Below are 446593 nucleotides of genomic sequence, written 5' to 3' on the forward strand. Positions count from 1 at the left end.
GCAACATCCATTTCAGCGTCCTGCCGCCGCTCGACCTTGCTGAACCCGACGCGCGCACCACGGGCGCCGCCATCACCACCGGGTTGTACGACATCACCAATGCGCTCGGCGGCTCGATCAGCGCCGAGCACGGCATCGGGCGCACCCGTAGCCGCGTCTATTGGGCTGGAATGTCTCCTGTCCACCGCCAGTTGGTCACCACGCTGAAAGATGCGCTCGATCCGAACAGGCTTATGAACCCCGGCTGCCTCTTTCCCGTGACGGAGAACTTGTCATGAAACAACGACTTGCCGCCATCGGCACCGTCGAGGCACTGCCGCACCGGGTTGCCGCCTTCCTCAGCCGCGAGATTGAGTCCGGCGACCTCAATCCTGGCACCCTGCTGCCAACGGAACAGCAGCTGTCGGAGAAATTCGGCGTCAGCCGCAATGTGGTGCGCGAGGCGATCGCGCAACTGCGCGCCGACGGCATGGTGGAGGCGCGGCAAGGCATCGGCTCGTTCGTCCTGGCCCCCGAACAGCGCGCGTCGATCCGCATCGACCGCGAGACGCTGAAGGAGGGGCAGAACATGGAGCGGCTCTTCGAGCTGCGCTGCATCCTCGAGGCCGAGTCCGCCGCACTCGCCGCCGAACGCCGCGACCAGGAGCATCTCGACGCCATCAAGGCGGCACTCGACCGGATGAGTGGCGAGGAACGCTGGGAAGACGGCAGCATCGACGCCGACCTGCTGTTTCATCGCGAAATCGCCCGGGCGACCGGCAACAGCTACATCCACACCTTCATTTCCTTCGTCTGCGAGCAGATCCGCCGCTCGATCTATTACGCACGGCAGACCAACCCCTTGCACGATCTGGTGGAAGTCAATGTCGGCGAGCACGTGCGCATCTACGAGGCGCTGGTCGCCGGCGACCCGGCAGCAGCCGAAGCGGCGATGCGTGCGCACATCATCGGTGCGGCCGACCGTGTCGGCGTCAAGCTGCCGTTGCGCACCCAGCGTACCGAGGAAGGGAAATAATCATGTCGCTCGGGACTGCATATCGAATTTCCGACGTCTGCCTGCTCGTCGCGGATATCGGGCGGACGGTGGATTTCTATGTCGACAAGCTCGGCTTCCGCTTGCGCCGCCGCGCCGAGGGTTTTGCCGACTTCCACAGCGAGGGCGTGACGTTGGCCGCCTGGGAGATCGACCATATCGGCCAGCATGCCGGCGTTTCGAAACTGCGGTCGCCGCGCCAAGCCCACAAGGTCTGTGTCGCCGTCCAGCTCGACGCGCCCAGCGAGATCGACCGGCTGCATGCCGAGCTGACGGCAAAGGGCGTGCCGTTCTATGGCCCGCCCGAAAACTATGTCTGGAACGCGCGTTGCGCCTATTTCACCGACCCGGACGACACGCTTTGGGAACTCTACGCCTGGCTCGACGGCGGCCCCGGCGACTACCACGACGAACAGCCGTAGACGACACCGCGCCAGGGGAACGGCGCGCAATGAAGAGACGAGACAGTCTTGCAACAGGAGCGAAAAATGAATGGGAACAATGACTACGAGATGAGTCGCCGTGGCTTCATGAAGTCCGGCCTGGCGGCTGTTGCCGTGGCATCGGGCGGAATGCAGCTGGTTCTGACGCCGGGCGCGAAGGCCGCTGGAAAGGTCGTTATCCAGTATGACTGGCTGATGTCCAACGGCCAGATCGGCGATATCGCCGCCGTCGCCAATGGCTACTTCAAGGATGCCGGGCTCGACGTGGAATTCAGCCCAGGCGGCCCCAACGCCTCGACGGTGCCGCCGGTGATCTCGGGCTCGGCACAGCTTGGCCAATTCTCCGAAACGCCGCAGCTCTATGCCGCGCGCGCCAGCGGCGTGCCGGTGAAGATCATTGCCTGCGGCTTCCGCACCGGCCCCTACGCGCTCACCTCAAAGGCCTCGAATCCGATCAAGGGCGTGGCCGACCTCAAGGGCAAGAAGATCGGCATCCAGCCGACGGCGCGTTTCGTCATGGATGAGATCCTGGCCAAGAACGGCTTGAGCGCGTCCGACCTCACCGTCATCAACGTGGGCTTCGACAAGGGACCGCTGGTGCGCGGCGATGTCGACGCCATTGGCGGCTGGATCACCAACACGCAGGCGCTGAGCGTCGTCGGCGACGACCGTATCGACCTTCTGGTGCGCGATCTCGGCCTGAGCTCCTACGCCGATGTCTATTTCGCCACCGATGCGGCGATCGAGAAGGACCCGGATACGCTGGCCAAGTTCATCGGCGCGGTCGCCAAAGGCTGGGGCTGGGTGCATGCCAACCCGCAGGAAGCGGTGAAGAAAATGGTCGCCGCCTATCCCGAAATGGACCTTGGCTGGGAACAGAAGACCGTCAACCTCGTGCTGAAACTCTCCTTCGACGGCGCGACCGCCAAGGACGGCTGGGGCACGTTCGATCCCGCCTCGATCGAAGAGCAGCTGGCATTGCTCGACAAGGTCGGCCAGTACCCGAACGGGCGCCCGAAGGCAGCCGATGTCTACACCACCAAGATCCTCGAACTTTCGGCTGCCGATCGGCCGAAACTCGACGCGCCCGCCGCCTGATGGCGCACGCGATCGAAGCCAGCCGCCTGGATGTCGGCTATGGCGGCCGCCAGGCGGCCGTCAAGGTGCTGTCCTGCCTCGACCTCACCGTCGAGGCCGGCTCCTTCCTGTCGATCCTTGGACCGTCCGGCTGCGGCAAGTCGACCTTGCTGCGCGTGGTCGCCGACCTGCTCGATCCGGTTGGCGGCACGATCAGCGTGCTTGGCGACACGCCGCATGCCGTGCGCTCGCGCCGTGATGTCGGCTTCGTCTTCCAGGATTCGACCTTGCTGCCCTGGCGCACGGTGCGCGACAATGTGCGTCTGCCGCTTGGCGTCGGGCAAGGCAGCCTGACGCGGAAAATCGAAGACCGCAGCGAGGAATTGCTGGAGTTGATGGGGCTGGCCGGCTTTGGTGAGCGCCTGCCGCACCAGTTGTCCGGCGGCCAGCGGCAGCGTGTGGCGATCGCGCGTGCCTTGCTTGGCCAGCCCAAGCTGCTGCTCATGGATGAACCGTTCGGGGCGCTCGACGAGATCACCCGCGACCGCCTCAACGACGAGCTTCTGAACCTTTGGCGGCGCACCGGCACGACGATCCTCTTCGTCACCCATTCGATTGCCGAAGCCGCCTATCTCGGCGAAAGGGTCATTGTGCTTGCCGCCAATCCCGGACGGCTGATCAAGGACCTGGACCTGCGGCCGCTCAAGCAGGACGGCAATCGCTGCTCGCGCGAAGACCCGGCAATCGTCGCCGCCATGGCAGAACTGCGGACCGCGCTGGAGCGGGCATCATGAGGCCCGCACCGCTCTCGCCGCAAATGGCAATAGCCCTGCCCGTTCTCGGCGCGGCGTCGCTGCTTCTCGCCTGGCAGTATTTGCTGCCGCTGCTCGGCGTGCCGGCCTATATCGTGCCGACCCCGACCGCGATCTTTGGGGTCTTCCAGAAGAATTTCGCGCTGCTCATGGACAATCTGAGACCAACGCTGATCGAGGCGCTGGCCGGCTTCGTCATCGGCAATCTGGCAGCCGTGCTGCTGGCCGTTCTGTTCGTGCACAACCGTATCCTGCAGGCCACCTATTTTCCGATCGTGCTGTTCTTCAACACGATTCCGATCCTGGCGCTGTCGCCGATCATCATCCTGATCTTCGGGCTGGGTATGACGCCCAAAATCGTTATCGCGGCGGTGATCTGCTTCTTCCCGACGCTGGTGAACATGATCCGCGGCCTGGATTCGGCCAGCGACAATGAGCACGAGCTGTTCCGCGTGCTGTCGGCGACACGCTGGGAGATCTTCTGGGGCCTGCGCCTGCCGCGCGCGCTGCCGATGCTGTTCTCCTCACTCCGCATCGCATCGGCAACGGCGGTGATCGGCGCCATCGTCGGCGAATGGATCGGCTCGGACAAGGGCCTCGGCGCGCTGATCATCCAGGCGAGTTTCAATTACCAGTCGGACCGGCTTTACGCGGCGATCGTGCTGTCATCTTGCCTGTCGATCACGCTGTTTTGCGCCATCGTGCTGGTCGAGCGCCGGGTCATCAAATACTGAACTGCTTTGATCAGCCGGTGCTTTCCGGTTGCGTCGACAGAAATCTGGTCGCTGCCACAACCAGGGTCGCCGCACCGACCTTCAAGGCGGCCTCATCGACACGAAATTTGGGATGATGAAGCGGAAAGACCGATCCGACCGCCTCGTTGCGGATCCCAAGGCGAAAATAGACCGAAGGACGCTTCTCGCTGAAGTAGCCAAAATCGTCCGCTATGGTCCATCCCGGCGTGTTGAGGACATTGTCGGCGCCGATACAGGCTCTGCCGCTGGCGGCGATCAGCTCGGCCATTTCGACATCGTTGACGACCCCCGGCTCGCCCTTGTGGATGGCGAGTTTTACGCTGGCGCCGTGACTCGCCGCCATGCCCTCCAGGATTTCGCGAACGCGGCGCCAGGCCCGCTCGCGAGTAGCATCGCTGCCGCTGCGGATAGTGCCTTTCAATGTCACCTTGCCGGCGATCACATTGTAGGCGCTACCGCTATTGATGCCGGTGACCGAAATGACGAGGGGATCGTAAGGATCGATCTCGCGCGAAACGATCTTCTGCAGCTCGCTCACCATGGAGCAGGCCACGGCAATCGCATCGACGCCTTCATAGGGTTTGGCCGCATGGGCTGCCTCGCCGATGACAACGGCATCGAACGTATCACACGCCAGCGTGTAGGGACCTGAACGGACCGCGATCTTGCCGGATGGCGTATAGGGATCGACGTGAAGGCAGATCGCGGCATCGACATCGTCGAGAAGCCCTTCTTCCACCACACGTTTGCCGCCAGAGGGCGAGTCTTCCTCGGCCGGCTGGAAGATGAGGCGCACGGTTCCGCCAAAATCGGCCCTTGATCGATGGAGATGCGCGGCAACCGCAAAACCCATCGATGCGTGGGCGTCGTGACCGCAGGCATGCATCACGCCGGGATTGGTCGACGCATAATCGACGCCGGATTCTTCTTCGATGGGCAAGGCATCGATGTCGGCCCGAATGGCAATCTTTCGGTTCGACGGCTTGCCGTTGCCGACAATATCGACGGCCAGGCCAAAGCCCGCGACGTCGCGAATGTCCGATATCCCCTCGCCAGCCAGCATCTGCCTGAGATAATTCTGCGTGTTGGCTTCGTGGTTCGACAATTCCGGATTGCGGTGCAAATGGCGGCGGATCTCGATCATCCGGTCGAGAATGCCGGCGTCGATATCGACCGCGCCGAGACTGGCAACGCCGCCTGCCATGGCCGACCCCTCAGGATTTGACACAGATCTCTCGCGGGAACTTCGTCAGCGTCTCATGGCCGGTTTCGGTGACCAGAATGGTCTCGCTGATCTCGATGCCCCAGCCATCCATCCACATGCCGAGGATGGAATGAACGACGTTGCCGGATTGAAGCACCGTCTTGTCGCCTGGCCGCAGGCTGATCGTGTGTTCGCCCCAATCCGGTGGATAGGCGACGCCGATGGAATAGCCGATGCGCGACTCCTTCTTCAGCCCGTAGCGTTGAATGACCTTGCGCCATGCGCCCTCAACCGCCTCGGCAGTCGTTCCAGGCCTCACCGCGTCGAGCACCGCGTCCATGCCTTCGATCACCGCCTTTGCCGTATCCGCGACACGCGTCGGCGTCTTGCCGAGCTGCATCGTTCTCGCCAGCCCGGCCGCATAGCGGCGGCAGACACCGGCAAGTTCGAGTGCAATCGTTTCGTTATCTCCGAACCGCCGGTCGCTCCACATGATGTGCGGCGCGGAAGCATTCTCGCCACCAAGAATGGTCGGTGGAAGAGCGGTGATGTCGCCGGCGAAGTCCGGGCTGCCAGCGATCTGCGCCGCCTGGATGGCGGCAATCGCATCGCATTCACGCACGCCGGGCGCGATCACCTCGAAGGCCCGCGCCACCGCAGTCTCGGCCAGGGTCGACGCCTTGCGCAGATAGGCGATCTCGGGCGCCGATTTGACCGCGCGGATCCAGTTCATCAGCAGATCCGCGTCGTGCCATTTCGCATTGGGAAGCCCGGCGACCAGCCGGGCATGCGCTTTCGGCGAGAAATAATAGGCTTCGAGTTCGATACCGATGTGCCTGACACCCCAGCCCTTGGCGACGATCCAGCTCGCGATCCAGTCCATGGGATGGCGATCCGCCCGCTGAACATGGTCTTCCGGGAAGCCAACCACGTTTTCGGGCTTCATCCAGGCCGTGAGAAGGCCACCGGCCGCATCCATGGCGCGCCCGATCCAGACCGGCTCGACCTCCTCGAGCGGGATCAGCACCACCTGCGGGGTGTAGAATGACCAGCCATCATAGCCGGTAATGTAATGCTGGTTGGCAACGTCGTTGACGATCAGGAGTTCGAGACCGCGCTTCGCCATCTCGGCGCGGATATTGGCAAGCCGCTGCTGGTATTCGTCGCGGGCAAACGGCAGTTCGATCATCTCTACTCCATGCCTTGGTGGGTCAACGGTTACGAGGTTCGCTCACCCTTGAAGCGGTTTTGTCATGGCGGCAATCGGCCAAAGGCGACAGGTGAACAGGTCCTGGGCCGAGTGCGACCTGTGGCCTTCCCCGAGCTGGGATGCGGCTTTCAATTTATTTTTGAATTCCATTTGACTGAATAAATCTTTGATGCGAACCTGACGCCAACTGGGGGCGCAAGGCATGGCATTGCGAGGGACCAATCAGGAGTTCGGGCGGCCGTACAACCGGCGCATCGTGCTTGAGTCCATCCGCCTGCATGGACCGATCGCCCGCGGCGAGATCGCTAGCCGCGTCGGGCTTACCGTCCAGACCGTATCGACCATCGTTCGCGAACTGGAAGAACAGGGCTACATCCTCTCGCTCCGCGAAGAGCCGAAAGGGCGCGGCCTGCCTCCGGCGACGCTGCGCATCAATCCCGAGGGCGGCTATGCCGTCGGCATCCACATCACCCCTCTCGGCATCAATGCCGCCTTAATCAATTTGAGCGGCGACGTGATCGAGAGCACCTATCGCGAGGCCCCGAACGCGACGCCTGACCATGCCTTCGACCTGATCGGCGCGATGGTGATTGAATTGACCAGGTTGCGGGCTGGAGGACGCGTTCTCGGGGTCGGCCTGGCCCTGCCCGGTCCGTTCGGTGTCGAATCCATGAGTTTTGTCGGTCCGACCACCATGACCGGCTGGAAGGATGTGGCGCTGCGCGAGCGGCTGGCAGCCTCGACCGGACTGCCGGCCTTCTTCGAAACCGACATGGCAGCGGCAGCCATGGGCGAGCGGCTCTACGGCCTCGGCTCTCAATTCTCAGAATATTACTACCTCTATTTCGGCGTCGGCCTTGGCGGCGCCATGGTGCATGACGGCAGCGTGCAGCGTGGCGCCTGGGGAAATGCGGGCGAGGTCGGGCATATCCCTGTCGTTCCCGGCGGCGAAGCTTGCCCTTGCGGCAATAGCGGCTGCCTTGAAAGATACCTCTCGCTGGAAGCGCTCCGGCGCTGGAATGGCACAGAGGCCGATTGGGTCGCGGACGTCGCGCCGATCTTTCGCAATGCCATCGCCGTCATCGAAAACCTGTTCGACCCGGAGACGGTCATCCTTGGCGGGCTAGCGTCCACCGATCTGCTCGAACGGCTGGCTGGTTCGACAGACGACCTGCACAACTCCGTCTCGGCGCGCAAGGACCGCACGACGCCCCGGGTCATGGTCGCGCGCGGCGGGCAGCATTCGGTGTTGCGAGGTGCTGCCGCCCTTGCGGTTTCCGGAGTGCTGTCGCCGCGCTTCGGCCAGATGTTCGCCGCCGAGCGCGAACGCGGTCGCGATCCCCTCGCGGCCAAGGAGATTGCCGCATGAGCGAACCGCTGCTGGTGCTCGACAACGTCACCAAGAACTACGGTGCGATCGAAGCGCTGAAGGGGATCAGTTTTTCCATCGGCAAGGGCGAGGTCGTGGCGTTACTCGGCGACAACGGCGCCGGCAAGTCGACTCTGGTCAAGATCATCGCCGGTGGGCTTGAGCCGACCTCGGGCCGCATGCTGTTCGAGGGCAAGGAATTTCTGGCACGGTCGCCGGCCGAGGCTAAGGCGGCGGGCATCGAAACCGTCTACCAGGACCTGTCGCTCTGCACCAATGTCGACGTGGTCGCCAATTTCTTCATGGGCCGCGAGATCACCAGGAAGGTCCTTGGCATTCCGGTGCTCGACGAGCGCGCCATGGAGGCGGTCGTCGAAAAGGCGCTGGCCAGCGCCGGCACCCGCATTCCTTCCCTGCGCACCAATGTCGAGCACCTCTCGGGCGGCCAGCGCCAGGCCATCGAACTCAACCGCTTCGTGCACTGGGGCGGCAAGCTGGTGCTGCTCGACGAGCCGTTTGCCGCCCTTGGCGTCGAGCAGACGCGGCGCGGCCTCGACATGATCCGCCAGGTGGCGAGCCAGGGCATCGGTGTCGTCATCATCACCCACATCATGCAGCAGGCTTTTCAGGTCGCCGACCGGATCGTGGTGATCCGGCAAGGCGTCGTGGCGGGCGATGTCGCACGCAACAAAACAAGTCCCGATGCGGTGATCAACATGATCACCGGGGAGACGCTTGCCGGTGCCGGACCGGCGGGCTGAGGGACAAAAGAGGGGTCCGGCTTAACAGGGAGCCAACGACATGAAGCGAATACTTCTTGCTGTCTTCGGCATCCTGGCACTGGCCTTTGCCACGCTCACGCCGGCATTCGCCCAGTCCAAGGGTGTCGTCTATTACATGGTGCCGACGCTGCTCGACGAGTTCCAGACCGGCTCGGTGAGCGCGCTGGAGCTGTTCCTCAAGCAGACCGGCTATGAGATGAAGACGCTGAACGCCGACAACAAGACCGACGCGCAGCAATCGCAGATGAACGACGTCATCGCGCTCAAACCGGCGGCGATCATCCTGGCCGCCGTCGATTTCAACGCGCTGAAACCGTCCATCGAGGCCGCACGTGCCGCCGGCATTCCGGTGGTCGAGTTCGACCGCCAGATCACCTCCACGCCGTCCGACTTCACCTCGGTCGCCGGAACGGTCGAGATCGGCTATGTCGCGGCCGACCAGGCCGAGAAACTGCTGAAAGCCAAGAACGGCTCGGTGAAGGGCAAGGTGCTGCAGGTGCTTGGCGACCCCGGCGACCCCTACACGCTCGACATCCAGAAAGGCTTTGAGGAGAAGATGAAGGCGTTTCCGGACGTCAAGATCATCTCGCTGCCGGCCATGCAGTGGGAAGCAAGCAATGCCGGCACCATCGTCGCCGACCAGATGCTGGCCAACCCCGACATCGACCTGATCTTCAGCCATGCCGCGCATCTCTCGGTCGCCGCCGTCGCCTCGCTCGAGGCTGCCGGCAAGAAGCCGGGCGACGTCATGCTGATGAGCTCGAACGGCGCGCCTGTCGGCCTCGACCTGATCCGCAAGGGTTGGCTCAACGTCGAAGTCGAGCAACCGCTTTACGCACAAGCCGCGGCTGTCGCCATGTTCATGGACAAGGTGGTCAAGAAGCAGGAAATCAAGCCCGGCGAATATGACGTGCTTGGCCTGAAGTCGACCGTGACCAAGGAAGCCTGGGGCCCGAACATCAAGATCCCGGGCGCCGCAATCACCAAGGAAAACGTCGACAATCCGGCCTTCTGGGGCAACCAGAAGCCGCCGACGGACACCGTCAAGTCAGTCGAATAGGCACATCGCCTGAAACGCTCCGGGCCATCTCGGTCCGGAGCCAACCCTGCGCAATTCCAATCCGCGCCTGATCCCTGCGAGAATCGCTCTCCGGATCATGCGCCAGCCGGATCAGCCAATGAACCCCCGCACCCGCCATGCCCTGGAGTTCGTACTCGACAACCTCGTCTGGTTCATGCTGCTGTTCGTGCTGGTGGTGTTTTCCATCTTCATCCCGAACTATTTCCAGCTCGGCATCTTCGCCAACATCATCGAGGCCTCGAGCGTGCTGGGCGTCATGTCGATCGGCCTGGCGCTGGTCATCATCGCCGGCCATATGGACCTGTCGGTCGAATCGGTGGCGGCGCTCAGCGCCATGGCGGTCGGCATCCTGTTCTGTTCGTCGGGCATCGGCATGGGCGTCCAACTGCATCCGGAATGGCTGATGGTTCCGGTGTCGCTGCTGCTTGCGCTGGCCGTGGGCGGCCTGATCGGCGCCTTCAATGGCTATCTGGTGGTCAAGGTGAAGATGAGCGCCTTCATCATCACGCTGGCCTCCTACATCTGGGTGCGCGGCCTGGTGCTGGTCATTTCCGGCGGCCGCTCGGCGCAGGATCTGGCCCCTGCCATCCGCTGGTTCGGCATCCAGCGCCTGATCGGCCTGCCGCTCACCGCCTGGATCGCCATCGCCTGTTTCGTGATCTTCTCGCTGATCATGGCCAAGACGCCGTTCGGCCGCCACCTCGTGATGATCGGCGGCAACGAGACGGCGACCTTCCGTGCCGGCATCCGGGTGAACCGCAATCTCATCATCGCCTTCGTGCTTGCCGGCGCCATCGCCGGCCTCGCCGGCTGGCTGCTGGCGATCCGCACCTCCGGCGCCACCGCCAATCTTGGCGTCGGCCTGCTGTTCAATGCCTTCGCGGCGGTCGTCATCGGCGGCGTCAGCCTCAAAGGCGGGGTCGGCACGCTACCCGGCGTCTATGCCGGCGTGCTGCTGCTCTCGGCCATCAACACGGCGATCAATCTGATGGGGCTGCCGGCCAACTTCACCCAGGTCATCCATGGCCTGCTGGTGCTGGCCGCGGTGCTGCTCGACGCCTTCAAGCAAACCATTCGCCAAAGATTGGCATGACAGGACCACTCGCATGACAGGAAGGCGGGCATGACCGGACGACTGAAAGACAGAGTGGCGCTGATCATCGGCAGCGCGCGCGGCATCGGCAAGGGCATTGCGCTGCGCTTCGCCGAAGAAGGCGCGAAGCTGTTGCTCGCCGACAGCGAGGCCGAGGCCGGACAAGCAACCGCCGACGGGCTCGGCGTCCCCTTCATCCGCACCGACATCTCGCAAATGGCCGACGCTGAAGCCGCTGTGGCGCTGGCGCTCGAACAGCACGGCCGGCTCGACATCATCGTGCAGAATGCCGGCATCTATCCCTGGCAATTGATCGAGAACACCAGCGTCGATGATTGGGATCGCGTCATGGCGGTCAATCTGCGCGGCACGTTCAATGCCACCCGCGCAGCACTGGTGCCGATGAAGGCGCAGCGCTACGGGCGCATGCTCTACACCTCCTCCATCACCGGGCCGCATGTCACCAGCCCGGGCCATGGCCACTACGCGGCGACCAAGGCCGGCATCAACGGCTTCATCCGCTCCGCGGCGCTCGAATTCTCCGGCTATGGCATCACCGTCAATGGCGTCGAGCCCGGCAATATCCTGACCGAAGCCATCCAGCAGCACCGGGGTGCCGCCTACATCAAGAACATGGAGGATTCCATCCCGCTCGGCCGGCTCGGCAGCCCGCGCGACGTCGCCAATGCCTTCCTGTACCTCGCCTCCGACGACGCCAGCTACATCACCGGCACGACGATTGTCGTCGATGGCGGACAATTGCTGCCGGAGGGCAAGGATTTCCGGATGGTGCCGCCGTGATCCTTGCCTCGCGGCCACGAACAGGTTGATTCGGCGCTCCGCATAGTGGCTGGCAAGCACTCCCTTATAGGTTGCATGGAACGCAAGCGCCTCCCAAAGGTTGTTTATCAAGTGCTAATCAAGGGAGGGACTTGAGAATGGCCAACAGAATCAGAACCGATCATATCTATCAGCGGGCTCATGCTTTGGCAGAGGGCGGTATTTATCAGTCTCCAGCCGAGATCGTTGCAGCGTTGCTGGCTGAAGGTTATCCGGAGGCCGCCGAGTTGTTGAACTCCGAAAACATCCGTGCCGACCTTCGCCGGGTTTGTGGTGCGGCGACTGCTAGCGGCCAGCAATGCGCCACAAATCTGGGGCTTCGTTATTGATGTTTATATGGCTGCATCGGGAATTTCGGCATGTTTGGCCGAGCAAACGCGCTTCACGGCTGGCGGCCGCCGACGCCTGATCAGCTGGATTTCTCGTAAAACAGCAATTCAGGCCGGTATTCAAAATGCATGGTGTCGTAGTGATACCAGCGGCCGCCCCATATGAAGCCGTTTTTCTCGAACAGTTCGACGATCGCGAGCGGAATGCGATTCTTGAAGGGAATGTGTGCCTTGGGGTTGGCTTTGTTTCTGTTGTTGTACCAGTAATCGGAGAAGCCGACGTTGATATCGAAGGCAGCCCCGAAAGAGTGGACGCTCAACCGGTCTGTGCCTGCGATGGGCCGCCAGACAAAACCGCCGCCGGGCTTGAGCCCGTAACGGCTCAAATCCGCGGGCATCGCCTCCAGGGCGTCAGAGACCTTTGCCAGCCGGTCGTTGATGCCAAAAACCCTGGTGACCTGCGCCGTCTTTTTGCCAAGTTTCGGCAGCCATTTGACGTTGGCGATGTGCTTGCCCACTTCCGCGGCGCTTGCGCCATAGAGCTTCTCGAAGAAGGCCTCGTTGCGGATACGGCCGGGATCGAAATCCTCCGTCGGAACCAGCGCGCCAGCACTTGCCTTGGGATAGACGTAGCGAAACATGTCCTCGATATCGGGGTTTTCCAGCAGCGCGTCGGCGTCGCGCGTCTTGCCGTCGTCCCACACCATCGTGGTGCCGTCGGTCCAGGTCAGGACATTGCCCGAGATGGTGAAAAGGCCGGGATAGGCCTTGAGCAAGGCGGCCTTGGCGGCCGGCTGGTCCACGCCGTCGCCGGCATCTGTCGCGTGCGCCAAGCTCGCCTGACCAAAAGTCGCCAGAATGATCATCAGCAGCAGCGTGCATCCCGAACGGCTAACCATTGTCCTGTCTCCTGCAAGGCTCAACAGCAACACTACGCTTCGTCATTGACGCTGCGATAGCCTGATCATGTGAAGGAATGGTGGGCGATGACGGGCTCGAACCGCCGACATCTTCGGTGTAAACGAAGCGCTCTACCAACTGAGCTAATCGCCCGCTCCGGCGCGGACCTTTAAGCGGTCGGGACCGGCTTCGCAAGGCCAAATGAGCGTGGGTCGCGCTGGTTGTGGGCCGTATTTGCGAACAAAACGCCGGCTGTCAAAAAACCTTCTCCAGTTTGCTGTTATGATGGTTTGGTGCGCTTGACACCCGGTGGCGAACCCCTTATCCAGCGGCCCAACGACGAACACGGCTGACACGTGCTCGTCAATGCGCGGGTGTAGCTCAGTTGGTTAGAGTGCCGGCCTGTCACGCCGGAGGTCGCGGGTTCGAGCCCCGTCACTCGCGCCATTTCTCTCAAGGGTTTCAAACCCTTGGCTTCAGAGAAATGCCGACATTGAAATGTCAAAAAGTCTTTTGAATGAAGCAATTCAGGTCCGGTCGGATCTGAATTCAATCCTCATAAATCGAACTGCGATCCTTCTCGCCGGCAGGCCGAAAGACAGCTTGTCGCGCTAAGCCGCACCTCAAGCATTGGCTGCGGCCCACTCCTTCCGATACGTCATTATCCCTTTGCCAGCAGCGCCTCGACCTCCTGCAGCGTCGGCATCGACGGCGACGTGCCCGGACGCGTCACCGAAATGCCGGCGACGGCGCAGGCAAAGCGCACAGCCTGCAGCGGCTCGACGCCTCGCGATAGGGCCGCGGCGAAGCCGCCGTTGAAGGCGTCCCCCGCACCGGTGGTTTCGACCACCGGCCCGGCACTGACGGCGGCGACATGTTCGGAGCGGCCCTTCGTGTGCAGCAGCGCTCCCTTGTCGCCCAGCGTGACGATGACCGTGCCGACGCCCTTGTCGAGCAGCTTGTCGGCGGCGCGGCGCGCCTCGTCGACCGAGGAGACTTTCAGTCCCGTCAATTCCTCGGTCTCGGTCTCGTTGGGCGTGAGATAGTCGCAGAGCGTGTAGATGCGGTCGGGAAGCTTTGCGGCGGGGGCCGGGTTGAGAATGGTCGTCACCCCTGCCCGGCGCGCGATCTCCAGCGCCCGAAGTGCTGCATCGATCGGCTGTTCGAGTTGCGTGACAAAAACGCCGGCACTGCTGATCAGATCCCTGTTGGCTTCGATATCCTCCGGCGAGATCAGCATGGCCGCACCAGGGCTGACGATGATGGCGTTGTTGCCGGTTGCCTCCTCGACGAAGATGTAGGCGGCGCCCGTATAGCTGTCCGGTGTGTCGATGACCGCGCTTTTCACCCCGGCATCCTTCCAGGTCCGCTTGGCCATGTCGGCGAAGGCATCGACACCGAGCCGGGTCAGGAAGGTGGTGTCGGCGCCGAGCTTGCCCGCCGCCACCGCCTGATTCGACCCTTTTCCGCCTGGCCCCAGCTTGAACGAATTGCCGAGGATCGTCTCGCCCAAGCGCGGCTGGCGATCGGCGCGATAGGCGGTATCGGCGACGAAGACGCCCAATATGACGACAGGCTTTCCGGCTGTCATGGCCCTACTCCGCATCCGGCGGGATGACGCCCTTGCGGAAAGCGAAGCAGCCATAGAAACGGCGCTCGCCGGTCTGGATGACGCAATAGGCCCGCTTGGCGCGCTCGTAGAAGGCGTAGCGCTCGACCGCCAGCATCGGCCAGGATTTGCCCTCGGCGGCGTCGATCTCCTTTTGCACTTCCTTCTGCACCGGCGGAATCTCGCCGGGCTTGCCGACGATCTCCATGCGCGCGGCGGAATCATCGACGAATGTATCCAGCGGATAGAGCGACAGCACCGCCTTCACCACCTCGGCCGCCGGTGCATCGATGCGCAGGAGACGGCCGAGCGCTGTCTGGCGCGCCACCGAATCGGAGGGAAAGTTGGTGTCGGCGATGATCAGGTCGTCGCCATGTCCCATCGCCCGCAATGCCTGCAGCACGTCGGCATTGAGCAACGGATGAATCCCTTTGAGCATGATGGTCCTCGTGAAGTCGTTTGAGATCAGAGACGTTGAGATCAGAGACGCTGGCCGGTCTCGGCGTCGAACAGGTGGATCTGGTCGAGCCTCGGCTTCAGGGTCAGCGTGTCGCCCGGCTTGAAGTCGTGACGCTCGCGAAAGAGCGCCACCATCTCGCCGTCGCCGAAGCGCAGGAACACCAGCGTTTCCGAGCCGGTCGGCTCGACCACCGAAATCTTCGCCGGCACGCCGTCGGGGTGGATCTCGAGATGTTCGGGGCGAATGCCGTAGACGACGGCCTGCCGGTCCTGCGCGGCATTGTCGGCAATCGGGAACAGTGTGCCCGCGATGTCGACGCCGGGCTTGTCTCCCTTGCGCACGACACCCTTGAGCAGGTTCATCGAAGGCGAACCGATGAAGCCGGCGACGAACAGATTGGCCGGCCGATCGAACAGCTCCAATGGCGCGCCGACCTGCTCGATGCGGCCGTCGCGCATGACGACGATCTTGTCGGCCATGGTCATGGCCTCGATCTGGTCGTGGGTGACGTAGATGGTGGTGGTCTTCAGCCGCTGGTGAAGTTCCTTGATCTCGGTGCGCATCTGCACGCGCAGCTTGGCATCGAGATTGGAGAGCGGCTCGTCGAACAGGAACACTTGCGGGTTGCGCACGATGGCGCGCCCCATCGCCACGCGCTGGCGCTGGCCGCCCGACAGTTGCCGAGGATAGCGCTTCAGATAGGGGTTGAGGTCGAGGATGTCGGCGGCGCGCTTGACCCGCTCGGCAACCACCGCCGGATCGGTTTTCCGCAATTTCAGGGCGAATGCCATGTTCTGCTCGACCGTCTTGTGCGGATAGAGCGCATAATTCTGAAAGACCATGGCGATGTCGCGTTTTGCCGGCGGCAGATGATTGACGACGCGGTCGCCGATGGCGATCGTGCCGCCGGAGACGGTCTCCAACCCGGCCACCATTCTCAGCAACGTGGACTTGCCGCAGCCCGACGGGCCGACCAGCACCACGAACTGCCCGTCGGCAATATCGACGCTGACTTCGTGCAGAACCTTGACGGTTCCAAACGCCTTGGCCACCTTGCTGATCGCGACTTGAGCCATGTACTCCCCTTCCGGCTCCCAGTGCCGTAGGCGCAGAAGCTAACCAACGCGACCTGTCAGGGCAAGTCGGTCCCTTATAGATAAAAACCCGTTCTCGTTGACACGGCATCCGGTTGTGAGAATAGTGACAGCGCTGGTCCAAATGTCGGAGCCAATCCGCAATCGGAACTTAAATCGAGCAGGTGGGGTCCTGCATAATTTTGTCTACGAGCCGGGAGAACCGCTGGCGCTCCAGCGTCCGACAGGTTGGTCACATCCATTCACACTGATGTTCTGGGAGGAATAGTCGATGAGAGCAGATATTTACGAGAAGCTGGTTCGTCTCGGCGCTACGAGGCGCGACGTCCTGAAAGGCGCGGCCAGCATGGCCACCGTCGCGGCGGCATCCGGCGCTGGCCTGGGCGCCTTCACGCGTCCTGCCTCCGCGGCAAGTGAACTTCGTGCGAAAATCCTGCAGATTCCCGGCGTTGGCAAGGGCCAGCCGACCGATGCGGATTTCCAGAAGGTCGGCGAGCTCTGCCTCGATGCGACCAAGGCAAATGTCAAGGAAGGCGAATTTGCCGGCGTCGAGCTCAAGTTCATGGGCCTCAACAACCAGAACCTGCACAACGTGCTGTTCCGCGGCTTCCTGAAGCCGTGGGAAGCCTATACTGGCGCCAAGATCAGCTGGATCGACCTCGCCCAGGCCGACTACAACGCCCGCTTGCAGCAGTCGATTGCCACCGGAACTGTCGACTTCGACATTGCCGAAATGGGCGCGCCTTTCGAAGGCGATGTCTGCGGCAAGGGGCTCACTTCGGAAATGCCCGACTGGGTCAAGAAACAGATCGATATCGATGACCTCGTCAATTATCTGAAGCCTCCAGTCGGCACCTGGGATGGCAAGCAATATCGCGTGACGATTGACGGCGACACGCACAATTTCAACTACCGCACCGACGTGTTCGCCGACGCGGATCTCGCCAAGCAGTGGAAGGACGGCGGCGGTGTCGGCGAATGGGGGGTGCCGAAGACCTGGCAGCAGGTCCAGGCCGTGACCAAATTCCTCAAGGGCAAGAAATTCAAGGGCCAGGATGTCTACGGCTATCTCGACGCACCCAAGCCCTGGGGCGGTTTCGGCTTCTACTTCCTCGGCAGCCGCGCCACAGCCTACGCCAAGCACCCTGACGACAAGGCGTGGCTGTTCGACGCCGACACGATGAAGCCGCGCGTCAACAACCCGGCCTGGGTGCGCGCCATCCAGGACGTGATCGACGCGCTGCCGTCCGAACCCGCCGACCAGATCAATGCCGATCCGAACACAACCGGTTTCCAGCAGTTCCTGGCGGGAACCGGTTCAATGATCCCCTGGTGGGGCGATATCGGCTCGAACGTCAAAACCAACGACTCTTCTGTCATTGGCGACCTTTGCGGCTTCGACATCCTGCCGGGCTCGGATGACGTCTACAATTCCAAGACCGGCAAATGGGACAAGCTGCCAAGCGGACCGAACTACGCGCCGAACCTCGCCTATCTCGGCTGGGGGGTCTATGTCATGGCCCGCGTCGACAGCGATCCAAAGAAGCAAAAGGCTGCCTGGAGCGCAGCGGCGCATTTGGGCGGCAAGGATCTGGCGATCTGGACGGCCATGTATCCGTCCGGCTTCCAGTGCTACCGCAACAGCCAGCATGACATCGATGAATGGGTGGCCGCCGGCTACGACAAGGCATTCATCACGAACTACCTCGATTCCCAGTTCAACTCCTACAACCATCCGAACGGCGCGATCGAGCCGCGCATCCCCGGCATCTTCCAGTATTACAGTGCTGCCGAGGACATCCTGGCCAACACCTTCGCCGGCAAGATGAAGGCGCAGGAAGGGGCTGACGCCATTGCGGCAGCCTGGGAAAAGCTGACCGACCAGATCGGTCGCGAAAAGCAGGTCAAGCTCTACAAGGCCTCGCTCGGCGTGTAGGCTGCGCTATGAACCGTGGTCCGGCGGTAACGCCGGACCACAGCCTCCGGCTCCGGCTCCAAGAGGGGCCTTCCAAACGGGCGAGATTTGTGGCTGACCAGACTTCGACCGCAAACCAGTGGCCGGCAGATGCCGCCCCCTACGATCTGATCTCTCCAGCCCGTAAACGGCTTGGCTGGGCGCTGATGGCCGTCGCAACGCTCGGCCTGCTGACGACGATCGTGCTCGAGATCCTGTACAAGACCGAGACCGACACGATCGGCTTCGAGACCTGGCGTCCGGTCGTCTATGCCTATGTGCTGTGGGGCGTGGCGCTCGGCATCGGCCAGGTGCTGACGCGCGGCGAGGACGGCCAGCGTGCGCTGTTCCTGCTGCCGGCGCTGCTGTTCACCATCGCCATGGTGATCTTCCCGACGCTGTTCGGCTTCTACATCGCGCTGACCGACTGGAACCTGAGTTCGTTTTCGGGCCGCAAATTCAACGGGCTCGACAATTTCTGGCAGATGCTGGGCGATCCCTACTATCGCAACGCGCTGTTCAACATGGTGCTCTATGTGCTGGCGGTGCTGGTCGAATATGTCATCGCCTTTGGCCTGGCGCTGTTGCTCAATGCGCAGATCCGAGCACGAAAATTCTTCCGCGTCGTGTTCCTGATGCCGCTGATGCTGTCGCCGGTCGCCGTGTCGTGGATGATCGGCAAATCGCTGATGGAGTACCGGTTCGGCCCAGCCGCGACGCTGGCGCGCCATCTCGGCTGGGAAAATCCCGCCTTCTTCTCGGATCCGATCACCGCGCGCATCTCAGTCATGATACTGGATGCCTGGACCTTCATCCCATTCATGATGATCATGCTTCTGGCCGGCCTGCAGGCGATGTCGCGCGAGGTGCTGGAGGCCGCACGGGTTGACGGCGCCAATGCCTGGCAGACCTTCTGGCAGGTCACCTTTCCGCTGATGCTGCCGGTGTCGGTGACGGCGGTGATCCTGCGCATCATCTTCAAGCTGAAGCTTGCCGACATCATCATCACCGTGACCTCGGGCGGGCCCGGTGGCGCCACCGATTCCGTCTCCAGTTTCATCTACCGCGAATACCGCGACCGCTCGAATGTCGGCTACGGCACCATGCTGGCGATGGCCTATCTCGTCATCATCGTCGTGTTCGTGACCTGGCTCTTGAAATTCGCCAACCGCTTCGTGCGCAACGTCAACTGAGCAATTCCAGGAAAAGTGTGAAACGGTTTTCCGCCCGGAATTGCGTCAAAATAAAGAGTTAGAGCGGCCGGGATCATGAGCGTTCAAACCACCGAATACACCGTTTCCGAAATCCGCTCTCCGGCGAGCTTCATCACCAGCCGTGTCTTCATCTATGGCGCGCTTGTCTTCTGGGCCTTTATCTGCCTGTTCCCGATCTACTGGACGATAACGACCTCGTTCAAGTCCGCGGTCGACGTCACGCAGGGCCATCTCATCCCCTTCATCGACTTCCAGCCGGACTGGAAGGGCTGGCGATCGCTCGGCCTCTCGCCGGACTCGATCTTCCAGACCTCCACGGTGCGTGACGAGTTCTTCAAGCGCTTCATGAATTCGGTGATCACCTCGGTCGGGGCGTCGAGCCTTGCCATCGTCATCGGCAGCCTGGCGGCCTACGGCCTCACGCGCTACCGCTATCACTTCGCCTGGTTCAAGAACGAAGACATCTCCTTCTTCTTCCTGTCGCAGCTGATCCTGCCGCCGGTGGTGCTGGCCTTGCCCTTCCTGGTGCTTTACCGGGAAGTCGGCCTGCTCGACACGCGCATCGGGCTGATCCTGCTCTACACGCTGATGGTGCTGCCGATCGTCATCTGGATCATGCGCGACCAGTTCAACTCGATCCCCGTCGAACTGGAGGAAGCAGCCCTCGTCGACGGCCTGTCGATCTGGGGCGCGTTTTTCCGCATCGTCATGCCGATCGCGCTGCCGGGCATGGTCGCGGCCTTCATCCTGGCGATGGTGCTGTGCTGGAACGAGTATTTTTTCGCCGCGCTTTTGACCTCGACCGATGCCAAGACCATTCCCGTCATGGTGGCGAGCCAGACCGGCTCACAAGGCATCAACTGGTGGTCGATGGCAGCGCTCGCCACGGCCGCGATTGCGCCACTGGCGGTCATCGGCATCGCGCTGGAACGCTATCTCATCATGGGCATGACCGCGGGAGCCGTGAAGTAATCATGGCCGGCCCATATTGGTTCGCACGCAATATCCGTGTTGGCCATGTCGGCCGTGACCGCTACGGCAAGGGCGTGATGCCGATCGCCTGGCAGGGCCGCGCGGTCATTGCCGGTTTTGTGCTGGCGATGCTCTGCGGCGGCCTGCTCATGGCCCTGGTAGGTTTTTACGCCAACCACCTTGCTGTCAGCGTAGCCCTCTATGTCATCCTGGCAATAGCCGGCGCCGGCACGTTCATCTGGGCCGTGGCAACCAAAAGCGATCCCGACAAATCCATCGCCGACTACCGGGCGGAGCGGCTGAAAAACCGGGCTTAGGCTTTCAGGGTCGCCCGCAGGTGATCCATGATCATGGCTACGCCCTTCTGCCCAAGTTCCGCAGATGCATCCTTGGCGTCAGCCGTATACCAGCCGGTGTTATCTCCGAAGCGAGCGGCGTCGACAGCCTCCGGGCATAGCCCCAACATCAGCGAGGTCTCGCCGATCCCGGCATGGTCGAACGGGTAGTGGCCGTTCATGGTGGCAGGCATCAGCGGATGCACCTGCACCCAATTAAAGAAATTCTCCCCTTCGGCGTGTCCGGCATAGTAGTCCGCCATGTCCTTCGAGCCCCACCAGCCCTCGCCGCGCTGCTTCTCGAGGAAGCGGAAGATCGCCTGGCGACCGGCGGTCTTGAAGGCGAGATCGGTCGGCATGCCGGCGGCAAAGTTCTCGGTCTGGTGGTGGATGATGGCATGGATGTTGCGAAAGCCGATGCGCAGCAGGCTGTAGAACAGCTCCTCGCCAAACGGTGCCAGTTGATTGCCGCCGACCTGCACCGAACCCGTGCCTTCCGGCGCAGCCACCGCGTAGCTCGCCGCGCCATAGTAGAAGGGCGGCAGGATGACGACGTCCCTCTCCTTTTCGAACAGCTCCAGCGTCTTGATGACGGCCAGCGTGTCCATGCCGACGGCCATGTGCTCGCCATGGTATTCGAGCACGCCGAGCGGCAGGGCGACCGGCCAATTCTGCGCGATCGCCTTGCGGATCTGGTGCGGCAGCATCAGTTCATAGCGCATGATCTATTCCATGTTGGTGTGGCGGGCGCGCATGGCTTCAGGCGATGCACCGGTCAGGGATTTGAGTTTCAGCACCATCACCTCGAACAGCAGGAACAGCGCCCCTTCGAACACCGAGCCCATCGGCAGCACCGACGTTTTCTGCGACCCCTGGTCATTGGCCATGGTCTGGGCCGGGATGAGCAGCGTGAAATCCGCGCGCTTCGCAGCGCTGCTTTCGGGTTGAGCGGTCAGCAGCAGGTTGGCGGCGCCGGCGTCGTGTGCGACCTGCATCAGGGTGAGCACGGTCGAGGCTTCTCCTGGTCCGGAGCTGGCCAGGAAGACATCGTGCGGCCCCAGAGGTGGCGTGTTCATGTCGCCGACTACGGAGACCGGGAGGCCCAGATGATAGAGCCGCATGGCAAAGCCCTTGACCTGCAGGGCTTCACGGCCGCAGCCATAGACAACAATCTGCCCGGCATCGGCCAGCATCTTGCAGGCAGCGTCGATGCCCCCTTCATCCACGCGCCCCAGCACGCCGCCGAGCTCGTCGAGCGCGATCTTGAACAGGTTTTCGTTCTTCTCGCTCACGGCAACCAGCCCTCGAAATTCGTCCTGGATTTTTCCAAGAACAGCTTGATTTCGTTCATGCTAGCAACCGCGAAAATGCGTGTCCAACGCTGCGCGGCGCTTTTGCCTGATCACAGGCATGATAGTGTCATGTCTGACAAATCAGCCCATACACATCAACCCTTGGAAAATTGCAGGACATGAAGACACGGCATTTCGACCGCATCGGCAATGGCGGCATCACATTCACGGAACTCGGCTTCGGCACGGCGCCACTCGGCAATCTCTACCGTGCCGTGTCGGACGAGGATGCCAATGCTACCTTGGAGGCCGCCTGGGCGACCGGCTGCCGCTACTACGACACCGCGCCGCTCTACGGGCTTGGCTTGTCGGAAACACGGCTCAACCCGTTCCTGCGCGGCAAGAAGCGTGACGACTATGTGCTTTCGAGCAAGGTCGGTCGCCTCATGCGTGCCTGCCCGCCGGAGGAGCGCACCGGGATCGGCAAGTTCTTCGACACGCCAACGCGGCGCGAGGTGTACGACTACAGCTACGATGGCGTCATGCGCTCCTTCGAAGCCTCACTAGAGCGCCTTGGCGTCGATCGGATCGACATCCTGTTCGTGCACGATGTCGACATCTTCACCCATGGCAGCAAGGAGGCGTCCGACCGGCGCATCGAGGAGTTCATGCGCTCGGGCTATTACGGGCTGCTGTCGCTGCGCGATCAGGGCGTCATCAAGGCGTTCGGCGGCGGCATCAATGAATGGCAGGTTGCCCAGACGCTGGCCGAGCGCGGCGATTTCGACCTTTTCCTGCTTGCCGGGCGCTACACGCTGCTGGAACAGGAAGCGCTGACGTCCTTCCTGCCGCTCTGCCAGAAACGTGGCATCAGCATTGTGCTGGGCGGCCCCTACAATTCCGGCATCCTGGCAACGGGACCGAAGCCCGGCGCCTATTACAATTACTCCGAAGCGCCGCAGGACGTGCTCGACCGCGTGGCGCGCATCGAGGCGGTCTGCAAGCGCCACAGCGTGCGCCTGATCGAGGCGGCGTTACAATTTCCGCTGCTGCATCCGTCGGTCGTGTCGGTGATCCCTGGCGGCCAGCGGCCCGCGGAAGTCGAGAGCAACCGCGCGCTGCTCGATGCGAAACTGCCAGTTGCACTCTGGGCCGACCTCAAGAAGGAAGGCCTGCTCCATCACGACGCGCCAACCGCTTAAGCCGGCGATCGCTCGCGTCCACGAAAGGCGTAAAAAATGAAAAGCCGGGCAAGCCCGGCTTTTCTGTCTCTGAAAATAAAAAGGCGCTTAGTTGACTGCGTCCTTGAGGCCCTTGCCGGCCGAGAACTTCGGCACAGTGCGTGCCGGAATCTTCACTTCGGCGCCGGTCTGGGGATTGCGGCCGGTCGAGGCCGCACGCTTTGACACGGTGAAATTGCCAAAGCCGACAAGCCGGACATCGCCGCCCTTCTTCAGTTCGCCGGTGATCACGGAAAATACCGCATCGACCGCCGACTGCGCGTCACCCTTCGAAATGCTCGCGGCGTCGGCGACAGCGGACACCAGTTCGTTCTTGTTCATAAAAATTCCCTTCCATGAGAACACCGGAACTAACGACTCATCCGGCAGGAAACGGACTTTAGAAAGAAGCGTTCCCGCAACCAAGTCGAAAAGGCAGGAAAAAAGCGGAAAAAGCCCGGAAATGGTGGATTCTTCACATGAAAAAGCCGGGCGCGAGGCCCGGCTTTCTGTTTGTGCGCTGCAACTTTAGCAAATGTTAACGCATGGCCCCGAAAACCGACGTCGGTTTTCGGAAAGGACCATGCGCAAGTCCTAAGTGTTAGAGCGTCCTTTGCGCGTCCAAGTGGACGCGCGGCGCTCTAATGCGCAAGCGACTTTCCAGCGTCGTCGGCACTGTCGGTCGAGGCCGGCGGATTGACCGGTTCGACCCATTCGATCGGCTCCGGCATACGCACCAGTGCATGGCGCAACACCTCACCGACGCGTGAGACCGGAATGATCTCCATGCCGTTCTTCACGTTGTCCGGAATCTCCGCCAGATCCTTGGCGTTGTCTTCCGGGATCAGCACCTTCTTGATGCCGCCGCGCAGTGCGGCAAGCAACTTCTCCTTGAGGCCACCTATCGGCAAGATGCGGCCGCGAAGCGTGATCTCGCCAGTCATCGCCACATCGGCCCGGACCGGAATACCGGTCATTACCGACACAATGGCGGTCGCCATGGCGGCACCCGCGGACGGGCCGTCTTTTGGCGTAGCGCCTTCCGGCAAGTGGACGTGGATGTCGCGCTTGTCGAACAGCGGCGGCTCGATGCCGAAATCGATGGCTCTGCTGCGGACATAGGAGGCCGCTGCCGAAATCGATTCCTTCATCACGTCGCGCAGATTGCCTGTCACCGTCATACGGCCCTTGCCGGGCATCATGACGCCTTCGACCGTCAGCAGCTCGCCGCCGACTTCCGTCCAGGCAAGCCCGGTAACGACACCGACCTGATCGTCAGCCTCGACCTGACCGAAGCGGAAGCGCTGAACACCGAGGTAGTCGGCAAGGTTTGCCGCCGTGATGCTCACCGTCTTCTTCTTCGTCTTCAGGATCTCGGTCACCGCCTTGCGCCCGAGCTTCATCAGCTCGCGCTCCAGGCTCCTGACGCCCGCTTCACGGGTGTAAGTCTGGATGATGGCGCGGATCGCATCCTCGCCGACGGAGAATTCCTTCGGCTGCAGTGCGTGATCGCGGATCACCTTCGGCATCAGGTGCCGCTTGGCGATCTCGATCTTCTCGTCCTCGGTGTAGCCGGCGATACGGATGATCTCCATGCGGTCCATCAAGGGCGCAGGGATGTTCAGCGTGTTCGCCGTCGTCACGAACATCACGCTCGACAGGTCGTATTCGACCTCGAGGTAATGGTCCATGAACGTCGAGTTCTGTTCGGGATCGAGCACCTCGAGCAGCGCCGACGACGGATCACCACGGAAGTCCTGGCCCATCTTGTCGATCTCGTCGAGCAGGAAGAGCGGGTTGGACTTCTTCGCCTTCTTCATCGACTGGATGACCTTGCCGGGCATCGAGCCGATATAGGTGCGCCGATGGCCACGGATCTCAGCCTCGTCACGCACACCGCCCAGCGCCATGCGGATGAATTCGCGACCGGTCGCCTTGGCGATCGACTTGCCGAGCGAGGTCTTGCCGACGCCGGGAGGGCCGACGAGGCACAGGATCGGCCCCTTCAGCTTCTTCTGACGGCTCTGCACGGCCAGGTATTCGACGATACGGTCCTTGACCTTGTCGAGTCCGAAATGGTCGGTGTCGAGCACGTTCTGCGCGTAAGCCAGGTCCTGCTTGACCTTGGAGTTCTTGCCCCACGGGATCGACAGCAGCCAATCGAGATAGTTGCGCACGACGGTGGATTCAGCCGACATCGGCGACATCGTCCGCAGCTTCTTCAGTTCGGCGTCCGCCTTTTCGCGGGCCTCCTTGGAGAGCTTGGTCTTCTTGATGCGTGCCTCGATCTCGGCGGCCTCGTCGCGGCCGTCCTCGCCTTCGCCGAGCTCCTTCTGGATCGCCTTCATCTGCTCGTTGAGGTAGTATTCGCGCTGCGTCTTCTCCATCTGGCGCTTGACGCGCGAGCGGATGCGCTTCTCCACCTGCAGGACGGAGATTTCAGCTTCCATGAAGCCCATCGCCTTTTCCAGCCGCTCCTTGACCGAGAGCGTGGCCAGCATTTCCTGCTTTTCAGGTATCTTGATGGCGAGGTGCGAGGCAACCGTGTCGGCGAGCTTGGAATAGTCGTCGATCTGGCTGGCAGCGCCAACCACTTCAGGCGAGATCTTCTTGTTCAGCTTGACGTAGTTCTCGAAGTCGGTGACGACCGAGCGGGCCAGCGCCTCAACCTCGACCTCTTCCTCTTCCGGCTCGACCAGCGCCGTGGCGCGGGCTTCGTGGAAGTCGGGACGATCGGTGAAGGAAACGATTTTCGCACGCGAGGCGCCCTCGACCAGAACCTTGACGGTGCCGTCGGGCAGCTTCAGCAATTGCAGCACATTGGCGAGCGTGCCTATGTCGAAGATCGCATCGGGCTCGGGATCGTCATCGGCGGCATTCATCTGGGTGGCGAGCAGGATCTGCTTTTCCTGACCCATCACCTCTTCCAGCGCCTTGATCGACTTTTCGCGCCCGACAAAGAGCGGAACGATCATGTGCGGGAACACCACGATGTCACGCAGCGGGAGGACTGCGAAGACGCCGTCGCTGGGAGCCTTGGATATTTTGGCCATTGTCCAACCTTTCATGTCGCGGCCGCCATTCAGCCAACCGCGAATCTTATATTAACGACCGGGGATCGTTCCGCCTACCACCGTTTGTGACGGGAGTTTTACAGCACAGAAATCGGGCACCTCGGCCTTCTCCAATTAGTTGGATGCACGATCCCCAAAGATCAAGAGGCGAGCACAAATCCGCCCCTCCAACTTGCCCGCGAGTGACACATTTGCGACGGCAAACCCGAGCCTGGCCGCAAAACCCCGCGTGACAGCAAAACGGCGCCTTGCGGCGCCGTTTCAGAATTTCGCTGCGGGCCCATGTCAGGCGCTGACATTGCCCTTCTTTTCCTTCTGTTCGGAGTAGATGTAGAGCGGCCGGGCGCTGCCGGTCACCACTTCCTCGGAAATCACCACTTCGCGCACACCTTCGAGGGCGGGCAGTTCGAACATGGTGTCGAGCAGGATCGCTTCCATGATCGAGCGCAGGCCACGGGCGCCGGTCTTGCGCTCGATGGCGCGCTTGGCGATCGCCGAGAGCGCATTCTCGTGGAAGGTCAGGTCGACATTTTCCATCTCGAACAGCCGCTGATACTGCTTGACCAGCGCGTTCTTCGGTTCGGTCAGGATCTGGATCAGCGCCGGCTCGTCAAGGTCCTCCAGCGTCGCCAGAACCGGCAGACGGCCGACAAACTCCGGAATGAGGCCGAATTTCAGCAGATCCTCGGGCTCGACCAGGCGGAAAACATCACCAGTGCGGCGATCCTCCGGCGAAGCGACGATAGCACCGAAGCCGATCGAGGTTTTCCTGCCGCGATCCGAGATGATCTTGTCCAGGCCGGCGAAGGCACCGCCGCAGATGAACAGGATGTTGGCGGTGTCGACCTGCAGGAACTCCTGCTGCGGATGCTTCCTGCCGCCCTGTGGCGGCACGGAGGCGACCGTGCCTTCCATGATCTTCAACAGCGCCTGCTGCACGCCCTCGCCCGACACGTCGCGGGTGATCGAGGGGTTGTCGGACTTGCGCGAAATCTTGTCGATCTCGTCGATATAGACAATGCCGCGCTGGGCGCGCTCGACATTGTAGTCGGCCGACTGCAACAGCTTCAGGATGATGTTCTCGACGTCCTCGCCGACATAACCGGCTTCGGTCAGCGTCGTGGCATCAGCCATGGTGAAGGGCACGTCGATGATGCGGGCCAGCGTCTGCGCGAGCAGCGTCTTGCCGCAACCGGTCGGGCCGATCAGCAGGATGTTGGACTTGGCCAGCTCGACATCGTTGTTCTTGCCGGCATGCGCGAGCCGCTTGTAATGGTTGTGGACCGCCACCGACAGCACGCGCTTGGCGTAAGGCTGACCGATGACATAGTCGTCGAGAACCTTGAGGATCTCCTGCGGTGTCGGCACGCCTTCGCGCGACTTCACCATCGAGGTCTTGTTCTCCTCGCGGATGATGTCCATGCACAGCTCGACGCATTCATCGCAGATGAAGACCGTCGGGCCAGCAATCAGCTTGCGCACCTCGTGCTGGCTCTTGCCGCAAAACGAGCAATAAAGCGTGTTCTTGGAATCACCGCTGTTGTTGCCGACCTTGCTCATTTTCATGTCCTTTCATGGCCGCCCGCCGATGGTCTGGCTGAAAGGGCGCATATTCTATCTATCGCGGGAATCCGCCGCCGCCAGTGTCCCGGCTCCCGCAACGTATTCCGTACGAAACACAAATCAGAAAACGTGGCAATGATTCGCAGCTACCCTACACAAAGCTAAGCCGTCGAAAATCAACATAGCCTTAACGTAGGCAATCCTAACCGTCGAGGGAACAGCCAATTGTGGCCGAAATGCCGCAAGACGCGCCAAAAGCGCGTGATGCGGCGATCCAACTGCCAAGAAGCCTTTATGCCACCGCTCCTTCGGGGGGCTCGCGCGACGAAATGACCTTGTCGATGAGGCCGAAATCCTTGGCTTCGTCGGCGGTCATGAAATGGTCGCGGTCGAGCGTGCGTTCAATCTCCTCGTAGGTCTTGCCGGTGTGCTTGACATAGACCTCATTGAGGCGGCGCTTCAGCTTGACGATATCCATGGCGTGGCGCTCGATATCGGAGGCCTGGCCCTGGAAGCCGCCGGACGGCTGGTGAACCATGATGCGGGCGTTCGGGGTGGCGAAGCGCATGTCCTTGTGGCCGGCGGTCAAAAGCAGCGAGCCCATCGAGGCAGCCTGGCCGATGCAAAGCGTCGACACCGCCGGCTTGATGAACTGCATGGTGTCGTAGATCGCCATGCCGGAGGTGACGACGCCACCCGGCGAGTTGATGTAGAGGTTGATTTCTTTCTTCGGGTTCTCGGCCTCAAGGAAAAGCAGCTGCGCGCAGACCAGCGTCGCCATGCCGTCCTCGACCGGACCGGTGATGAAAATGATGCGCTCCTTGAGGAGGCGGGAGAAGATGTCGTAGGCCCGCTCGCCGCGATTGGTCTGTTCGACCACCATCGGAACGAGGTTCATGTAGGTTTCGACGGGGTTCTTCATCAGTTATCTCTTATCTCGCGGTGGGATCCCGGCGCCGGAAATGCCGGCAAATCGGTCAGAATCGGTTCTGGATCGTTATTCCGTAGATAGGATGCCGGCTCATCCTTGTGCAAGGCCGACCCGTCCTAGCCATCTGGGTAAGTCGAATCAAGGTTTCCGGGCAAGGATTCGCATTGCCTGACGCCTGCGCCAGCCTGGAGCGGCCGGTATCGATACGCAACGTAGCAGTTTCTTAACCTCGTCACTTAACGAAATGCGCCGAAACCGCTTTTCTCCCGGACAGCTTACCCTACAATTCAACGTTGAACTCGTGCCTACAGTTCAAACAGGGGGAGTGTCATGTTCAGGAGAAGCGCATCCTTCGCCATTGCCGGGCTGACCATGCTCGGCACGATTTCGCAAACGGCAGCCGGCGGCCGTGCCGTCGAATGCTATGAGCCGGTGCGAACACCTGATGTCTATGACACGGTCTATGAAGACGTGATGGTAAGCCCGCCCGGCCAGCAGGTCGACTATATCCCACCCATCTACGGTACGCGCGAACGTGTGGTGATGACCGTTCCGGCGCAGGTGACCTACGAGGTCGTGCCCGCAGTCACCCGCGCCGTCTATCATACGGTCCAGGTCGACGATGGCGGCTATTCCTGGGAATGGCGCGTCATTCATGGCCGCAGGGTGCTGTGCAAGACCTGGCACAAGGCGCGCTACGAACGCGTCGCCGAGACCGTGGTGATCCAGCCCGAACGCACGCGGCGGGTGGTCATTCCGGCACAGTACGACCGCATCGCCGAGGAAGTGCTGGTGCAGCCGGAGCGAAGGCGCATCATCGATGTTCCCGCATCCTATCAGACCATGGCGCGCCGCGTGGTGGTGCGTGAAGGGTCGTCAGGCTGGCGGCGCGTGCATATTCCGAGGCATTGCCAGGATTAATTCAAGGTTCGGGCGAGTCCTCAGGCCACCTCCGCCCGCAACCATTGCTTCAGGCCGGCGACATCCCCGTCGCCGACAGCAGCCGCAACGCGCCTGCCGACCGCCGCGCCGAACTTGTAGCCATGACCGGAGCAGGCCGAGACAATGAGGCATTTTCCGCGCTCATCGGTGAAAAATTTCTCGTCGTCCGTGAAGGTGTAAGCGCAGGTGACCACTTCAGTCACCTGGTATTCCCCGATGCGGGCGATCGGCGGCGAAAACAGGTTGCGGATCGCCTCGCCCTCGCCCGCCACCGGGTCGCGGTTCCAGTCGGCGTCGCTGGTCGGTACCCTGTGCAGACCTGACCCGAATTTCATGCCGGCGCCGCCGGAGGGCGGGATCACGTAGCCGTCGACAGCACCGCCGATATCGAGGACGACCGGCGCAGCTTCCCAGGCCGCCTTGAGGTCTGCAGGCGGTTCGACATAAGCGAGCGCGGTTCGATACGTCTTCAGTTCGCCGCCCAGTTCCGGAAACAGCTTTAGCACCCAGGCGCCGGCGGCGACGACAATGCGGTCAGCCTGCATCGTCTCGCCGCTTTCCAGCACGACATGGCCTGCCTCGGCATCGATCTTCGTCACCTTGCTGTGTTCATAGACATTGGCACCGTTAGCGCGCAGCCATTTTGCCAATCCCGCCGCGATCTTGCGGCAATGCAGGGCGCCGCCTTCGGGCGAAAAATAAGCATAGCGAAACGAACCCGGTTCGAGGAAAGGCCAACGCTTGACCGCGGCATCCGGCTCAAGCAATTCGAAGGGAAAATTCCCTTCCTCCAGGCCCTCGCGGTATTCCTCGGCCTCGTCGCCCGGCTCGCGCGAAATGCAGACAAATCCACGCGCATCGAGATGGTTCTCGCCGAGATCGGCCCACATCTCGTCCCAGGCCTGATAGGCCTCGGTGATCAGCCGACCATAGCCGGTTCCCGCGCGGTAGGCGCGGCGGATGATGCGGTGATGGTCGCCCGACGCGGCCAGCGGATTGGGGATCGGCCCTTGCTCGACGATCGAGACGCTGTGGCCCGCCTTGACCAGCGACCACGCCGTGGAGAGACCGGCAATCCCCGCGCCGACGACAATCACATTCATCCGTTCAGACCTTCCGCAGCCGCACTGGCTGGCTCAACTCATCGGTTATCGCGCGCCAACATACGGTCTGGAATGAGGCTGGCAAGCCGCGCTATGGGTCTGGCATGACCAAATTGACGCTCCCTTACCTCGCCCTTGATCCAGTCACCCGCCAGTTGCGGCTCGATCCGCACGAGCCTGCCTTTTTCCTGAACCCGTACGAGGCCTATGCCTTGCTGCACGGCGTATCGAATGCCTTCCTCTGGGAGGAATTCGGCCACTGGTGCTTTGGCGGCTTCGACGATGTCAACCGGCTGCTACGCGACCGCCGCTTCGGCCGCCAGAATCCAACCGGCATTCCCGACAGCCGTGGCATCGACAGGGATCGCAGCCATCTCAAGGCATTCGACGGCGTCGAAGCGAACTCGATGCTGGAGCTCGAGCCGCCGGTGCACACGCGACTGAGGACGCTGGTCAACCGGGCCTTCGTCTCGCGCCAGGTCGAACGGCTGCGGCCGCGTGTCGAGGCGCTCGCCAATGAGCTGATCGACCGTTTTGATCCGACCGGCCCCGTCGACCTTCTGCCCGCCTTCGCGGCACCCTTGCCGATCACCATCATCGCCGAAATGCTTGGCGTGCCGTTGGACATGGGACCGCAACTGCTCGACTGGTCACATCAAATGGTCGCCATGTACATCCATGGCCGCACGCGCGAGACCGAGGAGACTGCTAATCGCGCGGCACACGAATTTGCCGATTTCCTGCGCGGTTACGTCACCGAGCGGCGCAAGAATCCCGGCGACGACCTGCTGTCGCTGCTGATCTCGGCGCAGGAGGACGGCCAAAAGCTGTCGGAGGACGAAATGGTGTCCTCCGCCATCCTGCTGCTCAACGCCGGCCACGAAGCGACCGTGCACCAGACCGGCAATGCAGTGCGCTCGATCCTGGCGCAAGGCGGTGACCCCAGCCGCTTCTTCACCTCGCCCGAAACAACCGCTGCAACTGTCGAGGAATGCCTGCGCTTCGACGCACCGCTGCATATGTTCTCGCGCTATGCCTATCAGGAGATCGAGATCGCTCCAGGCATCGTCGTGCAACCGGGCCAGACGATCGGGCTGCTGCTCGGCATGGCCAATCATGATCCGCGTGCCTTTGCCGAACCACAGGCCTTCCGGCCGGAGCGTATCGACCAGAAGAACGTGTCTTTTGGTGCCGGCATCCATTTCTGCATCGGTGCACCGCTGGCCCGGCTCGAACTGCAGGTGTCGCTGAAGACTTTGTTCGAACGGCACCCGCAACTGCATCTTGCCGAAAGCCCGCGCTTCCGCGACACTTACCACTTCCATGGGCTGGAAACGCTCGCTGTCGGCTTTTGAACGATCGGGGGCCCGGGGCTGCGCGATGAGACTGTTTTGGAGACCGGCGACGGCATTCGCATTGGCGTTGCTATGCGTCTGCATGGGAGCGGCGCGCGCGCAGCAGCAGCCGGAAAACATCCCGCAGGAAAACAGCGATGCTGTTGCGCGGACCATGGCTGGCAGCCTGCTTGAACGTCAGACGGGAGCGGCTGTGCCCGCGGACAAATTCTGGGCGTATGAAGTCGACTTCAACCTCGACGGCCTGTCGGAAATCTATGCCTATGTCGCAAATCCCGACTGCGATGGCGTGAAATGCGGGCTTTTCCTCTTCGTGCTGGAAGGTGACACCTACCGCGAGGTTCTCGGCGACATCCCGGGCGCCAGACTGGCGGCTCCAGACAAGGTCAGCCTCGGCACCTTCAAGCGCAACGGCTTTTTCGATCTACAACTCGACCAGAGGGTGCTTGGCTGGACGGGAGATCGCTATGCGGACGCCTCAACCTTCCCCGCCACTTTGCTTGACGGAACTGTCTTCATGGCGGCCTGCAAAAAGAGCAAATCAAGCGAACAGCCCGAAGAAGGCGAGGCCGAGAAAACTGCCGAAGCGTGCCAATGCCAGATCAACCGATTTCAGACGATCGGGTTCTCACAGGCCGAACTTGACCAGTATTCTGCCTCCCTGGGAGAGAGTTTCGAGTATCCCGGCGGCGGCAAGGACGAAGCCTGGCAAGCCGTCGCCACGAGCGGGAGCGACGTCGCAACCGGTTGCGATGTTGCAAGTGGTAAAAGCCAATGGCCCTCGGCCTCTCTCAGTCATGGCGACCAGCCGCAGCAGAAACTCAATTTCGACGGCTTTCTCGGAGCTTGCCCGACGCAGGATTTCATCCTGACCAACCACAAGACCGGCTCGCCCGATCGGGCGCTCGCGCTTTGCGGCTGTCTTGCCCGCGAAATCCCGACCTATGGCGTCAGCCAGGAAGGGCTCGATCTCCTGGCGCAATATTATCGAAACGAGCTTTCAGACGCAGATCTCGGAGCCCAGGACGCCGATTTGTTGACGTCACACGACAAGGCGTCGGAGGCCTGCCTCAGCCAGTTTCCGGCGAAGTAGATCGCCGTAAAACCTCCGAGAGGCAGCTATGCCAATGCCGGGATCGGGCTGGGATCTGTGTTTACGTGTATCGCCAGCGGAAAACGCAGCGGCACGGCGTCGACCTTCTCCGTGCCGAAAAAGTTCCTGTTGCGAAGATGCGCGAAGGCGCGAGTAGCCTCTGCCTGGATCCTGTCGATGATGCGCTTGTTTCTGGGGGGCGGCGGAGCGAATTGGATCAAGGTCGAAGGGCCGCCGTTGTCCGCGACGAACTGGGCCTGGGCGCAGAGCGCCGGCATCAGCTGATAGGTTGTGTTGCGCGCGGTCGTCATCTCGGTTGGGCTGAAGAGCACGAAATCGACCGTTGCCTTCAGGCGCCTGGTGCCCTTGAGCAGCTTTTGTGCGGCCTTTTTCGTAAGAATATAGCCGCATGCGCCCATGTGCTGTCCCAACAGCAGCGTTGCGGAGTATCCATTTTTAACGGGAACATGCCGGCCGCCAACCCTCACCGGGACAAAGAATGTTTCGAGCTTGACCACGTCCGCGTCTCGCGGAATCCAGCTGTCATCGGCGAGCATGGGTCCGGCGTCATGGCTGAAGACAACATCGTCCTCGAACACGGCGCCATACCGGTCGGGGCCATCCGCGATGATTTGCCAGCACAGACGGTGGCTGAGAAAGCAGCAGACTTCTGCCTCGGAGAGCGGAGGGGCGATGAACGGAGCCCCGGTGACCGCATCTATCCCCGCAACACGTTCGAAAGGAACGCCAATGCGGGAGAACTCTGCCATGACGTCAGCGAGCCGATCGACCGATCGGTCAAGATTGATCACCAAACACTTCACTGTCGTCCCCGAGACATGAAAGCTCTTCGCGATCTCTACTTCGTGTCGCCGCTTTGGGCAGGAAGTTTCACCGGTAGTCATTGTCGCTTGTCGAGGTGCTATACGGGCCTGCCAAACGGCAGTCAACTTTCGCGAGCGCCGCACGATTGTGACCATCGAAGCAGGTTCGGAACTGGATGCCTACAGCTTGATCACGTACTCCTTGCGAGTCGTTTCAAGCACTTCCCAGCTTCCCTTGAAGCCCGGTCTCAGCACGAAACTGTCGCCGGACCTGACGGTGCGGGCTTCGCCACCGTCCTCCGCGATCACCGAAACACCGGACAGGATGTGGCAGAACTCCCATTCGTCATAGACGATGCGCCACTTGCCGGGGGTCGATTCCCAAATGCCAGCATACAGGCCGCCGTCCCGTTCCTCGACATTCCAGGTGCGGAATTTCGGATCGCCCGAGATCAGGCGATCTGGCGCCGGCGCGCCAGATTCAGGGTCGACGCTGTCAGTCGATATTGTCAGGTAATTCGTGGACAGGATTTTGCCTCCATGAAAAGAGCCGGCCTCCTGCCGGCTCACCCCCACCCCGGCGCTGCGCGCCGACCCTCCCCACAAGGGGGAGGGTAAAAGGATCAGACCTTGGCGAGCGCCTGTTCGAGGTCGGCGACGATGTCGTTGACATCCTCGATGCCGATCGACAGCCGCACCGTGTCCGGACCCGCTCCAGCCTTGACCTTCTGCTCGTCGGATAGCTGGCGATGGGTGGTCGAGGCCGGATGGATGACCAGCGATTTGGTGTCACCGACATTGGCCAGATGCGAGAACAGTTCCAGCGCCTCGACAAACTTGACGCCGGCGTCATAGCCGCCCTTGAGGGCGAAGGTGAACACGGCGCCCGCACCTAGCGGCGAGTATTTCTTTTGCAATGCGTTGTTCTTGTCGCTGGGCAGTCCTGGGTAGTTCACCGAGGCGACCTTGGGATGGTTGGACAGCCAGGCGGCAACCGTCACGGCGTTGTCGCAGTGACGCTGCATGCGCAGCGGCAAGGTTTCGAGGCCAGTCAGGATGAGGAAGGCGTTGAAGGGCGAGATCGCCGGGCCGAGATCGCGCAGGCCGAGCACGCGCGCGGCAATGGCGAAGGCGAAATTACCGAAGGTTTCGTGCAGCACCAAGCCGCCATATTCGGGGCGCGGTTCCGACAGCATCGGGTATTTGCCCGATTTCGACCAGTCGAAGGTGCCGCCATCAACGATGGCACCACCGATCGAATTGCCGTGACCGCCGATGAATTTGGTCAGCGAATGGACGACGATATCGGCGCCATGCTCGATCGGCCGGATCAGATAGGGCGAGGCCAGCGTGTTGTCGACGATCAGCGGCAATCCGTGCTTGCGCGCTATGTCGGCGATCTTCTCGATGTCGACGAAGGTGCCGCCCGGATTGGCCAGGCTCTCGATGAAGATCGCCTTGGTCTTGTCATCGATCTGGCTCTCGAAGGTCGAGATGTCGTTGGTGTCAGCCCAGCGCACCTCCCAGCCATAATTCTTGAAGGCGTGGCCGAACTGGTTGATCGAGCCGCCATAGAGCTTGTTGGCGGCAACGAAATTGTCGCCCGGCTGCATCAGATTGTGGAACACGATCACCTGCGCGGCGTGGCCGGAAGCGACCGCAAGAGCAGCCGTGCCGCCTTCGAGGGCCGCGACGCGCTCTTCGAGCACCGCCTGGGTGGGGTTCATGATGCGGGTGTAGATGTTGCCGAACGCCTTCAGCCCGAACAACGAGGCGGCGTGATCGGCATCATCAAAGACAAAGGAGGTCGTCTGATAGATCGGCGTGGCGCGCGCGCCGGTGGCCGGGTCGGGCTTGGCGCCGGCATGGACGGCGAGCGTGTTGAAACCGGGCGAACGGGTCACTGAAACCTCCCTTTGAACCTTCTCGAATTGGCCGGGCATTCTTGGCGAAGGCCGCGCATGAATGCAAAGAAGAAAATACCTTTCGGCGACAATCCTTCGCTCTCACCGCAGGATAATGCGGCATTTCGCGGAAAAATTTTGCGCCTTTGCGTCCTGCCTATTTTTGACGCACGCCAAAACTCTGAAAACCCTGGCGCATCAGCGGCTTCTTCGACGACAGCACGCCGGAATTGACACCGGTCCAGCCGATCTCGCCGGACAATTTGCCATACTCGATCTTGGGGCAGCGGTTCATCACCACCTTGATGCCCGCTGCCTCGGCACGCGTGGCCGCCTCGTCATGGCGCACGCCAAGCTGCATCCAGATGACTTTCGGCAAGGGATCGAGCCGCAACACCTCGTCGACAATGCCGGGCACTGCCGTCGCGGCGCGAAAAATGTCCACCATATCGATCGGCCCGGGAACATCGGCGAGGCTGGCATAGGTCATCTGGCCGAGGATTTCCTTGCCGGCCTGGCCAGGATTGATCGGAACCACGGAAAAGCCCTTGGCCAAAAGATATTTCAATACGAAATAGCTTGGCCTGACGTCATTGGCGGACGCACCGACCATGGCGATGGTCTTCACCGAATTGAGGATGCCGCCGATGTAGGTGTTGTCGTAACTATCGTGGTTCATGCCTCGTCCTCATACAACGCCTCGGCGAGAAAACCATCCGGGTCATTGCTGAAATCGCGCAACATCCGGAAGTGGTCGATATCACGAAAGTCCGCGGGCTCGAGCCCGAACCGGCTGATCCGGAACAGCCGCGCCCCGGGACAAGCCATCAACAGCGGCGAGTGCGTAGCCATGATCACTTGCGCGGCGCCCGACTGGTCCATGCGCCGCAGCATCTTCAGCAGTTCGATCTGGCGCGACGGCGACGGCGCGCTCTCGGGCTCGTCGAGGATGTAGATGCCTTGCCGGCGGCAGCGTTCCTCGAAAAAGCGAATAAAACCCTCGCCATGCGACCAGGACAGGAAGTCCGGCGGCGGTGGCTTGAAGGGATCTTCCAGCGCTGCCTGGTCGAGGTAGCGGGCGACGGAATAGAAAGATTCGGCACGAAAGAACCAGCCGGCGGTGACTTTCGGCATCCAGTGGCCCCGAAACGTGTGCGCCAGTGCGGCGCCGCTCTTGTCGATGGCGATGGAATGGTCGACCGGGCGGTAGCCTTTGCCGCCGCCGGCCTCGTCATAGCCGGCCAGTGCGCCGATCGCCTCGAGAAGCGTGGATTTGCCGGTGCCGTTCTCACCGACAATGATGGTGATGGGCGTGGTGAATTCGAGTTCGAATTCGTGACCGCGAAACAGCGGCAGGTTCCAGGGGTATTTTTCCCAGTCGGCCACGCGCTCGGGATCGAGCAGGATGCGCTTGAGATAAGGTGCCTTGAGCCGCGTCAGCTGCTTGCGGTAGGCCATCACTTGTTCAGCGTCATTCGGGCAACGAAATCGTGCCGTCTTCGGCGATCGGAAAGGCCGGATTGTGCGCCACCTCCCAGACATGTCCGTCGGCATCGGCGAAGTAGCCGTACCAGCCGCCCCAGAAGGCGCGGCCTGCCGGCTTGACGATGCGGCCGCCCACTTGCTCAGCCTGCGCCAGAACCTCGTCGACTTCGGCGTCGGAGCGGGTGTTGTAGGCGAGATAGACGGCGGACGGCGCCTTGGCGAAAGCTAACCCCGCATCCTGCTCGGCGCTGGCGCGCGGAAACAGGCCGAGAATGGCGCCGCCCATCTGGAAGAAGGCAACGCCGTCGGTGATGCCGGCGTGGCGAGTCAGCCCCATCGCCTCATAGAACCGCACCGCACGGTCGAGATCGTCGGTGGCGACGGTGATGATGGAGATGCGCGGTTCCATGGGTCGAAAAGCCTATTCGTCCGTCCATTCCGGCTTGCGCTTGCCGATGAAGGCGCCGATGCCTTCTTCCGCGTCACGCGCCAGCATGTTCTCGACCATGACGCGGCCGGTATAGGCATAGGCATCCGCCAGCCCCATTTCGGCCTGCGCGTAAAAGGCTTCCTTGCCGGTCTTGACCACCAAAGATGATTTGGAAGCAATGGTTTGCGCGTATTTGGTGACGATCTGATTCAGGTATTCGCGCGGCACGACGCGGTTGACCAGGCCGAAGTCCTTGGCCGTTGCCGCGTCGATCGTCTCGCCGGTCAACAGCATCTCCATTGCCTGCTTGCGCGAGACGTTGCGAGACAGCGCCACCATCGGCGTCGAGCAGAACAGGCCGATGTTGACGCCGGGCGTGCAGAAGGTTGCCTCATGCGAGGCGATCGCCAGGTCGCAGCTGGCGACCAGTTGCAGGCCGGCGGCGGTCGCCAGGCCGTCGACCTCGGCGATGACAGGCAAGGGATGGTGCACGATCGCCTGCATCAGAGTGGCGCAAGCGGCAAACGTCTGTTCGAAGAGGGCCTTGCCGCGATCAGCATCGGCGCGGCGTGCCGTCATTTCCTTCAAATCATGGCCGGCACAGAACACTTTTCCAGCCGCCGACAGCACGATGACCCGAACAGCCTTGTTGGTCTTGGCGCGCTCGAGTTCCGCCGTCAGCGCCGCCATGACCCCAAGCGACAGGGCGTTGGCGGGGGGATTGGCGAGCGTCAGGCGCAGCACACCCTTGTCCAGCCTTGTCGTGACCGGACCTTCGACAGCGGCAGGCTTGATGGCAAGGATTTCGGCCATGGCTAAGGTCTCCGCGATTCCGCTCGGGCTGGAAGAGTATCTAATATCGGATCGGGTTTCATCCAACACCCATCGCTTGCGCCAGAGAGGTGAAGGTGTTGCCAGAAACGGGCCTCTGCGCTCATACAAGCCGGGCATTAGAACGAGAGACCGAAATGCCCGCCCAGACCAATCTCAAGCCGGTGCTGACCGCCGCGCAAATCAATACGCTGATGGAGACCGTCTTTCCGCAGCTCAACGAGAGTTCCGCTGCCTATGAGGCGATCGACGTCTTTCCCGGCGGCTGCACCGTGCGGCTCAACGCCAACGAGCGGCATCTGCGACCCGGCGGGACGGTGTCTGGCCCTGCCCTGTTCACGCTGGCCGATATCGGCGGTTATGTCTGCGTGCTCAGCCATGCCGGGCCGGACGCGCTTTCGGTTACCGTCAACCTCGATATCAATTTCGTCCGCAAGGCCGAGGCCGGGCCGATCGATGGCCACTGCCGCATCCTGAAGCTCGGAAAGAGCCTGATGGTGTTCGACATCGACATCGTTGCCGGCCCAGAGGGGCAGACGATCGCGCACGCCACGGGGACTTATTCGATCCCGCCGAAGCGCAGCGATGTGGTAAAATAATACCTTTTAACTAACCCATTGTTTTTACTATATTTTACGTACTACAAGACTTTTCCGTCGCCTTGACGCGGTCCCGACCCTCGCCTATAAGCCCTCACGAAGCAGCGGCCCGCAAAGGCCGCCGTTTTGTTATTGGCGACGGGCAAGCGTCTATCGCCAATCCAAGCAACAAGAAACGCCTTCCTTATCGTTTGTGGATTGGGGAAGGTCCAAACCGAGAGCAGAAAACATGACAACCTTTTCGCAGAAGCCTGCGGATGTGGTGAAGAAGTGGATCCTGATCGACGCCGAAGGTCTCGTCGTCGGTCGTCTGGCCACTGTCATCGCCAATCATCTTCGCGGCAAGCACAAGCCGACCTTCACCCCGCATGTCGACGACGGCGACAATGTCATCGTCATCAATGCCGACAAGGTGGTGTTCACCGGCAAGAAGTTCACCGACAAGGTCTATTATTGGCACACCGGCCACCCCGGCGGCATCAAGGAGCGCACCGCGCGCCAGCTGCTCGAGGGCCGTTTCCCCGAGCGTGTCGTCGAGAAGGCCGTTGAGCGCATGGTCCCGCGTGGCCCGCTCGGCCGTCGCCAGATGAAGAACCTGCGCGTCTATGCAGGCGCAGAGCATCCGCATGTCGCCCAGCAGCCAGAAGTCCTCGACGTGGCCAAGCTGAATTCCAAGAACAAGAAGGTCGCATAAGATGGCTGAGCTTTCCTCGCTCGCAGAACTGGGCGCCGCCACCGGCAACACGAATACCCAGCCGGCAGCCCCCGTCCACGTCCAGAAACTCGACAAGTCGGGCCGCGCCTATGCCACCGGCAAGCGCAAGAACGCCATTGCGCGCGTCTGGGTGAAGCCGGGTTCCGGCAAGATCGTCGTCAATGACAAGGAATTCGCGACCTATTTCGCGCGCCCCGTCCTGCAGATGATCCTCAACCAGCCGATCATCGCCTCCAACCGTTCGGGTCAGTACGACATCGTCGCCACTGTCGTCGGCGGCGGCCTCTCCGGCCAGGCCGGTGCCGTTCGCCACGGCATATCCAAGGCGCTGACCTACTACGAGCCGGCGCTGCGCGCCGTGCTCAAGAAGGGCGGCTTCCTGACCCGCGACAGCCGCGTCGTCGAGCGCAAGAAGTACGGCAAGGCGAAGGCCCGCCGCAGCTTCCAGTTCTCGAAGCGCTAAGCCACGAAACTTCAGAAATCGAAAAGGCCGCCTCCGGGCGGCCTTTTTGCATTCGGCTTCCTATCCGGCGGTATGGTCGGCGTCGCGGATGAACAGGAAGGCGCAGAGCGCCGCGAACGCCACCGCGAGCGCGGAGGCGAGGAAAGCAATCTGCATGCCGTGGATCGTGCCCAGCGCCAAGGCCGAGCCGAACAATGCGACGCCGATCGCCCCGCCCGACTGGCGCACTGTATTGAGCACGCCCGAAGCTGTTCCCGACATCGCCGTCGGCACGGACGACAACAGCGCCGTGGTCATGGCGGGTACGGCGAGACCTATGCCGATCGGCAGGAAGAGCAACCGCCACAGCAGCGACAGGTAGGATGTATCGGCCTGGATCAGCGCCATCAGGCCGAAACCGACCGCACCGAGGAGCAGGCCGATCGCCATCGGCAAGCGTGAGCCATAGGTCGCCGCGATTCGTCCGGCCGCGACATTCGACACGGTGACCGCCGCCATGAACGGCAGGAAGGCAAGCCCGGTCATCTCGGGCGAAAAATGCCTTTCCTTCTGGAAGTAGAGGCTGAGCATGAAGATCGTGCCATAGAGCGTCAGGTTGACCGCCAGCCCGACGAGGCTCGTCACCGCAGGGATGCGGCTGGCAAACAGCTTTAGCGGAAACATCGGCGCCTTGCTCCGGCTCTCGACCAGCATGAACAGGCTTCCAGCCACCACCGCCAGGATCAATCCGCCAACGACCGGCAATGAAGTCCAGCCCGACGAGCCGGTTTCGATGAAGGCGCCGGTCAGCGAAAACAGTGTCAGCACGACAAGCCCCTGCCCGGTCCAGTCGATCGGCGGTTTCTCGGCCTTGGGCGGCGTCTCCTCCAGAAACCGGTAGGCCATCCAGATGGCGAGAACGCCGATGGGCAGGTTGACCAGAAAAATGCTGGCCCAGCCGAGCGACGCGACCATGAAACCGCCAAGCGCCGGCCCGGCCGACAGCGCGATGCCGCCCGCCGCCGTCCACAGGCCGACGGCGCGTGCCCGGCGCGGCTTGTCCGACGCATAGGCGCGGTTGAGCAGCGCCAGCGAACACGGCATCAGCAAGGCTGCGCCCGCGCCTTGCACGGCGCGCGCCGCGATCAGCACCCAGGCACTCCAAGCCAAGCCGCAGACCAGCGAAGCGACGCTGAACAGCGCCATGCCGCCGACGAGTACACGGCGGGCACCGATCCTGTCACCGAGCGCACCGCCGGCAAGCAGCAGCGAGGCGAAGGCAAGCGTGTAGGCATCGACCACCCATTGCAGGCCGCCTATGCCCATCGAGAGTGCGGCGCCGATCCTGTTCAGCGCTACATTGACGATGGAGACGTCGAGCTGCACCACCACGAAACCGAGACTGGTCGCGGCGACGGTGGCGGCATAGGCGATGTTGGCGGGGCGCTTGAAAACCAAGGTGTTGGACATGCCCATGGGTAACGGGTTCACCCTGACACCGTTCCGTCAGGAGACACTGCCCCGCGACAATGTGCCGAAACCTCGAGTGGCAGCAAATCAATTGATGCTGGCGGTCGCCGCAGGCTCGAGGCGTTCGCCGGTCCCGGCATAAGGCACGCGAGAACCATTCGCCGCCAGCCAGTCGATTGCCGCTTTGGGTTCATCGGTCTGGATGATGGTGGCGCCACGATCGACCCAGAAACCCCAGGCTTCGCGCGGCAAGCTGGCCTGCACCGCCAGTTCGTCGCCACGGCCGCCCGCCAGGAAGCCGCCCGGCTTGTTGACGATGGCGTAGGTGTCGGCCCAGATGTGCCAGTTGCCGCGCACCGCCGCCGCGCGCATGCGTGTGCTGAACAGCGGTCCGCCGGTTTCGGTCAGCGTCTCGGCGCCCGCCCGCCAGTTGATCAGCTCGATCGCGCATGGCGCAAAGGCGTGGTCGACCGTCTCGGCGAAACCTACATCATGAACCGCGTCATCGGCGAGGATTGGCATGAACTGGACACCGCCGCCGATCACAGCCATGGCGGCCTTGACCGTGGTGATCCTGGCCTGGTTCCAGAGGTTTTCCTTGACGATGACCTGGTCGGCCATGCCGAGATCACGGGCCACCGCGATCATGCCCGGGAGGTCGCCGACTTCGAGCTTGTTGTCGAGGTTGATGAGGATCCTGTCCCGGGTCGCCAGCAGCATTTCGCGCAGCGTCGAGACCCTCTCATTGGTGACGGCGTGGGTGCCCTCGATCACCAGCCGGCAGGTCCTCAGTTCGGCCAGCGTGTACTTCACCACCTCGCCCTTGCAGGTCGTGGTACGGTCGAGCCAGCTGTCATGCATGACAACGAACTCGCCGTCTTTCGAGCGCCTGATATCGACCTAGACGATCTCGGCGCCCATGGCGATCGAGCCTTCGACGGCGGCAAGCGAATTTTCCGCATAAAGCGTCTTGCCGGCCTGCATGCTGCCAGCGCGATGCGCGGCCACCATGACATGGTCGCGCCACTGGTTGGCATGCTCGAAGCGATCGAGAATCTGCCTGGCGCGGGTTTCACCGGCGATGGCCTGACCGGAGACGGCCGCGAGTGCCGTGCAAAGCAGGAGGCTCAGCCAAGGGGTCCGCATCAAGAATCGCTCCGTTCCGGATTGGGCCGGAATAGGCGACCCCCGTGACGGCCACATGAACGAAGCCGGCTAGTGGTCGGTCGCAGAAGCGTTCGTCAGATGCGTTTCGAGAGCCGGCGGAACCAAGCCGTTGCAGGCATTTCGACCAGGCGCCAGGTGATCCACGAGGCGGCGATGGTGGCAACGAGCATCAGGATGATCGCCACGGTCCCGGTCCAGCCGGCGCCGAAGCCGGTCGCGGGCTGGCCGCGCAGCACGAAGTCGCCGATCAAGCCAAGGCCGAGCTTGCGCTCGACGAGCCCGGCAACGTTGATCAGGCGCGCCTGGACGAAGATGTGGACCATGTAGATCGAATAAGACAGCGCGCCGAGTGTCAGCATGAACGGCGTCCTCAACAAGGCGCTGATCCAGCCGCCTTCATGAGCAAAGAGAAACAGCGCCAGCGCGAACACCAAGGGTGCTGCGATGCCGAAATCATTGCTGCCCGCCAGCGAGACAAAAAGCACGATGACCGCCACCATGACGATTTCGGCAAGCGTCCAGCTCAGCCGTGGGCCGCTCCTGGCAAGGAGCTGTCGCGCCCCTGCAATGGAATCATGTTGAAACCACGCAAGCAGGGCACCGAGCGAGAAGCCATAGAGGCAGCGGATGAAGCCGAAATCGTAGGAGACGTCCATATGATGCGTGGAGAAGCCGAGCAGGAACAGCGGCGCAGTGACGGCGGCGGCGACGAACCATACCCAAGCCCGCGCGCCGGCAATGAAGACCACGCCCGCGAACAGAAGATAGGCGAAAAACTCCGCCGAAATGCTCCAGCTTGGCGCATTCCAGGTCAGGTGATCCTCGAAGCCGACACCTTGCAGCAGGAGCAGATTGGCAAGCAGGCTCTTGAGATCGAAACCGCCGGTGAAGGGGGCGGCGCCGGTGCCGTGCAGTTGCGGCAGCACCAGCCGCAGCAGTTCGAATCCTGCAAAGGCTGCAAGCATCAAGAGATGCAGCGGGTAGATACGACCGAAACGCACCAGCGCGAAGCGGGCGACCTCTTCCGGCTGGCTCAGCCGATTGCCGTAGCTGCTGGCGATGACGAAGCCGGAAAGGACGAAGAAGAAGTCAACGAACAGATAGGACGAACCGATGAAGCTGCTTTGCGAGATCGCGGAAGCGGTCGGGAAATGAAACAGCGCGACCAGCAGCGCGCAGATGCCGCGCCACGAATCGAGAACCTGGAAGCGTTCGCCCGCGATCGTGCCGGTGTGGGTCGACACCACGGCATGGGACGGATTAAGAAACGCGGTCTGCGTCATGATGATACAAATCCTGTCTTGCCGTGGCACCCGGACGGCGCGATTTCGTCTCGCCAAGCTGTGACTGGCATCTTCCGTGCCGGTTCTGTAGTTGTTGCACCCCGATGAAACCGAGGACCAGTAATGGCGACCAAGAACATCGACCATGCCTTCACCGCCCGCTCCAAAACCGGCGGCGCCCTTGAGCCGACCTATTCCGGCGCGCTGTCGTTCATGCGGCGCAAATACACCAAGGACGTGAAGGGCGCGGACGCCGTGGTCTGGGGCATTCCCTTCGACGCCGCCGTCACCAACCGGCCCGGCGCTCGCTTCGGGCCGCAGGCTATACGCCGCGCCTCTGCGATCCTCGACAATGACCCGCAGTACCCGTTCTCGCGCGATCTGTTCGAACACCTCGCGGTGGTCGACTATGGCGACTGTCTGCTCGACTCGGGCAACCACCAGAAGACGCCCGGCACGATCGAGCGCGAAGCGGCGAAGATCCTGAAGTCAGGCGCCTTCCTGCTGACGCTGGGCGGCGACCATTTCGTCACCTGGCCGCTGCTCAAGGCTCATGCCGCCATCCACGGGCCGCTCGCCTTAGTGCAGTTCGACGCGCATCAGGATACCTGGCCTGACGATGGCAAACGCATCGACCACGGCTCCTTCGTCGGCCGCGCCGTGAACGAAGGCATCATCGATCCCGAGCGTTCGATCCAGATCGGCATCCGGACGCACGCGCCTGACACGTTCGGCATCAAGATCCTCTACGGTCACGAAATCGAGGAAATGCGTGCGTCCGACATCGCCTACGCCATCGTCGATCGCACCGGCGGCAAGAAGACGTACCTCACATTCGATATCGACTGCCTCGACCCGGCCTATGCGCCTGGAACCGGCACGCCGGTGGCCGGCGGGCCGTCCTCGGCGAAGATCCTGTCGACGCTGCGCCAGCTCAATCAGGTCGATATTGTCGGCGCCGATGTCGTGGAGGTTGCGCCGGCCTATGATCACGCCGATATAACCGCGATTGCCGGCTCAATGGTCGCCATGCAGTATCTAGGCTTGCTGGCGGAGCGAAAGGCACGTCAGGAAGAGATGAACAACGGCCATCACAACGGTGCCGCGGTGAATCACGGTCACGGCATATAGTCTTGAAATATCAGGGAATTTGATCAGTCCATGAAACCGAAAATCTTCATCGATGGCGAGCACGGCACCACCGGTCTCCAGATCCGGGCGCTGCTTGCCGAGCGTGGCGACCTGGAGATCATTTCGATTCCGACCGAGCGCCGCAAGGAAACCGCGGCGCGCGCCGAATTCCTCAATGCCGCCGATGTCGCGATCCTGTGCCTGCCGGATGATGCTGCGAAGGAGAGTGTCTCGCTGATCGCCAACGACACCACCAAGGTCATCGATGCATCGACCGCGCATCGTGTCGCCGAAGGCTGGGCCTATGGCTTCGCCGAGATGGACAAGGATCAGCCGAAGGCAATCGCCGTGGCCAAGCGCGTCGCCAACCCCGGCTGCTGGCCGCAGGGACCGATCGCAACGCTGCGGCCACTGGTCACATCAGGCCTGCTGCCGGCCGATTTCCCGATCGCCGTCAACGGCATTTCGGGCTATTCGGGCGGCGGACGCCCAATGATCGAGGATTATGTCGCCAAGGGCGAGGACGCCTCGGAGTTCCTGCCCTATGGCCTGACCCTGCAGCACAAACACGTGCCAGAACTGCGGGCCTATGCGAAACTGTCGCACGACCCGATCATGCAGCCGGCGGTCGGCAATTTCGCGCAAGGCATGATCACCGTGGTGCCGCTGCAGCTCGGCGGCCTCGACCACGTGCCGACGGGTGCGGAGCTTCATGCGGCCATTGCCGACCATTTTGCCGCGATCAAGGGCGGCGTGGTCGAAGTGGCGCCCTATGCGCATCTCGAGCGCATGCCGGACATCGATCCCGAGATCTACAACGGCACCAACCGCATGAAGCTCTATGTCTTCGCCAACGACAAGCGCGCGCAGGCGCTGCTGCTGGCGGTCTACGACAATCTCGGCAAGGGTGCCTCGGGTGCGGCCGTCCAGAACATGGACCTGATGCTCGGGCTTTGATGGACGCACCAGCCTTCTCGGCGCGCTGGAAGGTCAGCGCGCCCGAACTCATTGCCGAGACCTTTTCGAGCCGCATCTGGAAGGTTGTTCGCGAGGATGGCTCGCCGGCCGTCGTCAAGGCGCTCAAGCCGTTCGACGATGTCGCCGACGAGTTGCGCGGCGAGCATTTCCTGGCTCGGCGGCGCGGCGAAGACGCGGTGCGCCTGCTTGGCCGCGACGGCCACTCCATGCTGCTCGAATATGCCGGCGACACCCTGCTTTCGCGGGTTCTCGACGAACAGGGCGACAACGCCGCGACCACGATCGCGGCGGAGGTGATGGCGCGACTGTTTTCACCCGGGAAAGACCCCTTCCCGCCGGAGCTTCAGCCGCTGAGGGAGCGATACGTCAGCCTGTTCAGGAAAGCCGCGACCGATCGCGATGCCGGCCATGCCAGCCTCTATGTCGAGGCCGCAGCCATCGCCGATCGGCTGCTGGACGATCCGCGCGACATCAGGGCGCCGCATGGCGACCTCCACCATGACAACATCCTGCATGAGCCGCGCGGCTGGCTGGTGATCGATCCGAAAGGCGTGCTCGGCGATCCCGGCTTCGACGCCGCCAACATGTTCTACAATCCGCTCGATCGTGACGAACTCTGCCTCGATCCCCTGCGGATCGCGCATATGGCCGAAATCTTTGGCAGGACGCTTGGGCAGTCGCCGGCAGCGATACTGGACCATGCCATCGCCTATGGCTGCCTGTCCGCGGCCTGGCACCAAGAGGACGACAACGCGGTCGAGGAGAACCGCGAATTGTCGATCGCCATGGCGATCCGAACGGTGCGGGCCAGCTTCTGATCAAGCAAGGCTATTGGTAAACACTTATTTACCATGTTGGACTACTGAGGTTTCTTGGCTCCACTCCAAGGATTCGTCATGGTCAGCGCGATCTCGGGCTCCTCCTCCGCAGCCCAGTATTCCTCCTCCAGTTCGTCGAGCAGTGCAGCCCAAGAGGCCGCGCTCGAAAAGCAGATCCAGGACCTGCAAGACCAGGCCAAGGCGATCAAGGATCAGGTTCAAGCGGCCCAGATTCAGCAGGATATCGCCACGGCCCAGGCCAAGCTCGACGCGCTCAGGGCCACCGACGCCGACAAGGCGGCCAAGGCAGCCCAGAGCCAGTCAACGCCATCCGCGGCGGCTGTGCGCCAGGCGGAATTCGACGGCCAGAAAACCACCCAGTCCAACGAATTCTGGATGTGACGGGCCGATCGCTCGGAATCAACTCCTGAGCGCGATCTCCTGCGGCAAGGGGTAAGCCCCCTTGGTGCCGCGCCAGTGCGCGGTGGCAAGGCCCAGCACGATCAGCGCAAAACCCTGATGGGTCAGCGCCATATGCAGCGGCACATGCATCAGCAGCGTGCCGATGCCGATCGAGGCCTGCACCAGCACCAGCCCAAACAGCAGCGTAGCGCGACGGGCATGGGTTGAGCCCGGCAGGCGCATCCGCGTCGCAACCATGTGCCAGAGCGCGACGGTGAAGACCGTGTAAGCGCCGAGCCGATGGATAAACTGCACCGTCTTCGGGCTCTCGAAGAAGTTGCGCCACGCCGGCTCGAGGATCAGCAGATCGCCGGGGATGATCTTGCCGTCCATCAGGGGCCAGGTGTTGTAGCTCAAGCCGGCGTCGAGGCCGGCGACCAGGCCACCGAGATAGATCTGGACCAGCGCCAGAAGCACGATGAAGCCGGCCAGCCGCTGCGTCGAACGATCGGCTGCAGGCTCGGAATGCGGCGCCAGCCCACGCGCCACGACCATGGTGGCGGTGAAGATCAATGCCGCCAGCGTCAGGTGCGTCGCCAGCCGGTACTGGCTCACCGACACACGGTCGACCAGGCCGGAAGCCACCATCCACCAGCCGATGGCGCCCTGCAGGCCGCCAAGAAGCAGAATCCCGACCAGCTTTGGCCCCAGGCCGCGCTCGATGCGGCGCGTCGCCCAGAGGACCAGCAGCGGCAAGGCAAAGACCAGGCCGACACTGCGCGCCAGGATACGGTGCGCCCACTCCCACCAGAAGATCGACTTGAATGCCTCGACACTCATGCCCTTGTGGAGCTCGGTGTATTGCGGGATCTGCTGATAGCGCTGGAATTCCTCTTGCCACTCGGCGTCGTTGAGCGGCGGGATGACGCCATGGATCGGCTGCCATTCGGTGATGGAAAGACCTGACTCGGTAAGCCGCGTTGCGCCGCCGACCAGCACCAGCGCAAACAGCACCAGGAGCACGGCGTAAAGCCAGCCGCGCACGAGTGCGCGGTTGTGGAGGTCGCGGGCGCGGGCGACGTATGGCGCGGCGGCTGAGATGGCGGCCATGATCTTGTCCCGGCAGGTTGAGGTCGCGGATAGGTGAACCATCGCACCGGTGCTGGCAAGACCATCCGACGCGGCACGCCGTCGCGCCTGATGTCGCGGGTTGCGTGTGTCCTGCGTTCGGCCTAAGCGGTAGCGATCAACGAGGCCAAGCCATGCCCATTCGCCTGAAAAAGCTGATCGGAATGTTCCTGCTGGTGGCGCTGGTCATCATCTATGCGCTAGTCGCATCGATCTTCGTGGTCGCCAGGCTGTCGGAGTCCGGTCCGTTGGTGCAATTCCTGTTCTTCCTGTTCAGCGGCCTGCTCTGGGTGCTGCCGGCAATGGGCATCATCAAGTGGCTGATGCTGGAGCCGAGGGTAAAGCGCTGAAACGGCTTGGGTCGGTTCGCACCGGCCCCGCGTCAAAAACGCGATCGTGATTCACCAGCCAGCCAGCAAAGGACTATGTTGACGGCGCTCACCTGGGGAGGCCGGCATGCTGAAAGGGATGTTCGCGGGGCTGATCTTGCTGCTCGCATCGCTCGCCGCGTCGGTTGCGGCAGCTGAAACCATCAACGTATCGGACGATCATGGCGGCAGCGTTGCCGCCTACAGCCAGCGCTGGAAAGCATTGGCGGCACGCGGCGTCAATGTACGCATTGTCGGCAAATGCCAGTCCGCCTGCACGGTGCTGCTTGGCTATATTCCCCGCAGCCGCATATGCGTGATGCCGGCGGCGAGCTTCGGGTTCCACCTTGCGCACCGCACCGACATGACCGGCGTGTTGTGGAACGCTTACGCATCCGACATCCGCGGCTGGATCAACGCGCATGGCGGGTTGACGGCAGATCTCAAATGGATGAGCGCCCCAGACACCTACCGGTATTTCCACAAATGCTGACTTGCGAATGTTGGTCGGTCGATCGTCGATACCCGCCCTGCCGCCAGTTCGTCAGATGGTGACGACCATCTTGCCGGCATTGGCAAGCGGCGTCGTCACGCCCGACAGCATGGTGCGGATATGGGCCAGGTTCTGGTAGCGACCATTGACCGAAATGCGCGGCAAGGCATGCAGGAAGCCGGCATGTTCAGCGTGCAGCAGACCATGGCGGGTCGTCACGGCCGAGACATAGCCGGCGTCACGGACAAAGCCCACTTCGCGGCAGCCGACGGCGCTGGCATAGCCATAGGGATAGGCAAAATGGCGAGGCTCCCCGCCGAGCGCGGTCCGCAACACGTCTTTCACGGCGCCGATCTCGTGGCGCGCATCGGCTTCGGAAAGCCGCTTCAGATTGCTGTGGTTGATCGTATGGGCGCCGATCGCCACCAACGGATGCGCGGCCACAGCACGAAGCTCATCCCAGTTCATCAGTGTGCGCAGTCGTGGGGCGTCTGCGTCGACGCCATTTGATTTGGCAAGATCGCGCAGCACGCTCCGCAGATCTTCCTCGCGAACCGCGGTGGCGAGGTAGGCGTGCAGCCGGGCTATGGCCTGGTGCTTCCTGGCCGGGGTCGCGCAATCGATCACTGTCGGACCGTTGGAGGTCGGCAAGGTCAGGCGGTTGCATGCATTGACGATGTCCTCGGCCACGTCCCACCACAGGTCAGCGGTGCCGTCGATCAGCCCGGGCGCGACATAGATGGTGATCGGAGCGCCGTGTTTTTCCAGCACCGGCAACGCCTCGGTCATGTTGTCGCGATAGGCATCGTCGGCGGTGATGGTGGCGAACCGGCCGCCCTTGCCGCCTGCCTTGATGTGCTCCACGGCTTCGTCCATCGACACGAAGGCATAGCCGTCGGCCTTCATGTCGGCGATCACCGCGTCGAGGAAACCGGGCGCAATGTTGAGGTGCCGGTTGACGCTGTCAGGCTTTTCGGGTGTCGCAGTCACGCGGTGCAGCATCAGGATGGCGCCGATGCCGCCGACAAACGGCCTGGCCAGTGGTGCGAGGCCGGTATAGCGGGCGAAATTGAGCGCCAGTTTCCGGATTGCCTCCCCGCCGTCGATCATTCATTCACCTTTTGCGCCTAGGCTGATCCAAGCACGGAACACGCCTGAGCGCTCCCCCAAATCGGGATCAATACGCCTTAAGGATTGAGGTATGGTTGACGCAATGGCGTCATTTGACGGCAATCGGCTCATGGCGACCGAGGCTTCGCCACGCGCCCTGCCCGGGGATGCCGTGGGGCTGTCGGTTTCCGTTGCCGCAGCCGAAGGGCTCGCCGCCTATGCGGGGTTCTGCAGCTCGGCGCTCTTTGCGCCTGCACAGGGCGCGATATGGATCCTGAACTGGGCCGCGCAGATCAAGCCGGATGTGGTGGTGGCGACGCTCACGCTCGAAGGAAAGCCGGTCTTCGCGCTGGCTCTCGAGGTCGTCAGCCGCGGCCCGCTCCGGGTCGCCCGTTTCATGGGCGACCGCCACGCCAATGGCAATTTCGCCGCAGCCGACCCGCAGTGGCTGGCCAGGGCTGACGTCACGGCCGTCCGCTCGATGTTTGCGGCCATCGCCAAGGCGCGCCCCGACATCGACCTCATCGCCCTGGAACGATTGCTGCCCGATCTCGACGGCATCGCCAATCCGCTCGCATCGCTCGATCACTTCGCCAGCCCCAATCTTTCGCTGGCCGTCGACCTTGCCGGTGGCTTCGATGCGCTGCTGTTGCGCGCCAGCGGCAAGCGCAAACGCAAGAAACATCGTTCGCAGACGCGCAAGTTCGAGGCGGTCGGCAACCACCGGCGCGTCGAGGCGCGCACCTCCGAAGAGGTGGACAGGCTGCTCGACGCGTTCTTCGAGATGAAGGAACTGCGTTTTCGCAAGATGGGCATCGCCAACGTCTTCGGCGACGAACAGACCCGCGCCTTCTTCCGGGCGCTGTTCACGCAAGCCCTGGCCGAGGACAAGCCCTCTTTCATGCTGCATGGGCTGGAGGTCGCCGGCAAGCTGCGCGCCATCACCGGGTCGAGCCGCTCCGGGAAACGCCTGATCTGCGAGTTCGGAGCGATCGCCGAGGATGATCTGGGCCACACCAGTCCCGGCGATTTCCTGTTCTTCGACAACATCCAGGAAGCCTGCGAGACCGGTTTTTCGGTCTATGATTTCTCTGTCGGCGACGAATCCTACAAGCGGCAGTGGTGCGATATCGAAACCCGGCATTTCGAGATGCTGGTGCCGCTGACGCTGAAGGGCCGCGCGCTGGCGCTGACGCTTCGTCAGGGTGCGCGGCTGAAAGCCTTCGTCAAGAACAGCCCAACGATCTGGAAGCTGACCAAGATGTTGCGCCGCAAGGCAGTTGGGCAGGCTGCGCCCGCTGCCACGGACGACGAAAACTAGTCAGAAGTTGAGAGCTTCCCTGAGTGCCGGGCCGGCCCTGACACGAAGATCGAGATCGGCCTCGATATGGTCGATGTGGTGCAGCATCAGCCGGCTCGCCCGCTCGCAATCGCTGCTCTCCAGCGCGCCGACGATTTCCGTGTGCTCGCTATGCCCGCAGGCTGAAACGCCAGACCGTCCGTAAAGGGCGATGACCAGTGACGACCGTGCAACCAGTTCTTCCATAAAGCGCTGCAGAATGGAGTTGCCCGCGACTGATGCGAGCAGCAGGTGGAAATCACCCGACGCCTTGATCTCGGAGCGGCGCGCATTGGGGCCGCGCTCGGCTATAAAGCGACCTTCCTCGTCGAGTTGAGCGCGAAACGCTGCAATATCGGCTGCTCTGACGCGCCCGCAAGCGGCAATGGCGATGCCCGGCTCGATCAGCCGGCGCGAGGCAAACACCTGGCGCGCTTCCTCGGGCGACGGGTTGGCGACAAAGGCGCCACGGTTTCGCTCGGTGCGCACAAGGCCCTCGAAGGACAGCATCTGCAACGCCGCGCGCGCCACGGTGCGCGACACGTCGAACAGCGTGCCGACCTCGCCTTCCGAAAGCTTGGTGCCCGGCGCCAGCCTGCGGTCGACGATGGCGTCGCGCAGATTGTCACGGATCGCCTGGGCGCGATCCTGGTTGGCGCTGTCGGTTGCGGAATAGATATGATCGGCAATGTTCATGGCGATGTTGTTCCCGGCCTCTTCTAGCGCGACTCGTCCTCTCCGCACGAGAGGCAAAGTGGACACGAAGCCAAAAAAGATTGCATACGATTCTTGTGCATATCGCCAACAATCGCCCATAATTTGTGCAATGCACAAGACAGCTCGCTGCATGAGCAAAAGGCCAGAACCCTGATTTTTCAGACAATTCAATTGGTTGGCCCGACACATCCCATTTGGCACGCATGATGCATTGGTTAACACGACCAAACGGGGAAGCCTGAATGTCCAAAGCCGCCGAGATCGACATCGTGTCCGTTTCGAAAGTCTATGGAACGACGACCGCCGTCGAGGACATCAGCCTGAAGATACCGGCGGGCACCTATTGCTGTCTGCTAGGCCCTTCCGGCTGCGGCAAGACCTCGACGCTACGCATGATCGCCGGCCACGAAAGCATTTCGTCGGGTGATGTCCGGCTCGGCAACACCGTCGTCACCGACCTGCCGCCGGCCAAGCGCGGCACGGCAATGATGTTCCAGTCCTACGCTCTGTTCCCGCATCTCGACCTCATCGACAATGTCGCCTTCAGCCTGAAGATGAAGGGGGTCGACAAGGAACAGCGCCGCGCCAAGGCGCTCGACATGCTGAAGCTGATGCAGATGGAAGCCTATGCGACGCGCCGGCCCGCGCAGCTTTCCGGCGGCCAGCAACAGCGCGTGGCGCTGGCCCGCGCGCTCATTACCGATCCCGAGGCGCTGCTGCTCGACGAACCGCTGTCAGCGCTCGACCCGTTCCTAAAGATACGCATGCGTGCCGAGTTGAAGAAGCTGCAGACCTCGCTCGGCATCACCTTCGTCCACGTCACCCACAGCCAGGAGGAGGCCATGGCCTTGGCGGACCTGATCGTGGTGATGAATGACGGCCGCATCGAACAGGCAGCACCGCCGCGCGACGTGTTCGAACGGCCGGCCACGGCCTTTGTCGCGCGCTTCATGGGCGACCACAATGTCATTTCCGGCCGGGTCACCGCCAGCCAGGACGGCATGGTCGTCTTCGACGTCAATGGCGGTGGCGCGCTCGCCGCCTGCGGGCAAGGCCAGGAGCCGGGCACGCCGATCGACATTGCCATCCGCACCGACCATGTGCGCATCGGCCAGGCGCCCTCGCCCGGCCTCGGCTTCACCGGCATCGTCTCCAACATCGAATATCGCGGCGCCACGGTGAAGCTGTCGGTTACCGGCGCCGGCATCGACGACTTCACCGTCATCATCGACGATTCCGACTTCTTTGCCAGACCCGTCGCCCTTGGCGACGCTGTACCGCTCGCCTGGGATGCCGAGGATGCGATCGTCCTCGGCCGCCTTCATTCATGACTTCAACGAAGCAAAACAAGACAGGGGAATAGGCATGACAAAAACCACCGAAACGAAGACTGGCATTTCGCGCCGCTCGCTGCTCAAGACAGGTGCCGCCGCCGTCGGCTTTGCCGCCGGCTCGGGAGTCATCACAGGCTTCCCGACCATCTGGGCTCAGTCCAACATCACGCTGCGCCAGTTCGGCACCGGCGTATCAAACCTCAACGCCATCGCCGACAAGTGCAAGGCCGACCTTGGCATCACGCTGGAGATGACGGCGACCGATTCCGACGCCGCTGCCCAGCGCGCCGTGACCCAGCCCGACAGCTATGACATCGCCGACATCGAATACTGGATCTGCAAGAAAGTGTTCCCGAGCGGCGTGCTGCAGCCGATGGATGTCAGCAAGCTGAAATATTACGACGAGCTGGTGCCGCTGTTCAAAACCGGCAAGCTGACGCCCGACAGCGTCATTGCCCAGGGCACCGCGCCGCACACGGTTGGTTATGTCGAGGCGCAGGATTCAAAGACCTTCGCCAAAGCGCCGACCAACTGGTTCACCATGGTGCCGACCATCTACAACGCCGACACGCTCGGCATCCGCCCCGACCTCGTCGGTCGCGACATCACCACCTGGGCCGACATCTTGGATCCGGCCTTCAAGGGCAAGACCGCGATCCTCAACATCCCCTCGATCGGCATCATGGATGCGGCCATGATCATGGAAGCCACCGGCAACATCAAATATGCCGACAAGGGCAACATGACCAAGGACGAGATCGACAAGACGATCGACTTCCTGATCAAGGCCAAGCAGGCCGGCCAGTTCCGCGCCTTCTGGAAGTCCTTCGACGAGAGCGTCAATCTGATGGCGTCGGGCGAAGTGGTCATCCAGTCGATGTGGTCGCCGGCCGTTGCCGCCGTGCGCTCAAAGGGCATCGCCTGCCGCTTCCAGCCGCTCAAGGAAGGCTACCGCTCGTGGGGCGGCGGTCTTGGCCTGGCAGCCCATCTCAAGGGCGCCGAACTCGACGCGGCCTACGAATACATCAACTGGTACACGTCGGGCTGGGTCGGCGGCTACCTCAACCGCCAGGGCTACTACTCGGCCAACATGGTCTCGGCCAAGAAGTTCATGTCCGAGGATGAGTGGGGCTACTGGATCGAAGGCAAGCCGGCCAAGGGCGAAATCAAGGCGCCCGACGGCACCGTCATGGAAAAGGCCGGCGCCGTGCGTGACGGCGGCTCCTTCGAAGAGCGCATGGGCAAGGTCGCCTGCTGGAACTCGGTCATGGACGAGGACCGCTACATGGTGAAGCGCTGGAACGAGTTCATCGCGGCGTAAGCGAACAAGCGCCGCTCCTCTACCCCTTCTCCCGTTGCGGAGAAGGGGAACGCGGCTCAGGCCGCATCATCAAACCCGAGAGCATTGATGACAGTCGCGCTCGAACGCCCTGCAATCGCCGCCGCGAAACCAGCCCGACGACGCCGCTTCTCGCTCAGTGCCGTCACGCCCTACCTTCAGTCGGCACCTCTGGCGCTGATCCTTGGCGCGTTCCTGCTTTTGCCGATCATCATGATCGTCGTCGTGTCCTTCTGGGACTACGACTTCGCCGCCATGTATCCGGATTTCCTGACCACCAACTATTCCGATGTGCTGGGCTCCTGGGTTACCTGGAAGACCTATCTCAACACCATCAAATTCGCCGTCATCGTCTGGGCGCTGACCTTGTTCATCGGCTTCTGGGTCGCCTATTTCCTCGCCTTCCACATCCGCACCACGGCCATGCAGATGGTGCTGTTCCTGGTCTGCACCGTGCCGTTCCTGACCTCCAACATCATCCGCATGATCTCTTGGATCCCGGTGCTCGGCCGCAACGGGCTGATCAACTCGACGCTGGTGCATCTGGGGCTTGTACCCAAGCCCATCGAATGGCTGCTCTATTCCGAATTCGCGGTCGTGCTCGCCATGGTGCATCTCTACACGCTGTTCATGGTGACGCCGATCTTCAACACGCTGATGCGCATCGACCGCTCGCTGGTCGAGGCAGCACGCGATGCCGGCGCCTCCGGCTGGCAGGTGCTGTGGAACGTCATCATCCCGCTGGCCAAGCCCGGCATGGCGATCGGCACCATTTTCGTCGTCACGCTGGTGATGGCTGACTTCTCCACCGTGCAGGTGATGTCGGGCGGCCAGAGCGCATCCGTTGCGCTGATGATGAAGAACCAGATGTCGCTGCTGCAATATCCGGCCGCCGCGGCCAACGCCGTGGTGCTGCTGGTGCTGGTGCTGTTGATGGTCGCCGGCATCCTGCGCATCGTCGATATCCGCAGGGAGCTTTGAGGTGAGCCACGAAAAACGCACCTTGGAATTCTATGTGTTGGCCGGCTTCTTCGCGCTGTTCGTGCTGTTCCTGTACGGCCCGCTTTCGGCGATCCTGATCCTCTCCTTCCAGGGCGAGACCGGCGGCCTCACCTTCCCGCTCAACGGCGTGTCGTTGCACTGGTTCGCCAATCTGTTCGAGCGTCAAGCGGTTGGCGATTTCGGCGGCAGCTTCAAGCGCTCGCTGGTCCTGGGCCTGATGGTGATGGTCGTCACCGTCGTGGTGTCACTGCTGGCGGGGCTCGCCTTCCGGCAAAAATTTCGCGGAGCGACGGCTTTGTTCTATCTGGCCGTCGCCAGCCTCGTCGTGCCCTCGATCATCATTTCGCTGGGCATCGGCGTCGTCTTCCAGCAGGTCGGTTTTCGCCCTGCCTGGTACACGTCGGCCTTCGGCGCACACCTGACCTGGACCTTGCCGTTCGGCGTGCTGATCATGTTCGCCGTCTTCAACCGTTTTTCGCCGGCTTACGAGGAAGCCGCCCGCGATCTTGGCGCCAGTTCCTGGCAGACCTTCGCCCATGTCGTCTTGCCGATGATCGCGCCGAGCCTGATCGGCGTCGGCCTGTTCGGCTTCACACTGTCCTATGACGAATTCGCCCGCACGCTGATGACCTCAGGCAGCTTCAACACGCTGCCGCTCGAGATCTACGGCATGACCACCAATGTCACCACGCCGGTGCTCTACGCGCTGGGCACGGTGACGACTGTGTTCTCCTTCCTGGTGATCCTGGCGACGCTGGGCGTCATCCTCTATGTCGGCCGCCGCCGGGCGAGAGCGTGACCGTGCAGATACTGGTGGTGAACCCCAACACGACGGCGAGCATGACCGAGACGATCGCGGCGGCAGCGCGCGGCGTCGCCGGCGCCTGGACCGAAATCGTCGCCGTCACCTCGTCCATGGGTCCGGCCTCCATCGAGGGCTATTATGACGAGGCACTGGCTGTGCCGGGCCTCTTGATGGAGATCGCCGCCGGCGAGCGACAGGGTGCTCAAGCCGCTATCATCGCCTGTTTCGACGACACCGGGCTAGATGCCGCGCGCGCCATGGCCGCCATTCCCGTCCTCGGCATCTGTGAGGCGGCGCTCAGCCTCGCCTCCTTCATCGCCCAGCGCTTCAGCGTCGTCACCACCACCGACCGCTCGCGCGTGCCCGTGGAGGCGCTGGTGCAGCGCTACGGCATGGCCGGGCGCGCGCGTGTGCGCGCCGCCGATATTCCCGTGCTTTCCCTTGAAGACCCGGCATCCGGCGCGGTCGAGAAACTGCGCGGCGAAATCGCCCGCGCCATCGAGGAGGACCGCGCCGAGGCTATCGTGCTTGGTTGCGCCGGCATGGCCGATCTTGCCCACCGTCTGCAGGAGGAATTCAGCGTGCCGGTCATCGACGGCGTGAGTGCGGCGGTGAAGCAGGCGGAAGCGTTGATTGCCTTGGGCCTGTCGACCTCCAAGCGCGGCGCCTATGCCAGCCCTCTCGCCAAGCCCTATCGCGGCGTGCTGAAATCCTTCTCGCCCGGGATGATCGCCGCGGAATGAGAGCCATGAAACCGACCCTCCGCACACTGTCGCTGCAGGAACTGAGTGTTCTGATCGACTGGGCGGCCGCCGAGGGATGGAACCCTGGCATCGACGATGCAGCCGCCTTCCAGGCTACGGATCCGGAAGGCTTCATCGGCGCGTTTGTCGGCAATGAGATGGTCGCGGCAATCTCGGCTGTCGCCTACGGTCCCGAATTTGGTTTCATCGGCCTTTACATCTGCCGGCCCGACATGCGTGGCAAAGGCTACGGCAAGGCGGTTTGGACTGCCGGCATGAAAAGGCTCGCAGGCCGCACGATAGGGCTCGACGGGGTTGAAGAACAGCAGAGCAACTATCGGCGCAAAGGCTTCCGTCCGATCTATGAGACCATCCGTTACAGCGGGCGCCCGGCAGTACCAGCCGTCAGCGCCGAACGGCTGCGTACGGTTACCACGCAGCTCATTCCCGACATCATCGCCTATGATGCCCATTGCTTTCCCGCGCCCCGGCGCGCGTTCCTGCAGCAGTGGCTGCAGCCGCCGCACCATGCGCTGGCGGCAATCACGTCCCAAGGGACGAACGGCTATGCGGTGGCGCGCTTGTGCCGCGATGGCTTCAAGATCGGACCCTTGTTCGCAGACGGCGTGGAGACCGCGCTGCACTTGCTTGAAAGCCTGGCGGGTGCCTGCGAGGGCGATCTCAACATCGACGTTCCGGCAACGAAGCTGGACTTCATATCGGCGCTCGGTGCGGCTGGCTTCTCACCGACCTTCACCACCACGCGAATGTACAAGGGGCGGCCGCCGAAGCTCGGCCCCGAGCGGATATTCGGCGTGACGAGCCTGGAACTGGGATAAGCACCGAGCGTCAGAGAACAGCAGTTCTATCAGGCCGCGGAGCGCCGCCCGGGGCTGCCCGGCGGTTCGTGGCCAAGCGGCGTCACCAGCGTCAGGTCGGGGTAACCGCTCTCGATCAGCTTGACGGCGGCCTGCGTGACCTCATCGTCCGGTTCGAGCATAGACAGGAACACTTCCGTGGCCTCGCCGCCCAGGCGGCTGATGCCCTGCGCATCGGCCGGCCCGCATTCGACCACCACGAGGTCATAGGCGGTGGTCAGCGACTGCATGATGATCGGCAGCCGGTCGGCGGCGCGCATGGCGCGGACCGGATCGGCGGTACCGACGGGAATGACGTGGCAATCGGAATAGAGATCGGCATGGATCACGTCGCTGAACTGCGCCTGCGAGGCCAGCAGATCGGTGATGCCCGGGAAAAGCCCGCTGTCCAGCATCGGCCGCGAAGCGGCACCCGAGGCGGTCAGGTCGAGCAGCAGGACGCGCAGGCCGGCGTCGGAGACCTCACGCGCCACCAGGACCGCGGATGCGGCCGCCTCGTCACCTTCGGGCGAAACAAATATGGCGCGCGCGGCGCCACTGGCGATCAGCTTTTCCGCGGCCTTCTCGATGTCGATCTCGCCGAGCACCGAGCGCGGCCGCTGGACCTCCAACGCGGGCTCGGGCTCGACGACTGATACAGCCTCTGCAATGGGCACGGCCTTGGCCACAGATTCGGCCACGGCAACAGGCTCGGCGATAGCAACAGGCTCGGACGTTGTAGATGGCTGCGGCATCGACAACATTTCCGGATCCGCAACCATTTCTGGCCATGGCGTCTCGGCGGCACGATTGGCGAGCTCGCTGGCGACAGCCGGTTCCGGGCGGGCGGATGGCTCCAGAGGAGCCGCTGGCTCCGGTTGGGCAGTTGGCGGCATCGCCACTTCGTCGATCGGCGCAAAACGGGCACCCGTGGCCGGGCGCATGGCGCGGCCCGAGAAGAGCTCCCGCAGCAGCGTGAAGACCGCCGCCAGCAGAAGCGACGCCGCCGCAGCTGCGCCAACGATCGGCCCGACCTTGGGAAAGTACGGCTCGGAGGGCACCGAGGCCGGCGAGGCGACGCGGGCGTCGACCGGCACGTAGTTGCGGTCCTTGCGCGAAGCGGCCTCCCGATAATTGGTCAGATAGAGTTCGAGCTGCTGGCGCTTGGCGGCCGCATCGCGCTGCAGCGCGTCGAGATCGACCTGCTGTTCGCCGGCCTGCGCCGAAGCGGCTTTCAGCGTGTTGACGTCGGCGACGAGCTGGCTTTCGCGTGCCTTGGCGGCATCGGCCTGCATCACCAGGCCCTTCATGACCTTCTGGGCTTCGCTGCGGATCTGCGCGTCGAGATCGGCCAGCTGTGATTTCGCGGCGCGAACGCGCGGATGATTGTCGAGCATCGTCGTCGACAGATCGGCGATGTTGGCGCGCAGCTCGGCCTGGCGCTCTCGCAAACGCTGGATCAGGTCGGACGACAGCACTTCCGGCAGGGAATCCAGCGAGCCGCCATTCTGCAGCGCCTTGCGCATGCTGTCGGCGGTGCCTTCGGCCGCGGCGCGGTTGGCACGCACGCGCGACAATTCGGTCGACAGTTCGGCCAACTGCTGGGTCGCCAGAGTGGCATTGTTGCCGCCCATCAGGAGGTCGGACTGGGAGCGGTAAGCCGCAACCTTGGCCTCGGCATCCCTGACCTGCTTCGACAGATCGGCAATCTCGGGCGCCAGAAAATCCGCGGCGGCGGTGTTCGATTCGCTCTTGGCCGCGCCCTGCCCCGCAATATAGGTGGCGGCAATGGCATCGGGGATGGAAGCCGCGAACTTGGGATCCTCGGAGGAGAATTCGATGGCAATGATGCGGGTCTTTTCAACGCCAAAAACGTTGAGCTTCTCGCGCATCTTCTTCAGGACACGCTCGTCGAGAGGAACATCCGTCGGGTCGTTCTTAAGCCCAAGCAGGACCAGCACGCGGCTCAGATACGACATGTTGGCCGCTTCGTCGAACTCAGGCAGCCGCGACAGGCCGAGTTTCTGCGCCACCTGCTTGAGGATTTCGTTGGACGAAATGATCTGGACTTGGGTGGCGACCCCCTGCTCGTCGAGGATCGGCTTGTCGCCGTCATTGTTGCTGCCGGCCGGACGAGTATAGACGGATTCGCGCGGGGCGATTTCCACCTGCGTCTGGGCCTTATAGTGCTTTGTCGCGAATGATGCGAAAGCAAAGGCCAGGCCCGTCAAGACCAGAACGAACAGCAGGATGCGCAGCCAGTTCCTCGCCAAGCTGGCGAAGAGCTGCCTGAGGTCGACGTCGACATCTGCGGCCGCGGACTGAACGGACATGCATCCCTACTCCGAAACTGGGTCAGCATGCACCGTAAACAACTATGGTAACCCAGTAGTTAAGATCGCGGTAATATTTCGTTAGGGATTACTGGCGAGCAGCAAACAAACCCGCAAAAAACGACAAAACCATTGCCGGTGTGCGCCGCATCGACCGCCTCCTTTACCGACCATTAACCCTAACAGGATGATAACGAACCTCGATATCAGATGTTTGCTGCGATGCTGCAGCGGCCAGCCGAAGGTACGTGTCCGGTCATGAAAAGCACTGCTTCTCTCTTTCGCGCGCTGCTTGCCGTATCGATGCTCGCCGGCTGTTCCAGCTACCGGCCGACTCCGGCGGCCTTCCACGAGGTGCTCGACCAGCCCTACCGCCTCGGCGCCGGCGACCGCATCCGCGTCACCGTATTCGAGCAGGACGGGCTGACCAACACCTACAGTGTCGACCAGTCCGGCTATCTCTCCTTCCCGCTTGTTGGCGCCATACCGGCGCGTGGCCACACCGCGCAGCAGATGGAAAAGGAAATCGCCGACAAATTGCGGCAGGGCTATCTGCGCGACCCCGACGTCTCGGTCGAGATCGATCGCTACCGGCCGATCTTCGTCATGGGTGAAGTGGGTGCCGCCGGCCAGTATTCCTACGTGCCCGGCCTTACCGTGCAGAAAGCCATCGCCATTGCCGGCGGCTTCTCGCCACGCGCCAACCAGGAAAGCGTCGACATCACCCGCGACATCAACGGCAAGGTGATGACCGGCCGCGTGGTCACATCCGATCCGCTGCTGCCCGGAGACACTGTCTACGTCCGCGAACGCCTGTTCTGACAGACCCCACGTGGCGGACAAGCTCAGGATCGTCCACTGCTTTCGCTCACCCGTCGGCGGAATTTTCCGTCATGTGCGCGACCTGACGGAAGCGCAGGTTGCCGCGGGCCATATGGTCGGAATCGTCTGCGATTCAACCACCGGCGGCGAATTCGAGGAGCGTCTGTTCGCGCAGATGAAGGACATGCTGGCGCTGGGTATCCATCGCACGCCAATGCAGCGCCATGTCGGCCCGGGCGATCTCGCCTCGGCCCGGCGCACCTACAGGATCATCAAGGAATTGCGGCCGGACGTGTTGCACGGGCACGGCGCCAAGGGTGGCGCCTATGCCCGTCTGTTCGGCTCATTGTTGCGGGTATCAAGGTCTCGCGTAGCCCGCCTTTATTCGCCGCATGGCGGCTCTCTCCACTATGACGAGAGCACAGCCACCGGAAAGCTGTTCTTCGCGCTCGAGCGCTTCATGGCACGCTTCACCGACTGCCTGTTGTTCGTCTCGGACTATGAGCGGCGGACCTATCGCAGGAAGGTGGGCGAGCCGCCGATCCCCAACATTCTGGTCTACAACGGACTGCGCACCGCCGAATTCGAGCCGGTGATCACCGTTACCGATGCGGCGGATCTGCTCTACATCGGCATGATGCGGGACCTGAAGGGGCCCGACATCTTCATCGACGCCCTGGCCGCCGCCGGTCCGCAGCTCGGCCGTGCGCTGAGCGCGGTGATGGTCGGCGACGGCGATGACCTGCCGCGCTACCACGCGCAGGTAGAGCGCCTGGGACTTCAAGGCAACGTCCGCTTCCTGCCGCCAATGCCGGCCAGGGAAGCCTTTGCGCTGGCGGCGCTCGTCGTGGTTCCCTCGCGCGCGGAAGCCATGCCCTATATCGTGCTGGAGACGCTTGCCGCAGCGAGACCGATGATCGCGACGTCCGTCGGCGGCATACCGGAGATTTTTGGCTCCGGCTCCCCTGCCTTGATTCGCCCCGATCCGGCCGAACTCGCTGACAAGATGAGTGAGGCGCTTGCCGACCTTGCCGCCTACAGCAAACTGATGCCCGCTGCCGTCAGCCTCCGGGCGCGCTTCGGCGCCGACGTCATGGCCGCCGAAATCGAGAAGGCTTATTTCGCCGCGCTGGACAGGTAGCGCCCAAGCCTTTCCAAAGCCACGCGTTGTTTCAAGGGTTTCTTAGCTCTCTTTTGCTATTGCGTCAGGGGAAGCTTGCGGACAGCCCCCATGAACGAGATCGACCCCGCACACCGCTTTTCACCAGAAGCCGTGCGCAAATTCGAGGCACCGACCGAAGGCGACACGCCCGGCGGCATGAATGACGTTGCCCGACAGGTCGCTTCGCAATACCGGCGCGATACGATGTCGCCGATCATGGTCAGCGGCGTGCTGCGCATGGTCGAATTCGGCTTGCTGTTCCTTTCGGGCCTTGGCGTCTACTTCCACTATGTCGGGTTCTTCAACTATCTCGCCTGGCAATATCCGCTGACGATGGCCGCAGCTTCGTTCCTTGCCGTAGTGCTGCTCGACGTCAGCGACTGCTACCAGGTCGTCTCGTTGATGCGGCCCATCGCCAATTTCGGCCGCATCCTGCTGGCCTGGGCCGGCGCCTTCGCGCTGATGGCTTTGACCGCTTTTGCCGTGAAGATGTCGGAAGACTACTCGCGCCTTTTGTTCGGCACCTGGTTCGTCGTCGGTTTCGTTCTCCTCTTCGGTCTCAGGCTGGTGATGTCGAAACTCATCCGGCGCTGGGCGCGCGATGGCCGCATGGAACGGCGCGCCGTCATTGTCGGCGGTGGCAAGGCGGCAGAAGTGCTGATCCGCTCGGTTGAAAAGCAACCCTACAACGATATCCGCATCTGCGGCATCTTCGATGATCGCGGCGACAAGCGCTCGCCGCCGATCGTTGCCGGCTATCCCAAGCTCGGCACCATTTCGGAACTAATCGAATTCGCCCGCATCGCCCGCATCGACATGCTGATCGTGTCGCTGCCGCTGACGGCTGAAATGCGTGTGCTGCAGCTGTTGAAGAAGCTGTGGGTGCTGCCGGTCGATATCCGCTTGTCGGCGCATTCCAACGCGCTGCAGTTTCGCCCGCGCGCCTATTCCTTCATCGGCTCGGTGCCGATGCTGGATATTTTCGACAGGCCGATCAACGACTGGGATTCGGTCGCCAAGCGTGCCTTCGATATCATTTTCAGCCTCATCGGCATCGTGGTGTTCTCGCCAGTGATGCTGGCAACCGCCATCGCCATCAAGCTCGACAGCAAGGGACCGGTGCTGTTCAAGCAAAAGCGGCACGGCTTCAACAACGAGATCATCGAGGTCTACAAGTTTCGCTCGATGTACACCGACCGCTCGGATCCGACCGCCAAGCAGACCGTGACCAAGAACGATCCGCGCGTCACCCGCGTCGGCCGCTTCATCCGCAAGACGTCGATCGACGAGCTGCCGCAGTTCGTCAATTCGCTGCTGGGCTCGCTGTCGCTGATCGGCCCGCGCCCGCATGCCATCGCCGCGCAGTCTCACAACCTGCTCTACAACGAGGTAGTCGACGGCTACTTCGCTCGCCACAAGGTCAAGCCCGGCGTCACCGGCTGGGCACAGATCAATGGCTGGAGGGGCGAGATGGACACCAACGAGAAGATCCGCATGCGGACCGAATACGATCTCTATTACATCGAGAACTGGTCGCTGCTGTTCGATCTCAGAATCCTGTTCCTGACACCGGTACGGCTGCTCAACACGGAAAACGCCTATTGAGCGCGATTTCCCACGAGCTGCCGTCGGCCGCGGTCAACGCCAAGCTGATCGCGCTGATTTCGACCGGTGCGGTGGTGGTCGGCATCCTTTTGTCCGGCTTCGTCATCAGCGAACCGGCGCCTTACGAAATCTACATGGCCGGCCTGATCGTCATCTGGGCACTGTTTGGCCTGAGGATTTCCCGCGCGGCGGCACCGCTGCTGGTGCTGCTGGTGACGATGAACATCGGCGGCATGATCTCGATGACGCAAATGGCGGACCTCGCCTTCACGCCGCTCTATCTCTCCGTGTCGCTGTTCCTGGCCTTCAGCGCGGTGTTCTTCGCCTCGATCACCGCCACGCAGCCCGGCCTCTACCGGCTGATCTTCAATGCCTATGTCGTCTCGGCGGTGGCGACTTCGCTGCTCGGCATAGCAGGCTATTTCCATGCCTTTCCCGGCGCCGAAATCTTCACCAAATATGATCGCGCCGCCGGCGCCTTCCAGGATCCGAACGTCTTCGGACCTTTTCTGGTGCTGCCCGGCATCTATCTGCTCTACCTGATCCTGACCGGTTCGGTCTCGCGCATGCCGGTGCTGGCGGTGCCGCTGCTGATCATCACATTGGGCATCTTCTTCTCCTTCTCGCGTGGCGCCTGGGGCATGTTCGCGGTTTCGGCCGTGCTGCTCACCGGCTGCCTGTTCCTGCAGAGCAACAGCGGCAAGTTCCGGCTGCGCGTGGTGATCATGACCATTGCCGCGCTGTCGTTGCTGACGATCGCCATCATCGTCATCCTGCAGCTGCCCGGCGTGTCGGAGATGTTCACCCAGCGCGCCCATCTCGAGCAGAGCTACGACACCGCGCGCCTCGGCCGCTTCGCCCGCTACACGATTGGCTTCCAGATGGCGATGGAGCATCCGTTCGGCATCGGACCGCTGGTCTTCGGCAAGATGTTCGGCGAGGATACGCACGACATCTGGCTGAAAATGCTGATGGACTATGGCTGGCTCGGCTTCGTGTCGTTCCTGACGCTCGTCTTGTGGACCATCGCAGCCGGGTTCCGAATCCTTTTGCGCGACCGGCCGTGGCAACCCTATCTGCTGTGCGCCTATGTCGCCTTCATCGGCAATATCGGGCTCGGCACCTTCATCGACATCGACCACTGGCGCCACATGTATCTGCTGCTCGGCCTGATCTGGGGCGCGATCGCCCTGGAATACCGCCACCAGCGGCAATTGCTGCGGGCATTTCCAGGCGTGTCGGCGATCACATCCATACCAGCGCGATAAACGCCGAATTTCGGTTGACCCGAACAGGGTTATCACGATACATCGCGACCGGTCCGGAGTGTAGCGCAGCCCGGTAGCGCACTTGACTGGGGGTCAAGGGGTCGTCGGTTCGAATCCGGCCACTCCGACCATTTTAAGCAAGGACTTGCCCCCGAAGTCCACCTGGCCAGATCAGCCAATTCTCGAACGCCGCTCCCTCTACCCTGCTGGTTTCAACTCGGATTGGATTCGGCGTCCAAACCCTGGCACACATCAACCCACGCCGCGCCGGTAAGCTCAACCATCCTCTGCGGGGCGATCCGCACCGCTGCGTTGGTGGCGCCAGCGGCAGGTACCACCTCGTCGAATTCGCGCAGCGACACGTCGCAATAGACCGGCAGCGGCGCCGGCAGGCCGAACGGGCAGACACCGCCCACCGGATGGCTTGTGGCAGTGACAACTTCCTCGGCGTCAAGCATGCGCGGCTTGCCGCCGAACTGGTCCTTGAACTTGCGGTTGTCCAGCCTGGCAATGCCGCTGGTCACGACCAGCATGGTGCGGTCGCCGACGCGCAGGCAGATGGTCTTGGCGATCTGCGCCGGCAGGACGCCATGCGCTTCCGCCGCCAGCGTCACCGTCGCGGAACTTGCTTGCGTGACGATGACCTCGATGTCAGGAGCATGAGCGGCGAAGAAGGCACGAACGGAGTCCAGGCTCATATCGGAAAAACCATGGGTCAAACCCTATTCAGGGCTAGGCGATTGGCAGGGATTTGGATGCACCCCGTATAAACACGTGCGATCGGCAAATGGGCAAGCCCGGCCTGCCGGAGAACACTGTCAAATCAAGAAGAAACCCGCCAAACGGGCCTTGGCGGGTTCTCTTGCATGACTTGTACTGATCTATGCCTGCGGTCGGCCTTGCGCGGCCGGCGTCGGTGCGGCGGAGGCGAAGGGAGCGTCCTGGGGCAGTCCAAGCGCGGACGCGATACGGCGCAGCTTCGAGCGATCGGCCGCCCGGCCGTTCTCGATATCCTCGATCTCGCCGACCGAGAGGCCGCAAGTCAGGGAAAGCTCTTCCACGCTGTATCCGCGGGTTTCCCGCATGGCTCTGAGGGTGGTGTAATCCGGCCCGATCTCACTGGCTAACGGTTCGGAGAGGGCATGGCTTGTTGCATTGTAGGGCATTGGCAACTCCGGTGGCTGAAAGCGTTTGATCAAAATGGAGTGTTGCCTGAGACGGCCGGAACATGCCCGCTCGCCGGCGATTTGCCAAGAGCCAAACAGGCCGTCACGCTATCGTGAACCTCTGGCATGCCACGCGGCGGTTTCACGCATATCGGCGCCATCAAGTTCTTTTGAACACGCCAACACCTTTTTGCCCGGAGGTTTGGGCCCACCTGTTCGTTGTTCTGATGCGCTGGGGTGAAAACCATCCGGTTCCAGCCAGCCCGTTCCCAGAAGGATCCCTGCAATGAACCTCAAGATAGTCATGGTCGTGCTCGGCACGATCTCAAGCCTTTCCGTTGCCGCCGTGAGCGGCGCTCAAGCCGCGGACGCGGTGCGCGTGCGCGGTACGGTGGTCAGTTTCGACCCATCGCTGCTCACCGTGAAAACCCGCCAGGGCGAGACTTCCGCGATCAAGCTCAATACCGGCTGGAAGATTTCCGGCGTCGCCAGCGCCTCCGAAAAGGACATCAAACAGGGCGATTTCCTCGGCATCGCCTCCGTTTCGAAGGCCGATGGCGGCAGCGGCGCACTGGAAGTGGTGATTTTCCCGGCCGCCTTGAAAGGCACCGGCGAGGGTGACCGCCCCTGGGACCTGCAGCCGAACAGCCGCATGACCAATGGCACTGTCGCCGACGTCACCGATATCAACGGGCGAGCTGTGACCCTGACCTACGACAACGGGCAGACAAAGAAGATTTCGATCCCCGACAGCACGCCAGTCGTGACCTTTGCCCCGGCCACGCCGACCGATCTCAAGCCAGGCGCGACGGTCTTCGTTAACGCTCAGCGTGAGGCTGACGGCACGCTGAGTTCCAGCCGCGTGGTGGTCGGAACCAATGGCGTGGCTCCGCCGATGTAGCTTTTTAGGCCTGCCGGTGGTGGCGACCAACCTGGATTTCCCAGAAACAGTCCAGAAACAAAATTCTACAATCGGGAAATACTGACGAAAAAAATGGGGTGCGTAATCCCATTCGCGGCGGTCGGGCTATCGACCCGATTCATATATGCCTGCGAAAAAAGGAAACGATCCATGAAGAAGTCCCTCGTCTCAGCCCTCGGGCTTGCAACTGCAGTTGCTTTCACGGTTCCTATGATCGGCGCAACCAGCGCGGAAGCGGCCCCGATGGCAAAGCATCATCATCATCGTCACCACCACCATCATCGCCACCACCACTGGCACCACCACCATCATCATCATCACCACCACCACATGAAGAAGATGATGAAAAAGGCATAAGCATACAGACTGCCAACGAGAAGACCGGCCTTGGCTTCTTGTCCAAGGCTGGTCTTCTCCTGGCTACGCATGCCAGGCCCGACATGAATGGGGCCGATCGAATTTCGCCTGATGGCGCTGCTGGCCCAAGATTTTCAGCGCCGCTCCGATACCACAACGATCAGCGAAATCTTTCACGCGGAGCCAAATCGCGATACGGCAAGGGATGTTTCTGACCGGTACCTGCACCGATCAGCCTTCGCCAACCAGGTATCCCGATGACGGCCAATGTTTCCCGGACAAACCGCCTTGTCCTGTCGGTCGCGCGATTGTGGCTGATGCTTCGCCACCCTGCCCTTGTCGTGCGATTTGTCATGAAGATGGGCTATCTGCCCAATCCGGCGGCGCCCGTACGCTACCATGAGCTTTTGCTCTGGCGAAAGATCCTCGATCACAATCCGCTGTTCGTGACGCTGACCGACAAGCTCGCGGCCAAGGCTCATATCCGTGACACCTGTCCCGGCATCGCCGTGCCTCGGACGCTCTGGTCCGGACGCAACCCTGCCGACATCCCGCCGGGCTTGCTGGCCGGCGACGTCGTGGTCAAGGCAAACCATGGCTGCGCCATGAATATGTTCGTTGCCAACTGTGAGCCCGATCGCGCTGCCGTCGTTCGCAAGGCGAGGCACTGGCTCAATAAGACTTATGGCCGGCGCGATGGCGAATGGGCCTATTGGCCCATCGTTCCGACCGTTTTCGTGGAGGAGCGGCTGCCGCTTTGCGGCGGGACGATCGCCACCGACATCAAGGTCCATATCTGCAGCGGCATGATCTCCCATGTCTGGGTCGAGGATAAGCAGGCCAAGCGTTCACTGCTGTTCGACCGGGAAGGCAACCCATTGCCCGGCCGCGATCCGGACTATCCCCGCGAAGATCAGGCCTTGCCTGTCAATGCGCGGCTCATCGACTATGTCACCCAGGCGATCTCGATGGCACCCGGCATAGCCGGAGACCTCGACTACGTCCGGATCGACTTCCTGGTCACCGACGAGCAGCTCCATGCCGGAGAAATCGTCATCTATACGGCCGCCGGCTATGGCACATGGACGAACCCGGCGATCGCGGCGGAGATCGAGCGGCTCTGGCGGCTCGATCAATCCGCATTCCTGCGCCGGCGGCACAGGGGAGCGATGGGGCTTTATGCGGACGCCCTTCGCGCCAGATGTCGGAGCGGCGCAAACCGCTGACAGGAGCCTTTTACGAAAGCACAAATCGCGATACGGGATGAATGCATCTGGCCGGCGATCCGCCCGGATCGGAATGAGCCAACAATGGCCGGGTATGCCTGATGACTGCCAAGGCCAGTTTTTCCTGGACAGGAGGCTTTGTTCTGTCGGTCGCAGGGTTGTTGCTGACCCTTCGTCACCCCGCGCTCACGGTGCGCTTCCTGATAAAACTCGGCTATCTGCCCAATCTGGCCACGCCCGAAACATACCATGAAATGTTGCTCTGGCGGAAAATCGTCGACCGCAATCCTCTGTTCGTGACGCTGACCGACAAGCTCGCTGCCAAGGCTCATATCAACAGCGCGTGCCCCGAACTTGCCGTGCCCCGGACCCTCTGGTCCGGCCGCGACCCCGCCGACATTCCTCTCGACCTGCTGGCCGGCGATGTCATCGTCAAGACAAACCACGGCTGCGCGATGAATATATTCGTTGCCAATGGCAGCCCCAATCGCGGCCTCATCATCACCAAGGCGAGGCACTGGCTGAAAAAACGCTATGGCCGCCGCAATGGCGAGTGGGCCTATCGGCCAATTGTTCCCACCGTTTTCGTCGAAGAGCGGCTGGCGCTGTCCGGCGCAAGGATCGCGACCGACATCAAAGTGCATGTTTGCAGCGGTGTGGTAACGCATGCCTGGGTCGAGGATAAGACGGCGAGGCGTTCGCTGCTTCTTGACCGGGACGCCAATCCATTGCCCGGGCGCGATCCGGACTATCCCCGCGAGGATCAGGCAGTGCCTGTCAACACGCGGCTTCTCAACTATGTCCGTCAGGCGATATCGATCGCCCCTGTCATCGCCGGCAACCTGGACTACATCCGCGTCGACTTCCTGGTCACCGACGATTGTCTCTATGGCGGCGAGATCGTCGTCTATCCCGGCGCTGGCTATGGCACCACCACCAATCCGGCGTTCGCCGGCGAAATCGAGCGGCTTTGGCGGCTCGACCAATCCGCCTTCCTGCGGGGGCGGCACAAGGGCGCCGTGCGGCTCTATGCCGACGCGCTTCGCGCCAGATGCCGGGAGCGACAGCAGGAATCGCTGACATGAATCGGAATGGCGGCCGCGCCCGAAAGCGAGCCGCCATTTTCTTCCCTAAACCACTCGTTCCGGGCTAGAGCGTCTCACCGTTTCGCGGAAACGGCGAACCACTCTATCTCTTTGTTTTTACGCAATTCCGGACGGAAAACCGCTCACACTTTTCCTGGAATGGCTATAGCAGTCAGCGCCGGCTGAACAGCAGGCTGGCGGCCAGGCCGAGCACCACGAGCCCAACCGCGGCGGCGGCGGTCGGATGGTCGCGGGCCGATTTCTCGATCACCCTGCCCTGCTTGCGGATTGCAGGCATGGCATCCCGCAGACGTCCGGCAAGATCGGAATAGGTGTCGAGCGCCGCATCACGACCATCTTCGTAATATGCGCCGCCCCGCTTCGAGACTGCCTTGCGCAACGCCGCGAGTTCTTTCGAGAGAACCGCGATCTGCCTTTCCAGGTCGATGTCCGAAAGGGTGGAAAATGATGCCATCATGCGTTTCCTTGTCTTGCTGAACAACGTCTTCTTGCTGGACGACGTCTTGCAGAAGGAAACGTAACGCCCCACCCCAAGGCGGGTTCCAGTTTCAAGGCTTTAAAGCGCTTCGCGGCGGTCAGCGCACCTGGTCAAGCAGACGCTTGCATTCCAGGAGGTCGAACAGCGCCTCCTGCAGCAGCGCGCGATTGTCGCGCGACAGTTTCGACGCGTCCGGCGTGACCGGGCCTTCCTCGTCGCTCTTGCCCAGGCCGAAAAAGCGGCGGCTGGGCTTGACCCTTGGCTGGCCAACCAGTTCATCATCGCCGCCGCGCGGCTGCGCTGCCGGCGTCAGCGGCACCTGGTCTGCCTGCTTTCGTTGCGAAATCGCCTCGACAGCGGCCATGTCGCCATTGCCGATGGCGACCAGGAAATGATTGCCGTTTTCGCGCAGCAGCTTCTGCACGCCTTTGATCGTATAGCCCTGGTCGTAGAGCATGTGGCGGATGCCCTTGATCAACTCGACATCCTGCGGCCGGTAGTAACGACGGCCGCCGCCGCGCTTCATCGGCTTGATCTGGTTGAAGCGCGTCTCCCAGAAGCGCAGCACATGCTGTGGCAAGTCGAGATCTTCGGCGACCTCGCTGATGGTGCGGAAGGCGTCAGGGCTCTTGTCCATGGGCGAAATCCTCACGCTGGAGCGTGGCCCGGAACGGTCTTCAGACGAGATCAATCTCAACGAAGAGAGAAGCGCATTCCGTTTGCGCGGAATGGATCATACGCTGAAAGCCAATCCAGCCATACTGCCGAATCGGACCTTATTTCAGCGGTTTGTGAAGCAATATTCAAGCCCGGCGTCATGGCTGGGCCGGTTTTCAACCGTACAATGGGGGCTATTTGCCGCCCTTGGCCTTGCTGTTCTGGTGGGAGCGCAAGATCCGGTTCTTCAGCACGTTCGACGATTTGAAGGTCATCACCCGGCGCGGCAGGATCGGCACCTCTTCACCGGTCTTGGGATTGCGCCCGATCCGCTCGTTCTTGGAGCGGACATGGAATGTCGCGAAGGACGACAGTTTTACCGTCTCGCCGCGGACGATGGCTTCGCAGATTTCATCCAAAACGGCTTCGACGAGTTCTGCGGATTCAGTGCGCGACAGACCGACCTTTCGGTACACGGCCTCGGCAAGGTCGGCGCGCGTAAGTGTCTTTCCCCCCATGCGACCGTCCCATCAGTTCAAAACACAAAAATCGGCACAACAACGGTAGAGCCTAAGTAATTGATCCGGCAAGGTCAAGGACCGAAACCAGACCGTTCGGCACTTACCAGCGAACCAGGACCGCGCCCCAGGTGAAGCCGCCGCCCATCGCTTCCAGAAGGACAAGGTCGCCCTTCTTGATGCGGCCATCGGCAACGGCGACCGACAGCGCCAGCGGCACGGAAGCAGCCGAGGTGTTACCGTGCAAATCGACCGTAACCACCACCTTTTGTTCGGCAATCCCGAGCTTCTTGGCCGAAGCGTCAATAATTCGTTTATTGGCCTGGTGCGGCACGAACCAGTCGAGATCGTCGGCGGTAATACCGGCCTGTGAGAATGTCGCCTCGATAACGTCGGTGATCATGCCGACCGCGTGCTTGAAGACTTCGCGACCCTCCATCCTGAGGTGGCCGACCGTTCCCGTCGTCGACGGTCCGCCGTCGACAAAAAGCTTGTCCTTGTGCGCGCCGTCGGAGCGCAGGCTGGCCGCCAGGACGCCGCGATCGGCGATCGTGCCTGTCCCCTCGCCTGCTTCCAGGACCAGGGCGCCGGCGCCGTCGCCGAACAGCACGCAGGTGGAGCGGTCGCTCCAGTCGAGAATGCGCGAGAATGTTTCCGAGCCGATCACCAGCACGCGTTTGGCCAGACCGCCGCGAATGTAGAGATCGGCTGTCGTCACCGCATAGACGAAGCCCGAACACACCGCCTGCATGTCAAAGGCAAAGCCGTGATGCATGCCGAGCCGGTTCTGGATCTCGACCGCGGTCGCCGGGAATGTGTTGTTGGGCGTCGACGTCGCCAGCACGATCAGGTCGATGTCGTCAGGCGTCAGCCCCGCATTGGCAAGCGCGGCGCGGGCCGCGGCCTCGCCCAGCGAAGCCGTGGTCTCATCGTCGGCCGCGATATGGCGCTGGCGGATGCCGGTGCGCTGGGCGATCCACTCATCCGAGGTTTCGACCATGCCTTCGAAATCGGCATTCTTCATGATGCGGCGGGGCAGCGCGGCGCCGGTGCCGCGCACGACTGATCTGATCAAAGTTCTTTCCTATTCCTTCGCGTCGGTAGCGACGTCGGATTTCCGAGATGACAGGGCATGCGGGTTGCGCGCATGAAACAGGTCGAGGTCGGCCTCGATGCGGTCAAGCAGATTGTTGCGCACCATGTCGTAACCGAGTTCGATCGCGGCGGCGAAACCGTCCGAATCGGCACCGCCATGGCTTTTGACGACAATGCCGTTCAGCCCCAGGAACACGCCGCCATTGGAACGGCCGACATCCATCTTTTCGCGCAGGCGATCAAAGGCGCCTTTGGCAAAGACATAGCCGATCTTGGCCATCAGGGTACGGCTCATCGCGGCACGCAGATACCCTGCGATCTGGCGCGCGGTGCCTTCCGCCGTCTTCAGCGCGATATTGCCGGCAAAGCCTTCCGTCACCACCACGTCGACCGTGCCCTTGCCGATATCGTCGCCTTCGACAAAGCCATGATAGCTCATCGAGGCCATGTTGGCCTCGCGCAGCATGCGCCCCGCTTCCTTGACCTCTTCCTGACCCTTGATCTCTTCCACGCCGACATTGAGCAGGCCGACTGTGGGGCGGGCGATGCCGAATACGGAGCGCGCCATGCCGGTGCCGAGAATGGCAAAATCAATGAGCTGGTGCGCGTCGGCGCCAATGGTGGCGCCGACATCCAGAACCACGCTTTCGCCGCGCAATGTCGGCCACAACGCCGCGATCGCTGGGCGATCGATTGTGGCCATGGTGCGCAGGCAGAATTTCGACATCGCCATCAACGCGCCGGTGTTGCCGGCGGAGATGCAGGCGTCCGCGGCGCCCGACTTGACCGCCTCTATCGCCTTCCACATCGACGACTTCCAGCGGCCATGGCGCAGCGCCTGGCTCGGCTTGTCGTCCATCCTGACCGCGATCTCGCAGTGGAAGAATTCGCTTACCTCGGCCAATCTGGGAAACTTGGCCAGTTCGGGACGCACCAATTCCTCGCGCCCGTAGATGACGAACCGGATGTCGGGACGGCGGGTCGCGACCGTCATGAGTGCCGGAATGACCACGGCTGGTCCGTGATCGCCGCCCATGGCATCGATGGAAATCCTGATCACGCGGTATTCATCTCACGGTTGGGCGGCAGGTCGCTTTAGCGATCGCAAAGTTTCGGCGAAAATAGCGGTTTTGGCTTTTCGCACAACCGACTTTTCCACCGCGGGCGAGGTTTTCAGGTTTTTCCCAGCAAGGATCGCAGTTTTTGCTGAAATTCATTCTCCGCCGCTTCTGTCTTGCCGCCGGCATCCAGCGACGCGCCCGGCCTGCGCGGATAGGGGTCGATCGCCAATCCGAAGAACTGTTCGGCCAGCGCCCCCACATCGATGATGTCGCCGGAGAATGTTTCGGGACTGTCGGGCCCGTCCGCATCGAGCAATATCTCGCCACCGCCTTCAAATCCCTGCCGCCCCAGCTTGGAATCCTCGGGCAGCAACAGCGCCTCGACCGGCTCGTCGATATGTGCTTGGACGGGATCGAGGGTGACGATGCAGGCCTGGGTGATGTCGGCCTCGACACGGCCACTGACCTTCACGCCATTGCGCTTCCAGGAGACCACCAGAAGTTCGGCACGATAGGCTTCGACCGACAGCAGCCCGTGCGCCTCGGCGAGCGCCGCACGCTGGGCGGCGTCGGCCTCGATCACCACGGGCAACCCTTTGTGCGGCAGCCGGGCGACGTTTGCGAAGAAGGAAACCGGGCTTTGCGTATCAGCATGTTTCATCAATCAAGCCTCCCTGGCGAGCGGAAACGCCACCGTGCCGGAGACGATTGATTCGGACGGCTGCGCGGCCAGTTGCCGGCAGGCGTCGGCGACATAGCTGGCCAATTGCGGCGCCTGCGGCCATATGCCGGCATCGGGCCGGACATTGCGGGCAAGTGCCGCGGTCAGCCCATCATGGTCATTTCTTTCCAGCGCATCATCATAGGCGGCGGTGCGGCCATAAAACATCTTCGCCAGTTTCTTCATGCGTTTGGGCACGCCGACATCACCAATGCCCAGTTCCCGCAGCGAATGATCGACGTCGAGGAAGAACTCGTCGATCAGCACTTGCGCGACCTCCTGCGCCGCGCCGTCCTCGCCGCGCAAGCGATGCTGGAACAGGAACATGTGCAGCGAAAGCATCTCGAAACGGCCGAGCGGCGTGTCCGGCACATTCCAGTGGGAATAAAATACACTCTGCCGCGCCGCCGCCACGATTTGTGCGTAAAGCGCGTCGGTGATGGTGCGGTTGGCGTGGCGTTCGCGACCAAAAAGGCGCTGGAACATGGGGATGGTCTCCGGGGACCGTTTGTTGAATTGGCCTTGTTGCATCGGCAAGCAAGCTGGTTTACCGGTTTTGCGGCCCAGCGCAAGTTGCGGCGATATAATGGAGAATTGTTGTTGCGCGCGCTGAATTTCAAGTCGACCTTCACATCCAGGCCCGCTGGCGCGATCTCGCTGCTGCTCTTCGTATCGGCGCTCTCGGCCTGCCACTCCAGCAAGATGTTCGGCGACCTCACCCCGAGCGAGACAATCACCCAAGGGTACGTCATCGACCAGCAGTCAGTCGATTCGGTGCCCGTCGGTTCCAGCCGCGAGCAGGTGCTTCTGGCTCTTGGCACGCCGTCGACCACGGCGACTTTCGACAATGAGGCGTTTTATTACATCTCGCAGACGCGCAAGCGCTATGTCGCCTTCGCCAAGCCGAGGCTGGTCGACCAGAAAGTGCTGGCGGTCTATTTCGGAGCTGACGGTCGCGTCACCCAGATCGCCAATTATGGCTTGAAGGACGGCAAGATTTTCGACTTCATCTCGCGCACCACGCCGACTGGCGGCAAGGATCAGAACTTCCTCAGCCAGATCATCAACGGTGCCAGCAAGCTGGCGCCCAGCATTCCCGGCGGCACTCCCTGATTATAAGACCCTGCTTCCCTTCGCGGAAAGCGGCAGCACCTCAGGCGACCGAAAACCCGTGGGAGCGATCCCGCGGGTTTTTGTTTGGCCAAGGCAAACCCTGCTTGCCAGCGTTGGGGCAAGCCCGTATCAAATCCGGCGGGTTTTGGGGTTTTGAAAATGGCTAATGGCGAGCGCGTAGCACCGGATGGCTGGATGGCCACGGGGACACCCGACCGGCAGACCGTGACATCAGACTGGCTTGCCATCGATCCTCCGGCAATCGATGGCGTCAGGGTCAAGGAAATCAGGCCTGTCGCGACCTCCAACGGCTATCTGACCGAGGTGTTCCGGGACGAATGGGATCTCGATCAATTGCCTGTCGGCCAGGTTTTCCAGCGCACGATGTATCCGGGTGCGGTGACCGGCTGGCATGCCCACAAGGTGACGCAGGATCGGCTTTTCTGTTGTGTCGGCAGTGTGCGTATATCGCTCTATGACGGCCGAAAAGCCTCCCCCAGCTTCGGCACGGTCTGGCACAAGATCGTCGGCGCCTTGCGCCCGGCGATCGTCATCATCCCGCCTGGCGTATGGCATGGCGTGACGGCGCTGGGACCGGAGATCGCCCTGCTGCTCAATCTGGTCGACAAGGCCTATGCGTACGACGCGCCCGACCATTGGCGCCTGCCGCCGGATACGGATCACATCCCCTATAAACTGGTGTAGCGTGGAACGATCCGGCCACTCCGACACAGCCGGGCAGAACGTGCCGCTCGTCTCGGTGGTCATTGCAACCCACAACCGGCCTGCCGCCTTGCGACAAGCACTGCGCAGCGTGCTGGGTCAGACCTTGCAGGACTTTGAAATTCTGGTGATCGGCGATGCCTGTCGCCCTGACACGGGAGCGACCATCGCCGAATTTCGCGACCCGCGCATCGTCTATGTCGACCTGCCGGTCAATTTCGGCGAGCAATCCGGACCCAACAATATCGGCTTTGCCAGGTCGCGCGGCCGCTTCGTCGCCTTGCTCAATCAAGACGATCTCTGGTTTCCCGACCATCTCGCCGCGACCACGGGATGGATCGACGCGACCGGCGCCGATGTGGTGATCGCGCGCGGCATCGTTGTTGAACCGCGACCCGCGAAAGGTACCCATGCCCGGAATTCGGTATTTGGGAATGGCAGAGGCGGCTTCTACGATCCCGCCATCACGACGGGATATGGTTCAGCCCAGATGGTCCGAAGAACATCCTTGGACCGGTTGGGTCCTTGGCGTCCCGCCAGCCAGTGCTACTGCGAAACATCGCAGGACTGGCTGTTTCGGGCTTGGCAAAAAGGCGCTGTCATCGCGACGATGCCTCATTTGACCGTTCTCAAACTGCATTCGGGCATGCGCAAGGGCAGCTATGTCGACGACGTGGCGAGGGAACAAGAGGATCTTATCGACGCAATGGCCACACCGGACGCCTTGCGTGTGCGGGTTCTCAGCGCGGCTGAGCCCCCGCTTCGTTGGAGAAGATACACCTATTTCAGGCGCAGATTGCTGGTGGCCTTCGGTATTCACCCAAGGGCGCTGTCCTTTCGTCGCCGACATAGGCGTGGCGCATTCGTCGCCAAGCTGCGCGAGATACGCGGCCTGGCGCCGATGCCGAAACGCGAGCCGAGCGCAGAAGAGTTGCTGACACTCTATCGCAGCCGGATAGACGCGACCGCCAAGGACGATTGAAAGCACCCTGCCCGACCAAAACGGGCAGTCTCAATGAAAAACCCGCGAGGATCGCTCCCCGCGGGTTTTATACTCAATCGTTGTCGCTCAGCCGTGCGCCAGCACGGCCAAAAGCAGGAGCGCGACGATGTTGGTGATCTTGATCGCCGGATTGACCGCAGGACCGGCGGTGTCCTTGTAGGGATCGCCGACCGTATCGCCGGTCACCGAAGCCTTGTGCGCCTCGGAGCCCTTCAGGTGCTTGACGCCGTCCTTGTCGACAAAGCCGTCCTCGAAGGACTTCTTCGCGTTGTCCCAGGCGCCGCCGCCCGAGGTCATCGAGATGGCGACGAACAGGCCGTTGACGATGACGCCGAGCAGCGAGGCGCCCAGCGCTGCGAAGGCCGAGGCCTTCGAACCCGAGATCAAGAGCACGCCGAAATAGACGACGAGTGGTGCCAGCACCGGCAGCAGCGACGGGATGATCATTTCCCGGATCGCAGCCTTGGTCAGGAGATCGACCGCACGCGCATAGTTCGGCTTCGACGTGCCGGCCATGATGCCCGGATCCTCGCGGAACTGCTTGCGCACCTCCTCGACGATGGCGCCCGCCGCGCGGCCGACGGCCGTCATGGCGATGCCGCCGAACAGATAGGGAATGAGGCCGCCGAAGATCAGGCCAGCGACGACGTAAGGGTTGGAGAGATCGAAGGAGATTTCGCCCATGCCCTGGAAGTAGGGATATTTGTCGCCGTTGGCGGCAAAGAACTTCAGGTCGTTCGAATAGGCGGCGAACAGCACCAGTGCGCCGAGGCCGGCCGAACCGATGGCATAGCCCTTGGTCACCGCCTTGGTGGTGTTGCCGACCGCGTCGAGCGCGTCGGTGGAGTGGCGCACTTCCTTGGGAAGGCCGGCCATTTCGGCAATGCCGCCGGCATTGTCGGTGACCGGGCCGAAGGCGTCGAGCGCGACGATCATGCCGGCGAGGCCGAGCATGGTGGTAACCGCGATCGCCGTACCGAACAGGCCAGCGAGCTGGTATGTCGAGATGATGCCGCCGACGATGACGATGGCCGGCAGCGCGGTCGATTCCAGCGACACCGCGAGACCCTGGATGACGTTGGTGCCGTGGCCGGTCACCGAGGCCTGGGCGATCGAGTTGACCGGACGCTTGTTGGTGCCGGTGTAGTATTCGGTGATCACCACGATGAGACCGGTTACGACAAGGCCGACCAGGCCGCAAATGAACAGGTTCTTGCCGGTGATGATCATGCCGGCAACGGTGCCGATCTCGCCCCAGCCGACTGTGGCGGACGTGGCGACGCCGAGGCCGACGATCGACAGCAGGCCGGTGACGATCAGGCCCTTGTAGAGCGCGCCCATGATCGAGCCGTTCGAGCCGAGCTTGACGAAGAAGGTGCCGACGATCGAGGTCAGGATGCAGGCGCCGCAGATGGCGAGCGGGTAGAGCATCGCAGTCTGCAGAACAGCGGTACCGCCAAAGAAGATGGCGCCGAGCACCATGGTGGCAACGACCGTCACTGCGTAAGTTTCGAACAGGTCGGCGGCCATGCCGGCGCAGTCGCCGACATTGTCGCCGACATTGTCGGCGATGGTGGCCGGGTTGCGCGGATCATCTTCCGGGATACCGGCCTCGACCTTGCCGACCAGATCGCCGCCGACGTCGGCACCCTTGGTGAAGATGCCACCGCCAAGACGGGCGAAGATCGAGATCAGCGAGGCGCCGAAACCGAGCGAGACCAGCGAGTCGATGACGATGCGGTCATTGGGCTGCAGGCCCATGAAGTGGGTCAGGATGAGGTAGTAGATCGAAACGCCGAGCAATGCGAGGCCGGCCACCAGCATGCCGGTGATGGCGCCCGATTTGAAGGCGATGTCGAGACCGGCAGCGAGGCTGTTGGAGGCGGCCTGCGCGGTGCGCACATTGGCCCGCACCGAAACATGCATGCCGATGAAGCCGGCAGCGCCCGACAGAACGGCACCGATCAGGAAGCCGATCGCGGCGGTGATCGAAAGCAGCCACCAGGCGAGCACGAGCACGACCACGCCAACAATGGCGATGGTGGTGTACTGGCGCGCCAGATAGGCCTGCGCGCCTTCGCGGATGGCGGCGGAGATTTCCTGCATGCGTGCATTGCCCTGATCGGCCGCGAGGACCGAACGTGTCGCCCAGATGGCGTAAAGGATTGAAAGCAAGCCGCAGGCGATGACGGCGTAAAGTATGGTCATTGCCGAATTTTCCTCGATTGCTGGCCCAAAAGAACCCCTCCCTGGGCCGTTGAGACAAAGACGGATTCCGTTGCACGGAATCCGCCTCTTCGCAGCGGTGTATGCGAAACAGGGCTGCGAACGTCAAGATATTGTTCGATTTTTGCCCGGCTTTCGCCCAAAAGACAAAAACCGTCACAGCCCTGCCGGCATGGGCCTTGATTTAGATCGATTGAAATGACGCTAGAGGATCTTGCCGACTGGCCTCCAGTTACCCAGGGACTACTCCGCCTCACTGCCCATGCGCCGTGCTGTATAGCGCTCGATCGCCGACAATCCGTCATAGATCAGCACGGCAAGTGCCGCCACGATCAGGCCGCCCTGCAGGATGAAGGCGAGATTGTTGGACAACAGCCCGGCGATGATCACTTCGCCCAGCGTCTTGGCGGCCACCGTCGAGCCGATGGTCGCGGTGGCAAGACCGATGACCACCGAAAGCCTGATGCCGCCCAGGATGATCGGCGCGCTGAGCGGCAGTTCGACCTTGAGGAGCCTTTGCCAGCCGGTCATGCCGGCGCCGCGCGCTGCCTCGACGACATTGGCCGGCAGAGTTGTCAGCCCGGTCAGCGTATTCTCGAAGATCGGCAGCAGGCCATAGAGAAACAGCGCGATCAGAGTCGGCTTCTCGCCGAAGCCGACAGCCGGCACCGCGAGCGCCAGAACCGCCACCGGCGGAAAGGTCTGGCCGATATTGACCAGGCTGCGCGACAGCGGCAGGAACTCGGCGCCTGCCGGCCTGGTGACCAGGATGGCAAGCGCAACAGCCACGATGGTCGCGGCCACGGTGGCGAGCAGAACGGTGCGCAGATGCAGCACCGTCAACGTCAGCAGGCTGCCTTGATTGTAGATCACCGGCGCATTGTTTTCTGTCAGCGGCTTCAGCAGCGGTTCGAACCAGCCGGGATTGGTGAGGAAGGCGACGAGCAGCACCACGAGGGCAAGCCGCAGCAGCGCCGGCAGCCAGGCTTTCATGTCGGCCTCGCCGCGCGCTTGACCAGCCCGTCCACCGTGACGCGGCCGAGCGGCTTGCCGTCGGCGCCTTTCACCGGTAGCGCCGGCCGGCCCGACCACAATAGCTCGGCCAGTGCGTCGCGCTGGCTGGCGTCGCCGCGGATGGCTTCGCCCTCGGCGGTGCCGTTCTCCACCGCGTCACGCACCCGTCCGAGCGACAACAGCCGGAACGGCCTTTCGCTGGCGCCGACCAGGGTCTCGACGAAATTGCTGGCTCGGCGGGTCTGGCGTATTGCACGAGCTTGCCGGCATCCATGACGGCGATCTTGTCGCCCATATGCACGGCTTCCTCCATGTCATGGGTGACGAGGATGATGGTGGTGCCGAAGCGCTTCTGGATCGCCAGCAGGTCTTCCTGGGCCTTGGTGCGGATAATCGGGTCGAGCGCGCCGAACGGCTCGTCCATCAACAGCACATTGGGCTCGGCGGCGAGCGCGCGGGCAACGCCGACGCGCTGCTGCTGGCCGCCGGACAGTTCGTGCGGATAGCGCGGCCCGTAGGCCTGCGGATCGAGCTGGTAGAGCGTCATCAACTCGTCGACGCGGGCGTTGATGCGGTCCTTGTCCCAGCCGAGCAACACCGGCACGGTGGCGATGTTCTGCGCCACGGTGCGATGCGGGAACAGGCCGTGGCCCTGGATGGCATAGCCGATGCTGCGGCGCAGCTCATAACCGGGCACGGAACGATTGTCGGCGCCATCGAGCTTGATAATGCCGGCGGTTGGCTCGACCAGCCGATTGATCATGCGCAGCAGCGTCGTCTTCCCGGAACCGGATGTGCCGACAATGACTGCGATTGTACGCGGCTCGATGACCATAGAGACGTCATCGACGACCGTGGTCGTGTCATAGCGCTTGGTGATGCCTTCGATCTCGATCATGCCGTTTCAGCCCTGCGCTTGGTGGTGGTCATCTCGATCACCGCATCGAGGATGATGGCGGCGGCGAAGGCCAGCGCCACGGTCGGCACTGCGCCGAGCAGCACCAGATCCATCGCCGTCTGGCCGACCCCTTGGAAGACGAAGACGCCGAAGCCACCGCCGCCGATGAGCGCGGCGATGGTGGCAAGGCCGATATTCTGTACCAGCACGATGCGAATACCGGTGAGGATCACCGGAAAGGCCAGCGGAAACTCGACGCCGAACAGGCGCTGGCGGTCGGTCATGCCCATGCCGCGCGCGGCGTCGTTGGCCGCGCGGGGTACACCAGCAAGCCCAACCACGGTGTTGGCCACCACCGGCAGCAGCGAATAGAGGAACAGGGCGACAAAGGCGGGTGCCGTGCCGATGCCGCGAATGCCGAGCGCGGCAGCCCCAGGCACATGAATGGCGACCCAGCCAAGCGGCGCGATCAGCAGGCCAAACAGCGCGATCGAGGGAATGGTCTGGATGATGTTGAGCACGTTCAGCACACCGGCCCGCAGCTTCTCGACACGATGGCACAGGATGCCGAGCGGCAGGCCAATGACCACCGCGGCAAACAGCGAGCCGAGCGCGAGCGTCACATGCTTGGAGCCTTCGGCCCAGAAACTGTCGGCGCGGTTGAAATATTCCTTGAGGATGGAAAGATCGTTCCAGCTTCCCGACACCAGCAAAAGACCGACCGCCGCCGCGGCCAGCACCAGCACGCCGACGCGTGCCCAGGGCGAAAGCTCCAGCCTCGTCAGCACATCAGCGAGCAGAAGCGTGAAGGCAAAGATCAGTATCCAGAAACCGAAGGCTGGCGAAATTCTGGCAAACGTGTTGCCTGCCGGCGTGAGGAATGTGCCGGCGACGCCGACGAGCAGGGCGAGCGCGACAAGTGCCACGACGCTGGCTACAAGGCGCAACACGAGCGGTGTCTTGAAGAGCGCGATGAGCGCCGCGACGACGATGATGACGAGCAGCAACGCCCCGGTCGCTGTCGGCAGCGCTTCGAGAATCGAACGCGCCTGGCCGGGAACAATGCGGTTGGCGCGGAACGTGGCAAAGGGGGCGACGAACGCCGCATAGGCCGCGATCGCGGCAATGACCACGCCGAGCTTGTCGAAACGGATATTCACGCCCTCCCCCGTCGGTCGTTCCGGCGCGCCACGCAAGCGGCGCGCCGGAAGCGTCCTACTTCAGAAAGCCGTTCTTCTTCAGGAAGTCCTCGGCGACGCCCCTGACCGGCTCACCACCGACCTGCACGCGGCCGTTCAATTCCTGCAGCGTGACGAGATCGAGCTTGGCGAAGACCGGCTTCAGCAGCGTCTCGATCTCCGGGTGCTCCTTGAGCACGGATTCGCGGATGATCGGCGCCGGCTGATAGACCGGCTGCACGCCTTTGTCGTCCTCAAGCACGACAAGGCCGGACGGCGCGATGCCGCCGTCGGTGCCGTAAACCATGGCGGCGTTGGCACCGCTGGTCTGGTTGGCGGCCGCGGCGATGGTCGCCGCCGTGTCGCCGCCCGAGAGCGTGATCAGCTGGTCCGGCTTCAAGGTGAAGCCATAGGTGGTCTGGAAGGCCGGAAGGGCTGCAGCCGAATTGACGAACTCGGCGGAAGCCGCCAGCACGACCTTGCCGCCGCCCGAGACGTATTTGCCGAAGTCCGACAGCGTGACGAGCTTGTTAGTATCCGTCACTTCCTTGCGCAGTGCGATCGCCCAGGTGTTGTTGGCCGGCGCCGGCGACAGCCAGACGATCTTGTTGGCGTCATAGTCGAGTTTCTTGGCCGTCTCATAGGCCTTGGCGGCATCCTTCCATGCCGGATCATCGGCTTTCTCGAAGAAGAACGCGGCGTTGCCGGTGTATTCGGGATAGATGTCGATCTCGCCGGCGGTGATCGCCTTGCGCACCACCGGCGTGCCACCCAGCTGGATGCGATCGGTGGTCTTGATGTTGTTGGCGTTGAGGACCAACTGGATGATGTTGCCGAGCACGCCGCCCTCGGTGTCGATCTTCGAGGAGACGACCACCTGGGCACTGGCGGAGGCGGCCGTGACGGCGAGCGCCAATGCCGCGCCGGCGAAAACCTTGACTGAAAACATTGTGAAAACCCCTTGCTGTGAACCGGAATGCGGTGGCCGCATATGAGCATGGCTTCAACGGCCAGTCGGGGCACACGGTTTCATAACAATAGGTAGAGGCGCAATAATTTTGTTTCAGATCGGCAAATTCGGCCGAAGCAATCCTGACAACATCATGTCAGGTCGGAGTGATTTGGGGGTCAGGTGCTGACCTTGGGCGAAGCAGTCATCTTGAGCGCACCAAGCGCCACGAAGCACAGTACTGTGACCGGAAAGATCATCCAGTTCAGCATTTCCCAGCCCCAGGCGTTGTAGACCATGCCCGACAGCAGCGAAGCGCAGGCGACGGAGCCGAACAGGACGAAGTCGTGAAAGCCCTGCACCTTGCCCTTTTCCGACGGCCTGTAGCTGGCAGCCACCATGGCGGTTGCACCGATGAAGCCGAAATTCCAGCCGAGGCCAAGCAGGATCAGTGACGTCCAGAAGTGCCACAGCTGCAGGCCCGACAAGGCGACAATGGCGCAGCCGATGAGCAGGATCAGACCGACGGCGACAATGCGCTCGGCGCCGAAGCGATGGATCAGCGAGCCGGTGAAGAAGCTCGGTGCGAACATCGCCATAACGTGCCAGGAGATGCCGAGCGTCGCGTCATTTTCCGACAGGCCGCAGCCGACCATGGCCAGCGGCGCGCCGGTCATGACAAAGCTCATCAGCGCATAGCTGCCGACGGCACAAAACAGCGCGGCGACGAAGCGCGGCTTGGCGACGATTTCGGCCAGGGGCCTCGCATCACCGTCGGAAATGTCAACCTTGCTCCCGGCCTTCGCCGGCAGGCGCAGAAACGACAGGATGATGGCGCCGGCCGCGGCCAGCGGCAGGATGGAGATGAACGAGCCGGCAAACATCACCGGCGCGAACAATTCGCGGGTGAAGATGACGATCTGCGGCCCAAGAATGGCGGTGACGATGCCGCCGGCCAGCACGAAGGAAATGGCGCGTGCCTTGAACTGCGGCGGCGCGTTGTCGGCGGCGGCGAAGCGGAACTGCTGAACGAAGGCGCCGCCGGCGCCGATAACGAGCAGCCCAAAGGCGAACAGCCAGAAGCTGCCGTGGAACAGTGCCAGGGTGGCGACCAGGCCGCCAAGGGCGGTGATGACGGTTCCGGTCATGAACCCGCCGCGCTGGCCCAGCCTGCGGATGATGGCCGCGGCCGGCAGCGCGCCAAGCGCCACACCGATGTTGAAGCCGGTGATTGGCGCCGTCGCCAGTGATTTGTCGGCACCGAGCAGATATTGCCCGGCCAGTGCGCCCATGGAGATGGCGATGGGGGCGGCCGAGCCGATAATCGCCTGCGAGGCGGCGAGGATCAGCGCGGCGCGCCGCGCCTCCTTGCCCGCCTCGACGGCGATCGACGTCACGATGCGTCCTTGCCGCGCCCCTCGCCACGCACCCGGCGTGACACGCGGTCGAGCACGGCATTGACCAGCTTCGGCTCGTCTTCCTCGTAAAAGGCCTTGGCGATGTCGACATATTCCGAAACGATGACCGCCACCGGCACGTCTTCACGCTTCATCAGTTCATAGACGCCTGCCCGCAGGATGGCGCGCAACGTGGAATCGAGCCTCGACAGCGGCCAGTCCTCGGTCAGCGCCTGGCGAATGATCGGATCGATATTCTTCTGGCCCTCGACGACGCCAGCCAGGATGGCGCGGAACCACTGGGCATCCGCCTCGCGATAGAGCGCGCCGTCGACCTCCTTGCCAAGGCGAAAGGCTTCGTATTCGGCGGTGATCTCGAAGACGCCACTGCCGGAGACATCCATCTGATAGAGCGCCTGCACGGCGGCCAGACGGGCAGCGCCGCGCTTGTTGGCGTGACGCACGGCCGGCTGTCCGGGCGAAGCGGGTTCGCTCACGATCGCGCTCCCAGTCGTTCCTTGAGTGCTATCATGGTCAGCGCCGCACGCGCGGCGAAGCCACCCTTGTCGCCTTCCGAGCGCTTGGCCCGCGTCCACGCCTGCGCGTCGTTCTCGGTGGTCAGGATGCCGTTGCCGATGCAGACCGAGTCCTGCACGGTCAGGTCCATGAGCGCACGGCTGGATTCATTGGCAACGATGTCGAAGTGATAGGTGTCGCCACGGATAATGCTGCCGAGCGCAACAAAACCGTCGTAATGCGTGCCGCCTTCCGCCGCGCCATCCAGCGCGAAGGTGATCACGGCCGGAATCTCGAGCGAACCTGGAACGGTGACGACGTCGTAAGTCGCGCCCGCTTCATCGAGCGCGCTCGTTGCGCCGTCGAGCAGTGCGTCGGCAAGGTCGTCGTGAAAGCGCGCTTCGATAATGAGCAGATGCGCCTTCGCCTTCGGACGAATGAAGGCTTTGCCGTGTTGGGATGTGCCAGCCATGAAAGTCTCCGGGGGTTGCCGGTGACTTAGGCCGAAGCGACCACATTCGCAAGCTTTGTCCGAAGGGCCGGCCCCAATTTCCGGACAGCGCAGCGCTTGCCGAACTAAACCGCCCTACGCCCTTGCCGCGCGACAAAGACCATAATGTCGCTGAGCATGTCCTCGATGGCACTATCGTCACGCCCGGTGTGCCTTAGATTGCCGACAAGTTTCCAGACTGATCCCATATTGATGGCACCATGGATGCGCGCGATATGACCCAATCCTGTGATGGAAATGTTTCGGATATCCGGGTCGGGAGAACGTGCGTATTTGAAGCAGACATCCTGCGCGAAATGCCAATCGTCTTGCTGTGATATGCTGAGGATCGCCCGGACCCGATCCATAACATCACCTTGGAGAAGGTCCTTGTAAGTCTGCGAGCGATCGAGGTCTCTGACGTCTTCATAAACGAGGGTTTTGGGATCGACGGTCATTTGCTGCCTTCGGAACGGCACGCGGATATATAACATTTGACCGCTACAGCCCCTCTTTCGCCGCCTCCGCCAGCCGCGCCGCGTAGCGGGCCATGGTGTCGATCTCGAGATTGACGCGGTCGCCGGCCTTGCGCTCGCCCCAGGTGGTCACGGTCAGCGAGTGGTGGATCAACAGCACGTCGAAGCGGTTGCCTTCGATCTTGTTGACGGTGAGCGAGGTGCCGTCGAGCGCGACTGAGCCCTTTGGCGCGATGAATTTCGCCAGATGGCGCGGCGCCTCCAGCGTGAAGCGCACCGCATCGCCCTCATCCTTGCGCTCGACGATCTCGGCGGTGCCGTCGACGTGGCCCGAAACGATGTGACCGCCGAGTTCGTCGCCGATCCTCAGCGCCCGCTCCAGATTGATCCGCGTGCCTGACTTCCAGCCCGAGGCCGTGGTCAGCCGCAAGGCTTCTTCCCACGCCTCGACCTCGAACCAGCGCGCGTTCGAGCCACTGTCGGGCAAAGCAGTGACCGTCAGGCAGACGCCGCCGCAGGAGATCGAGGCGCCAATGGCGATGGTCCCGGGATCGTAGGCGGTATCGATGCGCAGGCCGACGCCTTCGCTCAGCGCCTTGACGGCCGCAACGGTGCCGATGTCGGTGACAATTCCCGTAAACATCAGATATCCCTTATCCATTCGGCATAGCTGTCTTCGCCGAACCGCATCTCGCGCAGTTTGCGAAATCCAGCCGGGATATGGTCAGCGTCAACAGGCGATGCAATGCCGTCCTCGCCGATCGCTTCCGGTCCCTGGAACAGCACGATGCGATCGACCAGTCCATCGGCCAGGAAAGCGCTGGCTACCTTGGCGCCGCCCTCGACCAGGACGCTTGCCATGCCGAGCGCCGCCAGATCCTCGAGTAGTTCCGGCAGCGCCACGCCGCCCTCATGTGTTTCGGTGCCGATGAATCGCACGCCGGCGCGCTCAAGCGCGGCCCGGCGCTGCGGATCGGCCTCCAGGCATGCGGCGACGTAGAGCGGCACGCGATCCACGCCCGAGACCAGTTTCGAGGCCTCCGGCAGCCTGATCTGGCGGTCGAGCACGATGCGCGCCGGCGAACGGTTCTCCAATCCCGGCAGACGAACCGTCAGCGCCGGGTCGTCTGCCAGCGCCGTTCCGATGCCAACCAGAATGGCATCGGCCTCGGCCCGCATCAGGTAGACTTCGCGCCGCGCAATGTCGCCTGTAATCGCGACCTGGCCGGCGCCATCCCTGCCGATCTTGCCATCACTGGAAAGTGCAAGCTTCAGAATCACTTCTGGGCGCTTGCTAAGCGATCGAATGAGATAACCGGCCATCTGCTCGGCGGCTTCGCCCGCCAGTACCTTTTCGACCACTTCGATGCCGGCGGCGCGCAAGATGGCATAGCCTTTGCCGGAGACACGCGGATCGGGATCGCTGGCCGCACCCACGACGCGCGCAATGCCGGCATTGACCAGCGCGTTGGCGCAAGGCGGGGTGCGACCGTGATGAGCGCACGGCTCCAAAGTGACGTAAGCCGTAGCACCACGCGCGAGTTCGCCAGCCTCGGCCAGCGCCTCGGTCTCGGCATGCGGCCGACCGCCGATGGCGGTGACACCGGTGCCAACGATCATCGGCCCCGCGCCGTCGTCGCGCACGATCAGCGTGCCAACCGACGGGTTGGTCGAGGTGCGGCCGGCATTCCTGCGCGACAGTCTCAACGCCGCAGCCATGAAACGGCGATCAAGGGCTGCCTGTTCAGCCTCGCTGCGTTGCGGTGCTGCCATGCTCAGCGGGCTTCCTCTTCGCTCTTCTCTTCGTCGCCCTTCAACTCGCCCAGCAGCTCGTGGAAATCCTTGGCCTCGCGGAAATTGCGGTAGACCGAGGCAAAGCGGACATAAGCGACATCGTCGAGCGACTTCAGCGCCTCCATGACCAGCTTGCCGACCTCGCCGGAAGCCACTTCCGTCTCGCCGGAGCTTTCGAGCTGGCGCACGATGCCGGTCACCGCGCGATCGATGCGCTCGGGGTCGACGTTACGCTTGCGCACCGCGATCTCGACCGAGCGCAGCAGCTTGTCGCGGTCGAACGGCACTTTTCGCCCCGACTTCTTGACCACGACCAGATCGCGCAACTGGACGCGCTCGAAGGTGGTGAAACGGCCGCCGCAATCGGGGCAGACACGCCGCCTGCGGATCGCCGCGCCATCCTCGGCGGGGCGCGAATCCTTCACCTGCGTATCTTCGGACTGGCAATAGGGACAGCGCATGAAAAGCCTTGGGTTCGCGAATCTGGTGAGGCGAAAGGCTTAGAGCCTTTCCGGCCGGGATTGAAGCAGTTCCTCGACGGCCTGCCGCATCAGAGATAGCGAGGCGCGAGGAAGATTGCCAGTGCGGCAACCAGCCAGACGGCGATGCCGCCGGCGACAGCCAGGCGATAGTCAACCTTGTCGACGAACAACCAGCAGGCACCGAGGAAGGCAAGATAGGCGGGAATTGTCTTTACGCCGGCAAGGCAGGCATCACGGAAGCCGCCCGGATCACCCTTGGCGCCCACGGCGAGCAGGGCAATGACGGCGAATGTAGGCGCCAGTGGCAATATTCCTGGCAGGACATTGCCTCGCTTGGATGCCCAGGCGATCAGCGCCGTCACCAGCCCGCCGATTACACCCTTCCAGACAATATCCATCCGCAATCCCTATCCCGATCCGGTCGCCTGCCTCACGGCGCAACGTCTTTGGTTGGAAAGCCGCAGGACGTTCCGAGGTTACGGTAGGCCTTGGTGAAACCGTCCATCGGGATGCTGGCGACAGCCACCTTGCCGAAGGTCACATCGAGCGACGTGACCTGGCGCATGGCGCGCAGCAGCGCGAGACTGGTCTTGGCCTGATTGTCGACCGTCCAGCTGGGGCGGCCGATGACACCTTCGTTGGAATAGATCGTGGCCGAAACCTTGACGCCGGGATCGCCGAACGTCGCCGCGATCTTCTTGCCGGTCGGCAGGGTCCTGTTGTCGACGGTGAACATGACGGCCGGATAGGCATTCGGAGGCAGCGCATCGCCGGTCGAGATCGACAGCGTCAGCGTACCCGAATTGCCACTCGCATCGAAGAATGCCGTCGAAGCCGCGCAGGTCTTGTGTGCATCCTGGCCGGTGTCGAGCGTATCGACCATGGTTGTCCATCTGCCGAAGGTGCTCATGGCCGGCATGTCCGGAGCCGGCTGCGTCTGCGCCGGAGCTGACCCGCAAAAGGCAAGCCAACCGACAACACCAAGTGGGGCAAGACGAAAACCACGCATCATCATTTTCTCCAATTCCATGCGCCACCCGATCAGGGGTGGCGCATCGCCGGCGAATAAAGATGACGCTTGGCGTCCGGTCAACCGAAGATAAGAATGGTCAACCGAGATAAGGATAGAGCGGAAAACGATCGGTCAGCGCCACGACCTTGGCCTTGACCGCTGCCTCGACAGCGGCGTTGCCCTCGTCGGAATTGGCAACCTTGAGGCCGTCCAGCACTTCGGCGATCAGCTTGCCGATCTCGCGGAACTCGGCCTGGCCGAAGCCGCGCGTGGTGCCGGCCGGCGTGCCGAGACGCACGCCCGAGGTGACGAAAGGCTTCTCCGGATCGAAAGGGATGCCGTTCTTGTTGCAGGTGATGTTGGCGCGGCCAAGGGCTGCCTCGGCGCGCTTGCCGGTGGCGTTCTTGGGCCTGAGATCGACCAGCATCAGATGGTTATCGGTACCGCCGGAGACGATGTCGAGGCCCGTCTCTTTCAGGCTCGAAGCCAGCGCCTTGGCGTTGGCGGCGACACTCTCGGCATAGAGCTTGAAGCTTGGCTTCAGCGCCTCGCCGAAGGCGACTGCCTTGGCGGCAATGACATGCATCAGCGGGCCACCCTGCAAGCCGGGGAATACCGCCGAGTTCATCTTCTTGGCGATGTCCTCGTCGTTGCACAGGATCATGCCGCCGCGCGGGCCGCGCAGCGATTTGTGCGTGGTGGTCGTCACCACATGCGCGTGCGGCAGTGGCGAGGGATGCACGCCGCCGGCGACGAGGCCCGCGATATGCGCCATGTCGACCATCAGATAGGCGCCGACCGCATCGGCGATCTCGCGAAAACGCTTCCAGTCCCAGATGCGCGAATAGGCGGTGCCGCCGGCCAGGATCAGCTTCGGCTTGGTCTCATGCGCGGTCTTTTCGATCGCGTCCATGTCGAGCAGATGGTCGTCCTTGCGCACGCCATAGGACACGACCTTGAACCACTTGCCGCTCATGTTGACCGGCGAGCCGTGGGTCAGATGACCACCGGAATTGAGGTCAAGCCCCATGAACGTGTCGCCCGGCTGCAGCAGCGCCAGGAACACCGCCTGGTTCATCTGGCTGCCGGAGTTCGGCTGGACGTTGGCGAAATTGCAGCCAAACAGCTTCTTCGCGCGCTCGATAGCCAGTTCCTCTGCCACGTCGACGAACTGGCAGCCGCCATAGTAGCGCTTGCCCGGATAGCCCTCGGCGTATTTGTTGGTCATGATCGAACCCTGCGCCTCGAGCACGGCGCGGGAAACGATGTTTTCCGATGCGATCAGCTCGATCTCATGGCGCTGGCGGCCAAGCTCGTTGCGAATTGAGCCGAAAATCTCCGGGTCGGCGTCTTCCAGCGTGGTTTCGAAGAAGGATTCGAATTTGTTCGACGCTGCCGCTGCTGTTGCCATGGCCTGAAATCCTCCGGTTCGGGGCAATTTGTTTATGCATATCGTTGCCCCAAAACCGCTGCACACTTTTGGGCGACCTGCATTGCCGCGCCATTAACACAGTTGTTTTCGACCCGCCACGTTTGCGGCGCGAAATTTGCTGGCCGGTTTGCGGCAGAGGCACGCCAGAACCGGCTATTTCCGCTCCTGCCGCCCCCTGAGCAAGGCTTCGGTGAGTGTGATCTCGGTAAACAACGCCCGCGAGGTATGGTCGTTGATCTGGCCACTGCGGACCATGTCGCGCACGGCCGTGCGCTCGGCCTCGATGCCGGCAAGTCGCATTTCGAGCTCCACCCGCCCGGCCTCGCGCGCCTCGGCTCGGGCTTCATCGGAATCGTCGGAGGTGGCGATGCGGCGCCGGTAGCCGGCGACGATGTTTTCGGCGGCGACAAGTTTGGCGCCGGGCACCTCGCCGTCGCCGTCGTCGCTGCCCGCCATGCTCTCGATGCGGGCGATTGCCGCATTGGCAGCGCCGACACGCGCCCGGCGCTCCTCGGCCGCACCGGCATCCTCGCCCGGTTCGACCAGCCCGCGCGCGATCACCGGCAAGGCCAGGCTGGCAATCACCAGGGAACAGATGATGACGCCGGCGGCGAGGAAGATGACCAGGTCGCGCGCGGGAAATGGCGAGCCGTCCTGCAAGGCCAGCGGCAGCGACAATATGCCGGCCAGCGTGATGGCACCGCGCACACCCGCCACCGAACCGGCGAGCCGCACGCGCAGACCGAACGGCTCGACCTCACGCTGGCCGAGCCGTGCGGCGAGCGCCGCCGCGATATCGCCGACCCAGATCCAGACGAAGCGGAGCGCGATCAGGCATAAGGTCAGCGCCACCACGGTCAGCACCGGCTGGATGATCGGATAATGGCCGGTGAGTTCCGGCGGCACCTTGCGGATGATCTCGGGAAGCTGCAGGCCGAGCACGATGAACAGCGCGCCGTTGAAGACGAAGGAAAGCGTCGTCCAGAGCGAGATCGTCTGCATGCGCGCCGAGACGCCGAGGAAACGGAATATGCCGGTACTCCCGGTCAGCAGACCGGCGGTCACCGCAGCCAGGATGCCCGAGGCCCCGAAGTGCTCGGCGCCGAGATAGGCAATGAAGGGAAGCAGGATGGTGATCAGCACTTGCGCCTCGGCCGGAACGCCGCCGATGCGGTTCAAGAGTTGCAGCGCCTTGGCGGCAACGAACAATGCCGCCACGCCGGCCAGGATGCCGACCGCCACGGCGTAGAGAAAATTCAGCGAGGCGGCGGCGAACGAGAAACTACCCGTCAATGCCGCAGCAACGGCAAAGCGGAACATCACCAGACCCGACGCATCGTTGAGCAGCGACTCGCCCTCCAGAATGTGCATCAGCCGTGCCGGAACGACATTCCTGTCGACGATCGAGGAAACGGCCACCGCATCGGTCGGCGACAGCACTGCGGCAAGTGCGAACGCAACGACCAGCGGAATGCTCGGCACCAGCCAGTGCAAGGCATAGCCGAAGCCGACGATGGTGAAGAAGACGAGACCGATGGCAAGGTCGAGGATCGGCCCGCGCAATGCCATCAGCTCGCGTTTGGGCGCGCCAAAAGCGTCGCTGAACAGCAGCGGCGGAATGAACACCAGCAGGAACAGTTCCGGATCGATCTCGACATGAATCCCGCGCACCGGCCAGGCAAGAGCGGCACCTATCGCGATCTGCAGCACCGGCAGCGGCACCCGCACCAGCCGCACCAGCGCGCCGGAAACGGCAACGAAGATGAGCACGACGAGAATGAAGATTGCAGTTTGCATGGCCCGATTCCGGCTGGTTGCCGGACCATGCGCAATCATCGCTCTTGCGTCCAGCCGCACAGGCGCAACGCTTGACCGATTCAGTAAAGGCCGGCATCCGGCGTCAGCGCAAGGCTGCCAACGGGGCACCGGGGCCGGCCCCACGCCGGACCCGGAGGGTCGGCATGCGTAGGCGCGAGAAAGAAACGTGCGCGGCTCCAAGCGGATCAGACCACCGGAACCGGGCACCGCGCCTTTCTGGATATTCGATGACGTCGTCGCATCAACCTCTCGATAGTGGGAGGTTGACAGATCGGCCCAGCCATCTTGCGGCGTGGAGCGACCCATGCGACCTTATATTATGGCGTGCTAAACAGGGCGACCGATGCTGTCACGGATCATGGTCCATGCCGAACCGGCCTTCGCTTCGAAAACAGCGGAGCAGGCAAGCGCCGCATATTTCGCGGCGATGGAGACCTTTGGCGCTTCCTATCTGCAGACCCGCCTCTACCGGAGACCGTCCGCGACGCTGACCTCGGCCAGCCATTGGGCGGCCGGCGGCTTCATCACGCGGCTGGCGCCGGCGAACTGGCCGGGCAGCCCGGCATTCGACTATGTCTGTTTCGAGTGCAACCCGCTGCTGGGCGCGATCCGGGAAAGCCGTACGCGCTACCGTTTCTCCGACTTTGCCCCGCGCGACGGCGCGCAATTCGGCGTCTATTGGGAGGCGCTCAGCGAGGCCGGGATCAATGACGCGCTGTGCTCCACCTCCTATGGCGCCGACGGCGCCATAGCCTCGCTGCATCTCGGCTTCCACGAACGCGACTTCACGGCAGACGAGAGTTTTGCCATCCAGATGGCCGGCCTCGTGCTAACCGAACGGCTGATGAGCCTGACAATACCACCGCCGGCCGCCACCGTTCGGCTGACGGTGCGCGAGCGCGACAGCCTGGCGCTGGTCGCCGAGGGCAAGACGGATTGGGAAATCTCGGTCATTCTCGGCATTGCCGAAGCGACGGTGCGCTTCCATGTCGACAATGCCAAGCGCAAGCTCGGCGCAGTCAACCGCGCGCAAGCAGTGGCGCGGCTGGTCAACCAGCGGCTTATTTAACCTCTTCCGCCAACAAAAAGGCGACCCTTCGGGTCGCCTTTTCCGCAAAACTATCAGGCGCTTAGAGCGAAGAGGTGATCTGCAGCTCGCTGGCACCATCCAACGCGTAGACGTCGTCGCGGAACTGGACGACGCCGGGTCCGGTCGACCAGGCCGACAGATAGAGGAAGTGCACCGGCACCGGGTTGGTGACCTGGATCGGCGTGTTCTCGCCGGTCTTGATCGCCGCCTCGAAATGCTGGCGGTCCCAGCCGGGCGTGTCGCGCAGGATCCACGTGACGAGGTCGCGCACGTTCTGGACGCGCACGCAGCCCGAGGAATCAAAGCGCAACATCTTGCCGAACAGGCTCTGCTGCGGCGTGTCGTGCATGTAGACGCCATCAGGGCTCGGGAAATTGATCTTGACCGACGCCATGGCGTTTTCCGAACCGGGATCCTGGCGGAACCGGTACTTGGCGGCGTCGTCGGTCGACCAGTCCACGTTCATCGGATCGACTTCGCTGCCATCCGGCGCGAACAGGCGGATATGGCTGTTCTTAAGATAATTGGGATCCTTCCGCATCAGCGGAATGATGTCCTTGCGCACGATCGAGACCGGCGCGTTCCAGTACGGATTGACGATGATCTCGTTGATCTTGGAATTGACGATCGGCGTCTGGCGATCGATCTTGCCGACGATCGCGGTGTGGCGAAGCACGACGCGGTCGTTCTCGACCGCTTCGACCTGCGCCGCCGGAATGTCGACGAGCACATAGCGGCTGCCCAGCGTGCCGGCCTTCTCCTTCAGCCGCTGCAGATTGGTCTGCAACTGGCCAAGCCGGATCTGCGCCGAAACGTTCATGGCGGCGTAAGTGTATTTGCCCATCGAGCCGTCAGCGGGCAGGCCATGGCGCAGCTGGAAGCGCTTGACCGCCGAGTCGACATAGGAGTCGAAGGCCGTCGAAATGCCGGCGCTCTGCGACAGGTCGCCTGCAATCATCAGGCGCTTGCGCAGCGGCACCACATCCGGGTCATCGACGCCTAGTTGCAGTTTCTTGGTCGCGGGAACGTCTACCCAGCCGCCCTGCCCGACGATGTTCTGATATTGCGCGACCGCCTGCTCCGTGAACGCAACGGTCTGCGTGCTGAAGATCGGCAGCGTCGAGGCCACCTTGCCGCCTTCGCTGGCACGGGCGTCGAACTGGTCGTCCCAATTGCCGCGCGCGGAGGATTTCAGGATATCCCCGATCACATCCTGCGCATTCGCACGGCCGGCCACCATGGCGGCGGCGATTGCGGAGGCTCCGGACAGGAAAAGACGGCGGCTGGTTTTCATGGACGTTCCAGACATTCTTGTAGCATTCGATCAAGGGGCGATCTTGCCCGCACTCTAGAGTTGGCAATCTTAACAATTAGCCAACCATGTCCGTATCTGACGGGCCTCAAACGCGCGAGGCTCGATACAGGTTCCAGGTGAACACACGGCCTTGACCGCAGCATCACCGGCACCCTCGGTTCCATTGGAATATGGCGGCAACGTGGCCTTGGCCCGCAATTTGCTTCGGCCGTCCGCTCGAAAAGAAAAGACCGGTGCTTTTCGGCACCGGTCCTGACTGAAGGTCGCTGTTTCGGCCGCGCTTCTGTGGCGCGGGCCAGATCTGATGCGGATGGTCTTACATCCGGTATGCAATGGTGTCGTTCCAGAAGCGGTCGAGCCGCTGCAAGGCGCGGTTCATCTGCTTGAACTCGTCGGTGTTGATGCCGCCGACCTGTTCAATCGAGCCGACATGGCGCTCATAGAGACCGGCGACCACATCAGCCACTTCGTTGCCTTTCGGCGTTAGCGAAACGCGGACCGAACGGCGGTCGATACGCGAGCGCTGGTGATTGATGAAGCCGAGATCGACCAGCTTCTTCAGATTGTAGGACACGTTCGAGCCGAGATAGTAGCCACGCGAGCGCAGCTCGCCGGCGGTCAGTTCGGAATTGCCGATGTTGAAGAGCAGCAGCGCCTGGATGGCATTGATGTCGGAACGGCCGTTGCGGTCGAATTCGTCCTTGATCACGTCAAGCAGACGGCGGTGCAGCCGCTCGACGAGCTGCAGCGATTCCATGTACAGGGAACGGATAGCCTCGCGGCGATCGTCGGAAACGTTGGCGGTCTTCGCCGCCGGACGCGAATTGATCATTGTCTTTGCCTCTCGTTTGTCGCCCTGGTGATTTTTTGTTTTTCACCTTGATCGCGACACTATCGAATACTCATAAAATTCGACTTAAACGCTAGGGCTAACAAGAGCTTACCGGTAAGAGGTTTCGGAAGAGGCTTAACGAACGGTCACCCGAGCAAGGATAATTAACCTAAAGGCTTAGGCAGTCCTCGCGGGGCTGAAATCCGGCGTTTGCCAAGTCGTCAATGGCGTCAACGGCTTAGTGCCGAACGGGGCGTTTCTGCAGCCAGATGACGACGCGAAAGACGATGTAGAGCAGCGCCACCGCCGCATGCGAGACGACGATCAGCAGCCGATGGCCGAAAAGCTCGGGAAAACCGGCATACATGACGGTCTCGGTGACCGCGCAGATGAACCAGATCACCGGCCCCCAGGAGGCCAGCATCCACAGCCCAGCCGCGGCAAAGGGGAAAAACACGGCGAGCATCACTGCCGCCACCTGCCAGTGCACGGGCATCAGGTCGAAGCGCCAGAGCGAACCCGGGTAGAAGCCGATCAGCTTGATCCAGTACAGGATGCCGAACAACAGGCAGTAGCCCGCGATGACACGCTGGAACCAGGCGAAGATCACCTCGACCGTCGAGGGCTGCAGCACGATGCGTCTCGACGTCACCTCGCTCACAGTTCGAGCTCCCGTTCATCGAGCGGGGCGAAATAGGCATCGATATCGGCCGCGCTCACCGCATCAAGCTTCGCCGGCCGCCATTGCGGCGTCGAGCCCTTGTCGATGATGGCGGCACGGATGCCTTCGTAGAAATCATGGCCGGCGAGCATGCGGTTGAGAATGCGGAACTCCATCTTCATGCAGTCGTCCATCGACAGCGTCTGGCCGGCGCCGATCTCGCGCCAGGCGACGTGAAGGCTGGTCGGCGAGCGGCTTCTCATCATTGCCAGTGTCTTCTCGGCAAAGGCATCGCCGCCGGCTGCGTCCTCAAGGCTGGCGATGATGCCGGCAAGCGTGCCTTGTGAAAAATGGCGTGCGATCGAATCCAGATCCTGCCGTTCCGTCTCGCGTTTGGCCGGAACGAAGAAATCGCGCAACTCGGCGTTCGGGTCATTGCTGGTTGCCAGTTCGTCGAGCAGCCCGGCCTGGTCGGCGGCCTTGATCGTGTGCGTGGCAAGGCCAGACCACAGCGCATCGCCATAACGGATACGCGCTCCCGTGAGCCCGAGATACATGCCGAAACTGCCGCCGAGATCCGGAAGCAGGTGGCTGGAGCCGACGTCAGGGAAGAAGCCGATGCCGACCTCGGGCATGGCGAACTGCGCATTCTCGGTCATTACGCGGTGCGAGCCATGGAAGGAAATGCCGACGCCGCCGCCCATCACGATGCCATCGATCAGTGCGACATAGGGTTTCTTAAAGCGCGCGACGCGGGCGTTGAGCCTGTATTCATCGGCGAAGAAATCGACCGGCGCCTTGCCGGCACGGCCAGCCTCGTAGACCTGCAGGATATCGCCGCCGGCGGAAAACGCCCGGCCCTCGGCCTTGACGACGACGACGTTGATGCTCGCGTCCTCTTCCCAGGCTTCGAGCGCCTTGCCGAGCGCGTTGACCATGTTGTGCGTGATGGCATTGAGCGCCTTCGGCCGCGTCAGCGTGACGACGCCGGCCCGGCCCAGCCGCTCGAAGCGGATCTCGTCGCCGCCGCCAAAATCCATCGCCAGAGAATCCCTCCCCCGCGCCTGCGGGACTGAAGTGCTAAAGGCGACGCATGGGTGCGTCAATGGCAGCAGTCTGTTCCCGCGGTCTTGGCGGACGGCCGTAGCCGATGCTACGAAGGTCGCCGCCGCTGCAAGCGGCGCGCCGATATTGCGCACTGATGGCCTCGGAGGGCAGTTGGCCATGGCCGGATTTCTTCGCCACGCGCTTTTGACGGTCGGGCTTGTGATCGTCGGCCTTGCACCGCTTGCTGCATTCGCCATCACGCCAGACGACCTCTACCAGTCGCGGACCATCGTCACCGGCCAGGGCGAAGAGAACCGCCAGATCGGCTTCAAGGACTGCCTGGACCGGGTTCTGGTCAGGGTTTCGGGCGATCAGCGGCTGCTTCAGAAGCCCGGAATGGTGGATCTGCGCGACAAGGCTGGCAGCTTCGTCGATTCCTTCCGCTACCACGACCGGTTGGAAGGCATCCCCATCCATGACGAGCAAGGCACGCATGACCGGCCACACGATCTCACCTGCCTCTACAAGCCTGATGTGATCGACAAGGTGCTGACGTCGCTCGACAGCAAGCCGTGGCTCGGCGAGCGGCCGACGCTTACCGTCCTCCTCGCCACCGAACAGGGCGCCCGGCATTTCGTGCTGACCGCCGACGAAGGGCGTGGCGAGACAATGCGCGAATCTTTCGCCAATGCCACCGGGCCACTGTTGATGCATGTCGCATTTCCGAAGGCCGCGCAGCTGGCGGAGTTGGGCGAAGACGTGCTGCGCACCGCCGACATGGCAAGGCTGGATCGGCTGGCCAAACAGGCCGGCGGGTCCCAAGCGCTCGTCGGCAGCATCGTATGGAGCGACAAGGAGCTTGGCTGGATCGCCGATTGGCGACTGGCCGATCATGGCAAGACCTATCGCTGGCAGGTGCGTGGCGTCAGCTTCGACGAGGCGTTCCGTGTGGCAATCGGAGGCGCGGCGCAGATTCTTTCGGGGAACGGGCAGCCCTGACCGGATAGACATGGGTGACAGCGCTCCTGGCGCCCCGTGGCAGCTTCGCCCCCTGGCACAATCGTGTCGCATTGGTCTGCGGCAAGAGCTCGTGGTAAAAGCCGCGCGAGAAACGAGTTATGGCCATGAACAAATTCACCCCAACCAAGCCAGCCGGCGCGCGCAGCGTTGACGACATCACCGGCAGCCGCCGGCTGCGCCGCATGCGCAAGGCCGACTGGTCGCGCCGCATGGTGCAGGAGAACCGGCTTACGGTCGACGATTTGATCTGGCCGATCTTCGTCGTCGAGGGCAAGAATATTCGCGAGCCGATCGCCGCCATGCCCGGCGTCTTCCGCCTGTCGCTCGATCTTGCCGTCAAGGAGGCTGAACGCGCGGCCAAGCTCGGCATTCCGGCCCTTGCCACCTTCCCTAACGTCGAGCTGGCCTTACGTGACCAGACCGGTTCGCACATCCTCGATCCGGAAAACATCATCAACCGTGCGACCCGCGCCATAAAGGACGCGGTGCCTGAGATCGGCATCATCACCGATGCCGCGCTCGACCCGTTCACCAGTCACGGCCATGATGGCATTTTGCGCGACGGCATCATCGTCAACGACGAAACCGTGGAGCAGGTTGCGGCGGCAGCCGTCATCCAGGCCGCGGCCGGTGCCGACATCATCGCGCCGTCCGACATGATGGACGGCCGCATCGGCGCCATCCGCGACGCGCTCGACGCCAACGGTTTTCAGGACGTGGCGATCATGTCCTACGCAACCAAGTTCGCCTCGGCCTTCTATGGCCCCTATCGCGAGGCAGTCGGCACCGCTGGTCTGCTGAAGGGCGACAAGAAGACCTATTACATCGACCACGCCAATTCGGACGAGGCAGTGCGCGAGGCCGAGCAGGACATCGCCGAGGGCGCCGACATGCTGATGGTCAAGCCCGGCCTGCCCTATCTCGACATCATCCGCCGGCTGAAGGATGAGTTCCAGATGCCGACCTTCGCCTACCAGGTGTCGGGCGAATATTCGATGATCAAGGCGGCGGGCGCCAATGGCTGGATCGATGGCGAGAAGGCAATGCTGGAATCGCTGCTCGCCTTCAAGCGTGCCGGCTGCGACGGCATCCTGACCTATTTCGCGCCCGAAGTGGCGCAGATGCTGAAGGGCTAGCAGCGCCCTTATACAGCGCGAGCCTCGTTCAGCGACGACCCGGTTGGCGCCTCAAAACTCCACGTCCAGTTCGATCATGTCCTCGGGCTCGGCCAAGGCGTCTTGCGTCCATTCCTGCATCAGCGGCCAAGCGAAGATGGTGTCGCAATAGGCGGTGAGCGGCGCTTCGAGTTCGACGGCATAGGTGCGGAAACGGGTACAGACAGGCGCGTACATCGCGTCGGCCACTGTCGGCGACGCGCCGAACAGCCAGGGACCGCCATAGGCCTCGAGGCATTCGGACCAGATCGTCTTGATCCGCTCCACATCCGGGCGCGCGCCGGAAAAGATCTTGAAGCTCTTGTGCCGGGCTTTCAGGCTCATCGGCAGCGCCGAGCGCAAATTGTGAAAGCCTGAATGCATCTCGCCTGATACCGCACGGCAATGCGCGCGCGCCACGCGGTCGGCCGGCAGCAGGCCGGCATCCGGCATGGTCTCGGCCAGATATTCGGCGATCGCCAGCGTGTCCCACACCGTCACCCGGTCATGGGTCAGACGCGGCACCAGGACCGACGGCGACAGCAACAGCAATTCCTGCCGCTGTTCGGGATCATCGATGTCGACACGTTTTTCCTCGAACTCCAGCCCGGCCATGCGGCACAGCAGCCAGCCGCGCAGCGACCAGGACGAATAGTTCTTCGACGAGATCGTCAACGTCGCTTTGGCCGCGGGCGCGTTGGCCCGCGAGAGTTTACTCCCTAGCGCCTTGCTCATGTCGTCTTTGTCATCCCGCCGACCCTCCGAGCCCTTTGCCGGCAACAATCCTCTCGCAATGCACAAAATTTTGCACTAGTTATTTTGCACTGCCGCATGACTGCCTCGGAACGGGACGCATTCGATGCTGTACCAGGCCTATCAGCTACAGGACGATCTCATCGCGCCAACGCGCTTTTTCGCCGATCTCATGCGCTCGACGATGGGCAGCCTGCTTTCAAGCGACGGCGTGAAACAACGCCTGGCGGCCGGGCTGGAGATGATTGCCCGCTTCAAGCTCACCCATGTGCGACCGGGTTTCGATATCGGTACCGTCAAAGTGGGCAATCGCGACGTGCCGGTCGGCGTCGAGACGGCGCTCGACCTGCCATTCGGCAAACTTTTGCGCTTCACCAAGGATATGGATACGCGCCAGCAACGGGTGATGGTGATCGCACCGCTGTCGGGCCATTTCTCGACGCTGCTGCGCGGCACGGTGGCAACGCTTCTGGCCGACCACGAAGTCTATGTCACCGACTGGGCCAATGCCCGCGACGTGCCGCTTTCGGCCGGCCGCTTCGGAGTGGACGATTATGTCGACTACATCATTCGCTTCCTGGAGACGATCGGTCCGGGTGCGCATATCCTTGCTGTCTGCCAACCTTGCGTTCAGGCGCTTGCCGCTGTCGCCATCATGTCCGAGGACGGCCATCCGGCGACACCGCGATCAATGACGTTGATGGCGGGGCCGATCGATCCGCGCGAAAGTCCGACCAAGGTCAATGAATTTGCCGTCAGCAAGTCGCTTGCCTGGTTCCAGAATTCGGTCATCTCGCATGTACCCTCGCGCCATGCCGGCGGCGGACGCAGGGTCTATCCCGGCTTTCTCCAACTTGCGGCGTTCATGGCTATGAACATGGATCGCCACAACAAGGCCCACCGCAAACTGCACGATCATCTGGCGGCCGGCGAGACCGCCGAGGCCGAGAAGATCAAGACTTTCTATGACGAGTATCTGGCGGTGCTCGACCTCACCGAGGAATTCTATCTCGAAACCATAGATCGCGTGTTCCAGAAAGCTGAACTGGCCACCGGGACATACACTTTCCGTGGCAGCCTGGTCGACCCGGGTGCTATCCGCAACACAGCGCTGCTTACCGTCGAAGGCGGTCGCGACGATATCTGCGCACTCGGCCAGACCTCGGCCGCGCATGAATTGTGCCGGTCACTGCGTCCGCATCTCAAACGCCATCACCTGCAAGCCAATGTCGGCCACTACGGCGTCTTCAACGGCAAGCGTTGGGAGCGCGAAATCTATCCTGTCGTGCGAAATCTCATCCTGTCGATGGAATAGTTTTCGCCCCTTGGCACGTGGCCTTTACGACAAAGAGCGTGCCACATTCCGCAAATCCAACCGATTTTTTGCGCTGACAAGATTAGCGTGACCCGGCTATGATGGCGGCACGGCCGGAGGCGGCCGGCAGCCCGCGCCCTGCAAAAAGGTATGGCGAACGCCTCCAGAGGATGCTTCCTGACCCGTTTCACCGTCAGGCGAAGGCTTCGGCAATGCGGGCACTGATGCAGACTTCGCCGTGACCCGAGGAAACGGACATGCTTGCCTATCATGATGCCAAGACCATGGCGAAAGCCATGCGGGAGGCGCTTGCCGCCCGCGACCTGACAATCAGCCACAGCGAGGCCCTGGAGATCGTTGCGCGCCAGTTTGGACTGGCGACCTGGAATATCCTGTCGGCGAAGATCGAAGCGCCACCCACCAGACAAGAGACGATCATCTTCGAGCGGACAGCACCGATCGTGCGCATCTTCGACGTTGCCAAAGCGCACGAATTCTATCTCGGCTATCTCGGTTTCACCGTGGACTGGGAGCACCGCTACGGCGACAACTTCCCGCTTTACACATAGGTCTCGCGCGGCAAACTTGTCCTGCACCTGTCCGAACATGCCGGCGACGCGACGCCGGGCGGCAACATGGTTGTGTACATGAAAGGTATCAGCGACTTCCACCGGGAGCTTGCGGCCAAGGACTACCGCTACATGAAGCCCGGCATGGAACAGGAAGAAGGACGGCTGACGGTCGAGGTCATCGATCCGTTCAGCAACCATATCCGCTTCATGGAACTCATTGGGGAATAGCCTGATATTGCGTCTGCTCCGGCGGCCACCAGTGGCTACCCTAGCGCATCGCTACGAAACATTGCGGACGTCATTTGGTGACGGTGTCAGGACGTGTCTGCATCGTGAGGACCACCGCTTGCGACCTGCAATCGGTTTGCTACAACAAAACCGATTGCAGACATAATTGGTTAGGAGGCCTTCATGTCCAAGCTGCGTGTCAACGCGTTCACCCTGTCGCTCGACGGTTATGGCGCCGGTCCCGATCAGGATTTGGAGAATCCGCTCGGCGTCGGTGGGAAAGCGTTGCACAAATGGGCCTTCACGACCCGCACCTTCCGCAAGATGTTCGGCGAGGAAGGCGGCGCCTCCGGCGTCGACGAGGATTTCGCGGCGCGCAGCTTCGAAAATGTCGGCGCCTGGATCCTGGGGCGCAACATGTTCGGCCCGATCCGCGGCCCCTGGAAGGACGAAAGCTGGAAGGGTTGGTGGGGCGACAATCCGCCCTATCACGTGCCGGTCTTCGTGCTGACGCACCATGCGCGTGAGCCTGTCGTCATGGAAGGCGGCACTACCTTTTACTTCGTGACCGAGGGCATCCATTCGGCACTTGAGCAAGCGAAGGCTGCGGCTGATGGCAAGGATGTACGCGTTGGTGGCGGCGTCGCGACGATCAGGCAATACCTGCAGGAGAAACTTCTCGACGAGATGCATCTCGCGATCTCGCCTGTGCTGCTCGGCGGCGGCGAAAACCTTCTGGCAGGCCTCGGCCTGCCGAAGCTCGGCTACCAATGCAGTGAACAGGTTGCCTCGCCGCACGCGATGCATGTGGTCATCAGTCGGACATAGCCATGACAAAAGGGACGCCAGCCTGAGAGACGGCGCCCCTTTCCAGGCTCAATACTTCTCCGGCACGTAAAGCTCGCGCGGCAGGACCTGGCGCTCGTATTCTGGATTGAACACGCGCTCCGGCAGCGTGATCTCCTCGTGCGGCACCTCTTCATACGGCAGCTGCTTGAGCAGATGATCGATGCAGTTCAGCCGCGCGCGCTTCTTGTCGTTGCCCTCGACGATGAACCAGGGCGCCTCGGGAATGTTGGTGCGGGCGAAGGTTTCTTCCTTGGCCTTGGTGTACTGCTCCCAGCGCACACGCGACTGCAGATCCATCGGCGACAGCTTCCACTGCTTCATCGGGTCGTGGATGCGCATCAGGAAGCGCATCTGCTGCTCCTCGTCGGTGATCGAGAACCAGTACTTCACGACAGTGATGCCCGAGCGCACCAGCATGCGCTCGAATTCCGGCACGTCGCGGAAGAATTCCTCGACCTGACCGGGCTCCGCAAACCCCATCACGCGTTCAACGCCGGAGCGGTTGTACCAGGAGCGGTCGAACAGCACGATCTCGCCGCCTGCCGGCAGATGCGGGACATAGCGCTGGAAGTACCATTGCGACTTTTCGCGTTCGGTCGGCGCCGGCAGTGCCACGACACGGGCGATGCGCGGATTGAGCCGCTGGGTGATGCGCTTGATGACGCCGCCCTTGCCGGCGGAATCGCGGCCCTCGAAAATCACCACCAGCTTCTTCTTGTGATAGGCGACCCAGGATTGGAGCTTGATCAATTCGGACTGCAAGCCGATCAAATCGCGAAAATATTGCATGCGGTCGATCGAAGGCGGATGCGAGTTCTTGTAGATCTTGGCGATCTCCATCGACAGCGCCGGCTCCGACATTTCGAGCTCATAATCTTCGTCGAGCGTGTCGGCGAGTTCGGCCTCAAGCCAATCCTTGGCAGGAGAATTCTGTTTTAGCTCGGTCATATCAGCTGCTCCGCTTACAAGCCCTGTCGGTTCCCGTACGGCGCCCCCAATTGCTGGCCAGCGGCCTGGAATGGAAACACCTTAGCCGAATTCAATATAGGCCGGCAGTGACGGTTTTATTGCAGCCCAGGCGCGATTGCTGCGCCTGCGGATTCCACGATGTGCGATCGATCCACCATCTTTGCATGGCGACAAACCGGCCGAATTGTCCTACAAATCCCCGGTCGCATTCCGGGCTGCCCTTTCGCGGCGCCCCAATTCAACATAATCGCGAGGACTGACATGGAATACCGCACCCTTGGCCGTTCCGGCCTTAAGGTTTCGACACTGACCCTGGGCACCATGACCTTCGGCGGAGCCGGCCCCTTCGCCGCAGTCGGCAACAGCGATCTTACCGAAGCCAAGCGGATGATCGACATGTGCATCGACGCCGGCATCAACCTCATCGACACCGCCAATGTCTATTCGAACGGCTTGTCGGAGGAGATCATCGGCGAAGCGCTCGGCGGCAAGCGCAAGGGCGACGTGCTGATCGCCTCCAAGGCACGCATGCGGATCGGCAGCGGGCCCAACGACGAGGGCCTGTCGCGCTATCACCTGATCCGCGAGTGCGAAAGAAGCCTGAAGCGGCTGAAGACCGACGTCATCGACATCTATTTCGTCCACCAGTGGGACGGGCTTACCCCGCTCGAGGAAACGGTCGCCGCGCTCGACACTTTGGTCAGCCAGGGCAAGGTGCGCTATATCGGCTGCTCCAACTATTCCGGCTGGCAGGTGATGAAGGCGCTCTCCATCAGCGACAGCCGTCACCAGCCGCGCTTCGTCACCCAGCAGATCCACTACACGCTGGAGGCACGGGAAGCCGAGTATGAGTTGTTGCCGATCTCGGTCGACCAGGGGCTGGGCGTGCTGGTCTGGAGCCCACTCGCCGGCGGATTGCTGTCCGGCAAATATCATCGCGACAGCCCAACCGCGAGGCAGCTCGCCGGCTGGTCGGAGCCGCCGATCCGCGACGAGGAACGGCTCTGGCGGATCGTCGATGTGCTTGTCGAGATCGGCAAGGTTCGCGGTGTATCGGCGGCGCAGGTGGCCCTTGCCTGGCTGCTGAGCCGCCCTGCCATCTCCTCGCTGGTGATCGGCGCGCGCAACGATGCGCAGCTCAAGGACAATCTCGCAGCCGCAAGCCTGGTACTCTCGGGCGAAGAACGCGAACGCCTGGACGCGGTCAGCCGACCGCCCCTGCTCTACCCCTACTGGCACCAGCAGCTGACGGTGAAGGATCGTTTTGGCGCCGCCGATCTCGTGATCGACCGGAGCGGCGTGTAGCATGCGGGCCTCGACAGCGTCGGCCGCTATCCCGCTATGTAACGCCAGATTTCGGCGTCTGGGATAATCTGGCCGCTGAGGACGAAGTACTTGTAGAGCGCGAGCAGCGAGATCGCCTGCTCGGACCATTCATTGGAGAATTTGCGGCAGTAAGCGTTGGCCGCGGCAACGATGCGTTCGGCCGCGGCCGGGTGCTTTTCGAAATAGCTGACCTTATCAGTGAGATCGGCGAAATCCGGATCGAGTGGTACGTAGTGGACATTGGCTTCGAGCTGGCTCTCCGCAAACCACGTCTCGTAGGTCGGCGGCGGCATGAGACAGAGCGAGTTCGAATTCATGATCCATTTGAGATTTGTCGCCACATCATTGCCTTCGAGCGAGACGATGTAGCGGTAGCGCAAGTGCTGACTGATGCTGAGAAAGGGCTTGCTGTACTGAGCCGGTGCATCTCGCTTGTGTGCACCAGCATCGCAGAACGGCAAGTCGCGTACAGCGTCTAGAAAGCGCGTCCTGATCGGATTGTTGAGGTCGCCGCGCCAGACCACTGCCGGAAGCTTGTCGGCGAACGCGATGGCGTCCGCAGGCATGTGGAAGTGCCGGAACTTGTTGAACTTCATGATGAGGGCATTGCCATTGTCGGCGTGGATCGGCCGGTTCTTGACGAATGACGGGACCTTGGGCACGTCGATGACGTCGCCAAATTCCAGGTCGAGGCGCAATCCGGGGTCGAAGTAGCGGGCAAACTCCTTCAGGTCGTAATAGTACATGCTGCGTGTCGACGGCAGATTGTCGACACGCACAGCGTCCGGGCTGGGTGAGAAGGTATCCTGCAGCTTGTTGTAATAATTCAGCCGCCGGCGCACGGTCTCGTCCGACTGGGCCGCTTTTTCGAGGCGGTCCGTCAATCGTCGTCGAAAGAACGCCTGGGGGGCGATGTCGCGCATCACGTTTCGCGCGTAGTAGAAGAGTTTTGCCGTCGTTCGCTGGATGCTGGCCATAAGTCACTGTGATTGGGACAAACGCCACTAAACAAATGGCAGCCCTAATTGTTCCCGCAAGGCCACTGGGTCACCGCGCATATGATATTAGACATCGCTAAGAAATCATCAAGGCGAAATGCTGGCTACGATGGCTTCGGCGCAGCGCCCGATAGCGCTGGACGAAATCCGGCGGGCGACCTCAGCCCGAAATGTAGCGCCAGACCTCGGCATCCGGTTTGATCTGGCCGCTCAGCACGAAATATTTGTAGAGCACGAGCAAGGAGATCGCCTGTTCGGCCGGTTCGTTGTCGAATGTCCGGCAATAGGCGTTCGCGGCCGCGATGATGCGCTCGGCCTTTGCCGGATGCCTTTCGAAAAAGGCCACATGTTCCGCAAGGTCGGAGAAATCAGCCGCAAGCGGTACATAATGCACATTCGCCTCGAGCTGCCGCTCCGCAAACCACGTCTCGTAGGTCGGCGGTGGCATAAGGCAGAGCGACTTCGAGTTCATGATCCATTTCAGATTGGTCGCCACGTCATTGCCCTCTAGCGAGACGATGTAGCGGTAGCGCTGGTGCTGGCTGATGCTGAGAAAGGGCTTGGCGTATTCGGCCGGCGCGTTCGGCTTGTGCGAGCCAGCATCGCAGAACGGCAGGTCGCGCACCGCGTTCAGAAACCGTTTCCTGATCGGATTGTTGAGATCGCCGCGCCAGACCACGGCCGGGAGCTTGTCGGCGAACGAGATGGGGTCAGCCGGCATCTGGAAGTGACGGAACTTGTCGAGCTTCATGATGACCGCGTTCTTGTCGTCGTCACGGATCGGCCGGTCCTTGACGACCGTCGGCACCTTGGGCACACGCCTGACATCGCCGAACTCCACGTCGATGAGCAATCCGGGATCGAAGTAGCGGGCAAATTCCTTGAGGTCGTAATAATACATGGTCGGCGTGAAGGGCAGCTTGCTGATGGGCACGGCGTTGACGCTGGGCGCAAAACCGTCCTGCAGCTTGTTGTAGTAGTTCAACCGCTGGCGCGCGGCCTCATCACAAAGCCTGGCCTTTTCTAGGCGAACGGCCAGTCTGCGGCGAAACAGGGATTGCGGAATGATATCGCGCGCAACGTTTCGCGCATAATAGAAAACCCTTGCCGACGTTCGCGCAATTGAGGCCATGGTTCACTTGATCAAAACAAAACGGGCAGCTGTCAATACGCTGGCGCCCCGCGTTTCCTACATCATTATGGCAACGATCTGGCAAGCCCCTGCCGATCTCTGATGCTGCGCACGGACACTGTCGCTTCAGCTGTTGTGTTTGATGGCTAATGCTCCTAGGCAGGATCAGAGCCGCAAGGCGATGAAAAGGAGCCGATATGGCGCGAGCACCAAACTACGATCAGGAACGCAAGGAACGCGACCGGCAGAAGGCCGCGAAGAAGGCCGAAAAGCTGGCGGCCAAGGTTGCCGCGCGCGACCGTTCGAAGCCTGAGGGCGAGATCGAAAGCGAAAACGAAACTGCCGAATGACGGCAAAAGGCCCGCACATGCGGGCCTTGCCTCAATCCTGACCGTCGCCCTGCGTCAGGCGGGGGCCTTGTCGCTGACAAAGACGTCCACTTCACGCGCCGCGGCGATAAAGGCGCGCCTGGCATTCATGGCCGGCTTGTCGCCGGCCAGCGCGTCATGACAGGCCTGCAGTGCTGCGCGATGCTTGGGACTGCGCTTGCCGGGCCAGCTGTTGAGGAGGTAATCGGAAGCCTCCCGGGCCGTGCGCAAGAGCTGAGTGCTTCCCGCCGTGACGGACTTGACGGTCACGGGTGTTTCAAATCGGTTGTTTTCCATCGCCGCTCTTACGCCATCGGCATCCGCGAAGCGAGGCCGAAAGTGCGCTTCGCGTCAAGACGCCGCCTCTTTTGCCAGGCGAGCGCCCTGCCCGTACAGGCAGCGCTAAGCAGCGACGACAGCAAAGCCCCTGGCGCGAAGACCGCGCCGATCGTTGGCGAGCGATGTCACCAGCCGGTCGCGGCTGCCGACGATGTGGGTTGAAAGCCGGCGCGCCGCTTCATCGGCATCGCCAAGGCGCGTTGCCGCCAGAATGGCACGATGTTCGGCCCAGGCGCGGCCAAGGGCTGCTTCATCACGCACCTCCAGCCACCGGGCGCGCGACAGGCGCGTCATGGCATCGCGCACCGCCTTGAACAGGAATTCGTTGCCGGACAGGCGCGCCAGCTCGATGTGAAAATCCATGCCGACGCGATGCCATTCCTCCCGCGCAGTGTTTTCATCGCAGGAATCGAGCATCGCCTCGATGACGTCGATGGCGTTGCCGTCGGCGTGCATGCATGTCAGCCGCAGGGCCGCGACCTCAACCGCTTCGCGATAGACCGCGATCTGCTCCAGCTCTGCAAGGTTGATGGGCGACACCGTCCAGCCGCGCCCGTCCCGGCCGACCAGCCCCTCGGTCTCCAGGCGCAGCAGCGCTGCCCTGACCGGTGTGCGCGAAGCGCCGAAGCGGCCTTCGATCCAGCGCTCGGTCAGTTTCTCGCCCGGGCCGATCTCGAGTCCCAGAATCATCTCGCGCAACTGTCGTTCGACATTCTGCATCTGCGACATTGCGAAGCCCTTTTCCGAGGCCGCATTGACAGCAGCCGGCTTGAAGTTCATTACGGATACCGGTTTGGTATCCCAAAATGGTATCCGCAACAAGCGTTGATATCGGGCAGGCAGGACATGGCACAAGAAGACACGCAACAGAGCGGTTACAAAATCCACTGGCGGCGCAATCTCGCCGTTTGTTTCGCGGGCTCGTTCAGCACGCTCATTGCCATGACGCTGCTGTTGCCTTTCCTGCCGCTCTATGTCGAACAGCTTGGCGCGCAAGGCCATGCGGCCATCGTCCAGTGGTCCGGCATCGCCTATGGCGCCACCTTCTTCGCCGCGGCCCTGGTTGCGCCGCTCTGGGGGCGGCTGGGCGACCGCTACGGCCGCAAGGTGATGCTGGTGCGCGCCAGCTTCGGCATGGCGATCTGCATGTCGCTGACGGGTATGGTCGAGACGGTCTGGCAACTGGTGCTGTTGCGCCTGCTGATCGGTTTTGCCGGCGGCTATTCGTCGGGGTCGACCATATTGGTGGCCATGCAAACGCCGAAGGATCGTTCAGGCTGGGCGCTTGGCGTCCTGTCGGCAGGGATCACGGCGGGTTCGCTGGTCGGCCCCCTGCTCGGCGGCGCGCTGCCGCCGGTGATCGGCATTCGCGCCACCTTCCTATTGTCTGGCGGCGTCATCTTCCTTGCTTTCTTGGCAACGACCTTCCTGATCAAGGAGAACCCGCGCCCGAAGCCGGCCAAAGCGGTGTCGACAGCAAAGCCGAAAAGCGGCTGGTCGCAGATCCCCGACAAGCGGCCGGTCATTGCCATGCTGGTAACCGGCATGCTCCTCGCCTTTGCCAATATGTCAATCGAGCCGATCATCACCGTCTATGTGCAGCAACTCATCGAGAACCAGAGCCGGGTGACGATGGTCGCCGGCGTGGTGATGTCGGCGGCAGCGCTCGGCACCATCCTGTCGGCATCCTGGCTCGGCAAGCTTGCGGATCGCGTCGGCCACTGGAACGTCGTCGTCGGAGCCCTGGCCGTCTCGGCCCTGCTGCTCATTCCGCAAGCCTTCGTCACCAACAGCTGGCAGTTGATCGGGCTGCGCTTTCTGATGGGGCTGGCGCTGGGTGGCCTGCTGCCCTGCATCACCAGCGTCATCCGCCACAACATCCCGGACGGCGTCGGCGGCAATGTGCTTGGCCTGGCGATCTCGGCCCAGTATGTCGGGCAGGTTGCGGGACCATTGACCGGCGGCTTCGTCGGCGGGCATTTCGGCATGCCTGCGGTGTTTCTCGGCACATCGGTGCTGATGGCCGGTGGCGCCGTCTACAACTGGATTGTCCAGTCGCGGCGCACGCGGCATATGGCACTGGAAGCAAGTGAGTCTGAGAGGCTCCGGGCAATAGGGAGCTAGCCGATATGAATTCCGCCGAACCCAGCCGTATCCTTGTGTTTGCCGGCGGCCTCGTCGGCGCGGCGGGCGTGGCGCTGTCGGCGGCCGCCGCACACCGCGGCGGTGCCTTCACCGGCACGGCCGCGTCGTTTCTGTTGATGCACGCGCCGGTCTTTCTCGCGGTGGGCCTCATCGGCGCCAATCGCTGCCTGCGGATTGCGAGCCTCGTCCTGCTTGTCGGTCTCGTGCTTTTCGCGGGCGATCTTCTCGCCCGCGATTTCCTGGGATCGAGACTGTTTCCGATGTCGGCGCCGATCGGAGGCACCCTGCTCATCGTCGGCTGGCTGGGGATAGCCATCTCTGCCCTGGCACGTCCGCGTTCTTAGACCAAGCCCAATCGGTTGGGATCAGTCCCGGGAACGTTCGGCGCGGACCCAAAGATCGCGATTGCGCGCGGCCGGCTTCGTCAGGCGCCGCATCTCCGGCCGCTCAGTGGCCGGCGCGATACCCCAGTAGTTGCGATAGATATCCTCGAACAGATGCTTGATGGGATGCATGATCTTTCCTCTTGAATTGAATCGATCCAATCAATCAGCAAAAAACTGCGCCGATCAGTTCCGCTCGCGCGTCACCAGCAGACGAAGGTCGGGAATCGATAGGCCGGATCTGCCCCGGCGCTCGGAGCTGTTGGCGCCCGATCCGATGCTCCAGTCGTTGCGATAGGTGTCTTCGAATAGATAATTGACGGGATGCATGACGCACCTCCCCTGGTTCATTGAGCAGAGCAAATGCGCCGCATTGGATCGATTCAAACATAATATCTCGACAATCCCAGGTCAAGCAATATTTGAATCGATCCAACGAAAGTGCTAGATGCAAATCTGGAACATGCTAAATGCATGTCAGGAGGCACGCACAATGGCGTCACCAGGCAATCCAAGACCCGTCCGGCTGGCCGACATCGCCAAGGCCGCCGGTGTCTCGCATGGCACCGCATCCAATGTCTTCAGCCGTCCCGAGATCGTACGCGAGGAAGTCCGCGAACGGGTCAAGGCGGCGGCCGAGGCCATGGGCTATGGCGGGCCGGATCCCAAGGGTCGGCTGTTGCGGGCCGGCAAGGTCAATGCCATTGGTGTCGCCACCGCCGAACCCCTCTCCTACTTCTTCGACGATCCCTTTGCTCGCGTCATGATGGCAGGCATCTCGCAGGCCTGCGACGCGACAGGGGCCGGCATCTCGCTCGTTTCGGCCGCCAACAACGAACAGCTCGCCTGGAACATCCAGAGCGCGCTGGTCGACGGCTTCATCGTCTTCTGCATCGAAGGCGGCTCCCGGCTGGTGCAACTGGCACGTGAGCGCAAATTGCCTTTCGTGGCGCTCGATCTCGCTTCCGAGGATGGGTCGGTCGCGACAATCGGCATCGATAATGTCGCTGGTGCCGCCATGGCGGCACGCCATCTCACCGACCTTGGACACCGCCGCTTTGCCGTGCTGGCGTTGGAGTTTGTCGACGGCAGGACGGGCCTTGTTTCGCCCGATCAGGCTCAGAACGCGGTTTATGCGGGAACGCGAGACCGCCTCACCGGCTACTTCCAGGAGCTGTCGCGGGTCGGCGTCGACACGACCAGAGTGCCGATCTACGCGACCGCCAACGATGTGGCGAGCACGAAGTCGGCGCTCGAGACCATATTCGGCACGGCCGAACCCCCGACGGCGATCCTGGCGATGTCGGACAGAATGGCCCTGGTGGCGCTTGAATGGCTAAGCGCGCGCAAGCTGAACGTCCCCAATGACGTCTCGATCGTCGGGTTCGATGGCGTTCCGGAAGCTGCGGTATCCGAGCCGCCATTGACCACCGTGGCCCAGCCGATTGCCGAGATGGGCCGTCTCGCCGTCAAGGCGATCCTGGACAACGACGGCACGACAAATCGCCGGCAGCTGCCGGTCGAACTGATCGTGCGGGCTTCGTCGGCTCCGCCACGCGGCTGAACTATCCCTCAGCGATTGGCCCTTGCCACCCCGGAGACGCCGAAAGGCGCGCGAACCAGCGTGGCATCCTTTTGCGTCGTATGGACCTTGCCCGAGCCGCCGATGGTCGACAGCCATTCGAGATAGAAGGCGAGCGCGAATTGCAGGGCGATGCCGGCTGACAGCAACAAGCTGTCATAGGCAAGTCCGCCCGGATTGATCAGCCTCATCACCTGCGCGACCATGGCGATCACCGTACCGGCAATGAAAACCGGCAGCGAGCGCTTGCCCATTATCGCCAGCGGATGGTCCGGGCTGGTGCGGAACAGGTTCGACAGCGCCGGTAAGGCGACAATGAGATAGCTGACCGCCAGGATGTGCACCAGCCGCGGCAGCGACAGGAACGTCTTGTCGAAGCCGCCAATGACCACGGGCAGCTTGAACCAAGTTATCTGTCCCCACAGCGGGCTGTGCACCCAGACCAGCGCCGTCAGCACATAGGTCGCGGCCGCGCCCACCAGCCAACGGTTGGCCGGAATGACGCCGCCGCGCCTGACATGCAGCATGGCGGCCAAACCGATGTTGAACAGGAACTGCCAGGACAAAGGGTTGAGGAACCAGAAGCCGGGCTCGGGATAGTTGGGCGGGGCGATCTGCCAGATACCGGCGGCGAGCCACAGCGCACCGGACGCGACAAGGGCGGCGACAGGCCTGTAGCTGATCAGCAGGACGAAGACCGGTGCCATCAAAAGCAGCGCGGCATAGACCGGCAGGATGTTGTTGTAGCCGAGCTGATGGCCAAGCGTGACGATGCCGACCAGCACTTCGGGCGTGTTCTTCATCAGCGGCTCGATGTTGATCAGCTTTAGCAGTTCCGGCCGTTTGGTGAAGACGGCCACCGTGCAGAACAAGGCAATCACCACCATCGTCGTGACGATATGGGCGACATAGAGCATGCCTGCCCGCCGCCACATCTTCAGGGTCGCGAGCAGCCGGCCACCTGGCCGGAACTTGGTGCCATAGGCGAGCGCGACCGAGATGCCGGAAATCAGCACGAACGCTTCCGCCGCGTCCGAAAAGCCGAAATTCTTGTAAGTTAGATTTTCAAAGGCCGTGCCCGGCACGTGGTCGATGAAAATGATGATGAGCGCGAGCGCACGCAGCACATCGATACGCGTATCGCGATCCGAGATACGAGTGTCGCGCTCCGGCGAAACGGGGGTAGTCATCGACAAAAGGCCTCAAAGCTAGTCATTCATTGGGCAATGCGACCCCCGACGCACCGCTTCGATTCCTCCTGCGAGGGAATATATCGGCGCAGAAACGGGCGGAAAGGCGCCTGGTTCAATCAACTTTCGCGGAGCACGAAAATATTGCGTTTTGAAGCCGGCAAATTGAGCGGAACCTCATATAATCAAGAGGATGCGAGATGACTGGCGTCGTCGTCGAAAACGGCCCGCTGCTCACAGATCTGGCCTTCCCCTACCGTCTCCTGGGCGCTGGCGGCAACGGCCGTGAATGTCTGTTCCTGCTGCATGGATCGGGTGTCGACGAGACGACCCTGGTGGCGCTGGCAAGGCAGATCGCGCCCAGTGCCGTGCTGGTCGCGGCGCGTGGCCGTATCCCCCAGGAGGATGGTTTCCGCTGGTTCGAGCGAATCACTCCGACGCGCTTTGAGCAGAAGAGCATCCGTTCCGAAACCGCTGCCTTCGCGGCATTCGCAAGCGAGGCCGCCAGGCGCCATGGACTTGATCTCGGTCACGCAACGTTCCTTGGCTATTCGAACGGCGCTAATCTGGTTTCCAGCCTGATGCTGCTCCATCCCGGCATCGTTCGCGGGGCGGTGCTGCTGAGGCCGATGCCAGTGCTTGACGACGTGCCGGCGACGGACCTTAAGGGAACACGGACGCTGATCATCACCGGTGCCGCCGACGATACCTACGGCCCCTTCGCGCCGGCGCTGGTAACGCTGCTCAGTCAACGCGGCAGCGCGATTGACGCTCGGATCATTGCATCGGGCCATGACATCGGCGATCCGGACGCCGCGATCGTCAGGCAATGGCTGACGGGATCGGTTGCCATTGCCTAGGCAGAGCCGCTTGTGAGCACCGGGCACGCTGGTTCGTGACAGGAAGCAGGACGATAAGTGCGACAAAAGCAACTATTCACCAACGAAATGGCCTGGGCCTTCCATTGTCCACAGCGGCGACATATGTCTGTTACATCCGGTCTATCGAGATACTGTTCACCGAGGGGGAGGTCTGCATGGCCGACAAGAACAGCGTCACTTTGCTCGACGACACTTCGCAACTGCCTGTTATCACCGCCAGCCCGTCCGACATCGCCAGGATTGAAAGCACGATCGACGTCAAGGATCGCGCCGGCATCTCGGTCTATGGCGATCGTGCCCAGCAGGCCGTCAGCGACTATGCCGACAAGATCCTGGGGCAATTGCGCAACCGGGATCTCGGCGACACCGGCGACCTGCTGACCGACATCATCATGAAGGCCAGGAACCTCGATCCGGCTTCGCTGAAGGATCAGGGGTTTTTGAGCAATCTGTTTTCCTCGTTCAAGGCGCGGCTCGAGCGCTTCAAGGAGAAATACGAGGATGTGGCGGGGCAGATCGACCGTATCGGCCTGGAGCTAGACCGTCACAAGGATACGCTGCGGCGCGACATCGCCGTGCTCGACGACCTGCACGAGCAGACCAAGGATTCGATCCTCAAGCTCGATGCCTATGTGCAGGCGGGCAAGAAATTCGTCGATGACTATCGCGCCAACGAGTTGCCGAAATTGAAGACCGCCGCGGATTCGGCTGGCGGTGATGTTGGCGGCACACTGGATGCGCAGACCTACCAGGATGCCGTGCAGGCGCTCGACCGTCTGGAAAAGCGCGTCTTCTATCTGGTGCAAGCGCGCCAGCTTGGCATCCAGCAATTGCCGCAGATCCGCATTGTCCAGTCCGGTGACGAGACGCTGATCGAGAATTTGCAGGCGACGTCGGCGCTCACCGTGCCGGCCTGGAAGCAGAAAATGGTTATCCTGCTTGGCCTGACTAACCAGAAATCGGCGCTCGAACTGCAAAAGACGGTGACCGACGTCACCAACGAGATGATCCGCCAGACCTCCAAGATGATGAAGGACCAGGCGATCTCGATCGAAGAGCAGGCGCAGCGCGGCATTGTCGACGTCGAAACGCTGGCGCAGGCCAATCGCGACCTCATCGACACGGTGCAAGGCGTGCTGAAGGTCCAGCAGGAGGGCCGCCAGAAGCGGGCCGACGCTGAAAAGCAGATGGACCAGATGACGATCGATCTGAAGAAAGCGCTGACTCAAGGCTGATCGGAACCGCCATGCCGAAGACGCTGACGTCCGTTCTGCTGCTGGCCTTCGCGGTGCTGCTGGCCGCCTGCAATTCAAGCCATGTCCAATTCTCGATCGTCTCCGGTTCGGAAAACACCGTACTGCAGCCGATCGTTGAGGAATTCTGCGCCAAACAAGGCGCGACCTGCACCTTCGCCTATGAAGGGTCGCTCGACATCGGCCTTGGCCTGCAACGGCCCGCCGGGCTCGACCAGGACGCGGTCTGGCCGGCCTCGAGCGTGTGGGTCGATTTGTTCGACAGCGGCCGCAAGGTGCGCAATTTGACCTCGATCGCCCAGATGCCGGTCATTCTGGGCGTGCGCAAATCCAAGGCAGCCGAACTCGGCTGGGTCGGCAAACCGGTCTTCATGAAAGATATCCTGGCCGCGGTGAAGGACGGCAAGCTCAAATTCCTGATGACGTCGGCGACGCAGTCCAATTCGGGCGCCAGTGCCTATCTGGCCATGCTCTCCAGCGCACTTGGCGGCAAGGAAGTGATCGAGCCCGGCGATCTCGACAATCCGAATGTGCGTGAAACGGTCAGCGCCCTGCTCCAGGGCGTCGAGCGTTCGTCCGGCTCGTCGGGCTGGCTCGCCGACCTCTATGTCGACAGCGCAAGCAAGGGCACCGTGTACGACGCGATGTGGAACTATGAGGCGACGCTGAAGGAGACCAATGACAAACTGAAGCAGATCGGCAAGGAACCGCTCTATGCCATCTATCCGGCCGACGGGGTCGCGGTTGGCGATTCGCCGCTCGGCTTCATCGACCATGGGCGCGGCCCGGACGTCGAAAAGTTCTTCACCGACCTGCTCGCCTATCTGCAGTCGGACGCGGTGCGCAAGCGCATCGCCGACACCGGCCGGCGGCTGCCGCTTGGCGGCTCGGCGATCCAGGCCGCGCCGGAACCGGACTGGAATTTCGATCCGGGCAAACTGGTGACGTCGATCCGCATGCCGGAACCGGCAGTAATCCGCAAGGCGCTCGATCTCTATCAAGAGGCGCTGCGCAAGCCGTCGCTGACAGCACTGTGCTTCGACTTCTCCGGTTCGATGGAAGACAAGGGCGAGAAACAGTTGCAGGCCGCCGCGCAGTTCCTGTTCACACCGGAAAAGGCCAGCGAGGTGCTGGTGCAGTGGACGCCGTCCGACCACATCTTCGTGCTGCCGTTCGACAGTGTCGTGCGGGCCAATTTCGAAGCGACCGGCGATGCGGCCGGGCAAGCGCAGTTGCTGGCTGATGTTGCTGATCAGCACGCTGGAGGCGGCACCGACATGTATGCCTGCGCCCAACAGGCGCTGCAGAAGATCACCGCGACCGCGAACCTGTCGAAATATCTGCCGGCCATCATCATCATGACCGACGGCCGGACAGACGGCAGCGCCGACGCTTTCCTCGACCAATGGCGAAATGCGCCGGTGCGCGTACCGGTGTTCGGCATCACCTTTGGCGACGCCGACAAGAGTCAGCTTGCCAACCTCGCCCAGGCAACCTCCGCGCGCGTGTTCGATGGCGGCGGCGATCTCGCAGGCGCCTTCCGCGCCGCCCGTGGCTACAACTGAGATGCGCGGCTAGGATGCGTGGCTTGTTCGGCAACGACTGGAACTGGATCGCAGCGGGCCTCGTCTCGGCGGCGCTGCTGGTCGGGCTGAGCCTGCTTACCCATTTTCCGTTCCTGGTGTCGGCGATCATCGCCGCGTTGGTCTTTGCCGGACTGGTCTTCGTGCTGGCGCCGCGCCAGCTGTTCGAAGGCCTTGATCTGAACTCGATTGGCGGCAGCCGGGTTGCGTTTGCGCGCGAACTGCTGGCGCAGGCACAGCCGGCGGCGGATCGCCTTGCGGCAACCGCCCGGACCATTTCCGACAAGGACATGGCGGCCAAGGTGAAGAACCTGTCCGACATCGCCGCCGATGTCATTACCAGGGTCGAGGCCAAGCCCGAGAGCGCACCCGCCGTGCGGCGGTTCCTCACCTATTATGTGCCGCAAGCAGCCGAGGTGTCGGAAGGCTACGCCGCGCTGGCAGCCCGGCGCGCGCCCAATCAGGCGCGGCTCGCCAATATCGGCGCAGTGATCACCAAGCTTCAGGATGCTTTCACGCATTATGCCGACAGCCTGGCCGATTCCGAACTCGGCACGCTCGACGTTGACCTGCGACTCATTCAGGAGTCGCTGAAAGAGGATATTGGTCGCTGATGGCCATTTCGCGCCGCGCTCTCGGACTGGGCCTGCTGGGTGTCGCCGCCGCCGGCACTGGCGGCTATCTGACATTGAAAGACCGCCCCGAATTCCGCGGCTACCTGGGCAACAAGGCGCATCTGTTCGGCTTTATCGGCGGCGAGAAGCAAGCGTTCCTGGCCGACCCAGATGTTGTCCATGCGCTGGGCGGCTATGGGCTAGAGCTTGATGCACGCGTCGCCGGCTCGGTCGAGATGGTCCGCGAAGCAGCATTGTTGTCGCAGAAACCGCAGTTCCTGTGGCCATCCTCCTCGATCATGGTCGATCTTGCCCGCAAGAGCGGCGTGGCGATCCGCAACGACCAGGTGGTGCTGAACTCGCCTGTTGTCGTCTACACCTGGGGGCCGGTGGTCGAAGGGTTGAAGAAGAGCGGCCTGGTCACGGTCGCTGGCAAGGGCGGCTACAACCAGCTTGACCTCAAGGCTTTGCTCGATGCCATTCTGGCCGGCAAGAACTGGTCGGACCTTGGCATCGACGAACTCTATGGCCGGGCGCGCATCGTCTCCACAGACCCGAACCGTTCCAATTCCGGCTTCATGTTCGCCGGGCTGGTGCTGAGCCTGATGAGCGGCGATGTGGCGACGCAGGAGCTGCTTGCCGAGCACGGCGACCAGGCCATGGCGATCTTTCGCAGCATGGGCCTGAAATCGTCCTCATCAGGAAAACTGTTCGACCAGTACATCGCCGGCGGCCTTGGCGCCGAGCCGATGGTGGTCGGCTACGAAAACCAACTTGTCGAATGGGCGCTTGCCGATCCGGCACGCTGGCAGCGGGTGCAGGCCGGCGCCGGCGCCAAGCCGGAAATCCTCTATCCCAGACCGACCGTCTACTCCGCGCATCCGCTGATCGTCATCGATCCAGCAGTTGACCGGCTGCTGGAGGCGCTGACCAGCCCGACGCTGCAGCAACTCGCCTGGTCCAAGCATGGTTTTCGCGGGCCGCTCGGCACCGTTGCGGGTGACGCCGATGCCATAGCCGGCGTAAGGCCGGCGGAAATCGAGGCGGTGCTGCCGATGCCGTCAGCCGACGTGATGCTGGCGCTGCTCAACCAGATGGACGGCTGACGGCAGGCGAGTCGGCACTCGCGGTCATGCCGACAGGCTGGTCTCAATGCGATGCAGGTGGGCCGCTGGCGGACAATGCTGACTCGCGCCATCGCGCCGGAGAAACGCCCAGGCAGCGGTGAAAAGCCCGGCTGAAAGCTTCTTCCGACCCATAGCCGCAACGCTCGGCGACCGCGAGAAGCTTCATATTCCGGTCGCGCAGCAGATCGGTGGCCAATTGCATGCGCCATTCCGTCAGGTATCGTATCGGCGATTGGCCGAGCAGTTTCCTGAAACGCTCGTCGAGAACAGAGCGGGATGTGGCGGCGCAGCGTGCCAGCTCCTCGTTGCTCCATTTCTTCGTGGGCTCGGCGTGGATAAGGCCCAATGCACGGCCGAGCACTGGATCGCTTACCGCCGCGAGCCATCCCATGTCCGCCGATTTCTGTTCGGAGTAGAGGCGCAAGGCCTCGACGAATAAAAGTTCCGGCAGGCGCGCCATGAGCAGCCTTTTGCTCTGTGCCGCATGCGCGCTTTCATTCAGGGCATAGGTGAAGCAGGCCTGCATCCATTCGGTCGGCGCGCCCGGGCGCGGCCGCACGCTGAAGACCGGGGGCAGTCGCTGTAGGAAGACATTGAAGAGAAGCTGTTCGCACGTCAGGTAACCGCAGACGATGCGCGTCGTTTCGCCGCCGCCGTCGATGCGAACGACCGGCAGGCTTTGCCATGGCGGCGGGGGGACGAGTTCGGCCATGGGTATCGCTCCGCTGAACGCGGGATTGCCCATCAGATGCTGGTCACCGTGCGGGAGCACGACTAGGTCGCCGGCTTTGCCTTCGACCTTCATGCCCCGGGCGCTGACCTGGAGGCTTCCCTCCTGAACAATGTGGAACAGGATCAGCCTGCGCGAGCCGCCAGCAAGCAATTTGGCCATGTCAGCAGCCTCGGGGGAATCCAGTGCCCAGGGCGCGCGATACTCTCCCAACAGGAAAATCGAACCGGAGAGCCGAACCTGCGACAGCACGTCCATCAACAGATCTCGCCTGTCTTCGGATTGGCTCTCTGCCGGTTGTTCGATCAGTCTGTCCGGTGTTTCGATCATGGCTCGACAGGGCGTTCCAGTGGAAACTTCCCTCACATAAGCGATACCTAAAGCATCGCGCTAACGGATGATCAGGTCAATGGTGACCTGAGAGGAGGATTCCATGCCCAAATTCGTGATCGAACGCGACATGCCGGCTGTTGGCAAACTTTCGGCTTCGGACTTGCAAAGCGCGTCACAGAAGTCGTGCGGCGTGCTCGACAAGCTCGGCCCAAAGATCCAATGGATCCAGAGCTACGTGACTGATGACAAGATCTACTGCGTCTATTATGCGGCTGACGAGGGACTGGTGCGCCGGCACGCGGAAATGTCGGGGTTTCCCGCCGATCGGATCTCGCAAGTGCGCAACGTCATCGAGCCGGCGACGGCCGAATAGGGCAACTTATCCCCGCCCCATCCTGTTCCACGCATCCAGCCCAGCGATCTTGTAGGCTTCCGCAAGCGTCGGGTAGTTGAAAGTGTTGTTGACGAAGAAGTCGACCGTGCCGCCCAGATTGATGACCGCCTGGCCGATGTGAATGAGCTCGGTGGCACCTTCGCCGACGATATGCGCGCCGAGCAGGCGCCGCGTCTCGATCGAAAACAAAAGCTTCAGGAAGCCGGTGTCGACGCCCATGATGTGACCGCGCGAGGTCTCGCGGAAGCGCGCGACGCCAACCTCATAGGCGCCGCCGCTCTGGCGCACCTGTTCCTCGGACTGGCCGACGGTCGAAATCTCAGGCACCGCATAGATGCCATAAGGGAATGTTTCCGGCGGCGGCGGCAGCGCCACGCCGAAAGCGTGGCAAGCGGCTACCCTGCCCTGCTCCATCGAGGTCGAGGCCAGGCTTGGAAAACCGATCACATCGCCGGCGGCGTAGATGTTGGGCACGCTGGTCTGGAAGGTCTGCGGATCGACCTTGATGCGGCCTCGGGAGTCGGCCTCGATGCCGACCACGTCGAGGCCCAAGGTTCCGACATTGCCGGTGCGACCGGCGGCGTAGAGCACAACATCCGAACGGATGGTGCGGCCGTCGGCCAGTTCGACTTCGGCGGTTTCAGGCTTGGAGCGGATTTCCTTCACCGCGCTGCCGAGCCTTATCGTCATGCCGCGGTCGCGCATCTGGTGGATGAAATCGTCGACGATCTCGCGGTCGACGAAATCGAGGATCGTGTTGCGCGGCTCGACCAGCGTCACCGGCACGTCGAGCGCGGAAAAGATCGTCGCATATTCGACACCGATGACGCCGCCGCCGATAACCGTCAGCGTGCGCGGCAACTGGCCGAGTTCCAGCATCTCGTCGCTGTCGAAAACCCGGGTCTTGTCGAAAGGCACATCGCGCGGCCGGTGCGGCCTTGTGCCGACCGCGATCAACGCGTGGGCGAACCCGACTTCGCTGTAGTCGCCATTGTCTGATGTCAGACTAACCTTGTTGGGGCCGATGAATTTTACGGAGGCGCGTGCGCTCTTGACTGTGTTGCGCATGAACTGGTGCTGCAGCACCTCGACCTCATGATCGAGCGTCTTGTGCAGGCGCTCGATCAGGTCGCCGACGGAAATATCCTGCTTGACCCTGTAGCCGCGTCCATAAAAACCGCGCTCGCGCCAGCCCGAGAGATTGAGCACCGTTTCGCGCAGAGTCTTCGACGGAATGGTGCCGGTGTGCACCGAGACGCCGCCGAGACGCCGGCCGCGATCGACCACCAGCACCGATTTGCCGAGCTTGGCCGACTGCACCGCGGCGCGGCGGCCCGAAGGGCCGCTGCCGATGACCAGCATGTCATAGTCCATAGTGCCCCGTCCCTCTGCCCCTGAGCGCTTTTGTTGCGCCGCAGCAAGCTAATGCTATCCGCACGGTAAATTCAACCGATTCGGATTGTGTCCTGCGTCGCTCGAGCCTTGCGCCCCGGGGCGAACCCCACCTTGATTCCGACACGGGCCTTCACCATTTCAGTGTCGAGCGGTCCGCAACCTATGTCGGGCCATGTTACGAGGAAATGACATGAACGCGCGCGTTCTCGACGGCGAAATCATCAACACCCGGCTTGACGATGTCAGGGCCTATGAAGGCGTGCGCACACGGCGCATTCTGGCCTTCGTGCTCGACTACATCATCGTCGGACTGCTCAGCGTCGTGTTCGCCATACTGGTGTTCTTCCTCGGGTTTTTGACGCTGGGTCTTGGCTGGATGCTTTCTGGCATTCTCGTGCCTGCCGTCGCCATCCTCTACATCTGGAACACGCTGGGCAGTGCCGACCAGGCCACCACGGGCATGAAAATGATGGGCATTCGCCTTGACCGGCTGGACGGCAGGCCGATCGACGGACTGACCGCGGTCGTCCATTCCGTGCTGTTCTGGGCCGGCAACGTCATCCTGTCGCCGCTGGTCCTGCTGGTGACCTTGTTCTCCGACCGCAAGCGCACGCTGCACGACCTTTTGCTCGGCACGGTAGTCAGCCGCACGGGCCGTTGACGGCCTTTCAGGGAAGCGCTACCGCCGCGTCGGCGCAAATGTGAAGGCGTTCTCATGACGGCGCCTTCACAATCCTGTTGAATTTTTCGCTTTCCGCGCCAAAGGTAGAGCGACTCGAAGGAGTGTTTCCAAGGCTCGATGACGCAGCATCCGACCCAGTCGCCACAGTTCTTCCTGACCGCGCCGTCGCCGTGCCCCTATCTCGACGGCCAGTTCGAGCGCAAGGTGTTCACGCATCTGGTCGGCGACAAGGCGGCGGAGATGAACGATCTCCTCACGCAAGGCGGATTCCGGCGTTCGCAGAACATCGCCTACAGGCCGGCTTGTGAGACCTGTCGTGCCTGCGTCTCGGTGCGCATCCTCGCCCAGGAATTCACCGCCAGCCGCAACATGAAGCGCGTGCTGCAGCACAATTCCGACCTCGTCGGCCATATGCACAACGCCGAGCCCTCGACCGAACAGTATTCTCTTTTCCGCAGCTATCTCGATGCCCGCCACCGTCGCGGCGGCATGTCCGACATGACGGTGCTCGACTACGCCATGATGGTCGAGGATACGCATGTCGACACCAAGGTGATCGAATATCGGCGGCGCGGGCCTGACACCTTCATCACCGGCAAGGGTCAGGGCGAACTGATCGCGGTGGCGCTCACCGACAAGATGGCCGACGGTCTGTCGATGGTCTATTCCTACTTCAATCCCGATTTCGAGGAGCGGTCGCTCGGCACGTTCATGATCCTCGACCACATCGCCCGCGCCAGGGCGATGGGCCTGCCCCATGTCTACCTCGGCTACTGGGTCAACGGCTCGCGCAAGATGAATTATAAGATGCGCTTCATGCCGCAGGAGCATCTCGGCCCCAAGGGCTGGGAGCGCTACACCAACGAAGCGGTTTCACGCTGAGTTTTTTCACGATCCGCGCTTAAACTGTTTCACGGCAGGCGATGCTGGTTTTTCAGCCGGTTGGCTGGAGAGTGTGTGCTGTCGCACCGGCCAGCCGCCAGCCTGCATTTCATTGCGAAAGTTCCTGCATGTCTTCTCATCACGACCATCAGAAAGGCCTTCTGCTAACCGCTCTCGGCGGACTGACGCTGACATCAGACATACCGTTGATCCGCCTCGCCGACGGCGGCGCATGGACGATCATGCTGCTGCGCACCGGCACCACATTCGTCGCCGCCATGGTGATCTGGTCGGTCTGGCGGGCGCTGAGCCGGAACGCCCCACAGCTCATTCCCGGCTGGTCCGGTTTGATCGTGGCGATCTGCTATGGGTTGACCGGAATCACCTTCGTCACCGCCGTCTATCACACCTCGACCGCCGATCTGGTGTTCATCCTGGCCTTCAACACCGTCTTCGCAGGATTGCTGTCCTGGGTATTCCTGAAGGAGAAGCCGCAGCTGGTAACCATCATCGCCATGGCGATCATGATCCTTGGCGTGCTGGTCATAGTCGGCGGATCAGTCGGCACCGGCAAGCTGTTCGGCGACTTCATGGCGCTTTGCTCGGCTTTCTTCGTCGCCGTGGCCATCACCATCTCGCGCGCCAGCGGCAAGGACATGGGCTTCACCTCACTTGTCGGCGTCCTTCTGCCGCTTGGGCTGGCGGCGTTCATGGTGTCGGGCGAAGGCTTTCACGTGAACGCGCCCTGGTGGATCATCTTCAACGGCGCCGTCATCATGCCGATCTCGTTCTTCTGTCTGGCCGCCGGACCGAAATACATTTCGGGGCCGGAAGTGGCGATGTTCTACCTGCTCGAAACCGTGCTGGCGCCGGTCTGGGTGTGGCTGATCTTTGCCGAGGCACCGAGCCGCAACAGCCTGATCGGCGGCGGGATCCTGATCGTCACGTTGATAGCGCATTCGTTGTGGCAATTGCATGAGGGCCGTAAGCGACGGACCGATTTTGCGGTGCATCATCCGGTCTGAGACGCGACGGGTTCGAAATCAGGCGCTGGCTTTCTTGATCACGCCGGGTTCAGGCAGGATCTCGATCTGTGGGCCGGCGTCGATTTCAGCCGGCGGTACGATTTCATCGACCAGTTCCACCTCGCGCAGCCACTCGCGCCAGATGGCGACCAGCAGCGCCATCAGCACCGGGCCGATGAACAGGCCCAGGAAACCCATGGTCTTGACGCCACCGATCAGGCCGAAAAAGGTCGGCAGGAAGGGCAGTTTTATCGGCCCGCCGACGAGCTTCGGGCGCAGCGTCTTGTCGACGATGAACAGTTCGACCGTACCCCATATGAACAGTGCCAGACCGGCCATGGGCGAGCCGCTGGCGGCGAGGTAAATCGAGACAAGGGTGAAGGACAGAGGTGCGCCGCCGGGGATGAGCGCCATGACGCCGGTCAGGGCACCGAGCGTCACCGGCGACGGCACGCCGGCCAGCCAGTAGGCGATGCCCAGCACCAGCCCCTCGCCAATCGCGATGACAGTCATGCCGGTCACCGTCGAGGAGATCGTCGCCGGCACGACGCGCGAAATCCGCTCCCAGCGGGTCGGCAGGATGCGCTCGCCGAGACGGTCGATCTGGCCAGCGAAATGCTCGCCATCGCGATAGGCGAAGAACAGGGCGATCATCATGAACAGCAAAGTGAGCAGCAGTCCGAAAGCACTGCCACCAGCGGCAAGGGCACCGCGATAGATGCTGCCGATATTGGCGCCACTGACCAGTTGGATCAGTTCACCGATGCCGCCGGGATGGCCTAGATTGGTCGTCCATTGCTCGTTGAGCCAGTCGCCCACGACAGGCAGTGTGGCGATCCAGTGCGGCGTCACGGCACCATGCCGGTTGGTCTCTATCGCCCAGCCAACCCACTCGCGCACCTCGTTGATAGCGTAGGTGCCGGCAAGCGCGATGGGTATCACCAGGAAGGCAAGGATGAACAGGATGGCAAGGGTGGCGGCGATGGTGCGGTTGCCGCCGACACCGGCAAGCAACCGCCAATAGAGCGGCCAGCTGGCGAAAGCGATGACGAGTGCGGCCAGCACCGGGAACAGGAAACCGTGGAAGAAATAGACGCCGGCGGCAACGATCAGCACCAGCAGCCAGCGCGCCGCCGAAATCGGCGGAATGACAGCCGACCCCAATGGCGTCGACAGGCCGAACAGGCGCTGCTGCCGTTCCGGCTTCTGGATCTTGGTTTCCTTCAAACGCCGGCCTTTCCCAAACACCTTCCCGCTTATGCACCGATATAGTGCAGCAATCGTGACGATAGTCCAAATTGGTGATGAGGTACTTTCCTTCTCCCCTTGTGGGAGAAGGTGGATCGGCACGCAGCGCCGAGACGGATGAGGGGTGTTCCAGCGGAGTGAGGCGTTAGTGCCAAGCTGGAACACCCCTCATCCGACCGAGCTTCGCTCGGCCACCTTCTCCCACAGGAGGAGAAGGAAGAAGGCTCAGCTACCCAAACTTGCCCGTCCTCGGGAAACCCTTCGGCACCATGCGCCCTGCCGACGCACGGGCGCCGATCCATTCGGCCAGTTCCTCGCGCGACCTTGTGAACGTGCGGTCGGCCGAATCCTGCCAGGATAGGCCGGCCTCAAGCGTAAACGGCTTGAGATCGAGCAGACCGCCATCCTTGTACTTCTGCAGCCGCACGCCCTTGCCGCGTCCCATCTCCGGGATCTCGGAGAGCGCGAACACCAGCATCTTGCGGTTCTCGCCGACGATGGCCAGGTGATCACCGGAGACCGGGATGCAGCGTTTGGCCTCGTCGGGCGCCTTGACGTTCATCACCTGCTTGCCCTTGCGGGTGTTGGCGACCACTTCCTCTTCCGGCACGATAAAGCCGTTGGCTTCATGCGAGGCAAGCAACAGCTTGCGCTTCGGATCGTGAATAAAAGCAGTGACGATGTCCTGGTCATTATCCATGTCGACGATGATGCGGATCGGCTCGCCGTGGCCGCGCCCGCCCGGCAGCCGATCAGCACCGATGGTGTAGAACTTGCCGCCGGTGGTGAAGACCAGCACCTTGTCGGTGGTCTGGGCGTGGAAGGCGAGCTTGAGGCTATCGCCCTCCTTGAAGGTCAGGGCCGAATAGTCGGTCAAGTGGCCTTTCATCGCCCGCAGCCAGCCCTTTTCCGAGACGACCACGGTGACCGGCTCACGCTCGATCATGGCGTGGGCGATGTCGGTCAGATCGTGCTCGGGCGCGTCGGCAAACAGCGTGCGGCGCTTGCCGATTTCGGTTTCCGGTCCGTATTTCTCGCGAACATTGGCGACCTCCCACTTGATGGTCGCCCATTGCTTGTCGTTCGAGGCAAGCAGCGCCTCGATCTGCTTCTTCTCGGCGCTCAAGCCATCGAACTCGGTGCGGATCTCGAATTCCTCAAGCTTGCGCAGAGCGCGCAGGCGCATGTTGAGGATGGCTTCGGCCTGAGTGTCGGTCAGCGACCAACGCGCCATCATCACTTGCTTGGGCTCATCCTCCTCGCGGATAATGCGGATGACCTCATCGATGTTGAGGTAAGCGATCAAATAGCCGGCGAGTATCTCCAGGCGCCGTTCGATTTCACCGAGCCGATGTTTCGAGCGGCGGACGAGCACCTCACGGCGGTGCTCCAGCCATTCCTTGAGCACGCCTTTCAGCGACAGGACGTTGGGCACCTTGCCGCGCGACAGCACATTCATGTTCAGCGGGAAGCGGCTTTCGAGCTCGGTCAGCTTGAACAGCGATTCCATCAGGATGCCCGGATCGACCGAGCGGCTCTTCGGCACCAGCACGACGCGAATGTCCTCGGCGCTCTCGTCGCGGATATCCTCCAGCAAAGGCAGTTTTCGGGCGATGAGCAGCTCGGCGATCTTTTCGATCAGCCGGGCCTTCTGCACGCCGTAAGGAATTTCGGTGACGACGATGTTCCAGGTGCCCCTGCCCTGGTCTTCCTGACCCCATTTCGCCCGCACGCGAAAACCGCCACGGCCGGTCTCGTAAGCTTCGAGGATCGAGGCGCGGCTATCGATGATGATGCCGCCAGTCGGGAAATCCGGCCCTTGGACAAAGTCCATCAGTTTCGTCACCGGCGCGTCCGGATGCTCGATCAGATGCAGCGCGGCATCGCAAAGCTCGGCAGCATTGTGCGGCGGGATCGAGGTCGCCATGCCGACAGCGATTCCCGATGATCCATTGGCAAGCAGGTTCGGGAAAGCGCCGGGCAGCACGACCGGCTCTTCGTCTTCCTCATTGTAGGTTGCGCGAAAATCGACCGCATCCTCGGTGATGCCTTCGAGAAGCAGCGTCGACACTTCGGTCATGCGCGCTTCGGTGTAACGCATCGCGGCGGCATTATCGCCGTCGATGTTGCCGAAATTCCCCTGCCCGTCGACCAAGGGGTAACGCATCGAAAAACTCTGCGCCAGCCGCACCAGAGCGTCATAGATCGACTGGTCGCCATGCGGGTGGAACTTGCCCATCACCTCGCCGACGATGCGAGCACATTTGGCAAAGCCCTGGTCGGGGTTGAGGCGCAGCAGGCGCATGGCATGCATGATCCGGCGATGGACCGGCTTCAGCCCGTCGCGAACATCCGGCAGCGCCCTGTGCATGATGGTCGACAGCGCATAGGCAAGATAGCGCTCTTCCAGCGCCTTCTTCAGATCGACCGGTTCGATGTGATCGCCGCCGCCATCTTGAGGCGGCAAAACCCTTTTTGCCATGGGCTGGGACTAGCCGAGCGGGTGATTCGCGGCAAGAGGCGCGCACCGGACCAGTCGACTTGCGCGCGTTTGTGCAACATGAAACCGCAAGGTCGAGCTTGCCGGCCAACATCAATCTGTTACACGCCGCATCTATTGCGAAGCGCGACAACGCTTGACGGCCCGATCTTCATGCCAGATTCACTGCATTATCCTATGGCATTCGGATCAGGTTTGCCTTTCGCCGTGATTTTTGACCATTGTGCGGGAAATGCCTTTTTCCCGTCCAGTTCGTCACGGAATGGTGAAAGCGCGAAGAATTGAAAAACAATTTCAGGACTCTCTCAGGGAACTCGCGATGACAATCAAACGCTCAACTCTCCGGAAATTCGCTCTTTCGACCTTCTTGTTCACATTGCCGCTGAATGCGGCCCTTGCCCAGGACGCGGCGGTTGCCGACCGTCTCAAGGCGGCGCTGGCTGCCCAGGGCGTCGACATCTCCTGGACCGGCGTGACCGGTGACAACACCAGCATGGTGCTGCAGGGCGTTGCCATCAAGCCGGCGGCGGAAAAGGAATCCCTCGCCATCGGCGACGTCAAACTCGAGAACGTCACCGCGGCCAATGGCGGTTTTGAGATCGGCACCGTCTCGACCTCGGCCTTCGAACACAGCAAGGACGGCGTCACCCTCGATCTCAGCCCCTTCGTCATCCACGACATGACGGTTCCGGCCGATGGCGCCACCGGCCCACTCGGCGCGCTGATGATCTACAAGTCGGCCGAACTCTCGAACATGACGGTCAAGGTCGCCGACAAGACCGCCTTCTCGATGGACGGGCTTGCCATCAAGATCACACCGCCCGCCGACGGCAAGGCGATGGAATTCACCGGCACCACCGAAAAGTTCAATGCCGATCTGACGCTGGTCGACGATCCCAAGTCGAAGGAAGTCATCGACGCGCTCGGCTACCAGAACATCTCGGGCAATTTCGAGATTGCCGGCACCTGGCAGCCGACGGATGGCAAGATGGAGCTGTCGAAGTACGATATCTCGGTCGAGAACGCCGGCACGCTCGGCATGACCTTCGACCTCGGCGGCTACACGATGGACTTCGTCAAGTCGCTGCAGGACATGCAGAAGAAGATGGCCGCGCAGCCGGAAGGCGCCGACAATTCGGCGCAAGGCATGGCCATGCTCGGCCTGCTGCAGCAGCTTTCCTTCAACAGCGCCTCGATCCGCTTCGACGACGATTCGCTGACCGGCAAGGTGCTGGACTATGTCGGCAAGCAGCAAGGCATGTCGGCCAAGGACATCGCCAACCAGGCCAAGGCGATCGTGCCCTTCGGCATGGCGCAGCTCAACAATCCGGAACTGACGGCCGAAGTGACTGCCGCCGTCAGCAAGTATCTAGACGCGCCGAAGAGCCTCGAAGTCTCGGCCGAGCCGCCGGCATCGGTGCCATTCGCACTGATCATGGCCGGTGCCATGTCCAACCCGCTCGACCTGCCGAAGACGCTGGGCGTCCATGTCAAGGCCAACGAAGACTGATCGGACGGCCTCAAGGTACAAAAAAGCCCGGCAGCGATGCCGGGCTTTTTTTGTTGGATTATCGAATCGAAAGAATCGGTTCGGACGGTTCTTTAAAGTGCCGTCCGAAGCTCCCGATCAGGCGTCCTTTTTGGTCGGCGCGACACGCAGCGCCAGTTCGCGAAGCTGCTGCGGCGAGGCTTCAGACGGAGCGTTCATCAACAAATCATAGGCCTGCTGATTCATCGGGAACATGGTGATCTCGCGCAGGTTCTTGGCGCCGACTAGCAGCATGACGACGCGGTCGACACCGGCGGCCATGCCACCATGCGGCGGCGCGCCGTACTGGAAGGCGCGGTAGAGGCCGCCAAAGCGCTCCTCGACCGTGGCGCGATCCAGCCCGACCGTCTCGAAGGCCTTGACCATGGTTTCAGGCAGATGGTTGCGGATGCCGCCCGAGGCGATCTCGAAGCCATTGCAGACCATGTCGTACTGGAAGGCCTTGATGCCGAGCAGGTCCTCGCCGTTCAGCGCATCGATGCCGCCCTGCGGCATCGAGAACGGGTTGTGGGCGAAGTCGATCTTCTTCTCCTCCTCGTTCCATTCGAAGAACGGGAAGTCGACGATCCAGCACAATTCGAAGCGTTCGCGGTCGACGAGATTCAATTCCTCGCCGGCACGCGTGCGCGCTGCACCGGCAAAGGAGACGAATTTCTTCGGATCGCCAGCGACAAAGAAGGCAGCGTCGCCGTCGGCAAGGCCAAGCTGCTGCCGGATCGCCTCAGTGCGCTCCTCGCCGATGTTCTTGGCGAGCGGGCCGGCGCCTTCGAGCCTGTCGCCCTCCTTGCGCCAGAAGATGTAGCCCAGCCCCGGCTGGCCCTCGCCTTGCGCCCAGGAGTTCATGCGGTCGCAGAAGGCACGGCTGCCGCCGGTCTTGGCCGGAATGCCCCACACTTCGGCCTTCGGGTCGTTGGCCAGGATGTTGGCGAACACCTTGAAGCCGGAATCGCGAAAATGATCGGATACGGCCTGCATCTCGATCGGATTGCGCAGGTCGGGTTTGTCGGAGCCGTATTTGCGCATGGCGACATCATAGGGAATACGCTGGAATTTCTGCGTCACCGGCTTGCCATTGGCGAAGGTCTCGAACACCCCCCGCATCACCGGTTCCATGGTCGACAGCACGTCATCCTGTTCCACGAAGCTCATTTCGAGGTCGAGCTGGTAGAATTCGCCGGGCAAACGGTCGGCGCGCGGATCCTCGTCGCGGAAGCACGGCGCGATCTGGAAATAGCGGTCGAAGCCCGACACCATGATCAGCTGCTTGTACTGCTGCGGCGCCTGCGGCAGCGCGTAGAAGGTGCCGGGGTGAATGCGCGACGGCACCAGGAAGTCGCGCGCGCCTTCCGGCGACGACGCGGTGAGGATCGGCGTCGAGAATTCGGTGAAGCCGACCTCGCCCATGCGCCTGCGCATTTCGGCGATGATTTTTGTCCGAGCAATGATGTTCTTGTGCAGCGTCTCGCGGCGCAGGTCGAGGAAACGGTATTTCAGCCGGATGTCTTCGGGATAGTCCGGCTCGCCGAACACCGGCAACGGCAACTCCTTGGCCGCCGACAGCACTTCGATCTCGCGAGCGAATATCTCGATCTCACCGGTCGGCAAATTAGCGTTGGTGGTCTCGGGCAACCGCGCCTTGACCTCGCCGTCGACACGGATGACCCACTCGCCACGCACGGTCTCGGCAACCTTGAAGGCCGGCGAATCCGGATCGGCGACGATCTGGGTCAGGCCATAATTGTCACGCAGGTCGATGAACAGCAGGCCGCCGTGGTCGCGAACGCGATGCACCCAGCCCGACAAGCGAACGGAAGAGCCGACATCGCTCTTTCTCAACTGGGCACAGGTATGGCTGCGGTAACGGTGCATGGTCATTGCTAAAGTCCGGGGTGCTGGGTTGCGGGCCAAAGCATCAAAGCCCGGCCCAAAATTTGCGCGAAAAGCGCATGGGAGGCCCGATTTGTCAAGGCAAGCGGGCAATCCCGACGCCCGGCATGCCGCCGAGCCTTCAGGCGAGATGGATTTCGGCGCCCTGACGTTCGAAATCCGCGAGGATCGCAGGCGGTGCGGTCTTTTCGACCACCAGATGGCGGATCGTTTCGGCCCCGGCGACGCGATACGGGGCTGCGGTGGCGAGCTTGTCACTGGTGACGGCAATGACGATGCCGGCGCTGTTCCTGGCCATGGCTCGTTTGACCTCGGCCTCCGCCGAAACGAATGCCGTCACGCCCCGCGATACATCGAGACCGCAGGAGCCCAGGATAAACAGGTCCGCGCCAAGCTGCGCGACGGCGGCAAGCGTGTCGGCGCCGACGCAAGCGCCGAGGTGGCGGTCGAACCTGCCGCCCAGCACAATCAACTCGATCAGGGCGTGGTCCGACAACACCGAGGCAATTTCGAGCGAATTGGTGGCGACGGTCAGATCGAGGTCGCGCGGAATGGCCCTGGCGATCGCGGCGTTGGTCGTGCCGCTGTCGATGAACAACGTCTGCCCGCGCGCAAGCAATGCCACGGTCGCGCGGGCCAGCCGCGTCTTCTCTTCGGCCGCATGGCTGGCACGCTGGCCGACCGGCACCGTCGCGAAAGGTGCTGATGCAACGGCGCCGCCATAGACGCGGCGGCATAGCCCGGCCTTTGCCAGTTCCCTGAGGTCTCGGCGCACCGTGTCTTCCGAAACGCCGAAATGGCTCGCCAGTTCGCCGGCCAGCACACTTCCCTCCGCCGCAAGGCGGTCGCGGATAAGCTGGTGGCGTTGATCGGTGAGCATTGCCTGATCCTATTTCTATGTGCACGTTCTTGCATGTTTTGCACGTTCATGCAAGAAGCCGCTGATCGGGCTGCCTTAAAGCCCCGCCTCTCTCCCTTGAAAGCACCGCGATGCGCCTTGGTCTCAACCTTGCCCCTCAACACCGCGTCTATGCAGGATTCGCGATCTATTCCTTCGCAATGGGCAACATCTTTCCGCGGCTGCCCGATATCAAGCATGCCATGGGCATCGGGGACGGCACGCTCGGCCTCAGTTTGATCGGCACGCCGATCGGCACCTTGACGGCGCTGACGCTGGCAACGCCGCTGCTCGAGCGCGTCGGCTTCCGCCGCGCGCTGCTCGTCCTGGTCCCGCTGCTGGCGCTCGCCTATGCCATCGCAGTGCATGCGCCGGGACCGCTGGCGCTGTTCCTGATGCTGTTTCCAGTTGGCCTGATGATCGGCAGCGTCGAGATCATGCTTAATGTCGAGGCCGACCGGACCGAATTCCTGGTCAAGCGCCGTATCATGAACCGTGCGCATTCGTTCTGGAGCATGGGCTTCTTCGGCGCCGGCCTGTTTGGCGCCGCACTCGGGCATCTCGGAGTATCGCCGCAACTGCATCTGGCGCTGATCGTGCCTATCGTCGCGATCTCGATGGCACTGTTCCTCGGCGGCTACCAGCCGGCGCCGAGCCGCTTCGCCGGCGCTGGCGAGAAGGCACCCGTGCTGGCACGACCGACACTACCTATCCTTGTCCTCGTCGCTGTGACGCTCGCCGCCATGCTGATGGAAGGCGCCAGCATCGACTGGTCGGCCATCTATATGCGCACGGTGTTCGACTCCGGCCCCTTCGTCGCCGGCTTCACCGTGGCGCTGTTCGCCTTCTCCCAGGCAACGACGCGTTTCTTCGCCGATAGTTTCGTCGACCGCCATTCGCCGAGCGGCGTGGCGCGGGTGCTGCTGGTGTTGATGGCGGCCGGCGTGCTGATTGTCTTCTTCTCGCCTGCGCCGTTCGTTTCCATGCTGGGCTTTGCCCTTCTGGGGATCGGCACCAGCGCCCTCTTCCCGCTGGCGATCTCGGCCGCCGCTCAACGGACGGACCGGCCTGCGGCGATCAATGTCGCTGCGCTGTCGCAGATTTCCTTCGTGGCCTTCCTGCTCGGCCCGCCGCTGCTCGGCTTCGTCTCAGACCATTGGGGCATCCGCTCGGCCTTTGGCATCGGCATCCCGTTCATTATCCTCAGCCTGCTGACCGCAGGATCGCTTGGCAGGCGGCCGGCCGCCGACAAACCGGTGGCGCCAACTGACGAACCGCTCGAACCAGCGCCGGACAAGATACTGGCGCGGGCCGCAGAGTGAAGGGCGTCTCCTCATCAAGCGACGGGGAAGGGCTCAGGCGGTGTTGCCACGGCAAGCCGCGTCGTAGTCGGCCAGCACCTGGCCGATCGCGTCGTGAAGAATGGCCTTTGGATTCCCGGCCGGCCCGAGCTCGGCCGGCACCATCGGCAGGAACTGCCGCATCAGCGTTTCAGGGATGCTGACGCCGGTGAGAACCTCGCGCAGACGGCCGACGGCAACGGCTGCGGTGGGGTTGTTCCAGTAGTAGCGAATGCGGTCGCTATAGCTGTAATGCCGCTGCAGATAGCGGCCCGTTTCATTGCCATGATAGTGGCTGTGCCAATGGTCGGGTGCCGCTAGCATCACGCGCTCCATCGTGCGGGCAAGCGACCTGTCGCCATAGTCGGCAACCATTTCGGACGCGATCAGGTCGAGCCCATAAAGCGCCTCGCGCAGGGCAAATGTCAGGCCCGGGCCCACTTTAAGGATCGGAAAGCCATTGCCGACAAGTGCGGTCAGCGCCGCGCGGCTCTGGTAGTCGGTGGAATGCGCTTCATAGACGAGCGACGGCTCCTCATCGAGCAGCCCGGTCAGTGGCTTCGATGCCTCCGGCCTGTAGGCGGCGACGTTCTGGCTGCCGAATTCGACACCAGGCTGCACGACCACGGCGATCACGCGGCCAAATGCCTCCGCCAGACCCTCGCGGGCAAAGGTCTCGCGATGCACCTCGATGGTGCGCCGCGCCGCCGCCGCTTCGGTGGGCTTGAGCTCGCTGATTGCGTGATCGACGCCGCCCGGGGCGGGAACCTCGGTGCCGATGATGTAGACCGGCAATGCGCCACCGCGCGCGAGCGCTGCCTTTTCAGCCGCCTTGGCCAGTCGCGCCGCCCGGGTCGCGATGGTCTCGTCATCGAGGGCCGCCGGCTCGCCGGCGCAGTCCATCGACGCGTCGAGATGGATCTTGCTGAAGCCGGCCCAGACGTAAGCCGTGACCATGGCTTCGGCCTTGCTCATCGCTTGCGCGGCCGGCTCCGCCCGCCAAGGGTTCGGCCCGAGATGGTCGCCGCCGAAGATGATGCGCCGGGGATCGAGACCTTCCTTTCTGGCGATCTCCAGCACGAAGGCGACGAACAAGTCCGGGGTCATCCCGGTGTAGCCGCCGAACTGGTTGACCTGATTGCAGGTTGCCTCGATCAGCAAGATGGCTTCCTTGTCCGCGACCGCACGTCTGATCGCGGTCTGGATCACCGTCGGATGAGCCGAGCAGATCGAGGTGATGCCGTAGGGCGATCCGTTTCTGCGTGCGGAGGCGAGCGTTGCGAGCGGATTGGCCATCATGTCGCTCTCTGTGTCCCGGCAATGAAATCGTCAAGCACATCGAAGCCGGCAAGGCCCTCCATAGGCCCACGCCGCGTGACGTTGCGGGCGCCGGCGGCATTGGCATAAAACAGCGCCTTGGCAGGCTCCATCCCCTTGCGCCGGCAGGTCAGGTAGGTCGCGCCGAAACAGTCGCCGGCCCCGGTGGGGTCGACTTCCTCGACCAGGAAGCCGGCACAGTCGATCCTGCTGCCGTCGGCGCCGAAACGGGTTGAACCGGCAGCGCCGCGCTTCAGCACAATCTCGCCAACGCCTCTTGCGATCAGCGCTGTCACCGCCTGGCGTTCATCATCGACGCCCGCCGTGGCCAGCAGCTCGTCGCCGGAAGGCAGCAGCAGGTCCGCATCGTTGACCAGCGCTGAAAATTGCGCGCCGTCGGCGCCGTCGATCAGTTCCTTGCGCACATTCGGATCAAAGGAGGCCGAGCCGCCCCGAGCACGCACGGCCTTCATGGCATAGGCGACGATCTCCTTCAGCCCCGATACCGACAGGGTCGACCCCATGACATGGAGATGGCCTGCCTTGTCCGCCAGCTGGCGCGCCTCGGCGGTAAGGTGGATCTGCCCTGCGGCGGATTCGGCGATATTGTAGACGAAGTCCCTGCCGCCGTCCGGCCTGTAGCGCACGAACGCGCTTCCCGTGGGGTAGCGGTCGCTGACATCAACGGCCGAGACGTCGACGCCGTCGCGCCGTAGCCTTTCCAGGTTGAGGGTTCCAAAATCGTCACGGCCAACGCAGCCTATGAGGCCGGCGCTGCCGCCGAGCCTTGCAACCTGGTCGATGAAGATGGCTGGCGCCCCGCTTGGGTAAGGACCCATCAGCGTCAGCGGCTCGAGGAAGCCGAGACCGCGCTCCGTCGCCATGATTTCGACCAGGATTTCGCCGGCGACTATCGTCGGCCCCGTGGATTGGGAGGCGATCTCCCTTCGGCGGTTCATTCCTGCAATTCCTTCTCCCCCAGTCACACGCCGGTCCTGGCGCGCCGACTGCACGATAGCGCCTGTCCGCAGCCGAGGTAAATCGCGGCAAGGCTGGAGTCAACAAAAACTGTACGCATGTTCATTTACCTCTCTGCTCATGCGACTTTTCTGATCGCCTTGAATGGCGAACATCCTATGGCGAGCGAGCGCATCGCGCCAGAATCAAACCATGACGTGCTTGACTTGGCTTTCCTGTAGCGCAATAAAATATGAACGCATGTTCACTTATACATGCGCATTCGTAAGGGAGGAGACGAAATGCTGAGAGGTAAGTTTATTGGAATTGCCGCCGTGTCGGTCGCTGCTTCAGCGCTGACGGCCACTGCCGCCCTATCCGAGGAGATCACGGTTGCGACGGTCAACAATGGCGACATGATCATCATGCAGAAGCTGTCGCCGGAATGGGAGAAGGCGACCGGCAACAAGGTCAACTGGGTGGTGCTCGAGGAAAACGTCCTGCGCGAGCGGGTCACCACCGACATCGCCACCAAGGGCGGCCAGTTCGATGTGCTGACGATCGGCGGCTATGAAACACCGATCTGGGGCAAGGCCGGGTGGCTGACCGCGCTCAACGATCTCGGCGACGATTACGACTATGACGACCTGATCGCGCCGGTACGCAGTGGCCTGACGGTCGACGGCAAGCTCTACGCCGTGCCCTTCTACGCCGAAAGCTCGTTCACGCTCTACCGCAAGGATCTGTTCGACGCCGCCGGCCTGAAGATGCCGGAACAGCCGACCTATGACCAGATCACGGAATTCGCCGACAAGCTCACTGACAAATCGAAGGAGCAATACGGCCTGTGCCTGCGCGGCAAGCCGGGCTGGGGCGAGAACATGGCCTTTGTCGGCACGCTGGTGAATACGTTCGGCGGCCGCTGGTTCGACATGGACTGGAAGCCGCAGATCAATTCCGACGCGTGGAAGAAGGCGATCGGCTGGTATGTCGACACGATGAAGAAGGATGGACCGCCGGGAATAAGTTCCAACGGCTTCAACGAGAACCAGACTTTGTTCGCCTCCGGCCATTGCGCCATGTGGATCGATGCCACGTCAGCGGCAGGTCGCGTCTATGACCCGAAGCAAAGCAAGGTCGCAGACAAGGTTGCCTTCGCCAAGGCGCCGGTGGCGGTCACGCCAAACGGTTCGGCCTGGGGCTGGGCATGGAGCCTCGCCATCCCGACCTCGACCAAGAAGGCCGATGTGGCGAAATCCTTCGTCAAATGGGCAACCTCGAAAGCCTATGTCCAGCGCGTCGGCGAGACCGAAGGCTGGGTCGCGGCACCTCCGGGGACGCGCAAATCCACTTATGCCAGCCCTGACTACCAGAAGGCGGCGCCTTTCGCCGCGACGGTGCTTTCGGCGATCGAATCCGCCGATCCGACCAAGCAGACCAAGGATCCGGTTCCCTATACCGGCATCCAGTTCGTCGCCATCCCCGAATTCCAGGGCATCGGAACCGAGGTCGGTCAGGCGATTGCCGCCGCGGTTACCGGCCAGCAGTCGGTGGATGATGCGCTCAATGGCGCACAGTCCTCGGTGGAGAAGACGATGACGGAGGCAGGCTACATCAAATAGGTGAACTCAAGCCAAAAATGCCCAGGCGCGGAGCGTGTGCCGCCCTTGGTGATCCTGGCCTGAAAAAACCTCCCGTTGCAACAGGCCGGGAGGATGCACGGATCCGCTAAAACGGATCCGTGCTTTCCTCAAAGGCGCGTGCAACGAGCCATGCCCCGGCACGCCACGCCCTCGTCATTTGGCGGCCCATCTTCAAGAAGCTCGGGAAAACTAAAATGAGACTGAAAGACAAGATTGCCCTCATAACAGGCGGTGCACGCGGCATTGGCCTCGGTTTCGCGCAAGCCTATGCGCGCGAAGGTGCCAAGGTGGTGATTGCCGATATCGACATCGAGCGTGCGACGCGGGCAGCCGCCGCGATCGGTCCGGCGGCCAGCGCCGTCAAGCTCGACGTCACCGACCTCGATGCGATCGACAGGGTCGTCGCCGAGGTCGACCGCGACTTCGGCGGCATCGACATCCTCGTCAACAATGCGGCCATCTTCGACATGGCGCCGATCACCGACATCACTGAAGCCAGCTATAACAGGGTGTTTGCCATCAATCTCAAGGCACCGCTGTTCGTGATGAAGGCGGTCGCCAATGTGATGATCGCGCGCGGTCGCGGCGGCAAGATCATCAACATGGCGAGCCAGGCTGGCCGCCGCGGCGAGGCGCTGGTGACGCTTTACTGCGCCTCCAAGGCGGCGATCATCTCGGCAACGCAGTCGGCGGCACTGGCGCTGGTCAAGCATGGCATCAACGTCAATGCCATCGCGCCCGGCGTCGTCGATGGCGAGCACTGGGATGTCGTCGACGCCCACTTTGCCCGCTGGGAGGGCCTGAAGCCGGGAGAGAAGAAGGCCGCGGTGGCGAAGTCCGTCCCGATCGGCCGTTTCGCAAACCCTGAGGATATTGCGGGGCTTGCCGTCTTCCTGGCCTCCTCCGACAGCGACTATATCCTGGCTCAGACCTATAATGTCGACGGCGGCAACTGGATGAGCTGAGGCTCGCAGCCCAAGATTGGGGGGAGACTGACATGAAGGCCATACGATTTGCCGCGGCCGGCGTCGCCGGCATGGCGGACCTCGAAACGCCCGGCATCAAGGCCGGGCACGCGCTGGTGCGGGTGCGCGCGGCAGGGCTTTGCCACACCGATATCGAGGTGCTGCATGGCCGCTACGGCGTGGGCGCGTTTCCGCTGGTTCCCGGCCATGAATATGCCGGCACTGTCGAGGCGGTCGCCGACGATGTCTTGGCGGTGAAGCCCGGCGACCGGGTCGCCATCGATCCCAACATCCCGTGCGGGCATTGTCCCGCCTGCCGGAAAGGCCTGACCAATCTGTGCGCCTCGCTGAAAGCCTATGGCGTGACCGAGAATGGCGGCTTCGCCGAGTTCAGCCTGGTTGCGGTCGATCATCTGCACGGTATTGGCGGCCTCGGCTTCGCCACGGCGGCCCTTGCCGAGCCGCTCGCCTGCGTGCTCAACGGTCTGGGTAGCGCCGGCATCGAGGCCGGCAAAAGTATTCCCGGCACCGCGCTGGTCTTCGGCGCCGGGCCGATCGGCCTGCTTTTGGCGCTGTCGCTCAAGGCCAAGGGCGTGGCAAGCGTGGCCGTTGCCGACATTAGCGAGCAGCGGCTCGCCTTCGCTCAGACGCTCGGGCTGGAATCGCTGGTATCGGGATCGCAGGAACTCGCCGCCAGGGCGCGCGGCTTCGATTTCGTCGCCGATGCCACCGGTGTCGCCAAGGTGGTCGAGGGCATGATCGGCTTCACCGCCGATGGCGGCACGGCACTGGTCTTCGGCGTCTGCGCGCCGGACGCCAGGATCTCGACCGCCCCGTTCGAGATTTTCCGCCGGCAGATCAGACTTGCGGGGTCGCATTCGCTGAACCGCAACATCCCGCAGGCGCTCGATATCCTCAAACGCGATGATGGCACGATGGCGCGGCTTGTCAGCCACCAGCTGCCGCTTTCCGAACTGCTGCCCTTCTTTGCCAAAGGCAGCGGCGACCCGGCGACAATGAAAGTCCAGTTTTCAGCGGAGCCATAATTTCAAAAAGTACAGCCGCGCCCGTGGGCCACAGGCAGCCCCCTGCACCTGGAAAGCCCATTCCTCCTCCTTTCCGCGAAAAGGTGACTCAAGTAGACAGTGGCGACGGCAGTTCGAACAAGGAGCCCACGGATGGCAAAGACGATAAGGACGATGGAGGACTTCTCAGCCTTTGTCGGCCTGTCTCGCACCACCGTTTCCAAATATTTCAACGATCCCGGCTCGGTGCGGAAAAACACCCGAAACGTGATCGAGGCCGCGCAAAAGAAGTCCGGCTTCCGGCCGAGCATGTTCGCCGTCAATCTCAACCGCCGCCGCAGCAACATTCTCGGCGTCATCATCCCGAATTCGACGGATCCGTTCTACATGGCGCTGACGCGCCGCATCGAAACGATCGCCAATCAAGCCGGCTTCCTGGCATTTGTGCTGTCTTCCGACGGACATGCCGAAATGGAAGACCAGGCGATCCAGACATTCAGGTCGATGAACATTGCCGGCGCCATCATCGCGCCGCTCGGCGTGCAGTCCCACCACCGGATTCTCGCGGAACTCGGATCAAGCATCCCACTGATCTATGTCGACTCGCCGCTTGACGAGACCTCCTCGTTCGTCGGCACCGACAACAGGCAGAGTTTCAGGCTGATCGTCGATTATCTCTGCCGGTCCGGCGAGCCGCCCTGCTACTTCGCCATGCCTCTGGTCAACAACAACGCCTCGGCCAGACAGGAGGCTTATGTCGAGGCCATGCAGCAGTTCAAGATGACGCCTGAAATCGTGCCCGCCACCGATGCGCGGTCATGGGATTTCGAGAAGTTCGGGTATGACGAAGCGCTTCGCATCCTGAAGGCGGAGGGCTTTGCCACCAAGACAGTGCTTTGCGCCAATGACCGTGTCGCCTTCGGCGTCATCGCGGCCGCCTATCAGCTGGGCCTGAAGGTGGGCCACGGCTCGGACTGCGACATGCGGGTCGCGGGTCACGACGACCATCCGTTGTCGCGCTACGCATGCCCGCCGATCACCACCGTGGCGCAAAACTACAACGAGATCGGCCGCCTGGCCATCGAACTCCTCCTGGAGAGGCTGGATGAAGAATCCTCGGCCAAGCCAGGCAGCGGGCGCATCCTGCTCAACGCCGAGCTCATGCTGCGAAGCTCGGCCTGAGCGCTCTCGGCGTGACCGATGGTATCGATATTGCTTCGGAATTGCGCTGGCATTGAACCGGGCGATGGTTCAAGAAGGTATCACCGATACGTGATTGCTTCTTCATGTCCTCCATCCGCCCGCTGATCCCGCTCCTTCTCGCCGCAGGCATCCTGCTCGGCGGCAATGGGCTGCAGAGCACACTGATCGCGCTGCGCGGCGCGCAGGAAGGGTTTTCGGCTTCCGACATCGGCCTGATGGGCACTTTCTATTTCGCCGGCTTCCTGCTCGGCTGCCTGGCCATCACCCGCATCATGAAGGCGGTCGGCCATATCAGGGCGTTTTCGGCGTTGGCCGCGATCGCTTCGGTCGGCACGCTGCTCCTGGTGCTGGTTCTTGATCCTGTCATGTGGTGCGCGGTGCGCTTTGCCGGCGGCTTCTGCTTCGCCGGGCTGTTCACCATCGTGGAAAGCTGGCTGAATTCCGGCGTCAGCAATCACGACCGCGCACGCGTGCTGGCGATCTACCGGATGGTCGACACCGGCTCGGTGACATCAGCCCAGTTCCTGATCCCGGTCTTCGGCGCCGGCGGCTTCACCATCTTCGCCATCATGTCGATCATGATCACGCTGTCGCTGGTGCCTGTTTCGCTCGGCGACCGCTCCAACCCGACGCCGCCCGAGGAGGTCAAGCTCGACCTGGCGCGCGTCTGGCGCATTTCGCCGCTCGGCTGTTTCGGTTGCATTGCCGTCGGCGTCACCAACAGCGCCTTCCGCACGCTGTCGCCGGTCTATGCCGAGCAGATCGGCATGTCGGTTGCCGATGTCGTCACCTTCGTCAGCGTCGGCATCTTTGGCGGCGCCATCATCCAGTATCCGCTCGGCTATCTCTCCGATCGCTGGGACCGGCGCCGGGTGCTGTTGATCACAACCTGCTGCGCTATGCTTTCAGCATTGGCGCTGGTGTTCATCGCCGGCAGCAATCCACTGCTCAACTTCATCATCATCTTCATCTTCGGCTGTTTCGCCATGCCGCTCTATTCCTTGTCGGCAGCGCATTCCAACGACCGCGCCGAAACCGGCGAGTTCGTGCTGATCAACGCGGCGTTGATGCTGTTCTATTCCTTCGGCGCCATTGGCGGGCCGTTCGCTGCCTCCACCGCGATGCAGCATTTCGGGCCGAGCGCGCTGTTCGTGTTCAGCGCCATGGTCTATGCGGTCTTCATCGCGGTCATCCTCTACCGCATGCAGGCCCGGTCCGGTGTGCCGGCTGGCAAGCGAAGCCGATTCACCGCGCTGTTGCGCACCTCGACCGTTTTTGCGCGCCTGGCCAGGCGGAATGGTGATTCCGATGGCTCGGGAAGCTGATGATGGAGCCGCCAAAGCTTGACGAAAGCCTTCCCGGCTGAAATCTAGGAAGACCTTACTCCTGCCAAAAGCGATTTGATGCACGTCATCACCACCCAGAAAGAACTCGAGACCGTTCTCGCCGCTTTCGAAAAGTCGGATTTCGTCACCGTCGACACCGAATTCATCCGCGAAACGACCTTCTGGCCGATCCTGTGCCTGATCCAGATGGCCGCACCTGGGGTGACCGCCCTTATCGACCCCCTGTCGTCAGACATCGACCTGACGCCCTTCTTCAGGCTGATGGCCAACGAGGCGGTGGTGAAAGTCTTCCATGCCGCACGGCAGGACATCGAAATCATCGTCCATCTCGGCGATCTCGTCCCGCACCCCGTTTTCGACACGCAGGTCGCGGCGATGGTCTGCGGCTTCGGCGACAGTGTTTCCTACGACCAGCTTGTGCAGCGCATCACCGGGGCGCGGCTCGACAAGTCATCCCGTTTCACCGACTGGCGCCACCGGCCGCTGTCCGACAAGCAGCTCGACTATGCCCTGGCCGACGTCACCCATCTGATCGAGGTCTATCAGCACCTCAGCGCCGAGCTGGAGCGGGAAGACCGCGCCCACTGGCTGAATGAGGAAATGGATGTCCTGACATCGCGCGAGACCTACGATCCACATCCCGAGGATGCCTGGAAGCGGCTGAAGATGCGGCTACGCAAGCCTCAGGAACTGGCGATCGTGCAGACCGTGGCGGCATGGCGCGAGCGCGAGGCGCGCGAGCGCGACGTGCCGCGCGGCCGCGTGCTCAAGGACGACGCGATCTACGAAGTGGCGCAGCAGGCGCCGCGCGACGCCGCTGCCCTTGGCAAGCTGCGCACCACGCCAAAAGGCTGGGAGCGTTCCTCGACGGCGACGGCCTTGCTCGGCGCGGTCAATACGGCACTGGCCTTGCCCAAGGAGCAGATGCCGAAATTGCCGAAGAATTTTCAGCCGCCGGAAGGCTCAAATGCCGCGGCGGAACTGTTGAAAGTGCTGCTGCGGATCGTCGCCGAAAAGCAGGGCGTGGCCTCGAAGGTGCTGGCCTCCAGCGACGACATCGACCGCATCGCGGCCGAGGGCGAGGAGGCCGACGTGCCGGCGCTGCAAGGCTGGCGGCGCGCCGTGTTCGGCGAACAGGCGCTGAAACTGGTGCGCGGCGAGATCGGCATCAAATTCGACAAGCGCAAGATCGCGGTGTTCGACCTTTAGAGCAATTCACCGTTTCACGGAAACGGCGAATTGCTCTAACTCTTTGTTTTGACGCAATTCCGGATGCAAAACCGCTCACACTTTTTCTGGAATTGCTCCAGGGTGAGAAGGGGTGGCCGCAGGCCACGAAAAGCCAATTGCTTGGCTTTTCGGCCTTCGAACGCCCTGAGCCTTGCGAAGGGCCGGGGCGATTGTCCCTGCTCAAACCACTCCCAGCAGGTGCAGCGCGAACCAGATCCAGCCGAGCAGGATAACCACCGCGCCGACGACGAAAGAGCGGTTGCGCAGCAGCAGATTGTTGCTGGTCAGGTGAACCGAGGCATGGACATAGCGTGAGGCGACAAAAATGCACATCAGCGCCAGGGTCAGATAGTTGACGCCGTTGGTGACGTGCAGCGTCAGACACAGCACATAGAACAGCACCGGCAGTTCGAACTGGTTGACGAGATTGGCAGCGACCGTGACGCTGGACGCCGGCTCGGTCGAGCGCACCTTGTACTGACCGACCTTGGCCTCGCCTGACTTGACCGCACCGTATCGGCGAAGGCCCAGAACGCAGTAGACGATGTAGATCAGCAGCACATGCGCCAAAACAGGCCAGAAAATACTGGTCTGGTTCATAGGATTCCCCCTGCCCAGTTCGGCATCAAGCCTGGCGTTTCTGGCCCACCAAGGCGAAAATCGCGATGACGATGACCGGTATGGCGAACAGCGCGAATTTGGTGACGATCAGCGCCGAGGCGAAAGACAGCGAATCCGGATTTGCATAAAGGAAATCCGATAGAAACCGCGCCACGGCGATATTCTGGGCATAGTCGGCGATCGTATAGGGCAGCACCAGCACCAGCGCGAAGATCGACTGCACCTGCCCCGGTAGCACCCGAAAATTCTGCAGGCGCCGGCCGGTGGCCAGGATCAGGCTGACCAGCGTCAGCGACAACAACGCCGGGAACAAGAGGTCGAAGGTCAGATAGTGCCACACCAGGATGATCTCACTGCCGCGCCGGCCGAGCGCCGTCAGCCAAGCCATGCCTTCGTCGGGCGTGAAGCCGAAATAGCGCATGTCGAGCGACGGCAAGCCGCCGCTCAACTGGCGGAAATAGAAGAATTCCAGCAGCGTCATGGCGACGAAAACCGCCGCCGACAGGAAACAGAGTGCTGCCGCGTGACGCGACAGCCGCAGGATCGTCGCGGTCAGGCTACGCCCGAGCCCGTATTGTTCAGGCTCCGCCGGGATAGTTCGGGCTCTCGCGGGTAATCGTGACGTCATGGGCGTGGCTTTCACGAAGTCCGGCGTTGGATATGCGCACAAAGGTGGCGCGTTCGCGGAAATCGGCGAGGTCGCGGCCACCGACATAACCCATAGCGGCTTTTAGCCCGCCTGCAAGCTGATGCAGCACACCGGACACAGGTCCTTTGTAGGGAACCTGCCCTTCAATGCCTTCCGGCACCAGTTTCAGCGTGTCGCGCACCTCGGCCTGGAAGTAGCGGTCGGCCGAGCCGCGCGCCATAGCGCCGACCGAACCCATGCCGCGATAGGCCTTGAAGGAGCGGCCCTGATGCAGATAGACCTCGCCCGGGCTTTCGTCGGTGCCAGCCAGCAGCGAACCGATCATGGCAGCACTTGCGCCCGCGGCGAGCGCCTTGGCGAGATCGCCGGAATATTTGATGCCGCCATCGGCAATCACCGAGACGCCTGATTTGTGCGCCGTCTCGACCGCCGACATGATGGCCGAAAGCTGCGGCACGCCAACGCCGGCAACGATGCGGGTGGTGCAGATGGAGCCCGGTCCGATGCCGACCTTCACGGCGTCGGCGCCGGCGTCGATCAGCGCCTGCGTGCCCTCGGCGGTGGCGACATTGCCGGCCAGGATGCGGACAGAATTGGAAAGTTTCTTGGCACGAGTGACGGCATCGAGCACGCGCTGGGAATGGCCATGCGCGGTATCGATGACCAGAAGGTCGACGCCGGCATCGATGAGGCGCTCGGCGCGCTCGAAGCCGTCGTCGCCAACGCTGGTGGCGGCCGCCGCGCGCAGGCGCCCCTGCGCATCCTTGGTGGCGTGGGGGTTGAGCTGCGACTTCTCGATGTCCTTGACGGTGATCAGGCCGACGCAGTTGCCCGCCTTGTCGACAACGACAAGCTTCTCGATGCGGTGCTGGTGCAGAAGCCGCTTGGCCTCGTCCTGGTCGACATTCTCCTTGACCGTGATCAGGTTCTCACGGGTCATCAACTCGTAGACCTTCTGCGCCGGATCGGAGGCAAAGCGCACGTCGCGATTGGTCAGGATACCAACCAGCCGGCCGATCTTCTGGCCGCCGGTGCCGCCATTCTCGACCACCGGAATACCCGAGATCGAATAAGTGCGCATCAGCGACAGCGCGTCGGCAAGGGTGGCATCCGGGCCGATGGTAACCGGATTGATCACCATGCCGGATTCGAATTTCTTGACCTGCCGCACCTGCTCGGCCTGTTCGGCCGGCGAGAAATTGCGGTGGATGACGCCGATGCCGCCGGCCTGCGCCATGGCGATGGCAAGACGCGCCTCTGTGACGGTGTCCATGGCGGCGGAGAGGATCGGCACGTTGAGGTCTATGTCCCCGGCAATGCGGGTGCGGACATCGGTTTCGCCAGGCATGACCTCGGAATGACCCGGCTGCAGCAGCACGTCGTCAAAGGTCAGCGCCAGAGCGCCGGTGGACGTTTCAATGATTTTTGCCATGGCCAGTCCTTAGAATGCATGAAAGGCGCTGGACCGGAATGGACAGCGCCGACTCGTTATTCCCTTTCAGGATTGGCGCTGGCTGGTAACACGTCGCGGCGCCGATGAAAAGCCGATCGTTGCGTTGCACAACGGCGTCTTCAAACAGTTGATAATGCCACCCGTCGTCACGGTCGCACAAAAGTGACAGCAAATTAACACGACACTGGTGGCCAGTCGTGATAACCGCCCCATGTATCGGCTTGCCCCCGTTTTGAACGAGAATTGGGCCGAGAAAAATTTTGAAACGGGCACACTCGTGAATCGCACCATCCCGCTCATACTGGCGGTCGCACTTTTCATGGAAAACATGGATTCGACCGTCATTGCGACATCGCTGCCGGCGATTGCCATCGACATCCACACCAGCCCGATCGCGCTCAAACTGGCGCTGACCGCTTATCTCGTCTCGCTGGCGATCTTCATTCCGATCAGCGGCTGGATGGCCGACCGCTTCGGCGCCAAGAACATTTTTCGCGCCGCGATCGGGGTCTTCATCGCCGGTTCGGTCGCCTGCGCCCTTTCCGGTTCGCTGCCTGCCTTCGTGGTTTCACGCTTCCTGCAAGGCATCGGCGGCGCCATGATGACACCGGTCGGACGCCTGGTGCTGGTGCGCGCGACACCGAAAAGTGAACTGGTCGCCGCCATGTCCTGGCTGACCGTTCCGGCACTGGTCGGACCGCTGGTGGGCCCGCCGATCGGCGGCTTCATCACCACCTATTTCACCTGGCACTGGATCTTCCTGATCAATGTGCCGATCGGCCTGATCGGCATCTGGCTGGCGACGCGTTTCCTGCCGGAGACCGAATCGATGGAGACGCCGCCGCTCGATTTCATCGGCTTCGTCTTGAGCGGGCTGGCGGCATCCGGCGTGGTGTTCGGCCTGTCGGTGGTCAGCCTGCCCTATCTGCCGCCGGCGACCGGCCTTATCACCGTGGCCGTCGGCCTGGTGTCGGGCGTGCTCTACCTCATGCACGCGCGCCGGGCCAAAAACCCGCTGCTGGCGCTCGAACTGTTCCGCAACCAGGTGTTCCGCTCTTCCGTGCTTGGCGGCTCGCTGTTTCGCATCGGCATCGGCGCCGTGCCCTTCCTGCTGCCACTGATGTTCCAGATCGGCTTCGGGATGACGCCGTTCCAGTCCGGCATGATCACCTTCGTCTCGGCGATCGGTGCCATCGGCATGAAATTCGTCACCGCGCTGATCTTCCGCGCCGCGGGTTTTCGCCGCGTGTTGATCGTGGGTTCCCTGGTCGCCGCGGCGTCGATCGCCATCAACGGCTTCTTCACGCCCGATACACCCTATCTGCTGATGTTGGCCGTGCTTCTGGTCGGCGGCTTCATCCGCTCGATGTTCTTCACCGGTGTCAATGCGCTCTCCTATGCCGAGGTTTCGGCCGAGGACACCAGCAAGGCGACGCCGATCACCGCTGTCTTCCAGCAACTGTCGATCGCGCTCGGCGTCGCGGTTGCCGGCGGCATACTGGAAGTGTCGACGAGCATTCACGGCGGATCGCTGATGCTGGCGGATTTCCATACCGCCTTCTTCATCGTCGCCGCGATTTCGGCGCTTGCGGCGCTGTCGTTCATGCGGATGGCGCCCGATGCCGGCAACGCCGTGTCCGGTCATGGCCGGCTGACGACACCCAAGACGCTGGAACCGCTGAGTACGGCGGGGAAATAACTACCCCGCTCGATTCTAGTCCTCGTCGTCCTCCGGCCCTTCGCTATGGCTCCGGGCGCTCGAGTCCTTCGGAACGTCCACTGGACGTTCCGATCCGCCTGGCGGCGGACCGGACTCTCGCCCCTTGAAATCCTTCGCCAAGAGATAAAGCTCGACCGATTCGTCGCGTGACGCCGGCGGCTTGACGTGGTGCACCGAGCGGAAATTCTTCTTGAGCATCGAGAGCAGTTCGTTCTCCGCGCCGCCTTGAAAAGTCTTGGCCAGGAAATGTCCGCCCGGTTTCAGGACCGACAGCGCGAAATCGGCGGCCACCTCGCACAGATGCATGGTGCGGATGTGGTCGGTTCGCTTGTGGCCGGTGGTCGGTGCCGCCATGTCGGACAGCACGACATCGGGATCGCCGCCCAACGCCTCGGCCAGCTTTTGCGGTGCCTCGGGATCGAGGAAATCCATCAACAACACCGGTGCGCCGAGCACGGCATCCATTTCGAGATAGTCGATGCCGATAACGTGGGGCTTGTCGGCCGTCGATTTCGTGCGCGCGGCGGCTACCTGGCACCAGCCGCCGGGGGCGGCACCGAGATCGATGACCTTCATCCCAGGTTTCAGCAAATGGTGCTTGTCGTCGATCTCGATCAGCTTATAGGCCGCGCGCGAGCGGTAGCCGTCAGCCTTGGAGCGCTGGACATAGGGATCATTGATGTGGCGCTGCAGCCAGCGGCGCGACGATTCCTTCAGGCCGCTCTTCTTCTTGATCCGCGTCTTCAGCACACGAATGCTGGCCGAGCCTGGTTTTTCCGGTTTCTTGGTCATTTAACGGCCACGCCCATCATTGCGCCAGACGCCGTCATCGGCCATCAGCTCGCTCAATATGCCTTCGCGCAGGCCACGGTCGGCAACACGTAGCCGTTCCGACGGCCACACCGCGCGGATCGCTTCCAATATAGCACAACCGGCCAGCACCAGATCGGCGCGATCGGCACCGATGCAAGGGTTGGCGCAGCGCTGCTGAAAGTCCCAACCAACCAGCCTCTCAACCATGCGGTCGACGCTGTCGCGGTCCATCCACAGCCCGTCGACCCGGCGGCGATCATAGCGCTCGAGATCGAGGTGAACGCCGGCCAGTGTCGTCACCGTTCCAGAAGTGCCCAGGAGATGGAAATTCGGGCTGGCCTTGAGGTGGCTCAGCCGGTCGCGGCCGTCGAAGTTGGCCAGCCGGCCGGCGACATCGTCGACCATGGCGTTGAAGATTTCGCGCGTGACCGTGCGGCCACCAAAGCGCTCGGCCAACGAGACGACGCCGACCGGCAACGACGTCCACGAGACGATATGGTTGGCGAGCCGCGGCGAGCGGCGCCCGGTGAGGTCGATCAATGCGATTTCGGACGAACCGCCACCGATGTCGAACAGCACGACGCCTTGCGTGTCGCCCTCGACCAGCGATCCACAGCCGGAAACCGCCAGCCGCGCTTCGGTCTGGCGGTCGATGATCTCGAGCTTCAAGCCGGCCTCGCGCTCGACGCGTTCCAGAAATTCGACACCATTTTCGGCTGTGCGGCAGGCTTCGGTGGCGATCAGCCTCGCCTTCCTGATCTTGCGGCTGCGCAGTTTGTCGCCACAGATCTTCAGCGCCTCGACCGCGCGGTCCATCGCCGGCTGGCCGAGCCGGCCACTGGCAGTGAGCCCCTCGCCCAGCCTGACAATGCGCGAGAAGGCATCGATGACGCGGAACTGGCCATGCCGCGTCGGCACCGCAACCAGCAGCCGGCAATTGTTGGTGCCGAGGTCGAGAGCCGCGAAGACGGGAAGCTCGTGCACCGGCGGCCGGCGGGGAGCCTGTTCAGCGCGTGGCGCTGGAGCGACGGGCGAGATCACCGGCGCCGCTGGCTGCTTCGACTCCAAAGCCGGAATAGCCGGTTTACCTGGCGATCGATTGTCACTTGGCGATCGATTGTCCTGGGGGGCTTCGTCGCGCGCAAAAACCTTGCGCCCGCGCCTTCGCTTGCGCCGCTTCTTGGGCTTGCCCTTCTGGTGATGGCTTGCGTCGCCCACCTGCCCGTCGGCGGAGCGAGGCTCCGTCGGGCGGCGTTGCTGCCAACCGGCTGTCCCCGAGCCTGATGGCCCTGGGGAAGCGCTGGACGCGCCCACCTCCGGCGCGCCTGCGCCGGTGTCGCGGTCTTCCACTGTCGTTCCTTCCGGCGCCGCGCGAACCGATGACGGACGCAGCAGGCGCTTTGGCATGTTTCAAGTTGCCGCCAGAGTAACAGCGCTGTGCCCGATCACCAAGAGCCGCGGCTGAATTTTGCCGGCTGCGGCGCGAAACGCCTTTTCCGCCCATCGCGCAATGTAGCCGCAAGGCTGGATTGCTAGCGCGGTGCTGGCGGAGACGATCTCCCGTCGAAACCGATGCCCTCACCGCTTGCCGGCGCCTTTGCGCCGCTTTCGGTGCGGGCGGATCATGCCGGAGGCCGTCGCGACAAGTGTTCGCGGTTGAATAGCCGGCTTCAATGAGGCATTTCTGAAATGAGCGGAAGAATCCGGACAGCCGGCCTTCCCACCACCAGAAGAAAAGGAAGCGGACAGGCAACGCATGGCAGTCGGGCAATGAACTGGAGACGCTATTTCTGGCCGGTCGTCGGCATCGCCGCAGTGATCTTCTCGCTGCTGTTGCTTTGGCACGAACTGCGCGGCATTTCGCTGGACGATGTCTGGGAAGGGCTCGCCGCCATACCAACGCGCGGCTGGGTGCTGGCGGGGGTGAGTTCGGTCGTCGCCTATGCCGCGCTCGCCGGCTACGACCACATCGCGCTGCTGCATATCGGCAAGAAGGTGTCGTGGCTGTTCGTGACGCTGTGCTCCTTCACCACCTACGCGCTGTCGCACAATATTGGCGGCTCGGTGTTTTCCGGCGCCGTCATCCGCTACCGTGCCTATGGCACGCGGGGGCTGACCGGCCAGGATGTCGGCGTGCTGGTGGCGATCTGCTGGATCACCTTCGTGCTGTCGACTATCCTCGCCTCCGGCCTCGTGCTGGTGTTCGAGCCTGAGATCATCGACCGGTTTTCCGGCATCGCCCATCACGGCCTGTCGGAAGCGGCGGGGATCGCGATGCTGATCCTTGTCGCCGCTTATATTTTCGGCAGCGCGTTGCATCTGCGGCCGCTGAAAATCGCCAGCTTTCAATTGCACTATCCGGCACTGCCGATCGTTGTCAGGCAATTGCTGATCGGCCCGATCGAGCTGCTGGCGGCGGCCGCGATCATCTTCTTCGCGCTGCCCGAGGCCAACAATCCCGGCTATTTCGTCGTGCTCGGCGTCTTCCTGGTCTCGTTCTCGATCGCGCAGATCTCGCACGCACCGGGCGGGCTTGGCGTGTTCGAAGTGGTGTTCCTGGCCGGACTTTCCGACATGGCTCCGGTCGGCGTGCTGGCGGCGCTGCTGGTGTTCCGGCTGTTTTATCTGATCATCCCGTTGTTTTTGGGCCTGGGCGTGGTGCTCTTTTTTGAGCGGTCGCAGTTCAGCCGGACAGAGAGCTGAGGCGCGAGATTGGATTTCATGTCCGCGCCTGGGAGCACTGCGAAGCGTCGCGTCTGAAACCGACCGACAAAACCTAGCGATTGAACCGCCAAGCAGGCTTGACTATTTTCCGCTGGCGGCTACAAGGCAGCGCTCAAGCGGCTCAGCCGCTCGGCCCGCGCGGTTCATGACCGCGCTTGCTGGGGAATAGGTTAACGGTAGACCCACGGACTCTGACTCCTGAGGTTCTCGTTTCTTTTCAAATAGTTACCTTCCCTATCGTTGTCTAACGCCCTTACACAAATCAATCACTTACGGCCATAAGTGTCTAACTTTTGGACCGATATTCTGCGGAATTTTGCTTCCGAGATAGCACTTCCGCGATCGCGTCATTGGGTGAGTTTTAGGGATCGACTAGCTTGCTTGTCTAAGGCGACATCAAAGGGAGGGTTGGGTTATGCGCCGTGCATTGTTCGGGCTCGCATTCGCTGCACTGGCAACCTGGTCAACAGCCGCATCGGCGTGGTGGGATGAAGGCCACATGCAGATCGCGCTGATGGCTTACAACAAGCTGACGGACAACGCTCGCGCCCGCGTCGATGCGTTGCTGCAAATGAACGACGACTATCCTGACTGGATCTATGGTGTCGCGGCAGAGGACCAGGGCAAGGCTGCGGTCATGCGAGCGGCCGTTTGGGCCGACGACATCAAAACCAAGCCAGGCTATATCGACGATGGCAATTCCGGCTCAGTCGCAGGTGCCGGCGACAATATCGGCTACTCCGATATGCGAAAGCACAAATACTGGCACTTCATGGACATCGGTTTTTCGACGGATGGTACACCAGTCAAACCGGCTGATCCTGTTAATGCGCTGACACAGATCAGGCTTTTCACGGCGACGTTGCCGGCAAACTCGGGAGCCACCGACGATCTGCGGTCCTACGACCTGGCCTGGTTGCTGCACCTGGTGGGCGATGTCCACCAACCTCTCCACGCCACAGCAAGATTTTCGGCGGCGCATCCCGATGGCGACCAGGGTGGTAATTTGGTTACGGTTAAACCAGCGAAGGGTGATGAGCTGAAACTCCACTTTTATTGGGATGGCATGTTCGGCGGCTATGTCACCGTAAAGGGAGCGATCACAGACCTTAAAGACAGCGGTTTGGCGAATGCCGCCGTCGATCCGGCCAAGGCTGCCGAGGAGGATCCAGAGTTGTGGCTGAGCGAAAGCGCGGAGACAGCGAAAACATTTGCCTATGCCGAGCCGGTGATGTCCGGCGCGGGTACGGTGGAACTGACCCGAGCTTATGAGACGGCAGCTCGCGATACTGCCCGATCGCAAGCGGTATTGGCGGCGCAACGGCTGGCAAACCTCTTGAACAAAGCGTTCCCCTGACTGTCTCACTAACTGGCGGCCAGCAGGTTGAGCTGTCTAGGAGTTTGCGAAGTTCCGGGCGGTCCCGCACCGCGCTGTCAGCTTCCATCAGCCCACGCCGGAAGTGACTGGGTCCGCGATCACGCCATTTCCAAGTAAATTAGACCTCGCTAATTTTCAGATGCGGCGGTGACCCCAATCTCCGCCAGGTCGACGCGGGTTTCAGGCAATGCTGCACCGGCAGCCGCGTCGACCACCTTACGCTGGGTCAAGAATCTGCTATGTCTGGATGCGCGGCGGACCTGAATTCCGCTCGGCCAGCGCCGCCTTCCCTTCCCATTGAGCGTGGCGCTGGCCTTTCTTCGCCGCGGCGGCAATCAATAATTGCCGTTGTAATAGCGGTCGTCGCAGGGCGCTGTGTAGATGTTGCCGCGGCGGTCCTGGTAGCGGCACATCTGTTCGCCGCGGGGCTGCTGCGGGGTGGTGGCCGAGCCGACGACGGCGCCAAGCAGCGCGCCGCTGGCCGCGCCGATGACCGTGCTCTTGGTGTTGCCGCCGATCGCCTGGCCGACGAGGGCGCCGCCGGCGCCGCCGAGCAAGGCACCGGTGGTGGCCCGCTGCTGGCCTTCGGTCTGCGACTGGCACCCCGCGAGTGCTGCGGTCATCATCACCGCCAGAATAGCCTTCTTGATAATCATCACTGGAACTCCTTTGAAGCCCCGGGGACTGAACGGACGGGGGCGAACGAAGCCGATGCGGCTGCATTGCGGCGGAACGGCGGCGCGGCTTCTCACGAAGTGAGTCAGGGTTTCCCATGAGTTGAAAGCCATGGTTTCCAAAGCGCAAAGCCAGGAGCGAACGCTTCGAGTAAACTTAACTGGAATTGCCATTCGCTGACCGCTAGAATTGACCTTCGTCCGATGGTGCAAAGGCGATGGGTAAGGTTGCTGCGGCACGCGAACCTCCTCAGGAGCGGCGAAGGGTTCGCGCCGCTCAATACGTACGAATGTCCACAGAGCACCAGACTTATTCCCTTGAGAATCAGAAGGATGCAATCCGCAGTTATGCCGAGGTCATGGGGTACGACATCGTCGCCACGTATGAAGACCCGGGCCGTAGCGGGCTGCACATAGAAGGCCGGCCCGGCCTGAAGAAGCTGCTGTTCGACATTGAACACGGACTCGCCGATTACGAGACGGTCGTCGTCTACGACGTGAGCAGATGGGGCCGGTTCCAAAGCATCGATGAAAGCGCTTCCTACGAATATCGATGTCAGATGGCGGGTGTGCGGATCGAGTTTTGCGCCGAGCAATTCGCGAACGATGGCACCGTCGGGTCCGATGTGCTGAAGGCCATAAAGCGCAGCATGGCCGCGGAGTACAGCAGGATGTTGTCACAGCGGGTCTTTTTGGGCCAAGTGAGGATGGCCCGCATGGGCTTCCACGTGGGCGGAATCCAGGGACTCGGACTAAGGCGCCTGATGGTCGACCATTTCGGACAGCCCAAACTCATCCTCGCCCGCTATGAACACAAAAATTTCTCCACAGACCGTGTGACCATCGTACCGGGGCCACCGGAAGAGATTGCCACTGTTCGATTGATCTTTCGCCTTTTCGTCAGGTCAGGCAAAAGCGAACCTCAAATCGCAAAGTACCTGAATGACCGGGGGATCCTGAACGACTTCGGCCGGCCTTGGAAGAGCCATGGCGTGCGCCGTGTCCTGACCAACGAGAAATATATCGGCAACAACGTCTGGAATAGACGCTGCACCAAGCTGAAAACCAAAGTTGCGTACAATCCCCCGGACCAATGGGTCAGGGCGGACAACGCCTTTGAGCCTATTATCAGCCGCCAACTATTCGACAGAGCCCAGCAAATCTTGAAATCGCTTTATCTTCACATGAGCGATGACGAGATGCTGGCGGCCCTTCGAAACCTCTACGAACGGCATGGGAAACTGTCGGGCGATATCATCAACGCGGCGCCCGAATGCCCTTCGGCCTATCGCTATAGCGCGCATTTCGGAGGCTTGCTCGGAGCATACAAGCTGATCGGTTGCCTGCCGCCCAGAAAGTCTCATTTCATCGAGATCGACAGGCGCGTCAGGGATATCCGCCATCGCGTTATGGAAGACCTGCTCGTTGCGGTCGACAAGGCAGGCGGTCGCGCCTCGCAGGCCCCTGAAACGGAGATCATCCGCATCAATGGCGAGTTGACGGTCGCGCTCGCAATCGCCAGGTGTCGCGTTTCGCATTGCGCCTATCCTCGCTGGTCTTCGAGGGCCGTGCGAGAGGCCAAGGCGGATATTTTCGTCTTGATCCGCATGCAGCCGGGCAATCTGCTCATTCGCGATTACCTGATCGCTCCGATGCATGAAATCGTGGGATTCAAAGGAGATTTCCATGTCAACAATGGAATGAAGCTGGACGCGTTCGTATTCCGATCGCTCGATCCGCTCGTTGCGCTGGCCGAGCGAACATTCGTCGGGAGTGCCACATGACGGTGCGCCGCACGGTTCTAGGCCTGGAAGCCGCCGACCGCATTTTGCAGAATAACCGCACAAGGCACGCCGCGCTTTTGGAAAGGATGCAAGAGCCCAACAGGTGGTTCACCGGTCCCTGGCTGTGCAAAACCTATCAGGCTGAATGCCAGAGAACGCGGGACATGATCGCCGAAGCGATGATCTCTCGGCATCTGCTGGAGACGATCACCGAGGTATTTGGATATCCGATCAAACAGGAATCGTTCCGTCGCCTGCTGTCGGCCGAAAGCCTGGCCTCTGTGCCGAAGGCCCTGACCAAAGGCCCCACTTTGAACCTGCTCGCGGAGAGTTCGCCGCCTAGGCCCCTGGTCATTGGAGTTTCTCCCGAGGTGATCGAGCTTTTGCAGGATTGGAATGTGCCGCCACAGGTCTTCGCGTCCTTGCGCAAGATGCTTCCGGAAAGGCAGCTCAAAGCGGCAAGGCTGATGATCGCCCTGAAGAGAGTGAGCTTCCACTACGCGCAACTCCTCGCAACGCTTACTCCGGCTTCGCAGCTGGTGGATCCCTCCAGGCCGAGGAAGAAGTTTGTCGGGGTGACAGCCGACGAGCTGGCCATCATGGAAACTGAATTTGATGTGCTGAATGATGAATTTCTCTTCTGCGCCAGCCTTCGTGGCATCTGGGCGCTGGAGTTGATCGCGGCGAGGCTTGATCTCGACCGGATGATGGAAAACGCGCGGGTCGTCAGACACCTTGCGCGGGATTTCCCGGAGCAGCTCGCAAGGTTCCAAACGATACTCGACACTCCAGCGGGCCAGGAAGCTTTGCCGAGCCAACCAGCAAAAACCGGACGCACGCATTTTGTCTTTTGAGGTAGCGCCTTCGGGTTGCAAGCGCTCGGCCATCACCTCAGCCTCTCGGGAGGCTATGTATCTCCATCCGAACCGGCCCGCCCTTGTTGCAACTCGTGCAGAAAAGAGCTCGCTCGACCGTACTGAACAGGGCGTGCTTGCCATAGCGCCTGATCAGTCCTTCGGGCTTCACTTCGGCACGGTGCGAGCAGTTCATGCATTGGGCGCGCAGAACGTGCCAGCTACGCAGATCGCCCAGGGCAACATCCAGTCCCGGGTGAATGCTTCCGTCTATGATGGTCTGCGGTGGCAGCTTGAGCTCGCCTGGCGTAAGAACCTTCTCCATGACGTGGCGGCTGTTGTAGTGGATTAGCAGCATGCCGGGCCGGCGCCGCATCGCAGCGTGCCAGGCAGCCATGCTGACGGCAAAATCCGACGAGCGGCTGATGGTTTCGAGAAGCGTCTTTTCCTCCTCGCTGTCCCAAACCTCGATGCGGTAGGTGTCTTCGTTGCTGGTCATAGTGGCCGCGCCCTGTGCCACCCGCGAGAGAAGCCGCTAGAGACCGCAGCGCGCGACAGGGCAAGCTCGCGCTCGAGCTCAGCGTTTCTGGCGAGAGCCTTCAGCAAGGCAACCACAGCGTCGCCGCCGGCCGCCTCTATTGCGCGCTGAGCAGCTCGTTCCAACTCGGACACAGCTTCGCCGTTCGGCGCGTTTTGGCGCTTTCCCATTACCCTTCCTGCTCAGATGCACGTCAGAAATAAGGAACATATTCCTCTGTCGTCAAGCGCGGACTTGACTCCATGTTCTCTTTTCGTTCACTGTCGGCGCGATAGCCACAGCGGGTATCCGCTAGGAGAAAACCGATGGTTGAGGTGCTTTACGCTGCCGAAGGAAGGCAAGGCGAATTGAGTGTCAATATCGAGCGAGGTCGTCAAGAAATCGAGAAGGCGGTCAAGAATGCCTGTAAAATCTTGAACAAGCTCACGCCAGACGGCGCTATTTATGCGGCCGGCTGGCTCATGAGCGATCTGATCGTCAGCCTCATGCCCGACGAGGAAAAGGCAAAAGAATTGTCTCGTATCGTGAATGACCAGATCGAGCGCGAATTCAAGACCGCTTACGCCAAACTGGCGCGCGGTTCTGTGAATTAGCGGCGGGTAGCAAACCAGGGGCAAGACATGTGCGGTCGCTACACCAGATATCTGACATGGTCGGAAATCCATAGGCTCTACCGCCTGACGGCGCCGGCGGAAATCGGCCGCAACGACGAACCGCGCTACAACATCGCGCCCACACAGGACGTGCCTTTCGTCACCGCCGGCGAGGATGGCAACCACCGCTTGCGGGAGGGCCGGTGGTGGCTCGTTCCGTTCTGGGCAAAGGAGATGCCCAAGGCGGCCATGTTCAACGCCAGGATTGAAGGCGTCGACACGGCCCCAGCCTTCCGGGACGCAATCAAATCAAAGCGGTGCCTGATCCCGGCGGACGGCTTCTATGAATGGACCATCTCTCCGGCTGACGGCAAAAAGGATCCCTGGCACATCTACCTGCCCGGCCATGCGCCTTTTTCGTTTGCCGGGCTTTGGGCCTATAACTCCAATCTCGACGTCACCAGTTGCACCATCATCACCGAGCCTGCCGGCGAGCCGATGAAGAATTTGCATGATCGGCAGCCGGTCATTCTCGACCAGGCCTATTATGACGTATGGCTCAACCCTTCGACGCCGAAGGACGACCTGAAGGATATCTTGAGCCAGGACATCGACGGGCAGCTTCAGTTCAACCGCGTCGGCCGGGAGGTCAATTCGACCGTCATCAACAAACTTCCAAACGACCACCCTGCCCTGGTCGGGCCGACCAACCCGCTATGAGCGACGAACTGATCAAGCTTGCCGAAGGCATGGCGCCGGCTCCACGAGACCGCGCCAGGATATTGGGCCATTTTTGCGCCCATGAAGGATGCGCCAAGCATGCCGGCTTCGGTTTTGCGCGGCCGCGTCAGCAATCGACCTGGTTCTGCTTCGATCACAAGGCCGATGGCGAGCAATACCTTTAGGAGCGCTTATGTCCGACCATGTCCTTCCAGGCCAGAAGAAACCGAAGCTGATCGTTGTGGTTGCGTTCGACCGCGGTGACGATGGGGAGTTGTTCACGGCATACGGTCCGACTGACCAGCAGAGCGAAGAGCGCGCCACCCGCACCGCAAAGGGGCTTTCAGGGCAACATGTCGGCGTCCTTGCCTGGAGCCGGGACGCCGATCCTCTTCTTGGCGATTACGGACCGCCAACAGTGCTGTTTGCCAGCGGCGACGTGCCGGATATGGAGTAGCTACTCCGACAATCCCGGATCATGGTGCATTATGGCGTCGAGGATCGTGTGGCAAACGCTCTCGACTTCTTCGTGGATCTCGCCTCGCTTGATGCCAAGGGAATTCGCCTTGGTGCGAATAGGTCCCGAGCTACCAGCCTCGGGCAATCAGAATTCGGTGGATGCCTATCAACAACCTCTCCTTTTAATTGACACGTAAGCTGATCTAGCCGACCGATGAATTCTAAAACAAATGTCTAAGCGGCTGCATGAAATGAGCTTTTCGCTGCCAAAACTCTGGGACTTCCTGCAATCGCGACTCTTTCCGAGCGCCGGTGCGGCTTGGATGCGCGGCTCCTTGATAATCGCGTTCATTTTGCTGCTCGCGACAGGCCCAAACTTTCAGGTGTATCTCGTCGCACTGATCACTAGTGATTCTGCGGCTATCTATGAATCGGCTTACCAGACAGATTTAATCCAATTTCCAAGTTTGTCTGATTGGTTTCAGGCGGCATTATATTGGCCGTTTATTGTCGCAGCTTCTGTTGTTGTGATCTATTCGTTTTGGACACAATCTTATAGAAAAACTATTGAGCTGATTGCCATCTCGAGCTTTTTGATCCTCACTCTAATTGACGCTGGCATGGCGCTATTTTCAGGGCATTTTTCATCAAGTGATCTATTCCAAAACATCATAGCCAATTTGCTTGGAGGCATGGCTCTAGGATTCACTGCCGCGTTGATGTTGGCAATTTGCGAGTATACGGCCAAGATCTTTTCCGGACGAGCCTCCCGCGCGGTCTCCGGCGCGACTGCAATCGCTTTCGGTATTCTCCTCTTCACCGCAGCATACTACGCCTTGGACTTGTTCTACCGGCCCCTTCCCGTCCGCATCGCGATGGTCCTGAGCCACCCGGCACACGGTTCCCTCATAACGGATGCGACCGCTCCAAATCCGAACGAAAAATCTGACGACCCAAGGTTCTCGTTTGTTCCTGAAATTACGACAAATGGATTTGCTAATTGGAGGAAAGGTGACGGCCCTATGACGGTTAGGTGGGCAGCGCTCGGCACTCCGGCCACATTTGATGCCGAAATTACTTTCTTTGACGGTTGTGCCGACCGGGCCGACCTACCAAAAGCAGCGAGCGCGCCTAACAAATATGAACTTCCTAACGTTCGCAGCCTTGAATTCTGGGTAGACAGCGGCCTTTGGGATCTAAACGTGTTTGGGAATGGCGATACATCATCGGGCAAGTTCAAATTTTCACCTCAAGAATTTGTCTTTTTCTCGACAGATAAGAAAGCATCAGACGGTAGCATCGAATTAGAAGAATTCATAAAAGAAAAATCGACTCTAACTTATGAGAGCTCCGATTCGATAAGTTATTACGCGCTTGTGACGCCTTTTGTGGTTGATAATGACACAGTTGTTGTTCGACCAACAACTCTGCACGTCAAGATTGATGGAAAAGAAAATCAATTGCGGCTTAGCGTCGACAAGCCAGACAAAAATTGGAATAAACCGCTAAAATGTAAGCAGATATCGGCTCGATCGATATTGCCTCGCGGTTCCCTTGATATGAGTAGTATGAGCCTTTTGGGAGTTCTTGTCACGCTCAAGCCACGTTTAGGTGAGGTGTATGTCAACTCAACCCACGCGGTGATGGTCGATGGCGATAATGGTTGGGTTACAATTAAGGGCATGAAGTCTGCCGAATTGAACCATGGGGCTTCCGGTCGCGCCGAGGGAATTTTGGTAGGAGGAGGCCTCACCAGTATCGATATTAACGGGAAAGCTGAGATCACCAATGCGGCCGACAACTTTGATGCAGTTGGCGAATTTAAGGGCAGTTATGACACTTTGGGCCAAATTCGGTTCTCTGGCATAGCAAGGCTTTTGTGGAAAGACGAGATCCGTGCGAACCCTACGAAGTGGGAGACGCTCGATGGCGAACAACGAGGCTACTTGATAGCCCTAGCCGTCGCCGTGCTCAGTTTTGCGTCGGGGCTGGTGGTGGTCAGGTGGAGGAAAGGGGACCCACTTCAAGTTTAATGCGCTCCCGAACCGAATAATCTGTACTGAGACCGTGATCTGGAAGGCGCGACACACGTCCTTGCCCGCCTGGGCGCCATACGTCCAGGCGTAGTTGGCGCGCTCCTGATCTTTTTTACCGACGGCCATCATTCACTCTCCCAGTAGTCCAGCAGCCTGGCGTGCCGCAGCTTTTCTTCGCCCCTCAGGGTTTTCACCCTGCCGACCAGCCCAGGCTTCAGCCATTTGGCCTTGTCCTTCTTATGCCCCTTCGGCACCGGACCTCCAACCCTGCCCTGTACGCGGTCCCAAAGCGCCTGCCGCTTTTCGGCCTTGAAGGAGACAAAGGCGCCGCCCTTATAGCGCCCCTGCTCGGCCATGATCACCTGCGCAGCCTTGCCACGCTCGCGCTGCACGCCGATGATCTCCATCTCCTTTTCCTCGAAGCACTTGATCTTGCGCCAGTTGTTCGTCGGGCCGCTGCGATAGGCGCTGTCCTTGCGTTTCGAGACCATGCCTTCCAGTCCCCGCTGGTCGACGAGGTGATAGACCGCGTCGCCTGTGCCCGGCAGCGCTTCGCTGAATTGGATATGCCCGCCCGTGGGGATCATCTCCTGCAGGATCTCGCGGCGGTCTTCCGCCGGCATGCCGCGCAAATCGTGGCCGTTGAGGTGCAGCAGATCGAACGCCACCAAGTAGACATCCGGCGACAGCCGGCGCAGCCCGATGATGGATTGCATTGCATGGAAGTCAGCCAGGCCGGCGTCATTGATCATAATCGCCTCGCCCTCAAAGATGAAGGTCTCAGCCTCGATCGATGCGGCTTCTTGCGCAAGGTACACTGCGCAGATCGAAGCTTGCCTTAGAGCCCCACACTGTAAAACGCGCGCCGCGAACCTGCCTCGGCAACCTCGGCACAATTCTTCACCAGCAATGGTCGGCCAACATCCCACTATCATATTAGAGATTTCTAATTCTCATACATGACACAAAAGCTTGCAACTCGGAGAAAATTCGAAATTTACGACGTATTGGTTACTGTATACGAACACAAACTGTATCTATACTAGCGTTCATATTGTAAAATATTAATCATAAAACATGGCTTGATTAACAACTTCTGGTATGTCATCGTATAACTCAAGCACAAACTTCTTCACATCATTCCACCAGATACAGGCCAACAAAAAAGTTGACTGTTCTGGAATACTCATTTCCTCCAGCGATCGAGAAGAGCCATGCTTGACAAAATCATTGATGCGCTGAACGCCGTTCGACAAAATGTTGCTGCACACGACATCGCAGCTGGCGTAAGCGAGAACCTTTTGAATTCCTATTCGAAAGCACATCATCACCTTGAGCATCCGAAGAAGACCAATGTGTACAAGGGTAGCGGCGACCTCCCCGACCTCCGGCTCGGCTATGGCTATGACATAATGAAGCCTGGCGTTTTTGACCTTTCTCCAAACCCTCATTTTGATCGCGAAATGAGCCGGTGGCTGCTAGTGCAACCTGAGATCTTGCAACATCGAAGTACCGAATCCGTGCGGATTCTTGCAACAACGCCTCAACCAAATCTCAAACTTACCATTCCTCAAGTGGACTTAAAATTCGAGCTTAAGACACTGGGTAAGGAGATTACGATTTCGTTCTCCCTAACTGTTCTCTGCTTTGTGACAACCGACTCGGCAAGCCAATTGAGAATTGTGCCAACCTCGGCCAGAATTGACGACCCAGTAGCTCTTGAGAATGATGTGAAATCCGCCGCGAAGGCAGCAGGCATTCCTCTAGGGAAAATCGACTCTACCTGCTATGAACTCTGGGAATTGGTAAAATACATCGTCAATAACGTATTGGCCGCGCGGATTGCCGATTTTGTTAAATCGATCCCACTACCGTCTTTCATAAATGTATTTCAAGGATTCAATTTTGGAAACTTGAATGTGGCTGTAATGGAGAATTATGTCGTCGCAACCGCCACTATTTCTGGGAAACGTTCTATCATTAGAGATGAAGATGTATTTGATAACGTCTCGTCAAGTGAGCAGGCTGACGTCCTGCAAACCATTGCGGAGGATGCATTCGCGAAGGCCACTCGTGGCTCTGAGGAAATGAATATCCGAGATGCCGATGATGTTCGAAAGTTACCCGGTGGCGGATTCTTTCTGCTCCTGACGCAGAATCTATTCCAGAAACTTGCGGATAAATTTCTCAACATCAATGACTCTTCTGAACAGTGCAGCAGCTTTCTCGGCTTTGTCGACGGCTGCGTAGGGTGGGCGGTAAGGGTTTGGAACCCCAAGGTTTCGCTGAGGGCGCCCAACATGCTCGTTGACGTTGACTTTTCTGCAGAGGCATACGTCCAGGCGAGAGCTCACTTGCATTGCGTCACGACGCCTTGGCTCAAGGCCGGGGTGAAAGGAGAACCAGTTCCCCAACCCGCGAAACTCACCACTACATTTTATGGCAGGGGTGGAAATACCGTCTGGATGTCGGCTGGACCTCGGCCGTTTGCAATCAATTGGCTCCCCGAAGACTACGGATGGCCTCTCACTTTGATCATAGCAGCATTATTGGACATCCTTACCAATGTCGCCGTGAACCTATGTGCTCTGCTTGGTATCAAGTGGACAATCAAACTTGCCGATATTCCAACACTGATTCCTGGCACAGGCGTCACGGCCAGACCGCGAATTGACAATTCCATGACGAACTATAACGGCGATTTGGCAATAACAGGCGATGTAGATTTCAGTTGAAGCGTTATTCGGCGTGATCCTGCGAATCTTGCGGCTTCTTGAGGTCTAGGCCCGTGGAGAGCGGGTCGTGGACGCCGGCCAAGGCTGCCTTGATTTCATCCATCTGACGCTGCTCGTCGGCGAAGCGCCGGTCGAAGTTCTCCCAGACGCGCTCATGTTCATCACGGGGTACCAAGCTGGCCCGAAGATCCGAAATCCTTGTTTCAGTTCGGCTGCGGTCTTCGGCGTCCCGTTGGGCGCGCCACTCCAATTCTTGCCGCGACACCGTGTTTGCGGTGAGCGCTTGGATCGTCCTGTTCGTCTCTGCAGCAAGCATCTGCATGGCGCGGGCTCCCTCTATATAGGAAGCCTTCAGATCACTGGTTGACTCTCGGATCGGCCAGTACGCGAGCGCGCCTACAGCAAGGATTACGCTCAACCCGAACCCGAGAGCCTGATACTGCGGCTTGTTCTTCTCGGATATCGCGTTGCCGAGGGAAGCAATGGACTGACGAGTCTCGTTAGTGAACTGGGCGAAAGACTGCTCAATCTGACGAAAGCCCGATCGCATCTCGGCTTCGAGGTCCTTCTGCCGACGGGCAAGATTGGTGACGCGCTCGCCTAGTTGAGCATGGGCGGCGTCAAGATATTGCCGTGCGGTTTCGTTGCTGCTCATGTCATCCGCCATCTGGCCTTTGTCCTCGTATGCTTCTATTGCAATTCAGTCCGACGAGCAGCGCTGGCATTGGTGTGCAGATCGCACTCCGCACGGGTGTAGAGCTTCACCGCGCAGCCCGGCGCCATCGTGTGGTCGATCTTTTTCTGGTCGGCTATAGTCTTGCCCTGCGCGCCGGCAAGGCTGTTACCGAGGGCCTGTCGTAGCGGCGCGACACCGCTGACGCCCGAAGTCGTACACGCCGCTAGCGTCAATGCACTCGTCAAGAGACATGCGAGCGTCGATGCCCTTGCGTATCGCATCCTGGTTGTCCTCCTGGATCTTGGCACGGACCTCGTCGGCGCCCTTGTGCTTGATGAATTCGTAGACGCCGAGCGTCGCGCCCGAGGCGACCACGGCGATGACCGCCCAGGCAATGATGCCGCCGGCCAGGCGCGAGCCGCCAAGCCGACCGACAAGCACTGTGATGAGAAAGCTCATACGGGCGCCGTGCCGAGCGCCGCGGCTAGGCGTTTGGCCTGCCGGTTGGCGTACCAGCGATAGCCGGCGCCGCCGCAGACCAGTACGGCGCTGACAATAGCCAACACGACGACGATCTTCATGATGAATTCGCTGCCGTAGGACATTGGCGAGAGCTGATTCTGAAGATCCTGCAGCATGCCCGACACGCCGAGACCGCCGGCACCGGCACCGATCACACCATCTGCCGGCGCGGTGGACGGGGCTGCTGCCGCATCCTCGACAAAAGCCTTCGCCTGGCCGCCGTCAATGAAGTTGGCCACCTGGGGCACCTGACCAGTTGCCCATGCCTGACCGATTGCGCGGACCTCCCGAACGCGAGCCGTCCAGCCGTTGCCGAAGGTGGCGAAGGTGCCGAGATGCTTCAGGAAGGCCATGCGCGCGTTGCAGATGCGATCAATCAAAGCGTCGTTGTTCGTGTCCGCCTTCAGCGCGGCTAGCGTGCCCATGCCGAGGACGCCGTCAATGCGCCCTGTGTACGCAGGCCGCAATGCCTGCTGAAGCCACATGATCGAGCGGCTGGGTCCGGAATTCACGGCGCCGTCAAAGAGGACATAATCGACGCCGGCCGGAAGCGCATCGCCCTGGACCGCGTCCCAGTATTGATGATCATAGATGGCATTGAGCTCGTCGGTGGTAATGCCCTTCACCGGTTGCGTGGCGAGGCCCCTGCCCTTGCGATAGCCGTCATAGACGCGTTGGGTGACGCCCTTCATCGTCGGGCCGCCAGGGTCGGCGGGATGGTTCGAATAGCCGCCTTCATGCGCGAGCACGCGGGCAAGCGATTCCTTTTCACGGGAAACAGCCATGAGCTTTCCTTTCAGCTGATGATCGGTTGAATTGTATCGACCGGTGAAACCGGAGATTGATGATCAGGTGCTAATGCACGGGCATGAAACCGATGGTCTCAGCCGCTCTGCTTCTCGCCGCCGCAGGCGGCGCGGGCTATTTTGCTGACGACCTTTTGCATGTGGCGTCGGCGGCAACATCGGCCGTCGCTGCTCGATCGAAATGCAACATCAAGGGCAACATCTCGATCAACACCGGCGAAGAGATCTACCATGTGCCCGGCCAGAAATTTTACGACGAAACGATCATCCGGCCTGAGTTCGGCGAACGATGGTTCTGCTCTGAGGCAGAAGCGCGGGCCGCCGGCTGGAGGAAGTCCCGTCGATAAGACCTGTGGGGTAGTCGACTTTCAGAGTTGGTCGGGTTGCGGATTTCAGCCTTTTATTGTTGAGTGCGCCCTCATTCCGGGAGGGGGCTCCAATACATGTGAAAAATTCTTGTTCTTAGCCTGGTTGTGCTTGGCGGCTGTCAGGAACTACAGCCGGCAGGACCAGCCTTGCTGCAACAGCTTGGCACGACTTGCAGCGCCTACGGGTTCAAGCCGGGAACGGACGCCTATACGTCGTGCGTTTTCCGGCTTGACCAGGATCGGCTGGCGCGCAACCGGCAGGCGCTGGCCGACATCGGCCAGAACATGTCCGAGACTGGCGACCGGATGATGCAAAATGCCCAGGTGCGCAGACCGATCCAGTGTCAGTCCTACAAGGTCGGGACTTCGGTCAATACGAACTGCTTCTAGCCAAGCGATACCTGAGATTCGGAGCCGGACGGATGAAATATGACGAGCCCCGGGGCGATTGGGTATCACTGCCGAAGCCATGGTCTGAACTGCGGCAGGGGATGCGCGATAACGTCGCCGCCAAGGCCGGCGAAATCCGCACCTATGATGGCGGGCGGCTAGAGAAGGTCGACGGGCTTTGGGAGGTGATCATAAGTGGCGATCACCTCGATGCTGAGATCGTGCGGAACGCCCTTCGCAAGCCCAATTGAAGCGCTTACTGGCTGGGCGCCAGTTTCGCGCATTCGTCCCTCAGCCCGCCGATTTCCTGGCAGAGATCTACGGTGCCCAGGCGATTGTCATAGTCAGCAATTCCCATCCGTCTGTTATAGGCGGAAACCGTGTCTTTGAGCTGGGATACCCGGCCGGCGCGGTGCCCGCTTGAATAGGCAAACCCCGCGATCCCACCACAGATCACCAAGACACAGACAGCAAGCAAGGAGGGATTGCCCGCAGATAATCTTTCTGACACACTTTTGGTCATATCGTGCATGGCGTGAAGCGTTGTTGTCGCATGTAAGCGACCAGAGTATGGCGTAAAATTATGAACGCTTTCTTGGAAGTTCGAGCCTCTCGGATAGTCAGATGGTGGCAAGACTGGGCACCATTTTGCGCGGTATGCATCGCAGGCGTCATCTGCTTCTTCTGGACCGTTTATCTTCCAATAGTCGGCTTGCGTTATCTGCTGGGTTGGTAGCCGTCAGCGCGCAACCCACCTGCCCAGACGAACGCGTCGTGATGCGGCTGCGGGCCCAGGAAGCGGCGCTGCCAAATTGACAGTGTTGCCCGAAGGCGCCCCTGAGACGGTCGTATTGTGCCACTGTCTCTCAGCACCAGTGATAACCGCATCCAACTCGATGCCGATCCTATCTCCATTTGTTATCCCACTTACATCAACGAGATCGATGCTCGCAGCTGCGGACAGGGCAGCTGCGTTCAAAGCCGTTTTCAGGGCGAAAGTGTTCCGATAGCCAGAGAAACCATTCCGCTCGATGGTCGCACCGACGGGCAGATAGCTTTCCACGTTCTGGCTATAGCAGAGCCGACCTGTGTCGGTTTCGAGATCGCGCAACCGGAGCATTGGCGCAGCAAACCCCTGTTCAAAGTCAATGCTTTCGATAACGGTCGCGCCAACCCAGCCCGACGCGCCGACGAAGAAGGAATCGACGCTCGGGTGTATCCAAAGCCAGTTGGTTGAGTATTCGTAGACCGTTGCGCCGGTTCGAGCGATAGACTGGCCGTTACTCCCCTTTGCATAGTACGGGGCATTGCCGGAGAGCACTGCTCCGGAGGCATCGAAACAAACCACCGTGGCCGCACGCGAGCCATTGAGAAAATTGAGGAACGCGGCTTGGGTGGTGTTGGCCTTCTTGTATATGTGGCCGATCGCCTGACCCGAACTGGACACCACAAGTTGCCCGTCACCGTTGGCCCTCGAAGTGCGGGCAGTGACGCCGTTCGTCAGAAAAGGCGACGGAGCGGCATAGCCCCCGGTGGCACTATCATACAGAACGACGCTAGGAACGCTGATCCGGCCTTCGGCTTGGATCGGAAAGAATTTTTCGCCCTGAAACCGTCGCACCAGATTGGCGCCGCCGGTCGGCCTGTTCGACATGTCACGCAAGGTGACGAACAGCCGTTTCAGATCCGGCGAGACAATGTTAGCGTTGTCGATGCCGGAAGCGCTCAACAGATCGATATTGAATGAGGCGAACCCGACCGCAGAAGGCACATTGATCAGCGCAAGCGTGTTGGCGAAGGCGCTATAGCTTTCGATGCGCGCGTTCTTGAAAAATACCGTCGTTAGATTGCTGGTGCTGCTGAGCGTCGCATAGACGAAAGCGGCATGGCCGACTCCCGCAGAGCCACCGTCGATGCCGATTTGCGGGGTATCGATCAGGACCTCTTCGATCGCAGCTGTTCCGGCCAGCGTCAGCTTGAACGTGCCGCGAGCGGTGCAGAGCTGGTTGGTACCGATGTACCAGGTGCCGCCCCGGAACTGATTGTTGACGAAATAGCTGGTGCCGGCCAGGTCGCAATGCACATGCGAACCGTTGTTGTAGAGCGTCAGAATGTTGAATTCGTTGCTGACCCAATTGGTGTTTGCCGCAACTCCGTCGAAATACAATCCTTCGTCGAAGCCGCGGGAATGCAGCCAGAGCTTGCTTTCCGCCATGCCGCCGAAATGAACGCCGCGCGTCAAGGCGACGGTCGATTTGTCGGTGCTGTTCTGCACCTCAAGCCAGATGCGCGCCTTGCGCAGGACGTTGGTGCCGGTGCCGCCGACCTTCACAGCCGACATGCCATCGAATGTGCCGGTGATCAGCGCTCCTTTGCCATTGATCTCGTTGATGTCGCGGAAATCAAGCGTGGTAGAGACGGCGTAGCTGGTTGCGACGGGCGGGATATAGAGCGCAGCATTGGTAGCGCGACAGTAGGCGGCAAGCGCGTTGAATGCCGCCGCATTGTCGGCCGCTCCCTCATAGGCACCGAACATGGTTGCCGAGGCTGGGCTTTCATTCAATGCCCAATAGCCGCCGTTGAGAGCGCTGGTCGTGCCATCCGGAAGATACCTGTCGGTGTCGTGCCGGAAATAGGCGAGCGCCGGCAGGCCGCGCGCGGTGATGTCCAGCAGGCTCACCCGCGACCACCTGCCCCCACCGACCAGCGTGGCCGGCGCCAGGTAGTTCGGGGCGTAGAATTCCAGAGCAAGGGTCTGGATCTGCGGGGCGACAGGCTGGCTCCTGGCCGTGGCGAGTGAGGGACGGAAGCCGCGCGTCAACAGAAGCTCCAGCGGCCCTGCCACTGCCGCGCCGGTGCCACCATGCATGCTGTCGACCCGGCCGTCATTGTCGGCGTCATAAACGGACTTCGGCATCATGCCGTAGCCGCCGACATCGATACCGCTGAGGATATCGATCACGGCTGCGCCGAGGTAGTTCTGCAGAACATCGCGCAACAGCATCGGGCTGGCTGGGTCGAGCGTCGACAGGTCGACGCCCGAGCCGATCAGCAGGCCGCGCAGATTGCCGATGATGCGGTTCCAGTCATCCGAGGTCAGCTTGGTCGAATCGCCGTAGACGCGGCCATTGCGAGCCCAGGAGAAGCCGTCCTCGTGGACGGCCTCCATCCCGGCGGGCGCAGTCAGTTTCTTGATGACGTCGCGGATGCCGAACAGGTCGGGTGCGGACATGACTTGATCCTGAAAATTGGATGCTGAAATAAAGGCCGGGAGGACGGTCAGACCTTGATGATGTAAAGCACAGCGAGGTTCCTCGGTCGGGTTTCCGGATCGCCAGTCACGACGTTGATGCTGTCCATTTCGTTGCCGGCTCCGCCGGTATCGTAGCCCTCGGCAGTCACGCTTTCGCCCGTCTTGGAGGGCCTGGCGAAGCCGACATGCGTCGGGTTGGAGGCATTGGTCATGGCGATCGTCGCGCCAGCACCATTGATGCGGGCCGGCGTCGTGGTTTTTGGCGCGGCGGTTGCCCAGTCCTGAAAACTCGCAATGGCGCGGCCTGTATCGACGTTGCGGCCATCGTCGAAGCCGCGCACGAATTCGCCGCGCAGGTCGGGGACATTGAAGGTGTTGATGGCATCGCCAGCGCCCCAGCTGGTGCCGATGGCGGTGAACAGCGGCGCATAGGTGACGCGGCTGACTGCCTGGCCGTTGCATTTCAGCCAGCCAGTGGGTGGGGTTGCGGCGCCGAACATCGAGATGCAGCCGGGCGGAACCTCGATCGACGGCACATCGCCGACCGACAAGGCGGCCAGCAGCACCGACAGAGCTTGCCAGAGCTGCGTCGGATCATCGGGGTTCGGGGTCAAGCCGGCCATGGTGATGACCTTCAGGATCTCGTCTTGCGTGTCGTTCAACACCTTGGCCGGAGGAATTGAGCCATCGAGCCCGGCGGCCTTGTTCTCATCCCAGTAGGGGACGCGCGCGTCGGAGGGCGGCGCGTTGCGCGGATTGACGAACTTCATTGGAAATCCCTTTGATCAGGCGGAAAAGATGACTGTGGTCCAGGCCGGCTTGAGCGCCTCGAACAGGCAGATTAGATCGGCGGGCAGGCCGAGCTTGCCGAGCGGCGTTTCGCCCATGCGGCCGACGCCCATGCGGAAGTAATCGACGGGAACGCCCGGTATCTTGACGATCCAGACATATTCCGAGGGATAGGCGCCGCCGAGAGCGTCACTGCCGCCCATGGCCGAGGCACCCATGCGGAAGGGGTTCGGTTCCTCGATCGTGATGGCGTAGCCGGCGTCGGCCGCCAGCTTGATGAAGTCGGCCGGCGTGATGGTGCCGCCGGAACGGATCTTCAGAAGCAGCGATCGCATCCGCTGGTCGATCGTCTGGTCCGGACCAAGGCAAGGGTCCGGAAGAGCGTATTCCATTTCCCAATCTTCGAGAGAATCGATCAGCGTCACCGCCGTCGATTCCATGGAAACGCGAAACAATGCGCGGTAGGCATCGGCAAGGCCGGAACCGATCGCGCGCCAGAACCGTGCCAGAACCGATTGCGGGTCGAGCGCCTGGTTGTCCGGCGTACCCCAGGCCGCACCCTTTGGCAGTAGCGCGGTCAGGAAACCCTCGGCCTCCTCGTCGGTTGGGTCCGACAGCGCGTCGCCCTGCACAGGAACGCTGTTGTCGGGGTCGCTGGGCGCGAAGTGAAAGAAGGCTCGTTCGTCCTCGCCGATATAGCGCGGCCAGCGCATGGCGGGGTCAGACATAATTGATCGTTCCCAGCACCGGCATGTGGCCGTCAATATAGGTGATGTCGCCGGAGGGCTGGATCAGTACATGGCTGTCTTCGCCGACCGCAAGGCTGATGGCTTCGGCAACCCATGACCGCGAAAGCGCGAAGGGGGAAGCAACGACGCCCGGCCGAGCCCGCTTGACAAGCATGGCCGCGATCGAGGCTGAAATCGCCGCGCGCGTCTGGATCGTGTCCGTGATCAGCATCGATATGGTGACATCGAGGGCCAAGGGAATCGGCGCCGAGACCGACAGGACAGCGCGGATCAGGCGCCGCGCCTCCAGGGATTCCTGCACGATGGCAATGTCGCCGGCTTCCGGAATGCCATTCTCGCGGCCTTCGAAGAGAAACCAGACGCCAACCGTCCCCGGCGCATCGGCGAAGGGCAGCGCCCAGGCCTGACTGACACCGGGCACCTCCCGGGCAAATTTTTCATAGTCGGAATAGGCGCCGCCCTGCGGCGGCCAACGTTTGCGGTCGAGGATGCGAGCGAGAAGGCTGGCATCGAGCTCGGTATCGGCGCCGCCCCCGATGCCGTCTGCCGCCACGGTCGCCTCGAGGTCGAGATTTGGAAACTGTGTCGGGTCGGCGCGCTGCATCGTCTCGCCGGCCGCGACGTTGGTGACCGCGCCATAGTCGGCGGACAAAAGCAGAAGCGTCACGACGCCGGCAAGATCGGAGCGCGCGTCGGTTGCTGACTGATAGAGGCGCGCGCCAAAGATGAAGCCTATACCGGCAGGGTAGACCGTGTCGGCATAGCCGTTGAGGGTAACATAACCCTCTGCTCGCGACATCGGCCTGCGATAGATGCCAAGCTCTGCGCCGTGGCGCTCGAGGTGCTGCTTGCTCGCCGTCGAGGCGAATATCTGCTGGTAGAGCCAAGCGCCGCGCAAATGCATGTCGTGCAGGCCGGCGGCGAACGTCTTGACGATGGCGGTCAGATTGCTCGGCGAAACCAGGGCATCGGTGCCGGGCAGATAGCGACGCAAGGCGCCGCGCAGCCGGGCCGATATCTCAGTTGGAGAGAGGACGGTCCAGGCCACGCAATTGCTCCGTTTTGTTACGTCTCATGCCGCGCATCGGCCGCTTGGCGGCCTGCGGCTCCGGCGGGGCGCGCCGTCAGGCGCGGCGCCCAGTCGGGCTTGCGGCTTTGCCGTTATTCAGTTGGCCAGAGGACGATCCAGGCCGCGCAGCTGCTCCCACAGCACGCCGAAGCGCTGGTCGAAAACAACCGCGCCTTCGCGGTCCTTCAAGGTGATGACGAGGTCGATGCGGCGCTGCGCCGGATCGGCGGTGGCGACCACATCGACAGATGAAACCGCCTTCTGATCGACAAGGGTTTGCAGCCCGGCGCGCGCGTAATCCTCCGCCCGCAGCGCGGTGGCGTCGCTTGCGGTCGAGCGATGCAGCAGCCAGAGCTTGGAGCCGATCGGCGTCTCGCCGAGATCGGTGCGCAGGTCGAAGCTGTCGCCGGGCCAGCCGCGGTTCTGCTCTTCCGGCGGCAGCTCGTCCGGCTCGACCCGGGCATCGGTCATCAGGCAGAGCAGAACGGCTGTCGCTAGCTCGGCTCGCGCGCGCAGGCCTTGCGAATTAGCCTTGTCATCACCGGCAAGCGCCCAGTCGCCGCTGACGCCATCCCAAACGGTATCCGGCGACAGCAGCGGTTCGCCGTCGCCTGCGAGCGGAACGATGCGGATCATTTTTACCTTGGATATAAGAATGTATTTTAACGCTTCACTTAGCCATTAAGACCGCAATTCACGGGCCCCTCATTCTTTGCTATCGGTTGACTAACGTCTCCGGCTAATTGAACACACTACAGGTCTACAGCCAGAATTCAGTCGTTTTCACCAAAGGACGAGTGCTCGCTACTCTGATATGTTTCCTCTGATCGTTATGAAACTTTCGACGCAGTGGCTTGCTCCACGTCAAAATGAACGTGCGTGTCATGGCCAGGTAGATTCACTGCGACCGGGTTAGCAGGAAACGCCTTGTTCGCAGCTTTTATGACATCATCACTAGAATAGATGACTCTGCTCACACCACTGCCTAGAAGATATACAATTGTGTCTACAACTTTCGTCTTCGAGAAAGTCACATTGTTTAGGCGAAAATAGATTGAAAATAGGTCACCGCGAGATAAGACAGGAGAGCATGCCGTAATCTCGTGCGCTTCGCTCTCCGCGAAACGAAGCTGCGCAAAAGTGATGCCCTCGTCGTTCAGTGACCTGATAATATCAAACGCTTGAAATTGCCGCGCTTGCATCAGCGCCTTTCGTTCGAATCTCACCTACCGTGGCGGAATATGCATTTTGATCACTGTCCATCACGACGCCCCCTATGTTGCCACAACAATCGCCCGCCATTTTACTTTTTTCATTAAGACGATTATATTACAAGCTGCGATATAGTGAAAAAACCAGCAGCTATTCGCACCAACGGAATTTCCCATCGAGCACGCTGAATAAACTCAGCACTCGTTTATCTAGAATCTGAGCAAAACCCTCTAAGTGCTTGACTATAATATATATCGCGCTCAGCGAAAGCGTCTGATTTACATTATCCGCATCTTACCACTCGCGCGCGATTAAACAAAATTGATAAACCTCACACGAGTTAACTTTATCAATAGAGTACACAGAAATTTGATTTGAGAAAAATAATTTCGGCTGCTTCATCTGTGATGGGAGGACGATCAAATGACCGAAATCATCGAAAGCCGGAAAGCCATTCAAGCAATTGAGTCCCGCCTTAGACCAGCAGCTGGATTAAAGAAAATACAGAAATATCAATACTCGATCGCCGGCAACACAACGCTGACGTTATCCGATGGATTTCTCGCGGTACAGAAATGCACTGGCACTTTGACAATTCAAACGGCTTCCCCAGACGGCGTCATTGCCACGATATTTTTCACAAACGACAACAGCCAGATCGTCCCACCGAAATTGGTCGGAAAGAATGAACAGTACCGCTTTTACGAAGCCAGTGCGCCAAGCACCCTCCAAAGCGCCTACCTTTCAGCCCTTCAAAGCGGGTCAGTGCAACTCCTACTAACAAATGACTCCGTGTTCTCGCTTGAGAAGGCCTAGCGGAGCCAACAACGCAATGACCGCCTTTAACTACTGACTGTGATGGTTGCTGTTGCCGCCGGCATTCAGGATGGTGCCGGTCGCAGTGATGTTTCCGTCGACGTACAGGTCGCCTTTCAAGTTCCAGGTGCCGCCGGTCAAGGTGATGGTGCGTGAACCGAAATCCATGGTCACCCCTCCGGCGAACAGTTTGATGATATTGCCGCTCGCGTCGTAGAGCGCCGACGCGCCATCCGGAATATCCGGCCGGTGCTCGGCGTGCTCAATGCCCATCAGCATCGCCTGCGTGCGCCGGCCGGGCATCACCATGGCAACGCCGATAGCGCCCTTCGGCGGCCGGCTGGCGGCACCGTGCGGCTGCACGAAAAGGAGATCCTTGAACGTCTCGCCTGCCAAGCCGCGACCGGAAATCAGCAACTGACCATTGTCGAAACGCGAACTGTCGATCTCGAAACGGGTCAGGTGCGCAGAAGACTTCATGATCTTTGCCTCACGGGCTGTATCGCCTCTTCGCGGCTGGCCCTCCGCCGGGGCGCGCCATCAGGCGCGACGCCCGGTCGGGCTTGCGAGCGTTGCTCGATACTCATCGGGCCGAATACTCCGCTTTTGGTTCTGGTGCGGTCCAGCCTTTGTCCGACTTCGAGCCCGAGGACGATCCGCCGAGCGCGCGCGGTTCGGCGAGCGTCAAGGTGGCGCGCGTGCCGTCGCTTTCGGCCTTGGTGTCCTGCGTCAATTCGACGGATTTGATGACCATCATCTGGTCAAGATAGATGCGGGGGTGCCTGACATAGACCAGCCAGTTGGGTGTCCAGATCTTCCCGCCCTGATCGCGCCAACCGACAACGGAAATCGTCGCGCTGACCGCCAGACCAGTTGCGGCGCGCACTTCCCACTCAACGGCGTTCTTCATGTGCGAGGCGGTGGCCTCGCCGTCCAGCACGATAATCTTGGGCCGGCTGCGGCCGGCAGCGGACGCCTTTGCTTCGGGGCGCAGCGCCTGCGCAGTGACCCCGCGCGATTGCTGGCCGCGCACGATGGTCGGATTGAACCTTCCCTCGCCCGAGAATTCGGCGCTGGCCGAGATGATGTTGATGCCCGCCGCAAGTCCGCCCGAATGCGAGCCTTCCGGTTTCTTGACAATGGCGAGTTTGCCCTCGGGCGTATCATGGATGATCGCCGCTTCGGCGCGCGCCAATGGTTCCAGCGTCGAGTAGAGCGATTCCCCCGGCTCGATCTGGTGCTTGGCGATCATCTCGAACGAGCCTTTCGCCTCGATGCCGATGCCAAGATTGTCGAAGGCCTCCCCGATGCCCTTGATGTCCTTGTTCTCGACCAGGCCGGTCTTGTGCAGGATTGATGTTTCCACCGCGTCGACCGTGCGCGAGACAAGCGTGATCGTCGCCTGCCAGTCGCCCGGTCCCTGGTCGGGGCGGAGATCCCTGACGTAACCTGTCAACAGCAATGTGCCGTTGGCGGTCAGGGTTGCCTTGTCATCAGGCCATGGTGGCGACACGCCGGGCGGTATGTGACCGGTGATCGTGGCGGTGCGAACGGCCTCCTCGGCCGAGATCGAAATCGACACGTCGTGCCAGGGCAGGAAGATGCCGCCCGCCGACACGCTAATGGTCTCAAGCGGCATTTTTCATCTCTCACTAGCGACACGCAATGTGGTGCGTTCCGAGCAAGGACTCGGACGTTGCGAGCCCACGCCAACGCGTGTACGTTGCGGCGGCGCGCGCAGGCATTCCGCCTCACCATCGCGCATTTTCAATGGAAGCAAAAACTCGGTTTCACTCGCTGATGCGCGCGGTGTGCGTTGGGCACGGTTATTGTGGCGGACTGCACGGCGACAGATTCATGCATGTCACCGATTACATTCCGCAGTCCGGCGATGTGACAGCGGACCAGTTCGTAGAATGGGTTTTTCTCGCCGAACATGGCGGTCAAACGTATCGACCGTCTCCTATGCTGGATCGGCACCGTGTGAGGCTGCGGGCCTTTTTTGTCGAGCACATGGGGGCTGATGTCGTCGATGCCAGCCAGTTGAGATGGGAATGAAGGGCTATGTGTTAGCGTCGCATCAACCCGCCATATCCGACGTCGGCCAAATCAAGAAGGGACGACTGTGAAGACCTATTTCCTTGAACAACTGCGAGACGAGAAGCAGGCGCGACGCGCGTTGAGCACTACCCTGCCCGGACAAATCGAGCCTTGGTTGCTCTCGATGCCGGAAGGCGACGCTATTGCCTATTTCAACATTACAAACTTGGAAGACGATGGCGGCTTGGCGATTCAGGCTGAATGCAGCGGCCGCCACTTCGAAAAAGACGAGGTTGTGTTGAATGTTCTGCGGGCTCTGCGACAGACGCTTGGGGGTATCCTACGAGACGATTTCGATAATTATCTGCCCTGAGTACGCCGCCGGATCGAGTTGACTGGTTGCGCGAGATTTCATGAAAGTCATAACTGTTCGTCAGGGCGCAACGGCCTCGAACAGGACCGGCATCGCGGCCGGCGTGGCAACGCTGTTGCGCGAGACGAGTTCGCCCGCCCTGCCCGCGTCGCCGTAAAGTGCGTAGGCAAGCGCCGTTGCCGGCAGGGATATCTCGGTCTGCACATTGACCAGTGGGGCGCGGTTTGCCGCTGTGGCGCTCAGGTCGGATGCAGCGGTGGCAGCGATGTCGGAAAGCCATTCGTTGACCGACACGTCGAGACCGCCAGAGAGCGCGTCAAGAACCGGATCGACCACGGGTGCTATGCGGTCGCGCGCGCGGCGGGCGTCCTGGCGGGAGAGATAGTCGCCGGCCGCCAGCGTCTGGCAGAAGCCGGCCGCAAAGGCCGCCGCCGCCACCAGATCGAAGACATCCGACCCTGCCGGGACGGCAGCCAGGGCGAAAGCCTCGACCGTGGGCGCGGGATCGCCGACATCGGCAATCGCCCCGCAGGTCGAGACGATGGCCGATGCGATGGCCGCAGCCTGCGCCACCGGCTCGCTCGACAAACGGTTTATCGTGGCAATCGCATCGCCGATTTCGGATTGCCTCGCATCCGGCAGAGCCGCAGCACTTGCCACGGATGCGAGCTGGCCGGCAGCTGTGGCAATGGCCAGGGCCGAGAGTGCCGCCTGCCCCGCCGCCGTGTCGCGCATGCGGAATGCGGCGGCCTCGGACACAAGCGCTGCGCCAGCCGAGATCAATGACGCGATGGCGAGTGCGCCCGGCACAGGAGCGAATGGCAGAGACGGAAGGCCGGCGGCGACGAAGTCGATTTCGAAGCCGACGAAGCCGGCGCGGCCACGCTCGCGCGACAGGCTCCAGCGCGGCACGCGCACCACGACGGGGCCGGACATCGGCAGGACAAGCGTCGCCGCTTCCGGCGCGTTGAGCGCAGCCGTGAAGCCACGGGCGGCGGCATCGGCGAGGTCGCCAGCAACGTAAGCCGACAGGCTGAAGCGCCTGACATCGCCGCCCATATCCTCGGTGACATGAAGGTCGGAATAGGCGATCGGCGAGACGGCAACGCGCCGGCCGCCCTCGGCGTTCTCGACCTCGACGAAGAACGGCACGCCCCGGAAGGATGCCGGACGGAAGGCCTTCAACCAGTCGCGCATCAGCGTGGTCCCATGGCACGGCCTGCATCGGAACGGCCGGTGTCAGCACGCACCGGCTTGAGCGAGCCGATTGGCCGTGAAAGGTCAGCGGCGGCACTGCGCGCGGCTGCCGCGAGACTGTTGGCGCCCGCGACGAGGGCACTCTTCAGCTCGCCCGCGACTGACGACAAGCTGTCGGCACCTTCCTTGATGCTGTCGCCGGCTTGCTTGCCGCCATCGGAAATCGACGACGCCGTCTCGACCCCCGCTCGTTTCAATGCACCCGCCGCCGCGGCATTTGCGGCAATCTCCTGTGCGTTCGGGGCCGCCATGGCAACGATCGAGCGGTCATCCTTCTGCCCGAACGCCCCGTTGCGCACGGCGGCAGCATGGCCCCTTCCGTAGAGCTGGTATTGTTCGGCCATGCTTGGCGCGACCGGGCACGGTGACGGGACAGGAATGACGCTGGCCTGGTCCTTCCGGCGCGACGGCAATTCCGGGCTGGCGCTCATCGGCCCTTTGGCGGCAAGCAGGCCTTCCGGTGAACGCCAGCCGGCCTTGAATGCCATCATGCCCTGGTCCTGGTTGTCGAAGCCGTTGCGCAGCCACCACATGCGCTTTTCCCAGAAGCTCATCCCTTCCTTGTCCAGCTGCGCATTGATGAACTGCGCCTTGTCCATGTTGGAACTGACGAAGTCCATGGCGCCGGTCGCGGCAGGCGCGATGCCAGAACCGATCGCGCGCATCATGCGTTCCCATGATGCGCCCATCCTGTCGATCTTCGCCTGGTTGTCATCAAGGATCTTGCCGAGATCGCGCAGGGTCGATCCGTCGACGTGGTCAAGATCGGCGACGAACTGATGGAAAGCGTCCTTGCCCTGAACGAGCGCGCGCATGCCCTTCTGGACCTGGAGATCGGTGAACAGGCGCGGGATCTTCGACAGATCGCCCTTGGTCGCCCTGTCGGTCAACTCGATCATCACGTCGAGCAGATCCTTGCCTTCCTTGCGGGCCTTGGCCAGTTCGTCCGGCAGATTGATATGGAATTTGGCGAAGTTCTTGACCGTTTCCTGGCTTTCCATTTTCTGCAAGACGTTCTGCAGGTCGGTCGCAGCCTCGGATGCATCGCCTTCACGGATGCGGATGGTCTGCAACGCCGACGCCAGCCGGCCAAGGCCCTGCTCGCCCTTGTAGCCGAGCGCGGCGAAAGCCGGCGCCAAGCTCGGGATATACTGCGCCATATCCTTCAGTTCGAACTTGCCCTGCTTGCCCGAGGTGACGAGGATGTCAAAGGCACGCTGCATCTGGCCGCCGGCAATGCCGAAGTTCGTGCCGATGGAATCGGCCGTGGTGGCGATGTCGGTGATTTCCGCGCCGGCCGCCTGCGCGGTCGCTGTCACGGCCGGAAGGAAAGACAAGGCATCGTCAAGATTGCGGCCGGCGGCGACGAGCGTTTCCAGACCATCGGTGACGCTGTCCTGCGTCGTCGAATAGTCGAGCGCCGCACGGTCGACGGTGCGGAACATTTCGGCAAGCTTGTCCTTGCCGGCATCGGCATTGATGGCGATGCGGTTCAGGCGGCGTTCGGCGCTGGCGAAATTGGTGACGAGCGCCGATGTGCCGCGCACAACGCCATAGGCGAGCAGGCCGCGAACGGCGTTGGCAGCAAGCGCGCTGTTGCGGGCCATCAGGCCTTGCGTCTTGTTGAACGCCAGCGCCTTCTGATTGACCTGGTTGAGCTTGCCAGAAAGCTGGCAGAACGCGCCCGTTGGACCAAGCTTCGCCGACAGGCGCAGAACAGCCTCGATCGTCCGGTTGTTCATTTTCTTGGCCTGCGTTTCAGGAATTCGATGCCGCGATGGTGCAGCATGCCGATCTCGGAAAAGGTCAGCGGCAACACCACATCCGGCTGCCAGCCGAAGTAGAACATCAAGTCATCGGCCTGGATGCCGATGATCTCGTTTAACTGCTGGCCGGTGGCGCGGATGGCATAAAAAAATCGATCACCGCCTCGCGGACAAGTCGCGCGTCGGCGAGGCCGAGCACGCCAAGCTGCCCAATATCAGGTGACACGACGCAGCGCCTTACATAGGCCGCGACCGTTGCCGTATTCTCGATGACTACGTTGTTGCCGGCCGCCTTCTGGACTTCGTATGGCTCGCCGAGGGCCAGCAGATCTTCGAAGCGCGGCTCGCGCACGGTGACGCTGTCGAAGGTCTGGTCGTGCGCCTCATAGCGCTTCGACAGCGGGACGATCTTGTCGGGCATTTTTCCTCCTTGCCTCAGGCCGCGCACCGGCCGCGATGCGGCCTGCTGCTCCGGCAGGCGCGCCATCAAGCGCGACGGTCGGTCGGCCTTGCGGGCTTCGCCAGATCAGATCTTCTTATAGGCGCGCGCGATCATGGCCAAGCCCGTCACCTCGCCGGTCGCCCGATTGACGGTCGGCGTGCCGGTGAAGCCGGCCTCGGTCCACAGGTGCTGTGCGCCTGTGAAGGTTTCGGTCATCGTCGCGTTAAATCCCGACGCCCGCATCAGACGGTTCCAGTCGTCGGTTTTCATGTCCTCGAATGTGAGATTGGCCTTGAAACCGGTCGGCTCGACCGTGCGGTAAACCGAACCGTCCTGGTTTGCCGCTCCGGTCACGTCGATATTGGACGGCATGATCTCTGCCGCCGCGCGCACCACAATGCGGTCGCCCGTCGACAGGGCAAACGTCATCTCTCCACCGAAATTCTGCATCGGTCTTTCCCTTCGAGTTTGCTTTGTAGAAGTTGGCCTTACGCCCCCGTCGCGGATCAGTGATCCTTGACCATCGGCCGCGCGGTGCTAAATTGACATCGAACAAATGCTCGATTGCATTATCACCCATATCGGATGCATCGCTGTGCGAAGATATATCGCTAAATATGCTATTGGCACAGTTGCGTTAATATTTGTGATTTTGTTTTGGATAGATGGGTATCTTAGCAACGAATACATTTACAATATCCGTATACCTGATCCCGAACTCGGCAAGGTAGTCCCGTTCCATGTTAAAAACATCTTCGTCTATATTACAGAAGAACAATGGAATTTCATTTATTGGCTTAAATTGGCCGAGTTCGCGACGGGATCTGTAGCTATAAGCGCGGCCTTCGTTGGGAAGATAAACGAGTCGCCCTAACGTTAAGGTGTAGCGACAATTTCTCAGTCCGCTCGATACTGGCTGTAGAGCCTTGCGTTGGCGGCGATCACGTCGAGGGCGTTGACGCGGTCGATCGGCGCCAGGATGTCGACGCGGTTGGCATTCTCGGTGTTGCGTTGCACGATAAGGCGATCGGCGAAGCCGCGCGCGTTCTCCAGTACGCCCTGAAGCTCCAGCGTGTCGGCGGCATGGACGAGCGTCGCCTTGATCGACTTCGGTGTCGACAGCGAGCCGAGGCCGCCGGGGTTCTCGTCGGCAAGCGCCTTTTGGCCATGCTCATACGACAGCTGCGCCCGGAAGAAACGCAGGATGGCGACCAGCTGGCCGATGGCCTGGATATCGCGAAACGTCTCGTCGGGCTGCGCGTTGGCGTCCTTCTGGTAAGTGGTGATGATCTTGTCGATTGCCACGCGGCCATCCCCGGTGATCAGGAAGCTCGAAATGCCGGAGCGCAGCAGCGTGTTGCGGCCGGCATAGGTCGGAACGGTCGAGCGGTTGCGCTGCGCTTTGACGCCTTCGACCACAAGGCCGGTCTGGTTGCGCGAGACGTTGCCGGTAACGCCATCGGACAGCCAGGGCACGATGCGCGCGACGATGCCGGCCGCCCAAAGCCAGGCAGGCGTGGCGTTTCCGGCAGAGGCGATGCGCGGCAGGATGGTCAGGTGGCGATCATTGAGCGACAGGCCGAGCGTGGTCAGCGCCGAGGTTGAGCCGGTCGACGGCACGAAGACATGGCCATAGACCTGGCGGCTGTAAGCCCAGCGGCCGGACGTATCGTTGAGCAGCACGGCATAGCGCCCGATGTTGGTCGCGTCGGCAAAAGGCGACACGATCCAGTCATAGGGATCGTCGCCAAGGGATGCCAGCGCGCTGGACAGGTCGGGATCGCCAGTCGGCACAACGGTGTTGGTGAGCGTGAGCACCGCACCGGCGAAGGCATTGGCATTGACGGTGGTCGGCACGAAGAAATCGAGATCCGAGAAGATGGCGCCGGCATGCCGCGCGGTAACGGTGACGGTGTCAGTCGTGACGGTCGCGGTGACTGGCAGGGACGCTCCGGTCAAGCTGTTGAAATACGCGTTGATGGCGGCCGCAAGAGCCGTGGCGACAGTGTTGGCGCTGTCGCCGGCCGCGATCTGGACCTGCACGGGTTCGCCCGCGATTTCGATGACGCCAGCGCCACCGCCGACCGGAGCCGAATTGACCTTGATGGTGTCGACGCGCGCCGTGCCGGTCGCGGCGGCCGAGACAATCCAGGTCTCCTGCACCGGGGCGTTGAGGAAAGCGACACGCGCCATTTCGGCAAGCATGGAGCCAGCACCCGCAAGCGCCACCGCCTCCTGGGCCGAGCCGATGGCCAGCGGGGTATTGTCGGCCATGGCCGCGCCCGTGTTCTTGTGACCGACCAGCAGCAGGCGCGATTGCGACTGATAGCTGCCGCCCGAAGTCACCTCAAACGCGAACAGCGGCGCCACCAGCCCGGCGCCTGGGATGTTGTTGAACTGGATGGACATGGGGTGTCTCCTCTGGATTGTGCCTCACGCGCCGTTTCGCCGCCTGCCGGCGGCTGGCGCTCCGGCGGGGCGCGCCATCGGGCGCGACGGCCGGTCGGCCTTGCGGGCTTCGCCCGGCGCGCGCGCGTCTACTTTGACTTCGCGGGTCTGCGGCCTTCGGGCGGGGTGCCTGTTTGGGTATCGAGGATCAGGGAACCGTCATTGACCAGCTGCATCCAGACCGGATCTTCGCGGTCGATGGTCTGGCCCTCGGCCGGGAAATCAGTGTTGGGGCGGAAGGGATGGGGCATGCGATGCGCGGCATCGGCAAGCCTGGCATGAACGAGATTGGTCATGGTTGATCCTCGATTTCGGCGAAGGGCGGCGCGACGGCAGTTGACGGTCCGGCCTGGCTGGAAACGCCGTTGCGTCTGGTCTCGAACGCGAAGGTGTCGAGCACCGACAGCGGTTCGGCGGCTCCGAACTGCGCCGCCATGCCGAGGAGTGTTGCCTTGGCATAGGAATTGTCCGGCAGCACTGCGGCGACCCCGGCGGCGGGCTGCGGCAGGCCGCCGGCAAGCGTGAATTCGTCATCCGGGATCAGGCAGTCGAACAGCATCGTTGTCCGCTGCCAGCGCAGACCCAACTCCGGCACGGCAAAGCCCTCCTCGTCGATGCTCTCGACCGCAATGACCGCCTTGCGGAAGATCACGCCGGTCGGGCCAATGGTCAGGGCGAACCGCACCTGGGCGCACAGCGCCGCGAGCACGATCCGCGCCGTGGGATCCGAACCGACCATGGCATCCACAAATGGCCCGTCTTCGTCGTTCGAGGCCACTGCCAGTTCCGCGACCACCTCAAGGATGGTGCGGCCGTTGCGGGACACGCTTCCCTGCCCGGCGCCGCGGCGAGGCGATTCCGACCGGCGGGTGAAGAGCGACAGGACCGGCGTGTATTCCTTGCCGGGGGCGAGGATATCGAGCGACGGCCGGCGGCTGTCGAAAACCCGCTCGCGAGCGAGCGTCGGGAAGGCAGTGGCGCCGGTCGGCGAAAGGCTCTCGACTGCAGCCAGGCGGGTCGTCTCGGCGGCGATTGTCACAGGGCGGCCTTTGTCCGGTTGACGAAGATGGCCTTGCGGCGGCCTCCATCGTCCGGGATGGCGGCGACGACATAGCGGGTGTCGCCCAGGCCGACGATGTCATCGACCCTGATCGGATGAGGCCAATCCGTCGACAGAGCGGTGATGACCGCCTCATAGCTCGGCATTTCGCGAACACGGTCACGGTCGGTCATCAAGGTCGCGGGATGCGAAAAGCCGGGCGTAAGCGCGGCAGGTCCGAAATCGATCGAGCCAAAAAATTCGAAGCCGGCTCGATCGGGATCAGCGACGCGGTTCGAATTGACGCTTGGGCCCTTGGCCGTCGGATAGGTGTGGAAAGTCTCGGTGTCGAAGGTATAGGCGACGGCGCGATCGAGCGCGGTCCGAGCGCTTTGCCAATCGACCATCCGCGTGTCCTAAAAATTAACAGGCCGCCAAGTATTCCTTGGCGCCTGAAGGGCATAATGATTTCGAACGCTTTGGTGCGGGCGCTTAGTCCAAGGGTGTCGAAATCTTAATTCCGCCCGTCGCCACCACCGAAGACCCGCCTCTTGGATTCACTTTCACAAGGATTTTGACCTGCTGATCTTTTTTCGCGACACAACTGCTTCTGCCGGAATATTCGGCTTTGGCGGTTTTAACATTTCGTTCTCCAAGTGCCGGAGAAATGGTTTTTAAGTCGTCGCACTGCACCATGACATATGCCCAACGGTGGGGATCGGCCGTTTTACCGTCGTCGTCAATTTGAAGTTTGAGGTGTGGCATGATCTTGATATCGCCATCTGCAACCGGCTTCACCGTGGTTTCAAAAAGATTGCAGAATACAGCGTCGTCGTTGCCTCCTGAATCGCAGCTGTCCGCTTTTTCGTTCACGGAGAAATCAGCTTGCCTCTCCGTTACCGGAGGCGGCGCTGGCGGAATGCTGACGGTCTGGGAAAACCCCGCTGTGCTCACCGTCAGTTCTGCCGCCTTCAGCGGTTCCTTCTTCGACACATAGATCTCGAATCCTTGGATTGGCGAAGCCGAAATCTGCGATTTCAGCAAATTTTCGATCTCGGCGCGGTTTTTGACATTGTCGGCCATGGCCACGCGTAATGGATGATGCGTCCCAAATGCCGGCGGCGGCGCCCAATCAAGCATTACCTTGCCGCCTTGGTCGTCAAAGGATTCGAAACCCATTTGAAGACCACCTTGGCAATGGAGGTATGCTTGCAGCCCCTGACTCGTCAGCGTGGTTGTAGCCCAGTTCTTGGCGTACTTATCAGACGAAGCGGCGTTGATGACTTGGAGCTCTGATTTCGCCTTATCGTGCATCTCGTCATAGCTCATATCGCCGCTAATGATGCCGTAACTTGCTCCGGCATCGAAATCCTTGCGCATATGCTCCCACTCGGAACTCGACAACGAATAGTAGTAAGACCAGGTCTGGATGCTCGAAAGAGTGCCGTTATCGTGATCTTTGAACGATGAAATGTCGCATTGCGCCGCAAACGTCGATATTGGCACGCAAACAACCATCGAAAAAACTAGCAGCCAACGTCTTCCAGAAAAGTACATTGAATTTCCCCCACTAGAGTTCAGCGAGATCACGCTACGCTGAACTATCGCGAGTGGCGGCTTCAAATCTTCGTTACCGGATTGCCGTCAGGCCGCGCGCTTGGCGCGCAGCAGCATTTCCGGCCGCGTGCAGATGAACAGCGGGTAGGAGTAGATCTCCGGCCGTCGCCAGGCGTCGCGGTCCTTGTCGGCGATGATCATGCCGTATTTCTCCTGTCCGCGCTGGTTGACATAGGGGAAGAACTCGGCAGGCGCGTAACCGACCTGGAACGCGCCGTTGGCGCCGATCGGGAAGAACCTGGCCTTGTCGGTCGGGATCGACAGCGTCGAGCCGTCATCGGTGCCGCGATAGTTGATGAAGGTGATGCCTTCGATCTCGATCGAGGAATAGCCTTCGATGTTTTCAAGCGCCGGGGCACGCTCATTGCCGAGCTTGGTTTCCTTGATCTGCTTGTGGTTGACGAGATCGTCGAAGAACGCGTCGCCGGTCAGCGCGCAGACGCGGGTGCTCGGGGTCCAGACGCCCTTGGCCGCCTTCTGCATGGCGCGCTTGAGATCGCGGCACTTCTTGCGGACATCGGTGGTGTCGGTGGCGAGCGCGAAATCGACTTCCGCCGCCTGGGTGATGCCCCATTCGGTGAACCAGTTGTTGATCACGGTTGTGCCGTCGGCATCGTAGACGACTCCCAGCACCGCGCCGAGGCGCATATGCTCCCATGTCAGTTCGAGGTCGTCGGTGATCTGGCCAATGCGGTCGGCGACTTCGCTCTGGATGTCGCGGACCTGCTCATCCATCGGCAGCGCCGCGACGCCCTGCAGCGTTTCGGCATAGATGGTCGAGCCCTTGGCGAGGCGCGTGGTGCGGAAGGGCCGCAGGTCCATGCCGGTGACGTCGAGCTCTTCCGGCGGCGCGCCGGTCGCGGAGGTCGGAATCAGCTGAAGGGTGTTTTCCTTTTTCGCGATCAGGATGATGCGCGAGCGCGAATAGATCGGCTTGAACAGGCCGAGCGATCCCAGGAGCTGCGGCTTGTAGTCGACCTTGCGGACGACCTGGTCGTTGAGTTCGACCACGCCGAACGCGTTCTGGTCGAAAATGTTCATGACGGTGGACATGGTCTTCTCTCCGTTGAAGGGGTGGCGCGCGGGCCAGGGTGTCGGGCTGCCTGTCAGCGGCCGACGATGCCGCAGGCCGCGAGCTGATCGAGCGCGTTCTGTTTCTGGGTGGCGTTGATTCCGGCGGGCCAGATCAGCGCACTTTCCTTCACCTCGGTCTCGCGCGCGGTGATTGTGCGGCGCGCGTCGCCAAGCGTGGGATCGCAGCCTTCGTAGAGGATGGCCGACGCCTTCTTGAGCCCATTGGTCGCCGTCAGGTCGAGAGCCGCATAGGCGCCCCTGGTGGCTTCGACCGAGACGGTGAACTTTTCGCCGACGACGAAATCCTGCGCGCCATCGGCGATGGTGAACTTGATCTGCTTGGTGAAGGCGACGCCGACAGTGGCGGTGCCGACCTCGTTGAGCTCGGGATCCTCGACGCGGAACTTGCCGCCATTGGCCGCGGCGGCAAAGCAGACGATGTTGTAGATGCCTTCCCTGACATCGGTGCCGAAAGCCGGATTGGCGAGTGTCAATGCGCCGGTGTTGGCGGCGTTGCCCGCATCGGCGGCAGCTTGCACATCGGCCGAGGCGGCCGCGATCTGGCCCAGCACGGTGCCTGCCAGCAAAGGGGCAGAACCGGTGATCATCACCTGCTCGCGCGAGCGATAGATGCTGGAGGCTTCGGACACGATGTAATGCGCCGCCGTGCGACGGTCTTCCGTCAGAACGGTCATGACGGTCTCTCCTCAAATTGAGGCGCCTGACCGGCGCCGGTTTCTCTCAGAAGGCGGGTTTCAGGCGCGGCGCTTGTTGGTCTGGGCAACGACGCTGCCCCAGCCGTGATCGGCTTTTTCCACAGTGCCCGGCTGGGCGAGCCCGGCGGCGGCAAGGCGGCGCTGCTCGTAATCGCCCTGGTTGGCCGCGGCTTTTGGCGCGGCCGACAAAGCGGCCTTGATCTCTTCGACCGAAAGCTGCGTCGCGCACAGCGTGTCGGCGAGGCTTTCGCGGCCCTTGACCTCTTCCAGCGCCATCACCGACGCACGCCGTGCCCGGTCGGCCGCGATGGCTTCGGCCCCTGCCCTGGTCAGGGCGGTCGCATGGGCGGTCTTCATCTGTTCGATCTCGGCGGCCAACGCGTCCGCCCGTTCCTTCTCCGTCATTGAATTCTCCTCTTGCTGACGGGTCGTCGCGACGGACTTCGCCGCTGGCGCACCGGCCGCTTCGCGCGACCAGCCGTTTTTCCTGGCCAGAGCGGTGAGGCGCTTCGGCGCGTGTGCGTAGATCCGGTAATCGAAGGCGGCGACCGCGCCGGCGCTGTCGGAGCCGGCCTCGTCGGCAAAACCGCGCTCAACCGCCTCGGCTGAGGTCATCCAGGTCTCTCGCTTCATGATCTCGCGGCACTCCTTCGAGGAACGCCCGGATTTTGCGGCGTAGACGCGGGCATAGGCGGTCGCTAGCGCCTCAAGCCCTTCGATCGATTTTGCATGGTCATCCGACGTGCCGAAGGTCATGCCCGAGGGGTCATGGATCATCATGATCGCACCCTGCGCCATGGTGACCGTCTCACCGGCCATGGCGATAAGGGACGCAGCGGACGCCGCAATGCCCTCGACCACGACATTGGTGCGGCCCTGGCGGCGCGCCAGCAAGGCATGGATCGCCGCTCCCTCGGTGGCGATGCCGCCGCCCGAATTGATGCGTACGGTCAAGTCGGCGCTGTCCTCGATCTGCGCCAGCGCGACGACCACTTCGGAATAGGTGAAATGATCGCCAAACCAGGCATCGCCGACATCGCCGGAGAGCGTCAGCTCGCCCTCGGCCAGAAGTGCCGCCATCGTCGTCTCCTTCAGATGAAGCGCAGCGTCTTGGCGAAGCGCGAGCGCTTGCCCTGTTTTGCGGAACAGGCCGCCGCGAGCCGCATCAGTTCGGCATCGAGCGCCGCCATGTTGCCGACCGCGACGCGCACGCGTTGATGCGTGACCGGCGAGCGCACTTCGGTTTCCTCGACCCGTTCACCGGCGAGCAGCTTGAGCTTGGCGGCATAAAGCGCCTGGTAGAGCGCGCAGGGGTCATCGGCGTCGACCTCGACGCCGGCGAGTTTGATCGGCGTCATCAGGCGGCGGCCTTTTTCTTCGGCGGCTCATCGGGCTCGGCAGCATCCTGCGGGCCGGCATTGCGCGCGACGAAGGGCGACGGCATGCCGGCGTCGACATAGCGCTTGTGCCAGTATTGGCGGCTCTCGAAGACCTCTTCGGGATCGTGCCCGAGCGCGCCGCACTCGGCTTCAAGCGTCGAGGTGCCGTTGATCAGCCGCTCGGTCTGCGCCTTGGCGCACTTGCCATCATCGGCGGTCGGTTTTGCCGGTCCTTGCCACAGCGCCCAGCAGACATCCTCGCGGTTGGCGGCGAAGGCGGGATAGCCGCCCTTGAACGGAATGCGGCCCTCGCCGACCGCCTCGTCGAGCGAGTTTTCGAAAAACGCCTGGCAGATCGGCGCGGCGATGCGCTCGCGCCGCCTGGTGACTGTCGGCCAGATCGAGGCGTTCTCCATGTTGACCGAGGAATAGGTGGCGTCCGTGTGGTCCATGGTGAAGCCGCCATAGGTGATGCCGATGGCGCGCGCCATGTCGCGCGACAGTTCCGCCGAGACCGGCAGGAACTGCGGCCCGGGCGTGCCGATCGACAGGAATTCCAGCTTTTCACCGGGAGCGAGATGCGAAATCCGGGGATCACTGCTGATCGAGATTTCGCCCGAGCGGGCACGTTCCATGGCACCGGAATAGTAGGCCAGGAACTCGTCACGAAGGCCGCCATCCGTTTCCTTCAGCGCCTCTATCGCCTCGAAGGCTTCGGCCGAAGGGGCAGCACTGGTCAGCGCCATGCCGACGATGGTCTGCAGGATCTGCGTCTGGATCGTCGCATCGACCAGCACCTCGTGCTGGATGTGCTTGCGGATGGCCGGCGCGATGCGGCTGATGCCGCGCACATCGGTCGGGTCGATCGGATCGTAGACATGCACGACGATCTGGCGGCCATCGGCATCATAGGCGCGGTGATCACGCTTGACCTTGAATCCGTCCTGCTTCTCTTCGAACCGGTACGCGACCGGCCGGCCATTGGCGTCGTGGATGACGCCCTGAAACATACCCTCGAATTCGTTTGAGTCCTGTACCAGCGAGGCGGCCGGCATCATGCAGAGCTTCGTCCCGGTGGTGATGCCGTATTGGCGCCGCTGCGCGCGCGTCATGAAGGTCATGACCCCGACCGCCTCGCCGAAGACCATGTCGGAGCGCAAGGCCATGTCGACCATCTGCGGCAGCGTGAACTTGCCGCGCATGTCGCATTCGCGCGGGTTCCAGATAAGCCGCTTCCACCAGTCCTTGACCTCCCGGACAAAAGCCACGGTTTCTTGCGCGTCGTAGCCAAGCCGGTCGAGCTTCGGCTTGAAGTTCAGCGACAGCTCGACGCCGACCGTGTCAGCAACGACCTGGTCGGCGGCGCCGCGCATGCGGCCAGAATTCTGGATGATGTCGGCCGCGAGGCCTGCGGTGCGCTGCCAGACGGCGCGCACATCATCGCGGTGATCGCGCAGGATAGCGGGGCGCGTCGAGATGATCGACGAGCGCGTGTCCCGGAGATAGCTGGCCTGCATGGGCGCAAGGCCGTGCGCCGCGCGCGACGAGATGGCCTTGACCCTGATCCTTGGCTTGGCCGTGCTCATCTGCGCTTTGCCCATGCCTCTCGTTTTTTCGCCAGTGTATTGTCCGTTGCCGCGCTCGCCGGCTCACTGTTGCCGTGGCGTTCGATCAGCTGCTCGCTGGGCGCTGACAGCATGTCTACGGGGCGCGATGGCTGGCGCGCGGACCGCAGCCTTGCCCAGTCATCCCGGCTCATCTTGGACAGGCCGAGCAGTTCGGCCATGGCCATGGCGTAGACGCGGCAGTCGAAGAAGTGGTTGTTGCGGCGTATCTTCTTCCATTCCTCGACCAGCTTGCCGCGCACCATCTTCTGGTCGAAGGCCTCGGCGGTAATCTGCAGGAAATATTCCTCGCCAAGCCAGGTGCCGAAATGGCAATAGCCGGGCGGGTCCTTTGCTTCTCCTGCCGCAAGTCCGATCTTGTACAGGTTGCCGTAGAATTCCGCTTTAAGCGCCCAGGTGCCGACCGGCCAGCTCAGCGAGCTGCCGAAGCGCTGGCGCTTGCCGCTCTTCTTGACTGATTTCTTGGTCGGCACGCTGATGGCCGGGACGCCGCGACCGTGCTGGCCCTTGACCGCGTAGCAGTTGGCGCGGCGGCGACACCATTCGTAGACCTGCGTCGTGCGCGCGCCGTCGCCGGCATCGACGGCCAGCGCCTCGATCGGGCGATCGTTGCCGAAGGTGTCGAGGAAGCGTGTGCCCCGGAAGGCGTCAAGCCGTTCCCAGGCGCCGGCGTTGGGGTCGTCGGTCGAGCCCTCCAGGAACTCGGCCGCCACGGTCCAGCTCTGGCGATCCTCCGAAAAGGCCACGGCCTCGACATAGATGCCATCGTGCTGCACGTCGGCGCCGGCAACGAAGAGCAGGCCTTCGGCAGGCACGATATGCTGCGCGTAGGCCTCGCGGCGCTCCATGAGCCGCTTGTGGTCGGGCGCGTTGCCGCGCAGCGCGTAGGGCAGGCCGAGCGTGCGGTTGGCAAAGCCCTTGATGCCGGACTCGCCGGCGCCGATGCGCTCGGCGGCGATGAAGTTTTCGGCAATCGCCTCATAGCTCATCATGAGCGAGATGAAGGCGTCGACATGGAAGCCGGGATGACGATCCGGCCCCGACAGCGTCGGGATGAACCGCCCTGCCCTAACCGCGGCGACCCGTTCCATTTCGTTGATCGGATAGTGACAATCCGGGCAGCCGAGCACCGTCTTGTGCGGGTGGTCGCGGTCGATCACCAGCAGGTCGAAGGTCTGGACGAATTCGTGCCGGCATTGCGGGCAACGGATGTGCCAGAAGCGTTGATCGGAGCGGCGAAACGAACGGTCGACCCGGCAATGGCCGGCGCCGTCGCCCAGCTCGTCGCCGCTGTCGATTTCGGGCGTCGACAGTTCGAGGATCTTGTAGGACTTGAGCCTGCGGAAGGCGGTGAAGCGGCCGAAGAAGAGTTCGTCGGGGTCGTCGCCATTGGGTGTGTTCTCCCATTTGGAGAACTCATCCTTGACTCCGTAGCGGCTGGTCTTGCCGGACAGGTTCATGACCGAATTGGCGTTGGCGAGATCGATGACGCCGCCCGGGAAGATTTTCTTGTAAGTCGTTGATCCCGAACCGTCGCGGCTTTTGGCCGGCGCGATGATCTTCTTGTCGGTGGCCTTCTGCCACGCATCGATCATCGGCTGCATCTTCTGGCCGTTCGCGTCCTGCAACGCGTCTATGCCGGGGACACCATAGAGGACGTTGTCGGGGCAGATCTCGGCGATGTAGAGCGCCCATGACAGCGCAAGGATCGACACACCGGTCTGCTGCGACTTGCGCACGGTCACCAGGTTGCAGGGATGTTCCTGGCTGAGGCAGTCGGCGATCTCGCCGAGATAGGGTGCGTCGGCTTCCGACCACAATTCGCCGCGCTTCTCGCCATCGACGAGGACGATGTTCTTCGGCAGCCAGGCGCGAAACGGTGTTGGCGGTCTTGGCCGGATCGCTTCGCTGAGAGCGGTCGCGGCAAAGCGCAACGACCCGACATGAGCGGTCACGACAGGGCCTCGGCATCGGTCTCGATCAGCGGATCGTGCAGGGGCGCGCCGTTGGCCACCTCGGCCAGCTTGTCGGATACGCCCTGGTTCAGTTCGGCCGCGATCTGGCGCAACAGGACGCGGACACCGTGCGCGCCTTCCTTGCTGACAGCCAGAGCGATGTCGTCGGACCGGTTCGGCAGGCGGGCGACAATGGCCTGAATCTCTCGGCCGCAGACGGCAAGGGCGTCGGTCAGCATGTCGACGCGCGCTAGCTGGCCGATTTCTTCCTGGTGCCTGATCCGCTCGCGGCCGACTTTCAGCCAGGCTGCTTGCCGCTCAGCTTCATCACGGGACGAGGAGACCGACGCCGTCAGCGCTGCAGGATTCTCCGGCACCTTTGGCCGATCGACCGGCGACTTTTCTGAATTCACATAGCGGTCGCGAAGATGGTCATAGTGCGCAAGCGATACCTTGGCCACGCGGCCCCGTGCATCGCGCTCAACCGGAATCTCTGCGGTTTCCATCAACCGCTTGATCATCTTCGAGACGGCTTGCTGCGAAATACCATCCCGCGTGGCGATCATCGTCGCCGTCCACATGACGAACGGCGTCTGGTCGCTCATCTCTTGTCCCTAACAACCGTTACCGTCAGGCTAACAACCCTAACAACCCACTTTTCCGACCCGTCAAACTGCCGAAATCCGGGGCTCCCCCGGGCCCGCAGGGGTGGGAGAAGCTGGTACGGTCCCTTTGCCGGGGGGGTATGGTTCGGTCAGCGAGGCAGGAGGTTCCCGACCTCGTGAAGGTATCGAGGCAACAGGCGCTCCTCGATCAGCTCGGCCAGGACCTGCAAGAATACATCGGGGTTGTTCGTGATGTCGTGGGCAGGGTTTGGGCCGAACAGCTCGCGTATTGGCAGGCGCGCCTTGCCCTGTCGTTTGAACACGCCCTCGTGGCCGCTTGCCATAGAGGCTATGAACGCCGATCGATATGATCCGCGCATCCGCACCCGCACACCCTTGGCGGTCTGTATCGCGCCAAGTTTGAACAGTGCGATCCAGTTCGACCGCATGACCACGTCGGCGCTGTTGCCGCCGGCGTTCATATGGACGGTCGTCAGCGCCCGCACCCTCGCCCGTGTCAGGTCGACCCGTTCGGCCGAGCGTTTGACGATGCGCGTGCGCGCCATCTGTGTGATGCGCCGCAACGCGCGGCTGGCGGCCTTGACCTTGATCTCTTCCGGCAGCCGGGCAATGCCGCGTGCCAGATGGGCGAAGTCGGATGCGTCGGCGTGAAGCTCGATTGCCATCCGCTCGTTCCAACAAAAAACCCGCCTCGGCTGGCCGGGCGGGCTGTGATCTGATTTACCGTGTTCAGGTGTAGGTCAAGTTTCCCCCGCGCGTCAACGAGCGGAGCCAGTTTTTTTCCAGGGGTACTCCGCCGCCCCTTCGATCACGCTCACGCCCGGCCTGTCGCTGTCCAGCCAAGGCGTCATCGACCGGTCCGAGAAGACCAACCGGTGACCGGTCAGCTCGGTGACGATCTCCTGCTCCAGCCGGCGCAGAGCGGCCACCCATATCTGGTAGTCGAGCCTGCCAAGGATATCGCCGGTCGGGTCGGCCGACAGTTCATGCTTGCGATAGGCGCCGCTCATCGGCCGCCCCGAACGGGCATTGTAACCGTCGACCTCGAGATCATAGGTCTTGCCGTCCTCATGGCGTATCCGCTGCAGGACGAACCATGCCGGCCTGCCGCCCCGTTCCACCATCCTGACCTTCGAGGGCTCCGCCTGATAATCCGGCTCGCGGCCGAGAATGGCGGTGCCGACGACCAGGCTGACGACGCCCTCGGCGCGCAGATGCCGTGGCCTTGCTTTGTAGCGTTCGACGACTCGGTCGACCGCCGCCTGCGCCAAGCCTTCGGTGTCGGGCCAATCCGCCAAAGCGTTCCAGGCCTCAGGCACCACCACATCGCACTGCGCCAGCCCAGCCACGGCGCGGCCGACCAGCACCGCATCGTCATGGGGCTCGCCCTGCTCGATCCAATAATTGTCGTAATCCCTGGCACCACGATCGATCAGCGCGCCGAGTTCGCCAAAGCTCAGGATCTTGCCCCATGACGACGCCTGCAGCGTCCGCCAGGCCGAGCTCGGATTGTCCAGCCCGTCCACACCGCCGCCCTTCGGCAGTTCGTGCACGAATGCCCAAGTCAACAGCTCTTCAATCGTTACGGTTTTCATCCTTGTCCCTGCGATAGTTTTCGATGGTTGCGAGAGTTTAAGCGACAGTCTGAAAGTGAGCTTTGTTAGGGGATTCCCGTGGGATGGCCGGGCGGCGCGGGAGTTGCGACAGTTCTTGCCGGGCAAATGCCAAAACTTTCCCCGCCCCTTGCCCCGTCGTCCCCGTCAACGCGCCCGAAAACTGGTGCAGACTCCCGCAAGCCTCTGATTTCATTTTGATATCCGTGTTTTCCGGACTGTCGCGGACTATCGCCAAGTATCGCGACTGTCGCGCCAGTCAGCGGCCCGCCCAGCGCCCGAAGCGGGGTTGCGGGGCTCATCGGAACTGGCTTTCCAGGTCAGGGGCCTGTCGCGTCGCCGGCACATCGACCAGCCGCAGGCCGCGATAGATGACGATGCGCCCATCCACGCGGTCGTATTTCTTCTTCATGATCAGCCCGAAGGCGGTCAGCGAAATCGGCCTGCCGCCTTCGTCGACGGTGAAGTCGACATAGGCCTGGTAGAACTGCTTGGCGGTCAGCTCGCCTGCAGGATCGCCAACCACGCAACGCGCGCAGAACGCCGAGGTGCGGTCCATCTCGTCGCGGTATTCCTGCGTCTTCAGCCGCACCGCATCGGGAATGACCAGGCCTTCGCGCAGGAAGATCATCACCCCCTCGACCAGCCAGTTGAGGATGCCCGGATATTCCGGCACGAACTCGGCGATCACCGCCTCGAACTCGCGCTGGTCGGCCTCGGCGATGATCTTCGACCAATGGATGACGGCCATGCGGCGCCAGATGCCGTTGTCGGTGCCGGTGATCTTCGGATAGCCGTTGCCCGACATGTGGCCTGTGAACACCGGCTTGAAATCGAAGTAGCCCTCGAACAGATCGCGCACGGTAAAGTGCTCGCCGCCGGTCAGATCCTTGACCAGGTTCTCGCGAAGGTCCTCCCCCTCGGGCAGTTCCTTAACGCGCAGGAAGCGGCGGCCATAAAGCCTCGCCATGTCGGGGTTGGCGGCACCGCCGGCCTTGCCCTCGCCGATGAAGGATTCCGATGGCAGCGTCACCGCCGCCTCGCCCAGCAGGCGGCAGAGCGTCTCCATATAGACCGACTTGCCGTTCGCCCCCTTGCCGTAGTGGAAAAACAGCTTCTGCACGGTGATGCCGACGAGGCCGAGCCCTGAGGCGACCTGGACCATGCGCCGGACATCATCGATCGGCAGCTTGTCGCGCAGGAACTCGTCCCATTTCGGACATTTCGCCGTCGGGTCATATTCGACGGGCACACGTTGGGTGATCATATCTTGCCGGCGATGGCCGTCGACGATCTTGAGTTCGGCGTCGGCCACCTGCAGGAACTCGGGCAGGTCCTCGCGGCAATCGTCGGGATCGTCGAAAGCGGGATTGCGGATCCGCCTCGTCGTGCGGCGAAAGCACAGCGTGTGCGAAGCGAGTGCCACCTTCAGCGGGTCGGCGTTGAACTCGTCGGGGCCACGCTGGATATGCGGCCCGGCACAGGCAAGCATCGCTTCCAGCCGCCCCTTGTTCTTGGAGGACACCGCATGCGTCATGCGGCGGCTGACGCGCCTGGCGACATTGGCGTGCGAGGCTTGGGCGACCTTGGCAAGCTTCCTCTGCGCCGGCGTGCGCTCCTCTTCCGGCACTTTCAGCGCATCAGCGCCGCGCTCGATGGCCAGCCTTTCGGCCGGCGTCGGCTCGATATAGTCGACCTCGAGCGCGATCCGGCCGCCGACATTCTGGGCAATGGCCAGCGCGCGCGTCTCTCCGGTCTCGATGTCCCAGTGCGTTCCGGTCCAGACCGCGAAGGCAGCCCTGCGCGCCTTCGATTGCGCCCGCACCAGTAGATCCTCGCCGAAATGCGCCAGCAGGCGTTCGGCATTGTCGGTGTCGGAATGATCGAGCGCCGCGCAGGCGCGAACGATGTCGAGATCGACCTTGCCGCCACGGCGCGGCTCGCCATCCTGCGGCGCGTCGACAGCGTCGTCAGGCGGGGTGCGGGGCGAGCCCGCGGCCTCTGCCTGGCGCGTCGCTTCGTCGAGCAGAGCCGCGACCTCGGGCGGCATGGCGGTCTGTTTCCCGGCCATTCAAGCCCTCGCCCCGGCCGCAATGCCGGCAAAGTCGCAGCCGTCGCGCGGCCAGACGATCGGGATAAGGCGCCCCGGTCTGGCATGCCTCGCCCGGGCACGCGCCATGGCGGCGGCCGTCATCACGCGTTCGGAGTCGCCGTCGGCCAGCAGCACCAGTTCGCTGACATGCTCGGCCACCCACATGGCGTCCTCGCGAGCCCGGTCGGCCTTCGGCAACGGTCCTGCCACCATCACCGGGCGGGCAATGCCCTTGCTGTCCAACCTATTCAAAGTCGGATGCGCGAAACGCGACGAGACCTCGGCCGGGCCGGCGAGATTGCCGAGATCGCCGGCGGCGAAATAGAAGGTGTCGCCGCGCCAGCCCTCCCAGGCCGCGAAGGCGGCGCCGTTCTCGATGCCCTCGCCGCCGACCCACCGCGCCGCGTGCGGTTCGCCGAACAGCGGGATCAGCCCGCCCTTCTTCGAGCCGCGCATCTTCTTGGTGGGCAGCGTCTCGCCGGTCAGCTGGTCGACCAGAAGCGGCCGGTATTTCGGTGGCCGCGTCAGGTCGATCCAGGTGATGTGGCAGCCGATCGCAAGAAGGTCCGGCCCGATGAAAGGCGCGACCATGGCCGGTCCGCGATGCAGTTCCCGTGGCCGGCCATCATCCTGGCCATGCCAGTAAGGCAATGCGGATGCATGGCGCAGCCAGCGCGACGCGCCAATGTGGCCGCAGCCGCGCGCCTCGAGATAGTCGGCGACCAGTCGGCCGTAGCGGCCAACCGGTGCCGCCGCGTCATAGATGGCAACCGCCTTCGCCCGTTCCCGCTCGCGGAAGCCTGCCTGCCTTTCCGCTTTCGCGCTGGCTTCCGCTCGATTGTGCAATTGCCGCTGCTCAATCCGCTCCAGAAGCGCGGTGCCTACGGCGCTGCTCCCTGCGTGGTCCGGCACAGGCCGGGCGAGCACGATCGAGCAGGCCTCGAGAAATCCGTCTCGCCTATGGGCATCGAGTCCGAAGCAATGCGCTGCCATGCCGATGGCGTCGTTACCGCCGGCACCACCGGTGCGGCAGTTCCATTTCTGCTTGCTCGTGTTGAAGGCGAAGGTATCGGTGCCGCCGCATTGCGGACAGGGCTGCGGATGCTCGGCGGCGCTACTCTTGAAGATCAAACCGAGGACCTTGGCAGCCGCCTCGATCGAGACCGCACGCGCGTCTTCGACAAACAGGCGGACCAAGTCGGGGGTATCAACGGTCACTGCAAGGGCTCCCGGCGAGCACTAGGCATCTTCTCCGGCCGCGATGGTTTCTCCCGGCCGCGAGAATTTGGCCTCAACGCTGGTAAGCGCCTGCACTTGTCCCGCCGAGAGGCCCAACCGCGCCCTCACCTGCTCCATCGTCTGGCCCATCTCGAACAGCAGCCGCACGCCTTCCGCCTGCATTGGCAGCGGCAGCTTGAACAGCCTCGCGGCATCGATGCCGCCCGGCGCGCCGAAGCAGGTCCTTGAATCGCGTGTCATGGCTTGGGCTCCCGTCATGGATGGGGTTCGGCGGTCATTCGACATGGCCCGCGCCTCCTGTTTCAGTGCTCTCCCCGTGAAACAATTTCGCCAATCCGCGCGCGGTCACCGATTGCGGCGGCGGGTCGTAGAAGGCGCGAAACGACAGGGTAAGCCAATCGCAGACCGCGATGACCTTCGGCGCCGAGACGCTCTGGCCATTGCAGATGCGCGACAGGTCGGAGGCGCTGACGCCGATCTCGGCGGCGCAGACGCGCCAGCCGCGCCCGTCCTCCTCCAGCCTGGCGCGCAGCAGCTTGCCCAGCTCGCGATAGTCGTAGGACGCCAGCCGCGCCGGCGCGTATGAACTAGCCATGTCGGATCTCCTTCTTGAGGAAGAGCGCCGGCTCCTCGCCGATCCAGTCGCACAGAGCGAAGAATTCAAAGGCGCCGGGATTGCGCCCGCGCGCCGCGCGGAACACCGCGTCGAGCGCGACCTCGGCTTCCCTGGCAACACGCCCCGGGGTCTTGCCGCGATGGACGCGGCGCGCTTCGAGGAACAGGGCAAACACCTCGAAATCGACATGGCAGGGGTCGAATGCCGGCGAGACAAAACTCATTTCCGTGCTCCGGTTGATGGATGGCCGGCCCCGGCTTGGGAGGCAGCGGGGCCGGCGCCGATGTCGGCTGCGGCGACATCGGGAGATGGGCCGAAAAGGTCTGGGCGCTGCTCATGCCGGGAGATGCCGGTCAGCCTTTCGAAGGCCAGAACCCGCTCGGCCGGCACCCGCTTCCACGAATAGAAGGCCTGGTGCCGGATACCCAAGGCGAAGGCGAGCTTCGCCAGTCCGCCCGCTCGGGCGGCGCCGCGTTCAACGATCTGAATCATGGCCCGAGTGTAGGTGTTACCTACCTACTTGTCAATCACATACGTAGGTGCAATTATGTAAGTAATGGTTACAACCCGAGCATGACGAAAATGACGCCGGACACCGCGACACTTGGCCAGAGGCTGCGGAGCGCGCGCGAGGCGGCGGGCTTGACCCAGGACGATGTCGCCGCCCGCTTCGGCATCAAGCGGGTCTCGGTCACGCAATGGGAATCGGACACGACGCGGCCGGCGCTCACCCGCCTGCCCGAGCTGGCGGCGCTGCTCAACACCGACATGGAATGGCTGCTCAACAGCCAGGGCGCCCCTCCGGCGCCGGCGCCAAAGGTGGAAAAACCACGCCAGCCGAGGACGCCGATCATTCCCGGCAAGGATCTCGTCGGCAATCGCGACCTGCCGATCTACGCCGCCGCCATGGGCGGCGAAGGCCATATGATCGTCACCTTCGATGCCATCGACTGGGTCAAGCGCCCGGCCGTGCTGCAGAATGTCAGGGGCGGTTACGGGATATTGGTGCGCGGCGAATCAATGATCCCCGCCTATTGGCCGGGCGACACCGCGCTGGTGAACCCGCATCTGCAGCCCGCACGCGACACCGACGCCGTCTTCTTCCATACGCCGCCGAAGGAACAAGGCGACGAGGAAGCGATCATCAAGCGGCTGGTCGGCATCAACGACCGCGACTGGACGCTTGAGCAATACCGCCCTGCCCGGACCTTCAGCGAAAGCCGGATTGATTGGCCGGTGTGCCATCGGGTCGTGGGGAAGTACAACGCCCGGTAGGCATTCCAACGCACCCTCTGTTGAAATGAGAGCACCCTGTTGAGCGCCGATTAATCGACTACGCGCGGATCAAGACCGAACATTTCTGACCGCCATAGGCCGAGCTTTAAGCAAGGCAGTAATCCCCGATGAACTATGAGAAGGTTCGCATCGTCAAATTCCCGATTGTCCCTATAGAACCACGTCTCGTGATAGTTCAACAATCGCCGGCCTTTGCTGTCAATTCGCCCTTTGCCTACCACCCTGGCCTGACCAAGAACGCCAATGTGATATAAATCTCGACAGATTTTCCTGATGGTGAGTGCCTTATGAATTTGAGAGATCAACGGGTCCGATTGCCCCATTGTTGTCGCGACTTGGGCAAGCTCCTCGACTCTGAACAATGGCCGCGCGGCGGATAGGAGCCTTTTTATTGCGTTAACCACGGTCATTGAATGCTCTGCATTCAGTTCCTCGGCACGCTCACTCCAAACGATCTCAGAATATTGCTCAGAGATAGATGAAAATAGTTCTGAATCATAGCGAAGCCTAGACATCTGCGACGCGGAGGCAAGATTGAACAGATTGACGATGTCACGCGGATTACACCAAGTCACTTCACTAATAAACTTTTTTGGACTTACACCGAAAATATCTCTGGCAAAATATTGGTTCCATATTTCATCGGGTGGATTTGCTCTTCCGGTCAAGCGCTTCTCTATTGCCGATATTCTATGTTCAATAACATCGAAGATCGGATACCGATTGATGTTTAATCCGTCATGCCACTGCATTCGCATCCCATGATCAACTAAGTATTTATCAATCTCATTTCGCGATACATTTAGCCCTCTAGCAACCTCAATCCTGACGGCGCAGTAAATGTAAATTGGCAATTCGCGTTCTATAAACTTTCTATTTAACGACCCGATCGCTAATATCAAATCCCTTATTAATATACTATCTTTCTTGTACTGCTTATGCTGCACCATAGAGAGATTTATTTCATCTATAAAAAGGCAATATTTGACATCATTCGGAAAAGATATCCTACATATTCTCTCAACTATTGCTTCTGCGAACCTGCTGTAATCAATCTCCACCGTCCCGTCTTCGTTCTCAAAATTGATTATTGATTCGAACTCTGCAAACTCCTTCACCCCAGCCTTTAAGCGGAACGACCCACCCCTAATTTTGCTCAATATCGACTTTAAAATGGACCTGCTTCTATTCTCGAAAACTCCGTCGATTATTCCCTTTAATTTCGCGTTAGCTGCATGTTGGTCAAATAAATTATTGCTTGATTCAAGTATTTCACAAATATTCTTGATCAGAAAAATCATCCACATGTCGCGGACTTGAATTAGATCCCCGATTTCAGGCTTCGTGATATTCTCGATGTCAACCCCTGTGGCGACTTTTTCAAAATCTTGTTGCGGTATGTCCTCAGAAAAAACAATAAACTTGGTAGGGTTTCCTGCCTGCTGGAACTCCTCCCGCGCGTAGCGAAGCAACGCCGTTTTCCCCGATCCCTTTGCACCATAAATCAAATATCGATCGCCGTTCGATACAGAGTCCATTTCAAGCGAAGAAGGAAGCACAAACGAATTTAAAAACAACTGCTTTGCGTCTTTGTCGCGAGTGATCATCGCGCTCTTGGCATCGGTTTTCCCAAAATTAATTACGTTTCGTCGCACTAGTTGTGTCACTTGCGCCCCCTATCTAGCTGCCCGGTTTGAAGCTGTTCCTTTTTGCTGAGAAGTTCAAGTTGCGGTGACACACGCAAAAAGATTCTAGCTGGTTGTGACCAGCATCATGGCATGCGACAGGACCCATAACGCCAATGGCGCCGCCGGTGACGGGACCAATATATGTGCTTCACTCCCGATATCGGCCTTTTTCGCACCAATATTTCACGGCGACACCGGGCTGAGCCTGGAACAGACCCGCAGCGATGTGGCAGTTTTCCCGATTGTAGGCTTCGCCATCGGCACTATCGAATGATGCCACGTGGATGCGCATAGGGCCGGTGACCGAACCTCGATAGAGCGTGTAATCGTCCCCGTCATTCGCACAGCCTGTCAGCACGCCAGACGCCAGCGCCGACAGCAGGATAGTTTGTCGCATTAGCCCGCCCCCGCTTGCCCGCGAGCGGACATAACATCGAGTACCTTTTAGCGATCTTGGAATACGCCTTTTATGCCTTCAAGATCAGCAAGCGATTGTTGCCTGGAAGGCGAAACGGTCGATCGCGGCGCCGCGCCCTCAGTATGCCTCCGCAATGATGCCAGATGATCAACCGCCTCTTTAAGCTTTTCGGCAATCTCGCCGACGCAGTACAAGACGGCTCCAGACACGATACTCGACAAGCCCATCGCCCAAACTGGGGGAAACATTACTGTCGTCCCGAACTGTCTTGAGTCGAAAATCCCAACGACCAGACAAATTGCGCCGATTGCGACTGATAGTATTCCGGCAATTTTTGCTATAGCGATCATCTGGCAAATCCCCCATGACTTCTCCGATTCATAGATGCCTCAACCCAAGCGCGCCCCACCACGACCTACAGAAGGGCGCGTTATGCCCGCATAACTTTTGCGGCTAACTGCCTGTCGATGGCCCAAGCCGAGTCGAGAACCAGTCCCATATCCATTTCGGCGCAAACCCATCGTACGGCCCGCCGGGCGCAAGCGGAGCTACGATAACGCTGTCGTCCGGCGTAAGCTTTGACATTACCGCTACGCGGAGATCGGTAGGCGTCTTGTCTGAAGCAACGAACCAAGTGTAGCCGTTGAACCGAAGCCAATCGCCATGCTGCCCGAGAACCGCGTCAATCATTTCGTTGTTTTGCGTCGTTTTGACCCAACGGACCGTTACGAGGAAGACCTTACGCATCCTGCGAGCCTCCGAATTTCAATGTCTTTGGTGGCGCGACGTTGGCGGAGCCCTCGGGCGTGATATCAACGATGTTGGGGTCTTTGGCAGCCAGCTCGATCTCACGATACCGGACCAGCTCACCGCCTTCTAAGACAGCAAAATCCGGGTGCTTGTGGGCATACCAAAACGCAAGCCCGAAAAAGCCAACTGCTATCAAGACGGCCATGACAGCTAAAGTGAAAACCATCCATGGGAAACCTGACAAGATATACATTGCAGCCAAGATCGGAACGAGCACGGCTGCCGCTACCGGCGCCGTCTTGCCGATTACGCCTGCTCCAAATCTGATTTGCTGAAATCCGCCCCAGGCGGGTGAGTTCGAATTTGCCGGATCGTCCCCTTGTCCCATTCTGTATGGAATACAGCAAGGCAACGGATTTGGAAGGAGTTATGAGCGGAATTAAGCGCGCGGAGCTTATGAATCAGCGCACCGTCGCCGAAGGCCTAAGAAAAACCCGCCGGCCGAAGCCGACGGGCTTTTTTCCTCGCACTACGCGGCTTCCCAGGATGGCCCCTGCCAACAATCCGAAAAACTCAAACCCTAGGATCAGTCGTACCTAAAAGCCTTCATCGGCGCTGTAACCCGGTGGCAACAGGCGGCCTGATTTCGCAATGTGAGGCGTGCTGGCGCCTCCCCTGTATCTGCTTGTAGTGCTGGCTCAAAATCGGACGCCAGAAAGTCTTGATCCCGATCAAGGCGATGATTTCGCAATTACCCTATTTGATCCCAAGCTCAGCGCCATTTTTCTTGGGTGACACAGTGGATGAAGAAATACATGACCTCCTTATCAGCAAAACAGACAATTCCGAGTCTCGCTTCTTTTGCCAGAAAGAAGCCAACTTGCAGTGGACCGTGTGGGATCGCGTCACCGACAGACCGGCCAGCCTCGGCGCACGTGAACTGGTCTGGTGCAGGCCCTATCGCGCAAAAGCGGCCGCTTCCGTGCTGACGCAGATTTACTCGACCGGGCTGGAGGCAGGGGCACACCAGCCGCAGCCCGAACCCGAAACGCCCAAGGCTTTGGACGAAAGCGCCTCACGGAATGCGGAAGAGGAAACCTAATTCGGGCGGCTGTCTTCCTGACTCTCATACGTGGCGCGCGAGTGGGTATCCGAAAACTTTGTAGGCCAGCCAAGACGCATCTCCAAGTTCTTTTGCCTTGGCGCGCGCCATCGTGGTTGCCTCCGCAAGTATGTTGCCGGCGAGTAGCGCGTCGTAAAAAGTCTCGGCGAACACACGCGATGGCAGGTCCCGGACGGGCCAGGACGTCCCGACGAAAACGCCAGCGCCAGCGCTTAGAAAGGCGGCTGGCCAGCCGCTCCAACTGGTTAGGCTGGGTCCAAGTCGCCCGCTTTCGCAGGCATTCAGGAATACAATCGGCTTACTCTTTCTCATGTTCCCTTCGGAGCGCAATGTCACAGGGTCGATAACGATTGGCTTTGGCGGCAGCTCCGGCCCGCGATCCGCCTCGCCGATAAGAAGCTCAGAGCTTTCGATCTGTGCGTGCTCGGCGTTTCCATGGCAAGCAATGTGAAGCACGTCGAAATCGCCCTTCTTCACGCATTCATAAAACGCGTCGTCATCCGGCTCAATGGCAGTCGGATGGACGCCGCGCCCGGGAAGAATGCGCGTGAAGTAGTCGATCTCTGCGCCGATCTTTTTCACTTCGGGGGTTAGATACTCGCCTTTCAGATATTTCCAGCGGTCTAGCGATAAGCGCCTCACCACGTCCTGCGTGATCAATTCCCTGACCAAGCCATACTCGGCGAGATACTTCTCGTCGTCCTCACCAGTATCGGGATTCCGCAACCGGACAAGTTCCCATGGGATAAATGGCTCCCAGGAAACGATCCGGATCATTCGAATACGATCCCGCAGCGGCCACAGCGTCCGTATGAAATCCGCGTCGAAAAGTTGGCTGCACAGATCGACGCCGATTGCACGAACCGACCGCTGCAGATCGGCTGCATCCGCGCGACCTTCCAACTCTTTGCCCACCTGTTTGTAGATCCAGTCGACGTAGGCTATCGTGCTGGCGAAAATGCCGCCGCCACGGTCTCTTAGCACATTTGGCGTGGAGAACTCCCGATACCGGATGTCGTGACTCGTAGCCGTCAGCAGATAGCGGTAGCGAAGGCCGTTCGGGTCCTGGCGTTCCTCGATATAGAGGTCCACTAGGTCATCTGCAGCAAGTTCGCGCGGCGCTGCTGCCTTGCGCGCGCCAATTGCCTCCTTCGATGCCTGCCCCTCAATCACCTTCACCTTGAAGATCAAGCGTGCAAGCTCNCTGCCGCCTTGCCGGAACAACAGGGCGAGATCCAGATCCCCTGTCTCCATTGGCTTGACAGCAAAAGTCGACTCCGCTGCGTCCCCAGGCTGCGGCGCATTCAACTCGCGAAAATCGGCTCCCACCAGCTCGATCCTGACGCCATTCGCCGCCAGCGACACACGGATCGGTTCATCCGGTTCGACCAGAGCATCGGCATGCGCGCCGGATAGGGGAGTCGCCTCGGCCGCGTGCTCGATGCGGAACTTGACCCGTCCTGTGTCGTAGATCTGAAGCTCCTGCGGCGCATTGCCTGAGACAGTGAGAGGCACCGGCTGGCGCTCGGATTGCTCCAGCTTGTTTCCTGCCACGGGCGCGGCCTTAAGTGAGGCTGCCTTAGCCGCCCCCGCCGATTTAACGGATTTGGCGCGCGGCTTTGGCGGCCGGGCCTTGGCAGCCCGCGCCGGTTTAGCGGCCGCCGGTCTGGCCTTTGGCGACGCAGCCTTGGCAGCCGCCGCCGGTTTAGCGGGCGCCGCTCTAGCCTTTGGCGACGCAGCCTTGGCAGCCGCGGCTTTAGCGAGCGCCGTTCCAGCCTTGGCAGCCCGCGCCGGTTTAGCGGGCGCCGAGCCAGCCTTTGGCGACGCAGCCTTGGCAGCCGCCGGTTTAGCGGGCGCCGCTCCAGCCTTGGCAGCCGCCGCCGGTTTAGCGGGCGCCGCTCTAGCCTTTGGCGACGCAGCCTTGGCAGCCACCGGCTTAGCGGGCGCCGCTCCGGCCTTGACAGCCCGCGCCGGTTTAGCGGGCGCCGAGCCGGCCTTTGCCTTTGTCGGCCCACCCATGGTAGCCGCTGCCGGCGGCAGTTCAGCACGTGGAGCGGCATACGTTGGATAATGAGGTTCCTGCTGCTGTTGCTGTTGCTGCTGCTGTTGCTGTTGCTGTTGCTGCTGCTGTCGGGGGTAGCTGCCAAGCCTGACAGGTTTTCCGAAACCGTTGAGGAGGACGATTAACCGCCTAGCCGCCTGTTGTTGCCGTTGCTGTTGTTGCTGTTGCTGTTGCTGTTGCTGTGGACCGAGAGGTTCGTAGGAGATCGTTTCGATTTGATGCCGCCTCAAGCTGCCAACGAAATCATTTATTGGCCTGCCGGCGGCACTGTTTTGCAAGCGGAGCAGAACCCGTTTTACCGCTGCCGCTTTAAAACCGTAGAATTTTCCAGGTGACATTGGGTCGATTAAAACCAGCCAATCCCTGGGATAGTCACGCAGTTGCTTAAGCACGGTGGCCGCAGGCGAGCTCGACTCAACAAAAAATCCCCTGTCGCCAAGCCAAGTGATCGTAGGGTATTCCCAAATCGAAGGCATACCGTCGGAACTCCCTTGAAAATGCCGCTACGCCGGCGCGGCGGCCAGGTTGCCGACCGCAAATGAATCCTCGGCCGGTTCCACTCCACCCGCCGGCGACGAGACGCGAACCCTATATGAATTGGCCGGCTGCCGAGGAAACTCCGCCCTGAACATGCCGTGTGTCGATCTGGTCATCGTCCTCGTTGCAATGTGGCGGCCATCGCCGTCTGTGAGCTTCACCTCAAGTTCCACATCTTCCCTCATCGAACGCGCTTGAATCATCACTGGCTCGTCAGTAGTCAACAAATCTGGGCCTTGTAGATCGACACGCACTAGATCGGACAAAAGGGCTCCGGCGGACCCCCGAAACGAACCTAGGTCGAAATAGAAGCTTTTTATCAGCCCGCGGATGTGAGTGAGTACGGCATCGGCGTTCTGGATCGATCCATGCCGCGTCGCCACGAAAACGGATGACTCACCCGACGTGTGCTCGATAGGTTGTGCGGATACGCTCGCCACAGTCCCGTCACCACCATAGTTCTTACCATCGTGGCTTTGGAGGAGCTCGACACCAACGCCATTAAGGACGGCGGATTGGCTGGTCGACTGCTCTGTACCCGCAATAGGATAGACCTTGTAACCTTCATGTTCGAAGTCTCCGAGATTTCGGTTGCGCATTACCGCTTCCTCGATCTCGCGATGGAACCTCAGCGCGGCGCCGGCGCGACCCGCGTCGACATTGGGGATTCCCTCTATGTCGCCGACGCGCAGTAACTTTCCACCGCCATCGTCATAACAGGGGTAGATTGGCAGAAGTTGATAGATTGACGTGAAGCTCCTTGCGGTCTTGCTGAAATCAAACGTTCCAAAGGGACCCATCCGCAAACCATTGGCCAGCGTGTCGACAGCGTTGAGCGAGCCGCGAAAGGGAGTGCCAAAAGTGATTAGGGCGCGGGTGTCCTTCCAACCTTGCTGGCTTTCAAGGAAATACCTCGCTACCAGCCCTCCCATCGAATGGGCGATCAATATCAGCTTGGCTTTGTCGTTTCCCGACTTGGCCCTCCAAGTTTTTAGCCATTGGTTGCAGGATCGCTCAAGCTTGCGCGCTGCTACGCGGTTATCCCGCCGCCAATCATATGGGAACGGAAACAGGTTCTCGCCGGGCGTGACCTTGAAGTTTGCCTTGATGGTCTCAAGCACTTTGGTGTAGCCGTCGATCTTCCAGAACCCTGGGATCAAATGGAGGTCCTGGATTAGTTCGTCCGCTACAACCCCGTCGCCGAGATCGTCGTCCTCAACCGGGTCTTCCCTGAGCAGCAATCCGCGTTCCAGGCTGTCGCCGCCAGATAGAAATATGCTGGCCAATGCGGATGGAGCGAACCCCCATACGACCCGTCCGTCCTTTGTCAGTCGGCTGCCGCTTATCCCCGGCAGAAGCACGATGACGTCGGGCATATCGTCTTTCGGCAATCGAGACTCCCGCAATATAAAAGTAATGCCTCAAAAGCAGGACATGCTCTGACTACTACCATGCGGCAAGATAACTGTTAACTGCCTTGTTCAACCGAAGCGCTGGGGCCTTGATTGTGAGGCGTCACCCAAGTTCTGCGTAGTCAATTTGTATGGCGATTCACGTGGTGGGCAGAGACGCCAAAATCGCTTCATTATTGACCGAGTTTGGCCGAAGGAGAACTATCGTGCCTCTTTCAGACTTTGACTTTGCAGCCGAAAGACGGCCGAAACGGCACGCTGGTCAACTCGTCAACGTAAGTCGTCGCCGACGACTGGCTCTGTTTAGCTCGCAATCGCAACCTCATGTTCCAGCGCAGGCAACATCCCGCAGGAAAACAGGATCGTGGCATCCTGGTACTCGCCGCTGGCCGGATCGCCGCTGCGGCTGAACGCGATCACCCCAGCGTTCGTCCTCGACAGTTTTTCAGCCAGCCGCATCGCATGCTGCTCGTCCTGGACCTGAATCGGCGTGCCGGCTGCAAGGGCGCCTTTGGCTGTCTTCTCAAAACTCTGAACAACGAAGTATGTCAGCATCAAGCGCTCCCACTCACGGCTGCGTCACCATGACTCAGCCATGAGAACAAAACAAGTACGAATGACGCGAGACGCGGCTGGCTCCCACAAGCTCATGTAAGAACAGCTTACCAATATAGGCCTTGACGATGTAGGTAGGCAACACTTACCTTCCGCTGCATTGAACGGCTGGAGCGTGTGGTGGACTCATTCCTTGGGCAGAAGCAAATTGGGGACACTGGAGCCAGCGGGGCCGTAGAGCATGAGCACGGCGGCACAGGCCAGATCCTCGCTCTTGCCCGCCCAGGCCGCGACTGTTTCCTCGATCTTGCTTTTAACCACGCCGGCGACAACGGGATCGTCAAGCTTGACCTCATAGGCCGTCAGCAAGATTGCGGCGGCGCTGTCGCTGACCTTGACCCTCGAGCAGATCCTGGTGGCCGAGATGGCTTGGCCGATATGGGACATGACATTCATCTGTTCGTCGGAGTAGGCGAATGCCTGCCCCGAGCACATCGCGCCAAACAGCGCCGCAACCAGCCATCGCCTCATCCGCAAAGCCTCCCGCGCTTGCCGAAGACTAAGGCTTACCACGCCAAGCTCGCCAGGGAACTGCCTTCGCTCTGCGCGCTTGCAGCCATCCTGTTCTGCTTCGCGATCGTCCTCGGCCTCGTGCCGTGACGCCCTCCCTACCCTCAACCAGGAGACCGCCTATGTTTGACGCCGAATACCGCATGCCTGAAGCCCGGCCCGCACTGTCCGACGACGCCGAGGACTCCCATCCCCGTTGTCTCGAAATGGCCGAGACCATGCGCGATCTCTTCGCCGCGGCTGGCGGCGTGCGATCGCGCGATCTGATCGGTGCCGGTTTCACCTGGGCTGAGATCGTCGAGTTCAGGGACGCCGCCGCGAAGCGCGCCAACGCTTCCTCGGTGCGCGAAATCCACAGCCGCCCCGACATGGTCCCGGACCTCATCGCCAAGGCCTGCACGCCCTTGCCGCACAGGCCGCCTTTGCCGCGCGATACGTCGGAGACGCAGGCTCTGCTCGTCGACTGGGGGCGCTATTGCACGGCGCGCGCGGCCCTGATCCTCGATCCCTGGGCGGGCCAGCGGGAACGCTGCCTCAAGGTCCTCGCCTCCTATCTCGACCGGCTGCCAATCTTCCCGGCTATCCGCCAGACCGTGCTCCGCAAGGTCGAGACGAGCCTGCCGGAGGCGGGCCAATGAGCGCGCCTGTACCATCGAAAGCCGAATGCCGGGCCGCTCAGCAGGCGGCCCGCCGAACTTCGGAAACGCAGATCAAGGCGCCCATCGTCATGTTCGACGCGCAGGTGGCTGACCTCGCCGAAATCCGCGCCGAGCAGATCGACTTTGCCCATCTGGCCAGCACCCTGTCGAAGGCTTCTCGATTCAATGGCCGACATCAGGGCGCTGCCGTGTCGGTCGCGCAGCATAGTGTCATGGGCGCCGACGCTCTGTTTCGCGAGAACGGCGATCCCGTCCTTGCCGGTTACTTCCTGCTGCATGACGGCCACGAATATCTTCTCGGCGATATTGGCCGCCCCGTCGTCATCGAATTCGATCTGCGCACCGCCGCGTACCTGATCGAGCGGGGCGTGCCGGCCGAGTTTGCCCGTGGGGCCGTGGTCGAGGGCATCAGGCGCGCCAAGGCGGCGCTCGATAGGCCGATCCTCGAGGCGGCGCGGCTGCCGCCAATCGCGCCGGTTTACGCCAGGCTGGTCGCCGAGATGGATGAGCGCATGTGCACGGCCGAAGCGCGCGCGCTTTACGGTTCCAGGACAGGCATCCCCCTCGTCCGCAGCGACCTGCCGCCGCCGAGGCTCACCGGCACCATCGAGCCATGGGGGGCGATGAAAGCCGAGCTCGCTTTCCTCGAGCGCCTGCAGCGTTATCTCGGCATTGCCGTGCGGGCTTGAGCGGCGAGCCGCGATGACGTCACGATCCGTCCCGCTGCCCGCCAGGCGCATGCTCTCGCCTGCCGAGGCCGCGCAATATTGCGGCGGCGCGTCGATCGAGTGGCTGAAGGCGCACGTCAAGGTCACGCCCGTCCGCATCGGCAGCCTTGTGCGTTACGATGTGCGGGCGCTTGACAAGTGGTTGGATAGCAAGGACGATTCGATGCCGCTGAGCGGTGACGATTGGCTGGGGCTTCTCGATGCGCGTGAAGATTACGGGCGTTAAACGCTACAGGGACAGGCTCGGCAACGAACGTGCCTATCACCGCAAAAGCGGCACGCCGATCGACCCGAAATTGACCGGCCAGGCTCTTGCCGCTGAGGTCGATCGCCTTGACAAGCTGCATGCGCCTCAAAAGCCCGAGGCCGGAACGCTGGGCGGGCTGCTGGCAAGCTACAAGAAATCGCCGAAATTCACCGACCTCGCGCCCCGGACCCGGTCCGACTACCTCAAATACATGGACCATTTGAAGCCGATCACCGGAACGCCGCTCTCGCTGATCGATTCCGCCTTCATGGCCAAGCTGCGCGACAAGACGGTCAAGACACGTCGCGGCGCCTTCACCAACCACATGATGGCTATGCTGTCGTCGTCCTTCAGGCACGGCAAGGAATACGGGCTGGTCAGCGCCAATCCGTGCCTGGAACTGGAGAAGGCCAAGATCCCGGCCGACCGCCGCAAGGAGAACCGGCCATGGACAAAGGCGGAGCGCGTCAACGTGCTCGGCGCAGCCCCGCTATACTACAAGGTTCCCCTCGCCCTCGCCCGCTTCCTCGGCATTCGCCGGGGCGACATCCTGCGCTTGCCGCGCATGGCCTACCGCGACGGCTACATCTCGTTCAGGGCGAGCAAGAACGGCAAGCTGATGAAGCTGCCGGCACTGGGCGAGCTGAGGCGCATTCTCGATGACGCGCTTGCCGCATGGCCGATCGCCGAAATCGACGTAACGATGCTGTGCCTCAACTCGGATCGCCAGCCCTGGACCGAAATGGGCTTCACCGCCTCGATTCGGAAATTCTTCGCCAAATGCGTCGACAAGGGCATTGCCGGCGAAGGCCTGACCATGCACGGCCTTCGCCACACGGTCGCGGCAGAGCTGCGGACGCTCGGGTACAAGCTGGAGGACATCAAGAACTTCCTCGGCCAGGAGACGATCGAGATGGCCGAGCATTATTCTTCGTCCGCAGACGTGTCAGGGGTCTTGATCGACATGGCGAATGTGATACAAGCCAGCCCGAAACGAGAACGGTTTTGACTAACCCGCGCAAGAAAAGTGTCTAACCGCTTTTCTCTCGTTCGGCCAAAGCCTTGTTTTCAAAGGCTTTTTGGGGAATAGGTTAACGGTAGACCCACGGACTCTGACTCCGTTAGTCCTGGTTCGAATCCAGGTTCCCCAGCCAAAGTTTTACCAAACAAAATCAACTACCTAGCATCGGCGCCTGTCAAGTTTGCTAGACGTTTCATGTCGCGCTGTGTTGCAATACGCTACCGTTGGTTTCCAACGATTTCGGCACAGTGGCGGCATATCCACGCGACACGGTTGCGACATGGAAAAGCCCGCCACCGTGAGGCAGCGGGCTTGGGTCGCCAATTTGCCGAAGTTCAGTAGTGATCAGGCTGTTCGGGCGAATCGCCCCCGTCAAATTCCCCGTCCAGAAAGACAGGGTTGGCGCCGCCCATCAAGGCGACTGTCTGGTTTGTCGCCACGGTCCAGCCCAAGGACGGCTCATCGTCGCTGGCATCCCCTTCCCTGTCATTCTTGCCGACGACTTCGGCGCCGCCCGCCAGCCAGGGTTCGCAATCTGGGTCCGGCTCGGTAAGATCCAGCAGCGAAATTAGGCGCTCAATCTCGTCTTCGATCGAGTGGCGGACGGTAGGGTCTGATAGGCGGACTGACGCGCTCATAACGCGCCCACCTTGTTCAGATGCTCCCGCAAGGGCTCCAAGATGTCCTGCGCGTAGATCAGAACGTAGCCGATCGACGCCATTTCTTTTTCCGAGACGTTCGAGGGGTCCGCTTTTTAAGCGTTGATTGCGAGACGAACGACGCGGATCAGGTCGAGCGCGTGGTCCATCACGTCGACCGGTTCGTTGCCGGAATACTGCTTACTGAGAACGGGGCTCACGCTTCACCCTCTTTCACGCCTTCGTGGCCTTCGAGCGCGTCATGCAGTGGAGCGTATAGCTCGGAGGCGAGCGCCAGAAGGCGAGCCAGCGAACCCGCCATACTGTGGCGTCGGATCGTCATGAAGAACCCTGGCGACGGCTTCGGCGACGGTTAGGAGGGCCATCAGATCGTAGCTCGTGTCGCGGGTCATGCGCGGCCTACCAGGTCCGGGTTCTTCCCCTTCAGCTGCTCGGTGATCAGGACCATTTGCCCAAGATCGGCGCCGCAGTCGGTTTCGTATTTGAGCAGGATGCGGCAGAGCGCATCATATTCGGATTGGTCGGCGGGCGTTCTGCGCCTCACGTGCTCGATAAGGGCCGCGCGCCGCTCATCCATTTTTTCGATCAGGTCGTTTACGTATTCACCCGCCTTTGTACACGATCCAATGGCCAAAGCGGCCCACAACGATGGACTCACCCAAAGAAGCACGAACTAGCATCCACACCGAGAAGGCGAGCAAAATAGAAAGCAATGCAATGAGGCGCTTCTGATTTCTGTTTTTTTCTTCTGGGTTCATATCCGCTACCAGGTTGGTCCGAATTGGCTCATTCGTCGCCTTTGGCCTTGCTGGAAAGGTTCTGTCCCATGCCCGACATCTTCGTGGAGTCGGGCGAGTAAATCAGGCCAACGTCCTTAGACTGGCACACTTCGCATTTCAGCTTCGGGCGCAGTTCCCATTCCATCGCTGGCGCATCCGGCCCGAACCTGTCGCGCAGCGCATCGAGGTCCAATGTCTTGCTATGGTTACAGGCTGCCTTGTGGCAAAAGGCGGTGACCGCCATCTTGCCATCGATCAGGGATTGGAGCGTCCAGCCTTTGCCGATCATTCTTCCTCCCGGAAATCTTGGAGCGAAGCATGCCGGAGGTCTTCCTCGCCGCGCAAGTGCTTCACACGACCGACGATGCCCGGCTTGACCCATTGGGTGGCTGGTCGCTTCATCCCCTTTGGCGCCGGCCCGGCGTGCTCCTGGACCCGTTTCCACAAGCGCTCGCGGATGGCGCGGCTGGAGTTGATGAAGGCGGAGCCGAAATATCTACCAGTCTGCCGGTCGGCCATGAGGGCGAAGGCAGGCTTGCCCGCTTCCCGCTCGACGCCAAGCAGGGGCTTAGCAAGCAGTCGCTAAAATGAAAACCCCGCCACCTTTCGGCAGCGAGCGTACAACGACCTGGATTATTCGACTATCAGCACTTCACGGAGTTGTTGCTTGGACAGGCTATCGCCGTCACGGCGGACAGCTTCTCGCGCTTGGACAAGATCGGCTTTTTGTAGGTTTTCTTCATCTCATACCCCCCTCTTCTGTTGAATACCTCAGTCAACGCTTAGCAAGCCGCCGCTAAAATGGAAAGGCCCGCCATCGAGGAAGCGGTGACGGGCACTCATTTTCGGGCGCTAATGAGGCTACTAAAGCGGACCTGTTGGACCAGTAGGACCTATCGGGCCGGTAATGCCGGATACGCCAGAGGCCGCGGTGACACTAGACAGCCGATCTCTTTTGATCAGCGTCGGAGCAACGTAAATCTTTCGCATATTACCCTCTCGGCAGACCCGGCCACAAATGCAGCCACCAATCCTGGCATGTCAATCGCTTCAACTACAATTGAAAAAGCCCGCCGTCCTGAGGGGAGAGCAGCGGGCCAAGTCATGGAGTGCTGGGATCATCCAGCATAGGTCAACTTGCGGCGGCGGGGTCGGTTGCGGGCGTCGCCCAGATAGATTTGCGTGTTGCACTTGTGGCAGACAAGTAAAGGTAGCTAGGATAGTTTGAGGCCTTGGGAGGGCAGCCTTGGAACAATCCTCGGACACCGAGCGTGAGCGCGAGCAAGTAGCTCGATGGACTGCTTTGGCGTCGATGAAAAAACAATTTTCAGTTGGCCAGATTGGCAAGCTCAAAATGCACCGTCCAATCCTGATAGTTCGCTGAAGTCTCACGAGACCGATCAGTTTGTCTTCACAAGCCTTCTGGCAGACGAAACGGGTGCTGCAATTGAAGGCCTTCAGTTGCGTGTAGTGGTTTGGAAATACCGTCCTCAAGAGGATGCCACGGCGCTGCTTCTTGTCGAGGATGAAGGATGGACTGTAATCGCGAGAGTGGATTGTTGGCCAAATGCTCCGCATCCGAACAAGCATTGGAAGCCTTTGAAAGAGCCCCCGGAGGTTCCGGGATCACACGCACATTGCTGTGAAGACAACGCCAAGCTTGGTCGCAAAGCCTTCACGCGTCGCGCCCATCACGCCGCCGGCCATATAAGCTTGAGGGACGCCAAAGCCGAGATTTGGATCACTGGCGGTAAGATCCTTCTTTGCCGCCTCGCGCGCGGCGGTATAGGAATTCTTCGTGACCTGGTTTGAGGTTTCCGCAAAAGCGCGCTCACGGTCGAGCAGATCGATAATGGCGTTCGTCTTGTCCTGGCCGAACAGCGTCGAGAGACGGGCTCGGTTCCAGTCACCTTCGCCCTTGATGAGGCGCTGGAGCGCCACCCGGCCGGTGACATTGGTGCCGACGATGCGTTCGATTTCAGCCCGCGCACCCTTGCGGAGCCGCAGCGGCACAGCGGAAGGGCCGATCTGCATCCCTTGGGGTAAAGCGCCCTGTCGAACCTCATCGGCGAGTTCGTTCGGTCGCGGAGATTCCCTTCCGTCGGACAGGACTGTCTGGCCACGTTGCACAGCAGTTTTCTGCCGGGCCAGCTCGGCATACTTTGCGTCGACTTCCTTGATACCGGGTACCGAAGCGCGCAACTCGTCATCGACAGCTTGGCGCGCGGTCTGAAGTGCATTCCCCGCGTTCGTGCCTTGCGTCGTCTCCAGCATGTCGTCGATGGCATGGCGGGTGTTCAGCAACTCACCTGCATCAGACACAAGGGACGTGCCGGCCGCGACACCTCGCCGGGAAAGACGCTCTCGGCGCTGGCCGGGATCACGCAGAAAGCGGCTCGTGCCGAATTGGAAAATGGGCGTGACGATTTCCTTGGTCAACCGACCTCCTCGCTCTTTGTTGCCTTCGTTGAACAACTTGCCAACCGTGAAATGATTGTGTTTGCCAAAGTCAGCCAGACCCTGCCACATCGATAACGGCCTTGATCAGACCGGACTTCTGCCGCGCCCAGATCGCGATGTCGCGGGGGCTGTTGCGCAGGGTCGTGCGGTGGGTGACGAGCTGGTCTACTGGTATTTTTCCATCGCGGATCGAGGTAATGACGTGCTGAAAGTCGGCTTGCGTCGCGTTGCGACTGCCGATCAGCATCATTTCGCGCTTGTGAAACTCCGGATCGGAGAAGGCTATGTCGTCCGGCACGACGCTGACCATCACCATGACGCCGCCATGGGCAACATAGGCAAAGGCAGACTGCATCGATCGGCTGTTTCCGGTTGCATCGAAGACGACATCGAAACCTGACTTGGCGGTTCGCTCCGCTATCGTCTCAACGATCGATCCCTTCGAACCGTCGATCACCAGGAAGCCCTGCTTTGCTGCAAAAGCCAGCCGCTCGGCATCGACGTCCATGACGGTCACACTTTGTTGCGCTATGCGGGCAAAAAGCGCGACGCCAAGACCGATCGGACCGGCGCCGATGACCAAGGTTCGATTGCCCGGCCCAGCCATGGATCTGCGGACCGCGTGCGCACCGATGGCCAGAAATTCGACCGTGGCCGCCTCGATCAACGACAGGCCGGTTGCCGGAATCAAGTTCTTTGCCGGCACGAGAATCTGCTCAGTCATGGCACCGTCACGGTGCACGCCCAGCACCTCGATCGCGACGCAGCAGTTCGGCTTATCCTGGCGGCAGGCCACGCACTTGGCGCAGGCAAGGTAGGGGTTGACGAGCACTTGCTCTCCGACCGTGATTTCCCCCGGCGCGTTGATTGCCGCGACTGTTCCCGAGATTTCGTGGCCCATGATACGTGGATAGGCCAGGTACGGATGCTTGCCTTCAAAAATGTGGTAGTCGGTGCCACAGATGCCAACATGGCTGATGTTGATCAACGCCCATCCGGCTTCGGGCCGGCCGGGCGCCGGGCGATCCTCAACGATCAATTCGCCGGGCTTACGGCATACGAGCGCTTTCATGCGGACCATCTTCCTGAAATGCTTTAAAAAGAACCCGGCGGCTGGGATGGCCGCCGGGCCAAGGTGTGGAGCCTATTCGAAGTCCTTGACGTTCTTCAGCGTCACGAGGCCGGCGCCGGTATCCACATTGGCCTCGACGGTTTCCCCGCGGATTGCCTTGACGACGGTGTCGATGCCAAGCTCACCCATTTTTGCAGGAAATTGTGCAACGCTGGCGTCTTCCGCGCCGGACTTGATCGCTTCGATCTCACCGCAGCAGGCGTCGAAGCCGACCAGGATGATCTTGTCGTTGGCAATGCCCGCATTGCTGATCGACTTGACGGCTCCCGGGATTGGCGGACCGCAAGCCGAGTAAATCGCCTTGAGATCGGGATTAGCGGTCAGGATGTCTTCGGTCACTGACGTGCCGAGTTCGAGCGTGCAATTGGTTGCCCCCTTGCCGACGACCTCGACCTTGACGTCGCCAAGGCCCTCCATCATCCCGGTGACCCGGTCGTCCAGCGCCGGCACCCCAGGCACACCTTGCAGGATGCCGATCTTGTCGCCGCTCTTGAGCACTGTCTTCAGGTACTCTCCGGCGATCTTGCCGCCGTTGAGATTGTTGGTCGAGACCAGTGCGGTCTGGCCCTTCCAGTTCGGGATGCTGTTGTCGACGAGAACGACCTTGATGCCGGCAGCGACCGCCTTGTCGAGCGCCGGTGCAACGGTCGGATCGACCGGAGTGATCGCCAGACCCTTGACGCCTTGCGTGATCATGGACTCGATCAGCGCGATCTGGCCTTCGATGTCTGTGGCGGCCTGCCCTTGGCCGGTGACCAGCTCGATTTCGGGGTGGGCGGCCGCGTATTTCTTGGCGGCATCCTCCATGGTCGAGTAGAACGGCACCGGGAATTTCGTAATCAGGCCGACCTTGATCTTGTCGGCGGCCGAAGCCGGCATTGCAAACGCAACGGCGATCGCCAGCCCAGCGAACAGTTTTCGGTTCATTGGCATTCCATTCCTCCCTTGGAATTGAGGCGTCTTCCGGCGGAAGTCGCTTCAGGCATTTGCGGACCGGAACGGCCCCCAAATCTCGAACGGATCAGGCTCCAACGATCATGGAAACCAGCTCCTGCTTGTTGTCCTTGGTCGGCACAAGTTCACCAACCTTGCGCCCCTGGCGGAGCACCACGGCGCGATCGGCAAGCTCGACGACATGCTCCATATTGTGGGTGATCAGGATGACTGCATTGCCCTGGTCACGCAGGGCAGCAACGAGGTTGAGAACCTGGCGTGACTCGCGCAGGCCAAGTGCTGCGGTCGGCTCGTCAAGGATCACGACCTTGCGGGCAAAGACGGTCGACCGCGCCACTGCGATGGCTTGCCTTTGGCCGCCCGACATCATGGCAACGACGGCGTCCAGCCGCGGCAAGGTGACCTTGAGGTTTGCCAGCAGAACGCGGGTCTCGGCATCCATCTTGCGCTGTTGAAGAAATCGCAGGCCGCGCGGGAGCCATCGCGGCCAGGCCAGTTCGCGACCGGCAAAGAAGTTCTGTCCCGGTGTCAGATTGTCGAACAGCGCCAGGTCTTGATAGACCGTCTCGATGCCGGCAAAGCGCGCATCCGCAGGGGAGCGTATCTGCGTCGGCGCGCCGTCCAGAAGGATGGCGCCGGCATCGAGTTGGTGCACCCCGCTGATGCATTTGGTCAATGTCGACTTCCCGGCGCCATTGTCGCCGAGAAGCCCGAGGATCTCGCCGCGCCGGACCTCGATGCTGACATCGTTCAGCGCCATGACCGAGCCGAAACGCTTGGTCGCGCCACGCACAGCCAGCACAGGATGGTCAGCGGTGGCTGCACGATCGACGCTGGCCGCAACGGCGCTCATGACTGCCTCCCGGCCTGCAAGACCCGCACACGCCCTTCGAGGTAGTTGCGCAGCACGTCGGACTCGACCGCTATGACAATGACCACGCCGATGACGATGAGCTGGAAGAAGACGTTGACGTTGAGCAAATTGAGCGCGTTGCGGATGACGCCGATCATGATGGCGCCGATCAGGGCATGGCCAAGATGGCCGCGGCCGCCGAGAAAGCTGGCGCCGCCGATGATCACCGCCGCGATCGTATCCAGTTCCAGCAGATTGCCGAACAGAGGCGAACCGGCGTCGGTACGGCCGGCGAGGATGACCGCGCCGATGCCGGCGCACAGCCCTGAGATCACATAGACCGAAACCAGCACCCAGGAGACGGGAATGCCCATGCGCACGGCGGCGTCAGGCCGGCCGCCGACGGCATAGATCCAGCGACCCCAGACCATCGTTTTGGCCATAATGGAAAGGACCGCGGCAACGCCCGCAACGACGAAGACCGATCCAGGCAGGCCCCAGACCGCCTCGCGGCCAAGCGCATCGATGGAATCCGGCATGCCGGGGATGGCGCGGCCGTCTGCCAGTTGCAGCGCCAGGCCTTTTGCGATGCTCAATGTAGCCAGCGTGATGATGAAAGGATGCGGCAACCGGCCGAAGACGTAGAAGAGCCCGTTGATGGCGCCGACCGCCGCACCGCAGCCAACCATCACCGCGATCACCACGAAGGCGGGAGCGCCGGCATGAAAGCTGAGCGCGCCGACGACGGAGGCCAGTGCGACATTCGAGCCGACGGAAAGATCGATCCCGCGTGTCAGGATGACCAGATGCTGCCCCATTGCGACGACAGAGATAACGGCGGTCTGGGCGAGGATGTTGCTGAGGTTGCGTCCTGTCAGGAAATAGGGTGACAGAAAACTAAGGACGACGATCAGCAGCACCAGGATGACGACCGGACCAGCACTCAGCAGGGCCAGACCAAGTGCGAGGCCTGGAACGGCTTCCTGCTTCCTGGACTCCGGCAATGCAGCCTCGCCGGCAGTGGTGCCGGTGTTTCCCGTTTCAGGCAAAGTCCCCTCCCCCGCCGAAAGCTCGTGCGAGCTTCGTCGTCAAAACTTTTGCTGTATTTCAGCTTCCTCTTATCGATAAAAAACAACCGTCATGACTTGGTCAAGTTGTTTTTTATGGATAAAGTTCATGCTAAAAAGGACATGGTGTTGCTCAGAGGAAGATCCGATGCGAACCGACACTGTGTACAAGAAGGCCTTCAACCGCACTGCCGCCATGCTGCGCGATGGACAATTGACCGGGGAGCTCCCTTCCGAAAATGAGCTGAGACGGCGGATTGGCGTGAGCCGTACGACCGTGCGAAAGGTTCTGGGAGAACTTGCCCAACGCGAACTCGTCGCCGAGCGCGGCGGTGTCCGGACGGCAGGCCGCGCGGTCGAGGATAGCGACTACTATCCCGACGCCGAAACCACGTCGCGGGCCAACCATGTCGAACAGCAGTTCATGGAGTGGATGCTGCGGGGTGACACCAGGCCTGGCACCAGTATCAACGAGCTCGAACTTGCCCGGCAGTTCGGTGTCGCGACCAACGGAATACGTGAGTTCCTGATCCGGTTCAGCCGATTTGGGCTGCTCGAGAAAAGGCCGAATACAGGCTGGCTTTTCAAGGGCTTCACGGAGGATTTCGCTCTTGAGCTGTTCGAGATCCGGGTGATGTTCGAGCTGCGCTCGGCGCATCTGTTTTCACGGCAACCCGACACGTCTCCCCTGTGGGACAAGCTCGCCGCGCTCAAGGTTGCGCATATCGAATTGCTGAAGCGGATTGAAAGCCGCTATCAGGACTTCTCCGGTCTCGACAACCGGTTTCATCGGCTCATAAACGAGGCCTCGCCGAACCGCTTCATCGACGATTTCTACGACATCATCAGCTTCATTTTTCACTACCACTATCAGTGGAACAAGCATGACGAACAGCAGCGCAACCAGGCGGCGATCCTCGAGCATCTCGCTTATATCGATGCGCTCGAAAGCCGCGATCCCGACCGAATTGAGCTGGCCTGCCGAGCGCATCTGGCTTCGGCAAGATCAACTCTGATGCGCTCGCTGATTGGATCGGACGAATGACGGTTTATAGAGGCGCCACTAGATCAGCTTGATACGGTAACCGATCAGAAAGCCCCTGTGATGAGCCTTTCGCATTTTCGTATAACCCGATTTCAGTTCGCCCGCGACCGGGTAATCGGGGACAGTCAGGTTCGGGCGGACGATGTCAACGTCGCCGCGCTGGAACTCCTTTCCGAAAGTGGCAAGGTAGGACTGGGATTCATCCAGACGCTCTTCAATCCACTGCCCGATCAGACGGACATCGAGGCTGTTTTCGAACATGAGATTTGGCCGGGCCTGAAGGGAAACAAAGCGATCGCCCTGGTTCACCGTGTGCATCGCCCGCGCGGTGGCAATCAACGGGCTTGCTCGCTGCCCTTTCACGAAGCGGTTCAGGTGGCGCTTTGGGATCTTGCGGCGAAGGAAGCCGGCTTGCCGCTTCATGTCTTGCTTGGCAGTCGCCGCAACCGGGTGAAGGCCTATGCCAGCGGTCTCGATTTTCACCTCGACGATGATGCCTTCGTCTCGTTGTTCTCCCACGCGGCGTCGATTGGATACTCGGCTTTCAAGATCAAGGTCGGCCACCCCGATTTCGACCGCGATCTGCGGCGTCTGGAACTGTTGAAGACCTGTGTCCCGGCTGGGTCAAAAATCATGATCGATCCGAACGAGGCCTGGAACTCGAAGGAGGCGCTGACGAAATTGGTGGCGATCCGCGAGGCCGGCCACGATCTTCTCTGGGTCGAGGATCCGATACTGCGTCACGACCATGAAGGGTTGAGAACGCTCAGGTACGCCGTCACATGGACCCAGATCAACAGCGGCGAGTATCTGGATCTTCAGGGCAAGCGGCTGCTTCTGGAGGCTCATGCCGCCGATATCCTGAATGTCCACGGCCAAGTGACGGATGTCATGCGCATCGGCTGGCTGGCCGTCGAGCTCGGGATCCCGGTCAGCCTTGGTAACACTTTCCTGGAGGTTGGCGTGCATATGGCGGCCGCGCTTCCCGAGGTCGAATGGCTGGAATATTCTTTTCAGAACTTCGATCATCTGGTGGAACAGCCTATCGACATCCGGGACGGCTACGCCTATGCGCCCGATAGGCCCGGCCATGGTCTGGTGCTATCGGGAAAAGCGCGCAGCGAATGGATCAGGCCAAAGCGCCTGGCCCGGTCGGAGCTGGGTGCCGCACCAGAAAATCCACGTCTTCCCATGAAGTAACGAAAACTGACCCGCAGACCAAGGCCGCGGCGGACCCGAGAATATCAACGAAGCCGCCGGCCCGCCATGTGAGGGCGGGCTGACCGGCTAGCGGATCTCAAGGCTTACACGACCGCTTTGGCGCCGGCCTTGTCTTCCAGAGCTGAAGGTCGAAAACCACCAGGCGTTCGGTGTGTTGGGGTCGCGCTCGGACTGATGCTGACCTCGTGGACCGCAGTTGGCTTGAGTCCCATGCAATGCCCGTTGGACGGCGGTCAGTTCAAAGTCGTAATCCGAATGCCCTGTTCATCAAAGCGATGCAGCTGCGCCCGGTCAGGTGTCATGCGCAGCGTCCCTTCCTTGAGGTTATGGTGCCCTGCGAGGCGTATGATGATTTCGCCCACATCCGACTCCACATAGGCGATCGTCTCGTTACCTAGATGCTCCGCGAAACGCAGCCTGCCCGTCCAGATACCATTGACGCTGTCTATCGCGATATGTTCGGGACGCACGCCGATCGTGGTGGCGCCTTCTGCTTTCGCGCCCTCTCCCGATATCAGGTTCATGCGGGGGGACCCGATGAAGGTGGCGACAAACAAGGTGTTCGGCGCGTCGTAGAGTTTCATCGGCGACCCGACCTGTTCGATGCGCCCCGCATTCATCACGACGATCTGGTCGGCCAGCGTATTAGCCTCGACCTGGTCGTGGGTAACATAGATCATCGTCGCATTAAGCCTCTTATGCAAATCGGCGAGCTCGACGCGCATTTGGGTACGCAGTGCCGCGTCGAGATTGGAAAGCGGTTCATCGAACAGGAAAACCTCAGGGTTTCGGACGATCGAGCGCCCGATGGCGACGCGCTGGCGCTGGCCGCCGGAAAGTGCCGCCGGCTTGCGTTGCAGCAGCGGCTTGAGGTGCAGCACCTCGGCAGCGGCTGCGACGCGCGCTTCACGTTCCGCCTGAGGAACCTTGGCGAGCCGTAACCCGAAATCGATATTCTGCTCCACCGTCATGTGTGGAAACAGCGCGTAGGACTGGAAGACCATCGAGATGCCGCGCTTTGAGGGTTACTCGTGGGTGACATCCCGATTGCCAATGGCGATCGATCCCTTCGTCGGGCTGCGTGTCGGTGTTTCTCTCCATCGTCGGCTCACTGCAACTCTTCGACGTTGTGATCCCGCTCACCAATGGTGGCCCGTCCAACTCCACGCATACGATTGTCACCTATCTCTACACGTTTGGTCTCATGTCAGGCTACCGCGCGCGCCGTTTGATCGACGCACTGGACGCCGCCTTCGCCGATCCCTTCGCCCTGATGGCCGGGAATTGGACGCCCCAATATTCGCTTTTCACCCACATCGCGGCATCGAGAAGGTTACATTTGTCATTGAGGAGTCGATCGAGCAGCTAGCTCGTTGCCAGATTATGGCATCCAGTCATCCCACGACGGCTCCGGTCCAAAGCGGCGAGCGAGGAATTCGAGGAATAGGCGGACTCGGGGCCGTAACCGGACTGTCAGGTCTCGGCAGGCATTTGAGATAAGCAGCCGTTCTTCATACGAACCCATGTCTGCCATTCGGACCTAAATTTTAAATTCCCAAAACTGCCATCTCTCGTCGTTGAACCCTGTGAGCGATACTCATCGATTTTGGTAATCGACTCGGAACTGCGACTTACGCGGCCTGGCGTCTAGCGGCGAAAGCGCCGGGTGGTGTACCGACATGTCGTGAAAAGGCCATGCTGAATGAACTGACCGACCCGTAGCCGACACGCCGCGCGAGTTCGGCCATCGCGATATTTCCCCTCACCAGCATGTCCTTTGCCACTGCCATCCGCCAAGCCGCTACATATTCCATGGGCGCGGATCCGACCTCGCCGCGAAAGCGGTCAAAGAAGGTGGAGCGCGACATGCCCGCTGCAACGGCCAGGGCTTGAACGGACAAGCTCGCACCAGGTTCTGCATGGATCTGCCGCAGCGCCAAGGCAAGTTGCGGATCGGCAAGGCCGCGGAGCAAACCGGGTTCTGCCATCGTGCTTTCGACGGAGCGCAAGGCCTCGACCAGCAGCAGTTCCAAAAGCCGCCCGAGCACCATGTCGCGGGCCGCACGATCGCTTTGCGTCTCTTCCTGGATCATCTGAACGAGCGCGATCAGGCGCCCCTGTGCGCGCACATGGATGACCGCCGGCAGGAGCGAAACGAGCAGTTCCCGGTCCGGCGAGGCAAAGCTGCAATGGCCCACCAGGCACCGCACCTCGGTCGGTGCGTCCTGTTCGCCCAGGCGGAACATGCCTGGACCGGTCTCCAGCGGCAGGTGCGGGGCGCCGCTTGGCGGCGGATTGATGCTCGACATGGTGAAATCGAAAACTTCCGGCACCAGCACGAAGTCTCCCGCTTCAAGGACAAGCGGCGCAAGGTCCCGAATAGCCAGCAGGCAAGTGCCCTCGACCATGGCGCAATAGAACGGACTTGCCATGTTTGTCCGCTCGACGCGCCAGCGACCGCCGCCGTTGACAAGCTTGGCAATCGAGGGCTCCGGCTTGAGCAGCGCGACAACGCTGGCGAGGGGGTCAGTTGTCAAAATAGCCACAATTCGGACTTTCACTGAAAGATTTCGGACTTTCTAATATAGGAAGTCCGGAATTTTTGTCCATATCTCGTCGTACCAACGACAGGAGATACATTAATGCCCAAAATTCTTATCACCGGTGCTTCGTCGGGTTTCGGTCTCGCCACGGCAGAACTCTTCCTTGCTCAGGGTTGGGAGGTCGTCGCGACCATGCGCACCCCGCAGGCACACACAATGCCGGTGCACGATCGCCTGCAAATCCTGGCGCTCGACGTCACAGATGCAGCCAGCATCGCGCAGGCCGTCGCAGACGCCGGTGTTGTCGATGTGCTCGTCAACAATGCCGGGGTCGGCATGTTGAACGTGCTGGAGGGCGTAGACATCGCCAAGGCCCGCGAACTTTTCGAGACCAATGTCCTCGGCACAATGGCTATGACCCAGGCTGTCCTGCCGGGCATGCGCAAGCGACAAACCGGCGTCATCATCAACATCAGTTCCAGTGTCACGCTGCGCCCGTTTCCGGCACTGTCGGTCTATAGCGCCAGCAAGGCCGCCATCAATGCGTTCACGGAAAGCCTCGCCCTTGAGGCGGCGCAATTCGGCATCCGTACCCGGCTTGTCCTGCCAGGTTCAGCCCCGACGACCGCCTTTGGAAAGAACGCCGTGGCACGCATGGGAATGAACGTCCCGGCGCCCTATGAGGCTTTCGTGCAAGACTATTTTGCAACGATGCGCAGCTCGACCGAGAAAACAGAGGCTGACGACGTGGCGCAGGCCGTATGGCGAGCCGTGACGGAGCCGGATGCGCCGATGCGCCTGCCCGCAGGTGCCGATGCAGAAACGATCTTCAGCCAAACAACCACCCAGGCCAACGGCTGAGAGCACTGCTCTCTTTGACACGGCGACCCGCTGGGGCGCCAAAAAAGGATGACAACACATGAATAACCTCATCGATCTGTCGCGCTCCATACCAACGCCACCGGTCGCGTTGACCGTAGCCTATACCCCGATTATCCTGCCAATGGCTGGACGCGCACCGCTCGAACTGCGCCTTACTGCACCGGCCAGGGGCGAGGCGCTGCCAATCGTCATGCTGTCGCATGGGGCAGGACCGTCAAAGTATGTTCCGTCCAAAGATGGCTATGCGCCCCTGGCGCAGTTCTGGGCCGAACGCGGTTTCGCCGTGATTCAGCCAACCCATGGAAATTCGCCTGTCAGTGGCCTGCCGAACGACGCTCCCGATGCGCCCTACTTCTGGCGCCAGCGCGTATCCGAGATGACAGCAATTCTCGACCATCTGGATGAAGTGGAACAGCAGGCGCCAGCAATAGCGCGTCGCCTCGATCATCGGCGCATCGCGGCTGCAGGCCACTCTTTTGGTGGCCACACGGTTAGTTTGCTTCTGGGCGCGCGACTTGCAGGAGAGAGCTTTGCCGATCCGCGAATATCCGCAGGCGTCCTGCTGGCAGCACCCGGTCGCGGTGGGAGCGACCTCACAGCGCAAAGTGCGGCCCGTTTTCCATTCTTCGACGTGGATTTTGCGCATATGACAACGCGCAGTCTTGTGATCTGCGGCGCGGACGACAACCCGCAGTTCACGTCGCGCGGCCCCGAGTGGCACGCAGATGCCTTTCACGACAGCCCGGGAGCCCAGGCTCTTGTCACCGTGCATGGCGTTGGTCACGGATTGGGCGGCATTGCTGGTCTGGATGCAAAGGAAACCGAAATTGAAGCGCCCGATAGTCTCGAAGCGACGCGGCGGCTAAGTCTCGCCTGGCTTCGCACCGCTCTTGACCTCGATATGGGCGCCTGGCCGGCGGCAATCGGTTCACTCGACGGATCCGCAAGCGCATTGGCGCAGGTAACGCTCGCCACCAACGCCTGAAGCCATGCCTGCCGCTGCCGTCTTTCTTTCGCAGCGGTCAGGGATCGGATATACCCAATTGCCGCCGGTCGTGCGGAAAACGGGCGTTTCCGGGGACAAAAACTGCTCCACCTTATTTGCCGATATAAGCCGCCAGTTCGTCAGGCGTCCCCTTTGGGAAGGCCTCTTTGAGATAGTCCAGGAACGCTGACACCCGAGCGCTCAGGAGCCGCTTGGACGGGTAAAGCGTCCAAAGAACAATGTCAGGTCCGTCGACCTCGCCCCATTTTACCAGCGTGCCGTCTGCGAGATCGTGGCTCACGAGCGACAAAGGTAGGCGGGCGGCGCCGACGCCGGCTCGCACCGCGTCGCGGACCATGACAAGGGATGTTAGCGCCAGAACGGGCTCGATCACAATTGGGGTCGGGCCGGTGGCGGTCATCACTTGCCAGGTCAGTCGATCGCTCGCCGATCGTACGACGGCGGGCGCTGTAGTGTTCCCCGTCGGCCGGGCGAGACCCGGGCTAGCGGCGACCACCAGTCGATCGTGCAGGAACGCCCGCCCGACTAGGGTCTCATCCGGATTCGGGTTTACGCGGATCGCCAGATCAAACCCCTCCTCGATCATATCCACCGCGCGGTCTTCCGTGGAGACCTCGAGCCGAACTTCCGGGTACTTCAGCGCAAAACCAGCGGCGATCTTGCCCATTGCGGTTTGAGAAAAAAGCAATGGCGCACTGATCCGGAGTTTGCCTCGCGGCCTCTGTCCGCCCGAGGCAATTTCTGCTGCGGTTTCGTCCAGTTCGATCAGCAAGTGGCCTGCCCGTTCGTAGAGCGCCCGCCCTTCCTCGGTCAGTTTGAGTGCCCGCGCGCCACGCTCGACAAGTCGCAATCCCAGGCCAGCCTCAAGTTCCGCCACTCGTCGCGACAAAGTCGCCTTGGGACGTGTGGCGGCGCGTGCTGCACGGCCGAAGCCGCCGTGGCGGGCCACGAGCACGAAATCCGCGAGCGCCAGCAAATCCATCTGTTCCACCGATGAGACGTTGTGTCCAATAATAGCGCCTATCGCATCATCTGTGAACCACTCATATTCACGACAACAACCTACCCAACTGCAAACGTCTCACCCAACGAGGAACAAAGCCATGACCAAGTCCACAATCGACAATCCCCACGCCGCACAGACCAAGATATTGGTATCGGGGGCGACGGGGCCGACTGGCCGTCTCATCGTCAGCCAGGCATTGGCACGCGGATATGAGGTGACGGCACTGGTCCGTTCCCCCGAGAAAGCGGCCGATATGAAGGGCGTCCGGCTTGTTGTCGGCGACGCTCGCGACGAGAAGACTCTACGCCAGGCCGTCACCGGGCAGGATGCCGTCATCAGTGCCCTGGGCACTCCGGCCAGCCCGTTGAAGCAGGTGACGCTGCTCTCGACCGCGACCCGCGCGCTCGTCAAGGCAATGAAGACGGAAGACATCTCGCGCCTGATCACCATCACCGGGATGGGGGCGGGCGATAGCGCCGGCCATGGCGGGTTCCTGTTCGATAACGTGATTTTCCCGCTGCTCCTGCGCAACGTCTATGCGGACAAGAACCGCCAGGAAGCCGTCATCCGTGAGTCCGACCTCGATTGGACGATCATCCGGCCATCCGTTTTGAACAAGAAGGCGGGACGCGGCAATGTCCGCACTCTAACCGATCTGTCCGGCTTCCATGGCGGGACCATCTCGCGGGAGGACGTTGCGAAATTTGTCCTCGACCAGGTGGATAGCGACGCCTGGCGGCATCGTTCGCCACTGATTACATGGTGAAGGTCGTCACGCCCCATCGTCAAACCAGCGGCGGTTGCCGGCAACCCGTTTGCGCATGAAGTCGACGAAGGCTCTTGCAGCCGGGCTGCGTTCCTTACCGGCAGGCATGACTAGACTGACATCGACGGCTGGAACGCTCCAGTCGGGCAGAACGCGAACGAGATTGCCGGCCTCGATCTCAGGCGCAGCCACATATCTCGCCGTAGCCGCGATCCCAGCCCCGTTAAGCACCATGCGATCTATTGCCTTGGGATCATTTGCGGTGAGCCGAGCGGTGGCGTCGACCTGGTGCTCCACGCCGTCCTTGTCGCGAAGCGACAAACGCCGGGGGAGACCATCGCCACGGGGGATGAGGAGCAGATCGTGGGTGCGCAGCTCGTCGATCGACCTCGGCCAACCGCGCCGTTCGAGGTAGGAAGGCGCGGCGCATAACAGGCAGGCGATTGCTCCAAGCCGTGTCGCGACCAGATTTGAATCGAGCATCGGACCCATTCGGAAGGCCACATCAATCTGTTCGGCGACAAGGTCAACCGTCCTGCTCGTCAGTTCGAGAGACACATCAACGTCTGAAAACGCGAGTGAAAACGCAGGAAGAATTTCGGTCAGCACCCCCATGCCAAAGCCGATTCCGGCGGTGAGCCGCAGCCGGCCCCGTGGATGCGACGCCAAGCTGGCGGCCATATCGAGGACCTCGTCAACGCGGGTGACGATCTCGCTAAAATGACCAAGCAACGCCCGCCCAGCCTCGGTCAGTACGACCTCGCGGGTTGTACGTTCAAAAAGGCGAACGCCAAGCAGCGCTTCCAGCCGCTGGATCGAGCGACTGATGGCCGACTTGCGCACCGAGAGGACGCGGCCCGCCCCTGAAAAACTCAATAGCCTGGCGACCGTCTGGAAGGCGCGCATATCGTCGACGTCAATCATCGTGAACTCCACTGTCCCTTGGCGGAGACACCGGATCTGACATGCGGCGTCAATCCATCGTGCGAAACAAAACCGGCACACGAAAGGGCAAAACGGACGGCGACTTTGACGCCGGCGTGTTGCTGCCCACGGCACTCAGCAGCAAGGCGGGCCAATTGTCGCGATGTAGGGACACTGCGGTGCACTGCGCCGATCTTGTAGCAGAGCGTCGCTTGAATGCATCGTGAGGCCCGCGTGCACTTTGCGCCGGGCTGCTCGGTCGGACCGGTGCAACCCCATAAAGCCCCTTTTTTGAGTGAGCGCGTACACGGCCGCTGGCCGCATTGCGGAGCTGGCGGTTGTGCTCGAGGCGAAGATACTACTGCTCCAGCAACTCGATCACCGCGTTAAGAACGGTCTGACGTTGATCACCGCGCGGCTGCGATTTCAGGCGCGCACCGTCGAAAATCCTGCGATGTCCGCAAAGCTCGAAACAATGCTGGAGCGCGTCGACGCCGTAGCGACCGTCCATCGGCGGACCTCTCAGTCGCATGACATGGGCGTTTCGACGTCTCCGCTTTCGCCGGAGACCTTGTGATCGACGCCATCGGTATCAGCGGGCGCACGGACGTTACCCCAGTCGCCATTTTCCCGGCCAACTCTTGCCATCCCGGAAGCCGGATCCGCTGCACTCGACGCTTTGCCGCCTCATTCCTCCGACCAAGGCTTCTATCGTTCCACCAGTGAGACGGTGCGTCTAAATTGCGCGGCTAGTGGGTGTAAATTTGGGCCGTTAGATTGTTACCAGACTTAACAACCAACCAGGAGTAACCTCTATGACCATCCTCGTAACTGGCGCGACCGGCAATGTAGGCCGCAACGTTGTCGAACAACTTGTGAACCGTGGCGCCGACGTGCGCGTTCTGGTTCGCGACCCGTCCAAGGCCAATTTCCCGGCCGGCGTCGAAGTCGCCCAAGGCGACCTGCTCGACGTCGACGCGCTGCGCAGCGCCTTCTCGGGCGTGTCCACGCTGTTCCTGCTGAACGGGGTAGTGGCCGACGAATATACCCAGGCCCTCGTCGCCTTGGCCGTTGCTCGCGAAGTCGGCATCGAGCGGATTGTCTATCTCTCGGTGATCCACAGCGACGTCTACGTGAACGTGCCGCACTTCGCGGGCAAGTTCGGCGTCGAGCGGATGATCGAGCAGATGGGCCTCAACGCCACCATCCTGCGCCCGGCCTACTTCATGGACAACGACATCACCATCAAGGACGTGATCACCGGCTACGGCATCTACCCCATGCCGATCGGCAGCAAGGGCCTTGCCATGATCGACGCCCGCGACGTTGGCGAGATCGCTGCGATTGAGCTCATCCGCCGCGAACAGTCGTCCACGCCGCTCCCGCTCAACTGCATCAACCTGGTCGGCCCGGATACGCTGACGGGCGCTGATGCCGCGGCGATCTGGACGGATGTCCTCGGCCGCCCGATCGCCTACCCCGGCGATGACACCGCGGGATTTGAGCAGAACCTGCGACAGTTCATGCCGAGCTGGATGGCCCTCGACATGCGCCTGATGGCCGAGCGTTTCCTGACCGACGGCATGGTCCCGGAAACCGGCGATGTCGATCGGCTGACCACCCTGCTGGGCCGCCCGCTGCGCTCGTACCGCGATTACGCCGCTCAGATCGCTGCCTGAGCGCTGCTGTCCACAACACCCAATCCTGGAACCACACAACCACCAGTTCCAACCATCCAAAGCCACCGCACGGGTCACACCCGGTCGCCGATTTCACACACGCGTACCTACAAGGAAAAGACAAATCACCAACCAAATCAGCGCTCTCCCGGCTGACGATCTCAGCCGCACCGCCACCATCGTCCACGCCGATGATCCGGGCCTCATCCATCTCGGGGTCGGGGCGGGAACCTGCACCGTTCTGGTTTCGGGTGAGCAGACCGGCGGCCGCTATACCATGATCGACATGTTCGTGCCGGCCGGTGGCCCGCCGCCCCACCGGCACGATTTCGAGGAGATTTTCCACGTCCTCGAAGGCGAGCTGGAAGTCACCTTCCGCGACGAGTTGCATCACGTCGGGCCGGGCCAGACGGTCAATATTGCCGCCAATGCACCCCACGGCTTCCGCGTCGCCTCGGGCACTCCCGCCCGCTTCCTCTGCATCTGCCTGCCTGCCGGCCAGGAGGAGTATTTCAAGCTGGTCGGCGAAGTTCTGCCGGGTCGGGCCACGCCGCCCACACCGCCGACACCAGAAGTCATGGCCGAACGACGCAGAATCATGCTGGCCAATGCCGCCCGCTTCCACAGCGAGTTTCTGCCTCCCCGGGCCTGAAGGACACATTGATCTGCGTGAACTCCTATTCACATTCAGCGTCGCTTCCGGCCAAGAGCAACTCATGGGTCTGGTTCGACAAGTTCAACAAAGGAACAACTAAATGACTATCAAGGATTTGACCGACGCCTACCTCAATGCGCTTGAGGCGCAAAACCTGGAAACAGTATCGAGCCTGCTGTCAGACGCCCCTGCAATCGATATTCCGTTTTCGAGCACAGGGGAGCCGGCACCCTGGTTTACATTCGATGGCCGGGAACAGGCGCTTGGATATATCGCCACCATCTTCAAGACCTTCAGCCAAGTGAAGCTTGTCGAACGCGCGACCTACGTCGCCGACGACGGCAAGACCGCATTCGTGGAAGCTAAGGGCGATCTGATCCAACGCAACACAGATGCCAGCTACCGCAATGCCTACGTCTTCAAATTGTCGATGCAAGACGGCCGCATCTCGCATGTCCGTGAGTACGCCAATCCTGTAACGTTCGCAAAGCTCATGGGTATTCCTCTCGGCTAAGTTGCCCCCAGAGGCGGGCGAGGATATCCTACCGCCGCGCTCGGCCAACAGGCGACACGACTCCGTCCGGCAACCGACCGTGTTTATGAGACGATCAACCAGACAAGCTATCACAATGGACGTCGCCAGCTTCGGATGCGGGCCGCTGGGAAGTCGACCCGGGACAGAGACGGCGGATCAGCCGAGGTAGCGGGCAATGCCCACGGTAGCGATGATGCGCGAGACAGCTGGCTCAATGACGGCGTAGAGCGGGCCATCGAGAGGGAAGCCGACCAAAAACGGGCTTGCTAAAAGATAAAGGCGCCTTTTTCCGCTCGTTTGAGCGTCGGAGAGCCGGTATGCTTCCTCCGCTTGGTCCAAGGTTTTAAGCTGACCTTTGGTATCGATCCATCTAACGGTCGGCGCAGGCCACGGCCGGCACGCCGAAAGCCTGCCTTTCGACGGAGGTCCAGCGCGTGGAAGCAGCGTACCGCATGTCACTGGCGAGATGCCACGACCGGCGTAACAATGCTCCACACCGATGGGCTCGAAACACGACCCACACGACTTTTACGAACCTGTTGACGTCATGCCCAAACCTGGGCACCAATACTGACGCCCAAATTGTGGCGAAGCCCGAAATCGGGCGCGTTTTCAAAGGCTTGAAAAGGTCGGCGATCCTGCTGGCTGGTGGAATTTTGGCTGGGGAACCTGGATCCCCAGCAATAATAGTCATTTAGCGGGGAAATTTAGCCCTGTTTCATTTTGCATCGCTATGCTTCCTGAGGTTCCTGCACGAGGCCGCGTCATGCCGACCGATAGCGAGTTTATTCTCGACAGCATCAAGCAGGGCTGCGCGATGCTTGTCGATGGCGAGTTCCTCATCGACAGGTTGGTGAAGTATGTCGGCAATGGGCGAATCCGGTGGCACGTCGAGTTTCGTGGGCATCGCGTTGAGTTCACAACCGGCCAGCTCAAGAGGCAGCCGACCTTCCGCAGGAAGATTATCGAACAGGCTGGCGTGCTGCCGCCGCAGCGCGCCGGGGCCGACTACAGGCGATGGGCACTCGATCTGAGGAAGAATGCCATTGAGCTTCCCTGGCGGGATAGGCCGGTTGATGCCGACTTCGCCATCGACAGGATCACCAGCTATGGAAATGACCGCTGGATGGTCGACTACCAGGGCAAGGCCATCAAATTCACCACGACGAAACTCCGCAGGCAAACCAGTTTCCGCAAGAGGATGCTGCTCAAGGCCAAGGTGCTGCCGCCCCAGCTCGATCCGGTTGCCTATCGGAAGTGGATGGACTGGCTGATTCAAAACGCCACAGAGGCTGCACCACAGACCAGCGATACTTTGATGAGCGAGAAAAGTTGGCTTGACGACCTGCCGGAGCTAGCCGGCTGGCAAAACGAAGGGACCAGCTAGGGCGGCTTGTACGGCGGCGGCGCCACTCATGACGTTTGCCATGCCCAGAGATTTCGGCACACATTGGTGGCGAAGGAATCTGGCCACGGCTTGGCTCGCGGCTCATCGCACTTAAATGGAAGACATGGACCGCTTCAATCTCGGCAGCTACCGCCGCCCGATCTCCACCCGCTCCACCGAAACCCAGCGCTGGTTCGATATCGGACTCAACTGGTGCTACGGCTTCAATCATGAGGAAGGCATCAAGTGCTTCGAGAAGGCGCTGGAGACCGATCCGGACTGCGCTTTTGTTCATTGGGGCATCGCCTATGCCGCCGGGCCTTTCTACAATCTGACCTGGAAGGAGCACGGCGAAGCCGAGGCCAACAGCGCGACGAAGCGCTGCTTCGAGCATGTCCAGCTGGCGCGCGCCAATGCGGCTTCCGGCAGCGACGTCGAACGGCATTTGATCGAGGCGCTGGCCTCTCGTTTCCAGAAGCCGCACAGAGTGAGCCTGCGGGAATTCGAACAGTGGGACGATGCCTATGCCGCCGCGATGCGGCGGGTCTATGAAAGGTTTCCCGACGACCATGACGTGATGGCGCTGCTGGTCGAGGCGCTGATGATGCGCACGGTGCGGCGACTGTGGAACCTCAAGACCGGGGAACCGGCGCCGAATTCGGACGTGCTTGAAACTTTGGAGGTTTGCGAGCGCTCAATCCGGCTTGCCGACGAGGCAGGTGCTGCACAACACCCGGCGATCCTGCACCTGCACATCCATCTCCTGGAAATGTCCACCATGCCGGAACGCGGCATGCGTTCGGCAGATCTGCTTGGCGAAATGTGCCCCGACGCCGGGCACATGAACCACATGCCGGGGCACATCTATGTGCTGTGCGGCGAGTACGAGAAAGCGAGGCTTGCCAGCGAAAAGGCGGTCCGCGCCAACGACCTCTATCTCGCCTCTGCGGATGAGCCGACCTACTATCTGCTCGGCTGCTGCCACGACCTGCATCTGATGATGTTCACCTGCATGCTTCTTGGCCAGTACAGGCCGGCGCTGTGGGCCGCCGACAAGGTACGCAGCCTGGTCACGCGCGACGTGGTCGCCATCAAGGACCGGCCCAAGCTCACGCAAACAGTGGAAGGCTATCATGCGATGAAATCGCATGTGCAGGTGCGCTTCGGCCGCTGGCAGGAGATCATCGACGAGCCGACTGTTGAAGAGCCGGGCCTCTACGTGCTGACGGCGGCCATGCAGCACTACGCCAAGGGTCTCGCGCATGCGACGCTCAAGCAGTTCGCTGAAGCCGAGCGCGAGCGCGAGCGGTTCCACCGGCACGTGGCAGGTATTGCGCCCGAGCGACGCTTCCTCAGCAACCCGACGCAGGCCTCGCTCGCCGTCGGCGCTGCCCTGCTCGGCGGCGAACTTGCCTACCATCAGGGCCGATACGACGAGGCCTACGCCCATTTGCGGCAAGCGGTCGAGCTTGACGACAATCTCTCCTACACCGAGCCATGGGCGTGGATGCACCCTCCCCGCCACGCGCTGGCGGCACTGCTTCTCGACCAGGGCCACACGCAAGAGGCTGAACAGGTCTATCGCGACGATCTCGGCCTCAGCGGCAAGGTGCAACGCTGCGCCCAGCACCCGGACAATGTCTGGGCGCTGCACGGGCTGGTCGAATGTTTGAGGCGCGGCGAGCGCGAAGAATTGCCGGGGCTGCAGGCCAAGCTCGCTGTGGCGGTGGCCAAGGCGGATGTGGCGATCAGCTCGTCATGCCTGTGCCGGACAAGCGTGCAATCAGAATACGGCTGCTGTCATTGAGACGTCCGGGGCAGCCAAACGATCTGGCTTAGCGGATCGAGTTTTATCCAAACTAGCGAGGGGTCGGATCGAGGCGAAGACATCGAAATCACCGGCGCCACAGCCGCGGACCAGGATTTCATGGCCGCGGCGCGTCAGGATGTTCCTCGCCTGATCGCCGAAGTGCGCAGGCTGCGCGCGCTTATCGATCGCACGAGATAGAAAGGCGACCTACCCCACCCACTTCTCATAGTCGGACACCAGCAGGTGCAGCGGCGCGACATCCTCGTCGATGTTGGAAAAACGGCCGATCGGCTCGCGGAACACATTGTCGGTAAGATCGTCGTTGACGGTCGAGACCTCACCGATCAGTACATCCTTGCCCTCGGCCCAGAAGGCGTGCCAGACGCCCGGCAGCAGCGTGACGCTCTGGCCTGGGTCGAGCTTCAGGAGCCCGCCCGCCGGCAGCCTGTGGATAGTGCCGTCGACCGGCACCGTGACCTCGGCCTTGGGGTCGATGCCGCCGTCGCGATCATGCATGAACAGTTCCAGCACCAGCTTGCCGCCGCCGCGGTTGATAATGTCCTCGGCCTTGATGTTGTGGCGGTGCATCGGAGACATCTGGTCCTTGCGCGAGATCATGATCTTCTCGGCATAGAGCATGCCCATGCCCTGCTTCATGTCCTCGTAGCGGCCATTGCGAACGGTGAACAGGAACAGTCCAAGGTCCTTGAACTTCTCCTGGCCGTAATCGGTGATGTCCCAGCCGAGCCGCGAGGTCAGCACAGCCGAGGAGTCGACCTGGCGCGCCTTCATTTCCTCGGGTGACCAGTAGGCGAAGGGCGGCATGATGTAGCCGAAAGAGCGGATGAAAGCGTCGGCTTCACGGATGATGTCGTTGATGGCGGAGCGTTTCATGATCGTGATCCCTTCGTATGGATTTGTCTGGCAAATCGCATAGCCGAACACGGGTTCGGTGTCGATCCATCCAGCTGCCTGCCATGCCTTGCGCCGAGCTGGGATGGCCCACCGATCCGGTGCGCTGGCTGCGTGACATCGCCGGCTTTCAGGCTCATAACCCCTGCGAATTTCACAGGGATAGAAGATGCCGACGATCCACGACCTCGATACGCCGTCGATCCTGATTGATGCCGCACGCGCCGAAGCCAACATTGCCCGCGCACAGGCCCATGCCGACAAGAACGGGCTGAAGCTCAGGCCGCACATCAAGACGCACAAGCTGCCCTATTGGGCCAAGAAACAGGTCGCGGCGGGTGCGGTCGGCATCACTTGCCAGAAGATCGGCGAGGCCGAGGTGATGGCCGACGCCGGGCTCACCGACATCTTTCTCCCCTACAACATTCTCGGGCGCGCCAAGCTGGAACGGCTGAAAGCGCTGCACGGTCGCCTGACCCTGTCGGTAACGGCGGACAGCATGGACACGCTGGAAGGGCTCGCGGCGGCTTTCACCGATGCCGGTCATCCTTTGCCTGTGCTGGTCGAATGCGACACCGGCATGGGCCGCTGCGGCGTACAGACGGCTGATGAAGCGGTGGCGCTGGCAAGGCTGATCGACAAGGCCGGCGGCCTCACCTTCGGCGGACTGATGACCTATCCGGCGGCCGGCCGCGCCGCCGAGGCCGAAGCCTGGCTTGCTGCGGCCAAGCAGGCGCTGGCTGCTTCGGGGCTTGCCTGCGAGCGCGTCTCGAGCGGCGGCACGCCTGACATGTGGCGCTCCGCCGATGCATCCGTCGTCACCGAATATCGCCCCGGCACCTACATCTATCTCGACCGCTACCAGGTCACCAAAGGCGTCGGCACAACAGACGATTGCGCGCTGACGGTGCTGTCGACGGTGGTCAGCCGTCCGACGGCAAGCCGCGCCATTCTCGATGCCGGCAGCAAGGCGCTGTCCAGCGACACGCTGGGGTTAAAAGATTTCGGCGAGTTGCTCGGCGCTCCCGACGCAAGGGTCACAGGACTTAGCGAAGAACACGGCACTGTCACGCTTTCCGGGGACGCCAAGCTCCATATAGGCGAGCGCGTGCGCGTGGTGCCTGACCATTGCTGCGTGGTGACGAATTTATTCGACCAGGTGCATCTGATCGATGCCGATAAGGTGCTGGACACGCTGCCGGTGGTAGCGCGCGGGCGCATGGGGTGATGGGCTCCCTAGTCTAAAAGGCGGGATCAGTTAGCCTGCCGTGCCGCCACGCGCCGCATGGCAATCACCCGGCGGCGGCGGATTTCGGTGCGCATCGCCATCAGGTGCAGGGCGAAGAACAGCACGGTGAAGCCGACAGCCATCACTAGCAGCGGCCAGAGCAGGCTGGGGTCGATGGTTGGTCCGCCGAGCCGGAACACCGAGGCCGGTTGGTGCAGCGTGTTCCACCAGTCGACCGAGAATTTGATGATCGGGATGTTGATGAAGCCGACCAGCGTGATGATGGCGGCGACCCAGGCGGCGCGGCTGGCATCATCGAGCGCGCGGGTCAGCGCGATGATGCCGAGATACATCAAAAACAGCACGAAGACAGAGGTCAGGCGCGCATCCCAGACCCACCAGGTGCCCCACATCGGCTTGCCCCAGATAGAACCGGTGATCAGCGCAAGTGCTGTGAAGACCGCGCCAATGGGGGCCGCCGATTTCAGCGCGACATCGGCCAGCGGATGCCGCCAGACCAGCGTGCCAAGTGCCGAGATTGCCATCAATGTATAGCACATCATGGCGAGCCAGGCGAAAGGCACGTGGATGTACATGATGCGAACGGTGATGCCTTGCTGGAAGTCCTCAGGCGCCGCGAAGCTCATATAGAGGCCGACGGCAATGATGAGTGCGGCGAGCGCCGCCAACCATGGCACAACCTTGTCCGCCAGCGCGACGAAGCGTGTCGGGTTGGCAAGGTCCATCCAGCCGGTCAGGCGTGAAGTCGTGTCGCTCATGCGACTTTACATAGACCGCCGGCGCGATCGGGGCAATCGAGCGGTGGTGTCGCAGGCTGCGTGCGGCGCTGCCCCCCACCCGGACCTTCGGTCCGACCTCCCCGCAAGGGGAGGTAAAAGAATGATGATCAGGCGGCCTCGCCCTGTACGGAACGGCTGAGGCGGCGGACTTCCTCGTCGTTGAGCAGGCCGCCGGCGCGCAGCAGGCTGGCGAAGCGGCCGTTGCGCAGCGACAGTTCGGCAAAGCCTCCCATTTCAACCACCCTGCCCTTGTCCATGAACACGACCAGATCGGCGTCGCGAACGGTGGTCAGGCGGTGCGCGATGATGAAGGTAGTGCGGTCGCGCCGCAGCTCGTCGATCGCTTCCTTGACGCGATCCTCGGTCTCGACGTCGAGCGCGCTGGTCGCCTCGTCGAGCACCAGGATCGGCGCATCCTTCAACACGGCGCGGGCAATGGCGATACGCTGACGCTCGCCGCCCGACAACTGGCCGCCACGTTCGCCAACCACCGTGTCGTAGCCATTGCTCTTGGCCAGGATGAAGTCCTGCGCGGCAGCCGCGATGGCGGCGGCATGGATCTCGTCATTTCTTGCATCGGCACGGCCGACACGGATGTTGTCCTCGATCGAGCGGTTGAGAAGGCCAGCATCCTGGAACACAGTGGCGATCGAATGGCGCAGCGACTTGCGGCTCACCGTGCGGGTATCGATGCCGTCGATCAGGATACGGCCACTGGACGGCGAGAAAACGCGCTGCAGCAGGTTGATGAGCGTGGTCTTGCCCGCGCCCGTCGGTCCGACGATGGCAACGGTCTGGCCAGCCTGAACCTCGAAGGAGACGTCACTGACGCCCTGTCCCGAATTTGCGAACTCAAAGCCGACATCCTCGAAGCGGACATGGCCGGTGACGTTGGTGAGATCGCGCAGGCCATCCGGCTCGGCGGCGTCGGCCGCAGAGTCCTCAAGCTTGTAGAAATCCTCAAGCTTGGCGCGGGCCTCCGAAATCTGGTTGGCGAAGGCCGACAGCTGATCGAGGCGCGAGATGAGCAGCGTCGCGAAGCCGGTGAAGGCAACGACGTCGCCGACGCGCAACTGGCCATGGGTGACGAGATAAGCGCCGATGATCAGCACGACCATCATCGATATGGTCGAGGACAAGCGCTGCAGCGCGTTGGCGATCGCCCACCAGTCGAGCACGGGGTTCTGCGCATCAAGCAGGTTCCTGACATAGCGGCGCAGCGTCTCAGCCTCGTGGCCAAGGCGATTGTAGCTCTGAAGTACAGCGACGTTGCTGACCGAGTCGGTCACATGCGCAAACACCTTATGATAGTGACGCTCCACGGCGGCTTGGCCTGCCTTGGTGCGCTTCATCACCAGCCGACCGATACCGACATAGAGTACGCCGAGCACCAAGAGCACCATCGACATCCGGAGGTCCATGCTGATAGCCGTCGGGATCAACAATACCAGTGTAACGGCCGTGGACAAATGCTGGCGCATGAATTCGAGCCACAGGCTGAACAGCGTCTCGACCGCGCGCAACAGCGTGTGCAAGGCGTTGGACGTTCCGCGCTGATGGTGCCAGGCGAGCGGCATGGTAATCACGCGTTCGAAGGACTCGCAGAGCACTTCCGAGCGGCGGGCGTGGGCAAAACGATCGGCGCCGCGCGCCACCAGCACAAAGGCAATGACACTGAAGGCGCCGAGAGCGGCCCAAAGGGCGAGCATTGAAAAAACCGGACCGTGGCTGGAGATGGCGTCGATCACCCGACCGAACAGGATCGACTCAATGATCGCAATCGCGGCCAGCGCGACATTGGCGCCGCAAATCAGCGCGACGCGCTTCTTGTCGGACGCCAGATAACCAAGCGCTCTCCAATAGATCTGCAGAAGTGACACTTCAGCTACTCCGCCAACTCTCTATTGTGCCCAATACCAGTATTGTGCACCGCACCATTTCTTGACACGTAACGGTAGATGCGTCGCAAAACAATGCCCGTCTATCGCTTCCGTTCCCATTTAGCGAACAAAACATGACGACGATACGAAATCTGACGTGATCACCTAACGGGTTGAGATAAAAGGTGAAATGCCAGCGTTGCGGCAAAATCATGGCAGCAGCCGAGCACTGCCACATTTTTAATCACAACAGGCTTGGCGGGACCTGATGCGCAGGCGCTTGGCGGACGCTGTCACGGACCCCACGCAAGTAAACAAGACGCGGTGTCGCGCGCCCCGAAGGACGCGCGACCCACAACCTAAGCTGTTGATTTTATCCCGGTATCTTGACCACGATCTCGGTCTGGGTACCGGCTTTTGGCTCGAAGGACGCGGACTTTGTTTTCGCACCGTCGACTTCAAGGGAGATTGTCTTGGTCTTTTTGTCGCGAATGACATGAACCTTGATCTCGGCGCCCAGCATCTTGAGCGTAGCCTGGTAGCCATCCCAGTGGCTGGGTAGTTTGGGCCGGAACGTGATCTGCTTGCCGCGCCGCTCGATGCCGAGGATACCCTCGACCGCCGCGCGATACAGCCAACCGGCCGAGCCGGTGTACCAGGTCCATCCACCGCGCCCGCCCTTGTCGTCTCCGGCATAGATATCGGCCGCGACCACATAGGGTTCGACGCGATATTGCTCGGCCGAAGCCTCGTCGGATGCGTGGTTGACCGGGTTCAGCATCGAGAAGCAGCGATAGGCTTCGTCGGTCAGCCCCATCTCGGCCAGCGCAATGACGAACCATGTCGACGCGTGGGTGTACTGGCCGCCGTTCTCACGCACGCCCGGCGGATAGCTCTTGATGTAGCCGGGGTCCTTGTCGGTCTTCGAGAAGGGTGGCGTGAACAGCTTGACGATCTTGAGCTTGTCGTCGACGAGCATGCTGGTCGCATGCTGCATGGCCGTCGTCGATCGCGCCGGATCGCCCTCGCCCGACAGCACGCTCCATGATTGGGCGATGGAGTCGATCTTGCACTCTTCGGATGTCCGTGACCCCAAAGGCGTGCCGTCGTCGAAACTGCCGCGACGGTACCATTCGCCGTCCCATGCCGTACTCTCAAGCGCCCGCTTGAGCGCCTCGGCATGCTTTGCCCAAGCCTGCGCGTGCTTGGTGTCGCCCTCGGTCTTGGCAACAGTGGCGAAGTCGCCCAGCGTCTTCAGCAGGAACCAACCCAGCCACACGCTCTCGCCCTTGCCGTGGTCGCCGACACGGTTCATGCCGTCGTTCCAGTCGCCGCCAAGGATCAGCGGCAGGCCGGCAGGGCTGCTGCGCTTGATGGCAAGGTCGAGCGCGCGCGCGCAATGTTCGTAGAGCGACACCGTCTTCTTCGAGATTTCGGGGGTGAAGAAGGCATCGTGCTCACCCTCGCCCAGAGCCTGCCCGTCGATGAAGGGCAGTTGCTCCTTCAAGATAGCGGCGTCGCCGGTCACACTGAGATAACGCGCCGTGGCGTGGGCCAGCCAGACCACGTCGTCGGAAATCGTGGTGCGCACACCGGCTCCCGTGCGCGGCAGCCACCAATGCTGCACGTCGCCCTCCGGGAACTGCCGCCGCGCGGCGTTGAGGATCTGGTCACGCGCCAGTGTTGCGTCATGCGCCAGCAAGGCAAGCGTGTCCTGCAGCTGGTCGCGGAAGCCGTATGCACCACTGGCCTGGTAGAAGGCCGAGCGGGCGCGGATGCGGCAGGCAAGGCTCTGATAGGGCAGCCAGTGATTGACCATGGCGTCGAGCCCTTTGTCAGGCGTCTCGACCTGGATGGTGTCGAGGAAACCGCGCCACTCGCGCTCATTGTCGGCCAGGCGCTGGTCGAAATCCTTGCCCCTGTGCGCCTTCACCAGCGCGCTCGCCTGCGCGGCGGAGTCAGCGTCGCCGAGCAGCCAGAGCAGCGTCACGTCGCCGCCGGCCGGGATTTCGACGTCGCGGGCGATCGCCGCACAAGGGTCATCGCCGGCTTCGATGCGACCCGAGAGGGCCGCCCCACTCAGCACCGCCTGCGGCAGCTCGCTGGAGCCATGCCGGCCGAGGAACTCGGAGCGGTCCGATGTCACCGAATGGACATTGGCATCGGCGGCGAGGAAAGCCACGCGCTCGCTGAAATCGAGCCCGTAGGGGTTTTGCGCCAGCAACGCGCCGGTGGCCCCGTCACGGGACGGGACGATGGTCGCTGCGGTGCGCGACCGATGCCCGCCAAGCACCCATTCGGCATAGGCATAGACGCGCAGCCGCGCCGGCACTGAGCCGGAATTCTGGATGCGCAGCCGTGAAATCTTCACCGGATCGATCGGGTCGACGACATGGGTGAGGTCCATCGACAGCGGCCCACGCTTGGCGCGGAAGGTCGAGAAGCCCTGGCCATGCCAGGCTTCGTAGGTCATCGAGGGATCGCGCACCACGGCGGCGATGGGCGAGAACGCCTTGCCGCTGGCCTGATCGTAGATATAGACGCCCTCGCCCGGCCGGTTCGAGACCGGATCATTCGACCACGGCGTCAACTGGTAGTCGCGGCTGTTGCGGCTCCAGGCGAAGGCAGCCCCTTCGGCCGAGGTGTGGAAGCCGAACGAGGCGTTGGAGACGACATTGATCCAGGGCTGCGGCGTGGTGCGCCGGCCGGCCAGACGCACCACATAGTGGCGGCCGTCGCCGTCGAAACCGCCAAAGCCGTTCCATTGGCTGAGGCCAGTGCCATCGGCGCTGGCATCCACCACGGCCTGCGAGGAGAATGCATGCGACGTCGGCGCTGGAATTTCGCGCAACGTCGGCAATCCGGCCGGAACAAGCGCGTCGCGCGCCTGCAAGGCGGCAGCCTCGGCCCGCTCGATCTGATCGAAGATGGTGCCGTTACGCGTATGCAGCACCACCCGCGCGACGGCGAGCAGCGTCTTGTAGGTGGTCTCCTCCATCAGGTCGCGGCGCACCGCGAAAATGTGCTGGCGAGGCCCCAGTTCCTTGCCGCGCAGACGGCTGTTTTCGCACAGCGTCTCGACCGCCCGCTGCAGGTCCTGGACGTAGGACGAGGCCTGCTCGTTGACTACGACGAAGTCGATCATCATGCCGCGGGTGCGCATATATTCCTGGAAGCGCAGCGCCTGGGCAACGATCTCCAGATCGGCGACGTCGCCGATCCTGACCAGGAAGATCGGAAAATCGCCCGAAATGCTGGTTGGCCACAGGCTCGACTGCTTGCCCAGGCCCGAGGCGATGGATTCGGCCGGCAGGCGCAGGAAGGCGTCGGGGTAGATCAGAAAGCGCGCCAGTTTCTGCACATTGGCGGCATCGGTCAGGCTGAGGCCCATATGGCGGGTCTGCACCTGGCTGCGCGTCCAGGCAAGCATGGCCTGGCGGGCAAAGCTCTCCTGGTGGTCGAGCCGGCTGATGGCATCTTCGAGCTCGGCGCGGTTGGCCCCGACCACGGTCCAGAAGGTCAGCGATATCTTCTTGTTGGCGGGCACGCGCACCTGGCGGCGCAACGAGGCGATGGGATCGAGCGTGAAGCCGGAATGGCCGCCGAGTCTCGCGCCCGGATCAAAGGCAGCGGCATCGGCGATGGAGCGGCCACGACCGATGAAGGCGCGCTTGTCGGTCTCTGCCTCCGCATCGCGCGCCGGTCCGGACGGATCGGTGACGAAATGCGCCAGCGTGATATCCGGCTCGCTGGTATCGCGCTTGCGGCGGGTGGCGAAGATCGCGCCGTTGTTGGCGGCGATTTCGGTCTCCACGAACATCTTCGAGAAGGCCGGATGCGCGTTGTCGGAAGCCTCCGTACCCAGCACCAGTTCGGCAAAGGACGTCACCTCGATGTGACGATCGGATGTGCTTTCATTGTAGAGCGTGATGCGACGGCCTTCGCCATTGCCTTCGGAAACGACGATGCATTCAACCTCGGAGCGCAACGTGCCGACCGATTTGACGAAGCTCGCCTTGTCGTCGGAGAACAGGGTCTGCACCTTTTCCTCGGCCGCTCGCTTCGGCTCCGCCGTTGCCGACCACCAGTCTCCCGTGCTGACGTCACGCAGGAATATGTAGGAGCCCAGACGGTCCTCGGTGGGATCCGGCTGCCAGCGGGTGACCGACAGATCGCCCCAGCGGCTGTAGCCGGATCCGGTCGCGGTCACCATCACCGAATAGCGGCCGTTCGACATCACATTGGTCGAACGCAACGCCCGCAGGGGATCGAGCACGATGCGGGTGTCGGGGCTCTCGGTTTCGGTTTCGTCTTTGGCGCGCTCGTCGGCTTCGGTCCTGACGGTCGCGGTCGGGATGTCGCGCGGCGCCCTTTCCTGCAGCAGAAGTTCAGCCGATTCAATGACCGGATCGCTGTGGAAACGGTCGCGCAGGCGACCCTCGAAGATCGCGTCGGCGACCGCAGCGATCGACATGCCCGAATGGTGCGCATAGTAATTCAGCACGACCGCGTGGTTGGTGCCTTCAGGCACGCGCTGCGGCGTGAAATCGACCGCATCGTAGTAGCCGTGAGGGCCAAGCGCACCGACCTCGCGCAGCCGGGCCAGATTCTGCACGGCTTCGCGCGGGTTGAACTGCGCCGCCAGGATAGTGGCATAGGGCGCGATCACCGTGTTCTGGCCAAGGCCGCGCTTCAGCCCCAGCCCAGGCACGCCGAAGTTGGTGTACTGATAGGTCAGTTCCCGGTCACGAGCGTTGTAGGCCGCTTCCGAAATGCCCCACGGCACGTTTTTCTGGCGGCCATACTGGATCTGGCGCTTGATGATCAGCTTGCTCGTCTGGTTGAGGATAGAGCCTTGCGGCTCCTTCATCACCAGTGGCGGCATCAGATACTCGAACATCGAGCCCGACCAGGACATCAGCGCACCCTGGAAACCGATCTCGACAATCGGGCGGCCGAGCCGGAACCAATGCTCGGTCGGCAGGTCGCCCTTGGCGATGGCGAACAGGCTGGTCAGCCGCGCCTCGGAGGCGAGAAGATCGTAGCAGCTTTCGTCGAGCTGGTGTTCCTCGACCCGGTAGCCGATCGACAGCAGCTTGCGCTCCGGCCGCATCAGGAAGGAGAACTCCATCTCAAAGGCGAAGCGGCGCGTGCGCTCGCGCAAGGTCAGCAGCTTGGCGCGCAACGCCTCGACCGCATTGTCGTCGCTGTGGGCGTCGTGGACATGCGCCTCGCACGTGGCTTCCAGCCTCGCCGCCCAGTCGACGATGACGTCGCTCTGGGTCGATGCCGCCTCGGTGTGGATGGCGGTGGCCAGCTTGCGGATCTCGCCCGCCAGCACGGCAAGGTTGATGGTGCGGATCGAGGCCATCTCAGGCTGAGCCTTGATCGTCTCGACGGCACGCCGCATGCCATCCAGGCGATCAACGAGGCGCTGGCGCAAGGGCCGCAACTGGCGGCGATCATCCGGCAACTCATCCAGGCTTTCGCTGAGAATGGTCACCGTGTCGAGAATACCTTCGAAGTCGCCCTGGAGGTGAACGGAAGGTGCTTCCGCCCACTCGGCACAGGCGGCCGCCACCGCCACCAGGTGACCGGCGAGATTGCCGCTGTCGACGGCCGAGATATAGAGTGGATAGAGCGGCTTCAGCGTCGTGGTGTCATACCAGTTGAAGAGATGGCCGCGGTGGCGCGGCATGCTCTCAATGGTGGTCATGGTGGCGTCGATGCGGGTAATGGCATCGGACAGGCTGATCCAGCCGAAATCGCGCGCCGAGACGACCGACAGCAGGTAGACACCGACGTTGGTAGGCGAGGTGCGCGGTGCCACGACCGGTGCCGGGCTTTCCTGGAAATTGTCCGGCGGCAGATTGTGATGCTCTTCCGTGACGAAGCTCTCGAAATAATGCCAGGTGCGTCGTGCCACGGTGCGCAGCGCATGGATGTCGGCCTGCGATATGCGCAGGCGATCCTCGGTTTCGGCCGAGCGGCTGATCCAGCTGGCGATCGCCGGCGAGCCGATCCAGAACAGGGCGAAGAAGAAGGCGACGAAAGCGCCGGTGGAATCGGCCAGCACCGGAATGGCGAGGCCAACGAAGCCGATGATCACGGCGCCGTACATCATGCCGTAATAGGAGCCGACATCATTGTCGCCGGCCTTGTGCGCCTGCGAGGCGGTGCGCCATTCCAGGAGGTTCTGGCGGCTGACGAACAGCCGGTAGAGCGTACGCACAATGGCATCGCCCATCATCCAGGCATTATGCGCCATCAGCACGATCTTCAGCGCCACCATGGCGGTGCCGAAGGCGACGTCGCGCGCCAAGGCCGAGAAATGACCGCGCGGCGTCTGGTCGCCACTCTTGGGCAAGATGGCGTTGACGATGTCGAAGGTCGGCGCCATGAACAGGCTGAGGATCAGCAGGGCCTGCCATTGTGCGGCCTGCGTGAACGGCAGCAAGGTCCAGCCGGCAATCGCCGCCATCACCCAGAAGATCGGCGTCAGCGAGCGACGCAGATTGTCGACCATCTTCCAGCGCGACAAAGCCGGGACACCGGAGCGCGGATCGAGGATATAGCCCAGCAGCTGCCAGTCGCCGCGTGCCCAGCGATGGTGGCGCGAGGCGTCGACCGAATAGCGGGTCGGATAGTCCTCGACCAGTTCGACGTCGGTGACAAGTGCTGCGCGCGCCAGCGCGCCTTCGAGCAGATCGTGGCTGAGGATGGTGTTTTCCTCGATCCGACCCTGCAGGGCGGCCTCGAAGGCGTCGACATGGTAGAGACCCTTGCCGGTGAAGGAGCCGTCGCTGAAGACGTCCTGATAGAGGTCCGACACGGCGAAGACATAGGGGTCGAGGCCGCGATTGGCCGAGAACACGCGCTGGAAGAACGAGGCTTCGTCGCCTGACGTCAGCGAGGCGGTGATGCGCGGCTGCAGGATCGTGTAGCCGGCGGTGACGACGCGTTTGGTGGCGTCGAAATGCGGACGGTTGAGCGGATGGCAGAGCTTGCCGACGAGGCTCGCCACGGCATCGCGGGTGGTGCGCGTATCGGCGTCGAGTGTCATCACATGGACGACTTTTTCCGGCAGCGGCACTTCGAGCGGCAGGAAGGTGGTGTCGCTGTCGCCGCGCAGCAAAAGGTCGAGCTCATGCAGCTTGCCGCGTTTGCGCTCCCAGCCCATCCAGGACCCTTGCGCGGCGTTGAAGAGCCGGCGGCGGTGCAGGATGTAGAAGCGCGGCGCACCTTCAGAGGGATAGCGGGCGTTGAGACGAGCGATCTCGGCGCGGGCATATTCGAGGATTTCGGTGTCGGCCGCATCGATCTCGATCTTGCTGTCTGGCCAATCCGAAAGCAGCGCGAAATGGATCTCGTCCACCAGATTGGCAAGGTAATGCACTTCGATGTTGCGGATGTTTTCCTCGACATCGTCACGCGAACCGATCAGCGACGGCACAACCACCAGCGTGCGCGCCTCGGGCGGCACGCCGTGCCGATAGTCATAGCCGATCAGGCGTGTCGGCTTGAGGAACAGCGAGACCACGGTGTTGAAGAAGGCGAGCGCGCCCTCGCTCGCCGGGACGGCAAACAGCGCCAGCATCAGGACGATCGAGGTTACCGACAGGCCGAGATTGGCCAAGGCATTGCCGGTGAGGACAAGAAGCAGGGCCGTCAACGCGAAGACCGGCAGGACGATGCCAAGCCACCCGGTCTTGGCGAAGGTCCGCTTGACCGTCTGGCTGATAGTGGGCCGATAACCGATCGCCTTTTCCAGTTCCAGCCGGCGCGGGCCGACGAGATAGAAACCGACATCTGTGTGAGCGGACGCGGTTGGCGCAATCCCCTCTTCAGTGCTGCCCGCCCCAGCCTCACCAGTGGCATGACCGGCCAATTCACTGGCCTTTTCGGCGACACGGTATTCCGACAGGTTCGAGCGGCGCGCCAGTTCCTCGATCGCGGTGCGGTATTGGTCACGCGAGAAGAAGTCGAGGGCGGCGAAATCGGTGCGCTCGCGCAGCACGGTGTCGATGCGGCTGACGCCTTCGAACCACACCGTCCAGTCGACATCGTTGATGACGCGCAGGCCGCGGATGATGTTGCCGGTCGTCACATTGCCGCTGGACAGCGTGTGATGCTCGGAGATGATGATCTCCTCGGCATCGGAGCCGGTCTTTTCGAGCTCGCCTTCCAGCCATTCCAGAGCCTTGCCGGCATTCTGCGACCCATCGCGCAAACGATAGAGCAGTTGGGTGGCGAAGGTGGTGTCCTGGGCATGGGCGCCGAAATTGGCCAGGATCACTTGCCGGTCAGCGCTGTCGTCGGTCGCCAGCACCTTGTCGGCCACGTCGTTGGCGATCTGGCGCATCCGGCGGGTGCGGTTGACCCTGACGGCAAGCCGGCGGAGATTTTCGATCAGAACGAAGCGTAGAAGCGAGGGCAGCGCCCAGAGTTCACCGATCTTCAGCGGCTCGACAGACTGAAAACCCTGGACGATGGACTTGAACATGGTCGCGGAGACGGAACTGTCGGAATGCGCCACATAGGTCCAGGCCAACGCCAGGGCGCGCGGCACAGTGCCGCCACCGGGCAGTTTCAGCGTCGGCAGCTGGCGATAGAAGCGGCGCGGCAGGTCGCGCTTGACCTGGAAGATGGTCTCCTCGACCAGATAGTTGTTGTCGAGCAGCCATTGCGCGGCCGGAGTGATCGTTTCACCCTTGGCCTGCGCGGCGTTGGTCGAACGGTAGACTTCGAGGATCTTCTTGGCGCTGTCGCGGATACGAGCCTGGAAATCGAACGGGGTCAGGCCGAAAAGGTCGGTGAGATCGCCTTTTGCCAGGCTTTCGCCGAGCAGCCGGAGGCGTTCCTCCGGCAGGAATGTCGACCTTATCGGCTCTTCCGTGATGGCCGGAAAGCTTGCGCTGGTCTTTTCGATCTGGGCTGGGTTCGTCTGAATATTCATTGAAAATTCCGTAAGCGGGCACACAGCGGCGTCACCGCCACGGCAATGGCCCTAAAACCGGTTCAAATGCAATTGGTTGCATAATCCCACTTGCCGAAAGTTTGTTTCCGCACCACGACAGGGCGTCATCTCTCGGCAAAAATTCCAAGACGAGCACCCCTCTTCCCGTCGAGTTCGATCGGCGGAGAGGATTCGGGCTTTTTCGTGATGCCGGCAAGAGCTTACGCTATATTTCGCCAGCACTGCGATCATGTTTGGAAACAAGCGGTAACCGTTGGCGCGAAGGCTTCAGGCCGAGATGGTTATCCGGATCACGAACAGCGTCGCGTTCAGAGCGGGTTCAACCCGCAGCACAGCAGCATCCGGCCCGAGCAACAGCGTGTCGAGCGGCCCGAGGCGAATGGGCCCGGCCTCCGGGAAAACGGCTTCGCCCTTGTGACAAAGGATGAGGGTCGAACCGACCCCGATCGCGATGTCGACAGGCCGTGAAATCGCCAGGCGCTCGACCGAATGCAACATGCGGCCGCGGCGGGTCATAACGTTGAGGTCGGTGATCGGGCCGGCGATTAGGGCGGCACTGGTGGGCAAATCAGCTGGAAAGGCAAAAGGCGCCGAAACCGGCGTCAGCCGCGCCGGCGGCTGGCCGGCGATATCAAGCACGATCCCCTCGCCTTCCAGCACCGACAGGGTGCGTTCGATGCCGGCAAAGCTGGAGAACGGTCCGCTGCTCCCGACATGCGCCATCGAGACCCGCCAGTCGAACTCGTCGAGGCCGGCGCTGTCAGGCGAGACGGCGATCTCGGTTGTCGTGCCGCCGCCGTTCTTCCAAGGCATGACACGGTAGTCGGCGGCACGAAGGATGCGCATGAGGTCAGCCTATCACCCTAAAATGCCGGGCAGGTTGAGCTGGTGCTCCTTGGCGCATTCAATGGCGATTTCGTAGCCGGCATCGGCGTGGCGCATGACGCCGGTTGCCGGGTCGTTCCACAGCACGCGCTCCAGGCGCCTTGCGGCGTCCGGCGTGCCATCGGCAACAATGACCATGCCGGCATGCTGCGAAAAGCCCATGCCGACGCCGCCGCCATGATGCAGCGACACCCAGGTGGCACCAGACGCAGTATTGAGCAACGCGTTGAGCAGCGGCCAGTCGGAGACGGCATCCGAACCGTCCTTCATCGCTTCCGTCTCACGGTTCGGCGAGGCGACTGAGCCGGAATCAAGGTGATCGCGGCCGATGACGACCGGCGCCTTGAGCTCGCCCTTGGCGACCATCTCGTTGAAGGCGAGGCCCAGCCGGTGGCGATCGCCGAGACCGACCCAGCAGATGCGCGCCGGCAGCCCCTGGAAGGCGATGCGCTCGCGCGCCATGTCGAGCCAATTGTGCAGATGGGTGTTGCCGGGGGTGAGTTCGCGCACCTTGGCGTCGGTCTTGTAGATGTCTTCGGGATCGCCCGAGAGTGCAGCCCAGCGGAACGGCCCGATGCCGCGGCAGAACAGCGGACGGATATAGGCCGGCACAAAGCCCGGGAAAGCAAAGGCGTTCTCAAAACCTTCGTCCTTGGCGACCTGGCGGATGTTGTTGCCGTAATCGAGCGTCGGCACGCCGGCGTTCCAGAACGCCACCATCGCCTCGACATGTTCGCGCATTGAGGCGCGGGCCGCCTTCTCGACCGCCTTGGGATCGCTGACACGCTTCTCGCGCCACTCGGCCATGGTCCAGCCCTTCGGCAGATAGCCGTTGATGGGGTCGTGGGCGGAGGTCTGGTCGGTAACCATATCGGGGCGGATGCCGCGCCTGAACATTTCGGGCACGATCTCGGCCGCATTGCCGAGCAGGCCGACGGACTTCGCCTCGCCGGCCTTGGTCCAGCGTTCGATCATTTCCATCGCTTCGTCGAGCGTCTCGGCCTTTTCGTCGACATAGCGGGTGCGCAGGCGGAAATCGATCGAGTCCGGGTTGCATTCGATGGCGAGACAGCAGGCTCCAGCCATGACTGCAGCCAGCGGCTGGGCGCCGCCCATGCCGCCGAGACCGCCGGTCAGGATCCACTTGCCCTTGAGATTGCCGCCATAATGCTGGCGACCGGCCTCGACGAAGGTTTCATAGGTGCCCTGCACGATGCCTTGCGTGCCGATATAGATCCACGAGCCGGCCGTCATCTGGCCGTACATCATCAGGCCCTTTCTATCGAGCTCATTGAACTTATCCCAGTTGGCCCAGTGCGGCACCAGGTTGGAGTTGGCGATCAGCACGCGCGGCGCATCGGCGTGCGTGCGGAACACGCCGACCGGCTTGCCGGACTGCACCAAAAGGGTCTCGTCCTCACCAAGCGTCTTCAGCGAGGCGACGATGCTGTCAAAATCGTTCCAGGTGCGCGCCGCCCGACCGATGCCGCCATAAACGACCAGTTCGTTGGGGTTTTCGGCAACCTCGGGGTCGAGATTGTTCATCAGCATGCGCAGCGGCGCTTCGGTCGTCCAATAGCGGGCATTGAGCTTGTCGCCGCGCGGCGCACGGACTTCGCGGATGTTGTGGCGAGGATTGTTCATCATTGTCCCTTTCGAATGAGATGCGCGGTGCTGCGAGAGCCTTCGGCGCTGATCCAGGTGACCTGTTCGTGGGCAGGATTGGAGGAATCGATGGTCATGGCGTAGCAGGCCCAGGCATCGGAGGGCGGCCATAGCGAGCAGTATTGGTCGCCACGCACGTCCCAACGGCCGATCTGGTGGCTGTCGCCTCTGGTGTAGCTGGTCGCCCCGCCATCGTCGAAGTCCTGTGACCAGCCATCGCCCTGGACATGGGCACCTTTGAGAGCAGCAAGAATTTCGGGGCCTTTCATGGCCACTTCGGCAGCCGGAGCCGAAATTACCGGAACCGAAAGCAGCCCGAGGGCGAAAAGGAATGTCCTGGCATGTCCGGTCATTGCGTCCTCCCGAAAAATGCCGATCAGCCGTGCGCCCAGGCAATCGCGGTTTTCAGAATGGTCTCAAGCGTCGCGCGGATCGGCGCTGCGAAATCGGCGTCATACGGAACCGGCCAATTGTCCGGCTCACCCTTTTCCTCGGGCTCGCGCATGTATCCGCGGTTGGAGAGCTCCATCTGCAAGGTATGGACACCCTCTTGCGGCTGGCCAAAATGGCGTGTGATCCAGCCGCCCTTGAAGCGGCCGTTGACGACAGAGGTTTCGCCGGTTTCGGCCATGATCTGGCTGACCATTGCCTGCAGATTCGGATCGGCGCTCTTGCCGTCATTGGTGCCGAGATTGAACACCGGGAGCGTGCCTTCGAAGAGGCGCGGCAGCACCGAGCGGATCGAGTGGCAGTCGTAGAGGACGATCTTGTCATGCAGGCCACGCAGCCGGCCGATCTCGGCCTGCAAGGCGGCATGGTACGGCACGAAGAATTGTTCGCGACGCGCGTCGACCTCCGACGGTCCCGGCTCTTCACCTTCGCGGTAGAGCGGATCGCCATCAAAGGTCTCGGTTGGGCATAGGCCGGTCGTCGCCTGGCCGGGATAGAGCGAAGCGCCTGAAGGATCGCGGTTGACGTCGATGACGGTGCGCGAAATCGCGGTGTGGACGACGGTGGCGCCGAGGCTGCCGGCGAAGTCATAGAGTTTATCGATCCACCAGTCGCAATCGCGGCGGCCGAGCCAGGGCGAGACCAGCCGGTTTTCGAGGCCGGCAAGGTCGATGCCGGTGTGCGGGATCGACACCAGCAGGGGTGCTGTGCCTTGGCTAATGGTGAGCCAGGGTGTGGCGGCCATCACGCCACTCCCGAAATCGACGGCAGCGCGACTGCTCCGGCAGCCCTGATGGTTGCGCCACTGCGCACCATGGCGATTGCCTTCTCCATGTCAGGGTGGAAGTGCCGGTCATTGTCGAGATGCGGCACTTCGGCCCGGACCAGCTTGCGCACGGCCTCCAGCGCGTTGCTTGATGCCAGCGGCTGATGGAAATCGCAGCCTTGCGCCGCAGCCAGGAGTTCGATGCCGATCACCGCCGTTGCATTCTCGACCATGCCGATCAGCCGGCGCGCACCGTGCGCGGCCATCGAAACATGGTCTTCCTGATTGGCCGAGGTCGGGATGGAATCAACTGATGCCGGATAGGCCTTCTGCTTGTTTTCCGAAACGAGTGCGGCCGCTGTCACCTGCGGGATCATGAAGCCGGAGTTCAGCCCGGGCTTGGGCGTCAGGAAAGCCGGCATGCCTGACAGAGCGGGGTCGACCAGCATGGCGATGCGGCGCTCCGACAGCGAGCCGATCTCGCAGACGGCAAGTGCGATCATGTCGGCGGCGAAAGCCACCGGCTCGGCGTGGAAATTGCCGCCGGAAAGTGCAGTGTCGTCCTCGGCGAAGATCAGCGGATTGTCGGTGACGCCATTGGCTTCGGTGCCGAGCGTGTCGGCCGCCTGGCGCAGCACGGTGAGTGCCGCGCCCATGACCTGCGGCTGGCAGCGCAGACAATACGGATCCTGCACGCGTTCGTCACCGACGCGGTGCGATTCACGGATGGCACTGCCGGCCATCAGATTGCGCAGCGCATCCGCAGTCTCGATCTGGCCAGGGTGCTTTCTCAGCATATGTATGCGCGGATCGAACGGCGCGTCGGAACCCTTGGCGGCATCGGTCGACAGGGCACCGGCGACGAGCGCCGACTGGTAAAGCACTTCGGCCTCGAACAAAGCGGCCAGTGCATAGGCGGTCGAAAACTGGGTGCCATTGAGCAGCGCAAGGCCTTCCTTGGCACCCAGTGTCACCGGCTCGAGGCCATGCGAAACGAAGGCGACCTTGGCCGGGACGCGGCCATGCGGCGTAAAACATTCGCCGACGCCGATCATCACCGCCGTCATGTGAGACAGCGGGGCAAGATCACCGGAAGCGCCAACGGAGCCCTGCGCTGGCACCACGGGGATGACGTCGTTGGCGAGCATCGCTTCGAGCAACTCGATGGTTTGCGAGCGCACTCCGGAGGCGCCCTGCGCCAGGCTGGCAAGTTTCAGCGCCATCATCAGGCGAGCGATGGCAACCGGCATCGGCTCGCCGACGCCGGCGGCATGCGACAGCACGATGTTGCGCTGCAAGGTCTCGAGATCCTCGGCCGGGATGCGCACGCTGGCGAGTTTGCCGAAACCGGTGTTGATGCCGTAGACTGGTTCGCCCTTGGCGACGATCCTGGCGACAGCCTCGGCGCTCGCCTTGATCTTCGGACGGCAGGCATCATCGAGTTTCGGCACGGCGCCACGGTAGATGGCGCGCCAGTCTGCCAGCGTCGCATTGCCGGGCTTCAGGGTCAGTTCGGTCATTGTCCTCTCCAGATGCGGGCATGGAGCGGATTGAAGCCCATGCGGTAAACGAGTTCGGCGGGGCGCTCTATGTCCCAGATCGCCAGGTCGGCGGATTTGCCGGCTTCCAGTGTGCCGGCCTTGTCGAGAAGGCCAAGCGCACGCGCGGCCTCGCGGGTGACGCCGGCGAGGCATTCATCGACGGTCAAGCCAAAGAGGGTCGCGGCCATATTCATGGTGAGCAACAGCGAGGTGAGCGGCGAAGTGCCGGGATTGCTGTCCGTCGCCACCGCCATCTTCACACCATGGCGGCGGAACAAGTCGACAGGCGGCTTCTTGGTTTCGCGAATGAAGTAGTAGGCGCCGGGCAGGATGGTCGCCACCGTGCCGGCCTTTGCCATGGCGGCAGCGCCCGCCTCGTCCGTGTATTCGAGATGGTCGGCGGACAGCGCGCCATAGCTGGCGGCAAGCGCGGCGCCGTGCAGGTTGGACAGTTGGTCGGCGTGAAGCTTGACCGGCAGACCCAAGGCCTTGGCGGCATCGAAAACGCGCGCCATCTGCTCCGGCGAGAACGCTATGCCTTCACAAAAACCGTCGACCGCATCGGCCAGTCCTTCGGCGGCAACCGCCGGAACAATCTGCTTGGCGACGAGATCGATGAACGCGTCCTTGTCACCCTTGGCTTCAGGCGGCAGAGCGTGTGCGGCGAGGCAGGTCGTGCGGACGGTGACGGGACGCTCATTGGCCAGCCGACGGGCGGCACGCAGCGACTTCTTCTCATTGTCGAGATCGAGGCCATAGCCCGACTTCACCTCAACGGTAGTGACACCTTCGGCGATCAGCGCATCGAGGCGCGGCAGCGTCTGGGCGACGAGCTCATCCTCGTTTGCCGCGCGCAGCGACTTGACCGAGGAAACAATACCGCCACCAGCGCGGGCCACTTCTTCATAGGTGGCGCCGGCCAGCCGCATCTCGAATTCGTTGGCGCGGTTGCCGGCATAGACAAGATGGGTGTGGCAGTCGATCAGGCCGGGCGTCATCCAGCGGCCCTCGCAATCGACGGTCTCGGCGCCCTGCCCTGCCAAAGCCGGCATGTCCGCTTCGGCGCCGGCATAGACGATAAGCCCGTCGCGGGCAGCAACGGCGCCCTTCTCGACGACGCCGAGGCCCGCCGCGCCGTCGGCCATGGTCGCCAGCCGCGCATTGCGCCACAGACGAAAGCCGCTCTTCCCGTTTGCTCCAACCATCATCTTTTCCATTTGAAAGGATGACAATTATGTATATACATATTGAAACGCGACGCAAGTGGTATCGTCGCTCGAGCATGCAGATTTGGAGACGCATATGACGGCAATGTTTGCGGAACAGGCACTGCTGCCCGAGGGCTGGCAAGGCAATGTCAGGATCGCGCTCGACGGAGGCCGAATCGCCGCCGTCGAAGCGGGCGCAGTTCCGCAGGCCGGCGACGAACGCCATGCCATTCTTGTGCCCGGCATGCCTAATCTGCACAGCCACGCGTTCCAGCGCGGCATGGCGGGATTGGCCGAGCTTCGCGGCCCGTCAGCCGACAGTTTCTGGAGCTGGCGCGAGGTGATGTACCGCTTCGCGCTGTCGATGACGCCGGACCAGGTCGAGGCGGTGGCCGCGCAGCTCTATGTCGAGATGCTGGAAGCCGGCTTCTCACGCGTCGGCGAATTCCACTATCTGCATCACGACCGTGACGGGAAACCCTACGCCAACCTAGCCGAGATGGCCGAGCGCATCGCGGCGGCCGCCGGCGAAACCGGCATCGGCCTGACACTGCTGCCTGTGTTTTACGCGCATTCCTCTTTCGGGGGCGCTGCGCCGAACGAAGGCCAGCGCCGATTCATCAACGATGTGAATCGGTTCTCCCGGCTTGTTGAGAAAAGCCGCGAATCGGTTCGCGCGTTGAATCAGGCCGTCGTCGGTGTCGCGCCGCACAGCCTGCGCGCCGCGACGCCAGAGGAACTGACCCAAATTGCCGCTTTGGCGCCGAATGCACCGATCCACATCCATGTCGCCGAGCAGGTGAAGGAGGTCGAGGACTGCCTTGCCTGGTCAGGCGCGCGCCCGGTCGAATTCTTGCTGGCCAACGCTGAGGTCGACCAGCGCTGGTGCCTGATCCACGCCACCCACATGACCGATGCGGAAACCGTAGGGATGGCCAAGAGCGGCGCTATCGCCGGCCTTTGCCCGATCACCGAGGCCAATCTCGGCGACGGCACATTTGCCGCGCCGTTGTTCGGGGAGCATGGCGGCCGCTTCGGTGTCGGTTCCGATTCCAATGTGCTGATTGGCCTGCCCGACGAATTGCGCCAGCTCGAATATTCGCAACGCCTCGCCCACCGCGCCCGCAATGTGCTGGCGGTGGCCGGTGGTTCGACCGGGCGCGCGCTGTTCGATGCGGCACTCGACGGCGGCAGTGTCGCGCTCGGCGCCGGCGCCTCGCGGATTGCCGTCGGTGCGGCCGCCGATCTGGTCTCGCTCGACGCCAGCAGCCCCTCGCTGGCCGGCAAGACCGGCGACGCGATCCTCGACGCCTGGATCTTCGCCAATGGCAGCAAGGTCGACTGCGTCTGGGTGCATGGGCAAAAACAGGTCAGCGGCGGCCGGCATGCCAGGCGTGAAGCCATCGCCGAACGGTTTCGCACTGTGATGATGGCGCTGTCGGCATGAGCACGGCCGAGGCAGTTGATGCTGACAGCGTCGGCTCGCTGCACCAGCGCATCCTGTCCGACATCAGCGAAAAAATCCTGTCCGGCGCCTGGGCGCCCGGCCATCGCATCCCGTTCGAGCACGAGTTGACGACCGAGTATAGTTGCTCGCGCATGACGGTGAACAAGGCACTGTCGCAGCTGGCCAAGGCCGGACTGATCGAACGCCGCCGCCGCTCTGGTAGCTTCGTGCGCCAGCCGCAGTCGCAAGCAGCCGTGCTGGAGCTTCACGACATCAGGATCGAGGTCGAAGCGCTTGGCCTGCTTTATCGCTACAAGCGGCTGGAGCGACTGAAGCGGCGCAGCAACGCAGACGACAGAGCGCTGCTCGGGCTGTCCGCCGCAGGGTCATTGCTATGGGTCGAAGGCCTGCATTTTGCCGGCGAACGGCCATTCGCACTCGAGCAGCGCCTGATCAATCTTTCGGCGGTTCCGGAAGCCGGAGACGAAGAGTTCCGGGAAATCGCCGCCGGGCCCTGGCTGATTGGCCGCGTGCCGTGGAGCGAGGCCGAACACCGCATCCGTGCCATGGCCGCCGATGAGACAATTGCCGATGCGCTCGACATCGATCCCGGCGCGCCCTGCCTGGTGGTCGAGCGCCGCACCTGGAGTGCGGAGCATCCGGTGACGCATGTCCGGTTTGTCTATCCGGCGGAAAGCCACACGCTGGTGGCAAGGTTCACGCCGTCGCAGGGGTAGCGCCTTTTCACCCTCCCCCTTGTGGGGAGGGTCGGTGAGCCAACGTTGCGAAGCAAGGTTGGCGAGACGGGGTGGGGGGCGGCGCCGACCCCCGCCCCGCTGCTCCGCAGCGACCCTCCCACAAGGGGAGGGTGAAAGCTCAGATCGCCGCCGTGACAATAATCTCGACCAGATATTCCGGACCAGCCAACTTGGCTTCGCCTGTGGCGCGGGCCGGCGTGTTGCCCTGCGGCACCCACTTGTCCCATTCCGAATTCATCTCGGCGAAGGTGCCCATGTCGGCCAGCCAGATGATCGCCTGAACGATCTTGGTCTTGTCGGTGCCGGCCTTGGCCAGCAATTCGTCGATGGTCGCCAGAATATCACGGGTCTGCGAGGCGACGTTGCCGCCGGGCTCGCCGACCTGGCCGGCCAGATAGACGGTGTTGCCGTGTATGACGATCTGGCTCATGCGCGGGCCAACATCGATGCGACGAATGCTCATGGGAGGTTCCTTCCTGTTATGGGTGGCGACTGTTTAGAGTTGGCGTGGGCTTCGGGCAAGGCCGCCCGGGCCAAATCTCCTTGGACCAGTGAGAGACGAGATTCACGGCAAGTTGAGCCGCCGGTCGCAATTCCGCCCGATTGGCTTGTTGACTAATGTAATAACATCACATATCCAATCGACCCCTGCCCGCGGCCGGATTTCGCTGCCCCACGGAACGACATGACCCAGACCTGCCTGACATTCCGTGACCTGACGCTGGGCTACAGCAGCCACCCGGCGATCCATCACCTCGACGGCACGATCCGCAAGGGTTCGCTGACGGCCGTGGTCGGCGCCAACGGCTCCGGCAAATCGACACTGATGAAGGGTATCGTCGGCGTGCTGAAGCCGATGGCCGGCGAGGTTGTTCGCGCCCCGGGCGTACGAGCAGCCTATCTTCCGCAGCAATCGGAGCTCGACCGCTCCTTCCCGGCGCGCGTCGTCGATCTGGTTTCGCTTGGCCTGTGGCCAAAGCGCGGCATGCTTGGCCGCTACACATCAGAGGATCGCGCGGCGGTCAGCCAGGCGCTGATGGCGGTCGGCCTCGGCGGCTTCGAGAAGCGACCGATCGACACGCTGTCGGGCGGCCAGCTACAACGCACGCTGTTTGCCCGCGTTCTGTTGCAGGATGCCGACCTCATCCTGCTCGACGAACCATTCAACGCCGTCGATGCCAAGACGGTTGGCGACCTGATCGCCCTGATCAAGCGCTGGCATGGCGAGGAACGCACCATCATGGTCGTCGTCCATGACCTCGATCTCGTGCGCCAGAATTTTCCGGAGACGTTGCTCCTAGCCCGCCAGCCGATCGCCTGGGGTGAGACGCGGGAGACGCTGAAGCCCGAAAACCTGTTACGCGCCCGCCGTTTTCATGAGGCCTGGGAAGAGAACGCGCCATGGTGCGAGCCCGACGAGAACGCTCATGGGCACGACCATCATGACCATGCTCACGGGCACGATCATGACCATCACCATGGCGCTGGGCCGAGAGCTGCCTGATGGATACGCTTTACGGCCTTTTCATCGCACCCTTTGCCGATTTCGGCTTCATGCAGCGGGCGCTGTTCGGCTCGCTGATGCTGTCGCTCGGCGCCTGCCCGATCGGCGTCTTCCTGATGCTGCGGCGCATGAGCCTGTCCGGCGATGCCATGGCGCATGCCATCCTGCCCGGTGCGGCCGCCGGCTTCCTGTTCTATGGGCTGGAAATCCTGCCGATGACCATTGGCGGCCTGATTGCCGGCATCATCGTGGCGCTCGGCGCCGGGGCTGTCTCGCGCTTCACCATCCAGCGCGAGGATGCCTCGATGGCGGCCTTTTACCTGATCTCGCTCGCCATCGGCGTGCTGATGGTGTCGATCCGCGGCTCCAGCGTAGATCTCATGCATGTGCTGTTCGGCACAGTGCTGGCACTCAACAACGAGGCACTGATCCTGATTGGCGGCATTGTCGCGATAACGCTGGTCAGCCTCGCCATCTTCTGGCGGGCACTGGTCGCCGAATGCCTCGATCCGCTGTTCCTGCGCTCGGTCAGCAAGATGGGCAGCCCGGTGCATTTCATCTTCCTTGGCCTCGTCGTGCTCAATCTCGTCGGCGGCTTCCAGGCGCTCGGCACACTGCTATCGGTCGGACTGATGATGCTGCCGGCGGCAGCAGCCCGCTTCTGGACCGCACGCGTCGAGCCGATGTGCGTGCTCGCCGTGCTGATCGGTTTCGCTTCCTGCATCGCCGGGCTGCTGTTGTCCTATCACGCCTCGCTGCCGTCCGGCCCGGCTATCATCCTGTCGGCCGGCGTCGTCTATTTCGCCTCGATCCTGCTCGGCACGCGCGGCATTCTGCGCGCCCGCATCATCCACCACCGTCACAGAACGGCCTGATCCCCTAAAAGGAGCCCCTCGCTTATGCTGAAATCCATCCGTGCCGCCCTGGCGTTGAGCGTTATAACATTAACCGCCTTTGGTGCATCCTCGACCTTTGCTGCGCCGCTGAAAGTGGTCGCCAGTTTCACGGTCATTGCCGATTTCGCCAGGAATGTCGGTGGCGACCGCATCGATCTGACGACCATCGTCGGGCCGGATGGCGACGCCCATGTCTATGAGCCGAGCCCGGCCGACGCAGTGGCCATGGCCAAGGCCGATATCGTTCTGGTCAACGGCCTGCACTTTGAAGGTTTTCTGCAGCGGCTGGTCGATGCCAGCGCCACCAAGGCCTCGATCATCACCTTGACCAACGGCGTGACGCCGATCGACTTCAAGCCTGAATTCGCCGATGCCGACGCAGCCGAAGGTGCCGGCACCGGCGGCGGCAAAACGGTCACCGATCCGCACGCCTTCCAGTCGATCGCCAATGCCAAGATCTATGTGAAGAACATCGCCGAGGCGTTCTGCGCGGCCGACACCGATGGCTGCGTCGGCTACCAGACCAATGCCGCCGCCTACACCAAGAAGCTCGATGCACTGGAAGGCGAAGTGAAGGCGGCGATCCAGTCGATCCCTGAAGCCAAGCGCGTCGTCATCACCTCGCATGATGCCTTCGGCTATTTCGAACACGAATACGGGCTGACTTTTCTTGCCCCGCAAGGCATCTCGACTGATTCCGAACCGTCGGCCGCCGATGTCGCCAGGCTGGTTAGCCAAGTGAAGCAGGACAAGGCCTCGGCCATCTTTGTCGAGAACATCACCAACCCGCGCCTGATCGAGCAGATCGCCAGCGAGACCGGCATCAAGGTGGGCGGCACGCTCTATTCGGACGCGCTGTCGCAGCCCGATGGCCCCGGCTCGACCTATATCGACATGATGCACAACAACATCCGTCAGATCAAAGGCGCGATCCTCGGCAGCTGAGACCGGCATCTCACTCGCAAGCACCGCAGCCACCTGAAATCAGGCTGGCTGCGGTTAGCAGTTGCCGACCACCTCAGGGAATGGCAAGACTCCGGTCAGGCCACCAGGCATCTAGGATTGCGAGGACAGCACCATGGAATACCGCGAAATCAGCGAGGACTATTCGGTCTCTGGCCAGATCCAGGCCGAAGATGTCGCCGCCATCAAGGAAGCCGGCTTCAAGAGCGTCATCTGCAACCGGCCTGACGATGAGCAGCCCGGCCAGCCTTCGGCCAAAAGCATCGGGTCGGCGGTCGAGGCCGCCGGCCTCGCCTTCCGCTACATCCCGGTCATAAGCGGCCAGATCACCGCCGAGAATGTCGAGGACCAGGCCGAGGCGCTCGATGCGCTCGAAGGCCCGGTGTTCGCCTATTGCCGCTCCGGCGCCCGGTGCACCAATCTGTATGGGCTGATCCAGCAGTCAAAGGGTTAGATCGGCAGCGCACCGGTCTCCTTCAGCGTTTCCAGCACAATCGCCGTCTTCACATGCTGGACCGATTCATGCGGCAGAAGCACGCCGTTGACGAATTCCGACAGTGATTTGAGATCAGGCGTCACCACCTTCAGGATATAATCCATCTCGCCGGTCAGCGCGTGCGCCTCCTGCACTTCCGGCAGCCGCGCTAGCAGTTCGCCGAAGCGCCTGGCATTATCGCGATTGTGAGTGGCAAGCGTCACCGAAATGACGTTGACCAGCGAGAAGCCGAGTTTGTCGCGGTCGAGCACGGCCCGGTAGCCCTTGATATAGCCGTCCTCCTCCAGCCGCTGTCGCCGGCGCGAGCATTGCGACGCCGACAGGTTCACCCGCTCCGAAAGGTCATTGTTGGTCAGCCGCGCATCGCCCTGCAGGAGCGCCATTATCTTGCGGTCAAACAGATCAATGCGCGTCCCATCCATTATTTTATCTCTCAACATGCACACTTCGCGCATGACATGATCATTTCAAGCGTTTGAATGCAAGCACCATGCGCCTGCTCCGCGCTATGATGGCGTGAGATGGTCTTTTCAGGCCAAGCCAGTTTTCGGAGGAATATCATGGGTCCCTTCCCTCACGACGCCCCGCCCGCCACGATCAGCAAGGACAACCCCGCCGGCACCGATGGATTCGAGTTCGTCGAATTCGCGCATCCGGAGCCGCAAAAGCTGGCCGAACTGTTCGCCCGCATGGGCTATGTGGCGGTAGCGAAGCACCGGACCAAAGACATCACCGTCTGGCGCCAGGGCGACATCAACTATGTCGTCAATGCCGAGCCGGGTTCGCATGCAATGAAATTCGTCGACAAGCATGGCCCTTGCGCTGCCTCGATGGCCTGGCGCGTGGTCGATGCCAAGCATGCCTTCGACCAAGCCGTTTCGAAAGGCGCCACGCCTTACGAAGGCGACGACAAGGCGCTCGACGTGCCGGCGATCGTCGGCATCGGTGGCTCGCTGCTTTATTTCATCGACGCCTACGGCAAGAGGGGCTCGGCTTACGATGCCGAGTTCGAGTGGCTTGACGCGCGCGACCCGCGGCCGCAAGGCGTCGGCTTCTATTTCCTCGACCACCTGACCCACAATGTCTATCGCGGCCAGATGGACAAGTGGTGGGATTTCTACCGCGAGTTGTTCGGTTTCAAGCAGATTCATTTCTTCGATATTGACGGCAAGATCACCGGGCTGGTCAGCCGCGCCATCACCTCGCCTTGCGGCAAAATCCGCATTCCGCTGAACGAATCCAAGGACGAGACCAGCCAGATCGCTGAATATCTGAAGAAGTACAATGGCGAAGGCATCCAGCACATTGCGGTCGGCACCGACGAGATCTACGCCGCCACCGACAAGCTCGCCGACAACGGGCTGAAGTTCATGCCTGGCCCGCCGGAAACCTATTACGACATGTCCTATGCCAGGGTGAACGGCCATGACGAGCCGATCGAGCCGATGAAGAAGCACGGCATTCTCATCGACGGCGAAGGCGTGGTGGACGGCGGCATGACCAAGATCCTGCTGCAGATCTTTTCCAAAACCGTGATCGGGCCGATCTTCTTCGAGTTCATCCAGCGCAAGGGTGACGAAGGCTTTGGTGAAGGCAATTTCCGCGCGCTGTTCGAATCGATCGAGCAGGACCAGATCAAGCGCGGCGTGATCAAGGTGCAGGCGGCGGAATAGACCGGCCCAAACCCAACCCTCTTGCGTCCCGATCAATTATGACCTAAATTATGGTCATAAAGGTGCGACGATGAATATTCCGATGGCAAAAGCGAAAGCTCAGCTCTCCGAGTTGGTGAAGCGTGCCCAGGCCGGCGAAGAAATCCATCTGACCCGACATGGGGAAATTGTCGCGACCTTGAGCGCCCCCGCCCGGCCCGGCGGCAGCAAACGCCTGCTTGGAGCCTTGAAGGGCCAAATCTGGATATCGGATGATTTTGATGAACTCGGTCCCGAATGGGACGAGTATATTAAATGAGCCGCAAATATCTGGTCGATACCCATATTCTGCTTTGGGTACTCAACGCGGATTCACGTCTTTCGGATCATCATCGCGACATCTTTGTTGCGGGCAAGGATGTGATCGTCAGCGCCATCTCGGTAGCCGAGATCGCCATCAAGAAATCGCTCGGCAAAGTCACGCTTAAAGGCGACATCGTAGACATCCTGCGATCGAATGGGATTCCGATCCTCGCCGTAAACGAACTACACGCGGCGAGACTTGAGCATCTGCCGCTTCACCACCGCGATCCCTTCGACCGTCTGCTGATAGCTCAGGCCCAAATTGAAGGCCTCACGTTGGTCACCGCGGACCGGCAATTTTCGACCTATGACGTTGCGTTGGTCTGACGATCCAATCGCAGCCGCTCGACCTCTTTCTCCCTCAGCTTCACATCATAATCGAGCAGGAACTCGTCGAGTTGCGGCGGCGCGACCGAGGTGCCGGACAGCATGGCGTGCACCTGGCCGCGGTGGTGGATGTCGTGCAGGAAGACATGGGCAAGGATGGCGCCGATCTTTTCCTGGATCATGCCGTCCTCGCGCCGGTCAGTGATGACGCGGCGGTCGAGATCGGCTTCCGACAGGCTACTGCAGAAGGCGATCAGCCTCCGATCGGCCGCAAGCTGAGCGACGTAAAGTGCCTGGGGCTCTTCTAATGGCACGAAATCGTCATGGGCGGCGGCACCAACGCCGCCCTCTTCGAGAAAATCGAGATAGAGATGATCGACCGCCAGCATGTGGTTGAGCGTCGCCTTGATCGACGGGAAAAAGCTGATGCGCCGGGCTTCGAACTCGCCGGGCTTGAGCGCCAATACGGCACGATAGAGCCGGTCGTTCGACCAGAGATTGTTGCCTGCCATGCGGCGCAGATGATCCAGCAGAGTCATGAGATCATCCCCCTGCCCGCACCAGATGCAAGCCTAGCCCCATAATCGCGAATCCGGCGAGAACGACCAGCAGCAACCGGTTCATGCGCCGCCGCATGGCTTGTGTTTCCTCATCCCGCGCCACATTCATGTTGGTGATGGTGTGAAACATCATCGCCTTGCGCGGAAAGCCGCTGCGGTTGGTCAGGTCCGGCGAGCGTGCCTCGATGCGGTAGCTCAACCGGATCGCCAGGATGAAGACCGCCAGAATCCCAAGCGCCCAGACGCCTGCCAGAAGATAGAACGCCTCCCCCGTCATTCCATTGCCCCCTGTTTAGCCCTGGTATTTCTCGACCTTCTGCTCGATGGCGCCGAAGATCGAATGTCCGGTCTTGTCCTTCATCTCGATGCGCACCGTATCGCCGAAGCGCAGGAAAGGCGTCTTGGGCTCGCCCGCCTCGATGGTCTCGATCATACGCAGTTCGGCAATGCAGGAATAGCCGGCGCCGCCGGCCGAGACGGGCTTGCCCGGGCCGCCGTCGAGCTTGTTGGAGACCGTGCCCGAGCCGATAATGGTGCCTGATACCAGCGGCCTTGTCCTGGCGGCGTGCACGATCAGCGCCGGAAAATCGAAGGTCATGTCGACGCCGGCATCGGCGCGGCCAAAGGGTTTGCCGTTAAGGTCGGCCAGCAGCGGCAGACTGACCTTGCCGCCATCCCAGGCGTCGCCGAGTTCATCCGGCGTCACCGCCACCGGCGAAAAGGCCGAGGATGGCTTTGACTGGAAGAAGCCGAACCCTTTCGCCAGTTCCGGCCCGGTCAGCGCGCGCAGCGTGACGTCATTGACCAGCATGAGCAGCCGGATCGCGGCCCTTGCCTCGTCAAGGCTCGCGCCCATCCGCACGTCATCGACGATGACAGCGACTTCGCCCTCCATGTCGATGCCGAAGGCCTCGTCGGCCATGCGGATCGGGTCGCGTGGCGCAATAAAAGAGTCCGAGCCACCCTGGTAGATCAGCGGGTCGGTCCAGAAGCTTGCCGGCATTTCGGCGCCGCGCGCTTTTCGCACCAGCTCAACGTGGTTCACATAGGCCGAGCCATCGGCCCATTGATAGGCGCGCGGCAGCGGCGAATGGGCGTCATGCTCGTGAAAGCGGGCAGATGGGACCGCATTGTTCTCCAGCGATTCCGCGATGGTCGCCAGATGCGGCGAAATCCTGCGCCAGTCGTCGAGCGCGGCCTGCAGCGTGCGTGCCAGGAATGAGGCGTCGGTGTACTGCGTCAGGTCGCGCGAGACGACGACGAGTTTTCCATCGCGCGTCCCGTCCTTCAATGTGGCAAGCTTCATGCTGTTCCCTCTCCTTGTGCGGCTTTCCAGCCGCTTAGTTCCACAACAAGGCCGTCGCGCGCGATCGTCAAGTCGCCGGCCCATGTTTTCCTGACAGCGGCCTGCCAGTCGACTTCGCCGATCTCGGGATCGTCGGCCGGAATGAGGTGGTTGAGCACCAGCCTCTTCACGCCGGCATCGCTGGCGATGCGCCCGGCCTCTTCGGCAAAGCTGTGGCTGGCAAGCAGATGTTCCTTGAGCCGCGCACCGTTGCCGGTTCTGGCAACCAGCCGCTCAATACCTTGCTCCAGCATGGCTTCGTGGACGAGAATATCGGCACCTTCGGCAAAATCGGCGAGCGGCGGAAAGAAGGCCGTATCGGCGGAGAACACCACGCTTTTGCCGCCATGCTCGAAGCGCAGGGCAAAGCAGTCGGTGACCGGCGGATGATCGACGCGCAGCGCCATCACTTTGAGGCCGCGCTGCTCGACAACCTGGCCTTCGCCGAATTCGTCGATTGAAACCAGGTCACGAATGTCGGGGCGGCCCTCATCGACGATGCGGATTTCGATATCGAATTCCATCGCCTGGCAAAAACGTCGCCAATAGTGGCCGGTGCCAGGCGGGCCGAATACGTTGACCGGCGTCACCAGCCCCGCCGTCCAGGCAGTGTGGATCAGCGGTCCAAGTTCCAACACATGGTCGGAATGCAGATGCGTGATGAAGATCAGGTCGAGCGCCTTCAGGCCGATCCCGGCATCGACCAACCCGCGTGTCACGCCGAGCCCGCAGTCGACGACGATGGCTCGACCGCCGATCTCCAGCAGCGATGAGCTCGGCCACGGTCCGCCTGGCCGCAGCGCCGGACCACCCTTGGAGCCAAGAAGCACAAGGCGATCACTCATTGAACTGATCTCAAGACCAGTCGCCCTCGGGCGTGCCATTGAAGCGCTTCTTCAGATCGGCCCAGCAGTCGATGTAATTGTCCTGCCTTGTTTCCAATTCGGCACCGTAGCGGGTCAGCATCTGCGGGTAGCGGGTCTCGAACATGAAGGCCATGGTGTTGTCGAGCTTGACCGGTTTCAAATCCGCACGCGAGGCCTTTTCGAAGCCAGGCGCATCCGGACCATGGGCCAGCATCAGATTGTGCAGGCTGATGCCGCCGGGAACAAACCCCTCTTCCTTGGCGTCGTACTGGCCGTGGATCAGGCCCATGAACTCGCTCATGATATTGCGATGATACCAGGGTGGCCGGAACGTATCTTCGGCCACCAGCCAGCGCGGCGGGAAGATGACGAAGTCGATGTTGGCGGTGCCTTCCTCGCCGCTCGGCGCGGTCAGCACCGTGAAGATCGACGGATCGGGATGGTCGAACAGCAGCGCGCCGACCGGCGAAAACGTTACCAGATCATATTTGTAAGGGGCGTAGTTGCCGTGCCATGCGACGACGTCGAGTGGCGAATGGCCGATCTCGGTGACGTGGAAATTGCCGCACCATTTTACGATCAGCCGGCACGGCGTCTCCTTCTCCTCGAACCAGGCGCAAGGCGTCTTGAAATCGCGCGGATTGGCCAGGCAATTGGCGCCGATCGGGCCGCGATCGGGTAATGTCAGCTTGGCGCCATAGTTCTCGCAGACATAGCCGCGCACTTCCTTGTCGACTAACTCAACCTTGAAGACGAGGCCGCGCGGCAAAACGGCGATCTCGCCTGGCCGAAGCTCGATAACGCCCATCTCCGTCACCAGACGCAAGGCGCCAATCTGCGGCACGACCAGCAACTCGCCGTCGGCGTTGAAGAAATGGTCGTCGACCATCGATGTGTTGGCGACATAGACATGGGCTGCCATGCCGGTCTGCCCGAGCACGTCGCCGGCCGTGGTGATGCTGCGCATGCCCTGAATAAAGTCGGTCGGCTCCTTCGGCATCGGCACCGGGTTCCAGCGATACTGGCCAAGCGCCAATTCATGATCGCCGACATTGGGCGCGGTCTTCCACAAGGGATAGTTCGCCGGTTTGAAACGGCCGGTGTGCTTGACGCTCGGCCGGATGCGGTAGAGCCAGGAGCGCTCGTTGGTACCGCGCGGAGCGGTGAAGGGCGAGCCGGAAAGCTGCTCGGCATAGAGACCGTAAGCCGGCCGCTGCGGCGAGTTGCGGCCCTGCGGCAGCGAGCCGGGCAAGGTTTCGGTCTCAAAATCGTTGCCGAAGCCCGGCATGTAGGAAAAGGCCATCGGTTCCTCCCGGATTGACCAAACTTGTTTCATTTGTAACCATTGAAAATGTAACTATCAATGCCACCATGGCGCGTAGGGAAATTGAACCATGGAACCGGAAATCCTGGAACTTGAAAGCTTCCTGCCCTACCGGCTTTACCGGCTAGCCGATGCGGTCAGTCGCGAGTTCTCGAAAATCTACAGGGACCGCCACGGCCTGACGCGGCCGGAATGGCGAACGCTCTCCGGACTGGGACAGCGCGGCACGATGACCGCGACGGCACTCGGCGAGCAGTCGGCCATGCACAAAACCAAGGTCTCGCGCGCCGTGGCGGAGCTTGAGCGAAGGCGTTGGCTGACGCGGACGCCCGACGAGAATGATCGGCGTGTGGAGCATCTGGCGCTGACCAAGGCCGGGCTCGCCGCCTATTGCGAGATGGTGCCGCTGGCGAAGGCGTTTGAAGGGGAATTGCTGGAGAGGATGAGTGCGGCGGAGCGGGTGGCGATTGTCAGCAGCGTAGCAGCACTGGAGGGGGCGTTGGAAGGGAAGTAGAGCTGATAGGCTGGAGGGACAGCGCCCCCTCTGTCCTGCCGGACATCTCCCCCACTTTGGGGGGAGATCGGACGTCACGCAGGCTTTCGCCAATCGCTAACGTTGGAGAAATGGCGGCGCGCCGAAACAGCTAATCTCCCCCCTCGTGGGGGAGATGTCCGGCAGGACAGAGGGGGGCGCGAAGGAACTCGACGTCTCTATCGATGCGCCTCACCAGTCCATCACCACCTTGCCCGAACTGCCGCTCCGCATCGCATCGAACCCGGCCTGATAATCGTCGATGCCAATCCGATGCGTGATCAGCCCGCTGACATCGAGCGGACCCTGGACCAGCGCGATCATCTTGTACCAGGTCTCGAACATCTCGCGGCCATAGATGCCCTTGAGATGCAGCATCTTGAAGATGACCTTGTTCCAGTCGATCTCGAAGCCGGTCGGGGCGATCCCCAGAATGGCGATCTTGCCGCCATTGTTCATGGTGTCGATCATGTCGCGGAAAGCGGGTGCTGCGCCCGACATTTCGAGGCCGACGTCAAAACCCTCGGTCATGCCGAGCACCGGCATAACATCGCGCAGCTTTTCCTTCGAGGCATCGACGACATGCTGGACGCCGAGCTTTTTGGCCAGCGCCAACCGCACCGGGTTGATGTCGGTGATGACCACCTTTCGCGCGCCGACGCATTGTGCCACCAGCGCACCCATGATGCCGATCGGCCCGGCGCCGGTGACCAGAACGTCCTCGCCGACCAGGTCGAAGGACAATGCCGTGTGGACGGCATTGCCCAGGGGGTCGAAAATCGCGGCGATCTCGTCGGGCACGTCGTCGGGGATCGGCACGACATTGTGCTGCGGGATCGCCAGATACTCGCCGAAGGCGCCGGGACGGTTGACGCCGACGCCTAGCGTATTGCGGCACAGATGTCCCCTGCCCGCGCGGCAGTTGCGGCAATGGCCGCAGACGATGTGGCCTTCGCCGGAAACGCGCTGGCCGACCTTGTATTCGGTCACCGCGGCACCGAAATCGGCAACGGTGCCGACAAACTCATGGCCGGTGACCATCGGCACCGGCACCGTCTTTTGCGCCCACTGGTCCCAATTGTAGATGTGAACGTCCGTGCCGCAGATCGCCGTCTTCTTGATCTTGATCAGCACGTCGTTGGGGCCGATCTCCGGCACCGGGACCTCTTCCATCCAGATGCCCGGCTCGGCTTTGGCCTTCACCAGCGCCTTCATCATGTTCGACATTCTTTTGTCCCTTGAATCTTTTGATCCGGAATCGCTTTTAGGCGCCGGCCGTTCAGGAAATCACGCCCAGCTCCCTGCCGACTGCGGCGAAAGCCTCTACCGCACGGTCGATATCGGCAATGGAATGCGCCGCCGACATCTGGGTGCGAATGCGCGCCTGGCCCTTCGGCACCACCGGGAACGAGAAACCGATGACATAGATGCCGCGCTTCAGCATGCGTGCCGCCATCTCCTGCGCCAGGCTGGCATCGCCCAGCATCACCGGGATGATCGGATGATCGGCTCCGGCCAATGTGAAGCCGATCTTGCCCATCTCAGATCTGAACCGCGCCGCATTGGCATATAGGCGCTCGCGCAAGGCGTCGCCATTGCGGATCAGCTCGAACACCTTGATCGAGGCTCCGGCGATTGCCGGCATCAGCGTGTTAGAAAAGAGATAGGGCCGCGAGCGCTGGCGCAGCCAGTCGACCACCTGGCTTTTGCCCGAGGTGTAGCCGCCGGAAGCGCCGCCGAGCGCCTTGCCCAGCGTGCCGGTGATGATGTCGACCCTGCCCTCGACGCCGCAATGTTCGGCCGAGCCGCGACCGTTCTTGCCGACGAAGCCAACCGCATGGCTGTCATCGACCATGACCATGGCGCCGTATTTCTCGGCAAGGTCGCAGACGCCTTTCAGGTTGGCGATGATGCCGTCCATCGAGAACACACCATCGGTGGCGATGAGCCGGAAGCGGCAATCCCCGGCTTCCTTCAGTCGCGCTTCTAGATCGGCCATGTCGTTGTTGGCGTAGCGGAAGCGTTTGGCCTTCGACAACCTGACGCCGTCGATGATCGAGGCATGGTTCAGCGCATCCGAGATGATCGCGTCGTCCTCGCCAAGCAGCGTCTCGAACAGGCCGCCATTGGCGTCGAAACAGGAGCCGTAGAGGATGGTGTCTTCCAGGCCGAGGAAGGATGAAATCGTCGCCTCGAGCTCTTTATGTTCCTCCTGCGTGCCGCAGATGAAGCGCACCGAGGCCATGCCATAGCCGTAGCGGTCTAGCGCCTGGGTGGCCGCCTTCCGCAGGTCGGCGCTGTCGGCAAGGCCGAGATAGTTGTTGGCGCAGAAGTTCAGCACTTTCTCGCCGCCGACCTCGATCTGCGCCGACTGCATCGAGGAGATCACCCGCTCGGACTTGTAGAGGCCGGCCGTTTTGAGCCCGGCAAGCTCGCTGTCGATGTGGGAGAGGAATGCTGCGGTCATGATCAGGTCCCGTTTGACTTGGGCAGACTGTCGTCCCGCTTGCGCAAAAAATCCATCGCAAAAGCGACTGGATCGGGTGGCCGGGCAGCATCAATGGAGACGCCATGGGCAGCACCCACGCGACCACCCGGAAATACATGGGACAAACGAATGCTCAAATGCGGGCCGGCCGCGAAACAACCCGATAACCATTTCAAGTTCTTTCCGCATCTCCCCCTTGCCGACCGGCTGTCGATTTCCAGTCCTGTTAACGTTTGCAGTTCAATGGTGCTCATACAGGAATCCGTTGGCGAGAGGCCGCCCCCGAACATGTCGCAGCAGCCGGTGCAAACCGTTTCAGGCAAGCTCATACTGCTGATCAAGGCCGGCTACTGGCTGGCATTGCTGATCATTGCCGCCATGGTCGCGGCCTCCTTCGTCCTGCTGCAGCAGACGATGGCCACCCAGCAGCACAACCACACCTTGCTCGACATCGTAGGCACACAGAAGACGTTGTCGCAACGCATCGTCTTCCTAGCCAGTGAAACAAGTGCCGCCTCGCGCGACAAGCAGCCGGCGCTGGCCAGCGCGCTCAAGCAGGCCACTGCGGAGTTCGAGACCAACTACGATCTGCTGCTCAAGCAGACCGGCGCGGATCCGGGATCTCCGGCCAAGCTCGATCCGCACTCGATCGAGAGCGTGCTTTTCGCCAAGCCCTTCCATCTCGACTATTTCTCGGTCGGGCTGATCGCCAATGGCGACCGTCTGATCTCAGCCCTCGAATCGCGGCTCAATCTCGACAATGAGGGTTACAAAGGCGGCGCCGAACGCGTCAACCTTGATGCCTCGGTCGCCAATGCCACCTTGTCGGGCTATGCCGCGCTCGGCCAGCGTATCTCCGCCGAAGCCGATGAGCGCTCCGAAAAGCTGCTCACCCTACACCGTACGCTGTTCTATGCCACGCTCGGCGTCATCCTGCTGGTGGCGCTGTTCATCTTCAGGCCGATGTCCAACGCGATCTTGCGCAAGACGCGTGAACTGGTCGACGCGCGCAATTCGATGGCCTTCATCGCGGTTCATGACGGACTGACCGGCCTGCACAACCGCACCTTCCTGACCGATCATTTCGAGACGCTCATCAAGGGTGCGCACCGGCGGCGCGAGCGTCTGGCCGTCGTGCAACTCGACCTCGACCGTTTCAAGCAGATCAACGATACGCTGGGCCACGCCGCCGGCGACTATGTGCTCGTGGTGACGGCACAGCGCATGCGCGATTCCTGCCGGGCGTCGGATCTGTGCGCGCGGCTCGGTGGCGACGAATTCGTGATGATCCTCAATGGTGCCGGCAGCACCGAAGACATCAATATGCTGGCACGACGCATCCTGGCGCACATCAACGAGCCGATCGTCTTCCAGGGCACCACCATTCTTCCGGGAGCCAGCGGCGGCATCGCCGTCTATCCGATCGATGCCGACAATGCGCAGGACCTGCTCGTCCATGCCGATCTGGCACTTTACTCCGCCAAGAAGATGGGCGGCGGCAACTTCTCGTTCTTCTCCGAGGAATTGCGCCGTGAACTCGATTATCGCAAGCAGCTCGAGCACGACATCAAGGTCGCCATCGCCGAGCGGGCTTTCCAGGTCTATTTCCAGCCGCAGGTCTCGCTGACCACCGGCGCTATCAGCGGCATCGAGGCGCTGGTGCGCTGGAACCATGCCGAACGCGGCATGATTCCCCCTGGCGAATTCATTCCGGTCGCCGAGAAGTGCGGCTTCATGCCGGAGATCGGTCGCATCGTGATCAGCAAGGCGATCAACCAGGCCGCCGAATGGAACCGTGCCGGAATTGCCTTCGGGCGGCTTGCCGTCAATGTTTCGGGCACCGAGCTGCGCGAGCACGATTTTGATGCGTTTCTGTTCGAGACGCTGGAAAAGGCCGGACTGCCGCCGCAGAAACTGTCGCTGGAAATCGTCGAATCCGTCATTCTGGACGACGAGAAGACGGGCATAGCGGCAAAGCTGCGTCACATCCGGGCGGCCGGCGTGCATCTGGAACTGGATGATTTCGGCACCGGCTATGCATCGCTCAGCCACGTCAATCCCAACGAGATCGATCGGCTCAAGATCGACCGCCGCTTCGTGCAAAACATCCATGAGAATGGCGACAACTCCAAGATCGTGCGCGCCATCACCGAGCTTGCCCGCGGCCTCGGCATCTCGATCGTCGCCGAGGGTGCCGAAACCGAGGCCGAGCTCGATTCGTTGATGGCGATAGGCTGCGACCAGGTGCAAGGCTATTCCATCGCCTTCCCGATGCCGCACGACAAAGCGCTCGAATGGCTGACCGCCCGCATGCCGAAGAAGGCCAGGCTGACGGTGCTGCAGGGCAGCCTGGCCTAGGCGGGACCCGGCCCGTCTTGACAAGCAATCGCTGGAACTGGCGGCCTGTCGCGATCGCAATCGGTTACATCAGTCTATGATAGTCTTTCGGCTTGTCCTGGCGGCCATGCTGATGTCGGCGCTGCCGGCTCATGGGGCGGATCGCACCATCTATCTGACCTTCGACGATGGCCCGCTGAACGGCACCAGCAACATCCTCGACGTGCTGGAGGCGGAGCAGGTTCCGGCAACATTGTTCATGGTCGGCATGCATGCCGTGGCCAGTGCGTCCAGCAAGGCGCTGGTGCGGCGTGCCAAGGCAATACCGCTGGTGACGATCGGCAACCACAGCTACAGCCACGCCTACAATCACTACCGGCACTTCTACAGCGATACGGAAGGGGTGGTTGCCGACATGCTCAGGGCCAATGCCGTACTGGGCCTTAAGCCCGCGGTACATGCGCGCCTGCCCGGGCGTGATGTGTTTCGGCTGCCTTCGATGTCAAAGAACGACAACTCGCTCGGGCCCGCGCAAGCCGGCCGCGAGGATCCCGACTACGAGTTCGTCGCGGCTTCGGGCTTCTATCTCTACGGCTGGGACCACGAATGGGTGCACAAGGACAGCGGCGAGCCGGTACAGAGTGTCGACCACCTGGTCAGTGAGATCGACCATTTGTTCGGCTATGGCCACTTCGCCAGACCGGGCAAGCTGATCCTGCTCATGCATGACGAGATGTTCCAAGACAGTTTCGACGGCAAGACGAAGCTCACCGATCTGATCACCGCGCTGAAGCTGCGCCATTATGCATTTGGCGCGATCCCGGCCTATGAAGACTGAGCCGACAAGAGGGCTTTCCTAAATTTCCACATTGTCGCGCAATACGGCCAGCACCTGTGCGAACTCCGCCAGACGCTCGTCGGGCAGCCCCGTGCGAAGCCGCTTGTCGAAGACAAGCGCGGCTTGCCGCAATGTCTCGAACAGCGCTTCTCCCGCTTCTGTCAATTCGACCAGATGGACCCTCCGGTTGACTGGATCGCGGCGGCGCGTCAGCAGGCCTTGCGCCTCCATCGCGTTGAGATGGTGCGTGAGCGTCGCGCCCTGGATGCCGATCATGCTGGCAAGCTCGCGCTGATTGGCTAGCCCATTCGACTTGACCGACAGCAGCGTGAGCCAGACCGGCAAGGTCCCGCCTGCTTCAACCAAAGCGGCATCGAAAGCCTGGGCGACAAGCTTGGCGGTGCGGCCGAGATTCATGCCGACCGGCGGGCGTTCAAAGGGCGTCATCAGCCGACACTAGACGGTGTTCTTCAGTGATGGAACAGGCGTGCGCTCATACATTGACATCTAATAGTTAGATATCTAACTATTAGATCAACAACAGGCGAGAGGAGAGCCGGTATGCAATATGTCTACATCGTTGTAATGGGCCTTCATGTCATGGCTGGCGTTTTCTGGGCCGGCACCACGATCACGTTGGCGCGCGACCCGGATATCCGCGCCGAGCGGCTGTTTCGACCGCAAATGGGCGCGGCCGTCGGCGTCTTCCTGACCGGCGCACTGCTCTGGTATTTCTTCCACGGCGCCTATTTCGGCTCGACGGAAACGGTGCTGGCGCTGGGTATTCTGACGGCGCTTGCCGCCGCCGGCGTTCAGGGCGCGGTGGTTGGTTCCGCCAGCCGTCAATTGGTCGGTTCCGATCCAGCGGTGCAACCCATGCTGCGCGCCAGAATGACGACGGGCGAGCGAATTGCCGCGGGTTTACTGGTCATCACCGTGCTGTGCATGGCGGTGGCACGGTTCTTTTGAGGAACGCCGCATAGCGGCAATCACGAAAGACCCGAACCGTACGTCCCCTGGCCCTCAGCCAACGACGTGCGGGCGCGCGGCAGGGCCGACATGCACGGGCTCTCGCATGCAGGTTTTGCCGCGCGCCACCAGTTTTCGTCTACGGAAGCAGCGAACGATCAGGTCAGCTTTTTGCGCGCCTGTTTTTCAAGTGCCTCCACGAAGGCCGCTGGTTCCCATCCCGCATCCAGTGCGCGATGGAAAAGCGCCTGCTGTGTTTCCGGCGCCAGGCCGCCGAGTGGCGGATCGCGATCGAGATTGGTCGGAAAGGAATAGCCTTCCGCCGAAGAGGCGATCGTATTGTCAGCCGCCGGCCTGGTCAGGCTGCCATTGCCCAACATGCGCTGGACAACGGGGTAAAGGGCCGCGCTCATGCGGGTCCGATCCACGCTTTCCATGGCGCGGCCATAGGCCGATGACACCTGCAGCAGGTTCGCCATACGCTGAATGTCCGCCGACCGGTTGGTGCCGGCAGCGTGGAACAGAGCGGGATTGAAGAAGGCCGCATCGCCTTTCTTGAGGGGCAGCTGAATATGCTGCTCGGTGAAATAGGCCTGAAATTCGGGGCGGTTCATCGCCAGGTATCCAGGCAGGTAAGTCTGCGAATAGGGCAGATAAAGCGTGGGGCCGCTTTCCACCGGCATGTCGCAATGGGCGACGGCGCCCTGCAGCGTCAGCACCGGCGAAATCCGATGGACATGCACTGGATAGCGTTCGATGACCGACGCGGTCTGGAAGCCGAGATGATAATCCCGGTGGGCCGACTGCGATGCGCCGCCCGGCCTGACATTGTTCACCTGCGATGTGACCTGATAGGCCGGGCCGAGCCAGGCCTCAGATATCAATGCGATGATGTCGTTGCCGTAATAGGCAGCAAAGATTGCGGGGTCACGCAGGCAAAGCTTTTCCAACGCATTCCACACCCGGTCGTTCGCACCAGGCTTGGCAAAATGGTCGCCGCCGCCGGCTCCAGCCGCACGCTCCTCGGCGATGATGGCGTTGAAGGCTTGCGTCGCGGCATCGACCGGAGCCACATCCTCGAAGGCACCGCGGAACACAACCACACCCGGACCGTCGGTCATCGCCTCGACCCACTCGGCGAGAAGCGCCTTGCGCCGGGCCGGATCGCCGGCGGCCGCGCGCACCGCCGCACCGTCGTAGATTAGCACGTTTTTCTGCACCTCGGACGCGAATGGATAGTCCGCCAGCTTCGTCGTCAGCTGCGTGGACGCCGCAAAATCGTCGATGCTGCACTATCGGCGGTAAGCCAGATACGATCGGATCTGAGCTTGGCAAAATTGTCGGCCTTCACGGCACCCTCCCTATGGTCTTGTTTCGACTGGATGGCGCAAGTATAGCTCTGGCTGAGAGGCGGCATATGGCTGGAACACCTCAAAAACACCTCAGGATTGATCGAGGCACCTGATGTCGCATCCGTTCCTGGTGAAGGACATCGCCCAGCAGGCCGGCGTCAGCATCGCCACGGTCGACCGTGTCCTGCATGGGCGCAGCGGCGTGCGGCAGCATACCGTCCGCCGCATCGAGCAGGCGATCCGCGAACTGGAAACGCAACGCTCCCAGATTGGCTTGTCGGGCCGCAAGTTCATTCTCGATCTCGTCATGGAGGCGCCTGAGCGCTTTACCCAAGCTGTGCGCGCGGCGCTTGAGGCCGAGATGCCGGGCCTCCACCCAGCCGTGTTCCGGGCGCGCAACCACCTTGCCGAAGTGCGCGCAGTGGCGAACACCGTCTCCCTGCTCGATGCGATTGCCCGTCGCGGCAGCAACGGCATTTTCCTCAAGGTGCCTGATGTGCCCGAAATAACCGCCGCGGTGGATCGGGTCGTTCAGTCAGGCATACCTGTTGTGACGCTGGTCACCGATCTGCCGAACAGCCAAAGGCTGGCCTCTGTCGGCGTCGACAACCGCGCCGCCGGCGAGACGGCTGCCTATCTGATCGGTGCATGGCTTGGCGGAAATCGTGCCGATGTCCTGGTCACCTTGAGCAGCAACCGCTTCCGGGGCGAGGAGGAGCGCGAAATCGGCTTTCGCCGTGCCTTGCGCGAAAACTTTCCCGACCTTGGCATCGTCGACATCGGCGAAGGGCACGGCATCGATCGCGCGACAGGCGAACTGGTTCGCACTGCACTGAAAAATCATCCCGACATTGCGGCCGTGTATTCCATCGGCGGCGGAAACGCCTCCATCGTCCAGGCATTCGCCTGGATGAAACGGCCCTGCCTTGTGTTCGTCGGCCACGATCTCGACGCCGACAATCTCGACTTGCTGCGCAGCCGGCGCATCTCGGCCGTGCTGCATCACGATCTCAGGCAAGACATGCGCGCAGCCTGCATCCACATCATGCGGGCGCAGGGCGCACTGCCGAAATCGGTCGCGCCGGGCGCGTCCAACATCCAGGTCATCACGCCGTTCAACATGCCGGCCTGAGCGAGCCTGAGATCAGATCCGCAGGCCGAACCTGATGCCGTCATAGATGGCGGCATGGATGTTGCGCGAGGCGACCGCATCGCCGATGCGCAGCAGCACGAAGCCGGCTTGCGGGTTGCGCGACGGAAAGATGTCGCCGCCACCAACCAGACGTTCGTAGTCGATCGCCCCGCCATTCTTCGAAAGCGGCTTCAGGCTGAGATAGAGATCATCGAGTGGTGCGGTGCCGTGCTCGACCACCACCTGATCGACCCTGCGCTCCCCGCGCCAGCCATCGGCAAAATCCGAAGCGAGTTCGGCAATCAGCTGATTGCCCTCGCGCCGCACCGAGCGCAGGCGCGTGTTGATGGTGATGGTGACGCCTTTTTCCTGGAAGGCGCGCATGTAGGGAACGTGGTTCATGCCGCCCATTTCAGGCGCGAAGAAACGCTCCGGCGACACCAGTTCCAGCCTTGCGCCGCTGTTGGCGATCAACTCAGCCGCGCCCATACCCTGATGGCCGCCATTGTCGTCAAAGAGCAGCACGTTCTCGGCCGGTTTGACGCTACCGGCCATGATGTCCCAGCTCGAGGTGACGAGGTTGTCGCCCGCCGCCAGAGGCGGGTTCTGCGGCAGGCCGCCGGTGGCGACCACCACCACATCGGGCGCCAGCGCCAAGACATCGTCCTGCTCCGCCCAGGTGTCGTAGCGGATCTCGACGCCGAGCCGCTCGAGTTCGGCCAGCCGCCAGTCGATAATGCCGATCAATTCCTTGCGGCGCGGGTTCTGCGTTGCCAGACGCACCTGGCCCCCTGCTTGCGATGATGCCTCCAGGATCGTGACGTGATGGCCGCGCTCCGCTGCAACACGCGCCGCCTCCAACCCGCCGGCGCCAGCACCGATGACAACTACCTTTCTTCTCGGACCCTCGGTCTTGACGATGATGTGCGGAATCTCGGCCTCGCGGCCGGTCGCCGCATTGTGGACGCACAGCGCCTCGCCGCCCTCATAGATGCGGTCGAGACAATAGGTGGCGCCGACACAGGGGCGGATCTCGTGCTCGCGGCCTTCCATCACCTTTTTGATGATATGCGGATCGGCGATGTGGGCGCGGGTCATGCCGACCATGTCGAGTTTTCCCGTCGCGATGGCATGGCGCGCGGTGGCAACGTCGGAAATCCGCGCCGCGTGGAAGGTCGGGAACTTTGTCGCCGCCCTCACCTCGCCAGCAAAATCGAGATGCGGCGAAGACCGCATGCCGGTCACCGGGATGACCTTGGTCAACGCCGCATCGCTTTCGATCGAACCACGGATGATGTTGAGGAAATCGACCTTGCCGGAATTGGCCAGCCGCCGGGCAATCTCGACGCCCTCCTCCTTCGACAGGCCTTGCGAAAAGTCCTCGTCGGCGACCATGCGGATGCCGACGACGAATTTCTCGCCGACCGCCGCGCGTACTGCATCCAGCACCATGTTGGTGAAGCGCAGGCGGTTGTCGAGCGACCCGCCATACGCGTCGTCGCGATGGTTGGTGGCCGGCGACCAGAAGCCATCCATCAGATGGCCGTAGGACTCGAATTCGATACCGTCGAGGCCGGCCGCCTGGCAGCGCTGGGCGGCCGACGCATAGTCGGCGACGATACGCTCCATGTCCCAATCCTCGATGGTCTTGGGAAAAGCGCGATGGGCCGGCTCGCGCACCGGCGAGGCCGAAAGAACAGGCAGCCAGTCAGCCTTGTTCCAGCCGGTGCGGCGGCCAAGATGCGTGATCTGGATCATCACCTTGCAGTCATGTTCGTGGCAGGCGTCAGCGAGTTCCGCGAGCCACGGCACGATCCTGTCGTCATAGACATGCAGATTGCCGAAGGCGGCCGGGCTGTCGCGCGAGACGATGGCCGAACCGGCGGTCATGGTCAGCGCCATGCCGCCTTTGGCCTTTTCGGCATGGTAGAGCCGGTAGCGCTGTTTCGGCATGCCCTCCTCCGAATAGGCCGGCTCGTGGCTGGTCGACATCACCCGGTTCTTCAGCGTCAGATGCTTCAGCTGATAGGGTTGGAGAAGCGGGTCGTTGCTGGTCATTGTCTTCCTGCGGTTCCAAATTGTGCTAATGAGCGCGGAAAATCCCTAGGACGACCGCGATGATCGATACCAAGACCCTCACCCAGCTCGGCGCGCACGTCGAGACGCCACAGAGCCCTGAACAGGCAGTCCTGGAGACCGTGCCGTTCACGCGCGGCGACGGACCGCCCGCCATCGTGCGCTTCACTTGCCCGGAATTCACCTCGCTCTGCCCGGTCACCGGGCAGCCGGATTTCGCCCATATCGTCATCGACTACGCACCCGACGCGGCTCTGGTGGAATCGAAATCGCTGAAGCTGTTCATGACCTCGTTCCGCAACCATGGCGCCTTCCACGAAGACTGTACCGTGATGATCGGTCGACGCATCGTGGCAGCAACCAAGCCGCTGTGGTTGCGCATAGGCGGCTATTGGTATCCGCGCGGCGGCATTCCGATCGACGTCTTCTGGCAGACCGGCGCCCCGCCCGAGGGCTCCTGGCTGCCCGATACCGGTGTTGCGCCCTATCGCGGGCGTGGCTAGCTCGACACTCATTCGCACTGATACTGGCTGAGCGCCCATTCGCCGGTCACCGATAGCAGGTCCGTGACCTTCCAGTCGCCGCCGACCTTCTTGAGCTTCCATTCGAGGCGGTGCGGATTGCCGGCAACAACGAAGGCAACAACGACCTTGGCCTGGTCGCCATTGATTGCTTCGAGCGTCTTCAGGCTCTTGTCGATCTCGTCCTTGTCGTAGTCGGCGTTGTCGAGCGCCATGTTGGGGTCGAGGCACTCGCCCTGCCCGGACTTGCGCAGCGCATCGCTCTTGTCGAGCACGGTTTTTGCCGGATCGATGAAATGGCTGCGTTGCGAGGGATCGACCTCAAGGTTGACCTGATCGTAGAACGGCCGCACCACCGCTGTCGGTGATCCCGGCTGGATGGGTGCGGCAGGTGCGCTGTCAGCCGGCGGCGCCGTCGTCGGCGGATTTGCCGGCGCTCCACTATCACCCGGCGCCGAGCCGGCCGGGGCGTCTGCCGGCGGCGCGCCGAGCAAGCCTTGCGCAGCCGCGCCGCTCAAACCCGACGCCAGCATGCACAGCGTAGACATGGCCAGGACAAGGCGACGGGCCATCGCATCACTCCTGGCCGGCCACGCATTCCAGCGCACTGAGCTTCCAGTTGCTGGTCTTCGAGGCGATGTCCGATATCTTCCACTTGCCGTCGATCTTCTTGAGCGACCAGACCATTTCACGTTTGGCATCATCGCCTTCCGAGAAAAGGCTGAAGGAGGCTGTAACCTCGGCATTGTCAGCATCCAGTGTCTCGGACAGTTTCAACGTTTTCGAGACGGTCTTCTGGTCGAAATCCTGCGCATCCAGACCAGGGTCGAAGTCGATACAGGCGACCTGGTCCGGGTTCTTCTTGGTCGCCTGATCGTTGAGATCGAACAGTTTCGTCACCGGCTCGGTGAAGCGATCGCGGTATTGTGCTTCGGCCTCGAACTTGACTTCCGGGACATAGAAGAACTTCACAGCGTCGGACGCCGGACCAGCGAAGGCGGCCGCGGGTAAGGCTATCGCAAGGGCGGCAAGGAGCACTGTCAGTCGCATGCAGAATCTCCGGCTGGCTTGACGCAATCAATACCACGCGTCCTGCATATCGGCTTTTTTGCGGCTCATGAAGTCCCTGCGCCGCCTCCTTTCAGCCGTCCAGCCAGACATTCTGGAGGTCCATCTCGAAGGTCTGATGGACGCCGTAATTCTTCACCTTCTTGTTGGTGTGGCTAAAGAGCTTCTGCCAGTAGGGCTGGATGATGACGCCCGAATCCTGCAGGATCTGCTCGACGTCCTTCATCACCTCCTTGCGCTTGGCCACGTCGATCAGCGAGAGCGCCTGTTTAAGCTTGGCGTCGAAGTCGGGATTGGAATAGGCCGATTCATTCCAAGCCTCGCCGGTGCGATAGCCCAGCGCCAACACCTGGACGCCGAGCGGGCGCATGTACCAGATGGTCATCGAATAGGGATATTTCGTCCAGTCGTTCCAGAAGGTCGAGCCCGGCAGCACGGTGCGCTTCACCTTGATGCCGGCATCGCGCAGTTGGCCGGCGATCGCGTCGCCGGTGTTCTTCTGCCAATCGTCCTCGATGGTGATCAGCTCGTGTTCGAAGTCGGCCTGACCGGCGTCCGCCATCAGCTTCTTGGCGCCCGCCGCGTCGCGGGTCTTCTTGGGCAGCGGATAATATTCCGGGTGGATCGGGCTGACATGGTGGTTTTCGCCAACCGTGCCACGCCCGTTATAGCCGAGTTGCAAGACGGCATTGTTGTCGACGGCCATCTGCAGTGCATTGCGCACCCGCTGGTCGTCATAGGGCTTGTGGGTGACGTTGGTGCGGGCAACCAGTGTCGTCGCCGTCGCGACCTCCGATTTCTGCAGACCCATCTTGTCGAGGATGTCGATGAAGTCGGCAGGGCTCTCGAAATTGAGGTCGATCTCGCCGGATTCGAAAGCGTTCACGGTGGCGTTGAAGTCGGTGCCGTAATCGATGAACTCGACGCCGTCGAGCGGCGCCTCGCCGCCCCACCATTTGCCGTTCGTGCGGCGCTTCACCACCGCCTTCTGGCCAACATCGTATGAAACCAGTTCGAACGGTCCGGTGCCGATCGGCTTCTTGATCGGGTCGGCGCCATCGGCATCGAAATTGCGGTGCACGACAAGTGCGGGATAGTCAGTGAAGTTCGGGATCAGCGAAATGTCGGGTTCACTGAGCTTCAGCTTGACCGAGAAGTCGTCGACCTTGGTAATGGCGCCGTTCCGCGCCTTGCCGGTTTTTGCGTCGATCAGCGCGCCGACACGTGCGGCCATCGAATTGCCGGCGACGCCCTTCTCGCACCAGCGCGTCAGATTGTAGGCGACGTCATCGGCGTTGAAAGCATCGCCATTGTTCCAGCTGATGCCCTTGCGCACATGCAGGACGTATTCGGTGGCGTCGTCGTTGATATCCCAGCCTTCAAGCAGCACCGGCTCGAAGGTGAACTGCTTGGTGTAGCGGACCAACGGTTCCAGCCAGCTGCGCGAGATGTTGGCAAGCTCAACCCAATCATAGGTGCGCGGGTCCTTCTGCGCCTTGACCGGCATCGAGACGTGCAGCGTACCGCCCTTCTTCGGCTCCTCGGCCAGGGCCTGTTGCGGTGCGGCAAGACCGATCATGCCGTAGGCTACAGCCGTCGATGCACCAAAGGCGCTTGCCAGCGCCAGGAACTCGCGCCGGTCCATACGGCCCGCACGTGCCTCTTGCGCCATTGCCTCGATGGCGCTCGGGACGCGATCGCCATTGCTTCTGAAAAGTGTCATTTCTTTCCTCCCTTATGGTTCCCGCCGGGTCTTCGCCCTTTGCATCAACTGACGGTGTCCGGCAGCTTCTCCTCGCGCCGGGCGATAAAATCCTTCAAGCCTTCGGCGATGCCCTCGTCGAGCTTCGGCTCCTCATAATCGGCGAGCATGTTGCGGGCTTTCTCGCGGCCGCGGGTATCGTGATCCTTCGCCCCTTCAGCCTTCCACTGCTCGAACGAATTGAAGTCCATGATCGAGGGCATGAAGAAAGCCGACTCGAAATGTTCGAGCGTGTGCTGGGTGCCAAGGAAATGGCCTTGCGGCCCAACCTCGCGGATCGCCGCCATCGCTTCCTTGAAATCGTCGAACGGCAGGCCGCCGGCATATTTGTACCAGCCGACAAGCTGTTCGCAGTCGGTCGCGAATTTCGAATAGCCGCAGGTCAGTCCGGCTTCCAGCCAGCCGGCGGAATGCCAGATGTAGTTGGCGCCCGACAGGATGGCGGCATGCATCAGCATGTTCGATTCGTAGCCGGCCTGGGCGTCGTTCAGCTTCGAGCCGACATGAAAGCCCGACGTGCGCCACGGCAGCCGATATTTTCTCGCCAGCGCCCCCATCAGATACATCATCTGGGCGGCCTCCGGCGTGCCGCCCATCGGCGCGCCGGTCTTCATGTCCACCGTGACCATGAACTGACCGTAGACCTGAGGTGAGCCTGGTCGGATGAGCTGGGTCAGCGCCACGCCGGCAAGCGCCTCGGCGTTGACCTGCGCCACCGCGCCGACGGCAGAAGCCGAGGTCGAAGCACCGCACAACGCGAAAGGCGCCAGGATCAGCGGCTGATTATGGCTCGCGTAGACCCGCATGGCGTCGATCATGGTGGCGTCCCAGACCAGCGGCGAATTGCAGTTGGTGATCGCCACCAGCACAGGGTTTTCGTGTACGAACTCCTCGCCGAAGACGATGCCAGCCATCGCCATCGTGTCCTCCGCGCGCTCCTTCGATGTCACTATGCCCATGAACGGCTTGTCGGAATGCTTCAGCGCCGAATGGATGATGTGCAAATGCCGTTTCGGCACCGCTATCTCCATCGGCTCGCAGATGACCGAACTCGAGGAATGCAGCGCCGGCGCCATGTAAGCCATTTTGTGAAAATTGTTGAGATCGGCGAGCGTGCCGTAGCGCCTGTTGTTGTCGAGGTCGCGCACGTAAGGTGCGCCATACATCGGCACGAAGATCGAGTTGTTGCCGCCGACGCGAACCGTACGCTCGGGGTTGCGTGCATTGAGCGTGAACTCCGACGGAACCTTCGAGACGAGTTCCATCAGCAGCGCACGGTCGATGCGGACACGCGTCTCCCTGACATCGGCGCCGGCCGACTGCCAGAGCTCGATAGCGCCGTCGTCGCGGAATTCGCAGCCTACCTCCTCGAGGATCTTGAGCGATTCCTCGTGGATCAACTCCACCGCCTCGTCCGGAACCATCTGATAGACCGGAATCTTGCGGACCAGGGTCGGGAACGAGATTATTGGAGCCGCTCGCAAAGCCTTGCGCCCGATGCGCCCGCCGCTGCGGCGGTTGGTGTTTTCGGTCAACTCAGCGGCGGGTGCGTTCATGAGACCTCCTGGCGTCCGTTCCTGCCAAGTTAGCGAGACGAAATATGGCTGTGACGCTGGAAAATCCTGATCTCTTGTATAAGCTGAGCTTATGCGAAGCCTGCGCCACCTCCTGCCCTCCGCCGGTAGCCTGATCGTCTTCGAAGCGGCCGGCCGGCTGTCGAGCTTCACCGCCGCCGGGCGCGAGCTCGGGATGACGCAAGCCGCCGTGTCCTATGCGGTGCGCGGGCTGGAAGAGCAGCTCGGCGCCAAGCTGTTCCAGCGCCGTCACCGGCAGGTCAGCCTGACGGAAGCCGGCGAACGCTTCCACGCCGATGTCTCGCTCGGTCTGTCGCACATCCGCAAGTCGGCCGAGGACCTGCGCCTGCAGGCGACAGGCGGCCATGTGACGCTTGCTGCATCGACGGCCTTCGGCTCGTTCTGGATGATGCCGCGCCTGCAGCAGTTCCGCGACGAATTGCCAGGCATCGATCTGCGCATCCAGACCGCCGACCGCGACCTCGACATCATCGCCGAAGGCATCCCGCTGGCCGTGCGCGGCGGCGAGTCCCGGGAATGGCCGGACTATCATTCGCTGCCGCTCGCCGACGAGGAGATTTTCCCCGTCGCCGGCACCAGCTACCTGGCCAAGTTCGGCATGCCGAGGACAGTCGGGGAACTGGCCACGCACCGTCTCATCCATCTCGAGGAGCCGTATCGTGAGGCCGCCAGTTGGGACGAATGGTTCCAGTCGGCCGGCGGCAGCCTCGGCGACACCGCGCGCGGCCTGCGCATCAACGACTACGGCCTGGTGATCCAGGGCGTCATGGAGGGGCAAGGCATCGCTCTCGGCTGGCAACACCTGGCCGAACGGCTGCTGGCGACCGGGCTGCTGGTGCCGGTGACGAACCATGTGCTCAAGACCGGCAAGGCCTTCTATGTCGTCTGGCCGAAGAACCGCGAGCTTAGCGACAATGCCCGCAAGGTCAGGGATTGGCTGGCGGCGCAAGCGTAGCTTCGCCGGCGCAATCCGGCGCGTGACCGGATTGCGTTGGCATGCTGAAAGAGATCAGACCGAACCGTCGTTCTTGACGCCTAGCACGTCGATCTTGTCGATAGTCGGCGGGCCAACGAACAGCGTTTCGGCATTAGCCATCAGTGCCTTGGCAATCTCGCCGGTGAGATGCGCCTGCCGCCCTGCCTCGTCGTGAAAGGCATCGAACACGCCGAAGACGCTTGGCGAAAGCTGCAGAGCAAACCAGATCGGTGTCTTTCCCTCCTGATTGGCCAGTTGAAGCCCGGTTTTGAGGAACGCGGCGACGTCCTTCTCCTTGCCGGGCTTTGCCTCGAAGCGCGCGAACAATGCGAGTTTGATCATTTGTCTTCTCCTCTTCGTTTGTACGGCCAAGGGCCGTCGGAGGCACAGTCGCAGCATCGGAGCGGAAACCGTATTGGCAAAAATGACATCTTTGATATCATTATTGCCATGAACATTTCCGTCCTTGCGCTTGACGGCGTCTTCGACACCGGACTGGCCACCATGCTCGACGTTTTCGGTACCGCCAACGAACTGGCCGGGATGCTGGCGTCGCCACCCGGTCGTTTCGCCACGACCGTTGTCGGGGTGAGCGACACCGTCCACACCGGGCAAGGCCTTCAGGTGCCGGTCGTCCCGATGGGCAGCGAGGCGCGCCCCGATTGGCTGGTGATCCCGGCGATCGGCCAGAAGATGCCAGGCCCGCTTGGCGACGCGCTGAAGCGAAACGACATCGCCAAGGCGACCAAGGGGTTGCGCGCTGCCGCCGAAGCCGGCACGCGCATCGGCGCCGCCTGCATCGGCACTTTCATCCTCGCGGAGACCGGCCTGCTCGACCGGCGGCCCTCAACCACGACCTGGTGGCTGGCGCCGATGTTCCGGCAGCGTTACCCGCAAGTGCGGCTCGACGCCGCGCGCATGCTGATCAATGACGGGCAGTTCGCAACCGCCGGTGCGGCGCTCGGCCATATCGACCTCGCTCTGATGGTGATCCGTCAGACAAGCCCGGAGCTGGCGGCGCTGACCGCGAAATACCTCATTGTCGACAGCCGGCCGTTGCAATCGGCCTATGCAATCGCCGACCACCTCGCCCATTCGAACCCGCTGGTCGAACGTTTCGAGCGATGGGCGCGCGGCCATCTCGCCGTCGGTTTCAATCTCGACGAAGCAGCGGCGGCGCTGGGTGCCAGCAAGCGGACGCTGTCGCGGCGGGTCAACGACGTACTTGGCAAGACGCCGCTCTCGTATTTCCAGGATCTGCGCGTCGAGCAGGCTGTGCATCTGTTGAAGACCACATCCGATAGTGTCGATGAGATCGCCGCCAAGGTCGGCTATGGCGACGGGGTGACATTGCGCAATCTGTTGCGCCGGCGGCTGCGCAAGGGCGTGCGCGAAATCCGCGCTGCAAACTGATCCACTCTGGCAGTTCTCCCCTCCCGCACGACACGAATCCGCCTATAGTACCCCCATGCCCATCCGCCAGCTTTCCGAAACGATGATCAACCAGATCGCCGCCGGCGAAGTCATCGAGCGTCCTGCGAGCGTGGTCAAGGAACTGGTCGAGAATGCGCTGGATGCCGGTGCATCGCGCGTCGAGATCGTCACTTCAGGCGGCGGGCTGAACCTGATCCGCGTCACCGATGACGGCTTTGGCATTCCCGAACCAGAACTGGCGCTGGCGATCGCGCGCCACTGCACCTCCAAGCTCGTCGAGGATATCAACGACATCCGCTCGCTGGGTTTTCGCGGCGAAGCGCTGCCGTCGATCGGTTCGGTGTCGCGGCTGTCGATTCGCTCGCGCACGGCGAGCGGCGACAGTGCTGCCGAAATCGGCATCGAGGGCGGCCGCGTCCTGCCCGTCAGGCCGGCGGCGAGCAATCGTGGCACGACCGTGGAGGTGCGCGACCTGTTCTTCGCCACGCCGGCACGGCTGAAATTCATGAAAGGCGAGCGGGCTGAAAGCTCGGCGACCAGCGATGTCGTCAAGCGCATCGCCATTGCCTTCCCTTCCGTGCGGTTCACGCTGGCCGGCACGGATCGCTCGACACTGGAATTGCCGGCGACCGACGACAGTCCGGAAGGCAGCCTGCGCCGCGTCGCCCAGGTGATGGGGGCCGAATTTCCCGACAATTCGATTCCCATCGACGCGATGCGCGAAGGCGTGCATCTGACCGGCCATGTGTCGATCCCGTCCTTCACCCGCGCCAATGCGTTGCAGCAATATGCCTATGTCAACGGCCGGCCGGTGCGCGACAAGCTGATCGCCGGCGCCATTCGCGGCGCTTTCGCCGACGTGCTGCCACGCGACCGGCACGCGGTGACGGTGCTGTTTCTTTCGCTCGACCCGGCGATCGTCGACGTCAACGTCCACCCGGCCAAGGCCGATGTGCGCTTCCGCGATCCAGGCTTGGTGCGCGGGCTGATCGTCGGCGCCATCCGCCAGGCACTGGCCGATGCCGGCATCCGTTCGGCCACCACGGGCGCCGCCGGCATGATGGCGGCGTTCCGGCCAGGTGCGGCATCCTACGGTCACGGCGGCCCGGCCAATGGCCATCTCAGCTACGACGCGGCCTATCGCGCGTCAGGCTCGACCGGTTTCGATCCCTCGCGCTCGCCGCAGCGGCCGCTCGACATGCAATTCGAAGGCGCGGACTTTGTACGCGCCAGGAATGGCGACTTTGATGAGCCCGACCAGGCGGCGTTCGATGCCGGCTCCCTGGCCAGCGCCGATGCGCGCGCCAGTCAGGATATGCCGGCGGAGACGCTGCTTGGCGCGGTGCTGGGTGCGGCACGCGCCCAGGTACACGAGAACTATATTGTGGCGCAGACAAGCGATTCGCTCATCATCGTCGACCAGCACGCGGCCCATGAGCGGCTGGTTTATGAGGCGCTGAAGAACGCGCTGCATTCGCGGCCGGTGCCTTCGCAGATGCTGCTTCTGCCTGAAATCATCGATCTGCCGGAGGAGGACGCCGAGCGGCTTGCAATGCATTCCGAAACGCTCGCCCGCTTCGGCCTTGGCATCGAGCGTTTCGGCCCGGGCGCCGTCGCGGTGCGCGAGACGCCGTCGATGCTGGGCGAGACCAATGTCCAGCAATTGGTGCGCGACCTCGCCGACGAAATCGCCGACAATGACACGGTCGAAACGCTGAAAGAGCGGCTGGACAAGATCGCCGCCACCATGGCCTGCCATGGTTCAGTCCGCTCCGGCCGCCTGCTCAAGGCCGAGGAGATGAACGCGCTGCTGCGCCAGATGGAAGCGACGCCGGGTTCCGGCACCTGCAACCATGGCCGGCCGACCTATATCGAGCTCAAGCTGGCGGATATCGAAAGGCTGTTCGGGCGGCGGTAACGAGTTCGGTTTCAGTGAGGTCGGCGCCAAGCACCCCCACCTGGACCTTCGACTCTACCTCCCCACAAGGGGGAGGTAGAGCGCCGAGCTCATCCGCACGAGCGCAGTTCTGTAGGCGGGTAGATCGCTTCTTCACCCTCCCTCTTTTGGGGAGGGTCGCTGCGAAGCAGCGGGGGGGGGGGGTCCAAAAAAGGGCCGCTTTCAGCGGCCCTTTTTCGATTCAGGAATGCCCTCCAACCCTCTGGTCTAGCGCTTCAAATTCACCACGATGACGCCGCCCAGCGCCAGCACACCGCCGAGGATGCCGAGCAGGGTCGGCACTTCGCCCAGCCAGAAGAAGCCGATCAAAGCGGACATCGGCGAAACGAGATAGAGGAAGTTCGAAGCACGCGCCGCCGGCAGGCGCGACAGCGCGGTTGCCCAAGCAGCGTAAGCGATGAGGCTGGGGACGATACCGAGAAAAATGACGGCGCCGAGGCCGGCTGTGTTGGCTACCGCAGCCTGTGCAAAGCCGCTTGGCAGAAACGGCGACAGGCAAAGTGCGCCAAGGATCATGTTCGAGGCCGAGATGGTCAGTGGATGATGGCGGGCAAAGAGCGGCTTCTGGACGATCGTGTTGACGGCCGAGCAGAGCGCTGAGCCAAGAACCAATAGCGCCCCGGCATTGAAGTGCAGGCCATGGCCGTCGGCCACGGCGATGATGCCGATGCCAGCGAAAGAAATGACCGTGCCGGCCCAGGCCCAGCTTGAGAAGCGCTCGCCGAGCAATGCCATTGCCATGATGGCGGTAAAGATCGGGCTGACATTGATGATGAAACCGGCGGCCCCGGCCGACACCGTCAGTTCGCCGAAATTGAGCATGACGGTGTAAAGCGCGACGAAGATAGCCCCGCCAAAGACGAGGCGCCACACTTCGTCGAGTCTCGGCAGCGCAGGACGCTTGACCGCAAGGAAGATCGCCGCCGGCACCGCGGCGATGCCAAAGCGCAGGGCTCCCAATTCCAGCGGCCCGAAGGCAGTAAGGCCGGCGCGGATCGCCGGAAAGGCGGACGCCCAGCCGACCACCGTCAGCGCGACCGCAACAGCTGCTGTGGTGTCCATGCGCTGTGTCTGATTCAACGTGCCCGTCATCGCGCTCATCTCACTGCCCTCATGCTCTTTCGTCCTGAAAGCCACAAAACGCCTTTTCCCGCTTGTTGACAAACGACCAAATCGAGGATCACCTGTGACTATGGATCACAGCTCAGACACGATGGTGCCGCTCGAAACCCTGCGCGCCTTCGACGCGGCGGCACGCACAGGCAGCTTTTCGGCGGCGGCTGAAAAGCTCAACATCACCCATGGCGCGATCAGTCGGCAGATCGCCAAGCTCGAGGACTGGCTCGGGCTCAAGGTGTTTGATCGCGGCGCGCGCGGCGTGACGCTGACGATCGAGGGTAACAGGCTGCATCTGCGCACATCTGAGGCCTTCGCACTGATATCGAGCCATTCCGACCGCTGGGTCGAGCCGCGCGGCACCGCGGTGGTGCGGCTGACCTCGATCCCCTCGGTCAGCGGGCTGTGGCTGATGCCGCGCATGGCGGCGCTGGAGAACAATCCCAGCAAGCTGCGCATCGTGCTCGATGTCGACATCCGGCAGGCCGACCTTGCCGATGAAGGCATCGACCTGTCGATCCGCTGCGGTCGTGGCGGCATTCCGGGCCGCGTTTCGGTGCAATTGTTCGAGGAGCATGTCTTTCCTGTCGCCTCGCCGAACCTGGCACGCGAGATCGGCCGTGGCGACCCTGCCCGGCTGCTCAAATTCCCGCTGATCAACGATTCCGACGCGTCCGGCTGGCGTGCCTGGTTCGCGACCCAAGGCATGGATTATCGCCCGCGCCCGCAGGACCGCCGCTTCGAGGACTATAATCTGGTGCTGGACGCCGCTGCCTATGGGCTCGGCATCGCACTGGCGCGTCCGCCACTGACCGGGCATCAGCTGCAGTCGGGCCGAATCACCACGGTCGATCAGCGCACCGCGCTCAATCCGGTGTCCTATTGGCTGGACCGGCCGATGGGGCGGCCGCGCACCGCCGCGGCGGACCTTGCCCGCCGCATCGCGCAGCAGGCCGGATTGGCTACCGACAAGATCGAGGCGTTCATCGAAGCTGAGCGATAGGGTTCCCCGGTTCGACGCTCAGCGGATCAGCAGCAGAACGAACCCGAAAAACATGGTTGCCAGCAAACCGGTCATTATCGAAACAAAGCCGATTTTCACCAGCAGGCCCTCGGGATTCGGCGCCGCACCCTGGGATCGATTGGCAGGCCTTCGCTGTCCCGCCGTCTTACCTGGGACGGCGGCGTTTCGCGGTACCGGAGCCGGCGACGGAATGAACGACAGCAAGGAGACCCCCGCCATGGCGTGAGCATTGTCATTGGCCGTTACCGAAGGTGGTACGAAGCCTCGTGGCGTGTCGGGCTCGGGCGTTGCCTTTCTCGTCACCACCGCAGCCAGCACCGCCTCGTCCCTCGTGTCGAGCTGGGCCTGATAGGCATCGACGATGCCAGACGAAGCAATTTGCTGCGATTTGACGGCCATCGGCGCTGCGGGCATCGCCAACAAAGCGGGCGCCGTGCGTTGGGCCAACAAGGAGGGGGCGGCGGGCTGGACCAGTTCCCTGATCAGAGCCGTCCTGACTGGATCGGCCTTCGCCAGCGGCACGGGTTGCGGCGTCATCGCCTCCTTGAGCAAGGAAGCCAGGCGGGCGGAAGAAATATCCATGATGCCCCCAACAAAAGCGCTTTTCGCACCTTTCGTAGCGCCTCAGCATTGTCCGAGGCTTGTCGCAAGCTTGACCTTGGCGGCGATTTGTGGCGATGAAATCTGCATGAACCTCGGCACCACCGCATGATGAACCGTTTCGAAGGCCCGGGCGGCAAGGAAGCCCGCATCCGCTATCTCGATGGCGATTTCCAGGTCACCAGCCCCGGCTCGTTCGTGCGCTGCGCCGTGACCGGTGAAAGCATCCCATTGGATGAGCTGAAATACTGGAGCGTCGCCAGGCAGGAGCCTTACGTCAACGCCACCGCCTCACTGCGCCGCGAAATCGAAGTGCATCCGGAACTGCGCAAGCGCGGCTAACTTTTCAGCTTGCGCTGCCGCCAGGCATCCAACGTCTCGTCGATGATGCGTTCGGGAACGTGGTCGAGCTCGAAAACCGTATCGATTTCCAACACATCGAGCCGGTCCAGAAAGTCCTGTGAGGCGCCATGGCGCAACCGGGCGGCGTCCTTGGCCGTGGTAATGAGGCCGAGACCTTCGGTGCGCGCTGTAGTCGCCAGTTCGGCGAGCTCATCCTCGGCGTAGAAATGGTGGTCCGGAAAGGGCTTTGAGAAAACCACCTCGCCGCCGGCCGCGCGCACTGTGTCGAAGAATTTGTCGGGATGGCCGATGCCGGCGAAGGCGAGGAACCGCTTTCCGGCAAGCCCGGCCTTGCTGCTTGGCTCTGTGTGGGCCTCGAAGATCGGACGGCCGGCACGCGCTGCCTGGCGCACCACCGCATCGGCGGCGGTGCCCTCTCCCATCTTCAACAACCCGCTGGTGAAAACCAGCTGGTCGACGATTTTGGCCCTGAGCGGGCCGCCTGGAATGACGCGGCCATTGCCGATCCCGTAGCGGGCATCGACGACCACCAGCGCGTAATCGATATGGATGCGAGCGCTCTGAAAGCCATCATCCATGATCAAAAAATCGCAGCCGTGTTTCTCCAGCAGCAGCCGGGCGCCGGCGGCGCGGTTCGGCGTCACCGCGACCGGCGCGTGTTCGGCCAGCAGCAGCGGCTCGTCGCCGACATGCCTGGCGCTGTCGTGGTGAGAATCGACAACATGCGGCTCGGCGAAGGAGCCGCCATGGCCTCGCGACAGAAAACCGGGTTTCAGCTGCCTACGCTTGGCCTGTTGCGCGAGCGCAATGGCGACCGGCGTCTTGCCGGTGCCGCCGACGGTAAAGTTGCCGACGCACAGGACCGGCGCTTCGATCTTCTCACGCCGGGCCCGCCGCATGCCTCGGCTGGCAACGATCGCATAGACGGCCGACAGCGGCGACAGCGCCAGGACCTTCCAGTCCGGCTCTTCCCACCAGAATGGTGGTGCTTCAGAGGCCACGTTAGCGCCCGTTGGCGCCCTTCAGGCGCGACTTGACGACCAGCGGCTGGATATAGGGTTCGAGCGATTTCAGCGTGCGCGCCAAGGCGCCGCGCATCTCATCGACGGTCGCAATCCCCGCCGCCATCATCTCGTGGCGCGCCACTTCGTTGGTCAAAAGGAAGTTGACGGCGCCGGCCAGCATGTCGCGATCGCGCACCAGCTTGGCACCGCCGCTGTCGATCAGGCGCTGATAGGCTTCGCGAAAATTCTGCACATTGCGCCCGGCCAGAACCGCGGTGTCAAGCATGGCCGGCTCGAGCGGATTCTGGCCGCCCTCCGAGGTCAGCGAGCGGCCGACGAAGGCGATTTCGGTCAGCCGGAGATAAAGCCCCATCTCGCCGATGGTATCGCCGAGCAGGATATCGGTGTCGGCGGTGATCCTGTCACCTTTGCTGCGCCGCGCGACCTTCAGGCCCATGCCGGAAATCTGCGCGGCAAGCGCCTCGGCCCGATCGGGGTGGCGCGGAACGACGATCGTCAGCAGGCCGTGGTGACGCTTGTGCAGCGTCGCGTGGACTTCTGCCGCGACCACTTCCTCGCCATCATGGGTCGAGATCGCCGCCCAGGTCGGGCGGTCGCCAATCTGCCGCCGCAGCGTTGCCAATGCTCTTTCGTCGACCGGCGGCGGATTGGTGTCGACCTTGAGGTTGCCCGACACCGTGACCGGCCGGGCGCCGAGCGCGCGAAAACGCTCACCATCGACATCGGACTGGGCAACGACATGAGCGAGGTTCTCGAACAGCGCCTCGGCGATGTTGGCCCGCTTTTTCCACGAGCTGAACGAGCGGTCGGAAAGCCTGCCATTGACCAGCACCTGCGGCACATGGCGCGCGCCAAGCTCCAGGATGGTCATCGGCCAGATCTCGGATTCGGCGATGATCGCCAGGTCCGGCCGCCAGTGATCGAGGAACCGGCTCACCGCCGGTTTCAGATCGAGCGGCACATATTGGTGGATGATGCGGTCGCCGAGCCGCTCGTCGGCAACCTGGGCCGATGTCACCGTGCCGGTCGTCAGCACGATGTTGACGCCATAGTCGAGAATGCTTTCGACCAGCGGCACGACGGCTATGGTCTCGCCGACGCTCGCGGCATGGATCCAGATCACCGGTCCTTCGGGACGCGGGCGGCCGGCGACGCCGTAGCGCTCGCGGCGGCGGTTGCGGTCCTCCTTGCCGCGCGAGGTGCGCCAGGCGACATAGGGCCCGACCAGCGGATAGGCGGCGGCACCCGCGAAACGGTATGCCGAAAGCATGGCGCGCGCCCAGAGACCGCTCATCGCCGACCATCCACGAGACGGTAGGCCTCGGTCGTCGCGGCATTGAGCGCGGTGGTGATTTCCTGGCGCTTGCGCTCCATTTCGGCTTCATCGGCGTCTGCTGCGACGAAGATCGGCGTGCCGATGGTCACGGCGGAACGGCCGAACGGCAGGTTGATGGTGGTCTTGTCCCAGCTCTTTTCCAGAACCTTGCGGCGACTGGTGGCGATGGCGACAGGCAGCAGCGGCCGGCCCGAGAGACGCGCCAGGAGAACGATACCGAGCCCCGCGTCGCGCGGCGTGCCGTGCGGAATGTCTGCAATCATGGCGACGTTCTTGCCAGCAGTGAGCGCCTTTTTGAGGGCGATAAGGGCCTTGGCCCCACCCTTGTCGAGATGCCTGGCATTGTCACGCCCGCCCGAACCGCGCACCGCCTCGATGCCGAATTTTTCCAGCATCAGCGCGTTGAGCTCGGCATCGGCGCTGCGCGACACCATAGCGACCAGCGGTTTGCGCTTGGGGTAATAGGCCGGCGTTAGCAGGTGCTGGCCATGCCAAAGCGCGATGATGCCGGGTTCGAACTCCGAATACCCCCCGCCCGAAAAGCGTGCCGATCCGGCGACCAGCGGGCTGGTCAGGCGAACCAGTCGCACGAATTGCGCAAGCAGGCTGGCAATGGCGTTCTTGACGAATCGCGACTGGGCGAGCGGTTCGCGGACCTTGCGCCAGAACGCCTTGGTCGTGCGGCTGCCGCCCCTGCCCGTCGGCGCGGCATCGCTGGCTGGCTCTTTCGCCAGGTCATGCTCCATCGAAGTCAACCGGCGGCCTTGCTGTCGGGATCCAGCAGGCGGTGCAGATGAACGACGAAGTAACGCATATGGGCATTGTCCACGCTGGCTTGCGCCTTGGCTTTCCACGCGGTGTGCGCGGATTGATAGTCCGGATAAACCCCGACAATGTCGAGCGCGTCGAGGTCTCGGAACTCGGTACCGCCCAGTTTCTTCAATTCGCCGCCGAACACCAGGTGCAAAAGCTGTTTCTTCCCGTCTTCCGCGGTCATGTCGGTCCTTCACATATTGTGAGTTTGTGACAGGTCTAGACCAAAGCTGCCGACTTTGGAACCTTCGAAAACGCTTTCACGCATCCAGCCCGGCGATGACATCGACGAGCACCGCCAGCAATTCACCGCTGCCGGCGGCGAGCGCGCCGTGGCGGGTCACCTCGCCGGCATAGAGCGGCGCGCGGCCATGCGGGTCGAGCAACTGGCCGCCGGCCTCGCGCAGGATCAGATCGGCGGCGGCGACATCCCAGTCATGGGCGTTCGGCTTGACGAAGGTGGCATCGAGCGTGCCATTGGCGATCATCGCCAGCCGGTAGGCCAACGAGGGGCTGTAGGGCGCCCGTGTCAGCCGCTCCTGCCAGCCGGCCGGCATCAGGTCGATCAACTGCTTCAACCCGGAAATCTCGGCCTTGTCGCCAAGCGAGCGCACCGCGATGCGCTTGCCGTTGCGGAATGCGCCCTGGCCTGGCAGCGCCCAGTAGGTTTCGTCCATCGCCGGGCATTCGAGCACGCCGGCGAGCGTGCGGCCATGCTCGACCACGGCAACGCTGACGCACCAGGTGCGCTGTCCCTCAAGGAAGCCGCGCGTGCCGTCGATCGGATCGACGACGAAGGTGCGGCGTGCCGAAAGCCGGGCCGGGTCGTCGACCGTCTCTTCCGACAGCCAGCCATAGTCCGGCCGCGCCGCCAGCAGCGTGCGGCGCAGATAGGCATCCGCCGCATGATCGGCTTCGCTGACCGGCGAGGTGCCGCCCTTCATCCAGACCTGCGGGCTATTGCCGAAGTAGCGCATGGCGATGAGACCCGCCTCGCGGGCGGCATCGCGCAGCAGCGGCAGATCATCGGCTACACCGGCAGTGGTCGGATCATGCTCCGGCAAGGGTCATGCCTTCGATCAGGAGCGTGGGTGAGGCCGTGCCGAAATTGCGGTCGAGGTCATCAGCCGGCACCATGGTAAGGAACATTGTCTTCAAGTTCGAAGCGATGGTGACTTCGGCGACCGGATAGGCCAGTTCGCCATTCTCGATCCAGAAGCCGGAAGCGCCGCGGCTGTATTCGCCGGTGATCATGTCGACACCCTGGCCGAACACTTCGGTGACATAGAAGCCGGTCTTGAGCGATTTGATCATGTCCTGCGGCGAGCGTTCGCCCGGCTCGATGGCAAGATTGGTGGAAGACGGCGAGACGGAGGAGCCGCCGCGCGCGCCGCGCCCGTTGGTGATCAATCCCAGTTCCCGCGCCGCCGAGGTCGACAGGAACCAGTGGTTGAGCACGCCCTTTTCGACCATGAGAAGCTTTTCGCCTTCAATGCCTTCGCCATCGAACGGACGCGAGGCCTGGCCGCGCGGCCGGAGCGGCTCGTCGGTGACCGTGATCGCGGATGCGGCCACCTGCTTGCCCATCATGTCGCGCAGGAACGAGGTCTTGCGCGCGACGGACGCGCCGTTGATGGCACCGGCGAGATGACCCGCGATGCCGCGCGCGACACGCGGATCGAACACCACGTCGACCGGCCCGGTTGCCGCCTTGCGCGCGCCGATGCGGCGCACGGCGCGTTCGCCGGCCTTGCGGCCGATATCTTCTGCTGCATCGAGATCGGCAAAGTGTTGGTGCGATGAGTATTCATAGTCGCGCTCCATGCCGGTGCCTTCACCGGCAATGACGCTGGCGGAGCGCGAAAAGCGCGAGGCGACATAATGGCCGAGAAAGCCGTGCGAGGTGGCCAGCACCAGCCCGCCCAGTCCGGCGCTGGCACCACTGCCGGCCGAATTCGTCACGCCCTTGACGGCAAGGGCGGCGGCTTCCGCCGCGAGTGCGGCTTCCTTCAGCTGGTCGGCGGAGACTTCCGTGGCGTCGAACAGGTCGAGATCGCGCGTCTGCTTTGCCAGCAGCGCCGGATCGGCAAGGCCCTGATAGGGATCCTGCGGCGACACTTTCGCCATCGCCACGGCGCGTTCGGCCAGTGCAGTCGGGTCGGATGCGGCGGTCGCCGAGACGCTCGCCACCCTCTGGCCGACGAAGACGCGCAGCGAAACATCCTCGGCCTCCGACGATTCGGTGGCCTCGACCTTGCCGAGCCGCACCGACACGCCGGTGGAGCGGCCGCGCACGGCGACCGCGTCGGCGGCATCCGCGCCAGCCTTTTTGGCGGCCTCGACCAGCGCTGCGACGCGGTCGGTCAGTTTTGCTGCTTCTGATGTATCGGCCATGCCTGTAATCCTGCTGTTGCGGCCAGCGTCCGGCCGCTGCCCACCCATCTATTGTTCCGGTCCGGCTTGTGCAATGGCATAGGCTTCAATCAAAATGCATCGGTACATGGTTCCCATCGCGAACCCTGTGACGCAAAACCAGTCCGCAGCCTGCACGGAGCATTCGATGACGCCCTTCCATCTCGCCTTCCCGGTCCGTGATCTCGATGAAACCCGAACTTTCTATGGCGAAGTGCTGGGCTGCGCGATCGGCCGCTCGTCGGCGACCTGGGTCGATTTCGACCTTTTCGGCCACCAGATGTCGGCGCATCTGCGGCCGCAGGCAGCTAAAGCCGCCAGCGACGGCAAGGTCGACGGCATTTTGGTGCCGATCCCGCATTTCGGCGCCGTGCTGTTGATGGAAGAGTGGCAGCGCCTGGCGACGCGGCTGGAAGCGCGCGACGACATAGACTGGCTGGAACGGCCAATGGTGCGCTTCAAGGGCGAGCCCGGCGAACAGGCGACGCTGTTCATCCGCGATCCCTCAGGCAACGCCCTGGAATTCAAAGGCTTTAGCTCGCTGGAACAGATTTTCGCGCATTGAGGTCGGCGCGTGGTGACGCGCCCGGAGCTCAGGACTCAGCGACCGGCGTCCAGATGACATCCTCGATCTTTTGCGCGCCGGTCGCCAGCATGACCAGCCGATCGAAGCCGAGCGCGATGCCGCTGGCCTGCGGCATGATGGCAAGGGCGGCGAGAAAATCCTCGTCGAGCGGGTAGCGCTCTCCATAGATGCGCTGTTTCTCGTCCATCTCAAGGATGAAGCGCCGGCGCTGTTCCTCGGCATCGGTCAGTTCGCCAAAGCCGTTGGCGAGTTCGACACCGCAGCAATAGAGCTCGAAGCGCTCGGCAACGCGGGCATCCCTGGGGCTCGGCCGGGCAAGTGCCGCCTCTGCGACGGGATATTCGCACAGGATGGTCGAGCGCCCGATGCCCAGATAGGGTTCGATCTTTTCCACCATCACCCGGCTGAACAGGTCGGCCCAACTGTCGTCGGGCGCCGTGCGCAGGCCGGCCTTGGTCAAGGCGGCGTGGAGCGCATCCCGGTCGGTGTTGCCATCGGCGGCGACCGTGGCCAGGAGATCGATGCCGGCATGGCGGATGAAAGCATCCGCCACCGTCAGCCGTTCCGGTTCAGCGAACGGATCGCAGTCGCGGCCCCGGAAGGAAAAGCGCGCGGCCCCTGCCCTTGTCGCTGCCAGCGCCAGCAGATCGGCGCAATCGCGCATCAGGCTCTCATAGGTCTCGCCCACCCGGTACCATTCGAGCATGGTGAATTCGGGATGATGCAACGGGCCGCGCTCGCGGTTGCGATAGACCGGACCCAGGCTGAAAATACGCTCCTCGCCGGCGGCAAGCAGCTTCTTGCAGGCGAATTCCGGCGAGGTGTGGAGATAAAGCGGCGACCGCGCGCCATCCGGCCCGACCACTTCCGTGGCGAAGGCCGCCAGATGCGCCTCATTGCCGGGCGAGGTCTGCAGGGCCGCCGTTTCCACCTCGATGAAATCCTGGGCCGCGAACCAGTCGCGCAAGGCGGCGGTGAGGCTGTTACGCAGCATCAGGCGCGGGCGGCGATCGGCGTGGACATGCGGCGTCCACCAGGGCGAAGCGGTGGTCATGAGCGCTTGGGGGGCTGGCGGTTCGCGCCAAGATGCGCTAGGCCCCCATCCAGCGCCGCACAAGCCGGCAAATGCCCGTCAACTCTCGCAGGATTTAAAACCGTGGTGAAAGTCATCGCCAGTTCGCTCCGCAAAGGCAATGTCGTCGACAGGGACGGCAAGCTTTATGTGATCCTCTTTGCCGAAAACATCCACCCAGGCAAGGGCACGCCGGTGACGCAGCTCGACATGCGCCGCATCGGCGACGGGGTGAAGGTTTCGGAGCGCTACCGCACCACCGAACAGGTGGAGCGCGCCTATGTCGAGGAGCGCGAGCACACCTTCCTTTACGCCGACGGCGAAGGCTACCACTTCATGAATCCGGAAACCTACGACCAGGTGGCGGTGTCGGAAGCCGTTGTCGGCGACGCCGCGCCCTATCTGAAGGAAGGCATGCCGGTGCAGGTCTCGCAGTTCAACGGCATCGCCATCGCCTTGGTGCTGCCGCAGCGCGCCACCTTCGAAGTGGTCGAAACCGAGCCGACGACCAAGGGCCAGACGGCCTCGTCCTCCTACAAGCCCGCCGTGCTCTCCAACGGCGTGCGCACCACCGTGCCGCCGCACATCGCGCCGGGCACCCGCGTGGTGGTGATGACGGCCGACGGGGCTTACGTGGAGCGCGCGAAGGACTAGGGCGAACCCTCAAAGTCTGCCAATGCGGAGTTGAAAACCTCACTGTTTGAAACAGTGCTCGCGGTGCCATTGCAAGAAATGAGGGTGGGGGCGTTCGAGCTGTCGGCGAGGCGGAATCGCGTGGCGAGACTTGTTTATGAACCCCTGCACACTATCGGGATCATTGACCTGTCTTGAGATCAGGATTTCCAGATCGTCGGATAGGCTGATCAATCCGCGATCGAACATCCAATGCGCCGTACCTGACAGTGCGAGCCCATTGTTGACGATATCGGGCCCATTCGCTTCGACGGGTCGAATATGTGCCGCGGCAACTTCCGCTCGACCGCCGCCATTTATCAACTTTAACCCCGTGATCGCACAACGCTCGTCGTAGGCCCGTAAGACGACGCGACGGAAAATGCGGTCGCGTACGATTCGTGATCCTATGTAACTTATGCGGTAGCGGCTCTGCTCGAATTCGAATGGTGCCTGCCCGTCCTGGAAACCGGATGTGCTGTCCTCATCAACGCGCGGCAGCAACAACTCATTGGCGCCCAGACCGAGATCGACAATACGATTGAAATCCGCTGGACTGATAGGTCGGACGGCCGATTGGGCGTGACCGGAAAGCCGACGTTGGTCATTCAGCAAGCCTTGTTCGACGTAGCCCTCAGGTCCGTTGAATGGAACAGGATTGGCGAAATCGAGATAGGTCCCGGCCTCTATCAGAGCGAGGTACATATCAGACGCTGCGGGATCTTGAATAATCTGTTGGACTTTCGCGACAGCATAGTAGCCACGCGTATCCTTTATCTTGCTGGGCTCATAATAGATGATCCAGCCGCCGACGCAGGCTTCAACGCGGCGCAGATACGGACGGGGAAACTGGTACTGCTCAGCGGGCCGGTCATTATAGATCGAGTCTGAGCGGTGGATGAAGACCCCAAATCCCATGATATTTCTGCATTATGCTTGTTCGGAGGCCCGTATCCCTGGCCTGATAGCAAAGCCGATGTCGAGCACTTAGTCCAGATCGCAGAAAATCTTCTCCAGCGTATAGGCGATTGAAGCCGCGCCCCTCACCCAGCCACGCGCTTCCCGCGCTTGCCCTTCGCGCCCCGCGCCTCAACCACCTTCTCCACCTGCCGCTTCAGCTCGTCCTTGATATCCGCCGTGTCATTCATCAAAGCGTCGATCTTCAGGAAATCGAGCACGCGGTATTTTGAGACGGCCGGGCGGACCAGGATATGGGGCTGGCCCTGTTTCAGCTTGTTGGCGATGATCGACTGCATCATCAGCTGGGTGGCGCCGAACATCAGGTCGACGGAGGTCGGCTGCTTGCGGTCGGCTTCCTCAGGCGCGCCGACCACGTCGACGCCGATGATGATGTCGGCGTCGTGCTCGATCAGGTCGAACGGCACGGGGTTGTATATGCCGCCGTCGATCAGCAGCCTGCCGTCGCGCATCACCGGGCGGAACACGGCGGGAATGGCGGCAGAGGCGGCAAGTGCGGAATGCAGGTCGCCTTCGTCGAACACGGCGAGCTTGTGGCCGAAATAGTCGGTCGCCGTCACCTTCAGTGGGATTTTCAGCTCGGCGAAGGTTTCGGGGATGGCCTCGGGCAGGAACGCCTTCAGGATGCGCTCGACATTGAACTGGCTGACTCGGATGCCGTTCTGCATGGCTTCCGCGATCGTGCCCGGGCGCGCGCGCCACATGCGGCTCGCCACCTCGGCGCGGCGGCCGAGGATCGAGCGGGCATAGTCGTGGATGTCCTTGCCGGCCATGCCCGCGGCCATGCCGGCGCCCATGATGGCGCCGATCGACGAGCCGGCGATCGCCACCGGCTTGATGCCGAGCTCGTCCAGCGCCTCGATGACATGGATATGCGCCAGCCCGCGCGCGCCGCCGCCGCCGAAGGCTATGCCAAAAGTCGGGCTCACCCCTTGCCGGCCCCGGCCAGCGGCGGCCCGACCACCATGATGGTCGGCTCGGCCGTCAGCAGCTTTTTCGCCGCCGCCTTGACCTGGTCGAGCGTCACCGCGTTGATGTAGCCGGCGCGGCGCTGCATGTAGTCGATGCCGAGATCGTCGAGCTGCAATTCGACGAGCGTCGCGGCGATGGAACTCGAAGAGTCCAGATTGTTGATGGCATAGGCGCCGACCATGTATTTCTTGGTCGCCGCCAACTCGGCCTCGGTGGGACCGTCCTCTGCCAGTTGCTTGATCACATCGCGCACGATCCCCAGCGTCTGCGCCGCCCGGTCCGATCGGGTTCCGGTGCTGACAATCAGCGCGCTGGCATGGTCCTGGTTGACCAGCGAGGAGTTCACGCTGTAGGCAAGCCCGCGCTTTTCACGCACCTCCTGGAACAGGCGCGAGGTGAAGGTACCGCCGCCAAGGATCTCGTTCATCAGTACGGCGGGAAAGAAATCCGCTGCCTTACGCTTCACTCCGGGATAAGCGAGCTGCAGCGAGGTCTGCGGCAGGTCGTAATTAACCTCGAGATGCTGCGCGAGTTTCGGCTCGACATCGGCGACAGGAGTGAGCGCCTGGCTTTGCGGCAGGTCGCCGAACACCATGTCCAGCTTCTTCTTCAGCGTCTCGGCATCGATCGCACCGACCACGGCGACATGCAGGCCACTACGCGCAAACACCGCCTTGTGCATGGCCTTGAGATCGTCCTGCGTGATGGCGGCAATGCTCTGCCTGGTGCCCTGGTCGGAGCGCGAATAAGGGTGGTCGCCATAGATGGCGCGCGCCCATTTGTTCTGCGCTACCGTGTCAGGATCATTCTCGTTGGCGAGGATGCCGGACAAGATCTGTGAGCGGATGCGATCGATCGGCAGTTGGTCGAAATGCGGCTCATTGACAGCCAGCCGCAGCAAATCGAAAGCCTCGTCGCGCTGATCGGCCAGCATGCGCATCGAGCCATAAATGCCGTCGCGGGTCTCGTCGAAGCTCATCTCGGCGCCGGCGTCGTCGAGCTTGATCTGGAAAGCTTCACTGTCGAGCGGCCCAGCACCCTCGTCGAACAGGCCGGTCATCAGATTGGCGAGACCCTCCTTGCCCGGCGGATCCTGCGTCGAGCCGCCGCCGAAGACGAAGCGGACGGCAACGACCGGTACGGAATAATCCTCCACCAGCCAGGCGGTAATGCCTTTTGGCGAGGTGACTTGCTGGATGTCCATGGCGCGGGCGGCAAGTGCCGGCAGGATCAGAAAAAGGATGGAGAGGAAGAGGGTTGCGAGTGCGGCGCGCGTTCTTCCTTCTCCCCTTGCGGGAGAAGATGGATCGGCGCGCAGCGCCGAGATGGTTGAGGGGTGGGTGACGGATCGCCGTCCTTGCCAAGCTGGAACACCCCTTATCCGGCCGAGCTTCGCTCGGCCACCTTCTCCCACAAGGGGAGAAGGGAAAGAGACGCGGTGCAGGTTCATCATCAATTCCCCGCCTGTTGCTGCGGCAAGAGATAGCCTGATGTCGAGCGGGCGAGCACCAGGTAGCGTGCAGCGACGGCCTTGACCTCGTCGGCTGTCACCTTGCGGATGCGATCCGGCCATTGCTGGACATCCCTTACATTGCCGCCGGTGGCCAGCGTCGAACCGTAGATTTCGGCCATGGAATCCTGCTTGTCGCGGGCAAAGATCATCGACCTGACATAACGGTCCTTGGCCTTTTCGAGCTCCTCCGGTGTAACGCCGCCGCTGGCGATGCGCGCCACCTCGGCATCGACCGCGGCTTCGACATCGGCCAGCTTGGCGTCGCCGCGCGGCGCGCCATAGACAGTGAAATTGGTGTCGTCGAGCATTGTGCCCTGAAAGAATGCGCCGGCGCTGGAAGCGATGCCTTGCTGGACGACCAGCGCCTGGTAAAGCCGGCTGCGGTTGCCGCCGCCGAGGATCTCGGCCAACAGGTCAAGCGCTTCGGCCTCGCCCGGCTTGCCCGAATGATAGGACGGCACCACCCACTGCGTCGAGAAACTGGGAACGCTGACGCGAGCGTCGGAGAGCGTGACGGTGCGTTTGGTGTTCTGCTCCGGTTCGACCGGGCGGATGCGCGGCGGCAGGTCCGGCCCGCGCGCCACCTTGCCATAGGTTTTCTCGGCCAGCGCCTTCACCGCATCCGGCTCGACATCGCCGGCGACGATCAGCACGGCGTTGTTGGGCCGATAGTACTTGTCATAGAAAGCGGTGGCGTCGATGCGGTTCAACTGCTCCATCTCCTGCATCCAACCGATGACCGGAATGCGATAGGGCTGGTTTTGCCACAGCGTGGCATCGACTTCCTCGTCGAGCACGGCCTGCGGATTGTTGTCGATGCGCGAGCGGCGCTCCTCCAGGATGACATCGCGCTCGGTCTTGATGACGTCATCGGTGAGGATGAGATTGCGCATGCGGTCGGCCTCGAAACTCATCATCAGTTCGAGCGACGACGGCGCCACCGTCTCGTGGAAGGCGGTATAGTCGTAGGATGTGAACGCGTTGTTGGAGCCGCCAATGTCGGAGACGGCGCGGTCGAACTCACCGGCTGCGTGATTGGTCGTCGCCTTGAACATCAGATGCTCGAAGAAATGGGCGATGCCGGATTTGCCGGGCGGCTCGTCGGCGCTGCCGATCTTGTACCACACCATATGGGTGACGATCGGCGCGCGATGGTCGGGAATGACGACCACTTCCATGCCGTTGCCAAGCAGGAAATCCGTCACCTTGAACTCGGCCGGCTTCGTGTTGGGCTGCGTGGAGCTATCGGCCAGCACCGGGCCGGTCACGACGAAAGCCAATGAGGTCGCGAGCAGCGTTGTGCGCAGCCAGTCAGCTTGAAAAGTCATCAATGGCTCCGGTTTCTCGGCAGGACGATAGGCAAGGTGCTGGCGACAAGCAAAGTGAATTCTTGGTCATGTTGCCGGCAAAGGCGGCGGCAAAGAGGCCGTCGCCGAACGCCGCCCGTATCAGGCGGCCTCGATGAAGCGAATGACGGTCTCGCCATAGTTGCGCTCATCAAGCATGGAAAAGCCCGGGCCTGGCTCGAAGGGAGCCACTGCGGCCTCCTCCACCACGCACAGCGCGCCGGGGCGCAGCCAGCCACCGGCCCTGGCCGACTGCAAGGCACGCTCGCCCAGGCCCTTGCCATAGGGCGGGTCGGCGAAGACAAGGCCGAACGGCGCCAGCGTGCCCGCCTCGCCAAGACCCGTGGCATCGCGGCGGAAGATCTTTGTGCGGCCGGTCAGGCCGAAGGCCTCGACATTGTCGCGGATCAGGCCGCGGCCTTCGGCCGATTCCTCGATGAACACGCCATAGGACGCGCCGCGCGACAGCGCCTCCAGGCCAAGCGCCCCTGTCCCAGCGAACAGGTCGAGCACGCGCGCGCCGTCCAGCTGTTCGGCAAAGCGATGCGCCAGCACGTTGAAGACGGCCTCGCGGGTGCGATCGGTCGTCGGACGGATGGCACTGCTGCGGGGCGTCGCCAGCGGACGCCCACGAAACTCACCGCCGACGATTCTCATCTTGTCCGGGGACCCTTGGGGCCGCCGCGCGGACCACCGCCACCGGCACCGCCAGGGCGCTCGCCACGTGGTTTGCCGAACGGCTTTGCGCCGCCCGGTTTGCCGTCGGGCTTGCCATAGGATGGCTTGAACGAGGCCTTGCGGGCCCTAGCTTCAGCCGCCTTGGCCGCGTCGGCTTCCGCCCTGCCCTTGCCGATCGGCCGGGCGCCAGGCGCCATCCAGACATTGGCCTTGCGCTGGCCGGGCGGCTCGATTGGCCGCTGCTCGCGCTCGGGTTTCTTGCCGCCGCCACGGGGTTTGTCACCGAAGCCACCGCGCGGCTTGTCGCCAAAACTGCCGCGTGGCTTGTCGCCAAAGCCGCCACGTTCGGGCCTCGGACCACGCTCGCCAAAGCTCTTTTCCGGCCTCTCGCTCCTGTCGGGACTGGTCGACAGTTTGCCCAATGCCTCGTCGCGGCTGCCTTCGCGGCGCTTGCGGTTCTTGATCAACCCGCCTTCGCCGATCGGACGGCGCTCGCCGTCACGGACGAATTTCGGCCGTTCGGGTTCCGGCTCGCGAACTTCGGTGCGCCGCACCGGCTTGTTGGAAAACGGCTTGGTGATCTCGGCGTCGAAATTGGCGCCGGATTCCTCCACCAGACGCTCACCAAGCTGGTCTCGCAGCACCCTGCCGTTGATCTCCTGAACATGGCCCTCGGCAAGATCGTCGAGCTGGAATGGCCCATAAGAGATGCGGATCAGCCGCGTCACGTCGAGGCCGAGCGCGCCAAGAATGTTCCTGACCTCGCGGTTCTTGCCTTCGCGCAAACCAAGCGTCAGCCAGGCGTTGGTGCCTTGCTCACGGTCGAGCGTCGCTTCAATGGCGCCGTAAAAGACGCCGTCGACGGCAATGCCTTCGCGCAAGCCTACGAGCGCGCTTTCCTCGACCTTGCCGTGCACGCGCACGCGGTAGCGACGCAGCCAGCCGGTGGCCGGCAGTTCGAGCACGCGCGACAGGCCGCCATCATTGGTCAGCAGCAGCAGGCCTTCGGTATTTATGTCGAGCCGGCCGATGGTCATCAGCCGCGGCAATTCGGCCGGCAGCACGTCGAAGACGGTCTTGCGGCCCTCGGGATCGCGGTTGGTGGTGACAACGCCGGCCGGCTTGTGGAACAGGAAAAGGCGCGTGCGCTCGATCGGCGGGATTTCCATGCCGTCGAGATGGATGATGTCGCTCGGCATGACGTTGAAGGCCGGTGAGGTCAAAGCGCGGCCATTGACCTTGACGCGGCCGGCGGCGATCAATTCCTCGGCGTCGCGGCGCGAGGCCAGACCGGCGCGCGCCAGCCGCTTGGCGATCCGTTCGCCGGCTTCTTCCGCAGCCTCGGCCAGACGCGGGCGCGGCTTGAAAGCGCCGCCCGATGCACCTTGAGGCCGATCGCTGAAATCACGCTTGGGTCTGTCGCTGCCGAAGTCGCGCTTGGGCCGGTCGGCGAAGTCACGTTTCGGACGATCGCCGAAATCACGCTTGGGACGGTCGAAGCGTTTTTCGCCGCCTTCGGCCGCCCCGGCAGCCGGACGGTCGCCGCGTGGTGCGTAAGGCTTGCGTGGCCCTTCACGCTTTTCATACGGCTTGCGCTCGCCTTCGGCAGCAACCGGACGATCGCCGCGCGGCGCGTAGGGTTTGCGCGGTCCTTCGCGCTTCTCATAGGGCTTGCGCTCGCCTTCAGCTGCCATCGGACGGTCGCCACGCGGCGCGTAGGGTTTGCGTGGCCCTTCGCGCTTTTCATACGGCTTGCGCTCGCCTTCNGCNGCNANCGGACGGTCGCCNCGNGGNGCGTAGGGTTTGCGNGGNCCTTCGCGCTTTTCATACGGCTTGCGCTCGCCTTCGGCAGCAACCGGACGGTCGCCGCGTGGTGCGTAGGGTTTGCGCGGTCCTTCGCGCTTTTCATACGGCTTGCGCTCGCCTTCAGCGGCCTTTGGGCGGTCGCCGCGTGGTGCGTATGGTTTCTTGACGCCGAAGGACGGCTTGCCGGCCCTGTCGCCTCGCGGGGCCGCGGGTTTCTTGCCCGGGCCTTTTTGGCGCGGAGATTTCTTGTCGTTGTCGTCCATGTGGCCTTTGTCCGTTTGCGCTGCTACAGCGTGGCGCATCCTTTCGGGCGCGCAACGAACGCTGGTGCACTTTGATTTGGCGCATGATCATTTCCGAAAATCGAGTCCGATTTTCAGGCTGATGCGCTCAATAACAGGATCATCAGAGTTTGTCAGGGAAAAGTGGAGACCGCTTTTTCCGGAAGGGCAAACGAAAACCAAAAGCCTGGGGTGGCGAGGAAATAATGGGAATGGAAACCGCGTGAAGCGGCCGGATTTCATGGCGCTGGCGCTGAAGGAGGCCGAAGCGGCAGCCTTGCGCGGCGAAGTGCCGGTCGGCGCCGTCATCGCCACTGGCAGCACGGTCGTTGCCAGTGCCGGCAACCGCACCCGCGAGCTGGCCGACCCGACGGCGCATGCCGAGATGCTGGTCATCCGCGAAGCCTGCGCGAAACTCTCCAGCGAACGGCTTACCGGCCATGATCTCTATGTGACATTGGAGCCCTGCGCCATGTGCGCCGGCGCCATCTCCTTCGCCAGGCTACGCCGGCTTTATTTCGGCGCCGCCGACGAAAAGGGCGGCGCGGTGGTCAATGGCGTATGCTTCTTCGCCTCGCCCACTTGCCATCATGCACCCGACATCTATCCAGGCATGGGCGAGAGCGAGGCATCTCTGCTGCTCAAGGAGTTTTTCAGGGAACGTCGCGACTGAACCACGCCATGCAGCCCAAAAAAGGCAGCGTGGCGGTTCTTACAGGGACGGCAGCCAGTCGAACCAGCCGCCCTTCTTGCCTTCCGCCGCTTTCTTCAGGCGGCGTTCCTTCTTGTACTCGTCCTCGCCGAGTTCGTTCTGCGGCGCCGTGTCGGACGCGACTCGGTAGGCCAAGGGCGGCTCGCTCAGATATTTGCGGGTGTTGGGATCGCCCTGCTTGGCGTCCGCGAGGCGACGCTGAATTTCTGCGGCGCGGCCCTTGTCGGAGTCCGCGGGGGTCCATGCCGGCGGGTGGCTGGAGCCTGATTCGTCCATTGCTTTCTTGACCGAGGCCGGATCAGTTTGCACGTCGTCGACGATTTCCGACTGATAGCTCGGATCATTCTGGTGGGCGGTGGCGTCGGCGCGCAGCCGGGCGCGACGCTGCTCGGGCGATTCGGGCCACTCGGCGCTTGCCGACTGGATGCTGTCCTGCGGTGTAGGCAGCGCTTCCTTCTGTCCGGGAGCGGGCTTCACCAAGGTGGGGCGCGGCTTGTAGTCGATCGGGTCCTTATGCTTCGGCGCGAAGGAAACGGCGCCGGTGAGATCGCCGGCCAGCTGCTCGGCGGCGGTCTTGTCAGTGCCGTAGGTCGGAGAGCCCATGCAGCCGGACAAAGCAAGGCCCGATGCGACAAGCGGCGCCAGCAGCGCAAGGCGCGCATTATATCTCTCGGTCATGCCAAAAAGTCCCACTCTAGACAGCCTCTCGATCGCCACCGGCCCAAGGTCCGGTCCCCATCGTCCAAGCACTTGCGACAAAAATCCGGCGACAATTTGTCTTCCGGAGTTTCGCGTGTTTACCTCAACCACCCGTTAAGGGCAACGTACGGGCGGATTTGCACCGCCCGGCGTGGCATTTGTGCACTATTGATCGGGCGTATGTCGTTTCCCAAAACCGCGGCACACTCTTGGGCGACATGCGCCTAAAGCCGGCCAAGCGCTTTCAACTCATGCAGCACGGCGGCATCGCGCGCCGAGACATCGGGAAACGCAGCGTCTTGCCCGACATCGGCCGTGTAGCGCCAGGAACGCGCGCATTTGACCAGGCCGCGGGCCTCGGCCTTCTCGACCACCACGGCAACGCCCTTGACATCGTCGAGGGTGAAGGCGCCTGCCAGCGCCTGGCCATGGGCAATGACGAGATCGCTGGTGATTGCCATCTCGGCCATGTCGACATCCGATATCGCCGCCTCGAGCGCTGCGTCGTTGATGGTGACGACCGGCACCGCCTCCAGCGAGGAGCCGATTACCTTCTGCGCCCGCGCGATCTCGAGCGCGCCGGTGACGACGCGGCGCACCTGCCGCACCTTGCGCCATTTCTCCGCCAGCGCCTCGTTCTTCCAATCCGCCGGGATTTCCGGGAACTGGTCGAGATGCACCGACACCGCATCGGGATGGCGGTCGAGCCAGGCCTCTTCCGTGGTGAAGGGCAGCATCGGCGCCAGCCATTTCACCAGGCAATCGAAGAGATGGCGCACCACCTGCACCGAGGCCTTGCGCTTCAGGCTTGACGGCGCGTCGCAGTAGAGCGCGTCCTTGCGGATGTCGAAATAAAAGGCCGACAGCTCGACCACCATAAAATCGAGAAGCGTGCGGGTGATGCGCTTGAACTCGAAGGCGTCGTAGCCCTGGCGCACCACCTCGTCGAGCTCGGACAGCCGATGCAGCATCAGCCGCTCCAGCTCCGGCATCGCTTCGAGCGGCACGGTCTCGCCATCGTCATGGGCAAGCGTGCCCAGCATCCAGCGGATTGTGTTGCGCAGCTTGCGGTAGGCGTCGATGTTGGTCTGCAGGACGTTCTTGCCGAGCCGCTGGTCTTCCCAATAATCCGTCGTCACCACCCACAGCCGCAGAATGTCGGCACCGGACTGCTTGATGACGTCCTGCGGCACGACGGTGTTGCCGAGCGATTTCGACATCTTGCGCCCGTCCTCGTCCATGGTGAAACCATGGGTGACGACGGTGTCGTAAGGCGCCCTGCCCCTGGTGCCGCAGCTTTCGAGCAGCGAGGAGTGGAACCAACCGCGATGCTGGTCAGAGCCTTCGAGATAGACGTCGGCCGGCCACTTCAGGTCAGGACGGTCTTCGAGCGTAAAGACATGCGTCGAGCCCGAATCGAACCAGACGTCGAGGATGTCCATCACCTGCTTCCACCGGGAGGCATCGTGATTGCCGAGGAAGCGCTCCTTGGCACCAGTCGCGAACCAGGCATCGGCGCCTTCCTTCTCGAAAGCGTCCATGATGCGCCGGTTGACCGCGTCGTCCTTCAGCACGTTGCCGTCCTCGTCGGCGAAGACGGCGATCGGCACGCCCCAGGCGCGCTGGCGCGACAGCACCCAGTCGGGGCGCTCCTCGATCATGGCGCGAATGCGGTTCTGGCCGGCAGCCGGCACGAAGCGGGTGTCGTCGATGGCCTTCAGCGCGCGGCTGCGCAGCGTCGTGCCGTCGCCGAGGTCCTTGTCCATGTAGACGAACCATTGCGGCGTGTTGCGGAAGATGACCGGCTTCTTCGACCGCCAGGAATGCGGATAGGAATGCTTGAGCCGGCCGCGCGCGAACAAGGCGTTGCGCTTGATCAGTTCGTCGATGACGGCCTGGTTGGCGTTGCCTTTCTTGCCATTGTCGTCGATGACGCGCGCCGGTCCGCCCTCGCGATCCGGGCCGAAGCCCGGCGCATCCTTGGTTAGGAAGCCGGCGTCGTCGACGGTAAAGGGGATCGCGGTATCGACACCGCGCGCGCGCAGGTCGGGTGCCGCATCCATCCAGGCGTCGAAATCCTCGCGACCGTGGCCGGGCGCCGTGTGAACGAAACCCGTACCGGCATCATCGGTGACATGGTCGCCGGCAAGCATCGGCACCGGGAATTCGTAGCCGCCGCCGAAACCCTTGAACGGATGCGAAAGCGTAAGGCTTCCAAGCTCTTGCGCCGAAACACTGCGAAGACGATTCAAGGTCACCTTGGCCTTTGCCGAAGAGTCTTCGGAGAGCGCATCGGCAAAGATCAGCTTTTCGCCGGGCTGCGGGCCAAACGCGTTCTCGGCCGCCGTGACCTCGTAAAGACCGTAGTTGATACGCGGCGAATAGTTGACGGCACGGTTGCCAGGGATCGTCCAGGGGGTTGTCGTCCAGATGACGACATGGGCCTGCAGCAGGTCGAGCGCGCCTTCCGTCAGCCTCGCTTCACCGTCATCGACGGGGCGGACCAAGCTGGCGACGGGAAACTTCACCCAGATCGTATCGGACTCGTAGTCCTGGTATTCGATCTCGGCCTCGGCCAATGCGGTGCGCTCGACGACGCTCCACATCACCGGCTTGGAACCGCGATAGAGCTGGCCCGACATGGCGAATTTCAACAGTTCGCCGGCGATGCGCGTCTCGGCGTGGAAGGCCATCGTCGTATAGGGGTTCTTGAAGTCGCCGACGACGCCTAGCCGCTGGAATTCCGCGCCCTGCACCGAGATCCAGTGCGCGGCGAATTCACGGCATTCCCTACGGAATTCGTTGACCGGCACCTCGTCCTTGTTCTTGCCCTTGGCGCGGTACTGCTCCTCGATCTTCCATTCTATCGGCAGGCCGTGGCAGTCCCAGCCAGGCACATAGTTGGAATCATAGCCGCGCATCTGGAACGAGCGGGTGATGACATCCTTGAGGATCTTGTTCAGCGCGTGGCCGATGTGGATGTTGCCGTTTGCGTAGGGCGGGCCGTCATGCAGCACATATTTCGTGCGGCCGGCGGAGCTGTCGCGCAGCTTGCGGTAGAGGTCCATGTTCTGCCAGCGCTTGACCAGAACTGGTTCCTTCTCAGGCAAACCGGCGCGCATCGGGAAATCCGTTAGCGGTAGATAGAGCGTCTTGGAATAGTCGATTGTCTCGGCCTTGTCGGCGGTAGGGGTATCGGTCATTGATCTGCCATCTCAATTGCCCGGCGGCGGGAAAGCCCCGGGGCTTGAACTATCAAGGTCTGGAAAAGCGCGGGGGGTGCGCGCAAAAATCCCGGCGGCTCCGGCGGCGCTCAGGCCGCCCGGAACACCGGGCCGGTAATTCGTATCGTCAGCACACGAAGGCGCGAAAAGCTCGTCATTGTTGGGCTTTTAGCGGAGATAGGCGCAGGAATAAAGCGTCTCGTTCGATTCGCTTACATCTTGAAGTCGAAGCGATAGGTGGTCGACACACCGACCATGAACTGGTTGCGGTCGCCGCGCTCCCGGACCAGGCTGGAATCGGCCGCCGGCCCCTCCAGGCGCGAATATTCGCCGAACAGGCTGGCTGTCATCGGATCGGTCACCTTCCAGGTCACCGCGCCGCCGAGGCCAACGGATTTCAGGCCGCCACCGGGATTGTACTGGCTGAGGCCCGAGGCCACGGCTTCCTGCGGATTGACGCCATAATAGGCGTCGAAATAATTCGCCGAGGCAAAAGACACACGTGGCCCGCCGGAAATCCTGACGGTCGGCGTCACATCGTAGAAGGCGTCGGCGGCGATATCGGCGACAAAGCCGTTATGGGCCCGGATGCCGTGCCGCAGCTCGGCACGCGCCCGCAGCCAATCCGTCGGATAGAATTCGAAGAAGCCGCCGACTTCGCCACCCCAGCGGACCGGATCGAGGCCCTTGAGTTCGTCGGCATTGCTGTCATCACGCGTGAACAGGAACTTGCCGGTCAGGCCGGCGCGGACGCCGCCATCATCGACAAGCGCCAGCGAAATATTATCGTTGCGCGAGATGAACCTTGCCTGGGGGCCGGCCTTGCCCAGTGAAATGATGGGCTGGGCGCTGAGCATGTACTTCTTGCCGCCCTCGAAATTCGGTGCGACCAGGCCAGTGGCGCCAACCGTCAGACACCAGTCGCCGGACATCCAGCCGAAAGCGCCGTCGCCGGCATCAGCCGCACTTGTCGTCGCCAGCATCAGGGTAGCCATGGCTACAGAAATCTTTCCGACCGGACTCATGGCCACTCCACTAACACGATACACATGCGCCGCCATGACAGCTTTGCCGAGGCTTTGGTAAAATTTGATTTAAAGCCGAGACATCCGGCTCGCATTGGCTGCACCGGCCGGCCCCCCTCGGCTGGACGCGGACCGGCACCAGGGGTAACTTCGTTGCATACTGGCGATCCTCAATGAGGTGGCAACATGGCCCTGCACGGCGATACCCTGAAGAACGCGATCGGCCGGACACGACAGAAGTGGGGATGGTTCGTAGGGCTCGGCGTGTTGCTGCTGATCCTCGGTGGCATCGCCTTCGGCAATCTGTTCATCGCCACCGTGGCTTCCGTCTATGTCGTCGGCTGGCTGATGCTGGTGGCCGGCATCATCGAGATCATGCATGCTTTCGGCGTCAAGACCTGGGGCCGCTTCTTCTACTGGCTGCTCAGCGGACTGCTTTATGCGGTCGCCGGATTTTTCGCTTTCGACAATCCGCTGCTGGCCTCGGCGGTGCTGACCTTCCTGCTGGCCGTTGCGCTCGTCGCTTCCGGCGCGCTGCGGGCCTGGGTCGGCTACAGCCATCGTCCGGAAAGCGGCTGGGGCTGGATCGTCGCGGCAGGCGTCATCAGTGTGCTTGCGGGCCTGATAATCGCCATGGGTTGGCCGGTCAACAGCCTGTGGGTGCTCGGACTGTTCCTGGCGATCGACCTGATCTTCCAGGGCTGGACCTTTATCGCGGTCGGCCTGGCGCTGAAAAAGTAGGTCAGAAGGCAATAGAGGCGTCGAGCAGGGAAAGCGGCTTGACACCGGCCAACAGTGCGCGCGCCTCTTCTTCATCGCGTTTCATCTGCACGACCAGCGCATCGAGCCCGTCAAACTTGATCTCGCTGCGCAGGAAGCCGAAGAACGAGACTTGGCAAGTCTCGCCATAGAGATCGCCGGAAAAATCGAAGACGAAGGTTTCCAGCAGCGGCGCGCCATTGTCATCGACGGTCGGGCGACGGCCGAAGCTGGAGACACCGTCATGCAGCGTGCCGTCGGCGCGACGGAAGCGGACGGCGTAGATGCCTTCCCTAAGAGTGGCTTGCGCGGGAAGCCTCATGTTCGCGGTCGGAAAACCGAGCGTTCGCCCAAGCTGCTGGCCGCCCACGACCTCGCTTTCCACCGTGAAGCGATAACCGAGCAGGCCGGCGGCCTCGGCGACCTCGCCATCGCAAAGCAAGGACCGGATCCGGCTTGACGAAACCACCTCGGCGCCCTCGTCGCGGAAAGCGTCGACGAGCGTGACACCGAAGCCATGGCGTTCGCCGGCCGCCATCAGATAGGCCGGCCCGCCCTGGCGGTCCTTGCCGAAATGGAAATCGAAACCGGTCACGGCGTGGGTAATGCCAAGCGTCCTCTCCAGCACATCGGTGACGAAGGCTTCCGCCGACAGCGAGGCGAAGTCGCGCGTGAACGGCTGCTCGACAAGTGCTGCAAAGCCCAGCAACGACAATAAGCGCGCCTTCATCGGCGGCGGCGTCAGCACGAACAGCGGCATGTCAGGCCTGAAGATCGTTCGCGGATGCGGTTCGAAGGTCAGCACCAGGGCCGGCACGCCACGCCGCACTGCCTCGGCCAATGCCCGTTCGAGCACAGCCTGATGACCACGGTGGACGCCGTCGAAATTGCCGATCGCGACAACGCCGCCACGCAGATTGGCAGGCAGTGGCCCGGTTGCCGAGAGGTGCTGGAAGGTCACCATTGCCACCTACTGCAGTCTGGCTATGACGGCCACCGGACGATAACCGTGCCGTTCCAGGAAAAGCCCGAGCCTTGCCGGATCTGGCCGCAAAGGGTCGCCATAGTCGCGGGCATGAATGCCGCCGGAGACGTAGAGAACGTCGAAACCATTGTCGGCGGCGCCCTTCACATCGGTCATCATACCATCGCCGATGGCCAACACCTGCGAACGCTCAACCGGCCGGCCAAGAACCTCGGCCACCTCCTTCATCGCGACATCGTAGATCGGCGCGTAAGGCTTTCCGGCGATCAGCGTGCGGCCGCCGAGCTGGACATAGTCGCGCGCCAGGGCGCCGGCGCACCAGATGATCCGTTCGCCGCGCTCCACCATGATATCGGGATTGGCGCAGATGAACGGCAGTTTCCTGGCACGCAACCGGCGCAAAAGGTCCGCATAATCCTCGGGCTTCTCGACCTCGTCATTGAACAGGCCGGTGCAGACGACGCCGGCGGCCTCGAATTCCTCGACGAGTTCGACATCGAGGCCGTCATAGAGGGTCAGATCGCGTTCGGCACCGATATGGAATACCTTGCGCGGGCCTTCCGCGATCAGGTCGCGGGTCACGTCGCCGGAGGTCACCACACGATCATAGGCTGACGGCGGAACCCCGATCGCACTCATCTGGGCCACGACATCGGCGCTGCGGCGGGGCGAGTTGGTGATGAGAACAACAGGAGTCCCGGCCGCCCTTGCCGCCGCCAGCGCTGTTGCGGCCGCCGGAAAATGCCATTCGCCATTGTGCACCACGCCCCAGACATCGCAAAGAATTGCCGAATAGGGTTTCGACACGTCTTCGAGCGAGCCGACGATTTCAGGCTTAGCCGCCATGCGGTGTCCTTCAATATAAGCGTTGCGGGTGCCGCAGCCGACGGTTCGCCGCAGCCGGTTCGAATTATCCGAACCGGCCCATGCTGTCACCAGCTTTCGGCTGGCTGCCTCGGGAAGAGCGACTTGAAGGGGCCGCCTGTGAGCCCGATCGGCTTTCTGTCGGTGGCAAAACCCCATGGCGGAGACAGCTTGTCTTACCGGCTCGTGCCTCGGCAGGGCGTCCTGTTTTAAGCAGCATTGGCGGCCGCGGCCTTTGAATGGTTAGCGGTTGGTGAAGCGCTGACCAAGCAATGGAGCGGTTTCCCAAACCCGTCCTTCAGCGTTTTGTGGAAAGCTGGCGACGATCGAGAATCCGCCGGCGGGGGCCGCTGCAAGACATGCATGAAATCTGGCGTCAGTTCCGCCGCGACAAGCGTGGCAACTATGCTCTTATGACGGTCGTGGCGATGGTGCCGCTGATGGGCGGCCTGGCGGTCGCGGTCGACTTCACCGAGATGAACCGCGAAAAGCAGATGGTGACGAACGCGCTCGACGCCGCCAACTTCGCCACGGCACGTCGGCTGACGGAAGGCGCGACCGACGATCAGCTGAGAGCCTATGCGCTCGACTTCTTCAATGCCAACCTGAACGATGTCGATCCAGCCAGTGCGACGCTCAACGTCACCTTGCCCAGCACCGCGACGGGCGGCGGTCTGCTCACTATGACGGCGCAGCTCAACTACAAGCCCTATTTCTATCCTGCCTTCGCCCAGCTCGTCGGCAAATCCGCAACCGATGCAAACCAGAACATCAGCTTCAACATCACCTCTCAGGTGCGGCTGAAGAACACGCTGGAAGTTGCCCTGGCGCTCGACAATTCAGGATCGATGACCACGACGGGCACAGGCTCTGGACAGCCGCGCATCGATCTTCTCAAGACCGCGGCCAAACAGCTGGTCGACACTCTTGCCCTGCAGGCGGCGATGATCAAGCAGATCGACAAGCCGGTACAGTTCGGGCTCGTGCCCTTTGCCGCCTCGGTCAATGTCGGCGCCGGTAATGGCAATGCATCCTGGATGGATACCGAGGGCCTGTCGCCGGTGTCGAACGAGAATTTCGACTGGTCGACACTGAACGCGCCCACCAAATATGCCCAGCAAACAAACGGCATCTGGTACAAGCGCGGCACCGGCTGGGGAGCCACGGAAGGCCAGATGCTGTCCCGGTTCTCGCTTTACCGCGACATGCAAGTCGTCACCAACCACGAGCGCGTCGTCAACAGCAAGCGGGTGGTTTGCGACCAATACAACTCGAACAACACCTGCAAAAGCAGCCACAACGAATATGACTACATCGATTCCTACGGGCCGTTCGCAAGTTGGCAAGGCTGCGTCGAATCCCGGCCCTATCCCTATAATGTCAACGACGCTCCGCCGGCCGGCGGCTCGGCCAATACCGGCATAGGCGTCGGTGATCCGGCGACGATGTTCGTGCCGATGTTTGCACCGGACGAACCTGGCAATCATTGGAAGCTGACCCAGGACCCCGACGAGGCCGCACCGGTGACCTATGGCGCGGTGAACAGCTGGTGGAACGACGATCCTTCGAGCAGTAGCGGTCAATCCCGGCTGCGCAACATGGCCAAATATTTCCAGCCGCGGCCGATCGATGCGCCGGCGCTGCCCACCGGCAATGGCCCGAACTACAGCTGCACCACCGGTGCAATCACGCCGCTGACCGACGTCAGCGTCGCCGATGGGCAAACCGCAATCAAAGCCGCGATCGACCTGATGCAGCCGAATGGCGGTACCAATGTTCCCGAGGGCCTGGCGTGGGGCTGGCGGGTGGTTTCAAGCGGTGAACCGTTCACGCAGGGGCGCCCCGAAACGGAAAAAGGCAACGACAAGGTGGTGATCGTGCTGACCGACGGCGCCAACACCTACTATACGCCGTCCTCGCTAGGCTATTCAGATCCCGCCAACTCGAAATCGACCTATGCCTCCTACGGCTACCTCAACCCCGGTTACAACGGCACCTCGGTCGGCCGCATGTTCATGGGCACATCGAGCGCCATCGGTCAGTTCGATTATTCGAACGGCAATTACACCAATGCACTCAACGAACAGATGGCGACGCTTTGCAACAACGCCAAGGCGGCCAACATCCTGGTGATGACGGTGGCGCTCGACCTGTCGACGACCAAGGCCAGCGACCAATTGGCCATCAATGCGCTGAAATCCTGCTCGTCGGACTCGCGCTTCCGCAAGGATCCGACGGATCCGAGCAAGCCGGCGAAATTGTTCTGGAATGCGACCGGCGCCAGCCTGTCGAACGACTTCAAGGAAATCGGTAACGAACTGTCGAACCTGCGGGTGGTCGGCTAAGCCAGCCGGGACGGGTTTTTCTGGCGCAACGCCTGGCGCCGCCAAGCCCTTGCGGGCGCCTGCCGTGACAGGCACATATTGGTGGCGTGCGGAACCGCGCATCCATCGCGGCACGCCTAGAGCGTTTCACCGTTTCATGGAAACGGCGAACTGCTCTAACTCTTCTGTTTTGACGCAATTCCGGACGGAAAACCGTTCACACTTTTCCTGGAATTGCTAGGGGACGAACAATGCCCGATACCGCCAACCATCTCGCCTTCGCGCTGGTCTGCCTCGGCATGGTGCTGACGCCGGGCCCGAACATGATCTACCTGATCTCGCGTTCGCTGTCGCAAGGGCCGAAGGCCGGCCTGATCTCGCTTGGCGGGGTCGCGGTCGGCTTCCTGTTCTACGTGGTATCGGCAGCGTTCGGCATCACCGCGCTGCTGCTGGCCGTGCCCTTCGCCTATGATGCGCTGCGCTTTGCCGGCGTGCTCTATCTCTTGTGGCTGGCCTGGCAGGCGGTGAAGCCGGGCGGACGTTCGCCGTTCCAGGTGCGCGACCTGCCGAAAGACGGGCCGCGCAAGCTGTTCGCCATGGGGCTGATGACCAATCTGCTCAACCCCAAGGTGGCGGTTCTCTATCTTTCGCTGCTGCCGCAATTCATCAGCATCGGCAAAGGCCACGTCCTGTCGCAGTTGCTGGTTCTGGGTGCGACGCAGATCACCATCAGCCTGACCGTCAATGCCATCATCGCGGTGACAGCTGGCTCGATCGCCACCTTCCTTGCCGGACGGCCATTATGGCTGGTCATCCAGCGCTGGATGATGGGAGGCGTGCTGACGGCGCTGGCGCTGAAAATGGCGACCGACGCGCAGCGCTGAGGGCGAAAGCGTCAAGCTGCGATCTGCTGCTAGCTGCTTAACATTTCTGCCCGCTTGCTAAGTTGCCGGTACGATGGGCTTCCCTACATCGGTCGGCGAATCGGCCGGATCTGCGCCGGCTCGATTACCTTGCGGTAGAGGTGCCAGGTGGCATGGCCGAGGATCGGCATGACCACGGCCAGCCCGGCAAACAGCGGGATGGAGCCGATCACCAGCAGCACGGCAACCAGCAGCCCCCACAAGGCCATCTGCAGCGGGTTTGCGATCACCGCGCGGGCCGAGGTCTCGATTGCCGAGACGGCTCCGACATCACGGTCGAGCATCAGCGGAAAGGCAACCACCGTTGTCGCCAGCACCACCACGGCAAAGACGAAACCGGCCGCATTGCCAAGCAGAATCAAGGTCCAGCCCTTGCCGGTCGTCAGCACGTCGCGGACAAAGGAGCCGATCGAAGCCGGCGGCTGATCGACAAACAGGCTGCTGTAGATCGATTGCGCGGTGAACAGCCACAACAGGAACAGCACAAACAGCATGATGCCGATGACCGCGATCGACGGCAACGCCGGAGAACGGCGCACATCCAATGCGTGGCGCCAATCCGTATTCATGCCGAGTTCCCGCCGGCGGCTGATCTCGTAGAGCCCGATGGCGGCAAAAGGCCCGAGCAGGGCAAAGCCCGACATTAAGGGATAGACAAGCTGGATGGCATTGGAGCCCGAGGTCCACTGCGTCAGGATCAGGCCGACGACTGGATAGATCAGGCACAGGAACACGTAGTGGGAAGGTTTCGCCCAGAAATCCTCGGCGCCGAGCTTGAGCGCGTCCCAGAGATCCGCCGTGGTGATGCGGCGCACCGTGGGCTGCACATGCATCCCATACGCGTCCGCCATGACATGAAAGCCGGCCATAACCATCCTCCCGTGTGTCGGGGGCGGTCACCGCCGAGATGGCCGCCCGCAGCTGCCACTAGTAGATGTGGCACCATAGCCGATTTGCCAGGGGTTGTCGCCAAATCGATGGGCTTGGGCACGCCCTCACGGGATTGTCATCGCCATGCAGCCAAGCAGGCAGCGCGGAATTTACCCCGGCGTGTTGAAGACCGCCTCGATGTGATGACCGTCGGGGTCGATGACAAACGCGGCATAATAATGCAGGCCATAGTCGGGACGTAGGCCGGGCGCGCCATTGTCACGGCCGCCATGAGCCAGTGCGGCTGCATGAAATTGCGCGATGCTCTGACGATCCGGGGCGGCGAAGGCCAGATGGAAGCCCGGACCGGGCGGACGCTGCCCTTTCGGGCGAAGTTTAAGCGCCAGCTTGTCGCCGCCACCGGCAATCCCGTAGCCCACCGCCTGATCGGGTTCGCCGGGCCTGAGATCGTCCCAGACCCTGATATAGCCGAGCGGCGCCAGCACGGCATCGTAGAAGGCAGCCGCGCGTTCGATATTCGAAACGCCGAAGGAGATGTGGTGCAGCACTTTTGAGTTTCCCTCGTATTGGCTCGTGGCCTGTAAAACGCGATTTTCACCGACCTGCCCGGCAAAAGCCATGATCGCGGCTATGTCAGGCAGGCATGACAGCTGAAAAAATCGAAATCCGTCAAGCAGGCCTGAACAGGCGCACATGGATCAGGGCGGCCGGCCTCGCCGCCTTGATCGGGCTTGCCGCCTGCAGCACCGTCTCTGCCCCCACAGGCCAAGGTGCAGGCGTTTCCTCCTCCGCCACCGCCACACTGGCCAGCTTGCGTGCCACAGCCGGGCTCGGCCCGCTGGCTCCGGACGCACAGCTCGAACAGGCCGCACTGCAGCAGGCCGGCTACATGGCCTCGCGCGAGCGCATGAGCCACACCATGGGCTGGGGCAAGGATTTCGCCTCGCGCATGAAGGACAACGGAGTGCGAGGCGCCGCGGCCGAAAACATCGCCGAGGGCCGCTTCGACCAGCAGAAGCTGTTCGACATCTGGGCGCATTCGCCCGGCCATCGCCGCAACATGCTCGATCCGGATTTCAGCCGCTTCGGGCTCGCCTATGTGCGTGACGGAAGTGACCCCAACCTGCGCTACTGGTCGCTGGTTCTCGGCAAGTAGGGTTGATTTTCTTGTTTGATGCATGTCGTCATCCCAAAACCGCGACACACTTTTGGGCGACATGCATTACTTCGTCGTCGCCTTGAATTTCCCCATCAGATAGGGACCGGAGCGCACCGGTCCGTATTTCGGCGCCTCGCCGTCGGCGAGACAGGCGTCCAGCACCTGGATCTCGGCATCCCAGTTCGGCTGGTGGAAGAAAGCCATCGACTGGCGCCGGTCCTTGCCGCCCTCGTCAGCAGGCGGATTGACGACACGATGCACGGTCGAGACCCAGCGGTCGTTGGTCCAGCGCGCCATCAGGTCGCCGATGTTGATGACGAAGGCTCCCGGGACCGGCGGCACCTCGGTCCATTCTCCATCCGGCGTGATGATCTGAAGGCCGCGCGATCCGGCCTGCGGCAAAAGGATGGTCAGGCTGCCATAGTCGGTGTGGGCGCCGGCGCGGATCTGGCCGGGTTTGGGCGCGACGTGCTGTTCGGGATAGTTGAGCGCCCTGAGTGCACTGATCGGCGCATCGAGATAGCTGTCGAAATGATTTTCAGGCAGGCCGAGCGCGGTGGCGAAGACACGCATGATGCGCAGCGCCAGATCCTCGAGCGCGGCATAGTAGGCCTTCCAGACGTCGACGAATCCGTCCGGCGCTTCAGGCCAGATCGTCTCGGCATAGCAGAAGGCGAGCGCCTCGGGATCGGACATGCCTTGCGGTATGCGGAGTGGGCCGCCGTTGAAGCTCTCCTTGAGATCGGGTGGCGTGTCGACGTTGCGGGATTTGGCCAATGCCTCGAGTTCGGGGCCGAGATAGCCGTAGGGATAGCCCTTGTAAGGCGCCTTGGCGCGCTGCTTTTGCTCCGGCGGCAGATCGAAGAAGGCGCGTGCCTTCGACCATGCCGCGTCGATCACCGCCTGCGGAATGCCGTGGTTGGTCACAGCCAGGAACCCGGTGTCGCGGCAGATGCGGTCGACTTTGGCGCCGAGCGCTATTTTCTCCTCGGCGCCGGCGTTTTCGAACTTGTCGAGATCGAACACCGGGAATGTCGTGTGCATCGGTCTTGCATCCAACCTGTCAACGAAACGATGCCGTCAGGTCTGGCGATGAGCTAGGACCAACCGACCCGGCAATTCTAGTCCATCTGCGCGGCAGGCACATTGCCTGGCGCGGGCCTAGTCCATGTGCGCGGCTGGTGCGCCACCGGCTGGCGCCCGTGCTGGCTTGCGCAGAAGGAAGACGAACGGGATGGCAACCAGCGTCATCACCATCAGGATTTTGAAGTCGTTGACGTAGGAGATCATCATCGCCTGGAGATTGACCATGCGATCGACCTCCGACAGCGCCGTCGGATCGCCGCCCGCGGCCGCTGGCGAAACCGCCCAGAGGTTGGGATTGAACGGGTTGATGAAGGCCGAAAGCTCGGCATGGTTGATCTGCGTGTTGCGCACCAAGAGCACGGTCACGACCGAGACGCCGATCGACGAGCCAAGATTGCGCACCAGGCTGAACAACGAGGTTGCATCAGTGCGGAAGCGCGCGTCAAGCGTGGCGAAGGCGACCGTCGACAGCGGCACGAACACCATTCCCATGCCCAGGCCCTGGATCACACCGGAGCTGAGGATCAGCCAGTTGTCCATCTGCGGCGTGAAGCTCGCCATGGTGTAGAGCGACTGCGCGGTCAGGAGAAAACCGATGACGACGAGAATTCTGGCGTCGATCTTGTTCATGAGCCGCCCGACGACGAGCATCGAAATCATCGTGCCGATACCGCGTGGACCTATGACGATACCGATGGTGACAGTCGGATAGCCGAAAATGGTCGACAGCATTGGCGGCAGCAGCGACATCGAGGCCAGGATGAGCACACCCATGACGAAGATGAACGCCAGCCCGGTCACGAAATTCCGGTCGAGGAATATCTTGGGGTCGATAAAGGGATGTTCCGCCGTCACCGTGTGAATGATGAACACCCAGAACCCGGTGATGGCCAGGCCGAGTTCGATCCATATCTCGACCGAGGAAAACCAGTCGACCTCGCCACCGCGATCCAGCATCAGCTGCAGCGCGCCGACGCCGAGCGATATCATGGCAAAGCCGAAGAAATCGAAGCTGCGCACGCGCCGGGCAACGGCCGGCAGATAGGCGGCCATGCCAAGGAAGGCGACGATGCCGACCGGCAGGTTGATGAAGAACACCCAGCGCCAGTTGAAATTGTCGGTCAGCCAGCCGCCCAGCGTCGGGCCCAGGATCGGTCCCAGCATGATGCCGGCGCCCCAGATGGCCATGGCCTGGCCGTGACGCTCCTTGGGGTTGATGTCGAGCAGGAAGGTCTGCGACAGCGGCACGATGGCGGCGCCGAACACGCCTTGCATCAGCCGGAACACCACAATGGTTTCAAGGCTCCATGCCAGGCCACACAGCATGGAGAAGACGGTGAAGCCGACCACGGTCGTCAGGAACAATTCCTTGCGGCCGAAGCGGTCGGCGAGCCAGCCGGTGACCGGCGTCATGATGGCGGCGGCGACGATGTAGGAGGTCAGCACCCAGTTGATGTTGTCGGGAGAGGCCCCGAGATCGCCCGTCATGGTCGGCAGCGCGACGTTGGCGATGGTGGTGTCGAGCGCCTGCATGACGGTCGCCAGCATGAGCGCAACCGTGATCAGGCCGCGGTGCGGCACTTCTTTGAAGGGTTCGGGCATGCTCATGGCGCAGAACTTCCAGCAGGTAACAAAACCGTGTAGAAAGGGTTTCCGGGCGGCAACGCCTTCCGTTGAGAGACCCTCATCGCGGTGGGACGCGAATCTCGATGTGGGGGTTACATCGACCGAAAGTCTCTGATGAGCGGATGCCTGCCGCCCGGAAACATGAGGACCGACGGGTCCGTGTCGAAGATTTCAGATTTCGGCCAGGCCGCAACGCGGCTTGAACCAAGCGCTGATCCTTCCCACTCCTCCCATCAGACCAATCCTGCTATCCGCTTCCACCCGCTGTTCTGCGCGGGCTTCCGCCGATTTTACTGCGCGGCCTCGCCAGCCGTGGCGTGACCGAATATGGCGGGAAAACCACGGGCAACGCCGGTATCGACGGTGACGCTGGCGCTCATGCCGGTCCGCAACGCCATCTTGGCGTCGGGATCGGTCAGTTCCAGGCGCACAGGGATGCGCTGCGTGACCTTGACCCAGTTGCCGGTGGCGTTCTGGGCGGGCAGCAGCGAAAATTCCGCGCCCGTTCCCGCACCGATCGCCTTGACCGTCGCCTCGAAAGTCTTGCCCGGATAGGTGTCGACGACGATCTCGGCCTTCTGGCCCGGCTTCATGTTGGTGAGCTGGGTTTCCTTGAAATTGGCATCGATCCAGGTGTCGTTGGTCTCGACCAGCGAAAACAGCGGCGTGCCGGAGCCGACGAACTGGCCGACCTTGAAGGACGAGGCCTGGGAGATGACGCCATCGGCGGGCGCCTTCACCGTGGTCTGCGCCAGGTCGTAGGCGGCCTTGTCGCGCGCGGCGAGCGCGGCCATCACGGTCGGATGCTTGTCGGTTTCGATGTCGGGATTGCCGCCGAGCGCGGCCTTGGCGCTGATGATGCCTTGCTGGGCCACTGTGACCTGCTGCTTTGCCTTGTCGAGGTCGTTGCGGGCCTCATCCAGCGACGATTTGGCGTTGATGCCTTTCTGGGCGAGATCGGCGGCGCGGTCGTATTGCGACTGGGCGTAGTCGACCTCGCTGCTGGCGGACTTTTCCTGCGCCGTCGACTGGCTGTAGGCAGCGCGCAGCTGCTCGACATTGAGGCGCGCGCCGGCAACCGCGGCGTCGGCCTGGGCAAGCGCGATCCGGTAAGGCTCGGGGTCGATGGTGAATAGGAGGTCGCCCTGCTTGACCATCTGATGGTCCGATATGGCAACCTGGACGATGCGGCCCGCCGTATCCGAGGCGATCGACACCTTGGCCTGCTGCAGATTGGCGTTCTCGGTCTCCTGGTAGCGGCCGCCTGTGACCCAGACGTAGCCGCCGCCGATGACCAGCGCAGCAGGAAGCACAAACATCAAAAGCAAGCGGCCAATGCGGCGCTTTTTCTTTGGCGGCGAAGCCGGCTCTTGAACCGGAGGCGCTACCGCGACGGGAGCGGTAGCCGGCTGGGCCGGGGCTTCCATCTCCACCTCGGGGGCGTTTTTGTCTACCTTGGCTACGGCGTTCATGCTGCTGCGCCTTTCGTAGTCTCGACCTTTTCCGAGGACGATGAATCGCCATCCCCTAGATTCTGCGCCATCGCATCGAGCGCCTTGATCAGGACGCGACGGTCCTCCGGCGAAACGCCGACGAGCGATTCCTCATAGACTTCGCCGGCGAGGCTCTTGACCTCGGCATAGGCGGCGCTCGCCTTGGCAGTCGGGAAAATCATCCGCACCCGGCGGTCGGCGGCGTCGGCGCGGCGTTCGATCCAGCCGCCCTCCTCCATCCGGTCGACAAGGCGCGAGACGCTGATCGGCTCGATTTCGAGCAGTTCGGCGAGCCGGGCCTGGGTGACGCCTTCCTCCTTGGCGACACGCACCATGAGCCGCCATTGCGCGGACGACAGGCCAAGCCCGCTGGCGCGCGTCTCGAAGCGCTTGCGCAGCAGGCGCTGCACGTCGTGGATCAAAAATCCCAGTCTATCAATGCCATCTGAAACCATGAGCGATACATATAATAAGCGTGCTTACTATTCAAGACGTCAGTTGTGCTGGAAGCCGGCAAATATGCACGCCGTTTCGATTGGTGAAAGCCTCCGCGACGATGCTGGCAACTGGTGGCGCTCCAAGAACCCGCCATAGCAAGGTGCGAGCCCCTGAGAGGTGCCCATTTGGGCGCTGCGGCCGCTGGTCGCGTATGACATATTCATGTACAGCCGCAGTAAGGATCGGGGGGATCGAGACTATGCCGACGCTTTATGCGCTCAAGCCGGCTTTCCAGGGAAGACTGCGGCCGCTGGTCAACCGGCTGGCGGCAATCGGTGTCACCGCCAACAGCATCACCATCCTGGCGGCCCTGATGTCGATCGCGGCCGGAGCGGCCATCGCGATCTGGCATGAATGGCGCTGGCTGCTGCTGCTCATTCCCGTGGTGCTGTTCGTGCGCATGGCGCTCAATGCGGTGGATGGCATGCTGGCGCGCGAACACGGGCAGGCTTCGACGCTCGGCATGTATCTCAACGAGATTTGCGACGTCGTTTCGGACCTGGCGCTGATCCTGCCTTTCGCAGCCTTTCCGCTGTTCAGCGCATGGGGCGTCATCGCCTTCGCCATCGCTGCCGTGCTGACCGAGTTCGCCGGCGTGCTCGGCATCGCCGCCGGGATCGGACGCAATTACGCCGGGCCGTTCGGCAAGAGCGACAGGGCACTGGCGTTGGGCGTCGTGGCGGTCCTGTGCGCGGCCGGGCTGTGGCCGGCCTCAATCGCGCCGTTTGTGTTTCCGGCCATGGCAACGCTTTCGCTGCTGACCGCCATGAACCGGATACGCGCCGGCCTTATTGGCAGCGCCAGCTGAGCACCGAGGCTCGCCATGCCGCCAGAGGGGAAGACCATGATGCACGGACCGATTGCAGCAGCTGCGGAAAGCCTTGGGCGGCAAGCACAGGAGCGTGTCTTCCACAGCCATGACGGAACCGAGATCTTCTACCGGTTCTGGCCGGCGGCTTCCGCAAATGCCGAGGGCGCGGTGGTACTCTTCCACCGTGGCCACGAACATGGCGGCCGCATGGCCCATCTCGTCGATGAATTGCAGATGCCGGATCACGCCTTCTATGCCTGGGATGCCCGTGGCAATGGCCGTTCGTCCGGCGAACGCGGCTACGCACCGTCCTTCTCGGCGCTGGTGCGCGACATCGACTGCTTCATGCGCGAGATCGCCGCCATGGATGGCTTCGCCTCGCAGGATATCGCGCTGATCGCGCAGTCCTTCGGTGCCGTGCTTGCCGCCGCCTGGGTGCACGACTACGCGCCGAAACTGCGTGCCATGGTGCTGGCCTCGCCGGCCTTTTCGGTCAAGCTCTACGTGCCTTTCGCCAAGGAAGGCATCGCGCTCTGGCAAAAGCTCAAGGGTCGCTTCTTCGTCAACTCCTACGTCAAGGCGAAATTCCTGACTCATGATCCCGTGCGCATCGCCTCTTTCGAGACCGATCCGCTGATCACGCGACCGATCGCCTCCAACATCCTGGTCGAGCTCTACCAGCACGCCGCCCGTATCGTCGCCGACGCCCGCGCCATCACCGTGCCGACGCAGCTTCTTCTTTCAGGAAGCGACTGGGTGGTGCGCCACGGCCCGCAGCACGAATTCTTCGTCAATCTCGGCAGCCGGACCAAGGAACGCCATGTGTTGCCGGGCTTCTTCCACGATACGCTGGGCGAGCGCGACCGGACGCAGGCCCTCGACCTGATCCGGCCGTTCCTCGCCAGGCAGTTCACCGCGCCGGAGGCACCAGTCGACTTGAAGCAGGCGGATATCGCCGGCTACACGCGCGACGAGGCCGACCAGCTTGCCTCGCCGCTCGATCTGTTGTCGCCCAAGGGTCTCTATTGGGCATTCAGCCGCGCCTCCATTCGCATGGGCGCCTGGGTCTCGTCGGGCATGAAGGCCGGCATCACCACCGGCTTCGATTCCGGCTCGACGCTGGACTATGTCTACGAGAACAACGCGCGGGGGCTGACGCCGCTTGGCCGTTTCATCGACCGCATCTTCCTGGAGGCCATCGGCTGGCGCGGCATCCGCCAGCGCAAGCTGCATCTGGAAGAACTGATCGGCTCGTGCCTGGCGGCACTCAAGGCTGCTGGCCGGCCGACGCACATCCTCGACATCGCCGCCGGCCACGGCCGCTACGTTCTCGATGCGGTCGTGAAGAGCCCCGACCAGCCGGCAAGCGTTCGTCTGCAGGATTATTCCGACCTCAATGTCGGGCTTGGCCGCAAGCTGATCGCCGAGCGGCAATTGCCGCCCAACGTCTCGTTCCAACGCGCCGACGCTTTCGATGCCGACATGCTCGCCGCGATCGACCCGGCGCCGGACCTCGCCATCGTTTCCGGCCTCTACGAACTGTTCTCCGACAATGCGATGATCGCCCGCTCGCTCGGTGGATTGGCCCGCGCCATGCAGCCGGGCAGCCTGCTGCTCTACACCAACCAGCCCTGGCATCCGCAGCTCGAGATGATCGCGCGAAGCCTGACCTCGCATCGCGGCGGCCAGGCCTGGGTCATGCGCCGGCGCACGCAACGCGAGATGGACCAGCTCGTCGAGGCCGCCGGTTTCGAGAAACTCGACCAGCGCATCGACCAATGGGGCATCTTCACCGTCTCGGTCGCGCGACGCCTGTAGGACCAGCCGAGGCATGCCGACTGACCCTGAAGCTTCGCAATCCGCAGCCACCGTCGCCGCCGAACCCTATGGCCGAGTGGTCGTCAGGGCAGCGTTGTGGCTGGCCTTCCTGGCGCCGTTCTTCTACCTGACTTATGGCTTCGCCAACTGGCTGGCGTCGCGGCGCGACGATGTCGGCAGCATCGTGTTCTCCTGGGAACACAACATCCCATTCGTCGCTTGGACCATCGTGCCCTACTGGTCGATCAACCTGTTCTACGGGCTGTCGCTGCTGCTCAATGACAACCGGCAAGGGGTCGACCGCCTGGCCGGCCGCTTTCTCACCGCGCAGCTCGTCGCCGTCACTTGCTTCATCCTGTTCCCACTAACGGCGACGTTCGTGCGGCCGCCAACGACCGGCCTGCCGGGCTTCATGTTTGCCGTGCTTGGCGGTTTCGACAAGCCGTTCAACCAAGCGCCCTCGCTGCACATCGCGCTGCTGGTGATCATCTGGGATCATTGGCGCCACCGGCTCGGTGGCCTTCTCCTGCCGCTCTGGCACGGCTGGTGCTTCCTGATCGGCGCCTCGGTGCTGACGACATGGCAGCATCATTTCATCGACATCCCGACCGGGGCACTGCTCGGCTTTTTTGCGCTGTGGCTGTTTCCGCGCGGCGGCGACTTGCCGTTTTCAGCCGCCCGGCTGACCAGCGATGCGAAAGCCCGTCGGCTGGCGCTGTCCTATGCACTGGGCAGCGTCCTTGCGCTGGCCGGTGCCGTGTTCGGCGCATTCTTTTCCGCCGTCGCACTCATCCTGCTTTGGCCAGCCCTGTCGTTGGCCATCGTCGCCCTCGCCTATGCCGGGGCCGGCGCCAAGGTGTTCCAGAAATCCACAGACGGCAGCATCGCGCTCGCCAGCCGCGTCCTACTCTTGCCTTACCGTCTCGGTGCCAGGACAAACATATGGGCCTGGACACGTGATCTTGCTCCGCAGGCGGCGGTGGCCGATGGCGTCTTTCTCGGGCGCTTTCCCACAGCAAGCGAGGCCAACGGCTTCGGCACGGTCATCGACCTCGCGGCCGAACTTGAAAAACCGGCGAGAGCGACTTGCCGCTGGATCAGCTTGCCGATGGTCGACCTGCTGCCGCCACCCGTGACGACGCGGCAACAGGCAGCCGGCGCGCTGGAGAAAGCGCGACGCGACGGCACGGTGCTTGTCTGCTGCGCGCTCGGCTTCCAACGCAGTGCCGGCGTTGTCACCGAATGGCTGGTGGCCACCGGCAGGGCCAAGACACCGGCCCTGGCTCGCGAGATGCTGATGGCCACTGGGCGGCCGGTCCATCTTGCCGAGGCCGTGGAGCGGGCGGCATCATGACGGGCAATGCCTATCAGGAAAGCACCGATCGCTTCGCCCGCATGCTGATGCGGCAGGCCGCCTGGCCGGCCGCAATCGTGGTGGCCGCAAACATCCTTGCGCCGCTGGCCGCTTCGGCGCGCGGCGCCTTCGAGACCTTGCACGCTGCCCTCTCCCTGTCGCTCGCCGCCGCGAGTGCGGTTGCCGTGCTGGCGCTGTCGGCGCTGCTGGCATTCGATGCGCTGCTGTTCCGGCTGATGGCCAGCCATGACGACGAGACTTCCGGTGGTGCCGCGGTGGACAATATGCTGGCGCGCATGCGCCTGAAGCCGCTGCCGCCTTCCACACGTTCGCTCGACGACCGCATGGCCGGTACGCGCCGGTTGCTCATCAGGCAACGCGCCGCCCTTGGCCTGTTCGTGGCGATGCTTTTGGCGGCCGGATTTTGGGCGCCGCGATGAGCAAGCTTGCGCTGAAGACCTTCACCCTGCTGCAGACGGTAACTTCCGTCGGCCTCTCGGCGCTGGCCTGGGTGGTGACCGGGGTGCGTCCGATCTGGAACGGCAGCCTGCCGTCGGACCGGCAGCGCATCTATTTCGCCAACCACACCAGCCATGGCGACTTCATCCTTCTGTCGGCCTGCCTCAGCGAAAAGGAGCGCGCGATCACCCATGCCGTGGCGGCCGGCGAGTATTGGGGAAAATCGCGGCTGCGCCGCTTCATCGCCGAAGATATGCTGTCGTCCGTGCTCATCAACCGGCAATGGACGAAGCCAGAGGAAAACCCGATCGAGATCATGCTGTCGGTCCTCGACCAGGGCCACTCGCTGATCCTGTTTCCCGAAGGCACCCGCAACATGACCGAGGAGCCGCTGCTGGCCTTCCGCTCCGGGCTCTACAATTTGTCGATGGCGCGCCCGGAGGTCGAGCTGATTCCGTGCTGGATCGAGAACATGTCGCGCGTGCTGCCCAAGGGCCAGTTCCTGCCAGTTCCGCTTTTGTGCCGCGTGGTCTTCGGCGCGCCGGTGACGGTGGCCCCGGGCGAAGAGCGCCGCGCCTTTCTCGACCGAGCCCACGCCACGCTCCTGGCGCTCAACCCGCGCCCTGAACGAGACGATTGATGCGCCACGACGTCTCAATTTTGATCATCGGCCTGCTGGTGGTGCTGACGACCGCCAGCATCGTCGCCGCCATACTTTCGGCGCGGGCGCCGAAGCCGCTCAGTTCGACGCTGGTCAATCTCACCCAACGTATCAACGCCTGGTGGGTGATGGTGGCGCTGATGACGGTCGCCTTCTTCTTCGGCCGCTACGGCATGACCATCCTGTTCGCGCTGATTTCCTTCGCGTCGCTGCGCGAATTCGTGACGCTGACGCACACACGCCGCAGCGACCATTGGGTGCTGCTTGGCATGTTCGGCATCATCATCCCGTTTCAATACTGGCTGGTGTGGACCGCCTGGTACGGGCTCTTCGTCATCTTCATTCCGGTCTACTGCTTCCTGCTGATGCCGGCCATCACCGCGCTGCATGGCGACACCGAACGCTTCCTCGAGCGGATCGCTGCGCAGCAATGGGCTGTCATGATCTCGGTCTATTGCGTCAGCCATGTGCCAGCGCTGCTGACGCTCGACGTGCCGGGCTTTGAAGGCCGCAACTTGTTGCTGATCGCCTTCCTGATCATCGTCGTGCAAGGCAGCGACGTGCTGCAATACATCTTCGGAAAGCTGTTTGGAAAACACCGTTTCTCGCCGACCGTCTCGCCGTCGAAAACCTGGGAAGGCCTGATCGGCGGAGTGGTGTCGGCGAGCCTGCTCGGCGCGCTCTTGTCGTTCGTGACGCCGTTTTCGCCGCTGCAGGCGGCTTGCGTGGCCTTCGTCGTCTGTTCGATGGGGTTTCTGGGCGGGCTGGTGGCTTCGGCCATCAAGCGCGACCAGGGCGTCAAGGACTGGGGCCATCTCATCGAAGGCCATGGCGGCATGATGGACCGCACCGACAGCCTCGTCTTCGCGGCCCCGATCTTCTTTCACATCGTGCGCTATTTCTGGACGGTCTGAACCGGCTAGAGCGTTTCATCGTTTCACGGAAACGGCGAACCACGCTATCTCTTTGTTTTTACGCAATTCCCAAGGGAAAGCGCTGTGCGCTTTTCTCGGGAAAACCGCTCACACTTTTCCTGGAATTGCTATAGCGTGGTCAGAGCCGGTTTCGCACAATCATCGTGACGACGAAGAACGCGCCGACCGAGCTGGTGATGATGCCGATCGGCAGTTCCTGCGGCGGCAGCAGGGTTCGGGCCAGAAGATCGCTTGCCAGCAAGAGCACCGCGCCGAACAGCGCACAGCTTGCGATCAGGCGCAGATGCAAGGGACCCGTCAGCGGCCGCGACAGATGCGGGATCATCAGCCCGACGAAACCAATCACGCCAGCGACCGAAACCAGGATGGCCGTCGAGAAGGCGGCGACGAGAAAGGTCGTCCTGCGCATTCGCGCCACCGGCACGCCGAGGCTTTCGGCGGCATTCTCACCGGCCAGGAAAGCGTCGAGCCGGCGGTGGTTCCACAGGGCGTAGGCTAGAATGGTGCCCGCGCCCAGCACGCCGAGCCAAAGATTGTCCCAGCGCGCCAGGCCAAGGCCGCCCATCGTCCAGAAAAGCACGGAATGGGCGGCGCGCTGGTCGCCGGCAAACACCAGATAGTTGGTCAATGCGGTGAACAGGAAGGAGACGGCAAGGCCGGCAAGGATCAACCTTTCCGGGCCTTGCCCCCTCACCCGCGCGACCAGCAAAAGTACGACGCAGGCGGCCAGTATGCCGCCGGTGAAGGCGGCGGCCGGCAAGGTCCAGATGCCGAAACTGTCACCAAACACGGTGATGACGGAAACAGCACCCGCGGCGGCTCCCGACGACAGGCCAAACAGGAAGGGGTCGGCAAGATCGTTGCGGGTCACCGTCTGCAGCAGTGCGCCGACGACACCCAGACCGGCGCCGACACAGATCGCCAGGATCGTGCGCGGCAGCCTGAGGTCGACGACGATCTTGCCGATGGGGCCGGACACGTCGTGCCCACCCAGCCCAACCGCATGGCCAAGCGAGGCAACGACATCCGTCAGTGGGATCAACGTCGAACCATAGGCGATCGACAGCAGCGCGAGAGCGGCCATCGCCACCGCGCCCGCAGCCATGGCAAGCGCGAATGCCTTGTGCCCCGAACGCGCACCGGATCTCTGCTTCGGGGCAAGATGCATCAGAACGCTTCCGGATGCATCGCCTTGGCGATCTTGGCGATCGCTTCGATGTTTGCCGGTCCGGGCGTCAGTTCGGCATAGCGCAGAGCCACGAAGCGCTCGTTCTTGACCGCGTCCGTCTCTTTCATCGCCGGATGGGCTTTAAGGAAATCGAGCAATTTCCTGTAGCCGCCACCGTCCTGGTAATCGAGCAGGATGAGGAATTGCGGATTGCGCGATGCCACCGTTTCCCAGTCGGTATTGCCCCAGCTGGTGTCCATGTCGGCCATGATGTTGTCGCCGCCCGCCGCCGTGATCATGGCGCTCGGAATGGCGAATTTTCCGGCGGTGAACGGCTTGTCCTCGCCCGAGTCATAGAGGAACACCCGCGTTCCCTTGGCGCTGCCGACTTTCTCCGTGATATCGGCGAGCTGCGCCTTCCAGCCGGAGACGAGCTTCTCCGCTTCGGCGTCCTTGCCAAAGATCTTGCCCAGTTTTTCGACGTCGCCATAGAGAAGGTCCATCGAAGCGGCGGGGCGGTTCTTATCGAGATGGACGCAGCTTTCGGTCAGCACCAGAGTCTTGATGCCGTGCGGGGCGAGCGTGTCGGGGGTCACCTCGCCGCCCGGCTTCAAGCCATAGTACCAGCCAGCGAAGAAGAAATCGGGCTCGACCGCGACGAGGTTTTCGAGCGTCGGATATTTCGGCGCCAGTTCCGGAATAGAACCCTGCTCGGCCTTGAATTCGGGACCGACCTTGTACCATCCGGTGATGCCGGTCAGGCCGACGATCGACGGCTGCAGCTTCAACGCGAAGGCCATCTCAGCCATGTTGAGATCATGGATGACGGCGCGCTTGGGCGGCGCATCGAAGGTCAGCGGTTTGCCGCAGCTGTCGACGGTGACGGGGAAGGCGAAGGCTGTCGAGGCCAGCAGCGAGAAGACGAGCGACAGTGCGAGACGTTTCACGGATTTTGCTCCTTGGTTGAACAAGGGATGAAGGATGGGTTCGATCAGGACGGCGGCGCGGCGCGGTTTGGAACGTCGAACACCGTCAGTTCGCGATCCTCGGTAGGATGGCGCAGGCGAAACACGTCGACGCCGAAAATCTCGCGGATCAGTTTTTGGGTCAGCGCTTCGCGGGGTGCGGCGAGCGCATGCAGCCGCGCTTCGTTCATCACCGCGACCCTGGTGGCGAACGGCGCCACCAAAGCCAGATCGTGCAACACGGCGATCACCGTCATGCCGAAGCCGGCCACGAGTTCGAGCAGTTCCGCGCGGGCACGTGGGTCGAGATGGTTGGTCGGCTCGTCGAGGAACAGCACTTTCGGTTCCTGTGCGACAGCGCGCGCGAGCTGCGCGCGTTGGCGTTCGCCGCCCGACAGCGAGCCAATGCTGCGACCAAGCAGCGGCAGCAGGCCGGTCCGGCGCAGTGCATCCACGACAATGTCGCGTTCGTCGCTCCTGCGCCTCAGCCCGGCATGCGGGACGCGGCCAAGTTCGACATAGTCGATCACCGCCAACCGCGGATCCGGCTGGTCGGTCTGGCCGACGACGGCGATGTGCAAAGCCCGCTCGGCGGTCGAGATCCTGTCCAGGCGTCGCCCGCCAAGCTTCACCTCGCCCGAACTTGGCCTGAGCATGCCCGACAGCATGCGTAGCAGCGTGGTCTTGCCGGCGCCGTTGGGACCGATGATGGCGAGGCGATCGCCTGATGCCACCGACAGGCTCACCGCATGGACCAGATTCCGGCCATCCGCCATCGCGCCCAGGTCGCGCGCTTCAAGGAGTGGCATGGTCATCGGCTGTTGCCCGCCAGATTGCCCGGGATGCGAGCCAACGTCTTGCCGGCCAATCCTGCCGGACGCTGTCCCGAGTTGCACCAGCCATCGACGAGCGAAGCATAGAGCCTGGCAAATCGCACCAGATCGCCGGCATCGGCCTGCGCATCGATGGAGCCGAAGAGATAGGCAGCCTTGCCAGGCGCCTGGAAGGCTACCGTCAGCGGTCGTGCGCAGCCCGCCATGCATTCGACGCCTTCGACCGTGAAGCAACGCGCCACGGCGGGTTCATGGTGGGCCGAGAGCCCGGAGCGCAAATCCGCGCACAGACTTTCGCCCGACCTGATCCCGGTCGGGATGTCGCGGCAAAGCGTGCACACGATGATGCGATGATCGATGGCGCCGTCCAACTTTCCGTCACTTTCCAAAACTGGCGACGGAAGGATGTTGGCGAGACGGCCGACAAGACCGACGTCCACGTTTCCTCCCGGCACACCCCGTCCGGTCAACTCAGTGATGGCAGGTCTCCTGGCTCGCGGGTCTCGGCTAAATCCTGCCTTCCCAGCCTTGCCGGCCAGTGGCATGTCGGATCTTGCTCACCGCTTACAGTTGCGGGGGCAGCCACGGTCTCGATCCCATGGGATCTCACCGTGTTCCCTTTTCACCCCTCGCCTTTCGGCTCGGGGACCATCACCGGGCCATGGTAATTTTGCCCGAAGCGCATCGCAACGAATCTTTTCGACTAAACCTGTCACCATCCCGGCACCCAGCAGCCGGGGCTTAGTAGAGAAGGCTCATGTAGCTGTCCCTATTTGTTACGTAATAACAGAACATTAGACCCGCCGCTGTCAATCCTTGCCGCGCCGCTTTTCGAGTTGCCGTGACGGTTGTGAAACGCAGACAGGGCGGAGTTCGCGTGAACCCCGCCCCGGACGTGCTTACTTCCCCGCCAGCGCCTTGGCGTTCTCAGGCGTGATCGCCGTCGTCTCGACGGTGACTGTCGTATCCACCGACGAGGCGCAATCGAGCAGGATCTTCTTCGACATCTCGATCGCTTCCTTGGCGCCGGTCGGATAGGTGAAGGTGGCCGCCCAGTCGCCCTTGGCGACGGCCTCGATGCCACCGGCCGGTCCCGGCAAGCCATCGGTACCGATGATCTTGACGTCCTTGCCGGCGCCTTTGGCGGCAAGCAGCGCGCCTGCCGCCATCATATCGTTCGAAGCATAGAGTACCTTGATGTCGGGATGCGCCTGCAGCATCGCCGAAAAGGCGGTCTGCGCTTTGTCCGGCACCCAGTCGGCGGCCTGCTCGGCGACGACCTGGATCTTGGCATTCTCCTTGACGCCGTCCTTGAAGCCGTTCAGCCGTTCGACAGCCGGCGTCGAGCTTGGCAGTCCTTCAAGAACGGCTGCTTCGCCGCCGTCCGGCAAGAGGGTCTTGGCGGTGTATTTGCCGGCCTCGAGCGCGATCTTGTAATTGTCGCCGCCGATGAAGGCGGTGTAGTCCTTGCCGGGGTCGCCCACCGTCTTGCGGTCGAGTTCGATGACCGGGATGCCGGCATCCATGGCGCGCTTGACCGCCGGCGTCAGCGGTGCAGCCTCGAAGGGCGAGATCAGCAACAGATCGACCTTCTGGGTGATGAAGTTGTCGACCTGCGAGGTCTGCGTGTTGACGTTGCCGGCACCGTCAGCGATCTGCAGCGTGAAGCCCGGCACTTGCTTGGCCGCCGCGGTCAGTTCGTCATTGACATGCTGGCGATAGGGCTCGGCATTGTTGGCCTGCGAAAAGCCGATGATGAACTGGCCGTCCTTGGAGCAGGCCTTGACCAACGGGTCGGCAGCCTGCGCGGTTCCTACAATGCACAGGCCAGCGCCTGCCAGAAGCACGGCGTGAAGCACGCGCATCGATCCTCTGTTCATGGTTTTCATAACTCACTCTCCTCCTCGTCGGGCCGGGGGCCCGACCTTGGTTTCAGTCGTCATTTGCCGCATTCCTCCTAACGACCCAAACCCTCGCGGCGGCGAACGAGGGATTGAAGCACGGCCGCCAGAACGATGATCGCGGCGGTTGCCAGCAGCTGCATGGCTGGCGTGATGTTGTTGAGCTGAAGGATGTTGGCGAGCGCGCCCAGCATGATGGTGCCGGCCACGGTGCCGACCATCGAGCCGGCGCCGCCGAACAGGCTGGTGCCGCCGATGACCACGGCGGCGATTGCCGTGAGTTCATAGCCCATGCCGTCATTGGCGCTGCCGAAGTTGAACTGGCCGGCATGCACGATGCCGGCAAGGGCTGCGGCAAAGCCGGTGATGGCATAGACCGAGATCTTGACCATCGAGACTGGCACACCGGAAATGCGCGCCGCGCGCTCGTTGCCGCCGACGGCAAAGACATAGCGGCCGAAGCGCGTGGTGTTGAGGACGATCGTTGCAATCGCGGCAAAGGCAATGAAGACGATGGTGGCGACCGGCACGGTATTGTGGAACAGGCGCTCCCCCAGCACCGCGAACACCGGCGGCGCCAGACCCGGCCCGTCACCATAGGAAATGTTGATGTACTGGTTGCCCGAAACGACCAGCGCCAGGCCGCGCGCCGCCTGAAGGCCGGCGAGCGTGACGATGAAGGGCTCGAGTCGGAAGCGGCTGGAGATGGCGCCCTGGATGGTGCCGAAGACGATGCCCATGATGAGCACGGCGAGGATGGTGGGGATAAGCCCGAACCCGCCGGAGATCATCATCGTCGCGGTGACGACGCTGGACAGCCCCAGCACCGCGCCAACCGAAAGGTCGATGCCGGCGGTGATGATCACGAAGGTCATGCCGATGGCGATGATGCCTGTCTCCGACACCGCGCGCACGATGTTGGCGATGTTGTCGGGGTCGAGGAACAGGATTGCGCCGTGACGGCGCGGCGAGAAGATGATGCCTCCGATCGCCACCAGCACCAGGCCGATCAAGCTCTGGAAGCGCACGATCAGCGCCAGAGGATCACGATGTACCGGTGCCGCGGCCACCGGCCCGCTTGCCGCCGAAATCTTGCCTTCAGACATCAGGCCTCCCTGCCATTTGCCGCGGCCAGCACCGTGTGCTCGTCGACGCCGCCGATGAATTCCGCCACATTGCGCCCCTGGCGCAGCACCACGATCCGGTCACAAAGACCGATCAGCTCCGGCATCTCGCTGGAGGCGACCAGGATGCCGAGCCCTTGCGCGGCCAGTTGCCGCAAGCGCGCGTAGATTTCGCCCTTGGCGCCGACATCGACGCCGCGTGTCGGCTCATCGAGAAGCAGCAGCCTTGGATTGCCGAGGATCTCCTTGGCCAACACCACTTTCTGCTGGTTTCCGCCCGACAGCGCGCCAACAGCGATGTCGGGGTTCTTCGGCCGGATGTCGAACTGGCCGAAGGACTGCTTCACCGCATCCGCCTGGCGGCGCGGCGACATCAGGCCGGCCGGCGAGATCCGGCGGATCACCGACATGACCAGGTTGAGGCCGACTGCCATTCTGAGCATCAGGCCACTGCCGCGCCGGTCGTCGGTGACGAAAGCGATGCCGGCATTGCGTGCGGCCTTGATGGAATTGAGTTTTACGGGCTTGCCATCAATGGCGACCTCGCCTTCCCAACGGCCCAACAGGCCGGTGCCATAGAGTGCGCTGAGCAACTCGGTACGCCCCGCCCCCATGATGCCGGCAAGCCCGACGATCTCGCCCGCCTTGACGTCGAGCGAGACGCCGGTCGGCGGCTGCCATCCGGCACTTTCATGGATGAGCCTGAAGCTCGCCTTGCGCAGGCTGAGCAGCGTCTTGCCGGCCGTCGTGGCGCGTTCGGGATAAAGTTCGTCCAGCGGCCGTCCGACAAGGAGCCGAACCAGCTCGGCCTGCGGCGCGTGCGGCTCGGTGACGCCGGCAATGCTGCCGTCGCGCATCACCGTCACCCGGTCAGCGATCTGCGGCACCTCCTCGAGGCGATGTGAGATGTAGACGATGCCGACCCCGCTGGCGGCGAGCTTGCGCATGATGTCGAACAGCCTCTCGACCTCGCTGACCGTCAGCGCCGCTGTGGGTTCGTCCATGATCAGCACGCGCGAGGCGTAGGACAGCGCCTTGACGATCGCCACAACCTGGCGCTGGCCGATCGACAGGTTCGCGACCATGCTGGCCGGATCGATGGCCAGTTCGATGGCTTCGAGCCGCTTGCGCGCTTCGGTGCGCATCGCCGGCACGTCGAGGAAGCCGCCCGGCCGCATCAGTTCGCGGCCAAGAAACAGGTTGGCGGCGACGTCGAGCGTCGGCACCAGGTCGAGCTCCTGGAAGATGGTGGCGATGCCGGCCGCTTGCGCCTCGCGCGGATTGTTGAAGCGCATAGGCTTGCCGTCGATGAGGATGGTGCCCTCGTCCGGCGTGTAGACGCCCGACAACAGGTTCATCAATGTCGACTTGCCGGCGCCGTTCTCGCCAAGCAGTGCGTGGATTTCGCCGGATTTGAGGTCGAAGTCGACGCCGCGCAGCGCCTGGACGCCGCCGAAGCGCTTGACCGCGCCGGTGACGGAAAGCAGCGGCGCGCTCATATTGACCTCATGGGGGCTGACCTCATGAGGGCCGGCCTTGCACAGGATTCTCGAACCTGTAGCGCCGCCTGGAGCCGCACTGCCTGCGGCTCCAGGCCGGTCGACGCGATGCGGGCGCAAAGCAAGGCAGCCGCTTGCCGTCCAATCTCGGTGCAGGGCTGCGCGACAAGTGTCAGCCGCGGCTCGAAACAATCGGCCCATTCGAAATCGTCAAAACCAGCAAGCGAGAGATCCCGCGGTATCGAGAGTCCCCTTTCGCGGATCGCCCGCACGGCTCCGATCGTCGTCATGTTGTTGCCGGTGACCAATGCCGTGGGCGGCGACGGCAACGACAGAACGGCATGGGTCGATGCCGCGGCGCTCGCCGTGTCAACGTTGTCGGGCGAGACATAGTGCGGCAGGCATTCGAGTCCATTGGCCGCCAGTGACGACTGGAACGCCTCGATGCGTTCGCGCGTCGTTGCCAGACCCGGCTGGCCGGCGATGTAGCCGATGCGCTTGTGGCCGAAGGAGGCGACATGGTCGATCAGCGCCCGCATCGACGACTGGTTCTCGACGCCGATCTGATCGAAGCGCTCATCGGCGAAACGGTCGATGAGCACGCATGGCAGCTTCTTTTCGGCCAGATAGTCGATGGCCCGCTGCGGCGCGCCCGACGGCGCCAGGATAACGCCATCGACCCGCCGCTGGTGGAATGCGCGCACCACCGACAGCTCACGGTCGGGATCCTCCTGCGTGTCGGAAAGGAACACCATGAGGCCGAGCCGCGCGCATTCGGCCTCCACCGCGCAGATGATGTCGGTGAAATAGGGATTGGAAATTGCCGAGATAGCCAGGCCGACGCTGTTGGTCGAGGATACTTTCAGCGAGCGCGCCAACTCGTTTGGTTGATAGCCCATCACGGCGATCGCGTCGTTGATCAGCTGCGCCTTCTCGGGTGAGACAAAGCGGGTGCGGTTGATGACATGGGACACGGTCGAAACCGACACGCCGGCGCGGCGCGCGACTTCAGCCATTGTCGGCATGGTGGCTCAAACGGAGTGCTGGCAAGCGCTCCTCCCTGATGCTGCGTTTCCGGTCCGCTCTTGTAGGCTATGGCGGATTTCAGAGGACGATAGCGTCGTCGAAACGTTTGCGCAATCGCTTCGATGGCATTGCCCGCCAATATTTGCGCGCTGCGCAATTTCGATCAAACTGCCACGCGCGGAAACGGCAAGATGGTCCGGCCAATGCGAGGAACCCATGAACCCGACCGAGAAAGCACTGTGGTTCGTCGAAAGCCATCTGCCGGACGCGATCAGTCTCGACGATGTCGCTCAGAGCAGCGGCGTGTCGCGCTTTCATGTGACGCGCGCCTTCGGCGCCGCCACCGGCCGCTCCGTCATGGGCTACATGCGCGCACGCCGGCTGACCGAGGCGGCGCGCAGGCTGGCCGGCGGGGCGCCCGACATCCTCTCGGTGGCGCTCGATGCCGGCTACAACTCGCATGAGGCTTTCACCCGTGCCTTCCGCGACCAGTTTGGCACCACGCCGGAACTTGTGCGCGCACAAGGCTCGACCAACACCCTCGATCTCGTGGAGCCTATCCTGATGGACCAGACCCTTCTTGCCAACCTCGAACCACCGCGCTTCGAGACCAGCCGGCCGTTCCTGATCGCGGGGCTCGGCGAACGCTACAGCTGTGAAACCAGCGCCGCCATTCCGATGCAGTGGCAGCGCTTCGGCCCCTATATCGGCAACATCCCGGGCGAGACCGGCGACGTTGCTTACGGCATCTGCGTCAATGGCGACGATGCCGGAAATTTCGACTACATCGCCGGCGTCGAGGTCTCCGATTTTTCGGACCTGCCAAAGGAATTCAGCCGCGTGCGCATACCGGCACAGAAATATGCGGTGTTTTCGCATCGCGAGCACATCTCGACAATCCGCCGCACCGTCAACACGATCTGGAACAAATGGCTGCCGGCCTCCGGGCACGAAATAGCGGACGCGCCAGAATTCGAACGCTATGGCCCGGAGTTTGATCCGCGCAGCGGCAATGGCGGGCTGGAGATCTGGATACCGGTCAAATCATGAGGCGCCGCTACAGCTCCAGATCCCACGTCTGCCCAACCAGATCCTTGCCGAAGGAATGGTGCGCCTCTTCCTCGATCAATTTGAAGCCGGCCACCTGGTAGATGTGCCGGGCGGCGGTCAGGATGTCGTTGGTCCACAAGGTCAGCGTCTTGTAGCCCTTGGCGCGGGCAAAGCCGATGCATTCCTCGACCAGCCGCTTGCCGATGCCGAGGCCTCGCGCCGACGGTTCGACATAGAGCAGGCGCAGCTTCGCCACCTGCTCCGACTTGCGCACGACGAAGACCGAGCCGACGACCTCGCCATTACGCTCGGCGATCCAGCTGCGCTCCCATTTCGGGTCGAAGGATTTGACGAATGCCGCGAGGATTTCGGCAACCAGCGCCTCATAGGTTTCGTCCCAGCCATAGTCCTGCGCGTAGAGCATCCCTTGCCGACGGGTGATCCAGCCGATGTCGCCGACCTGCAGCGGCCGCAGCAGATAAGGGATCCTTGGCTCGGCGCTTTCGCCCAGCAGGGCCTGGACCGTCCGCATGGATTTCACCAGCCGATCCTGCTCCGACGCCGGCAGCCGATCGAGCAAGGCCGCGACCTGGTCGTGCGAATCCTTGTTCAGCGGCGCGAAGGCAGTCCTGCCCGCCGGCGTCAGCGCAATCGACGATTGCCGGGCGTCCGAAACGAGCGTCGACCTGGCGATGAGGTGAAGGCGCTCGAACTTCTTCAGCAAGCGGCTGACATAACCGGCGTCGAGGCCGAGATCGCGCCCGAGGTCGGTCGCGGTCAGACCGTCAAGTTGCGCCAGCTCGTAGAGCACGCGCGCCTCGGTCAGCGAGAAGGCGCTTTTCAGCAGTCCTTCGTCGAGCAGCCCGATCTGGCGGGTGTAGAAGCGGTTGAAGGCCCGCACGGCATCGATCAGCTGCTTGTTGGGCGCATTGTTGGGCTGATGGTGAATCGTCATGGGCATCTCCTGTCTTTACAGGATCAACCATTTACTTGACTTAGTCAACTATTCAGATTTTCCCGACACGATCACATCATCGGCAAAACCGGCCAGCGATCAACGATCCTGCCGCCGGAAAGCACCGCGATCGGCCCGAACTGTTGCAGCACCGCCTCGCTCTGCGTCGGCCGCAGGAACGCGTAGTCGCCTGGCTTGGCCATACTATCGGCAGGCAGGCCTATGAATTGCTGGTTGGACGAGAGACCAAGCAGGCCGTTCGTCTTCATGCCTTCGGGAAACACCGGTTCGGCCATCCATTTGCCGCCATAGAGATAGCAGCCCTTGCGCGGAAATCGGCCGAGCGCTTGCAGCAGGCGGGTAACCGCCGGCGGACCCGGCAACATCGGCTCGACCACTTTCAGGATCGGCGTCGCGATGAAAGCAGCCGGCTGGAAACCTCGGAGGCCTGGTGTGTCGAAATCGCTGGGCAGCACGAAGGCCGACCCCATCGACACTTCATTGGCAACGCCGCCATGGTGAAGCAGCGCCGTCTTGCTGCCGCCAATGTTCAAGATATGGCGCTGGTCCGCGCCGAGGCACGCCACGAAAGCGGCGGCCCGGTCCGAGGCCTGCGCCAACGCCTTGGCCGGCCCGCCGAACAGGCCGGGAATGTGCGGTGCATGCGCCTCATAGGCCATGACGCCTTCGCAGCGCAGCCCTTTATGTGCAGCCAACGCGTTCAACGCCTCTGTCAGAGCGTCCGGGCCGGCGAACCCGCCGCGGTGCAGACCGACATCGATCTCGAAGGCAATACGCAATTCGATGCCGAGTTCGGCTGCCAGCGCGCCGTATTCCGCCAGCCGCTCCTGCGTATCGATCAGCCAGCAGACACGCGACCAGGCCACATCACCCTTGGAAAGCATCGCCCTTACCGACCCGACGGGCATCGGTTTGCCGTACAGGAGATCCGCATCCGGAAACGTTGTCAGCACCGCCGCGCTGATTGGCGGATGGAAAGTCATGAAGCGATCGGTCCCAAGCGCCTTGCCGATATGCGAAAGCAGCGGCAGGCAAGCGAGCGACTTGTCGACCAGCCGCACGGCAAGACCGGGGTCAAGCTTCTGCTTCACCAGGGCAACATTGCCATCCAGGCGATCGAGGTCGAGCAGCAGGCAAGGTTGGAAGATGCCGGCTTGCTTCAGTGCCTCCGAAAGTGTGGCGAAATACACATTCATGGTTCGATGCCGAACAGGCCGGCCATATAGGGCGAGACGAAGCGGTTTTGCGGATCGATGTCGCGGCGCACCGCCATCGCATCATCCCAGCGCGGGTATAGCTTTTTGAAGTCCGCGGCTTTCACGCTGTGCATCTTGCCCCAATGCGGCCTGCCGCCATATCTGCGGAAGATCGGTTCGGCCGCCTGCATGAAGGGTAACGGATCGTTGGCCGCATCATGGTGGATGGCGATCGAGCAGGTTGGCCTGTTGTAGAAGGGCGACAGCCAGAACTGATCGGGCGCGACGCTGCGCACCTCCATCGGAAAATAGACTTCCGGAAAGTGCTTCTCTGTCAGCTCGATGATGTCGGCCAGTGCCTTTGGCCCTTCCTCGAAGGGAAGGTGATATTCCATTTCGTTGAATTTGGTCTGCCGGTCGCTGGCATAGACGTTGAGCCAGTCCTGCACGTAATCCTCGGACGGCACTTTGGCGACCGCACCGAGGATCAACCGCCGGCGCAACGATGGCAGCCAGGCGAGCCCGGTGCGCAGCCGACGCAGTGTGCGCAAGGAGCCTTCATCATCCTCGGTGGGGCGCGTGGTGGTCGCCGCATCACTGAAGTCACTGGCGATGAACTGCGCATAGCCGGAGAATGGAATGTAGTAGAACTCGGCCGATCGATGCGCGGTCATCATCTTCTCGAAGTCGCGCAGCATGTCGGCGATCGGCAGCACCCATTTGCGCCGCCGCAGCCGGTAGGTCGCAATGTTGTTCAGCGTCACTTCGCTCAAGACGCCGAAGGCACCGAGCGCGACACCGATGGCATGGATCGTGTCCTGATCCCCTGCCCTGGTGAAGTCGCGGACCTTGCCGAGGCCATCGACGATCTGCACCGTCTCCAATTGCGTATGATAGGCGCCGAGCCTCGGTCCCGAGCCATGTGTAGCCGTTCCCAGCGCGCCACCTATCGCCTGGCGGTCGATATCGCCCATGTTGGGCAGACCCTGGCCGATGCCTTGCAGGATGTGCATGAGCGAACCAAGGCGCGTCCCCGCCCGCACGCATGCCTGATGCTTTTGCGCGTCATGCGACACCAGCCCCTCGAGCTTCTCTAGGGATAGGATCGTGCCCTCGGATTTTACCAGCGGGGTGAAGGAGTGACCGGCGCCGACGACGCGGATCGGGCCGGGCGCGGTGCGCACGATATCACCGAGCTCGCCGGCATCGGCGGGGCTGGCGATCAGCCGAGGTTCAGCGGTGACATAGCCGGACCAGTTGCTCCAAATGTTCGGCATGGTACTCACGCGACAACCCGGCGACGCCGCGCCACGAAGACAAAAAGACCGAGCAGCAGCACGCTGGCCAAGGCACTGGCGGCCGCGAATTCCGGCACGGGGCGAAAATCCTTGCCGTCGATGAGCAGTGACGCCGCAACCGGCCCTATCGCCAGGCCAAAGAGCTGGGCGGCCGGCACCAGCAGCACGGCAGTGCGCGTCTCATCGGCGGTGATCGCCAACCGGATCTGATAAGGCACGATGAACAGGAGGATAAAGCCCATGACCAGGGCGGCGACCCAGAATGTGGTGAGGCCAGGACCGCCGGCAAGAATGAGCGAGCCGACAAGCGCGACGATGCCAATGGTTGCGATGGCAAGGCGATAGTCGATCCGCGCCTCGAACACGGTCGCCGTCATCGCGCCCAGAACCTGCACCGCGAGGCTCGCCGAGACAATCAGCCCTACGGTGCGGCCATCGATGCCGAATTGGGCACCAAGCGGCTCCAGAAACGCCCAGACCGCGCCAAAGAACATGAAGTAGCAGAAGACACACAACAGTGCGGTGATCGACGGAACCGTCAGAACATTGGCGAGGTTCTCCTCCTTCGGCAGATCAGCGTAGTCAGCGGGGACAATGAAGGCGACCGCCAGCGACGCCACGCAGACGACGGCGAGAATGAGGAAGCCGCCCGCCGATCCGGCGGCCGGGATGACATAGAGCGCCAACAGCAGCGCCAGCGCGCATTGCGCCAGCGTCTGCATGGTGACGAAATAGCCGCCGATGCGCGCGGCGCGGCGCGAACGGGCGATCAGTTCGGTGGCGACCGCGACAAGGCCGCCTTCGGCAAGACCGGCCAGGGCGCGTGCCGCCATCAGCATGTTGGCGCCGGCGGCATAGGCCGTCCAGATATTCGCCAGCGCCAGCAGGAGCAGGAGGATCGCACTTTTCCAGCGCATGTTGTGGGCCGAGAGCAGCATCGCAACGATCGCTGAGCCGATCGCGATGGCGATCATCTCGGCGGTGGCAACAAGCGCCAGTTCGTCGCCGCTGACATGGCCCTCGGTGTATAGGGCGCCGAGCAGGACGGGCTGCAGGCCGAGAATGAGCAGGCCGACCGAGCCGATCCACAAGGCGGAGGCAAGCTGTCCGCCGGTCGGATTGCCGACCAGCCAATCGCCGCTTCCGGTATGCGCGTCACCAGATGCCAAAGCCGCCTCCCAACGTCCCTTGCCGGATCGCAAAAAAGCTGACAACCTGTCAGCATTTCAGAAACTGATACTTGATCATATTTCTTGTCAACCAGAATTTGCCAATGCGTGCGAAAGACCGGTGCATGACGGAAGCAAGGCGAACAGCGACCGAACCGAGGCGCAAACCCAAGCAGGAGCGCAGCCGCGAGCGCATCGACGCCATCCTGTCGACGACGATGCGGCTGATCGGCGAGAAGGGCATCGACGCCGTCACCATGAAGGAGGTCGGCATGCTGGCGGGCGGGCCGATCGCCACCGTCTATCACTACTTCCCCAACAAGTCGGCGATCCTGGCGATGCTCTACGAGCGGTTCTCGGAGGTCAGCCGCGTGCGGTTGACTGATATCATCGCCGATGTCCGCGAAGCCAAAGACGTCATCGCCGCTGCCGATCGGTTGCTTGACGACTACCACAGCCGCGTCGCCAGCGATCCGGCCATCCAGGATCTGCAGAACGCCATACAGGCCGACAAGGCGCTCAAGAATCTCGACATCGCCGAAACCCGTCACCAGGCCAGGATGTTCTGCGACCATGTCATCCCCTTGCTGGAACCAGGCAAGCACGAGCAGTTCGAACGCATGGTTCTGCTGATCTTCCAGCTCGCCGGCGGCGTGGTGCGGCTGGCGCTTGCGGAGGGTGAGGCGGAGAGCCGGCGGACCATCGAGGGTTACCGGTCGATCATCCACACCCAGTTGCGGCTGTTTTTGTAGCGCTGGCGATCGTCGGCGAGCTGCGCCGAATGAGAGGTGTCGGGCGGCGTGAGCATCAGAGCGCCCGCTATGCGACCTGCCGGATAAGGCCTTCGAAGCCGTCGGCAAGATTGACATTTCCGACAGCCAGAAACGCAGAAAGATTACGGGCGCCACCGGGCGTTTTGTTGGCATCCAGCAGCACCGCCCTGCCCTCATGCATGACGAAATCGAACTTTCCGTAGTCAAAGCCAAGCTGGCGCCTCAGCGCGCGAAGCTCCTCGGGAACCGGAACCGGCTCACGGCGGATCGTGTCGTCGCCCTTGACGAGGCTCTGCGGCGAGACATGGCGGGTGCAGCGCTCGCGCTCGCCACAGAATATCCAGAAGCGGGCGCCAAAGCCGTCCGACTCCGGTTCCGGAATGAATTTTTCGACGACGAGATCGCCGTGGTCGAAGACCGCCGGCGCAACTTCCGAAAGGGATGCGTACACGCGATAGCCCTCGATAGGCTCGACAGCGGGAAACGGCTTCGGCTTTCCGGCACGCAGCGATCGCCGGTTGAGCGCCTGCTCCCGCATCCCAAGATTGTTGAGATTGCTTTTGACGATGACCGGCCCTAGCCAGCCGTCATCCTTGCCGATCACGGCGCTACTGACGCATCGCTTGGAGATGTCTGCAGCCCCGATATTCAGGCAGAAGGGAAAAGCGCGTGCGTATTCGACATATTCGGGAGGCGTCACGGTCGCATCGACGTGCAGCACAGCGATGTCGGCCTCCGGCTTTGCCGACGTTCCGGGGATTATGCGGACGGAATGACCGCGTCGCTTCAGTTCCTCCAGCAGATCGAAAAGCATGTAGGGACTGCTGCGGCGAAATAGCGGGCCGCGCCGGCGTTCGAACCTGTCGAACTCATGCGTAATAACCGCGATGCGTGTCATGCGCCCTCCGAGCTTGGTTTCATTAGCGTCCTCGATTATGCCTGCCAATACAATGCCGGCTTGGGGGCGTGGATGACCGACCATTGGAATGCCATTCGACAGCACTGGCAATTGCTAGGGCCACCGTTGCGGCCGCCGGCGGAAGCGGTTGAGGCCTACGAGCGTGAGCTAGACCTTTCGAAGGCGCACGTCATTCTGCTCGGCGTGACGCCGGAACTCGCCGGGCTCGGGACGACGATGACGGCCATCGACGAATCCTCCGACATGATCGCCGGTATCTGGCCAGGCGACACCGCGTTGCGAAAGGCAATCAAGGGCGACTGGCTCGACTTGCCGGTGTCGGACGCAAGCGTCGATGCGGTGATCGGCGACGGCTGCCTGTCGGCGCTCGGCCTTTCAACCGCGCGCCGGGCGCTGTTTGCGGCAATCGCCGGCGCACTGCGCACCGACAGCCGAGCGGGAATGCGTCTCTTTGCCGGTCCCGAAACACCGGACGATCTGGCGGCGGTGCGGGCGCTTGCACTGTCGGGCGGTGTCTCGACCTTCCACGAACTCAAATGGCGCGTCGCCATGACCGCGACGGGCGATGAGCCCGACCATGCCATTCCGGTCAGGACTATCGCGGAAAGGTTCGACGCAGTGTTTCCCGACCGCGAAGTGCTTTCGGCTCGCACCGGCTGGGACCTGCCCACCATCGGCACCATCGATGTCTATCGGAACTCGCCGGCCATCTACAGCTTCGCGCCGGCGACTAGACTGGTGAGCGAGGCGGAAGCCTTCTTTGGCGATGTCCGCGTCGCTTCAACCGGAAGCTATGGACTTGCTGAGCGATGCCCGCTGTTGGTGTTGCGGGCGCCAAGACGCTGAAGCAAGGCACTGACGATAGCAGGATTGTGTTTCCAGCTGGGGCGCGCGGAACCCAGACTTTCTGAAACCACATGGCAGCACGAGAAAAATTTCCTGCGATCGCCCCTTCCCACGCGCCTTGACTCTCGAAAGCCCCGCGCCTATTTCAGCGCTACGTTAGCACTCGCCATTGGTGAGTGCTAACTCATATCCGGCGCCGCCGGATGGAGGAACTGTTTCTCACCGTTCTCATCGAGGAAGAAAAAATGGCAAAGTCGAAGTTCCGCCCGCTTCATGACCGCGTGGTCGTTCGCCGGGTCGAATCCGAATCCAAGACCGCCGGCGGGATCATCATCCCGGATACGGCAAAGGAAAAGCCGCAGGAAGGCGAGATCATCGCCGTCGGCTCCGGCGCTCGTGACGAAGCTGGCAAGCTGGTCCCGCTGGACGTCAAGGCTGGCGACCGCATCTTGTTCGGCAAGTGGTCGGGCACCGAAGTCAAGCTCAATGGCGAAGACCTTCTGATCATGAAGGAATCCGACATCATGGGCATCATCGGCTGATTATCGGCCTAACCGTCAACTGAATTCGGGCTTACCCCAAGCCCTTGCCAGGAGCTAAAAAATGGCTGCCAAAGACGTAAAATTCTCCCGTGATGCCCGCGAGCGCATGCTGCGCGGCGTCAACATCCTCGCCGACGCGGTGAAGGTGACCCTCGGCCCCAAGGGCCGCAACGTCGTCATCGACAAGTCGTTCGGCGCCCCGCGCATCACCAAGGACGGCGTCACCGTCGCCAAGGAAATCGAGCTTGAGGACAAGTTCGAAAACATGGGCGCGCAGATGGTCCGCGAAGTTGCTTCGAAGACCAACGACATCGCCGGCGACGGCACCACGACCGCGACCGTTCTGGCGCAGTCGATCGTCCAGGAAGGCCACAAGGCGGTTGCCGCCGGCATGAACCCGATGGACCTCAAGCGCGGCATCGATCTGGCCGTCACCGAAGTCGTCGCGGCTCTCGGCAAGGCTGCCAAGAAGATCAAGACCTCCGAGGAAGTTGCCCAGGTCGGCACCATTTCGGCCAATGGCGACGAGTCGGTCGGCAAGATGATCGCGGAAGCGATGCAGAAGGTCGGCAACGAAGGCGTCATCACGGTTGAGGAAGCCAAGACCGCCGAGACCGAGCTGGAAGTCGTCGAAGGCATGCAGTTCGACCGCGGCTATCTCTCGCCCTACTTCGTCACCAACGCCGACAAGATGGTTGCCGAGCTCGAGGACGTCTACATCCTCCTCCACGAGAAGAAGCTCTCCAACCTCCAGGCCATGCTGCCGGTTCTCGAAGCTGTCGTGCAGACCTCCAAGCCGCTGCTCATCATCTCGGAAGACGTTGAAGGCGAGGCTCTGGCCACGCTGGTTGTCAACAAGCTGCGTGGTGGCCTGAAGATCGCCGCCGTCAAGGCGCCGGGCTTCGGTGATCGCCGCAAGGCCATGCTGGAAGACATCGCCATCCTCACCGGTGGCCAGGTCATCTCCGAAGACCTCGGCATCAAGCTCGAGAANGTCGGCCTCAANATGCTCGGCCGCGCCAAGAAGGTGTCGATCTCCAAGGAGAACACCACCATCGTCGACGGCGCCGGCAAGAAGGCCGAGATCCAGGGCCGCGTTGCCCAGATCAAGCAGCAGATCGAAGAGACCACTTCGGACTACGACAAGGAGAAGCTGCAGGAACGTCTCGCCAAGCTGGCGGGCGGCGTTGCGGTGATCCGCGTCGGCGGTGCGACGGAAGTCGAAGTCAAGGAAAAGAAGGACCGCGTCGATGACGCCCTCAACGCGACCCGCGCGGCCGTGGAAGAAGGCATCGTTGCAGGCGGCGGCGTCGCTCTCCTGCGCGCTTCGGCCAACATCAAGGTCACCGGCGTCAATGCCGACCAGGCTGCCGGCATCAACATCGTTCGTCGTGCGCTGCAGGCTCCGGCCCGCCAGATCGCGGCCAACGCCGGTGCGGAAGCTTCGATCGTTGCCGGCAAGATCCTTGAGAACAAGGGCGCGACCTTCGGCTACAACGCCCAGACCGGCGAGTATGGCGACATGATCGCCATGGGCATCGTCGACCCGGTCAAGGTCGTTCGCACGGCTCTCCAGGACGCGGCCTCGGTCGCCGGCCTGCTCGTCACCACCGAAGCCATGATTGCCGAAGCACCGAAGAAGGACTCGGCTGGCGGCGGCATGCCTGGCGGCATGGGCGGCGGCGGCATGGGCGGCATGGGCGGCATGGATTTCTAATCCAGCCACTCTATGGCCAAGCTTATGGAAAGGGCGCCGAGAGGCGCCCTTTCCATTGTGCCGTTGCAGTGAGCGGTGGCGAAGACCTCACCTCATATTCCTGAAACGACGCAGCCCCTGTCACGATCTGACCCGTCAAATCGGATCGTAGTCCCGCCTTCGTGGCGCTGCCTCTTTCTCGAGCAGTTTCCCAGTAAAATCAGCAGCTTCGATTGCGTTCCGGCGACACCGCGCAAATTGTCGGGCAATATTTTTTAACATATTTGCGATTACTAAAGGGTGAGAGCACGGCCAGGTTGATCCTACGTGTGGCGTGTCGGGTACCCATCGATGCAATTTTTCCGGCGATTTTTGCAGAACCGCGACGGCAACGTGCTGATCATCTCGGCACTGATAATGCCGGTCCTGATCGGCATGGCCGCCCTGGTGACCGAATATGGCGCAGCACTGGTCGAACGGGCCGACAATCAGCGTGTAGCCGATCTGTCGGCCTATGCAGGCGCGCTTGCCTACAATGCCAACAAGTCCACCGACCAGATGACGGCCACCGCCGTCAGCGTGGCCGTGCTCAACGGCGTTCCCGCCACCAATGTCCAGGTCAGCCTGGTTACCTCGCCGAAAACGGCAGGAGTCAACGCCGTTTCGGTGTCGATCAACACCTACAGGACGCTGTTCCTGGCACGTGTCCTGAACGATCGCCAGCAATTGCAGATCTATGCCAATTCGGTGGCCGAGGTTGGCGCCCAGCCGCAGACGCCGGGATGCATGCTGGCGCTTGACGGCACGCAGACCGGCGTGACGCTGAGCGGCGGCACTTCGATCTCGGCGCCGAAATGCACCGTCTCTTCCAACAATACGGTGACCGTGCCTTGCGGTACCAGCATTTCGGCGATCGGCGTCAATTACAATTCCGCGGCAGTTCCAAGCCAACCTTGCAGCGGCATTACGGGCCCAGGCGGGGCGGCAGCGGTAATCACCAAGAAGTCGACCCCCGATCCGCTGGCCGGCAATGCAGCTGTCACGGCGGCCGTGGCGCGGTTTTCAACCGTGGCCGCGCTGTCGGCGACCACCGCTCCATCGGCTCCGACCAACACGACCGGCAGCAGCATTGATTTCGCATGGGACCAGACCGCGACAACGAATGCGGCCGTAGCGGCTGGCTGCACGGCGTCCTGGTCGCAGCCGACATGGACGTTCAGTTGCGGTAGCAAGACGACCGTCAATTTGGGGAACGTCACTATCGGTGGCGGCATCAACCTGAATTTCGCGCTGAATGGCGCGGTAACGACCACCTACAATTTCGCCGGTGATTTCACCACCAGCGCCACGACCAGTTTCGGGCCAGGCACCTACAATTTCGCCAAGACCCTCACCACCGCCGGAACGACCACTTTCGGTGCCGGCACCTATAATTTCGGCAAGCAGGTGACCACCGGCGGAACCACCATCTTCGGCGCCGGCAGTTTCAACTTCACCAAGGGCCTGACAACCAACGGCGGCGCCGCGACGACGTTCGGAGCCGGCACCTTCAAGATCGGCCGCAGCGACACCGCCTGCAACGGTTCGGGACAGGTCAGCATCTGCAACACCTCCGTCTTGACCTTTGGCGGGCCGAGCATTTTCGAGCTCCCCGGCGGCTACACCAACACCGGCGGCTCGACACTGACCTTCGGCTCGGGCACGACCAATTCCTACAAGATCGGCCCCGGCAGCAATGGCGACGCCATCACGCTCGGCGGTGGCTCGCAGACGATCATGGCCGATGCAACCGGCGCCGGCAGCGTTTTCCAGGTCGTCGGCAATGTGAATGGCGGCGGTGGCGGCAGTTGCTTTGTGGTGCCGGTCGCGGCACAGCACGACATCGCCGGCAATTTCATCGGCTCCGGCGCCATCCTGCTCGGTGCCGGGGTCTACACCGTGGACGGCTATTTCGCGCTTGGTGGCAATGGCGGCGGCAGCGCCAACTGCAACGGCAGCACGATCAGTGTCAGCGGCGCCAATGTGACGCTGGTGCTGTCCGGCAAGGCCAAATCCAGTTCGGGAAGCTGCAACGGTTACGTCTTCTGCGTCGCCGCCGGCTACAGCAACATCGTGCTCAGCGCACCACAAACGGGAGCAACGGCGAAGCTTGCGGTGATCGGCCCGACGGCGACCACAAACACCGGCGGCGCAACCTTCGCCGAAGGCGGCTCCAACGCCCAGATATCAGGCGCATTCTACTTTCCCTACGGTCCGATCATCATGAATGGCGGCTCAAGCGTGCTGGGATCGAAGACCGACACGACCAAGTGCCTGCAGATGATCGGCTCGCGCATCACATTGTCGGGCGGCACCGCGGCCGCGTCGGAATGCATTGCCGCTTCAAGCAGCAGCGCCAGCAGCAAGGTGAGTCTGGTGCAATGAGAAAGCTGTTCTGTCTCGGCCGCAGCCTTGCCGTCAGGGGATGTTCCGCGCTCGTGGACTTTCTGCGGCACCAGAAGGCGGGCGTGTCGGCGGTCGAGTTCGCTTTGGTCAGCCCCGTGCTGCTCGTCATCCTGGCCGGAACCGTCGACATCGGTGGCTCGCTGAAGGCCAAGTTCGAACTGAGTTCGGCGGTCTCGGCCGGTTCGAACTATGCGCTGCTCAATGGCGACAAGGTCAATTCCTCCGGCGGCAGCGCTCTGGCCGGCAACATCGCGACGATTGTTACGAGCGGCCTGAGCAGCAATGGCGGCAGCATTCAGGTGCTCGTCAACAACGGTGCCACACTTGCGTATAACGCCGCCACATCCACGGCCACCCAAACCGGCACCGCTGCCAATGCCGACCTGTGCTACTGCCCGGGCAATTCGGGGGCCGTGGCCTGGAGTTCGCCGGTGGCATGCGGCAGCATCTGCAGCGCTGGCGGGCTGGCGGGAAAATTCGTGACGATCACTGCCAGCAAGCCATATACGCCGCTTTTCGGCGGCTTCGGCATCGTCAGCAATGGCAACATCACCGTCCAGTCGGTGGTGCAGCCGCAATGAGCCTTCGCCGATCCTTCCTGCGTGACAGATCCGGCGCCAACGCGGTGGAATTCGCGCTGCTGTCTGTGCCGTTGCTGATGGTGCTGATGGGCACGTTCGAGTTCGGCCGCATGTACTGGGCACAGCATGTGCTGAATGAGGTCGCCGCGGCAGGGGCGCGTTGTGTCGGCGTGCTGCAGAGCGGCTGCACGCTAAACGGCGCCTACGATGCGCCCAGCGCGGTCAGCTATATCAGCGGCAGGGCGGCAACCGATGGCATCGCTTTGAGCGGCACCAACATCACCGTCAGCAACAACACCACCTGCTCGGGCCTGTCCGGCTTTTCGAGCGTCCAGGTTTCCTACACCTTTGCGACCGTGCTGCCGGCCTTGCTCACGTCGCTGGTCAATGGCCCGAACCTCAGCGCCAAGGCTTGCTTCCCTAACCAGGGCGCCTGATGCAATTTCCTGGGGGATTGCATCAAAACAGAAAGCTGGAGCGTGAGATTACCGGTCGGCCAGTGCCAGCTTGGCGCCGAGCATGACGAAGGCGCCGGCAAACGTCCTGCGCATCCAGGTCAGCACCATTGGCCGTGACACGACATGGCTGCGGATCGAAGCGGCGAAGATGCCGTAGCCGACGAAAACCACGAAGGTCAGGAGCATGAAGACGCTGCTCAGCTCCAGCATCTTCGACAGCGCATTGGGCTCGGTGGTGCTGACGAATTGCGGCAGGAAGGCGAAGAAGAAGATCGACAGTTTCGGATTGAGCACGTTGACGAGGATGCCGGTGGCAATCACCTTGCCGGCCGAGCGCGGCGCGACATTGTCCTCGACACTGAGGCCGCCCTTCTCCTTCAGCGTGTTCCAGGCCATGTAGAGCAGATAGGCGACGCCGATATATTTCAGCGTCTCGAAGGCGACCGCACTGGTGTGCAGCAGCGCAGCCAGGCCGGTGATGGCGGCGGCCATATGCGGGATGATGCCGAGCGTGCAGCCAAAGGCGGCAACGATCGAGGCCCGCGCACCGCGCGAAAGCCCAGCGCTCAGCGTGTAGAGAACGCCGGTGCCGGGCGAAGCCACGACTATCAGCGACGTCAACAGAAACTCGATGCTCACGATGATTTCCTCCGGCGCCCTGCACTGATGCAACGTAGCCAGCAAGCGGGGTGTGCACAAGTCACAGCCAGCCGTCGCTAAGAGGTCGGAAATCCCTGCGCCCGGCGCGCCATCAGGCACTCGTCATCGCCGGGCATGCAGGCGCGGCAGACATCCGGCCGCAATTCATAAATGCCGCAAGCGGTCGACTTGCCGACCTCTCCGGACAGAGCCGAGCAGCGCACGCCGTCACAGCGCATGCCGGACAGGTCGGCCGCCACATATTTTTCAGGGATCCGGTCGAGCTGCGCGTCATCCTCGGTGGAGAAGCGCGGCCACTCGGCCGAATAGGAACAGCACGCGCCGCAGCTCTGGCAGTCGAAATCGGGAGTCAACAAGCCACGCGGCGCAAGAACGGCAAGGTTGCGATCGGCGTCCTGCGGCAAGGCGCTACTTCTTCTTGCCCGCCTTGCCCTTCGGCGCGTCCGCCGGCGACTTGAACAGATCGGTCGCGGCCTCGGCAGCTTCGTTGGCCTTCGCGGCAACCGGCTTGGCCGGCTTTGCACCGGAAGCCGGTGCTGCCGGCTGGTCCTTGGTAGAGAATTTTATGGCCATGTCAGTCCTCGTCGGCGAAACGCGATGATGGAGCGCGCGGATTGCGCAAGCGGCCGATCAGCGCCGAGACGGCCGTGATGTTCATTTCCTCGGGCGACCAGTTCCTGGCCTCCGCGATGTGATGCGGCGCCAGTTCACGATGCGTGCTGCCGCTGTATGCAGCATCCTGGTGGGTCACCCGCTCCTGGGTCTTCTTGTCCTCGCGGACATATTCGATCAGGTAGTTCGGGGCTTCGGCGCGGCCGCGCACGCCGACGCGCACCTGGGCATCGCCATGGGCGCGCTTGCAGCGTTCGAGTTTTTCCAGCACGCGCCGGACAAATTCGACCGGCTTGTCGAGGCCATCGACCATGTCGGCGATTGTCGCATCGGCCGCGATCGGCGTTGGCGGTACGCGCTTGGTGGCCATCAGCGTTTTCCGGCTCGTTTGGGCAACGCTGCGAGCGCTGCTGCCGCTGCCATCTCGTCAGCTTCCTTTTCCAGGCGCAGTTCGCGCAAGCGGGCGGTCTTGGCCTCACGTGCTTCGCTAACGGCATCGCGCTCGGAAATGATGCGGCCGAGCGACATCGACTGGGTCTGCGTCTTGCTGAACAGCGACACGGCCGGCTCGGCGGCTGTCTTAGAATGGGCGGTCAAAATCTTTCTCCTGTCAGGAGCCTGGTGCCGATAGGGCGAGACCGCACGCACAAAGCAATACGGCGGCGGATTCAAATTGCTGGAGCGTCCCTTAGCACGTTCGGCCCAATGCGCAGCGCATTTTCGGCGACAACAAACGTAAAACGAAAAAGGCCAGGCACCGCCTGACCTTCCATGGGAGCGCCGCGCATCCAGATGGATGCACAGGAAACACTCCTCTCATGCGCATGATGTTCCTTGGAAACTCAGGTCTCCGCGGCCATGCGCCAGAATTCGCCATTCACCGGTGCCAGTACATCCGTGGTCACCGGGAGGGCTGAATTCTTTTTTCAGGCCGCCTTCAACTGGTCGGCGGACATCTTGCCCGACTTGTTGTCGCGGACCATCTCGTAACCGAGCTTCTGGCCCTCGACGATGTCGCGCATGCCGGCGCGCTCTACGGCCGAGATGTGGACGAAAACGTCGGCCGAGCCGTCGTCAGGCTGAATAAAACCAAAGCCTTTGGTGGCGTTGAACCATTTAACTGTGCCGGTGCTCATGACGAACCCTTTCCATGGCAAATATTCGTTAATCCCGGTGCGACTGCACAACGATTTTTGTCTCGATTTTTGATGTGGGAAGTTCGTCAAAGACGCGCTCGGAAGCGCGGATAACAAAAGTCAGTCAAACAAATATCGACGAATTTCTTTTAGGACTATTTCGTGGTGATGTCAAATTCTGCTGGAAGAATAGCAGAACCACACCCTCAGGCTGCGATCCGGTCCAGTTGCAGGACAGCGCGTTGCAGCGCTTCGAAGCAAACAGGATCGATGGCCGTGCCGATATCGCCAGCCATGATCCAGAGGGCTTTCGACACCGGCATCGCCGCGCGATACGGCCGTTCCGCCGTCAGCGCGTCGAAGATGTCGGCCGCGGTAACAATGCGCGTGTCGAGGTCGATCGCATTTGCCGTAACGCCGCGCGGATAGCCCTTGCCGTCGAGCCTCTCATGGTGAGCGCCGGCTATGCGTGAAAGTTCGCGGAATGCGCCAATCCGCGACAGGATGATCTCGCCCAGAGCCGGATGGTGACGAACGGCAGCCCATTCGGCCTCGTCCAGTTTGCCGGGCTTGTCGAGAATCTGGTTTGAAACGCCAAGCTTGCCGATATCATGCAGCAAGGCAGCGCGCTTCAGCCGTCGCCGGCGCTGATCATCCAGCCCAAGTTCCTCGGCAATCAGGTCCGTGAACAAAGCGACACGCTCGCTGTGGCCGTTGGTGAAGGGCGATTTGGCATCGACCACCTTGGCGAAGGCGGCGGCAACATCATCCAGATAGTCATCGTCGATAGGCAGGCGATGATCTCCCGGCGCCAGCCCGATGACCGCCATGGAAAGCTCAGGCGAATCGAGCATGGCCCAGAACCCCGGCGCGCTGGCAGCCCGCTCGCAAGCGATAACAAGCCGGGGTTCAAACCAGGTGCCGGAGCGCGCACGCAACTCGGCGATAGCCCCTTCGGCGCCGGCATTGGCGTAGAAGACGTCGGCGATCTGGGCGACCAGCGCAATACGAGCCAGAGGCGAGATCGCTTCACCGGCAAGGCGAGCCGGCTGGCCCTGCCCGTTCCAGTGTTCGTCCAGGTCCATGACGCCTTGCGCGACAGGCTCGGGAAACCGCATCTGACGGACGATCTCAGCCCCGGTCTGGCAATGGGTCTGGAACAGTTCGTTGGCGATGGCGCCGCCATTCATGGCGATGTTGAGCAGCGCCCGGAACCGCTCGGCGAGTTTCGCCTTCATGCCGGTGCGCGACAGTACGAAGCGCAGGATCTGCGGCAGGCTGTCATTGACGAGATGAAAGTCGTGCTTGAGTGCGATGTCATCGGCGAGATAGAGGCTGCAGATGCGCGCTGCGTTGCTGCTGCAACCGACATCCTTGAGCAGGAGCGTGTAATAGAGATGCGAAAGCTCTGTCTGTGACAGGCCAATCTCACGGCCAATGTGAAAGCCGATCCAGCAAGCACGGACGCAGTGGCCGGTCGGGTGGCCTTCACTGATGTCCAAGGCATAACTCAGTGCGCTGACCAGTTCGGAAAGCCCAACGCCGTTCTCAGGCGACTTTTCGATCGAAACGTCCATAAGCCTGCCACCCCTGACACGGCAGGTATGAAACACGTTAGCGCTTAAGGTTTCGTTCTACTTGTAGCTGTGGCAGGTTGCAAGTCCGGCTGGAGCCATCCGGGAAACACGACCGCACCCATCGTTGCCGGCCTCACCATGCGTAGCGCAGCACGCCCTTGCCGGCATAGCTGCGGCTGGTGTTGGAGAATTCGCCTTCGAAGGTCGCCGCGACCGAAAGGCCCTTGCCCCAGTTCATCTCGGCGGAGAAGGTGGTCAGCGCGGCGTCGCGCGCCTCGGCTGCGCCGCCGACCACGAACGAGGTACCTGGCAAGGTCTGGAAGGCTGCAGCAATGTTACGGTCCGGATCGAAATTGTGCGCCCAGGCAGCGCGGCCGCGCAGCGTGAGAACGCCATCCCAGAGTTGCCAAGATCTGTCGGCGCGCAGCCCGATTTCGCTGCGCACCGCGGTGACATCCTTTGCGCCGTATGCGAGCGCGAATGTATCGGCGCCGGAAATCGCCTGTTCGGCATAGGCCGGGAGGTCGAAACGGGTGAACTCGCCGGCCGCGTAAGGCGTCAACCCCATCACCGGCGTGGCGATCCGATAGCCGCCTTCCAGCCGGCCGGAGACGGCGTTGGCGTCGAACCGCGCCTGCAGCCGATCCGCTGCGATGCTGCGGGTGGTGGTGATGTCCTGCCAGCCATAGGCCAGCGCGCCGGTAACATAGGCCGGCCCCGCATTGTGGCGGAAGAAGGCACCGGCCTGGAACAGGTCGGAACGGCCCGAGCCACCATTGTCGACGCTGAAATTTGTACCGCCTCCGGCCAGCGCAAAGCCGGCAACCGTATCGGGCGACAGCCAGAAATCGGCTCCGCTCGCGACGCCGTAGATGTCGCTGCTGGCGGTGTTGGAGCCGAGCCCTGTATTGCCGTCGCTGGTCTGCGATCCGCCGAAGCCCGCAGCCCACATGGTCCAGCGTGGCTCGAAGGCCAGCGTGGCGAAAGCCCTTGTGGATGGCGAAGCGGCATCGTCGGCATAGCCCAGCACGGGCGCGCCACTCGCAAGGGCTTCGGATGACGGCGGACCGCCTCGGCCGGCAATGGTGGGATCGGTAAGCAGCGACAGGAACAGGTCCATGGCGTTGAACGTATTCTGCTGCGTGCGGGTGGCGAGTTCGCCCGAGACCGCGGTCAGCCCGGCCGGCGACAGCGTGCCGAAGGCGCCCGGAATACCGCCATTGTCGTTGAAGTAGTTCGTCAGCGTATCGGCCACGGCCTGCTGGTTGCGATTGAGGCCGCCCGGCGCGAAAGCCAGAGTGAGGTCGAGATAGGCATGGTTGGTGTCATAACCGAGCGCGGCCGTGAAATTCTGCGGCAGATTGGTGTCGCTCAAAGTGCCGAAAGTGCCGCTGACGCCGCCGGTGCCGTTGGCGGTGAGGATAGTGTACCGCCGCTCGATATAACTGCCGTTGGTGTAGACCGCGTCGACCGTCGCGCCGCCGAGCGCCGCACTGCCGCTGACATTGGCTATCGAGGCCGTCTGCGGATTGAGATTGACGCGATAGGTTGCAGCCGACGCCATCGTCAGCGACCCCGACACTGTCATCGACGAGCCCGGTGTGCCGTCGCCCGGCGCAAAGGTGCCGCCGGTGACGTTGAGGTCGGCGACGCTGCCTGTGCCGCTGAGCGTGCCGCCGCTGATCGTGGTCAGGCCGCCGATGCTGCCGTTGTTGACTGCGGTGCCGGCGCTGTTGGTCAGGCCGCCATTCAGCGCACCCAGATTGACCAGCGTGCCGCTGTTGAGGACAAGACCGGAGACCGTGCCTCCGGCAGCGTTGGTAAAATCGCCCGATGTCGTGACGCTTCCGGTCCAGATGCCGGCATTGGTCAGCGTGCCGGCGCTGCCGAGGACGTTGCCGGTCCAGACACCGGTCACACTGTTGGTGATGGTTCCGGTGTTGCTGGCGACGTTTGCGGCATAATTGCCGTTGTTGGTCGTTAGCCCGGCATTGTCGAGGTCGTCGCGGACCGTAGCGCCGACAGCCACATCTATCGAGCCGGTCGCTGTGTTGTTGATGCCGCCTGCGGTCGCGGTCAGTTGGCCGCCGCCGGCGACGGTGATGGCCCCGGAGTTGGTGAGCTTGCCCTGCAGCGTGTAATTGCCGGCGGTACCGATCGCCAGCGTCGCGCCGCTGGCGTTGGCGAAGGTCGAATCGCTGGTCGCCGTGCCGGTGACATTGAAACTGCCGGCGTTGTTGGCGATCACGCCGTCGATCGAGCCGACGGTCACGGTCGTCGTCCCGGTGTTGGTGAGGCCGCCGGAAACGGCGCCGGCGCTGGTGAAGGTCGCGGCGTTGCTGACGCCGCCCACGATGCGGCCGCTGGCGGTGAGCGCCAGCGTACCGGCGCTTACCGTCGTCAGCCCGGTGTAAGTGTTGGCCCCGGTTAACGTGAGCGTGCCCGCGCCTGCCATCGTCAGCGCACCGCCGCCGGAAATGACGCCGTTTTCGGTGAGCGTGGTGCTTGCCGAAGGCGCAAAAGTGCCGCCGCCAGCGTCGAGTGTGACGTTGCGGTTGGTGGAGAAACTCGCGGTCGTTGCCAGCGTGCCGCCGTCGAAAGTCAGCCCGCCGGCCGCTGCCCCGAGGTTGGCGTCCTGCGAAATGGAGAGCGTGCCTTGACTGATCGTCCACGGTGTCAGCGCCGTCGTGGTGCCGGTCAGCGTCCAGGTACTGGCGCCGGTCTTCTGGTAGATGCCGAAGCCGCGATACTGTGCCGACGCGCCTATGGCGGAGATATTGAACGTGCCGTTGGTGTCGCCGCCCAGAGCAAAGGTATCGGCGCTGGAAAAGGCCGTGACGCGGCCGTTGATGACCGATTTCGAAGCAATGGTGAGGCTGTTGACGCCGCCGCTGAACTGGATAGCGCTGGTCTGCGTCACGCCGTTTCTGGCGAAGCCGCCGTTGATGGTGCCCGCATTGACGATTGTCAGATCGCTGCCGGTCACCCCGATGCCGCCGACGCCGCCCGTGCCGTTTGTCCCGCCTGTCGTGGAGGCGCCGCCTGAACCGCCCTGGACCGAGCCGCCGGCGTCAATCTGAATGATTGCGCCTTGCCCAACGATACCGACACCACCGTCTCCGCCGGAGCCGCCGACCGAAGTGGCGAAGCCGTTGCTGGCACCGCCATTGCCGCCTGTTCCACCAAGAATTTGGCCGGAAATCGTAACCGCCACGCCGGTCGAAACCTGCAGGCCGGTGCCACCGGTGCCGCCGGTGCCGCCCATGCCGCCCGTGTTCGCCGTGGTGGCGGCGCCGCCGGTGCCTCCGACGCCTCCAGTGATGCTTCCGATACTGGTGGCAACACTGCCGGTGCCTGCAAGGATCGCCCCGATGCCGCCTGCACCGCCGGTCCCGCCGGTCCCGGTGACTGCCCTTAGAATAACGTTGCCGCCCATGGAGCCAGGAGAACCGGATGAGGCCTGGCCGCCCGTGCCCCCTGCTCCGCCGGTTATGGCTCCGGCATTGAGCAGGGTGGCGGCGCCGTTCGAAAAGACAACGCCAGCCCCACCGGTCCCGCCGGCCCCGCCAGTGCCGCCGATGGCCGTGACTGTTCCTGAGTTGCCCGTTACAAAGCCGGCACCGCCGGTGCCGCCATTTCCGCCCCGAGCCCCCGTCACGCTCGACGCGGCCTGATTGGTGAAGGATGCGCCAGTCCCGGAAAACAGCAGACTGGCGCCGCCGGCGCCACCATCGCCCCCAGTGCCGCCAATGCCCGTCGAACCCGTGAAGTTGGCAGCGCCGGCGGCACCGCCGTTGCCACCTGTACCGCCTCCCGCCAACGCAGCGGCATTCGTGAACGTGCTTCCAGGCGCGGCGAATTCACGGCCGGCGCCGCCGGCCCCGCCGCCGCCGCCGCCAGTGCCGCCATTGGCAAAGCGAGTGGCACCCTTGCCGCCATTCCCGCCATTGCCCGCGGAGACCACGCCGTCGCCATTGAAGCCGCCGCCACCGCCGCCACCGCCGGCCTCATCGGCCCCATTGGACCCAGCCGTGCCGTTGTGGACCGCGACTGTCCCACCGACACCGCCCGCCGTGCCGCCATCGCCAAGGCCACCCGCGCCGCCTCCGGCAGCGCCGCCACCACCGCCGCCGCCATCGGTTCCGTCCCCGCCCGCGGCACCGGCAGAGCCAACGCCACCAGCCGCACCGCCGGTCGTTCCGTCACCGGAGTCACCGCCCTTGCCACCGTCCGCATGTGCAGGAGCAGCGATCACGGACGCTAGAACGAGGCCGCAGGCCACGGTCGCCAGCAAATGGCGACGCAACAGTGCCGCCGCGCCGCTGCCGCCCTTGGTACTGCAACTCATCTCGCCCGCTCTCCAGAAAGTCATCAAATGTTCGGTGGTAAGCCTCAATTCATGTGTTGGCGCGACCCGGACGAAAACGGACTCTTTTACGTCCATTTCGAAATGGCGGCCCGTGTTGCATCTGCGCCACTACCTGCGCGTGCATCGCAGGCGGGCGCCAGCTAAGATGTGGGCGACGACGGGCGACGCGCATCCCTTCGCGCGCGCATCCAGAACCCCCTTGTGATGGTCCAAAATGATCCAGCAATTGCCTCACTTCCATTCGCCCGACGAGATCCTTGCTCACACGGCCTTCGCCGAAGCGCGACGCGCCTGGATCGATGGCATGCTCGGGCTTTACGAAAACAATCCGTTTCTTAGCCGGCTGCTCGCCGCGACCCAGCGCTCGGCCGTGTTCTTCAACACGCTCGTGCTGGATGCCGCACACGACCCTGCCGACCGCTCTACGTGGCCGACGATCAGCCTGCTGCAGGAAGTGATGGCGGCCTACCAATTGTCGAGCCGGCGCAGCATCGAGACGATCGTCGCCCGGTTCGTCGAGACGGGCTATCTTTCCCGCCGGGCGGTTGCGGCGGACAACCGGGTGCGCCTGTTGGTACCGACCGAGAAAATGCTCGCACACGATCTCGATTGGGTAAGGGTCTACTATTCGCCACTGTCCCTGATGTTTCCGGCGTGCGGTTACGCGCAGCCGATGCGGCGCGATCCTGCGTTCAGGACGGCTTTGCGCCGGGCGAGCCGCCCTGGTCTCGGCGATGCGGTCAAGCTGCTGGCGACAAATCCGACCATCACCTTCATGATGAACCGCGATGCCGGGATGATGGTGCTGATCAAGCTGATGCAGACCGGCGGTGCCACGGGCCTGAGTTCAGTGGCTTTCACCGACCTAGCGAAACGCTTCGGCATTTCGCGCACGCATGTCCGCCGGTTGCTGCGCGATGCCGAGATGGAAGGCCTGCTTCGGTTATCGAAAGCCGGCATCGCGCTGGAACCGCCTCTTGTCACCGCGTTCAATCGTTTCCTCGCCGACTGCATGGCGGGGTTCCATGCCTTGTACCATTTCGCGATGAGCTCTCCCGAGATGGCAAACAGTACGGCGCGGTAACCGTTGACCTATTCGTCCGGCCCCGGTTCTGGCCAGGGCTCCCTGGCCGCTTCCGCATACCAGTCGCGCATCGCCGGCGTCGCCAGGACGGCGTCGACATAGGCCCTGGTGTCGGGTGCGAAATCGCCGCCATAAGTGTCGAAGCGGGTGACGACGGGCGCGTACATGGCATCGGCGGCGGTGAAATGGCCAAACAGGAACGGGCCGCCCTTGCCGTATTTTTCGCGACATTCGCGCCACAGCGCCTCGATGCGCGCCCGCTGCGCCTCGCCTTCAGCGTCGAGCGGCTTGTGCCCCTTGGGACGCCGCAAATTCATCGGCCAGCCATAGCGGACCTCGCGAAAACCGGAATGCATCTCGGTCGCCGCCGCACGTGCCAGCGCGCGGGCACCGATATCGGCAGGCCAAAGTTTTTTCTCGGGAAACAGGTCGGCAAGATACTCAAGGATGGCAAGGGTTTCCCAGACAATCCTGCCGTTGTGATTCAAGACGGGCACCTGACCGGTCGGCGACACTTTTGCCAAATTGGCAAAGGTCTCGGGTGTGCGCAGCCGCACGAAGCCTTCCTCGAACGGGATCTCCAGATGCCTCATCGCCACCCATGGCCGAAGCGACCATGAGGAGAAGCATTTGTTGCCGATGTAGAGCGTGAATTCAGCCATTTTTCTCCCCTTGCGCACGATTAGTCGGCGCATCTCCATAGCCTAGCCTGCCAGCCTTGCCGCCGGAAGCGGCCACGTGCTTTTCGTCTGCTTGCGGTGGAATGCCTGGAACCTAAACGACGCCAGCCCGTTTATCCGCGCGGACGAATTCCCCGGAATTCACGGACCCCAGGAGATGCGAAAGTGGTGAACAGGGATCAGGTTGCCGGCATGGCGAAGCAGATCAAGGGCTCGGTCAAACAGGCTGCTGGCAAGGCGACCGGGAACAGGCGGACCCAGGTTGAAGGCATGGCCGACAAGGTCGCCGGCAAGGTGCAGAAAGCCTATGGCGATGTGAAGGCCAAGGTCAGGAAAGCATTCTGATATCTGTTTTGTCGAAGGAGAAGGCGGCCGCGAGGGGCCGCCTTTTTCATGTGCCCCAGTCCCGGCTGAAGGCGTTGGTGAAAGCGACCCCGCCGTGGTCATCGGTCGCCTCGCCAAGCACCACGTCCATGCCATCGCTTGTGACCCTGGCCACGGCGAAACCGCCCATATAGGCAGCCTTCGGCTTGAACAGGTCGAGCCCGTCACGACGGTAGATCAGCGACGTTTCATGCTGATGGCCGTGGAAGATGCCTATGACATTGTAGCCCTTCAGCGCTGCCAGCAGCGCCTGCCTGTCGGCCTCGCCCCACCAGTGCGGCGCACCGGCGCCATCATCGTCGTAGGTTCTCCTAGCAGGATCCCACCGCTCCGTCGAAAATGTGTCCCAGCCATAGTGCTGGAACAGAATGACCGGCCGCCCATCCCCGGCGTAGGTCGCCAAATCTTGCTTCAGCCATGGCAAGCTGCTCTCGACGCCGTGGCCGCTATCCCCGGCGAAACGATGCGTCTGGACGAGATGCAGGCCGCCCCAGTCCCAGGAATAGCAGTCGGTCTCGACATCGTAGTCGGTGGCCGGCACGGGCGGCTTGAAGAACACGCCGGCGCGGTGGTTGACCTCGACATAGTCGCGCAGTTCGCGCCGGTACCAGTCGACATGGTGCGGCGGACCGTTCTGGTCGAGATCGTGGTTGCCGAGCCCGACATAGACCGGCATGTGGACGCGATCGGGGCCAACGCCTTGGCTGTAGCGCTGGCTGAATTGCAGCAGTTGCGTGCCCTCGCTCGGCTGGGTGATCTGGCCGCCGCCATCGTCGGTGATGTCGCCGCCGACGACAAGGCCGAGCGGCGTGCCGATGCGGCTGCCGGCCGAACGCAGGCCTGTGGCGACGCCGTTGATCTCGGCCGGCCAGTCCTTGTCACCGACGGCGTTCAGTGCCGCAACGTGGCGCAGCAGCGCCGCGTCGGTCTTGCCTTCCAACTGGCAGTTGGGGCTCAAGCCGCTTGCCATGCGGCAGGCATGGACATCGGCGATGAACAGGAATGTGGCGTCGATGGGCTGGATGCGCTGGCCGGTCTGACTGAGCGCCGGGCGTGAAAGCGCACCAGCCGCGGCAAGGCCAGCTGCCTGCGCCAGAAAGCTGCGTCGTGAAAGCAATTTTGGCCACCGGTGATTCATCATCGATGGAGTTTCAGCACAAGCGGCGTCTGTCCGTCCAGTTTCAGCAACGTCACGGCTGCGTGGGCCGTCGGAATGACGTCTGGCACTATACCGCTTGGTCTATCCGCTCCTGAACGTCCTATGGATCACCTCAGCGACAAAGGCCGGATCCTCCCAATGCGGATTGTGGCCACATTTCTCTGCGCGCACCAGGCTTGCCCCAGATAGAGAACGCGACAGCGCCTCCTGGTGCACCTCGCTGAACAACGGGTCGAGGACGCCGGCGATGATCAGCGTTCTGACGATCACCTTTTGTGCCGCATCGGTCAGATCGGCAAGGCAAATCTCTTCCAGGATGGCGCGCCAGCGCGCCGCGGGCATCGCCGAGGCGTCGTTGGCCAGGCCGGCAAGAAATGGCTGAGGCACACCAGGCCGGCAGGCATGCCACCAGGTAAAAAACGGATCGGCCGGCGATATCGGATCGCGCAAGGCCTGCACGCCCACGACCAGCGAATGGTCGCGCGCGAAATTAGGCTTCAACGTGCCGGCAATAACCACCAGCCCGCCGATGAGGCGGTTGTGCCGCGCCGCCAGAGCGATGGCCACCATGGCGCCGAGCGAATGGCCAACGACAACAGGCCGATCGAGCCGCAAATGCCGGATCAGGCCGGCAATGTCATCGGCGAAGTCCGCGATGGCGCAGCCATTGCCCGCCTGCGACGCACCGTGGCCGCGCAGGTCGGGCATGATCAACCGGCGGCCGGCCAGATGCGGCGCCAGGAGCGAAAAGCTGCGGCTGGTGTCGGTGAAACCATGCACCAGAACCAGCGCCGGCTCTGCACCGGCAACCTCGACATAGGCGATTTCGAGCCCACCCAGATCGGTGAACTGCTTGCGGCCGGCCCAGGCGTCCTGCTCCGCCCAGATATCCGGCACCGGCTCCATCGCGACCGGCATCACAGACCGAGCTTCTCCTTGACCGCGGCAAGGCCGGGCTTGCCGTCGAAAGTGGTGACGCCGGCGAGCCAGGCGTCGAGGCGGTTCTTGTTCAGCGTGATCGCCTTCAGCGCCCCCTCCTCCGGCTTCAGGCCGTCATTGATGAGATAGCCCATGCCGACATTCTCGAAATCGATGTCGAAAGCGAGATTTTTCAGGAATTGCGCGACATTCGGGCATTGCTGCAGATAGCCCTTGCGGACCTGCGTCGTCACCGTCGCGGCGCCGAAATTCGGGCCAAAGAATTTGTCGCCACCGGTCAGGTACTTGAAGTCGTACATTGTGTTCATCGGATGCGGCGCCCAACCCTGGAAGACGATGAACTGCTTCTCCTTGATCTCATAGCCGACCTCGGAAAGCATGCCGGCCTCGCTCGACTCGACCACGTGCCAGCCGTCAAGGCCGAAGGCCGGATCGGCGATGGCGTCCATCATCAATTGATTGGATCCGGGCTCGATGCCGTACATTTTCTTGCCGAACTTGTCGGCGAATTTGTGCAGGTCGGAAACGTCCTTGACCCCGGCCTCCCAGACATAAGTGGGTACGGCGAAGGTGTATTTGGCCCCGACGAGATTGACGCGGACATTCTCGATCGAGCCGTCCTTCTTGTAGGGCTCGTAATAGGTGACCATCGCCGGATCCCAGTAACCGAGGAACAGGTCCAGATCGTTGTTCTTCATGCCTTCATAGATGACGTTGATGCCCAGCACCGAGCTCTGCGGCTGGTAGCCTAGTGCACCGAGCAGGACATTGGCGACGCCGGTGGTGAAGGCCAGATCGTTCCAGCCGGGTTCGGCCATGCGAACGGCCCGGCATTGTTCAACCTCTGCCGCCTGGGCCGCGTTTGATGCTAGCGCCAACGCGGCAAGGCACACGCCACTTGCAAGGATGCGCAACATTTCGGTTCTCCTCATAACTGAAATTGACCGACTGGTCTTTTTATTGTCCCACTGGTCAATTGTTGATCTGACTGGACGAAAATGTCAACGTGGATTCGTCAGGCATGGATCGAACCGGTGAAACTCAAACGTCTCGGTGACATACGCCGCAAGGAGTTGCGGCAGGCCGCCTTCGCGGTGCTGGAGCGCGAGGGCATTGCGGGCGCCACCCTGGAAAAGGTCGCCGCCCATGCAGGAGCCTCCAAGGGCATCGTGCTGCACTATTTCCGTAACAAGCAGGAATTGTTCGAGCATGCGATGCGCGAGGCCAATGCGGTGCTGCGCGACGCGGTGGTCGCCCGGCTTCGCCTGGCACGGACGCCGACGGAGCGGCTCGATGCGGTGATCGAAGGCAATTTCGAGGAGCATCTTTTCCGGCCGCCGCTATGCCATGCCTGGCTTTCGCTCTGTGCCGAGGTGCCGCGTGACGAAAAGCTGGCGCGCATCCAGAAGGCGCTGCACGCGCGCATGCGCTCGAACCTGTTGTCCGGCCTGCACGGCCTCACCTCGCCCAAGGATGCCAACGACATCGCGCTTGGCGTCACCGCGCTGATCGACGGGCTCTGGCTGCGGCTCGGCCTGGAGCCGGGCAGCGTCTCGCGCGAACAGGCGATCCGCCAGGTCAAGGATTTTGTCAGCGCGCGGCTCGCCATGCGCCGGCCTGAGACCGCCGGCGCGTAAACTGGCGACTGTCGAAGTTCATACCGTGCAATAGGCGGGCGGCTTGACCATGGCTAAGGATCCGCGGTGCTCTCAAGGTGATCCAAAGCGAGCCTCGGAGTGCCCGATGAGACTGCAAGACAAGCGCACGCTGGTGACCGGCGGCTCGGATGGCATCGGCCTGGCAATCACTGAAGCGTTCCTGCGCGAAGGCGCCGATGTGCTGATCGTCGGGCGCGACGTCGGCAAGCTCGAAGCCGCGCGCCAGAAGCTGACAGCTCCCGGCCCGGCCGGCCAGGTGGAGATGGTGTCGGCCGATCTTGCCACCAGCCCCGGTATCTCAGCAGTTATCGAGCACGTGAGAGCCTCCGGCCGGCCGCTCGACATTCTGGTCAACAATGCCGGTGTCGCTTACCTCGTCCCGTTCGAAACGGTCAGCGAGGCGCAGTTCCAGCATTCCTTCGCGCTCAATGTGACAGCGGCGTTTTTCCTCACCCAGGGGCTGCTGTCGCATTTCGGCCCCCGTGCGTCCGTCATCAACATCTCTTCCTATTTCGCCAGCAAGATGATCCCGAAGCGGCCATCGAGCCTCTACTCCCTGTCCAAAGGCGCGTTGAACTCACTGACCAAATCGCTGGCCTTCGAGCTTGGCCCGCGCGGCATCCGCGTCAACGCCATCGCGCCGGGCACGGTCGACACCGCCATGCGGCGCAAGACCGTCGACAACCTGCCAGCCGAGGCACAGGCGGAGCTTAGAGCCTATGTCGAACGCAGCTACCCGCTCGGCCGCATCGGCCGCCCCGACGACCTCGCCGGAATGGCGATCTATCTCGCCAGCGACGAGGCCGCGTGGACCAACGGTGGCATCTTCGCAATCGATGGCGGATATACTGCGGGGTGAGCGCCGACTGCGCCACTGCGTGAGACCGGATTTGCGCGTTGTTGTTCCGATCCGGATAAAATCCGATCATCAACCAAGCGGCTGTTTTCGGCTACCGGGTGCGCTCCTCATCGGCAGGAATATAATACAAATCTCTATTTATACATACACTTTCACATCAGTTAACCATCGAAAAAATTGACCTATCATACCCATGGTCCCGACTGAATATATTCAGCAACTTTTTACGTAAACAACGAATATTACGCTCGCTGCCGATGGGGGTGTATATGAATCTTCTGTTTGGATTTTCCGGGCGCATCGGGCGTGGGCAATGGTGGCTGGCCCAGCTCGCAGTCCTGGTCCTGTTGGTGGTGACCGTCGCCGCCCTTTTCCATGTCGTGGGCATATCGGCGGGACAAAAGCTCAGAGCGTTTCAATCCGACAGGCTGAGTGTCAATCTGGTGCTGCTGATCGGCTCCGCACTTTCGCTCTGGATCAATTTCGCCGCAACGATCAAGCGGTACCATGATCTGGACAAATCAGGCAGTTGGTCCCTGCTGTTGTTCATCCCCTATATTGGCGGGCTATGGGTGCTCGTCGAATGCGGCTTTTTCTCCGGCTCGGACGGCAACAACGACTACGGCTCGCCACCCGGCGCGGATGATTCGAGGAGCGACCTCAACGCCCACATCTCACGCATGAAGGCCGAACGCTCTGTTCAGCAGCAATCGCGATCCGCCACGCTGGAACAGCAAGCGAGCAGGATGGATTCCGCACCTCCGGCACCGCAGACGAGGCGTCCCACCGGTCCCACCGGATTTGGCCGCCGCGGCCGTTAGGCCAAGTACGAGAGCTCCGCGAACATGCAGCGGGAACCTGTGCGACAGGGTAGGACTGGCCGCGAGGAAACAGCCCTGGCTGCCATCAATCAGGACCGCATCAGCGGCATGCGAAAGACAAAACGTGTCTCTTGTGGGGAATGCGGCAGGCCGCTGCCGGGTTCGACGGTCAGCGCTTGACCGGCCTTCCAAATCCGCGTCAATCACTGGCAGCGAAAGTATTCGGATATCGGGATGCCATGTCGTCAAACGATCCGCTGATCCTTTTCTACACGACATTCTTCCGCAAGCCCGTGGACATCGCATCGATCAATTGTGAATTGCCGGGGCGGTGGACCCTCGACAAGCGCAGGCTCTCCGAAGCGGCGGCGGTGGTCTTTCACATTCCTGACTATCGCGAATTCGGCGATGCCCACAAATACCCAGGCCAGGATTGGGTAGCCTGGTCGATAGAGAGCCGCCAGAACTACAGCGTCGTCACCAATCCGGATGTCATGAGACATTTCGACATCACGATGACACACGAAACATCTTCCGACGTCTGGATGCCCTATCTCCCCCTGGCTCGCGAGTGGCAGGAAATGGTGACCAAACCAATCGCCGCGAAGACGGAAGAAGCGCCCGTTGCGCTGTTCCAGTCCGCGCAATTGACCCGCAGCGGTCGCATCGATTTCACGGCCCAGCTGTCACGCCACATCAAGATCGATTCCTATGGCAGGCACTTTCACAACCGAACGATCAGCGGCCCGGATCTCGGCCGGAAGACCAAGATCGAAACCATTGCGCGACACATGTTTTGCCTTGCACTGGAAAATTCAGTCGAGCCCGACTACGTCACCGAGAAGATCTACGACGCGTTTGAGGCCGGCACGGTGCCGATCTACCTTGGCGCCCCGAACGTGGCTGAGTTCGTCCCGGCAAACTCTTATATCGACGCCAGCGCCTTCGCCGACACCAAGGACCTGGCAGCCTATCTCAAGCACTTGATCGGAACGCCGCGAGACTACGAGGCCTATTTCGCCTGGCGTTCGAAGCCGTTGCCCGACAGCATCGCCAAGCGCCTGGACGGACTGGAAACCCCTCCGTTCTGTCGATTGATGAACCTCGTGCGTCAACGCGTCGAAGAGCGGCCGAAGCCGCCATCCGCACGGCCAACACTTCCTTTTGGCCGCTACGCCTCCTTGCGTACGCAGTGGCGCCGATGGAGGGGAAGGATTCCGAGCTGATGATCGAAGAGGTAGCCCACCCTTCAACCGATTTGCATCCTCAGGCCGCACATTCTCCGCTTGATGCCTGTTGTGCAACGCGATAGGCCGTTGCCGAATTCGATAGACTGGAGAACCCGCATGAGCGCTCAAAAGACCAGAACCGAAACCGATACGTTCGGCCCCATCGAGGTTGCGGCCGACCGTTATTGGGGCGCGCAGGCGCAGCGTTCCCTGGGCAATTTCAAGATCGGCTGGGAAAAGCAGCCGGTTTCGGTCGTGCGTGCGCTCGGCATCGTCAAGCGGGCGGCGGCGGAAGCCAATATGGAGCTGAAGCGGCTCGATCCGGCGATCGGCAAGACGATTGTCGAGGCGGCGCAAGAGGTCATCGACGGCAAGCTCAACGACCACTTCCCGCTGGTGGTCTGGCAGACCGGCTCTGGCACGCAGTCCAACATGAACGCCAATGAGGTGATCTCCAACCGGGCGATCGAGATGCTGGGCGGCGTCATGGGCTCGAAGAAGCCGGTGCATCCCAACGATCACGTCAATATGAGCCAGTCGTCGAACGACACCTATCCGACGGCCATGCACATCGCCTGTGCCGAGCGCATCGTGCACGACCTTCTCCCGGCGCTGAAGCACCTGCACAAGGCGCTCGCCGCCAAGAGCCGGGAGTTCAACCACATCATCAAGATCGGCCGCACGCATACGCAGGATGCGACGCCGCTGACGCTGGGCCAGGAATTTTCCGGTTACGCGGCGCAGGTCGCCTCGTCGATCAAGCGCATCGAACTGACGCTGCCCGGCCTGCAGGAGCTGGCGCAAGGCGGTACCGCCGTCGGCACCGGCCTCAATGCGCCCGTCGGCTTCGCCGAACGGGTGGCTGATCGCATTGCCGCCATCACCGGCATTTCCTTCGTCACCGCGCCGAACAAGTTCGAGGCGCTCGCGGCACACGATTCCATGGTGTTTTCGCATGGCGCCATCAACGCAGCGGCCGCCGCACTTTTCAAGGTTGCCAACGACATCCGCTTCCTCGGCTCCGGCCCGCGCTCGGGCCTCGGCGAATTGTCGCTGCCGGAAAACGAGCCGGGCTCCTCGATCATGCCGGGCAAGGTCAATCCGACCCAGTGCGAGGCGATGACGCAGGTCTGCGTGCAAGTGTTCGGCAACAACGCGGCGGTGACCTTCGCCGGCAGCCAGGGCCATTTCGAGCTCAATGTCTACAATCCGCTGATGGCCTACAACTTCCTGCAGTCTGTACAGCTGCTCGCCGACGCCTCGGTCTCCTTCACCGACAATTGCGTGGTCGGCATCGAGGCCCGTGAGGACAACATCAAGGCGGCGCTCGACCGTTCGCTGATGCTGGTGACGGCGCTGGCCCCAACCATAGGCTACGACAATGCCGCCAAGATCGCCAAGACGGCGCACAAGAACGGCACGACGTTGCGCGAGGAAGCGCTCGCCACCGGACTGGTCAGCGAAGCCGACTATGACCGGCTGGTGCGGCCGGAGGACATGACGCATCCGGGGTAGACGTTCCGGCGGGAGAATTTACTCCCGTCACCGCATCACCCGATACGAATTTCTCGCTTGTTGGCCGATCACGGAAATGTACGGCCTGTGAACGATGTGTCGCCGGATAGGCGGCTTTGGTGAACAGTCGGCATCGTCTATCTCATGGGCATTCAACCCATTCGGAGAGTCACCATGTCCATCAACACTTCTACCGCCGGCGCCGGCACCGCGTCCAACAGCTCTGCCACCATCCTGCTCGGCCGCATCCTGCTCGCGGTCATTTTCCTGCTTTCTGGTTTCGGCAAGCTCACCGCCATTTCCGGCACCGCTGCCTATTTCGGCGGTATCGGCCTGCCCCTTCCGACCGTAACCGCCGTTGTCGTCGGCCTGATCGAACTGCTCGGCGGCCTTGCCATCCTCGTCGGCTTCCAGACTCGGATTGCCGCCTGGGTACTCGCGATCTTCACCATCGCCACCGCGCTGGTCGCCCATACCGGCTGGGCCGATCAGATGCAGATGATCAACTTCTTGAAGAACGTGGCGATCACAGGCGGCTTCATCTTGCTGGCTTCGTCGGGCGCCGGCGCCTACTCGATCGATGCCAAGCGCGGCTGAGCCTCCCCTCCCAAGCCCCCCTCCCAGGTCTTGATAAAAGCGGTGCGGAATTTTCCGCGCCGCTTTTTCGTTGTCTGTAGTAGTCGGCCGCCGGTTTCAGCCGAGACCGCGCAGGCGTAGACTGCGCGGCTGCCGGCTTGGACCTGATCGAGCGCCGGCAAGGGAGGTTGTCATGGCCCGCAATGCATTGCTTCTGGTCTCGCGGCTGCTGTTTGCCGTGATGTTCGTACCATCCGGCTTCCAGGCGCTCGCCAACATCGCCGGTACATCAGGTTATTTCGCCGGCCTCGGTCTGCCGCTGCCGACGCTAGCGGCCTGGGGCACGGGCCTGTTCGAGCTGATCGCGGGCTTGCTGATCCTCATCGGCTTCCAGACCCGGATCGTGGCGCTGCTGCTGGCGGCCTTCTGCGTCGTTGCCGGCTTCATCGGCCATTACGGCCAGGGCGCCGGCGACGCGATGCTCGCCTTCCTGCACCAGCAGATGCTGATGAAGGATATCGCGATTGCAGGCGGCTTCCTGGCGCTGGCGATGGCCGGTGCGGGCGCCTGGTCGGCTGACGGCCGCGGTCCGGTTTAGTATGGTCTTAAATCCGCGTGGGTCAGATAAATCACGCTCTGATAGGCCGCGCCTATTTGACTGAAACGCTCGGCCCACCCTCGACCGCCAGCACCAGCCTGCGGTTGGTGATTCGTGCCAGCTGCGCCAGCCGGCCGGCTGGACGCTCACCGTAGAGGTCGGAGAGCGATGCCGGCAACACCAGCGCCAGCACGCCATTGGCGCGCTGTTCCCATTTCAGCCTGGGCATGATGCCGGGCATCGAGGCCGTCAGCAGATAAACGACGCGCATCATCGCCGCCAGCACGCGCGCCCGCTCGAGATAGCGCGGCGTCGCCAACGCCTTGATCTCGGGCGCGATCGCCTCGTTGAAGATGCCGTCATGACGATAGGCGTTGGCCAAAGCCAGGAAGGCACGGCCGGGATGGTCGACACCGAAGAAGGAGGCGTGTGCAATGATGTTGAGCGACTGCCTGCCGCGATACTCGGGATGCGCGCGCCAACCGATGTCGGCCAGCAAGGCGGCTGAGTGGCGGTAGCGCGCCTCGTCCTCGGCCTCGTCGATGCCGAAGGCGGCAAAGGTCCTGGCGGTCCAGTCGACCAGTTCATGCGCATGGGTGACCGAGCGCGAGCGCAGCCGGGCCAGTTCCTCGGATGCCGAGATCAGTGGATCGGCCTTCTGCTCGGCTTCGTCGAGCAGCGAATAGAGGAAGCCCTCGCGCACGCCGAGCGCCGAGACGATGATCTTCGACGGCTGCATAGCCGTCATGATCTCCTGCAGCACGATGGCGCCGTAGGGCAGCAGCGAACGGCGGTTCTTCGAGACGCCTTCGATGCCTTTGATCTTCTCGATCTCGCCTTTCGCCACCTGCTTCAGGAAATTGGACGCGCTTTCGATGCCAATCTCGTAGTGGTGCATGACGCCAAGCGGGTAGTTGGTCATTTCCATGTGCAAGCGGGCGAGGTTTCGCCAGGTGCCGCCGACGGCGTAGAAGGGCCTGCCCTGCCCGCCCTTCAAAAGCTTGGCGCGCGCCAGTTCGTCGCGTGCGATCTTCTGCGCCTGGGCAAGCGAGTTCTTGGCCATGTCCTGCAGGCGCAGGCCGCCCAGCGGCAGCGTTATGCCGTCGCCGATCGCCTCACCATTGACGTCGACCAATTCGAGACTGCCGCCGCCCAGATCGCCGGCGATGCCATTGGCCGGGTGGAAGCCGGAAATGACGCCGAGCGCCGAATAATAGGCCTCCTGGCGGCCACTGATCACGCGGATCTCGGTCTTCAGCACTTCTTCGGCGCGGTGGATGAAATCGGGACCGTTGATGGCCTCACGCGCGGCAGCGGTGGCCAGCACGTACATATGCTCGGCGCCGGCCTGATCGGACAGCGCGCGAAAGCGGCGGAACTCTTCCATCGAGCGGGTCACCGCCTCGGGGTCGAGCTTGCCGGTCGAAACGATGCCGCGGCCAAGGCCGGCCAGCATCTTTTCGTTGAACAGCATGGTCGGCGAGCGCGCCAGCCCCTCATAGACGACGAGACGGATCGAGTTCGATCCGATGTCGATGATGGACAGCGGTCGGCGGTCCTGCAGCCGGCCCTGGGAATCAGACAGCATCAGGTGGACGCTGCGGTGTTCTTCTTGCGGCGCTTGAACTGCGCAATACGCTTGGGCGCATGCGACTTCAGCGCGTCACCCCGTCCCGACAGGCTCGGATTGGTCATGAAATATTCCTGCGCGTTGAACGGTTCCTCACCCTCCTCCAGCACCACGCGCCGGGAGGTTCCATCTGCCAATACGTCGAAACTTTGCTGATTGTCCATGATGTTGCCCAGCATGATCTGGCCCAGGATCTGTTCATGCACAGTTGGATTGGTGATCGGCACCATGGTCTCGACACGACGATCGAGATTACGCGGCATCAGGTCGGCCGAAGAGATGTAGACGATCGCCTCATCCGACGGCAGGCCATGGCCATTGCCGAAGCAATAGATGCGGCTGTGCTCGAGGAACCGGCCGACGATCGACTTGACTCTGATGTTTTCCGACAGGCCGGGAACCTGGGGCCTGAGGCAGCAGATGCCGCGCACGACAAGGTCGATCTCGACGCCGGCGCGGCTGGCATCATAGAGCGCGTCGATGATGATCGGATCGACCAGCGCGTTCATCTTCATCCAGATGCGCGCCGGCTTTCCTTCCAGGGCATGGGCGACCTCGTCGGCAATGTGCTTCAAGATGCGGCTTCTGAGCGTGAACGGCGAAATCGCCAGCCGCATTTCAGCGGTCGGCTCGGCATAGCCGGTGATGAAGTTGAAGAGCTGGGCAACGTCACGGGCGATCGTCGGATCAGTGGTGAAGAACGAAAGGTCGGTGTAGATGCGCGCGGTGACCGGGTGGTAGTTGCCGGTGCCGAGATGCACATAGTTGCGCAGCTTGCCGTCCTCGCGCCGCACCACCAGCGACATTTTCGCATGGGTCTTGAGCTCGAGGAAACCGAACACGACCTGCACGCCGGCGCGCTCAAGATCGCGCGCCCAGCGGATGTTGGCCTCCTCGTCGAAGCGCGCCTTGAGCTCGACAAGTGCTGTCACCGACTTGCCCGCCTCGGCCGCGTCGACCAGCGCGCGCACGATCGGGCTGTCGTTGGAGGTGCGGTAAAGCGTCTGCTTGATCGCCACCACTTCCGGATCAGCCATCGCCTGGCGCAGGAACTGCACCACGACGTCGAAGGATTCATAGGGGTGGTGGACGACGATGTCCTTCTCACGGATGGCGGCAAAACAGTCGCCGCCATGCTCGCGGATGCGCTCGGGAAAGCGCGGATTGTAGGGCGTGAACTTCAGGTCGTCGCGGGGGATGGAGACGATTTCGGAGATCTGGCTGAGCGCCAGCGGACCGGTCAGCACGCTGATACGGCTCGACGAGACGCCGAGTTCGCCGGCGACGAAATCGCGCAATTCGCCAGGCATCAATTTGTCGAATTCGATGCGGATCACCGAACCGCGGCGGCGGCGCTTCAGCGCCGTCTCGAACAGGCGCACCAGATCTTCCGACTCTTCCTCGACCTCGATATCGCTGTCTCGAATGATGCGGAATGTGCCGGAACCCTTGACCTCATAGCCGGGGAACAGCTTGCCGATATAGAGACCGACCGCCTCTTCCAGCGGGATGAAGCGGACATGGTGCTTGCGGTCGGGCAAGCGGATGAAGCGCTTCAGCGCCACCGGCAGGCGCAAGAGCGCGCTCATCTCCTCGCCATTCTTGCGATGGCGCAATTGCAGCGCCATCGAGAAGCCGAGATTGGGAATAAACGGGAATGGATGTGCCGGGTCGATCGACAACGGGGTGAGCACCGGAAATACCTGCTCCTGGAAGTGGTCTTCCAGCCAGACCTTCTCGTCCTTGGTCAGGGCATCTCGCGCAATGCTTTCGATGCCTTCCTTGTTGAGCAGCACGGTGAGCGCCGAAAGGCTCTTCTGCTGGTCTTCCTGCAGCCGTTCGACCTCGCGCAGCAATTGTTCGAGCTGCTGCTCGGGCGTGCGGCCGTCGGGGCTTTTGAGCGTGATTCCTTCGCGCACCTGGCCGGCGAGGCCAGCGACACGCACCATGAAGAACTCGTCGAGATTGGCTGCCGAGATCGACAGGAAGCGGACACGCTCCAGCAATGGATGATGGGTGTTCAGCGATTCCTCAAGCACACGGCGATTGAACTGCAGCCAGGAAAACTCGCGGTTGACGAAGCGATCCGGGTTCCCGCCCTCTGAAGTGGCCACCTCGACATTGACGAATTCGCTCTGCACCGGCTTCAGTTCGTTCATGGTTCCTGCCCGCAACCGTTCCTTTGGGAGCGCCGCCAGATGGCGATGGACGCTCTAACATGCTTTTGTGACGCATGATCCGTCGCGGAATCGCTTGGCATCCGCGGTCACACGCTTAACCGGCTCAACTTATCCTCTGACAGGCTTTTGCGACAGTTTCATTTCATCGATCTTGCAAAGAGACCTGTTATGATCCAGATGCATGCGAGACTGCGTTAAGGAGACGACGATGGCAGGCGGTTCCATTCCCCATTTCCAGAACGATGCCGGCCATCCGGCGATCGACATCGGGGTCAAGGAATTCATGTGTACGGGCGCCAATCCGCCTTTCGACCACCCGCATGTGTTTCTCGACATGGGCGACGACAATGAGAAGGTCTGCCCCTATTGCTCGACGCTCTTTCGCTATTCGCCGAAGCTGAAGGCGACGGAAACCCTGCCGGCGGACTGTATCTACATCGACCAGGCCGCCTGATTCTTTCGCGACAGACCTGATGGACGAAAAGCGCTCCCGGCAAGTCATCATCGCCGGGGCCGGTGTTGCCGGGCTGACTGCGGCCCTCGCCTTCGCCGAACGCGGCTATGCCGTGCAGGTTTACGAACAGGCACAACGGCTCGAAGCCGTGGGTGCCGGTCTCCAGCTTTCTCCCAACGCGACACGCATCCTTCGCCAGCTCGGCGTGCTCGACCGGCTGCTGCCGGCTGCGGTCCGGCCGGAGGCTGTGGTGCTGAAGGACGCAAGGACGCTACGTCAACTGGCGCGCGTGCCACTCGGGCAAGCGGGTGAAAGCCGCTGGGGTGCTCCTTATCTCGTCGCACACCGGGCCGATTTGCAGAGTGCCCTGATGGCGCGCGTTGCGGAGATGCCTGATATTCGTCTCACTCTCGGAGGGCGCGTCGAGAAAATTGCTACTGGCAGCCATGGTGTCACCGCGACTGTCGTGATCGGCGGCAAGACGGCAGAGGAACAAGGCTCCTTGCTGGTCGGCGCCGACGGCGTCTGGTCGTTGGTGCGCGCGCTTGTCGATTCAAAGAGGATGGCATCGCCAAGAAGCCGCTTTTCAGGGGAGTTGGCCTGGCGCGCCACGGTCGCGGCCGACAGCAGCGCTGGGCCAGCCTTTGCCGCGATCGGTGCGGTCGATTGCGTCACGACTTTTCTCCATCCGGGTTTCCACATGGTCGCCTATCCCGTCAGCAAGGGTGACGCCTTCAACCTCGTCGCCTTCACAAAAGGCGAGCGCATCGCCGACGGCTGGTCCGGCCATGCCGATCCAAGCATCCTCGCCGCCGCTATGCGCGGCACCGCGCCAGGTCTCGTAAAGCTGGTGGAACTGGCCGGCCCGTGGCTGACCTGGCCGCTCCACACGGTCGAACAGACGCAGCCCTGGACCACGTCGAACGGCATCGTACTGATAGGCGACGCCGCGCATGCGATGACGCCGTTCGCGGCGCAAGGCGCGGCGATGGCGATCGAGGATGCGGCCATGCTTGCCAATATCATGGCTGACTTTCCCACAGATCCCATGGAAAGCCTTCGTATCTGGGAGAACCTGCGACGCCCGCGCATCGCGAAAGTGGCTCGCCGTGGCGCCGTCAATCGCCTTGCCTGGCATGCTGCGGGTCCCGTAGCTGTCGCCCGCAATCTCTTCCTGACCATGCGCCCCTCGGGAAAACTCGCTGCCGACCTCGACTGGCTCTATGGCTGGCAGCAGCAGAAAATCATCCGACGCTGAAATCGAGGCACGTCGGGGGGCCTGTCTGCGGACAGACGCTAATTGTAGAGCCGCATCGACAGCCCGAGCGAAACCGGCAGCGGGTTCCACCACCCTGTGCGCAGCCCGGCGGTGCGCAGCGCGGCCGCCGTCCAGGTGTTGCAGCCGACCAGTGCGTTGAAATGGCCGTTGGCTTCGAAGAAGCCGTCGAAATTCGAATAAGCGGCATTCGGGATATGGATCGGACCACTCGGTCCCTGTTGAAAGCTGGCCTGGATGAAATCGAGCAGTGCCGCGAACTGGTCGTCACCAATGTCGAAGCCTGCGACATCGGGATGTGCTTGGTCGATATCGCCGGCGACATCGACATGCATGACCGACGCGTCGAGGGTCAGGGCTTTCATCACAGGTACGGCCTTGAGCTCAGACCAGGTCGGCGTTTCCAGATAGAAGGCGCGGCCGCCCCAGCCAAAGATGATATAGCGCACCTCGGGGATGTCGGCCGGGATACCGGCCTCGACCAGAAAGTGAAAGCGCCGGCGCACCGCATCGTCGACCGGAATGGCGATGTCGGTATGGATCGGGTTCTTCAGCACCAGGATATGACGCGTGGCTGATTTGCCGACGGCAGTTTGCCAGAGCGGGCGCGGCACCAAGGTGCCGAGCGTTACCGCGAGCGCGATGACGATCAACAAGAGACCCAGAAGACGGCCGAGCTTTTTCATGAGTGGCGGTCCTGCAAATGCATACCGGCGCGACACGAACCGCCGTCCTCCTGCTCACCCATACGCAAAAGAGCCCGGCACTGTTTCAGCCGGGCTCTCCTCAGTTTACTGAAAGGCCTAATGCAGGATCTGGCTGAGGAACAGTTTTGTGCGCTCATGGCGCGGATGGTCGAAGAACTCGGCCGGCGTGTTCTGCTCGACGATCTGGCCCTGATCCATGAAGATCACCCGGTTGGCGACCTTGCGGGCGAAGCCCATCTCGTGGGTGACGCACAGCATGGTCATGCCTTCTTCGGCCAAGCCCACCATGGTTTCCAGCACTTCCTTGATCATTTCCGGGTCGAGCGCCGAGGTCGGCTCGTCAAACAGCATGATGCGTGGGTTCATGCACAGCGAGCGCGCAATCGCCACGCGCTGCTGCTGGCCGCCGGAGAGCTGGCCCGGATATTTGTTGGCCTGCTCAGGGATTTTCACGCGCTTGAGGAAATGCATGGCGATTTCCTCGGCCTGTTTCTTTGGCGTCTTGCGCACCCAGATCGGCGCCAGCGTGCAGTTCTCCAGGATGGTCAGATGCGGGAACAGGTTGAAGTGCTGGAACACCATGCCGACCTCGCGGCGCACCTCGTCAATCTTCTTGAGATCATTGGTGAGTTCCTTGCCGTCGACGATGATCTTTCCCTTCTGGTGCTCTTCCAGACGGTTGATGCAGCGGATCATGGTCGACTTGCCGGAGCCCGACGGGCCGCAAATGACGATACGCTCGCCGCGCATCACTTTCAGATTGATGTCCTTCAGCACATGGAACTCGCCATACCATTTGTGCATGGCGATGATGTCGATGGCGACATCGGTGGTCGAGATGTGCATCTTGGCGGCGTTGACCTTGATCTCTTCGGCGCTGACGGCATTTTCGGTGGCCATGACAGGGTCCCCTTTTTTGTCTTTGGTTATGATGCATGTCGTTATCCCAAAACCGCAACACAGTTTTGGGCGCCATGCATCAGCGTTTGTGGCCGGTGTCGAGCCGGCGTTCGGTGTACATGGAATAGCGCGACATGCCGAAGCAGAACAGCCAGAACACGAAGGCGGCAAAGATCAAACCCGACTTGGCCGTCTGTGCCGACGCCCAGTTGGCGTCGGCGAAATTCTGCTTCACGATGCCAAGCAGGTCGAACATCGAGATGATGGTGACCAGGCTGGTGTCCTTGAACATGCCGATAAAGGTGTTGACGATGCCCGGAATGACCAGCTTCAGCGCCTGCGGCATGACGATGAAATACATCTTCTGCCAGTAACCAAGGCCGAGCGAATCGGCGCCTTCATATTGGCCCTTGGGAATCGCCTGCAGGCCGCCGCGCACCACTTCGGCCATATAGGCGGCCGCAAACAGCGACACGCCGATAAGTGCGCGCAGGTACTTGTCGAAGGTAACGCCCGGCGGCAGAAACAGGGGCAGCATGACGCTGGCCATGAAAAGAACAGTGATCAGCGGAATACCGCGTACGGCTTCGATGAAGATGACGCACAGCATCTTCACAACAGGCATCTTGGAGCGTCGGCCAAGCGCCAGCACGATGCCAAGCGGCAACGACACGACAATGGCCACGAAAGACAGCGACAGCGTTACCAGCAAGCCGCCCCAGCGCGCGGTTTCGACGTGTTCCAGACCGAACACGCCGCCCACCAGGAGGAAGAACGACACAACGGGTAAACCGACAATCAAAAGCAGGGCGTTGAGGCCCTTGCGCGGCACGCTCGGCATCAACATCGGCACCATAAGCACGACGAGCAATATGCCAACCAGGATCGGCCGCCAGCGTTCCTCGATCGGATAGGTGCCGAACATGAACTGGCCGAACTTGGCATTGACGAAGGCCCAGCAGGCGCCAGACCAGCCATCCGGCTGGATACCGCCTTGCGCCACGGTAGCGCACACGGTCCGGTTAGGTCCCGTCCACACAGCGTTGATGAAGGCCCAATTGATGATTTGCGGGAGGGTCATCGCCACCAGCGCGATACCGATTATGGTCATAATGGTATCGCCTGTCGAGGCGATCAGGTTCTTGCGCACCCACGCGCCGAGGCCGGTGACGCCGGCAGGCGCCGGTTGCGCCAGCATCATTTCGGTGCGTACCCAGGACATATCATGTTCTTGCATGTCCCTACCTCTCCACCAGCGCCATTTTGGCATTGAACCAGTTCATCAGCAGCGAGGTCAAAATGCTGATGGTCAGATAGATCACCATCATGATGACCACGCACTCCACAGCCTGGCCGGTCTGGTTCAGCACCGTGCCGGTGGTCGCCGTCAGGTCGGGATAGCCGATGGCGATGGCGAGCGAGGAGTTCTTGGTCAGATTGAGATACTGGCTGGCCAGCGGCGGAATGACGATGCGCATCGCCTGCGGCACGACCACCAGCCGCAACGCCTGGCCGGAACGCAGGCCAAGTGCTGCCGAAGCTTCGCTCTGGCCCTTGGCAACGCCGCGAATACCGGCGCGCACGATCTCGGAGATGAAGGCTGCGGTATAAAACGAAAGCGCCAGATAGAGCGACAGAAACTCCGGCTTCACCACGAAACCGCCGCTCAGGTTGAACGTCGACTGCTTGGGAAAATCGAAGGTCACCGGAAAGCCGCTCAGCACATAGGCGAGCAGCGGCAGCCCAACAATCAGCGCCAGTGATGTCCAGAACACCGGGAATTGCTGGCCGGTCGCCATCTGTCGCTGCTTGGCTTTCTGGGCAACGAACCACGACATGGCGATGCCGACAAGCAGACCCACCAGGATCAGCCAGGAGCCGTCACCCCAGATAGCGCGCGGAAAATAGATGCCGCGCTGGTTGAGGAAGGAGCCAAACGGCAGATGAATGCTTTCCTTCGGGGTCGGTAGCACGGCCAGCACGCCGGAGTACCAGAAGAAGATGACCAGCAGCGGCGGGATGTTGCGGAACACCTCGACATAGACAGTGCAGATCTTCTGGATGAGCCAGTTTTTCGACAGCCGGCCGATGCCGACGACGAAACCGATGATGGTGGCGGTGATGATGCCGACAAAGGCGACGATCAACGTGTTGATCAAGCCGACGATGATGGCCCGGCCATAGGTAGAGTCGGACGTGTAGGCGATGGGCGTGTCAGAGATGTCGAAGCCGGCGCGGCCTTTCAGAAAGCCGAAGCCGGAGGCAATGTGGAGGTTGGTGAGGTTCACGATGGTGTTGTGGACAATCCACCAGACACCCGACACCAGCAAAGCAACGACCAGGCATTGATAGAAAATGCTGCGGACTTTGGGATCGTTTATAAGAGAAGCGCGACTTGGCGCCTCGCGAAGAACTTCCTGCGATGCCATGCGACCATCCCCTGGAAAGAGAAACCGGGAGGCAGACGATCTGCCTCCCGGATCACATTTCGGTCAGCGGATCGGCGGAGCGTATTGCAGGCCGCCCTTGGTCCACAGCGCATTGATGCCGCGGGCGATCTTGAGCGGGCTGCCTGAGCCGACATTGCGGTCGAACAGTTCGCCGTAGTTGCCGACGGCCTTGACGATGTTGACGACCCAGTCGTTGGAGACGCCGAGATCGGTGCCGATCTTGGTGTCGGCTTCCTGGCCGAGCACACGCTTGATCTCAGGGCTGGGCGAGTTCTTCATCTCATCGACATTGGCCTTGGTTATGCCGAGCTCTTCCGCCTGCAACAGCGCGAAATAGGTCCACTTGACGATGTGGTACCACTGGTCGTCGCCCTGGCGCACTGCCGGGCCGAGCGGCTCCTTCGAGATGATCTCGGGCAGCACGACATGATCGGCCGGTGACGCCAGCGTCAGGCGGATACCGTAAAGGCCCGACTGATCGGTGGTGTAAACGTCGCAGCGGCCCGCGTCATAAGCGGCGTTGACCTCTTCGAGCTTCTCGAAGACGACCGGATTGTACTCCATCTTGTTGGCCTTGAAGTAGTCGGCGAGGTTGAGCTCGGTGGTCGTACCGCTCTGCACGCAGACGGCGGCGCCCGAGAGCTGCAACGCGGAATTGACGCCCGGCAGCTTCTTGGCATTGATCATGAAGCCCTGGCCGTCATAGTAGGTGACGCCGACAAAATTCAGGCCAAGTGCGGTGTCACGGTTGATGGTCCAGGTGGTGTTGCGCGACAGGATGTCGACCTCGCCGGACTGCAAGGCGGTGAAGCGCTCCTTGGCGCTGAGCGGCGTGAACTTGACCTTGGTGCCGTCACCGAAGACAGCGGCGGCCACAGCGCGGCAGAAATCCGCATCGATGCCTTGCCAGTCGCCCTTGTCGTCCGGCGCCGAGAAGCCGGCCAGACCAGTCGAGACGCCGCACTGGATGAAGCCCTTCGCCTTGACGGTATCGAGCGTCGTAGCCGACGCGGCCGACGCCATCAATCCAAGCGTAGCGGCGCCAAGAATGCCGATAGCAATATGTTTCATGACCCACAGACCCTTTTCTCTGTTTTTCAGGCAAACCCTGATTCTTTTTCCCATGTGAACGCAGCTCCCATCCCGGCCCATTCCCGGAACCCCGCATCGTAACCGACGCGCCGCCTCCCATTCACGAATGGCATCGAAGGCGATAATTCCCGTGAGGTCAAGGGAAATGACCGAATCCGACCGCGTTTGAAAATCGATTGCCTGAAATGCCTGAATTGCAGACAAACGCACCCGCGATTTAGTCAGAAGCGCCAATAAAGTCGGCAAAGCTCATTGCCCAGCCAATTGGGCATTGTCGGTGTAATCCGCGTGCCGCAATTACTCTTCGTTACCGCTCTTCCTGCGATGGATTTGTGTGACCAGCACTGTTCTCTGCTTGGCCAGGCGCAATCGGAAATCACCGTCTAAAGAGGCAGAGGCACAGCCCGACGATGGCCTGTGCCGAAGAAGACGATGGCCTTTGCCGAAGAAATTGGCACATCCGAAGTCCGTTTCCTGGCGAACGCCATGCGGTTGCGCGGCCCATGCCGCCGCACTATGGCTAACGGCTTACCAGAAGAGGCAATGACGAATGGCAAAAGACGGCAACGAGCAGGTTTCCAGCACAATGGGCATCAACACGCTGCTTGCCCATTCAGGCAACAACCCGCACGACTATTTCGGCTTCGTCAATCCGCCTGTGGTGCACGCCTCGACCGTGCTGTTTCGCAATGCCGCCACAATGGCGGACCGCAACCAGAAATACACTTACGGTACACGTGGCACTCCGACGACGGACGCCCTTGCCCATGCCATTGACGCGCTGGAAGGCTCGGCCGGCACGATCGTGGTGCCGTCGGGCCTGGCGGCGGTCACCGTCCCGCTGCTCGCCTTCGTATCGGCCGGCGATCATCTGCTGATCGTCGACAGCGTCTATCATCCGACCCGTAATTTCGCCGACACGATGCTGAAGCGGCTCGGCGTCGAGGTCGAATATTATGATCCCCATATCGGCGCTGATATCGCCGCCTTGATCAAGCCCAACACGAGGGTCGTGTTCACGGAATCGCCAGCCTCCAATACGTTCGAGGTGCAGGACATCCCGGCTATCGCCAAGGCGGCGCATGCGGCCGGCGCCATCGTGATGATGGACAACACCTGGGCAACGCCGCTCTACTTCCGGCCGCTCGATCACGGCGTCGACATCTCGATCCACGCGGCGACGAAGTATCCGGCCGGCCATTCCGACGTGCTGCTTGGCACGGTCTCGGCCAATGAGAGCCACTGGAAACAGCTCTACGAAAGCTTTTGCACGCTTGGCTGCTGTGCGGGACCCGATGATGTCTACCAGGTGCTGCGCGGCCTCCGCACGATGGGTGTGCGGCTGGAACATCATCAGCGCAGCGCGCTGGCCATAGCATCGTGGCTCGAAGGCCAGAAGGGCGTGGCGCGCGTGCTCCACCCTGCCCTTCCCAGCCACCCGGATTACGATCTGTGGAAGCGCGACTTTTGCGGTTCGAGCGGCATCTTTTCCATCGTGCTTGCCGGCGGCGGCCAGAAGGAACAGCACGCCTTCCTCGACGCGCTGCGGATTTTCGGGCTCGGCTATTCCTGGGGCGGCTATGAGAGCCTTGCGGTGCCGGTCTGGCTTGGCGACCGCGTCGTGGCGAAAGCCCCTTATGAAGGCCCGTTGATCCGCCTGCAGATCGGCCTCGAGGATGTCGACGACCTGAAAGCCGACATCCTGCGCGGACTGGCCGCAGCCGTCGCCTGACCGGCGCGCGCTTGGGCCGGCTGCCGGACTGAGTCAGCAAACGGCCGCAAGGCGTTGACGCTGATGACAAAGCGCAAGCCGCTCGCCGCATCCCCACTGGGCGCGGTGCGAACTATTACTCTCCCGGGCCGCGACTTTGCGGATTTGTTTGACTTTCAAATCCGCGCGTTCGGCTGCATTGCCTGCTGCACGGCATCCCGACCAATCCTTTTGTCACAAAGGTTGCCATGGCCTTTCGCCTTTTTGTTCCCATCCTTGCCGGCGCAACGCTGCGCGAGCGGCTGCTTGCCTGCATCGGAGCTACGATCGGCATCGCGCTGACCGGCGTGATCAGCGGTCTGGCGATGGGCGGCGGCCCGCATGTGGCCCTGCTGGTGGCGCCGATGGGCGCCTCCGCCGTGCTTCTCTTCGCCGTCCCCGCGAGCCCGTTGGCGCAGCCCTGGTCGATTATCGGCGGCAACTCCATATCGGCGCTGGTGGGTGTGACCGTGGCGCATTTCATCCATGACCCGGTCATTGCCTCGGGCCTCGCCGTGGCGCTCGCCATCGCGGCCATGTCGTTCACGCGCTGCCTGCATCCGCCAGGCGGCGCGGCGGCACTGACGGCGGTGCTTGGCGGGCCAGCCGTTGCCAGCGCCGGCTTCCTGTTTCCGTTCGTGCCGGTGGCCTTGAATTCGACCATCCTGGTCGCGCTCGGCTTCCTTTTCCACAGACTGGCGCGGCGCAAATATCCGCATGTCAACGCACCCGCCGCCAACAGCCACGGCACCGCCGATCCGCCGGCGCAGCAGCGCGTCGGATTCCGGCCCGAGGATATCGACGCGGCACTGACCACGCTCGACGAAACCTTCGACATTGACCGCGACGATCTCGAACGGCTCTTGAGACAAGTCGAGCTGCAGGCCATGGTGCGCTCGCATCGGATGCTGCTTTGCGAGGATATCATGTCCCGTGACGTGATTTCAGTAGCTGAGCAGGCTACGGCCGACGCGGCGCGCCAGCAGTTGCTCGACCACGACATCCGCACCTTGCCGGTGGTCGACGCGGATGCCCGGCTGGTCGGCGCGGTCGGCCTGCGTGAGCTGACGAAGGCCACCGACACGGTGAAGGGCGTGATGTCCAGCGCCGGCACCGCTTCACCCGGCACGCCGGCGATGAGCCTGCTTCCGGTTCTGACCGACGGCCGCAGCCATGCCGTGGTCATCGTCGACGCTGAGCGACGCATTCTCGGCCTGATCACGCAGACCGACCTTCTGGCCGCGGCAGCACGCGTGCAGGCGGCCGACAAGGGATCGGCGGCAGCTTAGGATATCGAAGCCGATTGAGCAGCACCTGTTTGGAGGACGCGGGCTTCTTCCGCATCAAGGGCCAAGTGGCGGTGACGGTGACTTGATCCGTGTCCCAAGCCGATCGCGTGCCGCCGAGGCCCGCCTGGCCTCGTCCGGCCGCGTGATATGTCTCCACGAGCCTTCGTAGCTTGGCTTTCGCCGCTCGATCCAGGCGTCGATCCCTTCGCGCAAGTCAGTGGTCGGGGCCATGCGGGCGAACTGTTCGGCTTCGACCAACAGGCCTTCGGCGATGCTCAGGTTGAGCCCACGCGCCACCGCGGTGAGGATGCTGGCGACGGCCGGCCCGGAATGACGCACAATACGCCTGGCCAGATCAAATGCCGCCGGCATCAGCTCGGCATGAGGCACAACCTCGTTGACGAGACCCAGCTCAAGCGCCCGCGGCGGCGGAAACCAGTCGCCGGTCAAAAGCAGCTCCAGCGCTCGCTTGCGTCCGGCGAGCCTTGGCAGGCGTTGCGTTCCGCCAAAGGTCGGCGGCATTGCAAGGTTGATCTCGGGCTTGGCGAACAAGGCGCGGTCGCTGGCAATGGCAAGCGGCACGGCTTCCGTGATTTCGCAGCCGCCGCCGAAGGCGATACCGTTGACAGCGGCAATTACAGGCTTGCGGAAGGCTTCAAGCCGTGCGGTCAGCCGTTGGCCGCGCATGACGAAGTCGCGCATCGCGACATCCGCGCCGCGTGTCACGCTCGCCGAGAATTCGTGGATATCGCCACCCGCCGAAAATGCCCGCTCGCCAGCTCCGGTGAGGATGACAGCCCGCACGCTGCCATCAACTTCTATGTCGTCGAGAACCGCGAGCAAGCGATCGATCAGGGCATAGTTCAGCGCGTTGAGCTTTTCAGAGCGATTGAGGGTAAGGACAGTCACCCCGTCATGGGTGTCGTTCAGGACAAGATCGGCCATTGTTCTTCCTTTCCAGATGCGACGGAAAGGGATCACGCTTTCGATTGCGTGTATATTCACTAGTCGGTATACTTACATCATGTCAGAAGCTGTCAGCCCGACCCGCAAACGCATCGTCGATGCAGCGACCAAGCTGTTCTATGCCGAGGGAATCGGTCGCGTCAGTGTCGACGCCATTGCCGAGCAGGCGGGCCTCACCAAGCGGACGCTCTATTACCACTTCAAGAGCAAGGACGACCTCATTGCGGCCTACCTCGACGGCCGCGATCAACCCAATCTGAAACGCATGGCCGGCTGGTTCGATGCCGCGGAAGGCGGCGTGGACCACAAGGTCGAAGCGATCTTTGCCAATCTGGCCCGGTCCGCGCGCCATCCGAAGTGGAAAGGATGCGGCTTTCTGCGCACGGCCGCGGAACTCGCCTCGATGCCCGGCCATCCGGCGGTCAAGGTCGGAGCGCGTCATAAGTTGAATTTTGAAACCTGGCTTGCTGGCGCTTTGTCCGGCCAAGGGATCGAGGACCCACAGGCGGTGGCGCGCGAGATCGTGCTGCTGATCGACGGTTGTTTTTCGATCATGCTGATCCACCGCAATCCCGACTACATCGAAGCCGCAGGACGAGCCGCCGCAATGCTTGTTCGGGCGAGGTCCCGGAACAACGACTGACTGGCCGCCGCTTGGAGCGTGGCCGGCAAGCATGGTATCGCAGGACCAGGAGGCGGCGATGCGAGTGATTTTCCGATGCGATCCAATGCTGGTCGAGCACTTGCCGCGCCCGATCCTGGCGCGCGGCACGCTGCCGGATTGGCTGCGCGCAATGCCCGCCACCGCCTATTCGGCGATCCATGGCCGCGACATTCGCACGCTCAAGCAGTGCCCGCCGGTGGTCGACGCGATGACCTATGGCTTCATGGTCTTGCTGCCATGCGACGTCGTCGTCGAAAAGGGTAGTTTTTCCTGGGACTGGAAGATCCCGGACCCGGTCACTAAAAACCACCCGAGAGCGCCGCTAAGCTTCCATACGCCGGGCCAGCTCGCCGGCAGCCCGTTTGCCAATCCAGGCCTGGCCGCCCTTAAATTCAACAGCTTCTGGACCATTAAGGTCGAGGACGGTTGGTCGCTGTTCGCGACCCATCCGGTCAATCGCGAGGATCTTCCCTTCAGGCTGGTGACGGGTCTGGTGGATTCCGACCGGTTCAGCGATGGCGGCATCAATTTCCCGGCGGTCTGGACGGAGCCCGAATTCTCCGGCGTACTCCGGAAAGGAACTCCGGTCGCGCAATGCTTTGCGGTTCCGCGGGCCGCGCCTCAGCTCGAATACGAGGTGTTCGACGAGAAACGGCAGGCATCCTATGCGCAGACGGTCGCGGATGTCCTGTCAACGCCCGGCGTCTACCGCAAGCGCTTTCGCGCCCGGCGGGGGCGCGCCGCCGGCGAGTGAGCGACGCAGCGCTTCCTCATCGAGCCACAGCCTGCCGCTCGGTGCCGATGTGAGCGCCATGGCGATCACGCCGAACGTGGATGGGCGCAGACGATAGGCCGTCGAATACGCCGCCATGGCCCCGTCGAGGTCGCCGGTTTCCTGCAAGACGACGCCCAGATTGACGGCTGCCTCCGGTGCGTCCGGGTTCATCTCCAGCACCCGTCGATAGGCTTGGGCAGCATCGCCGAACTTGCGCATGTCCTGGCGCACTAGCCCGAGGTCGAACCAGGCAGCCGGATGCCCACCGCCGGCGACGGCGCGTTCGAGGAAGGCTTCCGCCTCCAGCGACTCGCCGCGTGCCCACGCAAGGCGCCCGAGGCGAGCCATTGCCTCCTCGGATTTTGGTTCCCGTTGCAAGGCGAGTGTCCAGGATGCACCAGCGGCCGAGGCATCGCCTGCCTGATCGAGGGTGCGTGCCCGCTCGAGCAGGATCTCCGCCTTCGACGATTGCCTTGCCGCGCGATCCAGGTGTTGCAAAGCCGCTTCGAACCGGCCCTCGGCCCGAGCAATCCGGCATGCGAGAATCAAGGCTGGCACATTGTCCGGACGAGCGGCAAGGCTCGCTTCGATGCGCGCACGAGCCTCCGGCAAGTCGGCCCTCGCGAACAGGACCGCCGCCATCAGATGGCAAAGCGCCGGATCGTCCGGGTGCTGCTTCAGGCCCAGCTCACATAAATCCGCTGCCTGACCGTGATTGCCGGAATTGAAAGCGGCCACAGCCCGGCGGATCAAATCTCCACTTTCACCTTGATTGGCGTTCACCATTGCTTTGCCGCCCCTCTAGAACCCCAGCGCCAGCCATGCCGTTCCGGCGACGAGCGTGATCAGCGTCAGCGGCAAGCCGACCTTGAAGAAGGCGCCGAAAGACAGCGGCGTGCCTGCAGTTTTGGCTTGCTCGGCGACGATCAGGTTGGCGACCGAGCCGAGCAGCGTGAAGTTACCGGCGAGCGTCGAACTCATCGCCACCACCAGCCAGGCGCGTTCGGGGTTTTCCAGCCCGGGTATGAACGGCCGCAAGGCCAGCACCGCCGGGACATTGCTCATGATGTTGGACAGCACCGCGGTGAAGCCCGACAGACGCCAGACATCATCCAGACCCAGGCTCTTCGCCGAGGCGATGAGATCGGGCGTCAGCAGCGTCTTTTCGGCGCCGGCAACGACCACGAACAGACCGGCGAACATGAACAGCAACGGTCCGTCGATCTCACGGTAGATGCGTTCCGGCTTGATGGCGCGGGTGAGCAGGAGAATGGCGCCGCCGATCAATGCCGCCTTGGCGACGGGCACGCCGGCAAAGAAGGCGATTGCCAGCCCGATGCAGACAATCACCGCCTTCAGCACCTGCCCGCGATGCATACGGCCACGCGAAACCTCGGGGGTCAATTGGGCGGTGCGGGTGAATTCGGCCCGATAGACGAGGCGCACGATGACGATGACCGCGACGAGGCCGAACAGGGCGATCGGCGCGAGTGCCGCCGAAAAAGCCGGGTATGAAATGCCCGACAGCGCGCCGATGACCATGTTCTGCGGATTGCCGGTGATGGTGGCGACGCTGCCGCAGTTCGACGCGGTGGCGGTGGCGATCAGATATGGAACCGGGTTGCGGTTGATGACGCGGGTGACATGGACGACGATCGGCGCCATGACCAGACAGATGGCATCGTTGACCAGGAAAGCCGACAGCACGCCGGTCAGCAGCGTCACCATCACCAAGAGCATGAACGGCGCATGCGCATGTTCGATGGCGATGGCGCCAAGACCGCGAAAGGCACCGGAAACCTTCAGATGCGCGACCACGATCATCATGCCGAGCAGAAGCGTGATGGTGTCGAAATTGATCGCGCGGTAGGCATCCTCCATGCTCACCGCGCCGATGGCGATCATCGCGGCGCCACCAAGCAGCGCAATGCCTGCCCGGTCGAGACGAAGGCCAGGGATGCGGCCAATAGCGACGCCGGCATAGGTCAGGACCAGGATCAGCAGTGCCGCCGCGCCCATCAATGTCATTGGTAGGAAGTCCTGCTCGATCTGTTGGCCCACCGATGTCGGCCGCCCGCTGGTTTGATTTGCGCGCCAGCTTTAGCGCGATGTCGGAAGCAATGCCAAACGGATTGGGCAAACTGTCGTTCCACGGCTTACGCCGCTAGAATCGATAAAAATCCAGCCGCTGTTGCAAAGCATTTGGCGAAAACAGTCGCTCAACGGTCTGCCGCGCCTCGTGCCCCACTCTCGCCCGCAACGCCGGGTCGGCCTTGAGCTCAGCCAAGATACGCGATGCCTGTCGCGTCGTCTCGAACAGAAAGCCGTTTTCGCCATGCCTGATATGGTCGGCATAGCCGCCATGCGAATGACAGACCACGGGCAAGCCGCAAGCCATCGCCTCGATCACCACGCGGCCAAACGTCTCCACATGCGAGCCGGTGCGGTAGTAGAACACATCGAGCGTCGGCAGGAATTTTTCTGCTGCAAATTGACCCACCGGCAGGAGTTCGAGCTGCGGATGCGGCGCGAGCCTGCCCTTGAGCGGCATCCCGCCTTGGATCCTGACCGCAACGCCGTCAGCCAGCAAGGACTCATAGAGTGCCACGTCGTCGGGATGATGCTTGTCCGCCGTATCGCGGCTCAGTCGCCCCACCGTGAACGGGCCATCGGGCCTGGCCGGCTGTGGGGAGAACCGGTCGATATCGATCGGCGATGGATGCACGATACCTTCGACCTGCAGCAGGCGCCGTTGAAAGTCGGAGATCAGCACCAGTTCGGCATCGGGCCAGCCCAGCAGGCGCGGCATGCGCGTGGTCAGCGCGATGATCTTCGGATGAAAGGTGTTGAAGACATAGATCAGCCGGCGCGGCCGCGCGATCAGGTAAGGCCACATCCTGTTGCGCCAATGCGCGCCAAGGAAGACATAGGTGCCGCCGTCCGGCACGTTGCGCGTTGTTGGCGAGACACGACGAATCGGAAATTGCCGCATCAACTCGTCAGACACGCGCGAAGATGTCGCCCACAGGCGCACCTGCTGCTCGGCGCCCAACAGCCGATACAGCTCCAGGGTTTCGCGTTCACTGCCGCCAAACGGGTTTTGAAAACCGTTGAACAAATGGATCATGATCGCCGCGCTTACCTGGCCTTGCCCGGGGCAGTCTCGTCACCCGCTCACCGGCTCCGAAAAGATCGTGGCCGCACCGGCGGCCGGACGCTCGAAGAACCCAAGAAAGCAGAAATGTCTCTGGCGATGCCCGGTACATCACTTGCCCGGAGGAAGCACACCGACAAGAAGGCGTCAAGGAAGCGGCCGACGTCAGCTTTGCCCGCTGCAAGGCTGCGGTCAATGCACGGTGGCGGCGCTGGGCTGAGACACCTGGGAGGCTTCCGTCGGGTCGAAACTGACCTGATCGCGTCCATTCGATTTGGCGGCATAGAGCCGTCTGTCGGCGGCGGAGAATATCGCCTCGTAGGTCGTCGGCCCGCTGAAGCTGGTGCCTCCGATCGAGACGGAGAGCGGACAGGAGCGGCCGCCGGGCGAAAAGTCCATCTCGCGTATCCGTCGGCGGATGCCTTCGGCAACCAGCCAGGATTGCGAGGGGTCGACACCGGGAAGGAACACGCCAAACTCCTCGCCGCCAATGCGGCCGACGATATCGCCGCCGCGCAGCTGTCCCTTGATCGCCTGCGCAATCAGCTTGAGCGCCTGGTCGGCGCAGTCATGGCCGAGCCGGTCATTGATCAACTTGAAATGGTCTGCGTCGATGATCAGCAGCGCGCCGGAACGGGTCTGCTCCTGCTTGCGGGTTTGATCGAGATAGGCCTCGACCAGCATCGAGAAGGCGCCACGGTTCAGCACCGCCGTCAGGCTGTCCGTCGCGGCAATGACGCCGAGGTCGCGCTGGGCTATGGCCAGCTGGCGAATCTTCCACATGAGAAAAAACAAAAACGACCCGCCCAACAGCAGGGGAAGCAGCAGGTCAGTCAGTTGCGCGCGCCAGAGAGATTCGGGCGAGAGATAGGGGAAATTGAACGAATCGACGAAAAACGCCACGGCAATGAAAAATGCCGTACCGGCAGCAGTGACAGCGATCACCCTGCCCCAGCTGGTCGGCGACAGGTCGAGCTTCATCCCATTCCACTCCGTTAGCCGCCTCTACTATGACGTGCCAACGCAAACAAAATGATAAGACTTTCCTTTCAATTCGAGATCAGCGAGCCGGCGCACGCTCGACCAACGGGCGGCCGTGCTCCGGCGACGGAAGCAATCTGGTTCGCTAAACTTCAGGTAGATCCGGGCTATCGTTGATATCAGCGGCTGGGCGCCGGCCCACCCGCCTCGACGACGAAGGATGCCGCGATCAGATCGTCTGCATCCAGTCGTAGCGAACCATCGCCGGCCCCCATGATGGCGGCGACCTTGTGGAAGGTCTTCATTTCATGGTCGGAAATTTCGGCATCCTGCATTCTGGCCCTGAGTTCAGCGATACGTCGCCCCAACGCAGGGGACGTTCCAATTTCACGTTTCGACATGGCCTGGTTTTCTCCTCCCCCAACCCGCTTTTGTTTTGCCCCGCCCATTCGCCGGTCCGCACATTGCCTTTTATGAGGTTCCGCGAATACAAGGCCCCGAACGCTTGGTGTGGGCGAAGGTTCCAGGCTTCGCGGATCACGAAATAATTCCGGCATGGCCGCGCCGATGGGCGAAAAAGTCGAAACCCAACTCCTCGTTGGCGGGGTTGTGGTGGACTTCAATGACCGGGAGACTGCGCGGACCGCTGGCGCGGTGGGCACTTCGATCGCGTGGGATGTGAGATGATGGTCGGAGTGGAGAGATTCGAACTCCCGACCCTCTGGTCCCAAACCAGATGCGCTACCAGCCTGCGCTACACTCCGAACGGTCTGTTGCCTATTCATTTCGGTGTTACATGGCAAGTGCAAAAACCTTGCCGACATGCGCATTGCGCAGTAATGACGGGCGAAGGGTGGCGATGCCGCCTTGGATAATAACGAGGTGGCCATGTCCGCGCGCATTTTCAGCCCTGCCAAAACCGCAATGCAGTCCGGCAAGGCCAAGACGGGTCACTGGGTGCTGGAATTCGACCCGGAGATGCGCAAGAAGATCGATCCCCTGATGGGATACACGACCTCGGGAGACATGAAGAGCCAGATCAGGCTCACCTTCGACACGAGGGAAGAGGCAGTTGCCTATGCCGAAAAGCAAGGGCTGGCCTTCCGTGTCGAGGAGCCAAAAGAGACCAAGCGCCGCCAGATTTCCTATGCGGAGAATTTCCGCTATGACCGCAGGACGCCCTGGACGCATTGATCGGCGGCCAGCGCCAAGTATCCAGCCGGCCCAGTGGCCGGCCAGCGGTCCCGTAGCTCAGCTGGATAGAGCACCGGCCTTCTAAGCCGATGGTCACAGGTTCGAATCCTGTCGGGATCGCCAATAAATTCAATGACCTGCGCCAGGCGTTTGCGCCGTTCAACCTGTATCTCTTGCGCTCGTGTGTCCCCGTTTCGTCGGAGAATGCGATTGTGCCTCGTGCCAGGCGTAAATCCGCTGCCTGCGGCTTGTCCTAGCGTCTGCTCAGCGCGATCCTGGCGCAGATCGGCGGGGGTCGACACATGCGAGCACTTTCGGTCATCCTCATTGTTCTGGCGTTCGGTTTCATGGCGGTCGGCGACGTGGTTTCGTAACGTCAATTCTGAAAGGCTGACCACCTCTGCGTGAGGGCAGCCAACAAAGGTCGAAAGAGGATGAGCACGAACGACAGGCCTATAGTTACCCGGAAAGGCCAGGAAAGCAGCAAGACCAGCCAGTCCGGCGGCATGGCGCTGGTGACCGGGGTCGGCCCGCAACACACGTCGGCGACGAAGCTGTGGTTCGGCAAGGCCAGCAATGCGCCCGGCTTTCGGTCGCTGCCGCACCATCATGGCGAGGCGGAAACCGGCGCTTATCTGCTGTCTGGCAACGCCCGCATCTATTTCGGCGACAACTACCAGGAGTTCGTCGAATTGTCGGCGGGCGACTTCATGTTCGTGCCGCCGTTCCTGCCGCATCTCGAAGCCAATATGAGCACGACGGAAGAATTGTGGTGGCTGGCCTGCCGCACTCCGGAAAACATCGTGATCAATCTGCCCGATGTCGACGACGCGCAACTCGCCGGCTACCGACGCGCCTGAGCGTTGCTGAAGACAGCTGGTCCACGCTTTGTCATCGTCGCCGCCTGCTACGTGGCGGTGCATACGGCGGTTTATCTGCTGGTCCGGCATCCGACTGGGCTGTGGGCGTAAAGGGGCGGACACTCCGGCGACCACTCGGTCTGAAGGCAAGCTCGCCGGGCGAGAACCCCAACACCTCATTCCCGGCGAGCCTACAACCTGATTTGGAACGCAATCAGGACCGGGGTCAGCCGGCAAGCCTGCGCAGCAAGATGGGTGCCAGCTGTTGTTTCCCGAAATGGGACGGTGGCAGTTTGCAAACCGGCTGGATACAGGCACCTAGAGCGTTTCACGGAAACGGCAAACCGCTCTAACTCTTTGTTTGACGCAATTCCGGACGGAAAACCGTTTCACATTTTTCCTGGAATTGCTCTAAATCCCGAACTCGCCCTGCCCCTCATCCATTGCGTTGACCGTTTCAGCGGCGAGCGCCCGCGTGATCGGCGTCTTGCGCTCGAGTGCCGTTCGGTCCAGCCGTTCCACCACGCGCATCGCTGTCGCCAGCGAGCGTTCGATGCGCCGGACCAGATACTGCACGACATGCGGTTCGACCTCGACCTGGCGGTCGGCGAACAGCTTGGTGATGACACCGGCGAGCAGGAGATCGTCCGGCTCGTGGATCTCAACTGTCGCCGCCGCCTTCAGCCGTGAAGCCAGATCGGGCAGCGAAACACCCCATGCGGCTGGAAAGCGCCGCGCTGTCAGAAGCAGCGTCGAGCCGGCGCCGCGCACCGCATTGATCAGATGGAAAAGGCCCTGTTCGTCGACTGCGCGCGCATCGACATCGTCGATCAGCGCCGGGCGGGCGCCAAGATTTGCGATGCTGTCACCAATGCGCGCGGCGTTCACGGCCACGGCGTTGGCGCGCGCACCCCAGATCGAGGCCAGATGCGTCTTGCCGGAGCCCGCGGGACCAGCCAGCACCACCACCGGCGAGGGCCAGTCCGGCCAGCGGTCGATCAGCGCTGCCGCCTGGTTGTTGGTGCCGGAGACGACGAGGTCGTCAAGCGAATAGCCAGTGCCATGGCCGAGATCGAGCGGCAGTTGGCGCGGCGGATCGGTTCGCTGGGCCGTCACTTCAACGACGCGGTTGCGTGCGGTGGCCGCCGCCACGATCGGCAGGCAGAGGTGGCGCGGGCTCCGTCGCGTGGCCCTTGTAGAGCGGCGATTCGAGGTAACGGGCGATGGCAAACCGCACCAGCACCGCAACGGCGGCGGAAGCCGGCACGGCGATCAGCAGGCCAACGAAGCCGAACAGGGCGCCGAAGGCAAACAGCGCGAACATCAGCCAAACCGGGTGCAGGCCGACGCTTTTGCCGACCAGCCTGGGCTGCAGGATGTTGCCTTCGATGAACTGGCCGATGAAAAAGACCACGGCGACAGCGACAACCATCATCCAATCCGGCGAAAACTGGACGAAAGCGACGCCGACGGCCAGCACCAGTCCGGTCAGTGAGCCGACATACGGAATGAACGAGATTAGCCCGGCGAACAGGCCGATGAGGATGGCGAAATTCAACCCGGTCAGCGTCAGGCCGGTGGCATACATGGCGCCCAGCACCAGGCAAAGCGTGCCCTGCCCGCGCACGAAGCCGGCGGTGGCGGTGTTGATGTCGCGTGCTATGCCGCGCACGGTGGTGACATGGTCGCGCGGCACCCAGCTGTCGATGACCGCCACCATGCGATCCCAGTCCAGCAGCATGTAGAAAGCGACCACCGGCGTCACCACGAACAGGCTGACCACCGAGACCAGCGCCATGCCGGAACTCCACAGCGAGGTGAACACTGTCGTGATCAGGCCAAAGCCGGAGGTCAGCAGCGAGTTCAACCCATCGCGCAAGCCATTGGCGTTGACGCCGAATTTCTGCTCGAGCCATTTCGGATCAAAGGAGGTGAGCAGGCTCTGGAGCCGGGTCAGATACTCCGGCAACTTGCCGGCGAATTGGGACATCTGCGTCGCCAGCACCGGAATGAGGACGACAAAGGCCAGCACCAGCACGATCAGGAAGGTGACGAGGATGACCACCGTCGCCATGAAGCGCGACAGGCCGAACCGCTGCAGCCGGTCGGCGACCGGATCGAGGAAATAGGCAAGCACCATTCCGGCCACGAACGGCAACAGGATGTTACTGAAGATATAGAGGAAAAGGGCGAGCAAGACCGCGCCAGCCACCCAGAACGATATCTGCCGGCGAAACGCCGATGCCGCGGCAATATTGGCCGCCGCAGCCTCCAACACTGCCGCTTCTTTCTCAGATGTCCGGATTGGAGCCTTCGCCATAGCCGCCCATATGCCTCAGCCAAGCCACGAGATAGGCCGCGGCCGAAGCTACGGTCAAGACCCCGGACAGCAATATGAGAGCTGGCCGCAGAGGGTCGAGGTGCACGGCAAAGGCAAGTTCGCCCAGCACAACCGCCGCCAGAACGATCTGGACGGCGGTATTGGCCTTCGACACCAGAAATGGCTTTATCTCGACCGGATGAGCCATCACCGTGGATAACAGGACCGCGCAGATGATCAGCGCGTCGCGCGACACCATGATGACGACCAGCCACAGCGGCAGTTGTCCGATGAAGCCCATGACCACGAAGACCGAAACCAGAAGCAGCTTGTCGGCCATCGGATCGAGATAGGCGCCAAGCCTGGACTGCTGGTTGAAACGGCGGGCGATGAAGCCATCGACGCCATCCGAGACGCCGGCGACGAGAAAACCGGCAAAAGCCCAGTCCCAGCGCGCCTGCAGCATGGCCAACACCACCGCAGGCACCAGCACGAGGCGCAGCATGGTGATCAGGTTGGGGATGGTCAACGCATTGTCCCGCCGCGTCTTTTGTTGAGAGATAGATGAGGGAGATGGGGTGGGCGCGCAAGGGATGAGCGACGCAGAAGCTGCCGACCTCACCCTCATAGGCCACAAAGGGGGAGATCGGCCGCCGCCGCCGCTTCGCCAATCGCTTTTGTCGGGGGCAAAACCGCCGCATCGGCGCGTCATCCTTGCTCCCTGAAACCATTCATGCGAAGAGCCCGCAAACGAGCAGGAAAATTGCGATGAGCAAGCGCGACCCGAGCACGCGGAAGAACGGGCTTACCTACGCAGAGGCCGGCGTCGATATCGATGCCGGCAATCTGATGGTCGAGAAGATCAAGCCGCTGGTGCGCGCGACGCGCCGGCCGGGTGCCGATGGCGAGATCGGCGGCTTTGGCGGTCTGTTCGACCTCAAGGCCGCCGGCTTCACCGATCCGGTCCTGGTTGCCGCCAATGACGGTGTAGGCACCAAGCTCAAGATCGCCATCGATGCCGGCAAGCACGACACGATCGGCATCGACCTCGTCGCCATGTGCGTCAACGATATCGTCGTGCAAGGTGCCGAACCGCTGTTCTTTCTCGACTATTTCGCCACCGGCAAGCTCGATCCCGACCAGGGCGCCGCGATCGTCGGCGGCATCGCCGAAGGCTGCCGACAGGCCGGCTGCGCGCTGATCGGCGGCGAGACGGCCGAAATGCCCGGCATGTATCATGGCAAGGACTATGACCTTGCCGGCTTTGCCGTGGGGGCTGCCGAACGCGGCCAGCTTTTGCCGACCGACGATATTGTCGAGGGCGACGTGCTGCTGGGGCTTGCCTCCTCCGGCCTGCATTCGAACGGATTCTCGCTGGTGCGCCGCATCGTCGCCACCAGCGGTCTGGCATGGAGCGACCCGGCGCCGTTCAACGACGACGCGACGCTTGCCGAGGCGCTGCTCGAGCCGACGCGCATCTATGTCAAGTCGATCCTGAAAGCCATCCGCAACACGCATGGCATCAAGGCGCTGGCCCACATCACCGGCGGCGGCTTCCCAGAAAACATTCCGCGCGTGCTGCCCAAGGATTTTTCGGCCGAGCTCGACCTCGAAGCCATCGACGTGCCGCCGGTGTTCTCATGGCTTGCCAAGGCCGGCGGGGTGGCACCGGAAGAGATGATGCGCACCTTCAACTGCGGCATCGGCATGATCCTGGCGGTCGCGTCCGGCCAGGCGGCACAGGTCGCCGCCGTTCTGCAGGAAGCCGGCGAGACGGTGACGCCAATCGGCCGCATCGTGCCGCGCCGCGACGCCGGCGTCATCTATCGGGGCTCGATCGGCCTATGAGCAGAAAACGCACAGTCGTCCTCATCTCGGGGCGCGGCTCCAACATGACCGCGCTGATCGCCGCTGCCAGCGACCCGGCCTTCCCGGCTGAGATTGTCGGTGTCATCTCTGACAAGGCCGATGCCGCCGGCCTTGGCATCGCCCGAGCGCGCGGTATCGCCACGCAGGTCATTTCGCGTGCCGACCATGGCAGCAAGCAGGCGCATGACTCGGCGATCGACGCCGCACTCACGGCCTTCAATGCCGAGATCGTGGCGCTGGCCGGCTACATGCGCATCCTCACCCCCGGCTTCGTCCAGAAATGGCAGGGCCGGATGATCAACATCCACCCTGCCCTGCTACCGGCCCTCAAAGGGCTCGATACGCATGCGCGGGCGCTGGCCGCCGGCATGCGCATCCATGGCTGCACCGTGCATTTCGTCACATCAGAGATGGATGACGGCCCGATCATCGCCCAGGCTGCCGTGCCGGTGATGGTCGGCGACAATGCCGATACGCTGGCTGCCCGCGTGCTGAAGGCCGAGCATCGGCTCTACGCGCTGGCGCTGGGGCTGGTCGCCGAAGGCAAGGCGCGCATGGAGGCCGGGCGAACCGTGCTTGCCCACTTTGCCGACGACGCCGACAACGGCACCTCGGTGGTGATGGCGCCCGATCCGCTGCGCGAAGAAGCCGATCTGGAACATCTGGCACGGATCACGCCCTGAGAGCCAAGGCCAATGGACGTTTTCGACAGCGCGATCCGGACAAAAGGCGACCTAGCCGGCGTTTTCGAGTACGATGAGGCGGGAGATCCGCAAAACGCCACGGCCTATTTTTACCTCTATCGGGCCCAGGGCAGCGTGCCAGGCTCCGTCGTTGATGCAATTCACATACGATCGGGCACCTGGGCCATCAGCGGGTCGGATATCGCCGTCCGGTGGGATAAGGATGAGCGTCGCGGCGGGCTGTTTGTCTTTGGGTCCCTTTCCGCGGCTTTCGACACTGAGGCCGGCACAAAGCACGGCGGCGGATATGGCAAAGACTTTCATGCCGACATCCCTTGGTCGGAGTCAAATCGGTGAAACAACTGCTTCTTCTGCGCCACGCCAAATCCAGTTGGGATGACCCCGCCCTCGACGATTTCGACCGGCCACTCGCCGAACGCGGATTGAAGGCGGCCCGACTGATGGGACAGGAGCTTGCGGCGCGCGACTGGTTGCCGGACCTGGCGCTGGTGTCTCCGGCGCTACGCACCAGCGATACCTGGCGGCTGGTGGCCGCGGAACTGCCTGTGCATCCACGGATCGCGTTTGCCCAGGCGCTCTACGATGCTTCGGCCGCGGATATTCTAGGCCGGATTCGCAAGGCCGATCCATCGAGCAATTGCCTACTGATGGTCGGCCACAATCCCGGGCTGGAGGATCTGGCGAAGCAGCTTGCCTCGCCCACCTCGGAGGTCAAGGCGCGCAAGAGGCTCGAGGAAAAGTTTCCGACGGCGGCCGTTGCGCGCTTGGTCTTCGAGGGCGAGTGGTCCGCCCTGTCCTCCGCGCGGCTGACGCATTGCCTGCGTCCGAAGGATTTGAGCTAGCAATCCGATGCCGGGCAGATGCGGCAGGGCAAGCCCGCCGCGCCCGAGAGCTCAGTTGCCCCAGATGCCCTGGCCGGGTTCCGGCCATTCGGTGGTGGTTTTCATCTTGGTGTCGGCTGCCTTGTGTTCGGCCATATCCGTATTCTTGACCGCGCCGGTGGCGCCTTGATCCACACCGGCGACCGAAGCAATCGGCTGGTTGGCATTGTTGGAATTGAAGTTGTCGCTGCCGGCAAATGCATTGCTGGTGACGAAGAGGACGGCGGCGATGGTGAGAGCAATCTTGTTCATTTCAATCTCCTTGGTTCATCCGTTAGGCGGCGTCTTGGGAGGACGGTTCCGCTAAGGACAAGACCTCGGGAAGCCAGGTTTTATTCCTGGACGTGGAATGTTTTTTGCCGACTGCGAAGATCGGCTGCTAAATCCGGCGCTGGCGATCTGGCATCCATAAAAGACAAGAGCGGCGGGCCAAGCCCACCGCTCTTTGTTATCGAGGCCTGCTGCGAAGAACAGCAACCCCAGATGCCTCTGGCGCAATTGAGCGTTGGCTCAGTTGCCCCAGATGCCTTGACCGGATTCCGGCTGGACTGAATCAGGCGTCAGCTTGAAGCCGTGGTGCTCGACCGGCTTGCGGATCGAAGCCGTGCGGCCGTGGTCGATATTGCCCGCGGGTGCGGTGACTGCCAACTGATTGTCGGTGGCGGAGTGATAGTTGTCGCTGCCGGCGAAAGCGCAGCCCGTGGCAACGAGGATGGCGGCGGCGGTAAGTGCGATCTTGGTCATTTTCTTTACTCCAGTAGTTCTGTCCGTCTAGTGGCGTGCCCTTGGGAGGAATTTCGCGTCGCTCGGACAGGCTGGAAATGGGTTTTTCGTTCGCCGAGTTCCAATCACGAAGATGTTCTATCACGTGCCGAATCCAGACTTTGAATCTCGGCCCCGGCGTCAAGGGCCTGAAATTTTATTTTTTGATATCATATAGTTATAAGAGATCTTCTTGACGCGCAGGGCGACGATCCGCCGAGCCGTCGGTCATCATCCGTTCACGCCGCGTCAATATTAATTGAACCGATCGGTTCGACTTTTGGGCGGCGCAGCCGCGCGCACAAAAAAACAAGAGCGGCGGGCCAAGCCCACCGCTCTTTGTAGTCTTCCGGGGTTCGAAGAATTAACGACCCCAGATGCCCTGGCCCGACTGAGCCGGAACGTTGGCATTGGCATCGCCCTGTGTCTTGACCGACTTCGCGATCGAACCGGTGTGCAAGGTGTCGACGTTGGAAGCCGACTGGCTGACAACCGGCTGGTTGGCATTGTTGGAATTGTAATTGTCGCTGCCAGCAAAGGCGGTGCCCGTGGCAATGAGGATGGCGGCGGCGGTAAGAGCGATCTTGGTCATTTTGGTAACTCCAGTTTTATTCCTGTCCATCCAGTGCCGTGCCCCCTTTGGGGAATTCGCGTCGCTCGGACCACCCCAAGATGGGAAAGGCTTTTTTGGATTACCAGTCGCTTCGGTTTTGCAGTATTTCATCATATTAGAGACAATCCATATTGCATCGCAGCAATTTTTTCCCGATTTTCCTAATATATTCAGCATCTTACGGCGACCACCCCTGACGGAAATGAAACCTCCCACGCGGTGATTGTTCACCATATGCGATACAATGCGTCAACCAGAACCGAACCGTTCGGTTCGATTTTACCTCCGAAATTGACCGATCGAACGTGCGAAGCCCCGTTGTCATCAGCCGCAAAACCGCATTTGTCTTGCGTTGAAATCGATACTGTCGCTCATTCAGTTGGGATTGGCGGATGCCGCGACTGATCAAGCCAAGGCGATCCGCTGAAAACCGAAAGCGGGCGGATACCGGAACAGCCATAGACATGCGACTGCTGCTTGTTGAGGACAATCACGAACTGGCCGACTGGCTGGGCAAGACGCTGCGCCAGGCAAACTATGTGGTCGACATTGTCCATGATGGCGAGGATGTCGAGCATGCGCTTGCCGCGGGCGATCATGCACTTGTCATCCTCGACCTGGCACTGCCGCGCATGGGCGGGATGGAGGTGCTGCGCATGCTGCGGGCGCGCGGCAATGCGGTGCCGGTGATCGTGCTGACCGCCAATGCCAGCCTCGATGGCCGGGTCAAGGGCCTCAATGAAGGCGCCGACGACTATCTGGCCAAACCCTTCCAGATCGAGGAGCTCGAGGCGCGCATCCGCGTCCAGTTGCGCCGGGCCAATGATCGCACCGCGCCTGTCGTTGCCTGCGGCGATCTCGTTTTCGACACCAACACAAGGCTGTTTTCGCTCGCTGGCGAGACGCTGGCGCTGACGCCGCGCGAACATGCCGTGCTGGAGCAGTTGATGGTCAAGGCCGGGCGCACGGTGAGCAAGGCGGCGCTGTCGGCGGCGATCTACGATTTCGAGACCGACGCCGACCCCAGCGCCATCGAGATCTATGTGCATCGTGTTCGCAAGAAACTCGAAGGCTCGCGCGTCCGTATCGTCACGCTGCGCGGCCTGGGCTATCTCTTGCGTCACGACGATTTGGCGCCATGAGGATTAACAGTCTCCGCCTGCAATTGCTGGCTTGGGTGGTATTGCCGCTCGTCGGGCTCGCCACCATCAATCTGTGGACCAGCCACCGCAATGCGCTGGCGACTGCCGATCTGGTGACCGACCGGATGCTGATGGGCTCGGCGCGGGCTATTGCCGAACGTGTCGCCGTGGCCGACGGCGTGCTCGACGCCACGATACCGCCGGCGGCGATCGAAATGTTCGATACCGGCGACCAGGACAGCGTCTACTACCATGTCAAGACGGCTGGAGGGCGGCTGCTGACCGGCTACCCAGACCTGCCGGAGGCACCGAAGTCTTCCAACACCGAGGCAAGCTATCGCGATCATCGGCTGCGGCTGCTTACCTTCAGCCACGCGGTGGTCGGTGCCGGCAAAGATTCGCCGATCACCGTTACCGTTGGCGTCTCGCTTGCCGGACACGACGCCATGGTGCGGCGTCTGTGGTTTGGCGCCTTTGCCCAGCAGCTGGCGCTGGTCGCGATTGCAGGCCTGTTCGTTCTGCTGGGTCTGCATCGTGGCCTTGCACCCTTGATCCGCTTGCGCGACGCGGTACGCTCGCCGCGTCGAAGCGACCTTGACCCTGTCGAAGTACCGGGCGCGCAGAGCGAGATCCGCCCGCTGATCGATGCATTGAACGCCTATATGGAGCGGGTGCGGGCGCAGCTGGCGGCGCAGCGCCGCTTCATCGCCAATGCGGCGCACCAATTGCGCACCCCACTGGCACTGCTGTCGACGCAAGCGAGCTACGCGCTGCGCGAAACTGTCCCCGACGCGCGCCAGGAAGCGCTGATGGCGCTGCAGGCAAGCTCCGGCAAACTGGCGCGGCTGGCCGAACAGCTCTTGACGCTGTCACGGGCCGAACCCGGCAGCCGACGGCCACGCGCCGACCGCATAGACCTGACCGAGGCCGCCCGCCATGTGCTGGAAACGCAGGCGCCGACAGCGGTCGCCCGCAACATCGATCTCGGCCTCGAGGAGACCGGTCCGGTGCCGGTTATCGGCGACGGCACCATGCTGCGCGAGATGATCGTCAATCTCGTCGACAATGCGCTGCGCTACTCGACATCAGGCGGCAGCGTCACGGTGAGACTTGCGGCCGTCGATGGCGAAGCCGTGCTGACGGTCGCCGACGACGGGCCCGGCATTCCGGTGGACGAGCGGGACCATGTGTTCGAGCGTTTCTACCGCATCGCCGGTTCGACCGAGGAAGGCAGCGGGCTTGGCCTCGCCATCGTGCGCGAGGTTGTCGAAAATGCCGGCGGCCGCGTCACCCTCGGGGATGGCGTGGCAGGCGGTCTGGTGGCTGAAGTGCGGCTGCCGCTGGCGCGCAGTTAGTTATATTTCGCCGCTCACTGCGTCTCATGCAGCGGCTGGGGACGCCATTTTGCCAGGCGGTTCTCGACCATCGTCATCAGGTACTCGGCACCGAGCGCCACCACCATGACGATGACAATCGCGGCATACATGCCGGCGGCGTCAAAGGACCCCTTGGCGATGTTGATCAGCAGGCCGATGCCGAAGCGAGCGCCGACGAACTCGCCAACGATCGCGCCGATGATGGCGAAGCCGAAGCTGACATGCAGGCTGGCGAAAATCCAGCTCATCGCCGAAGGAACGATCACCGAGCGGGTCAATTGCCAGTTGGACGCGCCGAGGATGCGGGCATTGGCGATCATTGCCCTGTCGGCTTCCCGCACGCCCTGGAAGGCATTGTGGAAGACAACGAAGAAAACCATTACGAAGGCAAGCGCCACTTTCGAAGCGAGGCCAAGGCCGAGGATCATGATGAAGATCGGCGCCAGAACCACACGCGGAATGGAATTGATCACCTTGATGTAGATGGAGAAGATGTCGGCAGCCATCCGATTGCGGCCGAGCGCGACGCCGACGATGATGCCGGCGACCGAGCCGGTTACGAAGCCAATGACCGACTCCTCCATGGTAACATAGAGATGATACCAGAGCGGCCCCTCGGACGTTCCTTCCGTCGTCCATTCATAGAGCCGCTGCGCGATCGCGCTCGGCATTGCGTAGAAGAACGGATCGATCCAGGCTTGACGCGCGGCAATTTCCCACAAGCCTAGAAAGGCGACGAGAATGGCGACCCGCCAGAAAATCACGGTGCGGCGACGGTGCTGCGATGCCTTTGCCGCGGCCGCTTCGATTTCCGCGTCTGATGTACCAGGCTTGAAAGCCCCTGCTCTGATGTCGATGGCGGCATCTGTCATGGCGTTCCTCCTCAGGCTGCCGCGCGCGCATAGCTGGTCTCGACCTCTTCCTTGAGGTCGGCCCAGATGGTGCGCGAGTAATTGATGAAGCTCTGCTCATAGCGGATATCGGCGACCACGCGCGGGCGCGGCAGATCGATCGTGTAGACCGACTTCACGGTGGCCGGCCCGGCGGTCAGGACATAGACCTTGTCGGCAAGCGCGATCGCCTCTTCGAGGTCATGCGTGACGAAGACCACGGAGGCTTTTGCCTGCGACCACAGGCGCAGCAATTCCTCGTGCATCAGCACGCGCGTCTGTACGTCAAGCGCTGAAAACGGCTCGTCCATGAGAAGGATCTCCGGGCCGTTGATGAAGGTCTGTGCCAGCGCCACGCGCTTGCGCATGCCGCCGGAAAGCTGATGCGGATAATGCTGCTCGAAGCGCGACAGGCCGACGCGCGCCAGCCAGTCGCGTGCCGCCGCCGTGGCATCCGACTTCGCCCTGCCGCGAAAGAGCGGACCGGCCATCACGTTCTCGATCACGGTTCGCCAGGGGAACAAGGCATCGCTCTGGAAAACAAAGCCGATGCGCGGGTCTATTCCCTTGACGGGCGCGCCCATGACACGAACCTCGCCAGCACTTGGACTGGCCAGCCCGGTGACAAGGTTGAGGGTGGTGGATTTTCCGCAACCGGTCGGACCGACAACGGCGACGAATTCGCCGCGCTCGACGGTCATGGTGAAATCGCGCAGCGCCGTCAGTGACTTGCCGGTGGGTGAGAGGAACCGCCGACTGACATTGATCAGTTCAATCGCTGGTGTGGTCTTGTCATGGGCCATGGTGGAACTCCGGGTTCGAGCGAACGCCTGCCGTCGGCCAGAGCCGCCGGACGTGAAAGACTGACGATTGCCGGCGCGATGTCGCGCATCGCGCCGGCACGGTCTGCTATTTGGCGTTCTTGACGAATTCCGAGGTGTAGGTCTTGGAGAGGTCGATCTGCTTGCCCTGCAGTTCCTTCTTGAACGCTGAAAGAACCGTCAGCACCGTCTCTGGCCCACCTGCAGGCATGATCCCGTCGGGGGTGAACATCGCCTTGCCGGCATCAAGGGCCTTCACATAGCCTTCCTTGTCGCCGACATAATAGTCCTTCGGCATCTTGTCGGCGATCTCGGCGCCGCTATGCGTGTTGATGAACTTCTGCGTCTTGACGAAGGCATTGGCCAGCTTCTGCACGACGTCCTTATGCGCTTCGACCCAGTCGGTCTGCATATAGAGGGATGCGGCCGGGTAAGTGCCGCCGAGCGCAGCCTTGGTGCCGTCTATTGTGCGCATGTCGATAAGAACGGTCGCCTCGCCGGTTTTTAGCAGCCGGGTGATCGTCGGCTCGGTGGTCATGCCTGCCTGAATCTTGTCCTGCTGCATGGCGGCGATGAAGGTGGTGCCGGCGCCAACCGGAACCGAGGTGAAATCCCCAAGCTTCAGGCCATTCTTGACGGCGAGATATTCCGTGAGAAAATTCGTCGATGAGCCCAGACCGGTCACGCCCAGGCTCATGCCCTTGAAGTCGGCGGGTGATTTGATCTCCGGATGTTTCGTCGAAACCAGCTCGACCTCGCCCGGCGCCTGGCTGAACTGAACGATGGATTCGACGAATTTGCCTTTTGCCTGCAGATCGATGCAGTGATCGTAGAAGCCGACAACTCCTTGCACGGCACCAGCGAGCATCTCGTTTTCGGCATCGACGCCGGCCGGTTCATTCAGCAATTCGACGTCGAGACCCTCGTCCTTGAAGTAACCGAGCGCCTCGGTCAGCTTGGCGGGCAGATAGATCTGTTTTTCATAGCCGCCGACCATGATGGAGATCTTCTCGTCGGCGCGTGCTGACGGCGCTGACAAGGCCATGGTGGCGACGAGTGCGGTTGTGGCGGCTGAATCAAGCAGAATTCGCGCGAGCGACATGGCCTCTTCCCTTTGTTCGTTTCCCGCGCCCCTCTCTCTCCCATCGCTTTCAGCGACAAATATGGGGCGCCAGTCAACAGTTATGGCACCAACCTTTCATCCAGCTTTCAAGGTAAAGCCGAAAATTACGGCAAACCTTACGGATCGGTAAGCCGCGGATGGTGGCCGCCACGGCGCGCCGTGATAATTTACGCCGTGTGCCTGGCTCGGCTGTCCAACCCCAGCACATCGCGCATATTGTATTCGCCGGGCGGACGTCCCGCCACCCAAAGCGCGGCGGCAATGGCGCCACGCGCGAACATGATGCGGTCGCCGGCGGCATGCGACAAGGTTACAAGCTCGCCTTCGGCACAGAAGCTGACGGTGTGTTCGCCGATGATGCTGCCGCCGCGCGTCACCGCGAAGCCGATTTCGCCGTTGGGGCGGGCGCCGGTCACGCCATCGCGGACACGCTTGGCGACAGTATCAAGGTCGACACCGCGACCGCCGGCAATGGCCTGCCCCAGCATCAGTGCGGTGCCCGACGGCGCATCGACCTTTTGGCGATGATGCGCCTCGAAAATCTCGGCATCCCAATCGTCGGCATCGAGCGCCGTCGCCGCCTGCTCGACCAATCCGACCAACATGTTGAGCCCCAGCGAAAAACTGCCTGAGCGCACGATAGCAATGGTTTTCGCGGCGTCGGCGATGGCGGCTAGTTCAGTTGCATCGAAACCGGTTGAGCCAATAACCAACGCTGACCCGCCCCGATTTGCACAAATCCTTGCCAGGTCGGCCGAAGCCGCCGGCGTGGTGAAATCGACGACCACATCGGCCACGGCAAGCGCGTCCTCGCGGCTGACCAGCCCCTCGCCGACATTGCCTGGGCGATGGAAGCGGGCGGTTAGCGCCAGCCTCGGATCGGCCTGCACGGCCTCCGCCATCTGGCGTCCCATGCGGCCGAGCGCGCCGGCGATGGCGATCCTGATCGGCGGTTGTGCCATGGCCTTCGGCTATTTCCACATGCCGCGCATGCGTGCGCCGATGTCGACGCGCACCTCCGGCCGGGGCGCCCTGCCTTGTGCCGCTTGCGCACTCGGCCACGATAACTGCTGGAACGCGGCGAGGATCGAGGTGGGGATAAAGCGCGTGCGCGAGGCATAGAGGTGACGGTCGCCGCGCGCCGCCTGGCCGTGCGGAAAGAAGCGCTGCGGCATGACCAGGCTGAGATTGTCCTTGGCCCGCGTCATCGCCACGTAGAGCAGCCGGCGCTCCTCCTCGATGTCCTCCTTGGTGCCGACGCCGAGATCAGCCGGGATGCAGCCATCGACGGCGTTGAGGACAAAGACATTCTTCCACTCCTGGCCCTTGGCCGAGTGGATGGTCGACAGGATCAGATAGTCCTCGTCGCGATGCGGCGGTCCGGCCTGGTCGCTGGTCGCGTCCGGTGGATCGAGCGTCAGTTCGGTCAGGAAGCGCTCGCGCGAAGCATAACCGGAGCCGATCTGCTCGAGCTGCAACAGGTCGGCCCGGCGCGTGATCGCATCCTCGTGGATGCGTTCCAGATGCGGCTCGTACCACAGCCTGACCTGTTCGAGATCGGCCGGCCATTTGGCACCGGCCCGCAGGCCGGAATAGAGCGAGACGAAACCCGGCCAATCGTCGGCCGCGCGTTGCGGCGGGCGCCAGCCGGCCAGCCCCATCGCCTCGTCCAGCGCTGTCGTCATGGCTTCGACAATGTGCGCGGCGGCCGAAGGGCCGATGCCCGGCATCAGTTGCAGCACACGAAAACCGGCGACGCGGTCGCGCGGGTTTTCCGCAAAACGCAACACCGCCAGCACGTCCTTGACGTGGGAAGCATCGAGGAATTTCAGCCCGCCGAACTTGACGAAGGGGATGTTGCGCCGCGTCAGCTCGATCTCCAGCGGGCCGCTGTGATGCGAGGCGCGAAACAGCACGGCTTGCGATTTCAGTGCCGTGCCGGCCTCGCGCTCGGCAAGGATCGTGTCGCAGACGAAGTTCGCTTGCTCGACCTCGTCGCGCACACTCACCAGTCTCGGCCGGTCGGTTGACTTGCGGTCCGACCACAGGTTCTTGGTGAAGCGTTCCGAGGCCTCGCCGATCACCGCATTGGCGGCGGCCAGAATGGTTTCCGTCGAGCGGTAATTGCGCTCCAGCATCACCACATCGGCGGCCCGTGCGAACTGCTTGGGGAAATCGAGAATGTTGCGCACCTCGGCGGCACGGAACGAATAGATCGACTGCGCGTCGTCGCCAACCACCGTCAGCCCGGCGCCGTCGGGTTTGAGCGCCAGCAGGATCGAGGACTGCAAACGGTTGGTGTCCTGGTATTCATCGACTAGAACATGGTCGAAACGCTCACCTAGATGCGTCGCGATTTCGGGCTCGGCCGTCATCTGCGCCCAGTAGAGCAGCAGATCGTCGTAATCGAGCACGTTCTGCGCCTGCTTGGCCTCGACATAGCCGGCGAAGAGCAGTTTCAGCTGCTCCGCCCAGCCGGCGCACCAGGGAAAAGCGGACCCCAGCACTTCGCCGAGCGGCGCCTGCGCGTTGACAGCACGTGAATAGATGGCAAGGCAGGTGCCCTTGGTCGGAAAGCGCGCCTCCGTTTTGGAGAAACCGAGTTCATGGCGCACGAGGTTCATCAGGTCGGCGGAATCCTCGCGGTCATGGATGGTGAAGGCCGGATCGAGGCCGATCTCCAGCGCATAGTCTCGCAACAGCCGGGCGCCAATACCGTGAAAGGTGCCGGCCCAGGTCAGCGCGTCGGTGATCACCGCGGCGTCGCGGCCGAGCACCTCACCGGCGATGCGCTCGACACGTTTTGCCATTTCGGATGCGGCGCGGCGCGAAAAGGTCATCAGCAGGATGCGGCGCGGGTCTGCCCCTTTGACGATAAGATGGGCGACGCGATGCGCCAGCGTGTTGGTCTTGCCAGAACCCGCACCGGCAATGACCAGCAAGGGACCTGCAATCTTGCCGTCGCCATGCTCGACGGCCTGACGCTGGGCGTCGTTCAACTGGGCGAGATAAGCGGGCGCGACGGTCGTGTCCCGAAATTTCGAATCAGGGGCGGCAAGGTTCATGCCCCATCAAGCATCGTTTCCGCTTTGTTCGCAACGGCAGCGATCGGCAATGACAGCTGGATCTATCTCCCGGGATCAACGCCCATGGCCGCCGACTGCCGGCGCAAGCTCTCGCGATCAAACTGTCTTGGCGGCAACAGCAGCGGATCGACCGTATCGGGCACATCCTCGACCATCTTTCTGGTGAGGCGGTATGTGACGTAGGCCAGAGCGCCAGCGACGAGCAAACGGAACATGGTTTGATACTCCCTTGGAGCAGAAGCAACCGGGGAGACAGCGTTTGGTTCCCCTGCCGTCCAGACTGAATGGCCAGCACAGAGAACGAAGCGTCCGTTACCGCCGCTCTCGCCCCGGCATTTCGGCGATGCATTCCTCCAGACGCGACAGGCGGAACTTTGCATTGCGCAGTTCGTGCCCGGCTTCATGCCGCCCGTGACGGCCAGGCTTTGACGAGACCATCAGGGCGCGCTCAAGCTCGGCAATGCGCGCACGCAGCTGCCGGGCCTCGTCCTGCCGCAACGCCTTGATCCATCCACGTCCACGCATCACTCTTCCTGCCACCACCCCGAAGGCATGCGGGAGTTATGCCGAAGAGCTCCTAATTTCCAGCAAGGCCAAACGCTCTAAATTTAACTTTCGCTAATTTAGCGTCAGCAGCAATGAAATTGGGGAAGAAGGCCGGCGCCGCTTGGGAGGAGAAGGCGCCGGCCAAGCGGATATATCAGGTCCGCCGCACAACGCAGGCTAGCTGAGTCTTGCCCTAACGTCATGTGGTTGTCACCGAATCCGCGTCGAGGGGCACGCCGCAGTCAGGATGGTGATGCTGTGGATTGGGTTAAGTCAACGATATCAGCGCCCACAACCGGCTGGTTGACCGATTGAATCAAGCCGGAGAGCTGGCGCGTAAGGCGAGCCCGTCAAAATCCGTCGAGATCATCTCCCGGTCGCGAGCCTTTGCCTGGCGATGGCGACATGGAAACTGGCGCCGAACAACAGCCCGTCATCGTTGAAGTCGTAGCTGGAATTGTGGAGCGGTGCCGAGGCTTCGCCATTGCCGAGGAAGACGAAGCAGCCCGGCACATCGTCGAGGAAGCGGGCGAAATCCTCCGACCCTGTCATCGGCTCACGGGCGACCGCGATATTGTCTGGCTCGAAGACGTTTTTGGCGGCGACGAAGGCCGCGTCGACCAGTTCGGCATCGTTGCGCAAGGGCACGAATTCTCTGGTGTAGCTGACCTCGGCGCTGACGTTGTAAGCTGTAGCGGTGCCCTCGGCGATGATGCGCATCTGGCGCTCGATCTCGGCGCTGACTTCGGGGCGGAAACTACGGGCATCACCGAGGATGCGGGCAAGACCGGGCAGTGCATTGCGGGTGCCGTCGGTGATCAGTTCGGTCACCGAAACCACCGCTATGTCGGCCGGGCTCAGCCGGCGCGAAACGATGGTCTGCAGATTGGTGACCAGCGCGCAGGCGGCGACCAGCGTTTCGTTTCCCGAATGCGGCCGCGCCGCATGGCCACCGATCCCTCTGAGCACGATCTCGAAATTGTCCTCCGCTGACATAACGGGGCCGGCGCGGGTCTCGAAATGGCCGACGGCGAGGCCAGGCATATTGTGCAGGCCAAAGATCTCGTCGAAGGGGAAGCGCTGCATCAGGCCATCGTCGAGCATGGCCAGCGCGCCCCTGCCCCACTCCTCGGCCGGCTGGAAGATGAAGCGCACGGTGCCGTCGAAACCGCCCTCGCAGGCCAGCCGCTTTGCCGCGCCAAGCAGCATGGCGGTGTGGCCGTCATGACCGCAGGCATGCATAACCCCGGCATTGCCGGAGCGATAGGGCGCGGTCGACTGCTCGGTGATACGCAAAGCATCCATGTCAGCCCGCAGCGCAATCGCGCGGTTACCGCTGCCGCGCTTGAGCGTGCCAACGACACCGGTGCCACCGACGCCCTCACTGACATCGTCCAGGCCGAATTCGCGCAGCTTGGCGGCGACGAAAGCAGCAGTCCGTTTCTCCTCAAAGCCGAATTCGGGATGTGCGTGCAGATCGTGCCGCCAAGCGGTCATCTCGCGCTTCAACGTTTCGGGATCGAGTTCCGCCATGTCTTCACCCCTCGAGCTCGGCAAGTTCAATGACGACATCAAGCAGGATGTTGGCGCCGGCAACAAGCTCGGTGTCTTCAGTGTGCTCGCGCGGACTGTGGCTAATGCCTCCAGCACTCGGCACGAAGATCATCGCCGCCGGCGCGATGCGCGCGATCATCTGCGCGTCATGGCCCGCACCCGAGGTCATGCGCCGCGAGGCAAGCCCGCGCTTCCTCGCCGCGCCCTCGATCAGCTCGACGACCCGGTCGTCGAAGACAACCGGCTTGAAGCGGGCCAGCCTTTCGACCGTAACAGTAATGCCCTCGGCGGCAAGCTGCTCGAGAAAGGCTGCCAGCGCCGCCTCCTCCGCCTGCAGGTGCTGCTCATCGGGATCGCGCAGATCAACGGTGAAGACGGCGCGCGATGGAATGACGTTGATGGCGTTCGGCTCGAAGCGCATCGTGCCGACGGTGGCAACGGTCGGCGAATTGGAAGCCGCTGCCCGGTCATGCAGGAAGCTGACGACACGCGCCGCGGCATATCCGGCATCGCTGCGCATCGACATCGGCGTGGTGCCGGCATGGTTGGCGACGCCATCGAGGGTGATGCGCTGCCAGGAGATGCCTTGCAAGGTTTCGACCGCGCCGATCGGGATGCCTTCGCGCTCCAGAACCGGCCCCTGCTCGATATGCAGTTCGACATAGATGTGCGGCTTGAGAAAACCCGGTTCGCGGTCGCCGGCATAGCCGATACGGGCCAGTTCCTGTCCGAGCGTGCTGCCGTCGGTGCCGACAGCGGCGAGTGCTGCTTCGACATCGACGCCGCCGGCATGGACCAGCGACCCCATCATGTCGGGAGAAAAGCGCACGCCTTCCTCGTTGGTGAAGGCAGCGACGGCGAGCGGGCGCAACGGCGAGAGGCCGGACGCCTGCAGCGTCTCGATCACCTCCAGCCCGGCAAGCACACCGTAGCAGCCATCATAGATGCCGGCGTCGATGACCGTGTCGATGTGGGAGCCGATGAGCAGCGGTGCCTCGCCGGCATTGTCGGCGCTTTGCCAAATGCCAAAGATGTTGCCGATGCGGTCGATGGCGACATCGAGCCCGGCCTGCCGCAGCCAGCCGACGAAGAGGTCGCGGCCCTGCCTGTCGGTGTCGGAAGCGGCCAGCCGGATCAGCCTGCCCTCGCCATCGCGGCCAACGGCGCCGAGTTCACGAATGCGGCCAAGCAGGCGCTGTGCATCGATCGCGATCACGGTGTTGCCTCGGCAGCCAGTCTGCAGGCCAGCACATCGGCCGGGCTCATGCCGACCAGTTCGGCGTAGCGATGCGGGTCAGTTGCCCCTTCCGTGTTGATCACCAGCACGCGGGATCTGCCGTCGAGGCCGAGATCGGCCCTATTTTCGGCCACCGCCCGGATCAGTCCGGCAAGGCCGACGCCTCCGCTCTCACCGGCGATGATTACCGGATCGCTGCCGGCCGGCCGTGCCAAGCGTCGCATCACCGCGATGGCGTCGTCCTCGTCCACGGTCATGAAGGCGTCGGCGACGCGCGCCAGCATTCGCCAGGCGACCTGCGAGGCCTCGTAGCATTCAAGCATAGCCATGACAGTCGGCTGATCGTGCGCCACCTTGACCACACGCCCTGCCACAGCGGCTGCGACGATGCATGCGGCACGCGCGGGCTCGACGACAATGAAGGTTGGCCTGGCGTCGCCGAGCACGATGGCGAGATGGCCGGCCACCGCGGCGGCAATGCCGCCGACGCCTGCTTGGACGAAGACGTGGGTCGGCGGCTGGCGGAGCTGGCGCAGCGCTTCGCGCACGATCGCCGTATAGCCCTGCATCACCAGGCCGGGGATGCGCTCATAGCCCGGCCACGACGTATCCGAGACAACCGTCCAGCCCCTCTCGGCCGAAACTTGCGCGGCCTGCATGACCGAATCGTCATAATTGCCGTCGACCCGGACCATCTCCGCACCGTAGCGGGCGATGGCAGCGATGCGGTCCTCGCTGACGCCGGCATGCACAAAGATCACGGCCCTGGTTCCGGCAAGTTCAGCGCCCTGCGCGACCGAGCGGCCGTGATTGCCGTCGGTGGCGCAGGCAAAAATCATCTTCGCGGCGACCGAGCGAACCTCGGGCCGACCGAGGTCGGCGACATCGACGGAGCGCCGAAGCCGCTTGCTTGCTTCCTCCAGCACCAGACGGAACACAGCATAAGCGCCGCCCAGCGCCTTGAAGCTGCCAAGACCGAGACGGAAGCCCTCGTCCTTGACATGCAGTGCATCGAGGCCCAGTGCGCTCGCCAGTGCCGGCAGCGCGTGCAGTGGCGTCACCACATGATTGTCACGATGGGCCAGAAAACGCTCAACCTTATCCGCACCGGCAATTCCCAGGGTTTCGGCATCGGCCGCATCAAGCGGCTTGCCGTGCAAGGCATTGCGGTTGGGCAGGAACACTAGCGGCCTCCTTGGTATCAGGCGAGACCATATTGCAGGACGAGCGCAAAGAGCGCTGTAATTGGACCTCCGAAATGCAAGTTTGTTTCACCTGGACACCTCCATTGCCCCAATCGCCGGCCTCACTCGACAGTTTCGATCTCGCCATCCTTGCCATCCTGCAGCGGGACAACACGACGCCGCAGCGGCTGATCGGCGAAGCGGTGAACCTGTCGGCACCGGCGGTGCAGCGCCGCATCAAGCGCATGGAGCAGGCCGGCGTCATCGCCAGCAATGTCGCGATCATCGAGCCTGCGGCGGTCGGCCAGCCCATCACCATCTTCGTCGAGGTGGAGCTAGAGAGCGAACGCACCGAACTGATCGACGCGGCCAAGCGGCAATTCTCGGAAACGCCCGAAGTGCAGCAATGCTACTATGTCACGGGCGAAGCCGACTTCATCCTCGTCATCACCGTGGCCGACATGGGCGCCTATGAGTCCCTGACGCGAAAACTGTTCTTCGGCAGCAACAATGTCCGGAAATTCCGCACCTTCGTCGCCATGGACCGCGTCAAGGTCGGACTGACGGTGCCGTTGCCGGGTTGAGCATTACCGGCAGGCAGGCTCCAGTCCGGTCCTGCCGTGCTTTTCGACGTTCTCCGGACGCGAATTTGTTGGGAGGCGCGCTTGGACAACACCACGACAGTTGCGATCATCGGTGCCGGGCCGGCGGGCCTGGCCGTTGCCGCCTGCCTGCGGCAGGCGGGCATCGACTTCATCATCATCGAAAAAGAGCAGCAGGCCGCACCCGCCTGGCGACGCCATTACGAACGCGTCCACCTGCATACGACCAAGCGCTATTCGTCGCTGCCCTTCGTGCCCTTCCCGAACCATTATCCGCGTTATGTGCCGCGCGACCTCTTCGTCGAATATCTCGATGCCTACGCGCAACGCTTCGACCTCAAGCCCCGGTTTGGGGAAACGGTGAAAGCGATCGCCCGGGAGGGTCGCGGCTGGCGTGTGGACGCGTCGTCCGGCCCGCTGCGCGCCAAGCATGTGGTGATCGCGTCAGGCTACAATGCCGAGCCCTTGCGGCCGGGATTTGCAGGCATCGACAGCTTCACGGGGAAGACACTGCACAGCGCCGACTATCGCAATGCCACGCCTTTCGCTGGCCAGTCGGTGCTGGTCATCGGCATGGGCAACACCGGCGCCGAGATTGCGCTCGATCTGGCGGAAAACGGTGCGCGACCGACGATTTCCGTGCGCGGCGGCGTTCATATCGTGCCGCGCGAACTGTTCGGCGTGCCTATCCAGATGGTCGGCATGGCAACGCGCTTGGGGCCGCAGCGCCTCAATGACGCTTTGTTCCCGGTCATTCTCGACCTGGTGCTGGGCAGGCTGGAAAAATATGGACTCAAACGGCCGGGACAGGGACTGCTGGAACAGATTGCGATTGCATCGCGCATTCCGGTGATCGACGTCGGCACCATCGCCAAGATCCGCGAAGGCGCGATCAAGGTTGCGCCCGATATCGCCGAGATCTCGGAACGCGGTGTCCGTTTCGCCGACGGCAAACACAGCGAGTTCGACGCGATCATCTTCGCGACCGGTTACCGGCCGGGCTATGCCAGATTCCTCGAGCCCGGCATCCAGCCGGACCGCAGTGGCGTTACCCCCAAAGCTTCGGATCTCGGCCTCTACCTCATCGGTTTCCACAACGCGGTCACCGGATTGTTGCGTGAAATCGGCATCGAAGCCCAGGCGATCACCGACGACATCCGGCAGCGGCTGAACAGGAAGAAGGCGGCCGAAATCCTGCCGGTATAGTCGGCCCCCAGACGGCCGACGCGCTCGCCCAACTCAACTTGCCTTGCGCAGCCACACCTTGTTGTCGTGGAAGGCCGCGCCGCCATAGGGCGCGGGCGCGTCGGCGCCGGTCAGCACGTTGATGCCCTCGCCGCGCTCATGCGCGCTGTTTGGCCAGATGCCTTCGGCGATCACCACGCCGCGCTTGACGCCTTCGAAGAACTTCGCGTGCAGCACCAGGTCACCGCGCCGGTTGCCAACCTCGACCCGGTCGCCATCGGCAAGGCCAAGGTCCGCCGCATCGTCGGGATGCAGGAGCAGCGCCGGCCTGCCTTCCTTTTCCTTCGACACGGGCGTCTCGGCAAAGGTCGAATTGAGGAAGTTGCGCGCCGGCGAGGTCGTCAGCCGGAACGGATGCGCCTCGTCGGCCACTTCGATCAGGTCGACATGATCGGGAAATTCCGGCAGCTGATCCACCGGCCCGAACAGGCCCATGCTCTTCGGTGGCCGGTTGGGGGCGGCCTGCCCACTCCAGTTGGCGCGAAAGTGGAATTTTCCATCCGCATGGCCGAAGCCGTTGACGAAATGTGCGGCTTCGAAATCCGGCTGAAGATCGATCCACTTGTCTTCCTTCAGACTGGCGAAGCTGCCCAGACCACGCTTGCCCAGGATGATGTCGATGTGCTGCTGTTCGGTCAGACCAAAGCCTGGGCGGTCGGCGACGCCGAGGCGCTCCGCCAATTGCTCGATGACGAAGTGATTGGTGCGCGGCCCCTCCGGCGGCTCGATCAGTTTCGGCCCCAGCGTGATGTGCTGGTTGCCGCCGCCCTTGTAGACGTCGTCATGCTCGAGGAACATCGTTGCTGGCAGCACGACGTCGGCAAGCTTGGCCGTGTCGGTCATGAACTGCTCGTGCACGCAGGTGAACAGGTCGTCGCGCAGAAAACCTTGCTTTACCAGGCGCTGCTCGGGCGCGACATTCACCGGATTGGTGTTCTGGATCAGCATCGCCGTGACCGGCGGTCCGCCGTAAAGCGCGTCCGCGGCACCCGTCAGCACCGGACCGGTACGCGACTGGTCGAGATGGCGGATCGAGGGATCGCGCATCTTCGAGCCTTCCAGCACATCCTGGTTGAGTTTGAAGATGCCGGAATTGGAGTGGAAGGCGCCGCCGCCTTCATACTGCCAGGCGCCGGTGACCGCGGCGATGCAGGACGCGGCATGCATGTTGACCGGACCGTTGCGCTGGCGGGCAAAACCATAGCCAAGCCGGAAATAGGTTTTCTTCGTCGTGCCCACGAGGCGCGCTAAGGCCTCGATTTCGGCGACCGCCAAACCCGTGATACCAGCCGCCCACTCCGGCGTGCGCGTCCGCAGATGCTCTTCCAGCCCCTTCGGGTCGTCGGTGTATTTTTCGAGATAGGCGCGGTCGGCCAGGCCATCCCTGAACAGCACATGCATGACAGCACATGCGAGCGCGCCATCGGTGCCGGGCTTCAGGACCAGGCCGAGATCGGCCTGCTTCATCGTCGCATTTTCGTAGACATCGATGACGACGATCTTTGCCCCACGGTCCTTGCGCGCCTTGATGGCGTGGGTCATGACATTGACCTGCGTGACGACGGCATTGGTGCCCCAGATCACCACGCAATCGGATTTCGCCATCTCGCGCGGGTCGGGCCCGCGCAAGGCACCGGCCCCCATCATCCAGCCGGTCCAGGCCAGATTGGTGCAGATCGAGCCGAAGAAGCCGGAATATTTCTTGGCGTGTCGCAGCCGGTCGATGCCGTCGCGCTGCACCAGCCCCATCGTGCCGGCATAGTAATAGGGCCACACCGTTTCCGAGCCGTACTTTTCCTCGGCCGCGATGAATTTTTCGGCGACAAGGTCGAGGGCCGCCTCCCAGCTTGATTCCTTCCACGCGCCGTCGCCCTTGGCTCCGGCGCGGATCAGCGGCTTCAGCAGCCGGTCTGGATGATGGACGCGGTCGGCGTAGCGGGCGACCTTGGCGCAGACGACACCCGCCGTATAGCTGTTGGACTTGGCGCCATGGACGCGGCCGATGCGATTGCCATCGAGCAGCTCGACCTCGAGCGCGCAGGTCGAGGGGCAATCATGCGGACAGGCCGAATGGCCGATGCGGAGTTTGGCGTGCTGGTTCATGGGGGCATGTCTAGCGGGTTTCAAAGGGCGCGTGTAGGGCCAGGATGATTAGCCAATCTCCCCACTTGTGGGAGATGTCCGGCAGGACAGAGGGGGGCGCGAAGGATCGCGACCTGTCTATTCGTCCTCGAAGCCGGTTGTGGGTGATTGAAAAAGGCTGACAGGTTGGCGGGACAGCGCCCGCCTCTGCCCTGCCGGGCATTTCCCCCACGAGGGGGTAGATAAGCTCTACTCCGCCGTGCCTTCCTCATATTCGGCCGACATGGTCAGCCATTTTTCCTCGTGGCCGGCGAGCGTCTGGGCAAGCTGTGAGCGTTCCTTGGCCAGCCGCGTCGCAGTCGACGGATCCTTCTCATAGACCGCCGGGTTGGACAGCTCGTCCTCGATGCCGTCGATACGTTTGCGGATGCGGTCCATCAGCGCTTCGGTGGCGCGGATTTCCTTGGCCAGCGGCTCGAAAGCGGCGCGGCGCGCGGCCGCATCCCGGCGGCGGTCGGCCTTCGACGCCTTGTCCGCCTCGCGTTTGCCGCGGCGGTCGCCGGACACGCCGGTGACCAGCGTCTTGTAGTCTTCCAGGTCGCCATCATACGGATTGACCGCGCCATCCTTGACCAGCCACAGACGATCGGCCGTCGCCTCCAGGAGATGGCGGTCGTGCGAGATCAGGATCACGGCGCCGGGAAATTCGTTCAGCGCATGGATCAACGATTCGCGGCTGTCGATGTCGAGATGGTTGGTCGGTTCGTCGAGAATGAACAGGTTCGGCCCCTCGAAAGCCGACAGGCCCATCAACAACCGCGCCTTCTCGCCGCCGGACAGGTCCTTGGCGGGCGTATTCATTTTCTCGGTCGTCAGACCAAACTGGGCGACGCGGCCGCGCACCTTGGATTCCGGCGCCTCCGGCATCAGCCGGCGGACATGCTCATAGGCGTTCTCTTCCGGGCGGAGATCATCGAGCTGGTGCTGGGCGAAGATCGCCACCTTCAGCCCGGGCGCCACCGTCATGGTGCCGCTCTCCTGCTTGAGCCGCCCCGACAGCAATTTGGCGAAGGTCGACTTGCCGTTGCCGTTGGCGCCAAGCAGCGCGATGCGATCGTCGGCGTCGATGCGCAGCGTCATCTTCTTCAGGATCGGCTGGCCCTCGGTGTAGCCCACATTGACGTTGTTCAGCGCCACGATCGGCGAGGCAACCGTCTTCACCGGCTCGGGGAAGGAGAACGGCCGTACCGAATCATTGACGATGGCCGCGATCGGCTTCATCTTTTCCAGCGCCTTGATGCGCGACTGCGCCTGTCTCGCCTTCGAGGCCTTGGCGCGGAAGCGTTCGACGAAGGATTCCATATGCTTGCGGGCCGCCTCCTGCTTGACGCGACCCTTTTCCTGCAACTCTTTCTGCTCGCTATACTGGCGCTCGAACTGGTCGTAGCCGCCGCGCCAGAAGGTCAGCTTCTTCTGGTCGAGATGGACGATCGAATTGACGGCGCGGTTGAGCAAGTCGCGATCGTGCGAAATCAAAAGCACTGTGTGCGGATACTTCGACACATAGTTTTCGAGCCACAACGTGCCTTCGAGATCGAGATAATTGGTCGGCTCGTCGAGCAGCAGAAGGTCAGGCTCGGAAAACAGCACTGCAGCGAGTGCCACGCGCATGCGCCAGCCGCCGGAGAAGGATGAGGCCGGACGGCGCTGCGCGGCGTCGTCGAAGCCAAGGCCGGCCAGAATGGTGGCAGCGCGGGACTCGGCCGAATGCGCATCGATGTCGGCAAGCCGCATGTGGATGTCGGCGATGCGGTGCGGATCCGTCGCCGTCTTTTCCTCTTCGAGCAAAGCGGTGCGTTCGAGGTCGGCCTTGAGCACGATCTCGATCAGCGGCTCCTCGGTGCCTGGCGCTTCCTGCGCCACCTGGCCGATGCGGGTGTTCTTCGGCAGGCTGATCGAGCCGGTCTCGGAGGGAAAATCGCCGGTGATGGCCTTGAAGAGCGTCGTCTTGCCGGTGCCGTTGCGGCCGACAAGACCGGCCTTGGTGCCGGCCGGCAAGGTCAGCGAGGCGTGGTCGAGAAGCAGGCGTCCGGCCATGCGGAGCGAAAGGTCATTGATTACAAGCATGGCCGCGCTTTTGCACCGGACGTCAACGCTTCGCAAGACCTTGCGGGCCAGTTGGTCGAGCAAGGCCTGAAAACGGCGCGCGCAACCGCGCCGTCAAGCAGCCGGTTATGGGCAGCCGGCAGTGGCTTGCCCACCGGCCACAGGTCTCAGGCAGTGGCCTTGCCGCGCTTTGTCGCCTTGGCCACGACGGCCGGTGCCGCTGCCGGCTTGCGGCCAAGTCCCGTCGACTTCGCCAGCGCCGACCGGGTCGCCGAATAATTCGGAGCGACCATCGGATAGTCCGGCGGCAAGCCCCATTTGGCCCGATAGTCGTCCGGGCTCAAACCATAGTCTGTCCTGAGGTGTCGCTTGAGCGACTTGAACTTCTTTCCGTCCTCCAGACAGACGATGTAGTCGGGAAACACCGACTTTTTCGGATTGACAGCCGGAACCAGGCTCGGGCTTTCCACGACGGCCGCACCTGCCAGCTTTCGAACCGAGGCGCTGACGCTGGCAATCAGGTCAGGCAGGCCGGAAGCGGGAAGCGGATTGTTGCCGACATACGCCGAGACAATATCGGCCGTTAGCTCGATAACGGTCTTATCATCGATATTTGACAATTCTTTCACCCTATTTGCGACAAAGTCATCCACCCCAGCGAAGACTTTTGTCGATGTATCTCTTTAACCGCGCCCCTCGACGGACCGCCAAGTCCCAACACGAATCAAGACTGGACAATAACTATCTTTATGGGAAATCGACGTCGCGCAAATTAGAAAATCTAATACTTGGAAGCTGCAGACTTGGCTGTCCGGCCGTCGGCCAATATCTCAAGAATACGTTTCCAGCGGGCACAGCGCCTGAAATCCTTCTGTTCAATCGCCTTTTCGGCCTTCATTGCAGCATAAAGTGGTGCCTCCGCGCCAAACTCCTTGAGGAGCCAATGTGCTTCCTGCCTGGCGAGACGTTCATTGTCGTCAAGCATAGTCTTGCGCCTCCGAACGTTGCACGCCGACAGCAACACAACTGCCGATGACGAGGATAGCTCCGGCAATGGCGGTCACCGTCAGTCGTTCGCCGGAGAGCGTCAGCAGCAACGTCGAAGCAATCGGCGTGAGGTAAGCGACGACAGCGACCTTGCCGCTGCCTCCGAGCTTCAAGGCGCGTGACCAGAAGTAGTAACCCAGCCCCATCGGGCCGGCGCCGAGATAGAGCCCGAGGGCCAGATCCATGCCGGCGGGCCAGGCGACGCCTTCGCCAGCGGACCACACAAGCGTCAAGGCGACGCCGACCAGCGACGAGGGCAGCAACAGGCGCTCCGGCGAGGTGGCGAGCCGACCGACCATCACCGAATAGAATGCCATGCACAGCGCGGACCCGAATGCGGCGAAGTAGCCGACGAGATCGCCCTGGAGCCAGGTGCGGTCACGCCCGCCCGAAATCACCAGCACGACGCCGACGAACCCAATAATCGCGGCAACGCCTAGCAGAGCCGGACGGCGGGGTTTTTCGAAAACGATCACTGCCGCGGCAACCATCAAGGGCCAAGTGTAGGCCACGAGATTTGCTTCGATCACCGGCATCGAGGCGAAGGCAATGTATTGCAGCACCATAGTGCCGACCAGACCGATGAAGCCGACAGCGAGCGGTGCGAGCGCGGCTCTGGCCGCGACCGGCGGTGCTCCATCCCGGCTCATGAACCGGATCAAGCCGAAGACCAGTGCAGCTCCCACAAATTGCAGGAACTGCACCTGCGACACCGGATGGTTTGCGAGCAGGGATTTGCCGACCAATGCATTGGTCGACCACAAAGCCACCGCGCCCGCGGCAAAGACAAGCGCGGATATCGAGGCCGATCCGTGCCGAAAGTATCGGCGTGGGGCTCTATCTCCGGGCTTGACCATGATCGCGTCCGAAAACAGGTCCCCACCTTTCGGGATCATGGTTGGCTACCATGATTCCCTGGCTCCGCCCGGAAACTGTGCTTCGGCAGCGGCGGCGGGCATGGGATGCTCCGCCTCGAACCGCCGATAGGCCGGCAGCTGGTTGGTCCAGACATCTTCGGCCAGCTCGTTGACCCATTCGCGATCCTGGTCGTTGTCGGCGGCAAGATAGAACATTCTGTTATCGTCGACATAGGGCTTGGCCACCGAACGCTGGTTGAGCACCAGGGTGACGCGCTCGCCATACTGGATCGGCGCCGTGCGATGCAGGACGCCAAGGAATTGCCCGAGCGTCGCGTACTTCATCTTGTGATCGATGCGCATGATGCGGTTGCGCGGGATCTCGCGGCCGGATTCGAGGATGGCGCGGCCGGTCTCGGAATCGTCGCAATAGATTTCGAGATGACCGCCGACCAGCGGATCGCTGATCGACAGCGGAATGAGTTCAGTGACCGGAACGCCGTCGCAATGCCACTCGACCGCGCCGTCCCTGGGATTCATGAAGGTGACGGTCGAGCCGACGATCGACAGCGGATAGGGTTCCAGCTTGGTGCCCATCATGTCGGACAACCGCTCCAGGCGCAGCTTGTCGTGCAGCAACTCCTTGATTTCCGGGATGAAACGGTCGGCACCGGTGATGAAGGTCAGATCGAGGTGCTTGTGCACGGCATGGCTGGCCTTGAGTTTCAGGGCGGCCTCCTCGATCGCGGCAAGCAGGGCCGGGTCATAGCCGTGCAGATATTGCGCGACGCCGAAGCTGGACACTTTCCAGGCGGTGTCGTGGCCGATAATGGCTTCGCGGCTCATCGCGTAACGCAGTTCGGGAATTGTATGGGCGTTCATTCTACTTCTCCAAGTGGGGGGCAACACTTGATAAACAGTCGATTAAATTAGCCCCCCCTGTAAAATTAGGAATGCTGGTGCTAGAGTAAGCCCAGCTTAAGGTCAAAACCGTGCGTCTGCTCAGTCAGGTCAACCTCAATTCGCTGAAAATCGTGGAGAGTGCTGCGAGGCACGGCAATTTCACGCGCGCCGGCGAAGAACAGTTTATCACCGCCTCGGCGGTCAGCCAGCGCGTCAAAAGCCTGGAGGATCAGCTGCGATTCAAGATTTTCCAGCGTGGCGGCAACGCGGTGTCGCTGACGCCGGAGGGCGAGACCTATGTGTCGCGCGTTCGCGAAGCGCTGGAACGGATCGTGGCCGCCAGCATGGAAGCAACCGGGCAATCGCAGGAGCATGTGCTGAAGATATCGGTGCTGCCGACCTTTGCCGCACGCTGGCTGTTTCCGCGCCTGCCGTCGTTCCAGCGGCAACATCCCGATATTGTGATGCGGGTTTCGACCTCCTACGCGACGCATGAGTTCACGGCCTCCGACTTTGACCTCGAAATCCGCTATGGCGACGGCCACTTCAACGGGCTGCCGTCCGACCTGCTGTTTCGGGAAGATTTGACACCGGTGTGCAGCCGCAGGCTGTTCCATGAGGTTCTCGGCGACAAGCCCATGTCGAAGGTGATACCGGACGACCTCCAGCACTTCACGCTGCTGCATTCCGACACCTGCACCCAGAACTGGCAATCCTGGCTCGGCTTCGCCGGCGCCAGCTTCGTGCTCAGCGAGACCAAGAGTATCTATTTTGACTCGTGCATGATGTCCTACGAGGCGGCCAATGCCGGGATGGGCTTTGCCGTCGCCAACCGTGCCTATATGGCGAGCGACATCCGCGCCGAGAGGCTGGTCGCTCCCTTCGCTGTCCACCATCCGAATAGCGCCGGTTGGTATTTTGTCTCTCCCCCCAAGAGCCTTGCCGCACGCAAGGTGCTGCTGTTCAAGCAATGGGTGATGGCGGAAGCGGCTCTGACACAGCGCCAATTGGATAGCGAAATCAGTGACTTGGCTTTGGACGTCTGAAATTCGGGTTGTATGAAACTCGGATTGGGCCTTGATTGTCTCCCGATGACCGCCAGCCAGGAAGATTGAGGATGATCGGTTCATGGACGCCCAATCCAGGCAACCCGCCTTGGTCGGCGAAATCGTTGAACTCGAGCCGCTTCAGCTGGAGCATTCGCAAGGACTTCTGAGTGCAGCGGCGGACGGCGAGCTGTGGAACCTGAAGGCCACCGTGGTCCCCGGGCCAGCTACGATCGATGGCTATATTGCCAACGCCCTGGCCGGACGACAGGCCGGGACCGTCATGCCTTATGCTATCGTCCTGCGCCGCACGGGGCTGATCTGCGGCAGTACGCGGTTCTGGAAGATCGATCGCACGAACAGAAAGTTGGAGATCGGTCACACATGGCTCAGCGGTTCAATCCAGCGATCAGGGGTCAATACCGAGGCCAAATACCTTCTCCTGGCCCATGCTTTCGAGGTCATGGCCTGTGTGCGGGTGCAATTCACCACGGATGAACTGAACGAAGCGTCGAGAGCGGCAATTCTGCGGATAGGGGCGAAACAGGAAGGGATCGTTCGCAATGAGCGGATCATGCCGGACGGCCGAAAGCGCGATTCCGTCCGATTCAGCATCATCGATTCCGAATGGCCTGATGTGAAGGCCATGCTGCAGCAGAAAATGCGGCGATAGCTGGCGCGGGCCGCTCTTCCAACCAGCGAAGCTGAGACAGCCATTGCCGGTGCCATTCAAAATGCGGCCCGCCGGAGCGGGCCGCATCTTTTATTCTTGATTGAACCCAACCACCTATCAGCGCCTTGCGATCAGCAGGCAAAGCTGGCGCAGATCGCGATCATAGGTGCCTTCGCTGCTGAGCACATCGGCACAGCGCTTCTTCATCCGCGCGATCTTGCTATCCGACATCTGGGCCACCACGCCCGGCAGGTTAGGATGGCTGGGATTGCTCGGGTTGCTGGGATTGGACGGATTGCTCGGGTTCGACGGGTTGCTGGGATTGGTGCCACCACCGATGCCCACGCCGACACCGACGCCGATGCCGCCGGTGCCGCCGACATTGGCACCGAGCCCGGCGGTGACGCCGCCGGTTCCACCGACATTGGCGCCGGCGCCGGCATTGATACCACCGCTGCCGCCGACCGAGGCGCCGAGCCCGGCGCTGACGCCGTTCGAGCCGCCGACATTGGCGCCGGCTCCGGCGTTGACGCCACCGCTGCCACCGACGGAAGCGCCGGCGCCGGCACTGATGCCGCCGCTGCCGCCGATCGAAGCGCCAGCGCCGGCATTGATACCGCCGCTACCGCCCACCGAGGCGCCGACACCGACGCCAATCCCACCACCAGCGATCGCCGGCAGGGAAAGAACAATGATGATTGTACCACTCGCCAGCGCGCCGGCGATACCCTTACAGATTCTAGCCATGACACTCTCCATGTGGGCACTCTATTTTCTGCATTGCAGCAAAAGGCCGATATGTGGCCGATACTCTGCATGCAACACATGAACGTTCTTGGAGGTGTTTTAGTTTCTTTATTTTTTATACTTAAAAAGTCCAGATATTGTATTTTTTACTTGTGTAGAAGATTCTTTATCTAATTTTTCTCAAAATCAAGACTTTTACAAACCCGTGGCGAATTCACAGACCGAAATCAGGCATATGCGCGCCCTTCCTCGGTGCGCTGGAAATGCGCTAGATCAAGCGGCACGGAAGGGCGGCCCAGAACCGTCAGGATCATATGCGCCTGGCCGCGGTGATGGGTCTGGTGGTTGAAGACATGCGCCAGCGCGGGCGCCAGCCGTTGCGAGACGGTGCGCATGTCCGATACCGTCATATAGGTGAAGCGGCCCGACAGCGCCTTGTCACTCGAGCCAGCGAGCCAGTCGATGATCCGCCGGTCCTCCGCCTCGCGCGCCATCCTCAGGCTGGGCAAGGCCCGGTACAATATGGCGTCCAGCGCCGTCGGCGCGTCGCCTTCGCCGGTGAAGCGCTTCATCCAGATGCGATCGGCGGCGAGCAGATGGTTGAGCGTGCCCATCAGCGAGCGGAAGAATGCGCCGACGTCGCGATTGAATTCTTCGTCATCAAGATCGGCGGCGGCATCATAGATGCGGCCATTGGCCCATTGATTGTACGCCGCAAACATCATGAAGTGCTGTTTCATCTCTTCTCCACCGCGCCCGTTTCGGGGTGTCGGGAGCGATACCTAGAGCAATTCACCGTTTCACGGAAACGGTGATTGCTCTAACTGTTTGTTTTGACGCAATTCCCAAGGGAAAGCGCTACACGCTTTTCCTGGAATTGCTCCAGACCGCAAAGGGACCCGCGCCAATGGCCATTCTGCTTTATGATCTCGTCGGGCGTGACGAGAGCCGTCCGTTCAGTCCGCATTGCTGGAAGGCAACGATGGCGCTGGCCCACAAGGGGCTCGATATCTCAACCGCACCGACGCGTTTTCTCGACGTTCCCACCATCGAAGGCGGGGCTTCGAAAACCGTTCCGGTGATCCGCGACGGCGACAAGGTCGTGATCGATTCCTTCGCCATCGCCCTCTATCTCGACGAGGCCTACCCGGATCGGCCGACGCTGTTTGGCGGCGACGGCGGCAAGGCGATGGCGCGCTTCATCGAACGCTGGTCGCAATTGACCATCCATCCCTATGTCACCACCGCAGCGCTCATCGACCTGCATGCCATGCAGGACGAGGAGAACGCCGTGTATTTCCGCCGGAGCCGGGAGCAGCGCTTCGGCAAGCAGCTGGAAGACGTCGTCGCGGCGCGCGACGCCGGCCTGGCAGCCTTCCGGACAGCACTGGAGCCGCTGCGTTCGATGCTCGGCTATCAGCCCTTCATCGGCGGCGCATCACCGCTGTTTGCCGATTACATCGTCTTCGGCGCACTGCAATGGGCACGTGTCGCCTCGCCTTACAGATTGCTCGACGACGCCGATGTGGTGGCGCAGTGGTTCGCCCGCTGCCTCGACCTGCATGGCGGGCTGGGACGAAAGGTTGCCGCGGCGGCCTGACGCCGTAGCGCCCGACCTCGGCGCAAGAGGCCTGCGAAAAAGGCGAGCCGCGAGATAGCCGGACCTACTTGGCCGTCTTCTTCGGCTTGCCGGCCTTCTTGGCGGCCTTCTCCTCCTTAGGCTCGGCCTTTGCCTTGGCGGCGCCGGTTGCCTTTTTGGATGGCTTCTTGGCTGCCGAAGACTTCCCCGTGGCATCCTCCCGATCAATGTCGGCTGCCGCCTGATGCCAATGGCGCTCGTCCTGACCGGCCGGATGTCCTTCTTCCTGCCAGATCTGATGTGCGCGGTTGCGAATGCGCTCCTGGCGATCGTCTGTCATGGTCATGTCGTCTCCATTCGGGCCGACTTCAGCGCGGCGCCGAAACCCTACTATAGCAAGCAAAGCATTGCTTTACAGCCATCCGATGTCGTCTCATCGGCGCCGGCCTGACACAGAAACGTGCAGTCCCCCTGCGCTTCGCTCGCGCTCCCTGCCCTTCGGGCCTTGGCAATGGGCCGGGCGACTTGTATAGAGCCCGCCACTCCAATCTCCATTCTCAGACAAGGACGACCCATGGCGCTCGAACGCACCTTCTCCATGATCAAGCCGGACGCGACCCGGCGCAACCTCACCGGCGCCATCACCAAGATGCTGGAAGATGCCGGCCTGCGCGTCATCGCTTCGCGCCGCGTGTGGATGAGCCGCCGCGAGGCGGAAGGTTTTTACGCCGTCCACAAGGACCGTCCGTTCTTCGGCGAACTGGTCGAGTTCATGTCGTCGGAACCAACGATCGTCCAGGTGCTGGAAGGCGAGAACGCCATTGCCAGGAACCGCGAAGTGATGGGCGCCACCAACCCGGCCAACGCCGCCGAAGGCACTATCCGCAAAGTGCACGCGCTGTCGATCGGCGAAAATTCGGTGCACGGCTCCGACGCGCCGGAAACCGCCGCGCAGGAAATCAAGTACTGGTTCTCGGACACCGAGATCGTCGGCTGAGCCGAGGCAATTTTCCATGCGAAAAGGCCGGCGTCTCGCCGGCCTTTTTCATTGGTGGTCCGGTCAACTCTCGCGCACGAACTGCAGCATATCGGCATGCAGCCGGTCCATATGCGTGTACATGATGCCGTGCGGCGCGCCCTCATAGACGAGGAAGCGGCAATCCGGGATCAGTTTCGCCGACGGTATGCCGGTCAGCTCGATCGGCGCCGAGCGGTCGCGGTCGCCATGGATGAGCAAGGTCGGCAGCGTGATTTCGCGCAATTCGGCGCGAAAATCCTGCTCGACCATGTCGCGGCTGCAGGCGAGCGCCACGGGAACGGAGACCTGCACAAGGGTGTAGCCCCAGCGCAGCATGCCGGGCGACGTCTCCGGAATGAAGAACGGCGCGATGTTGTCGGCCACCCATTTCGGATAGTCGTGCTTCCACAACGCCCACAAGGCCTCGAAACCCTCCCGCGGCGCGCCACCCGGATTGTCGTGCGTCTTGAGCAGCATCGGCGTCATCGGCGCCAGCAGAATGAGCCGCTTGACGCGATCATTGCCGTGCCGGGTGAGATAGCGCGCTGCCTCGCCGCCCGCCATCGAATGACCGACCAGGGTGATGCCGGAGAGATCGAGTTCTCCGATCAGCGTGGCGACATCGTCGGCTAAAGTATCGTGATCGTAACCCCGCGCCGGATGGTCGGAGCGGCCATGACCGCGCCGGTCGAAGGCGATGCAGCGGAACCCTTGCTCGGCGAAGGCCGCCATCTGGTAGTCCCACATCTGGCTGCCAAAGCCGAGGCTGCTGAGGAACAGCATCGGCTGCCCCTGCCCCCATTCGCGCCAATAGAGCTGCGTCCCGTCGGTCGTGGTGATGAAAGGCATTTTTCGTCTCCTTGATTTTGAGCCGGTTCAGGCCGGGACGAACTGGTAGTCGACCAGGATCCGACCCTCGGCGTTGACGGTCAGGACTTCGAGACCGGTCGCCAGCACGGTGTCGCTGTCGGCCGGCAGCATCTCCCAGGTGAAAGTAACGACGTCGTGCAGCAGGCGGGCATTCGAGGCGGCGCGGAAGCGGTTGCCGTCGTTGCGGACATTCTTCTCGTGCGATCCACGCACCCGTGCCTCGAGCGCCTCGTAGCCGCGCACGGCGCGTTCACCGACATAATGCTCACCGTCGGGCACCCACAGGCCGGCAATCCGCGCGCGGCGGCGCTCTGCGTCCGTCTCGTTCCACACGGCGACATAGCGGTCGGCCAACGCCTTAGCATCCATGGATCTGGTCATGATCTTCACTCCATCCGGTTGCGAGAGCGGCGATGCACCGCCTCTTGGGAGGACAGAATTCGCCAGGCGGAGGTTCGAAATCCATGACCTCGGAGGTCAAAAAGCGACTGCGGGATCACGGCGAATTTGACCTTGCAGGTCATTGAACCGCGACACCGTCGCGCGATAGGTTCCGACGATGACACTGCACCAGACCCCTTTCGGCGTGCTGCTTCGGCGCTGGCGCGAGCAGCGCCGGATGACGCAGACCGATCTCGCACTGGCGGCGGACAGTTCGACCAGGCATCTTTCCTATCTGGAGACCGGACGCTCGCGGCCAAGCCGCGAGATGATCGTGCGGCTGGCCGAATGCCTTGCCGTGCCCTTGCGCGATCAGAACACGCTGCTGCTCGCAGCCGGCTTTGCACCGGGCTTCCAGGAGCGTTCGCTTGCGGAACTGGAGGCTGCCAGGAAGGCGATCGACAGCGTGCTGCAGGCGCACAAGCCCTATCCGGCCTTTGCCGTCGACCGCCATTGGAACGTGGTGCTGTCGAACTCGGCGCTGCCGCAGCTCTATGAGGGATGCTCGGCCGATCTGATGCGCAGCCCAGTCAACTCCGTGCGCCTCATCCTGCATCCTGCCGGCATGGGTCCGCGCATCCTGAACTTCGCGGCCTGGCGCGCGCATACGGTGCATGTCCTGCGCCAGCAGATCGTGGCGCGCGCCGATCCCGTCATCCAGGGCCTGCTGGCCGAAGTGATGGCCTATCCCTTGCCGGTCGGATCCGACGCGGCGGAAGGGCTGGATGCGGCGCAGCGGCTGGCAACGCCGCTGCGCATCGCAACACGCCTCGGCAACGTGTCCTTCCTCAACACCACGACCGTTTTCGGCACGCCCAACGACGTGACGCTGGCCGAACTTGCGCTCGAAATGCTGTTTCCGGCCGACGACCAGACCATCGGGATCGTCAAGGCTATGGTGGCGGAGAAATCGTCCTAGCCCGTCTGGTCGGGCATTATTGCCATTCCGGGTTTTCAGCGGATGAGCGGCGTGTCCCACAAATCGCCGAGCAGCCTCTTCAGCTCATCAAAGCGTTTTTGCCCGAGCTCCTCGGCCCATTCCCGTTCGACGTCGAGCAGGATGTCGGCCATCTTTTGATAGGCGGCACGGCCGCGATCGGTGAAATGGACGACCGTGCCGCCGCCGTCTTCGGGCGCGGAGGAACGGGTTATGTAGCCCATCCCCTCCAGCGTCTTCAGCAACTGGTTCATCGCCTGCTTGCTCATGGCGGCGCGCTCGGCCAGCGCGCTCGGCCGGCAGCCGTCGGGGCCGGGATATTGAATCACCGACATATGCGGCGGGCTGAGATCATCGAAACCGGATGCCCGGAGGTCCCTGATCAGCTTGCGATGAATGGCCAGGGCCGGCACACGCAACAGCGCGCCGATCAGCGGCGGCCTTTTTGGAAGATCTTCGACGGATGACGGCATTGACACCCTGGTAAATTGAGTTTACTCACTGTGGTAAATTGGATTTACCACATAGGAGGACGGAATGCTAGACAAAGCCAGCCAGGTGCAGGTCAATCCCGCGGACGAGACAATCGGCGATGGGCGCCTCACCGTCCATTTCCTGCTTACTGGCGAACAGTCAAACGGCAGCATCGCCGCCTTCGAGCTGACGGTGCCCGGCTCGCAGCGCCTGCTAGCCCCAGCGCACAGCCATAACCATTACGAGGAGACGATGTACGGGATCGAAGGCGTGCTGACGCTGACAGTAGACGGCCAGCGCCACGATATCGGCCCCGGACAAGCGCTATGCATTCCGCGCGGCGCCGTCCACCGTTTCGACAACAGTACCGCCGAGACAGCAAAGGTTCTCTGCATGGTGACGCCGGCCGCGATCGGGCCGGAGTATTTCCGGGAGGCGTTCGCCATCTTTGGCGCCGACGGCCCGCCCGATCGCGCCCGGATCATGGATCTGATGCGGAGGTTTGGCCTGACGCCAGCGCCGCCGCCGGCCTAGCTAGACGCGATTTCGAATTCGCTCAGCTTGCCGCGCTGAAGCGCAGGATTTCGCGGCCGTCCTTGTCTGATATTGCGAGCTTGCCGGCATCGGCCTTGTAGGACGCCGCCTTGGCCAACGCATCGAACAACGCCTTTTCCTCGGCCATGACCTCCGGTGCACAGGCCTTGTAGGTCGAGCCGATCTCGCTGATGGCGATCGCCTGGCCGTCGACCTTGGCGGTGGCGAAATAGGTGTTGCAGGGGCCACTGCCGCCGGCCTTGCCGGCCTCACTGACCCTGAACGTCGCCTGCGGGGCGGTGATGGCGCCGATGCCGTCGACATAGTCGACCACCCAGAGCTGGCCAAAGACGGAGGCCGTCGGCTTGGTGCTGGCAGGGACCATCTTGAGCATGATGGTCTGCGGCGCATCGGTGAGCGGATCGACCTGGTGGCGCACATCGGAGATGAACATCAGCCTGCCGTCGACGGTGATGCGGGCCTGCAGTGCATAGGTCATCTGCGACCGGATCACCGATGGGTCGAATTTGATTTCGAAACTGATCGGCACCTGGCCGGCGGGCTTGATCGTCTGCTCGCCGATGATCTTGGCCGGCGCGTCGGCCAGCGAGACATCGGCAAGCTGGACGGAAAGCACGGCACTGGGCGGCAAGGCGATGCGTTCGCGATAGATCACCTCGCCCCTCACCGCCGTTTCGGCGGCCGCGGACAGTTCCGGCACTGCAAGGATGCCGATGACCAGAGGCACGAAGCCGAAAACGAAGAACTCCGCAAGCCTGTCCAGCATGACCACCTCCCTTGCCCCGGACTGCCAAGGCCCGAGCTTGCCAAGAACCCAGGCTGATCAACCTCATGCAATTGGCCAAAGGATTGCGGTCAATACATGGCTGCGACAGGGATTTATTCGGACGGCGACTTCCAGCGCCCGGCAGCGAGGGCGTCGGCTTCCTTGGCCTCGACCCAGCCGCCTTCGGAGCCATCGGTGCGATGCTCCTTCTTCCAGAAGGGTGCCCGCGATTTGAGATAATCCATGAGAAAGTTCGCCGCTTCGAACGCCGCCTGGCGATGGGCCGAGGCGGCTACCACCAGCACGATGTTGTGTCCCGGCGCGATCTTGCCATGGCGGTGGATGACGGTGAGACCTTGCAGCGGCCAACGCTGAACCGCCTCGGTGGCGATGCGGCCGATCTCGGCCTCCGCCATCCCGGGATAATGTTCGAGTTCGAGTGCCGAAAGCGCGCCCTGCTCGTCGCGGCAAAGACCGGAGAAGGTGACCACGGCACCAATGTCGGCGCGGCCTTGCGTCAGCGCGGCGATCTCGGCGGCGACGTCGAAATCCTGGCGCTGGATACGCACGCTCGGCACCAGGACGGCCGACATCAGTGTCAGCCCCCGGTCATCGGCGGGAACAGCGCGATCTCGCGCGCGCCTGAAATCTTCTCGCGGTGATCGACATGTTCCTGGTTGATGGCAACGCGGATCACGTCGGGATATTGCAGGGCGCGCTCATAGCCTTCGCCACGCGATTGCAGCCAGCGCAAGAGGTCGGCGACAGTCTCGATGCCGGCGGGCAATTCGACCTCTTCTTCCGATGTGCCGATCCGTTCGCGCACCCAGGCAAAATAGATGAGACGAGTCGTCATCTCACTCGTCCATGATGTGCTTGAGGCCGGCGCGGAAATAGTCGTAGCCGGTGTAAAGCGTGACGAGTGCCGCGATCCACAGCAGCACCAGGCCGGTCTGCGTGGTCAGCGGGAAGATCTTGTCGCCGGCCGGTCCCGCCAGCAGGAAGGCGATGGCGACCATCTGGATGGCGGTCTTCCATTTGGCCAACTGCGTCACCGGCACCGAAACCTTGAGTGCGGCCAGATATTCGCGCAGGCCCGAAACCAGGATTTCGCGGCACAGTATGATGATCGCGGCCCACAGCGACCAGCCGGCGATGCCGGCATGGCGATCGGTGTCGGCGGCCAACAGCAGCAGACAGGTGGCCACCAACAGCTTGTCGGCAATCGGGTCGAGCATCTTGCCGATGTTGGAGGTCTGCTGCCAGGCGCGCGCCAGGTAGCCGTCCAGGTAATCGGTGATCGAGGCGAGCAGGAAGATGATCAGCGCCGACCAGCGGGCGAAGTCACTCGATTTCAGATGGCCTTCGAGAAAAAAACACAGCACCACCAGCGGCACCGCGACGATGCGGGCGTAGGTCAGCATGTTGGGCAGGTTGAACGCGCGCTTGGCCATGTCTGGGAGACTCTTTCTGCCTGCGTACTCAAATCAGAAGCTGATGTAGGGGGTCAACAGGTCAGATTCGACAGGCCAGCCGAAAGTGCCGAGTTTTTCAACTTTCGTGAAAATGATTGTAGACCAATTTGGCGACCTGTTCGGAAATGCCGTCGACTTTCCTCAGATCCTCGATTGCCGCACGGCTGACCGCCTTGGCGGTCCCGAACGCCAGCAGCAGCGCCCGCTTGCGGCCGGGGCCGATGCCGGCGATCTCGTCGAGCGGGCTCTTGACCATCTCCTTCTTGCGGCGGGCCCGGTGCGAGCCGATGGCAAAGCGGTGGACCTCGTCGCGCAGCCGCTGGACGAAATAGAGCACCGGGTCGCGCACAGGCAGTGAAAACGAGTCCTTGCCCCTGACGAAAAAGCGCTCGCGGCCGGCATCGCGGTCCTGGCCCTTGGCAATGCCGATGGCGACGACGCGATCCTCGATGCCGAGATCCGAGAGGATCTTGCGCACCGCCGTCATCTGGCCCTGGCCGCCGTCGATCAGTATGACATCGGGCCAGGCCGGGAAGCTGCCGGAGATATCGTCCTCGATGTCATCGGCCACCTCGCCTGCCGCCGCATCGTCGGCCACGACAACGTCGCCATGCTCCTTGAGCAATCGCGAAAAGCGCCGCTCCATCACCTCGCCCATCATGCCGAAATCGTCGCCCGGCGTGATCTCGGTCGAGCGGATGTTGAATTTCCGGTACTGGTTTTTCACGAAACCTTCCGGTCCCGCGACGACCATGGCGCCGACGGCATTGGTGCCCATAATGTGCGAGTTGTCGTAGACTTCGATGCGCACCGGCGGCTTGGCCAGGCCGAAAGTCTCGGCGAAACCGGCCAGCAACCTGCCTTGCGTCGACGTTTCGGCCAGCCGTCGGCCAAGCGCCTCACGCGCATTCTGCAGGGCGTTGTCGGTCAGGTCTTTCTTCTCGCCGCGCTGCGGTACCAAGATCGCCACCTTGCGCCCGGCTCGGGTCGAAAGCGCCTCAGCCAGCAATTCCTGATCCTCGACGGTGTGCGACAGGAGAATGTTACGCGGCGTCGGCTTGTCGTCATAGAACTGCGCCAGGAAGGAGCCCAACACCTCAGCCGCCTCCAGCGCCGGGTCAGCCTTGGGGAAATAAGCGCGGTTGCCCCAGTTCTGGCCGGTGCGGAAGAAGAACACCTGGATGCAGACCTGGCCGCCCTCCTGATGGATGGCGAAGACATCGGCCTCGTCGACGGTCGCCGGGTTGATGCCCTGATGGCTTTGCACATGGGACAGGGCGGCCAGCCGGTCGCGATAGATGGCGGCGCGTTCGAAATCGAGGTCTTGCGATGCCTGCTGCATGGCGGCCGAGATTTCGGTCTTCACCTTCTGGCTGCGGCCGGACAAAAAATTCTTCGCCTCGGAGACCAGCTCGGCATAGCCGTCATGCGAGATTTCGCCGGTACACGGGCCGGCGCAGCGCTTGATCTGGTAAAGCAGGCAGGGCCGGGTGCGGTTCTCGTAGAAGGAGTTGGTGCAGCTGCGCAGCAGGAAGGCGCGCTGCAGCGAATTGATGGTGCGGCCGACGGCGCCGGCCGAGGCAAATGGGCCGAAATAGTCGCCCTTGCGCGAGCGCGCACCGCGATGCTTGTAGATGCCGGGCGAGACATGATCACCGGTCAGAAGGATGTATGGAAACGACTTGTCGTCGCGCATCAGCACATTGAATCGCGGCCGCAAGCGCTTGATAAGATTGGCTTCGAGCAGCAGGGCCTCGATCTCGGTGCGGGTGACGACGAACTCCATCGTCGACGTCTCGCGCACCATGCGGCCGATGCGGTTGGTGTGGAAGCGGCCTTGCGCGTAGTTGGTGACGCGCTTCTTCAGGCTGCGTGCCTTGCCGACATAGAGGACGTCGCCGGTGGCGTTCATCATCCGGTAGACGCCAGGCGCATTGGGCAGCCGCTTCACCAGCGTCTGGATCACCTCGGCGCCGACCATGCCGTCGGCGTCACCAGCATGCGGCGTCCAGTCGATGGCCGTGAAGGCGACATCCGGGCCGATCGGTTCAACGATCTCCTCGAGCGCCTCGTCCTCGAGGTCGATTTCGGGAGGAAGATCATCGGCGCCGCCGCGCGGCTTGTTCTTTTGGTCTAGAGGACTCATTCCGCCATGCCTGTCACATCGGGCGTCTGCCATGCAAGATGCTGGCCGCCATCGAGCGCGATCATCTGGCCGGTAACGGAGCGCGCGTCCCAGAGATAGCGGATGGTGGCGCCGAATTCCGGCAATTCCGGGCCGCGCTTCAGGATCAGGCCAGCGAGCTGTGCGTCAAAATCGGAATCATCCTGGCGCACATTCTTCAGCGTCGGACCCGGACCGATTGCGTTGACGCGGATGCGCGGGCCGAGCGCCTGCGCCAACATCTGCGTTTGCGTCCACAACGCGGATTTGGACAGCGCATAGGAGAAATAGCGCGGCGTCGGCCGCCAGACGCGTTGGTCGATGACGTTGATGATCAGCCCCTCCTGCCCCGCCGGCAAGGAGCGGGCGAAATTCTGTGCCAACAGCGCCGGGGTTTTCACGTGAATGGCAAAGTGGCGGTCCCAGGCCTGCCAGTCGAAATCCTCGACCGAATCGTCGACGAAAAGCGAAGCGTTGTTGACCAGCAGCGAGATCGGCCCCAGCGCGGCTTCCGCCTGGCCGACGAGGTCGCTGACGGCATCCATGTCGGTCAGGTCGGCGATCACCACCGCCGCGCGGCCGCCAGACTGGTTAATCCCTGCGGCCAGTGTATCCGCCTCATCGCGGGAGCCATTGGCGTGGATGGCGACTGCAAAACCATGGCTGGCGAGGTCTTCGACGATCGCCTTGCCAATCCGTTTCGCCCCGCCCGTCACCAGCGCCGCGGCAGTGGCTTTGCTCATCTGTTGTCAATCCTCAATTTCGGCCCGAAAACACGACGCCGACGAAATATGGCCTCGCATGCGTTAAACGGCATTCGCACCTGGGGCAGCATTGTGGCGAAACGCCCGGTTCGGCATATCGACTGGTCCTGGACTCGGAACCTCTGGACCGCAATATAGGATGCTGGACTCCTTGCACCAAGCGGTGTGCAGCGCAGCATAAGGTGGCTCCTGACATTTCGCTGTTGCGAAGATGCAACGTCAAGGTTCTGCCTCATTCGCGCCGGGGAATGACCCAAGTTCAGGTTCGCTTCAGCCGCATTTTGACACGACATTTGGAACCGACGAACGCCAGATCCGTTTCACCCCCCGGACGGGTTGATGGCGATCGTGAGAAACAAGCCTGTGTCCTGTGGCTTAAGGAGTAAAGAACAATGCAAGCCAATCTTAAATTCGCACGGCCGCTGGCCGTCGCGCTCGGGCTCTTCGCCCTGGGTGGAACCGCTTATGCCGCGGATGTCGTCCAGGAAGAGCCCCCGGCACCCGCGCCGATTGCTGAACTGCCCGTCGCATCCTGGGCCGGCCCCTATGCCGGTCTGAGCGTCGGTTATGGCTTCGCCGGCCATGCCAATCTGCGCGATGAAGGCAACAACGTCGGCACCAAGGGTTTTGTCGGCGGCGTGTTCGGCGGCTACCAGTGGCAGCAGGAGAACTTCGTGTACGGTGCTGAAGCCGATCTCGGCTACAACGGCGTCAAGGGTTCCAATGCTGGCGCCGACGCCAAGGGTGGCATCGAAGGATCGCTGCGTGCCCGTCTCGGTTATGCAGTGACCCCGGACATCCTGCTGTACGGCACCGCCGGCGGCGCCATCAAGAACCAGAAGGTTGATGATGGCCTCGGCGATAGCGACAGCAAGACCATGCTTGGCTACACGGCAGGTGTCGGCACCGACATCAAGATCACCGAAAACGTGTTCGGCCGTGTCGAATACCGCTACACCGACTTCGGCTCGAAGAGCTTCGACGGTATCGGCAAGGTCAAGTCGACCGACAACCGCGTCACCTTCGGCGTCGGTATGAAGTTCTAAGTCGTTCAAGCCACGACACGAAAAAGCCGGGCATTGCGCCCGGCTTTTTTTGTGGCTGGCGGTTCACGCCGGAATCGCCGGCTTCAGCTCAGGAAACTTTTCGTCGAAACGCGCCGCCCAGCGGGTCAACCGGCCATGGCCCTTTTCCCATTTGCCGGCGAAGCGCAGCGAAAGGTAGCCAAGACAGGCACGCAACGCCATCTGCCCGACCGTGATCTTCTTGGGCAGTTTCGGCGGGTTGGCGTTGAGCAGGTCGAGTGCTGCCGTGATCTTTGCCCACTGGCGGTCGAGCCAGGGCTGATAAACCATCTCTTCTGGCCGCGTGCGGCGCTCGTAGACCATCGACAGTGCGCAGTCACAGATGCCGTCGGCCAACGCCTCCAGCACTTCCGCTTCCAGCCGCTTGTCGGGATTGCGTGGAAACAGCGCGTTCTTCGAAATCCGGTTGAGATGCTGGGTGATGGCGCGGCTGTCGTAGACCGAACGGCCATCGTCGAGCACCAGCACCGGAATCTTGCCGAGCGGATTGGCACCGATCAGTTCGGCCGGTTTGTCCTCGGTCTTGACCGCAACCAGATCGATGGCGATGCCGGCATAGGCCGCGGCCATCCTTACCTTGGAACTGTAGGGAGAGGTGGATGCGTAGAGCAGCTTCGGCATGATCGGCTTCCTGTTTGCAGACCCTCAGTGTTGACTGGACAGGCACTTGCGATCAACCGCCAGAACGCAAAAAAACTGCTGCCAGAAACCGGTCGCGGTTTCCGCCCAGGCATCACCACAAGCCTACGGGCTGTTACGCTGCAAATCACACACAGGCGACGGAAACAGGCTGAACGGAATCAGACCTGCGTCGCGCTTCACACGCCCGAGGCATTGTGCCGGGACCTTCGCCAACACGACAAGGGAGAACCAGATCGGGCGAGCGAGGCAGCCAACTGGCGCGCCTCGCTCTGCTTGCCCCTCGGCCCCTTCCCGATGCTCAGCCCCGAGGGCTGAACCCGCTGCCGGATATGCTTCGACCCAGGGCGTCAGAGTGTCCTTTGCGAGTCCCGAAGGACACGCGACGCCCCAACGACCCGGTCTACTTCTTGGCCGGAGCCTTCGCCTTCGCAGGCGCTGCCTTGGCCTTCGGCGCGGCGGCTTTCTTCACCGCGGGCTTTGTCGCGGCCGCTGCTGCTTTCACAGCCGGCTTTGCCGCTGCCTTCGCGGCAGGCTTTGCCGCAGCCTTGGCGGGCGCTGCCTTCTTGGCCGCGGGTTTTGCCACAGCCTTGGCTGCCGGCTTCTTGGCCGGTGCTGCCTTGGCCGCCGGCTTTGCCGCTGCCTTGGCAGGCGCTGCCTTCTTCGCTGCCGGCTTCGCCACAGCCTTGACTGCAGCCGGCTTCTTTGCCGGTGCTGCCTTGGCTGCGGGCTTGGCTGCGGGCTTTGCCGCCGCCTTCGCAGGCGCTGCCTTCTTCACTGCCGTTGCGGCCTTCGCCGCGACTGCTTTTGCAGGTGCTTTCTTTGCCGGTGCCTTGGATGCCGGCGCTTTAGATGACTGCTTAGCCATGTCATGCCCCTTCACGTTATGCCGATGGCCGTGAATGACCCCGGCGCGCAATGCATATCTGACTCGCGGCTCGCTAGCCAGCGAAGCAATGGTATGATTTTCTCAGCTTAAATTTTGGTTGAGATCCGCACATGATCGCATTCGTCATCGCAAAAATCCTCTGTTGATCTTCTGATGCCATCAGCAATTTGACACCGGCATTCTCGATGCGAAGCTGCGAAGATTAGCGAGCAGCTTCACGCATGATCTTCGGTCGTGAACATCATGACCTGCCGTCTCATCGAGGCGATCATCTTCTGTGGGTGAACGGTCCGTGTGCTATGCGACGACCTATCTGAAGATCACCTTGTCAAGTGTGCTTCCGTCGCCGGTGACTGGTTGACAGATAACTCTGCTTGGCAGAGTATTCTGCACCAGCCATAAGTCTGCTTCGATTTCGACTCCATAAAAAGCAATCACGCTGTCCGCGAATCGCCTGGCCACATATGGCCACAGTCCAAGGCTTTGCCGCATTGGAGCCTCTAGATGAGCGCTGACGATATTATCCACCAGAGCACACGGCTCAGGATCATGGCCGTGCTGAACAAGCTGGAAAGGCGCGAGGCACTGGAGTTCACCCAGTTGAAGGCGATGATCGACACCACTGATGGAAATCTCGGGGCACATCTCGATACGCTGGCCAGAGCGGGCTACGTCGATATTGAAAAGCTGTTCGTCGGGCGTCGGCCGCAGACACGGGTCAAGGCAACAACGATTGGGCGGCGGGCCTTTCGCGGCCACATTGCCTTTCTTCGCAAGATCATCGATCAGGCCGAGCCGACACAACGCAGGAAATAGCACTGCCTCAGCGCGTGGCGACCACGGCGATGCCGGCGCCGATCATCACGCCGCCTGCCGCGCGGTTGACCCGGCGTACGATCCTGGGCGTGCGCAACAGATTGCGGGCGCGGCCGGCGAGAATCACATGCCCGCCGATCACCACAATTTCGACAGCCAGGATCACAGCCACCAGGATGCCGAGATGCGCTGATGTGAGCGAGGCCCCGACGATGTTGGGCAGCAGTGCCACATAGAACAGCGGCATTTTCGGATTGCCGAGATTGAGCGCGACACCCGTGGCAAAGATCGTCAGCAGGCCACGCCGCCCAGACACGGGCTGCAGCTCCGGCACGACCGGCGCGGCCGTCCAGAGCCTGATGCCCATCCAGACCAGATAGGCCGCTCCGCCATAGCGAAGCACCGTCATGACGATTGCCATCTTGGCGGCGATGATCGACAGGCCGAAGGCAGCGAGCATCAGGAAGATGAGGATGCCGACCACGGTACCGGCGCCATAGGCAATGCCCGACGCCGCGCCGCTGGAGATCGTGCGAGCGACGATCGTCATGTTGTCGGGGCCAGGGCTGGCGGCGAACACGAAGAAGGCGGCCGCGAAGGCAAGGATGGTGGCAAGGTCCATGAAGGCTCCCGAAACTAACGCGTTGCTCTCGGGTGAGAGGGTTAGCCGATTTGCCTGCCGGCGATAGCCCGAAAAATTCAGCGCCTTCGCGACAGCAGCAGCGCGAGCGCAGCGGAGGCAGCGCCGAACAGGCAGGTGCCGCTCCACCCCCAGATCGAATAGGCAAGCCCTGCCAGACCCGAGCCGCAGGCGCCGCCCAGAATCATCGTCGCCATGAAGATGGTGTTCAGGCGGCTGCGGGCCGTCGGATCGAGAGCATGGATGCGCGCCTGGTTGGCGACCTGCGAAAACTGTACGCCGAGATCGAGGATCAGCACGCCGACGATCATCGCCGCCAGCGATCCCTGGAACAGGCCAAAGATGGCGAAGGCGGCAACCACCAGCCCGCCACCGATCGAGACGATGACATCAGGCCCGCGCCGGTCAGCGAAGCGGCCGGCGAGCGGAGCCGGCGCTTTGCTGTCAACACGGCACGGAAAAGCGCCTGCGGCCAGTTAAGCCGCAGGCGCTAAAGGAAATCGATAGTGGGAAGGCCGCCCTTAACGCAGGACGCGGCAGCGGCCGTTGTAAACCAGCCAGCGGTCGAAGCCAGAGACGCAGAATTCGACGTTGTCGCCGATCGAGGCAAAGCCCTGGCCTTCCTCGATCAGGTACCAGATGGTCCGGTCACGGCCATCGGAGAGGCTGACGGTGGCTCCGCAATAGCGACGGCCGATCGGCCAGGTGTCGTTGGCCGGCAGATAGCGGTGCTGATGGATGCGGCGAAAATCAGTGATCTGCACATCGGGCAGATGCGGCACGTGATGCACCTGGTAGGAGAAGCGGCTGGAAATCTTGCTCAGCACCCAGGGCTGGCCGCAGACGCCGCCATCGTCGTCGGCATAGACGCCATAGTCGGCCGCCTGCACTGCCTGCGTGACGCCGAGGGGCGCGGCAAGCGGGGTGCAGAGCGAAATCAGGGCAGCAAGTGCGGATTTGGCGAAGCGAGTCATGGCAGCCTCTCAAGGTCGATTACGCGCACTGTGCGGATTCGCTCGGCGGCGGTCAAGCGGTTGCCTCCGGATCTTGCTCGCGTCGATGAACAAAGTGACGGCCTTGAGACCATCCAACTTATTCGCGCTCGCCAGCCAGCCATTCCAGCGACCAATGCGCGGGCCTGCCCACGGCGAGCAATTTGTGCAGGGCTGGCAGCAGCGTGCGCAATTCGCCTTCAAGAATGAAGGGCGGGTTGACCACCACCAGGCCGCTGCCATCGAGGCTCGGCTCCGAAGAGGCCGGCCTGATCTCGAATTCTATGTCGAGGATTTTCGGAATGCCGGATTGCTTCAGCGCTTTTCTAAAGGCGATGATCGCCTTGCGATCCTTGATCGGATACCACAGCGCATAGATGCCGCCGGGCCAGCGCTTGTATGCCCTTTCGAGCCCGTCGACGAGGCGATCGAACTCACCCGGCTCCTCGAAGGGCGGATCGATCAGCACCAGGCCGCGCTTCTCCTTCGGCGGCAGATGCGCGCCGAGCGCCAGCCAGCCATCGAGCTCCATGACCCTGGTCTGGAAATCGCCGGCGAATTCGGCCTTGAGCTTCGCGACATCTTTCGAGTGCAACTCGATCGCCGACAACCGGTCCTGCTTGCGCAGGAGATGGCGTGCGAGCAGCGGCGAGCCCGGATATTTCTTCACGCCGCCCTCGGGATTGAGCGAGCGCACCGTCTCCAGATAGGCCGCCAGCAGCGCCCTCGTCTTGGCATCGAACGAGGCATCGATCAGCCGGCCGATGCCGCCATGCCACTCGCCGGTCTTCTGTGCTTCGACCGACGACAGATCGTAGCGGCCGATGCCGGCATGGGTATCGACGACGCGAAATGCCTTGTCCTTCTGTTTGAGATAGTCGAGCAGCCTTGTCAGCACGACATGCTTGACGACATCGGCGAAATTTCCGGCGTGATAGGCGTGGCGATAATTCACTTGGATCCCCTGCCCCAGCGTGGCGGTGGCGGCTGCGAGTTCGGATTTTCCGGCCGGCCGCCACCGGAGCGCAAGGTCAGCAGGAAGCCGACCAAGCCGATCGCCATCAGCACGAAGCCGACCGGCCGCGCACGCCTGTCGGCCTCGCCCGCACCGGAGCGCAAAATGAGATCGACCGCGCGTATCGGAATGTCCTCGGCGTCACCCGGACCAACGGTGAAAGTATAGGGACCGGGACTGACGGTCGCGATAATACCGGCCTCATCGCGAAAAATCTTGTCGGGCAGTTGCGGGCTGACCTGGCGCGGATTGTCCGAGTGGTTGAACTGCAGCGTCGAGGCAAGCGCCGTGCGGCCATTGGCGGCAGCGGTCAGCGTCAGCACGGTGCGCTGCTGTGAGACGATGCGCTCGGCCCGCGCCGTCAAATCGAGCAGCACTCGCACCGGCGCGTCGCGGACGGAGAGCGGCACCGTCACCGGTTTGAAATGGCCCTGCTCATAGACCCGCCAGGTGCCGATCTCATGGCCGGAGAAGTTGGAGATCGCCCAGGGATAGAGGGCGCCGGCGCCAATGCCGGTGAGCAGGATCAGGAAAAACAAGAAGCGCATTCATATCACCATAAAGTATCGCAACCCTGCCAATAGCGCCCCGACGATCAAAAGGCGATGGCCTGGCAATCGGTTCAGCCTGCGTTGCCAACGCTTCGAAATTCGCGCAACGCTTCCGGCCAACGAAGCGACCACGGTGATGCCTCTTGATATCCCATGCAAAATAGCACCGTGCTGATCACCGGGGCGCGTGCCCCTGTCGCACTGCACCTGGCGCGCCTGCTT

453 protein-coding genes, 6 tRNA genes, 6 pseudogenes and 1 riboswitch (2 of these 466 only partly in view) are annotated in these 446593 nt (G+C 62.2%); of the genes and pseudogenes, 193 read left to right on the forward strand and 272 right to left on the reverse strand.

Annotation, left to right across the window (positions count from 1 at the left end; genetic code table 11):
- From A3A9_RS0101545 to A3A9_RS0101570, 6 genes are all read left to right on the forward strand, one after another.
- On the forward strand, nucleotides 1–278 hold the 3' portion of the coding sequence (locus A3A9_RS0101545) for an FAD-binding oxidoreductase (RefSeq protein ID WP_027057221.1). 1162 nt of this gene lie to the left of the window's left edge; the window shows 278 of its 1440 coding nt (coding positions 1163–1440); its start codon lies off the left edge, out of view; the stop codon is at nucleotides 276–278.
- The gene (locus tag A3A9_RS0101550; protein WP_027057222.1) at nucleotides 275–1015 is read left to right on the forward strand and encodes a FadR/GntR family transcriptional regulator; all 741 of its coding nucleotides are present in this window, start codon (nucleotides 275–277) and stop codon (nucleotides 1013–1015) included. The genes A3A9_RS0101545 and A3A9_RS0101550 overlap by 4 nt, the downstream gene beginning before the upstream one ends.
- 2 nt (nucleotides 1016–1017) lie before the next feature.
- Nucleotides 1018–1455 (forward strand): VOC family protein, encoded by a 438-nt coding sequence (locus tag A3A9_RS0101555; RefSeq protein ID WP_027057223.1) that lies wholly within the window; start codon nucleotides 1018–1020, stop codon nucleotides 1453–1455.
- Between the two features lie 90 nt (nucleotides 1456–1545).
- Nucleotides 1546–2574 carry an ABC transporter substrate-binding protein gene (locus A3A9_RS0101560; RefSeq protein ID WP_033838307.1) on the forward strand — a complete coding sequence of 343 codons (1029 nt, stop codon included), beginning with the start codon at nucleotides 1546–1548 and terminating at the stop codon, nucleotides 2572–2574.
- On the forward strand, nucleotides 2574–3347 hold the full coding sequence (locus A3A9_RS0101565) for an ABC transporter ATP-binding protein (protein WP_027057225.1): 774 nt from the start codon (nucleotides 2574–2576) through the stop codon (nucleotides 3345–3347). The genes A3A9_RS0101560 and A3A9_RS0101565 overlap by 1 nt, the downstream gene beginning before the upstream one ends.
- Nucleotides 3344–4099: an ABC transporter permease gene (locus A3A9_RS0101570; RefSeq protein ID WP_027057226.1), complete on the forward strand. Its 756-nt coding sequence runs from the start codon at nucleotides 3344–3346 to the stop codon at nucleotides 4097–4099. Before A3A9_RS0101565 ends, A3A9_RS0101570 begins: the two co-directional genes overlap by 4 nt.
- A 10-nt stretch (nucleotides 4100–4109) precedes the next feature.
- Here the strand turns inward: A3A9_RS0101570 and A3A9_RS0101575 are convergent, their stop codons facing one another.
- Both A3A9_RS0101575 and A3A9_RS0101580 read right to left on the reverse strand, forming a co-directional pair.
- A complete protein-coding gene (locus tag A3A9_RS0101575; protein WP_245278956.1) occupies nucleotides 4110–5324 on the reverse strand; it encodes a M20 metallopeptidase family protein in 1215 nt (404 codons plus the stop codon).
- 10 nt (nucleotides 5325–5334) lie between these two features.
- Nucleotides 5335–6513 carry a M24 family metallopeptidase gene (locus A3A9_RS0101580; protein ID WP_027057228.1) on the reverse strand — a complete coding sequence of 393 codons (1179 nt, stop codon included), beginning with the start codon at nucleotides 6511–6513 and terminating at the stop codon, nucleotides 5335–5337.
- 223 nt (nucleotides 6514–6736) lie between these two features.
- Between A3A9_RS0101580 and A3A9_RS0101585 the strand changes: the two genes are divergently transcribed.
- From A3A9_RS0101585 to A3A9_RS42285, 6 genes are all read left to right on the forward strand, one after another.
- Nucleotides 6737–7903: an ROK family transcriptional regulator gene (locus A3A9_RS0101585; protein WP_027057229.1), complete on the forward strand. Its 1167-nt coding sequence runs from the start codon at nucleotides 6737–6739 to the stop codon at nucleotides 7901–7903.
- Nucleotides 7900–8664 carry an ATP-binding cassette domain-containing protein gene (locus tag A3A9_RS0101590; RefSeq protein ID WP_027028608.1) on the forward strand — a complete coding sequence of 255 codons (765 nt, stop codon included), beginning with the start codon at nucleotides 7900–7902 and terminating at the stop codon, nucleotides 8662–8664. Before A3A9_RS0101585 ends, A3A9_RS0101590 begins: the two co-directional genes overlap by 4 nt.
- Nucleotides 8665–8704: 40 nt before the next feature.
- The gene (locus tag A3A9_RS0101595; RefSeq protein WP_027057230.1) at nucleotides 8705–9745 is read left to right on the forward strand and encodes a sugar ABC transporter substrate-binding protein; all 1041 of its coding nucleotides are present in this window, start codon (nucleotides 8705–8707) and stop codon (nucleotides 9743–9745) included.
- A 118-nt stretch (nucleotides 9746–9863) separates the two neighbouring features.
- Nucleotides 9864–10859: an ABC transporter permease gene (locus tag A3A9_RS0101600; RefSeq protein WP_027057231.1), complete on the forward strand. Its 996-nt coding sequence runs from the start codon at nucleotides 9864–9866 to the stop codon at nucleotides 10857–10859.
- A 30-nt stretch (nucleotides 10860–10889) separates the two neighbouring features.
- Nucleotides 10890–11660: an SDR family oxidoreductase gene (locus A3A9_RS0101605; protein WP_027057232.1), complete on the forward strand. Its 771-nt coding sequence runs from the start codon at nucleotides 10890–10892 to the stop codon at nucleotides 11658–11660.
- Nucleotides 11661–11797: 137 nt separating this feature from the next.
- A complete protein-coding gene (locus A3A9_RS42285) occupies nucleotides 11798–12028 on the forward strand; it encodes a hypothetical protein (RefSeq protein ID WP_082221795.1) in 231 nt (76 codons plus the stop codon).
- Between the two features lie 80 nt (nucleotides 12029–12108).
- Here the strand turns inward: A3A9_RS42285 and A3A9_RS38050 are convergent, their stop codons facing one another.
- Both A3A9_RS38050 and A3A9_RS0101625 read right to left on the reverse strand, forming a co-directional pair.
- Nucleotides 12109–12927 (reverse strand): M15 family metallopeptidase, encoded by an 819-nt coding sequence (locus tag A3A9_RS38050; RefSeq protein ID WP_152536038.1) that lies wholly within the window; start codon nucleotides 12925–12927, stop codon nucleotides 12109–12111.
- Nucleotides 12928–13005: 78 nt separating this feature from the next.
- A tRNA-Val gene (locus A3A9_RS0101625) sits at nucleotides 13006–13081 on the reverse strand.
- A 217-nt stretch (nucleotides 13082–13298) separates the two neighbouring features.
- On the opposite strand from A3A9_RS0101625, the gene A3A9_RS0101630 reads away from it, so the two are divergent.
- A tRNA-Asp gene (locus tag A3A9_RS0101630) sits at nucleotides 13299–13375 on the forward strand.
- Nucleotides 13376–13589: 214 nt separating this feature from the next.
- Here the strand turns inward: A3A9_RS0101630 and rbsK are convergent.
- From rbsK to A3A9_RS0101645, 3 genes are read right to left on the reverse strand one after another with little or no spacing between them, the layout of a single operon-like run.
- On the reverse strand, nucleotides 13590–14519 hold the full coding sequence (rbsK, locus tag A3A9_RS0101635) for a ribokinase (protein ID WP_027057233.1): 930 nt from the start codon (nucleotides 14517–14519) through the stop codon (nucleotides 13590–13592).
- 4 nt (nucleotides 14520–14523) lie between these two features.
- A complete protein-coding gene (locus tag A3A9_RS0101640) occupies nucleotides 14524–14976 on the reverse strand; it encodes an RbsD/FucU family protein (protein ID WP_027057234.1) in 453 nt (150 codons plus the stop codon).
- Between the two features lie 41 nt (nucleotides 14977–15017).
- Nucleotides 15018–16073, reverse strand: coding sequence for an ABC transporter ATP-binding protein (locus tag A3A9_RS0101645; RefSeq protein WP_027057235.1), 1056 nt, complete (start codon nucleotides 16071–16073; stop codon nucleotides 15018–15020).
- Nucleotides 16074–16362: 289 nt separating this feature from the next.
- On the opposite strand from A3A9_RS0101645, the gene A3A9_RS0101650 reads away from it, so the two are divergent.
- The 4 genes from A3A9_RS0101650 (at nucleotide 16363) to A3A9_RS0101665 (ending at nucleotide 20548) form a co-directional block, all read left to right on the forward strand.
- Nucleotides 16363–18027, forward strand: coding sequence for a sugar ABC transporter substrate-binding protein (locus tag A3A9_RS0101650; RefSeq protein ID WP_027057236.1), 1665 nt, complete (start codon nucleotides 16363–16365; stop codon nucleotides 18025–18027).
- A gap of 89 nt (nucleotides 18028–18116) precedes the next feature.
- Nucleotides 18117–19238: a carbohydrate ABC transporter permease gene (locus A3A9_RS0101655; RefSeq protein WP_027057237.1), complete on the forward strand. Its 1122-nt coding sequence runs from the start codon at nucleotides 18117–18119 to the stop codon at nucleotides 19236–19238.
- 75 nt (nucleotides 19239–19313) lie between these two features.
- Nucleotides 19314–20231, forward strand: a complete 918-nt coding sequence (locus tag A3A9_RS0101660) for a carbohydrate ABC transporter permease (RefSeq protein ID WP_027057238.1) — start codon at nucleotides 19314–19316, stop codon at nucleotides 20229–20231.
- A gap of 2 nt (nucleotides 20232–20233) precedes the next feature.
- Nucleotides 20234–20548, forward strand: a complete 315-nt coding sequence (locus tag A3A9_RS0101665; protein ID WP_027057239.1) for a hypothetical protein — start codon at nucleotides 20234–20236, stop codon at nucleotides 20546–20548.
- On the opposite strand, the gene A3A9_RS0101670 is transcribed toward A3A9_RS0101665, so the two are convergent.
- A complete protein-coding gene (locus tag A3A9_RS0101670; RefSeq protein WP_027057240.1) occupies nucleotides 20545–21288 on the reverse strand; it encodes a creatininase family protein in 744 nt (247 codons plus the stop codon). The genes A3A9_RS0101665 and A3A9_RS0101670 overlap by 4 nt on opposite strands.
- A 3-nt stretch (nucleotides 21289–21291) precedes the next feature.
- Complete coding sequence (locus A3A9_RS0101675; protein ID WP_027057241.1) at nucleotides 21292–21858, reverse strand: SIS domain-containing protein; 567 nt, start codon at nucleotides 21856–21858, stop codon at nucleotides 21292–21294.
- Nucleotides 21859–22037: 179 nt separating this feature from the next.
- Here A3A9_RS0101675 and A3A9_RS0101680 point away from each other — a divergent pair, with 179 nt between their 5' ends.
- Entirely contained in the window at nucleotides 22038–23060 is a 1023-nt protein-coding gene (locus A3A9_RS0101680) for an aldo/keto reductase (RefSeq protein WP_027057242.1), read from the forward strand.
- Nucleotides 23061–23147: 87 nt separating this feature from the next.
- Here the strand turns inward: A3A9_RS0101680 and A3A9_RS0101685 are convergent, their stop codons facing one another.
- The 4 genes from A3A9_RS0101685 to A3A9_RS0101700 all read right to left on the reverse strand — a co-directional run bounded on the left by A3A9_RS0101685 (nucleotide 23148) and on the right by A3A9_RS0101700 (nucleotide 28637).
- A complete protein-coding gene (locus A3A9_RS0101685; protein WP_006201846.1) occupies nucleotides 23148–23420 on the reverse strand; it encodes an HU family DNA-binding protein in 273 nt (90 codons plus the stop codon).
- Between the two features lie 299 nt (nucleotides 23421–23719).
- Nucleotides 23720–26131, reverse strand: coding sequence for an endopeptidase La (lon, locus tag A3A9_RS0101690; RefSeq protein ID WP_027028593.1), 2412 nt, complete (start codon nucleotides 26129–26131; stop codon nucleotides 23720–23722).
- Nucleotides 26132–26437: 306 nt separating this feature from the next.
- Nucleotides 26438–27712 (reverse strand): ATP-dependent Clp protease ATP-binding subunit ClpX, encoded by a 1275-nt coding sequence (gene clpX / locus A3A9_RS0101695; RefSeq protein ID WP_023759839.1) that lies wholly within the window; start codon nucleotides 27710–27712, stop codon nucleotides 26438–26440.
- 295 nt (nucleotides 27713–28007) lie between these two features.
- Complete coding sequence (locus tag A3A9_RS0101700) at nucleotides 28008–28637, reverse strand: ATP-dependent Clp protease proteolytic subunit (RefSeq protein ID WP_027028592.1); 630 nt, start codon at nucleotides 28635–28637, stop codon at nucleotides 28008–28010.
- A gap of 339 nt (nucleotides 28638–28976) precedes the next feature.
- Here A3A9_RS0101700 and A3A9_RS0101705 point away from each other — a divergent pair, with 339 nt between their 5' ends.
- Nucleotides 28977–29567, forward strand: a complete 591-nt coding sequence (locus A3A9_RS0101705) for a hypothetical protein (RefSeq protein WP_027057243.1) — start codon at nucleotides 28977–28979, stop codon at nucleotides 29565–29567.
- Between the two features lie 20 nt (nucleotides 29568–29587).
- On the opposite strand, the gene A3A9_RS0101710 is transcribed toward A3A9_RS0101705, so the two are convergent.
- Nucleotides 29588–30691, reverse strand: coding sequence for an NAD(P)/FAD-dependent oxidoreductase (locus A3A9_RS0101710; protein WP_027057244.1), 1104 nt, complete (start codon nucleotides 30689–30691; stop codon nucleotides 29588–29590).
- 104 nt (nucleotides 30692–30795) lie between these two features.
- Between A3A9_RS0101710 and A3A9_RS0101715 the strand changes: the two genes are divergently transcribed.
- Both A3A9_RS0101715 and A3A9_RS0101720 read left to right on the forward strand, forming a co-directional pair.
- Nucleotides 30796–32046 (forward strand): cytochrome P450, encoded by a 1251-nt coding sequence (locus A3A9_RS0101715; RefSeq protein ID WP_027057245.1) that lies wholly within the window; start codon nucleotides 30796–30798, stop codon nucleotides 32044–32046.
- A 25-nt stretch (nucleotides 32047–32071) separates the two neighbouring features.
- Entirely contained in the window at nucleotides 32072–33139 is a 1068-nt protein-coding gene (locus tag A3A9_RS0101720; RefSeq protein ID WP_027057246.1) for a hypothetical protein, read from the forward strand.
- Between the two features lie 26 nt (nucleotides 33140–33165).
- On the opposite strand, the gene A3A9_RS38055 is transcribed toward A3A9_RS0101720, so the two are convergent.
- The 7 genes from A3A9_RS38055 to A3A9_RS0101755 all read right to left on the reverse strand — a co-directional run bounded on the left by A3A9_RS38055 (nucleotide 33166) and on the right by A3A9_RS0101755 (nucleotide 38595).
- Nucleotides 33166–33951, reverse strand: a complete 786-nt coding sequence (locus tag A3A9_RS38055; protein WP_161634468.1) for a glycosyltransferase family 25 protein — start codon at nucleotides 33949–33951, stop codon at nucleotides 33166–33168.
- 192 nt (nucleotides 33952–34143) lie between these two features.
- Nucleotides 34144–34491, reverse strand: a complete 348-nt coding sequence (locus A3A9_RS0101730) for a cupin domain-containing protein (RefSeq protein WP_430515872.1) — start codon at nucleotides 34489–34491, stop codon at nucleotides 34144–34146.
- A gap of 95 nt (nucleotides 34492–34586) precedes the next feature.
- On the reverse strand, nucleotides 34587–35867 hold the full coding sequence (locus tag A3A9_RS0101735) for an O-acetylhomoserine aminocarboxypropyltransferase (RefSeq protein WP_027057248.1): 1281 nt from the start codon (nucleotides 35865–35867) through the stop codon (nucleotides 34587–34589).
- 157 nt (nucleotides 35868–36024) lie between these two features.
- Nucleotides 36025–36546, reverse strand: a complete 522-nt coding sequence (locus A3A9_RS0101740; RefSeq protein ID WP_027057249.1) for a CoA-binding protein — start codon at nucleotides 36544–36546, stop codon at nucleotides 36025–36027.
- Nucleotides 36543–37325, reverse strand: coding sequence for an AAA family ATPase (locus A3A9_RS0101745; RefSeq protein WP_027057250.1), 783 nt, complete (start codon nucleotides 37323–37325; stop codon nucleotides 36543–36545). The genes A3A9_RS0101740 and A3A9_RS0101745 overlap by 4 nt, the downstream gene beginning before the upstream one ends.
- A gap of 13 nt (nucleotides 37326–37338) precedes the next feature.
- On the reverse strand, nucleotides 37339–37761 hold the full coding sequence (locus tag A3A9_RS0101750; RefSeq protein ID WP_027057251.1) for a VOC family protein: 423 nt from the start codon (nucleotides 37759–37761) through the stop codon (nucleotides 37339–37341).
- 12 nt (nucleotides 37762–37773) lie between these two features.
- Nucleotides 37774–38595: an enoyl-CoA hydratase gene (locus A3A9_RS0101755; protein ID WP_027057252.1), complete on the reverse strand. Its 822-nt coding sequence runs from the start codon at nucleotides 38593–38595 to the stop codon at nucleotides 37774–37776.
- A gap of 155 nt (nucleotides 38596–38750) precedes the next feature.
- Here A3A9_RS0101755 and A3A9_RS0101760 point away from each other — a divergent pair, with 155 nt between their 5' ends.
- The 3 genes from A3A9_RS0101760 to rpsI all read left to right on the forward strand — a co-directional run bounded on the left by A3A9_RS0101760 (nucleotide 38751) and on the right by rpsI (nucleotide 40390).
- Entirely contained in the window at nucleotides 38751–39212 is a 462-nt protein-coding gene (locus A3A9_RS0101760; protein ID WP_027057253.1) for a PaaI family thioesterase, read from the forward strand.
- Between the two features lie 229 nt (nucleotides 39213–39441).
- On the forward strand, nucleotides 39442–39906 hold the full coding sequence (gene rplM / locus A3A9_RS0101765) for a 50S ribosomal protein L13 (RefSeq protein WP_010915638.1): 465 nt from the start codon (nucleotides 39442–39444) through the stop codon (nucleotides 39904–39906).
- 1 nt (nucleotide 39907) lies between these two features.
- Nucleotides 39908–40390: a 30S ribosomal protein S9 gene (gene rpsI / locus A3A9_RS0101770; RefSeq protein ID WP_027028580.1), complete on the forward strand. Its 483-nt coding sequence runs from the start codon at nucleotides 39908–39910 to the stop codon at nucleotides 40388–40390.
- 60 nt (nucleotides 40391–40450) lie between these two features.
- On the opposite strand, the gene A3A9_RS0101775 is transcribed toward rpsI, so the two are convergent.
- From A3A9_RS0101775 to A3A9_RS0101785, 3 genes and pseudogenes are all read right to left on the reverse strand, one after another.
- Entirely contained in the window at nucleotides 40451–41860 is a 1410-nt protein-coding gene (locus A3A9_RS0101775) for an MFS transporter (protein ID WP_245278957.1), read from the reverse strand.
- Nucleotides 41861–41926: 66 nt separating this feature from the next.
- Nucleotides 41927–42985 (reverse strand): annotated as a pseudogene (locus A3A9_RS41040) (glycerophosphodiester phosphodiesterase family protein).
- A 95-nt stretch (nucleotides 42986–43080) separates the two neighbouring features.
- Nucleotides 43081–44289, reverse strand: a complete 1209-nt coding sequence (locus A3A9_RS0101785; RefSeq protein ID WP_027057255.1) for an acyltransferase family protein — start codon at nucleotides 44287–44289, stop codon at nucleotides 43081–43083.
- A gap of 123 nt (nucleotides 44290–44412) precedes the next feature.
- On the opposite strand from A3A9_RS0101785, the gene speB reads away from it, so the two are divergent.
- The 4 genes from speB (at nucleotide 44413) to A3A9_RS38065 (ending at nucleotide 47618) form a co-directional block, all read left to right on the forward strand.
- The gene (gene speB, locus A3A9_RS0101790) at nucleotides 44413–45420 is read left to right on the forward strand and encodes an agmatinase (RefSeq protein WP_027028574.1); all 1008 of its coding nucleotides are present in this window, start codon (nucleotides 44413–44415) and stop codon (nucleotides 45418–45420) included.
- Between the two features lie 30 nt (nucleotides 45421–45450).
- Nucleotides 45451–46377 (forward strand): N-acetyl-gamma-glutamyl-phosphate reductase, encoded by a 927-nt coding sequence (argC, locus tag A3A9_RS0101795; protein WP_027057256.1) that lies wholly within the window; start codon nucleotides 45451–45453, stop codon nucleotides 46375–46377.
- On the forward strand, nucleotides 46377–47216 hold the full coding sequence (locus tag A3A9_RS0101800) for an aminoglycoside phosphotransferase family protein (RefSeq protein WP_027057257.1): 840 nt from the start codon (nucleotides 46377–46379) through the stop codon (nucleotides 47214–47216). The genes argC and A3A9_RS0101800 overlap by 1 nt, the downstream gene beginning before the upstream one ends.
- 78 nt (nucleotides 47217–47294) lie before the next feature.
- Entirely contained in the window at nucleotides 47295–47618 is a 324-nt protein-coding gene (locus tag A3A9_RS38065; RefSeq protein WP_033838258.1) for a hypothetical protein, read from the forward strand.
- Nucleotides 47619–47636: 18 nt separating this feature from the next.
- On the opposite strand, the gene A3A9_RS0101810 is transcribed toward A3A9_RS38065, so the two are convergent.
- Entirely contained in the window at nucleotides 47637–48728 is a 1092-nt protein-coding gene (locus tag A3A9_RS0101810) for a COX15/CtaA family protein (RefSeq protein ID WP_027057258.1), read from the reverse strand.
- Between the two features lie 152 nt (nucleotides 48729–48880).
- Between A3A9_RS0101810 and A3A9_RS0101815 the strand changes: the two genes are divergently transcribed.
- Nucleotides 48881–49096 (forward strand): DUF2842 domain-containing protein, encoded by a 216-nt coding sequence (locus A3A9_RS0101815; protein WP_027057259.1) that lies wholly within the window; start codon nucleotides 48881–48883, stop codon nucleotides 49094–49096.
- Between the two features lie 106 nt (nucleotides 49097–49202).
- Complete coding sequence (locus A3A9_RS0101820; RefSeq protein ID WP_027057260.1) at nucleotides 49203–49607, forward strand: hypothetical protein; 405 nt, start codon at nucleotides 49203–49205, stop codon at nucleotides 49605–49607.
- A 51-nt stretch (nucleotides 49608–49658) separates the two neighbouring features.
- Here the strand turns inward: A3A9_RS0101820 and A3A9_RS0101825 are convergent, their stop codons facing one another.
- Nucleotides 49659–50717, reverse strand: a complete 1059-nt coding sequence (locus tag A3A9_RS0101825) for a polysaccharide deacetylase family protein (protein ID WP_027057261.1) — start codon at nucleotides 50715–50717, stop codon at nucleotides 49659–49661.
- Between the two features lie 91 nt (nucleotides 50718–50808).
- Between A3A9_RS0101825 and A3A9_RS0101830 the strand changes: the two genes are divergently transcribed.
- Nucleotides 50809–52038 (forward strand): GNAT family N-acetyltransferase, encoded by a 1230-nt coding sequence (locus A3A9_RS0101830; protein ID WP_027057262.1) that lies wholly within the window; start codon nucleotides 50809–50811, stop codon nucleotides 52036–52038.
- Here A3A9_RS0101830 and A3A9_RS0101835 read toward each other — a convergent pair whose 3' ends face one another.
- The gene (locus tag A3A9_RS0101835; RefSeq protein ID WP_027057263.1) at nucleotides 52039–52752 is read right to left on the reverse strand and encodes a GntR family transcriptional regulator; all 714 of its coding nucleotides are present in this window, start codon (nucleotides 52750–52752) and stop codon (nucleotides 52039–52041) included. It abuts the gene before it with no gap.
- Nucleotides 52753–53015: 263 nt separating this feature from the next.
- On the opposite strand from A3A9_RS0101835, the gene A3A9_RS0101840 reads away from it, so the two are divergent.
- From A3A9_RS0101840 to A3A9_RS0101865, 6 genes are all read left to right on the forward strand, one after another.
- Nucleotides 53016–54104 (forward strand): ABC transporter ATP-binding protein, encoded by a 1089-nt coding sequence (locus tag A3A9_RS0101840; protein WP_027057264.1) that lies wholly within the window; start codon nucleotides 53016–53018, stop codon nucleotides 54102–54104.
- A gap of 34 nt (nucleotides 54105–54138) precedes the next feature.
- Nucleotides 54139–55428, forward strand: coding sequence for an ABC transporter substrate-binding protein (locus A3A9_RS0101845; RefSeq protein ID WP_027057265.1), 1290 nt, complete (start codon nucleotides 54139–54141; stop codon nucleotides 55426–55428).
- 87 nt (nucleotides 55429–55515) lie between these two features.
- Complete coding sequence (locus A3A9_RS0101850; RefSeq protein ID WP_027057266.1) at nucleotides 55516–56427, forward strand: ABC transporter permease; 912 nt, start codon at nucleotides 55516–55518, stop codon at nucleotides 56425–56427.
- Between the two features lies 1 nt (nucleotide 56428).
- Nucleotides 56429–57247 carry an ABC transporter permease gene (locus tag A3A9_RS0101855; RefSeq protein ID WP_027057267.1) on the forward strand — a complete coding sequence of 273 codons (819 nt, stop codon included), beginning with the start codon at nucleotides 56429–56431 and terminating at the stop codon, nucleotides 57245–57247.
- A gap of 2 nt (nucleotides 57248–57249) precedes the next feature.
- The gene (locus A3A9_RS0101860) at nucleotides 57250–57996 is read left to right on the forward strand and encodes an aspartate/glutamate racemase family protein (RefSeq protein WP_033838310.1); all 747 of its coding nucleotides are present in this window, start codon (nucleotides 57250–57252) and stop codon (nucleotides 57994–57996) included.
- 5 nt (nucleotides 57997–58001) lie between these two features.
- A complete protein-coding gene (locus tag A3A9_RS0101865; protein WP_027057269.1) occupies nucleotides 58002–58835 on the forward strand; it encodes a GNAT family N-acetyltransferase in 834 nt (277 codons plus the stop codon).
- 29 nt (nucleotides 58836–58864) lie between these two features.
- Here A3A9_RS0101865 and A3A9_RS0101870 read toward each other — a convergent pair whose 3' ends face one another.
- Nucleotides 58865–61186, reverse strand: coding sequence for a GumC family protein (locus A3A9_RS0101870; protein ID WP_027057270.1), 2322 nt, complete (start codon nucleotides 61184–61186; stop codon nucleotides 58865–58867).
- Nucleotides 61187–61444: 258 nt separating this feature from the next.
- Between A3A9_RS0101870 and A3A9_RS0101875 the strand changes: the two genes are divergently transcribed.
- The 5 genes from A3A9_RS0101875 to A3A9_RS0101895 all read left to right on the forward strand — a co-directional run bounded on the left by A3A9_RS0101875 (nucleotide 61445) and on the right by A3A9_RS0101895 (nucleotide 66174).
- On the forward strand, nucleotides 61445–62008 hold the full coding sequence (locus A3A9_RS0101875) for a polysaccharide biosynthesis/export family protein (RefSeq protein ID WP_027042340.1): 564 nt from the start codon (nucleotides 61445–61447) through the stop codon (nucleotides 62006–62008).
- A 10-nt stretch (nucleotides 62009–62018) separates the two neighbouring features.
- Nucleotides 62019–63149, forward strand: a complete 1131-nt coding sequence (locus A3A9_RS0101880) for a glycosyltransferase (protein WP_027057271.1) — start codon at nucleotides 62019–62021, stop codon at nucleotides 63147–63149.
- A gap of 90 nt (nucleotides 63150–63239) precedes the next feature.
- On the forward strand, nucleotides 63240–64775 hold the full coding sequence (locus A3A9_RS0101885; protein ID WP_027057272.1) for an undecaprenyl-phosphate glucose phosphotransferase: 1536 nt from the start codon (nucleotides 63240–63242) through the stop codon (nucleotides 64773–64775).
- The gene (locus A3A9_RS0101890; protein ID WP_027057273.1) at nucleotides 64772–66043 is read left to right on the forward strand and encodes an O-antigen ligase family protein; all 1272 of its coding nucleotides are present in this window, start codon (nucleotides 64772–64774) and stop codon (nucleotides 66041–66043) included. The genes A3A9_RS0101885 and A3A9_RS0101890 overlap by 4 nt, the downstream gene beginning before the upstream one ends.
- Before the next feature lie 54 nt (nucleotides 66044–66097).
- Nucleotides 66098–66174: transfer RNA gene (locus tag A3A9_RS0101895), tRNA-Pro, on the forward strand.
- Between the two features lie 81 nt (nucleotides 66175–66255).
- On the opposite strand, the gene A3A9_RS0101900 is transcribed toward A3A9_RS0101895, so the two are convergent.
- Both A3A9_RS0101900 and A3A9_RS0101905 read right to left on the reverse strand, forming a co-directional pair.
- Nucleotides 66256–66741, reverse strand: coding sequence for a YbaK/EbsC family protein (locus tag A3A9_RS0101900; RefSeq protein WP_027057274.1), 486 nt, complete (start codon nucleotides 66739–66741; stop codon nucleotides 66256–66258).
- A 183-nt stretch (nucleotides 66742–66924) separates the two neighbouring features.
- Nucleotides 66925–67209 carry a helix-turn-helix domain-containing protein gene (locus A3A9_RS0101905; RefSeq protein ID WP_027057275.1) on the reverse strand — a complete coding sequence of 95 codons (285 nt, stop codon included), beginning with the start codon at nucleotides 67207–67209 and terminating at the stop codon, nucleotides 66925–66927.
- Between the two features lie 286 nt (nucleotides 67210–67495).
- On the opposite strand from A3A9_RS0101905, the gene A3A9_RS0101910 reads away from it, so the two are divergent.
- The 5 genes from A3A9_RS0101910 (at nucleotide 67496) to A3A9_RS38075 (ending at nucleotide 70799) form a co-directional block, all read left to right on the forward strand.
- Nucleotides 67496–68110 carry a hypothetical protein gene (locus tag A3A9_RS0101910; protein WP_027057276.1) on the forward strand — a complete coding sequence of 205 codons (615 nt, stop codon included), beginning with the start codon at nucleotides 67496–67498 and terminating at the stop codon, nucleotides 68108–68110.
- Between the two features lie 171 nt (nucleotides 68111–68281).
- On the forward strand, nucleotides 68282–68488 hold the full coding sequence (locus A3A9_RS42290) for a hypothetical protein (RefSeq protein WP_082221837.1): 207 nt from the start codon (nucleotides 68282–68284) through the stop codon (nucleotides 68486–68488).
- Nucleotides 68489–68575: 87 nt separating this feature from the next.
- Nucleotides 68576–68749 (forward strand): hypothetical protein, encoded by a 174-nt coding sequence (locus tag A3A9_RS44760; RefSeq protein ID WP_161634469.1) that lies wholly within the window; start codon nucleotides 68576–68578, stop codon nucleotides 68747–68749.
- Entirely contained in the window at nucleotides 68746–69714 is a 969-nt protein-coding gene (locus A3A9_RS41670; RefSeq protein WP_051370655.1) for an ATP-grasp fold amidoligase family protein, read from the forward strand. The genes A3A9_RS44760 and A3A9_RS41670 overlap by 4 nt, the downstream gene beginning before the upstream one ends.
- Nucleotides 69715–69815: 101 nt before the next feature.
- Nucleotides 69816–70799 (forward strand): ATP-grasp fold amidoligase family protein, encoded by a 984-nt coding sequence (locus A3A9_RS38075; RefSeq protein ID WP_051370657.1) that lies wholly within the window; start codon nucleotides 69816–69818, stop codon nucleotides 70797–70799.
- A gap of 172 nt (nucleotides 70800–70971) precedes the next feature.
- Here the strand turns inward: A3A9_RS38075 and A3A9_RS0101940 are convergent, their stop codons facing one another.
- From A3A9_RS0101940 to A3A9_RS0101970, 7 genes are all read right to left on the reverse strand, one after another.
- Nucleotides 70972–71274, reverse strand: coding sequence for a hypothetical protein (locus A3A9_RS0101940; protein ID WP_027028530.1), 303 nt, complete (start codon nucleotides 71272–71274; stop codon nucleotides 70972–70974).
- Nucleotides 71275–71395: 121 nt separating this feature from the next.
- Nucleotides 71396–71935, reverse strand: a complete 540-nt coding sequence (locus tag A3A9_RS0101945; protein ID WP_027028529.1) for a MerR family transcriptional regulator — start codon at nucleotides 71933–71935, stop codon at nucleotides 71396–71398.
- A gap of 214 nt (nucleotides 71936–72149) precedes the next feature.
- A complete protein-coding gene (locus A3A9_RS0101950; RefSeq protein ID WP_010915609.1) occupies nucleotides 72150–72473 on the reverse strand; it encodes an integration host factor subunit alpha in 324 nt (107 codons plus the stop codon).
- A 103-nt stretch (nucleotides 72474–72576) separates the two neighbouring features.
- Complete coding sequence (locus A3A9_RS0101955; protein WP_027057277.1) at nucleotides 72577–73548, reverse strand: beta-ketoacyl-ACP synthase III; 972 nt, start codon at nucleotides 73546–73548, stop codon at nucleotides 72577–72579.
- Nucleotides 73549–73557: 9 nt separating this feature from the next.
- Entirely contained in the window at nucleotides 73558–74628 is a 1071-nt protein-coding gene (gene plsX / locus A3A9_RS0101960; RefSeq protein WP_027057278.1) for a phosphate acyltransferase PlsX, read from the reverse strand.
- A gap of 113 nt (nucleotides 74629–74741) precedes the next feature.
- On the reverse strand, nucleotides 74742–75290 hold the full coding sequence (locus A3A9_RS0101965) for a YceD family protein (RefSeq protein ID WP_027057279.1): 549 nt from the start codon (nucleotides 75288–75290) through the stop codon (nucleotides 74742–74744).
- Between the two features lie 3 nt (nucleotides 75291–75293).
- Nucleotides 75294–75836 carry a ubiquinol-cytochrome C chaperone family protein gene (locus A3A9_RS0101970; RefSeq protein ID WP_027057280.1) on the reverse strand — a complete coding sequence of 181 codons (543 nt, stop codon included), beginning with the start codon at nucleotides 75834–75836 and terminating at the stop codon, nucleotides 75294–75296.
- A 114-nt stretch (nucleotides 75837–75950) separates the two neighbouring features.
- On the opposite strand from A3A9_RS0101970, the gene A3A9_RS0101975 reads away from it, so the two are divergent.
- From A3A9_RS0101975 to A3A9_RS0101985, 3 genes are all read left to right on the forward strand, one after another.
- The gene (locus A3A9_RS0101975; protein ID WP_027057281.1) at nucleotides 75951–76463 is read left to right on the forward strand and encodes an outer membrane protein assembly factor BamE; all 513 of its coding nucleotides are present in this window, start codon (nucleotides 75951–75953) and stop codon (nucleotides 76461–76463) included.
- A gap of 195 nt (nucleotides 76464–76658) precedes the next feature.
- Nucleotides 76659–77168, forward strand: a complete 510-nt coding sequence (locus A3A9_RS0101980) for a dTDP-4-dehydrorhamnose 3,5-epimerase family protein (RefSeq protein WP_027057282.1) — start codon at nucleotides 76659–76661, stop codon at nucleotides 77166–77168.
- Between the two features lies 1 nt (nucleotide 77169).
- The gene (locus A3A9_RS0101985) at nucleotides 77170–78168 is read left to right on the forward strand and encodes a glycosyltransferase family 2 protein (protein WP_027057283.1); all 999 of its coding nucleotides are present in this window, start codon (nucleotides 77170–77172) and stop codon (nucleotides 78166–78168) included.
- A gap of 87 nt (nucleotides 78169–78255) precedes the next feature.
- Here the strand turns inward: A3A9_RS0101985 and A3A9_RS0101990 are convergent, their stop codons facing one another.
- Nucleotides 78256–80397: a sodium-translocating pyrophosphatase gene (locus A3A9_RS0101990; RefSeq protein WP_027057284.1), complete on the reverse strand. Its 2142-nt coding sequence runs from the start codon at nucleotides 80395–80397 to the stop codon at nucleotides 78256–78258.
- On the opposite strand from A3A9_RS0101990, the gene A3A9_RS43795 reads away from it, so the two are divergent.
- Nucleotides 80390–80617 (forward strand): hypothetical protein, encoded by a 228-nt coding sequence (locus A3A9_RS43795; protein ID WP_152536039.1) that lies wholly within the window; start codon nucleotides 80390–80392, stop codon nucleotides 80615–80617. The genes A3A9_RS0101990 and A3A9_RS43795 overlap by 8 nt on opposite strands.
- A 41-nt stretch (nucleotides 80618–80658) precedes the next feature.
- On the opposite strand, the gene A3A9_RS0101995 is transcribed toward A3A9_RS43795, so the two are convergent.
- The 15 genes and pseudogenes from A3A9_RS0101995 to A3A9_RS0102065 all read right to left on the reverse strand — a co-directional run bounded on the left by A3A9_RS0101995 (nucleotide 80659) and on the right by A3A9_RS0102065 (nucleotide 93850).
- Nucleotides 80659–81408: an ABC transporter permease gene (locus A3A9_RS0101995; RefSeq protein ID WP_027057285.1), complete on the reverse strand. Its 750-nt coding sequence runs from the start codon at nucleotides 81406–81408 to the stop codon at nucleotides 80659–80661.
- Nucleotides 81405–82327: pseudogene (locus A3A9_RS41045) on the reverse strand (ABC transporter ATP-binding protein). Before A3A9_RS41045 ends, A3A9_RS0101995 begins: the two are co-directional and overlap by 4 nt.
- A complete protein-coding gene (locus tag A3A9_RS0102005; RefSeq protein ID WP_027057286.1) occupies nucleotides 82324–83487 on the reverse strand; it encodes an ABC transporter permease in 1164 nt (387 codons plus the stop codon). The pseudogene A3A9_RS41045 and the gene A3A9_RS0102005 overlap by 4 nt, the downstream one beginning before the upstream one ends.
- A 55-nt stretch (nucleotides 83488–83542) precedes the next feature.
- Nucleotides 83543–84454 carry a glycine betaine ABC transporter substrate-binding protein OsmF gene (gene osmF, locus A3A9_RS0102010; protein WP_027057287.1) on the reverse strand — a complete coding sequence of 304 codons (912 nt, stop codon included), beginning with the start codon at nucleotides 84452–84454 and terminating at the stop codon, nucleotides 83543–83545.
- A gap of 179 nt (nucleotides 84455–84633) precedes the next feature.
- On the reverse strand, nucleotides 84634–85851 hold the full coding sequence (locus A3A9_RS0102015) for an MFS transporter (protein ID WP_027057288.1): 1218 nt from the start codon (nucleotides 85849–85851) through the stop codon (nucleotides 84634–84636).
- Nucleotides 85848–86348, reverse strand: coding sequence for a transcription antitermination factor NusB (gene nusB / locus A3A9_RS0102020; RefSeq protein WP_027057289.1), 501 nt, complete (start codon nucleotides 86346–86348; stop codon nucleotides 85848–85850). Before nusB ends, A3A9_RS0102015 begins: the two co-directional genes overlap by 4 nt.
- Nucleotides 86345–86839: a 6,7-dimethyl-8-ribityllumazine synthase gene (gene ribH / locus A3A9_RS0102025; protein WP_027057290.1), complete on the reverse strand. Its 495-nt coding sequence runs from the start codon at nucleotides 86837–86839 to the stop codon at nucleotides 86345–86347. The genes nusB and ribH overlap by 4 nt, the downstream gene beginning before the upstream one ends.
- 104 nt (nucleotides 86840–86943) lie before the next feature.
- Complete coding sequence (locus tag A3A9_RS38085) at nucleotides 86944–87315, reverse strand: hypothetical protein (RefSeq protein WP_033838261.1); 372 nt, start codon at nucleotides 87313–87315, stop codon at nucleotides 86944–86946.
- A gap of 43 nt (nucleotides 87316–87358) precedes the next feature.
- A complete protein-coding gene (locus A3A9_RS0102035) occupies nucleotides 87359–87976 on the reverse strand; it encodes a riboflavin synthase (RefSeq protein WP_027057291.1) in 618 nt (205 codons plus the stop codon).
- The gene (gene ribD, locus A3A9_RS0102040) at nucleotides 87976–89106 is read right to left on the reverse strand and encodes a bifunctional diaminohydroxyphosphoribosylaminopyrimidine deaminase/5-amino-6-(5-phosphoribosylamino)uracil reductase RibD (RefSeq protein ID WP_027057292.1); all 1131 of its coding nucleotides are present in this window, start codon (nucleotides 89104–89106) and stop codon (nucleotides 87976–87978) included. Before ribD ends, A3A9_RS0102035 begins: the two co-directional genes overlap by 1 nt.
- Nucleotides 89107–89108: 2 nt before the next feature.
- Nucleotides 89109–89588 carry a transcriptional regulator NrdR gene (gene nrdR, locus A3A9_RS0102045; protein ID WP_027057293.1) on the reverse strand — a complete coding sequence of 160 codons (480 nt, stop codon included), beginning with the start codon at nucleotides 89586–89588 and terminating at the stop codon, nucleotides 89109–89111.
- 89 nt (nucleotides 89589–89677) lie between these two features.
- Nucleotides 89678–90007: a GlpM family protein gene (locus A3A9_RS0102050; RefSeq protein ID WP_027028511.1), complete on the reverse strand. Its 330-nt coding sequence runs from the start codon at nucleotides 90005–90007 to the stop codon at nucleotides 89678–89680.
- A gap of 32 nt (nucleotides 90008–90039) precedes the next feature.
- On the reverse strand, nucleotides 90040–90519 hold the full coding sequence (locus A3A9_RS0102055) for a hypothetical protein (protein ID WP_245278958.1): 480 nt from the start codon (nucleotides 90517–90519) through the stop codon (nucleotides 90040–90042).
- Between the two features lie 199 nt (nucleotides 90520–90718).
- A complete protein-coding gene (glyA, locus tag A3A9_RS0102060; protein ID WP_023669349.1) occupies nucleotides 90719–92032 on the reverse strand; it encodes a serine hydroxymethyltransferase in 1314 nt (437 codons plus the stop codon).
- A 174-nt stretch (nucleotides 92033–92206) separates the two neighbouring features.
- Nucleotides 92207–93850, reverse strand: coding sequence for a Na+/H+ antiporter (locus tag A3A9_RS0102065; RefSeq protein WP_027057295.1), 1644 nt, complete (start codon nucleotides 93848–93850; stop codon nucleotides 92207–92209).
- Between the two features lie 364 nt (nucleotides 93851–94214).
- Here A3A9_RS0102065 and A3A9_RS46250 point away from each other — a divergent pair, with 364 nt between their 5' ends.
- Nucleotides 94215–94940: a helix-turn-helix transcriptional regulator gene (locus A3A9_RS46250; RefSeq protein WP_027057296.1), complete on the forward strand. Its 726-nt coding sequence runs from the start codon at nucleotides 94215–94217 to the stop codon at nucleotides 94938–94940.
- Nucleotides 94941–95001: 61 nt separating this feature from the next.
- On the opposite strand, the gene A3A9_RS0102075 is transcribed toward A3A9_RS46250, so the two are convergent.
- The 4 genes from A3A9_RS0102075 to A3A9_RS0102090 all read right to left on the reverse strand — a co-directional run bounded on the left by A3A9_RS0102075 (nucleotide 95002) and on the right by A3A9_RS0102090 (nucleotide 98809).
- On the reverse strand, nucleotides 95002–96255 hold the full coding sequence (locus A3A9_RS0102075) for a L,D-transpeptidase family protein (RefSeq protein WP_027057297.1): 1254 nt from the start codon (nucleotides 96253–96255) through the stop codon (nucleotides 95002–95004).
- A 337-nt stretch (nucleotides 96256–96592) separates the two neighbouring features.
- On the reverse strand, nucleotides 96593–97108 hold the full coding sequence (gene ldtR / locus A3A9_RS0102080; RefSeq protein WP_013896002.1) for a transcriptional regulator LdtR: 516 nt from the start codon (nucleotides 97106–97108) through the stop codon (nucleotides 96593–96595).
- Nucleotides 97109–97346: 238 nt separating this feature from the next.
- The gene (locus tag A3A9_RS0102085) at nucleotides 97347–97769 is read right to left on the reverse strand and encodes a DUF6163 family protein (RefSeq protein WP_027028506.1); all 423 of its coding nucleotides are present in this window, start codon (nucleotides 97767–97769) and stop codon (nucleotides 97347–97349) included.
- Nucleotides 97766–98809 (reverse strand): enoyl-CoA hydratase/isomerase family protein, encoded by a 1044-nt coding sequence (locus A3A9_RS0102090; protein WP_027057298.1) that lies wholly within the window; start codon nucleotides 98807–98809, stop codon nucleotides 97766–97768. The genes A3A9_RS0102085 and A3A9_RS0102090 overlap by 4 nt, the downstream gene beginning before the upstream one ends.
- 184 nt (nucleotides 98810–98993) lie before the next feature.
- Between A3A9_RS0102090 and A3A9_RS0102095 the strand changes: the two genes are divergently transcribed.
- Nucleotides 98994–99815, forward strand: a complete 822-nt coding sequence (locus A3A9_RS0102095) for a DUF2066 domain-containing protein (protein ID WP_027057299.1) — start codon at nucleotides 98994–98996, stop codon at nucleotides 99813–99815.
- Nucleotides 99816–99940: 125 nt separating this feature from the next.
- The gene (gene hemB, locus A3A9_RS0102100) at nucleotides 99941–100972 is read left to right on the forward strand and encodes a porphobilinogen synthase (protein WP_027057300.1); all 1032 of its coding nucleotides are present in this window, start codon (nucleotides 99941–99943) and stop codon (nucleotides 100970–100972) included.
- 51 nt (nucleotides 100973–101023) lie between these two features.
- On the opposite strand, the gene A3A9_RS0102105 is transcribed toward hemB, so the two are convergent.
- Nucleotides 101024–101725 (reverse strand): glutathione S-transferase, encoded by a 702-nt coding sequence (locus A3A9_RS0102105; RefSeq protein ID WP_051370726.1) that lies wholly within the window; start codon nucleotides 101723–101725, stop codon nucleotides 101024–101026.
- Nucleotides 101726–101849: 124 nt separating this feature from the next.
- On the opposite strand from A3A9_RS0102105, the gene A3A9_RS0102110 reads away from it, so the two are divergent.
- From A3A9_RS0102110 to A3A9_RS0102120, 3 genes and pseudogenes are all read left to right on the forward strand, one after another.
- Nucleotides 101850–103058 (forward strand): polyhydroxyalkanoate depolymerase, encoded by a 1209-nt coding sequence (locus tag A3A9_RS0102110; RefSeq protein ID WP_027057302.1) that lies wholly within the window; start codon nucleotides 101850–101852, stop codon nucleotides 103056–103058.
- A gap of 257 nt (nucleotides 103059–103315) precedes the next feature.
- Nucleotides 103316–103858: pseudogene (locus tag A3A9_RS41050) on the forward strand (glyoxalase superfamily protein).
- 183 nt (nucleotides 103859–104041) lie between these two features.
- On the forward strand, nucleotides 104042–104686 hold the full coding sequence (locus tag A3A9_RS0102120; protein WP_027057303.1) for a dihydrofolate reductase family protein: 645 nt from the start codon (nucleotides 104042–104044) through the stop codon (nucleotides 104684–104686).
- 48 nt (nucleotides 104687–104734) lie between these two features.
- Here the strand turns inward: A3A9_RS0102120 and ppk2 are convergent, their stop codons facing one another.
- Nucleotides 104735–105655, reverse strand: coding sequence for a polyphosphate kinase 2 (gene ppk2, locus A3A9_RS0102125; RefSeq protein ID WP_027057304.1), 921 nt, complete (start codon nucleotides 105653–105655; stop codon nucleotides 104735–104737).
- Between the two features lie 282 nt (nucleotides 105656–105937).
- On the opposite strand from ppk2, the gene A3A9_RS0102130 reads away from it, so the two are divergent.
- Nucleotides 105938–106981: an aldo/keto reductase gene (locus tag A3A9_RS0102130; protein ID WP_027057305.1), complete on the forward strand. Its 1044-nt coding sequence runs from the start codon at nucleotides 105938–105940 to the stop codon at nucleotides 106979–106981.
- 26 nt (nucleotides 106982–107007) lie between these two features.
- On the opposite strand, the gene A3A9_RS0102135 is transcribed toward A3A9_RS0102130, so the two are convergent.
- Together A3A9_RS0102135 and A3A9_RS0102140 are read right to left on the reverse strand one after the other, a co-directional pair.
- Nucleotides 107008–107979, reverse strand: coding sequence for a glycosyl transferase family 90 (locus A3A9_RS0102135; RefSeq protein WP_027057306.1), 972 nt, complete (start codon nucleotides 107977–107979; stop codon nucleotides 107008–107010).
- 181 nt (nucleotides 107980–108160) lie between these two features.
- Nucleotides 108161–109132: a glycosyl transferase family 90 gene (locus A3A9_RS0102140; RefSeq protein ID WP_027057307.1), complete on the reverse strand. Its 972-nt coding sequence runs from the start codon at nucleotides 109130–109132 to the stop codon at nucleotides 108161–108163.
- A gap of 197 nt (nucleotides 109133–109329) precedes the next feature.
- Here A3A9_RS0102140 and A3A9_RS45065 point away from each other — a divergent pair, with 197 nt between their 5' ends.
- Nucleotides 109330–109482: a hypothetical protein gene (locus A3A9_RS45065; RefSeq protein WP_080680689.1), complete on the forward strand. Its 153-nt coding sequence runs from the start codon at nucleotides 109330–109332 to the stop codon at nucleotides 109480–109482.
- Between the two features lie 54 nt (nucleotides 109483–109536).
- Here A3A9_RS45065 and A3A9_RS0102150 read toward each other — a convergent pair whose 3' ends face one another.
- The gene (locus tag A3A9_RS0102150; protein ID WP_027028494.1) at nucleotides 109537–109797 is read right to left on the reverse strand and encodes a DUF982 domain-containing protein; all 261 of its coding nucleotides are present in this window, start codon (nucleotides 109795–109797) and stop codon (nucleotides 109537–109539) included.
- Nucleotides 109798–109902: 105 nt separating this feature from the next.
- The gene (locus tag A3A9_RS0102155; RefSeq protein WP_027057308.1) at nucleotides 109903–110568 is read right to left on the reverse strand and encodes a GntR family transcriptional regulator; all 666 of its coding nucleotides are present in this window, start codon (nucleotides 110566–110568) and stop codon (nucleotides 109903–109905) included.
- A 117-nt stretch (nucleotides 110569–110685) separates the two neighbouring features.
- On the opposite strand from A3A9_RS0102155, the gene A3A9_RS0102160 reads away from it, so the two are divergent.
- Complete coding sequence (locus A3A9_RS0102160; RefSeq protein WP_027057309.1) at nucleotides 110686–111963, forward strand: multidrug efflux MFS transporter; 1278 nt, start codon at nucleotides 110686–110688, stop codon at nucleotides 111961–111963.
- A gap of 5 nt (nucleotides 111964–111968) precedes the next feature.
- A complete protein-coding gene (locus tag A3A9_RS0102165) occupies nucleotides 111969–112328 on the forward strand; it encodes a DUF423 domain-containing protein (protein ID WP_027057310.1) in 360 nt (119 codons plus the stop codon).
- A gap of 21 nt (nucleotides 112329–112349) precedes the next feature.
- On the opposite strand, the gene A3A9_RS45070 is transcribed toward A3A9_RS0102165, so the two are convergent.
- Together A3A9_RS45070 and A3A9_RS45075 are read right to left on the reverse strand one after the other, a co-directional pair.
- Nucleotides 112350–112499, reverse strand: coding sequence for a hypothetical protein (locus A3A9_RS45070; protein ID WP_082221798.1), 150 nt, complete (start codon nucleotides 112497–112499; stop codon nucleotides 112350–112352).
- 54 nt (nucleotides 112500–112553) lie between these two features.
- A complete protein-coding gene (locus A3A9_RS45075; protein ID WP_082221799.1) occupies nucleotides 112554–112697 on the reverse strand; it encodes a hypothetical protein in 144 nt (47 codons plus the stop codon).
- 163 nt (nucleotides 112698–112860) lie between these two features.
- On the opposite strand from A3A9_RS45075, the gene A3A9_RS0102180 reads away from it, so the two are divergent.
- The gene (locus A3A9_RS0102180) at nucleotides 112861–113931 is read left to right on the forward strand and encodes a LacI family DNA-binding transcriptional regulator (RefSeq protein WP_027057311.1); all 1071 of its coding nucleotides are present in this window, start codon (nucleotides 112861–112863) and stop codon (nucleotides 113929–113931) included.
- A gap of 8 nt (nucleotides 113932–113939) precedes the next feature.
- Here A3A9_RS0102180 and A3A9_RS0102185 read toward each other — a convergent pair whose 3' ends face one another.
- On the reverse strand, nucleotides 113940–115139 hold the full coding sequence (locus A3A9_RS0102185; protein ID WP_027057312.1) for an OpgC family protein: 1200 nt from the start codon (nucleotides 115137–115139) through the stop codon (nucleotides 113940–113942).
- Nucleotides 115140–115339: 200 nt separating this feature from the next.
- Between A3A9_RS0102185 and A3A9_RS0102190 the strand changes: the two genes are divergently transcribed.
- From A3A9_RS0102190 to A3A9_RS0102210, 5 genes are all read left to right on the forward strand, one after another.
- Nucleotides 115340–115999, forward strand: coding sequence for an alpha/beta hydrolase (locus A3A9_RS0102190; protein WP_027057313.1), 660 nt, complete (start codon nucleotides 115340–115342; stop codon nucleotides 115997–115999).
- 176 nt (nucleotides 116000–116175) lie between these two features.
- Entirely contained in the window at nucleotides 116176–117255 is a 1080-nt protein-coding gene (locus A3A9_RS0102195; RefSeq protein WP_027057314.1) for a toxic anion resistance protein, read from the forward strand.
- A gap of 11 nt (nucleotides 117256–117266) precedes the next feature.
- Nucleotides 117267–118838: a VWA domain-containing protein gene (locus A3A9_RS0102200; protein ID WP_027057315.1), complete on the forward strand. Its 1572-nt coding sequence runs from the start codon at nucleotides 117267–117269 to the stop codon at nucleotides 118836–118838.
- Between the two features lie 14 nt (nucleotides 118839–118852).
- Complete coding sequence (locus A3A9_RS0102205) at nucleotides 118853–119470, forward strand: 5-bromo-4-chloroindolyl phosphate hydrolysis family protein (protein ID WP_027057316.1); 618 nt, start codon at nucleotides 118853–118855, stop codon at nucleotides 119468–119470.
- Entirely contained in the window at nucleotides 119470–120576 is a 1107-nt protein-coding gene (locus A3A9_RS0102210) for a substrate-binding domain-containing protein (protein WP_027057317.1), read from the forward strand. Before A3A9_RS0102205 ends, A3A9_RS0102210 begins: the two co-directional genes overlap by 1 nt.
- A gap of 43 nt (nucleotides 120577–120619) precedes the next feature.
- On the opposite strand, the gene A3A9_RS0102215 is transcribed toward A3A9_RS0102210, so the two are convergent.
- The gene (locus A3A9_RS0102215) at nucleotides 120620–121657 is read right to left on the reverse strand and encodes an AraC family transcriptional regulator (RefSeq protein ID WP_051370661.1); all 1038 of its coding nucleotides are present in this window, start codon (nucleotides 121655–121657) and stop codon (nucleotides 120620–120622) included.
- A 103-nt stretch (nucleotides 121658–121760) separates the two neighbouring features.
- Between A3A9_RS0102215 and A3A9_RS0102220 the strand changes: the two genes are divergently transcribed.
- Nucleotides 121761–122033 carry a DUF4242 domain-containing protein gene (locus A3A9_RS0102220; RefSeq protein WP_027057319.1) on the forward strand — a complete coding sequence of 91 codons (273 nt, stop codon included), beginning with the start codon at nucleotides 121761–121763 and terminating at the stop codon, nucleotides 122031–122033.
- Nucleotides 122034–122039: 6 nt separating this feature from the next.
- Here A3A9_RS0102220 and sthA read toward each other — a convergent pair whose 3' ends face one another.
- A complete protein-coding gene (gene sthA, locus A3A9_RS0102225) occupies nucleotides 122040–123428 on the reverse strand; it encodes a Si-specific NAD(P)(+) transhydrogenase (protein WP_027057320.1) in 1389 nt (462 codons plus the stop codon).
- Nucleotides 123429–123639: 211 nt separating this feature from the next.
- Between sthA and A3A9_RS0102230 the strand changes: the two genes are divergently transcribed.
- The 3 genes from A3A9_RS0102230 (at nucleotide 123640) to A3A9_RS0102240 (ending at nucleotide 126038) form a co-directional block, all read left to right on the forward strand.
- Entirely contained in the window at nucleotides 123640–124110 is a 471-nt protein-coding gene (locus tag A3A9_RS0102230) for an RDD family protein (RefSeq protein ID WP_027057321.1), read from the forward strand.
- Nucleotides 124111–124248: 138 nt separating this feature from the next.
- Nucleotides 124249–125013: an arginyltransferase gene (locus tag A3A9_RS0102235; protein ID WP_027057322.1), complete on the forward strand. Its 765-nt coding sequence runs from the start codon at nucleotides 124249–124251 to the stop codon at nucleotides 125011–125013.
- A gap of 128 nt (nucleotides 125014–125141) precedes the next feature.
- Complete coding sequence (locus tag A3A9_RS0102240) at nucleotides 125142–126038, forward strand: DMT family transporter (RefSeq protein WP_027057323.1); 897 nt, start codon at nucleotides 125142–125144, stop codon at nucleotides 126036–126038.
- 18 nt (nucleotides 126039–126056) lie between these two features.
- Here the strand turns inward: A3A9_RS0102240 and A3A9_RS0102245 are convergent, their stop codons facing one another.
- Nucleotides 126057–127265 (reverse strand): AI-2E family transporter, encoded by a 1209-nt coding sequence (locus A3A9_RS0102245; RefSeq protein ID WP_027057324.1) that lies wholly within the window; start codon nucleotides 127263–127265, stop codon nucleotides 126057–126059.
- A gap of 250 nt (nucleotides 127266–127515) precedes the next feature.
- The gene (gene parC, locus A3A9_RS0102250) at nucleotides 127516–129768 is read right to left on the reverse strand and encodes a DNA topoisomerase IV subunit A (protein ID WP_027057325.1); all 2253 of its coding nucleotides are present in this window, start codon (nucleotides 129766–129768) and stop codon (nucleotides 127516–127518) included.
- A 337-nt stretch (nucleotides 129769–130105) separates the two neighbouring features.
- Between parC and A3A9_RS0102255 the strand changes: the two genes are divergently transcribed.
- Entirely contained in the window at nucleotides 130106–131296 is a 1191-nt protein-coding gene (locus A3A9_RS0102255; RefSeq protein WP_027057326.1) for a hypothetical protein, read from the forward strand.
- A 117-nt stretch (nucleotides 131297–131413) separates the two neighbouring features.
- Here the strand turns inward: A3A9_RS0102255 and aspS are convergent, their stop codons facing one another.
- On the reverse strand, nucleotides 131414–133204 hold the full coding sequence (gene aspS, locus A3A9_RS0102260) for an aspartate--tRNA ligase (protein WP_027057327.1): 1791 nt from the start codon (nucleotides 133202–133204) through the stop codon (nucleotides 131414–131416).
- 139 nt (nucleotides 133205–133343) lie between these two features.
- On the reverse strand, nucleotides 133344–134102 hold the full coding sequence (locus A3A9_RS0102265) for a DeoR/GlpR family DNA-binding transcription regulator (RefSeq protein WP_027057328.1): 759 nt from the start codon (nucleotides 134100–134102) through the stop codon (nucleotides 133344–133346).
- A gap of 110 nt (nucleotides 134103–134212) precedes the next feature.
- Between A3A9_RS0102265 and A3A9_RS38100 the strand changes: the two genes are divergently transcribed.
- A complete protein-coding gene (locus A3A9_RS38100) occupies nucleotides 134213–135442 on the forward strand; it encodes an MFS transporter (protein ID WP_033838263.1) in 1230 nt (409 codons plus the stop codon).
- Nucleotides 135443–135475: 33 nt separating this feature from the next.
- Here the strand turns inward: A3A9_RS38100 and A3A9_RS0102275 are convergent, their stop codons facing one another.
- Nucleotides 135476–136756 carry a D-tagatose-bisphosphate aldolase, class II, non-catalytic subunit gene (locus tag A3A9_RS0102275; RefSeq protein ID WP_027057329.1) on the reverse strand — a complete coding sequence of 427 codons (1281 nt, stop codon included), beginning with the start codon at nucleotides 136754–136756 and terminating at the stop codon, nucleotides 135476–135478.
- A complete protein-coding gene (locus A3A9_RS0102280; RefSeq protein WP_027057330.1) occupies nucleotides 136756–137736 on the reverse strand; it encodes a tagatose kinase in 981 nt (326 codons plus the stop codon). Before A3A9_RS0102280 ends, A3A9_RS0102275 begins: the two co-directional genes overlap by 1 nt.
- Nucleotides 137737–138036: 300 nt before the next feature.
- Here A3A9_RS0102280 and A3A9_RS0102290 point away from each other — a divergent pair, with 300 nt between their 5' ends.
- The 6 genes from A3A9_RS0102290 (at nucleotide 138037) to rnd (ending at nucleotide 145125) form a co-directional block, all read left to right on the forward strand.
- Nucleotides 138037–139356, forward strand: coding sequence for an ABC transporter substrate-binding protein (locus A3A9_RS0102290; protein ID WP_051370663.1), 1320 nt, complete (start codon nucleotides 138037–138039; stop codon nucleotides 139354–139356).
- Between the two features lie 215 nt (nucleotides 139357–139571).
- On the forward strand, nucleotides 139572–140342 hold the full coding sequence (locus A3A9_RS0102295) for an L-iditol 2-dehydrogenase (RefSeq protein WP_027057332.1): 771 nt from the start codon (nucleotides 139572–139574) through the stop codon (nucleotides 140340–140342).
- 32 nt (nucleotides 140343–140374) lie between these two features.
- Entirely contained in the window at nucleotides 140375–141388 is a 1014-nt protein-coding gene (locus tag A3A9_RS0102300; protein ID WP_027057333.1) for an alcohol dehydrogenase catalytic domain-containing protein, read from the forward strand.
- Nucleotides 141389–141541: 153 nt separating this feature from the next.
- On the forward strand, nucleotides 141542–142549 hold the full coding sequence (locus A3A9_RS0102305) for a LacI family DNA-binding transcriptional regulator (RefSeq protein WP_027057334.1): 1008 nt from the start codon (nucleotides 141542–141544) through the stop codon (nucleotides 142547–142549).
- A gap of 104 nt (nucleotides 142550–142653) precedes the next feature.
- A complete protein-coding gene (locus A3A9_RS0102310; protein ID WP_027057335.1) occupies nucleotides 142654–143895 on the forward strand; it encodes an MFS transporter in 1242 nt (413 codons plus the stop codon).
- A 78-nt stretch (nucleotides 143896–143973) separates the two neighbouring features.
- Complete coding sequence (gene rnd, locus A3A9_RS0102315; protein ID WP_027057336.1) at nucleotides 143974–145125, forward strand: ribonuclease D; 1152 nt, start codon at nucleotides 143974–143976, stop codon at nucleotides 145123–145125.
- A gap of 201 nt (nucleotides 145126–145326) precedes the next feature.
- Here rnd and A3A9_RS0102320 read toward each other — a convergent pair whose 3' ends face one another.
- Genes A3A9_RS0102320 through guaB form a run of 3 tightly spaced genes read right to left on the reverse strand, consistent with a single transcriptional unit; the run spans nucleotide 145327 to nucleotide 147848 of the window.
- The gene (locus tag A3A9_RS0102320; RefSeq protein ID WP_027057337.1) at nucleotides 145327–145746 is read right to left on the reverse strand and encodes an MAPEG family protein; all 420 of its coding nucleotides are present in this window, start codon (nucleotides 145744–145746) and stop codon (nucleotides 145327–145329) included.
- A 25-nt stretch (nucleotides 145747–145771) separates the two neighbouring features.
- Nucleotides 145772–146395 (reverse strand): hypothetical protein, encoded by a 624-nt coding sequence (locus A3A9_RS0102325; protein ID WP_082221802.1) that lies wholly within the window; start codon nucleotides 146393–146395, stop codon nucleotides 145772–145774.
- Nucleotides 146346–147848 (reverse strand): IMP dehydrogenase, encoded by a 1503-nt coding sequence (gene guaB, locus A3A9_RS0102330; protein ID WP_027057339.1) that lies wholly within the window; start codon nucleotides 147846–147848, stop codon nucleotides 146346–146348. The genes A3A9_RS0102325 and guaB overlap by 50 nt, the downstream gene beginning before the upstream one ends.
- A gap of 298 nt (nucleotides 147849–148146) precedes the next feature.
- Between guaB and A3A9_RS0102335 the strand changes: the two genes are divergently transcribed.
- Complete coding sequence (locus tag A3A9_RS0102335) at nucleotides 148147–149568, forward strand: MFS transporter (RefSeq protein WP_027057340.1); 1422 nt, start codon at nucleotides 148147–148149, stop codon at nucleotides 149566–149568.
- A gap of 15 nt (nucleotides 149569–149583) precedes the next feature.
- Here the strand turns inward: A3A9_RS0102335 and A3A9_RS0102340 are convergent, their stop codons facing one another.
- The gene (locus A3A9_RS0102340; protein WP_027057341.1) at nucleotides 149584–150381 is read right to left on the reverse strand and encodes an RlmE family RNA methyltransferase; all 798 of its coding nucleotides are present in this window, start codon (nucleotides 150379–150381) and stop codon (nucleotides 149584–149586) included.
- Nucleotides 150382–151752: a Ppx/GppA phosphatase family protein gene (locus A3A9_RS0102345; protein ID WP_027057342.1), complete on the reverse strand. Its 1371-nt coding sequence runs from the start codon at nucleotides 151750–151752 to the stop codon at nucleotides 150382–150384.
- A 420-nt stretch (nucleotides 151753–152172) separates the two neighbouring features.
- Between A3A9_RS0102345 and A3A9_RS0102350 the strand changes: the two genes are divergently transcribed.
- Together A3A9_RS0102350 and A3A9_RS0102355 are read left to right on the forward strand one after the other, a co-directional pair.
- Nucleotides 152173–153105 carry a lysylphosphatidylglycerol synthase domain-containing protein gene (locus A3A9_RS0102350; protein WP_027057343.1) on the forward strand — a complete coding sequence of 311 codons (933 nt, stop codon included), beginning with the start codon at nucleotides 152173–152175 and terminating at the stop codon, nucleotides 153103–153105.
- Nucleotides 153106–153541: 436 nt separating this feature from the next.
- Nucleotides 153542–154483 carry a S1/P1 nuclease gene (locus tag A3A9_RS0102355; RefSeq protein ID WP_027057344.1) on the forward strand — a complete coding sequence of 314 codons (942 nt, stop codon included), beginning with the start codon at nucleotides 153542–153544 and terminating at the stop codon, nucleotides 154481–154483.
- A 356-nt stretch (nucleotides 154484–154839) separates the two neighbouring features.
- Here A3A9_RS0102355 and A3A9_RS0102360 read toward each other — a convergent pair whose 3' ends face one another.
- Entirely contained in the window at nucleotides 154840–155160 is a 321-nt protein-coding gene (locus A3A9_RS0102360) for a YMGG-like glycine zipper-containing protein (protein ID WP_027057345.1), read from the reverse strand.
- A 236-nt stretch (nucleotides 155161–155396) separates the two neighbouring features.
- Here A3A9_RS0102360 and A3A9_RS0102365 point away from each other — a divergent pair, with 236 nt between their 5' ends.
- Both A3A9_RS0102365 and A3A9_RS41680 read left to right on the forward strand, forming a co-directional pair.
- Complete coding sequence (locus tag A3A9_RS0102365) at nucleotides 155397–156962, forward strand: recombinase family protein (protein ID WP_027057346.1); 1566 nt, start codon at nucleotides 155397–155399, stop codon at nucleotides 156960–156962.
- Nucleotides 156959–157816, forward strand: a complete 858-nt coding sequence (locus A3A9_RS41680; RefSeq protein WP_051370665.1) for a plasmid partitioning protein RepB C-terminal domain-containing protein — start codon at nucleotides 156959–156961, stop codon at nucleotides 157814–157816. The genes A3A9_RS0102365 and A3A9_RS41680 overlap by 4 nt, the downstream gene beginning before the upstream one ends.
- 37 nt (nucleotides 157817–157853) lie before the next feature.
- Here A3A9_RS41680 and A3A9_RS0102375 read toward each other — a convergent pair whose 3' ends face one another.
- Nucleotides 157854–158315 (reverse strand): hypothetical protein, encoded by a 462-nt coding sequence (locus tag A3A9_RS0102375; RefSeq protein ID WP_033838264.1) that lies wholly within the window; start codon nucleotides 158313–158315, stop codon nucleotides 157854–157856.
- Nucleotides 158316–158659: 344 nt separating this feature from the next.
- Here A3A9_RS0102375 and A3A9_RS0102385 point away from each other — a divergent pair, with 344 nt between their 5' ends.
- The 5 genes from A3A9_RS0102385 (at nucleotide 158660) to A3A9_RS0102410 (ending at nucleotide 162159) form a co-directional block, all read left to right on the forward strand.
- Entirely contained in the window at nucleotides 158660–158947 is a 288-nt protein-coding gene (locus A3A9_RS0102385) for a hypothetical protein (RefSeq protein ID WP_027057349.1), read from the forward strand.
- Nucleotides 158948–158974: 27 nt separating this feature from the next.
- Nucleotides 158975–159667 carry an SOS response-associated peptidase gene (locus A3A9_RS0102390; RefSeq protein WP_027057350.1) on the forward strand — a complete coding sequence of 231 codons (693 nt, stop codon included), beginning with the start codon at nucleotides 158975–158977 and terminating at the stop codon, nucleotides 159665–159667.
- Nucleotides 159664–159852 (forward strand): hypothetical protein, encoded by a 189-nt coding sequence (locus A3A9_RS38110; protein WP_033838265.1) that lies wholly within the window; start codon nucleotides 159664–159666, stop codon nucleotides 159850–159852. The genes A3A9_RS0102390 and A3A9_RS38110 overlap by 4 nt, the downstream gene beginning before the upstream one ends.
- Nucleotides 159853–159860: 8 nt before the next feature.
- Nucleotides 159861–160124 carry a hypothetical protein gene (locus A3A9_RS0102400; protein ID WP_027057351.1) on the forward strand — a complete coding sequence of 88 codons (264 nt, stop codon included), beginning with the start codon at nucleotides 159861–159863 and terminating at the stop codon, nucleotides 160122–160124.
- A 253-nt stretch (nucleotides 160125–160377) separates the two neighbouring features.
- Nucleotides 160378–162159 carry a hypothetical protein gene (locus tag A3A9_RS0102410; protein WP_152536041.1) on the forward strand — a complete coding sequence of 594 codons (1782 nt, stop codon included), beginning with the start codon at nucleotides 160378–160380 and terminating at the stop codon, nucleotides 162157–162159.
- A gap of 128 nt (nucleotides 162160–162287) precedes the next feature.
- Here A3A9_RS0102410 and A3A9_RS38115 read toward each other — a convergent pair whose 3' ends face one another.
- Complete coding sequence (locus A3A9_RS38115) at nucleotides 162288–162980, reverse strand: ATP-dependent DNA ligase (RefSeq protein ID WP_245278959.1); 693 nt, start codon at nucleotides 162978–162980, stop codon at nucleotides 162288–162290.
- Between the two features lie 396 nt (nucleotides 162981–163376).
- On the opposite strand from A3A9_RS38115, the gene A3A9_RS0102425 reads away from it, so the two are divergent.
- Nucleotides 163377–164897 carry a hypothetical protein gene (locus A3A9_RS0102425; RefSeq protein ID WP_152536043.1) on the forward strand — a complete coding sequence of 507 codons (1521 nt, stop codon included), beginning with the start codon at nucleotides 163377–163379 and terminating at the stop codon, nucleotides 164895–164897.
- A 4-nt stretch (nucleotides 164898–164901) separates the two neighbouring features.
- Here the strand turns inward: A3A9_RS0102425 and A3A9_RS38120 are convergent, their stop codons facing one another.
- The 3 genes from A3A9_RS38120 to A3A9_RS0102440 all read right to left on the reverse strand — a co-directional run bounded on the left by A3A9_RS38120 (nucleotide 164902) and on the right by A3A9_RS0102440 (nucleotide 166880).
- Nucleotides 164902–165564, reverse strand: a complete 663-nt coding sequence (locus A3A9_RS38120) for a hypothetical protein (protein WP_033838266.1) — start codon at nucleotides 165562–165564, stop codon at nucleotides 164902–164904.
- A gap of 174 nt (nucleotides 165565–165738) precedes the next feature.
- The gene (locus A3A9_RS41685) at nucleotides 165739–166032 is read right to left on the reverse strand and encodes a hypothetical protein (RefSeq protein WP_051370667.1); all 294 of its coding nucleotides are present in this window, start codon (nucleotides 166030–166032) and stop codon (nucleotides 165739–165741) included.
- A complete protein-coding gene (locus A3A9_RS0102440) occupies nucleotides 166029–166880 on the reverse strand; it encodes a glycoside hydrolase family 108 protein (RefSeq protein ID WP_027057355.1) in 852 nt (283 codons plus the stop codon). The genes A3A9_RS41685 and A3A9_RS0102440 overlap by 4 nt, the downstream gene beginning before the upstream one ends.
- Before the next feature lie 83 nt (nucleotides 166881–166963).
- Here A3A9_RS0102440 and A3A9_RS0102445 point away from each other — a divergent pair, with 83 nt between their 5' ends.
- From A3A9_RS0102445 to A3A9_RS43810, 3 genes are all read left to right on the forward strand, one after another.
- Complete coding sequence (locus A3A9_RS0102445) at nucleotides 166964–167248, forward strand: hypothetical protein (RefSeq protein WP_245278960.1); 285 nt, start codon at nucleotides 166964–166966, stop codon at nucleotides 167246–167248.
- Nucleotides 167249–167416: 168 nt separating this feature from the next.
- A complete protein-coding gene (locus A3A9_RS38130; protein ID WP_033838267.1) occupies nucleotides 167417–167659 on the forward strand; it encodes a hypothetical protein in 243 nt (80 codons plus the stop codon).
- Between the two features lie 32 nt (nucleotides 167660–167691).
- On the forward strand, nucleotides 167692–167910 hold the full coding sequence (locus A3A9_RS43810) for a hypothetical protein (RefSeq protein ID WP_152536044.1): 219 nt from the start codon (nucleotides 167692–167694) through the stop codon (nucleotides 167908–167910).
- 5 nt (nucleotides 167911–167915) lie between these two features.
- On the opposite strand, the gene A3A9_RS0102460 is transcribed toward A3A9_RS43810, so the two are convergent.
- The 6 genes from A3A9_RS0102460 to A3A9_RS0102485 form a co-directional block, all read right to left on the reverse strand.
- The gene (locus A3A9_RS0102460; RefSeq protein WP_152536045.1) at nucleotides 167916–168191 is read right to left on the reverse strand and encodes a hypothetical protein; all 276 of its coding nucleotides are present in this window, start codon (nucleotides 168189–168191) and stop codon (nucleotides 167916–167918) included.
- A gap of 207 nt (nucleotides 168192–168398) precedes the next feature.
- Entirely contained in the window at nucleotides 168399–170663 is a 2265-nt protein-coding gene (locus A3A9_RS0102465; protein ID WP_152536046.1) for a hypothetical protein, read from the reverse strand.
- 275 nt (nucleotides 170664–170938) lie between these two features.
- Nucleotides 170939–171682: a phage tail protein gene (locus tag A3A9_RS38135; protein ID WP_063827760.1), complete on the reverse strand. Its 744-nt coding sequence runs from the start codon at nucleotides 171680–171682 to the stop codon at nucleotides 170939–170941.
- Nucleotides 171683–171697: 15 nt separating this feature from the next.
- Nucleotides 171698–172429 (reverse strand): putative phage tail protein, encoded by a 732-nt coding sequence (locus tag A3A9_RS0102475; RefSeq protein ID WP_033838268.1) that lies wholly within the window; start codon nucleotides 172427–172429, stop codon nucleotides 171698–171700.
- Nucleotides 172422–173498, reverse strand: coding sequence for a baseplate J/gp47 family protein (locus tag A3A9_RS0102480; protein ID WP_027057360.1), 1077 nt, complete (start codon nucleotides 173496–173498; stop codon nucleotides 172422–172424). The genes A3A9_RS0102475 and A3A9_RS0102480 overlap by 8 nt, the downstream gene beginning before the upstream one ends.
- Nucleotides 173499–173615: 117 nt before the next feature.
- The gene (locus A3A9_RS0102485; protein ID WP_027057361.1) at nucleotides 173616–174155 is read right to left on the reverse strand and encodes a phage GP46 family protein; all 540 of its coding nucleotides are present in this window, start codon (nucleotides 174153–174155) and stop codon (nucleotides 173616–173618) included.
- A gap of 999 nt (nucleotides 174156–175154) precedes the next feature.
- Between A3A9_RS0102485 and A3A9_RS0102495 the strand changes: the two genes are divergently transcribed.
- Nucleotides 175155–175547, forward strand: a complete 393-nt coding sequence (locus tag A3A9_RS0102495) for a hypothetical protein (protein WP_027057363.1) — start codon at nucleotides 175155–175157, stop codon at nucleotides 175545–175547.
- A 30-nt stretch (nucleotides 175548–175577) separates the two neighbouring features.
- On the opposite strand, the gene A3A9_RS38140 is transcribed toward A3A9_RS0102495, so the two are convergent.
- Together A3A9_RS38140 and A3A9_RS38145 are read right to left on the reverse strand one after the other, a co-directional pair.
- Nucleotides 175578–176027, reverse strand: a complete 450-nt coding sequence (locus A3A9_RS38140) for a phage baseplate assembly protein domain-containing protein (protein ID WP_051370670.1) — start codon at nucleotides 176025–176027, stop codon at nucleotides 175578–175580.
- A 103-nt stretch (nucleotides 176028–176130) separates the two neighbouring features.
- Nucleotides 176131–177186 (reverse strand): phage baseplate assembly protein, encoded by a 1056-nt coding sequence (locus tag A3A9_RS38145; RefSeq protein ID WP_051370671.1) that lies wholly within the window; start codon nucleotides 177184–177186, stop codon nucleotides 176131–176133.
- 218 nt (nucleotides 177187–177404) lie between these two features.
- Here A3A9_RS38145 and A3A9_RS0102510 point away from each other — a divergent pair, with 218 nt between their 5' ends.
- On the forward strand, nucleotides 177405–177605 hold the full coding sequence (locus A3A9_RS0102510) for a hypothetical protein (protein ID WP_152536047.1): 201 nt from the start codon (nucleotides 177405–177407) through the stop codon (nucleotides 177603–177605).
- A 67-nt stretch (nucleotides 177606–177672) separates the two neighbouring features.
- The gene (locus tag A3A9_RS0102515) at nucleotides 177673–177960 is read left to right on the forward strand and encodes a hypothetical protein (protein ID WP_027057365.1); all 288 of its coding nucleotides are present in this window, start codon (nucleotides 177673–177675) and stop codon (nucleotides 177958–177960) included.
- Between the two features lie 60 nt (nucleotides 177961–178020).
- Here A3A9_RS0102515 and A3A9_RS41690 read toward each other — a convergent pair whose 3' ends face one another.
- The 24 genes from A3A9_RS41690 to A3A9_RS38185 all read right to left on the reverse strand — a co-directional run bounded on the left by A3A9_RS41690 (nucleotide 178021) and on the right by A3A9_RS38185 (nucleotide 199956).
- Complete coding sequence (locus A3A9_RS41690) at nucleotides 178021–179157, reverse strand: DNA circularization N-terminal domain-containing protein (RefSeq protein WP_051370674.1); 1137 nt, start codon at nucleotides 179155–179157, stop codon at nucleotides 178021–178023.
- Nucleotides 179157–180959: a phage tail tape measure protein gene (locus A3A9_RS0102525; RefSeq protein ID WP_027057366.1), complete on the reverse strand. Its 1803-nt coding sequence runs from the start codon at nucleotides 180957–180959 to the stop codon at nucleotides 179157–179159. Before A3A9_RS0102525 ends, A3A9_RS41690 begins: the two co-directional genes overlap by 1 nt.
- 139 nt (nucleotides 180960–181098) lie before the next feature.
- The gene (locus A3A9_RS0102535; protein WP_152536048.1) at nucleotides 181099–181404 is read right to left on the reverse strand and encodes a hypothetical protein; all 306 of its coding nucleotides are present in this window, start codon (nucleotides 181402–181404) and stop codon (nucleotides 181099–181101) included.
- Nucleotides 181405–181509: 105 nt separating this feature from the next.
- Nucleotides 181510–181875, reverse strand: coding sequence for a hypothetical protein (locus tag A3A9_RS0102540; RefSeq protein WP_027057368.1), 366 nt, complete (start codon nucleotides 181873–181875; stop codon nucleotides 181510–181512).
- A gap of 447 nt (nucleotides 181876–182322) precedes the next feature.
- Nucleotides 182323–183834: a phage tail sheath subtilisin-like domain-containing protein gene (locus A3A9_RS0102550; protein ID WP_033838270.1), complete on the reverse strand. Its 1512-nt coding sequence runs from the start codon at nucleotides 183832–183834 to the stop codon at nucleotides 182323–182325.
- A 128-nt stretch (nucleotides 183835–183962) separates the two neighbouring features.
- Nucleotides 183963–184169, reverse strand: a complete 207-nt coding sequence (locus A3A9_RS0102555) for a hypothetical protein (protein WP_027057371.1) — start codon at nucleotides 184167–184169, stop codon at nucleotides 183963–183965.
- Complete coding sequence (locus tag A3A9_RS38155) at nucleotides 184166–184912, reverse strand: hypothetical protein (protein WP_051370676.1); 747 nt, start codon at nucleotides 184910–184912, stop codon at nucleotides 184166–184168. Before A3A9_RS38155 ends, A3A9_RS0102555 begins: the two co-directional genes overlap by 4 nt.
- Complete coding sequence (locus A3A9_RS0102565) at nucleotides 184909–185319, reverse strand: hypothetical protein (RefSeq protein WP_027057372.1); 411 nt, start codon at nucleotides 185317–185319, stop codon at nucleotides 184909–184911. The genes A3A9_RS38155 and A3A9_RS0102565 overlap by 4 nt, the downstream gene beginning before the upstream one ends.
- 85 nt (nucleotides 185320–185404) lie before the next feature.
- Entirely contained in the window at nucleotides 185405–186469 is a 1065-nt protein-coding gene (locus tag A3A9_RS43815) for a hypothetical protein (protein ID WP_152536049.1), read from the reverse strand.
- An 87-nt stretch (nucleotides 186470–186556) separates the two neighbouring features.
- Entirely contained in the window at nucleotides 186557–187582 is a 1026-nt protein-coding gene (locus A3A9_RS0102575) for a major capsid protein (RefSeq protein ID WP_027057374.1), read from the reverse strand.
- 53 nt (nucleotides 187583–187635) lie between these two features.
- Entirely contained in the window at nucleotides 187636–188298 is a 663-nt protein-coding gene (locus tag A3A9_RS0102580; protein ID WP_027057375.1) for a head decoration protein, read from the reverse strand.
- 60 nt (nucleotides 188299–188358) lie between these two features.
- Nucleotides 188359–189399 (reverse strand): head maturation protease, ClpP-related, encoded by a 1041-nt coding sequence (locus A3A9_RS0102585; RefSeq protein ID WP_027057376.1) that lies wholly within the window; start codon nucleotides 189397–189399, stop codon nucleotides 188359–188361.
- 11 nt (nucleotides 189400–189410) lie between these two features.
- Entirely contained in the window at nucleotides 189411–189677 is a 267-nt protein-coding gene (locus A3A9_RS0102590; RefSeq protein WP_082221804.1) for a hypothetical protein, read from the reverse strand.
- Nucleotides 189677–191284 carry a phage portal protein gene (locus A3A9_RS38165; RefSeq protein WP_051370734.1) on the reverse strand — a complete coding sequence of 536 codons (1608 nt, stop codon included), beginning with the start codon at nucleotides 191282–191284 and terminating at the stop codon, nucleotides 189677–189679. The genes A3A9_RS0102590 and A3A9_RS38165 overlap by 1 nt, the downstream gene beginning before the upstream one ends.
- Nucleotides 191281–193278: a terminase gpA endonuclease subunit gene (locus A3A9_RS38170; RefSeq protein WP_051370678.1), complete on the reverse strand. Its 1998-nt coding sequence runs from the start codon at nucleotides 193276–193278 to the stop codon at nucleotides 191281–191283. The genes A3A9_RS38165 and A3A9_RS38170 overlap by 4 nt, the downstream gene beginning before the upstream one ends.
- Nucleotides 193275–193883 carry a hypothetical protein gene (locus A3A9_RS0102605; protein ID WP_027057378.1) on the reverse strand — a complete coding sequence of 203 codons (609 nt, stop codon included), beginning with the start codon at nucleotides 193881–193883 and terminating at the stop codon, nucleotides 193275–193277. Before A3A9_RS0102605 ends, A3A9_RS38170 begins: the two co-directional genes overlap by 4 nt.
- A gap of 149 nt (nucleotides 193884–194032) precedes the next feature.
- Complete coding sequence (locus A3A9_RS0102610) at nucleotides 194033–194569, reverse strand: hypothetical protein (protein ID WP_082221805.1); 537 nt, start codon at nucleotides 194567–194569, stop codon at nucleotides 194033–194035.
- Nucleotides 194570–194662: 93 nt separating this feature from the next.
- Nucleotides 194663–195499 (reverse strand): hypothetical protein, encoded by an 837-nt coding sequence (locus A3A9_RS38175; RefSeq protein WP_051370680.1) that lies wholly within the window; start codon nucleotides 195497–195499, stop codon nucleotides 194663–194665.
- Between the two features lie 316 nt (nucleotides 195500–195815).
- The gene (locus A3A9_RS38180) at nucleotides 195816–197588 is read right to left on the reverse strand and encodes a DNA primase family protein (protein WP_051370682.1); all 1773 of its coding nucleotides are present in this window, start codon (nucleotides 197586–197588) and stop codon (nucleotides 195816–195818) included.
- Nucleotides 197589–198827 carry a DUF7146 domain-containing protein gene (locus A3A9_RS0102625; protein WP_027057380.1) on the reverse strand — a complete coding sequence of 413 codons (1239 nt, stop codon included), beginning with the start codon at nucleotides 198825–198827 and terminating at the stop codon, nucleotides 197589–197591.
- A gap of 21 nt (nucleotides 198828–198848) precedes the next feature.
- Nucleotides 198849–199088, reverse strand: a complete 240-nt coding sequence (locus A3A9_RS0102630; protein ID WP_027057381.1) for a hypothetical protein — start codon at nucleotides 199086–199088, stop codon at nucleotides 198849–198851.
- A 34-nt stretch (nucleotides 199089–199122) separates the two neighbouring features.
- Nucleotides 199123–199443 carry a transcriptional regulator gene (locus tag A3A9_RS0102635; protein WP_027057382.1) on the reverse strand — a complete coding sequence of 107 codons (321 nt, stop codon included), beginning with the start codon at nucleotides 199441–199443 and terminating at the stop codon, nucleotides 199123–199125.
- A complete protein-coding gene (locus A3A9_RS0102640; protein ID WP_027057383.1) occupies nucleotides 199436–199687 on the reverse strand; it encodes a hypothetical protein in 252 nt (83 codons plus the stop codon). Before A3A9_RS0102640 ends, A3A9_RS0102635 begins: the two co-directional genes overlap by 8 nt.
- Complete coding sequence (locus tag A3A9_RS38185) at nucleotides 199684–199956, reverse strand: transcriptional regulator (protein ID WP_063827761.1); 273 nt, start codon at nucleotides 199954–199956, stop codon at nucleotides 199684–199686. The genes A3A9_RS0102640 and A3A9_RS38185 overlap by 4 nt, the downstream gene beginning before the upstream one ends.
- Nucleotides 199957–200037: 81 nt before the next feature.
- Here A3A9_RS38185 and A3A9_RS0102650 point away from each other — a divergent pair, with 81 nt between their 5' ends.
- A complete protein-coding gene (locus tag A3A9_RS0102650; protein ID WP_245278961.1) occupies nucleotides 200038–200739 on the forward strand; it encodes an XRE family transcriptional regulator in 702 nt (233 codons plus the stop codon).
- Nucleotides 200740–200789: 50 nt separating this feature from the next.
- Here A3A9_RS0102650 and A3A9_RS0102655 read toward each other — a convergent pair whose 3' ends face one another.
- From A3A9_RS0102655 to A3A9_RS0102675, 4 genes are all read right to left on the reverse strand, one after another.
- Nucleotides 200790–202427, reverse strand: coding sequence for a P-loop ATPase, Sll1717 family (locus tag A3A9_RS0102655; RefSeq protein ID WP_152536050.1), 1638 nt, complete (start codon nucleotides 202425–202427; stop codon nucleotides 200790–200792).
- Nucleotides 202428–202596: 169 nt separating this feature from the next.
- Nucleotides 202597–202845 carry a hypothetical protein gene (locus A3A9_RS0102660; RefSeq protein WP_027057386.1) on the reverse strand — a complete coding sequence of 83 codons (249 nt, stop codon included), beginning with the start codon at nucleotides 202843–202845 and terminating at the stop codon, nucleotides 202597–202599.
- Between the two features lie 47 nt (nucleotides 202846–202892).
- Nucleotides 202893–203216: a hypothetical protein gene (locus A3A9_RS0102665; RefSeq protein WP_027057387.1), complete on the reverse strand. Its 324-nt coding sequence runs from the start codon at nucleotides 203214–203216 to the stop codon at nucleotides 202893–202895.
- Between the two features lie 389 nt (nucleotides 203217–203605).
- Nucleotides 203606–204004: a hypothetical protein gene (locus A3A9_RS0102675; RefSeq protein ID WP_027057389.1), complete on the reverse strand. Its 399-nt coding sequence runs from the start codon at nucleotides 204002–204004 to the stop codon at nucleotides 203606–203608.
- Between the two features lie 333 nt (nucleotides 204005–204337).
- On the opposite strand from A3A9_RS0102675, the gene A3A9_RS0102680 reads away from it, so the two are divergent.
- Nucleotides 204338–204718, forward strand: coding sequence for a hypothetical protein (locus A3A9_RS0102680; RefSeq protein ID WP_027057390.1), 381 nt, complete (start codon nucleotides 204338–204340; stop codon nucleotides 204716–204718).
- 24 nt (nucleotides 204719–204742) lie between these two features.
- Here the strand turns inward: A3A9_RS0102680 and A3A9_RS43820 are convergent, their stop codons facing one another.
- The 4 genes from A3A9_RS43820 to A3A9_RS0102715 form a co-directional block, all read right to left on the reverse strand.
- On the reverse strand, nucleotides 204743–207277 hold the full coding sequence (locus A3A9_RS43820) for a CHAT domain-containing protein (RefSeq protein WP_161634470.1): 2535 nt from the start codon (nucleotides 207275–207277) through the stop codon (nucleotides 204743–204745).
- A 27-nt stretch (nucleotides 207278–207304) separates the two neighbouring features.
- Complete coding sequence (locus A3A9_RS0102705; protein ID WP_152536052.1) at nucleotides 207305–208729, reverse strand: lipase/acyltransferase domain-containing protein; 1425 nt, start codon at nucleotides 208727–208729, stop codon at nucleotides 207305–207307.
- A gap of 324 nt (nucleotides 208730–209053) precedes the next feature.
- Entirely contained in the window at nucleotides 209054–209305 is a 252-nt protein-coding gene (locus A3A9_RS0102710; RefSeq protein WP_033838279.1) for a hypothetical protein, read from the reverse strand.
- A 186-nt stretch (nucleotides 209306–209491) separates the two neighbouring features.
- The gene (locus A3A9_RS0102715; protein WP_027057396.1) at nucleotides 209492–209836 is read right to left on the reverse strand and encodes a hypothetical protein; all 345 of its coding nucleotides are present in this window, start codon (nucleotides 209834–209836) and stop codon (nucleotides 209492–209494) included.
- A 161-nt stretch (nucleotides 209837–209997) separates the two neighbouring features.
- Here A3A9_RS0102715 and A3A9_RS0102725 point away from each other — a divergent pair, with 161 nt between their 5' ends.
- The 5 genes from A3A9_RS0102725 (at nucleotide 209998) to A3A9_RS0102745 (ending at nucleotide 212663) form a co-directional block, all read left to right on the forward strand.
- The gene (locus A3A9_RS0102725; RefSeq protein WP_027057397.1) at nucleotides 209998–210513 is read left to right on the forward strand and encodes a hypothetical protein; all 516 of its coding nucleotides are present in this window, start codon (nucleotides 209998–210000) and stop codon (nucleotides 210511–210513) included.
- The gene (locus tag A3A9_RS38190; RefSeq protein ID WP_051370683.1) at nucleotides 210510–211223 is read left to right on the forward strand and encodes a hypothetical protein; all 714 of its coding nucleotides are present in this window, start codon (nucleotides 210510–210512) and stop codon (nucleotides 211221–211223) included. The genes A3A9_RS0102725 and A3A9_RS38190 overlap by 4 nt, the downstream gene beginning before the upstream one ends.
- Nucleotides 211224–211236: 13 nt before the next feature.
- Entirely contained in the window at nucleotides 211237–211488 is a 252-nt protein-coding gene (locus A3A9_RS38195; protein ID WP_033838280.1) for a hypothetical protein, read from the forward strand.
- Complete coding sequence (locus tag A3A9_RS0102740) at nucleotides 211463–212518, forward strand: tyrosine-type recombinase/integrase (protein WP_027057398.1); 1056 nt, start codon at nucleotides 211463–211465, stop codon at nucleotides 212516–212518. The genes A3A9_RS38195 and A3A9_RS0102740 overlap by 26 nt, the downstream gene beginning before the upstream one ends.
- Nucleotides 212519–212589: 71 nt before the next feature.
- Nucleotides 212590–212663: transfer RNA gene (locus tag A3A9_RS0102745), tRNA-Gln, on the forward strand.
- A gap of 202 nt (nucleotides 212664–212865) precedes the next feature.
- Here the strand turns inward: A3A9_RS0102745 and A3A9_RS0102750 are convergent.
- The 4 genes from A3A9_RS0102750 to A3A9_RS38200 form a co-directional block, all read right to left on the reverse strand.
- A complete protein-coding gene (locus A3A9_RS0102750) occupies nucleotides 212866–213168 on the reverse strand; it encodes a hypothetical protein (protein ID WP_027057399.1) in 303 nt (100 codons plus the stop codon).
- Between the two features lie 409 nt (nucleotides 213169–213577).
- A complete protein-coding gene (locus tag A3A9_RS0102765) occupies nucleotides 213578–213766 on the reverse strand; it encodes a hypothetical protein (RefSeq protein ID WP_152536053.1) in 189 nt (62 codons plus the stop codon).
- A 25-nt stretch (nucleotides 213767–213791) separates the two neighbouring features.
- Nucleotides 213792–213947: a hypothetical protein gene (locus A3A9_RS44765; RefSeq protein WP_161634471.1), complete on the reverse strand. Its 156-nt coding sequence runs from the start codon at nucleotides 213945–213947 to the stop codon at nucleotides 213792–213794.
- Nucleotides 213948–213975: 28 nt separating this feature from the next.
- Complete coding sequence (locus tag A3A9_RS38200) at nucleotides 213976–214257, reverse strand: hypothetical protein (protein WP_051370686.1); 282 nt, start codon at nucleotides 214255–214257, stop codon at nucleotides 213976–213978.
- Between the two features lie 29 nt (nucleotides 214258–214286).
- Here A3A9_RS38200 and A3A9_RS44770 point away from each other — a divergent pair, with 29 nt between their 5' ends.
- A complete protein-coding gene (locus tag A3A9_RS44770) occupies nucleotides 214287–214559 on the forward strand; it encodes a hypothetical protein (RefSeq protein WP_027057401.1) in 273 nt (90 codons plus the stop codon).
- A gap of 1035 nt (nucleotides 214560–215594) precedes the next feature.
- On the opposite strand, the gene A3A9_RS41055 is transcribed toward A3A9_RS44770, so the two are convergent.
- The 5 genes from A3A9_RS41055 to A3A9_RS0102805 all read right to left on the reverse strand — a co-directional run bounded on the left by A3A9_RS41055 (nucleotide 215595) and on the right by A3A9_RS0102805 (nucleotide 220416).
- Nucleotides 215595–216497 (reverse strand): hypothetical protein, encoded by a 903-nt coding sequence (locus A3A9_RS41055; protein ID WP_051370689.1) that lies wholly within the window; start codon nucleotides 216495–216497, stop codon nucleotides 215595–215597.
- Nucleotides 216478–217500 (reverse strand): zinc-binding alcohol dehydrogenase family protein, encoded by a 1023-nt coding sequence (locus A3A9_RS0102790; RefSeq protein ID WP_027057402.1) that lies wholly within the window; start codon nucleotides 217498–217500, stop codon nucleotides 216478–216480. Before A3A9_RS0102790 ends, A3A9_RS41055 begins: the two co-directional genes overlap by 20 nt.
- Nucleotides 217501–217572: 72 nt before the next feature.
- Nucleotides 217573–218439, reverse strand: coding sequence for a sugar ABC transporter substrate-binding protein (locus A3A9_RS0102795; protein ID WP_430515873.1), 867 nt, complete (start codon nucleotides 218437–218439; stop codon nucleotides 217573–217575).
- 142 nt (nucleotides 218440–218581) lie between these two features.
- Nucleotides 218582–219367, reverse strand: a complete 786-nt coding sequence (locus tag A3A9_RS0102800; protein WP_033838282.1) for an ATP-binding cassette domain-containing protein — start codon at nucleotides 219365–219367, stop codon at nucleotides 218582–218584.
- The gene (locus A3A9_RS0102805; protein ID WP_245278962.1) at nucleotides 219364–220416 is read right to left on the reverse strand and encodes an ABC transporter permease; all 1053 of its coding nucleotides are present in this window, start codon (nucleotides 220414–220416) and stop codon (nucleotides 219364–219366) included. The genes A3A9_RS0102800 and A3A9_RS0102805 overlap by 4 nt, the downstream gene beginning before the upstream one ends.
- 166 nt (nucleotides 220417–220582) lie before the next feature.
- On the opposite strand from A3A9_RS0102805, the gene A3A9_RS0102810 reads away from it, so the two are divergent.
- Nucleotides 220583–221479 (forward strand): GntR family transcriptional regulator, encoded by an 897-nt coding sequence (locus A3A9_RS0102810; protein ID WP_027057406.1) that lies wholly within the window; start codon nucleotides 220583–220585, stop codon nucleotides 221477–221479.
- Between the two features lie 60 nt (nucleotides 221480–221539).
- A complete protein-coding gene (locus tag A3A9_RS0102815; RefSeq protein ID WP_027057407.1) occupies nucleotides 221540–222679 on the forward strand; it encodes a mandelate racemase/muconate lactonizing enzyme family protein in 1140 nt (379 codons plus the stop codon).
- 254 nt (nucleotides 222680–222933) lie between these two features.
- Here A3A9_RS0102815 and A3A9_RS41060 read toward each other — a convergent pair.
- Nucleotides 222934–223725 (reverse strand): annotated as a pseudogene (locus A3A9_RS41060) (ABC transporter ATP-binding protein); the annotation flags it as partial.
- 65 nt (nucleotides 223726–223790) lie between these two features.
- On the opposite strand from A3A9_RS41060, the pseudogene A3A9_RS45635 reads away from it, so the two are divergent.
- A pseudogene (locus A3A9_RS45635) lies at nucleotides 223791–223907 on the forward strand (sugar ABC transporter permease); the annotation flags it as partial.
- A 424-nt stretch (nucleotides 223908–224331) separates the two neighbouring features.
- On the opposite strand, the gene A3A9_RS0102825 reads toward A3A9_RS45635, so the two are convergent.
- On the reverse strand, nucleotides 224332–225261 hold the full coding sequence (locus A3A9_RS0102825) for a helix-turn-helix domain-containing protein (RefSeq protein WP_430515870.1): 930 nt from the start codon (nucleotides 225259–225261) through the stop codon (nucleotides 224332–224334).
- Nucleotides 225262–225342: 81 nt separating this feature from the next.
- Here A3A9_RS0102825 and A3A9_RS0102830 point away from each other — a divergent pair, with 81 nt between their 5' ends.
- Both A3A9_RS0102830 and A3A9_RS0102835 read left to right on the forward strand, forming a co-directional pair.
- Nucleotides 225343–226104, forward strand: coding sequence for an SDR family oxidoreductase (locus A3A9_RS0102830; RefSeq protein WP_027057409.1), 762 nt, complete (start codon nucleotides 225343–225345; stop codon nucleotides 226102–226104).
- 58 nt (nucleotides 226105–226162) lie between these two features.
- The gene (locus A3A9_RS0102835; RefSeq protein WP_027057410.1) at nucleotides 226163–227110 is read left to right on the forward strand and encodes an alpha/beta hydrolase family protein; all 948 of its coding nucleotides are present in this window, start codon (nucleotides 226163–226165) and stop codon (nucleotides 227108–227110) included.
- 112 nt (nucleotides 227111–227222) lie between these two features.
- Here A3A9_RS0102835 and A3A9_RS0102840 read toward each other — a convergent pair whose 3' ends face one another.
- Nucleotides 227223–228113: a LysR family transcriptional regulator gene (locus tag A3A9_RS0102840; protein WP_027057411.1), complete on the reverse strand. Its 891-nt coding sequence runs from the start codon at nucleotides 228111–228113 to the stop codon at nucleotides 227223–227225.
- A gap of 121 nt (nucleotides 228114–228234) precedes the next feature.
- On the opposite strand from A3A9_RS0102840, the gene A3A9_RS0102845 reads away from it, so the two are divergent.
- Nucleotides 228235–228903 carry an NAD(P)-dependent oxidoreductase gene (locus A3A9_RS0102845; RefSeq protein WP_027057412.1) on the forward strand — a complete coding sequence of 223 codons (669 nt, stop codon included), beginning with the start codon at nucleotides 228235–228237 and terminating at the stop codon, nucleotides 228901–228903.
- A gap of 6 nt (nucleotides 228904–228909) precedes the next feature.
- Here the strand turns inward: A3A9_RS0102845 and A3A9_RS38220 are convergent, their stop codons facing one another.
- Nucleotides 228910–229827 (reverse strand): LysR family transcriptional regulator, encoded by a 918-nt coding sequence (locus A3A9_RS38220; protein WP_051370698.1) that lies wholly within the window; start codon nucleotides 229825–229827, stop codon nucleotides 228910–228912.
- A 340-nt stretch (nucleotides 229828–230167) separates the two neighbouring features.
- Between A3A9_RS38220 and A3A9_RS46475 the strand changes: the two genes are divergently transcribed.
- From A3A9_RS46475 to A3A9_RS0102890, 6 genes are all read left to right on the forward strand, one after another.
- The gene (locus A3A9_RS46475) at nucleotides 230168–230404 is read left to right on the forward strand and encodes a histidine kinase dimerization/phosphoacceptor domain -containing protein (RefSeq protein WP_430515874.1); all 237 of its coding nucleotides are present in this window, start codon (nucleotides 230168–230170) and stop codon (nucleotides 230402–230404) included.
- Nucleotides 230405–230642: 238 nt separating this feature from the next.
- The gene (locus A3A9_RS0102860; RefSeq protein WP_027057414.1) at nucleotides 230643–231506 is read left to right on the forward strand and encodes an SDR family oxidoreductase; all 864 of its coding nucleotides are present in this window, start codon (nucleotides 230643–230645) and stop codon (nucleotides 231504–231506) included.
- 277 nt (nucleotides 231507–231783) lie between these two features.
- Nucleotides 231784–232158, forward strand: coding sequence for a cupin domain-containing protein (locus tag A3A9_RS0102865; RefSeq protein WP_245278964.1), 375 nt, complete (start codon nucleotides 231784–231786; stop codon nucleotides 232156–232158).
- A 103-nt stretch (nucleotides 232159–232261) separates the two neighbouring features.
- Nucleotides 232262–232675, forward strand: coding sequence for a nuclear transport factor 2 family protein (locus tag A3A9_RS0102870; RefSeq protein WP_027057416.1), 414 nt, complete (start codon nucleotides 232262–232264; stop codon nucleotides 232673–232675).
- 787 nt (nucleotides 232676–233462) lie between these two features.
- Nucleotides 233463–234083, forward strand: a complete 621-nt coding sequence (locus A3A9_RS0102885) for a hypothetical protein (protein WP_027057417.1) — start codon at nucleotides 233463–233465, stop codon at nucleotides 234081–234083.
- A gap of 124 nt (nucleotides 234084–234207) precedes the next feature.
- Nucleotides 234208–235890 (forward strand): hypothetical protein, encoded by a 1683-nt coding sequence (locus A3A9_RS0102890; protein WP_027057418.1) that lies wholly within the window; start codon nucleotides 234208–234210, stop codon nucleotides 235888–235890.
- A gap of 210 nt (nucleotides 235891–236100) precedes the next feature.
- On the opposite strand, the gene A3A9_RS0102900 is transcribed toward A3A9_RS0102890, so the two are convergent.
- On the reverse strand, nucleotides 236101–236787 hold the full coding sequence (locus A3A9_RS0102900; protein ID WP_027057419.1) for a D-lyxose/D-mannose family sugar isomerase: 687 nt from the start codon (nucleotides 236785–236787) through the stop codon (nucleotides 236101–236103).
- Nucleotides 236788–236974: 187 nt separating this feature from the next.
- On the opposite strand from A3A9_RS0102900, the gene A3A9_RS0102905 reads away from it, so the two are divergent.
- Nucleotides 236975–238033 carry a D-TA family PLP-dependent enzyme gene (locus A3A9_RS0102905; protein ID WP_027057420.1) on the forward strand — a complete coding sequence of 353 codons (1059 nt, stop codon included), beginning with the start codon at nucleotides 236975–236977 and terminating at the stop codon, nucleotides 238031–238033.
- 26 nt (nucleotides 238034–238059) lie between these two features.
- Here A3A9_RS0102905 and A3A9_RS0102910 read toward each other — a convergent pair whose 3' ends face one another.
- From A3A9_RS0102910 to hutI, 9 genes are all read right to left on the reverse strand, one after another.
- Nucleotides 238060–238812 (reverse strand): heme ABC transporter permease, encoded by a 753-nt coding sequence (locus A3A9_RS0102910; RefSeq protein WP_027057421.1) that lies wholly within the window; start codon nucleotides 238810–238812, stop codon nucleotides 238060–238062.
- Nucleotides 238813–238940: 128 nt separating this feature from the next.
- Nucleotides 238941–240713 (reverse strand): glucan ABC transporter ATP-binding protein/ permease, encoded by a 1773-nt coding sequence (locus tag A3A9_RS0102915; protein WP_027057422.1) that lies wholly within the window; start codon nucleotides 240711–240713, stop codon nucleotides 238941–238943.
- Nucleotides 240714–241086: 373 nt separating this feature from the next.
- Nucleotides 241087–249669, reverse strand: coding sequence for a GH36-type glycosyl hydrolase domain-containing protein (locus tag A3A9_RS0102920; protein WP_027057423.1), 8583 nt, complete (start codon nucleotides 249667–249669; stop codon nucleotides 241087–241089).
- Nucleotides 249670–249957: 288 nt separating this feature from the next.
- Nucleotides 249958–250536, reverse strand: coding sequence for a HutD/Ves family protein (locus tag A3A9_RS0102925; RefSeq protein ID WP_027057424.1), 579 nt, complete (start codon nucleotides 250534–250536; stop codon nucleotides 249958–249960).
- Between the two features lie 12 nt (nucleotides 250537–250548).
- Nucleotides 250549–252219 carry a urocanate hydratase gene (hutU, locus tag A3A9_RS0102930; RefSeq protein ID WP_027057425.1) on the reverse strand — a complete coding sequence of 557 codons (1671 nt, stop codon included), beginning with the start codon at nucleotides 252217–252219 and terminating at the stop codon, nucleotides 250549–250551.
- A complete protein-coding gene (locus A3A9_RS38225) occupies nucleotides 252219–252593 on the reverse strand; it encodes a hypothetical protein (protein ID WP_033838284.1) in 375 nt (124 codons plus the stop codon). The genes hutU and A3A9_RS38225 overlap by 1 nt, the downstream gene beginning before the upstream one ends.
- A gap of 23 nt (nucleotides 252594–252616) precedes the next feature.
- On the reverse strand, nucleotides 252617–253435 hold the full coding sequence (hutG, locus tag A3A9_RS0102940; protein ID WP_033838285.1) for an N-formylglutamate deformylase: 819 nt from the start codon (nucleotides 253433–253435) through the stop codon (nucleotides 252617–252619).
- Nucleotides 253435–254976: a histidine ammonia-lyase gene (hutH, locus tag A3A9_RS0102945; RefSeq protein ID WP_027057427.1), complete on the reverse strand. Its 1542-nt coding sequence runs from the start codon at nucleotides 254974–254976 to the stop codon at nucleotides 253435–253437. Before hutH ends, hutG begins: the two co-directional genes overlap by 1 nt.
- Complete coding sequence (hutI, locus tag A3A9_RS0102950; RefSeq protein WP_161634472.1) at nucleotides 254973–256202, reverse strand: imidazolonepropionase; 1230 nt, start codon at nucleotides 256200–256202, stop codon at nucleotides 254973–254975. The genes hutH and hutI overlap by 4 nt, the downstream gene beginning before the upstream one ends.
- 97 nt (nucleotides 256203–256299) lie before the next feature.
- Here hutI and A3A9_RS0102955 point away from each other — a divergent pair, with 97 nt between their 5' ends.
- Complete coding sequence (locus A3A9_RS0102955) at nucleotides 256300–257652, forward strand: formimidoylglutamate deiminase (RefSeq protein WP_027057429.1); 1353 nt, start codon at nucleotides 256300–256302, stop codon at nucleotides 257650–257652.
- A complete protein-coding gene (gene hutC, locus A3A9_RS0102960) occupies nucleotides 257649–258389 on the forward strand; it encodes a histidine utilization repressor (protein ID WP_027057430.1) in 741 nt (246 codons plus the stop codon). Before A3A9_RS0102955 ends, hutC begins: the two co-directional genes overlap by 4 nt.
- A gap of 139 nt (nucleotides 258390–258528) precedes the next feature.
- Here hutC and A3A9_RS0102965 read toward each other — a convergent pair whose 3' ends face one another.
- The gene (locus tag A3A9_RS0102965; RefSeq protein WP_027057431.1) at nucleotides 258529–258873 is read right to left on the reverse strand and encodes a RidA family protein; all 345 of its coding nucleotides are present in this window, start codon (nucleotides 258871–258873) and stop codon (nucleotides 258529–258531) included.
- A gap of 222 nt (nucleotides 258874–259095) precedes the next feature.
- Between A3A9_RS0102965 and aztA the strand changes: the two genes are divergently transcribed.
- The 4 genes from aztA (at nucleotide 259096) to A3A9_RS0102985 (ending at nucleotide 262227) form a co-directional block, all read left to right on the forward strand.
- A complete protein-coding gene (aztA, locus tag A3A9_RS0102970; RefSeq protein ID WP_027057432.1) occupies nucleotides 259096–259914 on the forward strand; it encodes a zinc ABC transporter ATP-binding protein AztA in 819 nt (272 codons plus the stop codon).
- The gene (aztB, locus tag A3A9_RS0102975) at nucleotides 259914–260789 is read left to right on the forward strand and encodes a zinc ABC transporter permease AztB (RefSeq protein ID WP_027057433.1); all 876 of its coding nucleotides are present in this window, start codon (nucleotides 259914–259916) and stop codon (nucleotides 260787–260789) included. The genes aztA and aztB overlap by 1 nt, the downstream gene beginning before the upstream one ends.
- Before the next feature lie 24 nt (nucleotides 260790–260813).
- Nucleotides 260814–261755 carry a zinc ABC transporter substrate-binding protein AztC gene (aztC, locus tag A3A9_RS0102980; RefSeq protein WP_027057434.1) on the forward strand — a complete coding sequence of 314 codons (942 nt, stop codon included), beginning with the start codon at nucleotides 260814–260816 and terminating at the stop codon, nucleotides 261753–261755.
- A 133-nt stretch (nucleotides 261756–261888) separates the two neighbouring features.
- Nucleotides 261889–262227, forward strand: a complete 339-nt coding sequence (locus A3A9_RS0102985) for a TIGR01244 family sulfur transferase (protein ID WP_027057435.1) — start codon at nucleotides 261889–261891, stop codon at nucleotides 262225–262227.
- On the opposite strand, the gene A3A9_RS0102990 is transcribed toward A3A9_RS0102985, so the two are convergent.
- Nucleotides 262224–262691, reverse strand: a complete 468-nt coding sequence (locus A3A9_RS0102990; protein ID WP_027057436.1) for an Lrp/AsnC family transcriptional regulator — start codon at nucleotides 262689–262691, stop codon at nucleotides 262224–262226. The two genes, A3A9_RS0102985 and A3A9_RS0102990, sit on opposite strands and share 4 nt — an antisense overlap.
- Before the next feature lie 138 nt (nucleotides 262692–262829).
- On the opposite strand from A3A9_RS0102990, the gene hppD reads away from it, so the two are divergent.
- The 3 genes from hppD (at nucleotide 262830) to A3A9_RS0103005 (ending at nucleotide 264611) form a co-directional block, all read left to right on the forward strand.
- A complete protein-coding gene (gene hppD / locus A3A9_RS0102995) occupies nucleotides 262830–263942 on the forward strand; it encodes a 4-hydroxyphenylpyruvate dioxygenase (RefSeq protein ID WP_027057437.1) in 1113 nt (370 codons plus the stop codon).
- 70 nt (nucleotides 263943–264012) lie between these two features.
- A complete protein-coding gene (locus A3A9_RS0103000) occupies nucleotides 264013–264240 on the forward strand; it encodes a type II toxin-antitoxin system Phd/YefM family antitoxin (RefSeq protein ID WP_027057438.1) in 228 nt (75 codons plus the stop codon).
- Nucleotides 264237–264611 carry a type II toxin-antitoxin system VapC family toxin gene (locus A3A9_RS0103005; protein WP_027057439.1) on the forward strand — a complete coding sequence of 125 codons (375 nt, stop codon included), beginning with the start codon at nucleotides 264237–264239 and terminating at the stop codon, nucleotides 264609–264611. Before A3A9_RS0103000 ends, A3A9_RS0103005 begins: the two co-directional genes overlap by 4 nt.
- On the opposite strand, the gene A3A9_RS0103010 is transcribed toward A3A9_RS0103005, so the two are convergent.
- From A3A9_RS0103010 to hmgA, 5 genes are read right to left on the reverse strand one after another with little or no spacing between them, the layout of a single operon-like run.
- Entirely contained in the window at nucleotides 264590–265150 is a 561-nt protein-coding gene (locus A3A9_RS0103010; RefSeq protein ID WP_027057440.1) for a DinB family protein, read from the reverse strand. The genes A3A9_RS0103005 and A3A9_RS0103010 overlap by 22 nt on opposite strands.
- Before the next feature lie 4 nt (nucleotides 265151–265154).
- A complete protein-coding gene (locus A3A9_RS0103015; protein ID WP_027057441.1) occupies nucleotides 265155–265448 on the reverse strand; it encodes a hypothetical protein in 294 nt (97 codons plus the stop codon).
- 15 nt (nucleotides 265449–265463) lie between these two features.
- On the reverse strand, nucleotides 265464–266477 hold the full coding sequence (locus A3A9_RS0103020; RefSeq protein ID WP_027057442.1) for a fumarylacetoacetate hydrolase family protein: 1014 nt from the start codon (nucleotides 266475–266477) through the stop codon (nucleotides 265464–265466).
- Nucleotides 266474–267361, reverse strand: a complete 888-nt coding sequence (locus A3A9_RS0103025; protein WP_027057443.1) for an MBL fold metallo-hydrolase — start codon at nucleotides 267359–267361, stop codon at nucleotides 266474–266476. The genes A3A9_RS0103020 and A3A9_RS0103025 overlap by 4 nt, the downstream gene beginning before the upstream one ends.
- A 10-nt stretch (nucleotides 267362–267371) precedes the next feature.
- Complete coding sequence (gene hmgA, locus A3A9_RS0103030) at nucleotides 267372–268685, reverse strand: homogentisate 1,2-dioxygenase (protein ID WP_027057444.1); 1314 nt, start codon at nucleotides 268683–268685, stop codon at nucleotides 267372–267374.
- A 91-nt stretch (nucleotides 268686–268776) separates the two neighbouring features.
- Between hmgA and A3A9_RS0103035 the strand changes: the two genes are divergently transcribed.
- On the forward strand, nucleotides 268777–269220 hold the full coding sequence (locus tag A3A9_RS0103035; RefSeq protein WP_027057445.1) for a MarR family winged helix-turn-helix transcriptional regulator: 444 nt from the start codon (nucleotides 268777–268779) through the stop codon (nucleotides 269218–269220).
- A gap of 210 nt (nucleotides 269221–269430) precedes the next feature.
- Here the strand turns inward: A3A9_RS0103035 and tdh are convergent, their stop codons facing one another.
- The 3 genes from tdh to A3A9_RS43835 are packed head-to-tail and all read right to left on the reverse strand — an operon-like array spanning nucleotide 269431 to nucleotide 271980.
- On the reverse strand, nucleotides 269431–270465 hold the full coding sequence (gene tdh, locus A3A9_RS0103040; protein WP_027034693.1) for an L-threonine 3-dehydrogenase: 1035 nt from the start codon (nucleotides 270463–270465) through the stop codon (nucleotides 269431–269433).
- A gap of 52 nt (nucleotides 270466–270517) precedes the next feature.
- The gene (locus A3A9_RS0103045) at nucleotides 270518–271705 is read right to left on the reverse strand and encodes a glycine C-acetyltransferase (protein ID WP_027057446.1); all 1188 of its coding nucleotides are present in this window, start codon (nucleotides 271703–271705) and stop codon (nucleotides 270518–270520) included.
- A gap of 2 nt (nucleotides 271706–271707) precedes the next feature.
- Nucleotides 271708–271980, reverse strand: a complete 273-nt coding sequence (locus A3A9_RS43835; RefSeq protein WP_152536057.1) for a hypothetical protein — start codon at nucleotides 271978–271980, stop codon at nucleotides 271708–271710.
- Nucleotides 271981–272014: 34 nt separating this feature from the next.
- Between A3A9_RS43835 and A3A9_RS0103050 the strand changes: the two genes are divergently transcribed.
- Entirely contained in the window at nucleotides 272015–274084 is a 2070-nt protein-coding gene (locus A3A9_RS0103050) for a putative bifunctional diguanylate cyclase/phosphodiesterase (RefSeq protein WP_027057447.1), read from the forward strand.
- Between the two features lie 76 nt (nucleotides 274085–274160).
- The gene (locus A3A9_RS0103055; RefSeq protein ID WP_027057448.1) at nucleotides 274161–274901 is read left to right on the forward strand and encodes a polysaccharide deacetylase family protein; all 741 of its coding nucleotides are present in this window, start codon (nucleotides 274161–274163) and stop codon (nucleotides 274899–274901) included.
- Between the two features lie 18 nt (nucleotides 274902–274919).
- Here the strand turns inward: A3A9_RS0103055 and A3A9_RS0103060 are convergent, their stop codons facing one another.
- Nucleotides 274920–275348: a MarR family winged helix-turn-helix transcriptional regulator gene (locus A3A9_RS0103060; protein ID WP_027057449.1), complete on the reverse strand. Its 429-nt coding sequence runs from the start codon at nucleotides 275346–275348 to the stop codon at nucleotides 274920–274922.
- 114 nt (nucleotides 275349–275462) lie between these two features.
- On the opposite strand from A3A9_RS0103060, the gene A3A9_RS0103065 reads away from it, so the two are divergent.
- Nucleotides 275463–275870 (forward strand): hypothetical protein, encoded by a 408-nt coding sequence (locus A3A9_RS0103065; RefSeq protein ID WP_027057450.1) that lies wholly within the window; start codon nucleotides 275463–275465, stop codon nucleotides 275868–275870.
- 158 nt (nucleotides 275871–276028) lie between these two features.
- On the opposite strand, the pseudogene A3A9_RS41065 reads toward A3A9_RS0103065, so the two are convergent.
- Nucleotides 276029–277221: pseudogene (locus A3A9_RS41065) on the reverse strand (phytanoyl-CoA dioxygenase family protein).
- 113 nt (nucleotides 277222–277334) lie between these two features.
- On the opposite strand from A3A9_RS41065, the gene A3A9_RS0103075 reads away from it, so the two are divergent.
- Nucleotides 277335–278354 (forward strand): LacI family DNA-binding transcriptional regulator, encoded by a 1020-nt coding sequence (locus tag A3A9_RS0103075; protein WP_027057451.1) that lies wholly within the window; start codon nucleotides 277335–277337, stop codon nucleotides 278352–278354.
- A gap of 12 nt (nucleotides 278355–278366) precedes the next feature.
- Here A3A9_RS0103075 and A3A9_RS0103080 read toward each other — a convergent pair whose 3' ends face one another.
- Nucleotides 278367–280412: an FAD-dependent oxidoreductase gene (locus A3A9_RS0103080; RefSeq protein ID WP_027057452.1), complete on the reverse strand. Its 2046-nt coding sequence runs from the start codon at nucleotides 280410–280412 to the stop codon at nucleotides 278367–278369.
- A 59-nt stretch (nucleotides 280413–280471) separates the two neighbouring features.
- Between A3A9_RS0103080 and queF the strand changes: the two genes are divergently transcribed.
- Nucleotides 280472–280933 (forward strand): preQ(1) synthase, encoded by a 462-nt coding sequence (gene queF, locus A3A9_RS0103085; RefSeq protein ID WP_027057453.1) that lies wholly within the window; start codon nucleotides 280472–280474, stop codon nucleotides 280931–280933.
- 8 nt (nucleotides 280934–280941) lie between these two features.
- Here the strand turns inward: queF and A3A9_RS0103090 are convergent, their stop codons facing one another.
- The 4 genes from A3A9_RS0103090 to A3A9_RS0103105 form a co-directional block, all read right to left on the reverse strand.
- On the reverse strand, nucleotides 280942–281523 hold the full coding sequence (locus A3A9_RS0103090; RefSeq protein ID WP_027057454.1) for a hypothetical protein: 582 nt from the start codon (nucleotides 281521–281523) through the stop codon (nucleotides 280942–280944).
- 4 nt (nucleotides 281524–281527) lie between these two features.
- Nucleotides 281528–282001: a DUF3828 domain-containing protein gene (locus A3A9_RS0103095; RefSeq protein ID WP_027057455.1), complete on the reverse strand. Its 474-nt coding sequence runs from the start codon at nucleotides 281999–282001 to the stop codon at nucleotides 281528–281530.
- Between the two features lie 91 nt (nucleotides 282002–282092).
- Complete coding sequence (locus A3A9_RS0103100) at nucleotides 282093–283742, reverse strand: ABC transporter substrate-binding protein (RefSeq protein ID WP_027057456.1); 1650 nt, start codon at nucleotides 283740–283742, stop codon at nucleotides 282093–282095.
- Nucleotides 283743–283786: 44 nt separating this feature from the next.
- Nucleotides 283787–285337 carry a trimethylamine methyltransferase family protein gene (locus tag A3A9_RS0103105; RefSeq protein ID WP_027057457.1) on the reverse strand — a complete coding sequence of 517 codons (1551 nt, stop codon included), beginning with the start codon at nucleotides 285335–285337 and terminating at the stop codon, nucleotides 283787–283789.
- A 91-nt stretch (nucleotides 285338–285428) separates the two neighbouring features.
- Here A3A9_RS0103105 and A3A9_RS0103110 point away from each other — a divergent pair, with 91 nt between their 5' ends.
- Nucleotides 285429–286331, forward strand: coding sequence for a LysR substrate-binding domain-containing protein (locus tag A3A9_RS0103110; protein WP_027057458.1), 903 nt, complete (start codon nucleotides 285429–285431; stop codon nucleotides 286329–286331).
- A gap of 54 nt (nucleotides 286332–286385) precedes the next feature.
- Here the strand turns inward: A3A9_RS0103110 and A3A9_RS0103115 are convergent, their stop codons facing one another.
- Nucleotides 286386–286694 carry a putative quinol monooxygenase gene (locus A3A9_RS0103115; RefSeq protein ID WP_027057459.1) on the reverse strand — a complete coding sequence of 103 codons (309 nt, stop codon included), beginning with the start codon at nucleotides 286692–286694 and terminating at the stop codon, nucleotides 286386–286388.
- Nucleotides 286695–286802: 108 nt separating this feature from the next.
- Here A3A9_RS0103115 and A3A9_RS0103120 point away from each other — a divergent pair, with 108 nt between their 5' ends.
- Complete coding sequence (locus A3A9_RS0103120) at nucleotides 286803–287765, forward strand: GlxA family transcriptional regulator (protein WP_051370736.1); 963 nt, start codon at nucleotides 286803–286805, stop codon at nucleotides 287763–287765.
- Nucleotides 287766–287820: 55 nt separating this feature from the next.
- Nucleotides 287821–289704 (forward strand): DNA mismatch repair endonuclease MutL, encoded by a 1884-nt coding sequence (gene mutL / locus A3A9_RS0103125; RefSeq protein WP_027057461.1) that lies wholly within the window; start codon nucleotides 287821–287823, stop codon nucleotides 289702–289704.
- Between the two features lie 246 nt (nucleotides 289705–289950).
- Here mutL and A3A9_RS0103130 read toward each other — a convergent pair whose 3' ends face one another.
- A complete protein-coding gene (locus A3A9_RS0103130; RefSeq protein ID WP_027057462.1) occupies nucleotides 289951–290844 on the reverse strand; it encodes a DMT family transporter in 894 nt (297 codons plus the stop codon).
- 91 nt (nucleotides 290845–290935) lie between these two features.
- On the opposite strand from A3A9_RS0103130, the gene A3A9_RS0103135 reads away from it, so the two are divergent.
- Nucleotides 290936–291862 carry a LysR substrate-binding domain-containing protein gene (locus A3A9_RS0103135; protein WP_027057463.1) on the forward strand — a complete coding sequence of 309 codons (927 nt, stop codon included), beginning with the start codon at nucleotides 290936–290938 and terminating at the stop codon, nucleotides 291860–291862.
- A gap of 18 nt (nucleotides 291863–291880) precedes the next feature.
- Here A3A9_RS0103135 and A3A9_RS0103140 read toward each other — a convergent pair whose 3' ends face one another.
- Nucleotides 291881–292465 (reverse strand): hypothetical protein, encoded by a 585-nt coding sequence (locus A3A9_RS0103140; RefSeq protein WP_027057464.1) that lies wholly within the window; start codon nucleotides 292463–292465, stop codon nucleotides 291881–291883.
- A 126-nt stretch (nucleotides 292466–292591) separates the two neighbouring features.
- Between A3A9_RS0103140 and A3A9_RS0103145 the strand changes: the two genes are divergently transcribed.
- Nucleotides 292592–292825 (forward strand): DUF2093 domain-containing protein, encoded by a 234-nt coding sequence (locus A3A9_RS0103145; protein WP_027057465.1) that lies wholly within the window; start codon nucleotides 292592–292594, stop codon nucleotides 292823–292825.
- On the opposite strand, the gene lpxK is transcribed toward A3A9_RS0103145, so the two are convergent.
- From lpxK to A3A9_RS0103175, 6 genes are all read right to left on the reverse strand, one after another.
- On the reverse strand, nucleotides 292822–293847 hold the full coding sequence (lpxK, locus tag A3A9_RS0103150; protein ID WP_027057466.1) for a tetraacyldisaccharide 4'-kinase: 1026 nt from the start codon (nucleotides 293845–293847) through the stop codon (nucleotides 292822–292824). The genes A3A9_RS0103145 and lpxK overlap by 4 nt on opposite strands.
- 1 nt (nucleotide 293848) lies before the next feature.
- The gene (gene waaA, locus A3A9_RS0103155) at nucleotides 293849–295165 is read right to left on the reverse strand and encodes a lipid IV(A) 3-deoxy-D-manno-octulosonic acid transferase (protein WP_027057467.1); all 1317 of its coding nucleotides are present in this window, start codon (nucleotides 295163–295165) and stop codon (nucleotides 293849–293851) included.
- Nucleotides 295162–295953, reverse strand: coding sequence for a lysophospholipid acyltransferase family protein (locus A3A9_RS0103160; protein ID WP_027057468.1), 792 nt, complete (start codon nucleotides 295951–295953; stop codon nucleotides 295162–295164). Before A3A9_RS0103160 ends, waaA begins: the two co-directional genes overlap by 4 nt.
- Nucleotides 295954–295958: 5 nt before the next feature.
- Nucleotides 295959–296204 carry a DUF4170 domain-containing protein gene (locus tag A3A9_RS0103165; protein WP_027057469.1) on the reverse strand — a complete coding sequence of 82 codons (246 nt, stop codon included), beginning with the start codon at nucleotides 296202–296204 and terminating at the stop codon, nucleotides 295959–295961.
- A gap of 76 nt (nucleotides 296205–296280) precedes the next feature.
- The gene (locus tag A3A9_RS0103170; RefSeq protein ID WP_027057470.1) at nucleotides 296281–297084 is read right to left on the reverse strand and encodes a 3'(2'),5'-bisphosphate nucleotidase CysQ; all 804 of its coding nucleotides are present in this window, start codon (nucleotides 297082–297084) and stop codon (nucleotides 296281–296283) included.
- The gene (locus tag A3A9_RS0103175; RefSeq protein WP_027057471.1) at nucleotides 297071–298414 is read right to left on the reverse strand and encodes a TldD/PmbA family protein; all 1344 of its coding nucleotides are present in this window, start codon (nucleotides 298412–298414) and stop codon (nucleotides 297071–297073) included. The genes A3A9_RS0103170 and A3A9_RS0103175 overlap by 14 nt, the downstream gene beginning before the upstream one ends.
- Nucleotides 298415–298580: 166 nt before the next feature.
- Here A3A9_RS0103175 and A3A9_RS0103180 point away from each other — a divergent pair, with 166 nt between their 5' ends.
- The gene (locus tag A3A9_RS0103180; protein ID WP_027057472.1) at nucleotides 298581–298997 is read left to right on the forward strand and encodes a VOC family protein; all 417 of its coding nucleotides are present in this window, start codon (nucleotides 298581–298583) and stop codon (nucleotides 298995–298997) included.
- Nucleotides 298998–299025: 28 nt separating this feature from the next.
- Here A3A9_RS0103180 and epmA read toward each other — a convergent pair whose 3' ends face one another.
- Complete coding sequence (gene epmA, locus A3A9_RS0103185) at nucleotides 299026–300072, reverse strand: EF-P lysine aminoacylase EpmA (RefSeq protein WP_027057473.1); 1047 nt, start codon at nucleotides 300070–300072, stop codon at nucleotides 299026–299028.
- 102 nt (nucleotides 300073–300174) lie between these two features.
- Between epmA and efp the strand changes: the two genes are divergently transcribed.
- Nucleotides 300175–300744, forward strand: coding sequence for an elongation factor P (gene efp, locus A3A9_RS0103190; protein WP_082221808.1), 570 nt, complete (start codon nucleotides 300175–300177; stop codon nucleotides 300742–300744).
- Between the two features lie 39 nt (nucleotides 300745–300783).
- On the opposite strand, the gene A3A9_RS0103195 is transcribed toward efp, so the two are convergent.
- The 6 genes from A3A9_RS0103195 to A3A9_RS0103220 all read right to left on the reverse strand — a co-directional run bounded on the left by A3A9_RS0103195 (nucleotide 300784) and on the right by A3A9_RS0103220 (nucleotide 308318).
- Nucleotides 300784–301680, reverse strand: coding sequence for an HNH endonuclease (locus A3A9_RS0103195; RefSeq protein ID WP_027057475.1), 897 nt, complete (start codon nucleotides 301678–301680; stop codon nucleotides 300784–300786).
- A gap of 125 nt (nucleotides 301681–301805) precedes the next feature.
- Nucleotides 301806–302669 (reverse strand): patatin-like phospholipase family protein, encoded by an 864-nt coding sequence (locus A3A9_RS0103200; protein ID WP_027057476.1) that lies wholly within the window; start codon nucleotides 302667–302669, stop codon nucleotides 301806–301808.
- Nucleotides 302666–304093 (reverse strand): M16 family metallopeptidase, encoded by a 1428-nt coding sequence (locus tag A3A9_RS0103205; RefSeq protein ID WP_027057477.1) that lies wholly within the window; start codon nucleotides 304091–304093, stop codon nucleotides 302666–302668. Before A3A9_RS0103205 ends, A3A9_RS0103200 begins: the two co-directional genes overlap by 4 nt.
- A 71-nt stretch (nucleotides 304094–304164) precedes the next feature.
- Nucleotides 304165–305553 (reverse strand): M16 family metallopeptidase, encoded by a 1389-nt coding sequence (locus A3A9_RS0103210; protein WP_027057478.1) that lies wholly within the window; start codon nucleotides 305551–305553, stop codon nucleotides 304165–304167.
- 120 nt (nucleotides 305554–305673) lie between these two features.
- Nucleotides 305674–306228: a 16S rRNA (guanine(966)-N(2))-methyltransferase RsmD gene (rsmD, locus tag A3A9_RS0103215; RefSeq protein WP_027057479.1), complete on the reverse strand. Its 555-nt coding sequence runs from the start codon at nucleotides 306226–306228 to the stop codon at nucleotides 305674–305676.
- A complete protein-coding gene (locus tag A3A9_RS0103220; RefSeq protein WP_027057480.1) occupies nucleotides 306225–308318 on the reverse strand; it encodes a pseudouridine synthase in 2094 nt (697 codons plus the stop codon). The genes rsmD and A3A9_RS0103220 overlap by 4 nt, the downstream gene beginning before the upstream one ends.
- A 241-nt stretch (nucleotides 308319–308559) precedes the next feature.
- Between A3A9_RS0103220 and A3A9_RS0103225 the strand changes: the two genes are divergently transcribed.
- Nucleotides 308560–309009, forward strand: a complete 450-nt coding sequence (locus A3A9_RS0103225; protein WP_027057481.1) for a nucleoside deaminase — start codon at nucleotides 308560–308562, stop codon at nucleotides 309007–309009.
- A gap of 39 nt (nucleotides 309010–309048) precedes the next feature.
- Here A3A9_RS0103225 and A3A9_RS0103230 read toward each other — a convergent pair whose 3' ends face one another.
- The 3 genes from A3A9_RS0103230 to A3A9_RS0103240 form a co-directional block, all read right to left on the reverse strand.
- Entirely contained in the window at nucleotides 309049–309726 is a 678-nt protein-coding gene (locus A3A9_RS0103230; protein ID WP_027057482.1) for a hypothetical protein, read from the reverse strand.
- A gap of 245 nt (nucleotides 309727–309971) precedes the next feature.
- On the reverse strand, nucleotides 309972–312950 hold the full coding sequence (ileS, locus tag A3A9_RS0103235) for an isoleucine--tRNA ligase (RefSeq protein WP_027057483.1): 2979 nt from the start codon (nucleotides 312948–312950) through the stop codon (nucleotides 309972–309974).
- Nucleotides 312951–313183: 233 nt separating this feature from the next.
- Nucleotides 313184–313996 carry a MipA/OmpV family protein gene (locus tag A3A9_RS0103240; RefSeq protein ID WP_027057484.1) on the reverse strand — a complete coding sequence of 271 codons (813 nt, stop codon included), beginning with the start codon at nucleotides 313994–313996 and terminating at the stop codon, nucleotides 313184–313186.
- A 186-nt stretch (nucleotides 313997–314182) separates the two neighbouring features.
- On the opposite strand from A3A9_RS0103240, the gene A3A9_RS0103245 reads away from it, so the two are divergent.
- A complete protein-coding gene (locus tag A3A9_RS0103245; RefSeq protein ID WP_033838288.1) occupies nucleotides 314183–314737 on the forward strand; it encodes an HdeD family acid-resistance protein in 555 nt (184 codons plus the stop codon).
- 1 nt (nucleotide 314738) lies between these two features.
- Here the strand turns inward: A3A9_RS0103245 and A3A9_RS0103250 are convergent, their stop codons facing one another.
- Together A3A9_RS0103250 and A3A9_RS0103255 are read right to left on the reverse strand one after the other, a co-directional pair.
- Nucleotides 314739–315719: a bifunctional riboflavin kinase/FAD synthetase gene (locus A3A9_RS0103250; protein ID WP_027057486.1), complete on the reverse strand. Its 981-nt coding sequence runs from the start codon at nucleotides 315717–315719 to the stop codon at nucleotides 314739–314741.
- A 6-nt stretch (nucleotides 315720–315725) separates the two neighbouring features.
- Nucleotides 315726–316586 (reverse strand): TIGR01459 family HAD-type hydrolase, encoded by an 861-nt coding sequence (locus A3A9_RS0103255; protein ID WP_027057487.1) that lies wholly within the window; start codon nucleotides 316584–316586, stop codon nucleotides 315726–315728.
- Nucleotides 316587–316963: 377 nt separating this feature from the next.
- Here A3A9_RS0103255 and A3A9_RS0103260 point away from each other — a divergent pair, with 377 nt between their 5' ends.
- On the forward strand, nucleotides 316964–318949 hold the full coding sequence (locus tag A3A9_RS0103260) for a pilus assembly protein (protein ID WP_027057488.1): 1986 nt from the start codon (nucleotides 316964–316966) through the stop codon (nucleotides 318947–318949).
- A 230-nt stretch (nucleotides 318950–319179) separates the two neighbouring features.
- Nucleotides 319180–319812, forward strand: coding sequence for a LysE family translocator (locus A3A9_RS0103265; RefSeq protein ID WP_027057489.1), 633 nt, complete (start codon nucleotides 319180–319182; stop codon nucleotides 319810–319812).
- A gap of 83 nt (nucleotides 319813–319895) precedes the next feature.
- Here the strand turns inward: A3A9_RS0103265 and A3A9_RS0103270 are convergent, their stop codons facing one another.
- Together A3A9_RS0103270 and A3A9_RS0103275 are read right to left on the reverse strand one after the other, a co-directional pair.
- Nucleotides 319896–320720 carry a DUF2189 domain-containing protein gene (locus A3A9_RS0103270; RefSeq protein ID WP_027057490.1) on the reverse strand — a complete coding sequence of 275 codons (825 nt, stop codon included), beginning with the start codon at nucleotides 320718–320720 and terminating at the stop codon, nucleotides 319896–319898.
- Nucleotides 320721–320891: 171 nt separating this feature from the next.
- Nucleotides 320892–321290: a VOC family protein gene (locus A3A9_RS0103275; protein ID WP_027057491.1), complete on the reverse strand. Its 399-nt coding sequence runs from the start codon at nucleotides 321288–321290 to the stop codon at nucleotides 320892–320894.
- 95 nt (nucleotides 321291–321385) lie between these two features.
- Between A3A9_RS0103275 and A3A9_RS0103280 the strand changes: the two genes are divergently transcribed.
- Entirely contained in the window at nucleotides 321386–321898 is a 513-nt protein-coding gene (locus A3A9_RS0103280; protein WP_027057492.1) for a CAP domain-containing protein, read from the forward strand.
- Nucleotides 321899–321964: 66 nt separating this feature from the next.
- Here the strand turns inward: A3A9_RS0103280 and A3A9_RS0103285 are convergent, their stop codons facing one another.
- The 4 genes from A3A9_RS0103285 to A3A9_RS0103300 form a co-directional block, all read right to left on the reverse strand.
- Nucleotides 321965–322945, reverse strand: a complete 981-nt coding sequence (locus A3A9_RS0103285; RefSeq protein ID WP_027057493.1) for an isopenicillin N synthase family dioxygenase — start codon at nucleotides 322943–322945, stop codon at nucleotides 321965–321967.
- Between the two features lie 117 nt (nucleotides 322946–323062).
- Nucleotides 323063–324595 carry a DHA2 family efflux MFS transporter permease subunit gene (locus A3A9_RS0103290; protein ID WP_027057494.1) on the reverse strand — a complete coding sequence of 511 codons (1533 nt, stop codon included), beginning with the start codon at nucleotides 324593–324595 and terminating at the stop codon, nucleotides 323063–323065.
- A 308-nt stretch (nucleotides 324596–324903) separates the two neighbouring features.
- Entirely contained in the window at nucleotides 324904–326085 is a 1182-nt protein-coding gene (locus A3A9_RS0103295; RefSeq protein ID WP_027057495.1) for an HlyD family secretion protein, read from the reverse strand.
- Complete coding sequence (locus tag A3A9_RS0103300; protein ID WP_027057496.1) at nucleotides 326082–326561, reverse strand: MarR family winged helix-turn-helix transcriptional regulator; 480 nt, start codon at nucleotides 326559–326561, stop codon at nucleotides 326082–326084. Before A3A9_RS0103300 ends, A3A9_RS0103295 begins: the two co-directional genes overlap by 4 nt.
- Before the next feature lie 242 nt (nucleotides 326562–326803).
- Between A3A9_RS0103300 and A3A9_RS0103305 the strand changes: the two genes are divergently transcribed.
- The 6 genes from A3A9_RS0103305 to A3A9_RS0103330 are packed head-to-tail and all read left to right on the forward strand — an operon-like array spanning nucleotide 326804 to nucleotide 332621.
- Nucleotides 326804–327412, forward strand: coding sequence for a CDP-alcohol phosphatidyltransferase family protein (locus A3A9_RS0103305; RefSeq protein ID WP_027057497.1), 609 nt, complete (start codon nucleotides 326804–326806; stop codon nucleotides 327410–327412).
- A gap of 36 nt (nucleotides 327413–327448) precedes the next feature.
- Complete coding sequence (locus tag A3A9_RS0103310; protein ID WP_161634473.1) at nucleotides 327449–329233, forward strand: bifunctional alpha/beta hydrolase/class I SAM-dependent methyltransferase; 1785 nt, start codon at nucleotides 327449–327451, stop codon at nucleotides 329231–329233.
- A 13-nt stretch (nucleotides 329234–329246) separates the two neighbouring features.
- Nucleotides 329247–330587 carry a phosphatase PAP2/dual specificity phosphatase family protein gene (locus A3A9_RS0103315; protein WP_027057499.1) on the forward strand — a complete coding sequence of 447 codons (1341 nt, stop codon included), beginning with the start codon at nucleotides 329247–329249 and terminating at the stop codon, nucleotides 330585–330587.
- Nucleotides 330584–331027, forward strand: coding sequence for a hypothetical protein (locus tag A3A9_RS0103320; protein WP_027057500.1), 444 nt, complete (start codon nucleotides 330584–330586; stop codon nucleotides 331025–331027). The genes A3A9_RS0103315 and A3A9_RS0103320 overlap by 4 nt, the downstream gene beginning before the upstream one ends.
- Nucleotides 331024–331686 carry a lysophospholipid acyltransferase family protein gene (locus A3A9_RS0103325; RefSeq protein ID WP_027057501.1) on the forward strand — a complete coding sequence of 221 codons (663 nt, stop codon included), beginning with the start codon at nucleotides 331024–331026 and terminating at the stop codon, nucleotides 331684–331686. The genes A3A9_RS0103320 and A3A9_RS0103325 overlap by 4 nt, the downstream gene beginning before the upstream one ends.
- Nucleotides 331686–332621, forward strand: a complete 936-nt coding sequence (locus A3A9_RS0103330; protein ID WP_027057502.1) for a phosphatidate cytidylyltransferase — start codon at nucleotides 331686–331688, stop codon at nucleotides 332619–332621. Before A3A9_RS0103325 ends, A3A9_RS0103330 begins: the two co-directional genes overlap by 1 nt.
- Nucleotides 332622–332760: 139 nt before the next feature.
- Here the strand turns inward: A3A9_RS0103330 and A3A9_RS0103335 are convergent, their stop codons facing one another.
- The 8 genes from A3A9_RS0103335 to A3A9_RS0103370 form a co-directional block, all read right to left on the reverse strand.
- Nucleotides 332761–333810 (reverse strand): FecCD family ABC transporter permease, encoded by a 1050-nt coding sequence (locus tag A3A9_RS0103335; RefSeq protein WP_027057503.1) that lies wholly within the window; start codon nucleotides 333808–333810, stop codon nucleotides 332761–332763.
- Complete coding sequence (locus A3A9_RS0103340; protein WP_027057504.1) at nucleotides 333810–334757, reverse strand: ABC transporter substrate-binding protein; 948 nt, start codon at nucleotides 334755–334757, stop codon at nucleotides 333810–333812. The genes A3A9_RS0103335 and A3A9_RS0103340 overlap by 1 nt, the downstream gene beginning before the upstream one ends.
- Nucleotides 334758–334801: 44 nt before the next feature.
- Entirely contained in the window at nucleotides 334802–335590 is a 789-nt protein-coding gene (locus A3A9_RS0103345) for an ABC transporter ATP-binding protein (protein WP_027057505.1), read from the reverse strand.
- Nucleotides 335587–336048, reverse strand: coding sequence for a DUF1636 family protein (locus A3A9_RS0103350; RefSeq protein ID WP_245278965.1), 462 nt, complete (start codon nucleotides 336046–336048; stop codon nucleotides 335587–335589). Before A3A9_RS0103350 ends, A3A9_RS0103345 begins: the two co-directional genes overlap by 4 nt.
- A 22-nt stretch (nucleotides 336049–336070) precedes the next feature.
- A riboswitch (cobalamin riboswitch) is annotated at nucleotides 336071–336276 on the reverse strand.
- A 231-nt stretch (nucleotides 336277–336507) separates the two neighbouring features.
- A complete protein-coding gene (locus tag A3A9_RS0103355) occupies nucleotides 336508–337497 on the reverse strand; it encodes a substrate-binding domain-containing protein (RefSeq protein WP_245278966.1) in 990 nt (329 codons plus the stop codon).
- 68 nt (nucleotides 337498–337565) lie between these two features.
- Nucleotides 337566–338615 carry an ABC transporter permease gene (locus tag A3A9_RS0103360; protein WP_027057508.1) on the reverse strand — a complete coding sequence of 350 codons (1050 nt, stop codon included), beginning with the start codon at nucleotides 338613–338615 and terminating at the stop codon, nucleotides 337566–337568.
- Nucleotides 338615–340132: a sugar ABC transporter ATP-binding protein gene (locus A3A9_RS0103365; protein ID WP_027057509.1), complete on the reverse strand. Its 1518-nt coding sequence runs from the start codon at nucleotides 340130–340132 to the stop codon at nucleotides 338615–338617. Before A3A9_RS0103365 ends, A3A9_RS0103360 begins: the two co-directional genes overlap by 1 nt.
- Nucleotides 340129–341157 carry a LacI family DNA-binding transcriptional regulator gene (locus A3A9_RS0103370; protein WP_027057510.1) on the reverse strand — a complete coding sequence of 343 codons (1029 nt, stop codon included), beginning with the start codon at nucleotides 341155–341157 and terminating at the stop codon, nucleotides 340129–340131. Before A3A9_RS0103370 ends, A3A9_RS0103365 begins: the two co-directional genes overlap by 4 nt.
- Before the next feature lie 217 nt (nucleotides 341158–341374).
- Here A3A9_RS0103370 and A3A9_RS0103375 point away from each other — a divergent pair, with 217 nt between their 5' ends.
- Nucleotides 341375–342208: an AraC family transcriptional regulator gene (locus tag A3A9_RS0103375; RefSeq protein ID WP_027057511.1), complete on the forward strand. Its 834-nt coding sequence runs from the start codon at nucleotides 341375–341377 to the stop codon at nucleotides 342206–342208.
- A 7-nt stretch (nucleotides 342209–342215) separates the two neighbouring features.
- Here A3A9_RS0103375 and A3A9_RS0103380 read toward each other — a convergent pair whose 3' ends face one another.
- The 4 genes from A3A9_RS0103380 to A3A9_RS0103395 form a co-directional block, all read right to left on the reverse strand.
- Nucleotides 342216–343163: a bifunctional helix-turn-helix transcriptional regulator/GNAT family N-acetyltransferase gene (locus A3A9_RS0103380; RefSeq protein WP_027057512.1), complete on the reverse strand. Its 948-nt coding sequence runs from the start codon at nucleotides 343161–343163 to the stop codon at nucleotides 342216–342218.
- A gap of 71 nt (nucleotides 343164–343234) precedes the next feature.
- Nucleotides 343235–344380 carry a DSD1 family PLP-dependent enzyme gene (locus A3A9_RS0103385; protein ID WP_027057513.1) on the reverse strand — a complete coding sequence of 382 codons (1146 nt, stop codon included), beginning with the start codon at nucleotides 344378–344380 and terminating at the stop codon, nucleotides 343235–343237.
- Complete coding sequence (locus tag A3A9_RS0103390; protein ID WP_027057514.1) at nucleotides 344377–345657, reverse strand: D-arabinono-1,4-lactone oxidase; 1281 nt, start codon at nucleotides 345655–345657, stop codon at nucleotides 344377–344379. Before A3A9_RS0103390 ends, A3A9_RS0103385 begins: the two co-directional genes overlap by 4 nt.
- A gap of 5 nt (nucleotides 345658–345662) precedes the next feature.
- Nucleotides 345663–346847: an MFS transporter gene (locus A3A9_RS0103395; protein ID WP_027057515.1), complete on the reverse strand. Its 1185-nt coding sequence runs from the start codon at nucleotides 346845–346847 to the stop codon at nucleotides 345663–345665.
- Between the two features lie 125 nt (nucleotides 346848–346972).
- On the opposite strand from A3A9_RS0103395, the gene A3A9_RS0103400 reads away from it, so the two are divergent.
- Complete coding sequence (locus tag A3A9_RS0103400; protein WP_027057516.1) at nucleotides 346973–347599, forward strand: TetR/AcrR family transcriptional regulator; 627 nt, start codon at nucleotides 346973–346975, stop codon at nucleotides 347597–347599.
- 67 nt (nucleotides 347600–347666) lie between these two features.
- On the opposite strand, the gene A3A9_RS0103405 is transcribed toward A3A9_RS0103400, so the two are convergent.
- The gene (locus A3A9_RS0103405; RefSeq protein ID WP_027057517.1) at nucleotides 347667–348518 is read right to left on the reverse strand and encodes a hypothetical protein; all 852 of its coding nucleotides are present in this window, start codon (nucleotides 348516–348518) and stop codon (nucleotides 347667–347669) included.
- 72 nt (nucleotides 348519–348590) lie between these two features.
- Here A3A9_RS0103405 and A3A9_RS0103410 point away from each other — a divergent pair, with 72 nt between their 5' ends.
- The 6 genes from A3A9_RS0103410 (at nucleotide 348591) to A3A9_RS0103435 (ending at nucleotide 355086) form a co-directional block, all read left to right on the forward strand.
- A complete protein-coding gene (locus A3A9_RS0103410; RefSeq protein ID WP_027057518.1) occupies nucleotides 348591–349385 on the forward strand; it encodes a class I SAM-dependent methyltransferase in 795 nt (264 codons plus the stop codon).
- A 245-nt stretch (nucleotides 349386–349630) separates the two neighbouring features.
- Nucleotides 349631–349927 (forward strand): co-chaperone GroES, encoded by a 297-nt coding sequence (gene groES / locus A3A9_RS0103415; protein ID WP_006203049.1) that lies wholly within the window; start codon nucleotides 349631–349633, stop codon nucleotides 349925–349927.
- Between the two features lie 61 nt (nucleotides 349928–349988).
- On the forward strand, nucleotides 349989–351644 hold the full coding sequence (gene groL / locus A3A9_RS0103420; protein WP_027057519.1) for a chaperonin GroEL: 1656 nt from the start codon (nucleotides 349989–349991) through the stop codon (nucleotides 351642–351644).
- A gap of 330 nt (nucleotides 351645–351974) precedes the next feature.
- Nucleotides 351975–354047, forward strand: coding sequence for a TadE/TadG family type IV pilus assembly protein (locus tag A3A9_RS0103425; RefSeq protein ID WP_245278967.1), 2073 nt, complete (start codon nucleotides 351975–351977; stop codon nucleotides 354045–354047).
- Nucleotides 354044–354649, forward strand: coding sequence for a TadE/TadG family type IV pilus assembly protein (locus A3A9_RS0103430; RefSeq protein ID WP_051370700.1), 606 nt, complete (start codon nucleotides 354044–354046; stop codon nucleotides 354647–354649). Before A3A9_RS0103425 ends, A3A9_RS0103430 begins: the two co-directional genes overlap by 4 nt.
- On the forward strand, nucleotides 354646–355086 hold the full coding sequence (locus A3A9_RS0103435; RefSeq protein ID WP_027057522.1) for a TadE/TadG family type IV pilus assembly protein: 441 nt from the start codon (nucleotides 354646–354648) through the stop codon (nucleotides 355084–355086). Before A3A9_RS0103430 ends, A3A9_RS0103435 begins: the two co-directional genes overlap by 4 nt.
- Nucleotides 355087–355134: 48 nt before the next feature.
- Here A3A9_RS0103435 and A3A9_RS0103440 read toward each other — a convergent pair whose 3' ends face one another.
- From A3A9_RS0103440 to A3A9_RS46255, 8 genes are all read right to left on the reverse strand, one after another.
- Nucleotides 355135–355746 carry a LysE family translocator gene (locus A3A9_RS0103440; RefSeq protein WP_027057523.1) on the reverse strand — a complete coding sequence of 204 codons (612 nt, stop codon included), beginning with the start codon at nucleotides 355744–355746 and terminating at the stop codon, nucleotides 355135–355137.
- A gap of 77 nt (nucleotides 355747–355823) precedes the next feature.
- The gene (locus tag A3A9_RS0103445; protein WP_051370702.1) at nucleotides 355824–356171 is read right to left on the reverse strand and encodes a YkgJ family cysteine cluster protein; all 348 of its coding nucleotides are present in this window, start codon (nucleotides 356169–356171) and stop codon (nucleotides 355824–355826) included.
- 4 nt (nucleotides 356172–356175) lie between these two features.
- Nucleotides 356176–356340 carry a hypothetical protein gene (locus A3A9_RS45085; protein WP_082221810.1) on the reverse strand — a complete coding sequence of 55 codons (165 nt, stop codon included), beginning with the start codon at nucleotides 356338–356340 and terminating at the stop codon, nucleotides 356176–356178.
- A 1-nt stretch (nucleotide 356341) separates the two neighbouring features.
- Nucleotides 356342–356749, reverse strand: a complete 408-nt coding sequence (locus A3A9_RS0103455; protein WP_027034612.1) for a hypothetical protein — start codon at nucleotides 356747–356749, stop codon at nucleotides 356342–356344.
- On the reverse strand, nucleotides 356749–356976 hold the full coding sequence (locus tag A3A9_RS0103460) for a hypothetical protein (protein WP_027034611.1): 228 nt from the start codon (nucleotides 356974–356976) through the stop codon (nucleotides 356749–356751). The genes A3A9_RS0103455 and A3A9_RS0103460 overlap by 1 nt, the downstream gene beginning before the upstream one ends.
- Before the next feature lie 329 nt (nucleotides 356977–357305).
- The gene (locus A3A9_RS38235; protein ID WP_010915421.1) at nucleotides 357306–357515 is read right to left on the reverse strand and encodes a cold-shock protein; all 210 of its coding nucleotides are present in this window, start codon (nucleotides 357513–357515) and stop codon (nucleotides 357306–357308) included.
- Nucleotides 357516–357721: 206 nt separating this feature from the next.
- Nucleotides 357722–359092: an HD-GYP domain-containing protein gene (locus A3A9_RS0103470; protein WP_051370703.1), complete on the reverse strand. Its 1371-nt coding sequence runs from the start codon at nucleotides 359090–359092 to the stop codon at nucleotides 357722–357724.
- A gap of 133 nt (nucleotides 359093–359225) precedes the next feature.
- Nucleotides 359226–363440: an autotransporter domain-containing protein gene (locus A3A9_RS46255; RefSeq protein WP_051370705.1), complete on the reverse strand. Its 4215-nt coding sequence runs from the start codon at nucleotides 363438–363440 to the stop codon at nucleotides 359226–359228.
- A 235-nt stretch (nucleotides 363441–363675) separates the two neighbouring features.
- Here A3A9_RS46255 and A3A9_RS0103480 point away from each other — a divergent pair, with 235 nt between their 5' ends.
- A complete protein-coding gene (locus tag A3A9_RS0103480) occupies nucleotides 363676–364545 on the forward strand; it encodes a hypothetical protein (protein ID WP_027057527.1) in 870 nt (289 codons plus the stop codon).
- 8 nt (nucleotides 364546–364553) lie between these two features.
- On the opposite strand, the gene A3A9_RS0103485 is transcribed toward A3A9_RS0103480, so the two are convergent.
- Nucleotides 364554–365207 carry a glutathione S-transferase family protein gene (locus A3A9_RS0103485; protein WP_027057528.1) on the reverse strand — a complete coding sequence of 218 codons (654 nt, stop codon included), beginning with the start codon at nucleotides 365205–365207 and terminating at the stop codon, nucleotides 364554–364556.
- 183 nt (nucleotides 365208–365390) lie between these two features.
- On the opposite strand from A3A9_RS0103485, the gene A3A9_RS42320 reads away from it, so the two are divergent.
- The gene (locus tag A3A9_RS42320) at nucleotides 365391–365570 is read left to right on the forward strand and encodes a CsbD family protein (RefSeq protein ID WP_027057529.1); all 180 of its coding nucleotides are present in this window, start codon (nucleotides 365391–365393) and stop codon (nucleotides 365568–365570) included.
- A 46-nt stretch (nucleotides 365571–365616) separates the two neighbouring features.
- Here A3A9_RS42320 and A3A9_RS0103495 read toward each other — a convergent pair whose 3' ends face one another.
- The 3 genes from A3A9_RS0103495 to choX form a co-directional block, all read right to left on the reverse strand.
- Nucleotides 365617–366750 carry a metallophosphoesterase gene (locus A3A9_RS0103495; protein ID WP_027057530.1) on the reverse strand — a complete coding sequence of 378 codons (1134 nt, stop codon included), beginning with the start codon at nucleotides 366748–366750 and terminating at the stop codon, nucleotides 365617–365619.
- Nucleotides 366751–366849: 99 nt separating this feature from the next.
- Nucleotides 366850–367686 carry an alpha/beta fold hydrolase gene (locus tag A3A9_RS0103500; protein WP_051370707.1) on the reverse strand — a complete coding sequence of 279 codons (837 nt, stop codon included), beginning with the start codon at nucleotides 367684–367686 and terminating at the stop codon, nucleotides 366850–366852.
- A complete protein-coding gene (gene choX, locus A3A9_RS0103505; protein WP_027057532.1) occupies nucleotides 367686–368624 on the reverse strand; it encodes a choline ABC transporter substrate-binding protein in 939 nt (312 codons plus the stop codon). Before choX ends, A3A9_RS0103500 begins: the two co-directional genes overlap by 1 nt.
- Nucleotides 368625–368705: 81 nt before the next feature.
- On the opposite strand from choX, the gene betI reads away from it, so the two are divergent.
- The 7 genes from betI to A3A9_RS0103540 all read left to right on the forward strand — a co-directional run bounded on the left by betI (nucleotide 368706) and on the right by A3A9_RS0103540 (nucleotide 374963).
- Nucleotides 368706–369344: a choline-binding transcriptional repressor BetI gene (gene betI, locus A3A9_RS0103510; RefSeq protein WP_082221812.1), complete on the forward strand. Its 639-nt coding sequence runs from the start codon at nucleotides 368706–368708 to the stop codon at nucleotides 369342–369344.
- A gap of 106 nt (nucleotides 369345–369450) precedes the next feature.
- A complete protein-coding gene (locus A3A9_RS0103515; protein ID WP_027057534.1) occupies nucleotides 369451–370224 on the forward strand; it encodes an SDR family NAD(P)-dependent oxidoreductase in 774 nt (257 codons plus the stop codon).
- 269 nt (nucleotides 370225–370493) lie between these two features.
- A complete protein-coding gene (locus A3A9_RS41705; protein WP_082221847.1) occupies nucleotides 370494–371045 on the forward strand; it encodes a DUF805 domain-containing protein in 552 nt (183 codons plus the stop codon).
- A gap of 239 nt (nucleotides 371046–371284) precedes the next feature.
- On the forward strand, nucleotides 371285–372271 hold the full coding sequence (locus A3A9_RS0103525) for a glycosyltransferase family 10 domain-containing protein (protein ID WP_027057535.1): 987 nt from the start codon (nucleotides 371285–371287) through the stop codon (nucleotides 372269–372271).
- Nucleotides 372272–372391: 120 nt separating this feature from the next.
- On the forward strand, nucleotides 372392–373789 hold the full coding sequence (gene fumC / locus A3A9_RS0103530) for a class II fumarate hydratase (RefSeq protein WP_027057536.1): 1398 nt from the start codon (nucleotides 372392–372394) through the stop codon (nucleotides 373787–373789).
- 174 nt (nucleotides 373790–373963) lie between these two features.
- A complete protein-coding gene (locus A3A9_RS0103535; RefSeq protein WP_027057537.1) occupies nucleotides 373964–374386 on the forward strand; it encodes a DoxX family protein in 423 nt (140 codons plus the stop codon).
- Nucleotides 374387–374558: 172 nt separating this feature from the next.
- Nucleotides 374559–374963 carry a DoxX family protein gene (locus tag A3A9_RS0103540; protein ID WP_027057538.1) on the forward strand — a complete coding sequence of 135 codons (405 nt, stop codon included), beginning with the start codon at nucleotides 374559–374561 and terminating at the stop codon, nucleotides 374961–374963.
- 52 nt (nucleotides 374964–375015) lie between these two features.
- Here the strand turns inward: A3A9_RS0103540 and ppx are convergent, their stop codons facing one another.
- Complete coding sequence (gene ppx, locus A3A9_RS0103545; RefSeq protein ID WP_027057539.1) at nucleotides 375016–376551, reverse strand: exopolyphosphatase; 1536 nt, start codon at nucleotides 376549–376551, stop codon at nucleotides 375016–375018.
- Entirely contained in the window at nucleotides 376551–378752 is a 2202-nt protein-coding gene (locus A3A9_RS0103550) for an RNA degradosome polyphosphate kinase (RefSeq protein ID WP_027057540.1), read from the reverse strand. The genes ppx and A3A9_RS0103550 overlap by 1 nt, the downstream gene beginning before the upstream one ends.
- A 229-nt stretch (nucleotides 378753–378981) precedes the next feature.
- Between A3A9_RS0103550 and A3A9_RS0103555 the strand changes: the two genes are divergently transcribed.
- Entirely contained in the window at nucleotides 378982–379227 is a 246-nt protein-coding gene (locus A3A9_RS0103555) for a zinc-finger domain-containing protein (RefSeq protein WP_027057541.1), read from the forward strand.
- Nucleotides 379228–379246: 19 nt separating this feature from the next.
- Nucleotides 379247–380485, forward strand: coding sequence for an FAD-dependent monooxygenase (locus A3A9_RS0103560; protein ID WP_027057542.1), 1239 nt, complete (start codon nucleotides 379247–379249; stop codon nucleotides 380483–380485).
- 38 nt (nucleotides 380486–380523) lie between these two features.
- Here A3A9_RS0103560 and A3A9_RS0103565 read toward each other — a convergent pair whose 3' ends face one another.
- From A3A9_RS0103565 to A3A9_RS0103585, 5 genes are all read right to left on the reverse strand, one after another.
- On the reverse strand, nucleotides 380524–381189 hold the full coding sequence (locus tag A3A9_RS0103565) for a TIGR02117 family protein (RefSeq protein WP_027057543.1): 666 nt from the start codon (nucleotides 381187–381189) through the stop codon (nucleotides 380524–380526).
- 117 nt (nucleotides 381190–381306) lie between these two features.
- Nucleotides 381307–382056 carry an amino acid ABC transporter ATP-binding protein gene (locus tag A3A9_RS0103570; protein WP_031240865.1) on the reverse strand — a complete coding sequence of 250 codons (750 nt, stop codon included), beginning with the start codon at nucleotides 382054–382056 and terminating at the stop codon, nucleotides 381307–381309.
- Nucleotides 382057–382189: 133 nt separating this feature from the next.
- Complete coding sequence (locus tag A3A9_RS0103575; RefSeq protein WP_027057544.1) at nucleotides 382190–383347, reverse strand: amino acid ABC transporter permease; 1158 nt, start codon at nucleotides 383345–383347, stop codon at nucleotides 382190–382192.
- 4 nt (nucleotides 383348–383351) lie between these two features.
- Nucleotides 383352–384539, reverse strand: a complete 1188-nt coding sequence (locus tag A3A9_RS0103580) for an amino acid ABC transporter permease (RefSeq protein ID WP_027057545.1) — start codon at nucleotides 384537–384539, stop codon at nucleotides 383352–383354.
- 63 nt (nucleotides 384540–384602) lie between these two features.
- Nucleotides 384603–385631 carry an amino acid ABC transporter substrate-binding protein gene (locus tag A3A9_RS0103585; RefSeq protein WP_027034589.1) on the reverse strand — a complete coding sequence of 343 codons (1029 nt, stop codon included), beginning with the start codon at nucleotides 385629–385631 and terminating at the stop codon, nucleotides 384603–384605.
- 571 nt (nucleotides 385632–386202) lie between these two features.
- Between A3A9_RS0103585 and A3A9_RS0103590 the strand changes: the two genes are divergently transcribed.
- On the forward strand, nucleotides 386203–387384 hold the full coding sequence (locus A3A9_RS0103590) for a cystathionine beta-lyase (protein ID WP_027057546.1): 1182 nt from the start codon (nucleotides 386203–386205) through the stop codon (nucleotides 387382–387384).
- Nucleotides 387385–387611: 227 nt separating this feature from the next.
- Nucleotides 387612–388691, forward strand: coding sequence for an HPP family protein (locus A3A9_RS0103595; RefSeq protein WP_027057547.1), 1080 nt, complete (start codon nucleotides 387612–387614; stop codon nucleotides 388689–388691).
- Nucleotides 388692–388745: 54 nt separating this feature from the next.
- Here the strand turns inward: A3A9_RS0103595 and A3A9_RS38250 are convergent, their stop codons facing one another.
- Nucleotides 388746–389636 carry a crotonase/enoyl-CoA hydratase family protein gene (locus A3A9_RS38250; protein WP_033838290.1) on the reverse strand — a complete coding sequence of 297 codons (891 nt, stop codon included), beginning with the start codon at nucleotides 389634–389636 and terminating at the stop codon, nucleotides 388746–388748.
- A 79-nt stretch (nucleotides 389637–389715) separates the two neighbouring features.
- On the opposite strand from A3A9_RS38250, the gene A3A9_RS0103605 reads away from it, so the two are divergent.
- Together A3A9_RS0103605 and A3A9_RS0103610 are read left to right on the forward strand one after the other, a co-directional pair.
- A complete protein-coding gene (locus A3A9_RS0103605; RefSeq protein WP_027057548.1) occupies nucleotides 389716–390300 on the forward strand; it encodes a TetR/AcrR family transcriptional regulator in 585 nt (194 codons plus the stop codon).
- A gap of 58 nt (nucleotides 390301–390358) precedes the next feature.
- Nucleotides 390359–391075: a hypothetical protein gene (locus tag A3A9_RS0103610; RefSeq protein ID WP_027057549.1), complete on the forward strand. Its 717-nt coding sequence runs from the start codon at nucleotides 390359–390361 to the stop codon at nucleotides 391073–391075.
- Here A3A9_RS0103610 and A3A9_RS0103615 read toward each other — a convergent pair.
- The 6 genes from A3A9_RS0103615 to A3A9_RS0103645 form a co-directional block, all read right to left on the reverse strand.
- A complete protein-coding gene (locus tag A3A9_RS0103615; protein WP_027057550.1) occupies nucleotides 391013–391882 on the reverse strand; it encodes a tetratricopeptide repeat protein in 870 nt (289 codons plus the stop codon). The genes A3A9_RS0103610 and A3A9_RS0103615 overlap by 63 nt on opposite strands.
- A 15-nt stretch (nucleotides 391883–391897) precedes the next feature.
- Nucleotides 391898–393124, reverse strand: a complete 1227-nt coding sequence (locus A3A9_RS0103620; protein ID WP_027057551.1) for an anion transporter — start codon at nucleotides 393122–393124, stop codon at nucleotides 391898–391900.
- A 136-nt stretch (nucleotides 393125–393260) separates the two neighbouring features.
- Complete coding sequence (locus tag A3A9_RS0103625; protein ID WP_027057552.1) at nucleotides 393261–394223, reverse strand: glycosyltransferase family 4 protein; 963 nt, start codon at nucleotides 394221–394223, stop codon at nucleotides 393261–393263.
- A gap of 219 nt (nucleotides 394224–394442) precedes the next feature.
- Nucleotides 394443–395231: a GGDEF domain-containing protein gene (locus tag A3A9_RS0103630; protein ID WP_027057553.1), complete on the reverse strand. Its 789-nt coding sequence runs from the start codon at nucleotides 395229–395231 to the stop codon at nucleotides 394443–394445.
- A 179-nt stretch (nucleotides 395232–395410) separates the two neighbouring features.
- Nucleotides 395411–395680, reverse strand: coding sequence for a hypothetical protein (locus A3A9_RS0103635; RefSeq protein ID WP_210163692.1), 270 nt, complete (start codon nucleotides 395678–395680; stop codon nucleotides 395411–395413).
- Nucleotides 395681–395918: 238 nt separating this feature from the next.
- Nucleotides 395919–395995 (reverse strand) — tRNA-Pro (locus tag A3A9_RS0103645).
- A 124-nt stretch (nucleotides 395996–396119) separates the two neighbouring features.
- On the opposite strand from A3A9_RS0103645, the gene A3A9_RS0103650 reads away from it, so the two are divergent.
- From A3A9_RS0103650 to A3A9_RS0103660, 3 genes are all read left to right on the forward strand, one after another.
- Entirely contained in the window at nucleotides 396120–396425 is a 306-nt protein-coding gene (locus A3A9_RS0103650) for an ETC complex I subunit (RefSeq protein ID WP_027057555.1), read from the forward strand.
- Nucleotides 396426–396471: 46 nt separating this feature from the next.
- Nucleotides 396472–396548 (forward strand) — tRNA-Arg (locus tag A3A9_RS0103655).
- 311 nt (nucleotides 396549–396859) lie between these two features.
- Nucleotides 396860–397285 (forward strand): cupin domain-containing protein, encoded by a 426-nt coding sequence (locus tag A3A9_RS0103660; RefSeq protein WP_027057556.1) that lies wholly within the window; start codon nucleotides 396860–396862, stop codon nucleotides 397283–397285.
- Between the two features lie 411 nt (nucleotides 397286–397696).
- Here the strand turns inward: A3A9_RS0103660 and hdaA are convergent, their stop codons facing one another.
- From hdaA to A3A9_RS0103675, 3 genes are read right to left on the reverse strand one after another with little or no spacing between them, the layout of a single operon-like run.
- On the reverse strand, nucleotides 397697–398401 hold the full coding sequence (gene hdaA / locus A3A9_RS0103665; protein ID WP_027057557.1) for a DnaA regulatory inactivator HdaA: 705 nt from the start codon (nucleotides 398399–398401) through the stop codon (nucleotides 397697–397699).
- 1 nt (nucleotide 398402) lies between these two features.
- The gene (locus tag A3A9_RS0103670; protein ID WP_027057558.1) at nucleotides 398403–399605 is read right to left on the reverse strand and encodes an AI-2E family transporter; all 1203 of its coding nucleotides are present in this window, start codon (nucleotides 399603–399605) and stop codon (nucleotides 398403–398405) included.
- Nucleotides 399577–400134 carry a CDP-alcohol phosphatidyltransferase family protein gene (locus A3A9_RS0103675; RefSeq protein ID WP_027057559.1) on the reverse strand — a complete coding sequence of 186 codons (558 nt, stop codon included), beginning with the start codon at nucleotides 400132–400134 and terminating at the stop codon, nucleotides 399577–399579. Before A3A9_RS0103675 ends, A3A9_RS0103670 begins: the two co-directional genes overlap by 29 nt.
- A gap of 239 nt (nucleotides 400135–400373) precedes the next feature.
- Here A3A9_RS0103675 and purM point away from each other — a divergent pair, with 239 nt between their 5' ends.
- The 4 genes from purM to A3A9_RS0103695 are packed head-to-tail and all read left to right on the forward strand — an operon-like array spanning nucleotide 400374 to nucleotide 403020.
- Nucleotides 400374–401453 (forward strand): phosphoribosylformylglycinamidine cyclo-ligase, encoded by a 1080-nt coding sequence (purM, locus tag A3A9_RS0103680; protein WP_027057560.1) that lies wholly within the window; start codon nucleotides 400374–400376, stop codon nucleotides 401451–401453.
- A complete protein-coding gene (purN, locus tag A3A9_RS0103685; protein WP_027057561.1) occupies nucleotides 401450–402157 on the forward strand; it encodes a phosphoribosylglycinamide formyltransferase in 708 nt (235 codons plus the stop codon). Before purM ends, purN begins: the two co-directional genes overlap by 4 nt.
- A gap of 12 nt (nucleotides 402158–402169) precedes the next feature.
- Nucleotides 402170–402514 (forward strand): hypothetical protein, encoded by a 345-nt coding sequence (locus tag A3A9_RS0103690; RefSeq protein WP_027057562.1) that lies wholly within the window; start codon nucleotides 402170–402172, stop codon nucleotides 402512–402514.
- Nucleotides 402511–403020: a SixA phosphatase family protein gene (locus A3A9_RS0103695; RefSeq protein ID WP_027057563.1), complete on the forward strand. Its 510-nt coding sequence runs from the start codon at nucleotides 402511–402513 to the stop codon at nucleotides 403018–403020. Before A3A9_RS0103690 ends, A3A9_RS0103695 begins: the two co-directional genes overlap by 4 nt.
- A 51-nt stretch (nucleotides 403021–403071) precedes the next feature.
- Here A3A9_RS0103695 and A3A9_RS0103700 read toward each other — a convergent pair whose 3' ends face one another.
- The 3 genes from A3A9_RS0103700 to A3A9_RS0103710 all read right to left on the reverse strand — a co-directional run bounded on the left by A3A9_RS0103700 (nucleotide 403072) and on the right by A3A9_RS0103710 (nucleotide 404413).
- The gene (locus A3A9_RS0103700) at nucleotides 403072–403311 is read right to left on the reverse strand and encodes a DUF680 domain-containing protein (RefSeq protein ID WP_027057564.1); all 240 of its coding nucleotides are present in this window, start codon (nucleotides 403309–403311) and stop codon (nucleotides 403072–403074) included.
- 258 nt (nucleotides 403312–403569) lie between these two features.
- Nucleotides 403570–403803, reverse strand: coding sequence for a DUF680 domain-containing protein (locus tag A3A9_RS0103705; RefSeq protein WP_027057565.1), 234 nt, complete (start codon nucleotides 403801–403803; stop codon nucleotides 403570–403572).
- 382 nt (nucleotides 403804–404185) lie between these two features.
- Nucleotides 404186–404413 (reverse strand): DUF680 domain-containing protein, encoded by a 228-nt coding sequence (locus tag A3A9_RS0103710; RefSeq protein ID WP_027057566.1) that lies wholly within the window; start codon nucleotides 404411–404413, stop codon nucleotides 404186–404188.
- Between the two features lie 485 nt (nucleotides 404414–404898).
- On the opposite strand from A3A9_RS0103710, the gene A3A9_RS0103715 reads away from it, so the two are divergent.
- Both A3A9_RS0103715 and A3A9_RS0103720 read left to right on the forward strand, forming a co-directional pair.
- Nucleotides 404899–405576, forward strand: coding sequence for a response regulator (locus A3A9_RS0103715; RefSeq protein ID WP_027057567.1), 678 nt, complete (start codon nucleotides 404899–404901; stop codon nucleotides 405574–405576).
- Nucleotides 405573–406931, forward strand: a complete 1359-nt coding sequence (locus tag A3A9_RS0103720; RefSeq protein WP_027057568.1) for a sensor histidine kinase — start codon at nucleotides 405573–405575, stop codon at nucleotides 406929–406931. The genes A3A9_RS0103715 and A3A9_RS0103720 overlap by 4 nt, the downstream gene beginning before the upstream one ends.
- 14 nt (nucleotides 406932–406945) lie before the next feature.
- Here the strand turns inward: A3A9_RS0103720 and A3A9_RS0103725 are convergent, their stop codons facing one another.
- The 10 genes from A3A9_RS0103725 to A3A9_RS0103775 all read right to left on the reverse strand — a co-directional run bounded on the left by A3A9_RS0103725 (nucleotide 406946) and on the right by A3A9_RS0103775 (nucleotide 417393).
- Nucleotides 406946–407824 (reverse strand): ABC transporter permease, encoded by an 879-nt coding sequence (locus A3A9_RS0103725; protein ID WP_027057569.1) that lies wholly within the window; start codon nucleotides 407822–407824, stop codon nucleotides 406946–406948.
- A gap of 11 nt (nucleotides 407825–407835) precedes the next feature.
- Nucleotides 407836–408645 (reverse strand): ABC transporter ATP-binding protein, encoded by an 810-nt coding sequence (locus A3A9_RS0103730; RefSeq protein WP_027057570.1) that lies wholly within the window; start codon nucleotides 408643–408645, stop codon nucleotides 407836–407838.
- A gap of 106 nt (nucleotides 408646–408751) precedes the next feature.
- On the reverse strand, nucleotides 408752–409708 hold the full coding sequence (locus A3A9_RS0103735) for an ABC transporter substrate-binding protein (protein WP_430515875.1): 957 nt from the start codon (nucleotides 409706–409708) through the stop codon (nucleotides 408752–408754).
- Between the two features lie 245 nt (nucleotides 409709–409953).
- A complete protein-coding gene (dapB, locus tag A3A9_RS0103740; protein WP_027057572.1) occupies nucleotides 409954–410748 on the reverse strand; it encodes a 4-hydroxy-tetrahydrodipicolinate reductase in 795 nt (264 codons plus the stop codon).
- Nucleotides 410749–410757: 9 nt separating this feature from the next.
- Entirely contained in the window at nucleotides 410758–412851 is a 2094-nt protein-coding gene (locus tag A3A9_RS0103745) for an ATP-dependent helicase (protein ID WP_027057573.1), read from the reverse strand.
- 62 nt (nucleotides 412852–412913) lie between these two features.
- Nucleotides 412914–413087: a hypothetical protein gene (locus A3A9_RS45090; protein WP_082221816.1), complete on the reverse strand. Its 174-nt coding sequence runs from the start codon at nucleotides 413085–413087 to the stop codon at nucleotides 412914–412916.
- A gap of 97 nt (nucleotides 413088–413184) precedes the next feature.
- Nucleotides 413185–413397, reverse strand: a complete 213-nt coding sequence (locus tag A3A9_RS0103755; RefSeq protein ID WP_033838292.1) for a hypothetical protein — start codon at nucleotides 413395–413397, stop codon at nucleotides 413185–413187.
- A 387-nt stretch (nucleotides 413398–413784) separates the two neighbouring features.
- Entirely contained in the window at nucleotides 413785–414951 is a 1167-nt protein-coding gene (locus A3A9_RS0103765; RefSeq protein ID WP_027057575.1) for a M20 aminoacylase family protein, read from the reverse strand.
- A 4-nt stretch (nucleotides 414952–414955) separates the two neighbouring features.
- Nucleotides 414956–416188 (reverse strand): Zn-dependent hydrolase, encoded by a 1233-nt coding sequence (locus A3A9_RS0103770; RefSeq protein WP_027057576.1) that lies wholly within the window; start codon nucleotides 416186–416188, stop codon nucleotides 414956–414958.
- A complete protein-coding gene (locus A3A9_RS0103775; RefSeq protein ID WP_027057577.1) occupies nucleotides 416185–417393 on the reverse strand; it encodes a diaminopropionate ammonia-lyase in 1209 nt (402 codons plus the stop codon). The genes A3A9_RS0103770 and A3A9_RS0103775 overlap by 4 nt, the downstream gene beginning before the upstream one ends.
- A 74-nt stretch (nucleotides 417394–417467) precedes the next feature.
- Between A3A9_RS0103775 and A3A9_RS0103780 the strand changes: the two genes are divergently transcribed.
- The gene (locus A3A9_RS0103780) at nucleotides 417468–417977 is read left to right on the forward strand and encodes an Lrp/AsnC family transcriptional regulator (RefSeq protein ID WP_161634474.1); all 510 of its coding nucleotides are present in this window, start codon (nucleotides 417468–417470) and stop codon (nucleotides 417975–417977) included.
- Nucleotides 417978–418058: 81 nt separating this feature from the next.
- Complete coding sequence (locus A3A9_RS0103785; RefSeq protein WP_033838293.1) at nucleotides 418059–419201, forward strand: flavin-containing monooxygenase; 1143 nt, start codon at nucleotides 418059–418061, stop codon at nucleotides 419199–419201.
- A 33-nt stretch (nucleotides 419202–419234) separates the two neighbouring features.
- Here A3A9_RS0103785 and A3A9_RS0103790 read toward each other — a convergent pair whose 3' ends face one another.
- The 6 genes from A3A9_RS0103790 to A3A9_RS44775 form a co-directional block, all read right to left on the reverse strand.
- Nucleotides 419235–421343, reverse strand: coding sequence for a molybdopterin-containing oxidoreductase family protein (locus tag A3A9_RS0103790; RefSeq protein ID WP_027057580.1), 2109 nt, complete (start codon nucleotides 421341–421343; stop codon nucleotides 419235–419237).
- 228 nt (nucleotides 421344–421571) lie between these two features.
- Nucleotides 421572–423449 carry an ABC-F family ATP-binding cassette domain-containing protein gene (locus A3A9_RS0103795; RefSeq protein WP_027034548.1) on the reverse strand — a complete coding sequence of 626 codons (1878 nt, stop codon included), beginning with the start codon at nucleotides 423447–423449 and terminating at the stop codon, nucleotides 421572–421574.
- Between the two features lie 146 nt (nucleotides 423450–423595).
- Complete coding sequence (locus tag A3A9_RS0103800) at nucleotides 423596–424048, reverse strand: MucR family transcriptional regulator (RefSeq protein ID WP_082221849.1); 453 nt, start codon at nucleotides 424046–424048, stop codon at nucleotides 423596–423598.
- Between the two features lie 161 nt (nucleotides 424049–424209).
- Nucleotides 424210–424413, reverse strand: a complete 204-nt coding sequence (locus A3A9_RS0103805) for a hypothetical protein (RefSeq protein WP_027057582.1) — start codon at nucleotides 424411–424413, stop codon at nucleotides 424210–424212.
- Nucleotides 424406–425332 (reverse strand): EamA family transporter, encoded by a 927-nt coding sequence (locus A3A9_RS0103810; RefSeq protein WP_027057583.1) that lies wholly within the window; start codon nucleotides 425330–425332, stop codon nucleotides 424406–424408. Before A3A9_RS0103810 ends, A3A9_RS0103805 begins: the two co-directional genes overlap by 8 nt.
- 45 nt (nucleotides 425333–425377) lie before the next feature.
- On the reverse strand, nucleotides 425378–426214 hold the full coding sequence (locus tag A3A9_RS44775; RefSeq protein WP_027057584.1) for a hypothetical protein: 837 nt from the start codon (nucleotides 426212–426214) through the stop codon (nucleotides 425378–425380).
- Between the two features lie 110 nt (nucleotides 426215–426324).
- Here A3A9_RS44775 and A3A9_RS0103820 point away from each other — a divergent pair, with 110 nt between their 5' ends.
- Both A3A9_RS0103820 and A3A9_RS0103825 read left to right on the forward strand, forming a co-directional pair.
- Entirely contained in the window at nucleotides 426325–427281 is a 957-nt protein-coding gene (locus A3A9_RS0103820) for a LysR substrate-binding domain-containing protein (RefSeq protein ID WP_027057585.1), read from the forward strand.
- Between the two features lie 82 nt (nucleotides 427282–427363).
- Nucleotides 427364–427954, forward strand: coding sequence for a GNAT family N-acetyltransferase (locus A3A9_RS0103825; protein ID WP_027057586.1), 591 nt, complete (start codon nucleotides 427364–427366; stop codon nucleotides 427952–427954).
- Nucleotides 427955–428071: 117 nt separating this feature from the next.
- On the opposite strand, the gene A3A9_RS0103830 is transcribed toward A3A9_RS0103825, so the two are convergent.
- Together A3A9_RS0103830 and A3A9_RS0103835 are read right to left on the reverse strand one after the other, a co-directional pair.
- Entirely contained in the window at nucleotides 428072–428701 is a 630-nt protein-coding gene (locus A3A9_RS0103830) for a hypothetical protein (protein WP_027057587.1), read from the reverse strand.
- Between the two features lie 227 nt (nucleotides 428702–428928).
- The gene (locus A3A9_RS0103835) at nucleotides 428929–429441 is read right to left on the reverse strand and encodes a DinB family protein (protein WP_027057588.1); all 513 of its coding nucleotides are present in this window, start codon (nucleotides 429439–429441) and stop codon (nucleotides 428929–428931) included.
- Nucleotides 429442–429608: 167 nt separating this feature from the next.
- Here A3A9_RS0103835 and A3A9_RS0103840 point away from each other — a divergent pair, with 167 nt between their 5' ends.
- Entirely contained in the window at nucleotides 429609–430301 is a 693-nt protein-coding gene (locus A3A9_RS0103840) for a glutathione S-transferase family protein (protein ID WP_027057589.1), read from the forward strand.
- 64 nt (nucleotides 430302–430365) lie between these two features.
- On the opposite strand, the gene A3A9_RS0103845 is transcribed toward A3A9_RS0103840, so the two are convergent.
- Complete coding sequence (locus tag A3A9_RS0103845) at nucleotides 430366–430626, reverse strand: DUF2934 domain-containing protein (protein WP_027057590.1); 261 nt, start codon at nucleotides 430624–430626, stop codon at nucleotides 430366–430368.
- A 228-nt stretch (nucleotides 430627–430854) separates the two neighbouring features.
- On the opposite strand from A3A9_RS0103845, the gene ndk reads away from it, so the two are divergent.
- The gene (ndk, locus tag A3A9_RS0103850) at nucleotides 430855–431277 is read left to right on the forward strand and encodes a nucleoside-diphosphate kinase (protein WP_027057591.1); all 423 of its coding nucleotides are present in this window, start codon (nucleotides 430855–430857) and stop codon (nucleotides 431275–431277) included.
- Between the two features lie 63 nt (nucleotides 431278–431340).
- On the opposite strand, the gene A3A9_RS0103855 is transcribed toward ndk, so the two are convergent.
- Nucleotides 431341–432147 carry an alpha/beta fold hydrolase gene (locus tag A3A9_RS0103855; protein WP_027057592.1) on the reverse strand — a complete coding sequence of 269 codons (807 nt, stop codon included), beginning with the start codon at nucleotides 432145–432147 and terminating at the stop codon, nucleotides 431341–431343.
- Nucleotides 432148–432174: 27 nt separating this feature from the next.
- Nucleotides 432175–432549, reverse strand: coding sequence for a hypothetical protein (locus A3A9_RS45655; protein WP_027057593.1), 375 nt, complete (start codon nucleotides 432547–432549; stop codon nucleotides 432175–432177).
- A 178-nt stretch (nucleotides 432550–432727) separates the two neighbouring features.
- Between A3A9_RS45655 and A3A9_RS0103865 the strand changes: the two genes are divergently transcribed.
- Nucleotides 432728–433528, forward strand: a complete 801-nt coding sequence (locus A3A9_RS0103865; protein ID WP_027057594.1) for a helix-turn-helix domain-containing protein — start codon at nucleotides 432728–432730, stop codon at nucleotides 433526–433528.
- Between the two features lie 35 nt (nucleotides 433529–433563).
- Here the strand turns inward: A3A9_RS0103865 and A3A9_RS0103870 are convergent, their stop codons facing one another.
- Nucleotides 433564–434019, reverse strand: coding sequence for a MarR family winged helix-turn-helix transcriptional regulator (locus A3A9_RS0103870; protein ID WP_027057595.1), 456 nt, complete (start codon nucleotides 434017–434019; stop codon nucleotides 433564–433566).
- A gap of 64 nt (nucleotides 434020–434083) precedes the next feature.
- On the opposite strand from A3A9_RS0103870, the gene A3A9_RS0103875 reads away from it, so the two are divergent.
- Nucleotides 434084–434554, forward strand: a complete 471-nt coding sequence (locus A3A9_RS0103875; RefSeq protein ID WP_051370712.1) for a cupin domain-containing protein — start codon at nucleotides 434084–434086, stop codon at nucleotides 434552–434554.
- 22 nt (nucleotides 434555–434576) lie between these two features.
- On the opposite strand, the gene A3A9_RS0103880 is transcribed toward A3A9_RS0103875, so the two are convergent.
- The 6 genes from A3A9_RS0103880 to A3A9_RS0103905 all read right to left on the reverse strand — a co-directional run bounded on the left by A3A9_RS0103880 (nucleotide 434577) and on the right by A3A9_RS0103905 (nucleotide 439723).
- Nucleotides 434577–435341: a YbaY family lipoprotein gene (locus A3A9_RS0103880; RefSeq protein ID WP_027057597.1), complete on the reverse strand. Its 765-nt coding sequence runs from the start codon at nucleotides 435339–435341 to the stop codon at nucleotides 434577–434579.
- Between the two features lie 113 nt (nucleotides 435342–435454).
- Nucleotides 435455–435934, reverse strand: a complete 480-nt coding sequence (locus tag A3A9_RS0103885; RefSeq protein ID WP_027057598.1) for a molybdenum cofactor biosynthesis protein MoaE — start codon at nucleotides 435932–435934, stop codon at nucleotides 435455–435457.
- A 5-nt stretch (nucleotides 435935–435939) separates the two neighbouring features.
- Nucleotides 435940–436197 carry a molybdopterin converting factor subunit 1 gene (gene moaD / locus A3A9_RS0103890; RefSeq protein ID WP_027057599.1) on the reverse strand — a complete coding sequence of 86 codons (258 nt, stop codon included), beginning with the start codon at nucleotides 436195–436197 and terminating at the stop codon, nucleotides 435940–435942.
- Between the two features lies 1 nt (nucleotide 436198).
- Nucleotides 436199–436795, reverse strand: coding sequence for a CDP-diacylglycerol--glycerol-3-phosphate 3-phosphatidyltransferase (gene pgsA / locus A3A9_RS0103895; protein ID WP_023673449.1), 597 nt, complete (start codon nucleotides 436793–436795; stop codon nucleotides 436199–436201).
- A gap of 97 nt (nucleotides 436796–436892) precedes the next feature.
- Nucleotides 436893–438962 carry an excinuclease ABC subunit UvrC gene (gene uvrC / locus A3A9_RS0103900; protein WP_027057600.1) on the reverse strand — a complete coding sequence of 690 codons (2070 nt, stop codon included), beginning with the start codon at nucleotides 438960–438962 and terminating at the stop codon, nucleotides 436893–436895.
- Nucleotides 438959–439723 (reverse strand): SDR family oxidoreductase, encoded by a 765-nt coding sequence (locus tag A3A9_RS0103905; protein WP_027057601.1) that lies wholly within the window; start codon nucleotides 439721–439723, stop codon nucleotides 438959–438961. Before A3A9_RS0103905 ends, uvrC begins: the two co-directional genes overlap by 4 nt.
- Before the next feature lie 413 nt (nucleotides 439724–440136).
- Here A3A9_RS0103905 and A3A9_RS0103910 point away from each other — a divergent pair, with 413 nt between their 5' ends.
- On the forward strand, nucleotides 440137–440790 hold the full coding sequence (locus tag A3A9_RS0103910) for an outer membrane protein (protein ID WP_027057602.1): 654 nt from the start codon (nucleotides 440137–440139) through the stop codon (nucleotides 440788–440790).
- A gap of 63 nt (nucleotides 440791–440853) precedes the next feature.
- Here the strand turns inward: A3A9_RS0103910 and A3A9_RS0103915 are convergent, their stop codons facing one another.
- Nucleotides 440854–441450, reverse strand: a complete 597-nt coding sequence (locus tag A3A9_RS0103915) for a glutathione S-transferase (protein WP_027057603.1) — start codon at nucleotides 441448–441450, stop codon at nucleotides 440854–440856.
- A 421-nt stretch (nucleotides 441451–441871) separates the two neighbouring features.
- Nucleotides 441872–442336 carry a hypothetical protein gene (locus A3A9_RS38255; RefSeq protein WP_033838344.1) on the reverse strand — a complete coding sequence of 155 codons (465 nt, stop codon included), beginning with the start codon at nucleotides 442334–442336 and terminating at the stop codon, nucleotides 441872–441874.
- Between the two features lie 525 nt (nucleotides 442337–442861).
- Between A3A9_RS38255 and A3A9_RS0103925 the strand changes: the two genes are divergently transcribed.
- Complete coding sequence (locus A3A9_RS0103925) at nucleotides 442862–443173, forward strand: transcriptional regulator (RefSeq protein WP_027057604.1); 312 nt, start codon at nucleotides 442862–442864, stop codon at nucleotides 443171–443173.
- A 7-nt stretch (nucleotides 443174–443180) separates the two neighbouring features.
- On the opposite strand, the gene A3A9_RS0103930 is transcribed toward A3A9_RS0103925, so the two are convergent.
- From A3A9_RS0103930 to A3A9_RS0103950, 5 genes are all read right to left on the reverse strand, one after another.
- A complete protein-coding gene (locus A3A9_RS0103930; protein WP_027057605.1) occupies nucleotides 443181–443795 on the reverse strand; it encodes a LysE family translocator in 615 nt (204 codons plus the stop codon).
- A gap of 77 nt (nucleotides 443796–443872) precedes the next feature.
- On the reverse strand, nucleotides 443873–444289 hold the full coding sequence (locus tag A3A9_RS0103935) for an MFS transporter (protein WP_082221818.1): 417 nt from the start codon (nucleotides 444287–444289) through the stop codon (nucleotides 443873–443875).
- A gap of 45 nt (nucleotides 444290–444334) precedes the next feature.
- Complete coding sequence (locus tag A3A9_RS0103940; protein WP_027034520.1) at nucleotides 444335–444787, reverse strand: hypothetical protein; 453 nt, start codon at nucleotides 444785–444787, stop codon at nucleotides 444335–444337.
- A 118-nt stretch (nucleotides 444788–444905) separates the two neighbouring features.
- Complete coding sequence (locus tag A3A9_RS0103945; protein WP_027057607.1) at nucleotides 444906–445760, reverse strand: 23S rRNA (adenine(2030)-N(6))-methyltransferase RlmJ; 855 nt, start codon at nucleotides 445758–445760, stop codon at nucleotides 444906–444908.
- A complete protein-coding gene (locus A3A9_RS0103950; RefSeq protein ID WP_027057608.1) occupies nucleotides 445757–446368 on the reverse strand; it encodes a hypothetical protein in 612 nt (203 codons plus the stop codon). Before A3A9_RS0103950 ends, A3A9_RS0103945 begins: the two co-directional genes overlap by 4 nt.
- A gap of 156 nt (nucleotides 446369–446524) precedes the next feature.
- Here A3A9_RS0103950 and A3A9_RS0103955 point away from each other — a divergent pair, with 156 nt between their 5' ends.
- A protein-coding gene (locus A3A9_RS0103955; RefSeq protein ID WP_027057609.1) for a hypothetical protein crosses the window boundary here: on the forward strand, nucleotides 446525–446593 show its 5' portion. The gene runs 1089 nt beyond the window's last position; 69 of the gene's 1158 nt are visible here — the first part of the coding sequence; it begins with the start codon at nucleotides 446525–446527; its stop codon lies off the right edge, out of view.

The sequence above is a fragment of the Mesorhizobium loti CJ3sym genome (assembly GCF_000472785.1).
Lineage (GTDB): Bacteria > Pseudomonadota > Alphaproteobacteria > Rhizobiales > Rhizobiaceae > Mesorhizobium > Mesorhizobium loti_E.

Bases quoted from the DNA above. Each gene is read 5' to 3' on its own strand.
- A3A9_RS0101550 (WP_027057222.1), top strand. From the start codon at position 275: ATGAAACAACGACTTGCCGCCATCGGCACCGTCGAGGCACTGCCGCAC.
- A3A9_RS0101555 (WP_027057223.1), top strand. From the start codon at position 1,018: ATGTCGCTCGGGACTGCATATCGAATTTCCGACGTCTGCCTGCTCGTC.
- A3A9_RS0101560 (WP_033838307.1), top strand. From the start codon at position 1,546: ATGAGTCGCCGTGGCTTCATGAAGTCCGGCCTGGCGGCTGTTGCCGTG.
- A3A9_RS0101565 (WP_027057225.1), top strand. From the start codon at position 2,574: ATGGCGCACGCGATCGAAGCCAGCCGCCTGGATGTCGGCTATGGCGGC.
- A3A9_RS0101570 (WP_027057226.1), top strand. From the start codon at position 3,344: ATGAGGCCCGCACCGCTCTCGCCGCAAATGGCAATAGCCCTGCCCGTT.
- A3A9_RS0101575 (WP_245278956.1), bottom strand. From the start codon at position 5,324: ATGGCAGGCGGCGTTGCCAGTCTCGGCGCGGTCGATATCGACGCCGGC.
- A3A9_RS0101580 (WP_027057228.1), bottom strand. From the start codon at position 6,513: ATGATCGAACTGCCGTTTGCCCGCGACGAATACCAGCAGCGGCTTGCC.
- A3A9_RS0101585 (WP_027057229.1), top strand. From the start codon at position 6,737: ATGGCATTGCGAGGGACCAATCAGGAGTTCGGGCGGCCGTACAACCGG.
- A3A9_RS0101590 (WP_027028608.1), top strand. From the start codon at position 7,900: ATGAGCGAACCGCTGCTGGTGCTCGACAACGTCACCAAGAACTACGGT.
- A3A9_RS0101595 (WP_027057230.1), top strand. From the start codon at position 8,705: ATGAAGCGAATACTTCTTGCTGTCTTCGGCATCCTGGCACTGGCCTTT.
- A3A9_RS0101600 (WP_027057231.1), top strand. From the start codon at position 9,864: ATGAACCCCCGCACCCGCCATGCCCTGGAGTTCGTACTCGACAACCTC.
- A3A9_RS0101605 (WP_027057232.1), top strand. From the start codon at position 10,890: ATGACCGGACGACTGAAAGACAGAGTGGCGCTGATCATCGGCAGCGCG.
- A3A9_RS42285 (WP_082221795.1), top strand. From the start codon at position 11,798: ATGGCCAACAGAATCAGAACCGATCATATCTATCAGCGGGCTCATGCT.
- A3A9_RS38050 (WP_152536038.1), bottom strand. From the start codon at position 12,927: ATGGTTAGCCGTTCGGGATGCACGCTGCTGCTGATGATCATTCTGGCG.
- rbsK (WP_027057233.1), bottom strand. From the start codon at position 14,519: ATGACAGCCGGAAAGCCTGTCGTCATATTGGGCGTCTTCGTCGCCGAT.
- A3A9_RS0101640 (WP_027057234.1), bottom strand. From the start codon at position 14,976: ATGCTCAAAGGGATTCATCCGTTGCTCAATGCCGACGTGCTGCAGGCA.
- A3A9_RS0101645 (WP_027057235.1), bottom strand. From the start codon at position 16,073: ATGGCTCAAGTCGCGATCAGCAAGGTGGCCAAGGCGTTTGGAACCGTC.
- A3A9_RS0101650 (WP_027057236.1), top strand. From the start codon at position 16,363: ATGAGAGCAGATATTTACGAGAAGCTGGTTCGTCTCGGCGCTACGAGG.
- A3A9_RS0101660 (WP_027057238.1), top strand. From the start codon at position 19,314: ATGAGCGTTCAAACCACCGAATACACCGTTTCCGAAATCCGCTCTCCG.
- A3A9_RS0101665 (WP_027057239.1), top strand. From the start codon at position 20,234: ATGGCCGGCCCATATTGGTTCGCACGCAATATCCGTGTTGGCCATGTC.
- A3A9_RS0101670 (WP_027057240.1), bottom strand. From the start codon at position 21,288: ATGCGCTATGAACTGATGCTGCCGCACCAGATCCGCAAGGCGATCGCG.
- A3A9_RS0101680 (WP_027057242.1), top strand. From the start codon at position 22,038: ATGAAGACACGGCATTTCGACCGCATCGGCAATGGCGGCATCACATTC.
- A3A9_RS0101685 (WP_006201846.1), bottom strand. From the start codon at position 23,420: ATGAACAAGAACGAACTGGTGTCCGCTGTCGCCGACGCCGCGAGCATT.
- lon (WP_027028593.1), bottom strand. From the start codon at position 26,131: ATGGCCAAAATATCCAAGGCTCCCAGCGACGGCGTCTTCGCAGTCCTC.
- clpX (WP_023759839.1), bottom strand. From the start codon at position 27,712: ATGAGCAAGGTCGGCAACAACAGCGGTGATTCCAAGAACACGCTTTAT.
- A3A9_RS0101700 (WP_027028592.1), bottom strand. From the start codon at position 28,637: ATGAAGAACCCCGTCGAAACCTACATGAACCTCGTTCCGATGGTGGTC.
- A3A9_RS0101705 (WP_027057243.1), top strand. From the start codon at position 28,977: ATGTTCAGGAGAAGCGCATCCTTCGCCATTGCCGGGCTGACCATGCTC.
- A3A9_RS0101710 (WP_027057244.1), bottom strand. From the start codon at position 30,691: ATGAATGTGATTGTCGTCGGCGCGGGGATTGCCGGTCTCTCCACGGCG.
- A3A9_RS0101715 (WP_027057245.1), top strand. From the start codon at position 30,796: ATGACCAAATTGACGCTCCCTTACCTCGCCCTTGATCCAGTCACCCGC.
- A3A9_RS0101720 (WP_027057246.1), top strand. From the start codon at position 32,072: ATGAGACTGTTTTGGAGACCGGCGACGGCATTCGCATTGGCGTTGCTA.
- A3A9_RS0101740 (WP_027057249.1), bottom strand. From the start codon at position 36,546: ATGAACCACGATAGTTACGACAACACCTACATCGGCGGCATCCTCAAT.
- A3A9_RS0101745 (WP_027057250.1), bottom strand. From the start codon at position 37,325: ATGGCCTACCGCAAGCAGCTGACGCGGCTCAAGGCACCTTATCTCAAG.
- A3A9_RS0101750 (WP_027057251.1), bottom strand. From the start codon at position 37,761: ATGGAACCGCGCATCTCCATCATCACCGTCGCCACCGACGATCTCGAC.
- A3A9_RS0101755 (WP_027057252.1), bottom strand. From the start codon at position 38,595: ATGGCCGAAATCCTTGCCATCAAGCCTGCCGCTGTCGAAGGTCCGGTC.
- A3A9_RS0101760 (WP_027057253.1), top strand. From the start codon at position 38,751: ATGCCCGCCCAGACCAATCTCAAGCCGGTGCTGACCGCCGCGCAAATC.
- rplM (WP_010915638.1), top strand. From the start codon at position 39,442: ATGACAACCTTTTCGCAGAAGCCTGCGGATGTGGTGAAGAAGTGGATC.
- rpsI (WP_027028580.1), top strand. From the start codon at position 39,908: ATGGCTGAGCTTTCCTCGCTCGCAGAACTGGGCGCCGCCACCGGCAAC.
- A3A9_RS0101785 (WP_027057255.1), bottom strand. From the start codon at position 44,289: ATGACGCAGACCGCGTTTCTTAATCCGTCCCATGCCGTGGTGTCGACC.
- speB (WP_027028574.1), top strand. From the start codon at position 44,413: ATGGCGACCAAGAACATCGACCATGCCTTCACCGCCCGCTCCAAAACC.
- argC (WP_027057256.1), top strand. From the start codon at position 45,451: ATGAAACCGAAAATCTTCATCGATGGCGAGCACGGCACCACCGGTCTC.
- A3A9_RS0101800 (WP_027057257.1), top strand. From the start codon at position 46,377: ATGGACGCACCAGCCTTCTCGGCGCGCTGGAAGGTCAGCGCGCCCGAA.
- A3A9_RS38065 (WP_033838258.1), top strand. From the start codon at position 47,295: ATGGTCAGCGCGATCTCGGGCTCCTCCTCCGCAGCCCAGTATTCCTCC.
- A3A9_RS0101810 (WP_027057258.1), bottom strand. From the start codon at position 48,728: ATGGCCGCCATCTCAGCCGCCGCGCCATACGTCGCCCGCGCCCGCGAC.
- A3A9_RS0101815 (WP_027057259.1), top strand. From the start codon at position 48,881: ATGCCCATTCGCCTGAAAAAGCTGATCGGAATGTTCCTGCTGGTGGCG.
- A3A9_RS0101820 (WP_027057260.1), top strand. From the start codon at position 49,203: ATGCTGAAAGGGATGTTCGCGGGGCTGATCTTGCTGCTCGCATCGCTC.
- A3A9_RS0101825 (WP_027057261.1), bottom strand. From the start codon at position 50,717: ATGATCGACGGCGGGGAGGCAATCCGGAAACTGGCGCTCAATTTCGCC.
- A3A9_RS0101830 (WP_027057262.1), top strand. From the start codon at position 50,809: ATGGTTGACGCAATGGCGTCATTTGACGGCAATCGGCTCATGGCGACC.
- A3A9_RS0101835 (WP_027057263.1), bottom strand. From the start codon at position 52,752: ATGAACATTGCCGATCATATCTATTCCGCAACCGACAGCGCCAACCAG.
- A3A9_RS0101840 (WP_027057264.1), top strand. From the start codon at position 53,016: ATGTCCAAAGCCGCCGAGATCGACATCGTGTCCGTTTCGAAAGTCTAT.
- A3A9_RS0101845 (WP_027057265.1), top strand. From the start codon at position 54,139: ATGACAAAAACCACCGAAACGAAGACTGGCATTTCGCGCCGCTCGCTG.
- A3A9_RS0101850 (WP_027057266.1), top strand. From the start codon at position 55,516: ATGACAGTCGCGCTCGAACGCCCTGCAATCGCCGCCGCGAAACCAGCC.
- A3A9_RS0101865 (WP_027057269.1), top strand. From the start codon at position 58,002: ATGAAACCGACCCTCCGCACACTGTCGCTGCAGGAACTGAGTGTTCTG.
- A3A9_RS0101870 (WP_027057270.1), bottom strand. From the start codon at position 61,186: ATGTCCGTTCAGTCCGCGGCCGCAGATGTCGACGTCGACCTCAGGCAG.
- A3A9_RS0101875 (WP_027042340.1), top strand. From the start codon at position 61,445: ATGAAAAGCACTGCTTCTCTCTTTCGCGCGCTGCTTGCCGTATCGATG.
- A3A9_RS0101885 (WP_027057272.1), top strand. From the start codon at position 63,240: ATGAACGAGATCGACCCCGCACACCGCTTTTCACCAGAAGCCGTGCGC.
- A3A9_RS0101900 (WP_027057274.1), bottom strand. From the start codon at position 66,741: ATGAGCCTGGACTCCGTTCGTGCCTTCTTCGCCGCTCATGCTCCTGAC.
- A3A9_RS0101905 (WP_027057275.1), bottom strand. From the start codon at position 67,209: ATGCCCTACAATGCAACAAGCCATGCCCTCTCCGAACCGTTAGCCAGT.
- A3A9_RS0101910 (WP_027057276.1), top strand. From the start codon at position 67,496: ATGAACCTCAAGATAGTCATGGTCGTGCTCGGCACGATCTCAAGCCTT.
- A3A9_RS42290 (WP_082221837.1), top strand. From the start codon at position 68,282: ATGAAGAAGTCCCTCGTCTCAGCCCTCGGGCTTGCAACTGCAGTTGCT.
- A3A9_RS44760 (WP_161634469.1), top strand. From the start codon at position 68,576: ATGGGGCCGATCGAATTTCGCCTGATGGCGCTGCTGGCCCAAGATTTT.
- A3A9_RS41670 (WP_051370655.1), top strand. From the start codon at position 68,746: ATGACGGCCAATGTTTCCCGGACAAACCGCCTTGTCCTGTCGGTCGCG.
- A3A9_RS38075 (WP_051370657.1), top strand. From the start codon at position 69,816: ATGACTGCCAAGGCCAGTTTTTCCTGGACAGGAGGCTTTGTTCTGTCG.
- A3A9_RS0101940 (WP_027028530.1), bottom strand. From the start codon at position 71,274: ATGGCATCATTTTCCACCCTTTCGGACATCGACCTGGAAAGGCAGATC.
- A3A9_RS0101945 (WP_027028529.1), bottom strand. From the start codon at position 71,935: ATGGACAAGAGCCCTGACGCCTTCCGCACCATCAGCGAGGTCGCCGAA.
- A3A9_RS0101950 (WP_010915609.1), bottom strand. From the start codon at position 72,473: ATGGGGGGAAAGACACTTACGCGCGCCGACCTTGCCGAGGCCGTGTAC.
- A3A9_RS0101965 (WP_027057279.1), bottom strand. From the start codon at position 75,290: ATGAAACATGCTGATACGCAAAGCCCGGTTTCCTTCTTCGCAAACGTC.
- A3A9_RS0101970 (WP_027057280.1), bottom strand. From the start codon at position 75,836: ATGTTCCAGCGCCTTTTTGGTCGCGAACGCCACGCCAACCGCACCATC.
- A3A9_RS0101980 (WP_027057282.1), top strand. From the start codon at position 76,659: ATGGCCACGGGGACACCCGACCGGCAGACCGTGACATCAGACTGGCTT.
- A3A9_RS43795 (WP_152536039.1), top strand. From the start codon at position 80,390: ATGGTCATTGCCGAATTTTCCTCGATTGCTGGCCCAAAAGAACCCCTC.
- A3A9_RS0101990 (WP_027057284.1), bottom strand. From the start codon at position 80,397: ATGACCATACTTTACGCCGTCATCGCCTGCGGCTTGCTTTCAATCCTT.
- A3A9_RS0101995 (WP_027057285.1), bottom strand. From the start codon at position 81,408: ATGAAAGCCTGGCTGCCGGCGCTGCTGCGGCTTGCCCTCGTGGTGCTG.
- osmF (WP_027057287.1), bottom strand. From the start codon at position 84,454: ATGTTTTCAGTCAAGGTTTTCGCCGGCGCGGCATTGGCGCTCGCCGTC.
- ribH (WP_027057290.1), bottom strand. From the start codon at position 86,839: ATGGCTGGCACATCCCAACACGGCAAAGCCTTCATTCGTCCGAAGGCG.
- A3A9_RS38085 (WP_033838261.1), bottom strand. From the start codon at position 87,315: ATGACCGTCGATCCCAAAACCCTCGTTTATGAAGACGTCAGAGACCTC.
- A3A9_RS0102035 (WP_027057291.1), bottom strand. From the start codon at position 87,976: ATGTTTACGGGAATTGTCACCGACATCGGCACCGTTGCGGCCGTCAAG.
- ribD (WP_027057292.1), bottom strand. From the start codon at position 89,106: ATGGCAGCACCGCAACGCAGCGAGGCTGAACAGGCAGCCCTTGATCGC.
- nrdR (WP_027057293.1), bottom strand. From the start codon at position 89,588: ATGCGCTGTCCCTATTGCCAGTCCGAAGATACGCAGGTGAAGGATTCG.
- A3A9_RS0102050 (WP_027028511.1), bottom strand. From the start codon at position 90,007: ATGGATATTGTCTGGAAGGGTGTAATCGGCGGGCTGGTGACGGCGCTG.
- A3A9_RS0102055 (WP_245278958.1), bottom strand. From the start codon at position 90,519: ATGAGCACCTTCGGCAGATGGACAACCATGGTCGATACGCTCGACACC.
- glyA (WP_023669349.1), bottom strand. From the start codon at position 92,032: ATGGCAACAGCAGCGGCAGCGTCGAACAAATTCGAATCCTTCTTCGAA.
- A3A9_RS0102065 (WP_027057295.1), bottom strand. From the start codon at position 93,850: ATGCAAACTGCAATCTTCATTCTCGTCGTGCTCATCTTCGTTGCCGTT.
- A3A9_RS46250 (WP_027057296.1), top strand. From the start codon at position 94,215: ATGCTGTCACGGATCATGGTCCATGCCGAACCGGCCTTCGCTTCGAAA.
- A3A9_RS0102075 (WP_027057297.1), bottom strand. From the start codon at position 96,255: ATGAAAACCAGCCGCCGTCTTTTCCTGTCCGGAGCCTCCGCAATCGCC.
- ldtR (WP_013896002.1), bottom strand. From the start codon at position 97,108: ATGATCAATTCGCGTCCGGCGGCGAAGACCGCCAACGTTTCCGACGAT.
- A3A9_RS0102090 (WP_027057298.1), bottom strand. From the start codon at position 98,809: ATGGATTTTGGCGGCGGCGACGAGATCCGCTTCGAGCGGCTGGGCCGG.
- A3A9_RS0102095 (WP_027057299.1), top strand. From the start codon at position 98,994: ATGGCCGGATTTCTTCGCCACGCGCTTTTGACGGTCGGGCTTGTGATC.
- hemB (WP_027057300.1), top strand. From the start codon at position 99,941: ATGAACAAATTCACCCCAACCAAGCCAGCCGGCGCGCGCAGCGTTGAC.
- A3A9_RS0102105 (WP_051370726.1), bottom strand. From the start codon at position 101,725: ATGAGCAAGGCGCTAGGGAGTAAACTCTCGCGGGCCAACGCGCCCGCG.
- A3A9_RS0102110 (WP_027057302.1), top strand. From the start codon at position 101,850: ATGCTGTACCAGGCCTATCAGCTACAGGACGATCTCATCGCGCCAACG.
- A3A9_RS0102120 (WP_027057303.1), top strand. From the start codon at position 104,042: ATGTCCAAGCTGCGTGTCAACGCGTTCACCCTGTCGCTCGACGGTTAT.
- ppk2 (WP_027057304.1), bottom strand. From the start codon at position 105,655: ATGACCGAGCTAAAACAGAATTCTCCTGCCAAGGATTGGCTTGAGGCC.
- A3A9_RS0102130 (WP_027057305.1), top strand. From the start codon at position 105,938: ATGGAATACCGCACCCTTGGCCGTTCCGGCCTTAAGGTTTCGACACTG.
- A3A9_RS0102135 (WP_027057306.1), bottom strand. From the start codon at position 107,979: ATGGCCAGCATCCAGCGAACGACGGCAAAACTCTTCTACTACGCGCGA.
- A3A9_RS0102140 (WP_027057307.1), bottom strand. From the start codon at position 109,132: ATGGCCTCAATTGCGCGAACGTCGGCAAGGGTTTTCTATTATGCGCGA.
- A3A9_RS45065 (WP_080680689.1), top strand. From the start codon at position 109,330: ATGGCGCGAGCACCAAACTACGATCAGGAACGCAAGGAACGCGACCGG.
- A3A9_RS0102150 (WP_027028494.1), bottom strand. From the start codon at position 109,797: ATGGAAAACAACCGATTTGAAACACCCGTGACCGTCAAGTCCGTCACG.
- A3A9_RS0102155 (WP_027057308.1), bottom strand. From the start codon at position 110,568: ATGTCGCAGATGCAGAATGTCGAACGACAGTTGCGCGAGATGATTCTG.
- A3A9_RS0102160 (WP_027057309.1), top strand. From the start codon at position 110,686: ATGGCACAAGAAGACACGCAACAGAGCGGTTACAAAATCCACTGGCGG.
- A3A9_RS0102165 (WP_027057310.1), top strand. From the start codon at position 111,969: ATGAATTCCGCCGAACCCAGCCGTATCCTTGTGTTTGCCGGCGGCCTC.
- A3A9_RS45070 (WP_082221798.1), bottom strand. From the start codon at position 112,499: ATGCATCCCATCAAGCATCTGTTCGAGGATATCTATCGCAACTACTGG.
- A3A9_RS45075 (WP_082221799.1), bottom strand. From the start codon at position 112,697: ATGCATCCCGTCAATTATCTATTCGAAGACACCTATCGCAACGACTGG.
- A3A9_RS0102180 (WP_027057311.1), top strand. From the start codon at position 112,861: ATGGCGTCACCAGGCAATCCAAGACCCGTCCGGCTGGCCGACATCGCC.
- A3A9_RS0102185 (WP_027057312.1), bottom strand. From the start codon at position 115,139: ATGACTACCCCCGTTTCGCCGGAGCGCGACACTCGTATCTCGGATCGC.
- A3A9_RS0102190 (WP_027057313.1), top strand. From the start codon at position 115,340: ATGACTGGCGTCGTCGTCGAAAACGGCCCGCTGCTCACAGATCTGGCC.
- A3A9_RS0102195 (WP_027057314.1), top strand. From the start codon at position 116,176: ATGGCCGACAAGAACAGCGTCACTTTGCTCGACGACACTTCGCAACTG.
- A3A9_RS0102200 (WP_027057315.1), top strand. From the start codon at position 117,267: ATGCCGAAGACGCTGACGTCCGTTCTGCTGCTGGCCTTCGCGGTGCTG.
- A3A9_RS0102205 (WP_027057316.1), top strand. From the start codon at position 118,853: ATGCGTGGCTTGTTCGGCAACGACTGGAACTGGATCGCAGCGGGCCTC.
- A3A9_RS0102210 (WP_027057317.1), top strand. From the start codon at position 119,470: ATGGCCATTTCGCGCCGCGCTCTCGGACTGGGCCTGCTGGGTGTCGCC.
- A3A9_RS0102215 (WP_051370661.1), bottom strand. From the start codon at position 121,657: ATGATCGAAACACCGGACAGACTGATCGAACAACCGGCAGAGAGCCAA.
- A3A9_RS0102220 (WP_027057319.1), top strand. From the start codon at position 121,761: ATGCCCAAATTCGTGATCGAACGCGACATGCCGGCTGTTGGCAAACTT.
- sthA (WP_027057320.1), bottom strand. From the start codon at position 123,428: ATGGACTATGACATGCTGGTCATCGGCAGCGGCCCTTCGGGCCGCCGC.
- A3A9_RS0102230 (WP_027057321.1), top strand. From the start codon at position 123,640: ATGAACGCGCGCGTTCTCGACGGCGAAATCATCAACACCCGGCTTGAC.
- A3A9_RS0102235 (WP_027057322.1), top strand. From the start codon at position 124,249: ATGACGCAGCATCCGACCCAGTCGCCACAGTTCTTCCTGACCGCGCCG.
- A3A9_RS0102240 (WP_027057323.1), top strand. From the start codon at position 125,142: ATGTCTTCTCATCACGACCATCAGAAAGGCCTTCTGCTAACCGCTCTC.
- parC (WP_027057325.1), bottom strand. From the start codon at position 129,768: ATGGCAAAAAGGGTTTTGCCGCCTCAAGATGGCGGCGGCGATCACATC.
- A3A9_RS0102255 (WP_027057326.1), top strand. From the start codon at position 130,106: ATGACAATCAAACGCTCAACTCTCCGGAAATTCGCTCTTTCGACCTTC.
- aspS (WP_027057327.1), bottom strand. From the start codon at position 133,204: ATGCACCGTTACCGCAGCCATACCTGTGCCCAGTTGAGAAAGAGCGAT.
- A3A9_RS0102265 (WP_027057328.1), bottom strand. From the start codon at position 134,102: ATGCTCACCGATCAACGCCACCAGCTTATCCGCGACCGCCTTGCGGCG.
- A3A9_RS38100 (WP_033838263.1), top strand. From the start codon at position 134,213: ATGCGCCTTGGTCTCAACCTTGCCCCTCAACACCGCGTCTATGCAGGA.
- A3A9_RS0102275 (WP_027057329.1), bottom strand. From the start codon at position 136,756: ATGGCCAATCCGCTCGCAACGCTCGCCTCCGCACGCAGAAACGGATCG.
- A3A9_RS0102280 (WP_027057330.1), bottom strand. From the start codon at position 137,736: ATGAACCGCCGAAGGGAGATCGCCTCCCAATCCACGGGGCCGACGATA.
- A3A9_RS0102290 (WP_051370663.1), top strand. From the start codon at position 138,037: ATGCTGAGAGGTAAGTTTATTGGAATTGCCGCCGTGTCGGTCGCTGCT.
- A3A9_RS0102295 (WP_027057332.1), top strand. From the start codon at position 139,572: ATGAGACTGAAAGACAAGATTGCCCTCATAACAGGCGGTGCACGCGGC.
- A3A9_RS0102300 (WP_027057333.1), top strand. From the start codon at position 140,375: ATGAAGGCCATACGATTTGCCGCGGCCGGCGTCGCCGGCATGGCGGAC.
- A3A9_RS0102305 (WP_027057334.1), top strand. From the start codon at position 141,542: ATGGAGGACTTCTCAGCCTTTGTCGGCCTGTCTCGCACCACCGTTTCC.
- A3A9_RS0102310 (WP_027057335.1), top strand. From the start codon at position 142,654: ATGTCCTCCATCCGCCCGCTGATCCCGCTCCTTCTCGCCGCAGGCATC.
- rnd (WP_027057336.1), top strand. From the start codon at position 143,974: ATGCACGTCATCACCACCCAGAAAGAACTCGAGACCGTTCTCGCCGCT.
- A3A9_RS0102320 (WP_027057337.1), bottom strand. From the start codon at position 145,746: ATGAACCAGACCAGTATTTTCTGGCCTGTTTTGGCGCATGTGCTGCTG.
- A3A9_RS0102325 (WP_082221802.1), bottom strand. From the start codon at position 146,395: ATGACGTCACGATTACCCGCGAGAGCCCGAACTATCCCGGCGGAGCCT.
- guaB (WP_027057339.1), bottom strand. From the start codon at position 147,848: ATGGCAAAAATCATTGAAACGTCCACCGGCGCTCTGGCGCTGACCTTT.
- A3A9_RS0102340 (WP_027057341.1), bottom strand. From the start codon at position 150,381: ATGACCAAGAAACCGGAAAAACCAGGCTCGGCCAGCATTCGTGTGCTG.
- A3A9_RS0102350 (WP_027057343.1), top strand. From the start codon at position 152,173: ATGAACTGGAGACGCTATTTCTGGCCGGTCGTCGGCATCGCCGCAGTG.
- A3A9_RS0102355 (WP_027057344.1), top strand. From the start codon at position 153,542: ATGCGCCGTGCATTGTTCGGGCTCGCATTCGCTGCACTGGCAACCTGG.
- A3A9_RS0102360 (WP_027057345.1), bottom strand. From the start codon at position 155,160: ATGATTATCAAGAAGGCTATTCTGGCGGTGATGATGACCGCAGCACTC.
- A3A9_RS0102365 (WP_027057346.1), top strand. From the start codon at position 155,397: ATGGGTAAGGTTGCTGCGGCACGCGAACCTCCTCAGGAGCGGCGAAGG.
- A3A9_RS41680 (WP_051370665.1), top strand. From the start codon at position 156,959: ATGACGGTGCGCCGCACGGTTCTAGGCCTGGAAGCCGCCGACCGCATT.
- A3A9_RS0102375 (WP_033838264.1), bottom strand. From the start codon at position 158,315: ATGACCAGCAACGAAGACACCTACCGCATCGAGGTTTGGGACAGCGAG.
- A3A9_RS0102385 (WP_027057349.1), top strand. From the start codon at position 158,660: ATGGTTGAGGTGCTTTACGCTGCCGAAGGAAGGCAAGGCGAATTGAGT.
- A3A9_RS0102390 (WP_027057350.1), top strand. From the start codon at position 158,975: ATGTGCGGTCGCTACACCAGATATCTGACATGGTCGGAAATCCATAGG.
- A3A9_RS38110 (WP_033838265.1), top strand. From the start codon at position 159,664: ATGAGCGACGAACTGATCAAGCTTGCCGAAGGCATGGCGCCGGCTCCA.
- A3A9_RS0102400 (WP_027057351.1), top strand. From the start codon at position 159,861: ATGTCCGACCATGTCCTTCCAGGCCAGAAGAAACCGAAGCTGATCGTT.
- A3A9_RS0102410 (WP_152536041.1), top strand. From the start codon at position 160,378: ATGAGCTTTTCGCTGCCAAAACTCTGGGACTTCCTGCAATCGCGACTC.
- A3A9_RS0102425 (WP_152536043.1), top strand. From the start codon at position 163,377: ATGCTTGACAAAATCATTGATGCGCTGAACGCCGTTCGACAAAATGTT.
- A3A9_RS38120 (WP_033838266.1), bottom strand. From the start codon at position 165,564: ATGGCGGATGACATGAGCAGCAACGAAACCGCACGGCAATATCTTGAC.
- A3A9_RS41685 (WP_051370667.1), bottom strand. From the start codon at position 166,032: ATGAGCTTTCTCATCACAGTGCTTGTCGGTCGGCTTGGCGGCTCGCGC.
- A3A9_RS0102440 (WP_027057355.1), bottom strand. From the start codon at position 166,880: ATGGCTGTTTCCCGTGAAAAGGAATCGCTTGCCCGCGTGCTCGCGCAT.
- A3A9_RS0102445 (WP_245278960.1), top strand. From the start codon at position 166,964: ATGAAACCGATGGTCTCAGCCGCTCTGCTTCTCGCCGCCGCAGGCGGC.
- A3A9_RS43810 (WP_152536044.1), top strand. From the start codon at position 167,692: ATGAAATATGACGAGCCCCGGGGCGATTGGGTATCACTGCCGAAGCCA.
- A3A9_RS0102460 (WP_152536045.1), bottom strand. From the start codon at position 168,191: ATGCACGATATGACCAAAAGTGTGTCAGAAAGATTATCTGCGGGCAAT.
- A3A9_RS0102465 (WP_152536046.1), bottom strand. From the start codon at position 170,663: ATGCTGTTGCGCGATGTTCTGCAGAACTACCTCGGCGCAGCCGTGATC.
- A3A9_RS38135 (WP_063827760.1), bottom strand. From the start codon at position 171,682: ATGAAGTTCGTCAATCCGCGCAACGCGCCGCCCTCCGACGCGCGCGTC.
- A3A9_RS0102475 (WP_033838268.1), bottom strand. From the start codon at position 172,429: ATGTCTGACCCCGCCATGCGCTGGCCGCGCTATATCGGCGAGGACGAA.
- A3A9_RS0102485 (WP_027057361.1), bottom strand. From the start codon at position 174,155: ATGATCCGCATCGTTCCGCTCGCAGGCGACGGCGAACCGCTGCTGTCG.
- A3A9_RS0102495 (WP_027057363.1), top strand. From the start codon at position 175,155: ATGACCGAAATCATCGAAAGCCGGAAAGCCATTCAAGCAATTGAGTCC.
- A3A9_RS38140 (WP_051370670.1), bottom strand. From the start codon at position 176,027: ATGAAGTCTTCTGCGCACCTGACCCGTTTCGAGATCGACAGTTCGCGT.
- A3A9_RS38145 (WP_051370671.1), bottom strand. From the start codon at position 177,186: ATGCCGCTTGAGACCATTAGCGTGTCGGCGGGCGGCATCTTCCTGCCC.
- A3A9_RS0102510 (WP_152536047.1), top strand. From the start codon at position 177,405: ATGCATGTCACCGATTACATTCCGCAGTCCGGCGATGTGACAGCGGAC.
- A3A9_RS41690 (WP_051370674.1), bottom strand. From the start codon at position 179,157: ATGCGCGACTGGTTGAAGGCCTTCCGTCCGGCATCCTTCCGGGGCGTG.
- A3A9_RS0102525 (WP_027057366.1), bottom strand. From the start codon at position 180,959: ATGAACAACCGGACGATCGAGGCTGTTCTGCGCCTGTCGGCGAAGCTT.
- A3A9_RS0102535 (WP_152536048.1), bottom strand. From the start codon at position 181,404: ATGCCCGACAAGATCGTCCCGCTGTCGAAGCGCTATGAGGCGCACGAC.
- A3A9_RS0102540 (WP_027057368.1), bottom strand. From the start codon at position 181,875: ATGCAGAATTTCGGTGGAGAGATGACGTTTGCCCTGTCGACGGGCGAC.
- A3A9_RS0102550 (WP_033838270.1), bottom strand. From the start codon at position 183,834: ATGTCCATCCAGTTCAACAACATCCCAGGCGCCGGGCTGGTGGCGCCG.
- A3A9_RS0102555 (WP_027057371.1), bottom strand. From the start codon at position 184,169: ATGACCAATCTCGTTCATGCCAGGCTTGCCGATGCCGCGCATCGCATG.
- A3A9_RS0102565 (WP_027057372.1), bottom strand. From the start codon at position 185,319: ATGGTCGATTGGCAAAGCGCTCGGACCGCGCTCGATCGCGCCGTCGCC.
- A3A9_RS43815 (WP_152536049.1), bottom strand. From the start codon at position 186,469: ATGTACTTTTCTGGAAGACGTTGGCTGCTAGTTTTTTCGATGGTTGTT.
- A3A9_RS0102575 (WP_027057374.1), bottom strand. From the start codon at position 187,582: ATGTCCACCGTCATGAACATTTTCGACCAGAACGCGTTCGGCGTGGTC.
- A3A9_RS0102580 (WP_027057375.1), bottom strand. From the start codon at position 188,298: ATGACCGTTCTGACGGAAGACCGTCGCACGGCGGCGCATTACATCGTG.
- A3A9_RS0102585 (WP_027057376.1), bottom strand. From the start codon at position 189,399: ATGGCGGCACTTCTGGCCGAGGGCGAGCTGACGCTCTCCGGCGATGTC.
- A3A9_RS0102590 (WP_082221804.1), bottom strand. From the start codon at position 189,677: ATGACGCCGATCAAACTCGCCGGCGTCGAGGTCGACGCCGATGACCCC.
- A3A9_RS38165 (WP_051370734.1), bottom strand. From the start codon at position 191,284: ATGAGCACGGCCAAGCCAAGGATCAGGGTCAAGGCCATCTCGTCGCGC.
- A3A9_RS0102605 (WP_027057378.1), bottom strand. From the start codon at position 193,883: ATGAGCGACCAGACGCCGTTCGTCATGTGGACGGCGACGATGATCGCC.
- A3A9_RS0102610 (WP_082221805.1), bottom strand. From the start codon at position 194,569: ATGGCAATCGAGCTTCACGCCGACGCATCCGACTTCGCCCATCTGGCA.
- A3A9_RS38175 (WP_051370680.1), bottom strand. From the start codon at position 195,499: ATGAAAACCGTAACGATTGAAGAGCTGTTGACTTGGGCATTCGTGCAC.
- A3A9_RS38180 (WP_051370682.1), bottom strand. From the start codon at position 197,588: ATGGCCGGGAAACAGACCGCCATGCCGCCCGAGGTCGCGGCTCTGCTC.
- A3A9_RS0102630 (WP_027057381.1), bottom strand. From the start codon at position 199,088: ATGACACGCGATTCAAGGACCTGCTTCGGCGCGCCGGGCGGCATCGAT.
- A3A9_RS0102635 (WP_027057382.1), bottom strand. From the start codon at position 199,443: ATGGCTAGTTCATACGCGCCGGCGCGGCTGGCGTCCTACGACTATCGC.
- A3A9_RS0102640 (WP_027057383.1), bottom strand. From the start codon at position 199,687: ATGAGTTTTGTCTCGCCGGCATTCGACCCCTGCCATGTCGATTTCGAG.
- A3A9_RS38185 (WP_063827761.1), bottom strand. From the start codon at position 199,956: ATGATTCAGATCGTTGAACGCGGCGCCGCCCGAGCGGGCGGACTGGCG.
- A3A9_RS0102650 (WP_245278961.1), top strand. From the start codon at position 200,038: ATGACGAAAATGACGCCGGACACCGCGACACTTGGCCAGAGGCTGCGG.
- A3A9_RS0102660 (WP_027057386.1), bottom strand. From the start codon at position 202,845: ATGCGACAAACTATCCTGCTGTCGGCGCTGGCGTCTGGCGTGCTGACA.
- A3A9_RS0102665 (WP_027057387.1), bottom strand. From the start codon at position 203,216: ATGATCGCTATAGCAAAAATTGCCGGAATACTATCAGTCGCAATCGGC.
- A3A9_RS0102675 (WP_027057389.1), bottom strand. From the start codon at position 204,004: ATGGGACAAGGGGACGATCCGGCAAATTCGAACTCACCCGCCTGGGGC.
- A3A9_RS0102710 (WP_033838279.1), bottom strand. From the start codon at position 209,305: ATGCTGACATACTTCGTTGTTCAGAGTTTTGAGAAGACAGCCAAAGGC.
- A3A9_RS0102715 (WP_027057396.1), bottom strand. From the start codon at position 209,836: ATGAGGCGATGGCTGGTTGCGGCGCTGTTTGGCGCGATGTGCTCGGGG.
- A3A9_RS0102725 (WP_027057397.1), top strand. From the start codon at position 209,998: ATGTTTGACGCCGAATACCGCATGCCTGAAGCCCGGCCCGCACTGTCC.
- A3A9_RS38190 (WP_051370683.1), top strand. From the start codon at position 210,510: ATGAGCGCGCCTGTACCATCGAAAGCCGAATGCCGGGCCGCTCAGCAG.
- A3A9_RS38195 (WP_033838280.1), top strand. From the start codon at position 211,237: ATGACGTCACGATCCGTCCCGCTGCCCGCCAGGCGCATGCTCTCGCCT.
- A3A9_RS0102740 (WP_027057398.1), top strand. From the start codon at position 211,463: ATGCGCGTGAAGATTACGGGCGTTAAACGCTACAGGGACAGGCTCGGC.
- A3A9_RS0102750 (WP_027057399.1), bottom strand. From the start codon at position 213,168: ATGAGCGCGTCAGTCCGCCTATCAGACCCTACCGTCCGCCACTCGATC.
- A3A9_RS0102765 (WP_152536053.1), bottom strand. From the start codon at position 213,766: ATGGATGAGCGGCGCGCGGCCCTTATCGAGCACGTGAGGCGCAGAACG.
- A3A9_RS44765 (WP_161634471.1), bottom strand. From the start codon at position 213,947: ATGAACCCAGAAGAAAAAAACAGAAATCAGAAGCGCCTCATTGCATTG.
- A3A9_RS38200 (WP_051370686.1), bottom strand. From the start codon at position 214,257: ATGATCGGCAAAGGCTGGACGCTCCAATCCCTGATCGATGGCAAGATG.
- A3A9_RS44770 (WP_027057401.1), top strand. From the start codon at position 214,287: ATGCCGGAGGTCTTCCTCGCCGCGCAAGTGCTTCACACGACCGACGAT.
- A3A9_RS41055 (WP_051370689.1), bottom strand. From the start codon at position 216,497: ATGTGGCAGGGTCTGGCTGACTTTGGCAAACACAATCATTTCACGGTT.
- A3A9_RS0102790 (WP_027057402.1), bottom strand. From the start codon at position 217,500: ATGAAAGCGCTCGTATGCCGTAAGCCCGGCGAATTGATCGTTGAGGAT.
- A3A9_RS0102795 (WP_430515873.1), bottom strand. From the start codon at position 218,439: ATGCCGGCTTCGGCCGCCGACAAGATCAAGGTCGGCCTGATTACGAAA.
- A3A9_RS0102800 (WP_033838282.1), bottom strand. From the start codon at position 219,367: ATGAGCGCCGTTGCGGCCAGCGTCGATCGTGCAGCCACCGCTGACCAT.
- A3A9_RS0102810 (WP_027057406.1), top strand. From the start codon at position 220,583: ATGCGAACCGACACTGTGTACAAGAAGGCCTTCAACCGCACTGCCGCC.
- A3A9_RS0102815 (WP_027057407.1), top strand. From the start codon at position 221,540: ATGAGCCTTTCGCATTTTCGTATAACCCGATTTCAGTTCGCCCGCGAC.
- A3A9_RS0102830 (WP_027057409.1), top strand. From the start codon at position 225,343: ATGCCCAAAATTCTTATCACCGGTGCTTCGTCGGGTTTCGGTCTCGCC.
- A3A9_RS0102835 (WP_027057410.1), top strand. From the start codon at position 226,163: ATGAATAACCTCATCGATCTGTCGCGCTCCATACCAACGCCACCGGTC.
- A3A9_RS0102840 (WP_027057411.1), bottom strand. From the start codon at position 228,113: ATGGATTTGCTGGCGCTCGCGGATTTCGTGCTCGTGGCCCGCCACGGC.
- A3A9_RS0102845 (WP_027057412.1), top strand. From the start codon at position 228,235: ATGACCAAGTCCACAATCGACAATCCCCACGCCGCACAGACCAAGATA.
- A3A9_RS38220 (WP_051370698.1), bottom strand. From the start codon at position 229,827: ATGATTGACGTCGACGATATGCGCGCCTTCCAGACGGTCGCCAGGCTA.
- A3A9_RS0102860 (WP_027057414.1), top strand. From the start codon at position 230,643: ATGACCATCCTCGTAACTGGCGCGACCGGCAATGTAGGCCGCAACGTT.
- A3A9_RS0102865 (WP_245278964.1), top strand. From the start codon at position 231,784: ATGATCGACATGTTCGTGCCGGCCGGTGGCCCGCCGCCCCACCGGCAC.
- A3A9_RS0102870 (WP_027057416.1), top strand. From the start codon at position 232,262: ATGACTATCAAGGATTTGACCGACGCCTACCTCAATGCGCTTGAGGCG.
- A3A9_RS0102885 (WP_027057417.1), top strand. From the start codon at position 233,463: ATGCCGACCGATAGCGAGTTTATTCTCGACAGCATCAAGCAGGGCTGC.
- A3A9_RS0102890 (WP_027057418.1), top strand. From the start codon at position 234,208: ATGGACCGCTTCAATCTCGGCAGCTACCGCCGCCCGATCTCCACCCGC.
- A3A9_RS0102900 (WP_027057419.1), bottom strand. From the start codon at position 236,787: ATGAAACGCTCCGCCATCAACGACATCATCCGTGAAGCCGACGCTTTC.
- A3A9_RS0102905 (WP_027057420.1), top strand. From the start codon at position 236,975: ATGCCGACGATCCACGACCTCGATACGCCGTCGATCCTGATTGATGCC.
- A3A9_RS0102910 (WP_027057421.1), bottom strand. From the start codon at position 238,812: ATGAGCGACACGACTTCACGCCTGACCGGCTGGATGGACCTTGCCAAC.
- A3A9_RS0102920 (WP_027057423.1), bottom strand. From the start codon at position 249,669: ATGAATATTCAGACGAACCCAGCCCAGATCGAAAAGACCAGCGCAAGC.
- A3A9_RS0102925 (WP_027057424.1), bottom strand. From the start codon at position 250,536: ATGCGCATCCTTCGTGCCGCCGACTACCGTGTCATGCCTTGGAAGAAC.
- hutU (WP_027057425.1), bottom strand. From the start codon at position 252,219: ATGAACAATCCTCGCCACAACATCCGCGAAGTCCGTGCGCCGCGCGGC.
- A3A9_RS38225 (WP_033838284.1), bottom strand. From the start codon at position 252,593: ATGACCGGACATGCCAGGACATTCCTTTTCGCCCTCGGGCTGCTTTCG.
- hutG (WP_033838285.1), bottom strand. From the start codon at position 253,435: ATGGCCGCCACACCCTGGCTCACCATTAGCCAAGGCACAGCACCCCTG.
- hutH (WP_027057427.1), bottom strand. From the start codon at position 254,976: ATGACCGAACTGACCCTGAAGCCCGGCAATGCGACGCTGGCAGACTGG.
- hutI (WP_161634472.1), bottom strand. From the start codon at position 256,202: ATGGTTGGAGCAAACGGGAAGAGCGGCTTTCGTCTGTGGCGCAATGCG.
- A3A9_RS0102955 (WP_027057429.1), top strand. From the start codon at position 256,300: ATGACGGCAATGTTTGCGGAACAGGCACTGCTGCCCGAGGGCTGGCAA.
- hutC (WP_027057430.1), top strand. From the start codon at position 257,649: ATGAGCACGGCCGAGGCAGTTGATGCTGACAGCGTCGGCTCGCTGCAC.
- A3A9_RS0102965 (WP_027057431.1), bottom strand. From the start codon at position 258,873: ATGAGCATTCGTCGCATCGATGTTGGCCCGCGCATGAGCCAGATCGTC.
- aztA (WP_027057432.1), top strand. From the start codon at position 259,096: ATGACCCAGACCTGCCTGACATTCCGTGACCTGACGCTGGGCTACAGC.
- aztB (WP_027057433.1), top strand. From the start codon at position 259,914: ATGGATACGCTTTACGGCCTTTTCATCGCACCCTTTGCCGATTTCGGC.
- aztC (WP_027057434.1), top strand. From the start codon at position 260,814: ATGCTGAAATCCATCCGTGCCGCCCTGGCGTTGAGCGTTATAACATTA.
- A3A9_RS0102985 (WP_027057435.1), top strand. From the start codon at position 261,889: ATGGAATACCGCGAAATCAGCGAGGACTATTCGGTCTCTGGCCAGATC.
- A3A9_RS0102990 (WP_027057436.1), bottom strand. From the start codon at position 262,691: ATGGATGGGACGCGCATTGATCTGTTTGACCGCAAGATAATGGCGCTC.
- hppD (WP_027057437.1), top strand. From the start codon at position 262,830: ATGGGTCCCTTCCCTCACGACGCCCCGCCCGCCACGATCAGCAAGGAC.
- A3A9_RS0103000 (WP_027057438.1), top strand. From the start codon at position 264,013: ATGAATATTCCGATGGCAAAAGCGAAAGCTCAGCTCTCCGAGTTGGTG.
- A3A9_RS0103005 (WP_027057439.1), top strand. From the start codon at position 264,237: ATGAGCCGCAAATATCTGGTCGATACCCATATTCTGCTTTGGGTACTC.
- A3A9_RS0103010 (WP_027057440.1), bottom strand. From the start codon at position 265,150: ATGACTCTGCTGGATCATCTGCGCCGCATGGCAGGCAACAATCTCTGG.
- A3A9_RS0103015 (WP_027057441.1), bottom strand. From the start codon at position 265,448: ATGACGGGGGAGGCGTTCTATCTTCTGGCAGGCGTCTGGGCGCTTGGG.
- A3A9_RS0103020 (WP_027057442.1), bottom strand. From the start codon at position 266,477: ATGAAGCTTGCCACATTGAAGGACGGGACGCGCGATGGAAAACTCGTC.
- A3A9_RS0103025 (WP_027057443.1), bottom strand. From the start codon at position 267,361: ATGAGTGATCGCCTTGTGCTTCTTGGCTCCAAGGGTGGTCCGGCGCTG.
- hmgA (WP_027057444.1), bottom strand. From the start codon at position 268,685: ATGGCCTTTTCCTACATGCCGGGCTTCGGCAACGATTTTGAGACCGAA.
- A3A9_RS0103035 (WP_027057445.1), top strand. From the start codon at position 268,777: ATGGAACCGGAAATCCTGGAACTTGAAAGCTTCCTGCCCTACCGGCTT.
- tdh (WP_027034693.1), bottom strand. From the start codon at position 270,465: ATGTCGAACATGATGAAGGCGCTGGTGAAGGCCAAAGCCGAGCCGGGC.
- A3A9_RS0103045 (WP_027057446.1), bottom strand. From the start codon at position 271,705: ATGACCGCAGCATTCCTCTCCCACATCGACAGCGAGCTTGCCGGGCTC.
- A3A9_RS43835 (WP_152536057.1), bottom strand. From the start codon at position 271,980: ATGAGCACCATTGAACTGCAAACGTTAACAGGACTGGAAATCGACAGC.
- A3A9_RS0103050 (WP_027057447.1), top strand. From the start codon at position 272,015: ATGTCGCAGCAGCCGGTGCAAACCGTTTCAGGCAAGCTCATACTGCTG.
- A3A9_RS0103055 (WP_027057448.1), top strand. From the start codon at position 274,161: ATGATAGTCTTTCGGCTTGTCCTGGCGGCCATGCTGATGTCGGCGCTG.
- A3A9_RS0103060 (WP_027057449.1), bottom strand. From the start codon at position 275,348: ATGACGCCCTTTGAACGCCCGCCGGTCGGCATGAATCTCGGCCGCACC.
- A3A9_RS0103065 (WP_027057450.1), top strand. From the start codon at position 275,463: ATGCAATATGTCTACATCGTTGTAATGGGCCTTCATGTCATGGCTGGC.
- A3A9_RS0103075 (WP_027057451.1), top strand. From the start codon at position 277,335: ATGTCGCATCCGTTCCTGGTGAAGGACATCGCCCAGCAGGCCGGCGTC.
- A3A9_RS0103080 (WP_027057452.1), bottom strand. From the start codon at position 280,412: ATGACCAGCAACGACCCGCTTCTCCAACCCTATCAGCTGAAGCATCTG.
- queF (WP_027057453.1), top strand. From the start codon at position 280,472: ATGATCGATACCAAGACCCTCACCCAGCTCGGCGCGCACGTCGAGACG.
- A3A9_RS0103090 (WP_027057454.1), bottom strand. From the start codon at position 281,523: ATGGCCCGTCGCCTTGTCCTGGCCATGTCTACGCTGTGCATGCTGGCG.
- A3A9_RS0103095 (WP_027057455.1), bottom strand. From the start codon at position 282,001: ATGCGACTGACAGTGCTCCTTGCCGCCCTTGCGATAGCCTTACCCGCG.
- A3A9_RS0103100 (WP_027057456.1), bottom strand. From the start codon at position 283,742: ATGACACTTTTCAGAAGCAATGGCGATCGCGTCCCGAGCGCCATCGAG.
- A3A9_RS0103105 (WP_027057457.1), bottom strand. From the start codon at position 285,337: ATGAACGCACCCGCCGCTGAGTTGACCGAAAACACCAACCGCCGCAGC.
- A3A9_RS0103110 (WP_027057458.1), top strand. From the start codon at position 285,429: ATGCGAAGCCTGCGCCACCTCCTGCCCTCCGCCGGTAGCCTGATCGTC.
- A3A9_RS0103115 (WP_027057459.1), bottom strand. From the start codon at position 286,694: ATGATCAAACTCGCATTGTTCGCGCGCTTCGAGGCAAAGCCCGGCAAG.
- A3A9_RS0103120 (WP_051370736.1), top strand. From the start codon at position 286,803: ATGAACATTTCCGTCCTTGCGCTTGACGGCGTCTTCGACACCGGACTG.
- mutL (WP_027057461.1), top strand. From the start codon at position 287,821: ATGCCCATCCGCCAGCTTTCCGAAACGATGATCAACCAGATCGCCGCC.
- A3A9_RS0103130 (WP_027057462.1), bottom strand. From the start codon at position 290,844: ATGAGCGCGATGACGGGCACGTTGAATCAGACACAGCGCATGGACACC.
- A3A9_RS0103135 (WP_027057463.1), top strand. From the start codon at position 290,936: ATGGATCACAGCTCAGACACGATGGTGCCGCTCGAAACCCTGCGCGCC.
- A3A9_RS0103140 (WP_027057464.1), bottom strand. From the start codon at position 292,465: ATGGATATTTCTTCCGCCCGCCTGGCTTCCTTGCTCAAGGAGGCGATG.
- A3A9_RS0103145 (WP_027057465.1), top strand. From the start codon at position 292,592: ATGATGAACCGTTTCGAAGGCCCGGGCGGCAAGGAAGCCCGCATCCGC.
- waaA (WP_027057467.1), bottom strand. From the start codon at position 295,165: ATGAGCGGTCTCTGGGCGCGCGCCATGCTTTCGGCATACCGTTTCGCG.
- A3A9_RS0103160 (WP_027057468.1), bottom strand. From the start codon at position 295,953: ATGGAGCATGACCTGGCGAAAGAGCCAGCCAGCGATGCCGCGCCGACG.
- A3A9_RS0103165 (WP_027057469.1), bottom strand. From the start codon at position 296,204: ATGACCGCGGAAGACGGGAAGAAACAGCTTTTGCACCTGGTGTTCGGC.
- A3A9_RS0103175 (WP_027057471.1), bottom strand. From the start codon at position 298,414: ATGGCCGATACATCAGAAGCAGCAAAACTGACCGACCGCGTCGCAGCG.
- A3A9_RS0103180 (WP_027057472.1), top strand. From the start codon at position 298,581: ATGACGCCCTTCCATCTCGCCTTCCCGGTCCGTGATCTCGATGAAACC.
- epmA (WP_027057473.1), bottom strand. From the start codon at position 300,072: ATGACCACCGCTTCGCCCTGGTGGACGCCGCATGTCCACGCCGATCGC.
- A3A9_RS0103195 (WP_027057475.1), bottom strand. From the start codon at position 301,680: ATGGGATTTGGGGTCTTCATCCACCGCTCAGACTCGATCTATAATGAC.
- A3A9_RS0103210 (WP_027057478.1), bottom strand. From the start codon at position 305,553: ATGACTTTTCAAGCTGACTGGCTGCGCACAACGCTGCTCGCGACCTCA.
- rsmD (WP_027057479.1), bottom strand. From the start codon at position 306,228: ATGAGAATCGTCGGCGGTGAGTTTCGTGGGCGTCCGCTGGCGACGCCC.
- A3A9_RS0103230 (WP_027057482.1), bottom strand. From the start codon at position 309,726: ATGACCGAGAGATATAATGCGCGCCTTGCGCTGCTGGCGCCGCTTGTC.
- ileS (WP_027057483.1), bottom strand. From the start codon at position 312,950: ATGACCGATACCCCTACCGCCGACAAGGCCGAGACAATCGACTATTCC.
- A3A9_RS0103240 (WP_027057484.1), bottom strand. From the start codon at position 313,996: ATGAGTCCGGTCGGAAAGATTTCTGTAGCCATGGCTACCCTGATGCTG.
- A3A9_RS0103245 (WP_033838288.1), top strand. From the start codon at position 314,183: ATGGCCCTGCACGGCGATACCCTGAAGAACGCGATCGGCCGGACACGA.
- A3A9_RS0103250 (WP_027057486.1), bottom strand. From the start codon at position 315,719: ATGGTGACCTTCCAGCACCTCTCGGCAACCGGGCCACTGCCTGCCAAT.
- A3A9_RS0103255 (WP_027057487.1), bottom strand. From the start codon at position 316,586: ATGGCGGCTAAGCCTGAAATCGTCGGCTCGCTCGAAGACGTGTCGAAA.
- A3A9_RS0103260 (WP_027057488.1), top strand. From the start codon at position 316,964: ATGCATGAAATCTGGCGTCAGTTCCGCCGCGACAAGCGTGGCAACTAT.
- A3A9_RS0103265 (WP_027057489.1), top strand. From the start codon at position 319,180: ATGCCCGATACCGCCAACCATCTCGCCTTCGCGCTGGTCTGCCTCGGC.
- A3A9_RS0103270 (WP_027057490.1), bottom strand. From the start codon at position 320,720: ATGGCCGGCTTTCATGTCATGGCGGACGCGTATGGGATGCATGTGCAG.
- A3A9_RS0103280 (WP_027057492.1), top strand. From the start codon at position 321,386: ATGACAGCTGAAAAAATCGAAATCCGTCAAGCAGGCCTGAACAGGCGC.
- A3A9_RS0103285 (WP_027057493.1), bottom strand. From the start codon at position 322,945: ATGCACACGACATTCCCGGTGTTCGATCTCGACAAGTTCGAAAACGCC.
- A3A9_RS0103290 (WP_027057494.1), bottom strand. From the start codon at position 324,595: ATGAGCATGCCCGAACCCTTCAAAGAAGTGCCGCACCGCGGCCTGATC.
- A3A9_RS0103295 (WP_027057495.1), bottom strand. From the start codon at position 326,085: ATGAACGCCGTAGCCAAGGTAGACAAAAACGCCCCCGAGGTGGAGATG.
- A3A9_RS0103300 (WP_027057496.1), bottom strand. From the start codon at position 326,561: ATGGTTTCAGATGGCATTGATAGACTGGGATTTTTGATCCACGACGTG.
- A3A9_RS0103305 (WP_027057497.1), top strand. From the start codon at position 326,804: ATGCCGACGCTTTATGCGCTCAAGCCGGCTTTCCAGGGAAGACTGCGG.
- A3A9_RS0103310 (WP_161634473.1), top strand. From the start codon at position 327,449: ATGATGCACGGACCGATTGCAGCAGCTGCGGAAAGCCTTGGGCGGCAA.
- A3A9_RS0103315 (WP_027057499.1), top strand. From the start codon at position 329,247: ATGCCGACTGACCCTGAAGCTTCGCAATCCGCAGCCACCGTCGCCGCC.
- A3A9_RS0103320 (WP_027057500.1), top strand. From the start codon at position 330,584: ATGACGGGCAATGCCTATCAGGAAAGCACCGATCGCTTCGCCCGCATG.
- A3A9_RS0103325 (WP_027057501.1), top strand. From the start codon at position 331,024: ATGAGCAAGCTTGCGCTGAAGACCTTCACCCTGCTGCAGACGGTAACT.
- A3A9_RS0103330 (WP_027057502.1), top strand. From the start codon at position 331,686: ATGCGCCACGACGTCTCAATTTTGATCATCGGCCTGCTGGTGGTGCTG.
- A3A9_RS0103335 (WP_027057503.1), bottom strand. From the start codon at position 333,810: ATGCATCTTGCCCCGAAGCAGAGATCCGGTGCGCGTTCGGGGCACAAG.
- A3A9_RS0103345 (WP_027057505.1), bottom strand. From the start codon at position 335,590: ATGACCATGCCACTCCTTGAAGCGCGCGACCTGGGCGCGATGGCGGAT.
- A3A9_RS0103355 (WP_245278966.1), bottom strand. From the start codon at position 337,497: ATGAAAACCATGAACAGAGGATCGATGCGCGTGCTTCACGCCGTGCTT.
- A3A9_RS0103360 (WP_027057508.1), bottom strand. From the start codon at position 338,615: ATGTCTGAAGGCAAGATTTCGGCGGCAAGCGGGCCGGTGGCCGCGGCA.
- A3A9_RS0103365 (WP_027057509.1), bottom strand. From the start codon at position 340,132: ATGAGCGCGCCGCTGCTTTCCGTCACCGGCGCGGTCAAGCGCTTCGGC.
- A3A9_RS0103370 (WP_027057510.1), bottom strand. From the start codon at position 341,157: ATGCCGACAATGGCTGAAGTCGCGCGCCGCGCCGGCGTGTCGGTTTCG.
- A3A9_RS0103375 (WP_027057511.1), top strand. From the start codon at position 341,375: ATGAACCCGACCGAGAAAGCACTGTGGTTCGTCGAAAGCCATCTGCCG.
- A3A9_RS0103380 (WP_027057512.1), bottom strand. From the start codon at position 343,163: ATGACGATTCACCATCAGCCCAACAATGCGCCCAACAAGCAGCTGATC.
- A3A9_RS0103385 (WP_027057513.1), bottom strand. From the start codon at position 344,380: ATGAATGTGTATTTCGCCACACTTTCGGAGGCACTGAAGCAAGCCGGC.
- A3A9_RS0103390 (WP_027057514.1), bottom strand. From the start codon at position 345,657: ATGCCGAACATTTGGAGCAACTGGTCCGGCTATGTCACCGCTGAACCT.
- A3A9_RS0103400 (WP_027057516.1), top strand. From the start codon at position 346,973: ATGACGGAAGCAAGGCGAACAGCGACCGAACCGAGGCGCAAACCCAAG.
- A3A9_RS0103405 (WP_027057517.1), bottom strand. From the start codon at position 348,518: ATGACACGCATCGCGGTTATTACGCATGAGTTCGACAGGTTCGAACGC.
- A3A9_RS0103410 (WP_027057518.1), top strand. From the start codon at position 348,591: ATGACCGACCATTGGAATGCCATTCGACAGCACTGGCAATTGCTAGGG.
- groES (WP_006203049.1), top strand. From the start codon at position 349,631: ATGGCAAAGTCGAAGTTCCGCCCGCTTCATGACCGCGTGGTCGTTCGC.
- A3A9_RS0103425 (WP_245278967.1), top strand. From the start codon at position 351,975: ATGCAATTTTTCCGGCGATTTTTGCAGAACCGCGACGGCAACGTGCTG.
- A3A9_RS0103430 (WP_051370700.1), top strand. From the start codon at position 354,044: ATGAGAAAGCTGTTCTGTCTCGGCCGCAGCCTTGCCGTCAGGGGATGT.
- A3A9_RS0103435 (WP_027057522.1), top strand. From the start codon at position 354,646: ATGAGCCTTCGCCGATCCTTCCTGCGTGACAGATCCGGCGCCAACGCG.
- A3A9_RS45085 (WP_082221810.1), bottom strand. From the start codon at position 356,340: ATGGCCATAAAATTCTCTACCAAGGACCAGCCGGCAGCACCGGCTTCC.
- A3A9_RS0103455 (WP_027034612.1), bottom strand. From the start codon at position 356,749: ATGGCCACCAAGCGCGTACCGCCAACGCCGATCGCGGCCGATGCGACA.
- A3A9_RS38235 (WP_010915421.1), bottom strand. From the start codon at position 357,515: ATGAGCACCGGCACAGTTAAATGGTTCAACGCCACCAAAGGCTTTGGT.
- A3A9_RS0103470 (WP_051370703.1), bottom strand. From the start codon at position 359,092: ATGGACGTTTCGATCGAAAAGTCGCCTGAGAACGGCGTTGGGCTTTCC.
- A3A9_RS46255 (WP_051370705.1), bottom strand. From the start codon at position 363,440: ATGAGTTGCAGTACCAAGGGCGGCAGCGGCGCGGCGGCACTGTTGCGT.
- A3A9_RS0103480 (WP_027057527.1), top strand. From the start codon at position 363,676: ATGATCCAGCAATTGCCTCACTTCCATTCGCCCGACGAGATCCTTGCT.
- A3A9_RS0103485 (WP_027057528.1), bottom strand. From the start codon at position 365,207: ATGGCTGAATTCACGCTCTACATCGGCAACAAATGCTTCTCCTCATGG.
- A3A9_RS0103495 (WP_027057530.1), bottom strand. From the start codon at position 366,750: ATGATGAATCACCGGTGGCCAAAATTGCTTTCACGACGCAGCTTTCTG.
- A3A9_RS0103500 (WP_051370707.1), bottom strand. From the start codon at position 367,686: ATGCCGGTCGCGATGGAGCCGGTGCCGGATATCTGGGCGGAGCAGGAC.
- choX (WP_027057532.1), bottom strand. From the start codon at position 368,624: ATGTTGCGCATCCTTGCAAGTGGCGTGTGCCTTGCCGCGTTGGCGCTA.
- betI (WP_082221812.1), top strand. From the start codon at position 368,706: ATGTCAACGTGGATTCGTCAGGCATGGATCGAACCGGTGAAACTCAAA.
- A3A9_RS0103515 (WP_027057534.1), top strand. From the start codon at position 369,451: ATGAGACTGCAAGACAAGCGCACGCTGGTGACCGGCGGCTCGGATGGC.
- A3A9_RS41705 (WP_082221847.1), top strand. From the start codon at position 370,494: ATGAATCTTCTGTTTGGATTTTCCGGGCGCATCGGGCGTGGGCAATGG.
- A3A9_RS0103525 (WP_027057535.1), top strand. From the start codon at position 371,285: ATGTCGTCAAACGATCCGCTGATCCTTTTCTACACGACATTCTTCCGC.
- fumC (WP_027057536.1), top strand. From the start codon at position 372,392: ATGAGCGCTCAAAAGACCAGAACCGAAACCGATACGTTCGGCCCCATC.
- A3A9_RS0103535 (WP_027057537.1), top strand. From the start codon at position 373,964: ATGTCCATCAACACTTCTACCGCCGGCGCCGGCACCGCGTCCAACAGC.
- A3A9_RS0103540 (WP_027057538.1), top strand. From the start codon at position 374,559: ATGGCCCGCAATGCATTGCTTCTGGTCTCGCGGCTGCTGTTTGCCGTG.
- ppx (WP_027057539.1), bottom strand. From the start codon at position 376,551: ATGCTGTCTGATTCCCAGGGCCGGCTGCAGGACCGCCGACCGCTGTCC.
- A3A9_RS0103550 (WP_027057540.1), bottom strand. From the start codon at position 378,752: ATGAACGAACTGAAGCCGGTGCAGAGCGAATTCGTCAATGTCGAGGTG.
- A3A9_RS0103555 (WP_027057541.1), top strand. From the start codon at position 378,982: ATGGCAGGCGGTTCCATTCCCCATTTCCAGAACGATGCCGGCCATCCG.
- A3A9_RS0103560 (WP_027057542.1), top strand. From the start codon at position 379,247: ATGGACGAAAAGCGCTCCCGGCAAGTCATCATCGCCGGGGCCGGTGTT.
- A3A9_RS0103565 (WP_027057543.1), bottom strand. From the start codon at position 381,189: ATGAAAAAGCTCGGCCGTCTTCTGGGTCTCTTGTTGATCGTCATCGCG.
- A3A9_RS0103570 (WP_031240865.1), bottom strand. From the start codon at position 382,056: ATGCACATCTCGACCACCGATGTCGCCATCGACATCATCGCCATGCAC.
- A3A9_RS0103575 (WP_027057544.1), bottom strand. From the start codon at position 383,347: ATGCAAGAACATGATATGTCCTGGGTACGCACCGAAATGATGCTGGCG.
- A3A9_RS0103580 (WP_027057545.1), bottom strand. From the start codon at position 384,539: ATGGCATCGCAGGAAGTTCTTCGCGAGGCGCCAAGTCGCGCTTCTCTT.
- A3A9_RS0103585 (WP_027034589.1), bottom strand. From the start codon at position 385,631: ATGAAACATATTGCTATCGGCATTCTTGGCGCCGCTACGCTTGGATTG.
- A3A9_RS0103590 (WP_027057546.1), top strand. From the start codon at position 386,203: ATGGCAAAAGACGGCAACGAGCAGGTTTCCAGCACAATGGGCATCAAC.
- A3A9_RS0103595 (WP_027057547.1), top strand. From the start codon at position 387,612: ATGGCCTTTCGCCTTTTTGTTCCCATCCTTGCCGGCGCAACGCTGCGC.
- A3A9_RS38250 (WP_033838290.1), bottom strand. From the start codon at position 389,636: ATGGCCGATCTTGTCCTGAACGACACCCATGACGGGGTGACTGTCCTT.
- A3A9_RS0103605 (WP_027057548.1), top strand. From the start codon at position 389,716: ATGTCAGAAGCTGTCAGCCCGACCCGCAAACGCATCGTCGATGCAGCG.
- A3A9_RS0103610 (WP_027057549.1), top strand. From the start codon at position 390,359: ATGCGAGTGATTTTCCGATGCGATCCAATGCTGGTCGAGCACTTGCCG.
- A3A9_RS0103615 (WP_027057550.1), bottom strand. From the start codon at position 391,882: ATGGTGAACGCCAATCAAGGTGAAAGTGGAGATTTGATCCGCCGGGCT.
- A3A9_RS0103620 (WP_027057551.1), bottom strand. From the start codon at position 393,124: ATGACATTGATGGGCGCGGCGGCACTGCTGATCCTGGTCCTGACCTAT.
- A3A9_RS0103625 (WP_027057552.1), bottom strand. From the start codon at position 394,223: ATGATCCATTTGTTCAACGGTTTTCAAAACCCGTTTGGCGGCAGTGAA.
- A3A9_RS0103630 (WP_027057553.1), bottom strand. From the start codon at position 395,231: ATGAAGCTCGACCTGTCGCCGACCAGCTGGGGCAGGGTGATCGCTGTC.
- A3A9_RS0103635 (WP_210163692.1), bottom strand. From the start codon at position 395,680: ATGGGCGGGGCAAAACAAAAGCGGGTTGGGGGAGGAGAAAACCAGGCC.
- A3A9_RS0103650 (WP_027057555.1), top strand. From the start codon at position 396,120: ATGTCCGCGCGCATTTTCAGCCCTGCCAAAACCGCAATGCAGTCCGGC.
- A3A9_RS0103660 (WP_027057556.1), top strand. From the start codon at position 396,860: ATGAGCACGAACGACAGGCCTATAGTTACCCGGAAAGGCCAGGAAAGC.
- A3A9_RS0103670 (WP_027057558.1), bottom strand. From the start codon at position 399,605: ATGGCGAAGGCTCCAATCCGGACATCTGAGAAAGAAGCGGCAGTGTTG.
- purM (WP_027057560.1), top strand. From the start codon at position 400,374: ATGAGCAAGCGCGACCCGAGCACGCGGAAGAACGGGCTTACCTACGCA.
- purN (WP_027057561.1), top strand. From the start codon at position 401,450: ATGAGCAGAAAACGCACAGTCGTCCTCATCTCGGGGCGCGGCTCCAAC.
- A3A9_RS0103690 (WP_027057562.1), top strand. From the start codon at position 402,170: ATGGACGTTTTCGACAGCGCGATCCGGACAAAAGGCGACCTAGCCGGC.
- A3A9_RS0103700 (WP_027057564.1), bottom strand. From the start codon at position 403,311: ATGAACAAGATTGCTCTCACCATCGCCGCCGTCCTCTTCGTCACCAGC.
- A3A9_RS0103705 (WP_027057565.1), bottom strand. From the start codon at position 403,803: ATGACCAAGATCGCACTTACCGCCGCCGCCATCCTCGTTGCCACGGGC.
- A3A9_RS0103710 (WP_027057566.1), bottom strand. From the start codon at position 404,413: ATGACCAAGATCGCTCTTACCGCCGCCGCCATCCTCATTGCCACGGGC.
- A3A9_RS0103715 (WP_027057567.1), top strand. From the start codon at position 404,899: ATGCGACTGCTGCTTGTTGAGGACAATCACGAACTGGCCGACTGGCTG.
- A3A9_RS0103720 (WP_027057568.1), top strand. From the start codon at position 405,573: ATGAGGATTAACAGTCTCCGCCTGCAATTGCTGGCTTGGGTGGTATTG.
- A3A9_RS0103725 (WP_027057569.1), bottom strand. From the start codon at position 407,824: ATGACAGATGCCGCCATCGACATCAGAGCAGGGGCTTTCAAGCCTGGT.
- A3A9_RS0103730 (WP_027057570.1), bottom strand. From the start codon at position 408,645: ATGGCCCATGACAAGACCACACCAGCGATTGAACTGATCAATGTCAGT.
- A3A9_RS0103735 (WP_430515875.1), bottom strand. From the start codon at position 409,708: ATGGCCTTGTCAGCGCCGTCAGCACGCGCCGACGAGAAGATCTCCATC.
- dapB (WP_027057572.1), bottom strand. From the start codon at position 410,748: ATGGCACAACCGCCGATCAGGATCGCCATCGCCGGCGCGCTCGGCCGC.
- A3A9_RS0103745 (WP_027057573.1), bottom strand. From the start codon at position 412,851: ATGAACCTTGCCGCCCCTGATTCGAAATTTCGGGACACGACCGTCGCG.
- A3A9_RS45090 (WP_082221816.1), bottom strand. From the start codon at position 413,087: ATGTTCCGTTTGCTCGTCGCTGGCGCTCTGGCCTACGTCACATACCGC.
- A3A9_RS0103755 (WP_033838292.1), bottom strand. From the start codon at position 413,397: ATGCGTGGACGTGGATGGATCAAGGCGTTGCGGCAGGACGAGGCCCGG.
- A3A9_RS0103765 (WP_027057575.1), bottom strand. From the start codon at position 414,951: ATGGCGGAACTCGATCCCGAAACGTTGAAGCGCGAGATGACCGCTTGG.
- A3A9_RS0103780 (WP_161634474.1), top strand. From the start codon at position 417,468: ATGCAAGTTTGTTTCACCTGGACACCTCCATTGCCCCAATCGCCGGCC.
- A3A9_RS0103790 (WP_027057580.1), bottom strand. From the start codon at position 421,343: ATGAACCAGCACGCCAAACTCCGCATCGGCCATTCGGCCTGTCCGCAT.
- A3A9_RS0103795 (WP_027034548.1), bottom strand. From the start codon at position 423,449: ATGCTTGTAATCAATGACCTTTCGCTCCGCATGGCCGGACGCCTGCTT.
- A3A9_RS0103805 (WP_027057582.1), bottom strand. From the start codon at position 424,413: ATGCTTGACGACAATGAACGTCTCGCCAGGCAGGAAGCACATTGGCTC.
- A3A9_RS0103810 (WP_027057583.1), bottom strand. From the start codon at position 425,332: ATGGTCAAGCCCGGAGATAGAGCCCCACGCCGATACTTTCGGCACGGA.
- A3A9_RS44775 (WP_027057584.1), bottom strand. From the start codon at position 426,214: ATGAACGCCCATACAATTCCCGAACTGCGTTACGCGATGAGCCGCGAA.
- A3A9_RS0103825 (WP_027057586.1), top strand. From the start codon at position 427,364: ATGGACGCCCAATCCAGGCAACCCGCCTTGGTCGGCGAAATCGTTGAA.
- A3A9_RS0103830 (WP_027057587.1), bottom strand. From the start codon at position 428,701: ATGGCTAGAATCTGTAAGGGTATCGCCGGCGCGCTGGCGAGTGGTACA.
- A3A9_RS0103835 (WP_027057588.1), bottom strand. From the start codon at position 429,441: ATGAAACAGCACTTCATGATGTTTGCGGCGTACAATCAATGGGCCAAT.
- A3A9_RS0103840 (WP_027057589.1), top strand. From the start codon at position 429,609: ATGGCCATTCTGCTTTATGATCTCGTCGGGCGTGACGAGAGCCGTCCG.
- A3A9_RS0103845 (WP_027057590.1), bottom strand. From the start codon at position 430,626: ATGACCATGACAGACGATCGCCAGGAGCGCATTCGCAACCGCGCACAT.
- ndk (WP_027057591.1), top strand. From the start codon at position 430,855: ATGGCGCTCGAACGCACCTTCTCCATGATCAAGCCGGACGCGACCCGG.
- A3A9_RS0103855 (WP_027057592.1), bottom strand. From the start codon at position 432,147: ATGCCTTTCATCACCACGACCGACGGGACGCAGCTCTATTGGCGCGAA.
- A3A9_RS45655 (WP_027057593.1), bottom strand. From the start codon at position 432,549: ATGACCAGATCCATGGATGCTAAGGCGTTGGCCGACCGCTATGTCGCC.
- A3A9_RS0103865 (WP_027057594.1), top strand. From the start codon at position 432,728: ATGACACTGCACCAGACCCCTTTCGGCGTGCTGCTTCGGCGCTGGCGC.
- A3A9_RS0103870 (WP_027057595.1), bottom strand. From the start codon at position 434,019: ATGCCGTCATCCGTCGAAGATCTTCCAAAAAGGCCGCCGCTGATCGGC.
- A3A9_RS0103875 (WP_051370712.1), top strand. From the start codon at position 434,084: ATGCTAGACAAAGCCAGCCAGGTGCAGGTCAATCCCGCGGACGAGACA.
- A3A9_RS0103880 (WP_027057597.1), bottom strand. From the start codon at position 435,341: ATGCTGGACAGGCTTGCGGAGTTCTTCGTTTTCGGCTTCGTGCCTCTG.
- A3A9_RS0103885 (WP_027057598.1), bottom strand. From the start codon at position 435,934: ATGTCGGCCGTCCTGGTGCCGAGCGTGCGTATCCAGCGCCAGGATTTC.
- moaD (WP_027057599.1), bottom strand. From the start codon at position 436,197: ATGACGACTCGTCTCATCTATTTTGCCTGGGTGCGCGAACGGATCGGC.
- pgsA (WP_023673449.1), bottom strand. From the start codon at position 436,795: ATGGCCAAGCGCGCGTTCAACCTGCCCAACATGCTGACCTACGCCCGC.
- uvrC (WP_027057600.1), bottom strand. From the start codon at position 438,962: ATGAGTCCTCTAGACCAAAAGAACAAGCCGCGCGGCGGCGCCGATGAT.
- A3A9_RS0103905 (WP_027057601.1), bottom strand. From the start codon at position 439,723: ATGAGCAAAGCCACTGCCGCGGCGCTGGTGACGGGCGGGGCGAAACGG.
- A3A9_RS0103910 (WP_027057602.1), top strand. From the start codon at position 440,137: ATGCAAGCCAATCTTAAATTCGCACGGCCGCTGGCCGTCGCGCTCGGG.
- A3A9_RS0103915 (WP_027057603.1), bottom strand. From the start codon at position 441,450: ATGCCGAAGCTGCTCTACGCATCCACCTCTCCCTACAGTTCCAAGGTA.
- A3A9_RS38255 (WP_033838344.1), bottom strand. From the start codon at position 442,336: ATGGCTAAGCAGTCATCTAAAGCGCCGGCATCCAAGGCACCGGCAAAG.
- A3A9_RS0103925 (WP_027057604.1), top strand. From the start codon at position 442,862: ATGAGCGCTGACGATATTATCCACCAGAGCACACGGCTCAGGATCATG.
- A3A9_RS0103930 (WP_027057605.1), bottom strand. From the start codon at position 443,795: ATGGACCTTGCCACCATCCTTGCCTTCGCGGCCGCCTTCTTCGTGTTC.
- A3A9_RS0103940 (WP_027034520.1), bottom strand. From the start codon at position 444,787: ATGACTCGCTTCGCCAAATCCGCACTTGCTGCCCTGATTTCGCTCTGC.
- A3A9_RS0103950 (WP_027057608.1), bottom strand. From the start codon at position 446,368: ATGCGCTTCTTGTTTTTCCTGATCCTGCTCACCGGCATTGGCGCCGGC.